Source organism: Pseudoalteromonas sp. SG44-5 (genome assembly GCF_014164175.1).
GTDB lineage: Bacteria > Pseudomonadota > Gammaproteobacteria > Enterobacterales > Alteromonadaceae > Pseudoalteromonas > Pseudoalteromonas nigrifaciens.
On the sequence record NZ_JACJES010000002.1, the window covers coordinates 130,008 to 494,663 of the forward strand.

Annotated in this window: 316 protein-coding genes, 4 tRNA genes and 6 pseudogenes; 200 read left to right on the top strand and 126 right to left on the bottom strand. The window is 39.4% G+C overall.

Annotated features, from left to right (window positions below):
* Positions 1–12: 12 nt before the first annotated feature.
* The 14 genes from H5079_RS02990 (at position 13) to H5079_RS03055 (ending at position 16,303) form a co-directional block, all read left to right on the top strand.
* On the top strand, positions 13–879 hold the full coding sequence (locus tag H5079_RS02990) for an ATP-grasp fold amidoligase family protein (protein ID WP_182683392.1): 867 nt from the start codon (positions 13–15) through the stop codon (positions 877–879).
* A gap of 61 nt (positions 880–940) precedes the next feature.
* On the top strand, positions 941–1,969 hold the full coding sequence (locus H5079_RS02995; RefSeq protein ID WP_182683393.1) for an acyltransferase: 1,029 nt from the start codon (positions 941–943) through the stop codon (positions 1,967–1,969).
* A gap of 219 nt (positions 1,970–2,188) precedes the next feature.
* Positions 2,189–3,466: a flippase gene (locus tag H5079_RS03000; RefSeq protein WP_011328466.1), complete on the top strand. Its 1,278-nt coding sequence runs from the start codon at positions 2,189–2,191 to the stop codon at positions 3,464–3,466.
* 34 nt (positions 3,467–3,500) lie between these two features.
* Positions 3,501–4,415, top strand: a complete 915-nt coding sequence (locus H5079_RS03005; RefSeq protein ID WP_182683394.1) for a glycosyltransferase — start codon at positions 3,501–3,503, stop codon at positions 4,413–4,415.
* Positions 4,416–4,468: 53 nt separating this feature from the next.
* Positions 4,469–5,656 (top strand): EpsG family protein, encoded by a 1,188-nt coding sequence (locus H5079_RS03010; protein ID WP_182683395.1) that lies wholly within the window; start codon positions 4,469–4,471, stop codon positions 5,654–5,656.
* Between the two features lie 36 nt (positions 5,657–5,692).
* Entirely contained in the window at positions 5,693–6,490 is a 798-nt protein-coding gene (locus H5079_RS03015; RefSeq protein WP_182683396.1) for a glycosyltransferase family 2 protein, read from the top strand.
* 12 nt (positions 6,491–6,502) lie between these two features.
* Complete coding sequence (locus H5079_RS03020) at positions 6,503–7,231, top strand: WecB/TagA/CpsF family glycosyltransferase (RefSeq protein WP_089368434.1); 729 nt, start codon at positions 6,503–6,505, stop codon at positions 7,229–7,231.
* A 197-nt stretch (positions 7,232–7,428) separates the two neighbouring features.
* Entirely contained in the window at positions 7,429–8,385 is a 957-nt protein-coding gene (locus tag H5079_RS03025) for a phosphoribosyltransferase (RefSeq protein ID WP_011328461.1), read from the top strand.
* 1,108 nt (positions 8,386–9,493) lie between these two features.
* On the top strand, positions 9,494–10,897 hold the full coding sequence (locus H5079_RS03030; RefSeq protein WP_011328459.1) for an undecaprenyl-phosphate glucose phosphotransferase: 1,404 nt from the start codon (positions 9,494–9,496) through the stop codon (positions 10,895–10,897).
* The gene (locus tag H5079_RS03035; protein WP_011328458.1) at positions 10,881–12,098 is read left to right on the top strand and encodes an outer membrane beta-barrel protein; all 1,218 of its coding nucleotides are present in this window, start codon (positions 10,881–10,883) and stop codon (positions 12,096–12,098) included. The genes H5079_RS03030 and H5079_RS03035 overlap by 17 nt, the downstream gene beginning before the upstream one ends.
* The gene (locus H5079_RS03040; protein ID WP_182683397.1) at positions 12,095–12,616 is read left to right on the top strand and encodes a polysaccharide biosynthesis/export family protein; all 522 of its coding nucleotides are present in this window, start codon (positions 12,095–12,097) and stop codon (positions 12,614–12,616) included. Before H5079_RS03035 ends, H5079_RS03040 begins: the two co-directional genes overlap by 4 nt.
* A 20-nt stretch (positions 12,617–12,636) precedes the next feature.
* Positions 12,637–14,856, top strand: coding sequence for a polysaccharide biosynthesis tyrosine autokinase (locus tag H5079_RS03045; RefSeq protein WP_182683398.1), 2,220 nt, complete (start codon positions 12,637–12,639; stop codon positions 14,854–14,856).
* 3 nt (positions 14,857–14,859) lie between these two features.
* A complete protein-coding gene (locus tag H5079_RS03050) occupies positions 14,860–15,588 on the top strand; it encodes a tyrosine-protein phosphatase (protein WP_011328455.1) in 729 nt (242 codons plus the stop codon).
* Positions 15,581–16,303: a VpsP family polysaccharide biosynthesis protein gene (locus H5079_RS03055; protein ID WP_182683399.1), complete on the top strand. Its 723-nt coding sequence runs from the start codon at positions 15,581–15,583 to the stop codon at positions 16,301–16,303. Before H5079_RS03050 ends, H5079_RS03055 begins: the two co-directional genes overlap by 8 nt.
* A 228-nt stretch (positions 16,304–16,531) precedes the next feature.
* On the opposite strand, the gene rsmF is transcribed toward H5079_RS03055, so the two are convergent.
* Complete coding sequence (rsmF, locus tag H5079_RS03060; protein WP_182683400.1) at positions 16,532–17,980, bottom strand: 16S rRNA (cytosine(1407)-C(5))-methyltransferase RsmF; 1,449 nt, start codon at positions 17,978–17,980, stop codon at positions 16,532–16,534.
* 263 nt (positions 17,981–18,243) lie between these two features.
* On the opposite strand from rsmF, the gene H5079_RS03065 reads away from it, so the two are divergent.
* The 5 genes from H5079_RS03065 to prpF all read left to right on the top strand — a co-directional run bounded on the left by H5079_RS03065 (position 18,244) and on the right by prpF (position 24,961).
* Positions 18,244–18,942, top strand: a complete 699-nt coding sequence (locus tag H5079_RS03065; RefSeq protein WP_011328452.1) for a GntR family transcriptional regulator — start codon at positions 18,244–18,246, stop codon at positions 18,940–18,942.
* 71 nt (positions 18,943–19,013) lie between these two features.
* Entirely contained in the window at positions 19,014–19,886 is an 873-nt protein-coding gene (prpB, locus tag H5079_RS03070) for a methylisocitrate lyase (RefSeq protein ID WP_011328451.1), read from the top strand.
* A 25-nt stretch (positions 19,887–19,911) separates the two neighbouring features.
* Positions 19,912–21,036, top strand: coding sequence for a 2-methylcitrate synthase (gene prpC / locus H5079_RS03075; RefSeq protein WP_086994992.1), 1,125 nt, complete (start codon positions 19,912–19,914; stop codon positions 21,034–21,036).
* Positions 21,037–21,170: 134 nt separating this feature from the next.
* Entirely contained in the window at positions 21,171–23,780 is a 2,610-nt protein-coding gene (gene acnD / locus H5079_RS03080) for a Fe/S-dependent 2-methylisocitrate dehydratase AcnD (RefSeq protein ID WP_089368425.1), read from the top strand.
* Between the two features lie 14 nt (positions 23,781–23,794).
* Complete coding sequence (gene prpF, locus H5079_RS03085) at positions 23,795–24,961, top strand: 2-methylaconitate cis-trans isomerase PrpF (protein ID WP_041454466.1); 1,167 nt, start codon at positions 23,795–23,797, stop codon at positions 24,959–24,961.
* Between the two features lie 91 nt (positions 24,962–25,052).
* On the opposite strand, the gene H5079_RS03090 is transcribed toward prpF, so the two are convergent.
* Positions 25,053–26,069 (bottom strand): LacI family DNA-binding transcriptional regulator, encoded by a 1,017-nt coding sequence (locus H5079_RS03090; protein WP_011328447.1) that lies wholly within the window; start codon positions 26,067–26,069, stop codon positions 25,053–25,055.
* Positions 26,070–26,214: 145 nt separating this feature from the next.
* Here H5079_RS03090 and H5079_RS03095 point away from each other — a divergent pair, with 145 nt between their 5' ends.
* The 4 genes from H5079_RS03095 to H5079_RS03110 all read left to right on the top strand — a co-directional run bounded on the left by H5079_RS03095 (position 26,215) and on the right by H5079_RS03110 (position 31,117).
* On the top strand, positions 26,215–27,258 hold the full coding sequence (locus tag H5079_RS03095; protein ID WP_011328446.1) for a UDP-glucose--hexose-1-phosphate uridylyltransferase: 1,044 nt from the start codon (positions 26,215–26,217) through the stop codon (positions 27,256–27,258).
* Entirely contained in the window at positions 27,258–28,403 is a 1,146-nt protein-coding gene (gene galK, locus H5079_RS03100; RefSeq protein WP_086995000.1) for a galactokinase, read from the top strand. Before H5079_RS03095 ends, galK (H5079_RS03100) begins: the two co-directional genes overlap by 1 nt.
* A 41-nt stretch (positions 28,404–28,444) precedes the next feature.
* Positions 28,445–30,007 (top strand): sodium/sugar symporter, encoded by a 1,563-nt coding sequence (locus tag H5079_RS03105; protein WP_011328444.1) that lies wholly within the window; start codon positions 28,445–28,447, stop codon positions 30,005–30,007.
* A 135-nt stretch (positions 30,008–30,142) separates the two neighbouring features.
* Positions 30,143–31,117: an aldose epimerase family protein gene (locus tag H5079_RS03110; protein WP_041454464.1), complete on the top strand. Its 975-nt coding sequence runs from the start codon at positions 30,143–30,145 to the stop codon at positions 31,115–31,117.
* Between the two features lie 59 nt (positions 31,118–31,176).
* Here the strand turns inward: H5079_RS03110 and H5079_RS03115 are convergent, their stop codons facing one another.
* The 11 genes from H5079_RS03115 to H5079_RS03165 all read right to left on the bottom strand — a co-directional run bounded on the left by H5079_RS03115 (position 31,177) and on the right by H5079_RS03165 (position 40,900).
* Positions 31,177–31,380, bottom strand: a complete 204-nt coding sequence (locus H5079_RS03115) for a hypothetical protein (RefSeq protein ID WP_011328442.1) — start codon at positions 31,378–31,380, stop codon at positions 31,177–31,179.
* Between the two features lie 106 nt (positions 31,381–31,486).
* Positions 31,487–32,974 (bottom strand): bifunctional 2-methylcitrate dehydratase/aconitate hydratase, encoded by a 1,488-nt coding sequence (locus tag H5079_RS03120; protein WP_182683401.1) that lies wholly within the window; start codon positions 32,972–32,974, stop codon positions 31,487–31,489.
* 408 nt (positions 32,975–33,382) lie between these two features.
* Positions 33,383–34,648 carry a RidA family protein gene (locus tag H5079_RS03125; protein WP_182683402.1) on the bottom strand — a complete coding sequence of 422 codons (1,266 nt, stop codon included), beginning with the start codon at positions 34,646–34,648 and terminating at the stop codon, positions 33,383–33,385.
* A gap of 188 nt (positions 34,649–34,836) precedes the next feature.
* Positions 34,837–35,421 carry a HupE/UreJ family protein gene (locus H5079_RS03130; RefSeq protein WP_179807373.1) on the bottom strand — a complete coding sequence of 195 codons (585 nt, stop codon included), beginning with the start codon at positions 35,419–35,421 and terminating at the stop codon, positions 34,837–34,839.
* A 58-nt stretch (positions 35,422–35,479) separates the two neighbouring features.
* Positions 35,480–36,118, bottom strand: a complete 639-nt coding sequence (ureG, locus tag H5079_RS03135) for an urease accessory protein UreG (protein WP_089368417.1) — start codon at positions 36,116–36,118, stop codon at positions 35,480–35,482.
* 30 nt (positions 36,119–36,148) lie between these two features.
* Positions 36,149–36,856 carry an urease accessory protein UreF gene (locus H5079_RS03140; protein ID WP_182683403.1) on the bottom strand — a complete coding sequence of 236 codons (708 nt, stop codon included), beginning with the start codon at positions 36,854–36,856 and terminating at the stop codon, positions 36,149–36,151.
* Positions 36,846–37,358: an urease accessory protein UreE gene (gene ureE / locus H5079_RS03145; protein WP_182683404.1), complete on the bottom strand. Its 513-nt coding sequence runs from the start codon at positions 37,356–37,358 to the stop codon at positions 36,846–36,848. Before ureE ends, H5079_RS03140 begins: the two co-directional genes overlap by 11 nt.
* A gap of 20 nt (positions 37,359–37,378) precedes the next feature.
* Entirely contained in the window at positions 37,379–39,082 is a 1,704-nt protein-coding gene (gene ureC / locus H5079_RS03150) for an urease subunit alpha (protein WP_011328435.1), read from the bottom strand.
* On the bottom strand, positions 39,082–39,414 hold the full coding sequence (locus H5079_RS03155; protein WP_011328434.1) for an urease subunit beta: 333 nt from the start codon (positions 39,412–39,414) through the stop codon (positions 39,082–39,084). Before H5079_RS03155 ends, ureC begins: the two co-directional genes overlap by 1 nt.
* 11 nt (positions 39,415–39,425) lie before the next feature.
* A complete protein-coding gene (gene ureA / locus H5079_RS03160) occupies positions 39,426–39,728 on the bottom strand; it encodes an urease subunit gamma (protein WP_011328433.1) in 303 nt (100 codons plus the stop codon).
* A 263-nt stretch (positions 39,729–39,991) separates the two neighbouring features.
* Positions 39,992–40,900, bottom strand: coding sequence for an urease accessory protein UreD (locus H5079_RS03165; RefSeq protein WP_182683405.1), 909 nt, complete (start codon positions 40,898–40,900; stop codon positions 39,992–39,994).
* Positions 40,901–41,946: 1,046 nt separating this feature from the next.
* Between H5079_RS03165 and H5079_RS03170 the strand changes: the two genes are divergently transcribed.
* The 15 genes from H5079_RS03170 to H5079_RS03240 all read left to right on the top strand — a co-directional run bounded on the left by H5079_RS03170 (position 41,947) and on the right by H5079_RS03240 (position 61,774).
* Complete coding sequence (locus H5079_RS03170; protein ID WP_011328431.1) at positions 41,947–42,801, top strand: pirin family protein; 855 nt, start codon at positions 41,947–41,949, stop codon at positions 42,799–42,801.
* Between the two features lie 164 nt (positions 42,802–42,965).
* Complete coding sequence (locus H5079_RS03175; protein ID WP_011328430.1) at positions 42,966–43,853, top strand: LysR family transcriptional regulator; 888 nt, start codon at positions 42,966–42,968, stop codon at positions 43,851–43,853.
* 100 nt (positions 43,854–43,953) lie between these two features.
* Complete coding sequence (locus tag H5079_RS03180) at positions 43,954–44,649, top strand: pirin family protein (RefSeq protein ID WP_011328429.1); 696 nt, start codon at positions 43,954–43,956, stop codon at positions 44,647–44,649.
* A gap of 1 nt (position 44,650) precedes the next feature.
* Positions 44,651–45,382, top strand: coding sequence for a sulfite exporter TauE/SafE family protein (locus H5079_RS03185; protein ID WP_011328428.1), 732 nt, complete (start codon positions 44,651–44,653; stop codon positions 45,380–45,382).
* 57 nt (positions 45,383–45,439) lie between these two features.
* Positions 45,440–46,048 (top strand): nitroreductase family protein, encoded by a 609-nt coding sequence (locus H5079_RS03190; protein WP_011328427.1) that lies wholly within the window; start codon positions 45,440–45,442, stop codon positions 46,046–46,048.
* Positions 46,049–47,113: 1,065 nt separating this feature from the next.
* Positions 47,114–47,992, top strand: a complete 879-nt coding sequence (locus H5079_RS03195; RefSeq protein WP_182683406.1) for an NAD(P)-dependent oxidoreductase — start codon at positions 47,114–47,116, stop codon at positions 47,990–47,992.
* A 139-nt stretch (positions 47,993–48,131) separates the two neighbouring features.
* Entirely contained in the window at positions 48,132–50,393 is a 2,262-nt protein-coding gene (locus H5079_RS03200) for a chondroitinase-B domain-containing protein (protein ID WP_182683407.1), read from the top strand.
* Positions 50,394–50,397: 4 nt separating this feature from the next.
* Positions 50,398–52,614, top strand: a complete 2,217-nt coding sequence (locus H5079_RS03205; protein ID WP_182683408.1) for a heparinase II/III family protein — start codon at positions 50,398–50,400, stop codon at positions 52,612–52,614.
* Positions 52,615–52,619: 5 nt separating this feature from the next.
* Entirely contained in the window at positions 52,620–52,964 is a 345-nt protein-coding gene (locus H5079_RS03210; RefSeq protein ID WP_011328423.1) for a cupin domain-containing protein, read from the top strand.
* A 2-nt stretch (positions 52,965–52,966) separates the two neighbouring features.
* Positions 52,967–54,274, top strand: coding sequence for an MFS transporter (locus tag H5079_RS03215; RefSeq protein WP_011328422.1), 1,308 nt, complete (start codon positions 52,967–52,969; stop codon positions 54,272–54,274).
* 73 nt (positions 54,275–54,347) lie between these two features.
* Positions 54,348–55,280, top strand: coding sequence for a sugar kinase (locus H5079_RS03220; RefSeq protein ID WP_182683409.1), 933 nt, complete (start codon positions 54,348–54,350; stop codon positions 55,278–55,280).
* Positions 55,281–55,337: 57 nt separating this feature from the next.
* Positions 55,338–55,955 (top strand): bifunctional 4-hydroxy-2-oxoglutarate aldolase/2-dehydro-3-deoxy-phosphogluconate aldolase, encoded by a 618-nt coding sequence (gene eda / locus H5079_RS03225; protein ID WP_182683410.1) that lies wholly within the window; start codon positions 55,338–55,340, stop codon positions 55,953–55,955.
* Between the two features lie 13 nt (positions 55,956–55,968).
* The gene (fbaA, locus tag H5079_RS03230) at positions 55,969–57,051 is read left to right on the top strand and encodes a class II fructose-bisphosphate aldolase (RefSeq protein WP_182683411.1); all 1,083 of its coding nucleotides are present in this window, start codon (positions 55,969–55,971) and stop codon (positions 57,049–57,051) included.
* Complete coding sequence (locus tag H5079_RS03235; protein WP_011328418.1) at positions 57,048–58,028, top strand: class 1 fructose-bisphosphatase; 981 nt, start codon at positions 57,048–57,050, stop codon at positions 58,026–58,028. Before fbaA ends, H5079_RS03235 begins: the two co-directional genes overlap by 4 nt.
* Before the next feature lie 695 nt (positions 58,029–58,723).
* Positions 58,724–61,774, top strand: a complete 3,051-nt coding sequence (locus H5079_RS03240) for a TonB-dependent receptor (protein ID WP_182683412.1) — start codon at positions 58,724–58,726, stop codon at positions 61,772–61,774.
* A gap of 65 nt (positions 61,775–61,839) precedes the next feature.
* Here the strand turns inward: H5079_RS03240 and H5079_RS03245 are convergent, their stop codons facing one another.
* Positions 61,840–62,571 carry a FadR/GntR family transcriptional regulator gene (locus H5079_RS03245; RefSeq protein WP_182683544.1) on the bottom strand — a complete coding sequence of 244 codons (732 nt, stop codon included), beginning with the start codon at positions 62,569–62,571 and terminating at the stop codon, positions 61,840–61,842.
* 403 nt (positions 62,572–62,974) lie between these two features.
* Here H5079_RS03245 and H5079_RS03250 point away from each other — a divergent pair, with 403 nt between their 5' ends.
* Entirely contained in the window at positions 62,975–63,418 is a 444-nt protein-coding gene (locus tag H5079_RS03250) for a hypothetical protein (RefSeq protein WP_182683413.1), read from the top strand.
* Positions 63,419–63,596: 178 nt separating this feature from the next.
* Here the strand turns inward: H5079_RS03250 and H5079_RS03255 are convergent, their stop codons facing one another.
* Positions 63,597–65,921: a TonB-dependent receptor domain-containing protein gene (locus tag H5079_RS03255; protein ID WP_182683414.1), complete on the bottom strand. Its 2,325-nt coding sequence runs from the start codon at positions 65,919–65,921 to the stop codon at positions 63,597–63,599.
* Positions 65,922–66,634: 713 nt separating this feature from the next.
* The gene (locus H5079_RS03260; RefSeq protein ID WP_182683415.1) at positions 66,635–68,155 is read right to left on the bottom strand and encodes a catalase; all 1,521 of its coding nucleotides are present in this window, start codon (positions 68,153–68,155) and stop codon (positions 66,635–66,637) included.
* A gap of 661 nt (positions 68,156–68,816) precedes the next feature.
* On the opposite strand from H5079_RS03260, the gene H5079_RS03265 reads away from it, so the two are divergent.
* The 5 genes from H5079_RS03265 (at position 68,817) to H5079_RS03285 (ending at position 80,710) form a co-directional block, all read left to right on the top strand.
* Positions 68,817–69,386 (top strand): hypothetical protein, encoded by a 570-nt coding sequence (locus H5079_RS03265; protein ID WP_024594206.1) that lies wholly within the window; start codon positions 68,817–68,819, stop codon positions 69,384–69,386.
* Positions 69,383–71,920 carry a hypothetical protein gene (locus H5079_RS03270; RefSeq protein ID WP_182683416.1) on the top strand — a complete coding sequence of 846 codons (2,538 nt, stop codon included), beginning with the start codon at positions 69,383–69,385 and terminating at the stop codon, positions 71,918–71,920. The genes H5079_RS03265 and H5079_RS03270 overlap by 4 nt, the downstream gene beginning before the upstream one ends.
* Positions 71,890–75,003 carry an integrase gene (locus H5079_RS03275; protein ID WP_182683417.1) on the top strand — a complete coding sequence of 1,038 codons (3,114 nt, stop codon included), beginning with the start codon at positions 71,890–71,892 and terminating at the stop codon, positions 75,001–75,003. Before H5079_RS03270 ends, H5079_RS03275 begins: the two co-directional genes overlap by 31 nt.
* Positions 75,004–75,610: 607 nt before the next feature.
* Positions 75,611–77,965, top strand: coding sequence for a TonB-dependent receptor (locus H5079_RS03280; protein ID WP_182683418.1), 2,355 nt, complete (start codon positions 75,611–75,613; stop codon positions 77,963–77,965).
* 339 nt (positions 77,966–78,304) lie between these two features.
* A complete protein-coding gene (locus H5079_RS03285; protein ID WP_182683419.1) occupies positions 78,305–80,710 on the top strand; it encodes a TonB-dependent receptor in 2,406 nt (801 codons plus the stop codon).
* A 77-nt stretch (positions 80,711–80,787) separates the two neighbouring features.
* On the opposite strand, the gene H5079_RS03290 is transcribed toward H5079_RS03285, so the two are convergent.
* From H5079_RS03290 to H5079_RS03310, 5 genes are all read right to left on the bottom strand, one after another.
* Entirely contained in the window at positions 80,788–81,105 is a 318-nt protein-coding gene (locus tag H5079_RS03290) for a hypothetical protein (RefSeq protein WP_182683420.1), read from the bottom strand.
* 105 nt (positions 81,106–81,210) lie between these two features.
* Entirely contained in the window at positions 81,211–82,065 is an 855-nt protein-coding gene (locus tag H5079_RS03295) for a hypothetical protein (protein WP_182683421.1), read from the bottom strand.
* Complete coding sequence (locus tag H5079_RS03300; RefSeq protein ID WP_182683422.1) at positions 82,062–83,165, bottom strand: ester cyclase; 1,104 nt, start codon at positions 83,163–83,165, stop codon at positions 82,062–82,064. The genes H5079_RS03295 and H5079_RS03300 overlap by 4 nt, the downstream gene beginning before the upstream one ends.
* A 9-nt stretch (positions 83,166–83,174) precedes the next feature.
* Complete coding sequence (locus H5079_RS03305) at positions 83,175–84,140, bottom strand: ester cyclase (protein ID WP_182683423.1); 966 nt, start codon at positions 84,138–84,140, stop codon at positions 83,175–83,177.
* A gap of 10 nt (positions 84,141–84,150) precedes the next feature.
* Positions 84,151–85,761: a sodium:solute symporter family transporter gene (locus H5079_RS03310; RefSeq protein ID WP_182683424.1), complete on the bottom strand. Its 1,611-nt coding sequence runs from the start codon at positions 85,759–85,761 to the stop codon at positions 84,151–84,153.
* A gap of 238 nt (positions 85,762–85,999) precedes the next feature.
* On the opposite strand from H5079_RS03310, the gene H5079_RS03315 reads away from it, so the two are divergent.
* Entirely contained in the window at positions 86,000–87,013 is a 1,014-nt protein-coding gene (locus H5079_RS03315; RefSeq protein ID WP_182683425.1) for a nuclear transport factor 2 family protein, read from the top strand.
* 63 nt (positions 87,014–87,076) lie between these two features.
* On the opposite strand, the gene H5079_RS03320 is transcribed toward H5079_RS03315, so the two are convergent.
* Genes H5079_RS03320 through hisD form a run of 5 tightly spaced genes read right to left on the bottom strand, consistent with a single transcriptional unit; the run spans position 87,077 to position 91,865 of the window.
* Positions 87,077–88,099 (bottom strand): ester cyclase, encoded by a 1,023-nt coding sequence (locus tag H5079_RS03320; RefSeq protein ID WP_182683426.1) that lies wholly within the window; start codon positions 88,097–88,099, stop codon positions 87,077–87,079.
* Entirely contained in the window at positions 88,096–88,866 is a 771-nt protein-coding gene (locus H5079_RS03325; RefSeq protein ID WP_165725244.1) for an HpcH/HpaI aldolase/citrate lyase family protein, read from the bottom strand. The genes H5079_RS03320 and H5079_RS03325 overlap by 4 nt, the downstream gene beginning before the upstream one ends.
* On the bottom strand, positions 88,863–89,564 hold the full coding sequence (locus tag H5079_RS03330; protein ID WP_182683427.1) for an alpha/beta fold hydrolase: 702 nt from the start codon (positions 89,562–89,564) through the stop codon (positions 88,863–88,865). Before H5079_RS03330 ends, H5079_RS03325 begins: the two co-directional genes overlap by 4 nt.
* Positions 89,565–89,578: 14 nt before the next feature.
* Positions 89,579–90,586 carry a LacI family DNA-binding transcriptional regulator gene (locus H5079_RS03335; protein WP_165725242.1) on the bottom strand — a complete coding sequence of 336 codons (1,008 nt, stop codon included), beginning with the start codon at positions 90,584–90,586 and terminating at the stop codon, positions 89,579–89,581.
* A 4-nt stretch (positions 90,587–90,590) separates the two neighbouring features.
* On the bottom strand, positions 90,591–91,865 hold the full coding sequence (hisD, locus tag H5079_RS03340; RefSeq protein WP_182683428.1) for a histidinol dehydrogenase: 1,275 nt from the start codon (positions 91,863–91,865) through the stop codon (positions 90,591–90,593).
* A 129-nt stretch (positions 91,866–91,994) separates the two neighbouring features.
* Here hisD and H5079_RS03345 point away from each other — a divergent pair, with 129 nt between their 5' ends.
* Positions 91,995–92,735, top strand: coding sequence for an SDR family NAD(P)-dependent oxidoreductase (locus H5079_RS03345; protein ID WP_165725240.1), 741 nt, complete (start codon positions 91,995–91,997; stop codon positions 92,733–92,735).
* An 18-nt stretch (positions 92,736–92,753) separates the two neighbouring features.
* Positions 92,754–93,752, top strand: a complete 999-nt coding sequence (locus H5079_RS03350) for a cupin domain-containing protein (RefSeq protein WP_165725239.1) — start codon at positions 92,754–92,756, stop codon at positions 93,750–93,752.
* Between the two features lie 206 nt (positions 93,753–93,958).
* Here the strand turns inward: H5079_RS03350 and H5079_RS03355 are convergent, their stop codons facing one another.
* The 3 genes from H5079_RS03355 to H5079_RS03365 are packed head-to-tail and all read right to left on the bottom strand — an operon-like array spanning position 93,959 to position 96,264.
* On the bottom strand, positions 93,959–94,816 hold the full coding sequence (locus H5079_RS03355; RefSeq protein ID WP_165725238.1) for an HD domain-containing protein: 858 nt from the start codon (positions 94,814–94,816) through the stop codon (positions 93,959–93,961).
* On the bottom strand, positions 94,809–96,020 hold the full coding sequence (locus tag H5079_RS03360; RefSeq protein ID WP_182683429.1) for an Arm DNA-binding domain-containing protein: 1,212 nt from the start codon (positions 96,018–96,020) through the stop codon (positions 94,809–94,811). The genes H5079_RS03355 and H5079_RS03360 overlap by 8 nt, the downstream gene beginning before the upstream one ends.
* A complete protein-coding gene (locus H5079_RS03365) occupies positions 96,013–96,264 on the bottom strand; it encodes a hypothetical protein (protein WP_165725236.1) in 252 nt (83 codons plus the stop codon). The genes H5079_RS03360 and H5079_RS03365 overlap by 8 nt, the downstream gene beginning before the upstream one ends.
* A gap of 86 nt (positions 96,265–96,350) precedes the next feature.
* Between H5079_RS03365 and H5079_RS03370 the strand changes: the two genes are divergently transcribed.
* Positions 96,351–96,572 (top strand): helix-turn-helix transcriptional regulator, encoded by a 222-nt coding sequence (locus tag H5079_RS03370; protein ID WP_182683430.1) that lies wholly within the window; start codon positions 96,351–96,353, stop codon positions 96,570–96,572.
* Between the two features lie 561 nt (positions 96,573–97,133).
* Here H5079_RS03370 and H5079_RS18400 read toward each other — a convergent pair.
* A pseudogene (locus tag H5079_RS18400) lies at positions 97,134–97,392 on the bottom strand (IS3 family transposase); the annotation flags it as partial.
* Between the two features lie 496 nt (positions 97,393–97,888).
* On the opposite strand from H5079_RS18400, the gene H5079_RS03380 reads away from it, so the two are divergent.
* The 11 genes from H5079_RS03380 to H5079_RS03430 all read left to right on the top strand — a co-directional run bounded on the left by H5079_RS03380 (position 97,889) and on the right by H5079_RS03430 (position 116,492).
* Entirely contained in the window at positions 97,889–100,600 is a 2,712-nt protein-coding gene (locus tag H5079_RS03380; RefSeq protein WP_182683432.1) for a TonB-dependent receptor, read from the top strand.
* Positions 100,601–100,652: 52 nt separating this feature from the next.
* Positions 100,653–102,200, top strand: coding sequence for a sulfatase (locus H5079_RS03385; protein WP_182683433.1), 1,548 nt, complete (start codon positions 100,653–100,655; stop codon positions 102,198–102,200).
* A gap of 67 nt (positions 102,201–102,267) precedes the next feature.
* Positions 102,268–103,314 carry a UDP-glucose--hexose-1-phosphate uridylyltransferase gene (locus H5079_RS03390; protein WP_182683434.1) on the top strand — a complete coding sequence of 349 codons (1,047 nt, stop codon included), beginning with the start codon at positions 102,268–102,270 and terminating at the stop codon, positions 103,312–103,314.
* Positions 103,311–104,459, top strand: a complete 1,149-nt coding sequence (gene galK, locus H5079_RS03395) for a galactokinase (RefSeq protein ID WP_182683435.1) — start codon at positions 103,311–103,313, stop codon at positions 104,457–104,459. The genes H5079_RS03390 and galK (H5079_RS03395) overlap by 4 nt, the downstream gene beginning before the upstream one ends.
* A 141-nt stretch (positions 104,460–104,600) precedes the next feature.
* Positions 104,601–106,442, top strand: coding sequence for a glycoside hydrolase family 36 protein (locus H5079_RS03400; RefSeq protein WP_182683436.1), 1,842 nt, complete (start codon positions 104,601–104,603; stop codon positions 106,440–106,442).
* A gap of 174 nt (positions 106,443–106,616) precedes the next feature.
* The gene (locus tag H5079_RS03405; protein ID WP_182683437.1) at positions 106,617–108,920 is read left to right on the top strand and encodes a tetratricopeptide repeat protein; all 2,304 of its coding nucleotides are present in this window, start codon (positions 106,617–106,619) and stop codon (positions 108,918–108,920) included.
* A 290-nt stretch (positions 108,921–109,210) separates the two neighbouring features.
* Positions 109,211–110,773 (top strand): sodium/sugar symporter, encoded by a 1,563-nt coding sequence (locus H5079_RS03410; RefSeq protein WP_182683438.1) that lies wholly within the window; start codon positions 109,211–109,213, stop codon positions 110,771–110,773.
* A 115-nt stretch (positions 110,774–110,888) separates the two neighbouring features.
* Entirely contained in the window at positions 110,889–111,770 is an 882-nt protein-coding gene (locus tag H5079_RS03415; protein WP_010552578.1) for a helix-turn-helix domain-containing protein, read from the top strand.
* Positions 111,771–111,901: 131 nt separating this feature from the next.
* Positions 111,902–113,869 carry a glycoside hydrolase family 97 protein gene (locus H5079_RS03420; protein WP_182683439.1) on the top strand — a complete coding sequence of 656 codons (1,968 nt, stop codon included), beginning with the start codon at positions 111,902–111,904 and terminating at the stop codon, positions 113,867–113,869.
* On the top strand, positions 113,870–115,312 hold the full coding sequence (locus tag H5079_RS03425; protein WP_182683440.1) for a Na+/H+ antiporter NhaC family protein: 1,443 nt from the start codon (positions 113,870–113,872) through the stop codon (positions 115,310–115,312). It abuts the gene before it with no gap.
* Positions 115,305–116,492 carry a PLP-dependent aspartate aminotransferase family protein gene (locus H5079_RS03430; protein WP_182683441.1) on the top strand — a complete coding sequence of 396 codons (1,188 nt, stop codon included), beginning with the start codon at positions 115,305–115,307 and terminating at the stop codon, positions 116,490–116,492. Before H5079_RS03425 ends, H5079_RS03430 begins: the two co-directional genes overlap by 8 nt.
* Before the next feature lie 330 nt (positions 116,493–116,822).
* On the opposite strand, the gene H5079_RS03435 is transcribed toward H5079_RS03430, so the two are convergent.
* Positions 116,823–117,272 carry a MarR family winged helix-turn-helix transcriptional regulator gene (locus tag H5079_RS03435; RefSeq protein WP_182683442.1) on the bottom strand — a complete coding sequence of 150 codons (450 nt, stop codon included), beginning with the start codon at positions 117,270–117,272 and terminating at the stop codon, positions 116,823–116,825.
* Positions 117,273–117,334: 62 nt separating this feature from the next.
* On the opposite strand from H5079_RS03435, the gene H5079_RS03440 reads away from it, so the two are divergent.
* The 3 genes from H5079_RS03440 (at position 117,335) to H5079_RS03450 (ending at position 118,410) form a co-directional block, all read left to right on the top strand.
* Complete coding sequence (locus tag H5079_RS03440; RefSeq protein ID WP_077535478.1) at positions 117,335–117,664, top strand: antibiotic biosynthesis monooxygenase; 330 nt, start codon at positions 117,335–117,337, stop codon at positions 117,662–117,664.
* Positions 117,665–117,839: 175 nt separating this feature from the next.
* Positions 117,840–118,103 (top strand): EVE domain-containing protein, encoded by a 264-nt coding sequence (locus H5079_RS18505; RefSeq protein WP_220488939.1) that lies wholly within the window; start codon positions 117,840–117,842, stop codon positions 118,101–118,103.
* Positions 118,104–118,176: 73 nt separating this feature from the next.
* Positions 118,177–118,410 carry a DUF2798 domain-containing protein gene (locus tag H5079_RS03450; protein WP_182683443.1) on the top strand — a complete coding sequence of 78 codons (234 nt, stop codon included), beginning with the start codon at positions 118,177–118,179 and terminating at the stop codon, positions 118,408–118,410.
* 53 nt (positions 118,411–118,463) lie between these two features.
* On the opposite strand, the gene H5079_RS03455 is transcribed toward H5079_RS03450, so the two are convergent.
* Complete coding sequence (locus H5079_RS03455) at positions 118,464–119,369, bottom strand: LysR family transcriptional regulator (RefSeq protein ID WP_182683444.1); 906 nt, start codon at positions 119,367–119,369, stop codon at positions 118,464–118,466.
* Positions 119,370–119,458: 89 nt separating this feature from the next.
* Between H5079_RS03455 and H5079_RS03460 the strand changes: the two genes are divergently transcribed.
* The 3 genes and pseudogenes from H5079_RS03460 to H5079_RS03470 all read left to right on the top strand — a co-directional run.
* Positions 119,459–120,061 carry a short chain dehydrogenase gene (locus H5079_RS03460; RefSeq protein ID WP_182683445.1) on the top strand — a complete coding sequence of 201 codons (603 nt, stop codon included), beginning with the start codon at positions 119,459–119,461 and terminating at the stop codon, positions 120,059–120,061.
* A 339-nt stretch (positions 120,062–120,400) separates the two neighbouring features.
* Entirely contained in the window at positions 120,401–121,036 is a 636-nt protein-coding gene (locus tag H5079_RS03465) for a hypothetical protein (protein WP_182683446.1), read from the top strand.
* Between the two features lie 193 nt (positions 121,037–121,229).
* Positions 121,230–121,616 (top strand): annotated as a pseudogene (locus tag H5079_RS03470) (MFS transporter); the annotation flags it as partial.
* 79 nt (positions 121,617–121,695) lie between these two features.
* Here the strand turns inward: H5079_RS03470 and istB are convergent.
* The 6 genes and pseudogenes from istB to H5079_RS03500 all read right to left on the bottom strand — a co-directional run bounded on the left by istB (position 121,696) and on the right by H5079_RS03500 (position 127,656).
* A complete protein-coding gene (gene istB / locus H5079_RS03475) occupies positions 121,696–122,451 on the bottom strand; it encodes an IS21-like element helper ATPase IstB (RefSeq protein ID WP_182683447.1) in 756 nt (251 codons plus the stop codon).
* 11 nt (positions 122,452–122,462) lie between these two features.
* Positions 122,463–124,013, bottom strand: a pseudogene (gene istA, locus H5079_RS03480) (IS21 family transposase).
* A gap of 963 nt (positions 124,014–124,976) precedes the next feature.
* A tRNA-Val gene (locus tag H5079_RS03485) sits at positions 124,977–125,053 on the bottom strand.
* A gap of 26 nt (positions 125,054–125,079) precedes the next feature.
* Positions 125,080–125,156, bottom strand: a tRNA-Val gene (locus H5079_RS03490).
* Positions 125,157–125,270: 114 nt separating this feature from the next.
* Complete coding sequence (locus tag H5079_RS03495; RefSeq protein ID WP_182683448.1) at positions 125,271–126,323, bottom strand: DUF3080 domain-containing protein; 1,053 nt, start codon at positions 126,321–126,323, stop codon at positions 125,271–125,273.
* Positions 126,301–127,656, bottom strand: coding sequence for an MATE family efflux transporter (locus H5079_RS03500; RefSeq protein ID WP_011328411.1), 1,356 nt, complete (start codon positions 127,654–127,656; stop codon positions 126,301–126,303). Before H5079_RS03500 ends, H5079_RS03495 begins: the two co-directional genes overlap by 23 nt.
* 171 nt (positions 127,657–127,827) lie before the next feature.
* On the opposite strand from H5079_RS03500, the gene H5079_RS03505 reads away from it, so the two are divergent.
* On the top strand, positions 127,828–128,454 hold the full coding sequence (locus H5079_RS03505; protein ID WP_089368376.1) for a riboflavin synthase subunit alpha: 627 nt from the start codon (positions 127,828–127,830) through the stop codon (positions 128,452–128,454).
* Here H5079_RS03505 and H5079_RS03510 read toward each other — a convergent pair.
* Both H5079_RS03510 and H5079_RS03515 read right to left on the bottom strand, forming a co-directional pair.
* Positions 128,451–128,654 (bottom strand): CPXCG motif-containing cysteine-rich protein, encoded by a 204-nt coding sequence (locus H5079_RS03510; RefSeq protein WP_011328409.1) that lies wholly within the window; start codon positions 128,652–128,654, stop codon positions 128,451–128,453. The two genes, H5079_RS03505 and H5079_RS03510, sit on opposite strands and share 4 nt — an antisense overlap.
* 135 nt (positions 128,655–128,789) lie before the next feature.
* Entirely contained in the window at positions 128,790–129,650 is an 861-nt protein-coding gene (locus H5079_RS03515; RefSeq protein ID WP_011328408.1) for a fructosamine kinase family protein, read from the bottom strand.
* Between the two features lie 109 nt (positions 129,651–129,759).
* On the opposite strand from H5079_RS03515, the gene H5079_RS03520 reads away from it, so the two are divergent.
* Positions 129,760–130,452: a DUF445 domain-containing protein gene (locus tag H5079_RS03520; protein WP_182683449.1), complete on the top strand. Its 693-nt coding sequence runs from the start codon at positions 129,760–129,762 to the stop codon at positions 130,450–130,452.
* Between the two features lie 68 nt (positions 130,453–130,520).
* On the opposite strand, the gene H5079_RS03525 is transcribed toward H5079_RS03520, so the two are convergent.
* Positions 130,521–130,883 (bottom strand): DUF3718 domain-containing protein, encoded by a 363-nt coding sequence (locus H5079_RS03525; protein ID WP_089368374.1) that lies wholly within the window; start codon positions 130,881–130,883, stop codon positions 130,521–130,523.
* 242 nt (positions 130,884–131,125) lie between these two features.
* Here H5079_RS03525 and H5079_RS03530 point away from each other — a divergent pair, with 242 nt between their 5' ends.
* The 3 genes from H5079_RS03530 to H5079_RS03540 all read left to right on the top strand — a co-directional run bounded on the left by H5079_RS03530 (position 131,126) and on the right by H5079_RS03540 (position 134,648).
* Entirely contained in the window at positions 131,126–131,911 is a 786-nt protein-coding gene (locus H5079_RS03530) for a hypothetical protein (RefSeq protein ID WP_011328406.1), read from the top strand.
* A 100-nt stretch (positions 131,912–132,011) separates the two neighbouring features.
* Positions 132,012–133,394: an amidohydrolase gene (locus tag H5079_RS03535; protein ID WP_011328405.1), complete on the top strand. Its 1,383-nt coding sequence runs from the start codon at positions 132,012–132,014 to the stop codon at positions 133,392–133,394.
* 12 nt (positions 133,395–133,406) lie between these two features.
* Positions 133,407–134,648 (top strand): amidohydrolase family protein, encoded by a 1,242-nt coding sequence (locus H5079_RS03540; protein WP_182683450.1) that lies wholly within the window; start codon positions 133,407–133,409, stop codon positions 134,646–134,648.
* Between the two features lie 155 nt (positions 134,649–134,803).
* Here H5079_RS03540 and H5079_RS03545 read toward each other — a convergent pair whose 3' ends face one another.
* Together H5079_RS03545 and cspD are read right to left on the bottom strand one after the other, a co-directional pair.
* The gene (locus H5079_RS03545) at positions 134,804–137,026 is read right to left on the bottom strand and encodes an NADP-dependent isocitrate dehydrogenase (RefSeq protein WP_058373546.1); all 2,223 of its coding nucleotides are present in this window, start codon (positions 137,024–137,026) and stop codon (positions 134,804–134,806) included.
* 797 nt (positions 137,027–137,823) lie between these two features.
* Positions 137,824–138,042, bottom strand: a complete 219-nt coding sequence (cspD, locus tag H5079_RS03550; protein ID WP_011328402.1) for a cold shock domain-containing protein CspD — start codon at positions 138,040–138,042, stop codon at positions 137,824–137,826.
* A gap of 209 nt (positions 138,043–138,251) precedes the next feature.
* Between cspD and clpS the strand changes: the two genes are divergently transcribed.
* A complete protein-coding gene (clpS, locus tag H5079_RS03555) occupies positions 138,252–138,560 on the top strand; it encodes an ATP-dependent Clp protease adapter ClpS (protein WP_011328401.1) in 309 nt (102 codons plus the stop codon).
* 68 nt (positions 138,561–138,628) lie between these two features.
* Positions 138,629–140,890, top strand: coding sequence for an ATP-dependent Clp protease ATP-binding subunit ClpA (gene clpA, locus H5079_RS03560; protein WP_182683451.1), 2,262 nt, complete (start codon positions 138,629–138,631; stop codon positions 140,888–140,890).
* Positions 140,891–141,101: 211 nt separating this feature from the next.
* Here the strand turns inward: clpA and infA are convergent, their stop codons facing one another.
* The 4 genes from infA to trxB all read right to left on the bottom strand — a co-directional run bounded on the left by infA (position 141,102) and on the right by trxB (position 143,872).
* The gene (gene infA, locus H5079_RS03565) at positions 141,102–141,320 is read right to left on the bottom strand and encodes a translation initiation factor IF-1 (RefSeq protein WP_002962494.1); all 219 of its coding nucleotides are present in this window, start codon (positions 141,318–141,320) and stop codon (positions 141,102–141,104) included.
* A 90-nt stretch (positions 141,321–141,410) separates the two neighbouring features.
* Positions 141,411–142,115: an arginyltransferase gene (locus H5079_RS03570; protein ID WP_182683452.1), complete on the bottom strand. Its 705-nt coding sequence runs from the start codon at positions 142,113–142,115 to the stop codon at positions 141,411–141,413.
* Complete coding sequence (gene aat / locus H5079_RS03575) at positions 142,108–142,824, bottom strand: leucyl/phenylalanyl-tRNA--protein transferase (protein ID WP_182683453.1); 717 nt, start codon at positions 142,822–142,824, stop codon at positions 142,108–142,110. The genes H5079_RS03570 and aat overlap by 8 nt, the downstream gene beginning before the upstream one ends.
* Positions 142,825–142,921: 97 nt before the next feature.
* Positions 142,922–143,872 (bottom strand): thioredoxin-disulfide reductase, encoded by a 951-nt coding sequence (gene trxB, locus H5079_RS03580; protein WP_011328397.1) that lies wholly within the window; start codon positions 143,870–143,872, stop codon positions 142,922–142,924.
* Positions 143,873–144,160: 288 nt separating this feature from the next.
* Between trxB and pssA the strand changes: the two genes are divergently transcribed.
* Positions 144,161–145,486 carry a CDP-diacylglycerol--serine O-phosphatidyltransferase gene (gene pssA / locus H5079_RS03585; RefSeq protein ID WP_182683454.1) on the top strand — a complete coding sequence of 442 codons (1,326 nt, stop codon included), beginning with the start codon at positions 144,161–144,163 and terminating at the stop codon, positions 145,484–145,486.
* A gap of 117 nt (positions 145,487–145,603) precedes the next feature.
* Here pssA and ald read toward each other — a convergent pair whose 3' ends face one another.
* The gene (gene ald / locus H5079_RS03590; RefSeq protein ID WP_179807343.1) at positions 145,604–146,725 is read right to left on the bottom strand and encodes an alanine dehydrogenase; all 1,122 of its coding nucleotides are present in this window, start codon (positions 146,723–146,725) and stop codon (positions 145,604–145,606) included.
* A gap of 138 nt (positions 146,726–146,863) precedes the next feature.
* Between ald and lrp the strand changes: the two genes are divergently transcribed.
* The 8 genes from lrp to H5079_RS03630 all read left to right on the top strand — a co-directional run bounded on the left by lrp (position 146,864) and on the right by H5079_RS03630 (position 156,158).
* On the top strand, positions 146,864–147,343 hold the full coding sequence (gene lrp, locus H5079_RS03595; RefSeq protein ID WP_011328394.1) for a leucine-responsive transcriptional regulator Lrp: 480 nt from the start codon (positions 146,864–146,866) through the stop codon (positions 147,341–147,343).
* 197 nt (positions 147,344–147,540) lie between these two features.
* On the top strand, positions 147,541–150,027 hold the full coding sequence (locus H5079_RS03600; protein WP_011328393.1) for a DNA translocase FtsK: 2,487 nt from the start codon (positions 147,541–147,543) through the stop codon (positions 150,025–150,027).
* Positions 150,027–150,653, top strand: coding sequence for an outer membrane lipoprotein chaperone LolA (gene lolA, locus H5079_RS03605; protein WP_089368369.1), 627 nt, complete (start codon positions 150,027–150,029; stop codon positions 150,651–150,653). The genes H5079_RS03600 and lolA overlap by 1 nt, the downstream gene beginning before the upstream one ends.
* Positions 150,646–151,989 (top strand): replication-associated recombination protein A, encoded by a 1,344-nt coding sequence (locus H5079_RS03610; protein ID WP_182683455.1) that lies wholly within the window; start codon positions 150,646–150,648, stop codon positions 151,987–151,989. Before lolA ends, H5079_RS03610 begins: the two co-directional genes overlap by 8 nt.
* A complete protein-coding gene (gene crcB / locus H5079_RS03615) occupies positions 151,982–152,362 on the top strand; it encodes a fluoride efflux transporter CrcB (RefSeq protein ID WP_041454454.1) in 381 nt (126 codons plus the stop codon). Before H5079_RS03610 ends, crcB begins: the two co-directional genes overlap by 8 nt.
* A gap of 8 nt (positions 152,363–152,370) precedes the next feature.
* Entirely contained in the window at positions 152,371–153,675 is a 1,305-nt protein-coding gene (serS, locus tag H5079_RS03620; RefSeq protein ID WP_011328389.1) for a serine--tRNA ligase, read from the top strand.
* 507 nt (positions 153,676–154,182) lie between these two features.
* Positions 154,183–155,424, top strand: coding sequence for a hypothetical protein (locus tag H5079_RS03625; protein WP_182683456.1), 1,242 nt, complete (start codon positions 154,183–154,185; stop codon positions 155,422–155,424).
* A 299-nt stretch (positions 155,425–155,723) separates the two neighbouring features.
* Positions 155,724–156,158: a hypothetical protein gene (locus H5079_RS03630; RefSeq protein WP_182683457.1), complete on the top strand. Its 435-nt coding sequence runs from the start codon at positions 155,724–155,726 to the stop codon at positions 156,156–156,158.
* A gap of 247 nt (positions 156,159–156,405) precedes the next feature.
* On the opposite strand, the gene H5079_RS03635 is transcribed toward H5079_RS03630, so the two are convergent.
* Complete coding sequence (locus tag H5079_RS03635; RefSeq protein ID WP_182683458.1) at positions 156,406–157,596, bottom strand: PQQ-dependent sugar dehydrogenase; 1,191 nt, start codon at positions 157,594–157,596, stop codon at positions 156,406–156,408.
* On the opposite strand from H5079_RS03635, the gene H5079_RS03640 reads away from it, so the two are divergent.
* On the top strand, positions 157,581–158,021 hold the full coding sequence (locus H5079_RS03640; RefSeq protein WP_182683459.1) for a hypothetical protein: 441 nt from the start codon (positions 157,581–157,583) through the stop codon (positions 158,019–158,021). The two genes, H5079_RS03635 and H5079_RS03640, sit on opposite strands and share 16 nt — an antisense overlap.
* A gap of 105 nt (positions 158,022–158,126) precedes the next feature.
* Here H5079_RS03640 and H5079_RS03645 read toward each other — a convergent pair whose 3' ends face one another.
* Together H5079_RS03645 and H5079_RS03650 are read right to left on the bottom strand one after the other, a co-directional pair.
* Complete coding sequence (locus tag H5079_RS03645; protein ID WP_182683460.1) at positions 158,127–159,326, bottom strand: Nramp family divalent metal transporter; 1,200 nt, start codon at positions 159,324–159,326, stop codon at positions 158,127–158,129.
* Between the two features lie 300 nt (positions 159,327–159,626).
* Positions 159,627–160,889, bottom strand: a complete 1,263-nt coding sequence (locus tag H5079_RS03650) for a valine--pyruvate transaminase (protein ID WP_182683461.1) — start codon at positions 160,887–160,889, stop codon at positions 159,627–159,629.
* A gap of 530 nt (positions 160,890–161,419) precedes the next feature.
* Between H5079_RS03650 and H5079_RS03655 the strand changes: the two genes are divergently transcribed.
* From H5079_RS03655 to H5079_RS03670, 4 genes are all read left to right on the top strand, one after another.
* Positions 161,420–162,502, top strand: a complete 1,083-nt coding sequence (locus H5079_RS03655; protein WP_182683545.1) for an endonuclease/exonuclease/phosphatase family protein — start codon at positions 161,420–161,422, stop codon at positions 162,500–162,502.
* A 240-nt stretch (positions 162,503–162,742) separates the two neighbouring features.
* Positions 162,743–163,162 carry an MAPEG family protein gene (locus tag H5079_RS03660; RefSeq protein ID WP_011328379.1) on the top strand — a complete coding sequence of 140 codons (420 nt, stop codon included), beginning with the start codon at positions 162,743–162,745 and terminating at the stop codon, positions 163,160–163,162.
* A gap of 366 nt (positions 163,163–163,528) precedes the next feature.
* Positions 163,529–164,965: a sodium:proton antiporter NhaD gene (gene nhaD, locus H5079_RS03665; RefSeq protein ID WP_182683462.1), complete on the top strand. Its 1,437-nt coding sequence runs from the start codon at positions 163,529–163,531 to the stop codon at positions 164,963–164,965.
* Between the two features lie 350 nt (positions 164,966–165,315).
* Positions 165,316–166,692, top strand: a complete 1,377-nt coding sequence (locus H5079_RS03670) for an NAD(P)-binding domain-containing protein (RefSeq protein WP_011328377.1) — start codon at positions 165,316–165,318, stop codon at positions 166,690–166,692.
* A gap of 82 nt (positions 166,693–166,774) precedes the next feature.
* On the opposite strand, the gene H5079_RS03675 is transcribed toward H5079_RS03670, so the two are convergent.
* The gene (locus H5079_RS03675) at positions 166,775–168,622 is read right to left on the bottom strand and encodes an ABC transporter ATP-binding protein (RefSeq protein WP_058373524.1); all 1,848 of its coding nucleotides are present in this window, start codon (positions 168,620–168,622) and stop codon (positions 166,775–166,777) included.
* A gap of 172 nt (positions 168,623–168,794) precedes the next feature.
* Positions 168,795–169,592 (bottom strand): spermidine synthase, encoded by a 798-nt coding sequence (locus tag H5079_RS03680; protein WP_182683463.1) that lies wholly within the window; start codon positions 169,590–169,592, stop codon positions 168,795–168,797.
* 199 nt (positions 169,593–169,791) lie between these two features.
* Here H5079_RS03680 and H5079_RS03685 point away from each other — a divergent pair, with 199 nt between their 5' ends.
* Positions 169,792–171,210: a M28 family metallopeptidase gene (locus H5079_RS03685; RefSeq protein WP_086998636.1), complete on the top strand. Its 1,419-nt coding sequence runs from the start codon at positions 169,792–169,794 to the stop codon at positions 171,208–171,210.
* A 125-nt stretch (positions 171,211–171,335) separates the two neighbouring features.
* Positions 171,336–171,782: a DUF4826 family protein gene (locus H5079_RS03690; protein ID WP_011328373.1), complete on the top strand. Its 447-nt coding sequence runs from the start codon at positions 171,336–171,338 to the stop codon at positions 171,780–171,782.
* Positions 171,783–171,843: 61 nt separating this feature from the next.
* Here H5079_RS03690 and H5079_RS03695 read toward each other — a convergent pair whose 3' ends face one another.
* From H5079_RS03695 to mnmA, 5 genes are all read right to left on the bottom strand, one after another.
* Positions 171,844–172,311 (bottom strand): GNAT family N-acetyltransferase, encoded by a 468-nt coding sequence (locus tag H5079_RS03695; protein ID WP_011328372.1) that lies wholly within the window; start codon positions 172,309–172,311, stop codon positions 171,844–171,846.
* A gap of 9 nt (positions 172,312–172,320) precedes the next feature.
* The gene (locus H5079_RS03700; RefSeq protein WP_011328371.1) at positions 172,321–173,466 is read right to left on the bottom strand and encodes a cupin domain-containing protein; all 1,146 of its coding nucleotides are present in this window, start codon (positions 173,464–173,466) and stop codon (positions 172,321–172,323) included.
* A gap of 89 nt (positions 173,467–173,555) precedes the next feature.
* The gene (gene purB / locus H5079_RS03705; protein WP_011328370.1) at positions 173,556–174,926 is read right to left on the bottom strand and encodes an adenylosuccinate lyase; all 1,371 of its coding nucleotides are present in this window, start codon (positions 174,924–174,926) and stop codon (positions 173,556–173,558) included.
* Positions 174,927–174,957: 31 nt separating this feature from the next.
* Complete coding sequence (gene hflD, locus H5079_RS03710) at positions 174,958–175,560, bottom strand: high frequency lysogenization protein HflD (RefSeq protein ID WP_011328369.1); 603 nt, start codon at positions 175,558–175,560, stop codon at positions 174,958–174,960.
* Positions 175,560–176,660, bottom strand: a complete 1,101-nt coding sequence (gene mnmA / locus H5079_RS03715; RefSeq protein ID WP_011328368.1) for a tRNA 2-thiouridine(34) synthase MnmA — start codon at positions 176,658–176,660, stop codon at positions 175,560–175,562. Before mnmA ends, hflD begins: the two co-directional genes overlap by 1 nt.
* Before the next feature lie 298 nt (positions 176,661–176,958).
* On the opposite strand from mnmA, the gene H5079_RS03720 reads away from it, so the two are divergent.
* Positions 176,959–178,230 carry a sensor domain-containing diguanylate cyclase gene (locus tag H5079_RS03720; RefSeq protein ID WP_011328367.1) on the top strand — a complete coding sequence of 424 codons (1,272 nt, stop codon included), beginning with the start codon at positions 176,959–176,961 and terminating at the stop codon, positions 178,228–178,230.
* Positions 178,231–178,295: 65 nt separating this feature from the next.
* Here the strand turns inward: H5079_RS03720 and H5079_RS03725 are convergent, their stop codons facing one another.
* Genes H5079_RS03725 through H5079_RS03750 form a run of 6 tightly spaced genes read right to left on the bottom strand, consistent with a single transcriptional unit; the run spans position 178,296 to position 181,025 of the window.
* Positions 178,296–178,979 (bottom strand): pseudouridine synthase, encoded by a 684-nt coding sequence (locus tag H5079_RS03725; RefSeq protein ID WP_011328366.1) that lies wholly within the window; start codon positions 178,977–178,979, stop codon positions 178,296–178,298.
* Positions 178,979–179,308, bottom strand: coding sequence for a TusE/DsrC/DsvC family sulfur relay protein (locus H5079_RS03730; protein WP_011328365.1), 330 nt, complete (start codon positions 179,306–179,308; stop codon positions 178,979–178,981). Before H5079_RS03730 ends, H5079_RS03725 begins: the two co-directional genes overlap by 1 nt.
* Before the next feature lie 3 nt (positions 179,309–179,311).
* Positions 179,312–179,578 carry a sulfurtransferase complex subunit TusB gene (tusB, locus tag H5079_RS03735; protein WP_041454715.1) on the bottom strand — a complete coding sequence of 89 codons (267 nt, stop codon included), beginning with the start codon at positions 179,576–179,578 and terminating at the stop codon, positions 179,312–179,314.
* Between the two features lie 20 nt (positions 179,579–179,598).
* On the bottom strand, positions 179,599–179,955 hold the full coding sequence (gene tusC / locus H5079_RS03740) for a sulfurtransferase complex subunit TusC (RefSeq protein WP_041454449.1): 357 nt from the start codon (positions 179,953–179,955) through the stop codon (positions 179,599–179,601).
* The gene (tusD, locus tag H5079_RS03745) at positions 179,952–180,305 is read right to left on the bottom strand and encodes a sulfurtransferase complex subunit TusD (RefSeq protein ID WP_011328362.1); all 354 of its coding nucleotides are present in this window, start codon (positions 180,303–180,305) and stop codon (positions 179,952–179,954) included. The genes tusC and tusD overlap by 4 nt, the downstream gene beginning before the upstream one ends.
* Positions 180,306–180,359: 54 nt before the next feature.
* Complete coding sequence (locus H5079_RS03750) at positions 180,360–181,025, bottom strand: Bax inhibitor-1/YccA family protein (RefSeq protein WP_041454448.1); 666 nt, start codon at positions 181,023–181,025, stop codon at positions 180,360–180,362.
* 251 nt (positions 181,026–181,276) lie between these two features.
* Between H5079_RS03750 and H5079_RS03755 the strand changes: the two genes are divergently transcribed.
* The 21 genes from H5079_RS03755 to H5079_RS03855 all read left to right on the top strand — a co-directional run bounded on the left by H5079_RS03755 (position 181,277) and on the right by H5079_RS03855 (position 210,388).
* Positions 181,277–181,367 (top strand) — tRNA-Ser (locus H5079_RS03755).
* Positions 181,368–181,468: 101 nt separating this feature from the next.
* Positions 181,469–181,559 (top strand) — tRNA-Ser (locus H5079_RS03760).
* A gap of 167 nt (positions 181,560–181,726) precedes the next feature.
* Positions 181,727–182,107 carry a hypothetical protein gene (locus H5079_RS03765; protein WP_011328360.1) on the top strand — a complete coding sequence of 127 codons (381 nt, stop codon included), beginning with the start codon at positions 181,727–181,729 and terminating at the stop codon, positions 182,105–182,107.
* Positions 182,108–182,235: 128 nt separating this feature from the next.
* The gene (locus H5079_RS03770) at positions 182,236–182,694 is read left to right on the top strand and encodes a GAF domain-containing protein (protein WP_011328359.1); all 459 of its coding nucleotides are present in this window, start codon (positions 182,236–182,238) and stop codon (positions 182,692–182,694) included.
* Positions 182,694–182,972: a hypothetical protein gene (locus H5079_RS03775; RefSeq protein ID WP_011328358.1), complete on the top strand. Its 279-nt coding sequence runs from the start codon at positions 182,694–182,696 to the stop codon at positions 182,970–182,972. The genes H5079_RS03770 and H5079_RS03775 overlap by 1 nt, the downstream gene beginning before the upstream one ends.
* Before the next feature lie 15 nt (positions 182,973–182,987).
* Positions 182,988–183,626 (top strand): RNA chaperone ProQ, encoded by a 639-nt coding sequence (gene proQ, locus H5079_RS03780; RefSeq protein ID WP_086998613.1) that lies wholly within the window; start codon positions 182,988–182,990, stop codon positions 183,624–183,626.
* A gap of 26 nt (positions 183,627–183,652) precedes the next feature.
* Positions 183,653–185,677 carry a carboxy terminal-processing peptidase gene (gene prc, locus H5079_RS03785; protein WP_011328356.1) on the top strand — a complete coding sequence of 675 codons (2,025 nt, stop codon included), beginning with the start codon at positions 183,653–183,655 and terminating at the stop codon, positions 185,675–185,677.
* 159 nt (positions 185,678–185,836) lie between these two features.
* Positions 185,837–187,321, top strand: coding sequence for a Na+/H+ antiporter NhaC (gene nhaC / locus H5079_RS03790; protein WP_011328355.1), 1,485 nt, complete (start codon positions 185,837–185,839; stop codon positions 187,319–187,321).
* 48 nt (positions 187,322–187,369) lie between these two features.
* Positions 187,370–189,964 carry an aminopeptidase N gene (gene pepN / locus H5079_RS03795; protein ID WP_182683464.1) on the top strand — a complete coding sequence of 865 codons (2,595 nt, stop codon included), beginning with the start codon at positions 187,370–187,372 and terminating at the stop codon, positions 189,962–189,964.
* Positions 189,965–189,967: 3 nt separating this feature from the next.
* Positions 189,968–190,189 (top strand): DUF2835 domain-containing protein, encoded by a 222-nt coding sequence (locus tag H5079_RS03800; protein WP_086998601.1) that lies wholly within the window; start codon positions 189,968–189,970, stop codon positions 190,187–190,189.
* A 253-nt stretch (positions 190,190–190,442) separates the two neighbouring features.
* Positions 190,443–192,542 carry a DUF1302 domain-containing protein gene (locus tag H5079_RS03805; protein WP_182683465.1) on the top strand — a complete coding sequence of 700 codons (2,100 nt, stop codon included), beginning with the start codon at positions 190,443–190,445 and terminating at the stop codon, positions 192,540–192,542.
* A gap of 13 nt (positions 192,543–192,555) precedes the next feature.
* On the top strand, positions 192,556–193,920 hold the full coding sequence (locus H5079_RS03810) for a DUF1329 domain-containing protein (protein WP_182683466.1): 1,365 nt from the start codon (positions 192,556–192,558) through the stop codon (positions 193,918–193,920).
* 131 nt (positions 193,921–194,051) lie between these two features.
* Positions 194,052–195,047, top strand: coding sequence for a YCF48-related protein (locus tag H5079_RS03815; protein WP_011328350.1), 996 nt, complete (start codon positions 194,052–194,054; stop codon positions 195,045–195,047).
* Positions 195,047–197,368: an RND family transporter gene (locus H5079_RS03820; protein ID WP_011328349.1), complete on the top strand. Its 2,322-nt coding sequence runs from the start codon at positions 195,047–195,049 to the stop codon at positions 197,366–197,368. Before H5079_RS03815 ends, H5079_RS03820 begins: the two co-directional genes overlap by 1 nt.
* Before the next feature lie 210 nt (positions 197,369–197,578).
* Positions 197,579–202,408, top strand: a complete 4,830-nt coding sequence (locus H5079_RS03825) for an NAD-glutamate dehydrogenase (RefSeq protein WP_011328348.1) — start codon at positions 197,579–197,581, stop codon at positions 202,406–202,408.
* A gap of 136 nt (positions 202,409–202,544) precedes the next feature.
* Positions 202,545–203,555: a quinone-dependent dihydroorotate dehydrogenase gene (gene pyrD / locus H5079_RS03830; RefSeq protein ID WP_182683467.1), complete on the top strand. Its 1,011-nt coding sequence runs from the start codon at positions 202,545–202,547 to the stop codon at positions 203,553–203,555.
* 179 nt (positions 203,556–203,734) lie between these two features.
* Positions 203,735–204,265: a cell division protein ZapC gene (locus H5079_RS03835; protein WP_011328346.1), complete on the top strand. Its 531-nt coding sequence runs from the start codon at positions 203,735–203,737 to the stop codon at positions 204,263–204,265.
* Between the two features lie 90 nt (positions 204,266–204,355).
* Complete coding sequence (gene rlmKL, locus H5079_RS03840; RefSeq protein WP_011328345.1) at positions 204,356–206,473, top strand: bifunctional 23S rRNA (guanine(2069)-N(7))-methyltransferase RlmK/23S rRNA (guanine(2445)-N(2))-methyltransferase RlmL; 2,118 nt, start codon at positions 204,356–204,358, stop codon at positions 206,471–206,473.
* A complete protein-coding gene (locus H5079_RS03845; protein WP_041454446.1) occupies positions 206,466–206,705 on the top strand; it encodes a glutaredoxin family protein in 240 nt (79 codons plus the stop codon). The genes rlmKL and H5079_RS03845 overlap by 8 nt, the downstream gene beginning before the upstream one ends.
* Positions 206,706–206,720: 15 nt before the next feature.
* The gene (locus H5079_RS03850; protein ID WP_011328343.1) at positions 206,721–208,637 is read left to right on the top strand and encodes an ABC transporter ATP-binding protein; all 1,917 of its coding nucleotides are present in this window, start codon (positions 206,721–206,723) and stop codon (positions 208,635–208,637) included.
* A gap of 11 nt (positions 208,638–208,648) precedes the next feature.
* The gene (locus tag H5079_RS03855) at positions 208,649–210,388 is read left to right on the top strand and encodes a DUF3466 family protein (protein ID WP_182683468.1); all 1,740 of its coding nucleotides are present in this window, start codon (positions 208,649–208,651) and stop codon (positions 210,386–210,388) included.
* A 93-nt stretch (positions 210,389–210,481) separates the two neighbouring features.
* On the opposite strand, the gene H5079_RS03860 is transcribed toward H5079_RS03855, so the two are convergent.
* Complete coding sequence (locus H5079_RS03860; RefSeq protein WP_011328341.1) at positions 210,482–210,988, bottom strand: DUF2062 domain-containing protein; 507 nt, start codon at positions 210,986–210,988, stop codon at positions 210,482–210,484.
* Here H5079_RS03860 and H5079_RS03865 point away from each other — a divergent pair.
* Genes H5079_RS03865 through tcdA form a run of 7 tightly spaced genes read left to right on the top strand, consistent with a single transcriptional unit; the run spans position 210,968 to position 218,438 of the window.
* A complete protein-coding gene (locus tag H5079_RS03865) occupies positions 210,968–213,235 on the top strand; it encodes a DNA internalization-related competence protein ComEC/Rec2 (protein ID WP_182683469.1) in 2,268 nt (755 codons plus the stop codon). The two genes, H5079_RS03860 and H5079_RS03865, sit on opposite strands and share 21 nt — an antisense overlap.
* Before the next feature lie 60 nt (positions 213,236–213,295).
* A complete protein-coding gene (gene msbA, locus H5079_RS03870; protein ID WP_011328339.1) occupies positions 213,296–215,041 on the top strand; it encodes a lipid A export permease/ATP-binding protein MsbA in 1,746 nt (581 codons plus the stop codon).
* Positions 215,038–216,018 carry a tetraacyldisaccharide 4'-kinase gene (gene lpxK / locus H5079_RS03875; RefSeq protein WP_089368349.1) on the top strand — a complete coding sequence of 327 codons (981 nt, stop codon included), beginning with the start codon at positions 215,038–215,040 and terminating at the stop codon, positions 216,016–216,018. Before msbA ends, lpxK begins: the two co-directional genes overlap by 4 nt.
* Positions 216,008–216,205 (top strand): Trm112 family protein, encoded by a 198-nt coding sequence (locus H5079_RS03880; RefSeq protein WP_011328337.1) that lies wholly within the window; start codon positions 216,008–216,010, stop codon positions 216,203–216,205. The genes lpxK and H5079_RS03880 overlap by 11 nt, the downstream gene beginning before the upstream one ends.
* A complete protein-coding gene (gene kdsB / locus H5079_RS03885; protein WP_011328336.1) occupies positions 216,193–216,954 on the top strand; it encodes a 3-deoxy-manno-octulosonate cytidylyltransferase in 762 nt (253 codons plus the stop codon). The genes H5079_RS03880 and kdsB overlap by 13 nt, the downstream gene beginning before the upstream one ends.
* Positions 216,951–217,631, top strand: a complete 681-nt coding sequence (locus H5079_RS03890) for a TIGR01621 family pseudouridine synthase (protein WP_182683470.1) — start codon at positions 216,951–216,953, stop codon at positions 217,629–217,631. Before kdsB ends, H5079_RS03890 begins: the two co-directional genes overlap by 4 nt.
* On the top strand, positions 217,632–218,438 hold the full coding sequence (gene tcdA, locus H5079_RS03895) for a tRNA cyclic N6-threonylcarbamoyladenosine(37) synthase TcdA (protein ID WP_089368348.1): 807 nt from the start codon (positions 217,632–217,634) through the stop codon (positions 218,436–218,438).
* A gap of 34 nt (positions 218,439–218,472) precedes the next feature.
* On the opposite strand, the gene H5079_RS03900 is transcribed toward tcdA, so the two are convergent.
* From H5079_RS03900 to H5079_RS03910, 3 genes are all read right to left on the bottom strand, one after another.
* Positions 218,473–218,889 carry a SufE family protein gene (locus H5079_RS03900; protein WP_182676632.1) on the bottom strand — a complete coding sequence of 139 codons (417 nt, stop codon included), beginning with the start codon at positions 218,887–218,889 and terminating at the stop codon, positions 218,473–218,475.
* Positions 218,890–218,903: 14 nt separating this feature from the next.
* Positions 218,904–220,130 (bottom strand): aminotransferase class V-fold PLP-dependent enzyme, encoded by a 1,227-nt coding sequence (locus tag H5079_RS03905; protein ID WP_182683471.1) that lies wholly within the window; start codon positions 220,128–220,130, stop codon positions 218,904–218,906.
* A gap of 125 nt (positions 220,131–220,255) precedes the next feature.
* On the bottom strand, positions 220,256–221,542 hold the full coding sequence (locus H5079_RS03910) for a citrate synthase (protein WP_011328331.1): 1,287 nt from the start codon (positions 221,540–221,542) through the stop codon (positions 220,256–220,258).
* A 406-nt stretch (positions 221,543–221,948) separates the two neighbouring features.
* Here H5079_RS03910 and sdhC point away from each other — a divergent pair, with 406 nt between their 5' ends.
* From sdhC to sucD, 8 genes are all read left to right on the top strand, one after another.
* Positions 221,949–222,326, top strand: a complete 378-nt coding sequence (sdhC, locus tag H5079_RS03915; RefSeq protein WP_011328329.1) for a succinate dehydrogenase, cytochrome b556 subunit — start codon at positions 221,949–221,951, stop codon at positions 222,324–222,326.
* Positions 222,317–222,664 (top strand): succinate dehydrogenase, hydrophobic membrane anchor protein, encoded by a 348-nt coding sequence (gene sdhD / locus H5079_RS03920; RefSeq protein WP_011328328.1) that lies wholly within the window; start codon positions 222,317–222,319, stop codon positions 222,662–222,664. The genes sdhC and sdhD overlap by 10 nt, the downstream gene beginning before the upstream one ends.
* On the top strand, positions 222,665–224,437 hold the full coding sequence (sdhA, locus tag H5079_RS03925; RefSeq protein WP_011328327.1) for a succinate dehydrogenase flavoprotein subunit: 1,773 nt from the start codon (positions 222,665–222,667) through the stop codon (positions 224,435–224,437).
* 10 nt (positions 224,438–224,447) lie between these two features.
* Entirely contained in the window at positions 224,448–225,164 is a 717-nt protein-coding gene (locus tag H5079_RS03930) for a succinate dehydrogenase iron-sulfur subunit (RefSeq protein ID WP_011328326.1), read from the top strand.
* 88 nt (positions 225,165–225,252) lie between these two features.
* The gene (gene sucA, locus H5079_RS03935) at positions 225,253–228,072 is read left to right on the top strand and encodes a 2-oxoglutarate dehydrogenase E1 component (protein ID WP_011328325.1); all 2,820 of its coding nucleotides are present in this window, start codon (positions 225,253–225,255) and stop codon (positions 228,070–228,072) included.
* Between the two features lie 3 nt (positions 228,073–228,075).
* On the top strand, positions 228,076–229,614 hold the full coding sequence (gene odhB / locus H5079_RS03940) for a 2-oxoglutarate dehydrogenase complex dihydrolipoyllysine-residue succinyltransferase (protein ID WP_182683472.1): 1,539 nt from the start codon (positions 228,076–228,078) through the stop codon (positions 229,612–229,614).
* A gap of 177 nt (positions 229,615–229,791) precedes the next feature.
* Positions 229,792–230,958: an ADP-forming succinate--CoA ligase subunit beta gene (gene sucC, locus H5079_RS03945; protein WP_011328323.1), complete on the top strand. Its 1,167-nt coding sequence runs from the start codon at positions 229,792–229,794 to the stop codon at positions 230,956–230,958.
* The gene (sucD, locus tag H5079_RS03950; protein ID WP_011328322.1) at positions 230,958–231,830 is read left to right on the top strand and encodes a succinate--CoA ligase subunit alpha; all 873 of its coding nucleotides are present in this window, start codon (positions 230,958–230,960) and stop codon (positions 231,828–231,830) included. The genes sucC and sucD overlap by 1 nt, the downstream gene beginning before the upstream one ends.
* A gap of 68 nt (positions 231,831–231,898) precedes the next feature.
* Here the strand turns inward: sucD and H5079_RS03955 are convergent, their stop codons facing one another.
* Positions 231,899–232,969: a DUF3083 family protein gene (locus tag H5079_RS03955; RefSeq protein ID WP_011328321.1), complete on the bottom strand. Its 1,071-nt coding sequence runs from the start codon at positions 232,967–232,969 to the stop codon at positions 231,899–231,901.
* 216 nt (positions 232,970–233,185) lie between these two features.
* On the opposite strand from H5079_RS03955, the gene glnS reads away from it, so the two are divergent.
* Positions 233,186–234,844, top strand: coding sequence for a glutamine--tRNA ligase (glnS, locus tag H5079_RS03960; protein ID WP_011328320.1), 1,659 nt, complete (start codon positions 233,186–233,188; stop codon positions 234,842–234,844).
* Positions 234,845–234,957: 113 nt separating this feature from the next.
* Here the strand turns inward: glnS and fur are convergent, their stop codons facing one another.
* The 5 genes from fur to H5079_RS03985 form a co-directional block, all read right to left on the bottom strand.
* On the bottom strand, positions 234,958–235,401 hold the full coding sequence (fur, locus tag H5079_RS03965) for a ferric iron uptake transcriptional regulator (protein WP_011328319.1): 444 nt from the start codon (positions 235,399–235,401) through the stop codon (positions 234,958–234,960).
* A 196-nt stretch (positions 235,402–235,597) separates the two neighbouring features.
* Complete coding sequence (gene fldA, locus H5079_RS03970) at positions 235,598–236,125, bottom strand: flavodoxin FldA (RefSeq protein WP_011328317.1); 528 nt, start codon at positions 236,123–236,125, stop codon at positions 235,598–235,600.
* Between the two features lie 12 nt (positions 236,126–236,137).
* On the bottom strand, positions 236,138–236,416 hold the full coding sequence (ybfE, locus tag H5079_RS03975) for a LexA regulated protein (RefSeq protein WP_011328316.1): 279 nt from the start codon (positions 236,414–236,416) through the stop codon (positions 236,138–236,140).
* A 2-nt stretch (positions 236,417–236,418) separates the two neighbouring features.
* Positions 236,419–236,640 (bottom strand): DUF2788 domain-containing protein, encoded by a 222-nt coding sequence (locus H5079_RS03980; RefSeq protein ID WP_011328315.1) that lies wholly within the window; start codon positions 236,638–236,640, stop codon positions 236,419–236,421.
* Between the two features lie 95 nt (positions 236,641–236,735).
* Entirely contained in the window at positions 236,736–237,503 is a 768-nt protein-coding gene (locus H5079_RS03985) for an alpha/beta fold hydrolase (protein ID WP_086994251.1), read from the bottom strand.
* 263 nt (positions 237,504–237,766) lie between these two features.
* Here H5079_RS03985 and seqA point away from each other — a divergent pair, with 263 nt between their 5' ends.
* The 6 genes from seqA (at position 237,767) to H5079_RS04015 (ending at position 245,199) form a co-directional block, all read left to right on the top strand.
* A complete protein-coding gene (gene seqA / locus H5079_RS03990) occupies positions 237,767–238,360 on the top strand; it encodes a replication initiation negative regulator SeqA (protein ID WP_089368346.1) in 594 nt (197 codons plus the stop codon).
* A 9-nt stretch (positions 238,361–238,369) separates the two neighbouring features.
* Positions 238,370–240,007, top strand: coding sequence for a phosphoglucomutase (alpha-D-glucose-1,6-bisphosphate-dependent) (pgm, locus tag H5079_RS03995; RefSeq protein ID WP_011328312.1), 1,638 nt, complete (start codon positions 238,370–238,372; stop codon positions 240,005–240,007).
* Between the two features lie 97 nt (positions 240,008–240,104).
* Positions 240,105–241,160 (top strand): succinylglutamate desuccinylase, encoded by a 1,056-nt coding sequence (gene astE / locus H5079_RS04000; RefSeq protein WP_011328311.1) that lies wholly within the window; start codon positions 240,105–240,107, stop codon positions 241,158–241,160.
* A 264-nt stretch (positions 241,161–241,424) separates the two neighbouring features.
* Positions 241,425–242,639 (top strand): thiamine pyrophosphate-dependent dehydrogenase E1 component subunit alpha, encoded by a 1,215-nt coding sequence (locus H5079_RS04005; protein WP_011328310.1) that lies wholly within the window; start codon positions 241,425–241,427, stop codon positions 242,637–242,639.
* On the top strand, positions 242,639–243,616 hold the full coding sequence (locus H5079_RS04010; protein WP_182683473.1) for an alpha-ketoacid dehydrogenase subunit beta: 978 nt from the start codon (positions 242,639–242,641) through the stop codon (positions 243,614–243,616). Before H5079_RS04005 ends, H5079_RS04010 begins: the two co-directional genes overlap by 1 nt.
* An 8-nt stretch (positions 243,617–243,624) precedes the next feature.
* Positions 243,625–245,199 (top strand): dihydrolipoyllysine-residue acetyltransferase, encoded by a 1,575-nt coding sequence (locus H5079_RS04015; RefSeq protein ID WP_011328308.1) that lies wholly within the window; start codon positions 243,625–243,627, stop codon positions 245,197–245,199.
* Positions 245,200–245,275: 76 nt separating this feature from the next.
* On the opposite strand, the gene H5079_RS04020 is transcribed toward H5079_RS04015, so the two are convergent.
* Together H5079_RS04020 and H5079_RS04025 are read right to left on the bottom strand one after the other, a co-directional pair.
* Positions 245,276–246,448 (bottom strand): putative manganese transporter, encoded by a 1,173-nt coding sequence (locus H5079_RS04020; RefSeq protein ID WP_182683474.1) that lies wholly within the window; start codon positions 246,446–246,448, stop codon positions 245,276–245,278.
* A gap of 121 nt (positions 246,449–246,569) precedes the next feature.
* Entirely contained in the window at positions 246,570–248,195 is a 1,626-nt protein-coding gene (locus tag H5079_RS04025) for a M28 family metallopeptidase (protein WP_089368342.1), read from the bottom strand.
* Positions 248,196–248,311: 116 nt separating this feature from the next.
* On the opposite strand from H5079_RS04025, the gene H5079_RS04030 reads away from it, so the two are divergent.
* The 4 genes from H5079_RS04030 to H5079_RS04045 all read left to right on the top strand — a co-directional run bounded on the left by H5079_RS04030 (position 248,312) and on the right by H5079_RS04045 (position 254,399).
* Positions 248,312–249,124, top strand: a complete 813-nt coding sequence (locus tag H5079_RS04030) for a DUF3025 domain-containing protein (RefSeq protein ID WP_011328305.1) — start codon at positions 248,312–248,314, stop codon at positions 249,122–249,124.
* The gene (locus H5079_RS04035) at positions 249,121–249,909 is read left to right on the top strand and encodes an ATP-binding cassette domain-containing protein (protein WP_182683475.1); all 789 of its coding nucleotides are present in this window, start codon (positions 249,121–249,123) and stop codon (positions 249,907–249,909) included. The genes H5079_RS04030 and H5079_RS04035 overlap by 4 nt, the downstream gene beginning before the upstream one ends.
* Positions 249,902–251,110: an ABC transporter permease gene (locus H5079_RS04040; protein WP_182683476.1), complete on the top strand. Its 1,209-nt coding sequence runs from the start codon at positions 249,902–249,904 to the stop codon at positions 251,108–251,110. The genes H5079_RS04035 and H5079_RS04040 overlap by 8 nt, the downstream gene beginning before the upstream one ends.
* Positions 251,111–251,339: 229 nt before the next feature.
* Positions 251,340–254,399 carry an ATP-binding protein gene (locus tag H5079_RS04045; protein WP_182683477.1) on the top strand — a complete coding sequence of 1,020 codons (3,060 nt, stop codon included), beginning with the start codon at positions 251,340–251,342 and terminating at the stop codon, positions 254,397–254,399.
* Between the two features lie 121 nt (positions 254,400–254,520).
* Here H5079_RS04045 and H5079_RS04050 read toward each other — a convergent pair whose 3' ends face one another.
* From H5079_RS04050 to H5079_RS04070, 5 genes are all read right to left on the bottom strand, one after another.
* Positions 254,521–256,245: a proline--tRNA ligase gene (locus H5079_RS04050; RefSeq protein WP_182683478.1), complete on the bottom strand. Its 1,725-nt coding sequence runs from the start codon at positions 256,243–256,245 to the stop codon at positions 254,521–254,523.
* A gap of 94 nt (positions 256,246–256,339) precedes the next feature.
* Positions 256,340–257,044: a tRNA (N6-threonylcarbamoyladenosine(37)-N6)-methyltransferase TrmO gene (gene tsaA / locus H5079_RS04055; protein WP_041454438.1), complete on the bottom strand. Its 705-nt coding sequence runs from the start codon at positions 257,042–257,044 to the stop codon at positions 256,340–256,342.
* Between the two features lie 204 nt (positions 257,045–257,248).
* The gene (locus tag H5079_RS04060; protein WP_011328299.1) at positions 257,249–257,818 is read right to left on the bottom strand and encodes an outer membrane beta-barrel protein; all 570 of its coding nucleotides are present in this window, start codon (positions 257,816–257,818) and stop codon (positions 257,249–257,251) included.
* A gap of 261 nt (positions 257,819–258,079) precedes the next feature.
* Positions 258,080–258,544 (bottom strand): acyl-CoA thioesterase, encoded by a 465-nt coding sequence (locus tag H5079_RS04065; RefSeq protein ID WP_011328298.1) that lies wholly within the window; start codon positions 258,542–258,544, stop codon positions 258,080–258,082.
* Positions 258,545–258,665: 121 nt separating this feature from the next.
* The gene (locus H5079_RS04070) at positions 258,666–260,312 is read right to left on the bottom strand and encodes an electron transfer flavoprotein-ubiquinone oxidoreductase (protein ID WP_182683479.1); all 1,647 of its coding nucleotides are present in this window, start codon (positions 260,310–260,312) and stop codon (positions 258,666–258,668) included.
* A 219-nt stretch (positions 260,313–260,531) separates the two neighbouring features.
* On the opposite strand from H5079_RS04070, the gene H5079_RS04075 reads away from it, so the two are divergent.
* Together H5079_RS04075 and H5079_RS04080 are read left to right on the top strand one after the other, a co-directional pair.
* Positions 260,532–261,281, top strand: a complete 750-nt coding sequence (locus H5079_RS04075; RefSeq protein ID WP_011328296.1) for an electron transfer flavoprotein subunit beta/FixA family protein — start codon at positions 260,532–260,534, stop codon at positions 261,279–261,281.
* Positions 261,282–262,208, top strand: coding sequence for an electron transfer flavoprotein subunit alpha/FixB family protein (locus H5079_RS04080; protein WP_182683480.1), 927 nt, complete (start codon positions 261,282–261,284; stop codon positions 262,206–262,208).
* Positions 262,209–262,500: 292 nt separating this feature from the next.
* Here the strand turns inward: H5079_RS04080 and asnS are convergent, their stop codons facing one another.
* Positions 262,501–263,898: an asparagine--tRNA ligase gene (asnS, locus tag H5079_RS04085; RefSeq protein ID WP_011328294.1), complete on the bottom strand. Its 1,398-nt coding sequence runs from the start codon at positions 263,896–263,898 to the stop codon at positions 262,501–262,503.
* Positions 263,899–264,202: 304 nt separating this feature from the next.
* Between asnS and H5079_RS04090 the strand changes: the two genes are divergently transcribed.
* Positions 264,203–264,637 (top strand): ATP-binding protein, encoded by a 435-nt coding sequence (locus H5079_RS04090; RefSeq protein ID WP_011328293.1) that lies wholly within the window; start codon positions 264,203–264,205, stop codon positions 264,635–264,637.
* A 55-nt stretch (positions 264,638–264,692) separates the two neighbouring features.
* On the opposite strand, the gene H5079_RS04095 is transcribed toward H5079_RS04090, so the two are convergent.
* The 5 genes from H5079_RS04095 to bioA form a co-directional block, all read right to left on the bottom strand.
* On the bottom strand, positions 264,693–265,712 hold the full coding sequence (locus tag H5079_RS04095; protein WP_182683481.1) for an ABC transporter ATP-binding protein: 1,020 nt from the start codon (positions 265,710–265,712) through the stop codon (positions 264,693–264,695).
* Positions 265,713–265,726: 14 nt separating this feature from the next.
* Positions 265,727–267,226, bottom strand: coding sequence for an iron ABC transporter permease (locus tag H5079_RS04100; protein ID WP_011328291.1), 1,500 nt, complete (start codon positions 267,224–267,226; stop codon positions 265,727–265,729).
* A complete protein-coding gene (locus H5079_RS04105; protein ID WP_011328290.1) occupies positions 267,226–268,266 on the bottom strand; it encodes an extracellular solute-binding protein in 1,041 nt (346 codons plus the stop codon). Before H5079_RS04105 ends, H5079_RS04100 begins: the two co-directional genes overlap by 1 nt.
* Positions 268,267–269,079, bottom strand: a complete 813-nt coding sequence (locus tag H5079_RS04110) for a hypothetical protein (RefSeq protein WP_182683482.1) — start codon at positions 269,077–269,079, stop codon at positions 268,267–268,269. It abuts the gene before it with no gap.
* Between the two features lie 155 nt (positions 269,080–269,234).
* Positions 269,235–270,536 carry an adenosylmethionine--8-amino-7-oxononanoate transaminase gene (bioA, locus tag H5079_RS04115; protein ID WP_182683483.1) on the bottom strand — a complete coding sequence of 434 codons (1,302 nt, stop codon included), beginning with the start codon at positions 270,534–270,536 and terminating at the stop codon, positions 269,235–269,237.
* A gap of 100 nt (positions 270,537–270,636) precedes the next feature.
* Between bioA and bioB the strand changes: the two genes are divergently transcribed.
* From bioB to H5079_RS04155, 8 genes and pseudogenes are all read left to right on the top strand, one after another.
* The gene (gene bioB, locus H5079_RS04120) at positions 270,637–271,677 is read left to right on the top strand and encodes a biotin synthase BioB (RefSeq protein ID WP_182683484.1); all 1,041 of its coding nucleotides are present in this window, start codon (positions 270,637–270,639) and stop codon (positions 271,675–271,677) included.
* Positions 271,678–271,735: 58 nt separating this feature from the next.
* Complete coding sequence (locus H5079_RS04125; protein ID WP_182683485.1) at positions 271,736–272,887, top strand: 8-amino-7-oxononanoate synthase; 1,152 nt, start codon at positions 271,736–271,738, stop codon at positions 272,885–272,887.
* Entirely contained in the window at positions 272,884–273,768 is an 885-nt protein-coding gene (locus H5079_RS04130) for a methyltransferase domain-containing protein (protein ID WP_182683486.1), read from the top strand. The genes H5079_RS04125 and H5079_RS04130 overlap by 4 nt, the downstream gene beginning before the upstream one ends.
* Before the next feature lie 65 nt (positions 273,769–273,833).
* A complete protein-coding gene (gene bioD / locus H5079_RS04135; RefSeq protein ID WP_182683487.1) occupies positions 273,834–274,517 on the top strand; it encodes a dethiobiotin synthase in 684 nt (227 codons plus the stop codon).
* A 154-nt stretch (positions 274,518–274,671) separates the two neighbouring features.
* Positions 274,672–275,541: a protease HtpX gene (gene htpX / locus H5079_RS04140; protein ID WP_089368331.1), complete on the top strand. Its 870-nt coding sequence runs from the start codon at positions 274,672–274,674 to the stop codon at positions 275,539–275,541.
* A gap of 116 nt (positions 275,542–275,657) precedes the next feature.
* Positions 275,658–276,110, top strand: a complete 453-nt coding sequence (locus H5079_RS04145; protein WP_182683488.1) for a DUF302 domain-containing protein — start codon at positions 275,658–275,660, stop codon at positions 276,108–276,110.
* 49 nt (positions 276,111–276,159) lie between these two features.
* Positions 276,160–276,516 (top strand): annotated as a pseudogene (locus H5079_RS04150) (NADPH-dependent FMN reductase); the annotation flags it as partial.
* A 226-nt stretch (positions 276,517–276,742) separates the two neighbouring features.
* Positions 276,743–277,021 carry a flavoprotein gene (locus H5079_RS04155; RefSeq protein ID WP_182683490.1) on the top strand — a complete coding sequence of 93 codons (279 nt, stop codon included), beginning with the start codon at positions 276,743–276,745 and terminating at the stop codon, positions 277,019–277,021.
* A gap of 86 nt (positions 277,022–277,107) precedes the next feature.
* Here the strand turns inward: H5079_RS04155 and gloA are convergent, their stop codons facing one another.
* Positions 277,108–277,635, bottom strand: a complete 528-nt coding sequence (gene gloA, locus H5079_RS04160) for a lactoylglutathione lyase (RefSeq protein ID WP_011328279.1) — start codon at positions 277,633–277,635, stop codon at positions 277,108–277,110.
* 273 nt (positions 277,636–277,908) lie between these two features.
* Here gloA and H5079_RS04165 point away from each other — a divergent pair, with 273 nt between their 5' ends.
* From H5079_RS04165 to H5079_RS04190, 6 genes are all read left to right on the top strand, one after another.
* A complete protein-coding gene (locus H5079_RS04165; RefSeq protein ID WP_182683491.1) occupies positions 277,909–278,514 on the top strand; it encodes an excalibur calcium-binding domain-containing protein in 606 nt (201 codons plus the stop codon).
* A gap of 290 nt (positions 278,515–278,804) precedes the next feature.
* Entirely contained in the window at positions 278,805–279,227 is a 423-nt protein-coding gene (locus H5079_RS04170; RefSeq protein ID WP_182683492.1) for a hypothetical protein, read from the top strand.
* A gap of 74 nt (positions 279,228–279,301) precedes the next feature.
* Entirely contained in the window at positions 279,302–280,327 is a 1,026-nt protein-coding gene (locus tag H5079_RS04175; RefSeq protein WP_310736327.1) for a hypothetical protein, read from the top strand.
* Position 280,328: 1 nt separating this feature from the next.
* Entirely contained in the window at positions 280,329–280,940 is a 612-nt protein-coding gene (locus H5079_RS04180) for a hypothetical protein (protein ID WP_182683493.1), read from the top strand.
* A 98-nt stretch (positions 280,941–281,038) separates the two neighbouring features.
* Complete coding sequence (locus tag H5079_RS04185) at positions 281,039–281,677, top strand: hypothetical protein (protein ID WP_182683494.1); 639 nt, start codon at positions 281,039–281,041, stop codon at positions 281,675–281,677.
* Positions 281,678–281,775: 98 nt separating this feature from the next.
* Entirely contained in the window at positions 281,776–282,810 is a 1,035-nt protein-coding gene (locus H5079_RS04190; RefSeq protein ID WP_182683495.1) for a TMF family protein, read from the top strand.
* 34 nt (positions 282,811–282,844) lie between these two features.
* Here the strand turns inward: H5079_RS04190 and H5079_RS18410 are convergent.
* Together H5079_RS18410 and H5079_RS04195 are read right to left on the bottom strand one after the other, a co-directional pair.
* Positions 282,845–282,988: pseudogene (locus tag H5079_RS18410) on the bottom strand (IS110 family transposase); the annotation flags it as partial.
* Between the two features lie 219 nt (positions 282,989–283,207).
* Positions 283,208–283,924: a metal-dependent hydrolase gene (locus H5079_RS04195; protein WP_011328272.1), complete on the bottom strand. Its 717-nt coding sequence runs from the start codon at positions 283,922–283,924 to the stop codon at positions 283,208–283,210.
* A 210-nt stretch (positions 283,925–284,134) separates the two neighbouring features.
* On the opposite strand from H5079_RS04195, the gene H5079_RS04200 reads away from it, so the two are divergent.
* Positions 284,135–284,677, top strand: coding sequence for a hypothetical protein (locus H5079_RS04200; RefSeq protein WP_011328271.1), 543 nt, complete (start codon positions 284,135–284,137; stop codon positions 284,675–284,677).
* Between the two features lie 28 nt (positions 284,678–284,705).
* On the opposite strand, the gene H5079_RS04205 is transcribed toward H5079_RS04200, so the two are convergent.
* From H5079_RS04205 to H5079_RS18315, 4 genes are all read right to left on the bottom strand, one after another.
* On the bottom strand, positions 284,706–286,307 hold the full coding sequence (locus H5079_RS04205) for an MASE1 domain-containing protein (protein ID WP_011328270.1): 1,602 nt from the start codon (positions 286,305–286,307) through the stop codon (positions 284,706–284,708).
* The gene (locus H5079_RS04210) at positions 286,294–286,923 is read right to left on the bottom strand and encodes a response regulator transcription factor (RefSeq protein WP_089368324.1); all 630 of its coding nucleotides are present in this window, start codon (positions 286,921–286,923) and stop codon (positions 286,294–286,296) included. The genes H5079_RS04205 and H5079_RS04210 overlap by 14 nt, the downstream gene beginning before the upstream one ends.
* Before the next feature lie 389 nt (positions 286,924–287,312).
* Entirely contained in the window at positions 287,313–288,692 is a 1,380-nt protein-coding gene (locus H5079_RS04215; protein ID WP_011328268.1) for an NAD-dependent succinate-semialdehyde dehydrogenase, read from the bottom strand.
* 118 nt (positions 288,693–288,810) lie between these two features.
* Entirely contained in the window at positions 288,811–288,999 is a 189-nt protein-coding gene (locus H5079_RS18315) for a hypothetical protein (RefSeq protein WP_011328267.1), read from the bottom strand.
* Between the two features lie 268 nt (positions 289,000–289,267).
* On the opposite strand from H5079_RS18315, the gene H5079_RS18320 reads away from it, so the two are divergent.
* Together H5079_RS18320 and H5079_RS18325 are read left to right on the top strand one after the other, a co-directional pair.
* Positions 289,268–289,696, top strand: a complete 429-nt coding sequence (locus H5079_RS18320) for an AraC family transcriptional regulator (protein ID WP_220488935.1) — start codon at positions 289,268–289,270, stop codon at positions 289,694–289,696.
* Positions 289,693–290,133 carry an AraC family transcriptional regulator gene (locus tag H5079_RS18325; RefSeq protein ID WP_220488936.1) on the top strand — a complete coding sequence of 147 codons (441 nt, stop codon included), beginning with the start codon at positions 289,693–289,695 and terminating at the stop codon, positions 290,131–290,133. The genes H5079_RS18320 and H5079_RS18325 overlap by 4 nt, the downstream gene beginning before the upstream one ends.
* Positions 290,134–290,296: 163 nt before the next feature.
* On the opposite strand, the gene H5079_RS04230 is transcribed toward H5079_RS18325, so the two are convergent.
* Entirely contained in the window at positions 290,297–291,490 is a 1,194-nt protein-coding gene (locus tag H5079_RS04230) for an acetyl-CoA C-acyltransferase family protein (protein ID WP_182683496.1), read from the bottom strand.
* Between the two features lie 368 nt (positions 291,491–291,858).
* On the opposite strand from H5079_RS04230, the gene H5079_RS04235 reads away from it, so the two are divergent.
* Together H5079_RS04235 and H5079_RS04240 are read left to right on the top strand one after the other, a co-directional pair.
* Positions 291,859–292,779: a transposase gene (locus tag H5079_RS04235; protein ID WP_182683497.1), complete on the top strand. Its 921-nt coding sequence runs from the start codon at positions 291,859–291,861 to the stop codon at positions 292,777–292,779.
* An 836-nt stretch (positions 292,780–293,615) separates the two neighbouring features.
* Positions 293,616–295,727, top strand: coding sequence for a TonB-dependent siderophore receptor (locus H5079_RS04240; RefSeq protein WP_182683498.1), 2,112 nt, complete (start codon positions 293,616–293,618; stop codon positions 295,725–295,727).
* 97 nt (positions 295,728–295,824) lie between these two features.
* Here the strand turns inward: H5079_RS04240 and msrA are convergent, their stop codons facing one another.
* Together msrA and H5079_RS04250 are read right to left on the bottom strand one after the other, a co-directional pair.
* A complete protein-coding gene (msrA, locus tag H5079_RS04245; RefSeq protein WP_041454432.1) occupies positions 295,825–296,424 on the bottom strand; it encodes a peptide-methionine (S)-S-oxide reductase MsrA in 600 nt (199 codons plus the stop codon).
* Positions 296,425–297,239: 815 nt separating this feature from the next.
* Positions 297,240–297,761 carry a TetR/AcrR family transcriptional regulator gene (locus tag H5079_RS04250; protein WP_041454430.1) on the bottom strand — a complete coding sequence of 174 codons (522 nt, stop codon included), beginning with the start codon at positions 297,759–297,761 and terminating at the stop codon, positions 297,240–297,242.
* Positions 297,762–298,209: 448 nt separating this feature from the next.
* Between H5079_RS04250 and H5079_RS04255 the strand changes: the two genes are divergently transcribed.
* Complete coding sequence (locus tag H5079_RS04255) at positions 298,210–298,401, top strand: CPXCG motif-containing cysteine-rich protein (RefSeq protein WP_182683499.1); 192 nt, start codon at positions 298,210–298,212, stop codon at positions 298,399–298,401.
* An 89-nt stretch (positions 298,402–298,490) separates the two neighbouring features.
* Here H5079_RS04255 and H5079_RS04260 read toward each other — a convergent pair whose 3' ends face one another.
* On the bottom strand, positions 298,491–298,694 hold the full coding sequence (locus H5079_RS04260) for a hypothetical protein (protein ID WP_011328256.1): 204 nt from the start codon (positions 298,692–298,694) through the stop codon (positions 298,491–298,493).
* Between the two features lie 151 nt (positions 298,695–298,845).
* Between H5079_RS04260 and H5079_RS04265 the strand changes: the two genes are divergently transcribed.
* Positions 298,846–299,346, top strand: coding sequence for a GNAT family N-acetyltransferase (locus tag H5079_RS04265; RefSeq protein WP_011328255.1), 501 nt, complete (start codon positions 298,846–298,848; stop codon positions 299,344–299,346).
* Between the two features lie 788 nt (positions 299,347–300,134).
* Here H5079_RS04265 and H5079_RS04270 read toward each other — a convergent pair.
* Complete coding sequence (locus H5079_RS04270; RefSeq protein ID WP_182683500.1) at positions 300,135–301,346, bottom strand: porin; 1,212 nt, start codon at positions 301,344–301,346, stop codon at positions 300,135–300,137.
* 717 nt (positions 301,347–302,063) lie between these two features.
* On the opposite strand from H5079_RS04270, the gene H5079_RS04275 reads away from it, so the two are divergent.
* From H5079_RS04275 to H5079_RS04305, 7 genes are all read left to right on the top strand, one after another.
* Positions 302,064–303,653 (top strand): ABC-F family ATPase, encoded by a 1,590-nt coding sequence (locus H5079_RS04275; RefSeq protein WP_310736328.1) that lies wholly within the window; start codon positions 302,064–302,066, stop codon positions 303,651–303,653.
* 151 nt (positions 303,654–303,804) lie between these two features.
* The gene (gene purE / locus H5079_RS04280; protein ID WP_011328251.1) at positions 303,805–304,287 is read left to right on the top strand and encodes a 5-(carboxyamino)imidazole ribonucleotide mutase; all 483 of its coding nucleotides are present in this window, start codon (positions 303,805–303,807) and stop codon (positions 304,285–304,287) included.
* 2 nt (positions 304,288–304,289) lie between these two features.
* Positions 304,290–305,438, top strand: coding sequence for a 5-(carboxyamino)imidazole ribonucleotide synthase (locus tag H5079_RS04285; RefSeq protein ID WP_182683502.1), 1,149 nt, complete (start codon positions 304,290–304,292; stop codon positions 305,436–305,438).
* A gap of 57 nt (positions 305,439–305,495) precedes the next feature.
* A complete protein-coding gene (locus H5079_RS04290) occupies positions 305,496–305,720 on the top strand; it encodes a DUF2798 domain-containing protein (RefSeq protein WP_011328249.1) in 225 nt (74 codons plus the stop codon).
* Between the two features lie 6 nt (positions 305,721–305,726).
* Positions 305,727–306,653: a YeiH family protein gene (locus H5079_RS04295; RefSeq protein ID WP_011328248.1), complete on the top strand. Its 927-nt coding sequence runs from the start codon at positions 305,727–305,729 to the stop codon at positions 306,651–306,653.
* Positions 306,653–307,825: an endonuclease/exonuclease/phosphatase family protein gene (locus tag H5079_RS04300; protein WP_182683503.1), complete on the top strand. Its 1,173-nt coding sequence runs from the start codon at positions 306,653–306,655 to the stop codon at positions 307,823–307,825. The genes H5079_RS04295 and H5079_RS04300 overlap by 1 nt, the downstream gene beginning before the upstream one ends.
* Before the next feature lie 102 nt (positions 307,826–307,927).
* Complete coding sequence (locus H5079_RS04305) at positions 307,928–310,432, top strand: prolyl oligopeptidase family serine peptidase (protein WP_179807046.1); 2,505 nt, start codon at positions 307,928–307,930, stop codon at positions 310,430–310,432.
* A gap of 54 nt (positions 310,433–310,486) precedes the next feature.
* On the opposite strand, the gene rrtA is transcribed toward H5079_RS04305, so the two are convergent.
* Entirely contained in the window at positions 310,487–311,071 is a 585-nt protein-coding gene (gene rrtA / locus H5079_RS04310) for a rhombosortase (RefSeq protein WP_179807047.1), read from the bottom strand.
* Positions 311,072–311,165: 94 nt separating this feature from the next.
* Here rrtA and ggt point away from each other — a divergent pair, with 94 nt between their 5' ends.
* The 3 genes from ggt to H5079_RS04325 all read left to right on the top strand — a co-directional run bounded on the left by ggt (position 311,166) and on the right by H5079_RS04325 (position 315,718).
* On the top strand, positions 311,166–312,944 hold the full coding sequence (gene ggt / locus H5079_RS04315; RefSeq protein ID WP_182683504.1) for a gamma-glutamyltransferase: 1,779 nt from the start codon (positions 311,166–311,168) through the stop codon (positions 312,942–312,944).
* Between the two features lie 151 nt (positions 312,945–313,095).
* Positions 313,096–314,790: an NAD-dependent malic enzyme gene (locus H5079_RS04320; protein WP_011328243.1), complete on the top strand. Its 1,695-nt coding sequence runs from the start codon at positions 313,096–313,098 to the stop codon at positions 314,788–314,790.
* A 217-nt stretch (positions 314,791–315,007) separates the two neighbouring features.
* Positions 315,008–315,718, top strand: a complete 711-nt coding sequence (locus H5079_RS04325; RefSeq protein ID WP_011328242.1) for an SIMPL domain-containing protein — start codon at positions 315,008–315,010, stop codon at positions 315,716–315,718.
* Positions 315,719–315,727: 9 nt separating this feature from the next.
* Here H5079_RS04325 and H5079_RS04330 read toward each other — a convergent pair whose 3' ends face one another.
* Positions 315,728–317,074, bottom strand: coding sequence for a DUF2254 domain-containing protein (locus tag H5079_RS04330; RefSeq protein ID WP_182683505.1), 1,347 nt, complete (start codon positions 317,072–317,074; stop codon positions 315,728–315,730).
* A 121-nt stretch (positions 317,075–317,195) separates the two neighbouring features.
* Between H5079_RS04330 and H5079_RS04335 the strand changes: the two genes are divergently transcribed.
* From H5079_RS04335 to H5079_RS04350, 4 genes are all read left to right on the top strand, one after another.
* Positions 317,196–317,570 carry an MAPEG family protein gene (locus tag H5079_RS04335; protein WP_011328240.1) on the top strand — a complete coding sequence of 125 codons (375 nt, stop codon included), beginning with the start codon at positions 317,196–317,198 and terminating at the stop codon, positions 317,568–317,570.
* 8 nt (positions 317,571–317,578) lie between these two features.
* Positions 317,579–318,211 carry a sulfotransferase gene (locus tag H5079_RS04340; protein WP_086996941.1) on the top strand — a complete coding sequence of 211 codons (633 nt, stop codon included), beginning with the start codon at positions 317,579–317,581 and terminating at the stop codon, positions 318,209–318,211.
* An 87-nt stretch (positions 318,212–318,298) separates the two neighbouring features.
* Positions 318,299–318,871 carry a tRNA-(ms[2]io[6]A)-hydroxylase gene (locus H5079_RS04345; protein ID WP_011328238.1) on the top strand — a complete coding sequence of 191 codons (573 nt, stop codon included), beginning with the start codon at positions 318,299–318,301 and terminating at the stop codon, positions 318,869–318,871.
* 157 nt (positions 318,872–319,028) lie between these two features.
* Positions 319,029–319,196: a DUF1090 family protein gene (locus tag H5079_RS04350; RefSeq protein ID WP_182683547.1), complete on the top strand. Its 168-nt coding sequence runs from the start codon at positions 319,029–319,031 to the stop codon at positions 319,194–319,196.
* 1,557 nt (positions 319,197–320,753) lie between these two features.
* On the opposite strand, the gene H5079_RS04355 is transcribed toward H5079_RS04350, so the two are convergent.
* The 19 genes from H5079_RS04355 to H5079_RS04445 form a co-directional block, all read right to left on the bottom strand.
* Positions 320,754–321,380: a hypothetical protein gene (locus H5079_RS04355; protein WP_182683506.1), complete on the bottom strand. Its 627-nt coding sequence runs from the start codon at positions 321,378–321,380 to the stop codon at positions 320,754–320,756.
* On the bottom strand, positions 321,370–324,264 hold the full coding sequence (locus H5079_RS04360; protein WP_182683507.1) for a hypothetical protein: 2,895 nt from the start codon (positions 324,262–324,264) through the stop codon (positions 321,370–321,372). Before H5079_RS04360 ends, H5079_RS04355 begins: the two co-directional genes overlap by 11 nt.
* 31 nt (positions 324,265–324,295) lie before the next feature.
* Positions 324,296–332,110, bottom strand: a complete 7,815-nt coding sequence (locus H5079_RS04365) for a fibronectin type III domain-containing protein (RefSeq protein WP_182683508.1) — start codon at positions 332,108–332,110, stop codon at positions 324,296–324,298.
* Entirely contained in the window at positions 332,103–332,513 is a 411-nt protein-coding gene (locus tag H5079_RS04370) for a DUF6950 family protein (protein WP_182683509.1), read from the bottom strand. The genes H5079_RS04365 and H5079_RS04370 overlap by 8 nt, the downstream gene beginning before the upstream one ends.
* Positions 332,497–333,087, bottom strand: a complete 591-nt coding sequence (locus tag H5079_RS04375; protein ID WP_011328232.1) for a hypothetical protein — start codon at positions 333,085–333,087, stop codon at positions 332,497–332,499. Before H5079_RS04375 ends, H5079_RS04370 begins: the two co-directional genes overlap by 17 nt.
* Positions 333,087–333,692: a hypothetical protein gene (locus H5079_RS04380; protein ID WP_182683510.1), complete on the bottom strand. Its 606-nt coding sequence runs from the start codon at positions 333,690–333,692 to the stop codon at positions 333,087–333,089. Before H5079_RS04380 ends, H5079_RS04375 begins: the two co-directional genes overlap by 1 nt.
* A gap of 83 nt (positions 333,693–333,775) precedes the next feature.
* Entirely contained in the window at positions 333,776–334,606 is an 831-nt protein-coding gene (locus tag H5079_RS04385; protein WP_182683511.1) for a hypothetical protein, read from the bottom strand.
* Between the two features lie 54 nt (positions 334,607–334,660).
* Entirely contained in the window at positions 334,661–337,537 is a 2,877-nt protein-coding gene (locus H5079_RS04390) for a tape measure protein (protein ID WP_182683512.1), read from the bottom strand.
* The gene (locus H5079_RS04395; RefSeq protein ID WP_011328228.1) at positions 337,497–337,838 is read right to left on the bottom strand and encodes a hypothetical protein; all 342 of its coding nucleotides are present in this window, start codon (positions 337,836–337,838) and stop codon (positions 337,497–337,499) included. Before H5079_RS04395 ends, H5079_RS04390 begins: the two co-directional genes overlap by 41 nt.
* A 20-nt stretch (positions 337,839–337,858) precedes the next feature.
* Positions 337,859–338,185 (bottom strand): hypothetical protein, encoded by a 327-nt coding sequence (locus H5079_RS04400; RefSeq protein WP_089368306.1) that lies wholly within the window; start codon positions 338,183–338,185, stop codon positions 337,859–337,861.
* 195 nt (positions 338,186–338,380) lie between these two features.
* Entirely contained in the window at positions 338,381–339,280 is a 900-nt protein-coding gene (locus tag H5079_RS04405) for a hypothetical protein (RefSeq protein WP_182683513.1), read from the bottom strand.
* Positions 339,277–339,480, bottom strand: coding sequence for a hypothetical protein (locus tag H5079_RS04410; protein ID WP_182683514.1), 204 nt, complete (start codon positions 339,478–339,480; stop codon positions 339,277–339,279). Before H5079_RS04410 ends, H5079_RS04405 begins: the two co-directional genes overlap by 4 nt.
* Positions 339,477–339,920 carry a hypothetical protein gene (locus H5079_RS04415; protein ID WP_182683515.1) on the bottom strand — a complete coding sequence of 148 codons (444 nt, stop codon included), beginning with the start codon at positions 339,918–339,920 and terminating at the stop codon, positions 339,477–339,479. The genes H5079_RS04410 and H5079_RS04415 overlap by 4 nt, the downstream gene beginning before the upstream one ends.
* A 44-nt stretch (positions 339,921–339,964) precedes the next feature.
* Positions 339,965–340,387: a phage virion morphogenesis protein gene (locus tag H5079_RS04420; RefSeq protein WP_182683516.1), complete on the bottom strand. Its 423-nt coding sequence runs from the start codon at positions 340,385–340,387 to the stop codon at positions 339,965–339,967.
* 1 nt (position 340,388) lies between these two features.
* Positions 340,389–340,856: a hypothetical protein gene (locus H5079_RS04425; protein ID WP_182683517.1), complete on the bottom strand. Its 468-nt coding sequence runs from the start codon at positions 340,854–340,856 to the stop codon at positions 340,389–340,391.
* An 87-nt stretch (positions 340,857–340,943) separates the two neighbouring features.
* The gene (locus H5079_RS04430) at positions 340,944–341,879 is read right to left on the bottom strand and encodes a capsid protein (RefSeq protein ID WP_182683518.1); all 936 of its coding nucleotides are present in this window, start codon (positions 341,877–341,879) and stop codon (positions 340,944–340,946) included.
* 41 nt (positions 341,880–341,920) lie between these two features.
* A complete protein-coding gene (locus H5079_RS04435) occupies positions 341,921–342,316 on the bottom strand; it encodes a hypothetical protein (RefSeq protein WP_182683519.1) in 396 nt (131 codons plus the stop codon).
* Between the two features lie 4 nt (positions 342,317–342,320).
* Positions 342,321–343,490: a hypothetical protein gene (locus H5079_RS04440; RefSeq protein ID WP_182683520.1), complete on the bottom strand. Its 1,170-nt coding sequence runs from the start codon at positions 343,488–343,490 to the stop codon at positions 342,321–342,323.
* Between the two features lie 126 nt (positions 343,491–343,616).
* Positions 343,617–344,504, bottom strand: coding sequence for a hypothetical protein (locus H5079_RS04445; protein WP_182683521.1), 888 nt, complete (start codon positions 344,502–344,504; stop codon positions 343,617–343,619).
* Positions 344,505–344,572: 68 nt separating this feature from the next.
* Between H5079_RS04445 and H5079_RS04450 the strand changes: the two genes are divergently transcribed.
* Positions 344,573–344,920, top strand: a complete 348-nt coding sequence (locus H5079_RS04450; RefSeq protein WP_182683522.1) for a hypothetical protein — start codon at positions 344,573–344,575, stop codon at positions 344,918–344,920.
* Positions 344,921–345,131: 211 nt separating this feature from the next.
* Here H5079_RS04450 and H5079_RS04455 read toward each other — a convergent pair whose 3' ends face one another.
* From H5079_RS04455 to H5079_RS04475, 5 genes are all read right to left on the bottom strand, one after another.
* Positions 345,132–345,899, bottom strand: coding sequence for a reverse transcriptase domain-containing protein (locus H5079_RS04455; RefSeq protein WP_182683523.1), 768 nt, complete (start codon positions 345,897–345,899; stop codon positions 345,132–345,134).
* Positions 345,896–346,048 (bottom strand): hypothetical protein, encoded by a 153-nt coding sequence (locus H5079_RS04460; RefSeq protein WP_167376934.1) that lies wholly within the window; start codon positions 346,046–346,048, stop codon positions 345,896–345,898. Before H5079_RS04460 ends, H5079_RS04455 begins: the two co-directional genes overlap by 4 nt.
* Before the next feature lie 235 nt (positions 346,049–346,283).
* Entirely contained in the window at positions 346,284–346,763 is a 480-nt protein-coding gene (locus tag H5079_RS04465; protein WP_182683524.1) for a hypothetical protein, read from the bottom strand.
* 54 nt (positions 346,764–346,817) lie between these two features.
* On the bottom strand, positions 346,818–347,192 hold the full coding sequence (locus H5079_RS04470; protein ID WP_182683525.1) for a hypothetical protein: 375 nt from the start codon (positions 347,190–347,192) through the stop codon (positions 346,818–346,820).
* A gap of 18 nt (positions 347,193–347,210) precedes the next feature.
* Entirely contained in the window at positions 347,211–347,891 is a 681-nt protein-coding gene (locus H5079_RS04475; protein ID WP_182683526.1) for a S24 family peptidase, read from the bottom strand.
* 201 nt (positions 347,892–348,092) lie between these two features.
* Here H5079_RS04475 and H5079_RS04480 point away from each other — a divergent pair, with 201 nt between their 5' ends.
* The 23 genes from H5079_RS04480 to H5079_RS04590 all read left to right on the top strand — a co-directional run bounded on the left by H5079_RS04480 (position 348,093) and on the right by H5079_RS04590 (position 362,697).
* Entirely contained in the window at positions 348,093–348,356 is a 264-nt protein-coding gene (locus H5079_RS04480) for a helix-turn-helix domain-containing protein (protein WP_182683527.1), read from the top strand.
* A 56-nt stretch (positions 348,357–348,412) separates the two neighbouring features.
* Positions 348,413–348,862, top strand: coding sequence for a hypothetical protein (locus H5079_RS04485; RefSeq protein WP_115121821.1), 450 nt, complete (start codon positions 348,413–348,415; stop codon positions 348,860–348,862).
* Between the two features lie 47 nt (positions 348,863–348,909).
* Entirely contained in the window at positions 348,910–349,089 is a 180-nt protein-coding gene (locus H5079_RS04490; protein ID WP_182683528.1) for a hypothetical protein, read from the top strand.
* Positions 349,079–349,987: a hypothetical protein gene (locus H5079_RS04495; RefSeq protein WP_182683529.1), complete on the top strand. Its 909-nt coding sequence runs from the start codon at positions 349,079–349,081 to the stop codon at positions 349,985–349,987. Before H5079_RS04490 ends, H5079_RS04495 begins: the two co-directional genes overlap by 11 nt.
* A 9-nt stretch (positions 349,988–349,996) precedes the next feature.
* Positions 349,997–351,661 carry a Mu transposase C-terminal domain-containing protein gene (locus tag H5079_RS04500; protein ID WP_182683530.1) on the top strand — a complete coding sequence of 555 codons (1,665 nt, stop codon included), beginning with the start codon at positions 349,997–349,999 and terminating at the stop codon, positions 351,659–351,661.
* On the top strand, positions 351,651–352,895 hold the full coding sequence (locus H5079_RS04505; RefSeq protein WP_182683531.1) for an AAA family ATPase: 1,245 nt from the start codon (positions 351,651–351,653) through the stop codon (positions 352,893–352,895). The genes H5079_RS04500 and H5079_RS04505 overlap by 11 nt, the downstream gene beginning before the upstream one ends.
* Before the next feature lie 36 nt (positions 352,896–352,931).
* The gene (locus H5079_RS04510; RefSeq protein WP_011328199.1) at positions 352,932–353,291 is read left to right on the top strand and encodes a hypothetical protein; all 360 of its coding nucleotides are present in this window, start codon (positions 352,932–352,934) and stop codon (positions 353,289–353,291) included.
* Positions 353,288–353,686, top strand: coding sequence for a phage protein GemA/Gp16 family protein (locus tag H5079_RS18480; protein WP_041454423.1), 399 nt, complete (start codon positions 353,288–353,290; stop codon positions 353,684–353,686). The genes H5079_RS04510 and H5079_RS18480 overlap by 4 nt, the downstream gene beginning before the upstream one ends.
* The gene (locus H5079_RS04520; protein ID WP_182683532.1) at positions 353,687–353,881 is read left to right on the top strand and encodes a hypothetical protein; all 195 of its coding nucleotides are present in this window, start codon (positions 353,687–353,689) and stop codon (positions 353,879–353,881) included. It abuts the gene before it with no gap.
* Positions 353,881–354,288, top strand: coding sequence for a Mor transcription activator family protein (locus tag H5079_RS04525; protein ID WP_089368286.1), 408 nt, complete (start codon positions 353,881–353,883; stop codon positions 354,286–354,288). Before H5079_RS04520 ends, H5079_RS04525 begins: the two co-directional genes overlap by 1 nt.
* A gap of 9 nt (positions 354,289–354,297) precedes the next feature.
* Positions 354,298–354,603 carry a hypothetical protein gene (locus H5079_RS04530; protein ID WP_182683533.1) on the top strand — a complete coding sequence of 102 codons (306 nt, stop codon included), beginning with the start codon at positions 354,298–354,300 and terminating at the stop codon, positions 354,601–354,603.
* Between the two features lie 2 nt (positions 354,604–354,605).
* Positions 354,606–354,797 (top strand): hypothetical protein, encoded by a 192-nt coding sequence (locus tag H5079_RS04535; RefSeq protein WP_011328194.1) that lies wholly within the window; start codon positions 354,606–354,608, stop codon positions 354,795–354,797.
* Positions 354,797–355,021: a hypothetical protein gene (locus H5079_RS04540; RefSeq protein ID WP_011328193.1), complete on the top strand. Its 225-nt coding sequence runs from the start codon at positions 354,797–354,799 to the stop codon at positions 355,019–355,021. Before H5079_RS04535 ends, H5079_RS04540 begins: the two co-directional genes overlap by 1 nt.
* A gap of 149 nt (positions 355,022–355,170) precedes the next feature.
* Positions 355,171–355,425: a hypothetical protein gene (locus H5079_RS04545; RefSeq protein ID WP_041454422.1), complete on the top strand. Its 255-nt coding sequence runs from the start codon at positions 355,171–355,173 to the stop codon at positions 355,423–355,425.
* A complete protein-coding gene (locus H5079_RS04550; RefSeq protein WP_011328191.1) occupies positions 355,415–355,858 on the top strand; it encodes a hypothetical protein in 444 nt (147 codons plus the stop codon). Before H5079_RS04545 ends, H5079_RS04550 begins: the two co-directional genes overlap by 11 nt.
* A gap of 10 nt (positions 355,859–355,868) precedes the next feature.
* The gene (locus H5079_RS04555; RefSeq protein ID WP_182683534.1) at positions 355,869–356,207 is read left to right on the top strand and encodes a hypothetical protein; all 339 of its coding nucleotides are present in this window, start codon (positions 355,869–355,871) and stop codon (positions 356,205–356,207) included.
* Positions 356,207–356,713 carry a DUF1804 family protein gene (locus H5079_RS04560; protein ID WP_011328189.1) on the top strand — a complete coding sequence of 169 codons (507 nt, stop codon included), beginning with the start codon at positions 356,207–356,209 and terminating at the stop codon, positions 356,711–356,713. The genes H5079_RS04555 and H5079_RS04560 overlap by 1 nt, the downstream gene beginning before the upstream one ends.
* The gene (locus H5079_RS04565) at positions 356,713–358,452 is read left to right on the top strand and encodes a hypothetical protein (RefSeq protein ID WP_011328188.1); all 1,740 of its coding nucleotides are present in this window, start codon (positions 356,713–356,715) and stop codon (positions 358,450–358,452) included. Before H5079_RS04560 ends, H5079_RS04565 begins: the two co-directional genes overlap by 1 nt.
* Positions 358,445–359,947, top strand: a complete 1,503-nt coding sequence (locus H5079_RS04570) for a DUF935 family protein (protein WP_182683535.1) — start codon at positions 358,445–358,447, stop codon at positions 359,945–359,947. Before H5079_RS04565 ends, H5079_RS04570 begins: the two co-directional genes overlap by 8 nt.
* Complete coding sequence (locus tag H5079_RS04575) at positions 359,937–360,554, top strand: DUF3164 family protein (RefSeq protein ID WP_259398042.1); 618 nt, start codon at positions 359,937–359,939, stop codon at positions 360,552–360,554. The genes H5079_RS04570 and H5079_RS04575 overlap by 11 nt, the downstream gene beginning before the upstream one ends.
* A 10-nt stretch (positions 360,555–360,564) precedes the next feature.
* The gene (locus H5079_RS04580) at positions 360,565–361,023 is read left to right on the top strand and encodes a hypothetical protein (protein ID WP_182683536.1); all 459 of its coding nucleotides are present in this window, start codon (positions 360,565–360,567) and stop codon (positions 361,021–361,023) included.
* On the top strand, positions 361,011–361,553 hold the full coding sequence (locus tag H5079_RS04585) for a hypothetical protein (protein WP_011328184.1): 543 nt from the start codon (positions 361,011–361,013) through the stop codon (positions 361,551–361,553). Before H5079_RS04580 ends, H5079_RS04585 begins: the two co-directional genes overlap by 13 nt.
* 1 nt (position 361,554) lies before the next feature.
* On the top strand, positions 361,555–362,697 hold the full coding sequence (locus H5079_RS04590) for a phage minor head protein (protein WP_182683537.1): 1,143 nt from the start codon (positions 361,555–361,557) through the stop codon (positions 362,695–362,697).
* 322 nt (positions 362,698–363,019) lie between these two features.
* Here the strand turns inward: H5079_RS04590 and H5079_RS04595 are convergent, their stop codons facing one another.
* Positions 363,020–363,373 carry a DUF3693 domain-containing protein gene (locus H5079_RS04595; protein WP_182683538.1) on the bottom strand — a complete coding sequence of 118 codons (354 nt, stop codon included), beginning with the start codon at positions 363,371–363,373 and terminating at the stop codon, positions 363,020–363,022.
* A gap of 176 nt (positions 363,374–363,549) precedes the next feature.
* Here H5079_RS04595 and H5079_RS04600 point away from each other — a divergent pair, with 176 nt between their 5' ends.
* Both H5079_RS04600 and H5079_RS04605 read left to right on the top strand, forming a co-directional pair.
* Entirely contained in the window at positions 363,550–363,765 is a 216-nt protein-coding gene (locus H5079_RS04600) for a hypothetical protein (protein ID WP_182683539.1), read from the top strand.
* Positions 363,749–364,656 (top strand): annotated as a pseudogene (locus H5079_RS04605) (hypothetical protein); the annotation flags it as partial. The gene H5079_RS04600 and the pseudogene H5079_RS04605, both read left to right, overlap by 17 nt.

Sequence of the window (364,656 nt, forward strand, 5' to 3'; positions counted from 1 at the left end):
GAGAGTCAACGGATGGGTTTATTTTTGAAACTGTTGAAAAATAAATTAAAGGTATTGATACCTGACTCTATATATATTCGATATGAATATTTAAAGCTTCACCGTAAATTTTATTCAAAAAAGAAAGTGCTTACTTTTAGCGATAGGATTTTCTCCTGGAAACTAAGTAAGAAACTAACTGATTTTTCTATTTTTGTGGATAAATATAAAGTTAGAGCATTTGTCGCTGATAGGTGCGGTGAAAAATATCTTCCAACCTTACTAAAAACTTGTACCGTAGCTGAAGATTTTAATTTAACCGAAATGCCAGATAAATTTGTCATAAAACTAAATAACGGTAGTGGCTATAATCTTGTTATCAATAATAAAAATGATCATTGTAATGCTGAAATTCGCCAATTAATTACACAATGGCTAAAGTCTGATTTTTATGCAATAAGTAAAGAAAAACAGTATAAAAACGTTGAGCAGCTAGTTATTTGTGAAGAGTTTATTGAATCAACAGATGGCCTAAAAGACTATAAATTTTATTGTATAGAGGGCGCAATTGAATTTGTGCAGGTAATTTCACAAAGGACAAGCAATAAGCAAACGCACAACTACTATTCAAGGTTATGGCAACCACTTCCAATCTTAAGGGCTGGATGTGATATTGGAGAAGTTGAACTCAAACCAAAAAATTTTGCAGAGGCAGTTGTAATTGTAGAAGCATTGAGTAGCTCATTTTCTTTTGTAAGAGTTGATCTCTATATTCAAGATAAAATATATTTTGGTGAATTAACGTTTACTCCTGGGAATGGGTACATTAAATTCTTGCCTGAAAAGTTTGATAGGGAGTTAGCAAGTAAAATGAAATTAGCTTTTAAAAACAATGGTTAATAAATTAAGAGAATAAGTATATTTAATAAATGGTTCACGCTTTTACTTTAAGGGAGTGAAGATGAAAATAAAAAAAATTCTCAGCCTAGAAACACTCAGAGGGTGGGCTTGTTTATTATTAGTACTTAATCACTTAATAGGTGAACCAAATATATCAGGTTTAAAGTTACCCGAAAATAACGACTTTTATTTTTTTAACTTAATGTTAGAAAATGTCAGAATGCCATTATTTGCATTTTTAGGCGGCGTTATTTTCTCTTTTAGAGGAGTGACATCAGAGCAATTTTTTTCTATGTTAAAAGGAAAGTACTTTAGACTAATCATTCCTCTAATTTTTGTAGGCCCAATTTATCTATTTATTCAGGCACATACTTTAGGAGCAAATCAAAAAATAGAAATAACCAATATTACTTATTACTTTAGCGTGATATGGGAAAGTAAATTTCATTTTTGGTTTTTACAAGCAATGTTTTTGGTGTTTTTATTTTATGGCTTATCATCATTTATAAAAACTACAACTCAAAATAAATACATATTTGCGCTATTTACGGGGATTATTTTATGCGTATTTATGCCTACAGATATTTATTTTTTTTCATTATCTGGATTTTTCTTTTTATTACCTTTCTTCTCGTTAGGGTGCTTACTTAGCTCAAAAAGACACAGCGAAGAAAAGCTAAATATAAAGTTAGTTACAATATTATTAACTTTGTTTGCTGGCCTCATGTTGTATAAATTTTTACAACTACAAAGCCAGAGTAACTTTGAAAGAAACAGCCTAATGGGGCTAGTAACTGGCTTTGTTGGTTGTTCATTATTTTACTTTGCAAAAATAAAGATTATACCCCTTGTGTTTATTGGTAAATATTCATTTTCAATATACTTATACCATGTTTACTTTTTGGTTTTATCTAGAATGTTACTAGTTTATTTAGGTGTGCAATCGACAGAGCTTAATATTGTATTTGGCATGTTCTTTGGGATCTTTGGTCCGATTGCAGTTGAAATTGTATTATCAAAAAGTAATTACGCATCACGAATTTTTTTAGGGCAAAAAAGTACTGTTAAATATGCACAAAAGTCGACATAGGAAACGATGTTTGTATATGAGTACTAATTATGTGCGTATTTTTTACGTAGCAGTGATTAGTGAATTTTAATAAAGCAGTACACATTACTAATATGGTTACTACACTGAGATCTTTATAAATCTAAAACAGTCAGTCAGTTAATTTATTTAGTTATTGAATTTTAAAATTTTGATTTATTGAAGTTATAAATATGACTCTATTATTACAAGGTAAGTTTTTTGAGCCAATCGCCAGCTATTTTAAATAAGTTTTTAGGCACAGCCGGTTTACAAATGATAAGCCGTGCTTTATCCGTTATAGCAGGCGTAATACTTGCCCGTTATTTAGGACCTGAGCAATATGGCTTATATACCTATGTTTTATCAATTATTGCCATAGTCACAATACCTGTTATAGCAGGTTTACCACAATTATTGATCCGTGAAATTGCACATGCTGAATTGGAAGGTAAATGGGGAGAATTAAAGGGGTTACTCAGGTGGTCATCGGCATTTATTATCAGTATTTCTGCGCTTGTGATGCTTACGACCATGCTTATTTTATATTTAGGCTTAATAAGTTCCCAGACTGCTAGTTTACTTTGGTTTGCAATTTTTTTGATCCCTATAAAAAGCTTTTCTGCAAAACAAGGAGCTATTTTAAACGGTTTTAGAAAACCAATTCTAGGCTTATTTCCAGAGTTTATTTTGATGCCATTTTTAGCCATTTTAGTTTACTTATATTTTATTGTATCAAAAACTGAGTTCACCAGTTTACTGCTTATAAAAGTACAGTTAATAACATCGGCATTAACGCTGTTATTAGGCTTAGGGCTAATATTTAAAGAGCGATCGAATAACCTTAACCATGTTAAACCTACTTACTATTTTAAAAAATGGCATATTGCATTACTCCCGTTTACGCTAATGATATTTATTAGCACCATGAATGCACAGCTTGCAAACGTATTTTTAGGCTACTTCGATGATAAAGAGTCTGTCGCTTCTTTTAAGGTAGCTTTACAAGGGGTGACATTAGTTACCTTAGGGTTTGCAGCGGTAAACAATATTATAGGCCCTAAAGTTGCTAGGTTGTATAGAAGTGGCGATATACAGTCAACACAGGCTTTACTAACTAAAAGTGTAAAGTTAAGCGCCACTTTTTCAATACCAATAGCGGTTGTTTTAATTTTTTTTGGGGATTGGTTTATAAGAATACTTTTTGGAGAGCAATATCTGGCTTCCCATCCAATTCTTATTATTTTATGTATTGGCCAAATAATTAATATTTGTTTTGGCTCTGTTGGTTTAGTGCTGAATATGACAGGAAATGAAAAACGTTCATTAAAAGCATTGTTGGCTACATTATTAATAAACGTGTTGTTGTTATTTATTTTAGTGCCTATCTATCAAGCAATTGGGGCGGCTTTAGCTGTAAGCATGAGTCTAGTGCTGTGGAATATTTGGATGTCGATTGATGTATATAAAATAACAAAGTTAAAAACTTGGTTATGCTAAATTTCATTTATAAAAATTAAAAGGATTAAGCTAAATGGTTGAGTTAAGCATCATTATTCCTACTTATGGAAGAGTCACAAAAATAAGAAATGCAATACAAAGTGCACTTATAAACTCACTTTGTGAGGTAATAGTTGTTGATGATAATGGTAAAGGGTCAGAGCATCAGCTAAATACAGAGTCTATTTTAGAGGATTTAATTGTCTCTAAAAAAATAAAATACATACCATTAGAAAAAAACTCAGGAGCAGGGATTGCCAGAAACATTGGTATTAAGCAAGCCAATGGCGAGTATGTTACTTTTTTAGACGATGATGATTTTTTTATAGATGGGAAATTACTCGAAAAACTTAACTTTTTTAAACACCAACAAGAGCAGCCTGCTGTCTGTTGTAGCCATATGCAAGTAGAAAAAAATGGTAAATGTGTTTTAGCAAACGATGATAAGTTTGTAGGCCATGACGCTAAGACCTTTTTGCTATCTGGGAGTTGTTATACTTCAATGATAATGATTAAAAAAAGTGTTTTAGAAGCCATAGGTGGGTTTTATGATACACCTTACTTACAAGATCATACCTTAATGTTAAAGGCCTTTATTCAAAATTATAGTGTGTGCGTATTTGCTGAAAATGTCTTTGTGCATACAATCCACAATGGAGCGAGTATTACCACAGGTACTCGACCAATAGCAGGCGTACAGCTCAGGTGTAAATTAGAAAAAGAGCTAAGTAATAAGGTCACGTTGTCAGCTTCAGAGCAAAACGATTTGAATTATAGGTGGAGCACAATTGACTATCATAATTACTGGCTTGAACATGGGCGCAATTTCTCTTTATTTAAATTTTTGTTCACAAAAATAGTATGGCGCTCAAGAACAAGCGAACAACTTTATGAATCATTTAAGTTACTCGTAAAGTTTGGGATGAAATATCAATATTACTCAAAGTAAAAGGAAGCTTTATTTTGATCTATCACAATAAAACTTTTCTGTTAAATAGAACAATGTTGATTCTTGTTTTTGTATCATTAGTTTCACTACTAGCGCCTTTTTATATAGGAATTTTTGCTTTATTCACGTATTTAACAACTAAAAGATCTGAGTGGCTTTACGTTTTTTTTATTAGCTTTATTTTGCTTTTTTGCAATATGAATTTACACAAAGAAGCATGGGCATTTGGCGATTTTTTAGGAATAGGCAATGACTTAGGCTGGTATTCAACTCAATGGTTTGCATTCAATAATTATCAATATGGTTTTTTGAGTATTTTTGATGAAGATTATGCAATTTTTATTAATGATGGCTTTTTGGTACAACCGAAAATATCGGAGCCGATTTATCATGGCTATTCTTACTTCTTTTCAAAATTAACGAATGGCAATTATATATTTTATACGTATACGATTACGTTATTTATCTATTTACCAGCATGTATTGTTATTTACAAGATATTAGATTCAGCTAAATTTAGTGAGGTGTTAATTGCGTTAGCGCTGATGTTTTTTATTTTTTATTCAATGAAATTTACAAACATGTTTAACATGATACGGCATTATTGCTCAGGTTCTTTCTTAATTATTACTCTATTTTTTTTATATTTTGACAAAATACGCTTCGCCATTTTTTTTGGTGTCATCGCATCATTAACACATAATGCAGCCGTGGTTGTTTGTGCAATTTATTTTGTTGTTTATTATGTTACGGCCTCTGATGAAAGAAGTAATAGATACAAAATTTTATATGTCGTTATGGGCTCTGCGGCAATATCAATATTATACCTTTTAGTTTATTACGCCACATTTACCAATTATGAAGAATTAGATGATAGAGGTTCAGGAATACTATTTAAGCTTTTAGATGTTGCTATCGTACTGCTTTCTATATTCGCCTATATGGTTAGGCGTAAATCGACATTTGATAAAGTGTGGTTTTATTATATAGGTATTATCGTATTAATTTGTTTTATGCATACAACAAACTTCTTACAGCTACGCTATTATGCCTACTTTGATTATTTTAGATGGATTGGCTTGGTATATATATTTTCTTTAATACTACGCGTTGTCAGGCTAAAGCTACTGTTTTTTTCATTATCTTTAATCGCGTTTATTTTATTTTTGTGGTACAGAATTTATATTTCTGATTTCGATTTTAACGGAATGTTCCACCATTATTTCTTTATAAAATTTTAACTTCATATTATGTAATAACTACTTATAGGGATTGTAATGAAAATTTTATTACTAACAACATGTATATGTAATGACGAAAATATCAAAGACTTAAAAAGACTAATATTATCGATAAATAGTGTAAGAAACATTCAATTTGTACACTATGTACTATTACAAAGTGCAGATGGCTACAGTGAAGAGTGTTTACTTGGGCTAGCTAGTAACTATACGCTAATCACAATTAGTCAAAGTCATATTGTGTCGTTATCAAAGGCCAGAAATAAGCTTATTAAAGAAGTGAACAGTCGGTATTCATTGAATAATTTTGATTTCGTGTCCTGCCCAGATGATGACTGTTGGTACCCAGAAGGGTTTTGGAATAGCTTTAATGAACTACAAGCACTCAGTCGATTTGAATTGTTTTATACTCAATTTTCATCAGCACCAAGTATTAGCCCCTTTACTTCTAATGAACATAATTCGTCAAACTTAATACGATACGCATCATCTAACACTACATTTTATGCATCTAAAGTATTTAATGAAGTAGGGCTGTTTGATGAAAACTTTGGCGTCGGCGCTAAAAATAATGGAGGTGAAGATTTGGACTTTGCAATAAAAGCTTCACTTATTAGTAAGGTTATATTTTTTATGAACTCTGCAGCTATTGGCCATCGTGATCCATTACCAGAATTTAGATATAAGTATTTTCAAGGCTCTTTCGCGGTATTAAATAACCACAAACTAAAAAGTACTGCTCTTTACTATCACTATTTGCGAAAGCTTATGGTTGGTATTTTTTATTATTCACAAAGAAAAATAAAGTTTGCTGACTTTAAAGTAATAAAATAGGAGCTTAAAGCGATGGACCCTATCTTAAAGTCATTAACTTTAGTCAATGAGGTATCTTTAGCCAGTATTTTAGAGCGTATCACAAATACGGATAAAGCAATTTCGATCGGTTTTTTAAATCAGTATGCATATAACTTAATAAGTAGTAGTGATGCTATAAAAGCTAACTTTTTCGATTTAGATTATTTATTCAGAGACGGTAAAGGGGTTGAATTAGCGTGCTTGTACAACAATATTGACCCTCAATCTAACTTAAATGGTACAGACTTTATTCCGCGATTAATCTCGCAATTATATTTATCTAACAAGGAAATGACCCTTTTTGCGTACGGTACTCAGCAACCTTGGTTAGATATAGGTGCAACCTCGCTTTTTAACACCTCCCAATATTATAGTTTAAATGGGTTTAAAGATGTCGACTGTTATCTTGAGCACAATTTACAGTATCAAACTGAGAGTCTTAACGTAGTCGTTCTTGCTATGGGTATGCCTAAGCAAGAGCTGATAGCTACACAACTAAAACTACAGAGCAAAAATAAAATGATAATAATATGTGGTGGTGCAATATTGGATTTTCAAGCGGGTAGGGTAAAGCGCGCACCGACGATATTTAGAAAGCTTGGTTTTGAGTGGCTATACAGATTTGCTCTAGAGCCTAAAAGGTTATTTTCTCGTTATGTTGTCGGGATCCCATTGTTTTTTTTAAATGTATATCGCTCCAGTACTAAAAGAGTTTTGTAATTAAAGGGAGTGGTAAAAGTTAATTTCTATTAGCGTGAAGCTAACGCTTAAATCAAAGATATAATAACAATTTGATGGCTATTTTTGACGTGAGATCTACATTATTGCGATAAATTGTACTAACCTTAATAAAAGCAATGTAATTAATAATAATTTTAGTATGTTAGGTAAAATGTTTTTAAGGGAGGGTGATTCTAATGAATTATAAAAGTTATTGTCATTTAAGTCAGGATATAAAAGAACACTTGCCTAAAATACAGAGTTTAAACTTTGATTTAATTGTAGGCCTTCCAAGAAGTGGTTTAACACCAGCTAATATGCTGGCATTGTATTTGAATATTCATTGTACGGATTTGATTTCTTTAATTAATAATTCAGAGCTCAAAACAGGAAGTACACGAAAAAGTAAAAATCAATATTTAAAATACCCACAAAACGCACAAAAAATATTATTAGTGGATGACAGTATTGCAAAAGGTGACTCGATTAAAGCTGATATGGCTTTAATTCCCACATATTTACACAGTAAAATTACGACATGTGCAATTTACTCATCGCTAAAACAAAGAAATGATGTTGATTTTTTTCTAGAGTACCTACCATCACCAAGGGTGTTTGAATGGAACATTTTTCATCATCCAATTTTAACGACTGCTTGTTTAGATATAGATGGTGTTTTGTGTATTGATCCTACTGAAGAGCAAACTAATGATGCCGAAAAGTACATTGAGTTTATTTTAAATGCACAGCCATTATTTATACCCTCTAGAAAAGTTTATGCGCTTGTTACCAGCCGGTCAGAAAAGTATCGAGAACAGACTGAGATATGGTTAAAAAAGTATAAAGTAGAATACGAGTATTTAATTATGCAAGATTTACCTGGTAAAGAAGGAGGACAAAAGCAAATTAGTCATGCAAAGCATAAAGCTTTATTTTATCAAAAAAGTAGTGCAGAGCTTTTTATTGAAAGCGACTATAAGCAAAGTATTGAAATTAATCATATCACTAAAAAACCAGTTTTTTGTGCAGCTAGTAACCAAATAATTAACAACGGCTTTTATAATCTAAAGCATGAAGCAGTTACAAGCTTAAAAGAACGGTTGGCTTCGTTTATACCTCGTGGCATAAAAAATCAGATTAAAAAATTATATTAACTTTATTTACAAAGACTTATCTTGTTCTTTAGATAAATAGAGCCTAGCTTATATTATTGTTAATTTGCAAGTGTGTAGGGCTCCCATCAACTCAAAATATAAAAGCTAAGTTTTCAGTATTCACCGTATTTAGGCTTGATATTGTTTGCGCTTAAGCTCTTCAGTACTTAGCGTTTTTTGTTTATTAACTAACGCCAAACGTTTGTGTAAGCCTTACTGGTTAGTCATTGCCACCATGTGTAGTATAACATTCCCCCAGGCTACCTTAAACCCACCAAATAATAGACGCACTATGCTTATTTAAAACTTAGAAGCAAACACTTATAACGTGTTTTCGGTTGTGTTATTAATTATTATCTAAACCAGTTAGCGGTCTGCTCTCTTACTTTTTGTACAGCCTATTATTTTTCTAAAGGATTACACTAGGGTAAAAATGTACTATTTCACAGGGTTTGGTTGATAGTAGTTTTTATATAGTCGCAGTTTAAACCTAAACACTGATAAGCAGGCTGTATAAAGCGATCTTTTATGTTTGTTTTTGTTTTATGTTTGTTTATTTTGTGTTTGTTTATTTTGTGTTTGTTTTATTGGCTATAAATAAAACTATTAAAACCTTCAAGTAAACAGTAATTAAGCCCCAAGGTAATAGGTTGCTATTATGTTGTTAGTAAATGAATGTAGTTGCTAAAACTAAGTAGATGATAATTAAAAATAGCTGTAGGGCAAATTACACATCAAGTACAGAGCCAAAAATGTGCAAAATTTATTGTAATATTATGCTATTAGCTTTTATTCATCGGCATAGTTTTTACTGAGAGAGTAAGTTACGTATACCCTACTCATAATATTAACCAGATGGATTCATGCATTGTTTATTTAAATATCTAAGCATGATTACATAAAAAAGGGCTGTTGTTTAGATGGGGAGTTGTAGTTTAGATACATTTATATTTTAAGAAATATGTTTAATAAAATAGCTTTAACCTTTTGTATATTAGTAAACCCGCCTGTATGTTAATTGTGCAATTTGAGATGTTAATTTAGTATTAATTCCATAGTCTAGTGATGCTTCTTCTTACCTGAGACCAATTAATAGGAATTAATAGTTATGAGCTCTTCAAGGACATTTAAGTTATCAGGTTCGTCAGATGCCTGCTTTTATAGACTCTTCGATATTTTTGCATTGTTTTTTGCTTTTCAATGCTCCGCCTTATTTTATAACTTTAATCTAAGCTCTTTTTATATGGTATCAGTGCTAAGTGTTGCATTAATTTACTTATATTGCGCTGAAATATTTTCCACTTATAGATCGTGGCGAGCAGGGAAGTTTAGGGTAATGATGTTGTGTGTTTGGGGCGCTTTATTAGTTTCATTCGCTTGTTTGTTTTTTATATCATTTATTTTTAAGTTTTCAGAATCCTTATCTCGGATTGGCATTAGCTTGTGGTTTTTATTAAGCATGCTTTATTTATATTTATGGCGCTTAGCTGTGTACTTGTATAAGCGAAATCGTCGTAAATTTGGTTCATATTTACGCAATGTAGCCATCATTGGTGCTACAGAAACCGCTGCTTACTTATATGATGAAATTGAGAAGAATGATGAGTTAGGCTTTAAGTTTTTAGGGTTTTTTGATGATAGAAACCCAGAGCGTTTATTTAGTAAATTAGCCTCTCATGATGTTGCAGGCAACATACAAAAAGCTGTGGATTTAGCAAGAGAGGGCAGAGTTGATGTGTTATATATTGCTCTTCCCATGAAAGCAGAAAAACGTATTGCAGACATTTTATTGCAGCTGGGTGATACCACTGTTGATGTGCATATAATACCTGACTTTTTACTTTCTAATCTTATACATGCGCGTATTGAACATGTTGGCGAAGTTGATACTTTGAGTGTGTTTGAGTCGCCATGCATTGGTGCTCATGAGTTTATTAAGCGTACAGAGGATATTGTGTTTTCAATGATTATATTGTTATTGATTTCGCCATTACTATTAGTTATTGCCGCGGCAGTGAAATTAACATCAGCTGGTCCTGTAATATTTAAGCAAGATCGTTACGGACTTGATGGACGAAAAATAAAAGTTTGGAAATTCCGTTCAATGACAGTAACAGAAAACAGCAAAGTGGTAACTCAAGCTACAAAAAATGATGTGAGGATAACAAAATTAGGCCGATTTTTGCGACGTACGAGTCTTGATGAACTTCCTCAGTTTTTAAATGTACTTGAAGGTGACATGTCCATTGTTGGCCCAAGACCTCATGCGGTTGCGCACAACGAAGAGTATAGAAAAAAAGTAGAGTTTTATATGTTTAGGCACAAAGCCAAACCAGGCATTACAGGGTGGGCGCAAGTTAACGGCTGGCGTGGTGAAACAGATACGTTAATAAAAATGGCGAAACGTGTAGAGTATGACCTACACTATATTAAGAACTGGTCATTACTATTTGATATAAAAATAATAATCATAACAATATTTAAAGGATTTAAGAATGAAAATGCCTACTAATACAATTGCCCCTTGCCTACTCGTTGTTTGTATTGGGGGCAGTCCTTATGCAACGGCTAACCTAAAACCAGGTAGTATTATTACAAAAGATGGTGCCGAAATAACGCCTACACTACAAACAGGAGTGAGTACTAATAATAACTTTTTTAGAACACCAACTAATGAGGAGTCGCGGTTAATATGGAATATATCACCTAACATTTCGGCTGTAATTGAAGATGGCCCAGACAATTATAAGCTTAATGTTGGAACAATAACGTCCTTTCATAATAAAGATACCACAGATAACTTCACTCAAGTGACCACAGCAGCGAGCGTTCATAAAGAGTTTACCCAACAGCATAGACTCGATATTAAAGGTGATGCAGATTGGTTATATGAACCCAGAGGAAGTGGTTTAACCGAAGGTTTGGGGGATATTGTTAATGAATTAGTAAAGTACCAACAGCAAAATGTAACAACGCGTTATGAATATGGCGCAAAAAGCTCTAAAGCTCAAGTTGCGCTTATTGCTGGTTTTTTCAATAAAAAATACCAAAATTTTAGACCTGTATCTCAATATCGCGATTATGATAAAACTTTAGTGGGAATAACCGGTTACTACAATACGCTTGCAGCAACGCGCACTTTTTTGGAGCTAACACAAGAAAAGTACCGCTATGATGTTTTGCAAGCCAATGGTATTTCACGAGATTCAGATGACAGAAAAATATTACTGGGAATAGAGTGGGAGGCAACGGCGGTAACATCCGGTACCTTCAAAGTCGGTTATCAAGACAAAGATTTTTTTTCTGACCTACGTGAAGATTTTACCGGTTTAAGCTGGGAAGCCGCAGTACTTTGGCAACCACTTACTTATTCATCGTTACAATTTTTAACTAGCCGCTCAGCTAAAGATCCCTTAGTAGCAGGTGATTATATTAAAGAGAGTGTTTATAACATTACCTGGGATCACAATTGGAGTAATTACTTTAGTTCGTTGGCAAGTTTAAATTATGCAGATGAGCAATACACAGGGGATGTTGGCAGACAAGATAAAACAACAGCGGCTCGACTAGGTTTAAACTATTTGGTTAGTAACTTTGGGATGGTATCTAGTTACGTTGATTTTATAGATAAAAACTCTAATCAAAATACGATTGAATATGATCGTGTCATTGTCGGGATTAATTTTACCTTTGTTTTAAAGGCTAATCGATGAAATTTTGGATGCTTGTTTGCCTGGCTTTTTTATTAAGTTTTAATAGTTTTGGCCAAAATGCGCAAAACTATACTTTAGGGCCAGGTGACAAAATTGAAATAAAAGTTTTTGGCCAACCAGATTTAGATGTGACGGCGTTATTAGGTAACAGTGGCAAAGTTAATTACCCTTTTTTGGGAAAAGTTAAACTCGCTGGCCTAAATACATCACAGGTTGAACAAATAATAATAAGAGGGCTACAGCCTGACTATTTAGTTAACCCCAATGTGTATGCGCAAGTTACACAATATCGACCTTTTTATATTCATGGTGAGGTAAATAACCCAGGTGCATACCCTTATCAGCCGGCAATGACAGTAAATCAAGCGATTGCACTTGGCGGTGGATTAACAGAGCGAGCATCGATAGATAAAATATATATTTTTAAAGAGCAAACAAAAGAGCAGCAACATAGAGGCAGTTTAAACAGTCAAATTGCAGCGGGCGACACCATTAAAATAGAACAGCGCTTGTTTTAAGCCGTTAAAGGCAGTGATGAATGAATAAACAATCAGAAAAATTTAATAATAATAATAATGATGATGTAATTGAGTTGGGCATTAACTTTAATGTTATTAAGCAAGCAAAGTGGCGAATTTTGAGCTTTGCGATAGTTATTACATTATTAGCGATAATGATTACGTTAACTTTAATACCTAAATATAAAGCAAGTGCAACGTTATTAATTGAAGCTGAGCAGGCTAAAGCGGTTAGTTTTGAAGAAATATATGGTTTAGACTCAAACCAAAAAGAATATTATTTAACTCAATTTGAGGTAATAAAATCAGACAGTATTGCACGTGAAGTTATTACGAAACTAGATCTGCAGTCACACACTGACTTTATTCCAAAACCTTCAATATTTAATGAAGTTAATATACTAATTAAAGAGTTGCTGCCTTTTTTAAATAAAAAAGAAGTTGCTGCGCTCTCGTATGAAGATCAAGTTGAGCAACAAATGCAAGATTTGCTTAGTATATTTAATAAAGCATTAATAGTTTCACCAATTCGTAAAACGCAATTAGTTAGGGTGAGTTTTGAGTCGAGTGATTCTAAACTTGCAGCCTTAGTAGCAAATACGGTAGGTGAGGTATACATAGACAGCCAAATGCGCGCCAAAATGGGGATAACGCAACAGGCAACAAGCTGGTTAAACACACGCTTGTCACAGTTACGGATCCAATTAGATGATTCAGAGGTTCGACTGCAGGCGTACCGAGAGGCGCAGCAATTAGTTGATATAGAAGGTATTGCGGGGCTAGTGACACAAGAGCTAGAGCAAATGTCTCAGCAGTTAGTTGATGCTCGAGCCGCAAGAAATAATTTAAAGAGTATAAACAGAGTAATCAAGGAGTACGGAAATAATAATATAGAATTTTTAGGTAGTATGCCGGAAATAACATCACATAAAGTAGTACAAGATGTAAAGCGCGAGTTAGTACTTGTTGAGCGAAAAGTGAGTGACTTGGGCGAAGTATATGGCAATAAGCACCCAAAAATGATTTCTGCTAAAGCTGAACTTGCAACTGTAAAAGCTAATTTAAATAAGCAAATTAAAGGCCTAGTTACAGGTATCGAAAAAGAGTTAAACAGAACAACTCGAACCGTTAATACATTAGAAGCGGATTTGAAAAAAATCCGAGATGATTATCAATATATTACACGCAAAGAAACGCAGTATAATCAGTTAAAACGTGAAGTTGAAACTAACCGAAATATATTTAATACATTTTTATCTCGCTCTAAAGAAACCGAAGTAACCAGCGACTTCACCTCAGCAGCAGCTCGCTTTACCGATAGAGCATACACACCTAAATATCCCAGTAAGCCCAATAAAAAGCTTATTGTAATAATTACATTTATAGCTAGCTTTGCCTTTGCAGTAGTGATGAGCTTTATATTTGATGCATTAAACGATACGGTAAAAACAAAAAATGACGTTGAAAGTAAACTAGCGCAACGCATGCTAGGTTTATTACCCAAAGTTAAAATATCGAGAAAGAATCCGTTTCCGATATACGCATATTTAGAGGATAAATACCGTCGCTTTGCAGAATCTGTGCGTACATTTAGAACAAGCTTATTGCTTACTCAGTTAGACCGAAATCATCAAATAATAGCAGTTACATCAAGCGTCCCAGGTGAAGGGAAAACCACCACATCAGCTAACTTAGCCTTATCGCTTGCGCAAATGGGGAGCGTTTTACTGATTGATGCTGATTTACGTAAACCCAGCTTAGCAAAACGGTTTGATATACCTGTATTTCACCCGGGATTAAGTAATTTAATTACTGGTACAGAGCAGTTTTCTGAGTGCGTACATTTAGATGAGCGCTCTGGTGTTGCTATTATGCCAAGTGGGCAAATACCATCAAATCCGTTAGAGTTACTCTCTAGCGCCCGGTTTGATGAGTTATTAAAGGTTTTAAAAACCAAGTACGATCACATCATTATTGACACCCCCCCAACACAAGCGGTTAGTGACGCATTAGTAATTGCACAAAGTGTTGATTCGGTAGTGTATGTAGTGAGAGCAGACGTAACCAGGGTAAAACCGATTAAAGCTGGGTTAGAGCGTTTGTTTGAGGTAAAAGCACATGTGGCAGGCGTTATACTTAACCAAGTAGATATGAGCAAAACTAAAGATGAGCATAGCTACGGATACTATGATTATTATGATTACTCACAACCGCCAGAAAAACCTCAACCTAATGGCTAAATTATGATTGATATTCATTCGCATATTTTACCCGGTATTGACGATGGTGCTAAAAATTTAAATGAATCTTTAGCATTATTAAAGCTAGCGCAAAGTGATGGAATAACACATATGGTGATTACTCCGCATATTCATATAGGGCGATTTGATAACTCCGCGGTACAACTTCGCAGAGACTTAGCTGATTTAAAAGAGCATGCAAAACAGGCTCAAATTACTATAAAGCTAGCAGTAGCGGCAGAAGTACGCCTTGATATAGAGTTAATGGCACTGGTAAAGGCAAATAAATTGCCCTTCATTGGGAATTTAGCCGGAGCAAATTACTTATTGTTAGAGCTACCACATTCTCATGTACCACCAGGCTACGATAAGTTTATTGGCTGGTTAACAAAACAAAATATTAAAGTGATTATACCTCACCCTGAACGTAACCGTGATATTCAGGCTAATCCTTTTTATATAGAACATTTAAAGCAGTTAGGTTGTGAGTTTCAATTAACCGCTTCAAGTATTGAAGGGGGGTGGGGGGATAAAGCAAAACAAATTAGCAATAACATGCTTAAAGGTAATTTAGTTAATTATGTTGCCTCTGATGCGCATTCGGTAAAACGTAGGCCGCCAATACTTAGTAAAGCAAAACACATTGTGAGTAATTTAGTAGGGGAGGATAAAGCACATATGTTATTTGTAACTAACCCTTGGCGCTTAACTGAGTCACTATTTTGTGATTAGTTTTAAATTAAATAGGTTAATCCCTATTATTGTTTTAGCGCTTATAACCTTGTTTATTGCCTATTACAGTATAAAAAGCATACGCGCCAATGCTTGGTATTTTAATGCTAGAAATACGCTGGAACAGCTGTCCTCTCCAATTAAGCGCTCAGAATTAAAGCAGGCCGAAAAAGCTATTACTTTAGCGGCTAAGTTTGAGCCAAGCCATCCTCATTATTGGCACTTGAATGCGTATATAAAAATATTATCAGTAAGTATTTTAAATCAGCCGACTGTAATTAATGCTCCTACACATCAGCTGGCTTATAAACAAGCCGAACAAGCGCTTTTAAAGTCTATTGAATTAAGGCAAACATGGGCAGAAACTTGGATAGCATTGGCGCAAGTGGTGAGTTATCAAGATGGGCCCACAGAGCAGGTTTATGATTATATTCAACAAGCAAAAAAAGTAGGGCCTTATAAGCTTGATGTACATTTAGGTATTATTCAAATAGCGTTGATTCATTGGTCGCAACTAACTCCACAATACAAAGCTTTATATGTTAACGAATTGAAGTTAGCAGTTAAATATGGCTATAAATTCAATCAAGTATTTGATATTGCAAAACAAAGTAATAGCTTACCCATATTGTGTTTATCGTTACAATTTGGTGGCGATTTCGATTCTGTTCGCAAAAGTTATATATTTAAAAAACATTGTGGTAGTGGCAAATAAAAATGCCCAGAGTTATAAAAACTCTGGGCTATAAAATGACTCTTAGTTGAGCCTTACGTTAACTGAAGACGCTTTCTTGATTATAGGGAGAAGAAGAAAGTACATATAAGTATAGCTAATATGATTAAAACCGCACATTTATTATCCGAATTTAAGTACTTTTAACAACTCAATCATATTCACAAATGTATGCATGTTTTAATACTCACATTTTACATTAAACGCTGTTTAATTGCTTTGTGCCCATGTTATTAGCTGCGTATTTTGTACTAGATCGCGTGGGAGTGAGTTTTTAACTTTATTTTTTTGCCATTTACCTAAGCCAATAGGGCAGCCACATAAAGTTAAAATAACTTCTCCTGTATTTTGGCTTACATCAGCTAAGCGAATATCCTTACCCTGAAAGTAGTCGTTAGCTTGAGTGTCGGTTAAAGGCAATACATTACTTTTACACTGCTTACCAAATGCGGTTGCAAACTCGTGGGCTAAACGCACGCCATTATTATGAATGGCACCAAGTTGAATGCCTAAACGGGCGTATTTAATTTTGTTTTGCACAGCTTCAAACTCCTGCGGAAATAACCACAGCTCTTTATCGCGCTGCATTAATGTGCCCGGTAAGGTATTTAAACCAAATTGTTGCTTAAGTGTTTGCATAAAAACAGCACTTTTTTTGCTCTCAAATTGCTGAAACGGAAAAGCACCTTTTTTGACTTTTAGATTAGGGTTGTCACTACTTGCTTGTTTTTTGAATTTGGCAATAAAAAAGCCTTCACTGTCGAAAGTTTGCGGCCACACATGTAAATACCCCTCTGGCGTAGTTGCTTTACTTGCGCCAGGAAATAGATCACTTAAAGACTCGGGTATTATACAGTCGCCAAATTCACTGAGTAAAAAGTCGCACACGTGTTGGTTTTCAAGTGGAGTAAGCGTACAGGTTGAATACACTAAGGTTCCACCGGGCTTTAAGGCGTAAAATGCACTTTTAATTAGATCTTTTTGTACTTGGGCAATTTCAATATTAGAGTCGATTGACCAATTTTTTAGTGCATCTGCATCTTTTCGTACTGTGCCTTCGCCAGAGCAGGGGGCATCGAGTAAAATGCTATCAAAGCACTCAAACATATAATTACCAAAAATCACCCCATCAAAATGCGATAACGCACAGTTACCTACTCCCATGCGTTTTAAAGTAGCGCTAAGTACTTTTAAGCGTGATGACGAAAGCTCATTTGCAACCAACACCCCTTGGTTATTCATTAGTGCAGCAAGCTGCGAAGTTTTAGAACCAGGTGCAGATGCCATATCAAGAACGTAATTAGTGTGCTCTATACTTTGTTTTAGTGCTATGGGGGGCAGCATAGAGCTTGCTTCTTGAACATACATAGCACCGCTAAGGTGAAGATCGGTATTGCCAAGTGCTAGGTTTTGCTCTTCTGCGGCAGGGCGCTCTAACCAAAAACCTTCCTCGCACCATGGAATAGGAGTGAGTAGCCAATTTTTTTGCTTAGCGTATTGCTTAAACTCAGTAACAGATATTTTTAAGGTATTAACACGAATAGATTTTCGTAGTGGCCGCCGGCAAGCATTAATAAAGTCGTCTATATCTAGGTGTGCAGGTAAATAGGTTTTTACATCATCGATAAAGTGCTCGGGGATAAAGGTATTTGCGTCCACGGTTTGGCCAGTCGTTATATTAAAGACAAATAATAACATTTCTTAAAGTGTGTTTCAGTGCTTAACAGGTAAAAAGTTAGTTTTTATTGGTGTCGACACTTAGCAGTGGTTTATCACTTTAGAGCAGACAATTATTATACTTTAGGCTAATGATGTCGACAATAAGTGTGTTTTTTAAGTTTTACATACTGTTTTAGGGTTGACACTTAGTGGTAGTGAGTTCATAGTGGCTTTATAAATTGTCGACAATCTAATAGTAACCTATGACGCAAAGCCTGTTAAATGAAACACCTATTACAACCGCATCAGATCAAGTGTTTGTAAATATGCGCCGAGAAATAGTAGAGGGCAGCATAGCACAAGGCAGTAAAATATCTGAGCCAGAACTGGCAAAGCGTTACGGGGTAAGCCGTGCAACGCTGCGTGAAGCGTTAAATCGTTTAGAAAGCTGTTATTTAGTTGAGCGTAAAGCCAACATAGGTTGCCGAGTTGTATCGTTAACAGCAGATCGCTTGATAGAAGTTTATCAAGTGCGCAGTGCCTTAGAGGGCTTGGCGTGTCGTCTTGCTGCCGACAATATGGCAGCCGATGAAGTCCAAGGTTTAAAGCAATTACTTAATCAGCATTTAAAAACGCAACGAGTAAAAGAAGGCGAGTCGTACTATCAAGAAGCAGGTGATTTAGATTTTCATTACCGCATTATTAAAGGCAGTAAAAATGCCCACTTGATTCATTTGCTATGCCACGACCTTTATCAATTAATAAGAATGTACCGCGTACAAATGGGTATGGTTGGTCCGCGGGTATCAAAAGCATTTGATGAGCACTTAGCTATTATTAATGCGATTGAAAACCACGATGGTGAATTAGCCGAAATGTTGATGAAGCGCCACATAAGTGCTTCACAAGCCAATATTCAAACTAAATTTGATTTACTTGCAGCGCAAACTAAAGCCAGTTAAATAAATCGTTTTAGTATTTAAAATATCAAAACTGCCCCAGAGCAGCCACCGTTCAAAGTTAGGAGAAACGAATGTCAGCAGGATCAAAGTTTAAACAGGCTATTGCCAATAATCACCCATTACAAATAGTGGGTACTATTAATGCGTACACAGCAATGATGGCTGAAAAAATGGGTCATCAGGCAATTTACTTATCGGGTGCTGGTGTTGCCAATGCTTCTTTTGGTATGCCTGATTTAGGTATGACTAGCCTTGATAACGTGCTTGAAGATATTCGCCGTATTACCGGTGCAAGCGACTTACCTTTATTAGTAGATGCAGATACAGGTTGGGGTGGTGCGTTTAATATTGCCCGTACAGTAAAAGAAATGACTAAAGCAGGCGCTGCCGGTTTCCATATTGAAGACCAAGTAGCGCAAAAGCGTTGTGGCCACCGCCCAAATAAAGAAATAGTTAGCCAAGGTGAAATGGTTGACCGTATTAAAGCTGCTGTAGATGCAAAAACCGATAGTGACTTTTACATTATGGCACGTACCGATGCGTTTCAAAAAGAAGGTTTAAATGCCGCTATTGAGCGCGCAGCAGCGTGTGTTGAAGCCGGTGCAGACGCCATTTTTGCAGAAGCCGTGCACGACCTTGCCGACTACCAAGCATTTACAAAAGCGATTAACGTTCCTGTATTGGCTAACATTACTGAGTTTGGTCAAACGCCTATTTATACTAAAGAGCAGTTAGGCGATGTAGGCGTTGAAATGGTGCTTTACCCATTAAGCGCATTTAGAGCGATGAACAAAGCAGCCTATAATGTATACAGCTCAATTTTAAATGAAGGTTCGCAACAAAGCCAAATTGAAAATATGCAAACCCGTGCTGAGCTGTATGATTTTTTAGATTATCACACCTATGAAAATACCCTAGATAACCTTTTTTCATCAACTAAATAATAATAACAATTTAAGGAGATAAATTATGAGTACTAAAGTATTAGCGGGTGCAGGTTTACGCGGACAAGTAGCAGGTCAAACTGCATTATGTACAGTAGGCCAAACAGGTTCAGGTTTAACTTATTGTGGTTACGATATTAGCGAGCTTGCTGAAAAAGCGCAGTTTGAAGAAGTATCGTTTTTATTATCTCGTGGCGAATTACCAACAACTGGTGAGCTTGCAGAATACAAAGCTAAACTAAAAAGCTTACGCGGCTTACCACAAGCGCTTAAAACAGTGCTTGAGAACATTCCAAAAGACGCACACCCAATGGATGTGATGCGCACAGGTTGCTCTATGCTGGGTAACCTTGAAATGGAAAATGATTTTAGCGAAGCCAATGATGCAATTGACCGCATGGTTGCAGTATTTCCAAGTATTATTTGTTACTGGTATCGCTTTACGCATGATGGCGTACGCATTGAAACGCAAACAGATGACGACTCAGTTGGCGCGCATTTTTTAACCTTATTACACGATAAAGCCCCGTCTGAGCTATTTGCTCAAGTAATGAATGTGTCACTAATTTTATACGCAGAGCATGAATTTAATGCCTCAACCTTTACTGGTCGTGTGTGTGCATCAACGCTATCTGATATTCATTCATGTGTAACCGGTGCCATAGGTACGTTACGTGGGCCATTACATGGTGGTGCTAACGAAGCGGCAATGGATATGATTGAAAACTTCACCAGCGCAGATCAAGCAGAGCAAGAAATTATGGGCATGCTTGAGCGTAAAGATAAAATTATGGGCTTTGGCCACGCTATTTATCGCGAATCAGATCCACGTAACGTAATTATTAAAAAGTGGTCTGAAAAGCTCGCAGCAGAAGTAGGTGATGATGTACTTTACCCTGTGTCTGTTCGTTGTGAAGAAGTAATGTGGCGCGAGAAAAAGTTATTTTGTAATGCTGATTTCTTCCACGCATCGGCGTATCACTTTATGGATATTCCGACCAAATTATTTACGCCAATATTTGTAATGAGCCGCGTAACAGGTTGGACAGCACACGTTAAAGAGCAACGTGCAAATAACCGTATTATTCGTCCAAGTGCTGATTACACTGGGCCAGATGCACGTAGCTACACACCTATCGAATCACGTTAAAATTATTTGGTGGGCACGTAAAGTGCTCACCTTTTTTATTTGCTGCACACTATTTTAAGGCTCATCACTTTTCACTCTCTCCTTAAATAAGCTAGTAGTGCACAACCACCGTCACCAAATTAGCGAATATTTTAATGACTATAATAAATAATACTGAATATCGAAAACCCTTACCCAATTCAAACGTTGATTATTTTGATGCTCAAGCAGCTGTTGATGCAATTAAACCAGGTGCATATGCAACATTGCCTTATACATCACGTGTATTTGCCGAAAACTTAGTGCGCCGCTGCGATCCAGCAATGCTTACCGATGCACTAAACCAGTTGATCGAACGCAAACAAGATTTAGACTTTCCTTGGTATCCGGCGCGTGTAGTGTGTCACGATATTTTGGGTCAAACTGCACTGGTTGACTTAGCTGGACTGCGTGACGCGATTGCTGCTAAAGGTGGCGATCCGTCTAAAGTAAACCCAGTTGTACCTACGCAATTAATTGTAGATCACTCTTTGTCGGTAGAGCATGCAGGGTTTGATCCCGATGCATTTGAAAAAAACCGTGCTATAGAAGACAGACGTAACGATGACCGTTTCCATTTTATAAACTGGACCAAAACAGCGTTTAAAAATATTGATGTGATCCCGCCAGGTAACGGCATTATGCATCAAATTAACCTTGAAAAAATGTCGCCGGTAATTCAAAACCGCGATGGTATTGCCTTCCCAGATACCTTAGTAGGTACAGACAGCCATACTCCACACGTTGATGCACTGGGTGTTATTGCTGTGGGTGTAGGTGGCCTTGAAGCAGAAAGCGTAATGCTAGGGCGCGCTTCGTACATGCGCCTGCCAGACATTGTAGGGGTTGAGCTAACAGGTAAGCGCCAACCGGGTATTACCGCTACCGATATCGTACTGGCTATTACTGAATTTTTACGCGCGCAGCGTGTGGTATCAGCATACTTAGAATTTTACGGTGAAGGTGCCGATGCACTTACGCTGGGCGATCGTGCAACTATTTCAAATATGACGCCTGAATTTGGTGCCACAGCGGCGATGTTTTACATCGACGATATGACCATAGATTATTTGCGTTTAACGGGTCGTGAAGAAGAGCAAATTGCACTGGTAGAAAACTACGCTAAAACCACAGGCCTGTGGAGCGATAGCTTAAAAACAGCGCAGTACGATCGCGTGCTTAAGTTTGATTTATCAAGTGTGGGGCGCAACATTGCTGGGCCATCAAATCCACATCGCCGTGTATCTACAAGCGATTTAGCTAAAGAAGGTATTTCAGGCGTAGTTGAAAACGAAGCAGGCTTAATGCCAGATGGTGCGTGTATTATTGCCGCTATTACCAGCTGTACAAACACCAGTAACCCACGCAACGTGATTGCCGCGGCATTACTTGCGCGTAATGCTAACGCCAAGGGGTTAACGCGTAAACCTTGGGTAAAAACCTCATTAGCACCGGGCTCTAAAGCCGTGCAATCGTACCTAGAAGACGCTAACTTACTTACCGAACTTGAACAGCTAGGTTTTGGTATTGTTGGTTTTGCTTGTACTACCTGTAATGGCATGAGTGGCGCGCTTGACCCTGTAATTCAAAAAGAAGTGATTGATCGCGACTTATACGCCACCGCGGTACTGTCGGGTAACCGTAACTTTGACGGCCGTATTCATCCTTACGCCAAACAAGCGTTTTTAGCATCGCCGCCTTTGGTTGTTGCTTATGCAATTGCCGGTACGATTCGTTTTGATATTGAAAAAGATATACTAGGTAAAGATCAGCAAGGTAACGACGTTACCCTTAAAGATTTATGGCCGTCAGATGAAGAAATTGACGCAGTAGTTAAGCAAAGCGTTAAGCCAGAGCAATTTAGAAAAGTATACGAGCCCATGTTTAACTTAACCGTAGATTACGGTGAAGATAACGACCCGCTATACGAATGGCGACCAGAAAGCACTTATATTCGCCGACCTCCTTATTGGGAAGGTGCATTAGCAGGCGAGCGTACCATGACAGGTATGCGTGCACTGGCAGTACTTGGCGATAACATTACAACCGATCACTTATCGCCTTCAAATGCGATAATGGCCAGCAGTGCCGCGGGTGAATACTTATTAAAAATGAACGTACCTGAGGAAGACTTTAACTCATACGCAACCCATAGGGGCGATCATTTAACAGCGCAGCGCGCTACGTTTGCTAACCCTAAATTGCTAAATGAAATGGTACTTGATGAAAACGGCGAAATTAAGCAAGGTTCGTACGCGCGCATAGAACCAGAGGGCAAAAATACTCGCATGTGGGAAGCAATCGAAGCATACATGCAGCGTAAGCAACCACTTATTATTGTGGCAGGCGCAGATTATGGCCAAGGCTCGTCGCGCGATTGGGCGGCAAAAGGCGTAAGACTCGCGGGTGTTGAAGTAATTGCAGCTGAAGGGTTTGAGCGTATTCACCGTACTAACTTAGTGGGTATGGGTGTTTTACCGTTAGAGTTTAAAGCGGGAACAACTCGTAAAACACTCAAACTAGATGGCAGTGAAAGTTACGATGTAACGGGTGAACCAACCCCTGGTTGCACACTTAACTTGTCGATCACTCGTAAAAATGGCGAAGTACTAAACGTACCAATGAAATGTCGTATAGATACACAAGAAGAGCTGTCTATTTATGCTGCAGGTGGTGTATTACAACGCTTTGCACAAGACTTTTTAGAAGCTACAAAAACAGCATAAGGGCAGGGGTAATTATGTTTAAACCACAAATTAAAGTACCTGCCACATACATGCGTGGCGGTACTAGTAAAGGGGTGTTTTTTAACCTTAGTGACTTGCCAAAGCCTGCCCAAGTGGCAGGTGAGGCACGTAATAACTTATTACTGCGCGTTATTGGCAGCCCAGATCCGTACGGCAAACAAACCGATGGTATGGGCGGTGCTACATCTAGCACCAGTAAAACGGTTATTTTAAGTAAAAGTGAGCAAGCCGATCACGATGTTGACTATTTATTTGGCCAAGTGGCAATAGATAAAGCGTTTGTTGATTTTAGCGGCAACTGCGGTAATTTAACCGCAGCTGTCGGTGCTTTTGCTATTAGTAATGACTTAGTTGATAAAAGCCGTGTACCCGATAATGGCGTTGCTGTTGTACGTGTGTGGCAAGCCAATATTAAAAAAAGCATTTTAGTGCATGTACCTATGACTAATGGCGAAGTACAAGAAACCGGTGACTTTGAGCTAGACGGCGTTACATTTGCAGCAGCTGAAGTAAAACTTGAATTTATTGACCCTGCAGATGGCGACGGGGCGTTATTCCCAACTGGCAATGTGGTTGATGACCTAGAAGTGCCGGGAGTCGGTACTTTAAAAGCGACGATGATCAACGCAGGCATTCCCACCATTTTTGTTAATGCAAGCGACATTGGTTATACCGGCACTGAATTGCAAGATGATATAAACGCAGATGCAGCAGCGCTTGAAAAGCTTGAAACCATTCGTGCCTATGGCGCAGTTAAAATGGGACTCATACAAAATATTGATGAGGCAGCAGCACGCCAACATACACCTAAAGTGGCATTTGTTGGTGCAGCACAAAATTACAAAGCGTCAAGCGGTAAGCAAATTAACGCCAGTGAAATTAACTTGTTAGTGCGCGCTATGTCTATGGGTAAATTACACCATGCAATGATGGGCACAGCAGCAGTAGCTATTGGTACCGCTGCGGCAATTGACGGTACGTTAGTTAATTTAGCCGCTGGTGGCGGGGCATTGAGTGAAGTTAACTTTGGTCACCCATCGGGCACCTTAAAAGTAGGCGCACACGCTACAAATACGGATGGTAACTGGCAAGTAACTAAAGCCAGTATGAGCCGCAGTGCACGGGTACTAATGGAAGGCGTGGTAAGAGTACCGCAATAAAGCATTGTTTTAATTACGATTAAGTTATTTATAATTTATGCATAAGTTGATGCGGTAATACTTTAGGGTATTGCTCATCAACTTTTTTTGGTTATGGGCTATTTTTGATACTCGTTGACTCTCGTTTGACCAAGCGGGGTAAATATTTATGCTCACTGTGACTGACACTTTCAACTATTTCATTTTTAAAGTGTGTTAACGCCAACTGAGCTGCGTGCTGCGCCATTTTTTCAATGGGATAGTTTAGAGTGGTTAGTTTTGGCCTTGAATAACGTGCAATCAGCACATCATCAAAACCAATCACCGACACATCACCGGGTACTTTATAGCCATTATCTTCAAGTGTTGAAATAGCACCAATAGCCATAGCATCGTTATAAACAAAAATAGCGCTGAAGGGCTGCCCAGAGGCTAATAAGTTTTGCGCAGCGCTTTGTCCGCCTTGTAGGGTAGGCTCCGCGTATTTAATCAGCGCAGGGCTAATGGGGCTGCCTGCCATATTTAGTTCTGCCGAAAAGCCATTAAGGCGTAGCGCAGGATCTTCAATTTGATATTTACTGCTTATACAGGCAATGTTTTTATGTTTGAGCGTCATTAGATGGCGCGCTGCTATTTTTGCGCCTTCTTCGTTATCTAACCAAATACATTTATGTTTTATTTGCTCAATGTGTCTATTGATAAGCACTAAGCCGGGGAGTTTTTCACATAAAGTAATTAGTTCGCAGTCAGGAATTATTTTACTATGCATAACAACAGTTTGGCAGCGGCGCTCAAGTAATAAATTGATAGCAGCGCGTTCAGATTCTACACTTTGTCCTGCGGTACTTAACAACAATTGCATATTATTTTCGCGGGCTACTTTATCTACCCCGCTGGCTAATAATGCAAAAAATGGGTCGGTAAGTTCGGGGATCACCACGCCTATGGTCATGCTTTTTCGGGTTACTAAAGCACGTGCATTAGCATTGGGCGTGTAGCCAAGCTCTTGCATTACTTTATTTACTTTTTCTATGGTTGCCTTACTTACTTTAGGGCCATTATTAATTACACGAGATACCGAGGCGATAGACACGCCTGCAATTCTGGCTACATCTTTTATTGTTGTCATTGGCGGGTAATCGTTTTCTACATCCTGTTAATAATAAAATTTACACTATTTAACGTGGGCTGTATATGTTGATTTTTTAGGTTGCAAATAGCGGGGTAAGCGTTTACCCTTTTCGGTTTTATCATAAACCACATTTGAGATACTTATGGATACAATTTTTGACCCTACTGAGCATCCACATCGTCGCTACAATCCATTGATTGACGAATGGGTGTTAGTTTCACCGCATCGTGCCAAGCGACCTTGGCAGGGACAAGTTGAAACTCTTGATGAAGACGTTAGAGAAAGTCATGATGAAAGCTGTTTTTTATGTGCTGGTAATACTCGCATAAACGGTGAGGTTAATGACAACTATAAAAAAACTTATGTGTTTACTAATGACTTTGCAGCTCTGAAAATTGATACTCCAGAATTTAAAACAGACGATCCGCTATTTAAAATGGCCACAGAGCAAGGCGAAAGCCGTGTTATTTGCTTCTCTCCAGATCACAGCAAAACCTTACCACAACTTAGTATTAGCGCTATTACCGACATTGTTAAAACGTGGCAAAGCCAGTGCTTAGAGTTAGGCGAAAAGTATAACTGGGTGCAGGTATTCGAAAACAAAGGGGCGATGATGGGGTGCTCAAATCCGCATCCGCATGGCCAAATTTGGTCGCAGCAGCAATTACCTACTTTGGTAAATAAAAAACAACATGCGCTGAGCGACTATGCTAAAAAATATAACAGTAACTTATTACTTGATTACGCCCAGCGTGAAGCGCAATCGGGCGAGCGTGTTGTTGTTAAAAATGAAGATTGGCTGGTGGTTGTACCGTACTGGGCAGGCTGGCCATTTGAAACCTTATTATTACCGCGTTTTGCGTTAACACGTATGGTCGACTTAACCCCAGAACAAGCGGTAACTCTAGCCGATGCATTAAAACAAATTACCACTAAATACGACAATTTATTTAATTGTTCGTTCCCATATTCTATGGGCTGGCACGGCGCGCCTTATGATGGGCAAGAGCATAGTGAATGGCAGCTTCATGCAAGCTTTTTTCCACCATTATTACGCTCAGCTACTGTGCGTAAATTTATGGTGGGTTACGAAATGATGGCTGAATCACAACGTGATTTAACCCCAGAGCAAGCAGCACAAAGATTACGTGATGTACCAAACGTACATTATAAGGAGGCTAAGTAATGCCAAGAACTACAATGCTTATTAGCCAATTTGAACAACATTTTAATTGCCCGCCAGAACAGCTATTTCATGCACCTGGGCGCGTTAACCTCATTGGTGAACACACAGATTATAATGATGGTTTTGTGCTACCTGCTGCGATTAATTTTGGCACCGACATTGCTGCAAAAGCACGAGCTGATCGCAACATTAACGTCTTAGCAATTGATTGTAACAGCGAAACCAATAGTTTTAGCCTAGATAAAATAGAATTTAGCCAACAACAAATGTGGGTTAATTATATTCGCGGCACACTGCAAGCATTAATGCAAAGCTATCCAAATATTAGTGGCGCCGACTTAGTGGTATCGGGCAATGTGCCACAAGGTACAGGTTTGAGTTCATCAGCTAGTTTTGAAATTGCTCTTTTAAAAACGTTTGCAACATTAAACAATATTCCGCTCGATGGTGTTAAAGCGGCACTTATGGGACAAAGTGCTGAAAATAACTTTGTCGGCTGTAATTGCGGCATTATGGATCAATTAATTTCATCGATGGGCAAGCAAGGGCATGCCATGTTGCTCGATTGCAGAAGTTTAACCTTTGAATATGCTGTGATTCCAAAGGGAATGTCGTTAGTTATTGTTAACTCTAATGTTAAAAGAGGGCTGGTCGACAGCGAATACAATACCCGACGCGAGCAATGCGAAGCTGCAGCAAAGCACTTTAATAAACCGGCATTGCGCGATGTTACTCTTGAGGAACTAGAAGCAGAGCAAGCTAATTTACCGCCATTAATATATAAGCGCGCTAAACATATAGTCACTGAAAATACCCGTACCGAACTAGCTCTCAAAGCGCTAAACGTCAATGATATGGTAACTATGAGCCAACTTATGGCACAATCGCACCTATCAATGAAAAATGATTTTGATATTACTACCTCTCAAATAGACTTTTTAGTGGATATTACTGCTCAAGTTTTAGGCGAACAAGGCGGAGTGCGTATGACCGGTGGTGGTTTTGGTGGTTGTATCGTTGCTTTAACACCGGATCATTTAGTTGAGCAAGTACGTAACACTATTGACACACATTATTATGCAAAAACAGGGCTTCAAGCAGACGTTTACGTATGCCTGGCTTCTCAAGGTGCTTTTAGTAATTAATAAAACACAATAAAAATCAATAAGACAACAAGGTTAAAGTTATGAAATTACAACCGCTCGACATTGCCATATTTTTTACTTATGTGGTGGGGTTATTAGTACTCGCGCTGTGGATCTCGCGAGAGGAGAAAGGTGCCAGTAAAAATACTGAAGACTACTTTCTTGCTAGTAAAGCACTGCCTTGGTGGGCAATTGGTGCATCATTAATTGCTTCAAATATATCGGCAGAACAAATTATTGGCATGTCTGGTTCGGGCTATGCGATTGGTTTAGCTATTGCATCTTATGAGTGGATGGCAGCAATTACCTTAATTATTGTAGGTAAATATATGCTGCCGATATTTCTTAAAAATGAAATATTTACTATGCCGCAATATTTAGAGCAACGCTTTGATAGCAAAGTTAAAACAGTGTTAGCGCTGTTTTGGCTAGCGGTATATGTATTTGTAAATTTAACCGCTGTTTTATGGCTTGGTGGTTTAGCAATAGAAACCGTTGCCGGTGTTGACTGGATGTACGGAATGATCTTTTTAGCCTTATTTTCAGTCGCTTATTCACTTTATGGTGGTTTGAAAGCCGTTGCTTATACCGATATTTTACAAGTAGTACTGCTGGTATTTGGTGGCTTGTTTTTAAGTTACTTAGCACTAGATGCAGTGGCAGATGGCGACGGAATAATAGCAGGTTTTGGTGTTTTAACTGAGCAGCTACCTAACCACTTTGATATGATTTTAAGCCCAGATAGCCCGCATTATATGAGTTTACCTGGTTTATCAGTATTAATTGGTGGCCTGTGGATAATGAACATTAGCTACTGGGGATTTAATCAATATATTATTCAGCGCGCACTTGCCGCTAAAAACCTTAAAGAAGCACAAAAAGGTATTGCCTTTGCTGCCTATTTAAAATTATTAATGCCAGTAATTGTAGTGTTGCCAGGTATTGCTGCGGTTGTTTTATACCCGCAACTTACCACGCCAGATCAAGCGTATCCGTCTATGATGGCGTTAATGCCAACAGGTATTAAAGGTCTTATTTTTGCTGCATTAGTGGCGGCAATTGTTTCATCACTTGCCTCTATGACTAACAGTATTTCAACTATTTTCACTATGGATATTTACAGCAAGTTAAAACCAGGTAAATCACAAAAACATTATGTATTTATAGGCCGCTCAGCTGCATTAATATCTTTAGCTATAGCCTTGGTTGTGGCAGAGCCATTATTAGGTAAGTTCGATCAAGCGTTTCAATATATTCAAGAATTCACCGGTTTCTTTACTCCAGGTATTGTAGTGATTTTTGTAATGGGTATGTTTTGGTCAAAAGCCAGTTCAGCGGGTGCGTTAGCTGCGGCAATTGGCTCGGCTGTATTCTCAATCCTGTTAAAAGTTTACTGGGTAGCGCTGCCATTTATGGACAGAGTAGGCTTAGTATTTTTACTGTGTTTAGCATTGTGTGTAATTGTATCATTAGCTAAGCCAGATAAAGGCCAAGACAGTAGCGTTAGCCTAGACGATGTTAACTTTAAAACCTCAAGCAACTTCAACATAGCGGCATTGGGTGTAGTTATCATCTTAATCGCTTTGTATACTACTTGGTGGTAATGCAGAATGCTTACTCAGTGAGTATGACAGCCATAGCTATCTGCTCACGTGTTTAACGCAAAATATAGTGAATCAAAGCAGCTTAGGTTGCTTTGATTTTTTTGTGTTCTAATAGACATAACAAGAAAACAGTAAATGAATCAATTACACAGTTATATATTAAGCAATGAGCAAGGCATGCGGGTCGAAATATTAAATTATGGCGCGCGGGTTAAATCTATTTTATTTCCGGTAAACGATACACCCACAGAAATGACAGTCGGGTATGCCGATAGCAGTCGTTATTTAACCGATACTTATTATTTAGGTGCTACCTGTGGTCGCGTTGCTAATCGTATTAGTGGTGCTAGTTTTGAGCTTGAAGGTGAGCAATATTTACTGAGTAAAAATGATGGTGAAAATTGCTTACATGGCGGTGCGGATAACTTTTCTCTGCGTTTTTGGCAAGTGCAATCGAGTACTGCCAACGAAGTGATTTTGAGCTTAAGCTCAGAAGATGGCGACCAAGGCTTTCCTGGCAAGGTAGAAATGCAAATACGTTATCATTTATCACATGATAATAAGTTGACTATGAGTTTTAGCGCAACCACAAATAAAGCAACCCCTATTAACGCTACTAATCATTGCTACTTTAATTTAGGTGAGCAAAATTGCTTGCCACTCACGTTACAAATAAATGCGGCCAGCTATTTAGAGCGTGACAATAACAGCTTACCAACTGGTAGAGTGTTAAGTGTCAAAAATAGTGACTTTTGTTTTGACCAACCGGTTATTATTGGCCAGCGTCTGCAGTCAGCTCAGCACCCACAACTAACAGGGCCAACAGGGTTTGATCATTGTTTTGTTATAAATCAGCCACAAGCAAACAAAGCAGCAGCGGTATTAAGCTCATTACGCAATAAAGTTAAAATGTCGTTGTACACCGACCAAGCATCTATACAGCTTTATACTGGTGCATTTTTAGCCGCACCATTAAGCCCTGATCAGGGAGTGTGTTTAGAAGCTCAAAATTATAGCGATGCAGTAAACTTTCCAGATTTTGAAAACTCAATACTAAAGCCGGGCGAAGTTTATAATAAATATATTAGCTATCACTTTGAAAATATTTAAATAAAGCTGTGCTAATACATAGCACAGCTTTATTCGCTATTTAGTATAAGGGCTATGAGCTATTTTTTAACGGGAATATCTTCGAGTATCTTTAAAATAGCCTGATTACTGTTTAATTTGGCTAAATCTATTAGGTAACTTTTTTCAAGATCTTGCATAGGTTGCTTTGTTAATAGCGCTTTTACTGACTCTTCTTCTGCATTTACTATGGCGGTTTTTAACGCTGCAAAGTTTGCGATACTGTGTTCATTTTGCTCAGTCATATTAAATCCTCTTATTGGCGCGAGTTGTGACTTTTAAAGTTATGGCCTTAACTACTTGGCCATATAATTAAATTTACGCGCTTTAATAAACCAGCCAGCGGTGTACTTACTCAATAACAAATAAGTCCATAAAGCTATTTACAGGCATGGCCTCAAGCGCTGTTTGATTTTTACAAAGCGTGAAAATAGTGTGGCATTGTTTATTCTCAAAGCGGGATGCTAAATTAACTTTAAATTTTTGCTCCAATAGTGGTATCCCTTCTTCACGACGGCGACGATGACCCACAGGGTATTCTATAACTGTGTCCTCGGTGCTACTGCCATCTTTAAAGAAAACCTGAATAGCATTGGCGATAGAGCGTTTATCATCCTCTAGATATTCTTTGGTAAAGCGTGCATCTTCTACAATGTGCATTTTGTTGCGCAGCTCATCAATAATCGGGTGTGCGTTATGAAATTCGTCTTCGTAATGATCAGCGGTTAAATTGCCAAATATTAACGGCACTGCAATCATGTATTGTAAACAATGATCGCGATCGGCTGCGTTAGCAAGGGAACCCGTTTTTGAAATAATACGAATGGCCGACTCGTGAGTACGCACAACAATTTTATCAATATCAGCTAACCGATCTTTTACCTGAGGATGTAAAATAACCGACGCTTCAGCGGCTGTTTGGGCATGAAACTCAGCAGGAAACGATATTTTAAATAAAATATTTTCCATAACATAACTGCCGTAGTCTTGGGTGAATAAAAACTGCCGTTCGGCCTCAGGTTTAAGTGCTTGGTCTTTGTTGGTTTTAGAAAAAGAGACATCATAAAACCCCCATTGCGGGGCTGTTAACACGCTTGGAATGCCCATTTCACCACGCATAGATATATCAGCTAAATGAACAGCTCGGGAAGTTGCATCGCCAGCAGCCCATGATTTACGAGAGCCTGCATTGGGTGCATGCCTATAGGTACGCAGCGCTGAGCCATCTACCCAAGCTTGTGATATAGCGGCCATAATTTGTTGTTTATTGCCGCCCATCATTTTAGTGGCAACCGCAGTAGATGCAACCCGTACTAATAATACGTGGCATAAACCCACCCGATTAAACGAATTTTTTAGCGCTATTACGCCTTGAATTTCATGCGCCATGATCATGGCTTCTAGCACTTCGCGCATTTTTAAAGGTTGTTCACCCTTGCTCAGTCTCACTTGAGATAGATGATCAGCAACGGCTAAAATAGCACCTAAGTTATCTGACGGATGACCCCATTCGGCGGCCAACCAAGTATCGTTATAATCGAGCCAGCGAATAATGCAGCCAATATCCCATGCCGCTTTTACAGGGTCGAGTACCAAAGATGTGCCCGGTACGCGTGCACCATTAGGCACAATAGTACCTGCTACTATAGGGCCGAGGAGCTTGCTGCATTCAGGAAATCGCAGCGCTAATAGCCCACACCCTAAAGTGTCTATTAAACAGTTACGGGCAGTATTGAGCGCTTCCTTGCTGCTCACTTTATAATTTAATACATAATCAGCTATATCTTGTATTACATGGTCGTAATCAGGGCGATTATTAATATCTACATTATTACTCATTTTTTATCCTTATTCGTTTAATGTTAACGATTAGAATGTGCACTGAGTATTTAATACATATTTATTAAACACTTTTATCTTTAACTAGTTTACGTTTCAACCATAGCACGAGGCGTTACCAGCTAATAGGGAAGCAGGTAAACATAATGTCGTATATTTAAAATACACATATGTAAGGTAGGGTTATTATGTACACAGAAATATTGGGCGCTTTTGTATTAAATATTGTGTAATCTGTATTTAATTACCTAAATTCAAGATAATAGTGGAGACGCAAAAATTAAAAAGGGCAGCGTAGAGATCCGAGTGGATTTTGCGCTGCCCTTATTTATGCAAACTTAACGTTTAAAGTCATGTTTGTATGTAGTTGGTGATTAATCACCATTGCTTATAAACCCAAGTTTACAATTATAACTTAGGTGGCGTACCTTCAGCGTTAGACACTACCGCATCAATTTGTACTAGCGCGTTCATAGGGATAGCTGATACGCCTACCACAGTTCTTGCTGGCAAATCACCTTTAAAGAAGCTGGCGTACACTTTATCAATAGCGGCAATATCGCTAATGTTTTTAACTTGAATGTTAACTTTTACAAGGTCGTCCATAACATGATCAATACTCTCTACAATGGCTTTAATATTGTTTAAGCACTGTGTTGCTTGTGTTGTTACGTCATCAGCTACAAGATTAGCCGTTTTTGCATCAATGGGTAATTGTGCTGAAATATGGTTGTAGTGCGAAAATGCCACTGTTTGTGTAGATAGGGCATTAATTGGTGCATTTTGTGTGTTACTTGCTCTAATAATAATGCCGTGTCTGTCCTCAACTGCTTGTGGTGGTGTGCCATCTCCATGGGATATAACTGCATCAATTTGTACTAAAGCATCCATAGGTAGTGCTGCAACAACCATGGTTGATCTTGCTGGTACGTAAGCTACAGCTCTGGCAATAGCTGAGTCTGGAAAAAAGGTTGTATAAACTTCGTTTATTGCGTCAATATCTGCCGGGTTTTTAACAAATATATTTACCTTAACTATGTCGTCAAAGGGTACGTCAATACTCTCTAAAATAGCTTTAATATTACTTAAACACTGTTTAGTCTGATTTTTTATACCACCGGTTACTATTTCTCCCGATTTAGGATCGACAGGTAACTGAGCAGAAATATTATTGTAATGAGAAAAAGCAACCGTATGCGTAGACACTGGGCATATAGGTGCATTATTGCTATTTTTTGCTACTTTAATTAAATCGCAAGGCGCTTGTGGTGTAGTGCCTTCGCCATTAGAGATAAGCGCATCCATTTGTACTAATGCCCCCTCTAGCGGTAAAGCTGCCACGGCAACTGTTGTGCGTGTTGGTAAGTAGTCTCGAAAGAAACTAGCGTATACGTCGTTTACAGCATCAATATCTGTGATGTTTTTTAAAAACACATTAATTTTAATCACATCGTCCATAACATGATCAATACTTTCAATAACCGCTTTAATATTTGTTAAACACTGTTTTGCCTGTGTTTTTATATCATCAGCCACAATGTTACCGCTTTTAGGATCAATCGGTAATTGTGCTGAAATATTATTGTAATGCGAAAAAGCAACTGTTTGTGTAGCTACAGTGCAGCTTGGTGCATTATTGGTGTTTCTTGAAAGCTTTATGATTGTGCCGCTCATCTTGATATTTCTCCTAGCTGAGATAGTTATAATGAGGTTTAAATTGACCACATTAAAAGTGGGTTTATTCTCGCAGACTATCTAGCTGCTGCTCGATAGTCATTGATTTGAAGGTAAGGGTAACCATAGCATCAACTATGTTAGCGACAGTAAAGCTACCCTAATGGGGATAATAAATTCAGTTGCTATTAGCCAACTGCCAATACGCCACCAATTACAGCAACAACACCGCCAAGTGCACGGGTAGCGCGGTTATCAGCTTTTAGCATAAGTGTGCCTAAACCACGACCAATAAAGGTGATAGCTAAAGTAGCAATAACAAAGCCTGCCATGTAGCTCAATATACTTGCGCCTTCAGCCATTTCTGCACCGTGGGCATAACCATGTGTAAGCATAAATAAAGCGACTAAGCTTGCGCCTAATACGGTTGGTAATTTAGCCATAGTGGCAATTAAAATACCGGCTAGTAATACGGTCATTGCAATACCGGTTTCAACGCCTGCAAAGCTTAAGCCACTCCAAGCAAGGGCCGCACCTAAAACCATGCCGCCAACTACAAATAATGGCGCGCCGCGTTTCATTGCTGTGCTTTGGCGAATACTCCAAAAGCCAATTGCTGCCATTGCTAATAAGTGGTCAATACCCATCAGTGGGTGTAACAAGCCACTAAGAAAACCGTTATGGGTTTCAACGCCATGACCAGGGTGGGCTAAAGCTGCAGTAGCTGTTAGCATTAGGCCTAATCCCATCAGTAATTTGGTCATTATTTTCATACTATTCTCCGTTTATTTTTTTACTATTGAATTGTGTTTTGATTAAAAATTGTGTTGCTTAATTAATACTATTTGGCTTGCCAGGTCGGCGTTCAGGTAACATGCCTTGCTTTAAAATAAAGCTGATGATTTCTTCTAAGCCAACACCATCGTAAAGGTTAGCAAAAACGAAAGGGCGTTCACCGCGCATTTTTTTCGAGTCACGTTCCATTACCTCTAACGAAGCATGTACATATTCTGCGATATCAATTTTATTAATTATTAATAAGTCAGACTTAGTGATACCTGGGCCACCTTTACGTGGAATTTTGTCGCCAGCAGACACGTCAATCACATAAAGTGTTAAATCAGAAAGCTCTGGGCTGAAAGTAGCTGATAAGTTATCGCCGCCAGATTCAACCAGTACTATTTCTAAATTGGGGTGGCGTGCTTGTAAGTCGTCAATCGCAGCTAAGTTCATAGAAGCATCTTCACGAATTGCCGTATGTGGGCAACCACCTGTTTCTACTCCTAAAATACGGTCCGCTGGGAGTGCGTCGTGTTTAAGTAAAAAGTCAGCATCTTCGCGGGTATAAATATCGTTTGTAACCACGGCGATATCATAGTGATCTTTCAATGCTTTACATAATTGACGTAATAAAGCTGTTTTGCCAGAGCCAACTGGGCCGCCAACGCCGATTCGTAAACAATGTGTCATTGCTGTTTTCCTTGTGTATATAGAAGCGTATTAGCTTCGAAATAATCTTGAATATTGTGTTTCGTGCTGTGCACTACCAAGCGCTAAGCCAGGCATAATTGGCCCTAGTTGGTCGTCGGCTAATGCTAATGCAGTGTCGATTGCGATAACCATTTTAGGCCGTAATTGCTCAATTAAACGCTGCGCCGCAGTATGGCCAAGCGGCATTGCTTTACAGGCAACCGCCAGTTGGTTTTCTAACCAGCCCCAAACAAACCCGAGTAAGCTTTGGCGTACTGGAATTTGTCGCTGCTGCGCTAACCAGGCAAAAACGGTGACATAACCTGGGTCTTGCGGTAGTGCAGCATGACCTTGCTCGGTTTGTGGTTGTAACTGTAAACTGTTGAGCAAACGCATCAGGGCTAAGCCTAAGCGAGTATCTTCATCGCTTAATTCGGCAGTTTCACGATTTGCATGTAGCCAGTCGTTCCAGTAGCTTAAACCTTCGCTGTCGCTTTTAGCCCAGCAGTTTTGTAGCCGAGCAAGTACCGGTAATTCGCAGCGCGTTAAACCGTCGTCAAGCACACCTTCTAACCATTCGCCAAGTTGTTGCTCATTAGTAACCCAGCCAAGTTCAAACGCGCTTTCTAACCCCTGAGACCAAGCAAAAGCACCAATTGGCAGCGCAGGGCTGATCAATTGCATCAAGCCCAATAATGCCAGATCACTGCTTTGTGTTGGCTCAGTATTAGTGTGCATGAGTATGACCATCGGCATGTGAATGTTCATGGGAGTGAGCATGCGATTGCTCACGGCCAGCGTGTGCATATGCACCAGATTCTGGATCAAACGGTGCTTGATGGTGCATTAATTGCGCGCCCAAAAGTACCGCTAACTCTTCTAATACATGATCTGGCGGAAAACGTATCCAATGGCGACCATCGGCATCAACGCCAATTGCAAGTGACACATGGCGGTTACCTAAGTGGTAACATAAACGTGCCAAAGGCAAGCCGTTTTCTATGTATGCAGTGGTAACCGGCTCATCGGCAGCGCTAATACTAAATACTTCGCCGCTGCTGGCACGCAGTAAATCGCCATTACGAAGCACTGGGCCACGGTCAAGAAATAAACCAACATCATGACCATTGTCGGTCACTGCTTTTAGGCGACCACGAATACGTAACTCGTATGGCAAGGTGAGGGTGTCAAACACAGCATCTTGTGTGTTGCTATCTATTCTTTTTGTTAATTCAAACATTAAATTGTCCTAAAAATGGATTAAAACAAATGGTAGCGCTGGGCTAACGGTAATTCAGTCGCAGGTTCGCAGGTAAGTAATACACCGTCAGCGTGAACCTCATACGTTTGCGGATCTACCGTTAATACTGGGCAAGCATCGTTGAGCTTCATATCGCATTTACGCACTTGTCGCACATTTTTACAGGCCACAAGCTGGCTTTTCAAACCGAGCTTTTCTTCAAGCCCAGTATTCATAGCAGCTTGGCTTACAAAGGTCATACGTGTTGCACTTACTGCTTTACCTAATGCACCAAACATACGGCGGTAATGTACTGGTTGTGGTGTAGAAATAGCTGCGTTTGGATCGCCCATTGCCGCACCTGCAATCATGCCGCCTTTTAATATAATTGATGGTTTAACCCCAAAAAATGGCGGTTTCCACAGTACTAAATCTGCAAATTTACCCACTTCGATTGAGCCTACTTCATGGCTTATACCGTGAGTGATGGCTGGGTTAATAGTGTATTTGGCAATGTAACGTTTTGCGCGAAAGTTATCGGCGCCCAGTGCTTCATCTTCTGGTAATAAACCACGTTGCACGCGCATTTTATGAGCGGTTTGCCACGTACGACACACTACTTCGCCAATGCGACCCATGGCTTGCGAGTCAGAGGACATCATCGAAATAACGCCCATATCATGAAGAATATCTTCGGCCGCAATGGTTTCACGGCGAATACGTGAGTCGGCAAAGGCTACATCTTCAGGAATGTTGGGGTCGAGGTGATGACAGCCCATCAACATATCAAGGTGCTCATCCACGGTATTAATAGTGTATGGGCGAGTCGGGTTAGTTGACGACGGCAACACATTAGGCATAGCACAAGCAACAATAATATCAGGAGCATGGCCACCACCGGCACCTTCAGTATGGTAGGTGTGGATACAACGATCTTTAAATGCCTCTAAAGTATCTTGCACGAAACCAGATTCATTGAGGCTATCAGCATGAATGGCAACTTGAATGTCGTAGCGATCGGCAACATCTAAAGCATTGCTAATAGAAGCGGGTGCTGCGCCCCAATCTTCATGAATTTTTAAACTCATAGCGCCGGCTTTAATTTGTTGCTCAAGTGCTTCGGGAGTACTTGCGCTGCCTTTACCTAGAAAACCAATATTAATCGGTAAATCGTCCACGGCTTGCATCATTTTGCCTAAATGCCATGGCCCCGGTGTATGTGTTGTAGCTACTGAGCCTGTTGCTGGGCCAGTGCCGCCGCCAATCATGGTGGTTAGGCCACTCATGAGCGCTTCGTCAACTTGTTGTGGGCAAATATAGTGCACGTGGGTATCAACGCCACCGGCGGTCAAAATTTGACCTTCACCGGCAATAATTTCGGTACCTGGGCCAATAATAATGTCTATATCGGGCTGTGTATCAGGGTTGCCAGATTTGCCAATAGCAGCAATGCGGCCATTTTTTAAACCTACGTCGGCTTTAATAATGCCCCACCAGTCGATAATCACTGCGTTAGTGATAACCGTGTCCATAACGGCGTCATCACAGCGTTGGCTTTGACCCATGCCATCACGAATAACTTTACCGCCACCAAATTTTACTTCTTCACCATAATGGGTATGGTCGTGTTCTATTTCGACCCATAATTCGGTATCACCTAAACGAATTCTATCACCCGTGGTTGGGCCATACATGTCAGCATAGGCTTGACGAGATATTTTCATTACACGCTCTCCTGTTTAGGTTTATTGTCTAAAGGTCCCATTACTTCACCACGAAAACCGTAAAGACGACGTAAACCTGAATAGGGGATCAAAGATACTTCACGGGTTTGTCCTGGTTCAAAGCGAATTGCTAAACCAGCAGCAATAGCTAAGCGATAACCATAGGCTTGCTCGCGATCAAAACTCAGTGCTGGGTTACTTTCGGCAAAGTGGTAATGAGAGCCAACCTGTACAGGTCGATCCCCTTTATTAGCAACATTAATGGTGATGCTTTTACGGCCAACACACAGTTCAATATCGCCACTTTTTAGTTGATATTCACCTGGAATCATAACGAACTTCCTTAAACTATAGGGTTATGCACAGTGACCAGTTTGGTACCGTCAGGAAACGTTGCTTCTACTTGTACGTCTTGAATCATCTCAGCAATGCCTTCCATTACATCGTCGCGGGTCAACATTTCACGACCCAATGCCATCATTTCTGCCACTGTGCGTCCTTCGCGCGCACCTTCCATAATAGCGCAGGTGATTAGAGCAATTGCTTCTGGGTAATTTAGTTTTAGCCCTTTGGCTTTGCGTCGCTCTGCAAGTAAACCTGCAGTGAATAACATTAATTTATCTTTATCTCTGGGTGTTAATTCCATCGCTAACTCCATAGTCCTCGATGTTGTTATATTAATTACCTATGACTAATTGGCACAGGTAGTGTGTTCGCCTAAGCAAAAGCTAAGACGATATGTTTAAAATATCGGTACAGTTTTCTTCAGCCAAGAGGCTAATCATAAGCAATAACTAGGCTCTGCTTATAATTAACACCTTGGTAAATAATAGTGTTTAATTAATCACCTAAAGAGCATAGGCGATAGAATTATTGTTGTCATTTTTAGCCATGACAAACAGTTAAAAATTAGGTTAACCAAATCCGTGGTATGGTGGCTTGATGTCCGCTTAATAGCGGGCGAAGTATGTTGCGTACCTGTTCAAATAATTTCCATACTTGGTTACGTTCGTGCCCTAAATAGCGCACTAATAAAACGTCACGGCGGTAGGTAGCGGCCCAATTATTACTGGGCGGTAGTTGTTCACGCAGTGCAGCAATAGCTGCTGTTGGATCGCTTAAGCCAACTGTCCAAAATGTGCCATGTACGGTAGCACCACCTTGGCCCCATTTACCGTTAAATCTAGGGTGAGTTGGGTCTAAATTTTGACGCTCTAACCACAATGGCTTACCGTCTTGGGTTAACTTAAAACGCTGCTCAATACAGCCAGTAGCAAAGGGCAAATCACTGGCAGGGCGACCAAGGCCTAGTATTTCCCAGCCTAGGCACTTAGCTGTTTTAGCCAGTTCAATGTTAAATACTTGCAGCCCACGAGAGCCATCAAAGGCGAGGGTTTCTTGCGGTAACCACTCTAAAATGGCGTTGTCATCCACTTTTAAATTAGTAGTTTGGCTCCATGCAACCCCGTTGCTGTCGGCTTTATAAAGCTTATTGGCAGCAGGTGTGGTAATTAAACTATGCGCACCTTTAGTGAGCGAAATATCGATATTGAGCGCATCGCCACTCACAACCCCACCGGGCGGATGCAGTAAATACACGTGACAGCAACCATCTTTGCCTTCAGGGTAAAAAGGTCTTTGCACACGTAATGGACCATAATGACGAGCAATATTCATGCGCGTAACACGTGTATCGCCGCTGTTTTGAGCACAGAAGCCGAGCGTTAAAGAAGCCGCCCAGTGGCGATTGGCATCAAAGCTATGCCCAGATTTAGCGTCTGCCCGATGTGTTACGGGCATGGAGGAAAGTGTCATCATTCCAACATATACCTTTTATATAGGCCCAGCAGTGCACCTTTCGCTAAATTTATGGCTTTTCTGACGCGCAGGGGTATAGCCTTAAGATAGCAAAATCTTTAAAAACGTCCACATGTGTGGATCCGGTCAAATTGACGGAGTTGGCTTGTTAGCCTTCGCCGGATGTCAGTATGCGGGCAATTAATTGCCTGAAATTGCAAAACTGATGAAGATAAACTTCGAATACATATCAGGGTGTGTATCTACTTCCCGCAAATAGAGTCTGTTAAAGCTCAAATCATAGGGCGTGTAGAGTTGTGAGGAAATAACTATGTTCTAGCTAGATGTTAGCTGAGGAAAATAAATTGTCCAGAAAAAAATTAAAAAATTTGCATTTTTTCAATGGATTTAACTATTTGTCGTTATTTATTAATTAGATACGGGGTTTTGCTGTTGGTACAAAATATGTACCAAAGGTTAAGTGTGATTAAAATAACGGCTACTCAAACATTAGTATAATATTGTATTAGCTGTTTTTAAGCTTTGGATTAGTATAAATATTAAGCCATTGAGGGTAAAAAAAATAAGCTCAGTAATAGCAATTAATGCAAATATACTTTTGCGCTAGCGTACTATTTTAAGTGCTAAAATTATATTTTAGCTTAAAGTATAGACAACTTAATAAGTTAAATACCTTGTATGCTATGAATTTTCTTTGCGATAAAACTGGCTAAACTATTTGGTATTTTGTACTGCAGCACTATTTACAGGTATAAACATTTTCACAGGTATGCACGTTTTAACCTAAAAATAAGAACGGTTTAATTTAAAATAAGAATAAAAAACAACCATGTAAATTACCGGTTTCTTTTGTATTATTGCAATGACATGCTAACATTCTCAAAGAAAGAATGCTGCGGGCTAAAGTGGCGTTATTCATTAATTAAATAAGAACAACGGATGTTGGCTATCATTAAATTACAATATGAATCGTAGATAGTTGAATGTATATAAATTACAAATAACATACGTTTATTTTTATAAAGCAACTTAAGAGGATGTTTATTATGGCTAAAGTGCTTAAAGCTAAAGAGCATGATATTGGTGGATTAAATGTAAAACGCGTTTTACCTCATCAAGAAAAACGCATGGTAGGTCCATTTGTTTTCTTTGACCAAATGGGGCCAAATAATTTCCCTGCGGGCCAAGGTATAAATGTTAGACCGCATCCACATATTGGTTTATCAACACTAACTTACCTATTTGATGGTAGTATTTTACATCGTGATTCGCTGGGTAATAATTTAGAAATTCGCCCCGGTGATGTTAACTGGATGACCTCTGGCAAAGGTATTACCCATTCAGAGCGTGAAAGCTTTGAAGTACGAGCAAATCCACATTCAATTAGTGGTTTACAGTGTTGGGTTGCATTGCCAGAAGCTATGGCAGAAATTGAACCGTCATTTAATCATGTGAAAAAAAACCAATTACCGCACATTACCCACGAAGGAGTAATGATGCGATTAGTGGTGGGTGAAGCTTATGGTTTAAGTTCGCCGGTTAAAACCTATTCACCCATGTTTTATATTGATGTTGTTGCCAGCAAAGGAAGTGTTATAAAGCGCCCACACCCAGAACAAGAAACTGCAATATTTACTATTTGTGGCGAAGTAACTGTTAACGGTGAAACGTTTGGTACTAATGAGTTTATTTTATTAGAGCCAGGCGATAGCGAAATTACACTGGCAAGTGACGGTCGCTTTATTATGTTAGGCGGCGATAAATTTGAAAAAGTACCATTTTTGTATTGGAACTTTGTGTCATTTAGCAAAGAGCGCATTGAGCAGGCGAAAGACGATTGGGAAAATGGGCGCTTTCCAACTATTCCAGGTGATGATAAAGAGTTTATTCCACTTAAATAATGCCAAAGCTATTGAGCTTTAATAGCTAATTACCTGAGATCCGAATAAAAGCCACATCTATTTATACATCATAACTAGGTGTGGTTTTGCTCAAGTTTAACTTGTCTGAAGATAGCCTGCAGAATTAACAACAAAAATAAAATATAAAGCAATAAGAGGTAATCATGCTTAGAGTCACACTAGAGCAATGGCGAATGTTTCGCTCTGTGGTGCAATTTGGTGGCTTTAATCAAGCCTCACAAGGAATTCATAAAAGCCAGTCAAGTATTCATAATGCGGTGGGTAAAATAGAAAGCTCGCTCGATGTTAAGTTATTTGAAATTGAAGGGCGAAAAACTGTTTTGACTCAAGCAGGTGAGCTAATGCTTAAGCGCGCCAACTTTTTGCTTGATGAAGCCGCTAAGCTGGAAATAGTGGGACATACTCTTGGTCAAGGCACAGAAGGGAGCCTAAAAATTGCAGTTGATGAAATGTTTCCACAAGCAAGGCTGTATAAAGTGCTTGATACTGTTTCTGCCCAATACCCAATGCTGCAAATTGAGTTGGTGGAGTCGGTACTGAGTGGGGCAAGGGAACTGATTGAAAATGCAGATGTAGATATTGCTATTTCACCGGTTGCATTAACAGAAGGTTTTAGTGAGCAACTTTGCCAAATAGACTTTATTGCAGTTGCTAATCCAGATCACACATTACATTCTTTGGGGAGAGATTTAACCGCAGAGGATTTAAAAAGTCATCGTCAAATTGTAGTGCGCGACTCAGGTATGCATCGTAAAAGTGATGCAGGCTGGTTAGGTGCTAACCAGCGCTGGACGGTGAGTCATTTACGCACTTCTATTGATATGATCTGCAGTGGTTTAGGTTTTGCTTGGCTACCTTTAACTTCTATTAAAAATGAACTAGCACAGGGCAAACTCAAAACACTCCCTTTGCAACATAACAGCAAGCGCTCTATGCAGTTGCATTTAATCTTTAAAGATGGCGACAGCTTAGGTCCAGCAGCCAGCGCTTTTTTAGCTGAACTAAGATACCAATGTGAAGAATTACAATAAACATTCTTTTAAATAGAATGATTGATACTAAAACAGCTAATTTTAATCGTATAAACACAGTAGTAAACTGGCTTCATTGAAATAGATGAAGGAATTTATAATGAAATATATAAGAAAGTCACAAGAGCGCGGCTCGGTCGATCTTGGTTGGTTGCAAAGCAAACATAGTTTTTCTTTTGGCAGTTACTACGATCCAAAACATATGGGTGTTTCAGCACTGCGCGTAATAAACGACGACATGGTTATGCCAGGTAAAGGTTTTGGGACGCACGGGCACCGCGATATGGAAATTATTTCGTATGTTATGCAAGGCGCATTAAAGCATGAAGACAGTGAAGGCAATAAGCACACTGTACCGGCAGGCGACGTACAACGTATGAGTGCGGGCAGTGGCGTAATGCATTCAGAATATAATGCATCTAATACTGACCAAGTTAAGTTTTTACAAATTTGGATACAGCCCAATAAAATGGGAATTAAACCAAGTTATGAGCAAAAAAGTATTGCGCAAAATGGTCCACTAACGCCATTACTTACACCAGAGGGCGGCGAAAATGCATTGTCAATTAATCAAGATGCAAGCTTGTCACGCTTAGTTTTAAACGCGCAACAAACGTTTATGCTGGCCTCGGGTAAGCAAATTGGTTACCTGCACATTGTAAAAGGTAGCGTAATGGTTGATGGTAAAGAATTTGCTGCAGGTGATGCCTTTGCGGTTGACCCCGCGACAGAGTTAAACCTTGAAGCAACAGCTGAACTTGAAGCTTTATGGTTTGAATTACCGGCGGATTTCTAGTATGGATATTACAACACTTGTTTTAATAGCAGCTGTTGTTGTGTTAATAGGTGTTTCAAAATCAGCGTTTGCAGGGGCACTAGGCGTGTTTGCCGTGCCGCTGCTAATGCTAAAATTGCCAGCAGCGCAAGCCATTGCACTGATGCTGCCACTATTAATTATTGGCGACATGTTAAGCGTAAGAAGTTACTGGCGAAAATGGGACAATCAACTACTTCTGCCCCTAATTCCTGGGGCAATAGTAGGTGTGCTCATTGCTTATTTAATTATAGACGTTATTAATGCAAAGCACTTACGCTTGATAATCGCCTTAATATGTATTGTTTTTTCAATTAAAAATATTTTCTTTAAAAAAAGCTCGCTTAAAATTCTCAGTAATAAAATTGGCGCGGGGATAATGTCCATGTTCTCCGGTATTACCAGCAGTTTAGTGCATGCGGGTGGGCCACCCATTATTATTTATTTCACAGCGATAGGGCTTACTCCGGGTAAGTTTGTTGCTACCGCGGCGATATTTTTCGCAATGATGAATGTAATAAAACTTATTGCAGCTTTATCGTTCGGCTTGTTAACAGGTGAGACAATTTTAACTGCACTGGCCTTTTTCCCACTGGCATTTGTAGGTAATTGGTTAGGGGTAAAAATTAATGAAGTACTGGATAAAGTGTTATTTTTAAAGATAATGAATTATTTATTGTTAGTGCTCGGTTTTTGGTTACTTTTAGGTAAGTAACTGTAAATAGATTAGTTTTTAATTACTTAAATATTTGAACAACCACAGGAGATAATAATGTCAAACTTAAAAGATTTACAACAATTAGCACAGAAGCGTCGCTCTATCTATGCTCTAAGCGATCAGTTGCCAGTTTCTAACGAAGAAGTAGTTAAGCTTGTTGAGCACGCAGTTTTGCATACGCCATCAGCTTTTAACTCTCAGTCGGCACGTATCGTCGTTTTGTTTGGTGATGAGCATCACAAACTGTGGGACATTACTGAAGAAACGCTTAGAGTTATCGTTGGTGACGACGAAAAATTTCAAGGTACTAAAAATAAAATTGCAGGCTTTAGAGCCGGTGCAGGTACGGTATTGTTCTTCGAGGACAAAGCCGTAGTAAGAAACATGCAAGAAGCTGCACCTTTGTATGCTGACAAATTTCCAATTTGGGCGCAACAAAGCAGCGCTATGCATCAGTATGCGATTTGGACAGCATTGGCTAGCTTAGACATTGGTGCCAACCTGCAACATTATAATCCAGTTATCGATCAAAAAGTTGCAGATGAGTGGAACATAGCTGCAGACTGGGAATTGAATGCACAAATGGTATTTGGCGCTATCGATCAGCCAGCAGGCGACAAGGAGTTTAAACCGGTTGAAGAACGTATGAAGGTATTTGGTTAATACACTTACTTTAATATAATTTAACCAATGAAACCGTTTAGATGTATTTCTAGCGGTTTCATTTTTTATAAGTAACCAATTAATCTAACATTGATTTAAACAACAGCCAAAGCGTTTAACTTTAACATTTGTAATGTTAAAGTATGACTTACTTTTTTAGTGAATAAATCAGAATACCCGCCATAGCACCTAATACCTAATACCTAGCAATAGCATTCAGTATAAAATGATAAGCAATACTTCGCTTTGTAACCCCTACTTAGCTTATATTTTTAAATTAGCAATTTATAGCTTCAATAATCAAACGCTTGGCAATATAGCTTTATCCTATAAAAACAATACCGTGGCTTTCATGGTTGCTTAGGTATAGTTAGTTTAAGTCATTGTTTTCATTTCTTATTAAATTAAATTTAGGTTTATTATATCTGTAAGAAAGCGCATCTACCCTGCATAGCTTTTCTGAGAGCTTTGTTAAATTTAATTAATATTAGTTCCTTAAATCATAAATTCCCCCTTTTTATTGTCTTGAAATAAGTTGAGCCATCAATTACGCCTGCAGCTTTTTAGTAACAAAGCAAAAAGCTTTAAATTAAATTCACAATGTTATTACCAATTTTCATTTTTGGGTGCACTAGGTTGGGTAGGTGCGCAATAAATATAAGTTACTTAAAATCAATGGCTTGCCTTCTGCGGTTGTTTTTTCGTCATATTAATAACTTTATTTTTAGATGAAGAGTATGTTTTAAATCTTACTTTGTTGTTGCTTGGTAAATTATATTGGTTGACAATTAAAGTGGTTGGTAATACGGTGTTTACATTCTCAAGGGTAATTCTTTACTAATGTAACGCTTTATCAATGTAGAGAAGAGCAGTTCTAAATTAAAATTAGATTGTTTATTAAGCTAAATTATTCAGGTTGATTAAAATTGGATACTTAATTTGGTTATGACAACCAAAGCTTTTTGGTGAATAATTTTAATGAATTTAAATTTAAATAAAGTGTGCTTATCAGGTGTATAAATAATTCGACTATAAGTATACGTCACAATTATTGGGAGTTTTTTTATGTCAAAACCTACTATTGGTTTTATTGGCCTTGGCTTAATGGGCGGCAACATGGCCGAGAATTTACAAAACAAAGGCTACGATCTTATTGTTATGGATCTTAACAAAGAGGCGGTTGCAGCGTGTGTTTCTAGAGGCGCAAAAACAGCAAGCACAGCAAAAGAGCTTGCTGCAGGGTCAGACATTGTTATGTTTTGTCTTACAACATCTGCTGTTGTTGAAAAAATTGTTTACGCCGAAGATGGCATTTTAGCCGGTATTAAAGAAGGCGCAGTATTAGTTGATTTTGGTACATCTATTCCATCATCTACTAAAAAAATTGGTGCAGATTTAGCTGCTAAAGGCGCAGGTATGATTGACGCACCATTAGGTCGTACACCTGCACACGCTAAAGATGGTCTATTAAATATTATGGCTGCGGGCGATATTGATACATTTAATAAAGTTAAGCCAGTGTTAGAAGATCAAGGCGAAAACGTGTTTCACTTAGGTGAGCTAGGTGCAGGGCATACTACTAAGTTAATTAATAACTTTATGGGTATGACAACAGTATGTGCAATGTCACAAGCATTTGCAGTGGCTGATCGTGCTGGTGTAGACCGCCAACAACTTTTCGACATTATGTCTACAGGTCCATCAAACTCTCCATTTATGCAATTTTGTAAAAACTACGCCGTTGATAATGTAAGCGATCTTGGTTTTTCTATTGCTAATGCAAACAAAGATTTAGGTTACTTCCTGCAAATGGTTGAAGACTTAGGCACAGAGTCAAAAATTGCCGAAGGTTCTTCTGCTAACCTACAAGCTGCATTTGATGCGGGTATGGGACAGGGCAACGTACCAGAAATTTTTGATTACTTTAAGCAATTAAATAAGTAATACAAAATGGCGTTTAAATTAGCGTTTAAACGCCGCAACACACAATATTATCGATTGATTAGATTGACTGCTTTATACAAAAACCGTTGTTCAACATTCATAAAGCCTAAATTTAAATCACAATAAAAAAGAGTTAACTATGCGTCTAATGAATATAATAAAGCTTAGTCTAGTTCTCACTGGTTGCTTATCGACACAATTAGCTGCCAAAGATTATTTTGTAGAGAATAAACAAGCCTTTAATAGCATCTCAGCCGATTTAGTAGCAGGCGATAAAGTAATATTAAAAAATGGTACTTGGAATGATTTCGAAATTTTGTTTTCAGGCCAAGGAAGTAAAGCCGCCCCAATTTTATTAACCGCGGAAACTAAAGGTCAAGTAATTTTATCTGGTCAATCTAACCTTCGCCTTGCAGGTAAATACTTAGAGGTTTCAGGCTTAGTATTTAAAGATGGCTACACACCAAGCTCAGCGGTAATAGAATTTCGTCGAAATAAAAGTGAATTAGCCTACCATTCACGCGTAACTCAAATAGTGATCGATAATTATAGTAATCCAGATAAGCGCGAGTCAGATTACTGGGTTGCTTTATATGGACAACATAACCGCTTTGATCATAGCCATTTAGTGGGTAAACGAAACAAAGGGGTTACCGTTGCAGTTCGTTTAAACTCAGTGCAAAGCCAAAAAAATTACCACCGTATAGATAACAACTATTTTGGTTATCGTCCTACTTTTGGCTCAAACGGTGGTGAAACCCTACGAGTTGGCACCAGCCATCATTCATTAACTGATTCGCACACATTAGTAGAGAACAACTACTTTGACCGCACCAATGGTGAAGTAGAAACGGTTTCTATTAAAGCCGGTAAAAACATTGTTCGTAATAACGTATTTTACGAGTCGCGTGGCACATTAACACTGCGCCATGGTAACGGTAATATTGTAGAGGAAAACATTTTTATTGGTAATGGTGTTGACCACACAGGTGGCATTCGCGTTATTAATAAAGATCAAATTATTAGAAATAACTACCTACAAGGGTTAACCGGCTATCGTTTTGGTAGTGGTTTTACGGTTATGAACGGTGTGCCAAACTCATCTATTAATCGTTATCACCAAGTTGAAAACGCAACAATTGAAAACAATACATTTGTAAATGTTAGTCATATTCAACTTGCTGCAGGTAGCGATGCTGAGCGCAGTGCTGCACCAAAAAATAGTGTAATGAACAATAATTTAATTATTAATCAAGACGCTAAGCAACCATTTTCGACATTTGATGATGTTAGCGGGTTAGTATTAAGTAACAATATAGCAAATACTAAAGTGCTCTCTGAGCTTGAATATGGTGTAAAACAGCAAAGTATTACACTTGAAAAAGCAAGTAACGGCTTACTTTACCCTTCATCTAAAAGTGTAAATGTGGGTGCAAAGCGCGACCTAAAAGTACTTAAAAAAGAAGACACCGGTGTTAGTTGGTATGCAAAAGTACCAGCAATAGTTGAGTTTGACTCAGGTAAAACGCATGTTGTTAAAGCCAGTGCTAGTGCGTTATTAAATGCTATTGATAATGCACAGTCGGGTGATGTGCTTGAACTTGCACCAGGGCAATATGATGTGTCTAAGCTTGTTGAAATTAATAAAACCTTGACCATTAAAGCGAAGCAAAGCGGTAAATCAAAACTTACCTTTCAACGCTCTACCTTATTTGAAATACACGATGGCGGTAACTTAAAACTAGAAGGGCTACTTATTTCTGGTGAATATGCACCAGATGCTATTGATAATAGCATTGTGCGTACGCAAAAGTGGGGCATGCTTGATAACTATCGCTTTGTAATGACCAATTCAAAATTAATTGCTTTAGATATTAACCATTCATTCCACTTTTTTGTTACCGGAAAAGGCGCTATGGCTGATGAAATTATTCTAACAGGTAATAGCTTTACAAATGTGACAGGGGATATTTTACGCTTAAATACTGAAATTGAAGATTTAGGTGTTTATAACGCTGAATACGTAACGGTTAATAACAATACCTTTAATGATGTAGAAGGCAGCCTAATTAAGCTTTATCGAGGTGGTACAGACGAAAGTACATTTGGCCCTCATTTAGAAGTGATTAATAACACGCTTAATAATGTTGGTTTTGGGGCGCGTAATAAAGCACAAGCAAGCATTTATGTGCATGGTGTTCAGGTAACAAATATTAAAGAAAATGAATTTGTTAAATCGGCCCCAATTGTTGTTGAGCATACGGTAGGGGAGCCAAAAACTGAGATTTCAAACAATACATTTAATGCCACAAAAACACCTAATGTTAAAGAGCTAATAGTTAATGGCCCTCACACAGCGGTGTTAAAAAATAATAACGTTTTAAATAATAAGGCAGATTAATATTATGTATTTATTAAAATGCCAAACACGTTTTAAAACAGTTGCTATAGCGGTATCTGCCTTGTTTTTATCATTGGGTGCGCATGCCGCGCACCCAAACTTGGTAATTACTACAGATGATGTTAAGCACATGCGCCAAGCAATTAGCAGTAATAGCAGTGGCAAGTTTGCCACTGCGTTTGAGCTGTTAAAAGCGCAAGTAGATGAGCAAATAGCACACCCTATTACAGTACCTGTCCCTAAAGATGGTGGTGGCGGTTATACACACGAACGCCATAAAAAAAATTACCAACTTATGTACAACGCTGGCATTATTTATCAGCTAAGCCAAGACGATAAATACGCCAATTATGTGCGCGATATGCTACTTGATTACGCTAAATTATATCCAACCTTGGATGTACACCCACAGCGTAAGGTTGACTCTCAAAACCCTGGTAAGTTTTTTTGGCAAAGCCTTAACGAAGCAATGTGGCTTGTGTACACAATACAAGCATACGATCTCGTTTATGATTCGTTAAATGCTGCAAACATTAAAACAATAGAGAACGATTTATTACGCCCGGTTTCATTATTTACATCGGTAGGCCAACCATCAACATTTAATAAAGTACATAACCATGGTACGTGGGCAACTGCGGGTGTAGGTATGGCAGGTTATGTGCTGGGTGAGCCAGAGTGGGTAAAAAAGTCATTATACGATTTAGAAAAGTCGGGTAAAGGCGGCTTTATTAAGCAGTTAGAAATGCTGTTTTCGCCACAAGGTTACTACAACGAAGGTCCTTACTATCAACGCTTTGCACTACTGCCGTTTGTAACGTTTGCGAAGGCAATTGAAAACAACGAACCACAAAGAAAAATATTTGAATACCGCGATGGTATTTTATTAAAAGCGATTGATACCACTATTCAACTTAGCTACAACGGTTTGTTTTTCCCAATTAACGATGCAATAAAAAGCAAAGGTATAGATACCATTGAGCTGGTGCATGGTGTTACTACTGCTTATGGCTTAACAAACGACGCGGGTTATTTAGATATTGCTAAACAACAAGAGCAAATAATTCTCTCTGGCGATGGCTTAAAAGTAGCACAAGCACTCGATAGCGATATGGCAAAACCTTATTCGTTTAAATCGGTTGCTTTTGGTGATGGTAATGACGGTAAGCAAGGTGCTTTAGTGGTTATGCGTATCCAAGTAGGGGGCGATCAGGCTTTATTGTTTAAGCCAGCAGCACAAGGTTTAGGCCACGGTCATTTTGATAAGTTAACGTGGCAGTTTTATGACCACGGTAACGAAATTGTATCTGATTATGGCGCCGCTCGTTTTTTAAATGTAGAGGCCAAATACGGCGGGCGCTACTTACCTGAAAACGAAACCTATGCCAAGCATACGGTTGCACACAATACTGTTGTGGTTGACGAAACCACACACTTTAATGCCAATGTAGATGTGGGTAATAACAACCATCCTACACTAAACTTTTTTGAAACCAATGAGTTTGGCACAGTATCAAGTGGTGAAATAAGCACCGCGTACAAAGGTGTTGAACTTGAGCGCACCTTGGCATTAATTAATTTACCAGAGCTTGAAAGCAGCATTGCACTGGATGTATTTAATGTTGCTGCCGATAACGCGCATCAATTTGATTTACCACTGCATTACAAAGGTCAGCTTATTGATACCAGCTTTGAATTAAAAGCCAGTACAACTCAGCTTGCTGCACTTGGGTCTAAAAATGGTTATCAGCACTTATGGCTAAAAGGGCAGGCACAACCACAAAGTGGCTTAGCTAAAGTAACTTGGCTTAACGATAACGGTCGCTTTTATACGCAAACCAGTTTGGTGAAGGGTGACGAGACGTTTTTGTTTACTCAAATTGGTGCAAACGATCCGCAATTTAATTTACGCAATGAAAACGGTTTTATTCGCCGTGTAAACGCGCAAAAGCAGCATACGTTTATATCGGTATTAGAACCCCATGGTGAATACAACCCAAGTAAAGAATATACATTAGAAGCGGTTAGTCGAGTGTCGGCACTTAAATTCACCGAGCAAGATGACTTAGTACTTGTACAACTGAGTATTAAAGGTAAATCGTATTTAGTGGCTATAAATAAAGCTCAAAACACAATAAAAAATACATTTAAATTTCAAAATAAAGTATTCACCTTAAATAGCCGACTGGGCGTTTATGCGATGAACAATAACCAGGAGTAAACAGGATGCAAAAGCAAAGTGCACACTTTTCATTTGGCAACGAAACTGAAATTGAAGACTTAGGTAATGGCTTAAAGCGTCAAATGCTGGGTTATAACGAAGAACTCATGGCCGTTAAAATTTGGTTCGAAAAAGGGGCTATTGGCTATAACCATGCGCATAGGCACTCCCAAGTTACTTATGTTGTTGAAGGTGAATTTCATTTTAATATTGATGGCGTGACTAAAATATTAAAGCCCGGTGATAGTTGTTTAATACCTCCTTTTGCTGATCATGGCGCAACCTGCCCAACGGGTGGTATTTTAATTGATACCTTTAGCCCAGCTCGTGAAGACTTTATTGAGGAATAATTATGCAACTTAAAGGCTTACGTTGGTGGGTTATCGCGCTAATTGCGCTTGCCACTATTATCAATTATATCGATCGCCAGGCACTGAGTGTACTTTGGCCAGACATAGTTGAGGATTTATTCCCGGATGAATCGGCGTTAGAGCGTAAACAAATATACGCTAATATCTCTATTGTGTTTGTGTTTTCTTATGCTTTTGGCCAAGCCATATTTGGTAAAATATTTGACTGGGTAGGCACACGACTCGGCTTTGTTTTATCAATTGGTGTTTGGTCGCTTGCAACAATTGCACATGCATTTGCTCAAGGTGTACTTAGTTTTAGCTTTTTCCGCGCTATTTTAGGTGTGGCCGAAGCAGGTAACTGGCCAGGTGCTGCTAAAGGTAACGCTGAATGGTTTCCGACTAAAGAACGTGCTTTAGCACAGGGTATTTTTAATTCTGGCGCGGCAATTGGCGGTATTATTGCCATCCCTTTAATTGCCTATTTAACAATTTACTTTAGCTGGCAAATGGTGTTTGTTGCTATTGGTGTTTTAGGTTTTCTTTGGTTAGTGCCGTGGTTAATTTTAGTTAAAGCGCCGCCTAGCTCTCACCCTTGGCTTACAGCTCAAGAACGTGAGTACATTTTAACGGGACAAAGACGTGTTGATGATAATGGCGATGTAACAGACGAAGAGGAAGAAGAATACAACCCTTCTACCGCAGAGCTGTTGTGTCGTAAGCAAAGTTGGGGCGTAATTATTGCCTCTGCAGCGATTGATCCTATTTGGTGGCTGTTTGTTTTTTGGATCCCTATTTATCTAAACGAAGTGTATGGCATGGATGTTAAATCTATTGGTATATACGGATGGGTGCCTTATGTTGGTGCTATGTTTGGTGCATGGTTTGGTGGCTTGTTAGCGCAAAACAGGCTCAAATCTGGTTGGAATACCGATAAAACACGTAAACTTACCATAACATTGGGCTGTTTAATTATGCTACCGGCACTGCTTGCAATGGCTAACCCAGGTGGCCCAGTAACAGCGGTACTTATTATGGCGGTTATTTTATTTGGTTTTCAAACAGCCATTGGTAACGTACAAACATTACCGAGTGACTTACTGGGTAAAAAGGCTGTGGGCACACTATCAGGTTTCTCTGGTATGGCGGCAAAGTTAGGTGCTGTAGGCCTTACATCTTTGGTTCCTATACTTACTGCCGATGGTAATTATGCGCCAGCATTTATTATTGGTGCCTCATTAGCAATTATTGCAATGGCTGCTGTTTGGATCCTTATTCCAAAAATAGAACCTCTTAAAAAGCCTCAATAATCTCGATACTAACTGCTATGCCACTGTGTTTTATAAAGCGCATAGCAGTTAACTACATAGGATAACTTCCAAAATGAAAAATATTTACTTTCTTGGTGAATGCATGGTCGAGCTTAGAGCTATGAGTGAGGCAACACTGCACCAATCATTTGCAGGTGATGTTTATAATTCTGCCGTTTATTTAAAGCGTAGCTTTGCGCAAATTTCGACCTCTGTTGTAACCGCTTTAGGCCAAGATAACTTAAGTAAAAAAATGCTTGAACGCTTTGAAAGCGAACAGTTAGACACTCAGTTTGTATTTGCTCACGATACCAAAGTACCGGGCATGTATTACATAGAAACGGATGAGCATGGCGAGCGTAGCTTTATTTATTGGCGCAGTGATGCTGCCGCTAAAAAGATTGTTGATTTTTTAACTCCCGATCTTGTTGAGCAACTTTCACAAGGTGATATGTTTTTCTTTTCGGGTATTTCACTCGCTGTAATAGAAGAAGGAGCGCGTGAGCGCTTTTGGCAAATTGTAACGCAGCTCAAAAATGCCGGAGTAAAAATAGTGTTTGATCCCAATTACAGAGCGCGTTTATGGAAAAACACAGAGGAGACGAAAGCGCAGTATCATTTAGCGTTTTCTGTTGCAGACATTACCCTGCCAGGCGTTGAAGATTTAACCACGCTTTATAATGTGCATAGCGTAGATGCGGTTATTGAATACTTACAAAAATATAAAATTGAAGAAATTGTTGTTAAAAATGGTCCAGCATCAGTTGTGACAAAACACGACAATACGCTTCAAAGCCATACTATTATACCGGTTAAAAATGTTGTTGATACAACCTCCGCGGGTGATGCTTTTAACGGTGTATATTTAGGTGCGCGTTTATCGGGGCTAACTATTGAAAACGCAGTACAACTTGCTGCAAAAGCCGCCGGTGCAGTTATACAACAACCCGGGGCTATTGTGCCAAAAGATATATTTCAGTTAGCAATGGCTGAAGCCGGTATTTAACTAAATTTAAAGGCCGCATCAGTTCGGCCGCATTATCTTTAATAAAGGAACAAGGTTATGATTCGCTTTTCTGAACTTATGTCAGGGCAAACATTATTGCCTATAATTCAAGCCGACACACCAGAGCAAGGCGTTAAAATAGCTCAAGCTATGGCCAATGCTGGCCTTACTTTGGTTGAAGTCGTACTTAGAACTGATGCATCGTTAGATGCATTAAAAGCTATTAAAGAGCAGGTGCCAGCGCTTAAAGTAGGTGCTGGTACAGTAATAAATACTGACATTTTAGAGCAAGCACTTGCAGCAGGTGCCGACTTTATTGTTACGCCAGCAGTGTCTCCGCAATTATTAGCCGCGCTAACAAAATGCAATGTGCCGGTACTTCCTGGTGTGTCTAACACGGGTGACATTTTAATGGCGCTTGAGTACGGTTTTGAAGAGCAAAAATTATTCCCTGCATCGCTCGCTGGTGGTGCACCATTCGTATCGGCTGTATCGTCAGTATTTAGAGCCGCTAGCTTTTGTCCTACAGGTGGCGTAAGCGAGCAAAATAAAATGGATTACTTATCTTTAAATAATGTATTTGCTGTGGGTGGTACTTGGATCGCAAATAAAGAGTGGGTTGCACAAGAAAACTGGCAAGCAATTACTGACTCGTGTATTCAAGCATTAAAGTAGTAAGGAACAAACAATGAAAGATTTAGCCCCGACAATATTGCCAGGTGTAGTAGTTGGCGACGATGTAAGAATTGTATACGAACATGCACGTGCTAATCAGTATGCTTTACCTGCGGTAAATGTTGTTAGTACAACGTCTATTAATGCAACGCTTGAAGCTGCAAAAAAAATGAACTCGCCTGTTATTATTCAGCTTTCTAATGGCGGCGCACAATTTTTTTGTGGTAAAAGTTTGGTATTACCAGAGCAACAATCTGCAGTACTTGGCGCAGTTAGTGCGGCTAAATATGTACATACAGTTGCGGCGCATTATGAAATCCCCGTAATGCTACATACAGATCACGCTGCTAAAAAGTTACTACCTTGGATAGATGGTTTGCTCGATGCAGGTGAACAGCACTTTGAGTTAACGGGCAAACCACTTTTTAGCTCGCATATGATAGATTTATCTGAAGAACCTTTAGAAGAAAATATCGAGATATGTGCGCGTTATTTAGCGCGCATGAGCAAAATAGGGATGACGCTTGAAATTGAACTTGGTTGTACCGGTGGCGAAGAAGATGGTGTTGATAACTCTCACCTAGACAGTTCTGCACTGTATACGCAACCTGAAGATGTTGCTTACGCGTATGAACGATTAAGCAAAATAAGCCCTAACTTTATTATTGCGGCGTCTTTTGGCAACGTTCATGGTGTTTATAAGCCGGGTAACGTGGTACTTACACCAACCATTTTAAAAGACTCACAAGCTTACGTATCAAATAAATTTAATTTACCCCCTAACTCAATTAACTTTGTATTTCATGGTGGTAGTGGCTCAGAGTACGACAAAATTGTTGAGTCTTTAACCTATGGCGTAGTTAAAATGAATATTGATACCGACACCCAATGGGCGTGTTGGACCGGTATTTTAGATTATTACACTAGCAATCAAGCGTACTTACAAGGTCAAATTGGTAACCCAGATGGGGACGATAAACCCAATAAAAAATACTATGATCCACGCGTATGGCTTCGCCATTCAGAGCAGAGTATGGTTGCAAGGCTTGTTCAGTGTTTTAACGATCTAAATTGTGTAAATAGGTATAGCGCATGAAAAGACTAAATACAGTATTAAAAGAAGATGGCGTACAAACCGACCTTATTTTACTTATTCGCACAATTTTAGCGACCAGCAAAGAAATTGCTTTTAGAGTAAGCCAAGGTGAATTAGCCGGTGTTTTGGGTTCAACCTTAAATGAAAACATTCAAGGTGAAGTGCAAAAAAAGCTTGATGTAATAGCCAATCAACTACTTAAAGATATTTTGCTAGACGACAACTCAGTGAGAACTGTAGCGTCAGAAGAAGAAGACCACGCGGTAGGAGCCAACCCAGAGGGTAAGTTTATAGTGGCATTTGACCCACTTGACGGCTCTTCTAACATAGATGTAAATGGCCAAATAGGCACTATTTTTACTATTTATTTAGCCCGAGATGATGTGCCCTACGATAGCGATGAGCAATTTAACCAATTAGGTGCAAACCAAGTTTGCGCGGGCTATGTGCTTTACGGCCCCTCGTCATTACTTGTAATGAGTACTGGCGGCCCTACACGGTGTTATACATTAGACTCTACACACGGCGGTTACTTACTAACAAATAATCAGCTTAGTGTGCCAGAGCAAAGCAGTGAGTTTGCCGTAAATATGGCTAACTACCGTTATTGGGATGAGCCTACACAGGTATATTTTGATAAGTTGCTGTATACATGTAAAAGCTTTGATAAAAGCTCAGTGCGTTGGAACGCTGCTATGGTGGGAGATGTACATCGTATTTTATGCCGTGGCGGGTTATTTTTATATCCACAAGATAACCGCGCTGGTAATGAAAATGGAAAAATAAGACTCCTCTATGAAGCAAACCCATTAGCCTTATTAGTAGAAAATGCCGGCGGTAAAGCCACTTCAAAAGGGGCCCGAATATTAGATATAGCCCCGACTAACTTGCACCAGCGAGTGCCTGTTGTTTTAGGCTCTATAGCGCCAGCTGAATATTTTAATAGCACTGTTTATAACAGTAATGCTAAATATTAGTGTATATAAAACGTGTAGCGATGTGTTAAGGCCAATACACGCTATTTGGTTGCTCTTTTGTGCGTTACCCACATAGATGTAGGTAGCGCGCATTACCCCAAGTTTACTTGAGTCGACTTACTCGGCTCTTACATGGGTGTAAGGCTAAAATAACGCATAAGCAGTTATCGAGCCCATTAGAGGTTAAACTCGCGTTAATTTTATTTTTTGCTCCTCCTTATTACTCCTTAATTACTCATACCTTAATAAATCACACTTAAAAGCCTTACTTAAATTAATAGCCTCAAGTAAATACCAATACAGGGTAATAAATTGGTAATAACAAGAAACCGTTACTGGTAAGTTGTTTGTGGGCGTTTTACGCTTGTTTCGTTATCCTTTTGTGAATTAATTGTTCTTTTTTTGATTGTTTTTAGTGGCAAAAGTTATTTTATTATGGTTATATGACCAAGCTGGTTAACAGCGTAGGGTTTTATTTATACAAATTGGTAATGTATAGGTTTTTATTTGGTAATGTAAGTGGGTTTGTAGCGTGAAAAATTGATTTACAAATTTTCAGCGTTAAAGAAAAAACCACACCTAATAATAAACGCAGTAATAAAAGTCCTTTAACAAAAAAATAGCTGCCTTAGTTCATTTACACAAATAAACGGCTAGCAACACACTTCACACACAACTAGAAAGGAGAATTTGTAATGGCGTTGAACAAAAAACATATAAATAATGTTGAAGCGTACAAACAAGTTCGTAATCGATTTAAACTTAGCCCAGTAGCTAAATTAATTAAAAACAGCGTTATTACAGGTGTATTAGGCTCATTTGTTTTTTCCGCAAATGGACAGGAAGCCGTTGAAAATACTCAAGCAAAAGAAGACGTTGAAGTTATTAGTGTTACAGGTACTCGTAGAACTATACAAGACCAAATAGCAATTAAACGCGAATCAACTACTGTGGTCGATGGCCTTTCATCAGAAGACATTGGTGATTTACCGGCGTTATCTATCGGTGAAGCACTTGAATCTATTACTGGCGCTGCCTCTCATCGTGAAAATGGCGGTGCAACAGAAATAACTATTCGTGGTCTTGGTCCTTTCTTAAGTGCAACACATATTAATGGCCGTGAAGCGACTAATGGTAGTGGTGATCGCTCAGTTAACTTTTCACAGTTTCCATCTGAGCTGGTTAAAAAAGTAGCCATATATAAAACCCAAGACGCATCAATGATAGAAGGTGGGGTAGCAGGTGTAATTGCACTTGAAACCATTACTCCGCTCGACTTTGGTAAGCAAAGTATATCTGGCGAAGTTAAATTAAATTACAACCCAGATGAAGGTAACGTAGATAACTCACTACAAAGTGATATGGGCTATCGCGGTACGTTTAGTTATGTAGATCAGTTTGAATTTGACAATGGCCAAGCCGTTGGTGTGTCGTTTGGTGTACAGCGCCAAGATATTAGCCAACCAGAAGCTGAATATAGAAGCTCTAGCCCATCGGGTTCATCATTATGGGCTTGTATAAACGATCCTAACAATACCAATGAGGGATTTTATCGCAGTAAAGCTGGCGACTGTGAAGACCAAGTAGCGGGCGATGAATTAAAAAACCAAGGTTATCAAACCAAAATAGACTCGCAAACTGGTAAAGCAGAAAGTGACGGTACTCCATATGCTTGGACTGGCAGTAGCCGCAGCTTTCGTCAAAACGAAACGTCTGATGAGCGTGATGCGGTGTTTTTTGCATTACAGTACCAGCCATCAGCTGCGTGGGATATTAACATTGATACGCAAATATCAGATAGAACACAACAAGAAGCGCGTCACGATCTAATCTTTTTACAAAAACGTGCTACACCAGGTATAACAGGCCCTACATTGGTTACCAATGATGTAGGTGGTATTTTGCATTGGGAAGGTGAAGAGCGCATAGAGTCGGCGGGTGAGCAATTTTCTCGTGAAGAAAACTACCAAGGCTACGGCATAAACATTGAACATACTGTTACCGATAGATTAACAGTTGACTTAGATTTAGCCTATTCAAAAACTGAACGAGAAGAGCTGCAAATATCTAACCGCGGTAGGACTTCAAGCCAAAAATTCTTTACCTGGGATATGGGCACAGAAATACCTCACTTTACGTTAACAGACTTTGATGTTACCGATATTTCAAACTTTACAGATAGCTTAAGAACACGTTTAGATCGTGAAAACGTTCGTGAGAACGAAGTTATGTCAGCTCGACTAGATTTTGATTACTTACTCGAGGGTAATGTTTTTACTAGTATTAAGGGCGGCATTAGAACATCTGAATTGAGCTTTGTGCAATTTGGTGGCAGCCAAGGTAATGGTTCAAGAAACGAATTTACGTTAGATTCAGGCACAGATGCGCTTAATGTGCTACAAGGATGTCAAATTGACTTCCCTGAATCAGGTTTTTTATCAGGCGTATCTGATGGCAATATTGTAACCAATATAGATGCTGATGGTAATGCAATAGGCAGTGGTACAGGCTCATCATGGGCAACCTACGATAACGTTTGTTTTTCTCAAGCAGTTGCCGGCTCTAACGTAGACGGGCAGTTTGCTTACCCCGATGTTGAGTACGAAAATACAGGTACAATAGATGTAACCGAAAAAACAACATCAGTATATTTAATGGCTAATTATGATACTGAAATGTTTGGTAAGTTTATTCGCGGTAACTTTGGTCTTCGTATTGTAGATACAGAAGTTACGTCGATTGGTTTTAGAAATAGCTTTGATATAGTAACTAGTGACACAGGTGTGCTTTCTCTTGTTGAATCAAGTTCAGGCTCATTAGATAGAATACAAAGTGGTGGTGATTACACTAAATACTTACCAAGCTTTAACTTAGTTATTGATTACAGTGAAGATATTTTACTTCGCGCGGGTATATACCGTGGTATGTCGCGTGCTGATCCATCAAATTTAGGTTACAGCCGTACATTTGAAGAAGATAAAGAAGGTACTGCAACATCAATTAGTGATTTACTAGTAGGCGTAAATGGTTCTGGTAACCCAAATACTCAACCACTTATGTCGTGGAACTACGATGCCGCTTTTGAATGGTACCCAAATGAAGACTCGATTTTTGCGTTAAGCCTTTACTACAAACAGTTCCAAGGCGGTTTTCAACAGCAAACAGTTATTGAAGACTTTATTGTGGGCGGTGAAACAGTATCTTTACCCATTACTAACTCTGTTACCTCTGACGAAGATAGCGAAATATTAGGCCTTGAAGCCTCATTTTCATATCGCTGGGATAACGGAATTGGTATGAAGTTTGGTTATAACTTTGCCGACACTGATTTTGAGTTCCAAGATAGTTTATACGGCGACACGTATGAAACTGATGTAGATGGAAATTCAACTCAACTGCAAGCAGGTATTATTCCACCAGCTTCAGTACCTGGCTTCTCTAAGCATGTATTTAGTAGCCAGTTGTACTACCAAATTGGTGGATTTGATACCGCGGTTATTTACAAATACCGTAGCGAATACTTCCAACCTTACACATCTAATGGTACTCGCTTACGTTATGTAGACGGGGTAGGGGTGTGGGAAATGCGCGCATCTTATAAAATTAATGAGCACATTAGAATTAAAGCAGAGGCAATTAACTTATTTAGTGCACCTAAATCACAAGACTTCTTTGTTGAGGGGAACTTAGGTGAAGTGAATGACTACGGCCCACGCTTATTCTTGGGTATGAGCTTTAAGTTCTAAATTAAAGCAACTAACACAAAAAAGGCTCTAATTTAGAGCCTTTTTTATTTGGTGAACACACTAACTTAGTGGGTTAAATGGGTAATAGAATACAATCCACGGGTTTCATCTGTTTTACGTTTTATCTCTTCAAGCGCTTTAGCTTCACTCGCTGCAAATAATGCGTTAATTAATCGGTTAAAGTGGTTATGCATTGCTTTTCTTGCTGCTGATGAGTCATGCGATGCAATTGCTTCGTATATAGCAGTGTGTTCTTGTATTCGTTGCTCGTTACTTTGCGAACAAACATCTTCATGAGCCGAGATAATTTCAGGTTCGGTTAATCTCAACTTCCAAAGATTATTAATTGTTAAAACAATAGCGTTATTACGGGTTGATTGCGCGATAATTTCATGAAAACGTTGATCGGCTGCATTCGCGGTTTCAGCAATACGCATGTCATCAAGTGTTTGTTTTAACAACGCTAACTCTTCACTTTGTATCGTTGCGGCAGACAGTGCTGCAGCCTCTGCTTCAACCAAAGCACGGGCTTGAGTTAGCTCAAATGCACTAATTGGTTTAGCGAAGCTTTCTGACTTTTTAGTGTTAGTAACAAAAACACCAGATCCCGTTTTTACTTCAACGCGCTCTCTAACTTCAAGTGCAATAATTGCCTCGCGTATAGTTGGGCGGCTTACTTGGTGAATTTCGGCTAACTCACGCTCTGCTGGTAACCGTGTACCTACAGGATAAATACCTTGAGCTATCGCGGCTTCTAATTTTTCAACAATTGTCCAAAAACGTCTGCGCCTTTTCATTTTCATATCCTCTGATTTAAATTGTTGTAAATTCATAATGTTGCCACAATAGAAAATTAATAAGGCTACTTTACGCCTACTTTGTAATCGTAAGTTAATTGGTAATTTTATAATACTAATTGGTAAGATAACTCCCTTCAAGAAGCTTGTCAAATTGGCTTCACTTTTCATGTAAGGTATTGATATACATTTCTCTATTGATAAATACCTAGCGTATTATTGCAAACAAAAACGCATTTATTAATCAATCTTATTTACAAATAAATCTAAGGCATAATGCTGTGGTTTGAGGTAGCCTATTCAACACTTTAAAAATGCATTTATAAGCAATTAAAAATTTAGCGATTAAATACATGGTTTATTTAAAGCCATAAGTTAAATATATAAATAAAAGGAGTTTAGTATGAAAAGTTATAAAGCGTTCCCGCTTGAAGTTAAAAATGACATAGCAGAGTCAATTAAAAGTCAGTTTGGTGATACTTTTTCAAATGATTTAATTTTAACCTTTATTCGGGTAATGGAAGAGTCAACATTTGTTGAAGTTGACTTTGCGGATTTATTAGCATTTTTAGCCGAGTGTAAACATGGTTTTAAAACCTTTTCTAATCAAGATACGTTAACTGAATTTGTTAAATCAAATCAGTACACACCAAAGGCTTTATTTGGGCATAAAAAGTTGCTTGAAAACTCCGAGACTAATTTTATGGATGACTTTTCTGATAGTGTAAATAAGCTTAAACAGCTTGTAGCAGATGATGGTTTTTTATATGTGTCGGCTGGCTTTAATCAAGACTTAAGCGAGCAGCAAAACGGTTTTGAATTTTTTATGATTAGCTGTCATGAATAGAGAAGGTTAATTATTAACACGATAAGCACTTAATTTATATAATAGCTTTAGTTGAGTATATTTATTAAATGCATAGTCTGATATTTAATATTGATCACTTTGCCCACTAAAAATATAATAAAAAAGCAAGCAAACAAAGCCCAGTATTATTGCTGGGCCTTGTTTTGTGGATGGCTAATTAGAAGCTATAACTCATTGAAACCCATAAACTACGTGCTTTTTGGGTCGTATTATAATCAGAAAGGCATTCGTATTCTTGCTCTGATGCTGCAAGCAGACATGAGCGACTCGAAAGGTCATCATCTAATAGATTATTAATACGTGCATTAAGTGCTAAGCTATCGTTTATTTTATAGTTGGCAGCTAAGTGGTATAAATCATAGGCTTTGTAGTATAGCTTTTGTGTTTCAGGGCCTTGTGGACCAGATACATTAGCGGTACCACGGTAACGGTCACTACGAATTTCTGAAATAAGTGAAATACTTAAATCATCTAATGGTTGCCATGCAAGTGTTAAGTTATACATGTTTTTAGGTGTATTAACCAAAGGTAGGCCTTCATCTCGACCGCTTTTCACTTCGCTATCTGTGTATGTGTAATTGCCACGCAGTGATAGCTTCTCAATAATTTGCCATTTTGCAGCAACTTCAATACCACGAGTAACTGATTTATCAACGTTGGCCGCTTGAGTAAATGTAGTACTACCAATACTGGCCCAACCTGCACCAATTTCTACACAAGGCTCATCGGCAATAGCTACTTCACAGTTTGGTAAATTATCTTGATTGATTATCTTATCATTAAAGTCATTGTAAAATACGGTGACATTACCGCTGAAGTTATCATTGCCATTAAAATAAGCGGCTACTTCATAGTTTACACTTGTTTCAGGTTGTAAGTCAGGTGTACCAACAAATGGTTTTGTACCTTGGCCACCAAAACCAGTAATACCAGGGAATAGCTGGTTTGGCTCTGGTGTTTTATAGCCAGTACTAATACCGCCTTTAAACGCCCACTCATTAGTAGGGGAGTAAGCTAAGTAAGCACGGGGACTAACTTGTGAACCAAAAATATTATGATGGTCATAACGCGCACCAAAAGTGGCCGTTAACTCGGGAGTAATTTCCCAGTTATCTTCAGCAAATATAGCCGTTTGACGGTGATTTTGAGTTGTACCTTCACGATAACCGTCGCCATACATACCAAATACGCCATCTTCCATTTCAGCATCAAAGTATTGCGCACCAATTACAAAGTAATGGTTATTGATATTTGACTCAAATTTAGTATTAATTATTAAGTTATCAAGCTTTAAAGTACGCAGTGGGCGAGGTAAAAAAGTTTCATCTAGCTGTGTGTAAATTTCATCTGTTAATGTTGGCTTATCGGTATTTTGATCAATTACTGCCTGATCCCAAATTGCTTGTACACCTAAACGCTCTTGTACATTTAATGGAAGTGAACGGCCAAAATTTTCACTACTACTTTGCGTAATATTGCTTGTTAGCGTACCGGCATCGTACCGACCAACATGCGCAAACACAAATTGCTCACGCTCAACTCGTTGATAAGGAGTGTAGCCAACTCTAGGTTGTACTATCCCATTACTAATACGCCATAAACTTACAGGGCTATCTAAGGTGCCTGTTTGGCCTTCAGTATTATCGTAACGTTGCTTTGCAACATCGTATTCAAAGCTAATTTCGTTTTGATTATTTATTAGGTAATTTATTGTTGCGCCAGCATTCCAGTTATGTGCAGCAACAATTTTTTTATCTCCGAAGCTGCCGTCATCTTCCCACATACTGCCATCGGGAAGTGGTAAGCTTTCGCTGTACGTGGGTTCACTTTCTTGGCGATCATAAAAGCTTCCTCTTAGGCCATAAGTTAGTCCTTCAATACCACTTGGGCCGGTTAAATATACATCAATTTTATTATCGTTGCCGTACTGCTCGTCTTGTTGAATATTACTGCTTACGGTAACGCTGCCATGAGTTGTATCAAGGTTTTTTCGAGTAATAATATTTATTACACCGCCAATTGCATCGGCGCCATATAAAGTTGACATAGGACCACGAACAACCTCAATTCGCTCAATTGCTTCAAGTGGTGGCATGTACATAAATTGGCTGTTGCCAAAGTTATTTGGACCAATATTGCCCACATCACTTTGACGTCGGCCATCAATAAGCACTAAAGTATAGCTCTCTGGTAGGCCACGCATCGTAATACTTATATTACCGTTTTTATCCTGCCCTGCACCAACATCAATACCTTCAATATCACGAAGTGCATCAGCAAGGCTAGTAAATGGCCTATTTTGTAGTTCTTCGCGAGAAACAACAGAAACACTAGCGGGTGCATCAATTAATTTTTGCTCGTAACCTGAGGCTGTTACAACTAAAACCTCCATATTTTCAGCAGTGTTGTCATCAGCGGTAACAGCTGCTGATGTTAAAAATGTACTTATTAGTGTGGCCAGATAAAGCGGGCGAGATTTCATTGTAGTTCCTTTATGAAAGTAACGTAAGTTTAGAATATGTTGCGGATGATAATAGATATCATCCGTATTCACAATGGTGGGTTCAATATATTTACATTTAAAAAACAAAAAGAGTTAAAAAAGGGGGGGTTATATAGGCAAGCATTTACACAAATGCCCCTGTAGTGATTACGGATGATGCTATAGCGTTACTAGTTAATATTGAGGTGTGGCTTTTGTACTAACAGCCTTTTCACCATAGGTGGGTTAATAATTTATATTAGTGGGCGAGTTGTGGCTAAAAGATTTAAATTAGTAAGTAAAGCAACCGCAAAAGCCGTAGCAGTATAACTTTTTATATGTAGCTTATTATTAATAACTAGTCGTTTATTACTAAGAAATGCAACTACATTAAGTAGGTGGCAAAGCATAAATATATTTATGGCAGCAGTTATTTACTTTGTTGTAGTTTATGGCGGTATTGGCGGTGTTTTTATTTGTATAGTGGCCGCTTAATTAATAGATTTGTTAGCAGGGGGTTTGCGAGCAAAGCCAGCCGATAAGTTATAACTATACAATAACTTCCCTCATTACAAAGTTACAAGAGCTAATATAGTGCTTAGTACATCGCTTTTACTAACGCTGTGTACTAAACACTAAATATTACAAAGCATCCTTGCTTATTAAAACTGTGTTTCTAGCTGTAATATCAAAATTTAGATATAACTAATAGTTTATAAGCAGCCAGGTAAATGTTTTGCAGGGTCTGTTTCACGTGCTTTTATTGCATCAGCAACCGTCATTCCAAGGGCTTTAGCAACACCTTCACCATAGGCAGGATCGCACTGATTACAGTTACGAATATGACGATATTTAATAAAGTCATAGGTATCACCCATTTGTGCCGCCGTATTACTAAATAGCGCTTGTTTTTGCTCATCATTCATTAAGTTAAAAAGAGCGCGTGGCTGACTAAAGTAGTCGCTATCGTCTTCACGGAAGTCGTAATGTTTAGCATCGCCATTAATTTTAAGTGGCGGCTCAACATATTGTGACTGCTCTTGCCACTGGCCAAAGCTATTCGGTTCGTAGTGTGGCCTTGCGCCATAGTTACCATCAACACGGCCTTGTCCATCGCGCGCATTGCTATTAACAGGGCAGCGAGGTTGATTTACCGGCACTTGATTATGATTCACACCTACACGGTAGCGCTGTGCATCAGCGTAGTTAATTAAACGGGCTTGTAGCATTTTATCTGGTGATACGCCAATTCCAGGTACTAAATTACTCGGTGCAAAAGCAGCTTGCTCTACGTCAGCAAAGTAGTTATCAGCGTTTTTATTTAACTCATACTCACCTACTTCAATCAGTGGGTAATCAGCTTTAGGCCATACTTTAGTTAAATCAAAAGGATGATACGGCACGTTATCAGCTTCGGCTTCAGGCATAATTTGCACATACATTTTCCATTTAGGGAAGTCGCCGCGCTCAATCGATTCAAATAAATCTTTTTGATTACTTTCACGATCCATAGCAACTATTTCAGCAGCTTCTGCATCGGTTAAGTTTTTAATACCTTGCTGTGTACGAAAATGAAATTTCACCCAAAAGCGCTCACCGGCTTCATTCCACAAACTATAGGTGTGTGAGCCAAAACCATGCATATGTCTATACGAGGCAGGTATACCACGATCACTCATTACAACCGTTACTTGATGGAGTGCTTCAGGTAATAAAGTCCAAAAGTCCCAATTGTTAGTTGCAGAGCGCATATTAGTACGAGGATCGCGCTTTACCGCTTTATTCAAATCTGGGAATTTAAGTGGATCACGTAAAAAGAATACAGGGGTATTATTACCAACCATATCCCAATTGCCTTCTTCGGTATAAAACTTTAATGCAAACCCACGAATATCACGCTCAGCATCAGCAGCGCCACGTTCACCTGCTACCGTACTAAATCGAGCAAACATTTCGGTTTTTTTACCAACTTCGCTGAATATTTTTGCACAAGAATACTTACTAATGTCGTTAGTAACAGTAAATGTGCCAAACGCGCCAGAGCCCTTTGCATGCATACGGCGCTCTGGAATAACTTCGCGTACAAAATTTGCCAGCTTTTCATTTAGCCAAACGTCTTGAGCAAGTAATGGCCCACGCTTACCAGCGGTCATACTATTTTGGTTATCAACAACAGGCGCGCCGCTGTTAGTGGTGAGAGGGGTATGGTCAAAAGGACATCTTTTATCACTCATACAATTGCTCCTTTAATGATTATTTAGAATGAAAACAAAATACACTGATCACTCAATACTATACTAATAGCCCAAATAGTATAGTACGAGAATTAGCCGAGGTAGATCCCTGTAAAAAATGGTATTTAAAGTTTTATAAAAAGGCTTTTAGAATAGGCTTATCTTTGATAGCGAAACATGCAAATCAAATTATCATTAAACAAAGCATTAGTTGCAGCCAAAGTTTATACTTTTAGTAATTATGCTTAAGTATTAAGTATTAAGTATTAAGAATTAAATAAACTACTTGGGGTATTTAACTGCTTGAAATGAAAGAGTTAGCTGGTGTGATTGAGTTGGTTTTAACCGTAGAGCTTTAGAGTAGGTGAGCAAGAGTTGGGAGTGTTCTTTTTAGATGTTCTCATTACTTTGAATTGGTACGACTGAGTGGATTCGAACCACCGACCCCTACCATGTCAAGACGTTAGTTTAACGACTTCTATAAATAATCATTTCCAGTAAATATAATGAATTACATATTATTACAATAACTTAGATGAAATTTAGTTAATATTCAAATCTGTTTTTGAGTGTTTTACGAGCATTTAAAGCTTGATCTGGGCACTATTTAGGCACATTATTGAAATGTCAAAAATGACTACTTATTGTTCTGGTGCTGAATATGATTGATGAGAATGTTGAAGGCAAATTAAAAAAGATCGATGAATTATTAGACAGGTCTACATTTGAGTATATTGTCGCAGAAAATATTACCCTTGAAAAAACCATAGATAATTTAATCAGTAATATAAATTTATTTTCGTTTTTAAAACCAAGTTCAAACGACAGCTTTGATACAATTACTACTTGGAAACTTGATGCTTATCAAGCCCCGATAATTGGATATAAAACTGATAACGAAAAGTTGAAACTAGTCTCTGGCTTATTTACATTTCATAAAGTTTGTCGACTTCAATATCAGTCAAATCAACTTGTCCCATGTTTGATCCTTCCTAATCGTCCGACACCTGATCTTAGACGTTTAATTTTTCTTAATGATATTGTTCGACTACTTTTTAAGCAGTACTTTAATGCATCCGGCCCTTTAATCTCAGAGTTACTTATTGGCTTATTCAAAGGTGAACAACCAGTAATTGATTCAACAGAATGGCGTACCTTATTTCCAGCTATTAAAACAAAAACAGAATTATGTAAATGGCTTAAAATTAGTACAAAGGTGATTAAATTATGACGGGTAAGCTAAAAGTTAAGCTTCTTGAGCAGATTGAGTTGTATTGCAAAGGGGTAAACTTGGAAATCAGTATCGAGGATATAAAATCTGACTTTGATGATTTTACTTCTCGCATAAGTGCTCCTGAAGATTTGAGTGGTTTATCACAAGTTTTTTTATTATTACAAAGGATGAATGATGCGTCACAGAAGCTATGGGAGTTTACTAAAAGTGAGCTATGTCTTCCTGAGTATATTTATTATGCCTTTAATGAACATGGTATTGAGCTAGATGCAAGCCTAAAAATAAGTTTTAATCGCCGTACGTATAAAAATGGATGGTGCAATGAGATACCATTCTATGTATTACTTATTAAATCATATGAGTATAAGCAAGATTCAAAATCATTAAATCTTCTTGCTAATTTTATTGGTAATTATTTTAAAACAATACATACACTCATCGATCCTGAATTAGCTACAAGCTCATCAACAAGAGAAGCTGAGGTTTGTAATAAGTTTCGCTTATTAATGAAAAAGTCCAATATAGCTTTCGAACCTGATAAAGATAAAATATTAACAAACTACCTTGATTCAGCTTCGTCAATCGCGAGTAAGTTAGAGTCAATTATTAATAATGATATATATACTAATAATGTAACGGATAGAGGTTATTTAAATACTTTAATTCATTTTTATAAGAATGACTGGCAACCAGCTCGGCTGTATAAAAGAGGAGGCCGTTACAGAGGCTCCATCGCAAAATGGTATAAAAAACCAAATACTTTACCTATTACTGGGGCTGTTGATAATTTGTCGGTTTTAATACCATCTTTAAACTTTTTATCAGATACAGAGGGACTTAACCCTGAAGATTCTGAGGTTCAGATGCCTTTTGTAATTGATAACAATGAAAGCAATACTGAAAGAGATAAAACCGAACATCAAAGCATTGAAATGATTTTTAGTCCCGCCTCTAAGAAGAAAAAACAAATAGATATAACTCGCAATGTGCACCGAGCTCATAATATTGCTTACCAAGATACGCGATTATTAAAGGCGCCAGAACTGGGCTTATTATTTGATACATTAAATAAGTATGGCCGTTCCGATAAAAATATTGAGCTAGCAATATTGGGATGGCTGATGTTTTTATTGGGTAAGACGCTGCATGAGATAGAAAGCTTACAGATATTTAATAAAATAGATGACAAAACACGAGGTTTGTTTCTAGATGGAAATGGTCGAGGCTGGTGGTATTTCCCTATAACTCAAACCGCTAAACCAACGATTAAAAAAGTTGGTCTTATTAAAACAGCAAATGGTGTATTTACTGCCTGTCCTACATTTTTGACAGATTTAATAATTAAATACTTGAAGGGCAGAAAAGAAGGCTTGCTTATTAACGTAGACAGTTTCGCAGCACTTGAAAGCAGTTTAGCTAAAAAATTAAAAAAGTTATCAGATAGAGCTTATAGCGGAAGGCTAAGTATCAATAGCATTAGTAACTTTATTGGGAATTATATTAATGCAACAGGTGTGATAGACCCTATTTATATAGACTTTAGTTACGATGTAAAAATGTATTCTACTCGAGTATCTAGAAGCTATAGCAATATTGATGATGTTACGCGGTGTGAAAGGCTATTTGAGTTTTGGCAAGAAGTTGAGTCTGATTACTATGATTATTGTAAAGAAAAATTCCCTATAAAACTTTTTGAATTAGTGTGTTTTGATAAGTGTAATCGTATGCTTGATTCTAAATTTACACCAGAGAATATGACAGTTAAGAGCCTCATAGCAGCTTTGGTATTAGAAGTTAAAAACACCAAGTTAAACTCTTTAAAACAACTTGATGCAATCTTAAAATACCATAACGCGTTTACAGTCTATACGGCATGGATGTTAATGTTTGGAACGGGTTATCGGGCTGTTTGGAACCCGTTACCAACTTTTTCCCTGTATTTTCCAACGCTAAACCTCATGGGGATAAGTGATAAAGATGATAGTGATTTTACACATTCTAGATTAGTTTGTTTACCGTCTATTTTAAATGCGCAAATCACAGCTTATCAAGAGCACCTTAGTTGTTTGAGAGGGTTAATAAGAGTATTAAAGCCCAAGTTATGCCAGTCAATAGATGACTTTTTAAATGCCGCCTCTAAAAGCTTAAATCTCGATTATAAAGAATCTTGTCAGTGGTTTAAGCTAATTAGAAATTCACGTATAAATCATGGACCTTTATTCATATTTCAAAGACAAAGAGCAGGAATTGTTACTAAAGGTATTTCTCCTACAGAGTTAGTTCTCAGGTTACCTAAGGAACATAAAATACCTGCAAATGCAGGAAGGCATTGGCTTAAAAGTAATTTGCTTTATAACAACGTCAATTCAGAGCTAATAAACTTTCAAATGGGCCATTGGCAGTCTGGTGAGGTTCCTTTAGCTGATTATTCGACACTAAATTGCATAGATTCTGTAAATGAATTATTACCTATTCTAGATAAGTTATTTAAGGGGGTAGGGTGGCAAACTCTAAAGTCCGATCTTATTTAAATGAACTGAAGAAGCAAGGTAAGTTCCATCAATGTTTTCAACAGATTGTAAATGCTTATAGAAACGGCTCAGATAATGATTTTGGAATTAGATTTAGCGATGATGATTTTTTAAACGAATATAAAAAGCTATGCATGCTTATGCTTAGGTATTTTAAAAAATCCGATGAGAATGTTCTTTCTAGTGAAATGAACATTTTAAAGTCACGGTTAAAAGAAGACTTAACGATTAAACACCTTCAGCTCATGCTTATTGATGCTATATTAAATTATGGATTAAAGCATCATGGTATTGAATCTTCAAAAGTCCCTCAAATCGTCGTACTAAAGCGCGATAAACCTATGTTATCACCAGTAGAATTAATAAAACTACCGATAGCACTCCAAATTAAGTCAATATTAAGTAAAGAGCTACAAACACCAACTGCTAATTTGTCAAAAGAAGCTAGTTATGGTCGGTTGGTTTTATTTTTATATATGACAACAGGTGTTCAGTTTGACGAGCTTATTACAATCATAAATGCTCCGGATGCTTTAATGTATTTAGGTGGTCAAGTATTTTGGTTTGGGAAAAGCGAAAAAGAGGAACGACGATATGTACTATGTGATGCTGTTGTCCTTTTATTATTACATCATAAAAACTTCATTAAGCCGTCTGAGAAAATACGAGTAAATAAAAATAGATTAAGTGAATTTATAATAACGTTTTTAACAGAAGCTAGTGGTACAAACTGGCAAAGCTTGTCACTTCTAAAATTACGAACACTTAGAAAAATAGATACTATAATCAACCTCAGCCCTATCGACTATCAGATGTATTTACGGTCTAGTACCTGTACCGAACTACCTCAAACAGCTTTTTTAAGGTTAATAAGTAATAAGGCATTAGTTGCAGACGAAATAGCAAAACAACCTAAGAAATTTAATGAGCTTAATAAGCTATTATCATTTGATAGTGACAGCTTTGATTATATTGAGCCTAAATTAATAATAGCTAAGTTAGAGTATACCTATAAAAATTTGAGGGAACTGAATGGCCAAAGGGCTTCAAGGGCACAGTGTATTAAATTTGTTGAACAAGAATTGAGAAATGATAAAAATAGTATTTATTTCAATATCTTGTGTGGTTGGATTTATTATCTTTTGAAAGAGGGAGGGGTAACTAAAAAGAAGTTAAAAGTAGACACAGTAATTGATTATGTGAAAAGTATCAGTAAACCTTTTTTAACTGTTTTTACTCAAACTGAACTAGCAATATTATCAGCGTCAGATTGGGCAATAAAGTTAAATGATACGAGTGAGTATTTTAATTCTGCCCAACGTAAAAAGTATTTATACTATTTCTCTGTGTTTTTAATAGAGTCGGAAATTGTCAAAGACTTGTGTATTGACGATCTTGATATAGCTCCTGTCCAAAGTAAAGTTGATGCTAATTTAGTTTCAGCTGGTCATGCAAGCGCAATTCTTGAATATTTAAGTGACAGCCTCAATAACAGTCCGGTTGAGTTATATGCATATTTATTAATGTGTTTTTGTTTTTATAGTGGCTTGCGCCGTAATGAAGCCGCTAAGCTGTACTTTGGTGATATTCAGGTTTCACCTATAAAGCCAAATGAAGATGAATATGATTGGGTTCTACTATCAATCAGACCAAATAAAATAAGGGGTTTAAAAACACCTTCAGCTAGAAGAGAACTACCTCTTGATGCGTTATGGCCAAAAGAGCATTTAGCCAAGTTAAGAAGCTTTTATGACGTTCAAAAAAACACTGAAAATAAGCCATCAAATTCATTGTTATTTAACTGCTCTGTTAGCGTAAATAAAGCATACGAGCTATTAACGCAATTACTGCATTATTATACTAAGGATCATACTCTAAGAATTCATCACCTAAGACATAGCTTTGCTAATTGGACTTGGTACAGATTAAATTCAAACTTGGTATTAACGGGAAGGCAGTATTTATCTATATTTGAAAATGACTTATTTGATCAAAATTTTATTACTCGCTTTAACAAAAGATTAAAAGTTAAAGACAATACTCGTTCAAAAATGTTTTTTTTGTCTCATTTACTTGGTCATAAAGTCACAGTGTCGACACTAAATAGCTATTTACACTTAAAAGACATACAGCATTGCGCACAGATGAATCAAACATATACAGTATCTAAGTATTTTTTATCTGAATATATAGGGAGAGCTAATTTTAAGGAGTTTATGCCAGGTGAAAGTTTAATTGAAAGAATTGAATTTTATAGTAAAAAACAAGAGCAAGACTATTCGATCCAATATGCGGGTAAGGTTAGTGATTTAATCACACCATCATTTAAAGGTTTTAAACAAAAGTTTGAAGCTGATGGGCAAATAAGAATGTTAGATTATGCAAATGCTCTTAAATCGCTAGAACTATACTCAGTACACGATACAGCATCGAGTTACTCACTCCCTGTGGAGCAAGTTCAAAAATTACATGATAATGCTCTGAGTGTAAGCAGAGAATATCCTAGGAAAGGTAAAAAGCTGCCCTTAATTCCTAACTTCCCAAGTTTAGATAATACTAAAGATGACTTAAAAAGAGTTTCTTCGCAAAAAGCATTTTATTATTTATGTCAGAAATTTGATACTTTATTAAGTCAGAAAAATGTAACGCTTAGTGAAGCATTTGATGCCCTGCAAATATTAAAATATGCTGCTGCAGGGAAGAATTTCGCTCTTCGTTGTCCTGAAGAGCAAGTAATACGCAACTTTTTGAATTTATGTATAAAATTTAAATTAAAGTCGAGCCACTTCAAATTTCGTTTTCATCAAGTAGATTTAAAAAATCAAAATGTTACTCAAGCGAGGACTTACTGGGAGCAATTAGTTTCTTCATTTGGATTAAGCGATAGTCACATCGAAAGCGCCTCAATTGAGGAGGGCAGGTTTCTAGGTAAACATAATGGCAATGGCTTTTTGGAAGTTGGATTATTAATTACAGTAAAGGGTAGTAAAGGCACATATAAAAAGTCGAGGCGCCACCATAGCTTAATGAGTTTTCTTCATTTGCTACTTATTATAAGTTATAGGGCCGGCGAAGACCCTTAAAAGCTTCAAATTAAGTTTAGGTATTTTAAAACGTTAACTCATTCTTTTAAGAACTTTATCGACTTTGCGACGAGTAAGTCTTTTCCAAAAATGGATTATGATAGTTGTTACATCGGTGTCTTTAGCCCGTAGTTATTTTATTTATTCGAAAGTACGATATAACTTGGGTTTAAGTTTATAACGCATCACCTTAAACTTAATCGTAATTTGGTTTAGTGTAGTTGCTTGAATAACTTCTCATGCAACAAATAGACTTCGAAGTCCAAATATTTGGTTTTATACGTATTTGTAATACTTCCTTTCTTTAACCACCTCACCTGGATAGGCCAAACCAGTTTTAGATTCAAATTTAAATTCATAACCCCATGATTAATAGCCATTTAAATTTCTGTTAACTTTTGTTTTTGCAGTGCGTGTTATTTAGATGTAAATAATGCAATGTATTTTATTGCATTCGAATGCAAAAGGCGGTAGTTTTTATAAGTCGAAAAAATAGTCATTTAAATATCGCGTTTTTAATAATTATAAATAATAAAAATTCGGTGGTGGGGAATAGCGCCCACAAATGCTTAATAAAATTCATTTCAACAGGTGGAGAATTTATCTCATGGCGACGAATGTTTTACGTAAAACACTTATTTTTGCTGCTGTAAATACGGCGTTATTAGGCTCAGCATCTGTATTTTCACAAGAAGCAAAGCTAAACCCTAATAAAGAGTTGGAGGTTATTTCTGTTACCTCTACTAAGCGGGTGAAAAGTATTCAGTCGGTGCCTTTAGCAGTTACTGCGGTGTCGGCTAAAGATTTATTAGAAAATGGCATAACTGATATTTTAAGCCTTGATAGCCTAGCGCCAGGTTTAAAGTCGGGTGTGTCGGGTAGCGATGCTCGCCCCGCCATGCGCGGTGCCAGAACAGAGCAAGTAGAGGCTAACGATGTTGCTATTGCGTTTTACTCTAATGGTGTTTATCGCCCTCGACATGGGCAAGCACTTGCTGGTTTTGTAGATTTAGAGCGGGTAGAGGTTCTGCGTGGGCCGCAAGGTACGTTGTTTGGCCGTAACTCATTTGGTGGAGCAATTGATGTAATAGCTAAAAAACCAGAGCTTGATATTACCGAAGGTGGTATGGCTACAACATTTGGTAATTATGGTCATTTACGCGGTGAAGGCTTTTTTAATGCCGCTTTAACCGATGATACCGCAGTACGCTTTACTGGGGTGCGAGAAATACGCGACCCATACGTAGAGAATTCGTTTAATGAATCAGCAGGCTTAAAAGATGCTGATATGTATTTTTTACGTGGCCAAATATTTACTGAGTTTAACGATGATGTAAATTTAAATGTAAAAGTAGAAACATGGCAGGACGAGTCAAATGGCGGCGGTGCATTTGGTTACCATATTTTAGGTGTGCCTATAAACCCTACGACAGGTAAAACAAGCTTATCGGCACCATTAACTCAGCGTATTGGTCGCGATGATGTGTGCGGCAGTAATTGTGGTCGTTTTGGTGCAGGCTTAGATAATGTAGCAACGCCTGGGCTTGATTCTGCGCAAGGTGTGTCGTCAGACCCATTTACTCAGCAGTTTGATTACAAACCATCACGCGATGTGAGCGATGTAAGTATTAGCGCCGAGTTAAACTGGTCGCTTGAGTCGGTTGATTTAAAAATAATTGCAGCCTCAATGGATTACGAAGAAACACGTCTTACCGATGGTGATTTTTCGACTTACGCAGCCACTGTAGATGGTAACGCAATTGAATCTAAAACTAACTCGTTAGAAGTACAAGTTAGCTCTACATACGAAAGTGATTTTGAGTGGGTGGCTGGTATTTACTTATTTTCAGAGGACCTAGATAACGCTTTTTTAAATGCGAGCTATGGAGCTGTGGTTGATAATGTACCCGATACAACGCAGCCTCAAGCGCTTCAATATGCACCTTGGTTAAAACAAATTCAGTTAGAAACGCAATCTGCGGCGGCTTACTTTCAAGGTAACTACGCATTTAGTGATGATACGCGTGGTATAGCAGGTATAAGGTACACTAATGATAAACGTGAGTGGGATATTTACGGTCAAAATACTAACGATTTAAGCACGATCGATTTTTCAGAATTAGAAGTTAAAGACGCAGATGGCGATTGGAGTAAAGTAACGTGGAAGTTAGGCGTAGAGCACGACTTAACAAACGATCAGCTACTATACGCTACAGTATCTACAGGCTTTTTGGCGGGTAATGCACAGGGCGCTTTTAACGGTGAAAACAGTTACGATGAGCAAACAGTAACGGCTTACGAAGTAGGCTTTAAAAGCATGCTGCTTGATAATTCATTAAGATTTAACGCCTCTTTATATTACAACCAATACGAAGATTTACTTTCTACGCGTTTTCAAAATGTAGGCGGTACGGCGGTATCGTTTTTTGGTAATGCGGGCGAAATTAATGCAGCTGGTCTTGAGCTTGAAATTGATTGGCAGGCAAGTGATGCATTGCGCCTAGGTGCACGTGCCGCGTTTACAGACTCTACTTATGGCGACTTTGTTACGCCAAATGTGTTTGAAGAAGGCGGAGAGTCCATTAATGGCGTAGATAACTTACTACAACTTGACGGTAACGAAGTGCAGTTAAGCCCAAAATATAACATTACCCTATTAGCGAGTTACGAGTTTGATTTAGGTGATAAAGGCCGCATTGTGCCAGCTACCAGTATTCAGTTATCGGATTCGTATACGACCAACGATCTCCCTTTTTCGTTTGGTACGCAAGAGAGCTATCAAAAATACGATGCCAGCATTGCATGGTATTCGGCCGATAATGAGTGGGCTGTACGCGCATATGTTCAAAATGCAGGTGATGAGCTTATTTTGCTTAGAACTGTACGCTTTGGCGGTAATGTGGCGGCGGCTGACTATGCTAATCCTCGCACTTATGGTGTAAGGATAGGTTACAAATTTTAAGCCAGCTATCGTTTTTAATTGCTTTATACTCAGTTAGGGTTTAGCTAAAGTTAAGTTATTAATAAAATTGGATATTATTTAAAAGGCCAGCAATATTGTATTGCTGGCCTTTTTATTTTATAGATTTCGAAATCATGCTTGTTTTTATTTTAAACCATTGTTATTTATGTTTTTTAATAATTAAGGTTAATTATCAGACAAAAAGTTGTTGATCTTTTTGACTTCGAAGTCTATTTTGTATCAATGCATTATCAATTGATACAATTTGTTTACTGTAATAATTGAAAATGTAGAGTTGGGGAGAAGTAGACACGTTTTAAACTCGGGAGAATAATTATAATGAAAGCTAAATTTACACGGACTCTCGTTCATTTTGCTGTAACAACTGCTATTGCAGCAACCACAATGAATGCTCATAGCGCTGAAGAAGTAACATCAACACAAACTCAGCAGCAAATTAAAGAACCAGCCATTGAACGCATAGCCGTTACCGCAAACCGTCGCTCACAAGATCTACAGGAAGTATCATCATCAATCACTGCACTAGGGGAGGCTGATATTGCCCGTGCAGGTATTATTGATGTTACGGGTCTTGAGCAGGTTGTACCGGGTTTGCGTATGGGGTCATCCGGTGGTGAGGTTCGCCCTGCCATGCGCGGCGCACGTACTAATGAAGTGGGTGTAGCAGGCACCGGTATTGCGGAGCAAATAGTCGGTATATTTCAAGATGGCATTTATGTACCTACTACCTCATCTGGTTTAGGAGCATTGGTGGATGTGCAGCGCATAGAAGTGTTGCGTGGCCCACAAGGTACTCTATACGGACGTAACACCTTTGCTGGCAGTATTAATATAATTACTAATCAACCTGTTTTTGACGATTTACTGGGGAGTATAAAAGTTGAAACAGGGAGTTATAACCGCAGTGCTTACGAGGGTATTATAAATATCCCTGTAAGCGATACAATCGCGACCCGTTTTGTAGTGGCCTCTGATCGTCACGATGGCTATATCAATAATTTAGTGATTCCAGGGCCTTCGGATGATTTACGCGAAAAAAATCAGTTTTATATGCGTAATGTCACTAAGTGGCAACCAAGCGATAAGTTTAACGCAACGGTACGTTTTGACTACTCGCGTAAAAACTCAAACTCAGAAGCTATTTGGGGCTATCAGCAAATTGCGGGTTACCAAATAAGCGAAACGTCACCTGGCTCCGGTATATTTGATCCTAAACCTACAATTACGGCTGGTCATATTTATCAGCCAAGTGATGCGCAGCACGAAGATCTTGGTCCATATGATGTTTATCGCAATAGCTTTTCGTTAGATAAACAAGAAAGCTTTTCGACCACGGTAGCACTAGAGTGGTATACCGACTTTGCTGATATTAAGTGGACGACTAACTATTCAACCCTTAGCGGCAAACAATACTACGACAACGACTATAGCGATGGCGGTATTGACTTTGTAGGTGGTTTTGGGCGAGTAGACGATCAAAAAACATTATCGTCTGAGTTACAGTTTGCATCAAATAATGATGATTCTGATTTTTCGTGGATTGGTGGACTTTACTACTTTGATCAAGAAGCAGATTGGAGCTGGTTATCGCATGCAGATACAACGGGCGATGGTGTATCAGACTCTGTCGTTGTGCCTTCGTGGGGGAATCCAGATTATGACCCGCATACAGCTAAATCTATTGCAGCGTATGGGCAGTTACGTTATCAAATTAGTGAAGACTTACGTGTTGTAGGTGGTTTGCGTGTTAACCAAGACGATAAAACGTTTACTGGTGATGTCATTCCCGATTGGGATGATTCTGCAATGTTATATAAAGCGGCTGCAGAGTACGACATAAACAAAGACATAATGGTTTATGCAAGCGTAGCCACTGGTTACAGAACGGGCGGTGCAAACGATTCGCGCGTGGTAGCACGTGGTGCAGACCCACTTTATGATAACGAAGATGTTGTTTCGTACGAAATGGGTCTGAAAAGCTACTTGCTAGATGGGGCAATGCGCTTAAATGTGTCGGTATTTATGAATAAGTACGAAGACGTAAAAGCACAGTTGTTTGCAACGTCATGTAACGATACAACAACGGGTGATACTGTTTTAGAATGTGTGTCTGCAGGTACAGCCACAACATTTGAGTATTACGAAAATGGCGGTGACGTAGAGACTAAAGGTCTTGAAGCCGACCTTCAATGGGTACCAATTGATAATTTAACGCTTACGGGTACGTTATCGTTGTTGGATAGCGAATTTGCTGATGGTTACGCTGTGGGTAACGAGCAACTTCGTCCGTTACTAGCACTGGGTAACCAAGGTGGCCGCCAAGATATAAATGATAATTCTAGCCAATTTAGTTTTGAAGGCTGGCGACCTGCAATGGCTCCAGAGTACAGCATGGGGCTTTCGGCGCGTTATGAGTTTAGTTTAGGGGGCGACTCGTACTTAGTGCCGTATATTCAAATGAACTACTTAGACGATTACTACGCGTTTGATACAAACATTCCAGAGGTAAAAGTAGATGCGCATTTAATGGCTGATGCGCGTTTAACCTGGTTTATAAACGACAGCGTACAGGTTGAAGCATACGTTAAGAATATTGGTGACAAAGCCATATTAACGCGTGGTGTGGTGCATTCACAAATTGTTGATGGTTTGCCAGCTAACTCAGTACAAGCAAACTGGAGCAACCCGCGTACGTGGGGCGCGAGCTTAAAATATCAGTTTTAACGTTTCTTAAAATGGCCAAATCGCCATAACTCTCAGCCAGCTAATAATTTATTAGCTGGCTTTTTTATTTAAAAAAGCTAGCGAATTAGCTCGCACTGAGTATTACTATCATATTTAGCGAGTATTTTTTTGCATTCATCCAAGGCTCTTGTATTTGCTTTAGATTGTGAGCTGTAACCCTCTGAAAAACCATAAAACTCGCCACCATTATAGGTTTTCCCTAGTGCGAATGCTTTTCTGCCGGCTCTTGACTCGAATGTGGTTAATGCATTTACCGTAGCTACATTATAAGAACTTGAGTCGCACAATAGCGCGTTGGGTTCTACTTCACATAATGTAGGCGTAGATTGACAGCCAGTTAAAAGTAAGACGATACCGATACTGAGATACTTCATTCATTGTCTTTAATTATTATAATTTAAGGTTTAATGTACCTAAAAAAGTTAAAATTATAAACAAAAAAAGCGCTCAGTGAGCGCTTTAAGGGAAGTAATAAGTGTTTACAGTGCGAATTGCTGATTTAACGCGAGGGTGTCAAATTGCATTACTTCGCTTGATATTAGAGTGTTAGTAATTGTAATAACGGTGAGTATTTGTTGGCGAACGCGTACGTTTTTAGCATTAAAAGTCCCATCGAGTGTCCAGCAAATTGTTGCTTGGTTTAAGGCACTGTCAAACTGTACGGTTTCTAATTGGGCGTAGCATCTGCTTAGGGTTTGTGAAAGCGCTAAATGGCAATTTAACAGTGCATCTTTTGATTGTGTTTCGTTACTGCCAGCAAGAATAACGTCTGCATTTTTAGCATAAACACTTTCAAAATTAGCTAAGTTATTAAGCTGCCAAATTTGCCACCAATTATTTAATGTTTCGGCAGTTTGCGTTGGTAATTCACAAATATCACTGGGCGTTGCATGAAAGGTCGTAGGGTGCAGCTGGTTATCTAAATCGCAAACCATAATAGGGTCGCTTTTAGGTAACTTAGGGATCAGCAGCGTATTATTACTTGCCTCACCTGTAAATTCGTTGTTAGCCAATAATAGCGTATCAACAACACATTTTACTGATTTTATGAAGGTATTATTGTGCTTAATTACAAACGAAAGTCTTACTGGTTTTAGTAATTTTTTAGGTTGTAATATCAGCTGTAAAGTCTCAAGTTCCTGGCCTTTACTGTGCGTTTTAGATATTAATTCTGATACGCCATATTGCGCCAAAAAATCAAGCCATAGCGGTTGTGCTTGCAATGACCCCATCGCGGTAAAGTGATGTTGTTGCCAACGGCTACTACGTAACAATTTACCTGAAATAGTTTTAATATCTGCTTTGGTGTATAAATCGATAATTGCGTTGATCATGCATTTACCTCCAATTCTGTTTGGCTATTTAATGCGTGTGACCTAAATAGGTTTGCGAGTAGCGCAACTTCGTCAAAAACGGTGACTTCTTCAATAATCTTTTGATTTTTGATGCGTAAATGTGAGGCGCCTAACACAAAATAAGGAAGATTTTTTAGCCTACTTAGTTCATCGCTTTGTGGATTGAAATGCCCTGCAAGTGACCAACGAATAGCAACATCTGTGGTGCTCTCACCAAAGGGGGTAATTGCTAAGTGATCGACGGTTAGTTTGGCATCAGGGCAATTGGCAAAAAACTGTATAAAGACACCATTAATTTGTGCAAGGCCGGTTGCCATTCTGCCACTTGGCCATTGTTGTGTGGCCGTTAAGTTATAAAACTCGTGTATTTTAGCAAATTGCTTTTGGTTAAATAACGTATCTAACCAGTTATGCGCAAATGCGGCCAGTTCACCGTCTAAAATTGGAGTGCTTGGCGTGCGGTGATCAATTGCTTGTACCCGGGTAAACTCTTCATCAAGCCATTGTATGTGTTTTTCTTTACTTGGTACTTTGGCCATGTGTTTGGCTACATTGATAATATTAAGGCCAAGTTGTTTAACTAAAAAGCCGTTGTCGCGTACTAGCCATTCTTTTACTATTTTATTTTCAAAACAAACGCAGTCGGCAATGGTGGTTACTCGGCCTGTTTTATTTGTAGCTGGGCCAAATTCTGAGTTACCGGTATTACTCATCACACTGCTAATTAAGTGTGATGAGTAATAATGCTCGTTGCCATCTTCTGAAAAAATAACATTTTCGCCAATTAGGCTTCTATCTGGGAATGCGGCAATGGTTTTAAGTGTGCCTTGAATAACATCTTCAATATTTTCGCCGTAAGCACCCAGTGTAAAAACAGGACATACATCAGCGTAATAGCGATAACATAAACCAATGTTTTTTTGCTCCCAAATGCGGTGCGTAATACGTAAAATGTAATCAACAATATCAACAAACTCTTCGTCAAACCCGACAAGCATTTGCTGTTTTTTACTTTGCGGATTTAATACGCTTGATAAAGGCAGCCAGTAAGGTTGGGTAATTGTGTTTTGTGTGCTCATAAATATCTCTTAGTTTGCTGCTGCTATTTTATTTTGCATTTTCTCGAATATATCAATACCCATTCCCTCTAATAAGTGAGGAATATCGATAGCGACCCAGTTCTCTTTTAAAATACCGTTTTCGCAGCGCCAAAAATCCATAACACGCGGAAACAGCTTATTACCCGATGCAGATAAACCTAGCCAGTCATCCCCAGTATGAGTACCGTACATATGCGGCCAGCCGCCCGTTGCTACAAAATTGTCGTGGCTTACTAAACAGAGTGTTTTATTGATCCCACGATCAGGGAACCCTTTTAAAAATGGAGCTTGGTGGTGTTCTCTAAAACCACTAATGCCTCGGGTTGTTCCTATACCAGCAGGGCCATACCAAATAAAATCTGGGTGCCAGTATTTTTCTAAATTAATGCTGTACAGGTCTTTACCATCGTAGCGGCCAAGCTCAGTAAGCATATCGATTACGAGCTGTTCATTGGCTTTACTTAGTTCGTCGTTTTTAGCTGTAGCAGGCACACCATCAAGTGTAGTGGGGGGCATTATTAAACCCGGGTAACCTAAGCTTGGACGCAGCGGGTTTACACCTACTTGGTTCATTACATCGATTAAATCTAAAAAGGTATAAACGTTAATTACTTTATTGTTTTCTATTTGAGCCATTTCGCTATAGCGAATAAAAATACTTTTACCGGTGGCTGGAATACCTAATAACGGTTTTATAAATGTGCCGGTAAAGTAGCCTGTTGCGCATATCCATTGCTCGCCTTTGTAGTCGCCCTCAATAGAAATAAAGGGTTTACGTTCTATATCGGGTAATGAGTTTTTAAGCACACCAAAGTAATTATTAATTACATTTTGTTTAGATGTAATTGGTTCAAAAGGGTAGCTTACCTGCCATTGAACGGTATCAGCAAGCAATGCTTGATTTGGTAATTTTGCAGCGCTGAAGTTTTCAAAAAGTTGTTCTAAAATATTCATTTATTTCACCTTATACAAAATGTTCAAATAACATGAGAGACGCGAAGCTCACTACAAAAAAGCCAAGTAACCAGTAGTTTATTGAGTCAAATTTACCAGGGACCAAATACCAGCCGTTTTCTTTTTCTGGTCGGTTTTGCTCTTTAAATACTTTTAACTGACCTTTAATTGTGTACTCGTTGTACTCCTCTTGAAAACCATCAAAAGCGATACTCAAAACAATACTAAACACTACACACGTTATGGCACCAATTGCACAATACCAAGGCCATGCTATATCGGTGTAAAGGGCGCATATTGCAACGGTTACAAACGATACTAATGTGCCAATAAGTAGGCCTTTTTCGGTGGTGTGCTTAGAGAAAAATCCTAGTGCAAACATACCTAGCTGAGCACCTACAAAATATGAACCTACCTTGGTGAGTATTTCTAAAATAGAGCCTTCGCTGTAAAGGTGATACATAATGGCGGGTACAATGATTATGATTGCCCAGCCAAGAGTAAATAAACGTGTTGCAGCTAAATAGTGAGCGTCGTTTTTTTCAGGTGCAAAATACTTTTTGTAAAAGTCGATAGTACTAATTGTTGAAAGCGAGTTAAGCGCTGAATCAAGGCTCGACATAGAAGCAGCCATTACTGCTGCAGCTATAATTCCCATTAATCCTGGTAGGCCATAATCGGCTGCAAACTGTAAAATAATTAAGTTGTCGTTTTCAAATGTACGGCCGCCGTAGTAGCTGTAAAACAACACGCCCATAAATATAAAAAACAGATAAATAAAGAATGCAATAAAGCCCATTAGTAAGTACGACTTTTTAGCATCACCAATATTTTTAGCTGCTAGAGTACGTTGCACCATCATTTGGTTAGTACCATAAACGGTGATGTGGTAGAGCGACATAGCCAGCACGCCAGACCAAACGGTGGTGACTTTAGTGAAGTCGAATGAGAAATTAAGAGGATCTAACTTACCTTGTGCTTTTAACTCAGTAAGTGTTGAGCTAAACGAGCCATCCATCGAGGTAATAAGTGCATACATAATAATACCTGCACCAATAAATAAGATCCCTGACTGAATAACATCGGTCCATATTACGGCTGTTATACCTCCAAGCATAGTATATATAAGCGCAATAATAGTGACTAAAAATATGGCGGTAATAACGTTTATATCAACTATAAAGGCAAGTACCAAAGAGGTTGCATAAAGTACGGCGGCTGATCCCATTGTTTGTGAAATAAGCCAAATTGTAGAGATTAAAATCCGCGCTTTTTTACCAAAACGACGCTCTTGGTATTCGTATATTGAGGCGACACCTGCATTGTAAAAAAACGGAAAAAACAAACACACAACAGCCACAATAACGAGTGGGTAGTTTAAGTGTATGGCAATAACAGATAAACCCTCTTTGTAAGACCACGCTGGCGCACCTAAAAATGTAAGCGCACTAATATAGGTTGCCACTACCGATATACCAATAGCCCACCAAGGTGTATTTTTTCGGCCAATATAAAAATCATTAGCAGTACTCACCTTTTTACTTATTACAAACCCAAGTATGAGGTTCGCAATAATGTACCCGACGAGAATGCTCCAATTCAATAATCCAAAATCATTCATAATTAATCCTGTTAGATTAGGTATTACGGGCTAATTAGCCTATTTATACTTTTTATTTTGAATCATCATGAATCACTTTGACTTCGAAGTCAATTGTCATTAGTATTATTTTAAATCGATTTATAACTTAATATTTACAGGCTTTTAATTACTCTTTAAATAGAATACATTTTAGCAATACGTATTTATTTGCGGTTTGAGAGTGTTAATTTGATTGCGCAAACAACAAGGGAACATCATGGCAGAAATAATTAATAATAAGCAGTTGGTTCGTCAGTTTCATGCTGCATTAGAAAAAACACAAGGTAATGATTTAAATGCTGTATTTAAAGAATACTTGGCAGATAATTACAGCTTTAAAGGTGTGCATCCGTTTAATGAATTAAATAATGTCAATGATGTAATTGAACATGTGTGGCAGCCTTTATTTCATTCTTTTAAAGCACTTCAACGCCGTGAAGATATTTTTATTGCAGGACAAAGCGAAGCCGATGGCGGCGAGTGGGTAATGAGTATGGGGCACTTTATGGGCCTCTTTGATCGTGACTGGTTAGGTATTGCACCTTCTCATAAATTGGCGACAATTCGCTACGCTGAATTTAACTGTGTTAAAGACGGTAAAATTATTCAAACTGGCTTTTTTGTCGATATTATTGGGGTGATGCTACAAGTCGGTTTAAACCCATTACCACTCTCTACCGGGCAATATTTTACTTACCCTGGGCCACGTACCCACGATGGAGTTCGTTTAGGTGAAGGGAGCGATGAGCAAAGTACGCGCACAATGAACTTGGTTAATCAGATGATTGATAACCTAACCGCGCTTAATCAAAGCGGTATAAATACCTGCCCACCCGAAGTGTTAGCTAAAACGTGGGATGAGAACATGGTTTGGTATGGCCCTGCGGGTATTGGTGCTACATATACAATTGAGCGTTATCAGCAACAACATATGTATCCGTTTAGAGAAGGGTTAACGGGTAAAGTATTTAATGGCCATATTTGCCGGTTTGCTGAGGATGAATATGCATGCTTTTTTGGTTGGCCAAACTTAACGAATACCGCCATTGGTGGCTTTTTAGGTTTACCTGGAGCGAATACTCCTGCCGATATGCGCGTGGTTGATGTATATCATCGTGAAGGTGATAAACTAGTTGAAAACTGGGTAATTATTGACTTACCGTATTGGTTAAAACAACAAGGCTTAGATATTTTAAAACGCACACAAAGTATTGCTAATCCGAGGGCGTAGCCTGTTTAAGCTGTTAAAAAGCTCTGTATTACAGAGCTTTTCTTTTATAACGGTTATAAGAGGCTAAGGCGCAAAGTTTAAATAGCGCGCTTTAGTTAGTTCTTTCATTCGGGCAAATATATCTACGCCAATTTGATTGTACACATCGAGTATATCTATCAGCACCCAGTTTTCACGAATTAAATTGTTTTCGGCTCGCCAAAAGTCGAGGCTACGCATAGTTATTTGCTGATTTGCGGGTGCAATACCTAACCAACCACCGTTACTAATAGTCATGCTCATACCTGGCCATGCAGTAAAGCCTACGTAGTTTTCATCGGCAAATAAATAACCTTTATTAGCATCGCCAACCCGGTTGGGGAGGGCATTTAAAAACGGGATTTGATGCCAATTTCTAAAGCCTTTTATACCGCGTGCAGTGCCTATTGTGCTTGGTCCATACCAGCTACAATGCGGATGCCAAAACTGCTCTAGTTTCATGGCTTCAATGCCACCTTTAGCATAAAATCCAAGGTGCTCACACATATCGCCCACAAGCTTTAAACTTTGCGCAGCTTGTTCGCTATTATAAGGATGGGTGCTTAACCCATCTTGTGTGGCAGGCCCTGGCACATGCCACTCTTTACCTAAGCTCGGAGAAAGTGGCCATACGTTTGCTTGCATCATTACTTCTGGAATATCCCAAATAGTTTGTAATTCCACCACTTTGCTATTTTTTATACGATAAAACTCATGAAAGCGCATACTTATTTGATGCCCTGTGGGTGGAATGCCTAGCCATGGCTTTTCGAATGAGCCGGTATAGTATCCGCAGCAGCCAATCCAATCAGAGTCGTTTATAGAGCTACCTGCCATTACAATAGTATCGCGACGTTCAAGGCCAACAAATGCATTGCTAAGGGGTTTATAAACATCTTCAATGAGTGCATTAGGGTTTGCGAGTGTTTCAAACGGGTAGCAAAGTTGTATTAATGCGTCATTAGTAAATAAGTTTGTAACTTCCTTTTTGAGCAAATTTATATTGAAGTTATAAAGTGCGTTTCTGAAGCTTTTAATTAACTCTTTATTTTTATTATGAATACTCATATTTTTGATTCACTTGTAGCTGATTCAAAGTCTGCACGTAATTGCTTAGCACCACTGAGTAAAAAGCTATGATCAGAGCCTAATAAATAAAAACTTACGCCTAGCGATTGCCAGTGACTTAGCTCACTTAAATTACCAACAAACATGCCACAGCATTTATTATATTTTGCTGCTGCGTTAGCTATTTTAGTAACGGCATCAATAACAGCAGGAGCACTTGGATTGGTTTCACCAAGGGAAATAGTTAAATCCATTCGGCCTATAAAAATACAGTCAATCTCGTCTATTTGGCACAATTCATCGATGTTCTCAAGCGCATCGGCATCCTCTATTTGGGCAATAATACAGGTAGATGACTTGTTGGTTGCTAAGTTATCGGTTAATGCATGCGTGGTATAGCCTGCAAAGCGGCTTGAACCTGCATAGCCTCTACCGTTGTTGCCATAAAAACAGTTTTTAATAATCGATTTTGCTTGCTCTGGCGTTTTAATGTGAGGTAGTACTAGGCCGTTAGCACCGATATCTAAACTGCTAAGTATAGTGGCGTGATCGGTACTACTTACGCGAATCAGGGTCGGCATATTTTTAGTGCGTGCAGCCATAATACAACTGTCTAAATCACCTCGATCAAACGGGGCATGCTCTGCGTCTAAACACAAGACATCGAGATTAGTGTGAGAAAGTACTTCGGTATTATGATAATGGGTACTTTTTATAAATGTGCCTAATAGCAATTGTTGAGCATTTAACTTTTGTTTTAAATTCATTTAATAGACTCCAGCCAATCTAAGAGTAGTGCGTTTAGGGTGTTACTTCTTTCAAGCGGTACGAAATGCCCACAATTACCTAATAAAATAAGATCGCTATTAGGGCAGGCGTTATGCATTGTTTTTTGAATAGTACTAGGACATAAAACGTCATGCTCACCACCAACAAATAGTAATTTTTTATTGGTTTTTTCAATAACGTTTAAGGTATCTTCGCGCGTTGAAAGAGCATTTAATTGTGCACTAAAAGCGTTAAAGCCAAGCTCATTTGCCATTTTTAATACAAGCTTGTTGTGCTCTAAGTTTGGCTGGTGGAAATAATGCGGCATAAAGTCGTGCTTTAGCACATCAGTAGTACTAGTTGCTTGTGCCTGCTTGATTTGCTTTTGCCTAATAAGTGGACGCTCTGGTTTATCTGCCAAACTATTGCTGGAAATTAAACACAGCGACTTTATAAGCTCAGGGTTTGATTTTAAAAGCGCAAGGGCAACAATGCCACCCATTGAAAAACCAATAAAAGGAGCAGACTCTAGGGCTATGGTTTTAGTAAGCTCAGCCATTTGTGCAATGCTTGTTTGCTCTGTAAAGGGAATAACGTGAGGGGTATAACCCGCATTTTGAAGGACAATTATTTGTGCTTCAAACATACGGTGGTTACACATAGTACCAGGTAAAATATAAACAGGATTTTTGGCCACAAAAATTCCTTAATTTAGCGTGTTTTAATAGAGTTCCCTGTAATTAATGAACCGGTAAAAACTCGTGCTTCAGCAGCGGCTTGAGGGTTTTCAATACGTTCCATGAGTATGTCTACAGCGGCTTTAGTTAGCTGTTTCATAGGTTGTTGTATTGTGGTTATTTGATAGTTGTACCAAGACGCAGCACTAATACCATCAAACCCTACCACCGACACATCGTCGGGTACGCTTAAGTTTAAGTTTTGTTTGATTTCATCAATTACGCCAATGGCCATTACATCGTTACTGCAAATAATAGCATCGGGTAGGGTGTTTGTTTTTAACCAATCTTCTAATGCACTTCGTGCTGATTTATAACCATAATCACCATAAATAACAGGCGTATTTTGGATACCTAAAATGTGTAAATAATTTTGAGCTATTTCACGACGTTCGTTGGCTACATCAGAGTCATCTGGACCAGCAATAATTAAATACGACTTATGGTTAGATTGGTGTAATAAATCAATTAGCTGTTTAATACCTTTATCGTGATTACAGCAAACTGTGTTTGCATTCGATTCAGGCACATTACGGTTATAAAGCACAATAGGTGTGCTGTGTTTAGCAAATAAATCTAGGCTTTTACTATCAAAGTGAGCCGCTAGAGCAATTACGCCATCAACCTGAAAGGTCCAAATATTTTCGAGTAATTCATCTAGTTCGTCTGCGTCATCAAGAGTAAAGAGCAGCACTCGTTTATTGTTAAGTGCCAACTCTTTGTTAAGCTCAGAGAGTACCTCAGGGTAATTCAAGTTTGCTCGCGATGATAAAATAACCGCAACCATACCAGACTGTTTCGTGATCAACATACGAGCAATGGCATTAGGTCTGTAGCCCATTTCATTGGCTGTTGTGATCACCTTTTCTCGCGTTTTTTTAGACACGCTAAATCCGGGTCTAAATACACGTGATACCGCCGATTGTGATACACCCGCTTCGCGGGCTACATCATATGAGGTGACTCGTTTTTGCTTTGACAATGATTTATTTCCTATATCGTCTTACTCGTATGTCTGCTTGTTCTTTGTGGCCAGCGAACCCTTCTGCAGCACATAAGCGTGAACAATACTCACCAACAACAACCGAAGCTTCTTCTGTTACTTGTTGGAAAGTACAAGTTTTTATGAATTTTCCTACCCATAGTCCACCAGTATAACGCGCTGCTTTACCTGTGGGTAGTGTATGGTTTGTGCCAATGCATTTATCACCATAAGAAACGTTAGTTTGTGGTCCTAAAAATAATGCCCCAAAGTTTTGCATGTTGTCTTTAAAGTACTCGATATTATTTGTCATGATTTGCACATGCTCGAATGCAAGGTCGTTAGCCACTTCTATCATTTCTTCATAGGTGTCGCATACAATAACTTCACCATGATCTTTCCATGCTACACCCGCAATATCTGCAGTAGGTAAAATGGTAAGCTGTCTCTCTACTTCAGCCATAGTATCAACTGCTAATCGCTCAGAGTTAGTAAGTAAGATAGCAGGTGAGGTAGGGCCGTGCTCTGCTTGACCTAGTAAATCGGCAGCACACAGTTCGCCATCAACACTGTCATCAGCAATGACTAGAGTCTCGGTAGGGCCTGCAAATAAATCAATACCAACTCGGCCAAATAACTGGCGTTTAGCTTCGGCTACAAAGGCATTACCTGGGCCTACAATCATATCTACGGGGGCAATAGTTTGTGTACCAATTGCCATTGCGGCTACAGCTTGTACACCACCAAGGCAGTAAATTTCATCAGCACCAGCCATGTCCATTGCAACCACTATTTCTGGTGATGGCTTGCCATTAAAAGGTGGAGCCATAGCGATAACACGTTTAACACCGGCTACTTTAGCTGTTAATACACTCATATGGGCAGAGGCTAGTAGTGGATACTTTCCACCTGGTACGTAACAACCTACGCTGTCCATTGCTATATGTTTATGACCAAGCGTAACGCCAGGTAGCGTTTCTACTTCAACGTCTTTCATTGAGTCGCGTTGAATTTGAGCAAAATTACGGACTTGGCTTTGTGCCCATTTTATATCGTTGATTAATTGATCATCAAGCTGTGCGTAACATGCTTTAATTTCGTCAGCAGAAAGTTTGAAAGACTTCGGAGTCCACTTATCGAATTTTTCAGAATATTCACGAATTGCTGCATCACCTTCAGATTCAACGCGCGTTAAAATATTTTCTACAATATCTCTTACTGACTGATTTTGTTCTTTTTTTGAGTCAGCAGGCTGACCTTTTTTTAAATGCTTTATCATTGTTTATATCCTTAGTGATTAGTTTTTTTATACACTGTTGATGAGACGTACTGGTTAAATAATGTCTTGCATCTGGGGATACTCTAATTAATAATGACTTCGAATGCAATATAGATTTTAGGTGAACAAATGGGATTTGATAAAACTCTTTTACTTGGTAAAACCATTTTGATAACGGGTGCAGGTAAAGGGATTGGTAAATCATGCGTACAAAAGTGTGTAGATGCGGGTGCAAATATAATTGCTGTGGCGCGTACAAAACACGATTTGGAGCAGCTCAAGCAATATGCTCCTTCGCAAATAGAAATCTGGCCGCTTGATATAAACAGTGATGCTTTTTATGAGCGTTTACGCGGACTTTCTAAATTAGACGGTTTACTTAACAACGCAGGTATTAACCGTGTTGCGCCAATGCTTGAGCAAACCGATGAGAACATTGACGATGTTATTTCAATGAATATTCGCAGTGTTTATCGAATAAGCCAAGCGGCATTACCGGCCTTAATTAACTCTGGTGCCGGTGCTGTGGTTAATATGTCATCGCAAATGGGATTTGTAGGCTCGCCTAATCGCACTTTGTATTGCATGAGTAAACATGCAGTAGAGGGGTTAACAAAGGCGCTGGCAGTTGAGCTTGCAACGCAAAATGTACGTGTTAATACCGTTGCTCCTACGTTTGTTGAAACGCCAATGACTAAGCCCATGCTTGAAAATCCCGATTTCAAAAAATTTGTTTATGACATGATCCCAATGAAAAAAATTGCTCAAACGGATGATGTCGCAAATGCTTGTGTATTTTTACTGAGTGAACTGTCAGCAATGATCACAGGAACAAGTATAAAAATTGATGGCGGCTGGACCGCTCAGTAATTAATTTAGGAGAGAATAATGAGTTTATTTGCAGATCGCTTAGTACGATACGATGATTTAATTCCGTGTAAGAACGCCTTTATTGATACGCGATCGCCCGGTAGTGATCAAAAAGAAAATTTTACTATTATAGGTCCAGGTGTTGCAGAGAACCCTAATCAGCACGTGCATATTTCCATACCTCATGGGTTTAATATTGGTGGTGCTCGTCAACCTGCTGGGTGCTTAAACTCGCAGCATAGCCACTTAACAGAAGAAATATTTGTTGTACACAGTGGAACATGGGCATTTTATACCGGTGTAGATGGTAAAGATGCTAAGGTAATTTTAAATGAAGGCGATATTATTTCGATTCCTTTAGATATTTTTAGAGGATTTGAAAACGTAGGTGATGGTATAGGTTACTTGTATGCAGTACTTGGCAGTGACGATCCTGGCAGAGTGCTTTGGGCTCCACAAGTATTTGATATGGCAAAAGAGTTCGGTCTTATTTTGTTAGAAAATGGCAGCTTAGTAGACACAACGCTCAATGAGAAAATCCCAGATGGGGTAAAACCAATGGCTGTTACAAGTAGTGATCAAATAGCGCAGCACCGAGTAATAACAGACGAAGAGCTTGCGCAAACAGTGGTCAAGGCACGAGATTTTAATTGGAACAAGCACTCTTACTTAAGCCAATCCGAAGGTGTTTACGAAGCACCGTTAGTTGGTAATTTAAATGCTGATACGCTTATTCAAACGCAATTAAATTGGGCGCATGGATTTAATATATCAGCGTTAAAACTACAGCCAAATGCAAAAATAGCAAAACACATTCGTTTTGAAGAAGAGGTTATTTTTGTTCATCAAGGTAGTTTAACCATTGATTTAGGTGATGAAGTACTAACGCTTACTCAAGGTGATACATTTTCAGTCCCTATTGAACATAGCCGAGCTTTTAGTAATCAAGCGCAAGGTAATTGCATTGTATATGTAACTCGCCGAAATGACTCACCAAAAAACCCGGAGTTTATTTAACTATTTACTCTTTAAATAAATAGTCAGTTATAGTTCAAACTTACGTTAACAAGCTAGCACTAAAGCTGGATTAAATGTTAGCCAAAGTTTGAGCTAATTATTATGTGCTTTATATTTTTAATTCGTAGATTCATTTAAAGAATATTGTTACTCAATTAATGTTAATAGAGCCCGTTATGTTTTTAACAAAATAATATTTTAAAACGTTAACTCATTCTTTTAAGAACTTTATCGCCAACTTTACAAAAATGGTAGTAATCAGGAAGCTCTTGAAATTTAGCATGTATAAAAGCTGATTCAGAAGAGCATCGATCAGCTTGTTGCACAATATGCTCAATTGCATATCTCGCTTTATAGCCAGATGGCTTGGCAGCTAATAAACTGCTTAATAACTCCAGCAATTGCCTATTCCGACTGCCTAGCTTCGCTAAAGGTTCAGCTAAGATAGCAAAGTTATAACCTTCGTGTGGTCCTGGTATATAGCGATCGTTGGCTTGATGTAGCATGACAAATATTTTACCAATATCATGAAATAAGCCAGCTACTAATGCAGCTTGGCATTCAATGCTGGAATGATTTAAGTGCTTGGCGTTATTAAATGCAATTTCAGCTACCTCTATACTGTGCTCAAACAACCCATGAGTATAAGAATGATGGTGGTTTAGGCTAGCCGGTGCTTGTATGAATTTTTGTAGAGTGCTTTGTTTAGTTAAAATAAAATCAATAAAAGGCTGCAACTCACTGCATGTGACGAAGCTAAGTAGCTTAAAAAATCGTGCTATTAAATGCTCATTTGTATTATTTATCATCGAAGTTAAATTAAGGTACTGCTGTTCGTTACATTGAGAAAGTATAGGCTCTATATCACAAACAACATGATTACCCATTATATCGTGAGTTAACTGAAATTGAGCTAAGCCAGACACTATTTGGCATTTTCTAGCAATATCAGCAGATGTAATAGCGTAAATTACTTGCTTACTTATCAATAGCTCACAATTGGCTGTTGGCAAAGTACCATTAATATGTAAATTTTTTAACCAACCATAGATATAGTTATTCATAAGTAGCCTCTTCTTCAATGTTGGCATTTAGAAGTAGGCGATCAAAAGCACTACCATCTTGTCGAGTATTGTTTGGAACATAACGGCTATAAACTTCAAATAGCATTTTAGTCGTGCTGTGACCCATTTGTTTAGCTATCCATTCAGGATTTTCACCAGCAGAAAGCCATAAAGTTGCGCATGTATGTCTCGTTTGATAAGGGCGTCTCCTCTTTAAAGAGAGCTCTTCTAGCGTTGGATACCATACCCTTTTAGTTATATTTCGATGGTCAAGAGGGTTACCTTTTTTATTACAAAAAACATAAGTGTTCTTACCAGTTATTTTGAATTGTGTTTTTAATGCATCAACAACAACTCTAGACAGCTGGATATTTCTATATGATGTGGCTGTTTTAGGTGTCTCAACATTGCCATCAACTAAGGTTTCATGAATAGTAATTTCATTTCGATCAAAGTTAACGTATTCCCACTTGAGGCCATCAATCTCTGCTGTTCGTATCGCAGTAAAAAAGCGAACGGTATAATAATTACGAAAATCACTTCTTACATACTTAAGAAATTGCTGAACTTCCTTGAGTGAAAAAGGTTCTATCTTGGTTTTAACTACTTTTAGTGGTTTTATATTGTTAAAAGGAGTTTGAAAATCATAACGTAATGACGCTTCTTTAAGTATGCCTCTAAGAGGTGTCATAACATGATTGATCCAATCATTACTTAATTGTTTTTTACTACTACGCTTAGGCTCTAATATGCCCGCGCGATATTTAATAATATGAGCACGGCTTATTTCATCAAGATTAAACTTGCCAAATTCAGGAATTAAATAACGCTCAAAGATCATAGATACATTTTTAAAATGACTAATTTTCCAATGAATTTTACTTTCTTCTAGCCACTCATAAGCAAATACCTCGAAGTTAGGTACATTCTGTAAAATAACATCAGCTTTATTCGTTTCATTGGCTTTTATAGCTTCTATCTGGTCATCAAACAGTTTAAAAGCCTTAGAGCGGTTACTATTCGGAAACATATCTCGGTAAACAAAACGATCGAGCATAATTTGAATTTCAATATTCTCTAGAACTTTCTCAAGTTTGATACGATTAGCTTTTGTATCCTTGAGTAAGGTCTGCTCACGACATCGTATATTTTGATAATAAAAATCAAAAAACAACTTATCGTTTCGGCTTCTTACACTAGCCATAACATACACCTCCACTTGCGAGAGGAATGACAAATTCGCGTTCAACTTTAGACGTGGTGTTGTACATTTCTTCCATTACACTTTCTAAAAGGTAAAGTATTTTTCTTGATCCAAAAGGTCTAATGTAATGCTCACCCTCAAAAAAAACATTGTCTTTCAACTTACGGTTAATGTAATCTGGGCTGAACTTAATAAAGCTTGAAAGTTCTTTAGCAGAAAGCAAAGTAAATTCATTTTTAATCATAAAGTATCCTCACAAGAAACTAAATTGATTAAATCACACGTAAAGTATCCTGTAAAGAAACTTTTTAAATAATTGGTTGTATTAAAATGATTGTTTATAACTTAAAGGAATTAATCGCAGCTAAGTCATTGAAAGAGGGACGTAAAATTACGTTAGATGAAGTTGCAAATGCCGCAGGAGTAAATAAAGCCGCTATGTCAAAAATGGCTAATAACAATAATTACTCAACAACTACGCGTACTTTGGATGCATTATGTGCTTACTTCGGCTGTAAAATAGAAGAGATAATTACGTATAAAGAGTTATGAGATCAAAATAAATTCATTGTTATATCAGTCTATATATCAGATAGAATATCTTGATAAATATCAGGCTTGTTCATTGCCTCAATATTGTAGTGGGGTGGATGCCGATTGCAGTCTTTAACCTTATCGTGCTGTAAGGTGATGGCGTGCAAGTGCAGTATTGTGATAATGCACTAGTTCCCTTGTTAAACTCCTACATTTTGCTTAATAATTTGGTAATACTGCCCATATTTGTAACAGTTTACTGCGCCATATTGCCTCATAATTCGTGTAGGCAATGGCGACGTTTCAGCTCATAGATGCGGGTTAATCGGTTCATGTTCTTCATCCGTCCACTATTCAGTCTTGAGGAGCATCTTGGCTTAACGAATTCGCCTCACTCCCCGTTGCCAGCGAGTTACATCACCGAATTAGCATACAATAAGTCACTGTCGCTCAGACTCAGCCACCTGCACAACCAGACAGCGCCATAAACAAGCTAGCTCTTGCCATTCATTTATGAACTTCAAATAGACTCGTGGTTCATTTAAGCACTCCATGCTAATGCTGAACTCCGAGTACACTATACATAACATCACCGCACCACAAGGTATCTGACGCTCAACAACATCAAACTGCCTATCAAGCAGGTTTGGGATTTCAAGGTGGTTATTACCGCCGCGTTTATATGAATGTTGAGGTACTTGGCAGCTTTCAAGCTTTAATTTAATCATTAGCTTAGCAGCATGATAACGACTCAATTCAAACTATTACTCGTTGCTATCGTAGCGATTGTTCTCGCACCTGATGAGGCCCCGCTCATTGTATGTATTGCTTTGACTTCAGCCTATAACCTTAGTCCATTACAAGTTGACCTGTTTCTAACCTGATTGCAGCGGAGTACGTTACACGGTTTAATTTCGTCATCCCCCCCCCAAAAAACTTGTATGCAAATAGCATAACATTTCTTTCTTAATGGGTACCAAAATCACTGCACCACCACAATATGGGGTTAAGCTGCTATAGCAATTGTCGTTTAATCTTCAAAACTAAACCTAGATAAGAACATATTTCCCCAAGTTGAAGTTATATCAGTTAATGCCATTTAGTTACAATTTTCAATGCACTTAACTTCTGCAGAAATATTTAACTTTAAAATATATACAGCGAAGTGATTTTTCAGGAATGATTATAGTTAAACCGATAAGTTAAGAAGCGAAAGTTTTGATACTAATATGTAACCAGTTGGCAGTGCATAATCTCAAAAGGTGTATAAGTTTAACATTCACCTGATACTGATAACCAATTTGCAACTAAATTAATCAACAGGGGTCATAATAATGAAAAGAAATATTTACATAAATACATTATTAGCAGGGACATTCGGTTTATTGCCGTTATCTGAAGCAATTAGCCAAGAGTTATCTGCAGATAAAAATAAAGGTGTAGAGGTAATTCAAGTCACAGGTATTCGCCAGAGCATCATCACTGCGAATGAGAAAAAGCGTTCTTCAGAAAATATTGTCGATGGTATTTCTGCTGAAGATTTAGGGGTTTTCCCTGATGCGAATGTGGCGGAGTCACTGCAACGTATTACCGGAGTTTCAATTGACCGCTCTGGTGGTGAGGGTCGTTTTATTACTGTTCGAGGACTTGGGCCTGAGTTTAATACGGTATTGGCAAATGGACGTATTTTGGCTACCGAAAATGCTGGACGTGAATTTAGTCTCGATGTCTTACCTGCAGATTTAATTAATGGGGCAACCGTTTATAAAAGCTATAGTTCTAACCTAACCGAAGGGGCGATTGGTGGAACCGTTGATATTACTACTTGGAGACCATTTGATATCAATGAGACAAAGGTAAGTGCTTCTATCGCCGGTACGTATGATACTAATGCTGAATCTTACGATATGAAAGGCTCGGCCCTGTTTAGTACGCTTTTTAATGATGACATGGGTTTTCTGGCATCGCTTTCTTACAATCAACGTACAGTAAGAATTGATAGCGTTTTCTCTGATGGTTATGTTCCATATAGCTTTGATGAAACACAAACCTTAAATGGCGAACCGGCAAATGATGTTTTAACCTTAGCGAGCCAAAGATATCAAGTTTTTGAGCAAGACCGTGAGCGCATTGGCGGTACATTGGTGTATCAATGGAAGCCAAATGATGATCAGGTTTTGACGATCGATGGTTTATTTTCGATATTTAACGTTGAAGATAGTAGTTCTGAAGTCGCATTTCCATTCAGTGTAGGTCGCGAAAATGGTTTTAGTAATGTTGTAGTTAATAATAGCGGCATGGTTCAATCTGCAACTAAAGATGGTTTTGTTGATGTTATTAGAGCGTCTTCTCCTCGAGATACTACTACCTACCAAGTAGGGCTAAATCATGAGTGGCAAATTTCAAATAACTTGAAAGCGATTACTGATATTGCCTACTCTGAAGCGAAAGGAGATGGATATGGTAAAAGCCGCTTCTATGTCACGCGAGCATTCAGTGAAATGGCATACTCACTAGGAAGCGACTTTCCTCTAATTAATACCAAAGAGGATCTGACTGAACCGAATATTTGGTCTTCTCATGTGGTCAGCAATGCAGGTAATGACACGCAAGATAATGTGCTAGAAGCCAAGCTTGATTTCGAATATATAGTTGATGAAATGGGCTATTTGCAGAACATTGATTTCGGTTTCTATTATTCAGAACGCGAAAAAGATCAAATAGCCTCTAGACGTGGTGTATGCGGTCGATGCTTTAATAATGCAAAAGTGACGATCACAGACCCATCAATTTTTAATGCATTTGAGCCAAACGATTTTTTAAGTGAAGTGACAGGTGACTTTGCTAGCAGTTGGATTAATTATGATTTTGATGAATTAGTAGCTTATTACCAATCGGAAGAAGCACTAAGCCAGCTTTCAGCGGAAGATAGAGCGAGTATTGAGTCTTTATTGGCCGGGGGCGCATTTACAGCACAACGCGATGATGGTGCAACAACGAATGTTCAAGAAGATAACTTTGCTGCCTATGTTCAACTAGGGTTTGCTGGTGACAACTGGGATTTAAACTTGGGCGCACGATATATTCAAACCGATCTCACTTCAACCGGGCAATATGTTTACATTGAAAAATTAATAAATATTGTAAACCCTGATGGCAGCATTGAAAACAGAGATGCTGTTTTTAGTGACCCAGAAGTAAGATCATTTGAGAGTGATTATGATGAAATTCTTCCTAGTGCAAACTTTAAATGGGAGTTTATGGATGTCGAGGGATTAATTTTTAGAGCTAGCTATTCTGACACCATCACTCGACCAACTATTTCAAGCCTGTCAACCAGTGTTACCTATAATATTAATGTAGATGCGGAAAGAGTTAACGCTCAAAATCCAAATTTACAACCATTCAAATCTCAAAACTATGACGTTACTTTAGAGTGGTACATGGATGATTCAACGACGATTACCCTTGCTGGATTTCAAAAAAAACTATCTTCATTCCTCACAATTACAACAGAACCAGTCATGATTGAGGGTGTTCAATTTGGTGATACTCGCCCAAGAAATGGTGGCGAGGGGGAGATCACTGGGATTGAAGTTGCTTACCAACAATTATTTGACCAATTACCTGAACCGTTTAATGGATTAGGGATTCAAGCTAACTACACCAACATAGATAGTACCGCTGATTACAGTGAGTTGGGTGGCGTTGAGGACTTAACATTGGAAGGGTTGTCTGAGCATAACGCTAACCTGATTTTATTTTATGAAAGAGACGCAATAAAAGTAAGACTTGCCTATAACTATCGTTCTGATTATTTAAGTGAGGCGAGCACGTGGCTAGGGGGTCCAAAACATGTTGATGACTTCGGGCAGCTTGATTTTAGAGCGAGTTATGATTTTGCAGACACCATGCAGGTTTACTTTGAAGGAGTAAATATTACGAACGAAACATTAAGCCAATATTACAACCAGGATGAAAGTCAGAAGGTTGGTTATGAAGATTTTGGTTCTCGTTACGCGTTAGGTATACGGGCTCAGTTTTAATCATCACATGAGTAACTCTGCTTCGCTGGAGTTGCTCAAATAGGTAATAGAAATGTATTTATTTAAACGATATTTAGCTGTAATTTTTATTTGTACTGGTTTAATCGCGTGTACAAAAGAGAGTGACTCTTCGCTACAAAAAGAAACGGTGAATGTACAGGATAAAAAGCCGAACATCTTATGGATATATGTTGAAGACATCTCACCTGACTTTGCGCACGATGGTAATGATTTAGTAACCACTCCAACGATAGATGAGTTAGCAAGAGTCGGTGTAAAGTTTAACAATGCCATTGCGCCTGCGCCAGTTTGTTCTGCAATGAGATCAGCTATGATGACGGGGCAAATGCAAACAAATTTAGGTATTCATAACCATCACAGTTCGCGTACTCCAGAATCAACAATTTTACTCCCAGATAATATAAAAACTGTTCCTGAAATTATGAAGCAAAATGGTTATTTTACTTTTAATAGTGGTAAGGATGATTATAACTTCAGCTATGACCGTTTTGATTTATACAGCGGTGATTATAAGGTGCATCCACTCTACGGTAAGTCGGGTGTAGAAATTGATTGGAACGATAGAGCCAACCCAGAGCAACCATTCTTTGGACAAATCCAATTAAAAGGTGGAAAGCATATTTTCAGTAGAAAGTTTTCTGAAAAAGTGAAGTATCCCATCGATAGAAGTAAAATTAAGTTGCCTCCTTATTACCCAAATGATCCCACTGTTATTGAAGAATGGGCTAGGTATTTAGAGTCTCTGCAGATCACAGATAGAGAGGTTGCAAGTGTTTTTTCTCGTTTAGAAAAAGATGGAGAATTAGAAAATACGGTCATATTTTTCTTTGCTGATCATGGTACTCGTTTTTTAAGACACAAACAGTTTTTATACGATGGTGGGCTTAAAGTACCTTTCATTGCTTATTGGAAAGGGCATGATGATAAGTTAAAGCCGCAAGTAAGAGACGAGCAAGTAAGTATGCTTGATATAAGCGCAACAACGCTAAGCCTTGCCGGTATCGATATACCTGAATACTTTGAAGGTGAAAACTTATTTTCTGATAATTACCAGGGTCATAAATATGTTATTTCGGCTCGTGATAGATGTGATTTTACGATTGATAGAATTAGATCGGTTCGTTCAGAGCGCTTTAAATACATCCGAAACTTTTATCCTGAACGCTCAGGTATGCAACCTAGTTATAGAGATTACTGGGATCTAACCAAAGTATCTCGCAAGCTTTATGAAGATGGCAAGTTGAATGAGGTTCAAGCAAAGCACTTTTCTCCTACAAGGCCAAAAGAAGAACTTTACGATCTTGAAAACGACCCTCACGAAATCTTTAATTTAGCTGATGACAATAACTTTAAGTCGACGTTATTAGAGCACAGAAAGGTATTAGATGACTGGATACGTGATAGCAACGATCAAGGACAGTACCCTGAAAATGAAGAAGCGTTAAAGCTAATGTTAGGCATTTGGGGAGACACAGCGATTAACCCTGAATACGACAAACTCAGAATTAAATATCCAAATTTATCTGGTTCTCAATTCCCGCTTAAAAATGAAAAGTTTAAGCTTGTTTCTGATCAGTAGTTTTGGTTTACGCTTGGACTGAGAGCTCCAAGCGTATGTCCTTCAACATTATTTTATTAGGTTAATAATGACAGAGTTATTTGATCCAGTAGAACATCCTCACCGCCGCTTTAACCCTTTATTAGGGGAGTCGGTGTTGGTATCTCCACATCGTGCTAAACGCCCTTGGCAAGGCCAAGAGGAAGGTGTCGATAATGAAATAAAGCCAATATATGACAATAATTGTTTTTTATGTAAAGGCAACACTCGCATTAATGGAGAGGTAAACCCAGCTTATGAAGGGACATTTGTATTTACTAATGACTTTGCTGCACTGCGTGAAAATGTGCCGCAGGTTAAGCATGTAGATCCGTTATTTTCAATGCAGAGCGAACGCGGAACAGCGCGAGTAATTTGTTTTTCCCCAGATCATTCAAAAACACTCCCAGAGTTATCAATTAATGAAATAGCCAACGTAGTGGATACTTGGCAACAGCAATGTGCTGAGTTATCGCAGACGTATCGTTGGATACAAGTATTTGAAAATAAAGGAGCTGTGATGGGGTGTTCAAACCCGCATCCCCATGGGCAAATTTGGGCGCAAGACCATCTTCCTAGTTTAGTTGAGCGTAAGAATATAAATTTAAAAAATTATTATCAGCAACATGGAAGTAATCTATTACTTGATTATGCCAAGCGAGAGTTTGAATTAGATGAGCGTGTAGTATGCGTTAATGATGATTGGTTAGTAGTTGTACCATATTGGGCTGCTTGGCCGTTTGAAACATTGCTTTTGCCTCGCTTCGAACTTACGCGTATGACTGATGTCAGTGCAGAACAAAAAATAAGCTTAGCCAGCATTCTCAAACAGATAACCACTCGCTATGACAATTTATTCCAATGTCCGTTTCCTTACTCAATGGGATGGCATGGTGCGCAATACGATGACGAAGAACACTCATATTGGCAATTACATGCCCAATTTTTTCCTCCTCTATTGCGCTCTGCAACGGTTAAAAAATTTATGGTTGGCTATGAAATGTTGTCTGAAGCACAGCGCGACATTACGCCAGAGCAAGCAGCAGATATTCTTAAGCAGCAATCACTAACACATTATAAAGGGGCTAAAAGATGAACTTTGAGCATAGTGTACGTAATGCATTTTCAACTCACTTTAGTCGTGACGCTGCATTTATTGTAAGAGCGCCTGGTCGCGTGAACTTGATAGGTGAACATACCGATTATAACGAGGGCTTTGTGCTGCCTTGTGCAATTGAGCACGCAACGTATATTGCAATAGCCCCACGCAAAGATAGTATTGTAAATGTACTGGCTGTTGATTGTGATAATGAAACTGACAGTTTTTTATTGACGAAGCCGCTTGAATTTAACCCGGATCAAAGTTGGAGTAACTATGTAAGGGGGGTGGTTGATGAATTACAAAAACGAAATCATCAATTAACTGGATGTGATATTTGCATTACTGGCAATGTACCACAAGGCGCTGGGCTCAGCTCATCAGCAGCGTTAGAAGTAGGTATTGCTTACGCCTTTAATCATTTATGTGAATTATCTATAGATCGCAAAGAAATAGCTAAGATTGGTCAAGCTGCGGAAAATAACTTCGTCGGTTGCAACTGCGGCATTATGGATCAGCTTATTTCGGCCTGCGGTCAGCAAAATCAAGCACTTGGTATTGACTGTCGCTCACTAGAGCTAATCGAAGTCACTATTGACCCTAAAATGACTATTATGATGGTTAACTCAAATGTTAAGCGTGGTTTAGTTGATAGTGAATATAACTTACGTCGCCAGCAGTGTGATGCAGGTGCTAAAGCGCTTGGTAAAACAAGTTTACGTGATGTCAGCATTAGGGAATTTGAGCAACAGAAATGTTCACTCGATCCACAAGTTGCAAAGCGTATTGAACACATAGTGTATGAAAACGCACGGACCTTAAACGCGATGCAGGCGTTTACGAATAACGATATTCAACAATTAAGTAAATTAATGGCAGAAAGCCACGCATCAATGCGCGATTTATTTGAGATCACAACATCTCAAATCGACAATTTAGTTGAAATTATCAATAACGTATTAGGTATTCAAGGAGGTGTACGTATGACTGGTGGCGGGTTTGGGGGCTGTGTAGTTGCATTTATGCCCAATGATATGGTGCAAGAAGTAATTGCAGCAATTAGCTCTGAGTATCAAGCTAAAACGGGCCTTAAAGAAAGCATCTATATCAGTTTACCTGCGTCGGGTGTGTGTGTACTTTGATAAAAAATAGCATTTTTAGGCATTATATTAAGCCATTATCGCCTATTTATGAGAAGTAGCTACACCGCACTTGAAAGATAACCATCTTTGAGGTTACAAAAATAAAAATTTAGCTTAATTAAAGTTATTTAAGGAAATAAAATGAACACACTGAGATTAATTATATTAATAATGTTGCTCAATTCGACATTACTCTATGCACAAACTAAGCAAACAAGTTTTGAGCTAGGTCCACTCGTGATTGACATAGAAAAAGACGAAAGTCCTTTTTCGATAGAAATAAAAAATATCACTAAAGAGACGGATGTTTATAGCTTTACTATGGTACTCACTGCAGATGAAGCCATAAGCCCACCTAAAACATCAATCAAATGGCAAACACCATCGATAGATATTGCTGGTATTTGGACTCCAGAGTTTAACAATGACTATATAATCCCAGCGGATTGGAGTAGTAAAAAATTATCTTCAATGCTGACGCAAAATGCACCTACTTACTCTTTATTTGGGCATGATGATATCAATCGTTATACCGTATCGGTAAGTGATGCTGTGAATCTTGTAAATTTATCAGCCAAAGTGCGCGAAGAGGATTCAATGATTTATCATCAACTTGATTTTTTTACTGAAAAGCACAAAGCAGTTAAAAACTATGAAGTTGAAGTTAGAATCGATATGCGTGAAACCCCTCTTTATACTTCGTTGCGTGATGTAGCTGATTGGTGGGCAAATATGGAGCAATATACGCCAATAGCCGTTCCTCAAAGTGCTTTAGAGCCAATGTATTCTACTTGGTATAGTTATCATCAAAATATCAAACATGATGAGTTACTCGCTGAAAGTAAGTTAGCGAAACAATTAGGCTATGGTGCAATTATTGTTGATGATGGTTGGCAGACCAATGATAACAATAGGGGTTATGCTTATACTGGTGACTGGGAGCCAGAAAGGTTAACCAATATTGAAAAATTTGTGTCGGATGTGCATGCTCTAGATATGAAATCATTACTTTGGTATTCAATCCCATTTGTTGGCGATAAGTCACAGGCGGCACAAAAATTTAAAGGTAAATACCTTAGCCATAGTGAGTCATTAGGGACTTATGTTTTGGACCCGAGATACCCTGAAGTTAGACAATATCTTATAAATCATTACATAAAGGCAGTAAAAGATTGGAAGTGGGATGGTTTAAAATTAGACTTTATTGATCAATTTAAAACATCAGACGATACAGACTTAACTATTGGGAATGGTAGAGATTACGCGTCTGTATATGAATCTGTAGATAAATTAATGTCTGATTTAGTTTTTGAGCTAAAGAAAATTAATCCTGAAGTAATGATTGAATTTAGACAGCGATACATTGGGCCAGCGATGCGAAAGTATGGAAACATGTTTCGTGCTACAGATATTCCAAATGGTGCAGTAACAAACAGAAAACGTATTGTCACACTAAGACTTTTAAGTGGTGATACCGCAGTGCATTCCGATATGTTGATGTGGCACCTTGATGAACCAGTAGAGTTAGCCGCTTTGCAATTATTAAATATTTTCTATTCTGTACCGCAGTTGTCAGTGCGATTAAATGATTTACCTACTAGTCATTTAGATATGGTTGAATTTTATACACGTTATTGGAATGCAAACAAACATGTTTTACTTAGCGAAAATTTTCAACCTCAAGGTATAACAAGTAACTACCCGCTAATTAGTAGTTATAAGGGCAATAAACAAATCATTACCCTATATGGCGATTCGGTTGCAGCCCAAACCAATAATATAAGTACCATAGATATCGTAAATGCTAAAAAAACGAATGAAGTGATTTTAAAACTTAGCAAAAATACATACAGAGCAGATGTAGAAGTATATACACCGACTGGTAAGCGAGTGGAAGTTTATAGTAAGGTCGTAAACGGAAACTTACTAATGTTGGATATTCCTGTATCGGGTTTAGCTAAAATAAAATTAATAAGTAAATAATACATTTACTGTTGTTAAAATGAATACTCAAATTATTTGAGTATTCATTTTATTATTTAACGAATTTAATTATTAAGAATAAAATTGATATAGTTGGTGTAAATACAGCCCTCGAAGCTAAATATTCAGGCGTTTCAACTTTTAATACTTTCCAGATTATGGTCAATAACCTATATGTATAAAAAAAATAAAGTATGGCAATCCAATTTTTATTTTGTGCTATTTACAGTCATAAGCTTTGTTTCATTTTTAACATATGGCGAGGCAACTACGCAACAGTGTGTATCGTGTCACCAAGAGCAGGTTAAAGACTGGCAAAAATCACATCACTTTCACTCAATGGGGTACGCTGACGAGGCAACCGTTTTAGGGAACTTTAATAATCAAACCTTATCGTATCTTGGTTATGCCGCTAATTTTTATAAAGAAAATGATAAATTAATGATTAGTATTCCAGATGATAAAGGGATAGGTAAACCTTATCAGGTATTATACTTTTTCGGTTATGAACCTTTACAACAATATATGTTTGATATGGGAAAGGGGAAAATCCAACTATTTCCTTTTGCGTGGGACTCGCGTGCAAAAGAAGATGGCGGGCAACGCTGGTTCGTATTGCATCCAGATGCCGACTCTAATAATTTGTTTCATTTTTCGCAGATGGGACAAAACTGGAACTATATGTGTGCAGATTGCCACTCAACAGATTTCAAAAAAAACTTTGATTTAAAAACTAAAAGTTATGATTCAACTTTCAGTGCAATTAATGTCAGCTGCAATGCGTGTCATGGGGATCCTAAAAAACACCTAATTTGGGCTAATAATATAGACGTAAATAATGTCAGCGGCACTGAAGACAACAAGGGCTTTTCTGAATTTATTGGTAAAAGCTCCCCCTTATTTCAACGCCAAAGTGATGGCAGTATGAAAAGCATGGCTTCTTTGCAACAATCAAAACAAGTAGCTATGTGTGGTACTTGCCATTCAAGGCGTTCATTTTATAAAGACCGAACCTCTCCCACAGAGTTTTTAAGCCAATTTCAGCCAAGCTTACTCACCCCTGAACTTTATTATGTAGATGGTCAGGTATGGGATGAAAATTATGTATGGGGGTCCTTCACACAAAGTAAGATGTTCGAACGAGGAGTTACTTGTACTAATTGTCATAACCCCCATACAGGTAAGCTTAAATTAAAAGCAAATCAAACATGTACCCAATGTCATGGAGCTGAATCTTTTGATACTCCCAAACATCATGGTCATAAAATAGGCTCTACAGGAAGTCAGTGTGTTGACTGTCATATGCCCACTACAACCTATATGCAAGTTGATGAGCGTCGAGATCATGGCTTTAGAGTGCCTAGGCCAGATTTAACACGTGAAACAGGGGTACGAAATGCATGTAATGACTGCCATAAAGATAAAACTGCAGAGTGGGCCGAGACGGCAATAAAAAAATGGCACCCTAATTCAAAATATGTAGGGAGTGATCATTTTGCACAGTCTTTCTATGCAGCCGATAATAATTTTCAAGATGCTACTACCAAGTTAAAAGCGATAGCTCAGGACAGTAAACTTCCCGATATAGTTCGCGCTTCTGCTATTACTCGTTTAGATAAAGTATCGAATAAAGAACATTTATTATTTGATCTAAAAAGTAAACTTGATGATGAGCCATTAAAAAGTTTGGCACTAATAACTGCCAGCAAAGATGTCACTATTTATCAAAAATGGCAATTGCTGCACAGCTTACTTGATGATAATCATTTACCTATACGTATAAATGCAGCCCGAAGCCTAGCTATTTTATTAACTGAACCCTATTTTAACAATATGAGTAAACGTGATATTGATCGTTTAATAAATGCTCTAGATGAGTATAAACAAGCACAAAAATATCAGGCGGATAGAGGTTTTTCCCATACAAATTTAGGTAGTTTGGCCTTAGATTTAGGGGACTTAAAAGCAGCTGAAAAGCATTTTTTGACCGCGATTGAGATAGAGCCTATTTATTCACCTGCATATACTAACTTAGCTGAACTATATCGCCAGCAAGGTGATGAAGTAAAAGTACAAAGTATTTTAGAAGATGCTATAGATAAAAACGATAAAGTTGCAGAACTATACTTTGCTCTATCAATGAGTTTAATTAGAACAACTAAAAAGGATTTGGCAAAGAGTGCGCTTAAAAAAGCCACAGAATACGCAAGTACAAATGCTCAATATCATTATACATATGCACTTTTATTACAAGATTTAGGTCAGTTAGCTCAAGCGATAACATCTTTTGAAATTGCTTTTAATATTACCCCAAACGACTCCAGTATAACTTATAGTCTTAGTAAGGCTTTAGCAGCACAAAAACAGTATGCCAGAGCGCTATATTACGCCAATCATTTAGCTCGATTAATCCCAAATAATCATGAAGTAGATCGATATATCAAACAATTGACACTAATGAAAAGTTTGAATCATTAATCACCTTTATAACAGTTAAAATCCCGACTTACTTATAAAGTAATATTACGTTGAATAAGATATCTTTTTTTACTTTGCCCTTTGTTTATAGCAGGGGTAAAGGTTCACAATATTTAGTGCAACGTTGAAACTACACTCCTATAAATTACCTACTTCATATCAAAAAATAGCTTTTATACATTAAAAATTGAACCGTAATACTGTTACACATAGTATTCAGAATAAGAATAAATATGTGCTCAGGTATATTTATATATCAAGCTTAATACAATAAAATCTAAAGGCTTAATATGAAATTAGAAACACTCGATATTAGTATTTTTGTCATATATATAGTAGGGCTATTAGCCGTTGCTTTATGGATATCTAGAGATGAAAAGTCTCATGAAAAAAATACAGAAGATTACTTTTTAGCTGGAAAAAGTTTGCCGTGGTGGGCTATAGGTGCCTCGCTAATTGCTTCAAATATTTCAGCAGAGCAAATTATTGGGATGTCTGGTTCAGGATATGCGATAGGGCTTGCGATTGCTTCTTACGAATGGATGGCAGCTATCACGTTAGTTATTGTTGGAAAGTATATGTTACCTATTTTTTTAAAAAATAAAATATATACGATGCCTCAGTACTTAGAAAAAAGATTTGATAATAAGGTTAAAACTACATTAGCTCTTTTTTGGTTAGCTGTTTATATTTTTGTTAATTTAACGGCAGTTTTATGGCTTGGTGGGCTTGCAATAGAAACCGTAGCTGGTGTCGATTGGTTTTATGGCATGGTATTTTTAATTTTATTTTCGATGGCTTACTCCCTGTACGGTGGCCTTAAAGCGGTAGCCTATACGGATATAATTCAAGTTGTTTTACTTGTTTTTGGCGGACTATTTTTAACCTATTTAGCTCTTGATACAGTGTCAGGTGGGTTAGGGGTATTTGAAGGCGCTAAAGTTTTAACGAGAGAATTACCAGAACATTTTGATATGATTCTGAGCTCTGACAATGAACATTATCTAAGTCTGCCAGGTATTTCTGTTTTAGTTGGTGGTTTATGGGTAATGAACCTCAGTTACTGGGGGTTCAACCAATATATAATTCAAAGAGCCTTAGCCGCAAAAAATGTAAAAGAAGCTCAAAAAGGTATTGTGTTTGCTGCATACATTAAATTACTCATGCCAATAATAGTGGTTCTCCCTGGTATAGCCGCAGTATTAATATATCCCGATTTAGATATTTCCGATCATGCTTATCCATCTATGATGTCACTAATGCCAATTGGTATTAAAGGATTGGTTTTTGCAGCATTGGTAGCAGCTATCGTTTCTTCACTTGCATCAATGACAAACAGTATTTCAACTATCTTTACAATGGATATTTACAGTAAGTTGGTGCCCAATAAGACACAAACACATTATGTGAAAATTGGCCGAATTGCTGTCTGTGCATCGTTATTCATTGCGCTTGTTGTTGCAGAACCTTTTTTAGGCAACTTTGACCAAGCCTTTCAATATGTACAAGAGTTCACGGGCTTTTTTACTCCCGGAATAGTGGTCATATTTTTATTGGGAATGTTCTGGTCAAAAGCAACCTCTACAGGCGCATTTTCTGCTGCAATTGGCTCTGCTATTTTTTCAATATTGTTTAAAATATATATGTCTCATATTGCATTTATGGACCGCGTAAGTATTGTTTTCATCTTATGTTTAATTGTGTGTATTGTCGTATCGCTTCTTAATCAAGAGGTTCAAGAAAATAACACAGTGAAATTAGATGAGGTCAGTTTTAGCACAGAAACTAGTTTCAACGTAGCATCATTAGGTGTGATTATTTGTCTTGTTGCGTTTTATGTAACCTGGTGGTAACCAACTTGTTTATATTGTCATAACGATGAAATATTGGTACATATATCATCGTTATCAATATGTCCCCCTTTTTTACTTATTAAAAAAGAGGACAAAATAAAGTAGGTGCAATTGAATGCTAAACTGGATAAATAGGATTATACCAAGGGATTCAGGGCCATTAGAGGTCCAAGGTGAGGATTCTAAATTTGGTTTCCAAAAACATACCCCTAAAATAATGGAGCAAAGTCACTGGCATGGGCACATCGAAATAAATTTTCTGTTTAACTGCTCTGCAGAGTACCTTATAAATGGTCATTATATAGATGTGCCCGAAGGAAAAATGTTAATTTTTTGGGCTGCAATACCTCATCAAATGACTAATTTCACAGGTGATGGGTACATGATTAATATCTACATTCCTCTCCAAGCTTTTCTGTCTTGGAAACTACCACATGATTTTATTGAATTATTATTAATAGGAGAAGTTGTTTTATCAGACAGCTTATATCCAAATGATGAATTAATTACACAAATGTGGGGAGACGATTTAATCAAGAATACGCCATCGTTAACCATGCAGGTGATTAGTGAAATCAGAACTCGTATTTCCCGTATGGCATTAGAAAAATATAAAACGTACGGGTTTGTAGAAAGGGTAGTTAAAGAAAAAGGGCAAGCGGCTATAAGGGGAATAAACCATGTCCAAGCCATGCTCGCTTATATAGCGGAGCACTATGATGAGAAAATTAACATCGAGGATGTGGCTGGTGCGACAGGTTTACACAAAAATTATGCAATGAAGTTATTTAGTAGAGTGATGAAGGTGAGTATTAAGCACTATGTCAATCAGCTCAGGCTTCAACATGCACAGGCCCTTTTGGTTGATACACAAGAACCAGTTATTAATATTGCAAATAAAGCAGGGTTTGGCTCGGTAAGCCGATTTTACGATATGTTTCAAAAAGAATTACACATGTCACCTTTAGAGTTTAGAAAAACAATGCTTAAGCATTGAGTTATTTTTTAGGAGGGTTTTATGTTAATTGTGTAAGCTATTTAATGTTATGCGTGCTCTAATTTAATTTACAAACATTGCTTTATAAATCAAAAAATAAATGTAATTACTATTAAATAAGAGAGTAAGTGATGAAAAAATTATTTCTTTTAGTCTTTTTAACTGCGATCACAAGTTGCAAAGCAAATGCGCTGAATAAGACCATTACTTCACCCAATGGTGAAATAGAACTCACAGTTAACACTGATGGAATTGATCTAAAATACTCTGTAAAAGCGTCTGGTGAAATTATTCTTAAAGACGCTAAGGCAAATATAGCATTTGAAAAAGATGGATTATTATTACGTAACGATAAATTCAAAAATAGTACTACACAACATGTAGACGAAGTCGTTAGACCCCATATAAAACAAAAATCTGCAACCATTCATGATAATTATAATCAGTTAAACTTAGCGTATGAAACTGGTATCACTGTTCAATTTCGCGTATTTGATAATGGGGTTTCTTATCGGTTTATTAGTGACAAAAAAGGTGAATTTAAAGTTGTTAATGAAATTGCAGAGTTTAAATTTACGAAAGATTTACTTACCTATTATCCTCAAGAAAAAAGTTTTTACTCTCATAATGAAAGAACATATTTAAATAAAAATCTATCAGAATTAGGTGATGACAACTTGGGAAGTTTGCCCCTATTAGTTGAAGGCTCCAAGTTCAAAGTAGTCATTACAGAAACGGGTTTGCGAAATTACCCAGGGTTATGGGTCACAGGTAATAGTAAAACTTCATTAATGGGTACTCACCCAAAAAGAGTGCTATCTTCGAGCTTGAAAGATGGCTCAGACAGAAACGAAAATATTATTAAAAGAGCAAAAGATATTGCGTTAATAACTTCAAATGAAAGTGAGTTTAAATTTCCTTGGAGAGTAATAGCGATAAGTCAAGATGATAAAGAACTGTTAAACAACCAATTGAGCTACTTATTAGCACAAGAAAGTGAAATTGATCCAACATGGGTAAAACCTGGAAAAGTTGCATGGGATTGGTGGAATGCAAATAATCTATATGGGGTAGACTTTAAAGCGGGCGTAAATACTGAAACGTATAAATATTATATAGATTTTGCTGCACAATATGGTCTTGAATATATAATTTTAGATGAAGGTTGGTATACATTAGGCAATGCTTTAGAAATTGTAGATGATATTGATGTACAAGAAATTGTTTCATATGGTGAGTCTAAGAATGTAGGCGTGATCCTCTGGGTTGTATGGGAAACTCTTGGTAAAGATATGGATAATATCCTTAAACAGTACCAAAAGTGGGGTGTTAAGGGCATCAAAGTAGACTTTATGCAAAGAGATGATCAAGACATGGTTAACTATTATTGGAAGGTAGCTAAAGCAGCGGCAGATACAAAGCTACTTGTTAACTTTCATGGCTCATATAAACCAGCTGGATTACGAAGAGCGTATCCAAATGTTATTACTCGAGAAGGTGTTCGCGGTTTAGAGCATAATAAATGGGGTGACTACATTACGTCGGAGCATAACTTAACATTGCCCTTTATACGTATGCTCGCCGGTCCTATGGATTATACTCCAGGTGCGATGGTTAATACTCAACCTGAAAACTTTCACATATCATTTAATAGACCGATGAGTAAAACAACAAGAGCCCACCAAGTAGCACTTTATGTTGTGTTTGAAAGCCCACTTCAAATGCTTGCTGATAGCCCATCTAACTACAGAAAAGAACATGAGAGCACTCGATTTATAAGTTCGATACCATCAGTTTGGGATGAAACCGTTGTTCAGTCGGCTAAGTTAACGGATCATATTGTTATGGCAAGACGTTCAGGCTCTGATTGGTTTGTGGCTGTATTAGGTAATGGTGAAGGGCGAGAGTATGAAATAGACTTTGGGTTTTTAGATGATGGTCAATATAAAATGGAGCTTTTCAAGGACGGTATTAATGCCGATAATTATGCAAGTGACTATGCAACTTCAACATTAGCGATTGACTCAAAACTTAAGCACAAAGTTCAGCTGGCACCAAATGGTGGCTGGGTTGCTAAGCTGCGTAAAGTAGCAAACTAGATGACGCAGTATAAAAACCTATTCGCTTCTTTATTCTCGGTATTTGTTCTATTAGGAATGGTAATTTATGGCTTGATAGTAAGGCCATTTTTACTAGAGCAAACAGCGCTGCCTTTAGAAGTTGTATTTCTTTTATCGTCCATAATTGTGGTCACACAAGCCTTATACCTTGGGTTTACGTGGAATGAAATAATCACAACAGTAGTCGAAAGAATATCCAAGGCTCTTCCAATAGTTATGCTCTTATTCGCTATAGGAATACTTATTGGAACGTGGGTTTTGTCTGGGACAATTCCTTATTTAGTCTATCTTAGCCTTGAACTCGTCTCTCCCGAGCACATATATCTTATCGCTTTTATAGCATCCGCAGCATTTTCATTATGTTGCGGGTCTTCTTGGGGAACCATCGCGACAATTGGCTTAGTGTTTATTACTACCGGTAAAATTTTGAACGTAGATTTGGGGATATTGACAGGCGCGATAGTTGGGGGGGCGTATTTTGGGGATAAGCTGTCTCCATTATCTGACACAACGAATGTGGCTGCCATTTCTGTAAACGTGGATGTGCAAGCCCATATTAAAGCAATGCTTATAACCACACTACCTGCTGCTATAGTATCTTGTATTTTGTTTTTTATATTAGGTTATTTATATCCAGCAGATATGGGTGTTTCAAACTTATATGCTTTAGATGAATTAAAAGAAATCTTGCCAAATATATTTAGTTTTAACTATTTATTATTTTTACCCCCTTTGATTATCTTGGTTGGCTCAATTAAAAAAAAGGAGCCTTTACCGACTCTAATCGTTTCATCTTTATTGGCATCTTTACTCGCTATTTTTTATCAAAATAGCTCGTTTGATGATGTTGTTAATACAATTCATAGAGGCTTTTCAATAGATATGTTGGCTGCTCCTCCTACAACCCAACAAGTTTTTCTTGGTAACTTATTGAATAGAGGTGGAATATATTCATTAATAGAGCCGATTGTTATAATTTTAATTGTTTTTATTTATGTAGGTACCATCAGTAAGTTAAATGCGATACCCACTTTGATAAATAAAATCATTCCAAAAATTAAAAACCCAAGCAAGCTGGTATCCATCACATTAATTTCCTCTGGGTTAACAAATGCGCTCACCTCTAGTCAGTACGCAAATAGCTTTATCGTAGGGGAAGCTTTTTCAAGAAAATACGATGAATTAAATATACCTAGAACTGTTTTGTCTCGATCTTTAGAGGACACAGGAACCATGATTGAAAGCCTAATCCCGTGGAGCACAACATCAGTATTTATTTTTACCTCCCTTGGAGTTGGGGTATTGGAGTATTGGAATTGGCAGTTTTTATCAATTATAAATATTTTTTTAGCATTCACTTTTGCTTATTTGGGTATTGGATATGCAAAAAGTAGATCTGATTTGGAGATAGATAATGAATAAAGAGCACAACTTTGTTACCGATTTAATTCACGATAGTAATAAAGAAGGAGAGGCTTACGGTGCGGTTGTTCCTCCTATCTATCAAAACTCTTTATTTACATTCAACTCTTGGGCTGCTTTGGAGCAAGCATTTCAGGATAAAGTAAATAGTCATATTTATACTCGAGGCAACAATCCAACTGTCACCTTTGTAGAAAAGAAAATAGCTAAGCTAGCGAAAGGCGAAAAATCAAAGCTGTTTGCCTCAGGAATGGCTGCAGTTTCATCAGGTATTTTGCACTTTATGAATAATGGCGATCACATGATCACCTTAAAAAATATCTACGGTCCTGCACATAGCTTACTTAATAATTTTATGGTTCCTAAGATGGGAGTTGAAGTAACTTATGTATCTGGAAATGATATTGAAGAAATTAAAAACAGCATCCAACCTAATACCAAGTTAATTTATTTAGAAAGTCCCACATCAGTTACGTTTATAATTCAAGATATTGAAAAAATAGTAGAAATTGCTAAAAAACATAATATAGCAACCGTAATTGATAATTCATGGGCCACGCCAATATTCCAAAAAACATTACCTATGGGCATTGATTTAGAGGTGCACTCGTGTTCAAAATACTTAGGTGGGCACAGTGACATTATTGCCGGTGCTTTAATAGGCAGTACAGATGTTATAAATTCTATAGCTGGGTGCGAGTATGAACTTTTAGGAGCTAAACTATCACCCCATGAGGCAAGTTTATTACTGCGTAGTCTACGTACTCTAGATATAAGAATGGCTAAACACCAAAGTAATGCATTGTTTATAGCAGAGTTTTTAGAAAAACATGAAAAGATAAAAAATATTACCTATCCGGGGCTTAAAAGTTTTAACCAACACGAGCTTGCTTGTAAACAAATGAGTGGCTTTAGTGGGTTAATAAGCTTTCAATTAAATACTAATGATTTAACTCAAATTATTAAATTTTTTGATTCTTTAAAACTATTTCAAAAAGGGGTCAGTTGGGGCGGGCATGAAAGTCTTATTTATGCACCTGCAATTAGCTGTATAAGAGAGTTAACTGAAGAGCAAATTAATATGATGGGTATTACTCTAGGTGATATGAGAATATCAATTGGGTTAGAAGATAAACACGATTTATTAGATGACTTAATTCAGGCTTTAGATCTCATTTAAAGTAGGCGAAGGCTTTTAATACTAAAAACATGAATGCCTTACTGTAATAAACACTGCAATAGCGACTCCAATAACACAATTATAACCCTGTTATTGGAGTATCGAGTTCACTCTATTTAACCTGAACTCTGGTTAAGAGATTTACTAACGTATTGAATCATAGTGATATTTAATTTTATTTTCTCTAACCAGAAGTTTTTAATGAAAACAAGGCGAATTTACGCGTCAATAGCTGGCCTGTTGCAAGTAAAGTCAACGCAGTTAGCGCTGAAAATAGCTGCTTGAGATAGATTTATTAACCAGAATTCAGATTAGTTACCAATAAATATTTTATTTTTCCGTAGTTAAATTATCAATGCATTTAAGTAAAGTTTGAGTCGCGAATTCAATATCACGATCTGCAATAGCGTTTAACATCATTTTTTCAACTTTTATTATTTCGATTTGAGCTGCCTCCATAGCCGTCTTCCCCTCGTTTGTTAATTTGGTCATCAACCTTCGGCCATGTTGTGGATCTTTTGAGCGAATTAAAAAATTTCTTTTTTCTAATGTAGAAATAATACCTTGCATCGTTTGAGGTGTAACAAATGCAGCTTTGGCAAGATCTGCATTAGATATCCCAGGAGATATGGCTACAGTAGACAAAACCGCATACTGAGGAAGTGTTATTTCAGTAGCTCTTAGTTCTGAATCTATTTTTGTTCTTAGTGATTGTTGTGCTCGCTTTAATAGATATCCTAAATTTTGTACAGATTGATTTGAAAAATCACCACTAGACATATCAGTGTCCTTATATTAATATCAGCATCCTTATATTTTACTACTGCTTTGTTGAGACCACAATGGCTAAAATTAATTCTGATGAAAAAATACTGACACTAATTAACACATTCGATGTTGATAAAGATAAACAACAATTACTTATGGGTTTATTAGTTAGCGCAACCACAGGGGTAATGACAAAATTAGATGGCTTTATTTCTGCAAATTTACATATGAGCATTGATAAAAGGTACATTGTTAATTACGCACAATGGAAAAGTAAAGCCCATTTTGAGGCGATGCTTGAGAACCCTGAAGTACAAATGCATATGAGAAAGGCGAGAGAAATAACAAAGAGTATCACCCCCGTATTATGTGAGGTTATCTACTGTGAATCCGCTTCAATATAGGTAAAGTAAAATGAAATTCTGGATTAATACGATATCAAAAAACCATGTTCTCAAAGGAGTCGAAGGCGGGTTTACACAAGCTGACCATGGTAAAAACACTCGCCTTAAAGCGTTAGCAAAGGGGGATTATATTATTTTCTACTCACCTAAAACTGAGTAGAAAGGCGCTATCGCTCTGCAAGCTTTTACAGCGGTTGGTAGGATTACTGATGAAATACCTTATCAAGCGTCAATGACGCCTGATTTTCATCCATGGAGACGAGAAGTAAGTTTCATAAAAGCGACCGAGACACCTATTAGAGACCTAATTGAATCCCTTAACTTCATTAAAGATAAAAAGTATTGGGGTTATCCATTTCGACGCGGATTATTTGAAGTACAAGAGGCTGACTTTATAGTTATTGCCAATGCTATGAATATACATATAGATAGGTCATAAACCTGATTTATTAATTACGCTATTGAGTAGGCGTTTAATTTTATTTTTTGGGATACAAGTGGAGTACGAAAAAATGACAATAAATCCAAAATATGCCGGACCTTTAATGGGGCTAATTATTTCTTTAGGAATGAGCTTTGTTATGTCCTTTGTAATGATTTCTATGAATGTAGGATTTACCGCAATTTTTTTAAATAAGTGGATGCATGCTTGGGCAGCGGGGTTTTTAATCGGTTTTCCTGCATCTGCTGTATTTGTTCCTATTGCTAGAAAGTATGTGTTTAAGCTTACCGGGGCTGAGATGTAAACCAAATTTTATATTTAAAAAGAAATAATACTTTAGCAGTTCACTGTGTTGCTTTACATAATACGTTTAGGTTTGTTGTTAAGTAAGTGTCGTACCATTTCACTCAGTACAGGATTTTGCATGCGATTAGCCGTATAGACCAATGAAACAGGTGTTGCAGGCATATGAAATGGTTCAAGAATAGATACGAGTTCGCCACTATTAATGTAGTCCTGCACTAAAAAATCAGGCAAAAACGCGATACCATGACCTGCGGCTGAGTATTCAGCCGTAATATTTCCATAATTAACTTCAATCGTTCCCGTAACATTAACATGTCGCTCATTGTTATCTTCAAAGTAGCGCCAGCGACAGGGGGTACGAATTGAGGAATCAATTATACAATTGTGTTTTATAAGTTCTTTAGGGTGTTGAGGTGTACCGTATTTTGCTAAGTAATCAGGACTTGCGACATATAACACATTTAATTCAGTAAAATTTCGCGCGATAAGCCGAGAATCCGACAATTCATGTACTCGAATAGCAAGATCAATACCTTCCTCAACCAGGTTAATATAACGATTTAGTAATATGAGCGTGATTTTTACAGCAGGGTGTTGATGCAAAAACTCCCCTATTAAGCGAGTGATACCAAGTTGTTCAGCATTAGGGGGAGCACTAATTCGAAGGTGCCCAGCAATAGTGTGCTGATTGATATCAGCTCGACCCTCAAGGTTTTCCAAAGCATCAACAATCAGATTGAACTGCTCTAAATAATGCTCACCTTCTGCAGTGAGGTTCATAGCACGCGTTGTGCGATGAAGCAGTTGGCAACCAAGGTGCTTTTCTAGCTCAGATACCTGTTTGCTAACTGCAGAAACAACAATACCCAATTGGTCCGCTGCCTTGCTAAAACTGCCTAAATCGAGAACAACTTGAAAAGTTGTTATTGCACGCACAATATCTATTTTTCTCTTCATGTGAATAGTGTTTTTATTTTTTGCTTATTTTTCAATTATAAGTCTATTGTTATAGTTTACTCAACCTTAAAGAGATTGGAATAAACAATATGAAAATTCTATTAATAGGTGCCTCTGGCACTATCGGAAAAGCAGTAACTAAACGCCTAGCAATTAACGATGAGATTATAGCTGCAGGATACTCAAACGCAGATGTGATTGTAGATTTAGGTAGCGCAGAATCAATTAAAAAAATGTTTGAACAAGTCGGGCAAGTTGATGCGGTTATCTCAACCGCTGGGGTTGCAAACTTTGGATCTTTTGATCAACTTTCTGATGATGAGTATCAACTAGCACTTAACAACAAGCTAATGGGGCAAGTTAACTTAGTACGCTTGGGACGTGCTTATATAAGCAACGGTGGTTCAATAACGTTAACTTCGGGTGTATTGTCACGAGAGCCTATGATTGGTAGCACAGCCGTTAGTATGGTTAATGGAGCATTGGAAAGCTTTGTTAAAGCAGCGTCGCTTGAAATTGACAGCTTTCGACTTAATGTTGTGTCGCCAATTTTTGTAAAGGAAACAATGGCTATGATGGGCATGGACACCGAAGGCGGACTGTCGGCAGATGACACCGCTAAGGCATATATTGCTGCTGTAACGGGTTCAATGCATGGCGCAACACTTGATGCCCCTGATCACGTTAATTAACCTGAACGCTAGTTAAGATATTTACTAAGCAACAGACCCTAGTAAAACAGAGCTAATTTACGTGTCAATAGCTGCTTGAGATGAATTTGTTATCCAGAATTCAGGTTACTTAATTTTATTTAGAGGGAATAACATGATGACGCGAATAACAAAGTATTAATCAAGGGTGCCAACGAATATTTGCAGTCTATTTTTAATTCCCTTTATGTAAACTTTGTCAGTTATCTGTTGTTAGCTGGTATGATGCCACTGGTTTTTTGCGACTCAATGCTATTAACTGATGGCGTATGGACGTAATCAGCCAAGCAGCTGTCATAACATTATCTAAGGTGATTAATTTTGATTTCTTACAATAAAAACAGACTATTATTAACATTATGTGCAGGATTTATCGTATCAGGATGTACTGAGAAAAAGGTCAATAGCGAAGCCGTATCAGCCAAGGTCAATAGCACGCCTACTCAGCTCATCGGCACTCATGAACAACCAAAGCAAGAGTTGCTTCAGGCTCTTCTGTTCTTTGAAGACAGCTGTGGTTTTGTAGATGGCGCAAAAAATAATGGCTTTGACGTTAGTCCTAGTAAAAAAGAGTTTGAGACGTTCAAATCTTCTTTTATTGGTCATGATTCTAATGCCGCATTTGAAGACCAATACTATCTAAAACCATTGTCTAATATACCTAAACCGTACCGTAAAGCCATTGATAATATTCAGGTTGAGCAGGATGAAGAAGGAAGTATGCGTTATAGTATGTACTTCAAAAATGCGACCTACCGCGACCATGACCTCGACAAGCTTGTGATTTTCTTTAAGCCTGAAACTGATTATGCTTACGATACGTTGTATTTTAAAAATAAGAACTTTGTCGATTTAAAGCCTTCATTCAAACAAGTCTATGTAGATTGGTTGGGTGGTTATAGCGGCGCTGTTTTTAACTTAGAAAATAACTCAGTGACCTGTGATTACAGCCGTTAGAGGGGGGGGGATTTTTACGGCATTAAAGAACAACACTAATATAAAGTATAATTGAATTCACCAAAAACTTTACACGTACCCTCATGGCAAGATTAATGTTGATAGACGGGACATGGAATGTCTTATCAAAAATAAAAATAGGCACACAATTTTTCCCGCACGATACAGAGGCGCTCTCTACACTTCAACAATATGGCGTTGGATGTTTTGGGTTGAGTTATTACCTGCTTGTTTATTTTTAATCGCTTTATTTTTTATCCCCGAAAGCCCTCGATACTTAATTATGGCTGGTAAAAAAGACGCTGCTGCACGTGTTTTATCGTCATTATATGGTGCTGAAACTGCCGCTCTTAAATTAAATGAAATAGCAGAGTCTCTTGCTGGCGATAAACACCAACCTAAACTATCTGATTTAATCGATAAATCCAAAAAGCGTTTGCGCCCCATTGTATGGATAGGAATAGGCTTAGCTACATTTCAGCAATTAGTAGGGATTAACGTGGTTTTTTACTATGGCGCAGTACTTTGGCAAGCAGCAGGTTTTACTGAATCTGACGAGTTACTCATTAATATAATAAGTGCGTATTCTCATGACTTTGATCACCGATTCTCATCAGCTTTGATCGCTTGATTTATCATTTTGTAGAGCCATTTTTAAATTAACTTAACTGATCATCATCAGTCAATTCATTTAACTGTTTTCGTATCGATTCTCCTTTTAAATTCAACTTAATTGCACCATGAATCAGCCTATCTAAAATAGCATCAGCGTGCGTTGATTCGCCGATCATTTGGTGCCAATTTTCCTGTGGTAACTGACTAATGATGATGTTTGATTTATAACCATATCTAGCATCGATTAATTCAAGTAAGTCGCTTCGTTGCTGAGCACTGAGTGGCTCTAGCCCCCAATCGTCTAAAATAAGTAAGTCGTATTTAATGAGTTTACCCAATAATTTTCGATAACTGCCACCGGCCTGTGCTAGAAATAGACTTTCAAGTAATTCTTTTAATCGAATATAGAAGACACTTTTTCCTTGTAAACAGTGCTCGTGACCCAAGGCACACGCGAGGTAGGTTTTGCCACAGCCTGTGGCGCCTGTAATTAATATATTCTGATGTAAACTCAGCCAGGTGCTTTGGCTGAGGCTGCGTATTTGTGCTTTATCTAGATTGCGCTTCGGCGAGTAAATGAGTTGATTTAACTGACCCGGTACGCGGAATTTTGCTTGTCGCACCAGTCGCTCTATTTTTCTTTGGTCACGCGTATCAATTTCATGCGTTAGCAATAAACTGACTCGCTCTATAAAGCTTTGTTCTTGATAGAGGTTTGGCTGTTCAAGCTGCTGCTTGAGTGCTTGCTTTATACCCGATAACTTGAGCAATTGAAGTTGCTGATTAATTGTTTCTATCATGTTTGCATTCCTTAATGGTAGTAGTCTGTGCCACGTATGTTGCTGTGTGTAATTGGCTTTTCTGGCTCTGTTTGGAGTGTGGGTAATGGTTGTTGGTCTAACCCTTTTTGCAGCATTTGCTTAATAGATCTGTGTGTGGTCGTATTCATGCAAATTGCTCGGTAACATGCTCGCTCGAGGCGTTCCTTTGAATACGTTTTAGCTAAACTTAACCCCCCTAAACAGGTGCGATAAGCTTGCTCTGGATGACGTTTGCTATTAAGCAATAATTCAACGACTTGATGAGTATAATCACCGATACTCAATGCCCATGAGCGTAAATTTATCGGTGACTGCTCATGCTGTTTTTGATGCGCCTTTGGCATATGATGTGTCTGTGTCGTATGTCCGCCTAAACGGTTTGAGCGAGGATGCTGTGCTATTAAAGTGCCGTCATAATAAAGCTGCACGAGTTGATTGGATATGTGTGCGCGTAATTGTTTTTTAACCCACAGATAAGGCACGCTGTAGTAATGTTTTTCTATTTCAACATGGTAATCAATATGCACACGTACTGTTTTGATTTGTGTATATTGATAGGGCTTTTCAGGCAATGGCTTTAATGCGTTTTTATCCACCATATCAAATAGCTGTTTGCGTGATTGTTGATATTGCTTCATCACCTTATTGTTCATCATATCCAGTAGCTTTGCTATTTCATGATTGAGTTGCGCTAAGCTGTGGAAGATTTGGTTACGTAAGCGTGCCATGATCCAACGCTCAACAATTTGTACGCCGACTTCAGCCTTCGATTTATCTTTGGGTTTATAAGGTCTAGCCGGAATGACAGCAACGTTAAAGTACTCGGCTAACTGGTGGTACGTCGGATTTAAATCAGGCTCGTAGCGACAGGTTTTACTGACAGCACTTCTGAGATTATCGGGAATAACAACGTCAGGAACGCCGCCTAAAAATTCAAAACAACGCGCATGACTCATTACCCAATCTTCAAGTTGCTGACTATACGTTGCTTCAGCATAGGTATAATTTGATGCACCTAGCACAGCAACGAATATCTGAGCAGTGCGCTTTTCTTGTGTCGTCGGACAAGTAATGGTAATTGTGGGGCCACAATAATCCACAAACAGCTTTTCACCCCCTTTATGCTGCTGACGCATTCAGAGTCGCTGGGTACCTAACCATTGTTTATAAGCTCGGCAGAAGTGACTGTAGCTGTAATAAGGTTCACCCACTTTTTCAAGTAACTCATCAAATACGAGCTGTAATGTTAGGTGTTTATGTTGTTTTAAGTCTTTATTGATATTTAACCAGTCAGGCGTTGGGTGTCTTTTTTTACGCGTTGAGAAGCGCTTGAGTTTGGTGTTGAAAAATGTATTTTGCTGTTTATCCTCTGGTATTGGCCATTGATTTAAGCCTAACTCATTGGCCTTTTTAAGGTAATTAGCCACAGTACCAGGTGAAATATTTAAACTTCTGGCAATCTCTCGATGGGATAATTGTGCTGAGTACTTCAGCCGTAAAATGGAATGTAATTTACTCATAGATATAGGTCTTGTTGTCATTGTTGTTATCCTCATCAAACGATTCAGATAACGGTTTAACACACCTACAAAAATGATAAAACGTGAACTCGGTTACGAGTGGTATTAAGCTTTGATCGGCAAAATCATTAAGAGCATAAAAGTGATCATTTACAAGTGATTTTAGTGATCAAAGCTTAATGAGAATAAGCGATCAAAGTTAATGCAATTGGGTGATCAAAGCTGGAGAGAATATGCAACTTGGCTTTACATAGCTACTTTATAAAATTAGTTTAAAAATGTTCTTCAATAAACTTTTTATTTAGTCGTGGGTTTGCAATCATAAGCTCTTTAAACTGGCGCACAAATGAAACATACCTTTTATAAAAACAGCGCTTTCATACCATGCTCTTGGTAAAGCTTTGGAGTGATTGTTTGTCTCTGGTTTAGCTTGCTGAGTTGATTAACTATAAACTAAATGTAGATTAAGGTGAATTAGGCTAATTGCACCTAATCACGGCAATTATACTTATTATAATGCTCATATTATTAAAGTTATATTGTTGTGATTCAATGAAACCGGACACTAATTAGTGAATTTGTGCCTTGTGTGGGCACCGATGTCTAAACAAGTCACAAAAGTAGTTTATGGAATAGAGATCATAGAGTATTTCATGAAATGACACTGAAAATATTAGGGTAGTGGTCACCTGATTTGAAATTTTTGGTTTGGAATTTGTGATTTGATGTTCGTGAATTAGTAAGGGTAGGGGTCTAATTTTGAGGAGGATTAAAGAGCTAAAAATGTGCTTTGGGCGCTTGGGCACAAGTTTGGGCACAAATCGATAAAAACTGTAATCTTTAGGATGATCTTTTAAGGCTTGGCTCTCGTTATTTTTAAATTTTGAATACAAAATAATAAAAAACTAAGAATTTAATTTTCAACAAAAAATTAAACGAGTAGATTGAATAGGTATTTTAACTATTTGAAATATAGAGTTTAATTGGTACGACCGAGTGGATTCGAACCACCGACCTCTACCATGTCAAGGTAGCGCTCTAACCAGCTGAGCTACGGTCGTACAATTTTTTTAGGATTCTTAAATGTTGGTACGACTGAGTGGATTCGAACCACCGACCCCTACCATGTCAAGGTAGTGCTCTAACCAACTGAGCTACAGTCGTATTACTTTAATTTAAGCTAAGTGCTAACTAGGTAGCACGGGCGCTAATATATAGCGTGATGGGAGTTGGATCAAGCAGCTTTATAGTTTTTGCGTTTATTTGCCGTTTTTTTATTCATATTGGGCTGATTTCACACATTTTATAAAATTTTTGCCACCAAAATACATGGTTTTTAGCTGAGTATTTTAGTTGGTTCAATAAGTTACTGTTTGCATTGGGCTGGAGTAAATTATTAATTGGTTTGCTGGTGATTGCTGTTTTATACCAAAGTTGTTGATATAGCGGTTGCAGGGTTTCTAAGTAGCCGGCGAGCTGTGCTTGGTAAGGTTGCACTTGTCCTAAGTAATATTTTTTAAAGATATTATTTACAATTTGCGCTTGGTTATTATTTTTACCTGCTTGGCATAGCTGGCTAATATTTATGGTGTTTATAAATTGGGTAGCACTGTTATTTAGGGCTATTTGCGTTCTTACTGATTGAATTAGCTGCTGGTTAAACTGGTATTTATTAAGCTGCTCTAGTGCGGCAAATAAATGCTCGGAGTTTATTTGTGCAAACTGCTGCTTGGTTATTTGTTGTTTAATATTTACCAGCTTTGTTACGGCATTTACTGTGTCGCTAAAGCCTGCTGGGGTTATTGAAAGCTCTCGCGAGCTCAGTTGCCAAATGCGATTAAGCTCGGACTCTTTATAGAGCATGCTATTAAAGTAGTGCATTAAGTTATTTTGTTTGTGTTCGGTTGCCGCCAAAATCTTTTTATAAATAGAAGAGTCTTTTTCAAGCGAAGTTAAGCACTGCTGCGCACTTTGTATAAATTTTATTTGATAGATTAATATGCTTGCCGCTGTGGCGGTTTTACCGAGTTGGTTATTATGCTCGCTAATGAGGACGTTAAGTTTGCAGTGGCTTAAACTGGCAAGTTGAATAATGCCCAAGGTGATGTTGCTATCACTTAATACAGTTAATGGTATTAAGCTTAGTGGTTCTAGCGGTTTTGGTGTTACTGGCTGTAAATCAAGCGTGTTTGCTAGCCGCTGGATATAAGTATGGTTTGCATTACTGGGCTTATCGCTACAAGCGGTTAATGCAATAAAGCACACTACCAATAAACAGATTATTGGCAGTGGCTTTACTAATAGCCGTTTAAGCTTGCAAAGATGGTTCATATTTAAAACGTCTATGTACTGTGTACATTAACAATACAGCAGCGAGTGTTAAGCCAACAATAATGCCCAACCAAAAACCATGTGGGCCCATTGCTGGGACGATTAAGTCGGTTCTGGCTAATACATAGCCTAGTGCAAAGCCAACTAACCAATACGATACAAATGTAATATATGAAATAGGTGCGGTGTATTTTAATCCACGTAATATGCCATTTGCAGCAACTTGTAGTGCATCAGGTAATTGATATATACAGGCTAAAATCATGATTGATGAAGCCAGTGCCAGTACTTCGGGGCTGTCGCTATACAGTTGGCTTATTAAATCGCGGCCTAAAAAGGTAGTTACGGCAACAAATAGGGCAATGAGCGCTGCCAGTATATAGCTAGTTGAAACAGCAACTTTTAGTTGTTTTAAATGGTTTTGACCATATAAGTTGCCTATACGTATACTTATAGCAATAGAAAGGCTGAGCGGCATCATAAACAATAAAGTGGTAACACTGGCGGCAATTTGATGGCCAGATACGGCTACGGCGCCTAAATGGGCTATAAATAATGGAATGCAGGCAAATAAGGTTACTTCAAAAAAAGTAGCTAATGAAATAGGAATACCCAATTTAGTGATAATGCCAATAGTGGTTAAATTAGGTTTTTCAAATGGAGTCATTAAGCCTTTAGCATCTATTTTTTTACTCATTTGGCAATAAATAACCTGGGCTATTGCCATTACAGTTAATACTAATGCAGTAGCAATACCACAGCCTGCGCCGCCATAAGCGGGTAGGCCAAATAAGCCATTAATAAAAATATAGTTAACCGGAATATTAACCGCTAAACCTAACAGACTGATATAAAAAGCGGGTTTGGTCATGCCCATACCTTCGGTCATATTTCTGTAAACGGTAAAAATTAAAAAGCCAAACACTCCCCATTTAACAAAGCGAATATAATCACTGGCAAGTGTTGCTATAGCAGGGCTGGTGTCGAGTTTTAAAATAATAATATCGGCAAATTGAGCAATACCAAACCCAGCAATACATAGCAGCGCAGTTAAATATAAAGCTTGTTGAAAATAATGGCTGATGCCTTTTTTATCGTTGGCCCCCGCAAACTGTGCAATAACACCGGTTAAAGCGAGTAAAATACCTTGCAGTGCAAGTAATAATGGGTTCCAAATACCAGTGGCAATAGATAAAGCAGCTAAATCAGTTGGGCTTACTTGGCCTGCCATTATCGTATCGACGACAGACATTAAAACAAGGGTAACCTGAGCTAAAAAAACGGGGATGGCAAGGGAAAGTAAGCGTTTAGCTTCCCAATTACTAAATGTCATAACAAACAGCTAAGAAATAATACAGGGCATAATTGTAATCTATTGCGGGGTGCCAATCCATTAAGATAATTATTAAGAGTGCATGATTTTATAACTTGATACGTTAAACTAGAGGCTATTAAGCAGCAAAGGCTTAACAGCCCCAATTTTGTAATAAACTTAAGAGATTATATGTTTACAGGAATTATACAAACCCAAGCGAGAGTCGTGTCGGCTAACCAAGTAAATGGCGTGATGCAATTAACCATAGCGGTTGAAAAGCAATATATACAGCAACTAAATTTAGGGGCGAGTATTGCTATTAATGGCTGCTGTTTAACAGTTGTTAAAGTATTAGCAAGTGATGATGATTTAATGGCGCAGGTATATTTTGATGTGATTGATGAAACACTCAAGTTAACTAACTTAGGTAAGCTTGAACTGGGCAGTTTAGTTAATTATGAGCGTTCAGTAACCTTTGGTACTGAACTTGGCGGGCATATTGTGTCTGGCCATATTCACTGTACGGCTAAAGTGGTGCAAATAGTTAAACAGCAAAGTAATTATAAAATGCAATTGTGCATACCGCCGCAGTGGCAAAAGTATGTATTGTATAAAGGTTTTGTGGCTATAAATGGCGCAAGTTTAACTGTAGGTAATGTTGATGAGCAGGGCTTTTGGCTGCACCTTATTCCCGAAACCCTCGCTATTACCAACTTAGATGCAGCTAAGCTAGGTGATGAGTTTAATATTGAGGTAGATCAGCAAACCTATACCATAATAAATACGGTTGAGAACTACTTGCGTCAGCAGAGTTAAAATATTTGTTCGTCGCCGCTATCTACATGTAATTCTAGTTTATTACGAGCATGGTCAATGTGCATGTTTAAATGAATAGGGTTACAACAGGCGCTGCACTCTTCTATGTAGTCTTGATCTCCCATGCTGGCATCTAAATCTAAATGAATATGATGCCCGCAGTGCGGACATGAAATACGTTGCGATACAAAGTTTTTCATAATCACTCCATGTACATTATTAAGTAGGCTTTCAATAATATAATTACACTAATTAATCACTTACTTAATGCTATTGGTATAAGCTCAATATAGTCGGGTTTGAATGTTTACTGCGTTTAATTTAGTTTATTAGGATTACTTTATTAACCTTTCTATGTGTTGTTTTGCTTGGGTAAGGTAATGCCCCGCAAAAATATTAGCGTGGTTTAAAATAGGGTAAAGCTGGTATATTAATTTACGTTGCTCAAAACTTGCTAGCAACGGATATTGTTGATTATAAGCGCTGTAAAAATCATCTGGCAGTGGTGCAAATAGCTCGCTCATGGCTATATCAACCTCTCGGTCACCGTAATAACAGGCAGGGTTAAATATACTCGGTACTGTATTTATAAACCCTACATTACCACGCCAAAAATCGCCATGTAATAATGATGGCTCTACGGGGTGGCTGTGTAATTGCTCTTTTACTAAATTAATTAATCGCTCTGGCTCTATAAATATAATGCCTTTTTCTGCCAATAATTGTAATTGCCAGCCTATGCGCTCTTCGGCGTAAAATATATTCCACTTTTTATGCCAGCTATTAGGCTGTACTGTAGTGGCTAAATAATTATCTACATCAAAACCAAACATGGCTTGCTGATGCTTTTGATGCAACATTGCTAAGCCTTTACCCATTGCGTTCCATGTGGGGTGTGGTTGTTTGTCAAATTCTAACCACTCTAAAACAATAAACGAGAACTCTATATTTGCACCTGTTGTAATGCAATCAGGCACTATAAACACCCCGTTTTCTGTGAGCAGCTTTAAACCAAGCGATTCGCTTTCTAGGCGCTCAAGCTCATTTTTTAACGCTACTTTTACTAAATAGTTGTGCGTACCATTGGTTATATGAAAAAGTTTGTCTGTGTTGGTGCTCTGAAGTTGCTGTTTATGAGTATGTTTAAAGTCATAATGTATGGCTTGGCTTATTTGCTCGTTTACTGTTTTCCACATAACAATTGCTCGCTTTTTAAACCGATACTTAAACTATGGCAAAAAGGTATTAATTTAACAAACTAATCGTTGTAAAATTAATGCCATAAATCACTGAAATGGAATAAAAATGAATAAAAGTTTAATAACCAATTTGCTAGCGGGTATATTTGTTGTTCTCGGCTTTATATTTGATCAGGCAATTGTGCTGTCGGTTGGTTTATTTGCACTCTCTGGAGCAGTGACTAATTTATTAGCTATTCATATGCTGTTCGAAAAAGTACCTTTTTTATATGGTTCGGGAGTAATCGCGTTAAAGTTTCAAAGCTTTAAAGTAGCAATAAGAAACTTAATTTTAACTGAGTTTTTTTCAGAGCAAAAAATTAATAGCTTACTCAGCAAAGCGCAACCTAATATCGACTTTGAACCAATAATAAATAATGTTGATTTAAACCCCGCATTCGACAGTTTACTAGAGGTAATTGAGCAATCTCAGTTTGGCAGCATGCTTGCTATGTTTGGTGGCAGTGCGGCGGTTGAGCCAATGCGTGAAAAATTCATTGAAAAAATGCAACTGTCGCTTGGAGAAATATCTAAAACTGATAACTTTAAAGCCTTAGTTAGTCAAACACTTTCGCAAAGTAATAGTGCTGAAAGCTTACACAATACAGTGCTTAAATTAGTTGATGAGCGCCTTGATGAGCTAACCCCTAAAATGGTTAAAGAGATTATTCAAACCATGATCCGCGAGCACTTAGGTTGGTTAGTTGTATGGGGCGGCGTGTTTGGTGGATTGTTTGGTCTTATTGCCGCAATAATTTAACCACAAATTTAGCATTGAATAATTAAGCAGGTAATTATTACCTGCTTAATAAATATAACTGTAATTAATTATTTAGAGCCGGCCATAATAACCACCGAAGGCATTTTAGCCTTTGCTAAATCGGTAATTGAGGTGCGTGTATCCATATCTATATTTAAAAAACGTGCCGATTTATTAAGACTGTACAGCGAGACAAAATCGCCTACCGATAAATCATTACATAGCAGTTTTTTACTGATGACGGCTTTACTTATACGTAAACTTTTCATTGTGTTGTTAATGGTTAGCCTTTTGTTTGACGCTACCGCCATACATGCTTGCGTACCGGGAGTTGAATCCGCAGCAATAAACTGGGTTGCCATTACGGGTGATGCTATTGAGACTGCACTTAATAGCACACTAGAGTATAAAGTTGCTTTTAGAGTATTCATTATTTAAGCCTCATTATGTGAATGTGCAAGTTCAGTATTGCTCAATTTGAACAAAATACTGTTAACTCAATGATCCCAGTTGTAAGGGCATGTGTACGTAAATTGGCTTATCGTTTAGGTGTTTGAAAGCATACTTAAATTAAGTGTATTTTTTGACACACTTTTATTTTTCCTGCTGACATATTTTTTCAGACTGTTATTATCGCCCCCTAATTTTTAGTGTTTAATTAAAAGGAGCCACTGTGAGTAAAACGCTAGCCAGTTATTATCAGCAGGCGTATGCATGCGACCAACAGCACTTTAACCAATGTTTTTATTGTGGCTGTGAAGCGACAGAGCGCGACCATTGTCCGCCATTACACATGCTACAAAGCATTATTGACCTGGGTGAAGAAGCCGACTTTGTATCAATACCGGCATGTTATGAGTGCTATGCGCTACTACATAACGAAAGGTTAATGACGATAGATGAGCGCTTTACTAAAATGAAAAAAAAGCTTTCTAATAAATACGCTAAACCACTGCGTGTTTATAACATGTGGGAAGAAAGTGAACTGGGTGATATGAGCGACGAGTTTGCGCACAGCATTCAAGCGGGTATGAAACTAGGTAAAGAAGCCGCAGAGCGCTTAGCATTTACTGGCTTTAGTTACGCCACTGAAGAGGCTAAGGTCACAGTGCGGGAAAAAACCAAAGAATTTGACGTAGAAGGCATGTTATTTACTGATTTTAAAGAGGCACTAAGCTACTGCATTACCGACTTAAATGTTGATAAAAGTGATTTTTATAAAATATTGGTTGAAGACTATCAAGGTGATTTTAACAAAGCACTTAGCCAGTATCGTCATCGGCATGACAAAGTAACTGCCGCTAAAGATGGCAACACGTTAATTAAAGATTTTTCAAAGCTGCACAAACAAAACTCTGATTTTGTAACTCGCACTGTTAAGCACTTTATGGAAAAAGATCCAGTGTTAACAACCGAAGGCGCACTAGAGAAACTTTATAACAATTATATAAAAAAGTAATTACAGCAACTCATCTCAATTTATTGGTTTTTGGCCTGTTTTTTTAGCTTTATTAGTTAGCTTTAGCTAAAGTAGCAAAAAAACAGGAGAACCGAATAACATGCAAAAATTTGCTCCCTCATTGTTAGCTATTGGCTTAGCAACTGCACTTGTTGGTTGCCAAGAAAACGGCCCACAAGACGATAAAATAACAATAAACAAAAACCCTTACCCAAGTACTTATAAAGTGGTTGCTACATCAAGCACGCTGATCACTAATGCCACTGTATTAACTGGTACGGGCGAGCGCTTAGATGATACCGATGTATTACTTGTTGATGGTAAAGTACAACAAGTAGGCAAAGATTTAACTGCATCAGCAGATACCACAATTGATGCTCAAGGCAAGTGGGTAACACCGGGTATAATTGACGTTCACTCACATTTAGGTGCATATCCAAGCCCCTCGGTTGAGTCGCATCAAGACGGTAACGAAATGACCAGCCCAAATACAGCAGAAGTATGGGTAGAGCACTCTATTTGGCCACAAGATCCAGGCTTTAACCGTGCTCGCGAAGGCGGTATTACCTCACTACAAATATTACCTGGCTCTGCTAACTTGTTTGGTGGGCGCGGCGTAACACTTAAAAACGTACCAGCGCATACAATGCAAGCAATGAAATTTCCAGATGCGCCGTACGGCTTAAAAATGGCGTGTGGCGAAAACCCAAAACGCGTTTATGGTCGCAAAGGCACGTTACCGTCAACCCGTATGGGGAACATGGCCGGTTACAGAATGGCATGGGCCGAAACTGTAGAATACAAACGCGCGTGGGATAAATACGATAGCGATTATGCAGCGGGTAAAAACCCAGCAGCACCTACCCGCGATATTAAATACGATACATTGCGAGGAGTGTTAGAGGGCGAAGTGCGCATTCATAACCATTGCTATAAAGCAGAAGAAATGGCGATGATGATTGACCTTTCAAAAGAATTTAATTATCACGCGGGTACTTTTCATCATGGTATAGAAGCCTATAAAATTGCCGACATGCTAGCTGCAAACGGTTCATGTGCTGCGCTTTGGCCAGACTGGTGGGGCTTTAAAATGGAAGCCTACGACATGGTACAAGAAAATGTGGCCATTGTTGATGCGGTTAAAAACTCGTGTGCGGTAGTTCATTCTGATTCAGATACGACTATTCAGCGCTTAAACCAAGAGGCCGCTAAGGTAATGTTCCGCGCTAATCAAAATGGTTTTGATATTTCGGAGCAACACGCAATTAAGTGGATCACTGCTAATGCGGCAAAATCACTAGGAATTGATGATAAAACAGGCTCACTCGAAGCGGGTAAACAGGGCGATGTGGTTATTTGGAACCAAAGCCCGTTTAGTGTTTACGCTAAAGCTGAGCAAGTGTTTGTTGATGGTGCAAAAGTTTACGATAGAAACGATAGCACGTATCAGGCAACAAGTGATTTTATGTTAGGTCAACAATAAGGAGCACCCAGAATGAAAAATTTATCACGTTCGTTTTCGCTTTCTCTGGTTGCTGCAGGGTTATTAGCAGCAGGCGCGGTTAATGCGCAGTCACTGGCAATTATTAACGCCACATTACACACCTCAACAGAGCAAGGTGTATTAGAGGGCGCGAGCATTGTAATGACTGATGGCAAAATTTCTGCCATTAATCCAAGCGCTGTAAAAGCCGACAAAATTATTGATGCTAAGGGCCAAATAGTAACGCCTGGCTTTATTGCCAGTATTAACCAATTAGGTTTAGTTGAAGTAGGTGCGGTTGCAGGCTCACGCGATGGCGGCGATGAAAAAGCCGGTATTGATTTTGATGCAAGTTTAGCTTTTAACGGCCACTCGGGGTTAATTCCTTACGCACGTAAAGGCGGAATTACACGCGATGTGATCACCCCACAGGGCGGCGAGAGTATTTTTGCAGGCCTTGCTAGTGTAGTTGATTTAAGTGGTAGTTTTGAAAGCGTACTGCAAAAACAAGTGGCACTAGTGGTTAATTTAGGTGAGCGCCGTAAAGGTTCGCGTGCGTTTACTTTGCAAACGCTTATAAATAAGCTTGAAGAACATCAAACTAAAGCCGGTAAAAAAGCTAAAAAAGATGACAAAAAGCCAACCGCCGAAGATAAAATAATGGCTAAAGTACTTAGCGGTGAAATGCCATTAATCGTTAATGTATCTCGCGCTGCCGATATAGTTGAGCTTATTAAAGTAAAGCAGCAGTTTGGCATTAACTTAGTACTTAATGGTGCGCAAGATGCTGTTGTAGTTAAAGAGCGTTTAGCTAAAGCAGACATTCCAGTGATCATTAGTGCTATGGATAGTTTGCCAGGTAGTTTTGACTCATTAAATGCGAGTTTAAATAATGCAGGATTACTTGAAAAGGCCGGCGTAAAAGTACTGCTAACAGTGGGCGGCGATGCCAGTCATAATGTTTACCAGCTACGTTTTGATGCGGGTAATGCTGTATCGTATGGTATGAGCCAACAAGGTGCGTTAAAAGCAGTTACAGCAAACGTGGCTGATGTATTTGGCATTAATGCAGGCAGCCTAGCAGTAGGTAAAGCGGCCGATGTGGTTATGTGGAGCAATGATCCGTTTGAGCTTAGCAGCCACGTGAGCAAAATGTTTATTAATGGGGTTGAGGTATCTACACAATCTCGCCAAGATAAACTGCGTGACCGTTATACAACTGAGTCAAGTATGCCACGCGCATATACTAAGTAATCAGAAACTAAGCTAAACATCCTATATATTGGAGGTTAAAGCTACTAATAAAAAGGCCGCTATTTTATAAATAGCGGCCTTTTTATTTGTAAAATTTTAGACATAAAAAAGCCGCTTACTTTTGCAAGTAAGCGGCTTTTAAATTCATTTCAATATTATACTAATTTAGCAAGAATATCGTTAAAGGTAGTGCTTGGACGCATCGCTTTAAAAGCAGCATCGTCGTTAGGCTGGAAGTAACCGCCTAAATCTACCGCTGGGCCTTGAGCGTTGTTTAGCTCACTAACAATTTGTTCTTTGTTAGTTTCAAGGTCGCTAGCAATTTGCGTAAACTGCGCTTTAAGTTCGCTGTCGTCATTTTGCTTAGCAAGTTCTTGTGCCCAAAATAAAGATAGGAAGAAATGAGAACCACGGTTATCAATTTCTTTTACTTTACGTGAAGGCGACTTGTTTTCTGCAAGGAAAGTACCAGTTGCTTTATCTAGGGTGTCAGCAAGTACTTGTGCCTTGTTGTTACCCGTCGTTACGCTTAGGTGCTCAAGCGATGCAGCAAGTGCTAAAAATTCACCTAAAGAATCCCAACGTAAGTGGTTTTCTTTTTCGAATTGTTGCACATGCTTAGGTGCAGAACCACCTGCGCCAGTTTCAAATAAGCCACCACCGTTCATAAGTGGAACAATTGACAGCATTTTAGCACTTGTACCCAACTCTAAAATTGGGAATAAATCTGTAAGGTAATCACGTAAAACGTTACCTGTTACAGAAATAGTGTCTTTACCTTCTTTAATACGCGCTAAAGAGAATAAAGTTGCTTCAAGCGGTGCTAAAATTTGAATATCTAGACCAGCTGTATCGTGATCTGGTAGGTATTTATTTACTTTTTTGATTAGCTGCGCATCATGTGCACGGTTTTCGTCTAACCAAAAAATAGCAGGAACGCCCGTTGCGCGTGCACGGTTTACTGCAAGCTTAACCCAATCTTGGATTGGTGCATCTTTAACCTGACACATGCGCCAAATATCACCTTGCTCAACGCTGTGCTCAAGTAAAGTAGTACCGTTTGCATCAACAACACGGATAGAACCGTCTGCTTTAGCTTCAAACGTTTTGTCGTGTGAACCGTATTCTTCAGCTTTTTGCGCCATAAGGCCAACGTTTGGAACGCTACCCATAGTTGTTGGATCAAACGCACCATTTTCTTTACAAAAATCAATAGTTGCTTGGTAAATACCTGAGTAACAACGATCTGGAATTACAAAGCTAGTGTCTTGTAATTTACCATCGTTATTCCACATTTGACCGCTTGAACGAATTGCAGCAGGCATAGATGCATCGATGATCACGTCACTTGGTACGTGTAAGTTTGTAATACCACGGTCAGAATCAACCATAGCAATAGCAGGGCGGTTAGCGTAAACAGCTTGAATGTCTGCTTCAATTTCTTCGCGCTTAGCGTCATCTAATGTTTGAATTTTAGAGTACACATCGCCTAAACCATTATTTACATCAACACCTAGCTCTTCAAAAAGTTTGCCATGCTTAGTAAATACATCTTTGTAGAATACTTTTACAGCGTGACCAAAAATAATTGGGTCAGATACTTTCATCATTGTCGCTTTCATATGCAGCGAGAATAATACGCCTTTTTCTTTAGCAGCATCAATTTCGGCAGCTAAGAAAGCTTGCAGTTTAGCAGCGCTAATGCTTGATGCATCAATAACTTCGCCAGCTAAAAGCGGTGTGCTTTGTTTAAGCACAGTAACGTCGCCGTTAGTTGCAACATGTTCAATACGCACATCAGTGGCTGTATCAACAGTTACTGATTGCTCAGAACCAAAAAAGTCGCCTTCGCTCATGCTAGCAACGTAAGATTCAGAATCTTTGCTCCACGCACCCATTGAATGCGGGTTGTTACGTGCATATTCTTTTACAGAACCAGGTGCACGACGATCTGAGTTACCTTCACGTAGTACTGGGTTTACTGCACTGCCTTTAATTTTGTCGTACGCAGCTTGAATTGCTTTTTCTTCATCGTTTTTAGGCTCAACAGGGTATTCTGGAAGTGCATAACCTTTAGCTTGAAGCTCTTTAATTACCGCGCGAAGCTGTGGTACAGAGGCGCTGATGTTTGGTAATTTAATAATGTTAGCTTCTGGTGTTTTAGCCAGTTCGCCAAGTTCAGCCAGTGCATCGTTAATACGTTGTTCTGGTGTTAAATAATCAGGGAAGCTTGCAATTACACGACCTGCTAATGAAATATCGCGAGTTTCAACTTCAACACCTGCCGCATTTGTATATGCTTGGATGATAGGTAGCAACGAATAAGTTGCGAGTGCCGGAGCTTCGTCCGTTTTTGTATAGATAATTTTTGATGTCATCATCATTCCTAGATAGTTGGCCATAACGACCATATTCAACAATGCAAAGAAATCATTGCCACCAGTATTGGTAATACATTAAAGCGTTAATAATGGAGCAACGAGCAGTCAGTTAGGTGTTTATTGCCCTATATTTATATAAAGCAAAATAGTCACACCTGACCAGCTAGTACCGTATTTATAACTAAACATTTAATAAAAATAAATTAGCCTTTAGGCTAGCGTTAATACGTTATTTTTAGGGTAAAGAGTGTAACAAGCTTGGTTTAAAAGGGCTAGTTTTTGCAAGCACCATCCAAGTAGTTATACCAATTGAATTAAAAACATTGATCGTTCTAACGGACTAAAGTTTCATAATGGCATTAAAATTTTCATATAGAATAACTATACATTTAAATTTATGCTTAATTATTAAGCTTTTTTACTTGTCGCTATAGTAAATGCCAATTTTATTAAAAATATGAGCATGCTTGCGTATTAAATGACTTATTGGTTACTTTTAAAATAACTAAGTTAAAACAATGGGATACATTGTTTAACCCTATTGTTAAGCCATTTGTTTTGCGCCGAAATTACTCATTAATTTAATGTTATTGGTATATTCGCGTATTTAATACAAATTGATATTTAACATTCAATACAGAAAATATTGGGGTAGATAAAATAAATTCAAGGAAAAGGGTTGAATTTGCAGATAATGAGGCTATTAATACAGAAGAAGAGATGATAAAAAAGATGTTGAAGGAATTAAGCGAGGATCTAAGCAGGTCACTCGCTTTAGTAGAACAAAATAACAGTCACTCAATAATATCACCGTTAGGCGCTATATTTTTAGCATGTAAGCCTTTAGGGCCTTGTTCTAATTCGAATGTTACATCTTGACCAGCTTTAAGTGTTTTATAGCCGTCCATTACAATTGTTGAGTAATGAGCGAAAATATCATTCTCGCAGCCGTCTTCTACGATGAAACCGAAACCTTTGGCATTATTGAACCATTTGACTTTACCACAAGCCATACTTCTACATCCTTCTATAAGTTCACTAATTTAGTTAATCTAAACTGTATAATTTGCTAGACTGACTAAGGTTTAATCAATCTATGTTTGACTGTAGTTTATTTAGCCAGTCAGTCAAGTGTTTTGATCTATTTATTAACATTTTATTTATTTTTTTATTCAAGTTTGCTTGAGTTACAAAGACAAGACTATATTTAATTATGAGTGGTATGAAAGATTCAGGTGTTATAGACATCGTTCGCGACAAGGAAAAGCAAAAGCTGCAACCACCGCGAAAATATAAAGTTGTTTTAAATAACGACGATTACACGCCGATGGATTTTGTGATTGAGGTCCTGATGACGTTTTTTAATATGGATAGCGATAGAGCAACCGACGTGATGCTGCAAATTCATCAACAAGGGAAGGGGATCTGTGGCGTATTTAGCTCAGATGTAGCCCATACAAAAGCTGAACAAGTTAACCGATATTCAAGGGATAACGAGCATCCACTGCTATGTAGTTGTGAGCAGGAATAAATACCAAACGAATGATCTTTCGTTCGATTGTAATGGTATAAAATTATTATCTCTGTAAGGGGTTGCCAATGCTAAATAAAGATTTAGAACTTACTTTGAACAGCGCGTTTCGCGAAGCGCGTACACGTCGTCATGAGTTTATGACGGTAGAACACCTTTTACTTGCGCTTTTGGACAATCCATCTGCTGGGGAAGCGCTAAGTGCCTGTGCAGTAAATGTTGCAGAGTTAAAAACTGAACTCCTTGAGTTTATTAACGAAACCACGCCGGTTATTCCAGATTTAGAAGAAGAGCGTGAAACTCAGCCAACACTTGGTTTTCAACGTGTATTGCAACGTGCTGTTTTTCATGTGCAATCATCGGGTAAAAACGAAGTGACAGGCGTAAACGTGCTGGTGGCTATTTTTTCTGAGCAAGAAAGCCAAGCAGTCTATTTACTTAAAAAACACGACATATCACGTCTCGATATTGTTAATTTTATTTCGCATGGCATTGCCAAAGGCGATGATGAATTAGGCGATGACACCGACGATATTCACGAAGATGTACAAGAAGTGCAAAGCGAAGAAGCAAGCAAGCTCGACAGCTTTACCACTAACCTAAACGTACAAGCGCTCGAAGGCCACATTGACCCATTAATAGGGCGCGATAGTGAAGTAGAGCGTACTGTACAGGTGCTGTGTCGTCGTAAAAAGAACAACCCACTATTAGTAGGCGAAGCAGGTGTTGGTAAAACAGCAATTGCAGAAGGCTTAGCGTATCGTATTGTAAATAAGCAAGTACCCGAAGTAATTGCCGATGCAGTTGTTTACTCGCTTGATATGGGCGCATTATTGGCAGGTACTAAGTACCGTGGCGATTTTGAAAAACGCTTTAAAAGCTTACTAAAAGAGTTGCAAGCACAACCGGGTTCTATTTTATTTATTGATGAAATTCATACCATTATTGGTGCCGGCGCGGCATCGGGTGGAGTTATGGATGCATCAAACTTACTTAAGCCGCTACTCTCTAGTGGGCAATTACGCTGTATGGGTTCGACAACTTATAACGAGTACAAAAATATTTTTGAGAAAGACCGTGCTTTGGTACGTCGCTTTCAAAAAATTGATGTGCTTGAGCCGAGTGTTGCCGATACCACTAAAATATTAAATGGTTTAAAAGAGCGTTACGAAGCGCACCATGGCATTCGTTATACGCAAAAAGCATTAAAAGCAGCGGCAGAGCTAAGTGCAAAATATATTAATGAACGCCATTTGCCCGACAAAGCAATTGACGTAATTGATGAGGCCGGTGCAAGCCAACGTTTATTGCCTAGCTCTAAACGTAAAAAAACCATTGGCGTTGCCGATATAGAAAACATTGTGGCTAAAATGGCGCGTATTCCACCGCAAAGTGTGTCATCTAGCGACAAAGAAACGCTAAAAAACTTAGACCGCAATTTAAAAATGTTGGTGTTTGGGCAAGATCAATCTATTGATGCGCTTACATCAGCTATTCGCTTATCGCGCTCTGGTTTAGCCAACGAAGAAAAACCGGTAGGGTCGTTCTTATTTGCAGGCCCAACAGGGGTAGGCAAAACAGAGGTAACTAAACAGCTAGCTAAATGTATGGGTGTTGAGTTTATTCGCTTTGATATGTCGGAGTACGTAGAGCGCCATGCAATAAGTCGACTAATTGGTGCGCCACCAGGTTATGTTGGTTTTGAGCAAGGTGGGTTACTCACTGAAGCGGTAATTAAAAACCCGCATGCGGTAGTACTGTTAGATGAGATTGAAAAAGCGCACTCAGATATTTACAACATATTGCTGCAAGTAATGGATCACGGTACATTAACTGATAATAACGGCCGCAAAGCCGATTTTAGAAATGTAGTCGTGGTAATGACCACCAATGCGGGCGTGCAAGAAACAACGCGTGCGTCAATTGGTTTTAGCGAGCAAGACCATACGCACGATGCAATGGGTGAAATTAATAAAGTATTTTCACCAGAATTTAGAAACCGCTTAGATAACATTATTTGGTTTAATCACCTTGATAAAGACGTTATTTTACTTGTGGTTGATAAGTTTATTGTGGAGCTTCAGGCGCAACTGGATAAAAAGTCAGTTAATCTTGAGCTAAGTGCTAAAGCACGGGAATGGTTGGCTGACAAAGGTTACGATAAAGCGATGGGGGCACGTCCTATGGCACGTATTATCCAAGATCAGCTTAAAAAACCATTAGCCAACGAAATACTCTTTGGTGAACTTGTTGAAGGCGGTACGGTTAAAGTATCGGTTAAAGATAAAAAAATTCGCTTTGATTATCAAAGTGATTTAACACCAGCTTAGTTTAATATGCGCTAAATGAGTTAAATAAAAAGGCCTGCTTTTAAAAAGCAGGCCTTTTTTTGTAATGTTTTATAGACAACAAAAAACCCAGCAAGGCTGGGTTTTTTGTTTATTAAATGTAATTGCTAGTTAATATCCATCAATTACATTTAATAAACGCTTAAAGCTAGTGAAACACTAGCCAAAAACTAAATCTCGTTTACGCACTTACTTAGCGAGCACGGAATACGATACGACCTTTCGATAAATCGTAAGGAGTCATTTCTACCGTTACTTTATCGCCGGTTAAAATACGGATATAGTTTTTGCGCATTTTGCCTGAAATATGAGCCACAACTACGTGACCATTTTCTAGCTCAACTCGGAACATTGTATTTGGTAAAGTATCAAGGACTGTCCCTTGCATTTCGATTACGTCTTCTTTCGCCATGTTTAGCGTAACACCTCTTTAATAGTTAAACGCTGCAGATTCTGCCCAAAATACGCCAATAAGTAAAGGCGCAGCGGCTATTTTTGCAAATTAAATAGTCAACCACTGGTCTTTGACTTGTTTTTGCGCCGGTAAAAATTGCGTTTTGTAGTTCATTTTAGGACATTCGTCTATTTGGTAGCCCAAGTACACGTAGTGCTTATTTTGTGCTTTAGCAAATATTAGCTGCTGTAAAATCATCACAGTACCCAAACTATACTGCTCATAGTCGGGGTCAAAAAAAGTATAAATAGCTGAAATAGCCTTGTCCATACAATCAGTTACGGCAACTGCAACTAAATTATCTTGATCCCAAAGTTCTATAAAAGTGATGTTTAACCAACTGCATAATAAAAAACTCTGAAACTGTGTTTTATCAGGAGGATACATACTACCGTCTTGATGGCGCAAACTAATATATTTACTGTACAGCGCGTAGTATTGCGGGCGCTCTTGGTTAGAATATTTAACTTCAAAGCGTGTTTTTGCTTTGTTTAGTTTACGTTTGTGCGATTTTGTCTCAATAAACTCTTGTGCTAATACACGTACAGAGCTACATGCGCTGCAAGTTGGACAGTGCGGGCGGTAAATTTGGTTACCGCTGCGACGAAAACCTAACACCAGCAAAGACTCAAATTTATCGCTGCTGTAGCAACTTGGATCAAGAATGACCAATAACTGCTCTTGGCGGTTGGGTAAATAACTACAAGCAAACTCTTGGCTTAAACCAGCGCGTGCAGGAATATGTTCATTCATAAATAGCGTTAAGCTCCTGTGGTATCCACATAGCAGGGTCTACTTTATAATTTTGCGCTGCGTGTAGTTTAGCTAAAAATGCAGGGCGTGAGATCACTGTCGCCCCTAATGACATTAAATAGGGGTTTTCGAGCTGACAATCAATAAAATGCGCGTTATGGCGCTTAAGCCAATTAACCAACGCCCACATAGCCAGCTTAGAGCAGTTTGTTTGATGATGAAACATCGACTCGCCACAAAAAACACCATTTTGCATAATGCCATATAAGCCACCTGCAAGCTCTCCCTCGCGCCACACTTCTACACTATGAGCAATGCCTGCGTTATGGGCGTTAATGTACGCAGTGAGCATGTCAGAGGTTATCCACGTACCATCGGTATCAATGCGTTGCTCGCAGCATGCTTCAATCACTTCAATAAAGGCATTATTTATAGTAACGGTGACCGGGTGCTTTTTTAAATGCTTGCGCAGGCTTTTACTAATATGAAAATTATCGAGCTCTACAATGCCGCGCTCACTGGGCGACCACCACATTATTGGCTCGTCTTCGCTAAACCACGGAAATATACCATTATTATAAGCGTTACTTAGCCGCGCTAAACTTAAATCGCCACCAATAGCGAGTAAACCGTCGGGGGAGTCGAGAGCGCACTCTATAGGTGGAAATGCTATATCGGTATTACTTAGCTGGTACAGCTGCTTTTTCATACAATACTTCAATAAAAACGAATAACAAAAGTGTAACTATAATTTAGACATAAAAAAAGGCTGATTTATCAGCCTTTTTCACTAAACACTTAACAGCTTATAGATTATCTAAAAAGCGCTCAGCATCTAATGCTGCCATACAACCTGTTCCGGCTGAAGTAATTGCTTGGCGGTAAATATGATCCGACACATCACCAGCGGCAAATACGCCTGGTACGCTAGTTTGTGTAGCGTTGCCATTAAGGCCCGACTCAACAATTATATAGCCGTCTTTCATCTCTAGTTGGCCAACAAACATATCGGTATTTGGCTTATGGCCAATAGCAATAAATACGCCCGCTAGGTCTAACTCTTCGGTTGCATCAGAGTTTGCATCTTTAATACGCACACCGGTAACGCCCATTTGGTCACCTAATACTTCGTCAAGCGTACGGTTGTAATGCATTACCACATTACCGTTTGCTGCTTTTTCAGCAAGGCGGTCGGCTAGTATTTTTTCACTACGGAAACTATCACGACGGTGAATTACATGCACTTCATCGGCAATGTTAGATAAGTAAAGCGCTTCTTCAACAGCTGTGTTACCGCCGCCAACAACCGCTACTTTTTGTCCTTTATAGAAAAAACCATCACAGGTCGCACACGCAGATACGCCACGGCCTTGAAAATTTGTTTCTGACTCTAAGCCTAGGTACTTAGCAGACGCGCCTGTTGCAATGATTAGTGCGTCACAGGTGTAAGTGCCTTGGTCGCCAGTTAAAGTGAAAGGGCGTTTAGACACGTCTACTTTATTTATGTGATCAAATATAATTTCAGTTTCAAAGCGCTCAGCATGCTCTTTCATACGATCCATTAACGCAGGACCAGTTAAGCCATGCGCATCGCCAGGCCAGTTTTCTACTTCGGTAGTGGTGGTTAATTGGCCACCTTGTTGCATACCAGTAATTAATACTGGGTTTAAATTTGCGCGGGCTGCGTAAACTGCGGCAGTGTAACCAGCGGGGCCTGAGCCTAAAATAAGTAACTTACAATGTTTTGCTTCAGTCATGGTTTTTTCCTAAACGTTTAATTCACTCTGTAATGCGCTCGATTCTAAGAAAAACAAGCAGGAAGTAAACAAAATCCGTGATTAATTTTTTTAACAAATTTTAAAGCTGTGCAATATTGTGTACTTAAAATGGAGTAATTTATGTCTAATAAGTAAAATTAGTTCAATAAACAGACTAATACGCAACAAAACTGCGTTAATTCATGACCGGTTTGATTTTTTTTGATATGTTTTACCTAATTTTGATTTGTCACTGAAAGATTATGTGACCTAAGTGAATAGGCAACTATGTTATTTTGGCAGGAAAAACCCGCATTTGGGTTGACTTCAAAAGACCTTAACGTCTTAACCAATGCGCAAGAGTACCGTACGCAATTGCTACGTTTAATTGCCAACGCAAAAAAACGAATTTATATAACCACGCTTTATTTACAAGATGATGAAGCCGGACGTGAAGTTTTAGAGGCACTGCACCAGGTGTCATTAGCTAACCCAGCGCTTGAAATAAAAGTGCTGGTAGATTTTCATCGCGCGCAACGTGGCCTTATTGGTGCCGAAAAATCTGAGGGGAATGCCAGTTTATATTGTGATTACCTCGAAAAGTTTCAATCGAACGTGCAGGTATACGGCGTACCAGTAAAAGCGAAAGAGTTATTTGGCGTATTGCATTTAAAAGGTTTTGTGATTGACGACACCTTGCTTTATAGCGGCGCGAGTATAAATAATGTGTATTTAGAGTATAACGACCGTTATCGCCTCGATCGTTACTTTTTAGTTACGCAAAACGCGTTATGCGATGCTGTAATAGACTTTATTGAAACAACATTACTTAGCTCAAATGCAGTGCCGCGTATTGATAGCCGCCCGCTGCCAAAGCTTAATGACTTTAGATTAGATCAAAAGCAATTAATGCGTGATTTAAAAACAGCAAGGTATAACAGCGCCGAGCTGCATAATACTCAGTCCTTAGGTATTCGTTTGTTTTTAGGATTAGGGCGACGCAATAACGAACTTAATCGTTTAATTAAAACCATGTTTGACGCCACCGAGCAAGAGCTAGTGTTGTACACGCCTTACTTTAATTTTCCGGCGCCATTAATGCGCTCATTACGCCGCTTATTAAAACAAGGTAAGCAAGTCACTATTGTAGTAGGCGATAAAACGGCTAACGACTTTTATGTACCGCCTAGCGAGCCATTTAGTAAAATAGGCGCGTTGCCGTATTTATACGAAACTATTTTGCATAAATTTGTTAAAACGCAAAAACGCCATATTGATAACGGTAATTTAAACGTTTATTTATGGAAGCACGACAGTAATTCGTTTCATTTAAAAGGCATTTGTTCAGACAGAAAAGTACATTTACTCAGTGGTCATAACCTTAACCCGCGGGCGTGGGGACTAGATGTTGAAAATGGTATTTTAATTGAAGATCCACAGCAAACAATAATGCAAGATATTGACAACGAAAAGCGAGAAATTCTGCAGCACTGTCGCCGTTTAACTGGCCCAGATGATTTAGAAACCATGGACGATTATCCGCAAGCGGTTAAAAAGTTACTTGGCCAAGCAAAACGTGTAAAAGTAGATTTTATAATTAAACGTTTTATATAAGCTTATAAATTTAAAATCTATACAACAAAAAAGCAGCTAATAGCTGCTTTTTTTGTTTGCACTAATGTTTACTCTAAAGCACTCAAGTAAGTTAATGCTTGAGTGCTTTACGCTAAATTAAACGTTTTCTAGCGCAGTACGAGGATCAACATATTCCATGTTAAACGCCTCAGCTACTTCTTTGTAAGTTACTTGGCCTTTTATTACGTTTAAGCCTTTTAAGAAGTGAGCGTCGTCAAGCAATGCCTTTTTATAACCTTTGTTTGCAAGGTTAATAATAAACGGCAAGGTTGCATTGTTAAGTGCAAACGTAGAAGTACGTGGCACAGCGCCCGGCATATTAGCAACACAATAGTGAACAACGTCATCAACAATGAACGTAGGATCAGCATGGGTAGTTGCTTTAGAGGTGGCAATACAGCCACCTTGGTCAATGGCAACGTCAACAATTGCAGAGCCTGGTTTCATGGCTTTAATGTGCGCAGCAGTTACTAGTTTAGGTGCAGCTGCACCTGGAATAAGTACACCACCAATTACTAAATCGGCCTCTAGTACGTGTTTTTCAAGTGCGTCGGCAGTTGAGTAAATAGCGCGTACTTTGTTGCCAAACTGTGCGTCTAGTGCGCGTAATACATCAATGTTACGATCAAGTATTACTACGTTTGCACCTAAACCAACCGCCATAAGGGCAGCGCTACGGCCAACCATACCGCCGCCAATAATAACTACTTTAGCTGGCTCAACGCCCGGTACGCCACCAAGTAACATACCACTGCCTTTATTTATTTTTTCAAGTGCTTGTGCGCCCGCTTGAATAGACATACGACCTGCTACTTCACTCATAGGTGCTAAAAGAGGAAGGCCACCGCGAGAGTCTGTGACTGTTTCGTATGCAATACAAATTGCTTTGCTTTTAACTAGGTCTTCAGTTTGTGGTAAGTCAGGGGCAAGGTGTAAGTAAGTGAAAAGAATTTGATCTTCGCGCAGCATGGCACGCTCAATCGCTTGTGGCTCTTTTACTTTAATTATCATCTCGGCTTTTGCGAATACATCAGCAGGTGTTGCTAAAATTTCAGCACCGGCTTGTACGTAATCGTCGTTAGTAAAGCCAATGCCCATACCCGCATCTGTTTCCACTAATACTTGGTGGCCGTGATTAACGAGCTCACGAACACTAGCAGGAACCATACCTACGCGGTATTCATGGTTTTTAATTTCTTTAGGTACACCTATAATCATAATTTTGCCTTGTTAGAACGGGATAAGTTTTTTCACTATTATATTCATGAGTTGCTAGTGTGTCTTACCTTTTTTTTAACATATTATAGTGATAATATCTGTTTTTGGCTTTTAAACAGAATAATAAACTAGGTGAGTATGCATACACTATTAGATAGAATAGATCGCAAAATATTAGTGGAATTACAACAGGATGGGCGGTTATCTAATGTGGAACTGGCCCGACGAGTTGGCTTAAGTGCGACACCTTGTTTAGAGCGTGTAAAAAAGTTGGAGCGAGAAGGTTATATACTTGGTTACAAGGCTGTGGTTGATCCGGCTAAGCTTGGCCAAGGTTTATCGGTATACGTTGAGGTAACTATTACTAAAACATCGGCAGATGTATTTGACGAATTTAGTGCTGCAGTTAAAAAGCATAACGAAATAATAGAGTGCCATTTAGTATCGGGTAATTTTGACTTTTTACTTAAAACGCGGGTAAACGACATGTCAGAATATCGAGGAGTACTGGGCGATATACTCTTAAAGTTACCCAATGTTAGCGAAAGTCGTACTTATGTAGTAATGGAAGAAGTAAAAGGCGAGGAAGGCGTAATTATTCGCCCCTATGTTGCTTAAGCTGATTTACAATATGTGTGTTATTTATAGGCTAATATAGTAATTTATAATTAGTTTCGCACAATATGAGTTTAAATTATAAAAACTTGTTCATAATCAGGCCATCAAGGTTAAGATAAAGTGCAACAAAATACATTTCCTGCTAAGGTATTCCACTGCTAAGTGAGTGTAAAAATAATAAAGAGGAATAGGGAATTATGCGCCTAAACGGTGTGCAAAGGCTATTAGAAACAGGGCTGATAATCAGCACTTTTACAGCAATATTTATTTTATGTGCCTTAATCAGCTTTGATCCGGCGGATGCTGCATGGTCGCAAACTAGCTTTAGCGAAGTAAAAAACATTACTGGCGCTGCGGGTGCATGGATTGCTGACATATTATTACTCACTTTTGGCTGGTTGGCTTATTTAGTACCGGCCGCAATTCAGATATTTGGTTATTTACTATTTAAACAACCGCACCGAATTTTACAACTCGACTACACCACCTTAGCATTGCGTGTTATTGGTTTTGCTTTATTTATTACCTCAGCTACCGCTATTAGCAGCATTAATTTTGATGATATTTATAACTTTTCATCAGGCGGGGTAGTGGGCGATGTGATTGAATCGGCAATGATGCCTGCATTTAACTTTACCGGTACTTCAATACTATTATTGTGCTTCTTTTTTGCCGGTTTAACATTATTAACGGGCGTATCGTGGGTAGATTTTGTTGATTATTTAGGTGATTTAATCGTTCGTTTTTATCGTTACATTAGCAATTATGTAAAAGGCTGGCTAAACCGAGAGCGTTTAGCGGGTAATGATAACCAGCAAATAGACGCACAATTTGAACCAGACGCCAACGAGCAAGCCGATGAAACAAATACCAAAAAAGTAAATAAACAAAAATCAATTAACAAACCGCAAACGCCATTTAATGAGCCGCAAATTAGCGACGAATTTATGCCGTTTGACGAGCTAGACGACATTCTCGATCAAGAAATTGGCTTTAGCGCCATAGATGACGATCCAATGGATACAGAAGCTGCACTTAATGCACTTGATCAGAGCCCAGTAGTAGAGCCAGAAAAGCCTGTAACTACGGTAGTATCGCCAGCAAGGCCAATGAACAAGCCAAAAGCTGCGTATCAGCCGCCGCCAACAGCCAAAGAAAAATTTGAACAATTACTTAATCAAGAGCCGCCACTAGGGCCATTACCATCGCTTGATTTACTCGACAGACCCGACAAAGCTAAAAACCCTATTTCGCAAGAAGAGCTCGATACAGTATCGCGACTAGTAGAGACAAAACTGCTCGACTTTAACGTACAAGCAAAGGTTGTAGCAGTATACCCAGGGCCAGTTGTTACACGCTTTGAGCTAGATTTGGCACCCGGTATAAAGGTGTCTAAAATTACCGGTTTAGCAAAAGATTTAGCCCGTTCGCTTTCGGCAATTAGTGTACGTGTGGTTGAGGTTATTCCGGGTAAAACCTATGTAGGCATAGAGCTGCCTAACAAGTATCGCGAAATAGTGCGTTTATCAGAAGTAATAAACGCCCCTAAATTTGAGCAAAACCCATCGCCACTCACTATGGTATTAGGTAAAGATATTGCTGGGGAGCCGGTATGTGCCGACCTTGGTAAAATGCCACATTTACTGGTAGCCGGTACTACAGGCTCGGGTAAATCAGTGGGCGTTAATGTGATGATAGTAAGCTTACTGTACAAATCGGGGCCTGACGATGTACGTATGATCATGATTGACCCTAAAATGCTTGAACTTTCGGTATACGAAGGTATTCCGCATTTATTGTGTGAAGTAGTTACCGACATGAAAGAAGCCGCTAATGCACTGCGTTGGTGTGTGGGCGAAATGGAGCGTCGTTATAAGCTAATGTCGGCTTTGGGTGTACGTAACTTAAAAGGTTACAACCAAAAAGTGCTTGAAGCCAAAGAAGCGGGCTATCCAATAATGGACCCATTATTTAAAGACACCGATGGCATGAAAGATGGCCCAGATGAGCTTGGAAAACTACCTAGTATAGTGGTAGTAATTGACGAATTTGCCGACATGATGATGATTGTAGGTAAAAAGGTAGAAGAGCTAATTGCCCGTATTGCGCAAAAAGCACGTGCCGCAGGTATTCATTTAATACTGGCAACACAGCGCCCATCGGTAGACGTAATTACCGGTTTAATTAAAGCAAATATACCAACGCGTATGGCGTTTCAGGTATCGAGTAAAATAGATTCGCGCACTATACTTGACCAACAAGGTGCCGAAAATTTACTAGGTATGGGTGATATGTTGTATTTACCGCCAGGTACAAGTGTTCCTGAGCGTGTGCATGGCGCGTTTGTAGACGACCACGAAGTACACGCAGTAGTAAACGACTGGAAAGCCCGTGCTAAACCAAATTACATAGACGAAATACTTAATGGCGACGCGAACGAGGATATTTTATTACCGGGTGAAGCCAGCGAAAACGCAGATGAAGAAAACGATCCGCTATACGACGAAGCCGTGTCGTTTGTAATTGAAACCGGTAAAGTATCGGTGTCGTCTGTGCAACGTAAATTACGTGTTGGCTATAACCGCGCAGCACGCTTAGTAGAACAAATGGAAACATCGGGTATCGTGAGTTCAGCTGGCCACAATGGCGCTCGCGATGTATTAGTACCTAATGGAGCAAATTAATGAAAAAACTTAACACCTTATTATTAGTACTTGGCAGCTTAGTTGCTACGCCAAGCTTTGCAGACGACAGCCAAGCATTACAAGATCAACTCGCAACGCTAAAAAGCTTTAAAGCGCAGTTCTCGCAAAAAGTAACAGACAAACAAGGCCAAGCAGTAATGCAAGGCGAGGGCACGATTGCCCTGCAACAACCTATGATGATCCGCTGGCAGCAAACCAATCCAGACGATACATTATTTGTATCTAATGGGGATAAAACATATTACTTCGACAGTTTTGCCGAGCAAGTAACTATTATGCAAACTAGCAGCCTTATAGATTCAACGCCGTTTGTGTTACTTACTTCAAAAGACCCAGCGCAGTGGGAAAAATACAGCGTACTGGCTACAAATAGCGGCTTTAGCGTAACGCCAAATAAAGGCGTAGAAAGCCAAGTAGAGCAGCTAGATATAACCTTTGCTGGTAACGAGCAAGGTTTGGCTAAATTAGTGGTAACCGATAATTCAGGGCAGTTATCGTCGTTTACTTTTAATGATGCACAAGTTAATACGCCGCTTGATAAAAGCACCTTTGAATTTACGCCTCCTGAAGGTGTTGAAATAGACGATCAGAGTAACGGTGAGTAACTTAGGATTTAACTTTGGGCCCGATGTACGCCCACTCGCAGCGCGTATGCGCCCAACAACGCTTGATGAATACATTGGCCAGCAGCACTTACTCAGCGCCGATAAACCACTGCATCAGGCAATTGTTGCAGGGCGCTGCCATAGTTTAATATTGTGGGGCCCGCCGGGCGTAGGTAAAACAACGCTCGCGCAAATAATTGCTAATCATGCCGATGCTGCGCTTATTCAAATGTCGGCAGTTACTGCAGGCGTTAAAGACATTCGCGACAGCGTTACGCAGGCGCGCGAAAACCTACAAAGCCGTGGCCAACGCACCTTAATGTTTGTTGACGAAGTACACCGTTTTAATAAATCTCAGCAAGATGCATTTTTACCGCATATAGAAGACGGTACGTTTATATTTGTAGGTGCAACCACCGAAAACCCATCATTTGCACTTAACAACGCTATTTTGTCGCGGGCGCGTGTGTATGTTTTAAAATCGCTTGCCGATACCGATCTATACACAGTAATAGATCGTGCACTCAAACAAGACGAACAATTAAGCCAAAAGCACATAGTAATTGCCGACAACGCTAAAAAAGCACTGTGCCAAGCAAGTGGTGGCGATGCGCGCAAAGTACTTAACTTACTTGAGCAAGCGGTTGATTTAACCACAGAGCAAAACGGCCAATACAAGGTAGACGAGCACGTACTTAGCCAAGTGCTGCCCACACATTTAGCTAAATACGACAAAGGCGGCGATGAGTTTTACGACTTAATATCGGCCTTTCATAAATCAGTACGTGGCAGCTCTCCCGATGGCGCGCTGTATTGGTATTGCCGTATTTTAGCCGGTGGGGGTGACCCATTATATGTAGCAAGGCGCTTACTTGCTATAGCCACAGAAGACATTGGCAACGCCGATCCGCGCGCTATGGAAGTGGCGCTAAACGCATGGGATATTTTTCAGCGAGTAGGCCCAAGCGAAGGCGAACGTGCAATTGCACAAGCCACACTTTATTTAGCCAGCGCACCTAAAAGTAATGCGGTGTATATGGCGTTTAATCAAGCCAAGGCCGATGCCGAAAACGAGCCTAGTTATCCCGTGCCCGAGCATTTACGCAATGCGCCAACCAACTTAATGAAAGACTTGGGGTATGGCGCTGAGTATCGTTATGCGCACAACGAAGAAGGCGCTTTTGCTGCCGGAGAGAAGTATTTACCACCAGAAATGCAAGGTAGGGAGTATTACTTACCGAGCGATCGTGGCCTTGAGCAAAAAATTAAGCAAAAGCTCGATTACCTAAAAGAGCGCGACGCGCAAAGCCCACTTAAACGATACGAAAATGATTAAACTTTATATGATGATCGCCCTTGGCGGAGCCTCAGGAGCGTGTTTACGGTTTTTTATTAGCGAAAGCATGCTAAAACTCCTCGGTAGGGGATTCCCTTTTGGCACGTTGGCGGTTAATATTCTGGGTTCATTGTTGATGGGCATTTTGTACGGTTTACTAGATAAAGATATAATCGCCGAAAGCCCTGCTAAAGCCCTGATCGGGGTTGGCTTTTTAGGTGCGTTAACCACCTTTTCAACATTTTCAATGGATTCGCTGTTGTTGTTACAACAAGGTCACTTTATTAAAATGGCCCTCAATATCATCTTAAACGTGATGGTGTGTATTTTTATGGCTTGGCTGGGCCTTCAGCTAGTAATGCAAAAAGGTTAAAAACTAACATGTTAGATTCTAAATTTTTACGTCAAGATATCGAACAAACGGCAGCACGCTTAGCGGCTCGCGGTTACGAACTCGATGTAGCGACGGTCACGGCACTTGAAGAAAAACGCAAAACATTACAAGTAAAAACGCAAGAACTTCAAAGTCAGCGTAATGCAAGCGCAAAAGCAATTGGCCAAGCTAAAGCCAAAGGCGAAGACGCTCAACCGCTACTAGATGCAGTTGCTAACTTAGGTAGCGAACTAGACGCAGCAAAAGCGCAGCAAGATGTAGTATTAGCCGCAATTAACGACATTGCCTTAGCAATTCCAAACTTGCCAGACGAATCAGTACCTGCAGGTAAAGACGAAGACGACAACGTTGAAATACTAACGTGGGGCACACCTAAAAAGTTTGATTTTGACGTGAAAGATCACGTTGATGTAGGCCAAGACTTAAACGGCTTAGACTTTGAAATGGGCGTTAAAATTAGTGGCGCACGCTTTACCGTAATGCGCGGCCAAGTAGCGCGTATGCACCGTGCATTAACGCAATACATGCTAGACACCCACACAGACAAAAACGGTTACACAGAAATGTACGTACCGTACCTAGTAAATAGCGCAAGTCTATACGGCACTAGCCAATTACCTAAGTTTGCGGGCGATTTATTCCACACATTAGGCCTTGTAAACGACGATGGCGAACAGCAATCAGGCTTTAGCTTAATCCCTACAGCAGAAGTACCACTTACTAACAGTGCACGCGATGAAATTTACGACGAAAGCGATTTGCCAATTCGTTTAACTGCGCACACGCCATGTTTTAGAAGTGAAGCCGGCAGCTATGGTCGCGACACTCGCGGCTTAATTCGTCAGCACCAGTTTGATAAAGTAGAACTTGTACAGCTTGTAAAACCAGAAGACTCAATGGCAACGCTTGAAGAGTTAACAGGTCATGCAGAGCAAATACTACAAGAGCTTGAACTACCTTACCGTAAAGTGATTTTATGTATGGGTGATATGGGCTTTGGCTCAGCTAAAACCTACGACTTAGAAGTATGGTTACCAGCGCAAAACACCTACCGCGAAATTTCATCATGTTCAAACATGGCTGATTTTCAGGCGCGTCGTATGCAAGCACGTTTTCGCCGCGAAGGGGCTAAAAAGCCAGAGTTATTACATACACTAAATGGCTCAGGTTTAGCCGTTGGCCGCACACTCGTAGCCATACTAGAAAACTACCAACAAGCCGATGGCTCAGTAGTAGTACCAGAAGTATTACGCCCATATATGGGCGGCCTTGAAGTGATTGGTAAGCAATAAAACAAAACTTAAGCTTTAAGTCAGGTTTTAGGCTTATGAGCTTAAAAGGAAAGCCGCTGTTTGTAATAAACAGCGGCTTTTTTATTATAGGTTAAAAGTAAAAAGGTTCAGCTAATATGTAGGGCGTGTTTTAGCGCTTTATAGTTTTTTGACAAAGTTATGCGCCTGTCCTTTTTACTTTCCTTTTTATATGTTACGACTTTTTATCTGTTATGGAGTCAGGTGAATGAGCAGTGGCAACTGTATTGCCTTGTTCATAATATAGAAAAGCTGCAAACACGATACATTAAGAGGGGGAAGCTCTTTTAACCTCAATAAAGCCACTTAAACACCAGTAATACCTTCTAAAATGCCAATTAAAACAACATCAAACTCCCACTTTATATTCTGCATAAAATACAGTAATCGATTGAACCAAAATAGGAACTCAGCTATGGTTTATTAATCAATAAAAACAAATAAAAAACGAGTTAATCTACAGGCTCGTTATAAGCTACTGGAGCTGAGATGAGTCGATACGGGCATAATTATTTTGTAGCCTTTTATGAGTTAGATGGATTTGGCGTAATCGAAGGCAGGAAGGAACAAGCCCTTCAAGCTATAAAGGGCCAGGCTGACGATTACATTCTGAATGTAAACAAGACGGAATACCTTGATCATTTGGGTTCGGAGTTTTCAATGCAGCCATTGGAAATTCATCAAGAGCAACTATCGGTTTCTGTTGAAGAACGGATGATTCCTGCCAAACGACATCCCAGTTCATACTGGGTGGACAATGGAAAATCCTATCCAAAAGATGTGTACACCTTCCATCTGCCGTTTTCTGGGGATGCTCAGTTGCTCAAGGTTCGTGCAAGTACATACAGCATGTCATCTCCGCGTATTCAGACTGATGGTCGGGAAATTCAGTTTGAAATTATTAACTTTAACCAAGAAGCGGAAGCGATAAAGCGCGAGGCTGATAATGTTGTGGCGCAGTTAACGTCGCAAAACCAGAATCTTACGAACGATCTAGTAAGATTCAACGGGTCGTTGGAGTCACTGTTGAGCAAAGCATTCGATGCACGAAAAGAACAGTTGTTAAAGAAACATGACGTGATTTCGGCTTTGGGTATTCCTGTTCGAAAAGCTCACAGCACACCTTCTACGTTCTCAGTTCCAGCTAAACGAACCCCAGCCATACCAAGCAAGCCCAAGCCCGAAGTTACTGCCAAAGGCTATAAGCCGGAACCAACTCTTGATAACGCAATTTACTATCAGATTCTCAAAATTATCCACGATGTTGGCAAGCAATTTGAGCGGTTGCCGAGTACATACGCTGGAAAAGGTGAGGAACATCTTCGTGATCATATGCTTCTGATTTTAGAGCCAAATTTTGAGGGTTCTGCAACGGGCGAAACATTTAATAAGAAAGGTAAAACAGATATTTTGCTTCGTCACGAGGGCTCAAATGTGTTCGTGGCCGAATTGAAATATTGGCATGGGAAGAAAGGCTATCTCGAAACAATAACTCAGTTGCTTTCGTATCTCACTTGGAGGGATTCAAAGGCAGCAGTGGTTATGTTCATATCCAACAAGGAGTTCAGCCCCGTTCTCGAAACTATTCGTGAAGTTACTTCAGAACATCCGAATCATTTGGGATTTGTCAAAGAGGTGGAAGAAGGTTGGTATCAGTATCGGTTTCACATTAATGATGATTCAAATCGAGAAGTTCACATTGCTATCCAAGCATTCCACTTGCCGCGGTAAGGTTGCTTATAACAACACGCCCTGAGGTGGACGACTAGTAAAATTTAGCTATTAATTGCAAATTTTAAAAGTGGTGAGCCTCTGCGTTTTAATGCTGCTAAATACGTCGATTCATCGTAGGGTGTATTCGTTTTCCAGCACCTAAATACAATCCTTATCTATTTAAATGTCAGTGGTCTAAAAGTAAAAATAGAACAGGCACAAAGTTTTTATATACAAGAATAAATAACAGTTAGCGAAGTATTATATTTATAGATGAACAATAGCCAGCAATAATTGATTAAATAAAGGGTATTAAAATGGATAAAATGTCAGTTAACATAACATCTAAACCTTTAGAAACTTACCCGAAAAAACAAATTTTAAAGGTGGTGGCTGATGACGATTCTGAAAAAGAGACAGTGCAAAAGGGAGTGGCTCAAGGCGTCCAAGTAGATATATCTGAAGAGGGGGCGGAAAAAAGTCTGGAAGATAAAAATCAAGCGGCGTTTCGCAAGTTATTAGGTAATGAAGATGTAGATCAAGCCTCACAATCTGAAGGTGACCCCCTTGATGAACTAATTGCTGAAATACAAGAAAAGCTTGAAAAACTACTGCAAGAAACTGCATTGTTACGCAGTAAAGATGATGAAGAGTCTCAGACTAAAGTGAAGGTGCTAGAAGGTGAAATTACCGGGCTTAACATTCAACTTATTGAATTATTAAAACAGAAATTAGAATCGGGTAAAAACTAGGTGTAAAGTTTCTGTAATTACCTTTAATACACTTTTCGGTTACTGCATAACGCGGTAAGTCGGGTTGCTTTTAGTAAACTCATCACTTTTGTCGGATGGCGTGGCTTCGCCACTTATCCGACTTACGTCAAAAGGTAGGTTGGTTAAGCCGAAGGCGCCACCCAACAGAGTTATTAAACCTATTAAAGCGGATTACTAAAAGCGCTATCACCCTCTAAAAGCGAAGTCTCTCTAACCCTCTTGTGAACTAATTTGATTTAACTAACATCAGCTTTGCATCTTCCCCATCGGTTAATATTGCTACATTACCTTCAGTGGTTACAAACACATCTCTTAATCGGCCTGTGGCCTCTGGGAATATATGAGATTGGGTAAATTCACCATTAGCTAAATTTACAGCGTAGAGCTTTTTATCAACCAAAGTCGTAATTAACACATGTTTTTGTAGTGAAGGGAAAGCCGCGTGCTTAGAGCCGTAATACGCCATGCCGGAAGGGGCGATTGATGGCGTCCAATTAACACTTGGTTTTTGCATGCCTGGGTATTGCGTAAAAGGTGAAATACGCGCTTGCGAATAATCCCTACCGTAAGTAATTACTGGCCAGCCATAATTGGTGCTTGCGGTTAAGTAGTTTAGCTCGTCGCCGCCTGCGGGGCCGTGTTCGTGGCTAATAATTTGCTGTGTATCGTAATCATATACAAGGCCTTGAGGGTTACGGTGGCCAAGTGAGTAAACAGCATGGGCATTTGGATTTGTATGGTTAATAAATGGGTTATCTGTTGGAATACTGCCGTTTAAGTTTATACGTAATATTTTACCAAGCTGGCTGGTAATAACCTGTGCTTGCTCTCTAAAGTCAAAGCCATCGCCCGTTGAAACTAATAACGTATTGTCGGGTAGGACAAGGGCGCGCCCAGCGTAATGCTGTGGTGTGTTTTTATTGGTAGCTACTTTATAAATAATTTGCGGCTTTGAAAAACGAGTACCATTAAAGGTGGCTTTGGCAACAACAAGCCTGTTTGCGTTGGCATCGCCTTGGGCGTAGGTAAAAATTACTTCTTTGGAGTTGCTATAATCTGGCGATAATACTATATCGAGTAAGCCACCTTGGCCTGCAAGGTATAAGCCCTCTAGGTTTAGTTTTACTCTTGATTGCGCATTATTTTTAATTATAACTACGTGGCCATCGCGCTCTGTAATTAACCATGTACCGTTTGCTAGTTCAACCATGCTCCACGGAGACTGTAATTGTGTAGCAAGGGTTTTTGTACTGTATTGCTTTTTTGGTAACGCAGCGCCTGCATTAACAGAAAACGCAAAAAGCGAAAGCAGAGTAAAAAAAGAGATACATTGTTTACGGGGTAAGCCTTTGCTAGCATGGCTTATATAAGAAAAAAACTTTATTTTAAGTTGAGATAACCATGTCATTTTTAACACGTATATTGCCCTCATTTTTAGTTTCTTGGTTATTTACATTCACACTTGCTAGCTTGTTTCATAGCCAATACGTTGTCAATCAATTAGTTAATGTAGGTGTTGTAGTGAGCTTTAGCGACCGTGTTAGTTTAACACTGGATGATTGGCTGGGCTTATTACCTACCTATGGTGCTATTATTGCCATTGCACTTGCCATCGCTTTTTTAGTTACGGTGCAGCTTAATAAAAAGGTTAAAAAATACCGTACTCAGCTATTTGTTATTGCTGGCATTGTGGCGTTTGCTATGGTGTTAATTGCCATTGAATTGATTATGAATATACATATTATAGCGGGCGCAAGAGGTTGGGGGTTTTACACTCAATTGCTTGCAGGTGCAGCTGGGGGCTATGTGTTTTCACGCTTAACAAAAACAAATATTATCTGATTTTAATTACTGCAGGATACAGGAAAGGTTTTTATTATAATGAATAAGTAAAAAAGCCACTGTTTGTAGTGAACAGTGGCTTTTAATTAGATGTTTTTAGTTTAATTAAAAAATCAAACTAATCAGCTTGTAGCTGCTTAAGCCAAATATAAGCAGTAATATAGGCACAGTGATAAGGTTTAATAACACAGAATTGGTGTAATTGCCCATCACCGCTTTTTGATTTACCAACCAGAGTAAATAAACAGTAATAATAGGCAGTAATAAGCCATTAGCAGCTTGGGCAAAAATGATCACGGCAACCGGATCTAACCCCAAAGAGGCAACAGCTGCGCCAAACAATAAGATAACTAATGCTACCGATTTGAAACGGCTACTTTGCATTTTGTTAGACCAACCAAGCATTCCGCAAACTGCATAGGCTCCCGCTAAAGGAGCAGTAATTGCACTAGTTAAACCTGCAGCAAATAAACCAATAGCAAAAAAGTAATGGGCAGCGCCACCTAATAATGGCTCAAGCTGTACAGCCATATTTGCTGCGCTAACTTTACCCGCGTCGGTACCATAAAAAGCCACCGAGGCGGTAGATAAAATAGCCAAAGTGATCACTCCACCTAAAGTGATTGATAAGCTGGTATCGATATTTGTTTGCTTAATTATTTTACGTTTATCGCTATTATTGTTGTACTTTGCTGCGAGCACTCCTGAATGCAAAAATAAATTATAAGGTACTATGGTGGTGCCAATCAGTGCAAGTACAGTGGTAACAGAGCCCTCAGGCATAGTAGGAATAAAACCCGCTAGTACTTTGCTTATAGGCGGAGCAGCCATAACTAAAGTAGAAATAAACACTAAGCTCATTAAAATCACTAATAAAATGAGCGCGTTTTCTACCACTTTATGTTTTCCGCTGTACAGTAACAATGCGCTAATAAAAGCAATGAGCGGCGTCCATATTTGCGCATTTATTGTCGGAAATATCTTTATTAAACCCATGCTAGCGCCACTAAGGTTACCCGCTTCATAGGCGGCGCTGCCCACGCCAATGGCGCTTATTACCAAAAAGCTAGCGAGAATTTTAAGCACTGGGGTATGAATATGCGCGCGCAGTGCTTGAGCAAGATCTTTGCCTGTTGCTACGCCAAGGCGAGCAGCCATAGATTGTAATAATATAGTGGCTATTACTGAAAAAAGTAATGTCCAGATAAGTGCAAAGCCAAAGTTTGCACCTGCTACGCTAGCAGTCGTTATGGTGCCTGGTCCTATAAAGGCTGCGGTGACTAGTAGTCCTGGTCCTAATCGCATAATTTACCTGTATGTTGGTGTTTAAAGTGTGCACCTGTATGGGCGCGCGTTTATTACTGCCACTTAGTAAGCGTTTGCAGCCTGAACTACCTTTTATGCTACCCGCTAGTAAATAGCGTGTAAAAAAGGTCGCGTAGAATAACAGTTTATATATAAATTTAAAGAGTATAGCGCGCGTTTGCACAAAAAGAGTACAGTATTACAGAGGTAAATAAGGGATAAAGGCAACACTTGCTCAATAGCGTGCCGTTATAGTGGATGTTAAGTTATAGCCAAAGCGTAGATAGCATAAGCATTAATTTAAGCCATTAAATACTTTATGGTTTGTAAACCTTTGCGTAGTGTTGCTTCATCGGTTGCATAGTTAATGCGAATACACTCGTGCTTGTGCGCCCAGCTATCGTCAATGCCAATAAAAAAGTTGTGTCCAGGAATTACATACACATCTTGCTCTTTAAGCTTTTGGTATAGTGTTTCGCTTGTTATTTTTGCATCTTTAAACCACAGCCACATAAAAAATGCGCCTTCAACTTTATGCAAGTAAACACTCATATCGGCAAATATTTCATCAAACAGTTCAATCGCTACTTGTGCTTTATTACGATAAAAAGGCAACACAACATTACGACACAGCGGCAGTAGTTCGTCGTCGTTAATTAAACGGGTAACTAAGCTTGGGCCTATACTATTTGGCGATAAAACCATGCTGCCATTTACGCGGCCAATTGCTTTAATAATTTCATTGTTTGCAACCACAATACCGCTGCGTAAACCCGGTAAGCCAAGCTTTGAAAGCGACATACATAAAATTATGTTTGAGTTCCAGGTTAGGTTTGCGTCGGTGTAAATACAGCCCGGGAATGGATCGCCATATGCGTTATCTATAATGAGTGGAATGTTGTATTGCTTAGCGAGTAAATCAAGGTGTTTTACTTCTTCGTCGGTTATTACATTACCGGTTGGATTGGTAGGGCGCGATACGCACAGCGCACTGATACTGCTGTCGTTTGCTAATATTTTTTCAACCGCTTTAAAATCAATAACGTATTTAAATTGTTTAGATGTGCTACCGGTATTTAAAATTTCGATATCGGGCTTTATGGCAACAAACATATCGTCCGATAAACCTTGGTCGGCATAACCTACGTATTCTGGCGCGAGGGGAAATAAAATCTTTTTATGGCTGCCATCAGGCATTTCGCCTGCAAACATATTAAACAGCACAAAAAAGTTAGCTTGGCTGCCATTGCCAAGTGCTACGTTGTTGGCGCTTATATCCCATGCATATTCTTTACTTAGTTGGCCTGCCAATGCAGCTCTAAACTCGTCGTTACCGGTTGGGCCGTCGTAAAGACCAAATACTTGCGATACTTTATTACTGGCAACGAGCTTTTGTAACTCACTTAAAAAAAACTCATTTACTTGTGGTACTAATGCAGGGTTACCGCCACCCAGCATAACAATATTAGGATTGTTACTGCTTTTAGCACTGCCTAAGTCTTCCATTAACTGAGTAATGCCGTTGGGTTGTGTAAATTTAGTGCCAAAGTTTGAGTAGTTCATAATACATAGCGTTTGTTGGTAATGGAAAGGGCAGTATAGCCTAAATAAAGGGCTAAAATAGTAAGTTGAGAATTATTCAATGCGTAGTTTTAAAGGTTGTTACTGCAACCTCATTGCATACAAACATAATAAAGCAGTAATAAAATAGGCACTGTGCTTTTTGGAGGTATTTGTAAAAGATGAGGGGGTTTTTGGTTTTAATAGCGCGTAGCGATACTCAAGGGTAAAAATATAGCGTACGAATACGTAAGCAGCTAAATTTGTAATGCTATTGTTTGATGTATGAAATTGAATTGATTTACCATGTATGATCTTGTTTTTACTAATTTACTGAAATAGCACAGGTTTTGAACACCCCCCTAAAGCCTTAAAAACGATAAGCAATAGGGTATACTGTTATTACATACTTTTACGTATTCATTTAAGCAAGCATTAGGGCTAATAACTCAGCGATGTTTGTTATTTTAAAATGTACAGCAGTGGAACCTCTTTTGATAAAAAACACTCAACTAAAAATAGCCACATTTAACTTGTTTAATTACCTTGAGCCGCCCAATGCATACTATGAGTTTGAGAAAATTTATACCGCGCAACAGTGGGCTAAAAAGCAGCAGTGGGTTATTGATTATTTAACAGAGCACGCACCTGATGTGATTGGTTTTCAGGAAGTGTTTAGTATTGAGTCGTTACAAGAATTAGTACGTGGGCAAGGTTATGAGCACTTTGCAGTGGTAGATACGCCCGAGGTGATTGACGACTTTATTTATAAACGCCCCGTAGTGGCAATTGCCGCAAAATATCCTATTGTTGAAGTGGCTGCGGTGCAGCACGATAATGAACTTGTAGCTACCCTTGGGCTTAGTGCTGATTTTACATTTAGCCGCAAGGTATTAAGAGCCACAGTAACTTTGCCGCACATAGGTAATACCGATTGTTATGTGGTGCATTTTAAATCTAAACGCCCAATGATTGAGGTTGATGAGCACAATAAAGCACTTTCGCCCGAAAAGAACATAATTGAGATTTTAAAAGCGAATGTAGCGGGTGGCTGGGGATCAACTATTCAGCGCGGCAGCGAAGCCACATTATTAATGATACAAATGATTGCGCGCCGCGAAGCTACGCAGCAGCCTATGATTTTAATGGGCGACTTTAATAACAGCATAGCTGATGGTGTGTTAAGCCACATGCTTACTAATACACTGCGTTTTGCCTCTGCTTTTGACGCTAAAACTTACCTTGCTAAATATTGTTTAAATGATGCATGGGACTTATTTACAAAGTCGCAATTGGCAAGTGCTGAGCCACAAGCACCAACAGACGACTTGCGTGTTGATAGTGATATAGCGAGTGTTGTAATTGAGCAAGGTGATACAAATAATGTGGCTAAGCCAGCAACTCCACGCACGCCAACCCATTATTATGGCGCGAGCAGTTCAGTGCTTGACTATATTTTATTGTCTAGTGAATTTGATGCCAGCTACCATGATAGCTTTTTTGAAGTAAGTGACTATAACACTTACGATCGGCATTTAATTAACCCAGTATTTGAGCGAGACGATTTAAGTACCGACCATGGGGTGGTTATAGTTACTTTAACTTTGAGGTCGTAGGCTATAATTTTAATGATTAATATTGCTAATAATATTTGTTTAACAATATTACTTTTACGGTTTTTAATTTAAGTATTAAGTGCTTTTATGTAAAAACGTCGGAATAAATTACTGAGTTTAAACGATAGCTTTAATTATTTGTATAACTATCAAATAATTAAACTCGGCCTAAAACTTGCCTGTTATTAATGTTAAACATCTAAAAATTGATAATCTTTAATAAAAACAAGGAAATTAACTATGACTAATATTGCACTTTCGGCGTATTTGGCGTTTTACCTGTATTTAATTATGTTGCTTGTACAGTGGGCGGTAGCAACTTTTAGCAAAGCAAAACAGCCTAATGCAGTGCCGGGTAAAATAAGTGACGATTTATCTCACGATAGTTTTATATTTAGAGCACACCGTACTTTTCACAATACCCTTGAAAATAGTGCGTTATTTATAGGAACAGTGTTGTTTGCTTTTGTAATAAATTATCAAAGCCCAATATTTGCACTATGTGTATGGATATACGTTATTGCGCGATTAATTCATATGGTGCTGTACTACGCAATTGCTACTAATAAAAATCCTAGCCCACGTAGCTACTTCTTTTTAATTGGCGTACTTGCCAATGTTGTGATGCTAGTAATGGTAGGTTTAAGGTTAATTGCCTAATACAAATTAAATAACAAACAACAATTAACCAAGAGCGAAGTTGCTTACATAGCAACTTCGCTTTTTTTGTAAACTACTTTCGCAGCACTAAATAAAAACAATATAACCAATTGAATTTTAAATAATTAATCTATAAATGTCAAAGCTTGCACAACCACCATTCACACACTCTATTTACAATATAGCAACCATCTATGCATATATAGACCTCAGTACAATAGCCACTTGGTAATGCTGTGCTATTTTATTGTGGTGAAAAAATAATAACCAATAAATACTCACCAAAATGCGTATCAATAAAGCAGATAAATTGCTTTATTGTAATTAAAGCCAGCTGATTTATGTAATTAAAACAGGAAATGTAAAATGAAGAGTTTGCTACGGGGGTTCAACATAGTATGTATTGCTATGTTGTTTTTTTGCTCGCCAGTTTGGGCTGCGCAAGGGCAGTTAGATTTAACATCATCGAGTATTGGTTGGTTGTGTATTGGTATATTTTTTATTGCTTATACCGTGGTTATGCTCGAGGAAAAGCTACATTTAAGAAAGTCGAAACCAGTATTGGTTGCAGCAGGATTAATTTGGATATTAATAGGTGCCTATTACGTTAGCCATGATATTACTGAACTTACCGAAACTGCATTTAGGCATAATTTACTTGAGTTTGCTGAGCTTATGCTCTTTTTACTGGTCGCTATGACCTACATAAATGCGTTAGAAGAAAGAGGAGTATTTGATGCATTGCGCGCTTGGATGATCCGTAAAGGCTTTAACTATAAAAATTTATTTTGGATAACCGGTTTTTTAGCATTTTTTATCTCTCCGATTGCCGACAACCTTACCACCGCGTTATTAATGTGTGCAGTGGTAATGAAAGTTGCCGAAGGTGATAAGCCATTTATAAACATCAGCTGTATTAATATTGTTATTGCGGCTAATGCGGGCGGCGCATTTAGCCCCTTTGGCGACATAACCACGCTAATGGTGTGGCAAGCTGGATTGGTGCATTTTAACGAGTTTTTAGTGCTGTTTTTACCTGCTTTAGTTAATTACTTAGTGCCCGCAGCCATTATGAGCTTTTATGTTGCCGATAAGCACCCAACCGCACAATACGAAGCGGTTGAGCTAAAACGCGGCGCAGTGCGAATATTAGTGTTGTTTTTACTTACCATAGCCACTGCCGTTGCTTGCCATAGCTTTTTAAACCTGCCACCAGTATTAGGTATGATGATGGGGCTAGGCTATTTACAGTTTTTTGGTTATTTTTTAAGAATGACTTTACCAGGATCACTGGCTCGTAAAAGAGCGCATGCAGAGCAGTTGGGCGATCAAGAACGATTAGCTAAACTAGGCAGTGTTGTACCATTTGACGTATTTAGTAGAGTGCAACGGGCAGAGTGGGACACGTTATTATTTTTTTACGGTATTGTTATGTGCGTGGGTGGCTTAGGGTTTTTAGGTTATTTAAACTTTATGTCTGAGATGCTATACGGCAATTGGTCTACTACAACGGCAAATGTTTTTCTTGGGGTGATTTCTGCAGTGATCGATAATATACCGGTTATGTTTGCGGTATTATCTATGGATCCTGAAATGTCGCATGGGCAATGGTTGCTGATCACATTAACTGCGGGGGTAGGCGGTAGTTTACTCTCGATTGGCTCGGCTGCGGGAGTGGCATTAATGGGGCAAGCACGCGGCTACTATACTTTTTTTGGTCACCTAAAGTGGACGCCTGTGATTGCGTTAGGTTACGGGGCCAGCATAATACTGCACTTATGGCTTAACGCATCATTATTTTAAAGATACCAGCAAACGCTATAAGCTATTTTTTATCACAGTAACAATACTATAAAGCTTTAATTTAAGTATTTAATGGTAGTAAAAGCGAAGGAGCATAAACAGCATCTTCGCTTTTTTATTACTTAAATTTAAGCCGTTATAAACTAATGGCTGAGTGCTTACTGATTAAATTTTTTAAGCCAAATAAGTTACGGTGATAATAGACGGCTGGTTAATAAAATATTGATTTATTTTATGTTTTTTTGAAGGTAAATGTTATAAAAAAGGATTTATTTTTATTGTGGCAAATAATTTGCATGAAAAAATGTTATAGTAAGGCTCGTATTAGCTATTAGGAGTCGACTTTTATAATGAAAAAAATTGCTATTTTGGGCGCAGGTCCAAGCGGTTTGGCACAATTACGTGCATTTGAAGCAGCTCGTTTAGCCGGTATTGAGAATTTACCGGAAGTTGTTTGTTACGAAAAACAAAATGATATTGGTGGCATGTGGAACTATACATGGCGCACTGGGCTAGACAGAAATGGTGAGCCGGTACATGGCAGTATGTATCGTTATCTTTGGTCTAACGGACCAAAAGAATGCTTAGAATTTGCTGATTATTCTTTTGAAGAACATTTTGGTAGACCTATTCCTTCGTATCCCCCTCGTGAAGTGCTTAAAGACTACATAATGGGGCGTATTAACAAGCAAGATATTCGTAAATACATTCGCTTTGAGTGCCCGGTTCGTTGGGTTACATTTGACGACGAAACACAAATGTTTACTGTAACGGTTATGAACCATAAAACCGGCGAGCAGGAAGTGAATGAGTTTGATTATGTTATTGTTGCTACAGGTCATTTCTCTACACCAAACATGCCTTATTTTGAAGGGCTAGAAGAGTATTCTGGTCGAGTATTACATGCTCATGACTTTAGAGATGCGCTAGAATTTAAAGATTCAGAAGTTTTACTTATAGGCAGTAGCTATTCTGCCGAAGATATAGGTACGCAGTGTTATAAGTATGGCGCTAAATCGGTAACTATAAGCTACCGTACTAAAGCACTTGGCTATAATTGGCCAGACGGCATTGCAGAAATGCCACTTGTGACCCACTTTGAAGGGGACGTTGCGCATTTTATAGATGGCACTAGTAAGCGCTTTGATGCTGTGATTATGTGTACTGGGTATTTATTTCATTTTCCATTTTTACCTGACGAACTACGTTTACAAACACATAACTGTTTGTATCCGGCAAACTTGTATAAGGGTGTTTTTTGGCAGCCAAACCCTAAGTTAGTTTATTTAGGCATGCAAGATCAGTACTTCACTTTTAATATGTTTGATGCGCAAGCATGGTATGTACGCGACGAAATTTTAGACAGAATAAAAATACCAGCATTAGCAGCACGACAAGAAGATGAAAAAAATTGGTTAGCTAAGTACGATGAAGTAACGAATGTTGAAGGCTCTATTGATTATCAAGCAGCGTATATTCGTGATTTAACTAATGCCACAGATTACCCTGAATTTGCAGTTGAAAAACAGGCAGATATTCTCAAAGAATGGCAAAAAGATAAACAACAAGACATTATGTGTTTTAGAGAAAAAGCGTATCGCTCTACTTTAACAAACACCTTGGCACCTGAGCTTCCTGTGCCGTGGTTAGATGTACTTGATGATTCATTAGAATACTTTTTAGAATTATCGGCTACTCACACCATAGAAAAAAGTAAAGCGAGCTAGCACGTAATAAAACAATATTAAACCATAACGCATTTTTCGTTATGGTTTAATATTTTAAGTTTGTTGTTAATACTTAAAAAAACTATTCAACGCCAATAAACCCACCTGTTTGATGTGCCCAAAGTGCAGCGTAAATCCCATTCTTAGCTATTAACTCATCATGTGTGCCTTGCTCAACAACACCGCCGTTATCAAGTACGATAAGCCTGTCCATTTGCGCTATGGTTGATAGCCTGTGAGCAATAGCAATTACTGTTTTATCTGTCATTAAATCATCAAGACTTGCTTGAATAGCGGCTTCTACTTCTGAATCAAGCGCGCTGGTGGCTTCGTCGAGTATGAGAATAGGGGCGTTTTTAAGCAGTACGCGCGCAATAGCAATACGTTGGCGCTGCCCACCCGATAAGGTAACGCCACGTTCGCCTACTTGCGCGTCAAAGCCTTTATTACCTTTGCTATCAACTAAGTCGGTTACAAACTCTAGCGCTTTAGCTTGCTTGGTGGCATCGATCATTTCGGCTTCAGTGGCATCTGGTCTGCCGTATAAAATGTTGTCTTTTACTGAGCGGTGCAGCAGGGAAGTGTCTTGAGTTACCATGGCAATGTAACGGCGTAAGCTTTCTTGGCTCACATCGGTAATGTTTTGGCCGTCAATTTTTATACTGCCAGAGTCGGTGTCGTAAAAGCGTAGTAGTAAATTAACTAGCGTTGATTTACCCGCGCCAGAGCGACCCACTAAGCCAATTTTTTCACCGGCTTTAATATTTAAGTTTAAACCGTTAATAACTGGGCCACGCAGCGTTTCACTCGCTGCTTTGCCGTAGTTAAAGTGCACATTGTTAAATTCAATTGCACCTTGGCTAACGTTAAGAGTGCTGGCATTGGGTTTATCGGCTACTGCAATTGGGTTAGAGAGGGTTTGCATGCCATCGGCTACGGTGCCAATATTTTCAAATAAGCTGCTTATTTCCCACATGATCCACTGCGCCATACCGTTTAATCTAAGGGCTAAACTTACCGCAACGGCAATTGCTCCTGCGCTAATGGCACTTAGCGACCACAAGTAAAGTGATACCGCAGTGACCGAAAACACTAATAAGTAATTTAAAGTTTGAATAACAAAGTTGAGGCTGGTAACTAAGCGCATTTGCTTGTACACCGGCTGTAAAAAAACATCCATACTTTGTTTTGCGTATTCTTCTTCGCGTTGGGTGTACGAAAATAGTTTAATGGTAGCAATATTAGTGTAGCTGTCGACAATGCGGCCGGTCATTTCTGAGCGGGCATCGGCTTGTGAGGTAGCCACTTTTTTAAGACGCGGTACAAAGTAAAGTTGAATGCAAATATACAAAACAAGCCAAACAAGTAAGGGTAACATTAAGCGCCAATCGGCCTCGGCTACTAAAAACAACATAGAGCCAAAATAAACGATTATGTACATTAATACGTCGAGTAGTTTTGTTACAGCTTCGCGCACAGCCAGAGAGGTTTGTAATACCTTGGTGGCGATGCGTCCGGCAAATTCATTTTGATAAAAACTAACACTTTGGCGCAATAAATATCTATGTGCTAACCAGCGAATCGACATGGGGTAATTGCCCAGTAATGCCTGGTGCAAAATTGCAGAATGAAAAAACACCACTACAGGCAGCACCACAAGGAGCATAAGGGCCATTTTTGTCAGCTCGGACTGCTGCTCTACAAAGAGTGTTTGTGGTGTATAAATTGCCAGCCAATCAACTAGTTGACCCATATAGCTAAATAGCGATACTTCTAAAATAGCGAGCAAGGCGGCACTTAACGAGAGTAGTGCTAGCGACAGCCCCATGCCTTTGGTGTAATGAAGACAAAACGCAAGCAGCGTGTTAGGTGGTTGCGTTGGCTTATCTTGTGGGAACGGCTTAGTAATGCGCTCAAATAGTCGATACATTTTAATAGCTTAAATGGCAAGTAATTGCAGCTATCATAGCATTTTTGTGTTTTTAAATGCAGCTTAGTAGAGGCTTAATTACTCATACCCTAAGGTATAATTAATATTAGTAAGCATTAAAACAATACTAAGATTGCTATTATCAGCCGTTATTGAACAGCCCCATTAAGTTTTATTTTGCTTCTATATGGTAAATAGTATTTATATTGCTATGCAAGTTTGGCGCTATGCTTTGCATTACTGTTGAGGCTTGTATTGCCTCTACCGTTATATGCTTTAACGACAGGTTACTTAGTATAAGTACAATGTTTTTGTATTCAAAAAACTCTATAAGTGCAATACAGTTAAAGTAATGGCGTAACAATACTAAAGTGGTTTGTAATTCTTGCCCTGTTTTGGAGTTTAGGTTAATAATTGCCTGGCCGCTTTTATTAATGCAGTGGTTAATGGCGTGCCAAAACGACTCGCTTTGAATAAACGTTTGGTGGTGCTCGCCACTAAATATATCTATGTAAATTAGGTCGTATTGTTGAGTGCATTGACTAATAAATTGCTGAGCACATTGCTGGTGCACAGTATGATCACTGGGTAATTTAAAAAATTGCTTAGCGATACTTATAACATCAGGGTTTATTTCTACACTTTCAAACGTATCAATTAAATTACGGCGGCTAGATTCAATGTGTTTAAGTGCGCGCTCTATTGCTGCAGTGCCTAAGCCCAAATTTAAAATACGTAGCTCACTAACCGGGGCTAATAAAAATAACAACATGCTTTGATATATTGGTACACATAATAGTTCAGGCCGGGCTTTGCTCATTACTCCTTGAAGGGTAGAGCCTAGCGGCGGATCGTTATTAAAAGTGAGCCATCTATAATCTTCATTTTGATAAACGCGTACCGGACCAAACTTACTGTCGGCATGATAGATTTGATTACTGAGCTTGGTATCGTTTTTTAATTGGCGCATAAAGTTTTTAATAAATAAAAACCCTAGTGTGGCATAAATAAAATAACTATATTACTAAATATTGTAGTTGCTAATTATTTGGCTTAATTAAACCTTTAACCTGTACTCTAGCTTACTTTTTTGTGGTGCCTACCGCAAAAGTATTGCGCAATAAGCTTACTTGCGTAATGGTGATTATAATAAAAATAAGGAGCTATAAATGCTTAAAACACCTTTTAAAATAACAACAAAATTACTTAGCGTGAGTACCCTTACAGCTGCTTGTTTTGTGGGTTTAACTTCGCAAGCATTGGCAGCGGGCGAGATTAAATACACTGATCAACAAAAATTGCATGCTATAGCCGGTGATATTTCAGCGCAGCGTATTGGTGGCGATATTCAAACGCTGGTGGATTTTGGTACGCGCCATACATTATCAGACACTAAATCGGAAACCCGTGGCATTGGTGCAGCAAGGCGCTGGATAAAACAAGAGTTCGAAAAAATATCAGCACAATGCGGCGGATGCCTAGAGATTATTGAGGTAAAAGACACTATATCGGGTGAAAAGCGAATTCCTGATGCAACCGAAGTGGTTAATATTGTCGCTATTCAGCGCGGTATAAGCGAGCCTAACCGTATGGTAATAATGTCGGGCGATATAGACTCACGCGTAAGCGATGTGATGGATTTTACTAGCGACTCGCCAGGGGCTAACGATAACGCCTCTGGTGTGGCGGGCGTAATAGAGGCGGCGCGCGTATTGAGTAAACATAAATTTAATGGCTCTGTGGTGTACGCGGCGCTGTCGGGCGAGGAGCAGGGTTTATTTGGTGGTAAAATTTTAACCGCTTATGCGCAAAAACACGACTGGCAAGTACACGCAGTACTAAACAACGACATGATAGGCAATATTACCGGGGTTAATGGCGTAACCGATAACACCACAGCGCGGATATTTTCTGAAGGTACGCGCGTAATAGAAACTAAAGAGCAAGCACGAACGCGGCGCTTTACGGGGGGCGAGGTTGACTCAGCTAGTCGTAACTTGGCGCGTTACATAGATACCATTGCCGACAGATACATTGCTAATTTAAATACTATGTTAGTTTATCGGTTAGACCGATTTGGTAGAGGTGGGCACCATAGACCTTTTAATGACGCGGGCTTTGCTGCAGTGCGCATTATGGAAACAAACGAGCATTACGATCGCCAGCATCAAGACTTACGCATTGAAAACGGCATTGAATATGGTGATACGATCAAAGGTGTTGATTTTGACTATGCGGCTAAATTAACTGCACTTAATGCTGTAAGTTTAGCGTCAATGGCGTGGGCTCCAGCCCCACCTAAAGACGTGAAAATAGCGGGTGCGGTAACGGCTAATACGCGTTTGTCGTGGCAGGCATCTAAAGATAATAATATAACCGGTTATCGTATTTATTGGCGTTATACTAGCGAGCCACAATGGCAGTTTAGTAAAACCGTGGGTAAGGTTACTCAAGCTACGCTTAACAATGTAGTAATTGATAATTACTATTTTGGTGTTGCAGCCATCAATAAAGAGGGGATTGAGTCGCCGGTGGTATTTCCGGGGGATGTGGGCTCATTCGATCATAATATTAAAATAGTTAAGTAAAGCTTATAAATTTGGCTAAAAACCAGGCAAACAGCGGGTTTGAGGCCAAAAAATACTATTTTTGTACTTGCACCTTATTTGTTAAGCCCTTAAAGTGTTAAAAAAGAAGTAAAAGGTTATTAATAATGACACAACAAGAAAAAAAACCGTTAACAGCACAAGAACAAGCTCAAGTAGAGCAGCAAAATATATTATGGCAGCGTGAATGCTTTCAAAACGCACAAAAGCATTTAGCTGAAAAAGGCATTATGCCTAAAACGTTGATTGAAAAAGACAGTCGTTTTTTAGCCCCATTTTGTGCTCTATGGAAATTTAAGGCGCAAAACGGTAAAAACTATTGGGTAATTACCGGTCGTTTACCAACTGATCATGCTGAAGTGAGTGCTGCAAAAGATGCTCGCGATGCAATACGTTATTTTTCACTGCAATGGCAGTTAAAAGCTGATCAAATAATGCAAACAGGGGCGAGTGATAAAACCAAGGTTGATTTTGCCAATTTACTGATCAATCGTGCCCATGGTTTATACGAAATGCACGAAAATGAACAACTGTGGGCTAACGAGCCTAAATAAGTTTAATATGTTTGTATAACAAATTAAAAAGCGAGCTACTTTATTTATTGTAGCTCGCTTTTTAATGCGTTAACGTAAATGGACGAGTTTCAAAGCTGGTAACAGGGCATTGCATTCGTAGCTTTGCAATGCCAGCCTCCATGAATACATTGCCTTGTTGGCTAAAGCCATTTTGTTTAAATAATTCAACTTCTTCTAAAATGCAGTTAATACTCAGTACTTCAATATTTTGCTCTGCAGCAAGTGCAACAATAAAGTTAAGTAGGGATTTGTAAACATTGCGATTGCGGTGGGCGGGTAATACAGCTATACGGCCTATAAGGCCATCGCTACACAGCCTGCCTGTGGCTACAGGAGACTGTGTGTCGTTGGTAATACAGGTGACAAGAATATGTTGGGCAAGTGGGTCTAGGTTGTCAAATTCAATATGTTTAGGAATATGTAACTCATAAACAAATACACGCTCTCTTATTTGCTGCAGTAGCGCTTTTTGGCTGTGCCAATCGACCTGTTCTACCCGGTAGTCCATAATACACCTCTAATTGAACCAAATACCCTCATTAATTAGTGTAGTGAATATTTCAATAAAAACTAGGCTCGGGGCCGTGTTTTTTAGCTGTTGCGCATTAAAACCTGTAAAATCAGTAAGTAACTTAACAGCATTCAAGTCACTATTTGGTACAGAGTAGTTTTCTCCGTTAACACTTACTAATAATTCATCAGCTGTTTGCTGATATATAGCACGCGTTCCACCTAGGCGTTCAAAGCTTATGTCGTCACTGTTTATTGCATCGGCTATTTGCGCCGCATTAAACGGTTGCTCAACAGGCATTAAGTCCATATCGTGCTTTGGTTGGCTTAAAGTTGTGCCAAGCCATTGTTTAAATAAGGTGTGGTCGTTTAGTAATGCCTGCATTAGCACTTTTACTTTATCAACCTCAGTATCGCTCAGCTCGCCCTTAGACTCTCTTAATGTAAGGTTGTGGTCGGTGTAACGCTTTTGTCCGCTTTCGGTATCAATAATATGATCGGCAAAGCTAGAGAGTAAATCTTGTTGATTTGGCGCTCTAAAACCCACCGAATAATTAAGGGCGTTTTCTACGGCATAACCTTCGTGCGGGCAACCTGGTGGAATATATAAAATATCGCCGGGTTCTAAAATACAATCAATAACCGCAGTAAACGCTTCTACTTGCAATAATGTTTTATTTTGGGTGAATTGTTTAAGGCTAGGATCTGGCAGGCCTACTCGCCAATGGCGTTTGCCTTCACCTTGAATAATAAATACATCGTATTGATCTAAATGCGGGCCAACACCACCGCCAGGCGTTGAATAGCTGATCATTAAATCATCTATGCGCCAGTTTGGGATAAATCGAAACGGCTCTAGCAGCTGTGCTGCATCGTTATGCCAATGATCAACCGCTTGTACTAATAAAGTAGAGTGTTGCTCTGTAAGCTGTTCAAAGTCTTCAAACGGCCCTTGGTGCGATTGCCATTCATTATTATGATTAGTAACAATACGCGACTCTATGCTGTCTTCCATTGCAAGGCCTGCAAGTTCATTCGCATCAAGCGGGTCTTGAAAATTACTAAAACCTTGTTTAATTAAGAGTGGTTTTTTTTGCCAGAACTGAGTTAAAAACTCTTGCTCTGATAAGTCATTTATTTTTAATTGATACATACAGTGGCCCTACAAATTAGTGCAAGTGGTATTAAAACAAAAAAAGCGAAAGGAGACCTTTCGCTTTTTCATTGATTTTAGTTTAGTTATTAAACTAAATCATCAATAAACTCAACAGCGCGGCCAATATAATTAGCAGGTGTTAGTTTTTTCATTTCTACTTTAGCGTGTTCAGGAAGGTCTAAACCATCGATGAAGTCTGCCATTATTTCTTGGTTTACACGTTTGCCACGGGTTAAGTCTTTAAGCTTTTCGTATGGCTTTTCGATACCGTACTTACGCATAACTGTTTGAATTGGCTCTGCTAGCAGTTCCCAGTTTTGATCAAGCTCTTCTAATAAACGTTGCTCGTTTACTTCAAGCTTACTTACACCTTTAAGTGTTGATTGGTATGCAATAAGTGCATAACCCATACCTACACCTAAGTTACGTAATACCGTTGAGTCGGTAAGATCACGTTGCCAGCGAGAAACAGGCAGCTTTTGTGCAAGGTGAGAAAAAATAGCATTTGCTAAACCTAAGTTACCTTCTGAGTTTTCAAAATCAATAGGGTTAACTTTATGTGGCATTGTTGATGAGCCAATTTCGCCAGCAATGGTTTTTTGCTTAAAGTGATTAAGGGCAATGTAACCCCACATGTCACGATCAAAATCGAGCAGTATTGTGTTAAAACGGGCAATAGCATCAAAAAGCTCAGCAATGTAGTCATGCGGTTCAATTTGTGTAGTAAACGGGTTTAGAGTTAAACCTAGGCTTGATACAAATTTGTCTGCATGTGTGTGCCAATCGTAATCTGGGTATGCACTAAGGTGAGCGTTGTAGTTACCTACAGCACCGTTAACTTTACCTAGCATTTCTACTTGTGCAATTTGGTCGCGTTGACGTTTTAAGCGCATGTAAACGTTAGCAAACTCTTTACCCATAGTAGACGGTGTAGCAGGTTGTCCGTGCGTACGTGTCATCATAGGGATTGTTTTGTACTCAATCGCTTTTTCTTTAATTGCGCTAAGTAACTGATCGCAATATGGTAGTAATACATTATTGCGTGCTTCAGTTAGCATTAAACCATGAGATAGGTTGTTAATGTCTTCAGAGGTACATGCAAAATGAATAAATTCGTTAATTGCATGTAGTTCTGCGTTATCGGCTACTTTTTCTTTTAGAAGGTATTCAACCGCTTTAACGTCGTGATTTGTTGTGCGTTCAATATCTTTAACGCGCTGTGCATCAGCTTCGCTGAAGTTATCAACAATGGCGTTTAGTAATGCATTAGCTTGTTCGCTAAATGCAGGGACTTCTTTAATATCGCTCGCTGCAGCTAACGCTTGCAACCAACGCACTTCAACGGTTACGCGGTATTTGATTAGCCCAAATTCGCTGAAAATACTGCGTAGTTCAGTGGTTTTGCTGCCGTAGCGACCATCCACTGGAGAGATAGCCGTTAACGCTGAAAGCTCCATAATAACTCCTAAATTTTAGTTTGAACGATAATTAAATTTTTGCTTTAGCAATGGCGATTATTTTTCTTTTTGCAAAGAAAAAGTGACGGCGTTTACCGCCCATTTGTCGCCATAAAACTGCACTTCTAATACCGGCTAATAATAATGCGCGGATTTTATTTTGAGTGAGCTGCTGCTTTAGTAACTCAGGTTTACCATAAACCTGTATACGGTGCCCAAGGGGGCTTAGCACCGTTGAGTATATATCCGCTAAACCGGCGACAACGCTCTCGTCGGTTATAGCAAAATGATCTAAACGTCGATGAATGTCATCAATACGTTTACCTAATTCGTTTAAGCTTTTGTCGTTTGCACTCAAGGCACGTTCTAGCTGCATTAAACCACCGACGTATTTTACAATTTCAACATCTTTTTGCGCGCCAGCACTTAGCTGTGCCAATAATGTTTTGTAGCCATCGCGTAGGTTATCTGTGCCTTGGTATACATCCTCTGGCGATGCCGGCGAGGTTTGAATAATACTCGAAAGTAGTATTTCTAAATCGTGTTCATTATTATTGCCGTACTGAGCAACTTTTTGAACTTGTTTAGCAACTTGGCACATGGCGGCAAGCGCCATGACTTGGTGTTGATTCATTATTTGATCACCGAATCAATAATACCACCACCTAAACACACATCTTCTGCGTAAAATACGGCAGATTGACCTGGAGTAACGGCTTTTTGTGGCTCGTCGAATAATACGCGTGCCATGCCGTCTTCGCCTACAAGTAGCGTACAGCTTAAGTCTTCTTGGCGGTAACGGGTTTTAACTGTGCAGCGAGTAGTGCCTTTAGGGCCAATACGGTCAACCCAGTGCAATTGGTTAGCATTAAGGCCATTACTGTATAGGCGAGGGTGATCTTTACCTTGGCCAACAATAAGTACATTTCGCTCAAGGTCTTTATCTACTACATACCATGGCTCGCCTGAGCCTTCTTTCATACCACCAATTAGCAAGCCTTTGCGTTGACCTAGGGTGTGATACATTAATCCTTCGTGCTCGCCTACATTGTTACCATCAGTGTCTTCGATAACACCAGGTTGGGCAGGTAAAAACTTTTGTAAAAAGTCTTTAAATTTGCGCTCACCAATAAAACATATACCTGTGCTGTCTTTTTTATCGTGAGTAATTAGGTCTTGCTCTTCAGCTATGCGGCGCACTTCTGGCTTAGCAATATCGCCAACAGGGAATAATGTTTGGCCAATATGTTCGTGGCTAAGCGTGTATAAAAAGTAGCTTTGATCTTTATTATCATCTAACCCGCGGCACATAACGTATTTGTCATCGCGTAGTTCGCGGCGTACATAGTGACCGGTGGCAATAAAGTCGGCGCCTAATGCTTGGGCTGCAAATTCTAAAAAGGCTTTAAATTTAATTTCTTTATTGCACATTATATCTGGGTTAGGTGTACGACCTGCTTTGTATTCAGCTAAAAAGTACTCAAATACGTTATCCCAATACTCAGCGGCAAAGTTAACTGTATGCAGTTCAATACCGAGTTTATCGCAAACTGCTTGCGCGTCTTTTAAATCATCAGCTGCGGCGCAATATTCATCATTGTCGTCTTCTTCCCAGTTCTTCATAAACAGGCCTTCTACCTGATAGCCTTGTTGCTTTAACAAATATGCAGATACAGAAGAATCAACACCGCCGGACATACCTACGATGACTTTAATGTGACTATTTTCGCTCATGAATAATTTCGCTTATACAGATTACTGTTATTAATAACATCTTGGAAAGGCCGCGATTATAGCATGTATTTAAGCAGCGCTTAAAGAGGCTTAGCCTTAATGCAGCGCTTTTGTAGTTATTTTTATAGCGTCAGCAAAACGTTTTTGCTATTTGCAGTAAGCAAAATAAATATAAATAGTAAATAAGTGTGAATATTAGCTGTGTAATAGTAGGAGGAGTTATAGCTTTATATTGCTTTATAGTATTATATTTAAGCGTAACTAAGGTTATTATTAATATACTCAATGGAATGAATATATGAACTATGCTTCTCACGTCAACAAAGTAAAATCTTTTATTTTAGATTACTCAAAAAAAACCGATATAAGTGAGTTGCTTAACAACCCGTTGAGTGAACTTAAAGAAACAGCTTATTATTTGTTTGATGAATTGATCACAATAACTCCCCCTATTTTTTTCCAAGAGCCACATCCTATTGTTGAGTTATTTAAATTAATTGAACAGTCGTTGAGCCCTAATCTAAAAGTAGAAAAAGCATTATTAGAGCATTTAGAAACATGGTGGGTTGAATGGCATTTTGTAGCGACTATGAATGCCAAATTACTTAACGAACATAACGACCCACAACAAAAGTATTTAATTGCTCACACGCATCACCCTATGCGTAATCATGAGCTGAGCCATTATGCGAAATTATTTACAGTGCTTCCTATGCCTATTTGTAATGTGTGCGTTGAAACGGGTGATATATTAAAAGTTAACCAGCGTTATATTGATGTATTTGGTTTTACTATAAATGATACGCCCAATGTAGATATTTGGTGGGAAAAAGCCTACCCAGATATTGATAAAAGAAATGCTGCTCGGGCATTATGGAACGCATCGCTTGCACAAGCCGAAAGTAATAAAGGCGATATTCCTGCAAACGACTACCAAATAACCTGCAAAAATGGTGAGCAAGTCATTATGCAAGTATCGGGTATTAATATTGGTAATGAATTTTTGGTTGTTTTTAATGACGCCACTGAGCGGATTAAAGCACATGAGATTTTAAGCGAAATGGCGTTTTTAGATTCGTTAACCAAAATTGCCAATAGGCGCCGCTTTGATGAAAAAATTGTTGATGAATTTTCCCGTGTTAAATTAGCAAACTGTCAGCTTTCACTCATTATAATTGATATTGATAACTTCAAAAAATTTAACGACCGTCACGGGCATATTGCAGGCGATAAGTGCTTATACGCTGTGGCACAAAAACTTGCCGACACAGTGAGTCGTCCAGAGGATTTTGTTGCCCGTTATGGGGGCGAAGAGTTTGTTGTATTGCTACCACAAACAGATAAACAAGGGGCGCTATTTGTGGCTGAACAAATTCAAAAAGCAATTGAAATGTTGGCAATTGTGCATGAAGATAGCTTTACAGGGTATTTATCAGTAAGCATGGGAATTAATACTGTTAATCATCATCAGTGTGATGATCATTTAACATTTATTCAAGCTGCCGATGATGCTCTTTATTATGCAAAAAACCAAGGGCGTAATTGTATTGCGCTAAGCCCTGGCAAATAGCTTAAACGCTAATTTAAAGTTAATAATGGCTTATAAATTAGCGATTGTAAGTTGGTTTACATCAGTTAGGTATGCTCTATACCTGTCATGACTTTATACTCGCCGTTTTTAATGCCATCTAGGGTGTACTTACCAATACTATAGCGAATTAAACGCAAAGTAGGGTGCCCAATATGTGCTGTCATGCGTCTAACTTGGCGGTTACGCCCTTCACTTATTGTTATGCTGAGCCAAGTTGTAGGTATTAGTTTTCGCTCTCTTACTGGCGGGTTACGCGTCCATACTGTTGGCTCACTGATGATGCTCACTTTAGCGGGTAATGTAAGGCCATCTTTTAATTCTACGCCTGTGCATAGTGCAGCAATTGACTCTGAGCTCGGCTCACCTTCTACCTGAACCCAATAAGTTTTACTGGTTTTTTTACCCGGTGCGGTTAGGGTGTTTTGTAATTTACCGCAATTGGTGAGCAGTAATAAACCTTCACTGTCTCTATCGAGTCTGCCTGCAGCGTAAACTTCTTTTATAGGAATAAATTCAGCAAGGGTTTTTCTGTTGGCATCATCAGTAAATTGGCACAAAACGTCGAAAGGCTTATTAAATAAGACTATTTTTATATCTTGTGCAGCTATTGCTGGTTTTATTTCTCTTTTTGAAGCGACGCTTTTTAGCGTGCTGCGAGAATAGGTTCTGCCAGTATTACGTTTGGGTTTAGCTGTGTACTCTTGCTTATTAGCTGACTTATTATTCATTATATACACCTGGCAGGTTTTGGTAAGCCGGCAATTTTAGTCGCTTGTTTTGCCGGGCCTTTAGGAAATAATTTATATAAATATAGGCTATTACCTTTATCTTCACCGAGTGCTTTAGCCATGGCTTTTACCAGCATTCTAATAGCGGGGCTGGTGTTGTATTCTAGGTAAAAGTTGCGAACAAAGTTAATAACTTCCCAATGCTGCTCAGTTAAACTAATGTTTTCTTGCTGTGCAATAATGGGCGCTAATTCTTTTGACCATAAAGTATGGTCAAGTAAATAACCTTGTTTGTCTGTTTCAAGCTGTTGGTTGTTAATTTCAAGCATAAGTTACCAGGTAATAGATTGATTGGTTGATAAGCTAAGGGTTACAAATTCGTCATAGCTAATTACTTTATCGTTATTATTTAGCTTTATAGCGCGAGCACTCGCATCAGGCGCTAAAATAAACAATGATTCGGCAAATTGTCGATACTGCTTTGCTGCATAACAGGCATCGCCAACCAGAAGTACAATATCAGTTGCTTGAATTAGGTTTTCTAATCGATTGGCGCTGTAGTAGCTAAGTGGTTTAGAAAATATATGTAAGGTGCTCAAAGCATTAGTTTGTAGGTTACTCATAGGTTCACCACATGTTGCTGGGTTTTAATTAGCGCTTTTTGCTGATCAAAGTTTAGTGCTTGCACATCTAACAATAAATCATTTTTGTTTAAGCCATAATCGAGTAGTGACTTTTCGCAGACGTAAATATTTTCAACGTCATAAATTTCCAATGTTTTAATGTTTTTAAAAAAATCTTTTATACCAAGCATATTTGGTTGTTGTTGCTTTTTTAGTGCCAGTACAGCTGGGCCACTAAATAGCCAACTGATATTCTGATCGACAGCTGCAAATATGAGGGTCATGTCTAGGGCGTCGCGAATATGCAAGTCATCAAAAGGACTGCATTGGCTCATTACGAGTACGTTAATCATTTAAACTGTATCCATTTGTCGGCATCACTAGCAAGCATGGCAAATTCAGCAAGCCCAGCAACATTAAACACATTGGTGTGTTTAATGTCTAAACCACGTTTTTCAGCGGCGGTTACACATAACATTAAATTAATTTTTTGATCTGCTAATTGCTGCCACAACATCGGAATTTGTAGCTCATCAGTGGGAAGATCAAAGTGGTTTGAAGCATGATAAACCCCTTGCTGATATAAAAATATAGCGTCTATGGTGTGTCCTTGCGCTAAGCAAGCGTGCGCAAATTTAACTAAACGCTGCGTAGTATCGTGATCAGAGGGTGGAGTATGTAAAGACAAGACGAAACGCGACAAAATTATTCCAAAAAAAAGCCCCAATTAAGGGGCTATTTTAACAGAACTTTTTAATTAGTCATTATTTGCGCCAAGCAAAGCAAGTAATGAAGTAAATAAGTTATATACACTTAGGTAAAGTGACACAGTTGCGCGAATATAATTAGTTTCGCCACCGTTAATAATACGGCTGGTATCAAATAAAATTAAACCAGACATAATTAATACCACAGCAGCATTAAGTACCATAAACATCAGTGAACTACCGATGAAAATATTAACAATGCTTGCCACAATAACAACGATTAAACCAACCGTTAAAAAGCCACCCATAAATGAGAAGTCTTTTTTAGTGTTAAGTGCATAAGCCGATAAACCAAAAAATATCAGCGCGGTAGAGCCCAGCGCTTGCATAATTAGCATAGGGCCATTAGGCATTTCTGCATAGTGGTTAAGCATTGGGCCAAGGCCTGCGCCCATTAAGCCGGTAAAAGCAAATACCCAAAATACACCAGATGCAGTTTCTGCTTTTTTATTTACTACAAATAATAAGCCGAACGAGACAAGTGTGAACACTAATCCCATAAAGTATGGTAACTGTAGTGCCATTGAAATACCCGCTGTAACAGCGCTAAATGCGAGTGTCATAGCAAGTAATAGGTAGGTGTTTTTAAGCACCTTGTTTGTTTCAATGGTAGACATTACCGGTTTAGCGGTATTGTACGATTGATTAAACGCCATTGTAGAGCTCCTGTGGTTGAAACTGAGTAGTTCCGATAATTTAACTAAATTTAGATTAACAACTCTTATATGTTTGGGCAAACCTTTGTAGTTCAATAGAGTGAAATATTTAAATAAAAGTTCAATTACAATTAATACAGGCCACTTTTGCTTTAACTTTAAACAAATTAGTTGTTTTTTAATCACTTAAACAATTAATTTAAAATAAAGCTTCACAAACCTCTGCGCTTTCCCTATTATTCAGGCCGTGCGGAGAGATGGCAGAGTGGTCGAATGCACCGGTCTTGAAAACCGGCATGGGTTTATAGCCCATCTAGGGTTCAAATCCCTATCTCTCCACCACTTATTTAACAAATAAATGGTGTTATGGTTTTTAAAATCAATAGTAAGCATTTATTTAAAATAGTTAAAAATACACTCTTATTTTTAACTATAGCAGTATCGGAGAGATGGCAGAGTGGTCGAATGCACCGGTCTTGAAAACCGGCATGGGTTTATAGCCCATCTAGGGTTCAAATCCCTATCTCTCCACCATATAACAAAACAGCCCGCTTAATTAGCGGGCTTTTTTGTGCCTCATATAAAATAACGCGTTTGTTTTGTAAGTTTAAATTACGACCATAGTCTCTATTTATAAGCTACCTCGCTTAGGGCATGCTTATATTATTGAGGCTTATGTTTGTATATTTAAGGATTTTACGATGAAACATCAACTTGCAAAAAGTGTCGGGCTTTCATTACTCTCCCCAATCATTATTGGTGGTATGTTGGGTGTTTATTATGGCCTTGCTATGAGTGGCGACTTTTTATCAATATTTTTTCAATTATTGATGACGGCAATAGCAAACGCACATATTGTAGGGTTAACGATGGCCGCATTTGTAGTGCCAGGTTACTTACTTATGTTTAAGTACGCTAAAGTAAATTATTCAGGGGTTTTAACGCTTGGTTTATTAGGCGGCGCTATTTTTAGTTACTTACTTAGTGCTACTACGGGCGAGATATTTTTAATAAATAGTGTGATGTCTGGGTTTGCTGCAGGGCTGTTTTTGTTTGGGCTGCGTAAAACCGCAAAAAAATAATCGTAGCATTATTAAGCAAGCATGCTGATAAAGCGTGCATTTTCCTTTTTTTTAGCCGCAAAAGGTTTCAATTTTTCACGACAAAGAGTACCTTTAGCTACTGTATGTTTAATAAGAAGTAGTTTGGTATGCAAAAGCACGATTTTTACCAGTCATTAGTTAAGCAAACGCAATCGCTGATAGGCGGTGAATCGAATGTAATTGCTAATATGGCAAATATAAGCGCGCTGTTATTTACTTCATTAGATGATGTAAATTGGGCGGGCTTTTATTTTATGGATTCACCTACCGAATTAGTGCTTGGTCCGTTTCAAGGTAACCCAGCTTGCATTCGAATTCCGGTAGGAAAGGGTGTATGTGGAACCGCCGCTGCAACCGGACAAACACAATTAATAGAAGATGTTCACGCTTTTGATGGGCATATAGCCTGTGATGCAGCGTCAAATTCTGAAGTAGTTGTACCTATTATGAAAGCTGGTAAAGTATTTGCTGTACTTGATATAGATAGCCCAAGTATTAGCCGATTTGATACTGACGATCAAGCGGGTCTTGAAGCATTAGTAAAATGCTTAGAGGCAAGCCTATAATGAAAGACTTGCTAAATGTTCAAGACTACCTTTTTGCCGTACAAGATGTGGGCGATTGGGAAGGCGATGAAGAACATGTAGCGGAAACGCTCAATGATTTGATTCATATTGCTTGGGATCGTCTACCAGACGAAGCCGAGTGTGAATTTATCGATGAAACAATTAATGGTATTTGGGAACACCTTCGTGGTGATATGGCTGTAATTGAGGCCGACTTCGAAGAATTGGTCGACTGGGTAATACACTATGTTGATTCGTCCCTTGATGAAAAGATGTGAAAAATAGGTTCTAAAATGGAAACCACAAACAAGCTAAAAGATATGAACGAAGTGTTGGAATTTTTATATCAAGAATTCCCGCAGTGTTTTAAACAAAAAGACGGTATCAAACCGCTTAAAGTCGGTATTTTTAAAGATATTGCTGAGCGTATTGAAGGGTCTGAAAAAGTAAGCAAGACTCAAGTGCGCCAAGCGCTTAGAAAATACACGTCTAACTGGCGTTATTTAGAAGCTGTGACTAAGTCAGAGTTTCGTATTGATCTTGATGGTAATCAAGCTGAAAAAGTTGAGCAAGAGCATATCGACCATGCACAAAAAGCATTGGAAGAAAGCCGCGCGAAAATGGCTAAACGCAAAAAGCAGCAACGTCCGCGTCCAGATGCAGATGCAAAATCTTTCAAAAAGAAACCTGCTCATGCCGCTAAAAATGCTACTTCAGCAGATAAAACAGCTAAAGCCGCACCGGTTAAGCGTTCAGGAAAAATTGAACCTTTACCAGCAAGTGAGGTCAAGGTTAATAATAAGGTTAAGGTTAAACTTGGCCAAGCACTTGTTAATGCAATAATCACTGAAGTGAACAAAGACGACGTTCATGTTGAATTAGTGACTGGTATGCAAGTTAAAACCAAAGCTGACAGCTTATACATTATTTAAGCTGAAAATAAATTAAGGAGTTGTGTATGAGTAAAAAGTTTACGCTCATTCCGTTAGTTGCTGCCCTGTTTTCAGGTTCATTATTTGCTGCCGTTGAAGCCGTTACGTTAAAAGACTTACCGTTGCTCAAGCAAGAAAGTCAACATGCTACAGCCAGCAAACGAGTGGTTAACTTATTTACTCGTTCACACTATACACCGGTTCGATTTAACGATGAGCTTTCAAGTAAAGTGTACGATCGTTATATCGAATCCCTTGATTTTAATAAAAGTGTATTCTTAGCCAGCGATATTGCGTCATTCGAGCAATATCGTAATGGCTTTGATAACGCATTGGTAACCGGCAAGTTAGGCTTTACGTTTGATATTTTTAACCTAAGCCTTAAACGTCGCTTTGAGCGTTATGATTACTCGCTTTCATTACTTGAAAATGAGATGACGTTTGATAAACAAGATGAATACTTTTTTGATCGAGAAGATGCTGATTGGGTAACTACCCAAGACGAACTTGATGAAATATGGCGTGAGCGCGTTAAATATGACGCACTGCGCTTAAAAATGACCGGTAAAGATTGGGAAGGTATAAAAGATGTACTTGTAAAGCGCTATAAAAATGCACAAAAGCGTTTAGTACAATCAAAATCCGAAGATGCCTTTCAAATAGTAATGAATTCGCTTGCACGCAGTATAGAGGCGCATACCTCTTATTTATCGCCGCGCCGTGCAGAGCAATTTAAAATGGATATGGACCTAGAGCTTGAAGGCATAGGTGCAGTATTAAGCCCAGACGAAGACTATACCGTTATTCGCAGTTTAGTACCGGGTGGTCCTGCCGATAAATCACAACAAATTAAAGCCGATGACCGCATTATTGGCGTTGCCCAAGACGGTAAAGAGTTTGTTGATGTGATAGGTTGGCGCTTAGATGACGTGGTTGATTTAATTAAAGGCCCTAAAGGTACAAAAGTACGTTTACAGTATCTAAAAGGCGCTGATGCGCACGGTACGCCTAAAATAGTTGAAATAACCCGAGATAAAATACGCCTAGAAGACAGAGCAGCCAAATCTGAAGTGTTTGAAGCACAGTATTCCGATTTAACCAGTAAAATAGGCGTTATTGAAATACCTGGCTTTTATAATAACTTGTCGCAAGATGTAAAAGTTGAACTAGCTAAACTAAAAGAAGCTAAAGTAGACGGTGTTATTATAGATTTACGTCAAAATGGTGGTGGTTCTTTATACGAGGCAACACAGCTTTCTGGATTGTTTTTCGATCAAGGTCCTGTGGTACAAATTCACACTCTTAATAATCGTATTGAAGAGCAGAAAGACCGCGATGGTATTACGTACTACGATGGCCCGTTAACTGTTCTAGTAGACAGATACAGTGCATCTGCTTCTGAAATTTTTGCAGCAGCGATACAAGATTATGGTCGCGGTATTGTGATTGGCGAGCAAACCTTTGGTAAAGGCACTGTACAACAGCACAAAGGCTTAGGGCGAGCGTACGACCTGTACGACAACGAGCTTGGCAGTGTGCAGTATACAATTGCTAAGTTTTACCGCATAAATGGTGGTAGCACACAACACAAAGGCGTTATTCCTGATATTTCGTTTCCATCTGCAATTGATCCCGCAGAGTGGGGAGAAAGCAAACAAGATAATGCACTGCCGTGGGATAGCATAGTACGCGCTAGATACCAAGAAATGGGTGACTTAAAACCGATTATTACGTATTTAGATAAGCAACATGCGCAGCGTATTCAGTCAGAGCCAGAGTTTAATTATGTATTTGAAGACATTACTCGCTACAACGAAGAGAAAGACCGCAAAACTATTTCGTTAGTAGAAGCTCAGCGTATTAAAGAAAAAGATGAAAATGAAGCACGCGCTTTAGTGCGTACTAATGAGCGTTTAGCGCGTTTAGGTGAAAAACCAATCGAAAACCTAGATGATGTGCCGGAAGTAATTGAAAAGCTGGATCCATTTTTAGAGGAAGCAGCCCTGATCACTCAAGACTATATTAAATACGGGCGTATAGCCAAAAAGTAATAATTGGTTTACCTCTATAAAAAAAGGCGCAATTGCGCCTTTTTTGCTACCCATAATTTACAAGATTGTTATAATCGCTGATTACACAAAGTTGAGCTAGATCAATGTTGCTCGATTAATGCGCTGTATGTGCTAAGAAGAATAATTAACATGCATTAGATGTGTGTAGGAGTCTTTATCTTGAAGTCATTAGAAGAAAAACCAATAAAACCCGCCTCGTTTTTTGATGCACTCATTCCAATCTCAGTTCTCATTTGTTTACTTGGTGCGGCTGTTTATCTATTTGGTGATAATTCCTCTTCTGGGCCAAATCAAATAGCTTTGTTATTTGCTACTTTTGCAGCAGCATTAATAGGTCTAAAAAATGGCTACAATTGGAAAAAACTAGAAGATGCGATGATTGAAGGGATCACCTTGTCGTTAGGTGCTATCTTAATTTTACTTATGGTAGGTGCGTTAATAGGCACTTGGTTGCTTTCGGGCACAGTACCTACGCTAATTTACTATGGCTTACAGGTTATTAATCCGAGTTGGTTTTATGCAGCTAGTTGTTTAATTTGTGGCATTGTAGCAATGAGCATTGGTAGTTCGTGGACCACAGCGGCTACAATAGGTGTGGCTTTATTAGGCGTTGCTACAGGCTTAGGGTTAGAGCAAACAGTAACGGCTGGTGCGGTTATATCGGGCGCGTATTTTGGCGATAAGCTTAGTCCACTATCAGAGACTACTAATTTAGCGCCTGCGGTTGTGGGGGCAGATTTATTTGAACATATTCAGCATATGCTATGGACTACAGTACCGAGCTTTGTAATTGCCTTAATAATCTTTATATTTATGGGGTTTAACGCGACTGCATCGAGTGAAGCAGGGCGTATTGATGAAATTACTGCTATTTTGCAGCAAAACTTTAATATTGGTTTAGAAATGCTAGTGCCTTTAATTGTACTTTTGGTACTTGCGATACGCAAAATGCCAGCGTTTCCTGCTATATCGATAGGCGCGGTACTTGGCGCTGTGTGGGCTGTGTTGTTTCAATCTGATTTAATTGCCAGCCAAATAGACATAAGCCAAGGCCAGCTAATAGGCTACTTTAAATTAATTTGGACCACTTTTTTTGATGGTTTTAGTATTAGTACCCAAGACGACAATATGGATGCGCTCCTCAGTGGTGGTGGTATGTCAGGTATGCTTACAACAACCTGGCTAATTATGACGGCACTGATGTTTGGCGCTATTATGGAAAAAACGGGACTGTTAGATGTGTTTGTTAAGAGTATTCTTAAAATCGCAAAAAGCACAGGGTCGTTAATCACTGCAACTATAGCGACTTGTATTGGTACAAACGTCATTGCAGCGGATCAATATATTGCTATTGTGGTACCGGGGCGGATGTTTAAAGAAGAATACGCAAACCGTGGTTTAAAGCCGGTTAATTTATCGCGTACCTTAGAAGATGGCGGCACAATTACTAGCCCGCTGATCCCATGGAATACCTGTGGTGCATATATGCAAAGCGTGTTACTGATCAATCCATTTGACTATGCACTGTATGCTTTCTTTAATTTAATTAACCCTGTCTTGGCAATTATTTACGCTTATTTAGGTATTAAAATATTACGTATTAAACCAAAACAGACAGCTTAATTTAAACAGCCTCTTTTAAACATAAAAGAGGCTGTTTTTGGAGTATTTATGACTGCCGCACAAAAACCGCAAACACAATATTTAAAAGACTACCAAGCGCCAAACTTTTTAATTAATCACACCGAGCTTAACTTTGATTTACAGCCGTTAACAACAAGAGTCACTGCGCTACTTACATTGAGCCGCGTGGGCGCTAAAACGGCACCTTTAGTACTCGATGGCATTGATTTACGCTTAGTGTCGCTTTCAATAGATACTCATGATATTAGCGATTATAAAATAGTGGGTGAGCAACTCATTATTAATAACCTACCAGATCACTGCCAACTTAGTATAGTGACCGAAATTTCTCCGCAAACAAATACTTCTTTAGAAGGACTTTATTTATCGGGTGGGGCTTATTGTACTCAGTGTGAAGCGCAGGGTTTTAGAAAAATAACTTACTATATGGACCGTCCAGATGTTTTATCAACATTCGATGTAACCATAATAGCAGACAAAAAATACCCGCAGTTACTCTCTAATGGCAACATGGTAGATAGCGGTGAAACGCAAGACGGTCGTCATTTTGCTAAGTGGCAAGATCCGTTTAAGAAGCCAAGTTACTTATTTGCTTTAGTGGCGGGTGACTTTGATGTGTTAAATGATAGCTATACTACAAAAAGTGGTAAGAATGTTGATTTAGCCTTATTTGTAGATAAAGGTAACTTGTCAAAAACACCACATGCAATGAGCTCACTTAAAAAAGCGATGCAGTGGGATGAGACACGCTTTAATTTAGAGTATGACCTTGATATTTATATGATTGTTGCCGTTGATTTTTTCAACATGGGAGCGATGGAAAATAAAGGGCTTAATATTTTTAATAGTAAGTGTGTTTTGGCAAATCAAGAAACCGCTACCGATAAAGACTATCACACCATTGAATCTATTGTTGGGCATGAATACTTTCATAACTGGACCGGCAACCGCGTAACCTGCAGAGATTGGTTTCAGTTATCGTTAAAAGAAGGTTTAACAGTATTTAGAGATCAAGAATTTAGCAGTGATTTGGGCTCGCGAGCGCTAAACCGTATTGATGCCGTTAAAGTAATGCGTACTCACCAGTTTAGTGAAGATGCAGGGCCTATGGCGCATCCTATTCGTCCAGAAAAAGTAATTGAAATGAATAACTTTTACACTGTGACTGTATACGACAAAGGTGCTGAAGTTATACGTATGATGCACACCTTGCTTGGTGAAACTAACTTTCAAAAGGGCATGACACTTTACTTTGAACGCCACGATGGCCAAGCGGTTACCTGTGACGATTTTGTAAGTGCTATGAGTGATGCATCTAATATTAACTTAGAGCAATTTAAACGCTGGTATAGCCAATCGGGTACTCCTCGTTTAAATGTACAACAAAGTTACCATAGCGAGACGCAAACGTTTAGCCTTACCATTGAGCAGGCTGCGCCAATTAATCAGCCACAAAACGATACTTTGCATATTCCTTTTGCAATTGAGCTGTTAGATAGCAAGGGGAAAAGTGTACCGTTACAATATAAAGGTCAGAGCGTTGATCATGTGCTTGATGTAACTAAAGCAACGCAAACATTTAATTTTGATCAGCTAGCAGAGCAACCTGTTGCCGTTTTATTGGAAGACTTTTCAGCCCCGTGTATATTAAAGCAGCACAGTAACGATCAAGACCTATTGCACATAATGCGCTTTGCGCGTAGCGATTTTTCGCGTTGGGATGCACAGCAACAGCTATTTATTAATGCGGTTAAGCGTGGTATTGCAAGCAAAAAACCTGAACCATTAAGTAATGAAATAATAGCAGCATTACAGGTATTAATAGCCAGTAGAGCAGGTGACTTGGCATTACTTGCTGAACTGTTAAAACTCCCTAGCTTTGATACCTTAGCAGCTGAGTTTGAGACGATCCCAGTTGATGCCATTCTTACTATTACACAGCAGTTTGAACAGCAAATAGCTGATACCCTTGAACAAGAATTTATTAATTGTTACCAAGCACTTGAAGACGATGGCAGTGTTAATGCGGCTGCTGTGGCAATACGTTCATTAAAACAACAATGTTTGTATTACCTAGCAAAAACAGACAGTTTACCAGCGGCTGAATTTATAAAAGAAGCTGCAAGCTCAACTAATATGACCAATGTGCTCGGTGCGCTCAGTGGTGCTATAAAAGCGTCGCATACATTAAGTGACACCTTGCTTGCACATTTTGATAGCCAATGGCGACACGACGTATTAGTTATGGACAAATGGTTTGCACTGCAAGCCATGCAGTCGGGTGATGATGCAATTGACAATATTAAAGCACTGTATGAACATCCTTGTTTTGACTTTTCAAATCCTAACCGAGTGCGTGCTTTAATTGGCAGTTTTAGCCACTTTAATACCGCGCAATTTCATCGCCTAGATGGTAAAGGTTATGCTTTGCTTGGTGATTTACTCATTAAGCTCAATACTATTAATCCGCAAAATGCATCACGCATGTTAACGCCTTTTATGTCGTGGAAACGTTACGATAAAGTACGTTCTGCAGCAATGAAAACACAACTGCAGCGTTTAGCTGATTTAGATACGCTGAGCGACGATTTATTTGAGAAGGTTGAAAAAGCCTTAAATTAAATCATGATTGAATATTATTTTAGATTAAATTTGAGCTACAACGAATGCATGGATTACTACCATGGACGTTATAGCTCAGTACAAGTTGTAGATGACAGCGGTAAAACCATTCGATTTGCCGCAAACTACCTGCGCCCCTACATTTCTAGTTTAGGGGTGCGAGGTAGGTTTAGATTGATACTTACCCCCGAAAATAAGTTTATCCGCCTCGAACGAGTAGCCTAAGCGCTTGTATTTATGTTATAGATATACATAAATATTGCCTTTTTGTTAATTTCGATTTGTCCTATTGTTAATTTGCGTGTATAAATTACTGGTATGACGTCTTACCATTGCGTAAACGTCAGTGAATAAAAAAAGATTATGACTGATTGAAGGCGACTGTTTGTAATTTGTTTAATTCGCTTCTATCGTTACGATTACACTAAAAACAATAACTTGATCACACAAAATGACCCGCGACAGGGGGGAAACCAAAATGATAAGAAGATCGCTTTTTGTTAAAAATAAAATCGCTATAGGTTTAGCAGCCGCAAGCTTAGGGTTATCTGCAATGACTGCACAAGCGGCAGTTTTTGAAGCCGGAGGTTTTGATATAACTTTCGACTCCACTTTTTCTTATGGACAAAGTATTCGTGTAGAAGACCGAGACTTTGGCTTAATAGGTAAAAGTAACAACCCTTCATTCGATTGGACGGGTTATAACCCAGCCTTAAACAATACCGTTTACTCATCGCAAGATGTGTGGGCGCAACCAGGATCATATTCAAACAATGGTGATGCAGGCGATTTAAACTTTGATAGTGGTGATTCGTTTTCAAAACTATTAAAGGGCACCCATGATCTATCTATCAGTAAAGATAATTATGGTTTGTTTACTCGATTTATGTATTTTTATGACTTTGAGTTAATGGATGGCGATCGTGCTTATGTAAACCCTACCTCAGGCCAAGGCGTCGATCCATGTGATGACAAAGATACAAAAGCACAAAGCTGTGCTGACATCCGTTTATTAGATGCGTATGTATGGGCAAGCTTTGATTTAAATGAAGGAAAAAACCCACTATCAATTCGCGTTGGTCAACAAGTAATAAATTGGGGTGAAAGTACATTAATATCGCATGGTATTAACGTTAACCCAGTTGACATAGACCGTTTAAAAGCGCCTGGTGCAGAGCTTAAAGAAGCCTTTATACCTGTTGGTATGTTATGGGCGTCGTTAGGTATTACTGATAACGTAACCTTAGAGGGTTTTTATCAATACCAATGGCAAGAAACACGCTTACCAGCAACGGGAACGTATTTTTCTACCAATGACTTTGCATCTGAAAATGGTTATCAGCAAAATGTGCAGTTAGGTTTTACTTCAAATCCTGATATTGATTTAGCATTTTTAACCGACAGTTTAAATAATTTAACCTCTGACTTTGCCCTAGCAGCCTCACTCAAAGGCGTTGATCCTTCAAGTGCTCAAGGCAAAGCGCTACTGGCCGAAATGTATTTAGCCTATCCAACTAAGGTAGCACTAAAAGGTAAAGGCGATGAAGGTAAAGTAGAGCCGGATGACGGCGGCCAATACGGTTTACGTTTAGGCGTGTTTTTACCTGAATTTAATGACACGGAAGTGGCATTTTATCATGTGAATTATCATAGCCGTCGCCCGTTAGTATCTGGTCGAGTGTCTAATTTCACTCAAGCTTCACTTGCCCAAGATTTAGCAATGATTACAACGACCGAAATCACTGAAGATAATATTCATAATTTAAGAGCTTTCTCTTTAGCAAAAAATGAATACCCAGAAGACATTAAACTCTATGGTTTGAGCTTCAACACATCTTTAGGTGAAACTGCGTTTGCCGGTGAGTTTACTTTTCGCGAAGATGAACCACTACAAATTGATGACGTAGAGCTACTTTACGCTGCAATGCCAGAGCAATTAGCAGTGGCAGGTTTACGCCCTGAATTTGCAGGTATTTCACAAATGAGCCAAGGCAATGCAGTTAGTGTTGTTGGCCCAGGCGAGCTAGCAAAAGGTTATATAGAGCGTAATACCAGTCAATTACAATTTACCGCGACGCATTTATTTGGCCCATCTTTGGGTGCAGATAGCTGGGCTGTGGTAGGTGAGGTTGGTGGCGTGCGTATTCATAGTATGCCGGAGTACGATGAAATGCGTTTAAACGTTTCTGGTACTGGGCGTAGTGGCGTTATGACCGGCCCAGGCAGTTCTGATTATTCTGCGCTACATATGGCGTTATCAAATGGAGCAGAGCAAAAACAATTTGCTACGGCTACATCGTGGGGTTATCGCTTAATTGCTAAAGGTGATTATTATAACCTGTATAACGGTATTAACTTTTCGCCACGTTTTGTATTTTCTCATGACGTAAATGGTAGCACGCCAGATCCTATGTTTTTGTTTATAGAGGATCGTAAATCGTTAGGTGCAACCATGAACTTTAACTATCAAAATGCGTGGTCATTAGATGTTAGCTACAACTCATTTTGGGGTGGCGGCGACATTAATACCTTCTCTGATCGCGATTACATTTCATTTAACTTAAAATATTCTATTTAGGGGTAATATTATTATGATTAAAAAACCTACCCTCATTGCTACTGCATTTTGTAGCTTGTTTGCAAGTCACGCTGCTTTAGCTAAAATTAGCAGCGAAGAAGTTGCGCGCTTAGGTGCAGACTTAACGCCACTAGGCGCTCAAAAAGCAGGCAATGCAGATGGTTCTATTCCTGCGTGGAATGGTGGTATTACCGCAGCACCGGCAGGTTATAAAGCAGGTATGCATCACTTAGACCCGTTTAATACGGATAAAGTGTTGTTTACTATTGATAAAAGCAATATTGAAAAATATAAAGCGAACTTAAGCCCTGGCCAAATTGCGTTATTTGAAGCGTATCCAGATACCTTTAAAATGCCAGTATATGCAACTCGTCGCTCTGCTTCGTTCCCGCAATTTGTATATGATGCAACTAAGCAATTTGCACCCACTGCAGAGCTAATAGAAGGCGGTAATGGGATTAAAAGTACAGCAATTGGTATTCCATTTCCTATTCCTAAAACTGGTTTAGAGGCAATTTGGAATCACTTGCTACGTTACCGTGGTCAGTCTATTGAGCGTTTTGGCGGCCAAGCAGCACCTACCGCTTCGGGTTCGTATAACTATGTTGGTTTTGATGAGCAACTACTAGTTAAATACTCAGATCCAAGTGCTACACCTGCGCAACTGCAAGACTCAAATATTTTGTTTAAGTTTAAACAAAAAGTAACAGAGCCGGCACGCCTAGCGGGTACTGCGTTATTAGTGCATGAAACCATGGACCAAATATTAACGCCACGCCAAGCATGGACCTACAACAGTGGTCAACGTCGTGTTCGTCGTGCACCTAACGTTGCTTATGATGCACCAGGTACAGCAGCTGACAGCTTACGTACTACTGATGACTTTGACATGTTTAACGGGTCACCAAACCGTTACACCTGGACATTAAAAGGTAAGCAAGAGCTTTATATTCCATACAATAGTTATAAGCTCCATAGCGATAAACTAAGCTATGACGAAATATTAATGCCAGGACATATTAACCCTGAGCATACACGCTACGAAAAGCACCGTGTGTGGGTGGTTGAAGCTAAATTAAAAGATGATACGCGCCATATTTATAAAAAACGTGTGTTTTATATTGATGAAGATAGCTGGCAAGTACAGGTTACCGATATTTACGATAACCGTGACCAACTTTACCGTGTAGCTATGGCTTATGGCCTTAACTACTATGAAGTACCAACGCAGTGGAGTACGTTAGAGGCTTATCATGATTTAAACTCTCGTCGTTACTTAGCAATTGGTTTAGATAACCAGCACAAAATGTATGATTTTTCTCAGTCGTTTAACGACAATGAGTTTACATCAAGCGCATTACGTCGCGAAGGTAGATAGTTAATAGTAGGCACCTAACCGATTGGTTAGGTGCCTTTTTTCCTTTCTCATCGCGTTTGTCTTTTTGACGCGCAGGGCTTTTCCTCACCTAAATAGACAAACAATTCCCCAGTTCAAGGCGATTTAAATTTATGAAGTATTTGGTATATGCCAGCCTGATCCTCAGCGGTGCGAGTGTTGCACAAGAAACTCCTCAATTTGCTATTAGTGCAATAAACGCCGATAAAACGTTATTGACTGATATTACCCAAACTAAAGCGGGTTTAGTGGCTGTTGGTAAGCATGGCACTGTAATTACAAGTATTAATGGTATTGATTGGCAACAAGCAGAATCGGTGCCAACTCAAGTATTGTTAACTGCGGTTGATTTTACTAATGAAAACAATGGCTGGGCCTGTGGGCACGATGCAACAATTATAAATACTACAAATGGTGGTAAAACGTGGCATTTACAACAAGCTAAGCCAGAGATAGATAAACCGTGTTTAGATATTTTATTTAAAGATGAGCTACATGGTTATGCTGTGGGGGCTTATGGCATGTTTTATCAAACCAGCGACGGTGGTAAGCACTGGCAAAAACGTTTTTTAGACTCGCTATTATTTAGTGACGATAGAGAATATTTGAGTGATTTAAAAGAACATGACCCAGAAGGTTATGAAGCAGAAACAGCCTCAATTTTGCCGCACTTTAACCGCATTGAGCAAACTCCAGACGGTTTAATGTTAGTGGGTGAAATGGGCTTAATGGCAAAAAGTACCGATGCAGGCTTAACATGGCAGCGAGTTGACGAAATTTACCCAGGATCATTTTTTGCATTTAGCGCCAATGCGCAGCAAGAGGTAGTGGCAGGATTACGAGGCAATGTTTTTACTCGCCAGCAAGGTGATCAAAATTGGCAGCACCTTGATAATAAAAAAACAGCAACGATTAACAACATCATAAATTATAACAATGAACAATGGCTAATGTTGGCCAATAGCGGCGTGATTTTTCATTTGCAAAACGCTGAGCTTACACATGAGCAATTGGCCGACGGTAAAGCAATTCTAGATGGTGTGATTTTAAATAATAAACTAATCATGGCAACAGAAGATGGCATTAAAGTGAAGGAGTTGACCCCTTAATGCATAAGATTTTAGACTTTATAGAAAATGCGATATTTAAACATCGCTTAATTATGCTTATAAGCTTTGTGCTTATAACCTGTTTATTGGCATTTAAAGCGACACAAATTCAACTTGATGCCTCGTTTAATAAAAACATTCCGTTAAACCACGATTATATGAAGGTATACACCAAACACGAAAAGCAGTTTGGTGGCGCTAACAGTATTTTAATTTCGGTGTGTGACGACAGCGGCGATATTTTTAATCCTGAATTTTTTACCCAATTAAAAGCGGTACACGACCAGCTATATTTTATCCCAGGTGTTAATCGACCTTTAGTAAATTCAATATTTTCACCCAGCGCTCGATTTGTTGAAGTAGTTGAAGATGGTTTTGCCGGCGGGCCAATAATTCCTGCTAATTTTAAAGCCGATAAACAGGGTTTAGGGGTCGTTAAAGAAAATATCGAAAAAGCGAAAGTAGTTGGGCGCATGATTGCCAGTGACTATTCGTGTGCGATGGTGACAGCGCAATTAATGGAAACCGATCCGCAAACCCAAGAAAAGCTCGATACCTTAGCATTTGCGCAAAAACTCGAAACACAACTACGTGAACCGCTAAGCACCGACAAGGTGAGTATTCATATAATTGGTTTTGCTAAAATGGCCGGTGATATAGCCGAAGGTGCAAAAGGTGTGGTGGTATTTTTTGCCATCGCGATTGCCTTTACTTTTATTATGGTTTGGCTATTTTGTGGCAGTTTAAAGCTGACTATTTTACCTATAATGTGTTCGATCATTGCTGTAATTTGGCAATTAGGGCTACTGTCGAGTTTAGGCTTTGGCTTAGATCCTATGTCTATTTTGGTACCTTTTTTAGTATTTGCAATTGGTGTGAGCCATGGTGTGCAGATGATTAACGCGATAGGTAAAAAAGTAGGCGAGGGTAAAAGTACGCGAGAATGTTGTCAGTCAAGCTTTAGAGCATTATTGATCCCAGGCGGCATTGCGTTGTTATCGGATACGGTTGGCTTTTTAACTCTGCTAACCATTGACATTGGTATTATTAGAGAGCTTGCTATAACTGCTAGTTTAGGTGTTGCGGTAATTATATTTACTAACCTGATTTTACTCCCTGTATGGGCGTCGTATATGCACTTTGAAAATAGTGTACATATTCAATCGGGTGATGCTAAAAAACCAAATATGCTTGATGCAATTAGAGATTTATTGGTTAAAGCCACCGATCCTAAAATTGCTAAAATGATAATTGCTTTTACTTTAGTGTTATTTGCACTTGGTTATTGGCAAGCTGATAAAATGCGTATTGGGGACTTACATGCTGGCGCACCATCATTGCACCAAGATGCACGCTATAACCAAGACACATTTTTAATCTCGGACAAATACACCATTTCGTCTGATATCTTAAAGGTAATTGTAGAAGCGTATCCTGCAGCATGTACTGAGCATGATGTGATGCAGCGTATTAGCCGTTTTCAATACAAAGTAGAGAATGTTGCCGGTGTGCAATCAGCGGTAAGCTTAAGCTCGGTAGCGCAGTCGGTAAATGCCGGTTATAACGAAGGTAACCTTAAATGGCAAAGCCTGCCACGTAACTCTGCAAGCTTAGTACAATCTACCTCGCGGGTAGAAACCAGCACGGGATTACTCAACGGCGATTGCTCAGTGATGCCAGTGATTATCTTTTTAGATGATCATAAAGCGCAAACAATTGATCTTGTAATTGAAAGTGTTAAACGCTTTGCACAAGAAGAGGGTACAGATAAAGTTGCGTTTAAACTCGCATCAGGCCCAGTAGGTGTAATGGCAGCCACAAACGAGTCAGTGTCAGCGGCGCAAATTCCGATGATGCTGTATGTTTACGGCGCTGTAATTGTTTTGTGTTTACTAAGCTTTAGAAGCGTAAAAGCAACCATTGCAGTAGTGTTACCTCTGTATGTGGTATCTACTCTTGCACAAGCACTAATGGTACAGCTGGAAATTGGCTTAACCGTATCTACACTGCCAGTTATTGCATTAGGTGTGGGTATAGGCGTTGATTATGGTATTTATATATTGTCGTCGATGATGGGGCAGTTAAAACAAAATGTACCGCTGAGTGTGGCTTATCGAAATGCGTTAATTGAGCGCGGTAGTGCAGTATTATTTACCGGTATTACACTTGCTATTGGCGTGAGTACTTGGATTTTCTCTGATTTGAAATTTCAAGTTGATATGGGAATTTTGCTTACCTTCATGTTTTTAGTAAATATGCTGGGTGCAGTGCTGCTTTTACCAGCAATTGGTAGCTTGCTCTGGACTGACCAGAAAAAATAAAGTGAATAAGTTTGCTCCTAAATGGCCTGTAAAGGCCATTTATATCTATAATTTGTGAATAGATGACCAAATAGCTGAAAAGCTAAAAATGTTTTCATCGTAAAAGGCTGTTTATTAGTTGTAAACGAGTTAGAATTTGCTCGACTCCACGCTAATAAATGCTGTACAAATATTCTGCTATTAAGCAGTAATAGATTTAAGGAATAAACAATGACACGAAATGAAGGTCAAGCCTCAGTTATTTTAGATAATGTTTGTAAGCTTATCCACAAAAAAGTTCGCGCTGATAATGTGTTACTCGTTGAAAAATTCGCCAAAGCCTTGTACAGCAATATGTCTAAAGAGGATTTGGCTAATCGTAACGATAGTGACTTATATGGTGCTGCACTAAGCCTTTGGAATTCGCTAGAAAAGAACACGTCTGATGACGCGGTTATTCGCGTTTTCAACCCAGAAGTGGCAAAAGATGGCTGGCAGTCATCGCATACCATTGTTGAGATTATAGCTAAAGACATGCCGTTTTTAGTTGATTCAGTACGTATGGCCATGACTCGTGAAAATATTGCCTCTCACTTATTACTACATAGCCCGCTTAAAATCCAACGAGATGAAAATGACAAGATCTCAGGTTTATCTGGTTTAAAAGCAGAGCAAGAATCAACCTCGACCAAAACAGTATTCTTTATTGAAATTGACCGTCAAACAGATTCAGCTGTGATTGAGTCTTTCAAACAAGAGTTAGAGTCTGTACTTACAGATGTATCGGTAGCGGTAGAAGACTGGCAGCCAATTCGCGAAAAGCTAATTGCAGTTAGTAAAGAGCTACCAAAACGTCGTGCTGGCAAAAATAATGCTGAAGTAGATGAAACGGTTGAGTTTTTAGACTGGTTAGTTAAAGACAACTTTACCCTAATGGGCTATCGCCAATATGAGTTATCGCCAATACAGGGTGATTACGAGTTAAAAGGCGTAATGGAAACCAGTTTAGGTTTGATGAAAAATGCCGGTGTAGAACACACTCGTCTACTTTCTGAATTACCAGAAGCTGCTCGCCAAGATGCGCGTAGTAGTAACTTACTAATTTTAACTAAAACTAACTCATTATCACGCGTACATCGTCCGGCTTATATCGACTATGTTGGTGTAAAACGTTTTGATGACAAAGGCAATGTTATTGGTGAGGATCGCTTTATTGGCTTGTTCTCGTCAAACTTTTATAACTACAGTGCGGCAGACGTACCGGTTCTTAAAAGTAAAATTGACCGTATTATGCAAATGTGTGATTTTGCCAAAGGCACCCATGCTTATAAAGCGGTGCTTAATATTTTAGAAACCTACCCGCGAGATGAACTTGTACAAGCCCGCGAAAGCGAATTGCTAGAAGTTGCAATGGGCGTGTTGCAAGTACAAGAGCGTGATATGTGTCGCTTGTTTGTACGTAAAGATGCCTATGGACGTTTTTTCTCATGTATGGTTTATGTACCACGTGAGCGCTATAACACGGCACTGCGTCATGAAACGCAAAATATTTTAGCAAATGCATTTAATTCTGACGAAAAAGTCGAATTTACAACCTATTTCTCTGAGTCAACACTAGCCCGTACTCATTATACCGTGCGTGTGACTGATAATAATATAGAGTATAAAGTGAAAGACATTGAAAACAATTTAGTTGAAGCGGCCCGTACTTGGGAAGATAAATTACAATCAGCCTTACTAGAGCAAGCTGGCGAAGCACGCGGTAATGAATTAAACCGTAAGTATGCTCAAGCATTTGCTCGCTCATATAAAGATGAAGTATTACCAAGTGCAGCTGTTGTTGATATTGAAAAGCTAGAAATGCTTAACGATGAAAACAAACTTGAAATGTTATTTTATCGCCCGCAAGAAGAAGCTAACAGCAATGTTGTGCGTTTAAGCTTATTTCATAAAGATGAGCCTATTCACTTATCTGATGTGATGCCGATGCTAGAAAACTTTGGCTTACGTGTCGTTGGCGAAACACCTTATTCAGTTAAAACTAGCGATGGTAGCATTAATTGGATCATGGATTTCTCTATGCTAATTGATAGCAAAGGGATGGCAGATTTTGATAAAATTTCAGCACGTTTTCGCGCTGCGTTAACCAGTGTTTGGAATAACCGCTTAGAAAACGACGGTTTTAACCGTTTAGTATTAATGGGTGGTCTTACTGGGCGTGAAGCGTCAATATTACGTGCGTACGCTAAATACATGCGCCAAATTGGGGTTACCTTCTCGCAAGCTTACATTGAAGGCACTTTTGCAAATTATCCACACATTGCAGCAAAAATTGTTAACTTGTTTACTAAAAAGTTCTCAGTTAAAAGCCCTGCAAGTGAAAAAACACTTGAAAAGCTTAGTACAGAAATATATTTAGAACTTGAAAACGTAGCCAATCTTGATGATGACCGTATTATACGTTTATACGTTGATATGATAGTGGCAACACTGCGTACTAGCTTCTTTCAAAAAGATGGCAATGGCCAATTTAAATCGTATGTATCGTTTAAAATTAAGCCAAGCTTAATTCCTGGCGTACCATTACCATTACCGGCGTTTGAAATTTTTGTATATTCTCCGCGTATTGAAGGTGTGCATTTACGATACGGTAGTGTTGCCCGTGGTGGCTTGCGTTGGTCAGATCGCCGTGAAGATTTCCGTACTGAAGTACTTGGCTTAGTTAAAGCACAACAAGTGAAAAATGCGGTAATTGTGCCAGTAGGTTCTAAAGGCGGTTTTGTTTGTAAACAATTGCCAACTGAGCGTGAAGCATTCTTAAAAGAAGGCCAAGAGTGTTACAAAATCTTTATTCGTGGTTTGTTAGATATCACAGATAATATTGTACAAGGTGAAATTGTTGCGCCTGTAGATGTAACTCGCCACGATGGCGATGATGCTTATTTAGTTGTAGCAGCCGATAAAGGTACTGCAACTTTCTCTGATATTGCTAATGGCATTGCAAATGAATATAACTTTTGGCTAGGTGATGCGTTTGCATCAGGTGGCTCAGTGGGTTATGACCATAAGAAAATGGGTATTACAGCACGTGGCGCGTGGGAATCAGTTAAACGTCATTTCCGCGAAATGGATATTGATTGTCAAACAACCGATTTTACCGTGGTAGCTATTGGCGATATGGCAGGGGATGTATTTGGTAATGGTATGTTGTTATCTAAACATACTCGTTTACAAGTTGCATTTAACCATATGCATATTTTTATTGACCCAACACCAGATGCAGCAGCAACGTATCCTGAGCGTGAACGTTTATTTAAATTACCGCGTTCATCGTGGGAAGACTTTAATAAAGATTTAATTTCTGCCGGTGGTGGTGTTTTCTCTCGTGCGGCTAAGTCGATTACACTAAGCCCAGAAATGAAAAAAATGTTAGGCACTAAAAAAGCCAGCATGACACCAACTGAACTGATCAAAGCTGCGCTAATGATGGATTACGATCTATTGTGGAATGGTGGTATTGGTACTTATGTTAAGAGCAGCAAAGAAACTGACGCCGATGTAGGGGATCGTGCAAACGATGCACTGCGTATTAACGGTGGCGAGCTAGGTGCTAAAGTATTTGGCGAGGGCGGTAACTTAGGTGCAACTCAGTTAGGACGTATTGAATTTGCAGCGAAAGGCGGCCGTGTTAATACTGACTTTATTGATAACGTAGGTGGCGTTACTTGTTCAGATAACGAAGTTAATATTAAGATTTTACTTAATGGTTTAGTTACCTCAGGTGACTTAACGCGCAAGCAACGCGATGAACTTTTATACGCTATGACAGACGAAGTGTCTAAGCTGGTATTGAATGATTGTTATCGTCAAACACACACTATTTCAATTACTCAATCTAAAGGCTCATCAACGCTTAAAGAGAAAATTCGCTTTATTCATGCTCTTGAAAAAGAAGGCAAGCTAAATCGTGCGATTGAGTTTATCCCAAGTGATGAAGAATTAGCAGAACGTGCAGCAGCTGGCAAAGACTTAACACGTCCAGAGTTAGCGATTTTAGTGTCGTACTCTAAAATGGTACTTAAAGAGTCATTTGTTACAGATGAAATTACGGAAAATCCATATTACCGTCAATTGTTAGTTAATTCGTTCCCGTTACCACTGCGTGAGAAGTTTAACGAAGCGATGGATAATCACCCACTTCGTAAAGAAATTATTGCCACTAAACTGGCTAATCAAATTGTTAACGATATGGGCCTTAACTTCATGGTGCGTATGCATGAAGAAACCGGTGCAAATGAAGCTGAAATTGCTTTATGTTATTCAATTGCCAGCGAGTTGTTCCAAATGAGCGATACGTGGGCCTCGGTTGTTGCACTTGATAATAAAATTCCGGCTGCTGTACAAACCGAAATGCTATACCAATTACGTCGCACGGTTCGTCGTGTAACACGTTGGTTCTTACGTCATCGCAACAAAGCACAAACAATTACCCAAACAGTTGAATTTTTTGCGCCAACATTTGCAGATTTAAGTGCTAATTTAACAACGTATATGGTTGATAAAGAAGGCGAGCTTTTAGTTGCAGCTGCCCAAGAGTTAACACAAAGTGGTGTGCCTGCAGAACTAGCTAATCGCATTACTGGTTTATCTAGCTTGTTTTCTGCTATGGACTTAGCTGAAATCTCAGCAAGTTCGAAACAAAGTATCGATACTGTATCGCATACTTACTTCAAGCTTGGTGCAAACATGGGCTTACATTGGTTCTTAGAGCAAATTACTAAGCAACCAGTAGCAAACCATTGGCAGGCATTAGCGCGTGCATCGTACCGCGAAGAGCTTGATTGGCAACAACGTACATTAGCAGAAGTGGTATTAAACGGTTTTGCCGATGATAACAAAGATGTTAATGGCCAAATTGAGCAATGGATGGATAGCCAAGAGTTATTATTACAACGTTGGAAGCAAATGCTTGCAGAGTTTAGAACATCACAAACTCACGATTTTGCTAAGTTTTCAGTAGCACTACGTGAACTCATGTTATTAAGCCATAACTGCGTGTAATAGAATAAAAACCATAATTAATGCCTACTCATTATTTTCCTTGGTGAAAATAATGAGTTAATGGTTAAAATTGTTATACAATACCTCGGCCTAGTCTGAGGTATTTTTTTGTCTGCATTTTAAGAGGATTATATTCATGTTTTACGATTTAGCTCGCCGTTTTATGTTTACCCGTGATGCGGAGTGGGCGCATGAGTTCGCTCTTAATAATTTAAGTCGTTTTGCCAATACACCATTAAGCGCTGCTTGGTCACAAAATATTGTGAATAAACCAGTTAATTTTTTAGGCTTAGAACTTAAAAACCCCGTTGGTCTTGCTGCAGGGCTTGATAAAAATGCAGAGTGTATTACTGCATTTGCACAAATGGGCTTTGGTTTTGTTGAAGTGGGTACAGTTACTCCGCGCCCACAAGCTGGTAACGATAAACCACGTATGTTTAGATTGCCGCAGTCAAATGCCATTATCAATCGCATGGGATTTAATAACAAAGGCGTTGATAATTTAGTTAATAACGTTAAAGCAGCCAACTATACCGGTATTTTAGGTATTAACATTGGTAAAAATAAAGACACACCGAATGAGCAAGGCAAAGACGATTACATACATTGCATGCGCAAGGTGTTTGAACATGCCTCGTATATAACTGTTAATATTTCATCGCCAAATACCCCAGGGCTTCGTGATTTACAATACGGTGCAGCCCTTGATGATTTACTACAAAGTTTGAAAAACGAGCAGCTTGATCTTGTTGCTAAACATGGTAAACAGGTACCTATGCTGGTAAAAATTGCGCCAGATTTAGATCCAATCCAAATTGCTCAAGTAAGTGAATCTTTACTAAGCAATAAAATAGATGGGGTAATTGCTACCAATACTACACTTGAGCGTAGCATGGTTGTGGGTCAGCAATATGCTGACGAAGCCGGTGGTTTATCGGGGCAGCCAGTTAGGGAGCGTGCGACGCATGTAGTTAGCGAGCTAAAGCGCTTAACTAATGGGCAGTTACCTATTATAGGTGTAGGCGGTATTGACGATGTGTCATCGGCGAAAGAAAAAATAAACGCAGGTGCCGATTTAGTACAAATTTATACTGGCTTTATTTATAAAGGCCCACAATTAATTAAATCGATAGTTGATAGTTTATAAAAAATAGGGCTACTTAGCCTTAAAAGTTAAGTTTGTTTTAACACTAAAAGGCTAACTTGCCCTCTAAGCTTTTGATCGTTCAATAAATGTTCTAATAAAACATTTTAAAAATGATTAAAAGCGGCTATACTTTGTGCTTATTGTTTTTATTATATTTAAATGTTAAGCGTGGAGGGGATATGTTACAAGCATCAAAGCAATGGCAGTGGATATCTTGCGCCAAAAAAAACCGCTTATTACTTGATTTAAATGAAGATATGCAGCTCTGCACTCCTTATAAGTTAAGACAACTTACTGACAGTACATTTAAAAACCCTTATTTTAGCTTAGAAGATGCCGCTTTTTATGAACAAGTTTATCAATATCTTGTGCAATTTAAGCTGTGGAATCCAGCGCAATTATGTCAAATATCACTCAATGCAACCGCAGTGAAATTTCAATTAAAGCCAGTACTTGCTAAAAGTTGGTTTTTTGAGCAATACACAGGAAGCACTCCAAGTACTGAAGCCGTTATTAATTTAACCTCTAAAGCGCAGTCGGGAGAGTTTTTAATTGTAGAGCACAGCAGTGATGCATCTGTGTGTATTAACCTAAGTGAAAATTTTCAATTAGATGATAATTTATCATTAGTACAGTTTGAAGCCATTCGCGTTTTAAACAATCGTGTACATCCTCTCTTAAATCAGCATATTCATAGCAAAATAGCTTAATCTAATTTTATTTTCAGCCCGTGTTTATGGCGTGTTTGTATGCAAACCTATGTTATAATCCTGCGCAATTAGCTATTAAGGGTTACTACTTTGCAATTTATCGCACTTACTTCTATCGGAATCGAAAATTTATTGGTTGATGAACTAACAGAACTTGGCGCAACTGTGTCTAAGCAAACTGTTGGTTCTGTTCGCTTTGAGGCAGACTCATTATTGGCGCAAAAGGTGTGTTTATCGACTCGCTTTGCTACGCGCGTGCTTATGCTTATTGAAGAAAAAGAAGGCGTAGATGACAAAAATAGCCTGTATAACTTTGCTCGCTCACAACCATGGCAAGAATGGTTTGGGCCTACACAAACGTTTGCTGTCGACTTTAATGGCACCAACGACTCATTAAAAAATACACAGTTTTCTGGTTTAGTTATAAAAGATGCCATAGTTGATTACTTTAACGACTTATTCGAGCAGCGCCCTAATGTTGATAAACAAGACGCTAATGTGCGTGTGGTTGCGCGTTTAAATCGTTATGGCGTATCTATGTATATAGATTACTCTGGCCCGCGTTTATCTGAACGTGGTTACCGACAGGGCCAAGGTAAAGCACCTATAAAAGAGCATTTAGCAGCGGCATTAATCAAACGCAGCGGCTGGCTTGAAAATGTAAATCAGCCTTTGTTTGACCCATGTTGTGGTGCAGGTACTATTTTAATTGAAGCTGCCGGTATGGCGCGCAACGAAGCTCCCGGCTTATTTCGCGAAGGCTTTGCATTTGAGCGCTTACCAAGTTTTAGAGCTGCGAAATTTAAAGAGCTAAAAGAAGAATTGCTGGGCAATATTATAGACCCTAAATTATGGCTCATTGGCCACGATTACGACGCTCAAGTATTAGGTAAAGCAATTGATAACGCAAAACGTGCTGAGCTAGACGATATTATTAAGTTTAAACAAAGTGATGCAACTAAACTAACCGCAGTGGCTAAATTACCTGGCGTAGTTATATCTAACTTACCTTATGGTGAGCGTATTGGTTCTATGGCTGAGCTTGTAGATTTACATCGTAATTTAGGCGTGGGCTTTAAAAAGCACTTCAATCATTGGAAGCTTGCTTTACTGGGTATGGATGAGAGCTTATTTAAGCTGTTAAAGTTGGTTAGGCTGAAACGTTATAAATTTAAAAATGGCCCGTTAGATGTTGAACTTAACTTGTATCAACTTGATGACAAACAAGTAAGCCTGACAACCGATGATAAAAAAGCGCTGAATTTTGAAGGTTCAATGTCTTTTGCTAATCGATTGAAAAAGAACAAGCAGGGTTTAAAAAACTGGCTTAAGCAAAACGAAATTACAGCATACCGTGTATACGAAGCTGATATTCCTGAGTACAACGTTGCTGTAGATATTTACGGTGACTCAGCGGTTATTTTTGAATACGCAGCCCCGAAAGAAATTGATGAAAAAACGTCTGAAAAACGCTTACAAGATGTGATCAGCTTAACCGCTGAACAACTCAAAATAGCACCAGAGAATATTGCTGTAAAAGTACGTAAAAAGCAAAAAGGCGAAGAGCAATACACGCCAATGGCTAAACAAAACCGCACTATGGTGGTTGAAGAGTTTGGCGCTAAGTTTAAAGTGAATTTATTTGATTACTTAGACACTGGCTTGTTTTTAGATCACCGTTTAATGCGTCGTTATATTCAAGAAAACGCCAAAGATAAGCGCTTTTTAAACTTATTTGCCTACACAGGTACAGCGTCAGTACATGCAGCACTTGGTGGCGCTAAAGCAATTACCACGGTTGACTTGTCAAAAACCTATTTAAAATGGGGCCAAGACAACTTTGATTTAAATAATATTAGTAATACTCGCTACCGTTTTGAGCAAGCAGATTGCTTAAAGTGGCTAGAGCATGCGACGGCGCAGTACGATTTAATCTTTTTAGATCCCCCGACGTTTTCAAACTCTAAGCGTATGAAAGATGCATTTGATGTGCAGAGCGATCATATTAAGTTATTAACTTGGGTTAAAAAAATATTAAGCCCGTCGGGTACGCTTATTTTTTCTAATAATAAACGTGGCTTTGTTATGGATGAAGTGGGTTTAATTGGCTTGGGCTTAAAAGCGGTTAATATTTCTGACAAAACCTTATCGCCTGATTTTAAGCGTAATAAAAAAATTCATAATAGCTGGTTAATTACCCATGGCTAAGTGGATTTTATATCACACAGATGGTTGTCATTTGTGTGAACAAGCTGAGCAATTAATTAAGGGATTAGTTAATAGCCACAATGAATTATTGCTAGTAGATATTATGACTGATGATCAGCTTATTGCTGATTATCAGGTTAGTATTCCGGTATTTAAAAGTGAGCAAGGCCAACAATTATTTTGGCCTTTTACTGCACTAGACGTGCGTGAATTTTTAGCGCAAGCAGAATAAGAGCAAAGAAGAATTATGGATTTAATTAGAATTTTAAAAGCACAACTGGCCTTTGGTACTCATGCATTGCTTAATAAAGCAGATGCAGTGATTGAAAGTGGCGAGCGTGTGTGTGTTGTAGGTCGAAATGGTGCTGGTAAGTCAACGTTATTAAAAGTACTCGATGGTGAGGTTTTATTAGATGATGGCGAAATAAACCAGCTTGGCGGTATAAGAATTTCTCGTTTAGAACAAGATCCACCAAAAGGCGCAAGCGGCACTGTATTTGATTATGTTGCTCAAGGTATGCCTGAAATTGCCAACTTACTGATTGATTTTCATCATGTGAGTACAGAGCTACAAACCGTATGTACCGATAAGTTATTAAATAAACTTGAGCGTTTATCAAACCAATTAGAAGCGGTTGATGGCTGGCGTTTTGACAGTCGCATTCAAGTTGTTTTAACCCAATTAGAGTTAACACCTGATGCTAAGCTTGAGTCACTTTCAGGTGGCTGGTTACGTAAAGTTGCACTTGCTCGTGCACTGGTTAGTGAGCCAGACTTATTATTACTCGATGAGCCTACTAACCACTTAGATATGGCAAGTGTTATGTGGCTTGAGCAATTTTTAAAAGAATTTAAAGGCGGCATTGTATTTATATCGCATGACCGTGCCTTTATTCGTGCTGTTGCAACGCGTATTTTAGATTTAGACCGTGGTAAATTAATATCATACCCTGGCGACTATGCTACTTATTTAGAGCAAAAAGCCCACGACTTAAAAGTTGAAGAAAGCCAAAATGCTTTATTTGATAAGCGTTTAGCCGAAGAAGAAACGTGGATACGCCAAGGTGTTAAAGCACGAAGAACCCGTAATGAAGGGCGCGTACGTGAACTTAAGCAACTACGTAACGAGCGTAAACAACGTGTTGACCAAGTAGGTAAAACAGACTTTAATATTGAAACCGCAGATCGTTCGGGTAAATTGGTATTTGAAGCTAAGCATCTTTGTCATGCATTTAAAGATAAAGTGATTGCAGATGATTTTTCAACCTTGGTTATGCGCGGCGATCGTATTGGTTTAGTTGGTCCTAATGGCATTGGTAAAACAACGTTATTAAAATTAATGTTTGGTAGCCTAGCCCCAGATAGCGGTGAAACTAAGCAAGGTGTTAATTTAGAATTTGCTTACTTTGACCAATACCGTGAAAAATTAGATGAAGAAGCAACAGTACAAGACAACGTTGCTGAAGGTAAGCAAGAAGTAATGATGGGTGGTCGCTCGCGCCATGTATTAGGTTACTTACAAGACTTTTTGTTCCCGCCAGCACGTGCCCGTACACCAGTTAAAGCGCTTTCGGGTGGTGAAAAAAACCGCTTGTTATTGGCTAAACTGTTTTTAAAACCGTCAAACATATTGGTACTCGATGAGCCAACTAATGATTTGGATATAGAAACATTAGAGCTTTTGGAAGATATTATTAACCAGTATCAAGGCACAGTATTAATAGTAAGCCATGACCGTGAGTTTATTGATAATACCTGCTCTAGTGTTTGGGCATTTGAAGGTAATGGCAAGATTACTGATATTGTTGGCGGCTACAGTGATTACGAAGCCTATGTTAATTACTTAGCAGAGCAACAAAAAAATCAACCACAGCAAGCAACTAAAAAAGTTGAAAAAGCACCTGCTGCGCCAGTAGTTAAAGCAGAGGCTAAAGGTAATAAACTCTCTTACAAATTAAAACTTGAATTAGAGCAACTGCCTAATAAAATGGAACAACTCGAAGCCGATGTTGAAATTCAACAAGCCATAGTTAGTGATGTTGATTTTTTTAAGCAAGACAGTGATATAACGGCTAAGGCATTGAACCATTTGGCAAAACTTGAGTCAGACCTTGAGGCCGCGTTTTCGCGCTGGGAAGAACTTGAAGAATTAAAAAATCAGTAGTAAGGACTAAAATGAAATATAAATTACTCGCTGCCAGTATTTTAGCAACAATGAGTACTTCAGCATTAAGTGCGACTTATCAATTAACGGAATTGGGTGCACTTGAAGGCGCGAAATATTCTTATGTTACCGATGTAAGTGAAAGTGGTCATATTATAGGTATAGCTAATGGCTTATATAATTTACCTGTAGATATTGAGCATATTGATTTTTCACTGAGTTTAATTCAAAACGCTTACACTAATGAAGTTAATGCATTTGAGCTTAGTGATAAAGAGATTACTTTTACGTTAGAAGACATAGAAAAAAACAATGCTGTAGCAACAAATGCAGATGCGCATAGCTTCATGATTCGTTTTTTAGCAAATGTGTCGGCTAATTATCAGTTTCAAAAGTTAAGCTCACTAACGGCAATAAAATATGATAGCGGCGCTGCTGTTGAGCAAACATTGTTTGATATAAACTCGCCTGATTACCCAGGCGTTACCCGCTCTGTGACTAACTTTTACAACGCTGTTGCAGAAGATGGCACTACAGTTGGTTGGGGTAGTGCTCCTTTTGATAAAATAGAGTTTACTATAGAGGACGAAACTGATCCTAAACCGTGGTTTACCCGTGACTTTATAGAGCGCGGTATTGTTATATCTGAAAGCGGTATGGAAGTTCCTTTAGTACCCCAATTTAGTGAATATGGTGGTACCAGCCAAGCCTCTGATATTGTAAAAACCGCAGATGGTTATATTGTTGTTGGTAATATGTCACTTGGTATACCGCAAACGCGTCAAACCAATATTACTGATAACTGTGATGATAAATATCAGCCATTTTCAACCTGTATTGAAGTTATTAATAATCAAACAACCCGTGGGATATTTAATAAGCAAGCAACTAAATGGACGCTTGATAACGCATTTAATATCACGTCTACCGAGGTACTAGGTTTAGCCTTTACTCCTTATGAAGACGAAGTTGACTTTGCGTTTATTAGTAATGCATTCGCGGTTAATAAGAACGGTATTGCAGCAGGTGTATCGAACACGCGTTATTATGATAAAGATACTACTATTATAACCATGCCGGTGTATTTTAAAGATGGCAAAGCGGTTGAATTTATAAATCAACCAGACGGTTGGCAAGGCGGTAAATCTTTAGCAATTAACGATAATAATATTGTGACAGGTTATGCCACAAGACGTGTTGATGGTGCTTTACGTAATAAGTTTTTCTATCATGATATAGCAACAGGTACTACCGTTTATCCAGATAGCTATTTTACGAGCTCAAGCTCATACGGTAACAGTATAAATAATCAAGGTTATATTGTTGGCGAAGGTGAGGTTGGTATTTCTGATAGTTCACGTCGATCAGCTGCGTTCATTTATAAAATAGGTGATGATAAAATCACTAATTTAAATGACTTATTGCCGTGTTACGACATGGACGGTACAAGTAGTTATGGCTATAGCATGAGTGAAGCTAAAGTGATTAACGAAAACAATGAAATATTTGGTGTGGCCACTAAAACTGTTGAAAAGCGTAACTCATTAGGTGAAGTTGTAACCGATGTTAACGGTAAAACTGAATATGAAAGTGTTGCTGTAGCAGTAAAGCTTTCGCCAATACCTAATGGCACGATAGAGGATTGCGCACCACCTGATGCCGAAGTGTATGAGCGTCGCTCTGCAAGCTTCTCTTGGTATGGATTATTATTATTACCACTGATTGCGTTTAGACGAGTATTTAGATTTTAATAGAATTTAAATCGAAAATTTAAGCCGAGAAACTAAAAAAGCCCAAACTTGTTAAGTTGGGCTTTTTTTGTCTATAGTCATTATAACTATTGGCTACTTGTTACGTATTAACCATGCTTTTCTAACTGAACGCCGCCAAACAATATCTATTCCAAAATAGCCGATAATCGCGGCAACTGATGCCGACACCAAGGAGCCAACTAAAAATGCTGGACCAATAGTCGTTAAGCTTTCGATGAACCAAGGCCAGCTTGCTTCAAAGGAAAAATGTTGTTCTGGCTGGTTTAGTACTAGGGTGCCAATAAGATAAGAGCAGTAAAAAATAGGTGGCATGGTAACGGGGTTAGTTATCCACACTAAGGCCACTGAAATGGGCAGGTTTACCCTAAACACTATAGCGGTTGCTGCAGCTAGGACCATTTGAAAAGGAACAGGGATGAACGCAAAAAATAACCCGACAGCAAATGCACCACGCGCAGAGCGTCTATTTAAATGCCAAAGGTTCGCGTCTTGTAACAAACGGCCAAATATTTTAAGTGATTTGTGATGCCTAATTTTATTTGGATCGGGTAAAAATCGTTGGATCGTTTTTTTAGCCATTTAAAGCAACCATTTACATCAATGTGGATTAGTCTTGGATTTGTGTGCGGAAGTATTGCAACCGTATTTTATTTTCAAACCCTCGAATTTATACTCATCACAATTTCAATCCTAATTGCGAGCGCTTATTTTAAGCCGTTTTCAAATGTTTTGTTAGGCTTTATTTGCGCTATTTTTGCTATCTTAGTGCATTTCACACTTTTTTACTCGTTTGAGCTACCAGCGCAGGGTGAAAAGTATGCATATTCAGTAAAGTTAGTTGTTGAAGACGTTGTATCAGCTAATGCTCCGCAATATATAAAAGCAAAAATTATTAAGCTTGATGAGCAAGATTACGCTTATTTTACTGCCCCCAGTGCTATGTTAAGTGTTGATTCAGCGCAAATATTAGAAGTAGGCGCAACCTTCAGTGCTCACGCACATTTAAAAAACTTTAGAAGCACAAAAAATTTTACTGTTTTTGACAATCAACTTTATGCATTTACACAAAAAATATTTTTTAAAGGGAAAGTACTCAATAAAAATTTAATTATTACTGATACAAAAAGAAACCAACACGTTATAGCTTATCGCCACTATATTAAACACATATTTAAAGAGTCTAAGCTTAACTGGCTTTATTATACGCTGCTGACGGGCGACAAGTCTTTAATGAACTTTGAACAAAAGCTGACCATGCAAACGCTGGGGTTAAGCCATTTACTGGCAATTTCTGGGTTGCATATTTCGTTAGTTTTTGGCTTTGCTTTTTTTGTAACACGCTCACTTGTAAGCCACGCCAGAATTAGAATAAAACAAACAATTAATCTTGCAACTTGTTATAGCTTAATGGGCTTTATAGCGGCATTTGTTTATGTATATTTAAGCGATTTTATTGTCTCTGCGACCCGCGCTTTAATAATGTTAGGGTGCTACTTATTATTGTATTACCTAGCTAAACAATCGCTACGTTGGCGCAGTATTTTATACGCCTTGGTTTTAGTTTTAATGATTAACCCTTTTAATGTATTAAATCCTGGTTTGTATTTTTCATTTTTAGCTGTGGTTATCATCTTTATTGTTATTACAAAAGTACCCTTTAAGGGGGCCTCTGTTATCGCTAAAATAGGCATGTTATGTGCTATACAAGGGGCACTATTTATAGGCTTATTGCCTTTGTCTTTATACTTTTTTAATGGTGTGAGTTTGGCAGGGTTAGTCTTGAACTTAATCGCTATTCCGTTGCTCGCCTTTATCATTATGCCATTATTATTAGTGGTTGCGATATTGAGCAGTGTTATTGATATGAGCCTGATAGTGTCGTTATTTGACCCCGTATTGTATTTTTTGTATCAACAATTAATGGCAATACCGCCAGGCTGGCGTTGGTTTAATGTAGGAACAATTACTTTAGATATAGTAATGTTTAGTTATGTAACCATGCTACTACTGTATTTAGTGAAATTTAAATGGCTTGCTTGTATCCCGTTAAGTGTATTGCTGGTTGATAGTTACTTTACTTCCAAAAGTGATTGGCAAGTAAACATATTTGATGTTGGCCATGGTTTGATGGTGTTGTTAGAAAAAGATAACAATGCATTAATTTATGATTTTGGCCCTAGTTATTTTAACCGCTTTAGCCGTACACGTAGTATTTTACTGCCGTATATAAAAGCTAATAACCTGAATGTTGCGACCGCTATTTTAAGCCATCAAGATAACGACCATGCAGGAGGAGTTAAACATTTTATTGAGGCAGGCTTTGAATCGACTCTCAGTACTTTTCATCCAAATGGTATACCGAGTTTATGTAAAACCATGACTATGGATTTTTATGGGCTTAAAATACAAACGTTTAGTTCAATTACTTTTAACAATAACAACGATGACTCCTGCGTAGTTAAAATTAGTAGCGCGCAACACAGTGTACTTTTTACTGGTGATATTTCTAAGCAACGAGAGCACGCACTAATTGCCGCAGGATATAATTTAGCAAGCAATGTATTAATAAGCCCGCATCATGGTAGTGGCACTTCATCAAGTAGTGAGTTTATTGCGGCTGTTAACCCTAAAGTTGTGGTGCATTCGAGTGCTTACAAAGGGCAATGGCATTTTCCTAATGATGAAGTGGTTGCGCGGTTTAACAAAATTGGCGCTGCGCAATATATTACTGGGCAGCAAGGACAAATTAGAATTAAATTTTATAGTACTAATCTGCATGTTGAAACGGCGAGAGAGCGTGAAAGTTATTGGTTTATTAAAGATTGACGTTTTGTTTTAGCCTCCCTGAGGATACAATAGGGGCTGTAACTGTATAAAGAGAGTGTTATGGATCAAAGTACTACACAAATTTATAAACGTCTTATTTCTTACGTTGGTGCGTACAGAACAGTCGCCATCGTCGCTATTATTGGCATGATAGGGTATTCAGGTATGGATGCTTTATTTATTCAGCTTATGAAGCCGTTTATTGACGAAGGTCTTAATGAGCGCAATGCTGATGTATTAAAATATGCACCATTTGTAGTTATTGCCTTGGTAATAGGGCGTGGTGTATTTAACTTTATGTCGTCTTATTGTTTGAGTTATGTAGGCTCACAAGTTGTACGCTCGCTGCGCCAAGAGTTGTTTGAACATATTCTACATTTACCGGTATCGTTTCATGATAAAAATTCCACCGGCGATCTTATTTCCAAAATAACCTTTGATACCGAACAAGTACAACAAGCTATTACCAAGGCATTATTAATTGTAGTGCGTGAAGGCGCTTTTGTGGTGTTTTTACTCGCAGTTATGTTTTATACCAGTTGGCAATTATCGCTGATATTTTTAGTTATTATTCCTTTAGTTGCTGTCATAGTCACTGTTGTGTCAAAGCGCTTTAGACACATTTCTAAAAGTATTCAATCAGCTATGGGGCAAGTTACTCGTAGCTCAGAGCAAATGCTAAGCGGTCATAAAGTGATCCATGGTTTTGGTGGCCAAAATCAAGAAATAGATCAGTTTTCAAAAGTAAATAATCATAATCGTCAGCAACGAATTAAAATGGACGCAACTAAAGCCTTGAGTGTATCAATCATTCAAGTATTGGCTGCCAGCGCTATGGCGGTTATTTTATGGGTTGTGTCAATGCCTTCGATGATTGACACCATAAGCTCAGGCGACTTTGTAGTATTAATTTCATCAATGATGATGTTACTTCGCCCGCTTAAACAGCTAGCTAATGTAAACAGTGATATGCAGCGAGGAGTTTCAGCCGCGCAAAGTGTGTTTTTAATACTCGACGAGGAAGTAGAAAAAGACACAGGTACTGTAAGCGTAGATAAAGTAAAAGGCTTGATTGAAGTTAAAAATGTCACCTTTAAATACCCAACTAAAGATGAGCCGGTATTAAACAATTTATCGTTAACGATTAAAGCGGGTGAAAGCATTGCTTTAGTTGGGCGTTCGGGCTCAGGTAAATCTACTATTTCTAACCTATTGCCACGTTATTATGATTTAGAAGCGCCTAGTGAAATTTTACTCGATGGCATTGCACTGCATGATTATAAGCTAACCGATTTACGTCGTCAGTTTGCGCTAGTGTCGCAACAAGTGGTGTTATTTAACGACTCCATTGCCAATAATATTTGTTACGGTTTACAGCGTGAAATATCGCAGCAAGAACTGGAAAAAGTAGCCAAGCAAGCGCATGTATGGGAGTTTGTAAAAGACTTACCAGAGCAGCTAAATACTATGGTTGGCGAAAATGGGGTAATGCTCTCTGGTGGTCAACGCCAACGTATTGCTATTGCTCGTGCAATATTAAAAGATGCGCCTATTTTAATCCTTGATGAAGCAACATCTGCGCTCGATACTGAATCAGAAAAACTAATTCAGCAAGCACTCGAGGCATTAATGAAAGACAAAACCTCGATTGTAATTGCGCATCGCTTATCGACGATAGAAAATAGCGACCGAATTTATGTTATAGATAATGGCAGTGTTATTGAAAGTGGCGATCATTTAAGTTTACTGGCAAATAATGGCACTTATTCAGCATTATGCAAAATGCAATTTGGTGAGCAAGGGTGAGCAAAATTGAACAAAGCTGGTATCAGCCTGTCAGTTTAATTACTATATTATTACTGCCTTTAGCTGCACTGTTTTGGCTAATATCAACATTACGTAAATGGCTTTATACATGCGGTATACTAACGCAATTTAGTAGCAAAACACCTGTAATTGTAGTGGGTAATATTAGTGTTGGCGGCAATGGTAAAACGCCATTTGTACTGTGGCTACACGCTCATTTAACTCAGCAAGGTTTATCTGTAGGTATTATTAGCCGAGGCTACGGCGGGCATGCTAAGCAATATCCATTGCTTGTTGATCATAACAGTACTACGCTTGAGGCGGGCGATGAACCGATACTTTTATATCATCGTTTGCAGTGCCCCATAGCGGTTGGCCCAAACAGACAACAAAATATAGAATTACTTGAACAAACCTCTGCTATTGATGTAATTATATCTGACGATGGCATGCAACATTATAAAATGGCACGTAGTATTGAATGCTGTATTGTTGATAGTGCACGTCAATTTGGCAACGGTTTGTTAATGCCAGCAGGCCCGCTTCGCGAAACTAAAAAGCGTTTAAAGAGCGTTGATTTAGTGATAGAAAATGGCGGCAACAACCCACAACGTTATAATTTGCAGCCTGCAGCTTTAAAATCTGTGCTCAATAATAGTATGCTAACAGAGCCTATATTAACAGCCCACGCTGTGAGTGCTATTGGTAATCCGCTGCGTTTTGAGCAGTCATTACAAGCACAAGGCATTACCTTAGTATCAACCCATCATTATCGAGACCATTATGCATACACTGCTGATGATTTTACTCAGTTTGGTGATGAAAATGTGTTAATGACCGAAAAAGATGCTGTAAAGTGTAGTGCTTTTGCAAAACAAAATTGGTATTACTTACCAGTGGATGCTCAACCTACCGATAGCGTTATAAACAAATTAAATTCATTATTAAAAGATAAAGGGATCCTCAATGGCCTTTGATACAAAATTACTCGAAATTATCGCCTGCCCAGTATGTAAGGGTAAATTACGTTTTGATAAAGAAAACAGCGAACTAATAAGTACAGCCGCTAAGTTGGCGTATCCGGTTATCGATGACATTCCAGTATTGCTTGAAAATGAAGCGCGTGAATTGTCACTTGATGAGGTACAAAAGTGGAATTCGTAGTTGTTATTCCTGCGCGTTACGCTTCTAGCCGTTTACCAGGCAAACCACTAGCCGATATTTGTGGTAAGCCAATGATCCAGCATGTTTACGAAAAAGCCTGTTTATCGGGTGCGAGTAAAGTTGTTATTGCGACCGATCATCAAAAAGTATTTGATGCTGTGAGTACCTTTACAAGTGATGTATTAATGACGCGTGAAGATCATCAGTCAGGCACGGAACGTTTAGCAGAGGTTGTTGATTTACTTAAGCTTGATAACAACACTATTGTAGTTAATGTGCAAGGTGATGAGCCATTATTGGCACCAGAAAATGTATCTCAAGTTGCCACGTTATTAAATGAATCAACTGCACCTATGGCCACTTTAAGTGTAGCGATAGAAGAGCAAGAAGACGTTTTTAATCCTAATGCAGTTAAAGTCGTTAGCGATATTAATAAAAATGCATTGTATTTTTCGCGTGCCAGTATTCCGTTTGATCGTAGCGCCATGATGGGCGAGCAGAGCACGCTGGATTTAACGCCGTTTCAACGCCATGTGGGTATTTATGCCTACCGAGCTGGTTTTATTAAGCAATATATTGAGCTAAGTGTGTCGCCGCTAGAGCAGCTAGAATCACTAGAACAATTACGTGTGCTTTACCATGGCTACAATATTAAAATAGAGCAAGCGCATATTACTCCACAAGCGGGTGTCGATACCCCAGAAGATTTAGCTAAAGTAATTAGCTATTTGCAAAGTAAACACGCGTGAGCATTACGGATAAAGCCTATTTAAAAGTTGTGCATAGTCATAGCGACTTTTATATTTTAGCAAAACCTGCAGGGCTGAATTTTCATTCAGAAGACGCCGCAGGTTTTGTGGTATTAGCAGAGCAGCAATTAAATGAAAAACTCTTTGCAGTACACCGCCTCGATAAAGTGACCTCAGGCTTGCTTATTTTAGCGCGCAATAAACTCGCCGCCGCTAAATTTACGCAAATGTTTACTGAGCACACAATTAATAAGTTTTACTTGGCTATTAGCGACGCCAAGCCTAAAAAAAAGCAGGGTTGGATAAAAGGCGATATGGCAAAATCACGCCGTGGTACTTTTAAGTTACTTACAACAACAGCTAATCCTGCTATTAGTCGTTTTTATTCTGTAAGTTATAAACCCGGTTTTAGGGGGTATATTTTAAAACCTTACTCAGGTAAAACGCACCAATTAAGAGTAGCGCTAAAAAGTATAGGCGCACCTATATTAGGTGATACCTCTTATGCAGGTGCGCATAGCGCACGTACTTACTTGCATGCATTTGCGCTTGATTTCTTATGGAATGAGCAGCAAATACAATTTACTCTTTTACCCGATAACGGGGATGAGTTTACACAATTAATTAAACATCAAGATTTTCAAGCATGGAAAACACCATGGCAACTGGATTGGTAAATGACTGAAAAAGTAACAGACATACGTTTTGGCGGGATCAAACGTTTATACGGACAACAACAGTTTGACTGGTTACAGCAGGCACATTTTTGTGTTGTTGGCATTGGTGGTGTTGGTAGTTGGGCCGCAGAAGCATTGGCGCGCACTGGGGTTGGCAAATTAACCCTAATAGATTTAGATGATATTTGTGCCACTAATGTAAATAGACAAATACACGCACTTACCGGCACCATTGGCCAAGCTAAAGTGGAGGCGATGAAAGCGCGTTGTGAGTTAATTAACCCACAATGTGAAGTGCAGGTGATTGATGACTTTATTACTTTAGATAACATTCATGAGCATATTCAGGGCTTTGATTATGTTATTGATTGTATTGACGCAGTGAAAGAAAAAGCGGCATTAATTGCGCATTGTAAACGCAATAAACTAGCTGTAATTACTACCGGCGGCGCAGGTGGGCAAACTGATCCGGGGCAAATTACGTTTGGCGATGTGGCTAAAACTACCCAAGATCCACTCTTAGCTAAAGTGCGTTATATTTTACGCAAGCAATATAATTTTAGTAATAACCCTAAGCGTAAGTTTAATATTGATTGTGTATATTCAACAGAGCAGCTGGTATACCCAGGCAGTGATGGCAGTGTTTGCCATGCTAAGCAAAATGCCGATGGTAGTATGAATATGGATTGTAATAATGGCTTTGGCTCAGTGACTATGATCACTGGCAGCTTTGGCTTTTTTGTAGCTGCAAAAGCCGTTCGTAAATATTTAGATAAAAAACAGCGTTTACTTAGCTCCCAAGCATAACGCTGCTTATAACTTAACCTGATCTTGGGTTAATTTAACTTATTTTTTGTTTAGCCATGGTTTGAATCGTCTCTACCATGGCTTTAATACCATTCCCTCTAGATGGACTTAAGTGGCTAATTAACCCTAGTTTTTCAAACTCTTGATAGGCGTTTATCTCCAGTACTTGCTCTGGGGTAAGGCCATTGTATAGCGCTAATATTAAGGCAAGTAAGCCCTTTACAATACGGGTATCAGAATCACCTATCACCACGAGTGTATTTTCGGTTAAATCAAACTCCACAAATAGCCACACTTTACTTTCGCAGCCAGGAACTAATGCGCTGTCTATTTTCAAAACGTCAGCAAGTACTGGTAATGTTTTACCAAGTAACATTATTTCTCGGTATTTTTGCTGCCATGCAGGTGCATTTTTTATCCCTTGGGCTGCTTTATTATAAGTATTTGTCATATTCTTATCCAACATTAGTCTAATAGAGCAATGCATTTTTGTAGTGCATTAATAAAATTATCTACATCTGTATGGTTATTATAGAAAGCTAAGCTTGCTCTAAGGGTGCCATTGACCCCTAAATGCGCCATTAAAGGCTGAGTGCAATGATGGCCACTGCGCAGTGCAACCCCATATCCGTCAAGTAAAGTTGCCAAATCGTATGGATGCTCATCTTTATAGTTAAAACATAAAGTGCCAATATTATGCTTAAGGTCACTAAATAGGGTGATGCCATCAATTTGCTGTAGTTTATTGGTTGCATAATTAAATAGCGTTTGTTCATATTCAATTAAAGCAGGGTGATTTAATGCATTTATGTACTCAAGTGCCGCACCAAAGCCTAATACGCCGGCAATATTTGGCGTCCCCGATTCAAACTTTGCCGGAGCATCGCGATAAGTGCTGTGCGTTAAGGTTACGGTTTGGATCATTTCTCCCCCAGTTTGGTATGGGGTGAGGGCATTTAATTGCTCGTAGCGGCCATATAAGCCGCCTAAACCGGTTGGCCCCAGCATTTTATGGGCAGAAAAAACGTAAAAATCACAATTAAGTGTGCTTAAATTAGCTTTTAAATGCATTGCTCCTTGTGCGCCATCAACCAGTACTAATGCGCCTACCGCTTTCGCACTGGCAATTAACGGCGCTAAATTAGTGATATTACCAAGCGCATTAGAGGCTTGGCTAATGGCCAATAACTTAGGTTTATGCTGCTTTATAAATTCACAGCATGCAGGTATATCAAAGGTGGCATCGTCGTTAAGCGGTAAAATAGCAAGCTTAGCACCAGTTTGCTGAGACAAAACCTGCCAAGGTACAATATTAGCATGATGCTCAATAGGCGTAATAATGATGGTATCGCTGGCTTTTATTTGATTTTTTAAGCCATTAGCAACTAAGTTTATAGCTTCAGTTGCCCCTTTAGTCCATACAATTTCATTACTATTAACACCAAAAAATTCTGCAGCTTTATCGCGTACTTGCTCATAACGATAAGTAGCCTGCTCACTGAGGGTATGGCGTCCACGATGTACGTTCGCGTTTTGCGCTGCATAAAACTCTGCCGTGGTATCAATAACGCATTGTGGCTTTTGTGTGGTTGCCCCAGAGTCTAAATAAGTTAAAGTTTGGCTATTAATCGTTTGATTTAGGATAGGGAAATCATTACGTATTTTAGTGATATCAAACGTGGAAACAGACATAAGCTCATTTAATTAGTCAATTTAGGGCGAGAATTGTAATCTGTTTAAGATAATTCTCAAGTGCTGAGTAACAAAAAAGGCCGCAATAGCGACCTTTTAAAATACTTAAGCAATATTACAGCGAATTAACGCTTGTCAGTTGCTTTGTAGTCACGTTGTGTGTAACCCGTGTAAAGCTGACGTGGGCGGCTGATCTTATGACCAGGTTGAGATAGCATCTCATCCCAGTGAGTGATCCAACCAACAGTACGTGCCATTGCAAAAATTACAGTGAACATGCTTGTTGGAATACCGATCGCTTTTAAGATAATACCTGAGTAAAAATCTACGTTAGGGTAGAGTTTCTTCTCAACAAAGTACGGGTCTTCAAGCGCAATTTGCTCAAGCTTCATTGCAATATCAAGCAATGGATCTTGAATATTTAGCTCAGCAAGTACTTCGTGACACGTTTGACGCATTACCGTTGCACGTGGATCAAAGTTTTTGTAAACACGGTGACCAAAGCCCATAAGACGGAACGGGTCTGACTTATCTTTTGCTTTAGCTACGTATTCGTCAATGCGATCAACAGAACCAATTTCTTCTAACATGTTTAAACATGCTTCGTTAGCGCCGCCGTGTGCAGGGCCCCAAAGAGATGCGATACCAGCAGCAATACAAGCATATGGGTTAGCACCAGATGAACCTGCAAGACGTACAGTAGACGTTGATGCGTTTTGTTCATGATCAGCATGAAGCATGAATATTTTATCCATAGCTTTAGCCGTTACAGGGTTAACTTTATACTCTTCAGCAGGTACAGAGAACATCATATGTAAGAAGTTTTCGGCGTAGCTTAAATCGTTACGTGGGTATACAAATGGTTGGCCAATGTTTGTTTTATAAGCCATAGCTGCAATAGTAGGTAACTTAGCTACTAATTTAATTGCACTTGTTTTGCGTTGGCTTGCGTCTGTAATATCAAGATCTTCATGATAAAAAGATGATAAAGCACCAACCACGCCACATAGCATTGCCATAGGATGTGCATCAAAACGGAAACCTTGGAAGAAAGTTGCAATTTTTTCATCTAGCATAGTACTGCGAGTGATTTGTTGTGCAAATTCTTCATACTGCTCTTTTGAAGGTAACTCACCGTTTAATAGTAAGTAACATAGCTCTACATAGTTAGAGTCTTCAGCAAGCTGCTCAATTGGGTAACCACGATGAAGTAGAACACCTTTGCCGCCATCAATATAAGTAATTGTAGATTCACAAGAGCCAGTCGACATAAAACCTGGATCGTAAGTAAAGTGACCATGTGAACCTAATGTACGTACGTCAATTACATCCTGGCCAGCAGTACCTTGATAAATTGGAAGTTCGATTGGATCTAGACCATCAATATGGACTGTGGCTTTCTTATCCGCCATCTATGTATCTCCTATTAAGATAACTATTCTGATTTTATACTCTAAAATCTGTTTTAAGCACATCTTCTCATTTTAACGTGAAAGAGGGGTATAAAGTCAATTTTTATAAGCATTATGCGTATACGTATAATAAATATTCGGTATGGTTTGAATATTATACCATTGGCTAATTTGCAAATGGCTCTAACTAAACAAGAATTGTAAAAAGGCCTGCGGCTATATATACTGTCGAAGGTTTTTAACCGTATTGTATTTAGGTAAACATATTTTTACATTATAATTTTTGCATTATAGTGAACTTTATTTGTAAAGAGACGTTTATTTTGATAGTTCCATCAGAAATATTTGGTGGGTTTTAGAAAAACAAGTAGATGAGCCCCACTGTGGGCAAGATGGGCAAGTAACTGTGAAAAAGCAAAGACCTGTAAATCTAGATCTAACAACTATATCTATGCCGGCAACGGCTAAAGCGTCAATTTTCCACCGCGTCACCGGTGTTGCATTATTTTTTGCTTTAACGTTTGTCATTTGGGCTTGGTCAGAGTCTCTTTCTTCTGCTGAAGGTTTTGAATTCGTCAAGGGTCTGTTTAACGGATTCATTGCCAAATTTATTGCTTGGGGCACCGTGTCTGTATTGGGTTATCACCTTATTGGTGGTATTCGCCATATGATTATGGATATGGGACATTGGGAAGAACTTGAATCAGGTAACCTCAGCGCTAAAATTGCAATGGCTCTTGGCGTTGTGTTTGCCGTATTGGCAGGGGTGTGGATATGGTTTTAAATCAAGCAACTCTTAAACGTGATGGTGTACAAGATTTCGTATCTTTACGTACCACGGCATTAATAATAAGCGCGTATGCGATTTTTATTATCGGCTATTTTTTAGCAACGCCAGAAGTCACTTTCGAAGCCTGGACAGGCCTCTTCTCTAACCTAGCAATGAAAGGGTTTACTTTAATTGCCCTGGTTTGCATTATGGTTCATACCCGCATTGGCCTTTGGCAAGTTCTAACAGACTATGTTAAGTGCGCTAAGCTTCGTGCTGTTTTAGGCTTTGTACTAAACCTAATGGCCTTTGCTTACGTAGCTATTGGTCTAATCGTATTATGGGGTGTATAAGTGAAATATTCTGTTCGTGAATTTGACGCCGTAGTAATCGGTGCCGGTGGTGCAGGTATGCGCGCTGCTTTAGCTATTACTGAGTCTGGCAAAACGTGTGCTTTAATCTCTAAAGTATTTCCAACTCGCTCACACACTGTATCAGCACAGGGTGGTATTACAGTAGCGCTTGGTAACTCGCACGAAGATAACTGGGAATGGCACATGTACGATACCGTTAAGGGCTCCGATTTTATCGGTGACCAAGACGCTATTGAATATATGTGTCAAACAGGCCCAGAAGCTATTACTGAATTAGAAAACATGGGTCTCCCATTTTCTCGCTTTGAAAATGGCCGTGTTTACCAACGTCCTTTCGGTGGTCAATCGAAAAACTTTGGTGGTGAACAAGCTGCACGTACTGCGGCAGCTGCCGATCGTACTGGTCACGCACTATTACACCTTCTTTATCAACAAAATGTTAAAAACAAAACAAATGTATTCTCAGAATGGTATGCACTTGATTTAGTTAAAAACGATAATGGTGATGTAGTAGGTTGTACTGCAATTGAAATTGAAACAGGTGAAATCACTTATTTCAAATCTAAAGCAGTAGTATTAGCAACAGGTGGTGCGGGTCGTATTTTTGCATCAACTACTAATGCGCACATCAACACCGGCGACGGCGTTGGTATGGCAACACGTGCTGGTATTTCTATGCAAGATATGGAAATGTGGCAGTTCCACCCAACGGGTATTGCTGGCGCGGGTACGCTAGTAACTGAAGGTTGTCGTGGCGAAGGTGGTTATCTTTTAAATAAAGATGGCGAGCGTTTCATGGAACGTTATGCACCAAACGCAAAAGACTTAGCGTCTCGCGATGTGGTTGCACGTTCAATGATGACTGAGATCCGTGAAGGTCGTGGTTGTGATGGTCCTTGGGGTCCTCACCTTAAGCTAAAACTAGATCACTTAGGTGCAGAAACACTAAATCTGCGTCTTCCTGGTGTATGTGATCTTGCTAAAACATTTGCTCACGTTGACCCTGCAAAAGAACCAATTCCAGTAATTCCTACATGTCATTACATGATGGGTGGCGTGCCAACCAACGTAAATGGTCAAGCGCTACAAATCGACGCAAACGGCAAAGAAACAATCGTTGAAGGTTTGTTTGCGGTAGGTGAGATTGCCTGTGTATCAGTACACGGTGCTAACCGCTTAGGTGGTAACTCATTACTTGATTTAGTGGTATTTGGTCGTGCGGCCGGTAACTTCTTAGGTAAATACCTAAATGATGTTGAAATTTCTAAAGCGGCATCAGAGTCTGATTTAGAAACATCACTTGCACGTTACAATCGTTGGGAAAATTCAACGGCTGGCCAAGGTGAAGATCCAGTTCAAATCAAAAAAGACTTACAGCAATGTATGCAACTTAACTTCTCGGTATTTCGTGAAGGTGACTCAATGGCTGCTGGTCTGCAAGAACTTAAAGAAATTCGTGAACGTCTGCAACATGCACGTCTTGATGATAAATCATCAGACTTCAACACGCAGCGTATTGAATGTCTTGAACTAGATAACTTAATGGAAACAGCTTACTCAACTGCAGTAGCTGCAAACTTCCGTACCGAAAGCCGTGGTGCACATTCTCGCTTTGACTTCCCAGATCGTGATGACGAAAACTGGTTATGTCACTCAGTATTTAATCCGTTAACGGATGAAATGAGCAAGCGTGACGTAAACTACGCGCCTAAGTCGCGTGAAGCTTTCCCACCTAAAGCACGTGTGTACTAGGAGATAGACGATGGCACAAGTACAATTTTCAGTTTATCGTTATAATCCCGATGTTGACAACGCACCTCGTATGCAAGAATACACCTTGCAAACAGAGGAAGGTCACGACATGATGGTTTTGGATGCACTTATTCTTTTAAAAGAACAAGATCCAACATTATCTTTCCGTCGTTCATGCCGTGAAGGTGTGTGTGGATCTGATGGTGTTAACATGAATGGTAAAAATGGTTTGGCATGTATCACTCCTTTATCTACGCTGCAAAAAGGTGGCAAAGGTAAAATAGTAGTGCGTCCATTACCAGGCTTACCTGTGGTTCGTGACCTTGTTATTGACATGAGTCAGTTCTACACTCAATACGAAAAAGTTAAACCGTATCTAATTAATGACACGCCAGCAGCTGGCGAGCGTCTTCAAACAATCGAAGAACGTGATAAGTTAGATGGGCTTTATGAGTGTATTTTATGTGCATGTTGTTCAACATCGTGTCCTTCGTTCTGGTGGAATCCAGACAAGTTCATTGGTCCAGCAGGCCTTCTTCATGCTTACCGTTTCTTGGCTGATAGCCGAGATACAGCAACAGAAGAGCGTTTAGCTGACTTAGACGATGCTTTCAGTGTGTTCCGTTGCCACAGTATAATGAACTGTGTTAGCGTTTGTCCTAAGGGTCTTAATCCGACCAAAGCAATTGGACAAATAAAATCTATGTTATTAAACCGAGCGGTTTAATTACTTAGTAAATGTAGGATGGCTAATACTAATTAGTCATCCTGTTATCATAACTATTAATTTCTGCGCTAAAGAAAAGGGCTTATAAATGCACGAAGGTGTGATGAAGGCATGGCTAGAATCTTCACATTTAAACGGCGGTAACGTTGCTTATATTGAAGAGCTTTATGAAGCGTATTTAGACGATGCGACTTCGGTGCCAGAAGAATGGCGAGAAGTGTTTGAACAATTACCTAAAGTTGATGGTGTGGATGTTGAAGTAAAACATTCAGAAGTTCGAGCACAGTTTGCGGCGCTTGCTAAAAACAAGCATAGAGAAGTAGTGGTAGCAGAGGGCAGTGGCGGTGACCTTAAACAGGTTAAAGTATTGCAACTTATTAATGCTTTCCGTTTTCGTGGACACCAAAATGCTAACTTAGATCCGTTAGGTATTTGGCAGCGAGAGCGCGTACGAGATTTAGAGCTAGATTACCACGACCTATCCAATGCTGACTTTGACCGCGAATTTAATGTAGGATCGTTTGCTGTAGGGCGCGATACTATGCCTCTAGGTGAGTTATACCAAGCACTAAAAACCACGTATTGTGGTTCTATTGGCGCCGAGTATATGCACATCACATCAACAGAAGAAAAACGTTGGTTACAACAGCGTTTAGAGTCTGTTCAGTCTAGGCCAAAATTCAATAAAGACGAAAAGCTACGTATCCTTAAAGGATTAACCGCAGCCGATGGTCTTGAAAAATATTTAGGGGCTAAGTTCCCAGGTGCTAAGCGCTTCTCACTTGAAGGTGGCGATGCGTTAGTACCTATGCTTAAAGAGCTGATTCACCGCGCTGGTGAAAGTGGCCAAAAAGAAGCTGTTATTGGTATGGCTCACCGCGGCCGTTTAAACGTACTTGTGAACGTACTTGGTAAAAATCCATCAGAGTTATTTGATGAGTTTGCCGGTAAACACAAAGACACGTTAAGCTCGGGTGATGTTAAATACCACATGGGTTACTCATCTGACTTTGCTACTAAAGGTGGCAATGTGCACATGGCACTTGCGTTTAACCCATCGCATCTTGAAATTGTAAATCCAGTGGTTATGGGCTCAGTACGTGCTCGTTTAGACCGCTTAGGTGACAGCTCAGGTATTAAAGCACTGCCAATTACTATTCATGGCGACTCAGCAATTGCTGGTCAAGGTGTTGTACAAGAAACATTTAACATGTCACAAACAAACGCCTTTAGCTGTGGCGGTAGTATTCGTATAGTAGTAAATAACCAAGTTGGTTTTACAACGTCTAAACAAGACGATGTACGTTCTACTCCATACTGTACTGACATTGCTAAAATGGTGCAGTCGCCAATATTTCATGTTAATTCTGACGATCCAGAAGCAGTGGCATTTGTTACTCAACTGGCACTTGATTTCAGAAACCAATTTAAGCGTGACGTTGTAATTGACCTTGTTTGTTACCGTCGCCATGGTCATAACGAAGCTGATGAGCCTAATGCTACTCAGCCTGTTATGTATCAAAAAATTAAAAAGCATCCAGTTCCACGTTTAATTTACGCTGATCAATTAATTGCCGAAGGCTCATTCACTGAAGATGAGGTTAAAGCACTTGTTGATGATTACCGTAATGGTTTAGACGAAGGTAATTGTGTGGTTGATGAAATACAGCCAGAAACATCACATTCATCAGATTGGGCAAAGTATGTTGGCCATGAATGGAGTGTTGATTACGATGCAAGTGTCTCGGTTGAAAAACTAAAAGAGCTTGGCAACATAGTGTCTAGCTACCCAGAGAGTCATAAAGCTCAATCGCGCGTGAAGAAAATTTACGACGATCGTAAGCTAATGGCATCTGGCGAAAAGCCGCTTGATTGGGGCATGGCAGAAACACTAGCTTATGCAACTATTGCAGCAGAAGGCACAGATATTCGCTTTACTGGACAAGATTCTGGTCGTGGTACTTTCTTCCATCGCCATGCGGTAGTACATAGTCAAGCCGATGGTGCGACTTACACTCCACTTGAGCATGTTGGTAAAGATCAAGGTACTTTCCAAGTATTCGATTCAGTTCTTTCTGAAGAAGCGGTTGTTGCTTTTGAATATGGTTACGCAACCGCAGAGCCAACGTCATTAATTATTTGGGAAGCACAGTTTGGTGACTTTGCAAACGGCGCACAAGTTGTATTTGATCAGTTTTTAAGCTCGGGTGAGCAAAAGTGGGGGCGTTTATGCGGCCTTACTATTTTATTACCACATGGTTACGAAGGCCAAGGTCCAGAGCACAGCTCTGCACGCTTAGAGCGCTTTTTACAACTTTGTGCTGATCACAATATGCAAGTATGTGTACCTTCAACGCCAGCGCAAGTATATGCAATGCTTCGTCGTCAATCAGTTAGACCATTGCGTCGTCCACTGATTGTTATGACGCCTAAGTCATTACTACGCCATCCGTTAGCAGTGTCTTCGCTAGAAGAACTCTCTGCAGGTGTTTTTCATAATGTGATTGACGAAATTGATGATATTAACCCTGAGAAAGTAGAACGCGTTATTTTTTGTAGTGGTAAAGTTTACTATGAACTATTACAAGAGCGCCGCAAGCTTGAACAAGATAATATTGCTATCGTACGTGTAGAGCAGCTTTACCCGTTCCCACACGACGAAATGAAAACTATTATAGAGCGTTACCAGCACGTAACTGATTTTGTATGGTGTCAAGAAGAGCCGCAAAACCAAGGTGCATGGTATTGCTCGCAACATCACTTCAAAGATGCTATTCCACAAAACGCTAAACTAACGTATGCGGGTCGTAAGGCCTCAGCATCACCAGCATGTGGTTATATGTCAGTACATACTAAAGAACAACAAGCGCTCGTTGCCGACGCGCTTACTATCGAAAATAAAGGATAAGCAATGAGCACAGAAATTAAAGTTCCTGTTCTTCCTGAGTCGGTTGCAGATGCTACCGTTGCTACATGGCATGTAAGTGTTGGCGACAAAGTAACTCGCGACCAAAACTTAGTAGACATTGAAACAGATAAAGTGGTTTTAGAAGTTGTTGCGCAACATGACGGTGTGATTACTGAAATTACACAAGAAGAAGGCGCTACGGTACTTGGCGATCAAGTTATCGGTTTACTTGGCGATGCTGATGCAGCACCAGCAAGTGAAGATGCACCAAAAGAAGACTCTTCAACTGAAGAATCTGCAGCAACTAAATCAGAAGACGCGCCAGCGGCGCAATCAGCACCAGCATCAGAAGGTAAAGAAGTGGATATTAAAGTTCCTGTACTTCCAGAATCAGTTGCAGACGCAACAATTGCTACATGGCATGTACAAGCAGGCGACGCAGTAACTCGCGATCAAAACTTAGTAGATATTGAAACTGATAAAGTGGTACTTGAGGTTGTTGCTCAAGAAGACGGTATCATGGGTGAAATAATCCACGGCGAAGGCGACACTGTATTAGGCGAGCAAGTAATTGGTTCGGTTAAAGCGGGCGGCGCTCCAGCAGCACCAGCTAAAAAAGCAGACGCAGCTGCACCAGCAGCAAATGAGTCAAACGACAGCTCTGATGTGTTAACACCTTCAGTACGTCGTTTAATTGCTGAAAAAGGCCTAGACGCTGCAAAAATTAAAGGCACGGGTAAAAACGGTCGTGTAACTAAAGAAGACGTAGATACTTTCTTAAAAGCACCTGCACCAGCGGCAAAAGCAGCACCAGCGGCGGCACCTGCAGCAGCAATGGGCGATCGTACACAAAAACGTGTTCCTATGACGCGTTTACGTAAAACAATTGCTAAGCGCTTACTTGAAGCGAAAAACTCAACTGCAATGTTAACAACATTCAACGAAGTGAACATGGAACCTATCATGAGCCTTCGTAAGCAGTATCAAGAAGTGTTTGAAAAGCGCCACGGTATTCGTTTAGGTTTCATGTCTTTCTACGTGAAAGCGGTTACTGAAGCACTTAAGCGCTTCCCAGATGTAAATGCATCAATTGATGGTGACGATATTGTTTATCACAACTACTTCGACATCAGCATCGCTGTATCTACACCTCGTGGTCTAGTAACGCCAGTACTTAAAGATTGTGACAAGTTATCAGTTGCAGAAATCGAAAAAGGTATTCGTGAGCTAGCACTAAAAGGTCGTGATGGTAAGCTAACACTTGATGATATGACGGGTGGTAACTTCACTATTACAAATGGCGGTGTATTTGGTTCTTTACTATCTACTCCTATCATTAATTTACCGCAGTCTTCAATTTTGGGTATGCATAAAATCCAAGATCGTCCAATGGCTGTAAACGGTAAAGTAGAAATACTTCCTATGATGTATTTAGCACTTTCTTATGACCACCGCATCATTGATGGCAAAGAATCTGTTGGCTTCTTAGTAACAATTAAAGAGTTACTTGAAGATCCAACACGCTTATTACTGGATGTTTAATTTAGTTGTATGAAATGTAAGCTGTGAATGAACATTCACAGCTTTTTTTTTGCGCCTTTGGTCATACTGGGGTTTTCATGTTAAGCCTTGGGATCTATACTATGGTCGCAATTTGGGATAGTTGTTTATTTGAAAAAATATTCGGCTCTTTTAGTATAAAAATTTGGATAAAGCATCATGAATTTGCATGAGTATCAGGCAAAACAACTTTTTGCCGAATATGGTTTACCAGTTTCTACAGGTTACGCTTGCGATACACCTGAAGAAGCTGCAGCTGCTGCTGAAAAAATTGGCGGCGATATGTGGGTTGTTAAAACTCAGGTTCACGCAGGTGGACGTGGTAAAGCTGGCGGTGTAAAGCTAGTAAAAACTATCGACGAAGTTAAAGCGTTTGCAGCTAACTGGTTAGGTAAAAACCTAGTTACTTACCAAACAGACGAGAAAGGCCAGCCAGTTGCTAAAATTTTAGTAGAAAGCTGTACTGACATCGCCAACGAATTGTACCTAGGTGCAGTTGTTGACCGTGCATCTCGCAAAGTTGTTTTCATGGCGTCTACTGAAGGCGGCGTTGAAATTGAAACTGTTGCTGAGGAAACACCTGAGCTTATCCACAAAGCTGAGATCGACCCATTAGTAGGTCCTCAAGCTTATCAAGCACGTGAACTAGGTTTCAAATTGGGTCTTAACCCAGTACAAATGAAACAGTTTGTTAAGATCTTTATGGGTCTTGGTAAAATGTTCACTGATTTTGATTTCGCATTACTTGAAATCAACCCGCTTGTGATCACAGACGAAGGTAACCTTCACTGTCTTGACGGCAAAATCGGTATCGATGGTAATGCACTTTACCGTCAACCTAAAATCCGTGAATTCCACGATCCTTCACAAGAAGATTCACGTGAAGCACATGCAGCAAGCTTTGAGCTTAACTACGTAGCGCTAGATGGTAACGTTGGTTGTATGGTTAACGGTGCAGGCCTAGCAATGGGTACTATGGACATCGTAAACCTACACGGTGGCAAACCGGCTAACTTCCTAGATGTTGGCGGCGGCGCGACTAAAGAACGAGTTTCTGAAGCATTCAAAATCATTCTTTCTGATGATAATGTTAAAGCTGTTTTAGTTAACATCTTTGGCGGTATTGTACGTTGTGACATGATTGCTGAAGGCATCATTGGCGCAGTTAAAGAAGTAGGCGTAAACGTACCAGTAGTTGTACGTTTAGAAGGTACTAACGCTGAACTAGGCCGTGAAGTTCTTAAAAACTCTGGTCTAGACATCATCGCTGCTGAATCACTAACAGACGCTGCTGAAAAAGTAGTTGCTGCTGCGGAGGGCAAATAATGTCTGTATTAATCAATAAAGATACAAAAGTTATCTGTCAAGGTTTCACCGGTGGCCAAGGTACTTTCCACTCAGAGCAAGCGCTTGAGTACGGTACACAAATGGTTGGTGGCGTAAGCCCAGGTAAAGGCGGTCAAACGCACCTTGGTCTTCCTGTATTCAATACAGTACGTGAAGCAGTACAAGAAACTGGCGCAACTGCGTCTGTTATCTATGTACCAGCACCTTTTTGTAAAGATGCAATCTTAGAAGCAATCGATGCAGGCATCGAGCTGATTGTTTGTATCACTGAAGGTATTCCTACACTTGATATGGTTGATGTTAAAATCAAACTAGATCAAACAGGTACACGTATGATCGGTCCTAACTGCCCAGGTGTTATTACTCCTGGTGAAACTAAGATTGGTATCATGCCTGGTCATATCCACAAACCTGGTAAAGTAGGTATTGTTTCTCGCTCTGGTACATTAACGTACGAAGCAGTTAAGCAAACTACTGATGCTGGTTTTGGTCAGTCTACATGTGTTGGTATTGGTGGCGACCCAATTCCAGGTACTAACTTTATCGACGTTTTAGAAATGTTCGAAAAAGATCCACAAACTGAAGCGATCGTAATGATCGGTGAAATTGGTGGTACTGCAGAAGAAGAAGCTGCAGAGTACATCAAAGCACACGTTACTAAACCTGTAGTATCTTACATTGCTGGTGTTACTGCACCAGAAGGTAAGCGTATGGGTCACGCTGGCGCAATCATTGCCGGTGGTAAAGGTACTGCTGATGAGAAATTTGCTGCACTAGAAGCTGCGGGCGTAAAAACTGTACGTTCACTTGCTGATATCGGTAAAGCACTTAAAGAGAAAACAGGCTGGTAATCGCTTTTTTACTCTAAAAAGGCTCGCTAATGCGAGCCTTTTTGTTATCTGCACTTTTACTTTTACACTTAGTATAGGTAGCTTATATGCTGATAAAACCGCACTGATAAATCTTGGCGTTGTTTATTTATAGCTAACTCATCGCACAAAGTATGAATCGTTTTCTCTACTTGATTCATAAACCGCCCATAGCCCATTTCATTATTATTATGCTGCGCAGCTACCACTACAAAATGCAGTGTTTCTACTAATTTATCTTCATTAAATAGCGCTTTAATTTGCACTTGATCAGTCTCTATGTCAAAGCTTAACTTTTGTAATTCTTGATTACCGTCATTTTTATCAATGCTGCTATTACGAATAATTGGTATAGCGCCATTAGCAACCATAGCCCCGTGGGTTAACTTATTGGTATTACAAATTTGGGTAAATAAATCGGTAAAGTATGTATAAAATTGCTTAAAATCACGATTATTTATTTGTGTTTGAAATTGCGTTTTGATTGCTCGTGACACTGGAATAGCGAAGGTTGCATAGCTCATTTGGGCATGATCACTGGGAATATTACACTGCCTTGACTGGTAGCGAGGGTAGAGGCTACGCAGTTTATAACCGTAGGTTTGTTTATTGCCTTTATCTTTAGCAAATAAGTCATAGGTTAAATGTTGATGATCGCGCAGTTTAAACAGTGGTTGTTCTAAAAATAACTGCTGTTGTAAATTATTTAATACCTTTTGTACTTTGCTATGAAACAGTGCTGAATTTGCACGCAGATCGTCACCGGTTGCTAAAAATAACAGCCTGATTTTTTTACTGGCTATATTTTCAGTGTAGTACGCTTTATGTGCTTCGTGGTAGCGAGGGTTATAAAAAAACAACATTTGTTTATTCGTTTCAAGCTGATACGACTCATCGTTAAAGCGTACTACAGGTAGTTTGTCGTTCGCTAATAAATGCACATTGTGTAAGCCAAGCTCATCACAGCAAGAAAAAAGCTCACGTGCTATACGCTCATAACAACAGTTAATATTACTAAAGCTTTTATAAAAATCAGTGGTAGGGGTTATTTCAGCTAAAAGGTAGTGATTGGTACGGGCATTGGTTGGAATATAAACACGGTGTTGATTTTGTATAGCCATCATGGTTCCTTTAAGTCAGGTTATTTGCTTACTATAATGGCCTTTGATGACGTTATTATTGCGCTAAAACAAAGTTTATTCATTAACTGACTCGTTACTGAATTAAAGTTAACCAAGATCTAAAATAAACCTTAATCTATTGCTGTATGTTAGTGTATGTTTTTGTAATAATGCATTAGTTTTGTTATCACGCACTATTTTGAGGATCATACTCCTATGGCGGAAATCGAGAATCGCCCAAGTAATTTTATTAGAACCCGCATTGACCAAGATTTAGCAAGTGGAAAGCATGCGTCTACGCATACTCGTTTTCCACCCGAACCAAATGGTTTTTTACACATTGGCCATGCAAAATCAATTTGTTTAAATTTTGGCATCGCAAAAGACTATAACGGTTTATGTAACTTACGCTTTGACGATACAAACCCAGAAAAAGAAGATATTAACTACGTTAATTCTATTAAAGAAGACGTGCAGTGGTTAGGCTTTAATTGGGATGGCGAAATTAAATACTCGTCTAATTACTTCGATATATTATACGATTATGCAGTTGAGCTAATAAATAAAGGCTTAGCGTATGTGTGCTTTTTAACGGCAGATCAAGCCCGTGAATACCGTGGCACATTAAAAGAGCCGGGTAAAAACAGCCCATACCGCGATACAGCAAGTGATGAGAACCTCGCGTTATTTGAAAAAATGCGTAATGGCGAGTTTAAAGAAGGCGAGTGTGTACTGCGCGCTAAAATTGATATGGCAAGCTCATTTATGGTGCTTCGCGATCCTATTATTTATCGTGTACGCTTTGCTCATCATCATCAAACTGCAGATAAGTGGTGCATTTACCCAATGTACGACTTTACTCACTGTATTTCTGATGCGCTAGAGGGCATTACGCATTCATTGTGTACACTGGAGTTTCAAGATAACCGTCGTTTATACGACTGGGTACTTGATAACATCAGTTTAGAGTGTCATCCACAGCAAATTGAGTTTTCACGCTTAAACCTAGAGTACACTATTATGTCTAAGCGCAAGCTCAGCGACTTAGTAGTGAATAATCATGTAGAAGGGTGGGATGATCCACGTATGCCTACGATTGCAGGCTTACGTCGTCGTGGTTATACCCCAGCCTCCATTCGTGAGTTCTGCTTACGTATTGGTGTAACCAAACAAGAAAACATGGTTGAAATGGGCATGCTTGAAGCCTGTATCCGTGAAGATCTTAACGAAAATGCACCACGTGCAATGGCGGTACTTGATCCCGTTAAAATCGTTATTGAAAACTATGATGCTGATAAAGTTGAAACCTTATCTGTGGCTAATCACCCAAATAAAGAAGAAATGGGTCGCCGTGATGTGCCATTCACACGTGAAATTTATATTGAACGTGAAGACTTTAAAGAAGAAGCTAATAACAAGTTCAAACGTTTAGTACTTGATAAAGAAGTACGCTTACGCGGCGCTTATGTTATTAAAGCACAGCGTGTTGAAAAAGACGAAAACGGTGAAATTACCACTATTTACTGTACTTATGATCCAGAAACGCTAGGTAAAAACCCAAGTGATGGTCGTAAAGTTAAAGGGGTTATTCATTGGGTATCGGCAAGTGAAGCGATTACAGCAGAAGTACGTTTGTATGACCGTTTATTTAGCGTACCAAACCCAGCAGCAGCCGATGAGTTTGAAAGCACCTTAAACCCTGACTCATTAGTTATTTTAACGAATGCTAAGTTAGAGCCATCGTTGGCTAATTCAGCAGCCGAGCAAGGTTTTCAGTTTGAACGTACTGGCTATTTTTCGCGAGATTCAAAAGCGAAAAACATAGTATTTAATCAAACAGTGGGTCTGCGTGACTCATGGTCAAAAACCCAGTAAAGGTTAACGCCTCTGTACTCATTATTACCTAGGAAGTGTTAGTAATGAGTACTGGGAATTTTACTGACAAAAAAACCTGCATTAAGCAGGTTTTTTTTGTTTATAATACAAGCTTAACTTATATTATTAGCAAAATTTTTGCACGCTTCTTTGTCTTCGCATTCACCATACAAATATAAAGAATGATTGGTTAATTTAATACCATTTCTTTCAGCAACTTCAAGTTGGCGACGTTCAATAACATCATCTTCAAACTCAACCACTTTACCACATTTTAGACATACTAAGTGGTCATGGTGAGTGCTGGTTGCAAGTTCAAATACTGATTTACCACCTTCAAAGTGATGGCGAGTAACAATACCAGCGTCATCAAATTGATTAAGTACGCGATATACAGTTGCAAGACCGATTTCTTCACCCAAATCTAGAAGAATTTTATAAACATCCTCAGCACTAATATGCTGGTTATCAGGTGATTGTAAAATCTCTAAAATCTTAATTCGCGGTAAAGTAACCTTTAAACCGGCTTTTTTTAATTCCAAATTATGATCAGTCATTAAATCTGTCTCAATTTTGTTTGGTTATACTAGACACCTTGCAAGGATGTACACGAATAGATGTACACGACACATCAACCGGTAAGGGTAACGTGCCTAGCTACTAAGTGCAAAGGTCAAAGCTAATAAATACCGATAAAAACGCATTTACTAATATATTGCTACTAATTTAAGCAAAAACCAAGAAAAAATAAAGTTAATCAGCAAGTTCGCTTAAACACATTTCTTCATAAACTTGGGCAGACCAGGCTTTAACACGCTGCTCAGTGAGTTCTGGTTGACGGTCTTCATCGATACCTAAACCAACAAAATGTTTGTCATCAGCAATACCTTTAGATGCTTCAAAGTTATAACTTTCACTTGGCCAATGACCAACCACAATAGCACCACGTTCAGTAACTATATCGTTAATCATGCCCATTGCATCTAAAAAGTACTCTGCGTAGTCTTCTTGGTCACCACAACCAAAAATAGCAACCAGCTTACCTTCAAAGTCTACTTCTTCAAGCTCAGGAAAAAAATCATCCCAATCACATTGCGCTTCGCCATAATACCAAGTAGGAATACCAAATAAGATTAAATCAAATTCCGCAATCTCTTCTTTAGAGCTTTTTGCAATATCATGTACAGCTACGAGCTTTTTACCCAATTCTTTTTGGATCATTTTTGCTACGTGTTCTGTATTACCTGTGTCACTTCCGAAAAAAATGCCTACACTTGCCATGGATTAAACCTTTTATCTATCAATAGCCAATCTTTCTTGTAAAATTGTTTCAATCAACACACTGCGGCTAATATTTTGTGCATCTGCCATATCACTAAGTGCCTGATATAACTGTGAAGAAACTTTAAATTCAACACGCTTTAAACCACGTGCTTTATCTCTTTTTATTTGATTACGTTTATTAACCTTTAACTGCATATCCCGTGGAAGGGGATTGGTTTTAGGTCTGCCTGGGCGTTTTTCGTATTCAAATAAATCGAGCGTTGTTCTATCTGTTTCTGACTTGGCCATGCTTAACCTACACCTGCGCCTTGCCAAAATACTTGAATAAGTCCTTTAGCAATAAAGCCAGAACACCCTAAAAAGAGTACAGCCCAAACAATGTAACGACCAAACTTGGGTACATTGCCGCTTTTTAGTACGTCTTTAATTGCCATACCGATAAATATAAAAATACCGGCTAAGCCAAAATACAACCCTAAGGTATCAAATTCGTTAATTAACTGACTGACCATCAACGTGTAACCTTTAAATTAAACGGCGCATACTATAGCATATAAATATACGACTTTTTAGTACGCAAAATCAAAAACAGGCGATTAAAATGAGTTTAAATCGCAGTTAAAAAGTCATTTATTGCTTTATTCACTGCTAATGGCTTTTGCGCATGCAACCAGTGGCCAGCACCGTGAATTATTTTGGCACTGGCATTACTAAAGCGCGCATTAATAGCCGCTCTATGCTCAGCTAATATATAGTCAGAATCATTACCTTTAATAAATAGAGTGTCGCACAAACAAGAATTGTTTTCATTAACATTGTCGGTAATTATCGAATAATTTTTATCAAGACTCAATAAATTAAACCGCCATGCAAAATTGCCTTCATCGTTTTTAGCTAAACTTTTTAATAAAAACTGACGCACACCCATCTCGTCTATAAAAGGCTGCATAATTGCATCGGCATGCTTTCTATCTGTAATAGATTCGTTTGCAACCGCTTTAAGCGCTTGAATAATTTTAGTGTGGCGAGCAGGGTAACTAACAGGTGCTATATCAAGCACAATTAATTTATTAACGTGCTCTGGATGGGTTAATGCCAATTCCATTGCTACTTTTCCGCCCATAGAGTGGCCTATAATGTGCGCTTTATCTATGTTCAAATGCGTTAATAATTCAATAATATCTTGGGCCATTGCCGCATAAGTCATTGTATCGCTATGGGGCGATTTGCCATGGTTACGTAAATCGACATTGGTTACGGTATAAAATTCACTAAGGGGTTTTGCGATCACGTTTAAGTTCTCTAATGATCCAAAAAGCCCATGAATTAAAATAACATGTGGGCCTTGCCCTTGTTGCTTATAATTTAACTGCATATTAGCCTCAGTGTAAAATTCGCCATAGTGTGACGAGCATTTGCTTAAAAAGCAAAAAATACAGTCACAAAATATAATATTGGGCTGTAGCCTGTTTTATCAACAATATTTAGCTATTTAATCGTGCTAAATAGTAATTTAAATAGCGCACATAAGTAATTTAAAATATATGTTTACAGCGGGGTTTGTTGTAACTCGCATTTCTAACTGGTTTGGGTATAATCACACGGAAAGAAAAATGTGGCCGTAATGACAGGAAGAACATGAAACAAATCGACATAGACGACGAGTTATATCAGTATATTGCCAGCAATACGCAAAGTATTGGTGAGAGCGCATCCACTATTTTACGTCGTTTATTAAATCTGAGCGGCGAAAAAATTCAGACCGCAAACGTAGAGCTTAATCAAAATAATCAAACAACAACTACCTTGCCTAAAATTACCCCTGTAGCAGAGCAAACACCTGCGCTTGCTGCTAAGCCAAGTGCAGTAGCTGAGAAGTCTGTGCAGCAAAAAAATGCGAATGTATTTAATGTATTAAATAAAGAAGAGTTGGCAATGCAGAAAGGCGTTGTGGGTCGGTTTTTATTTATTTTAAGTGCATTTTACCGTACCCATAAAACTGACTTTCGCGCCGTATTAGATATCAAAGGCCGTGATCGCGTTTACTTTGCTACTAGCAAAGAAGACTTAGTTAATAGTGGTAGCAGTATGAACCCTAAAAACATCACCGACAGTGAGTACTGGGTAATGACAAACTCTAACACTACACGTAAAAAAATGATGCTTCATGAAGTTGCTTTGTGTTTAGGTTATAGCACAGAACAAGCTGAAAAAATTCGCGACTACCTGTAAGGAAATACTATGGCTATTCATCCAGGTGCGGGCAAACCAGCTCCACAATCGGTATTAATAAATGTACCTAAATTAGTCTCTGCGTATTATTTAAATGAGCCAGACCTTGAGCAGAATCCAGAGCATTGTGTTGCATTTGGTACATCAGGGCATCGTGGTTGCTCCTACGATGTTAAATTTAACGAGTCGCACATACTCTCTATTACTCAAGCTATTTGTGACTACAGAAAACAAAACGATATTTTTGGCCCGTTATTTTTAGGAAAAGACACCCACGCTTTAAGTGAAGCGGCCTTTAATTCGGCAATAGAAGTATTAGTAGCCAACGAAGTGCAAGTGATCACCCAAGACGATGGTGACTTTACTCCAACACCGGTAATTAGCCACGCTATTGTAAGTTACAACAAGCTGCACCCAAATGAATTAGCCGACGGCATTGTAGTTACGCCTTCGCATAACCCACCAGAGGATGGCGGGTTTAAATACAACCCACCCGATGGCGGGCCTGCCGATACCGACGTGACTAAATGGATAGAAGACAGAGCTAATCAGTTATTACTAGAGGACTTAGTTGAAGTGGAATTATTTCCGTTTGCTAAAGCCTCGCGCTCAGGGTTTATTAAATACCAAGACTTAATGACCCCGTATATTAATGATCTAGAAAATATTGTTAATTTAAAAGCCATTAGCGAAGCGGGTATCAAAATTGGCGTTGATCCGCTGGGCGGCTCAGGCATTAATTTTTGGCCGGTTATCGCTAAAAAATATAATTTAGACATTAGCGTTGTAAATGATGTTGTTGATCCTCGTTTTGCATTTATGCCACTTGATAAAGATGGCAAAATTCGTATGGATTGCTCATCACCTTATTCAATGGCCAACCTTATTGCGCTTAAAGATGATTTTGATATTGCCATTGGTAACGATCCAGATTACGACCGCCATGGCATAGTAACGCCAGATGGTTTAATGAACCCTAATCACTTTTTAGCGGTTGCGATTGATTATTTGCTTAAAAATCGAGACTGGAACGCAAATGTGCAAATTGGCAAAACGTTAGTTTCCAGCTCCATGATCGACAAAGTTACTGAGCGTAATGGCCGTAAAGTAAAAGAAGTACCGGTTGGCTTTAAATGGTTTGTTGAAGGGTTAAATAAAGGTAAGTTAGCCTTTGGCGGCGAAGAAAGTGCTGGCGCCGCATTTTTACGTTTTGATGGCAGTGTTTGGTGTACCGACAAAGATGGCTTTATTATGGGCTTATTAGCGGCCGAAATACTTGCTGTTACCGGTAAAACACCGTCTGCTCTTTATAAAGAGTTAGAGCAAGAATTTGGCTCGCCGCTTTATAAACGTATAGACGCACCGGCTACAAGCACGCAAAAATCGCGTTTAAAAGCCCTCAGTGCCGACGACGTTAAAGCCGATACACTCGCAGGTGAACCTATTTTACAAAAGCTAACCCATGCGCCAGGTAATAATGCGCCAATTGGTGGTTTAAAAGTAGTTACCGAAAGTGGTTGGTTTGCAGCGCGTCCATCGGGTACTGAAGATATATACAAAATTTACCTTGAGTCGTTTAAAGGTGAAGCGCATTTAGCACTACTTGAAAAAGAAGCTAAAAAGCTAGTAGACTCAGTTATTAGCTAATATCGCTTATATTACTTAAAAACGGCTGATTTAATCAGCCGTTTTTGCTTTTAATTGCATAATAATAATTTCAATTTTACAAAGGGCTTTTATCCATATGTCAGCCACTACTCCAGATTACATCGAAGAATTAAAACAAACTGGCGACTTTTTAACGCTAAGCCGCAATAACGAATGGCACTTAGCCGCAGGGGAGTTCACCCTCAATAATGGCACCGTAGTTACTATTCATGATACCGGTGTTATAGAGTTTCAACCGGCCACTGTTTCAAGCAAAGACGTAGTGTACTCAAGTGCAGTGCACGGAAACGAAACCGCACCAATCGAAATATGCGACGAATTAATTAAACAAATAATCGCCGGTGAGCTGCTCTTAAAGCAGCGCGCTTTATTTATTTTTGGTAATCCGCAATCAATTAATATTGGTTTGCGTTTTGTAGAAGAAAACCTTAACAGGTTGTTTAATGGCCACCATAGTGTAGACGGCGTACCAATGAATAACGAACGTACCCGTGCAGCCAAATTAGAGCAGTACGTAAGTGACTTTTTTAGCCGAGGCGAGCAAGGTAGCAGCCGCTGCCATTACGATTTACATACTGCAATTCGTGGCTCTAAAAACGAAAAGTTTGCAGTGTATCCCTATTTACATGGTAAACCGTGGAAAAAGTCGCAATTACAGTTTTTATTAAGTTGTGGGGTAAATACCGTATTAATGATGAAATCCCCAGCAACCACCTTTAGTTATTATTCATCATTTGTGCATGGTGCCGATTCGTTTACGGTCGAGCTTGGCCAAGTTAAGCCCTTTGGTGAGAATGACATGAGCCGCTTTGCAAAAACCAAACAAACACTCACTGCATTAATTAGCCAAGATAAGGTTGAATATCCAGAATTTAATGCAGATGAATTCGAGTTGTTTACTGTGCACCGCACCATAAATAGAACGCAGAATGAATTTAGTTTTCCATTTTCAGATCAGGCCGAAAACTTCACAGGTTTTGCCAAGGGTGAGTTGTTAGCTACTGATGGCGATACACCTTACTACGCCGATGTGCAAGGAGAGGCGATTATTTTCCCTAATGCAAACGTAGCTATTGGCCAGCGAGCGCTGTTAACCGTTGTGCCAATGGCGATAGACAGTAATTTTATTTAAAATAGCTGATCAGACCACTTGTTGTAATAAGTTAACTATATGATTAATAAATAGTAAAATATCTGTATAGTTAACTTGCCATTTTTATACTCACTATTTAGTTTTGTTTCGTCACAGATTTGTTGAATAACACTTTACGTTAACGTAAAGTGTCGGCAGCTTTAATTAAAGACAGTGCAGATGTTGCAAAGTTTATTCGCAGCAATCAACCCACAATAATAATTTAATGGGCACTGTTTTATCGACAACAAAAGAAGGTAGGTTATGAGTAATCCAAATAACGTATCGCTGAATATTAACCATAAGCTTGAGTTTATCGATGGCAATGCGTTAACTATTCCAACCCTTAGTATTTTAACTGAGGACGGCGAGATTCATCCAGGTGCAACCGCACCCGACATTTCAAAACATACCGCAATTAAATTATACGAAACCATGCGCTTTATACGTTTGTTAGATGAGCGCATGCAAGGTGCACAGCGCCAAGGCCGCATTAGCTTTTATATGCAATGTTTAGGTGAAGAAGCTGCAGTAACAGCCTCTGCAGCTGCGCTTGATCAAAATGATATGATTATGGCTCAGTACCGTGAACAAGCGGCGCTTCACTATCGTGGTTTTACGCTTGATCAGTTTATGAACCAAATGTTTTCTAATGAACTGGATTTAGGCAAAGGCCGCCAAATGCCGATTCATTATGGTTCTAAAGCATTAAACTATATGACCATATCATCGCCATTAGGAACACAAATTCCACAAGCGACTGGCTACGCTTATGGTCAAAAAATTAAACATATAGATGCTAAAACAGGTGAGCTTGCCAGCACTATAGATAACATCACTATTTGTTATTTTGGTGAAGGCGCAGCGTCTGAAGGGGACTTTCATGCCGGTGTAAATATGGCCGCAGTGCATCAAGCGCCGGTAATATTTTTTGCCCGTAATAATGGTTATGCTATTTCGACCCCTGCAGATGAGCAGTTTAAAGGTGACGGCATTGCTTCTCGTGGCGTTGGTTACGGTATTAAAACAATTCGTGTTGATGGCACAGATGCCCTTGCAGTGTATGCGGCAACTAAAAAAGCCCGTGAAATTGCAGTGAGCACAGGCGAGCCAATTTTAATTGAATCAATTGCTTATCGCTTAGGTGCGCATTCGACCTCAGACGATCCAAGTGGTTATCGCTCTAAAGATGAAGAAGCTAATCATCAAGTATGCCCAATCGACAAGTTTAGAAAATGGCTAATTAAGCAAGACTGGCTAAACGAAGCCGACGATGTAAAAGCTAAAGAATCAATTCGTGAAGAAATTTTAGCTGCGCTAAAACGTGCCGAAGTAGTGGCAAAGCCAGCTTTAGAAGAATTAATATCAGATGTTTACGATACCCCAATTCCATCATTGCAACGCCAATATGAGCAACTAAAAGCGCATATAAAACTGCATCCAGATGCCTACCCAGTTACAGCAGGGAGAATTAAGTAATGGCTAAAATGAACATGCTACACGCAATTAACTCTGCACTTGACATTACTATGGCAGAGCATCCACAAGCCTGTATTTTTGGCGAAGATGTGGGTTACTTTGGTGGTGTATTTAGAGCAACTTCAGGCTTACAAGAAAAGTACGGTAAACACCGTGTATTTAATACCCCGCTTACAGAGCAAGGTATTTTAGGTTTTGCGAATGGTTTAGCGGCTTTTGGCGCTCCAGCGCTGGCAGAAATTCAGTTTGCAGATTATATATTTCCAGCCTTTGACCAAATAGTTAATGAATCAGCTAAATTTCGCTACCGCAGTGGTAATGAGTTTAATGTGGGTAATTTAACTATTCGTACACCTTACGGCGGCGGAATTGCAGGGGGCTTGTATCATTCACAATCACCCGAGGCTTACTTTGCACATACACCAGGCTTAAAAGTTATTGTGCCGCGTAACCCGTACCAAGCAAAAGGCTTATTACGCGCGGCAATCAAAGATGACAACCCGGTATTGTTTTTTGAACCAAAACGCTTATATCGCGCATCAATCGGCGAAGTGCCAGAAGAAGATTACACCATTGAGCTTGGAAAAGCCGAGGTAGTACAGCAAGGTACAGACGTGACCTTACTTGCGTGGGGCGCGCAAATGGAAATAATAGAAGACGCCGCCAAACAAGCAAGTGAACAAGGCATTAGCTGCGAAGTAATTGATTTACGCAGTATTTTACCATGGGATGTAGAGGCAATTTCACAGTCGGTGACTAAAACTGGACGCTTGATTGTTAGCCACGAAGCGCCAATTACTAATGGCTTTGGTGCAGAAATAGCGGCAACCATTGGTCAAGAATGTTTCCTACATTTAGAATCGCCAATTATGCGCGTGTGTGGCTTAGATACGCCGTATCCGTTAGCGCTTGAAAAAGAATATGTACCGGATGCATTAAAAGTATTGGCCGCAATTAAACAATCAATGGATTTTTAGGGGATACCATGGCTAAAGATTTTATATTACCCGATATTGGTGAAGGCATAGTTGAATGCGAAGTTGTTGAATGGCTTGTGGCAGAAGGTGACACTGTGGCTGAAGATCAGCCTATTTGTGATGTAATGACAGACAAGGCATTAGTGCAAATACCCGCTGTACATGATGGGGTAATTACCAAGCTTTATTATCAAAAAGGTGAAATTGCCAAGGTTCATGGGCCATTATTTGCTATGAATGTAAGTGGTGAAGCAGTTAGCGAAGAAGCTGATGCAGCACCTGAAAAAGCAGCTCAAACGGTTGTCAGTAATAATAGCAGCGAGCACTTAGAAGATTTTATTTTGCCAGATATAGGCGAAGGTATTGTTGAGTGTGAAATTGTTGACTGGTTAGTTGCCGAAGGTGAAGAAATAGTTGAGGATCAAGCGGTTTGTGATGTAATGACAGACAAAGCCTTGGTACAAATACCGGCAAAATATACTGGTGTTGTAAATAAGCTGTATTATCAAAAAGGTGAAATAGCCAAAGTGCACAGCCCGTTATTTCAAATGACGGTAGCAGGGCGCACAGCTAAAGCCGATGCAGATATAAATCAAGCAGTGGTAAAAGCACAAACTAATGCAGCAGATAAACCAGCGGCTATTAAAGCTGAGCAAACAACTAAAATTGTGAATAAAAAAGCAGTTGCATCGCCAGCGGTTCGTCGTAAAGCACGCGAGCTTGATGTTGATTTAACCTGTGTACCGGGCAGTGGTAAAAATGGCCGTATTTATAAACAAGACATAGAAGAGTTTGTAAAAGGCGAAGTTCCTAACACTATCGATACCTCACCATTGCACAGTGGCAATGAGCAAAGAACATCAGCTACACACTCAGGTGGTACACGTGTAGAGCCAATTAAAGGCATAAAAGCGGCAATGGCTAAACAAATGGTGGCGTCGGTTTCGACCATTCCACACTTTACCTTTAGTGATGAAGTAGACTTAACTAAGCTAATTGCGCTTCGCTCTAGTTTAAAAGAGCAGTATAAAGCGCAAGGTATTAAACTAACCATGATGCCGTTTTTTGTTAAAGCATTATCGCTTGCAATGAAAGAGTACCCAGTACTTAACTCTAAAGTAAATGATGAGTGCAGCGAGCTTACCTATTATAACGATCATAATATTGGAATTGCAGTTGACTCAAAAATAGGTTTATTAGTGCCTAATATTAAATCGTGTCAGAGCAAAAGTATTGTAGAAGTTGCAAACGATTTAACCCGTTTAACCGACTCAGCGCGAGAAGGTCGTGTTGCGCCAGATGATTTGAAAGGCGGTACTATTAGTATTTCAAATATTGGTGCAATTGGCGGCACTATTGCGACGCCTATTATTAATAAACCAGAGGTGGCTATTGTTGCTTTGGGTAAATTACAGCACTTACCGCGTTTTGATGAAAACGGCCAAGTGGTAAGCAAAGCTATAATGCAGGTGAGCTGGTCTGGCGATCATCGCGTGATTGATGGCGGCACTATTGCCCGTTTTAATAACCTTTGGAAATCGTACTTAGAAAACCCATCGGTAATGATGATGGCGATGAGCTAAACATACGCGCTTATTGTTATTAAAAAAACCAGCTTCGGCTGGTTTTTTGTTTACTGTATTTAAAAGTATTATTTACTCACCAAAAATATAAACCATAACCCACGGCTAAAGCCGGTATTGCAGTATAAAAAGTTGCTATGAGCGCGGCTTTTGGTGCCATTGCTATGGCAGGAAACAGCGCATCGCCATCGTTAGAAATAGCATTTGCAGTTAAAGCACTAAATGGAATAATACCTTGAATGTACAAAGTGGTAACAATTATTTGTGGCCCGCAACCGGGTAAAAAACCGATTAATACCGCTATAAGTGGTGCTAAATACGCATAGTGTAAAAACCATGCTTTTAAATCAAGTCCTGCCACATTTACTAATATTTCAAATAACATAAATGACGCAACGACCCACGCAGTTACAAAGTGAGTGTCTTGTAATACCTTGGTAATATTAGAGGGAGGATTACGCTTACATGCATCGTCTTCTGCGGTGACTTCTTTATAGCTCTCTCCTTTAGACGAATACGCCCAAATACTGACAATAAACAGTGCCATTGCAGCGCCAAAAGAGCTAATAATGTTAGGTATATTAGTATCCCACTTGTTAAAATCAACATTAAACGCAATTAACAAAGCAATAATTAAGCTTGGAACAATAGCAACCATCCATACCGGCTTAGATATTTTAATAATAGCTGTTGGTAGCTGTATAACCTGTTGTTTATGCTTTTGTGGGAGTGGTCGCAAAAAGTCTTTTTTATGAATAGCATTTACTATCAACCCGCTTAAAGTTCCTACAACCAAGCCAATACCCATAATAATTACTCCTTCGGTAGGGCGAGTAGCAAGTAGTAAAAATGCCGCATCACCCATTGTTGCAGCTAAAACCGCGACAATAGCGCCAAAACTGGCTTGGCCTTTTGTAAATTGGGTAACAACAATAATTGCACCACCACAGCCTGGTAATGCACCTAGTACAGATGCAAAAGCAACTTCTAAAATAGGCGACTTAGCGCTTAAATAACTAAGCTCTAATTGTGGTAAACGTGCTATGGCGTAGTAGTAAATTAGTAAGGTAGCTGCTACAAAAACACTGACCTGAAAAAATGCGTCACTGAGTGCAGTAATAGTAATAGCGCGTAAATTAGGTAGGGCTAAACACACTAATATAAAGAGTGGTAATAATAAGCGTTTGTTTTGACCCATAAAGCGTTTTGAATTGGCTGTTATAAATCCACTATGTGAGAGTAATTGCATAAAGTGTGGCCTAGTAAGTAACTAAGCTACACTTTACATTGCACTCAAATGATAATCAATATCATTTGAGTGCAATTATATCGATTACTCTATTTGAGTTTTTCGATTAGATAAGATTAAATTACTTACGTTGGAACTCAGAGTTAGTGTTCCACGTTGGCCATTGCTCTTGCTCAGAAATATTAAAACCTACTTTATAAAATAATTGTAGGTCTTGCACCGCGCCCGATAAATCCCATTCATCACGGTAGCGATCGCATGGTTGATGATAACAACCACGCAGTACTAAGCTCATACGCTTACGGTAGTTTGCAGTTTCTTCGTCAAAGGCTTGCGTGCCACCACCTGCGTACATGGCTGGAATGCCCATGTTTGCAAAAGCAAAGTGATCAGAGCGATAGTAACCACCCGAAGAAGGATTAGGATCGCCAGATATTGTTCTGCCTTGCTCAAGCGCAACCGTTGTTAATAAATCATCCATTTGTGATTTACCAATACCTACCACGCTAATATCTTTCACTTTGCCTAATAAATTTAAGCTGTCCATATTAATGTTAGCAACGGTTTTATTGGCAGCAATAACAGGGTTAGCTGCATAATATTTTGACCCTAATAAGCCTTGCTCTTCAGCGGTTACCGCTAAAAAGGTCATTGAACGGCTAGGGTGCTTAGGTAATTTAGTAAAGGCTTCAGCCACTTCAATTAAACCAGCCGTACCGGTAGCATTATCGTGCGCGCCATTAAAAATTTGATCCCCTTTGCGGTTTTTATCAGTGCCTAAGTGATCCCAATGTGCAGAATAAATAACATGTTCATCTGGTTTTTCACTGCCCGGTAAAGTGGCAATAAAGTTATACGAGATAGACTTTTTAATGGTGTTTTTTATCTTTATAGAGGCAGTCAAATCGCCCATATCAACGTGGTAAGCGCCTTTTGCAGCATTGGCTTTTAGTGTATCAAAATCAAGCCCTGCTTTATTAAACAGCTCTTTGGCTACGTCTGTTGTTACCCAGCCTTCAACGGCTACACGGTCCATATTGTTGTTTTCTTTTTGAAAACCAAACTGCTCACCACTCCACGAGTTTTCTACTACAGACCAAGGGTATGAAGCTGGTGCTGTTTCGTGAATAATAATTGCGCCCGCTGCACCTTGACGACTCGCTTCTTCGTATTTATAAGTCCAACGGCCATAATAGGTCATGGCATCGCCAGTGAATAAATCAGGGTTTTTAGTTGCAAAGCCCGGATCGTTTACCAGCATTACTACCGTTTTGCCTTTAACATCTAAGCCTTCGTAATCGTTCCAGTTATACTCTGGTGCATTAACACCGTAACCAACAAATACTAGCTCAGAGTTTTCAATTGCTTGGTTTTCGCTAATGCGACTACTGCCCATTACCATGTCTGTTTTGTATTGGTAGTTTTTACCACCAATTTTTAATACCATGTCTGAGTCTGCTTCAAGCGAAACCAGCGGAACTTCTTGTAAAAAGCTATTGCCATTACCGGGCTTTAAACCCAAGGCTTTAAATTGCGCTGTTAGGTAATCAAGCGTTAGCTTTTCGCCTGGCGATGATGGGGCACGGCCACCAAATTCATCCGATGCTAACACTTTTACATGCTTAGCAATTTCATCAGCTTGAATACTGTTGTAGCCCTTAGTTACATCATCGGAGGTAATACTTGTTGTAGCGCAGCCCGCTAATACGGCAGCAGTGATAAGGGTAAGAGAGAAATAACGTTTCATATTGGCTCTATTTTTGTTTTAAGATAACCCAGTATATGAAGTTCTATTAATTAGAACCAGTTTTTGCGGTAAACTGTTACAAAATTTAAGGTATAAACTAGTAAGTACAAATAATAATGAAGCGTTTTACTCCCCCAGAAGAATTTCAGCCAAGCTGCTTACAAAGCGGCGCTTTTGAGCATTTGCGTACGTTGTTTAATATACATGAGCAAAAAAATTGGCCTCTGCCTAGCTGGTTTAGCCCACACTTAAACGCAATTAATGCCAATAACTTGGCTATTAGCTTTGTCGATGATGCAAAAATAGATTTTGCTGAGCGTTATTACGAGCAAGTTATTTTTGAAACAGGGCAGGTGCCTACGCGTACTGAAAATTGGCACGACTTATTTGGTGGCTTTATTTGGTGTTTATTTCCTAAAACCAAAGCGCTTATTAATCAACGCCATGTAGCAGATATTGCAGTACATGGCACAAAGCAGCGTACCAAACATCGCAATGCCCTAACCTTATTTGACGAATGCGGTGTTGTACTGGCTATTAGCAATACCCAATGGCAACAGTGGTTGCGCGATCATCAATGGAAAACAGCGTTTGTTGAGCATAGAGCGCAGTGGGGAAAAACCATCAAACCATTTATGTTTGGCCATGCAAATTACGAAATGCTAACTAAACCCTATATTGGTTTAACGGGTAAAGCGTTGTTTGTAACTGTACCCGATGAAATATTTTGTAAAGATTTAGTTACCCAATACCAGTACCTAGATCAAAGACTTTATGAGATGATAAAAACCGATCAGTGTTTAGCCGACAATAAACTCCTTTCACCTTTACCACTACTAGGTGTTCCGGGGTGGCATGAGGACAACACCGACGACACATTTTATAATAATACGGATTACTTTAGAGAAAAACGAAGGATACGAACATGATAGAAGTTATTGGCCTTAAAAAGAAATTTAAGCTAACTAAAGATCATAAAAAAAACAAAGTAGATGAAATAGACCCGCGCGAAGATAAAGATTATTTTCATTCAGTTAGAGATGTTAGCTTTCGTTGTGCAAAAGGCGAAGTACTTGGACTGCTAGGACCAAATGGCGCAGGTAAAACCACCACGTTAAGAATGATTTCTACTGCCTTAAAACCCGATGCCGGCAGTATTACCATTGCCGGTAACGACATAATAAAAAAGCCATTGCTGGGGCGTAAATCGATTGGGTTTCTATCGGGTTCAACCGGCTTATACGGGCGTTTAACCGTAAAAGAAAACATCGAATATTTTGCAAAACTCCATGGCATGAGCAAAAAAGATATTGCAACACGCTGCGAAGAGCTATTTACCTTGCTCGATATGCATAAATTTATAGATAAGCGTGCAGAAAACCTCTCAACCGGAATGAAACAAAAAGCCAATATTGCCCGCGCAGTAGTGCATTATCCTGCTGTAGTGGTTTTAGATGAGCCAACGACCGGGTTAGATATTATGACCACACAAACGGTAATTAACTTTATAAAAGGTTTAAAAGCGCAAGGCACACCGGTTGTTTTTTCAACGCACCACCTAGATGAAGTTGCTTTACTGTGCGACCGCGTAGCAGTGATTAACGAAGGCGTAAGCTGTTTTGATGGCACTGTAGAAGAGTTTAAACAAACAGGTAACAGTGAAGAACTTAACCAAGCGTTTATGGACATATTAACGGAGAAACGTGATGTTTGAAGTATTTAAAAAGGAATTAAGAGAGTTACTACGCGATAAAAAAACGCTCATATTTGTAGTGGCTGTGCCAGTTGCAGTGTTCCCACTTATTTTTGCCGTTGTTGCCTTTATTAGCGCACAAGCAGCTATGGATGCAGAGCAAAAAGTAAATACCTACGCTATTGTAAACGGCGACTATGCGCCAGAGTTTACCGACAAAGTGTTTTACCATAAAAGTTTTGAGCAGTATAAAGGCACTAAAACCTTTAATAGTGTTGCACAGCTTAAAGCCGCAGTGATTGCTGGCGATATTGATATGGGCATTTATTTACCAAGCAATGCACAGCAAACGTTAAATAATGCACAGCAAAGCAAATGGCAGGTAGTGTTTAACGACGCTAAGTCTATTAACTTTTTGTTTCAGCGGGTGAAAGAGCTAGCGCAAGAATACAGCGATGCGTTACAAGTACAAAAGCTGCTTAGTTTTGGCATTGACGAAGCAACGCAAAAAGCAATACTAGAACCAATTGAAGTTATAAAAGTAGATACCGCCGATAAACGTGAAAACTTAGGTGAAAAAATAGGTGGGTTTTTACCGTACTTATTAGTACCTTTAGTATTAATGGGAGCAACTTATCCTGCCATTGACTTAGGAGCAGGCGAAAAAGAACGTGGCACCCTAGAGACATTGTTGTTAACACCTATCACCCGTACGCAACTTGTTTTAGGTAAATTTATTACCCTTTTAACTACTTCGATTGCCTCTACAACCATTACTGTGCTGAGTATGGGAGTGTGGATAGCCTTGGCGATTACTTTTGCGGATCTTGAATTTATTAAAGTTGCATTTAGTAGCTTAGCCGTTTCTGATTTATTAATGATTTTTGTATTACTGTTACCACTGGCGGCTATATTTTCTGCGCTAGCGTTAGCTATTTCAATTTACGCACGTACCTTTAAAGAAGCGCAAAACTACATGACACCGTTATCTCTGGGCGTTATTTTTCCGGTAATAATTGCCTTAATGCCAAATGTGGAACTCACTGTTAAAACAGCGTTTATTCCTGTCACTAATGTAGCGTTAGCAATAAAAGAAATAGTTAAAGGCACAGTAGATTACACGCTAATAGGGCTAATATTTTTAGCTACAGCTATTATTGCCGGTATTTTATTAGCTTTTTGCGTTAAATGGTTTAACCGCGAAGATGTGTTATTTAGATAGTTAATAGACAAAGCTTTAAGTTTTGAAGGCAGCACTCGCTGCCTTTTTCATTTATAAACAAATATAAATAGCGTTTAGTTTATTTCATTAAGAGCAATGGTAGTGGTAGAATACACTTCATAATTTGGCACTCTTTATTGCAAATAAAAGAGGTAAGTAATTAATTTTGAGGTTTATTGTTTCTCAATCTAGACTACTTATGTAAGTACTATAGTGTAGGTAATAGTAAATGTTAAAACGAAATTTTTTATCTAGAGTTGCAAAAAGTAATAAGCTAATACTTTTTGCCGTAATGATTTTTATGATCATTGCGTTGCCTTCAATGTATATATTTGAGCAAAAAGTAAGAAGTGAAATTTATCACACGGCGCAAATAGAGCTAAAACGCGAACTCGAAACTAAAACATTATCGTTAAAAAAACACTTTACCGACAGCGTTAACGCCATTCGATTTTTAGATGCAACCCCACCTATAAAAGCAATATCACGCGCTAGTGAAAATCAATTGTCAGATCCAGCATCTGCAACGCCTATGGCCATTTGGAAAAATCGCTTAGCGAGTATATTTTCTGGCTTTATGCGCACCGACGAAAGCATATTACAAGCGCGTTATATAATGCTAGCAGAAGGCGGGCAAGAAGTCGTAAGGGTTGATCGGACCGAGCAAGGCAAAATTACCATACTCGAAGGCGAGCAATTACAACAAAAAGGCCAACGAGATTACGTTATTAAAACCAGTATGCTTGATGAGCACACTGTTTATATTTCACCAATAAATTACAACCGTGAAAATGGTAAGATTCAGCAGCCTTATATCAGTACCTTTCGGGTAGCAAAACCTGTATTTGACAAAAACAAACAGGTTTCTGCGGTTTTAGTTACGAATTATTATGCAGAACAATTATTTAAAAGCCTCACTTTTGAGTCTCCGCAAGGCACTGCAATTTATTTAATGAATAACCAAGGTGAGTTTTTATATCATCCAAACCCAGAGCTGCGCTTTGGGTTTGAGTTTAATAAAAGCAGAACCTGGGAGCAAGAGTCTGTTGGCGCGCAAAATATGGCTGCAGACAAAACGCTGCCGTTAAATAACTACCCACAACAATACACACTGCAAAAGCGTATTTATTTTGGTAATGATATTGCCATGCTGCCACTCGAGCTTGCTGTGAGTGTAGATACGCAAACATTATTAGCAAAAGTGAGCGAGAGACGCCAAAGCTTTATTACTACATTAGCTGTATTTTTTGGTGTGTTTTTAGTTATGACCATGCTGTATCAGCGCTTTATAAACCGAAAGTTACTTATTCACTCGTTAAAAGAGCAAAATAACAGAGTAATAGAAAACTCCTTAGATGCTATTTTTAGCATTTCAGAGTCGGGTAAAGTGGTGCAATTTAATAACACAGCTAAGCAAGTGTTTGGCGATATACTAGAGAGTGATAACGTAAATTTTATTTCTTTATTTACTTTAAATAAAGAAGATGAGCAATGCATAAGAGAAACCATTAAAAATGGCTCTAAAATGCCCTTTGAAGCCATGCACACCGACAGTTCGGGCAATAAATACTACTACTCAATAACCCTCAGCAGTATTTATGATGTGTTTAATGAGCGTTATCAAGTTGCGGCTATTTTAAGAGACATAAGTTCGCTTAAAAATATTCAGGCTGAACTTGAGGGAGTTAATACCACTTTAGAGCTTAAAGTTTCGCAAAGAACCCGAGAGCTTGAACGCGCAATAGATGAAGCATTAGCAGCAAGCCAAGCTAAAAGTGACTTTGTAGCTAATATTTCTCACGAAATACGCACCCCTATGAACGGGGTATTAGGCATGCTAGAAATGCTTAAAGAAGATGGCTTATCAGAGCAACAGCATCATTATTTAAAACTTGCAAATAGCAGTGCTAATTCTTTAATGAATTTAATTAATGATATTTTAGATTTTTCAAAAATAGAAGCGGGTAAGCTCGATATTGATAATCACAGCTTTGATGTTGTTACTGTGTGCAGCGATATGATTAACTCATTAGCGCTACAAGGGCAACGCAAAGGACTTGAAGTATTTTTACACACCCACAATATTGTTGATCGTATGGTAGTAGGTGACAGCCATCGCCTTAAGCAAATTTTAATTAATTTGGTTAATAATGCTTTTAAGTTTACTCACAAAGGTGAAGTTAGCTTAACCATAGGCTCTAAATACATTACCGATACTAAATTACAGATGAGTTTTGCGGTTAAAGACACTGGAATTGGCATAGCAGCTGAAAATATAGATAAACTATTTGAAGTGTTTACCCAAGAAGATTCAAGTACCACACGCCATTTTGGCGGTACCGGCTTGGGTTTATCAATTTGTAAAAAGCTAGCGCAATTAATGGGTGGTAATATATCGCTAACAAGCGAAAAAGGGGTAGGGAGCACCTTTACTGCAACCGTTGAGCTGCATGTAGCACCCCAGAAAAAGCTAAATACCGGTATTGAGCTTGCTACCAGTATTGATGTTGCTGCATTAATTGCTCGCGATAATGTGTATAACAATGTGTGTGATTTATTACTGCAAACATGCAAAGTAGATAAAAGTAATATTGTTAGGTTAGATTACTTTAGTGAGCATGATGAGTTTGAAGCGGACTTATTAATTATTGACGACGACCATCCACAAGTTAATGCCCTGATTAGCTTTTGCAAACAGTACGATAAAAAATATGTACTAATTTTGCGTGATATGGTGATGAACAAACAATCGAAAAAAGTATTTCCGGATCATCTACATATTTTAAATAAACCGCTTACCCAAGATGAGTTTAGTTACAAATTAGCGAGTTTATTCGGTGCCAGTAGTGAGTTTGTTATTACCCCACCAAAGAGCTTAATTGAAGAGCCTGTAGATGCAGACTTATCAGCTTATCATGTACTTTTAGTTGACGATAATATGATCAACATAGAAGTGGCTAAAGCGATTTTAAAGCACACTAAAGTTAAAATCACCTGTGCATCTGACGGTCTTGAAGCTTTAGAGGCGTTAAAGAGTAATAAACAGAAACCTTTTAACGTTATTTTAATGGATTGCCAAATGCCTAATTTAAACGGCTACGATACCACCAGCGAAATTAGAAACGCCAAAGCCGGAATAGAATATATTCATGTGCCTATCATTGCGATGACAGCAAGTGCAATGGAAGGCGACAGAGAGCGTTGTTTAACGGCCGGTATGAACGACTACATTACTAAACCAATTAAGCCGCAAACGTTAAAAGACAAGCTTATTACGTGGTTGAGTTAACACTAAAGCGAAATAGGCGGCTTTTAATAAGTCACCTTTTTTTAGCTGAAGTAATTATATTTTAATATAAAAAAACCGCTTTAAAGCGGTTTTTTTATTTATAGTTAAGTGTATTTTATGCTTAACCTTTAACAGCTGCTTTAATTGCATCGATTGCTGTATCAATATCAATCATTAGCTTTTCACCAGTGCGGCGGTTTTTAAGTTCAACTTTGTTTTCATCAAGGTTGCGCTCGCCAATAACTAATGTAAATGGTACGCCAATTAATTCCATGTCGTTAAACATAACGCCAGGGCGCTCTTTACGGTCATCAAATAACACATCAAGGCCAGCATCTTTTAAGCCTTGGTAAAGGTTGTTAGCAATATCTGGAATGCGATGCGACTTATGCATATTCATAGGCACAATAGCTAAATCAAACGGTGCAATTGGTTGTGGCCAAATAATACCGTATTGGTCGTTGTTTTGCTCGATTGCTGCAGCAACAATACGCGACACACCAATACCATAACAACCCATAGTCATTATTTGGTTTTTACCTGATTCGTTTAATACGCCAGCCTTCATTGCTTGTGAGTATTTAGTGCCAAGTTGGAAAATATGGCCAACTTCAATACCACGTTTAATTTGTAAAGTGCCTTGGCCACATGGGCTTGCATCGCCTTCTACAATATTACGTATATCAGCAACTTCATAATCAGTTACATCACGATCCCAGTTAATGCCGCTGTAATGCTCGTCGTCTTTATTAGCGCCGGCAACAAAGTCAGCTAGTATGTTAGCGCTTCTATCAACAATAATTGGCATAGACAGGCCAACCGGGCCTAATGAGCCAGGTTTTGCACCAATAGCAGCAACAATGTCTGCCTCTGTTGCCATTTCAAGCGGAGAATCTACTAACGGGTGTTTTTCAGCTTTTAGTTCGTTAAGGTCGTGATTGCCGCGTAAAACTAGCGCAACTAAACCACGTACCCCGTTTTCATCAGGCGTAGCGTAAACGATTAATGTTTTAACACCGCGATGTGGTTTAACACCGTAGTGCTTTTTAAGCTCGTTAATTGTTTTAGCGTCAGGCGTTGGAAACGCTTTAAGCTCTTTTGTTGCAGCTGGACGTGGCTCGCTTGGTGCAAGTGCTTCTGCTTTTTCAATATTTGCTGCGTAGTCGCTGCCATCACTAAATGCAATAGCGTCTTCACCAGATTCTGCAAGTACATGAAACTCATGCGATACGCTACCACCAATAGAACCCGTGTCGGCAATAACAGGGCGGTAGTCTAAGTTTAAACGCTCAAAAATATTACAATACGCTTTGTGCATTACTTGATACGTTGCATCTAAACACTCATCACTTAAGTGAAATGAATAGGCATCTTTCATTGTAAATTCGCGGGCGCGCATTACACCAAAACGCGGACGACGTTCGTCGCGCACTTTAGTTTGTATTTGGTATAAAGAAATTGGTAGCTGTTTATAGCTGCTAATTTCTTTACGAACAAAATCAGTGATCACTTCTTCGTGAGTTGGGCCAAGCGCAAAGGTACGATTATGACGATCGGTAAAACGCATAAGTTCAGGACCAAACTCATCCCAACGACCTGATTCTTCCCATAAATCTGCTGGTTGAATTACTGGCATCAGCATTTCAATCGCATTGGCTTTATTCATTTCTTCACGTACGATATTTTCTACTTTTCTAAGTACCCGTAACCCAGTGGGTAACCAAGTGTATAAACCCGAAGCGACACGACGGATCATACCGGCTCTAAGCATTAATTGATGCGATACAATTTCAGCATCCGAAGGCGTTTCTTTAAGTGTGGCGAGTATATATTGACTGGTACGCATGTTGTTTCCGAAATTAGAGTAATTATGTACATATTGTAAGGGCTTCAGTCTACCAGCGGTTGCATTTACACTAAAGCGCTAAGTGATAAATTATTTAGGTATTTTCTATACTAGTAACTAAATTATGCGACTCATTAACTTGCCAGCAAATATTATAGTTATACAAAGTCATACCGTAGCTTTGCTGTCCGTCTTTTTGCTTTTTATAAGCAGGGCGAGGATCTTGCTTTAGCACATTACTTATAAACGCCTGTAAATCTGGATATTGCGTTTGCTGCGCAATAAAATCTAGTACTTCAGGTGTAAATTCAACGCTCATGTGGGTTTCTGGGCGGGTGTCGGCAAACCCCGCACTGGCCTCTGGCATAGAGTCAGAATAGGGTAAGTAAGGCTTTATATCGATTATTGGTGTGCCATCGAGTAAATCTATTCCGGCGAGTAATAAGCTCAGTTGGCCATTTTTATACTCTATACCTTCTAGTTTTACCGCGCTCATACCAATGGCGTTAGGCCTAAAAGTGGCTCGCGTGGCAAACACGCCTTTGCGGGCATTACCACCTAAACGAGGCGGGCGCACCATAGCTGAATAGCCTTTGTCGGCTGTTTCATGAAAACGAAATAGCAGCCAAATATGGCTAAACTCATCGAGCCCGCGTACAAATTCTTCACGATTAAAGTCAGGCGCAAAAATAAGCTTTGCTTTAGCTTCTGGCACTAAACGAGGTTGCCTAGGTATAGCAAACTTTTGTTTATAAGGAGATTGAATGTGGCCAATAGCCGAAATGGTATAATCGCTCATAGTACTCGGGTGCAAATGAAATAGAGCGCTATTCTACCCATATTTAGCGTTTATGGCATTACTTGTAAGTGAGTTTATTACTCATAGAAGCCTAGTCTAAAAGGTATTGATTAGACTAAGTGGTTTATATGCATGTGCGTTTAAACCACTCAAAACAAAAAAGGTAAGCCTAAGCTTACCTTTTACACACGTTTTAGGGTTTAATTAAAACATGTACTGCACTGATACAGACGCTACATCCATATCTGGGTCAATATCGTCATCAAGTTTATAGCGTTCATACTCTAAACGAAATTGAACGTTTGTTGTAAGTGCATATTCAATACCTGCACCGTAAAACGCATCACCACCATCTGTAGAAGCTGAAACAGAACCTACTGGTAAATCTTGTGTGTATTCTGCATCCCACTCAAGCCAACCGCCTTTTGCATACACAGAAAAACTCTCTGTAATAGGGTAGCCCAAGCGTGCGGCAAGCGATACGCCATCAATTTCAGCTTTGCTGTCCACATCACTTACTTCATCAAAGTTTTGATAAGCAAGCTCTAAGCTTAAATACTCGTTAAATTGTGCGCCAACGTAACCTTTTAGCATTTGTGCATCGTCGTCAAAGTCAGTGTCTTTGTCACTGTCTTCAAATTCAAAAGAATATTGACCGTAACCAACACCCGTGTAGATACGTGGAGAATCGAAATCAGCAATATCAGCCTTAGCTGCAGTATTAAAACCCAGTGTTACTAAAGCAAGTGTAGAAAGAGAAAGTGTTTTAATCATGAATTAGCTCCTTTAATAATAAAAATCAAATGCTTGAAAAAATAAGATGTAATTAAATCAAACGTCATCAAGGTAGGTGCAGTGAGCATGCCAATTATTAAAAACATAAAAAAACGGCCATAAAAACCTACTTTAGTATTGGTTTTTATGGCCATTTGTATGATACGTGTACAGCAGTGAACTTTTATTAGTTGTTACTTTCTAAGCTCAATTGCATGTTTTACAAAAAGTGTGAGGTTTTTACAGGCACACTTTAGTTACTTATACCTTATGCAGTAAGTTTTCCGTCTCTATTGCAATTTCTTTCATTTTTATAGCGTAGTTTTCTAATTTTAAATCTTCTTCGGTAATCGCTTTAAAAGAAGGCACAGCTACTGGGTAACCGGTTTCATCCATAGCAATAAAGCTAATTACACAGTGGTTGGTTTCAACCATATTTTGTGTTTTAGGGTCGCCACAACGCACTTGAATAAATATTTGCATACTGGTTTTACCGGTATGGGCTATTTTAGCTTCCACTTCAACAATTTGGCCTACTAAAATAGGGCGTCTAAACTTAACCCCAGCAACAGATACGGTAACACAGTAATGGCCACTCCAGCCTGCAGCACATGCATAGCCAGCTTGGTCAATCCACTTCATGACGGCTCCACCATGCACTTTACCACCAAAATTTACATCAGTAGGCTCTGCTAAAAAACGAAAAACAACTTTTGACGACGGCATAACTAATTCTCTTTTATAAAAACTAGGGTAAGCATAGCGCAAAACAGGGGCACAAGCCCCTGCAAATTAGTGTAGGTTTATAATTTATATGTAAAAACCTACTTTTTATTAACAATAATAACTACATATTAGGATAATTTGGCCCGCCAGTCCCCTCCGGAGTTACCCAAGTAATATTTTGGCTCGGATCTTTAATATCGCAGGTTTTACAATGCACGCAGTTTTGCGAGTTAATCACAAACTCTTTAGTGCCAGCAATTTCTTGAATTTCATAAACCCCAGCAGGGCAATAGCGCTGCGCTGGTTCATCAAATTTAACTAAGTTTACTGCAATTGGAATACTCGGATCTTTTAATTGCAAATGACACGGCTGTGACTCTTCGTGGTTAGTATTTGATAAAAATACCGACGACAACTTATCAAAACTGAGTTTACCATCGGGTTTTGGATACACTATTTTATCGGCATCCGCCGCATCAACTAAAGTATCGTGATCTGGGGTGTTGTCTTTAAAGGTAAATGGCAAGCAACCATTAAAAATATTTTGATCTAGGGTGTTATATGCGCCACCAACAAACTTACCTAACTTGTGCATAACAGGGCCAAAGTTACGTGATTGCTGCAATTCTTTATAAGCCCAAGATTGCTCAAACGCGTCTTTAAACTCGCTTAAGTTGGTATTTGCTTGCTCATTTTCTAATGCTTTAAAAATAACTTCAGCTGCCACCATACCCGACTTCATTGCAGTATGATTACCTTTAATTTTTGCAAAGTTAAGCGTACCTGCATCGCAGCCTACCAATAACCCACCAGGAAAATGCATTTTTGGTAATGAGTGCAAACCGCCTTTAGCAATAGCACGAGCACCATAAGCAACACGTTCGCCGCCTGCTAATACATTTTTAAACACAGGATGGTGTTTCATGCGCTGAAACTCATCAAACGGGCTTAAATGCGGGTTTGAGTAGTTGAGATCAACAATCAGTCCTACCACAACTTGGTTGTTTTCACAGTGGTACATAAATGCGCCGCCGTTAGTATCGCCTTGTAATGGCCAGCCTGTACCGTGCACTACTGTGCCTAATTGATGCTTACTTTCATCAATTTGCCAAATTTCTTTTAAGCCTAAGCCATAGTGCTGCGGTGATGACTCATCATCGAGGGCAAATTCATTAATGAGTTGTTTGCCCAAATGACCACGACAACCTTCGGCAAATACGGTGTATTTAGCGCGTAGCTCCATGCCAGGCATGTAACCATCTTTTTCGTTGCCGTCTTTATCAAGGCCCATATCGCCAGTAATAATGCCTTTTACTGTGTCGTCTTCAATAATAAGCGAATGCGCACTAAACCCAGGAAAAATCTCGACTCCCAGTGCTTCTGCTTGCTCAGCTAACCAGCGACAAACATTCCCCATAGAGACAATATAATTGCCATCATTATGAAAGGTTTTTGGTGTGGCAAAGTGCGGAATAGCGGTGGCTTTTTGTTCGTTGTTAAACCAGTAAATTTCATCCTTTGCTACTTTGGTGGTTACAGGGGCGTTGAGCTCTTGCCAATTTGGCAGTAATTCATCCAGCGCTTTGGTTTCAAACACGGCACCAGAGAGTATATGAGCACCCACTTCTGAACCTTTTTCAACGACACAGATCATGCATTCTTGTTGTTTATTTTGCGCTTGTTGTGCCAGTTTTATTGCACATGCAAGACCCGCTGGGCCTGCACCTACAACAACTACATCAAATTCCATGGTTTCCCGGGTGATCATAAATACCTCTTATTCGAATGGTTAACGTACCCTATATTTAACTACACGTTAATGAAATACATAACCCATTTGATAGATGCTAATAAAAAGTTATGGGTTGTGAATGTTTAAAGGTTATTTTAGGTTGATGTTTACGTCAATAGACAGTAGTCTGATTTCATAAAATAAATAGGTTGACGTGCACGTCAGCTTGTAGGTTTAAATAACGATGGAGTCCATATGAAAGTTCTCGTACCAATAAAAAGAGTTATAGATTACAACGTAAAAGCGCGAGTTAAGTCAGACAAAACAGACGTTGATTTAACCAACGTAAAAATGGCGATGAACCCATTTTGCGAAATTGCAATTGAAGAAGCGATTCGCTTAAAAGAAGCGGGTACAGCAAGCGAAGTTATTGCCGTAACAATTGGCCCAAAAGCCTCGCAAGAACAGTTACGTACGGCATTAGCCCTAGGCGCCGACAAAGCCATTCACATCGAAACCGATGAAAAGTTAGAGTCGCTGCACATTGCTAAATTACTTGCAAAAATTGTAGAACAAGAAGCACCAGAATTAGTTATTTTAGGTAAGCAATCAATTGATTCAGACAATAACCAAACCGGCCAAATGCTAGCTGCATTAACCAAACGTGGCCAAGGTACGTTTGCTTCAAAAGTTGAAGTGGTTGATGGAAAAGTTAATGTTACCCGTGAAGTTGACGGCGGCTTACAAACAGTAGCGCTTAATTTACCGGCTATTGTAACTACCGATTTACGTTTAAATGAGCCACGTTATGCGTCGCTGCCAAATATAATGAAAGCGAAACGTAAACCGCTTGAGGTTATTGCAGCCGATACTTTGGGTGTTGATTTAACGGCCCGTGTGCAATTAATTAGCGTTGAAGAGCCAGCTAAACGTACTGCCGGTATTATAGTTGAGGACGTGGCGCAACTTGTAGAAAAATTAAAAACAGAGGCGAAGGTAATCTAAATGAAAACACTTGTAATAGCAGAACACGATAACGGTGTATTAAAACCAGAAACCTCAAAAACAATTAACGCAGCAGCAAAACTTGGTTTTCCTATTGATGTGCTTATTGCGGGCGAAAACCTAGGTGTACTAAGCGAAGAAGTTGCGCTTATTAATGGCGTAGCCAGTGTACTGGTAGCAGATAACGCAGTATATGCACACCAATTAGCTGAAAGTATGGCAGATTTAGTGCTATCGCTTGCTGATTCTTATAGCCACATAGTGGTAAGTGCTACCACTACAGGTAAAAACTTTATGCCACGCGTTGCAGCCTTGCTTGATGTTGCACAAATTTCAGAAATTATTGACGTTGTTGACGCAGAAACATTTAAGCGTCCTATTTATGCGGGCAACGCAATTGCCACGGTTAAGTCACTCGATAGCAAAAAAGTTATCACTGTACGTGCTAGTAGCTTCGACTTACAAACACAGCAAGCAAGCGCGCCAATAACGGCAGTTAATACGGTATCCGATTCTGCGCTAAGCAGCTTTGTAAGCGATGAGCAAACTAAATCAGAGCGCCCAGAATTAACCGCAGCTACTGTGGTTATCTCAGGTGGTCGTGGTATGCAAAATGGCGAAAACTTTAGTTTATTACACGGAATAGCCGACAAGTTAGGCGCTGCTATTGGTGCTTCGCGCGCAGCAGTTGATGCAGGCTTTGTACCAAATGACATGCAAGTAGGGCAAACAGGTAAAATTGTAGCGCCAAACTTGTACATTGCAGTGGGTATTAGTGGTGCAATTCAGCATCTAGCCGGTATGAAAGACTCAAAAGTAATTGTCGCAATTAATAAAGACCCAGACGCACCTATTTTTCAGGTTGCAGACTACGGTTTAGTTGCCGATCTGTTTGATGTTTTACCACAGCTAGAGCAAGCTCTATAAGTTAATAACTAAAAATTATATTTGTATTTATAGTTATAGTGATAAATTAAAAGCCGCAATATCATTTTATGATGCTGCGGCTTTTGATTGTGCCTAATAAACCTAATAAACTTAATAAACCTAAGATACTTATTCACTTAACCTGACTGGCCTATTGCAAGAAAATTCAACGCAGTTAGCGCTGAAAATAGCTGCTTGAGATACGTTTTTTATCCGGAGCTCAGGTTACTTAGGCATAAAAAAACCAGCCATCGGCTGGTTTTTACTATGGTACACAGTAAGCGTTAACGTATTAGTACGTTGCGCTGCCTTTAGTACGAGGGAAGGCGATAACGTCACGTACGTTGCCCATACCGGTAACATAAGCAACTAAACGCTCAAAACCTAAGCCAAAGCCTGAGTGCGGCACAGTACCGTATTTACGTAAATCGCGGTACCAGCTGTAGTCGTCTTTGTTTAAGCCCATTTCGTCTAAACGAGCATCGAGAATATCTAGGCGCTCTTCACGTTGTGAGCCACCAATGATCTCACCAATACCTGGCGCTACTATGTCCATTGCGGCAACGGTTTTACCGTCTTCGTTTTGGCGCATGTAAAACGCTTTAATATCGCGTGGGTAGTTTTTAATAACAACCGGTGCTTTAAAGTGTTCTTCTGCTAAGTAACGCTCGTGTTCAGACTGTAAATCTACGCCCCATTCAACAGCGTACTCAAACTTTTTACCACAGGCTTTTAATATTTCTACCGCTTCGGTGTAATCAACTTGTGCAAAGTCTTTTTCTACAAATTCTTCAAGGCGAGTAATGGCTGTTTTTTCTACACGTTGTGCAAAAAATTCCATGTCATCGCGTCGCTCTTCTAGTACGGCTTTAAACACATACTTCAACATCTGCTCTGCTAGTTTTGCAATATCTTCTAAATCAGCAAATGCTAATTCAGGTTCTACCATCCAAAACTCGGCAAGGTGGCGCGAAGTATTTGAGTTTTCTGCGCGGAAGGTTGGGCCAAACGTATAAATTTTTGACATTGCCGACGCGTAAGTTTCACCATTTAACTGGCCAGATACAGTAAGAAATGCTTCTTTACCAAAAAAATCTTCGCTGTAATCTACTTCGCCTTTATCGGTAAGCGGTAAGTTTTGCATATCAAGCGTTGATACACGGAACATTTCACCTGCGCCTTCACAGTCACTTGCTGTGATAATAGGGGTGCTTATCCATAAAAAACCTTGCTCATGGTAAAAGCGATGAATAGCTTGAGCTAAACAGTTACGTACACGGGTTACGGCACCAATCATGTTAGTACGAGGGCGAAGGTGAGCGTGCTCACGTAAGTACTCAATACTATGACGCTTTGCAGCCATAGGGTACGAATCTGGGTTTTCTACCCAACCTAATACAGTAACCGAGTTAGCTTGAATCTCATAAGACTGACCTTGGCCAGCAGATTGCACTAAAACACCGGTAACCGACACAGAACAACCGGCTGTTAGGCTAGTGACTTCATCATAATTATTAAGTGAATTAGGAACTACCGCTTGAATAGGATCAAAACACGAACCGTCATGAACGGCTAAAAATGAAATTCCTGCTTTTGAATCGCGGCGAGTACGGATCCAGCCTTTTACTGTAACTTGGCTGTCTACCGATACCTTGCCTTTTAATAGCTCTGAAATCGCTAAATGGCTCATCTTCACTCCAATGATATAAGTTGCCTAACTATATAATTTAACTACGCACCACACGCTGGCAAAATTGCTCTTAAACGGCGCTGCACTTGAACCCTGTATCTTACCTAGTAAAGTAAGATAAAAAAACTATTGTGGGCAACTCTTTAAAAATTTTTATAAATGCGCTTTATTTTTATACAGTTTTAAGGCCTAAATGTGAGTATTGTTATTTGTTGCTCTTATGTTTACCCATTTTGTGGCATTATGAACATTCAGATATTTTTATATTAATCGTTTTACCATTACATACTAAAAAATGGATGCTATGAAACAAGTTTTTATTTTACGAGGACTACCAGGAAGCGGTAAGTCTTATTATGCGCAAAATCTTGCCGATGAACTCGCCGGTGCAGACGAAAGCCAATATGTTATTTGTTCAACCGATGATTATTTTATTAATGATCAAGGTGAATACCAATTTGATAAGTTTAAATTGCCGCAATACCATAATTTAAATTTAGCGCGCTTTATTAACGCTTTAGCACAAAATATCCCGTTGGTGATTGTAGATAACACCAATATTAAAAAATGGGAATTTATTGCCTATGCACAAGCGGCAGTTGCTTTGGGTTATCAAGTAAAAGAAGTGATTGTGGGCGAAGTAAAAGACAAATCTATGCAGCATTTATATGCCAAGCGTAACAGCCATAACATTCCACTTAAAACTATTAGTAAAATGGCCTATATGTTTGAATGGTAATTTATACAGATTAAAAAAGCCCATGTTAATGGGCTTTTTAGTGTTGTATACTTTATTATTGCGCGAGTTGTTTATAAACCGCTAACGGGTGTGAGGTACTTAAAGATACATGTACAGCATCGCCGGGGTTTACCACTATTTCATGGCTAACGCGGCTGGTTACTACAGTTCCGCAGGCAAGCTTTATAGCACATAAGCGGCTGCCACCTTCAAAGCGCACCCAAATAACTTCGCCATTATTACCCACACTACTTTGCACTAGTAATACATCATCGGGGCGCAGCAGCACATCTACATCGCCACTATCGCAATCAACACCGTGGGCAGGGGCATTACCAATACTTGTGGTTGCTTGGCCTTGGCTAAATTGGCCGCTTATAAAGCTGGCTTCCCCTAAAAAGCGTGCCACAAATCGATTGTTAGGCATACTAAAACAGCGCTCTGGTGTATCAATTTGCTGAATTTTACCGCCTTGCAGTACACCCACACGATCGCCTACCGACAATGCTTCTTCTTGGTCGTGCGTTACCCAAATTGCAGGTACGCCCGCCGCTTTAAGCGCGTTGCGAATATCCCAGCGCAGCATGTCTTTTAGTGCGGCGTCTAAGTTAGAAAGCGGCTCATCTAATAATACAAAGTCGGGCTGGTGGGCAAGGGTGCGCGCAAGTGCTACGCGTTGCTTTTGTCCGCCTGAAAGCGTTGCTGGTTTTTTATTTCTAAACTCATCAAGGCCAAGTAACTTTATCCAATGCTCGCCTGGGCTGGTGTCTTTTAACCTAAAAAAAATATTTTGCTGCACGGTTAAATGCGGAAATAAAGCAAAATCTTGAAACACCATACCTACACTGCGTTTTTCCGCAGGCACAGTAATTTTAGGCGTTGCCCGCCATTTACCACTGTTTATTTCGCCTTCGCTTATAGGTATAAGGCCGGCTAATGCCTGCAAAATAGTACTTTTACCGCAGCCAGTAGGGCCTACAAGCATAAGAATTTCGTTATTACCTAATGATAGGTTTAAATCGCTTACTACACGGTTACTGCCATAATCTATAGAAAACTGACTTACAGATAGCATTTGTTATTAAATCCTTAATGTTCGAGCTGGTTGCGTTTTTCGCCAGTGAGCATAATAGCTAACGCGCACGCAGAAATCACCACTAATAATAACCCCGGAATAGCAGCGCGGCCAAAATAGCCGGCTTCGTATACACGCCACAAATAAGTAGAGAGGGTTTCAAACCCCGTAGGGCCAAGTAATAAGGTGGCCTCTAGTTCACGCATCGACTCTAAAAACACTAATGCTGCACCGGCAATAATACCGCGCATAGTTAAGGGCAGTGTTATACGCATAAATGCTTCGCGTGGGCTGGCACCAAGTACCCGGGCCGATTTTACCAAGCTTGGATCTAAGTGTTCGGTGCTGGTACGTACTGAGCCTACAGCAAGGGGTAAAAAGCGCAGCGTATAAGCAATAATAAGCAACCCTAATGTTTGATACAAAAAGGGCAGTTGCAAGCCGCCATAAACAAGCGCTGTGCCCATTACGATGCCCGGAATACCAAAGCCAAAGTAAGTTACGCGCTCCATTACTTTACCTGCTTTACCGCTAAGAGCCGCATGAGCAACCGGAATGGCCACAATTACAGCTACTACAGCAGCAATTGCTGAGGCATATGTTGAGTTCCAAGCAATACTAAAATCAAAGCCGCTAAAACCATCCCGTGCCAGCCACAACGAAAATATAGCTAAAGGTAAGCCAATGGCTAATAACAAAATAGGCGCAAAAGTTATAAACATAGCGCTTAACTGCCACTTTTTAGGGAATAAAATAAGTGGTCTGCCTTGGCGTTCAGTGGCGGTTTTTATTTGTGATTCAATCATTAATAAAAAGCCAACAATAACCATTAATTGCAACGAGAGCATAGCCGCACGGCCCAAAGCAAAGGCGTTGTATTCCACATAAATAACTCGGGTAAAGGTATCTAAGCGCATCATTGCCGGTGTACCAAAGTCAGATAAAGTATAAAGTGCAACAAGCAAAGATCCCGCGGCAATACCATTAACTACGCGGGGTAATATTACTTTAAATACACTTTGTGTCATCGACATACCCAGTGTACGTGCAGCGTTTACCATACTGGCATCAAGGCTGAGTAAGGACGAGCGGGTGGTCATCATTACAAACGGAAATGTGTACAAGGTCATTACTATGGCTGCGCCGCTAAGGCCGTCCATTGAGGGCGTTGGAATGCCAAGCAGGTTATTTATTTCCCCCCCAGGGCCAAAAGCTGCATAAAGTGTAAACGCCCCTATATAACTAGGTATAGCTAAGGGAGCTGCAAATATAACCAGCCATAATTTTTTAAATGGCAAATGCACATAAGCACTAATAAACGCCAGTGGCACGCCAATTAAAATAGAACCCAATACAGTTAACGCCATTAACGATAAGGTATTAGCTAAAATGTCGAGGTTATGGCTGTCAAATACTGAGCTTGTGTCGCTGGCAAGGGTAATTAACACATAAATAGGGGTAAGCGTAATGAGCGCTGCAAGCAGCGCCATTGGGTAGGATGCTGGTAGTCGCATTACAGTACGCCGCTACTGCGCATTAAATCGATAGTGGGGCGTAAATCGGCGAGCTGAGTTAAATCAATTTTAGGCGGCGAAATACTCGATAAAGACGGTATGCCCTGTGGCACACTAATACCATTAACAAGTGGGATTTCGTAAGCTTCACTGGCTAAATAGCTTTGCACTTCGGTGCTTAGTAAATAACGCATAAAATTAGTTGCTAACGGATCGTCACTTAAAGCTAACACCCCTGAGGCATTGACCAAACAGCCTGCATCGTTTTGGGTAAAAGCTAAATCTAGCTTAGCATCGGGCTTACCCGACTTTAACCTAAGTGTGTAATAGTGATTGGCAAAACCAATATCAACTTCACCGCGCTCAACGCCCATAACTACACCTAATTCACCGGCATAGGTTTTAGATCGCTTTTTAATTTTTTTAAGCCACTTAGCGGTTTTGTCATCACCTTCTAAAATTCGCATTGCAGTTACAAACGACTGGAATGATGCATAAGCAGGGGCCCAACCAATACTTAAATCGCTGTCGGCAATTTCCATAATGCTGGTGGGAATTTGCTCTTTAGTTAAACGCGACGTGTTGTATGGCAAGGTACGAATACGGCCGGTTACCGGCGTCCATTCTTTATATCTAAATTGCGGTTGTAACTGAGCCGATAAATCACTTGGTATTGGCTGTGCAAGGCCAGCATCGGTAACTAAACCAATCGCGCCTGAGTCAACCGCCCAAAATAAGTCAGCACGGCGAACGCCTGCTTTTGCTTCAGCTACTATGGTATTTGCTAATGCAGCAGTTGGGCCTCGGCGTATACCGAGTTTAAGGTTTGGATTTTTTTTCTCGATAGCTTGTAATACGTTTTCGTATAAGCCACCTTCACCACGCCCTAAATAAAGCGTAAGCTCACCCTCTAGTTTAGGTAAGCTATCTACAGACACAGGGTTTGCTATATTGGCCGCTAGTGCGCGAGCAAGAGGCAGTGGTAATGCACCCACAGCCCCAAGCGCAACCAGGCCTTGTATAAAGGTCCTACGCTTCACTTAAAATACATCCTTACGTGTTTTTTCGGCTTTTTCGATCAGCGTTTTAGCGCGATCTAATTTTGTTTGCATGTCGCTTATTACATTACGTACTTCGTCTACGCTTTTGTTGCTAGAAATAGCAAGTGGCAGTGTTACGTTAAAGTCTTTCTCTAACACTTCAACTAAGTTAGCGTCTTGCGCTATTAGTGTGCCTTCTACGCCTTCAAATAAGTGTAGGTAAGTGTCGTGTACAATTTCGGTGGCTTCGTCGTTTAAACGCTCAGCAAATTTTGCAACAACACGATCGAGTCGGTGCTTAATTTCGTCGATAGTGGCACTTTGGGTCATTTCTTTGGTTGCAGTTGTTGTTACATTTGCTAATAAACCCTGTTGCTGAAATTTTGCCGCTAATTTAACAGCGCCAAGGCCTTGCCATAGGGCATTGTTCATGGCTTGTTGTTGTTTACGAACTTCAGTTGCAGGCTGTTTGTTTTCGATAGCCATTTTTACGCCGTAAATACCTTGCCAAATAGAAGCGTAAACAGGTACAAAATTGGTTTCTATGGCGCTGTGAAATTTAACCGACTCCCAATATTCAATAAGGTCATCTGTTTTTACCGCTTTAGCACCTTTAGTATCGTAGTCGCTTACCATGGTATCGACTTTGCCAACCATCCACTCTACTTCTTCGGCGTAGCTTTTAAGATTAGCCTGAAGATGATTAACATGCTCGCCAATAGGGCCATTAGCAAGTACCGGTTGCGTTATAAAAGCAGAGGCTAATAACAGGCTTACGCCTAACGCTTTAGCTGGTTTAAATAATAAGTTCATAAAAGAGTCCGAAAAGGTAACTGTAAATGATAGGTATTATCATATAGGTAAAGATCACTGAGATCAATACTCTAAAGGTGAGTTAAGGGGCTGTTTGTTTATTAGGGCAAAGTGTGTACAACTTTTAACCCTAAAACTTTAATTTAGCGGTAAGTTTAAGCGTAATGCTTGCCTTTAATGGCGTTATAAATGGCATCACACAAGGTTTTTATGCTGCTCTGGTCTGAAATATATGGCGGCATTAAATAAATAAGTTTACCAAAGGGGCGTATCCATACACCTTGTGCTACAAAATAAGCCTGAATTTTAGCCACATCAACATTGCCTGCTTCCGCTGTTAGCTCTACCACCCCAATAGCGCCTAAAGTGCGTACATCGGCTACGTCATCAAGCTCTTTGCATTTATTGAGTTGTTGCAGTTGGCTGTTTAGATTGGCAATGCGCTGCTGCCAGTTTTGCTCAAGCAGTAAATCTATACTGGCACAGGCCACAGCGCAGGCAAGCGGATTGCCCATAAAAGTAGGGCCGTGCATTAATACACCGGCTTCGCCTTCGCTTATACCTGTGGCTATTTTGTCACTGGTAAGAGTGGCCGATAGGGTCATAGCGCCGCCAGTAAGTGCTTTGCCTATACACATTATATCGGGCTGAATATTAGCATGCTCTACGGCAAATAATTTACCGGTACGGCCAAAGCCAGTGGCTATTTCGTCGCATATAAGTAACACCTTATATTGCGTGCATAACTTGCGTACGCAGGCTAAGTACTCAGGGTGATAAAAGTTCATGCCACCAGCATTTTGTACAATTGGCTCAATAATAAATGCCGCTACGCTCTGGTGGTGCGCTTTAAAATACGCTTCAAGCTCGGTTGCCTCAGCTTGGTTAAACTCACTATTAAATCGGCTTACCGGGGCTGGTACAAAAATATGCTCGGGTAAAAAGCCGCTGTACAAACTGTGCATTGAATTAACTGGATCGCAAACACTCATAGCCGCAAAGGTATCTCCATGATAGCCCTTGTAGGGGGTCATTAATTTTTGTTTGTTAGTAATGCCTTGGCTAAGCCAATACTGCAGCGCCATTTTTATAGCTACTTCAACACTTACCGAGCCGCTATCGGCTAAAAATACCTTAGTTAAGCTAGCAGGGGTAATGCTTACTAGCTTTTTACACAGCTCTACAGCGGGTTTATGGGTAAATCCGCCAAACATAATGTGGCTCATAGAGTTAATTTGCTCAATCATGGCGTTATTTAAAACTGGGTGGTTATAGCCATGTATAGCGCTCCACCATGAGGCCATGCCATCAATGAGTTGCTCGCCTGTTTCAAGCTCAATAATATTATGATTTGCGTGGGTAACAGGGTAAACCATTATAGGCTTGGTCATAGAGGTATAAGGGTGCCAAATATGCTGGCGATCAAAATTCAGGTCAATAGTATTCTTTTTAATCATATGTAAACTTAAGTGAGCTTGGGTTTGTTGACAATGGTACTTCAAGAAGTAGACTAAGCCAATATCACCGTTATGAAAAAAATAAAGAGAGTAGAAAACTATGGAACTTGCACCTGTTCGTCACAACTGGACCCACAGTGAAGTTAAAGCACTATTTGAAATGCCATTTAACGATTTACTATTTAAAGCCGCATCGGTTCATCGTGCTAATTTCAACCCAAATGAAGTGCAAATTTCTACTTTATTATCGATTAAAACCGGTGCCTGCCCAGAAGATTGTAAATATTGCCCGCAGTCTGGGCATTACCGAACCGACTTAGAACGCGAACGCCTAATAGAGGTAGAAAAAGTAGTAGAACAAGCGCGTTTAGCCAAACAAAAAGGCGCAACTCGTTTTTGTATGGGTGCCGCGTGGTCAGATCCAAAAGACAGAGATATGCCGTATATTTCGCAAATGGTTAAAGAAGTAAAAGAACTTGGCCTAGAAACCTGTATGACCCTAGGCATGCTTAATAACGAAAAAGCCCACGAACTACGCAATGCTGGGCTTGACTACTACAACCATAACCTTGACACCTCGCCTGAGTATTACGAGCAAATTATATCTACCCGAACTTTTCAAGACCGCCTAGATACCATAGGCAATGTGCGCGACGCGGGTATGAAAGTATGTTCGGGCGGTATTGTAGGTATGGGCGAGCAAGCAGCCGATCGCTATGGCTTATTAATGCAACTGGCCAACTTAGATCAACAACCAGAAAGCGTACCCATTAATATGCTGGTTAAAGTTAAAGGCACACCGCTTGAAAACGTAGATGACTTAGATCATTTTGAGTTTATACGCACAATTGCAACCGCGCGCATTATGATGCCGCACAGCTATGTGCGTTTGTCGGCAGGGCGCAACGCCATGAACGAGCAAATGCAGTCAATGTGCTTTTTTGCAGGTGCTAACTCTATATTTTATGGCGACAAACTGCTTACCACCGAAAACCCAGACGCCGATGCCGATATGGCTTTAATTAAAAAATTAGGGATGAACCCAGAAACTCGTCACGACTATTCAGATGAAGCCGTAACCGCGTCGCTTTCATCGCAAGTGGCCGACAAAGCAACGTCTAAGTTATTTTACGAAGCATAACCATAATTATAACTAAGTAATAACTAAGCTATAACTAAGCCTAGGTAAACACAGCCAAATGTCATTTGAATTTATAAATACGCATCTGCAAGCTCGCTTGCACGATGCGCTACTGCGTAAACGCCACCAAGTACAGCATGCTACGGCGCGCAAAATTACTATTAATAACAAAACCTATCTTAATTTTGCCAGTAACGACTACTTAGGCTTTGGCGATAACGCAATTGCTTTAAATGAATTACCGGCATTAGGGAGTCACAGCTCAGCGTTAGTTACCGGTTATCAAGTTCAGCAACACGCACTAGAGCAGTATTTGTGCGCACAGTTAGGTTACGAAGCCGCTATGCTGTTTAGCTCGGGCTTTAGTGCTAATAGCAGTGTAATAAAAGCGCTGTTTCAAGATAAAACCGTAGCGCAGCACAGTGCTGTTTTTCAAGATAAGCTTAATCATGCCAGCCTAATAGACGGCGCACTGCATGCAAACGCCGCTTTAATCCGTTTTAATCATAACGACATGAACCATTTACGCGCCCGCTTAGAAAAATCAACAGCGCAGCATAAGCTAATTATAAGCGAAGGTATATTTTCGATGGATGGCGACAAAGCGCCACTTAGCGAGCTACTGGCGTTAGCCAAACAGCACAATGCTTGGCTAATGATAGACGACGCTCATGGTTTTGGCGTATTAGGTAAAACCGGATTAGGCAGCTGCGAGGCGCTTAATACCGAGCAACTACCTGAGTTACTGGTTATTACTTTTGGCAAAGCGGTAGCCAGTAGCGGCGCGTGTGTATTAGGCAGTAAACATTTTATTGATTACATGCTGCAATTTAATCGCGATTACACTTACTCCACGGCTATGTCGCCGCTTATTGCAGGGCTTACTCTTGCACGTATTAAAGCGATTAAAACCGCAGATGATAAACGCGCTAAATTAAAGGCAAATATTAGCTACTTTAAGCAACTTGCTAAACAACATAATATTGCCGTAATGGAGTCAAGTACCGCTATTCAGCCCATTGTTTTAGGCTGCGCCGAGCACACCTTAAACGTGGCTAGTAAACTTAAAGAATACGGTGTTTGGCTTACTGCTATTCGCCCGCCAACCGTTGCTCATAACACCGCACGTTTGCGAATTACTCTCAGCGCAGCGCATACAAAGCACGACATTAACCATTTAGTTAATAGCTTAGTAGGTGCATTAGTATGATTGCTCAAACACTTTTAAATGCTGCCTCTATAACTACACAGCCATTAAATACAGAGCCAAATAGGCAGCCGTTAAATATACAATCATTATCAGCAGGGCCTATATTATTACCAAGCTGTAGCCTTAAAAAGGGGGCGCAGAGTAAATTTTCAAAAGCAGCCAGCAGTTATAACCACCATGCTAATGTGCAAAAACAAGCCGCAGATGATTTATTTAAACTTATAAAAGCGAATGCAAATAGCAGTAATAAAGCCAAACTGTGTATCGACTTAGGCGCAGGGCCATTAGTTAATACACATACTTTGCAAACATTATTTGGCAGCGTTATTGCCATAGATCTTAGTTTAAACATGCTACAAAGCAGCGCACTAAATACGCCACGGCTATGCGCCGATATGGATAATCTACCGCTGCAAGCCAATAGTATTGATATTATTTACAGTAACTTTGCAGTGCAATGGTCGGCCGATTTTGCCCAATTATTAAAATCGCTTTATACTGCGCTCAAACCAGGCGGGCAAGCCTATATTAGCTGCGTTATTGAAGGCTCGCTTAACGAGATAAAAACCGCATTTAGCGCACTTGATAACAACAGCCATATAAATACCTTTAATAGCGAACAGTATATAAACCAATCAGTCCAAAAATCTGGGTTTACTATTAATACAATACAAAAAGCCCTGTATAGCGATGAGTTTACATCGTCATTAAATGCCATTCGCTCTATTAAGGCCATAGGTGCTACAGCGCAAAATCACAGTAATACGCGCAGAGGCTTGTTAACTAAGCACGCTTTGCAGCAGGTATGCAGCGCATATCCGCTTAAAAATAATAAAGCGCACGTGTCGTATCACGTTATGCTATTAGCACTTGGTAAATAAAAACCAGTTAAATAAAAATCGCTAAATAAAAACCGTTAAATAAAACAGCAAAGGTAAATAACGCCATGAAAGAATTTTTTATTACCGGCACCGACACCGACGCCGGAAAAACCCACGTTACCAGTTTATTACTAAAGCTACTTGCCCAACATAAAAAGCAAGCAATTGGTTTTAAACCGCTCGCATCTGGCTGCGAAATGGCGTTTGATCAGCTAGTAAATGCCGATGCACTAATATTAATGGAAAGCGCAACAGTAAGTGCCAAGTACGATGTAATTAATCCGTTTGCCTTTGCACCGGCTATTGCCCCGCACATAGCCGCCGAGCAAGCAGGGGTTACTATTACTGCAGATAAGCTAAGCAGCGCGTATAAAAACGTAAAACAGCAAGGTGCCGATTATATACTTACCGAAGGGGCTGGTGGCTGGGCGCTGCCTATAAGCAACACAGATTATTTATACAATTGGGTTAAAGCAGAGCAACTGCCGGTAATATTAGTAGTAGGTATGAAGTTAGGCTGCTTAAATCATGCGCTACTTACGGCTGCACATATTCAAAGTATGGGTATAAATTGCATTGGCTGGATTGCAAATCAGGTTGATCCAAACATGGACGAGTACCAAGCTAATCTTGATTCACTTAAATTACGTTTACCCTTTCCTATACTGGCAATAAGCCCATACAGTGAGCAAACCCCTAAATTACAAATATATAAAACACTGCTAGAAAATTTCGCACTAAACACATAAAAAACACTTGTTTTACGACATAGTTTGTCACAGAATAGCGCTGACGTTGTGACATACTGTGTCATAACGCAGTGATTGCTTTTAATCAATTTAGTGCCAAACGCACTAAACATATTAATAGTACCGCAATCGATATTATTTTTTGAGGATAAGTATGAAACGTGTTTTTTTATTTTTACTAACAAACCTCGCGGTTATGTTGGTATTAGGTGTAGTGCTTTCAATAGTGATGAGTGTATTTGGACTAAGCAACCGTAGCTTAGGCGGTATGCTAATGATTGCTACTGTGTTTGGTTTTGGTGGCTCGTTTATTTCGTTATTTATGTCGAAATGGATGGCTAAAAAATCAACCGGCGCACATGTTATTACCCAACCACGTAACGAAACCGAACATTGGCTAGTAACTACGGTTGCAGCACAAGCGCAAAAAGCCGGCATTAAAATGCCAGAAGTGGCCATTTACGACAGCCCAGAAATGAACGCATTTGCCACCGGCCCAAGTAAAAACAACTCACTAGTGGCAGTAAGCACAGGTTTATTACACAGCATGAGCCAAGATCAAGCCGAAGCCGTATTGGCCCACGAAGTATCGCATATTGCTAATGGCGACATGGTAACGCTTACACTTATACAAGGCGTGGTAAACACCTTTGTTATATTTGCCGCTAAAGTGCTAGCAGGCATAGTAGATAACTTTATAAACAGTAACAACGATGAACAAGAGGGCGGCAACAGCTGGACCTACTTCCTGTTCGATATGTTGTTTCAAGTAATTTTTGGCATTTTAGCCAGCGTTATAGTGGCTTATTACAGCCGCCAACGTGAGTTTGCTGCCGACAGCGGCGCTGCCAAACTTGTAGGCGCCGACAAAATGCGTTCAGCCCTTGAGCGATTAAAGCAAAATCATCCTTCGCAACTAGAAGGCTCAATGATGGCGTTTGGTATTGCCAGTGGTAAAGGTATGGCTGAGTTGTTTTCGTCGCACCCACCGCTTGACGCCCGCATAGACGCACTGCGTAAATAATGTTTTAGCGCAAAGTTATTGCATATATACCAAGCCAGCTTAACCGCTGGCTTTTTTGTGGCTAAATTACATGCTAAGTTGGTTGCTCATATGTTTAACCAAACCAGAGTTTATACATGAAACTATTAAGCACCACTTTTGTATTTGCGTTATTTTTTGTGTTTTTTCCGGCTAAAGCAACAAACGGCCTAATAACACTACAAAGCCAGCAAAGCGCCAAAGCCACTATGAATAAGTTTGAGCTACTGGCTAAAAATAAAGGACTGACAATTTTTGCACGTATTGATCACGCCGCAGGGGCTAAAAAAGTAGGGCAGCAGCTTGGCTATACCGAAGTTATTATATTTGGTAATCCACAAGGCGGTACTCCTTTAATGCAGTGCGCGCAAACAATGGGAATTGATTTACCGCTTAAAGCACTTGTTTGGCAAGACGCCAATTCAAAAGTATGGTTAAGCTACAACGATCTTAGCTATTTAACTAAGCGCCATGGTGCAGGGCAATGCGCTGTTGCTACAAAGCTTGCCAATGTACTTGCAGAGCTTGCTGCACAGGCACTGCAGCCCTGAGCTTAATTACCAATCCTAAAAAAGTAATTTAAACAACGAGGGAATATACATGAAGTTTTTAGTATTTTTAGGCACAGTACGCAATAGCACACCCCCTAAACCAGCAAGGCTTGGCGAGCGCGTAGCCCAAGCATGTATAGCGTGTTTGCAAAGCCAATTTAGTACACACGAAATAGAGCTAATCGACGCGCTAGATTACCCGCTCGAACCGGTATTTAAGCCACACTTTGCTTACCCCAAAAGTAAAGCTCCCGAGCAGCTAAATACCCTAGCTGATAAAATTGCCGCAGCCGATGGCTACATTATGGTCAGCCCAGAGTACAACCATTCTATGAGCCCAGCATTAGCCAACTTATTAAACCATTTTGGCAGCTCACTGTTTTCGTACAAACCCAGCGCCATTGTTGCTTAACCTAAACTCTGGTTAAGAGATTTACTAACGTATTGAATCATTGTTATATTTAAATTTATTTTCTCTAGCCAGAGACTTTTAGTGAAAACAAGGCGAATTTACGCGTCAATAGCTGGCCTATTGCAAGTGAATTCAACGCAGTTAGCGCAGAAAGTAGCTGCTTGAGATAGATTTATTATCCAGAGTTTAGGTTATCCATTCCGCTGGGCAATGGGGTGGTATGCGCGCCGCAATGGGTATGCGTAACTTTTTAAGTGAATTAGGCTGTTTACCCGTATCAGCAATGATCCATGTACCAAAAGCGCAAGAGGTAATGACTGAAAATGGCTCGTTCAATGATCAAAGTGAACAAGACTCTTGGTTTAATTACTTCTCACGTACATTTACCCAATTAGCCTGGTGGGCAGAGGCTGCTCAACAGCAAAAACTAACTCAAAACCCAACTGAAGTATTAAGCAGCTTTACTAAAGATCCCTCACAGCGAAACGCTCCTAAATAAACTAAGTTTAATTAATAACGCCTTCAAACAATAAAGCCAGCTTAGCTGCTGGCTTTATAATTTAAAACATACATACGCCCTAGTTATTACTGAGACATAATAATTTCGGTAATGCCCTCGGCCGAGAGTATTTCTATCCAATAACCATCGGGGTCTTTAATAAACGCCAAACCTTTCATCGAGCCATCGTCTGGTTTTTTTACAAACTCTACATCGTATTTTGCAAAACGTTCGCACGCGGCGTATACATCGGGTACGCTAATACCAATATGGCCAAAGCCTTTTGGCTCTTCGTTACCACTTACATAGCCTGCAAAGCTATCGTCGTTTTCTGTGCCCCAATTATGGGTAAGCTCAATTAGTGCAGGGCGGCGAAACACCCATTCAGCTTTGGTTTTATCATCGCCCTCAGGCAGTTGTTGCTCGTAACCTAAAAAGTACAGGGTAAACTTCATACCAGGAAAGTCATATTTGCCCAACAACTTCATACCTAATACGTTTTCATAAAATGCTAATGACGGTTTTGGGTCTTTAATTCGCAGCATAGTTTGCTGCATTACATAACCTTCGGTCGCTTTAGTAACTTGCTCTGGAGATTCGTTATAGCTAGACATAAGATGATCCTTACTAAAAATTTAAAGCACAACAGACTTATTAAGTATTTCTAGTGCCATCATAATCAACAGCACCGCAAATTAAAACCACCCTATGTAATTCATTCGTTATTCAATAATTAGTTAATTAAAATACCGCCAAGCAATGGCTATAAAGTAGTTTAATTTTAAAATTACTTAAAATAAGTTTACCGACCACTTTTAGAAACGTATAGTTTGCATAAGTAACACATAAAAAATAACTAATAAAAAGTATAAAAATCAGGAACACCAATGAACAAAGGATTGTTAACGTCGTGGAACGACAACCGAGGCTATGGTTTTATTAAATCTAGCAGCGTTGCACACGACACCTTTATACACATATCTTCGCTTAAACACATAAGCCGCAAACCCAAAGTAGGCGACACTATCTATTTTGAGGTAGCTACTGATCCCAATGGTAAAAGCAAAGCCGTAAACTGCCGCATTGAAGGCGTAATTGAAAGCAAAGTAGAAAGCAAATTAGAAAAAACAGCTGCTTTTAATAAACCCTTTAAAATGAGTAAAGCAAAAAAGAAGTCGAGCACTTTAGCTAACCTTGTTGCGCTGGCAATTATATTAAGCATAGGTTTTAGCGCATACAATAGGTACTTCGCAAACACTCATGCAGGCAATAAAAACAACACCCCCGTTATTACCAATGCCGACTTAACCACCTTTGATGAAAAAGACCCAAAGGCAGTTATTCCTAAAAACACTCAAAATTTTAGCTGTGATGGCAGGCAACACTGCAGCCAAATGACCTCACGAGCCGAAGCTGTATTTTTTATTAATAACTGCCCGAATACAAAAATGGATGGCGATAACGACGGAATACCTTGTGAAAATACCTTGTGAAAATGATTCAAGGTTTTAAAGAGGTGATATTTGCAGATGCGTTTTTATAAAAAATAAATTTAATTTGATACTGTATATAAATACAGTACTGTAGGTTTTGTCCCATAACATTATTAAAAGTCGTTTTGGGATTAAATTATAAAGGTTACAAAATAGCAATTGTAACTACTTGTTTGTAAATGGGTTGTTTAATGTAATTATCGAACAACGTAATATGCGCCGTTTTGGGGTGTTATAACCCCCCAAAGTGGTGTTCAATAAGCTGTTATGTTTTCAAGGAGTAATTAGATATGCCGGATATTGGCGCAATTTCAGCAGGAATAAGTTCAATAAAAGTTGCAATAGATATTGCGAAAGAACTTAAAGGAGCAACGTCAGCGATAAAAGATGCTGAGGTTAAGCTTAAAATAGCTGAGCTTCTTTTGGCTATGGCAGATGTAAAAATTCAGCTTGTAGAAGCTCAAGATGAAAACCTTGAGTTGAAGCAAACTATCAAAGAGCTTGAGTCGGCACTTTCCAAGCAAGATGAAGTAGTATTTCGAGATGGTTACTATTATTTATCTGAGCCTCAAGATGGAAAGCCAGACGGTCCGTTTTGCTCAAATTGTTACACAACTAAAAATTTGGTATCTCTTCTTACCGAGGTTACAGGCACCTTCCGTAGGTTTGGGAAATATGAGTGTCCTAGCTGTGAGCAACGGTTTGGTAAATAAACATAACAAAAACAGGCAATCGGACTCGCTAACGCTCGCTCGTTGCTGTTGGCGTTACATGCCAAGGAGATATCGTGGCTTTTACTAAAAAATTAGAATTTGGAAATTACACACTAAAATTTGGTGAAGATAAGGTTCTACTAGATCTTTTTGATGAAGTTGTGATGCCTTCATTTCATGAAATGAAATACATTAGAAACCTGAAGGATAAAGGCCAGTATTTCTTCTTAGATACAAAGCTAATTAAGCTTGATGATAATCCAGAAGCCCCTGTGCTTGGCATTTCTGGAAAGATTGTTAAAAATACTAGGCTCAAGCGTGATCAGATATTTCGTGAGGATGGAGGGTTAATTGAGGATAAAAGCGAGCTTGAAACAGCCCCAAGCTCGACTTTCTTGCTAGTTCTTAATACGCATAGGTTGATTCTTTGTAAAGAAGTTCCAGGTGCTCCAACTATTTCAAACTTTCAAAGTACTAGCCAATACTGCTTAAAACAGCAACACAAGAAATTCATAGAAGATGAGTTTGAAAAAGCAAAAAAAAGAAAAGAAGAAAACCCAGAAGTTGAACGAGTTACGAAAAAATCTTTAGTAAACAGATACCCTTACCCAATCCTTCGTATCACGCCATTGTCAGACAAAGAGTCTTTAAAAGATTTTGTTACTCGCTTAAAGCATATAGATAAGGTTTCTATTAAGTTACTTCCAACTAATAGAGAAGAAATTGATAATGATGATTTTTGGTCTGACTTTGGCCGACGCCGAGAAGAAATGAATAGTAAGGCTGCAAAAGTTGAATTCTCAAACCCCAAAGAGGGTTTGGAAGGAGATAAGGTTTATGAACAAGCTAGCGCAGCATCTGGATTAGGTAACTCTGAAGTAAAACTTAAAGGCTATGACGAGCAGGGCGATACAATCAACGGCAGTAATGATGACTTTAGTTTAACAGTAGAGCTTGAGGATTTACCGCGCGATGCTGAGCGAGCTGCGACAGTCAAGTATGGACAATTCAAGCATCTAGTTGCCGAAAATGTTATTAAACTACCTGTTTTAGCCGACGAAGTTATTGCTAAAGTGGTTAGCATATTCCGTGGGTTATAGAATGAGCTATTCATTTGAAGATAAAGATTTAACTAGCGAGAAGTCACTGTGGGATGTATATAAACTTTCGCGCAGAATACTCCCAAGTAAATTTCAGGTTATCTTTTTACTTTTGATAATGCTGGCTCTTGGACTCAATGCATTTGTGTTAGTTGATGATGAGGCTGTTATTTTAGGTGATGTTAGGAAGTGGTCGGAATTCGGTTTTAACTTTAGTATAACAACGTTAGGTTTTTTAATTGCGGGGTTTACTATATTTGCGACATTATCCAAGCCAAAAATGATGCTGGCTATGATGGAGCACATCAACAAAGAGACTGGCCTTCCAACTTTGAAATATAACTTCTTTACTTTTATGAAGGTCTTCATTGCTTACATTGCAATATCTATATTCTACTTACTGGTAATGATTCTTGGTCAAGCAGATGGTTTCATAGCAAATGTGGTGACCTTGTTCCCAAATGAAAATTGCATAAAGAGCATTCTTATAAAAACTGCTTATGCATTAATCGGGAGTAGCTTCGTGTATTTATTGCTTCTTCTCAAGTCATTTGTGTTCAATATTTACGCAATAGTTATGAACTTTTTAAGGTGGGAATATCATGAAGGTTAAGCATGTAACAAGTCAATTAACTACGCGCCTTCGGTGCCGGACGCAGCAAAGCTGCGCCGGTTATTGAAGCGTTAAACCTCATGGAGTAGTAATCGATAATGGATGAAATTTTAAGCTTCACGTTAAAAGAAATCGGGGGAGCAGCGGCGATACTAGCTGCATTTTCAGCTTTTTTAGGTGCCATATGGAAAAATCGCATTCATATGAGGGAAAAATACCAATTTGATGCGGCACTGAAGCAGATTGAATCTTCACATGCACGTCAAACTCAAACACTTGAGCATGAACTACAGATTGAAAGACACGCAGCACAACTAGGTCATGCAAAGCTAATCGAAAAACGTGCCTCAATTATTGATGATGTTTACAAGCTATTAGTTGAGCTACACGAGGCAATTTACGACACTATTCGACCGGATTACTTCGGTAGGGACAAGCCTTCAAAACAAGAAGCATATGAGTTGGCACTACCAAAATTTGATTCTTTTGTTGAAAGCTTTGAGAAGAATAAAATATATTTTTCTACTGACATAGCAAAAAGAGTATCTGAGTTTTATGTGGCCGCAGCGCAGACGCTGGACCAATCTCGCGTTGCCATCAGCTCCGGTGAATCATTGGGTAGGAGTGATACTCCGAATCTTCAAAAATTATTTGAAAAAGTAAATTATGAAATGGGGCAAGCTCGCAAGGCTGTAGAGGAAGACTTTAGAGGTATTCTTCGTGTTGGCGAGGTTTAACAAGCAACTGCAGCGGATCAATTTTCGCTGCGCTTCAATTGCCCGCTGAGTTGGGCGTTAGCTTTATCGAGTATCACACAAGGATTGGGAGTCCATTAATGCTTAAGGAAATAACTAATTCATTTAAAGCCGCACTTTATCAAAGAGTAAGTAGTCCTCTTTACGGAACATATATATTTTCATGGATATTGTATAACTGGCTTGTCGTCTTACCATTAATATTTGGTGTAAAAAAATTTGATGAACGCTTAATTGACTTTAAGTCAGGTATAGTTTCCCCTGAAAATGGTTTCATCTACTCAACAGTAATAATGCCGATGATAATCACGGCAGTTATATTATTACTACAACCTATACTTCAACGATTTCATTTCATATATACAGAATGGAATAAAAGTGAAGGTTTAAAGAAAAGAGATAAATTCAGCAGTGAAACAATGCTCACTCTTGAGCAGAGTAATGAACTTCGGTCTTCTGTTCAAAAGGTTCAACAATTTCATCAAGAGGTCTTAAAAAACAAAGATAATGAAATAGATGAATATAAAAAACTAGCAAGCTTAAAAGATGAAGGATTATCCAAACAAAACACTCTTAACTTAGAGTTAATTGAAAAGGCTTCTCAAGCCGAAAGCGCTAAATCCGATTTAACCTCTGAAATTGCCAATAGAAAAAGTGAATTAGCTGAACTTGAATCAAAGTATAAACGTCTTTCATCAATATTTTCAAAGCAAAGGAAAAAGCAAATAACATTACAAGCAAATTATAACGCCAACACATGGTTTGCCAGTAAACAATTAATTTCAGAGTTTCCTAAAATCATCAACTTTGGTGAAGTTTATAAACTCAGTGATAATGTGCTTTATGTAGAGAAAATGTTGTCTCTTTCAAGTTCATCTGAGTGGATAGATGCATGTCACCGGCTAATAATTGAAGGGTTCGCAAATAGCTGGAATTTTAATATGGCTGACTCATACTTTGACTCTTTGATTAGACCTTATTTAAACGCATTTAATCATGATAACTTAGGTTTGTTGATCTCTAGAATGAATACAAATGGACAAATAAACGGAAGGAATAGAGCTAGCGCAGACTTGTTAGAAGTTCAATCGGCAATAAAATTAAAAGTAGCATAAAGCTAACAACACGCCCTGAGGTGGACAGCAAGCACTAAAGCTCACTTACCACCGCAAATTTTAACAGCGGTGATCCCTTACTTTTCAATGCGATTAAGTAAGTTGATTCATCGTAGGGCGTATGTGTTTTCCAGCACCTAAATAGTATTCTTATCCACTTAAATGCTAATGATCTGATGATGGTATAGAAATAAAGGGACAGGCATAAAAAAACAGAGCAGTAAATTTCATGCTGGTATTTTATAAACTATTTCCCTAGGTGAAATGAGTTTTATTGAAGCAAACACAAAGAATAAAATTATGATGACACCCACGCTAATCACTTTGAAAAAACTAGGGTGGGTGTCAATGCTATTCACTTGATTTCGCTATGCGTATCATTATGCGTATAGAGGGCTTAAAATCTAATTTTTAAAGATTGAAATCTAAAGTGAGACCAATCACTTAACGCTGTGATAGTTTGTTTTGTAGGGGGAGCGACATAGATTAAACCTGCAATGGCAATAATTGACGACAATGTAATTAATTTATTATCGAAGTCAGCTATTTTTAGAGCGGTCCCGAAAGAGCGTTTAATTGTGACATTACTTAAATCTACACTGTAAATTTCATCCAGCAATAAATGAATTAATCCTCCGAGTAAAATAAACCCACCCGTTAACCAGGCAAAGGTGGCTGCTTGTGGGGTTGATTGATCATTCAGTTCCCATGTTACTTGTGTTGTTAATAGCGCGCATAGCAGTATAAATAGTAAAGAGTGGCAACTGCCTCTATGTACTGTGATCCATTCAAAAAGTGGTCTAATAATATATTTCATAAATCCGTAAACCAATAACGGCACGACAATTAACTCGATAAAACTAATTTTAATAATTAGCTCAGTGGTTATGTAATGCAGTACCAGTAATACAGCGCTCAGTGCAAATAAGTTAAAAATAGTGTCGAGAGATGTGGAGTTATCTGAATCTATATCTGGTAATAAACCGCCGATTGAACCTAAAAACCATAACCAGAGCGCGCCCTTTAAATCAATATGTTCTGCAGATAATAAGGTGGCTGAGGCTAAGCCTGTGATGATTAGCGCAGTATTAAGATGAGTATTGAAGTTTGCCATTGTGTCTCTTGATGGGGAAATAGGAGGGCATTCTAACAATTATGTTCTTTAAGACAAATAAAGGGACAGGCATAAAATAATTAACAGTGCCGTAAATTAATCCACTTGTATTTTCTAAGCCATTTTCCTAGATGGATTAGGAATATGGATGATTTTATACCAGGCTATTTGCTAATAAACTCAATTTAACTAGGACGTTAGGGAAGTAAAATGAGTTTAATTGAAGCAAGCACAAAGGAATTTGGCAATATTACGGTGTTTTTACATAGCCTAGGCTCATTTTGCTATCGTATTGAGTGGTATAGCAAAATGACAGGTGCCTCAATTAGTTTAGCGCGTATTAAAAAGGGTAAATATATAGTCATTCGAAAATGGGCAGCTATACGGGGTTTAACTGATGTGTCTACAGAGTTTGATAGAGCTAATCAAGCATTTATCCATTTATTAAATAATGTTGACGTGGTTAAAGGTAAAGACGATTTGATAGTTGCAGCTAAGCAGCACTGCGTAAACTTATTTGCAAAGTCGGAAGGGTTAAAACCAATTAGCAAACCTAGTTTGCCAAAGCCACGATTACAAGGCGCTATAGGCAAGCAAGTGGTGGTAAAGTCAAGGCTTGGCAACAGCCAAATAGCACAAGGTATGCTACTGCAGCTAATAGGTAACCAAGCTGAAATACAAGTTAATCCCGAACATATAGAAGCAGGCCAATTAAGGCAAAAGTTTTATACTAAACAAGTTTTTATTTGCTAAGCAATTTACAAATTAAGCAATGTGCTAACTAATCAAAGTAAAAAGGAAGCTTTACCTTAATGGTAAAGCCATTTTTTACACACACTTCAAAAGTTCCGCCCAATGCCATTGCGCGCTCTTCAATAAAAGCTAAACCATAATTACCCGAGTTGTTAGCAGGTGTTGCTAAACTGCCATTATCACTAATGGTTAGTGTAATAAAATTATTATCGGTTACGAGTTCTATATGCATTTTGCTGGCATTACTATGCTTAACACAGTTAGTTACAGCTTCTTGGCATATTCGATAAATAGCTATTTCATGATCTTTTGACAGGGCTTTATGAATTTTAAAGTCGGCCTGAAAATTAATTTTTGCCTTATGCAGTAAACTTTTTAGTCGCCCGGCTGTTATTGCCTTATTTAAGCCAAGTTCGTCTAATTCGCGTGGGCGAAGGTAATGCATTAATTGGTATACCGAATCGTACATGGTATTGGCATTCGTTTTTAAGCTTTTAACAAACGACTGAGTATCTTTATTACTCATGTGAGACAAAATAGATAAGTCAGTTTTTAAAGCAGTGAGATTTTGACCCAACTCGTCGTGTAACTCTTGAGAAAGATGTTTTCGCTCATTTTCTTGTACGCTAACCATTTTAGCCGCAAGGTGTGTGTTTTTAGTTAACTGCTTTCTGAGTTCTAGGTTCGTTTTATATAACTCATTATTTTTACGTTTTAGTTCAGTAATTGCAGCGCCTAAAACCATACTGGTAATTGCATTTGCTAAAATGAATAACTGGCTTATATAAGTGTTTTCAGGGGCATGAGTAAAGCTTGCCTCGAGTATAATTAAGCTATTAATTAACGTGGCACTGGTTACAGCGCCCAAAGAGCCAAACCTATACGAAAACCAAATAATGGGTAATAACGAGGCGAGCCTTAGTAGCGGGTAGGTGTCGGGGCGTAGTGCATATACAAAAATTACAATTAATAAAAGGCACAATAAAGCAGCCCCTAAATGCATCATTTTTAGTAATAGCGATTTATTTAATTTATGCCTCACGCTAAAAATTAGCATCATTAGCGGAGTGACTAATAGTGTGCCGGTAATATCCCCAAGGCACATATTTAACTGGTACTGTAATAATTCTGTAGCAACCAGTATATTGGTAAATTCAAACGCACTAGCAAATACAAACCATTTAATAGATGTACTAGCAACAGCCAGTAATATTAACGAAAGTATACCTTGGCTATCGTTAATACTGGGCGGCCAACGGCTGTTTTTTAAAATATAAATAAGCGCAACAAAGCAAAGCTCCTGCCAAAAACCATGAAATAAATTAAAATCCCATTGTGCAAGAGCTAAAACTTCATTATTAAAAGCACCCACAAAGGCAGCGAGAAGACGAGATGTTACCCATAAAGTTAGCCAATACTTTGTAGGTAAAAGTAAAAAGAAGGCAATTTTAATGCCCGCAGGAATAAAAATTGCGCTGCTTTCGGGGACTGTTTCTAGATTTTTGCTGAGCCAAAAAGTTGCAGCAAATATAACAAAATAAACAAGCCCAACAAGTAACTGCTTGGTTACTTGTTTAAAAGCTGTAGTAATAAAAAAACTAAACGAGGGGGATAGGCTAAGTAAGCTCATCTAGTTGTATTACTCCTACATCTATTGCAATTTTTAACAGCTCGAATGAAGTTGTAACGTTAAGCTTAGTGTATATATTTGCCTTATGGACATGAGCAGTTTTAGGCATTATTCCTAATGCTTGTGCTACTTGCTTGGCATTAAGCCCCTTAGAAAATAATGGTAAGGCCTCTATTTCTCGATTTGTTAGTAGCGTAAGTGCGCTACTTTCTGTGGTTAGGGCAAAGTTTACGTCTTCGCTTATATAGCGCTTACCCAAAGCTACAGACTTAACCGCATCTATTAATTCTTCAGAAGCCGAGCGTTTTGACACATAACCTAACGCGCCAAGTCGCAAAGCGTTACTCACATAGGGTTCGTGGTCATGCATGGAGGCAACAATGGTTTTAATGTTAGGAAAATGCTCAAAAAGGTAAGATAAAAAAGTAAGCCCGGTTTCTTTACCGTTAAGCGATATATCCACTATAAATATATCGGGTTGTTCTAGTTCAACCGCAAGCTTTGCTTCATTTACGCTGCAAGCTTCTATTATTACTTTCCAATCTGGCTGTAATTCGAGTAGCTTTTTAAAGCTATCTCTTACTAGTTGATGATCTTCTATGATACCAATGTGCATTTATATCTCCCTTTAAAATTATTATACATGGTAATAGGTAAGTATTGGCTAGGAAAAAATCTTAGAAAGGGTAATTAGGTAGAAAAATAAAGGGACAGAAAAATAAAGGGACAGGCATAAAATAATTTACAGTGCCTAAATTTTTGAATACTTCACGATCTTACTAAAAATAAGCTGTGGAATTTAATGTCAGCTAGCTTAATCTCTAGAAGATTTATAGTTTGGGCTGGTGGTTATTTGAAAGTCTATGTTTGCTCTTAGATGGATAAGTCTATTTATAAGCTCCTTGTTCGTAAAGTTATTTCAGGACGGGTCAGTGAGCAACAAAAAAGCCTAGCATGTTAACGCTAGGCTTTTTGTTATTTATTTATAAGAATTATACTTTAAATCTATGCACTGGTTTTATTACGAATCAATTTGTAGTTTAAGAATTCAGTAATACCAAGGGTACCAAGTTCACGACCGAAGCCTGAGCGCTTAACACCGCCAAAAGGGGTGTTGGCTTCAGTACCAGAAGGTGCGTTTATGGTCACCATGCCGACTTCTAACTGATCAGCAATCTCAGCTGCCAATTCTGAGTCTTTAGTCTGGATTGACGCACCAAGACCAAATGGAACATCGTTGGCAATTTTGATCGCATCAGCGATATCACGAGCTTTATAAATAACAGCAACAGGACCAAATAGTTCTTCGCTATAAACAGCCATTGAGTTATCGACATTGGTAAGTACTGCTGGAGCAAACCAAGCGCCTGGCTTGTCTTTGACAATGCCGCCTTCAATTAGAACGGTGGCACCAGCTTTTATTGCTTCATCTAACTGCTTTTGTAAATTGACTGCAGCGCTTTTTGAGGACATCGGTCCGATAAAGGTTGTTTGATCTAATGGATCAGACAACGTCATCTCACGAACCGCATCGGCAAAGCCTTGTACAAACTTATCATAAACGGCTTCAACGACAATTAGGCGCTTAGCGGCGTTACAAGCTTGTCCAGTATTGCCAAAGCGGCCGGTGATGGCATCTGCTACTGCTTGCTCAATATCAGCATCTGCTGCAACGATAAAGGCATCTGAACCGCCAAGCTCTAAAACGACCTTTTTAAGGGCGCCGCCTGCTATTTTAGCAACTGCTTGTCCTGCACGCTCAGAACCTGTTAATGAGATGCCTTGTATTCTGCTGTCTTCGATGATAGTTGCGGCTTGATCATTGGTAGCAAATACATTGTTATATACGCCATCTGGTAAACCGGCATCTTTAAGAATTTCGACAATTACTTCTGCCGTTTTAGGGCACTGCGGGGCATGCTTTAAAATAATTGTATTGCCTGCCATAAAGTTAGGTGCTGCAAAGCGTGCTACTTGATAATGCGGATAGTTCCACGGCATAATTCCTAACAATGCGCCTACTGGCAGTTTCTCTACAAAAGCTGAGCCTTCGGCTACATTGATTTGGTTATGTGCTAATAGCTGTTCTGCGTTGTCTGCATAATAGCGATATATTTCAGCGACTAGAGCGAGCTCTCCTTTACCTTGGGCTACAGGCTTGCCCATTTCTACAGCGATCATGTTTGCCAGCTCATCTTGACGCTCAATATAGATATCTGCAATTTTGTGCAGAAGTGCGCTGCGCTCGCTAAGAGAGATGTTACGCCATTCTTTATAGGCATCATCAGCTTTTGTGATGGCTTGCTGAATATCTTGTTCATTTGCAGTAGGGTAGCTGGCTTCAACTTTGCCAGTTGCTGGATTGGTTACTTTATATTCGCTCATAAATATTCCTTGGATTAAAAGTTCATTTATAGTGACTCACTGAGTACAACTATTATTTATACAACTGCAACATGTAAGCGTACATCAATACTAAATGTTGCATTAGAGTAAGGACAGGTTAGATGAGATTTTGTGATTGCACATTGTTAATACGTGATACTTCAACAGACAGATCTATATATATTAAGTTATAGCTATTATCGGCTTTCATACCAAGACCGACTTGAGCAGATGTATTGAAGCTGTAATTGGTAATTTTAACTGTTGTGCTGCCATGTTCAGGGCGCGCTATCGAAACACGCTGCATAACCCATCACAAACAGCTGTTCTGGATTAAAACCCTTTTTATCTGGTTCTTGAAAGAACACCAAATCAAAAACTTAGTGAACCATTGTCAAGACTTGTATGCCCAAACTGATCACCGGCTGCTATTGCCTAAGCTGTGTAATACTTTCATTTTGTGATGCGATCATTATAAGGGACAGCTTAATAATTCGTTATAATAGTCCTACAAATGTGTTGCCTAATCCTATAAAAATTTGTACTGTCAATCAGGTTCTAAAAATAAGTAAAATATGATGCAGAAAACAAACATTGAGCAACTACTTAGATTAATCCCTAAGAACCAAACCATCGAATCAGATATTCCAGACTTAGTATTTCATTGTGCCGACAGGCCAGAAAAAATAATCGGTTACGTCCTAGAGCCTAGTATATGTATTGTTTTACAAGGCGAGCGCGAGGTTTACTTAGGAACAGATTGTGTAAAGTTTGACAATACTAACCTGATGTTTTGTCCAGTAGACGCTCCATTGAACATACATATTAAACAGGCTTCGTTAGACAATCCTGTTGTTGTATTATCTATGAAATTAAATTTGCTAATGATTCGCGACGTTCTGGCTAAAATACCACCTAAAAAACATATAGACGAGGGTTATTTTGGAATCAAATGGCAATTAGATGACTCTATCATGCCATCGTTTGATCGTTTGATCGATTGATAGAGTTACTTAATTATCCAAATGATATTGAATTTCTATCTCCTTTAATACAGCAAGAAATTTATTATCGATTACTATCAGGAAAACAAGGCGATAAGCTGCGCCAACTGGTAACGAATGGCAGCCATATTCATCGTATTGCTCAAGCAGTCGATTGGCTGAAAGCACATCTAGATGAACCTTTGGTTATTGCAGACTTGGCAAGCCGCTGCGGTATGAGTGTTTCAGGGTTTCACCAACACTTTAAGAAAATTACTCAGTTGAGTCCGCTACAGTATCAAAAAAACTTACGATTAATGGAGGCGCGACGGCTGATTAAAATCAATGACGCGCAAATATCATACATTGCCCTGCAAGTAGGATATGAAAGCCCTAGCCAGTTTAGCCGAGAATATAAACGACTGTTTGGCATCAGTCCAAATAATGACTTGGATTAAAGCATCGCAACAGCAGTCTTCCAGATGGTCAAAAAGCAGATATAAAGGGACAGGCATAAAATAATTAATAGGTTAAATATTGCCCCTTACCAATCAAAACTTTATTTTTACTAAATTAAAGCGGCTCACTTCAAGCCGCTATTTCTTTTAAAATCTTTTATAACTAAAGCGCTTCAAAAATAGCAGCTATACCTTGTCCGCCACCAATACACATAGTGACCAAGCCGTATTTACCGTTAATGCGTTTCAGTTCGTACAGGCATTTGGTCGATAAAATAGCACCGGTTGCGCCAACAGGGTGGCCAAGTGCTATAGCTCCGCCATTGGGGTTTACTTTATGCTCAGGAAAGTTTAACTCATTGCCTACGCATAATGCCTGTGCGGCAAAGGCTTCGTTTGATTCTATTACGTCCATGTCATCAATAGTTAATCCAGTTTTTTCAAACACCTGTTGCACAGCAGGAATAGGCCCTGTGCCCATTAATGAAGGCTCAACACCTGCTCTGGCATAACCGACTAGGCGACCGAGTGGTTTTAAGCCTTGCTCATTGGCCTTTTGCTCCGACATAAGCACTAACATGGCTGCGCCATCATTAATACCTGATGAGGTAGCTGCGGTGACTGTACCATTTTGTTTAAAGTAGGGTTTTAAGGTGGCGAGTTTTTCGACCGTTGTGTCAGCACGAACATGCTCGTCAGTATCAAAAATTTGATTACCGTTACGAGATTTAATTTCGATGGGCATTATTTGCTGTTTAAAATAGCCTGCGGTAATGGCTTTAGCCGCTTTATGATGGCTTTGTGCTGCGTAAGCGTCTTGTTGCTTGCGGCTAATGCTATATTTTTCTGCAATGTTTTCAGCGGTAACGCCCATAGGTGTGTTGTCCCATGGGTCTTGTAATGTGGTAGTTAGCTCATCAACTACTGTACTATCACCCATTTTTTGGCCCCAACGATTACTTGCTAGAGTATAGCCTGAGCTACTCATGCTTTCTGCTCCGCCTGCTAAAGCTGCGTTTACATCACCTAATTGAATTTGTTGTGCTGCTTGTATAATGGCTTCTAAACCCGAACCACACAAGCGGTTGAGTGTTACCGCGTGACTGCTAATTGGTAACCCTGCATCTAGCCCAATAACTCGCGACAAATACGCGTCTTTAGGACCGTTATGTATCACTTTACCTACCACACATGAACCAACTTGCTTTGGTGAAATATTTGCTCTGGCTAATGCTTCTTTGGCGCACATAGTGCCTAACTGAGCGGGAGTGAAGTTTTTAAGGCTGCCACCAAAGCCACCGATAGCAGTGCGTACTGCGCTTAATATTACTACGCTATTGTTATTAAATTGTGTCATTGTGTTCTCTTATTATTTTTTTGCTTGTATCCACTTTGTTCTAAATGATATTAAAAGAGCAAAAGGATAAAGGTTGACTTTAATTCATCAAAACATAATTTTAAAATAAACTAAAGCTGCAGGCGTTGAGTTGATATATAACTTTGTTAATCATTTTATGTTTTTGCTTTAAAGAGATTTAAAAAGAGGATTTAAAAGATTTAAAAGGACAGGCACAAAGTATTTGCAAAACTCACATTAGCTACTACTGTTATTATATCCAGTGGTTATTGGTTTTGTATTTTATGACACGCGCAAGAAAAAATCTCATTGATTTGGCATCAACATCTTATTATCACTTAATAGCTAGATGCGTTAGGCGAGCTTTTTTGTGTGGTGATGATAAATACACAGGTAAAAACTTTGATCACCGCAGAGAGTGGCTAGTAGAGCGTATAAAGTTGTTAAGTAGTGTGTTTGCCATAGAGATTGCAGCTTACGCAATTATGAGTAATCACTATCACTTAGTTGTAAATGTTAATAGAAAGCAGGCACTAGATTGGGCAAATAGTGAAGTAATTGAACGCTGGTATAGGCTTTATAATGGCCACGCTTTGGTGGATAGTTACTTAAAAGGCGAGCAGTTAGATAATGCGAGTTTAGTTTGCGTTAATGAAATTATAGCTAAATGGCGAGAAAGACTTTACGACATAAGCTGGTATATGAAAAACCTAAATGAATACATTGCCCGTGAAGCAAATAAGGAAGATAGCTGCACAGGTAAGTACTGGGAAGGGCGCTATAAATCACAAGCATTATTAGATGAAACCGCATTGCTTAGTTGCATGGCCTATGTCGATTTAAATCCTATTAGAGCAAACATGGCCGGTACGTTAGAAGACAGTGATTTTACTTCTATTCAAGAACGTATAGCGCAATTGACAGCCTTTACTAAAAATACGGTTCAAACAAATAACCGCTCAAAACAAAAAGATAGTGTTCAAGATCAAAGTCAACCAAGTCAGCTAAAGCCATTTTGCGCTAACAACATAAAACACACTATACCTTTTGCGTTACTAGATTACCTAGAGTTAGTAGATTGGAGTGGTCGTCAAATTTCTCCAAACAAAAAAGGATATATAAATAAAGCAATTCCTAAAGTGCTAGTTACTCTGAATATAGAAGAAGCACAATGGCTTGAATCGATTCAACGATTTAGGCATAAATATTCAAACTTTGCAGGGAGTAAACAACGATTAAAGCAGCAAGCCGCGAATAACGATGTTAAATGGTACAAAGGTGCAGGGTGAGCGCCACACCTTCAGCGATAACTTAAACAACAACTTTAACAAACCACCTTTGAAACTAACTTTACCTGCCTGATATCCCTACTAAACATATATCTACTAATAACTTAAATTATATAAACTAATAGAGCGTAGAAGTGAGAGGGAATTAGTAAATAACGATGACGAACTTTGAGGTTAAATAAACCAGGTAATATGTGCCTGTCCCATTTTAATCCCATCCCTATATGTGCCTGTCCCATTTTAATCCCAATAATCCCTTTTTAATATGCCTGTCCCATTTTTAATAAATAACTTCATGCCAATATTGCAATAAACACCGTTTATGGTATAAGACTGCCAGCTTTAGTTTACTCAATATAGTATGGATAATAGCAAGGGTGAACAAGCCAATTTAATCTATTGAATTTTTTGGACTTTTATCGAAAAACGGCGCCCAGTATTATCTTTAATATAAAGCCGCTTTGCAGCAACAGCACTTAACCAAACACACCGAATTTATTTTAGCCTACGACTACAGCTTAAATCATACGTACCGCACGAATGCTTATATGAGCACGTACCTGGGTATTTAGTATTAATTACACGCCGCTGGTGATGATCACGCTAGGCATGTCATTTTGTAAGTTAATTAATTCTAATCACACGGCTATGGCCGTAAATTTGTATAACCAGTTTATAAGCTACAGCACTTTATAAACGTCAATGCTTTAAACGTAATCCAACAAAAGCGGCATTACCTCACATGCCAAGCTTTGCAAACAGCCTATAAGTACTAAGCACTAGTTACTGCTTTAGGCTGCAATTCAATTTTAGTTATGTAATTAACAAGGTTAACAATGAACACCAATTTTAAAGAGCGTAAGCTTACTTATTTATCTGCTTGTTTAGTTTTCTTATTTACCAGCCAAACAAGCTCAGCCTTTGAGCAACCACCGCTATTTAATCAGGCTAATACAGCTATAGAGAGGGTTGCAGTGATAGGCTCGCGCCATGTATACAGCAGTAACTTTACGCCTTTAGAAACACCACAAGCTGAGCAAACAATCGATTTAGCAACGCTTGAAAATGCTGGCGCATGGGATTTAAACCAAGCATTGGATCTATCTGCTTCGGTTGCTAGGCAAAATAACTTTGGTGGCCTGTTAAATAATTTTGCTTTACGTGGTTTTACAGGAGATGAAAACCTCTCGAGTAACTACTTAGTTAATGGCTTTAATATAGGCTGGGGCTTGGGTGGTACGCGAGATCTGTCAAGTATTGCCTCGGTTGAGGTGCTAAAAGGGCCGCGTGCTGCGTTATTTGGCCGGGGAGAACCTGGCGGAGTGGTTAACTTAATAACTAAACGGCCAACATTTGATACCGCAGGCGAACTAAAACTTGCTGTTGCAAGTGAGGATACCTATAGGGCTGATATAGATTACACCACTGGGGTTTCTGATGATGTTGCAATTAGACTGATCGGTTTTTATGAAGATTCAAATAGCTTTAGAGACACCATTAAAAAAACCAAACAAGGCGTTAGCCCATCAGTAGCTTGGTATATTAACGACAATAGTGAACTGATTTACGAACTTGAATACAGTAAGCAAACAATACCTTTTGATAGAGGAGTGTTAGCAATAAATGGTGAGCTTGGGGTTATTCCTGCAAACCGATTTTTAGGTGAGCCGGGTGATGGCCCTATTACAGCACAAGTAATTGGCCATCAGCTTGAACTTAAGCATGATATTAATGACGACTGGAGTGTATTAATTGCTGCTAATTACCGTGATACTAAGTTAACCGGTTTTGCCACTGAAACTGGTTTTGCAGGTGTAGTGAATGATGAGGTTAATCGCTTTAGGCGTTATCGAGATTACAGTGCAAACTATAAGGTTTTACGCGGCGAAGTTACTGGCGATATTAATTTTGCAGGGTTTGAGCATCGTTTAACTATAGGGGCTGATACCGATAAATTTGAAAACGATCAGTTTTTACTACAGGTAAAGGGCGATCAATATATTAATGTATATAACCCAGAGTATGGTGCTTATGCGCTACCTGCACCCACCACTCATACTGATCGTATTGAAATTCAGCAATCATTGGGCGTATTTATACAAGATCAAATAAGTTTAACCAATAAGCTAGATATACGTCTTGGCGCGCGTTTAGACGATTTTAAGCAAACACTTAATAATCGTTTAACTAATACAGGGTATAAACAAACAGAATCGCGTATTAGTCCGCAATTAGGGGCTGTGTATGCGGTGTCTGACTTTATATCGGCTTATGCGGCTTATGGTGAAAACTTTCGTCCGCTTTCGGGTACCGACGCCCAGGGAAACGGCTTTAAACCAAACCAAACAACTTCAAAGGAAGTTGGCGTTAAGGTTAGTTTAAATAACGGTGCGCTGGTGGGCACGTTAGCCTTATTTAAAGTTGAGCAACAAAATATGTTGGTAGTAGACGATCCAACAGCATTTACCAGTGCCGCTATTGGGGAGGCGCAAAGTAAAGGGTTTGAAATTGATATAAATGGTCAACTAACGAATAACTTAAACCTGTGGGCGTCTTATGCTTATGTTGATGCAACAACCAAAAATTCATTTTACGATAGCAACTTTGGCCTAAATATAGCTGCAGGCAGCTCGCTGTTAAATATTCCTCAGCATCAATTGAGTTTACAGTTGGTAAAGTCGACAGAAGTGAATGGAAAAGCACTAAAATTGGGTGGTGGTTTACTTTATGTGGGAGATCGAAATGGCTTTTTTGGTACCAACTTTACACTGCCAAGTTATATAACTGCTCGGGCATTTATGCGTTACGCCGTATCAGACTCAATAACGCTAACAGGGGAGCTAGATAACTTATTTAATGAAACTTATTATATCAGCTCATTTTCAGACGCTTGGGTGCAACCAGGCACGCCTCGTAGTGTTAGATTTTCTGCCTCGTTTAAGTTTTAATACCTTACACGTATTTTAAAAACGTATAACAGGCTGGTTAATATAAGCAGCCTGTTAGTTAATCTAGTATTGAGTAAGGTATTTTATTGTGGGTACTTTAGTGGCTTGCTTTATCGCCCCAAATTTCTTCTAGGCGGTTGTCGCGCCCACAACGCCAGCGATAGGTATTGTAGCGAATAGGATTGTTTTTATAATAATCTTGATGGTAACTTTCATCGCCTTTAATTGGGTAAAAAGTACTGGTGTTTAGTATAGGGGTAACCACGGTTTTATTTGGGAACTGTTTGCTCACTGCTTGTTTAGATTGCACTGCTAATTTGCGCTCTTGCTCGTTAGCTACAAAAATAGCGCTTAAGTAACTTGGCCCTTTATCGCAAAATTGGCCTTTAGCATCAAAGGGATCAATGTTTACCCAGTAATGCTCGAGTATAGCTTTATAGCTAACTATTGCAGGATCGTAAGTAATTTCTACAGCTTCATAATGACCACGATGATTGCCGTTATAAGTTGGGTTTTTAAGTTTACCTCCCGTAAAACCCGATATTACATCGGTTACACCTGCTAGCTTTTCAAAATCACTTTCCATACACCAAAAGCAACCTCCGGCTAAAACGGCTTTTTCGGTTTTGTTTGCATGGGCGAGCGAGGCATAAAATATAACGGATGATGTTAACGCTAAGGCTAATATTCTTTTCATAAAATCTCGCATCTGTTTGATGAATGTATAAATAAATATATTGGTATAGTTACTAGACCCGCTATTAGTAAAACGTATTTCATTTTTATTTGTAAGCCGCAACGCGCTTTAGTGAATGAGGCCGCTTTAATAAAACCCACTTTAAAGCCTAAACCCTATTTTTGAGACTAACGCAAAGCTTGTTAGCTAATTTTAAGAACAGTAAAACTAATAAAATGCTTATTGCCGGTGGATCACAACTAGGCATTAGCAAAAAGATAGCGGGTAGGTGCTTAGTACACAAGCTTATAAAATGTTAACTGCCAATACCGCTGGTGGGGGTATGTATTTAAAAAGTAGGGAAGTAAGATATTTAGCACAAATGGCGTTGACTGTGTGCGTACAGTGTTTGTTTTTATATAATAAACTTTATGTATAAATTCAGTTTTATAATAGGTTGTTATATATAAAGTTTTAACTTTAAATGGTGCCGGTTTACTTAGCTGGGTTACAATATTGCAGGTAACTGTATTTATATACAGTAGTTGTTTGGGAATGTATAATATTACCTGTACTTATTAAAGTGCAGAATAGGAGTTTAATAAGAAATGGCTAGTGTATTAAACACCTTATTCAGAGCTTATTTTATTTATACTGAATGCTATTAGCTTTAATGGACAAAGTTATGAGCAAAAAGAACACATCATGCTTTGTTGTGGGTGAGTATAGTTTAGCAATAGCGCTAATCTTTATGTTTTCTTTATCATAAGTAAAGGGCGGGGCTTACCGCATAGCGATGCTCCGTTTTAGTTACCAGTAATTATATAGTGCTCTGTTTATAGCAAAGCTATTTTTTGGGTAAGTTGCCTTAACATAGCATCGGCATTGGGAGATTGCTCGTTTAACCCGCTAATTAAAGTCATAAAGTAGCAGTCAATCATTACGCTTGCTTTTACGTCATCAATTTGAGTTTGCTGCTGAAATAATAACTGTTTAAACAGGCTTACTTGCTCACTAAAAAAGGTTGCTTGCCAAATAACATTACTGATAAGTATTTTACTAAATTCACTGTTTTCACAATAAAAATAATACAGGGGATGTGCATAATGACGCAGTTTTAATCTAGGAGAGTGTTGTTTATCGGATGCGCGAGCTTGATTAATTATAGCGGTAATTTGTTGCTGCATTCCGGCAATTAATAAGTCTATTTTATTTTCGAAATGACTAAATACAGTGCCCACAGCCACACCAGCAGCTGTTGCAATTTCTCGGGTTGAGGTATGCTCGTAACCTTGTAATAAAAATAACTCCCAAGCAGATGCTAAAATTTTATTACGTGTTCTCTGTTTTTTATCCATTATATTTGTGTATTGCTCTCTACTAGTTTTATTAAGTAATGTTTGTAAGTGCAAAATAAGTGTTTATAAAACTGCATTAAAAACAACTGAGTACCCTATTTTAAGCTTGCAAATGCTTATTGACTATTCGCTACTTACTAAATTAAGTAAATAGTAATTGAGTGCGCTCATTTTTATTGTGAGCATGCTCAATTAATAATCTGCATTGTTATTATTATAGCAAACATGTATTTGTTCATTCTACAGGTTCTAGTTTGTTTATCTAACTCTCAAGTTAGAGTTTATTGCCTTATTTAAGCGCATTAAAATAAACCAGTAGCCTGGTTATAAGCGATAATATTTACTCGCGTAAATGCTATAAAAATTAGAACAGTGTAATACTTAGGATATGTTGTTTAATAGCTGCATTTTAACTAAAATAACTTTATTTATAATGGTTGGTGTGTAAATGAATCAATTAACCGAAAAATCGATTGGCTGCCCTTATTGCGGCGAAACAATTGACGTTTTACTAGATGCTGCAGATTTAGACCAACAGTATATTGAAGACTGCCAGGTGTGTTGTAAGCCAATTATTTTTAAAGTTTTTGAAGATGCTGAGCTTGGTGTTAATGTATACAGTGAAGATGATGCATTTTAACTTTTATAATCTCGCAGATTTAATTTAAAACCAAAAGGTTGCTTTTTATCAAAGCAGCCTTTTGGTTATTTATGTAAGCTAAAAAGTCGTTATTTATTTTGCTGCTCTCTTGCTAATTGGTTTGGCAATAACTGCTCTATAATTTCGCGAGCGGGAAGGGTGTAGCGCGTGCCGTCAAACATCACCGAAGTGAACTCGTTAATATTAGTAATCCCCGTTAGGGTCCAACCTTCGCCGCGCTCAGGGCAATAAACCGTGGTAGTGGGCTGTATTACTTTAAAATCGTCACTCATGGCTAATTACTCTCAATATATTGCTTGTTAATGCAGTATGGTAAGTTAATAATACTGTTATATAAAGTGCTATTTATTGCTTAATAGCTATTTTTACAAATATTGAATTTAAGTAGTAGGTAGCTCAAAAATTTATAATTTTGGTAATTGCATGTTTAAAACAATAACACTACCGCGAGTTACCTTGCGTTTAATAACTCACAAACATGGCGCAGCTTTGTTTGGCATTTTAAATCATCCTTTAGTGTCTCAATATAACGATTACCAAACACCGCTTAGCCAGCAACAGGTAAAGCAATTAATACAAAACGATATTAGCGGCTATTACGAAGGGGGTGTATTGCGCTTAGCAATTGAGCATAACAGCAATGGCCAATTGTTAGGCTCGTGTGGTTTATACAAAATAAATACAGACAAGCAAACTGCTTTTATAGGTTTTGAGCTACACCCAGATTTTTGGCAACAAGGAATTATGCAAGAAGTGCTTTTAGGTTTTATGGCAGTAATGCCTGCATTACAATTAAAACATTTGTATGCTGAGGTAAGTACACACAACCAACGTTCACACGCTTTGCTAATAAAGCTAGGATTTACGCCAAAGTGTGGTGTACAAAATAGTGATAACAGTTCACTTTGGTATAAATTATTATAGAGTTAACGTGCTACAATAGCCGGTTTAAATCTAAACGTTACCTCCGTAATTACTGTAATTATTTATAAGTAAACACAGTGAAGAACACATCATACTTATTGTGAGGGAGTAATACCTTAGCAAAGGTGTTAAATTTCTAAAGTAGCAGGGCAGTAGTAAATGCTAAGCGCAGATATTTATCTCAAATTACAATATCTGAGTTCATGACGACTTATCCGGTTCACTTAAATTGCATATTTGAGTTCGGCGTGTTTAACCTTTATGGTGGCTTTGGTCCGCACTTATACAACCTACTATATGCAAGTGCACGTAACGTTATTTGAAATGACAGCTACAGAGCAAATTGATATAGCGTTTTCAAGGCCATTACTAAGAAGCACAATTAGCAATGAATTTATTAGCCATACGGTCTATCCAGATAAGCTAGTTGCTCTTGTTAATCAAGGCCATAAATGTGAAAGTAAACAAGTCGGGTTTTCGCCAAATAGTGTTAGCAAACCTAGGCATATGCAAACATTAGTAACCGAGATTGTAATGTTTAGGAGTGTATTGTGCACAAGAAATTTTACAGTGAGGATGTCATTTTATAACGCTGGAGAATGTAAGTACGCAAAGTCCACTACAAATTCAATTTAAAAAATGACGTAAGTACAACATTTGTAAATATAGTTTTAAGCGCCCAAATAGACATTCAAAGCAGCATGGCTGAGTGATGCTATAAACTTAAAACCAATAAAAAAGGCCTTGTTATGCTCTATAACAAGGCCTTTATAAAACTATGTTAGGCTTTAAAGTATATACCTAAAACCAATTGCGATGCCGTCATCTTCCGATTGTTCCATAAGTGCTTGTTGTTCTTTATTAGCACTTTCAAAGTCACCAAAATCTTTACGTGCTTCTATGTAAAGCTGGGTATTGTCGTCAAGTAAGTAATGAACACCAATAACGGCAAATTGACGCTTAAATACATCGTTAGGATCGGCGTTAAAGTTAGGTTGAATTACGTAATCGTCGCCAGCATCAAAAAGGTTGTATGCAATAAATGGTCTAAAGTCATTATCGAAACGGTAAGATACAAATGTTTCTATACCAACTGCTTCTTTAATTAAGCGACCCAAATTGTCGGTATCATGGTTTTCGTTTTTATTAATGTTAGCGGCAGCGTATAAACCTGGTGCGTTAATGTTACCCCAAATAATACCAGCGCCATAAATTATATCTTCTACTGAGCGAGTTGTGCCATCGCCAAAGTGTAAGTCAAACTCCCCGCGGTTAATGCCGGCAGTTAACGTAAGCATATCGGTTACGTTATAAGTTACTGCGCCACCAAAAGTGTAATTAAACTCTACTTTTTGTGCTGTCGCATCGCCAGCTTCCCATTTTGTTTGGCACTGTGCTTCTGTAATATTGCTTACATCACAAGTGTAAAACTCACTGTTTTTGAGCTGCGTTTGTACGCTAAATTCAAAGTCGTTGTAAGTATTGCGATATTGCAGCGTTTTATCACCGCGACCGGTACCATTTACTGCGCCATCGTCTTTATTATATGTGTAAACACCTGCTGCGTTACCATCCCACACATAGCTGTAGTTGGTGGCGTAAACAACATCGAACCACGAACCCCATTGTTTACCAATGGTAATTTGACCATATTTATCATGCGATAAGCCGGCATAACCTAAGCGGTTATATAAAAACTCATCTTGAATAGATTCAAAACGGTTATTATAAACAATATCACTATTACCAACAGGGTTTACACCCCATTCAATTAAGGCCAGTGCTTCCCAATCATTTTTTAATTGGCGTTTAAAAGCAAAGTTAATACGCGAGGCACCATTTACTATTTCAGTTTGGTTTTGGGTATTGATCGCACGAACGTCAATATAACCACCAATAGAGACAGCATTTTTATCGTCTTTATAAACTTCTACTGCTGATACAGCTGGAGCCGCTAAAATACTTACGCTTAGTAGAGTTGCTAACTTGTTATTTATCATTTGTTGCCTTGTGTAAATTTGATGCTTTTTTATTGGGGTATATCTGTGGGGTTGAAGACTAACAAAGCAATAATATGCTCAAAAGTGAAAAATAATCACCCGCAATAAACAAAATAAATAGCAAATATTCACCTAGCGTTAATTTTGTTTTTGTGGTGTTGCTTTTTTTAATACTTTAAGTTGCTGGGTAGTTGTTTGGTATTAGAAATTAAAAAAATAAAGGTGAGTTTTTTTCAAGTTGGCTAAAAAGTGAAGGGTAGTGCAAAAGCTCTAAGTGTCTTTTATATCATCAATATATACAAAAATATTTTTAATAAAAACTAAATGCGACAAACAAGCTAACAAACAGGTTAAACAGTTGTATTAAATAATTTTGCAGATGTTAACAACAGCGAATGAAATTCAGTCAGCAAAAATTTATTAATTAAATACGCACCAGCAGCAATATCAATTGCTGACTGATGTTGTTTTTGGATACAAATATAAGGAAGTGTTAACTTTTTAAAATTGAAATTTGTTTAATTATGCGGCAATTTAATCGCTTTGTAAGGTGCGTTACCTAGTGTGGGTTAAGTAATATTTAACAACTTAATTATAGTTATTAAAGCAGGCTCTTATTTGCGTATTTAGCCTTTAAACTTTCATAGAAAAAACGATGAATTTGGTTTAAACTGCGCGCAATTAAAATACATCATGTCTCCCTTGGAGGGTAGCGCTATTATTAGTACAGCTAACATCACCATGCAATTTGGTGCTAAACCATTATTTGAAAACATCTCAGCAAAATTTGGCGACGGCAACCGTTACGGTTTGATCGGTGCTAATGGTTGCGGTAAATCAACATTTATGAAAATTCTAAGTGGTGAGCTTGAGCCGTCTTCGGGTAACGTTAGCACTGATCCAAATGAACGAGTTGCTAAACTAAACCAAGACCAGTTTGCGTACGAAGAGTATTCTGTAATTGATACTGTGATCATGGGTCACAAGCAGTTATGGGAAATTAAACAAGAACGCGACCGTATTTACTCTTTAGCTGAAATGAGCGAAGCGGATGGCATGAAAGTAGCCGATTTGGAAACTGAATTTGCCGAAATGGACGGTTACTCTGCAGAATCTAAAGCGGGTGAGTTGTTATTAGGTGTAGGTATTGCTACTGAGCAACACTATGGCCCTATGTCAGAAATTGCGCCAGGTTTTAAATTGCGTGTACTTTTAGCACAGGTACTGTTTTCAGATCCTGAAATAATGCTACTCGATGAACCTACTAATAACTTGGATATTTATACAATCAAGTGGTTAGAAGATGTATTGAACCAACGCGATTGCACCATGATAATAATTTCGCATGACCGCCACTTTTTAAACTCGGTTTGTACCCACATGGCCGATATTGATTACGGTGAGCTGCGTATTTATTCAGGTAACTACGACGAATACATGTTTGCTGCAACGCAAGCACGTGAGCGTCTGTTAAGCGAAAACGCCAAAAAGAAAAACCAAATTGCTGAACTTCAACAATTTGTATCGCGTTTTTCTGCTAATGCGTCAAAAGCTAAGCAAGCAACGTCGCGTGCTAAACGTATCGACAAAATTCAGTTAGATGAAGTTAAAGCGTCATCACGTCAAACGCCATTTATTCGTTTCGATCAAGAAAAACAATTATTCCGTAATGCGCTAGAAATGACTAACCTTAGCCAAGGTTTTGGCGACAACACTTTGTTCTCTGGCCTTGAGGGTTTAGTAGAAGTAGGTGAACGCATTGCTATTATTGGCGAAAACGGTGTAGGTAAAACAACACTGTTAAATACCTTTGCTGGGCGTTTAGCGCCTAAGTCGGGTGAGTTTAAGTGGTCTGAAAATGCCAATATTGGTTATTACGCGCAAGATCATGCAGATGAATTTGCCACCGATATGAACTTATTTGAGTGGATGGAGCAATGGCAGCAAGATGGCGACGACGAGCAAGTGGTGCGCAGCTTTTTAGGCCGAATGTTGTTCTCTCAAAACGATATTAAAAAGTCGGTTAAAGTAATATCGGGTGGTGAGCAAGGCCGTATGTTATTTGGTAAAATTATGATGCATAAACCAAATATATTACTAATGGATGAGCCAACCAACCACATGGATATGGAATCTATTGAAGCACTTAACTTAGCACTTGAAGCCTACGAAGGTACTTTATTGTTTGTGTCTCACGATCGCCAATTTGTATCATCGGTTGCTACGCGTATCTGGGAAGTTAAAGACGGTAAGGTTATTGACTTTAGAGGTACCTACGCTGAGTACCTAGCAAGTAAAGAGGCGTAAATAGCGCTTTACTGCTAACTTTAAAAAGCCATGTTTAACATGGCTTTTTTTGTTTTTGTTAGTCGCAATTTAATGACTTTTGGGTATAATACCCGCCATAAAAGCGGACATAAGTCCGCTAGTTAAAATAGTATATTACTGAGGAGTATTTATGAAAGTTGGCATTATTATGGGTTCTAAATCAGATTGGCCAACCATGGAACATGCGGCGCTCATGCTAGAAAAATTTGGCATTGAGTACGAAACAAAAGTAGTTTCTGCCCACCGAACTCCTCAACTCCTTGCTGATTACGCAAGCTCAGCAAGTGACCGTGGTATTAAAGTTATAATTGCAGGCGCAGGCGGCGCGGCCCATTTGCCGGGTATGGCAGCTGCATTTACCTCATTACCAGTACTTGGTGTGCCAGTTAAATCAAAAGCGCTTAATGGTATTGATTCGCTACTTTCTATTTGCCAAATGCCTAAAGGTGTTGCGGTAGGGACATTAGCTATTGGTGAGCCTGGCGCTGCTAATGCAGGTTTACTTGCAGCGCAAATTTTAGGGTGTCAAAACCCTGAAATATTCGCAAAAATTGAAGCGTTTCGTAAAGAACAAACCGACACTATTTTAGCTAACCCTAATCCTGCAGAGTAATAATGACTATTTTAATTTTAGGTGCAGGGCAATTAGCACGCATGATGAGCCTTGCTGGCGCGCCACTTAATTTAAACGTGGTTGCGTACGATGTAGGCAGCCAAAAAATTGTGCACCCACTCACAGGCGAAGTTTACTCAACCACATTAGAGCAAGCCATAGCAAACGCAGATGCAATTACTGCTGAGTTTGAGCATATACCTGACGATGTATTAACACTTTGTTGTAATAGCAATAAGTTTTATCCGGGTAAAGCGGCCATTAAAACCGGTGGCGATCGCCAAATCGAAAAAGCACTACTAGATAAAACAGCTGTAGCGTGCGCACCGTATCAACTTATTACTGAAAAAGCGCACCTTGAGCTTGCGGTTGAAAACCTAGGTAAACCTTTAGTTATTAAAACCTGTCAAGCAGGCTACGATGGTAAAGGCCAATGGCGATTAAAGTCTGACGATCAAATTGATGAAATTTGGGCTCAAATGTCTGATTTTATTGCCTCAGGCACAGCACATGCACCTCATACTATTATTGCTGAAAAAATGATTCCGTTCGATCGTGAAGTATCTATTATTGGTGCACGCGATAAGCACGGTAATGTTGCAATTTATCCGTTAACCGAAAACCAGCACACCAATGGTGTATTAACCTTATCGGTAGCAGGTTTAAATAATAGCCATGTAGAGCAGCAAGCTATTGATGCCTTTACTAAATTAGCGAATGAGCTTAATTATGTGGGTGTATTGGCAATTGAGTTTTTTGACGTTAAAGGCACTTTACTGGTAAACGAAATTGCCCCGCGTGTACACAACTCAGGCCACTGGACACAGCAAGGTTGCCATTGCTCGCAGTTTGAAAACCATATGCGTGCGGTTGCAGGGCTGCCTCTGGGTAATACTGAGCTTAAACACGCCACTGCGATGATAAATGTGCTTGGCCAAGCCAGTATTCCTACTGCAGTTTTAGAAGTGACTGATGTAACTAGTCATTGGTACGGTAAAACAGTAAAACCAGGGCGTAAAATGGGTCATATTAATGTCTCAGCTCAAAGTCTACATCAACTAGGTGAACGCTTAGCTGAACTTAGCGAGTGTTTACCAGAACAAGCCTACCCAGGTATTTTAGCCACGAGTACATCTTTGATACTCAACTAAAAATAAGCAATAAATTGGGACATCTCAATTTATTGCTTAACGCCAAAGGCTACACCTATGTTTAACCCTAAATACCGCAATGTTGTGTTTGCATTTTTAATGGCACTATTAATGTCGGGCTTTATGTCTTTTGTGATCTCATTATTTAACGTGGGAATGGTCGATAATATTATAACTATATGGCTCAAAGCATGGGTATTTGCATTTTCTATCGCATTTCCTACAGTTATTCTAGTTGCACCTTTAGTACACAAGTTAACTGATAAAATAATTCGAGCGTAATACAGCATGCCATTAACACTCAAAAAGCCATTGTTTTTAATTCTTTTAGCATTATGTATCACTCCTTTTATTGGCGCTGGTAGTGCACTGGTAATAGGCGCTGCTTTTGCTATGACATTAGGTAATCCGTTTGCCGAGCTTTCGCAAAAAGCCAGTAAGTGGATGTTAAAAGCAGCGGTGGTCGGGCTTGGTTTTGCCGTTGACTTTAATCAGGTAATTGAAGTGGGTAGCAGCTCTTTAGTGCTCACTATTGTGAGTATTACCGCAATAATTGGCTTAGGTGAAATACTTACCCAAGTATTTAAACTTAACCGCAATACCGGCGTATTAATTTCATTTGGCACTGCTATTTGTGGTGGCAGTGCTATTGCAGCTATGGCACCGGTAATTAAAGCAAAAGATCATGAAGTGGCTGTGGCACTTGGCGTAGTATTTATGCTCAATGGCGTGGGCTTACTGTTGTTTCCGGCCATTGGCCATTATTTTAATTTAACCGAGCAGCAATTTGGCATGTGGGCTGCTTTAGCTATTCACGATACCAGCAGTGTTGTAGGTGCATCCGCTACTTATGGCGCTGTGGCACTAAGCATTGCCACCACAGTAAAATTAACCCGCGCTATGTGGATCATTCCTTATACTGCGCTTGCTGGGGTGTTTTTACGCTCAGATGAAAAAGCCAGTATTCCACTATTTATTGTTGGCTTTGTACTCGCCGCACTTATTAATACTTATTTGCCACAGTTTTCACCTGTATGGAGCGTTATTAATATAGTTGCTAAACAATTGCTTATAGTTACATTATTTTTAATTGGTAGTGGCCTATCATTAGCAGTACTAAAACAAGCCGGACTTAAGCCCTTTATAATGGCAATTTTATTATGGATAGTGGTAAGTAGTGTTATTTTATTATTAATTTTAGATGGGTTGATATAATGAAAGGTAATTTAAGTAGTATTACTTTGGGTAGTACGTTGTTTTGTTTACTGCTAAGCAACTACGTTGCAGCGGCGCAACTGCGTGTTGCCACCTTTAATGTAAGTATGGATGCAACTAACTATACACCAAGAAAAACCCCTGTAAAAAGCGATTCTTTGGTTAGCGCGCTTAAAGCAGAGCATTCACAAATTAAAAATATTGCCGAAATAATTCAACGTGTTCGCCCCGATATAATACTATTAAACGAGTTTGACTATGTGCCAAAAGAGCAGGGTATAGCGTACTTTAAAAGCCATTATTTAAACGTGAGTCAAAATAATCAAGCGGCAATAGACTATCCTTATTTTTATATTGCGCCAGTTAATACCGGTTTAGCCACTGAGTTTGATTTAGATAACGATGGTAAAAAAACAGGAATAATGGGCGACGCTCACGGTTTTGGTTTTTTTGAAGGCCATTACGGTATGGCTGTTTTATCTCGTTATCCAATCGATTTAGATAAAGTACGAACGCTGCAAACTTTTAAATATAAAGATATGCCTAATGCGCAAATGCCTATCGATCCAACCACAGGCAAAAACTGGTATAACGAGCAAGAATGGCAAAACATTCGTTTGAGCTCAAAATCTTTTTGGGATTTACCCATATCAGTTAATAATAAAACGGTACATATACTTGCATCGCACCCAACCCCGCCGGTTTTTGATGGCTTAGAGGACAGAAACGGCAAGCGTAACCATGATGAAGTAAGGTTAGTTGCAGACTACATTAATAATGCCGATTATATTTATGACGATAAAGGTAAAAAAGGCGGTTTAAATGCTCAGTCTCGGTTTGTTATTTTAGGTGACTTAAATGCCGCCCCTGAGGGTGATAAACAGCGAACTATAACTACAGATCAGCTACTTAAGCATCCGCTGGTAAACGCCAGTTTTATACCGCAAAGTGCTGGCGCAAAAGAGCAATATCCACAGCACAGCCATGCTAAAAATTACAGTGCAAGTTGGCAAGCACGGGTTGACTATGTTTTGCCATCGCATTATGGGTTAAAAATTATTGATGGTGGGGTATTTTGGCCAACTAAAAATAGCCAGCTATACCGCTTAATTAAAGACAGAAATGCGTCGAGTGATCATCGACTAGTTTGGCTAGATTTACGCTTAGAATAAGCAACCTAACTCAGTTACACCGGCGTTTGTCTTAAAAAATTGCAATCACCAAAGTGCTTCTGCTTAAATACGGCTTAATTATAATTACCGTTAAGAAGCACTATGATTTTTAATATCTCATCGTCCAAAACATTAATAGCACTGGCTGTTGCCTCAAGTGTTTTTTTAGCAGGGTGTCAAGCAACTGCATCATCTTCAACAGCTACGCAAAATAATGTAACAACGTCTCCTGTTGCTGCCGTTGTTAATACCCCCGCCGATATGGGCTCTACTAAAATAACGTTAGAGCAAGCTATGGCCCATCCCGATTGGCTTGGACGTCAACCAGAGCGCGCATTTTGGGGCAGTGATTCTGCTACCATTATTTATGCACGTAAAGAGCAAGGTAATGAGTTACGTAACTTATTTAGCCAATCAATTACAAGCCAAAGCGCAGAGCAAATAGCACTTAATAAACTGCACACTGTAGGTGCAAATAAAGCTGTTTATTCAAAAAATAAAGCCCTGCAAGCCTATGTATTTGAGGGTAATATATTTGTAAAAAGCGTTACAACAGGTGCAATTCAACAAGTAACGCATACCTCTAGCACTGAATCTAAACCACAATTTTTAAATGATGGCAGCTTAGCTTATCGTCAAGGTAATACATTTTTTAAAGTTGACTTAAGCTCAGGCTTAACCACTGAAATTGCTAATTTAAAACTGGCAGATAAGCCCCAGGGCATTACAGAGCCAAGCAGTTATATTGCTAAAGAGCAGCACAAACTTATTGATTACATAGCGCTAACGCATAAAAACAATAAAGATAAACAAGCACGCAAAGCACAGCTTAAGCAGCAAAATAGCTCAATTGCTAATACTGAGTTTTATTTAGGCAAAGGTAATAGTGTAAAAGACGTGCAGTTATCGCCAAATGGTGATGCTTTATTAGTGGTAGTGCAAGAGCAAAGAGATTGGCGCGATGATAGTGATATAATGCCAAATTATATTACCGATGATGCCCGCATTGAACCTAAAAAAGCGCGCCGCCGAGTAGCTGACGAAAAGTCGCAAACCTCAGAGCTGGTATACATTAATTTAAACGATAAAAGTCAAAATACCTTAAGCTTTGATACCCTACCGGGCTTTGATGAAGACGTATTAGCAGCGGTTAAAAAAGAAAACTATGCCCGTGATGGTAAAACGTATAAGTCTAAAAAAGCGCCGCGTGGTATAAATTTAATTAGCGATTGGGGCTGGGATCAAAGCCCTATAATTTGGAACGACGACGGCTCAAACGTAGCAATAATGCTAGAAGCGTGGGATAACAAAGATCGCTGGTTAGCAACCGTCGATTTTAAAAATAATAAGTTAGTGTCGCAACATCGTTTACATGACGACGCTTGGATAGCCTATGCTTTTAACGATTTTGGCTGGCTACACAACTCTAACACCTTATATTATTTATCAGAGCAGTCGGGTTACAGTCAGCTTTATAAAAAGCCGTTAAATGGTAAAGCAACAGCGCTAACAACAGGTAAGTTTGAAGTATCTAATCTTACGCTTACCGACGATAACAGTGCTATTTATTATAAAGCTAACGTTGAACACCCAGGCCTATACGAAATTTACCGTGTAAATCCACTAACCGGTAAAAACGAGCAAGTAACCGACCTTAACGGTATGACCGACTATACACTTAGCCCTGATCAAACCAAGCTGCTGTTAAAGCACTCAACAATTATGTTACCAACTGAGTTGTATGTGGCTGATGCAAAAGCAAACACACAGGTTACCCGGTTAACACATACGGTTTCGGATGAGTTTTTAGCTAAAAAGCTAACGGCCCCTAAAATAATTGCAGTGCCATCTAGCCATACTGATCAACCTATTTACGCAAAAGTGTACTATCCGGCTGATTATGTAGAGGGCGAAGTGGGTAAAAAGCGTAAAGCGGTTATTTTTAACCACGGTGCAGGTTACTTACAAAACTCGCACTTGGGCTGGTCTGGGTATTTTCGTGAGTTTATGTTTCATTCGTTATTAGCTGACGAAGGTTATGTAGTAATGGATATGGATTACCGCGCATCTAAAGGCTATGGACGTGATTGGCGTACGGCAATTTATCGTCAAATGGGTACACCCGAAACCCAAGATTTAGCTGATGGGGTTAAATGGATGGCAGAAAATGCCAACGTAAATACGCAAGCTGTAGGCACGTATGGCGGCTCTTATGGCGGCTTTATGACCTTTATGGCGTTATTTACCGCGCCAGAATTGTTTCAAGCGGGTGCTGCACTTCGCCCCGTTACCGATTGGGCTCATTATAATGCGCCGTACACGGCAAATATATTAAACCATCCGGATGTTGATCCAATTGCATATGAGCGCAGTTCGCCTATTTACTATGCTGAGGGTTTAAACAAACGCTTATTAATTAATGCGCCTATGGTTGACGACAACGTGTTTTTTCAAGATACGGTTAGATTAGTACAGCGTTTAATTGAGCTTGAAAAAGAAAACTTTGAAACGGCTATTTTTCCGGTAGAGCCGCACGGTTTTGTGCAGCCATCGAGCTGGTTAGATGAATATCGCCGTATTTATAAACTATTTAAAGAAACCCTGTAACGATTAATAACAAGTTACACCTAAAACGCCACTTTTAAGTGGCGTTTTTTATATTTAGTTTTTGTTTTTAATGTAGTTAACTAATAAAGGTGCAGCTAACAAAGTACCACCAATAGCACCAATTAAGTGCGCGTCAATTGCAACGGTTGAGTTTATAAGCTTACCAATATCGGCATTAGGACCATTTAGCTGCTCAAATATTATTTTAAGCCACACCCCAATAAACAATAAATAGCCCGACTTAAGCTCAAGTGTTGTATCTTTAACTGCGCCCCAAATAATAACGCCATGTAACAGTGCGCTTAGCCCAGTGTAAATATAAATACTGGGGCAAAACCAGTAAACACCTAAGCCGCACCACAGAGCCAATAAACTAATATTAATAGCGTAGCGTTTAGGCGACGTATATTCGCCATGTAGTAACCAAATTAAAATAATACCGCCGCAGTTTAGCGCCAAATGTGCCCAGTTAGCATGAACAAATTGGCTGCTAAAAACTCGCCACAATTCACCCTGAGTAACTAAATCGCGATTAAATTCGAGTAAGTCATTTAAATCAAAAGTAGCAAAAGTAACGCTTAGCAGCATTAAAAATAAAGGAGGGAGTAAATAACGAGGTTGCACTGGTAAATTAAGCATTTAATTGTAATTTTTAGTATTAATTTTTGCATATTGTGCCTGTTTAACTTTAAGATGCCAATTAACTCCTGATAATTTAGGTTATTTACTCTTTATGAACTTTAAACATCACGCATTACTTGCTATTACATTATGTGCAACGTCTTTTCCTTTATTTGCACAACCCCTTACTCAAATTGAAACGCGCGAGCCAGAAGCCGCAACCGGCTTAGTACATAAACAAGCCGTGAGCGGCAATAAATATATGGTGGTTGCAGCTAACCCGTATGCATCTCGTGCTGGGCAGCAAATATTAGCGCAAGGCGGCAGCGCTGTTGATGCTGCAATAGCAACGCAACTGGTACTGACTTTAGTAGAACCACAATCGTCAGGTATTGGTGGCGGCACCTTTATGCTGTACTACAACAAAGTAAACAACAAATTAACCAGTTTTGATGGCCGTGAAACTGCACCAGAAAACGCCGACGAAACATTGTTTTTAGATAAGCATGGCAAAGCCGTGAAGTGGATTGAAGCCATAGTAGGTGGACGCTCAGTAGGTGTGCCAGGGGTTTTACATGCCTTTGCTAACGCACATAAACAATACGGTAAACTACCTTGGGCTGATTTATTTAAACCAGCCATTGAGCTTGCAGAGCAAGGCTTTGAGGTTTCGCCGCGATTACACGGTTTACTGCAGCGCCAATTAAACCCTGGCGTAATGAGCATGCCAGTAATTAACGACTACTTTTTCCCAAACGGTAAATTAATTGCGATAGGTAGCATCAAAAAAAACCAGCCATTAGCTAATTTATACAAAGAGATTGCTAGTAATGGTATTGATGCATTTTATAAGGGCGCTAATGCCAAACAAATGGTTAATGCGGTACAGCACTCTAAAATAGCGCCTGGCAAATTAAATGAGCAAGATCTGGCTAATTACACTAGCAAAGAGCGCGAGGCGGTATGTATTGAGTACCGTGTTTATAATGTATGTTCTATGGCACCACCCAGTAGCGGCGGGGTAGCTGTGCTGCAAATGCTTGGCTTATTAGAGCATAAAAACATGGGCGCACTGCCAGCAAATGGTGAGCAAGCACTGCATTACTTTAGCCAAGCATCAAGAATTGCGTTTGCCGATAGGGATGTTTACATGGGCGATCCCGATTTTACCCAAGTACCTACCAAGGAATTATTAAATAAAGACTATATAGCCACACGTGCAAAACTAATTACCGAGCAAGATATAACAGCCGTTGCTGGTAACCCAGTTGATTACTTAAGTTATGCCAAAGATGACTCGTTCGAATTGCCATCAACCAGCCATGTGTCGATTGTAGATAGCCAAGGTAATGCAGTGTCTATGACCAGTTCAATAGAAATGGCTTTTGGCTCAACGGTAATGGTAAATGGTTTTATTTTAAATAATCAGCTGACTGACTTTTCATTATCGCCGCGTAAAAACGGCCAGCTTGTAGCAAACCGAGTTGAAGCTGGCAAGCGCCCGCGCAGCTCTATGTCGCCAGTAATGGTATTTAATAAAGATGGAAGTTTACGTTTGGTTGTCGGATCTCCTGGCGGAAGCCGTATTATTAGTTACGTTGCGCAAGTGGTAATTGGCGTGCTTGATTGGGATTTATCTGTTCAAGAAGCAATTAATCTACCACGTACTACTAATCGTAACGACTACACTAGCCTTGAAAAAGGCACTGCGCTTGAAGCATTAGCGCCAGCACTTAGCAAGCGTGGTCATAATGTTAGAATTTTAGATTTAAATTCTGGTTTACATGCAGTTGAAGTAAAAAACAACACATTAATAGGCGGCGCCGATCCTCGCCGTGAAGGGGTGGCTTTGTCTGATTTAACTGATAAAAGCGCCACTTTAAAATTCTAAATTATGTATAATACAAATGCGCTAAGCTAGTGTTTAAAATTAGCGCATTTATATATTCTCAATGGTCTGACAAGGTTAAATAGCATTGCAATTTAGCCTTTAACACCGATAATGGCAGATCATAACTTAAGACTAAGTAAAGCTTGGAAATATGACTACAAATACCGATCCAAATTATCTTTATATTCATCATTCTGGCCCCGGCCTTCTTGAAACGCCATTACTCAATAAAGGCAGTGCATTTAGCCAAAAAGAACGCGAAAACTTTAATATTGCGGGTTTACTGCCTCCTCGTTATGAAACAATCGAAGAGCAGGTAGAGCGTTGTTACCAGCAGTATTCTAGTTTTACCGACAATCTTAATAAGCATATTTATTTACGTGCAATTCAAGATAATAACGAAACACTTTATTATCGTTTAGTGCGTGATCATATTGAAGAAATGATGCCAATAATTTACACCCCAACAGTGGGTGATGCCTGTGAAAAATTCTCAGATATATATCGCAGCGCACGTGGATTATTTATTTCATATGAAAATCGTTTTCAAATAGACGACATTTTACGCAATGCCACCAAAGGTAAAGTAAAAGTAATTGTGGTAACCGATGGTGAACGCATTTTAGGCTTAGGTGACCAAGGTATTGGTGGCATGGGTATTCCTATTGGTAAGCTATCTTTGTATACCGCATGTGGTGGCATTAGCCCTGCGTATACATTACCGGTAATGCTAGATGTGGGTACAAATAACGAGAAGCTATTAAACGATCCTATGTATATGGGTGCGCGTCATAAGCGTATTACTCAAGATGAGTACGATGAGTTTTTAGACTTATTTATTAAAGCAATCAAGCGTCGCTGGCCAAATGTATTACTACAGTTTGAAGACTTTGCTCAGCCAAATGCGATGCCACTGCTGAAACGTTACCGCAATGAAATTTGTAGTTTTAATGACGACATTCAAGGCACAGCTGCAGTAACTGTTGGCTCATTGCTTGCTGCGTGTAGAGTTAAAAACGAACGCCTAGCAGATCAAAAAGTAGTATTTGTTGGTGCTGGCTCTGCGGGTTGTGGTATTGCTGAGCAAATTGTAAGCCAAATGGTTTTTGAAGGTATTAGCGAAGCGCAAGCACGCAGCCAGGTATTTATGGTTGACCGCTTTGGTTTGTTATCGGAAGGTATGGAAGGTCTACGCGACTTTCAGCAAGTTTTAGCGCAACCACAAGCTCGTTTGAGTGAATGGACGTACAGCGGCGAATTTGCGTCATTACTTGATGTAATGCATTGCTCTAAACCCGATATTTTAATTGGTGTTTCGGGCCAACCTGGTTTATTTACCGAACAAGTAATACGCGCTATGTATTCAGGTTGTGCACAACCTATTATTTTCCCATTAAGTAACCCATCAAAACAGGTAGAAGCACACCCAATAGATATTATTAACTGGACCGAAGGTAAAGCACTTGTTGCTACAGGTAGCCCATTTGCCCCAGTTGAATATAATGGTGAGCTTTTCCCAATTCCGCAGTGTAACAACAGTTATATTTTCCCGGGAATTGGTTTAGGGGTTATAGCTGCAAAAGCAACGCGTATTACAGATGCTATGTTAAGTGTTTCTAGCGAAATGCTGGCTGAATCATCGCCGCGTGCAAACACAGGTAAAGGGAGTTTATTGCCGGCACTTACAGAAATTGAAACCCTAAGTAAACGTATTGCATTCGCTGTAGGCAAAAAAGCGATTGAAGAGGGCGTTGCTCTTGATATTTCTGACGACGCACTATGGGCTGCTATCGATAAAAACTACTGGTTACCTAAGTACCGTAACTATAAGCGCAGTAGCATTTAAAGCTGCAACTTAGTATTTAGTAATAATTAAAAAACAGGCTACGGCCTGTTTTTTGTACTTGTTCATCTGTAATTAACCACTTAAAGTGTTTAATAAGCTTAATATATAGCAAGCTGTAAATACTTTTTGTATTAAATTAGTGACCAATAAAGGATTGCGAATTTAATAAAGTTAGTAATATAACCAGTTGTTACGGTTAATATAAAAGGATTCACTTATGAAAACGTTTACTTTATTTTTAGGTGCAGCACTGAGCTTTAATGCATTTGCTGCGGCCACACCCGATACACCGCATATTTATGTTAAAGGTGAGGCAACAATTACCACCATGCCAGACCATGTATTATTAAATGTTGGCATTACCGAAATAGATAAAGATTTAATTGCTGCAAAAAATAAAACCGATATAACTATGGCTAAGGCAATAAAATTAGTAACAGCATTAGGTGTAAGTGATGCAGATATTAATGCCGGGCAAATATCAATAAACCGAGAAAGCCAATATAATCGTGAAAGCGGTGAGCAACAATTTAAAGGTTTTAGGGTTAGCAGATCTTTAACGGTTAAGCTTAATGCCATTAATAAATATCCCGAGTTACTACAAAACTTAGTAAACAATGGTATTAACGAAATTAACCATACGCGTTTTTTAGCAAGCAATTACGATGAACTCTACAAAAAAGCGCAAAAACTGGCTATAAAAGATACTCGCGATGCAGCTAAAGAATTTAGCAGTGAGTTTGGCGTAGAGTTAAAAGGCTTATATAGCGCATCTATGCAGCCATTAAATGTGCAATCAGCCCCTTATATGCGCGCTGAAAAAGTGATGCTCTCAGATAGTACACCGAGTAATTATGTACCCGATGCCTATCATGCAGGTGAAATCATTATAACTGCATCTAGTTATGCAGTTTATTATATAGATTAAGTTTATACATTACTGGCGCTTAAAACGTGCCAGTAATGTATCACCTTGTTGCTTACTAATACGGGCAATTGATTTAAGCATATTATTAATTTCCTGCCTGTCGTACTCATTCGTTACGTGCTCGTTAATGTCATCAACAATAGCATTTAAATAATTAAATAAACTTTCCCTCGCCGCTGAATTTTCGTGAGCAACAAATAAAATATTTTTAAATGCTTCTAACACATTAGTCATTACGTACGCATCGCCTTTAGCGTAATTACGTAGCGGGGTAAAATTATCATGTAGTAATTCATCAAAGCGGGTTTCGTGTATATATAATAATGGCGTATCTTTGCTGTGTTTAAAGCTGTAATTAATATCACTTATTGAAAGTCGTTTAATTAATAAAATACTTAACATATCAATGGCTTTAACTGCTGTACCCGGATCGTTTATGCCTGGGCTCATCGCTTTAACGGCTATTTCTGATATTTGCGTTAAACCATAACGATAATGGTCGCTAATATACTCTTCTATATAAAAAATAAAACAGCTTAAAATTTTAGTAATTAACTCATCATTACTTGAAATATCTTTATTACACTTTAAAAATGGATAACCTTTAACTGTAAAATAACCTTGTTTAACAGTGATATAAAGCTCAATTTCTTCTGCAGATAATAAGGCGCAAAGCTTATCGGTGTGCACTCCTTTGTAGTAGCCTTCAGTTTGACTATTTATAGAATGCCAATCAGTAAAGTCGGGAAGATATTTAAGCGGCGCTTCTTGCTGACTTTTAATAATGGTTTTAATTTCACTTTTTGTTTGGCTAAATAAACCATTTAAAACATTATCTACTTGAATAGCCCGAGATATAGAGTGAATAAAAAATACGAATAGCCCTAACGAAATCAAACCAAAAATAAGCGCAAATAATACCCCAAGTGCCGGTATAGCCATGGCGCCATTCTCGAGTTTATTAATATTTATGAGCATAATTACTGAGTAAATAATACTGCCTAAATAAAAACCTAATACCAGTTGGTGAGATTTCCGGGTTATTAATCCAGGTACTACACGCGGCGATAAACTGGCACTGGCTGAGTTTAATACCACCATTACCATTGAAAAACTAAACACAGTTAACGAAATAATACTGCCGGCTAAGGTACTTAAAACAGTTCGCGCATTTTCGGCGCTATCTACTAATATTACAGATATAAACGACTTTAGCTTTTCAATAATGGGCATATATTCAACCGACATCGTAATAACCGCAAAGGTTAAAAATGCAATTGAAAGTAAAGAAGGGTAAAAGCCAATACTATTTATCATTTCTCGATAACTGTCGGCTACTTTGCGAGGTACAAACATAAAATCCTTATGCTTTATTGTATAAGAGTATTATTAATACTTTAGCATAGTTGTAAACTAAACTTCTGATAATGAAGGTTAACTTGTGTGTTATTATTGCCAAAAATATTAGGATAATACTGTGATCATTTCAACATACGCTGCATTACTTGCATTTTACTATATTTACTTAAGCTTTAACGTAATAAACGTGCGCAGGGCAGCGCAAATATCACTTGGTGAAGGCGAAAATCCACAGTTGCAACGGGCAATTCGTGCCCATGGTAATTTTATGGAATATGTACCGTTTGCTATTATTTTGCTTTTTTTAGCAGAATATCAGGGGTTAGCGAGTCATTATTGCCATGCACTTGGTGCAATGCTACTTATAGGCCGCGTTTTTCATAATTTTGGCATAGTAGAAAAAAACCTAAAGTACCGCCAAATTGGTGTTATAGCTACATTTTTAACTATGCTTATAAGTGCTTTAGTTATTTTATTAACCCGCTTTAGTTAAATTTAATTATGAATAACAAAATATTTATTATTGGTTTACCGCGTACAGGCACTACAAGTGTTTGCCATGCTTTTTTAGAGTTTGGTATACCAACAGCGCATACTGCTTACACAAACAATTGTTTTGATAACGCCCATGCAATTGCCGATACGCCAATTTTTAATGATTATAAAGCTCTCGATAAGTATTATCCGGATGCAAAATTTATTTATTTAGAGCGTGAGCTTAACGTATGGCTACCATCAATAAAGCAATTATTATTACGTATGCATACTAATTTAACACGCACTGATGGTGGCTTTAATATTCATATAAAGCATTGTTATTTAAATACATTTAGTAATTTAACAATTGATAATATAAACGATGATAGTTACTTAACGCATTGTTATAACACGCATATCAATGACGCTAAAAATTATTTTAAACACCAAGAGCAACGCTTTTTATCAATAAATATAGCAAAACCGCAAAGCTACAAAATGCTCTGTGATTTTTTAGCGATTAAAAGTAATAAAACAGATTTTGAAAAAATGAATATGGGCGGCAAAGTTACTGCCTGGAACGATATAAAACATCCGCTAAAAGTTGAATCAACAGCAAAAGGGCGCATAGATAAACTGTTACGCTACAAGGTTTAACTTTACAGGCTTAGGAGCATGATTTTTTACCTAATATACGCTAAAATCTGCGCATTATTTTACACCTTGTTATAAGTAGTACAGAGCATGTTTGAATTAAAATACCACACTCCATTTGAATGGACCGAAGTTGTACTTGATGACTTCGATACTTTTTTACAAGACCACGCCGCAGCCGAAAAAAAAGCATCGGGTATGGCCATGTCTATGCTGTCGCATTACCCCGATAAACGTAAACTGGTTACAGCTATGGCAGACTTAGCACTTGAAGAAATGATTCATTTTAAAGAAGTGCTGAAAATTTTAATTTCACGTGATGTAAATTTAGGTGACGACAAAAAAGACCCTTATATAAAACAAATACGTGCTTTATTTAGACACGGCCGCGACGGTTTTTTAATGGATCGATTATTAGTCGGTGGGGTTATTGAGGCAAGAGGGCACGAACGTTTTTCACTAGTGGCGCAAGCGTTACCAGAGGGCAAAGAAAAAGAGTTTTACATTGCGATTGCCGAATCAGAAGAAAAACATAAAAACTTATTTGTAGAATTAGCGTATGAGTATTTTGATAAAGAAGAAGTAGACATACGCCTAGAAGAGCTACTAATAGCGGAAGCTAAAATTTGTGAAAGCATTCCGTTTACTGCGGCACTGCATTAATTTAAGCTGTTAATGCCATACTCTAAAAGCGCTAAATTTATATTTGGCGCTTTTTTGTTTGTAACAATTACGCATAATTTAATAATTATTATGTTTGGACAAAGCTGATGATTAATATATTTTCAAAATATAAAGTAATACCAACAAAGAAGATTTAATAGAAAAAATAAACGATGCTAACAATGATATTGCTGAATATGAAGAAGATCTGCTAGATGCTAAACAAGCAGGTAAAAGTGATAAAGTTAGTAAGTATCAAAAAAAGATTACAGCAGAAAAGCTTAAACTAAAACATCTGAAAGATGAGCTTGGCAAAATTAATTAAATCACCAGTGGCTACTTGTTGTTAACGCTTTAGGTTATCGTTAACAGCAAGTGTACTGCGAATATTATCGGATTAACCATCATATTTAATTACATTATTACGTAACAATAACTATATACAGTGCAGGGCACTTCAATCTTTAAAACTAGCCTAATTAAAATACACTTAAAAATTATACTTAAAAAGTCATACTACAAATAGCAATCAAACATTATGGGGAAGCGCGTTTCCATTACTCTGTTTTATACCAGCTGTCTTTCAACAACTTAGAAGTTCATAGTTAAAACCACTATCAGCAGGGAGTTTTAGTTAAATAACCAAGCGCATTACTGTGATAAACATAATCACACCACAATTTAACATAATTAAAATGACTAATAATTAAACCAAATATAACTAAAACTGAAAATTAAAACCCTACATAATAGGCTATTTAAAGTATCTGCTTATAAAACGAACTAAACCAGCTGATTTATTACTGTTAATAGCGTTATTTTGTAAAACTAGCTATGTAAATACAGGTAAAACCCATGTGTGTAACAGTGATAAACCAGATCTTTTTGAGGTTTATTTATAAAAAACTATTACAACTGATAGCCAAAGTATAAGCACATGGTATATCAATTCAAATATTATGGCCGGATTGTTACTCATAAAGAGTAATAAAACAGCATGGGATTGAAATAGAAATGTTAGTTAGCTATTGGAATAGAAGATAAAATAAAGCGATTAACTAGGTTAAAGACTTAAGCTTATTTATAGGCGTTAATTATGTAGTAAGTTATGCCGCAAATTTAATTGAATTATCACTTAGTTAAAATCACAGTAAGGCTGCTAGTAAATTTATAGAATAAGTTAAGCAAGGATATGCATATAGAGATTTATAAGTAACGTGTAGGTATGAAATAGTAGCTGAATATTACCTAAGTTAAATTGGTAATTTATGCATAGCTAAAAGAAAGAAATGCTTTAAGGGGCCTGATTCATTAAGCTAGATAAGATAATAATTGCAACATAAGTGTTTATATACAAAGAGTATAAGAAGCCACATAAGTAGTAAGCAGCAAAATTCCGTTATTTGAATTGAAAATATAGCAAAGGCATAACAATATACTTGCAGACTGCTTAGTTATAGATAGGTGCGCTTTATAAACAAGGAGAACTTTAACCGCTAAATTATCAGCGGGCTTGTTTTATACAAATACATGTTTAAATAACAAACTTGCTTTATAGGGCTCATGTAAGTAAAGCATCCATATTTAAAGTTATGTATTCGTAGTAGTAGGAAAGCAGCTGTATTGAATTTACTTAAAAACGTAAAATACACTTAATAATCTCGTAACGAGAAGGCTTACAACACACATAGTTATACTGATGTAAGCCGCCGCAGAACTTTAGAAAAATAAACGCTAGATTTTAGAATAAATTAATTATGTTAAATAGGGTGGTATTTAGTTTAATTCGAGTTATGTGTGGTGGAATTTAAATAATGTTTAAAGGGTGTTTGAAGTTGGTTTGATAGAGTAGGGTTTAAACGTTGTTTAAACCCTTTTTGTATTATTCAAAAAAGGCTTTACGGGCTAGAATAAATTGTAAACCAAACTCTTTAAATTCAGTTTCATCATCCAACGTCACTACTTCAATACTACTACTCGTTTCAGCATTAAAGTTAATGGGGAAGAACTGCGCTTCAGCACCAAATTCATTAGCTAAGTCTAATGCGGATTTTAAGGCGGACAGACCGTTTTGGTTTGTTTCAGTTAAAGCCACATTCACGCCCTTAAACTCAATACCTTTAAGTTTAGCAAGTGCTTTTGCAAATGGCTCAAGTACCTGCTCAACGGTTCGTATTTTAGGACGAATTGGTTCTCTAAGTGGTGGCATAGGCTCGGGATAGGTAACTGTACCATCAGCGTTTGCTACGGGATCTGGTAGGTTACTGTTCTTGGCTTCTATCCACTTTACGAGGCGTAAATATTCCAGGTATGCACCCGCCCATTCGTGTTGTTCAATATCACTCGCTAGTTGGGCAAACTGTTCAATATGTGAAATTTTCCCCATACTTACTAGCTGCCCAATATCCTTACCGATTGGTGCTTGCACAAGTGTTGGGAACCCCTCTACATTAAGCAGAGGGTTTTGTTCTTCATCTAATACTATGAAATCAATTATTTTACTTGTCATTTTTAATCCACCCTAAAGGTTCTACCACGATTGCGGTGCCCGCCAGAACATCATTACCATTGGTATCTAAGATGCTACTTTGCTTATTCGTAGGGTAGAACTCATTATCATCACCCCAAGAGGTTCCATCGTACTTAATCTCCACATACGTGTAGACTAGCCAGGCCATACCATTTTCTTCTGTTTGGTAGTCTAATACCTTAACCACTCTAGGGAAGGTGGGACTGAGGCCTTCTATAGCCCCATGTACTATTCTTCGGTTAGTATGCGGTTGTATTCTTCTGTCGTGATCTATAGTCACAACATTTAAAGGATACGCCTTGTTATAGTTAAACCCGCCAGCCCAAATAGGTATAAGACCTATAAGTGAATAAGGTAAACTATGTGCATGTGACGACTGGCTAACCCACGCAGTGCCTAACCCTGACGAAGAACCTAGAACGGGCATGTTATCTGAGTGCCTAGTACACTTAGCCTTCGCTTTATAATTTATGACTCCAATTCGTGTTTCTGGGGCGTTATGTGTATATCTGTTGCTTGCGGATGTTATTGCTAAAGACTCTTGCGGAGTCCATGATAGCCCTAAATCATCCGTACCCACCCATGAATGTTGCGCCAATAAGTTCTTTCGTGAATATCTAAACTCCTTAGCCTCACCTGTAGGTAAATCAGGTAGCCAGTTACCTACCCAGCCTCCTTTTAAATCTTCACACTGCAATATGTTCTCAGGTCTGCCAATAACATCTGTTTGATTAAACTCACCAGCAATAGGTATATCTGTATCTAGTTGGTATATTATTACGGCATTAGGGTTCACTCCCCAAGTAGCCGGGTAGTAAACATGCCCTTTGGTTGTTGATTGTATATTATGTAATTGAGGGTACTCCCTAACATCAAAAATCTCCTGAGTATCTAGGTTATAGGTGTAGTAAACAGCGTTATCTCGGTCAATACCTAAGTTAAAGACTGTTCCTGAATACGCTCTTAACTGTGGTTCTACCCCTGAAGCTGTGGTAGGCCCCGAGAGGGGGGCTATTTTCGTTACTTTAAGATACTCAAATCCTCGTGAGTTACTGCTTTTTACTTTTAAGTCAGCGTCTGCGAAATCTGTGGTCGAAACTCCCGATGCTAGGTATCGCATATCTTGGCAAATACCTCCTGCACCACCACTATAAATTACATCACAGTATCGCCCATCTGGCCTACCACTTAGTAGATGTTCCACGAGTCCAGTTAGGTTACTGTACCCAGCGGTAGTTGTACTTGCGACGGCACTGTGAGAATTGAAAAGCTCCGCTTTATTGGATGGCTTAATAACCTGGCTCGAATCCCAAAGCACCCGACTTCCGTCGTTTTTTAGCCATGCCGAGCCTAAGGGGTTAAAACTAGGATGATACCCCCCTCGATTTAGCCGACTCACCATACCGCATACCAGGAAAAACCCCTCACCATTAACGGCCTTGTTGTCGTTTGCCTCAAGCTTTCTTAATAGATAGCATCCACGGTCGGTAATGTTAGGTTGGTATTTTTCGTAAGATCCTTTAGCGTTAGTGTAAGGTTCTCCAACGGAATACGCCACATCACTATCTGACGCGCCTTGCGCTCTAATCCTTGTTTGTGCCGCTCCACCAAATTGAAGCTGTGAGGCGCTAAAATTAGACTGGAAACCTCCTTTGCTCCAATTGCCATTGCCCAACCCAGCGATACTACGACCACGTATACTCCATTGGTAAAACTTACCCGTTACATCATTAAAGTAAATATTGTTCTCAGGATCACTTGCTATGGCAATCCTCTGCCCCTCAGAAGCTGTTTGCCAGTTGACCCCCCAACCTTGACTGTCCGAATCCCCCTCATACCAAGCAAAGAATGATGCTGGCTTAGAAATGTTAGCCTTAGTGTATACTCCGTTTATCTGTGTAGCTCCACTCTGTATCATCCCGCAAGAGTATACAAAAGGGTCTTCATCGGATATTTCCCGTAAAAAAGCCTCAAAACCCCAAAGATCAAAACGTTCTGTAACCACCTTGTTTGTATCTGTCTCACTTGCAAAAGCAATAGCAGCTGTTGCATGAATAACAGATAACCCCGTAGCTAAGTCAACCGTTCGCGTACCATCTTCGGGGGGCGGAAACTTTATAGTAATGCCGGAGTTTTCAGCAGTTGAACGCTTAGCATCAACCCGCACAAGTACCCCGTTAAAGTTAATATAAGCAGCTCTAGTCGGGGAGTCACCTTTAACGTCTGCAGAGGTCAATGCGAAATTTTCTGACAACCCCAACCCTAAGATATTAGGTATGTTATTTCTAATAAATAAACCGCTACCTACCCCCTCCATTGTGTTGCCATTTTCTCGGTGCTTACCAAAATGCACAAAACCACTGGCAGCAAATTTTTCATTATTCTGCGCTCGGTTAGCTTCAAACTCTACTTTACGCATAGCCCAAGGGTGGGGATGGTAGGTATCTAACTGGGTTTGGGCTTCACTCTCAATTTGTTTGAGGGTTTTAACTGTGGTAGTTGTGCCATCTTGGTTAGTGAATGTGACAGACCCCATGTTTGTTTGCCAGTTTTGCATGGCCACGAAGTTGTCATTGACGTTTTTGTTCGCGTTGTTAATAGCATCGACGGCGGCTCTAAAATCGCCGGTTGTTGGTATTACAACAGCGGGCTGGCTGGACTGGTTACTGTTAGCCCAGTTTTTAACCAGCTCAATATATTGCTGACTGGCTGCGCCCACATAGCCACGGTTGATCTCAACCAAAAAACCCGCTAAAAATAAAAAATCACCTTGGCGCACATTGGCGATACTCTCGCCGCTGTTGATTGTTACTACTTTAGAGCCGTTGGTAACACTGGCTTGACTAGCTGTAAATGCTGCCATTGTTTAGTCCTCTTTTATGAAGTTAATATATTTAGTTGCTGCCCGTAACAACGATAGATAAAGAGCGTGAGCCCGACATTTTCAATCCTGCTTCGTTGTACGGAAATGACACTGTTCTCGCTACAGCCCGAAGCTGTAAAAGCTGACCCTGGCTAACAGTCAAATTGGTATTCGCCGATACTCCGGTCGTAACAGAAAGAATTATTTCCGGCCCTTCTTGTGTACAGCTAGCAGTACCTATAGCGTTATTTCCTGCAATAGCTTGCCATGTACCGCCTACAAGCATTTCTATATCTACTGTTGAGCTTGGTTTATACGGGCTAGTAGGGCATGTGCCGCCGCCACTGGCGCCACCTCGGCCCGTGACACTAGCTGTAACATTTATGGACGTCGTTCCGCCTGGTATTGTGAAAGAACCCGTTAAGACGTTAAGGCCACCTGACGTATTAGTCGCTTGGCGCGAAATTGATAACGTACCAGCTTGAAACGTGCCCCCAAAATAAAAACCACCGTTGTTTGTTTTATAGCTAACAGCATTGCTCTTGCTCATGCCTGCGTATATAGCAGACTGTGTTGAGCTGTTCCAAGTTACACCGTTTATTTTGGGGCCGTACCACGATATTAAATCGGCAGTAGGGCCAAATGGCAGGGAACGTCCCACAATATCCAAGTAATCCGAACTAGGTTCTGTGATTACTATCTCACCCCCCATAATTATTGGTGATTCAATGCGTGAGCTAGCTCTAAACACTTTACCATCTACAGTGCCGTCTATTAGAGCGTCGCCGTGGACTCGCAATGTGTAGCTTGCCCACGAACTGCCGTTAAATCGTTTTGTTGTCTGGACCTTTGCGTCGCTAGATTTGTAAATGGTTACCCGGTCGTGCTCAACCGGTGAGCCCGGGACGCTGGCATTTGCTGTCGCATCTGACCAGGCGCCGGTTGACGTGGCGATTTGAACCTCTATCGAACCTCGATTTCCATTTTGTCCATTAAGCCCGTTTTGACCATCTGCGCCATCAGCTCCTTTAAATAATGACCATGTGTAATCAGCTGGGCTGCCTGACTCCGTTGCTGTGGTTTTATTTACCGCAATACCGATGTATTTGGTGTTGCTGTTAGGGGTTTGATACATGCCGGAACCGCTGACGTTTTCGCTGTATGCAATCCATGTGTAGGTTGTTTTGCCATCCGCACCTTTTGCACCAGGCACACCGTCGGTACCATTAGCGCCATCTTCACCTTTTATTTTTGACCATGTGTAATCCGCTGGGTTGGTTGACTCTGTAGCCGTGGTTTTATTATAAGCAAAGCCAATATACTCTTTGTTAGTTGGGGAGTTGCTAAGCCCAGCACCACTGGCATTATCAGCATATTTTAACCATGTATACGTTGTTAGACCGTCCGCGCCTTTTGCACCTTGAATGCCTTGTGGCCCAGTTGCACCGTCCTGACCATCAGCACCATCAGCACCATCAGCACCATCTTTGCCATCTTGCGCTTTAATATCATTTAACGTACTTACTTGATGGCCATCACTGAGTACTAAGCGCCCCCTAAATGTTTGCACAGGGTTGAGTCGATCAGAATTATCAAGGTATATCGTTGGCACAAACGTGCCATTAACCATTACACCTTGGCGAATAACATTAGCAATCAAGTCAAGATTACCCACTTCACCATCGTTATAACCCGCTATGCCAACTACGCGACCGTTGTTATCAAGCGTCCAGCCACCGCGAGCAACTAGCTTACCTTCAACCGTGGTAAATAGTTGGCGTAGCTGTTTAATGCTCGCGGTGTTTTCACCGTCGCTAATTTGCATGTTGGCGATAAACTCAGCAAGGGGACCATTAACCCACGAACCGCCATCGGCAACACATTGCACGGCGTCGTTCTCGCTGGTGATTTGGCCTTGGGCATTTAAGCAGTAACCCACGGCGGTGCGGGTGTACTCTTGCGCTGTAGCTATGGCGGTATTTTTAGCGGCCTCGGTATCATCATTAATTTTTGCAGTCAGAGTTTGTTGTAACGTGCTAAAAGCTTGATTTTGGCTTGCGAATGTTTCGCTTACATCGTCAAAGCTGGCGATTGTGTCGGCAACAAACGATTCAAACTCGATATCACGCAGGGTGTTGGCTTCATCAATGCTTGCAATAGCCGTAGTTACATCGCTAAAGCGCGCCGTTACGTTATCAAATGTTGCTTGATAACGCTGATCACGTACTACGCTTGCTTCGTACTGATTAGCTACCGCTTTGTTTAGTGACGCAATAATAGCGTTGCTGCTATTAAAAATAGCCGCAAGTTCAAGCTGCTGTTTAGCCAAACTTTCAAGCCCTGTGGTTTGGGCCTGCAGCTTTTCGTTAGCGAGTGACGCTTTTACATTGAGCGTTGCTAAGTCCTGGTCTTGCATCATTTTGTTATACGCAGCAATAACGTCATTTAAGCCCTGGGCTTGTTGCTCAAGCTCTAAGCCTTGTATTTGCTTTATGCTAGTCGTTACAGCGCCTTCCGCTGCATCTAAACGTTGTTTTACATTCGCAAAAGTAGCGTTTACGCCATCTTCTTTATCGTTAAATAACGTGATCTGGTTTTCAATATAACCTTCTGCAGCATTAATAAACAGCTGCGCATTATTAGCTTTTTGCAGAGTGCCGTTGCCTTTAAACTCTTGCAGTGTCGCACTTACTTGATACGTTGCATTAAATGTATCAAGCAACTGACTTACGTTGCTTTGGGTTTGATAGCCTTTGCCGTCAACATACGCTGCACTAATATTGATAGCGCGTTGTACTGCGGGACCGTCAATCCAAGTATGGCCGTCTAGCTCACATTGCACGGCAGCATCTTGATCAACACGTTCGCCGTTGGCATCAACACAATAGCCGGTTACTGCGCGGGTAAACTCGTTAGCAGTGGCAAGCATAGCTAAATCTTGCGTTTGAAATTCAATGCGTAATTGAGTGCCCAACGTAGCGCGAGCTTGTTGCTCGGTGATCACCAAATCATCAATGCGGTTTAAATCAGCCTCAGCTTCACCCATTCTTATTGATAGTTGCTGCTGTGCGTTGGCCGTAACGGTAATATCGTCTGCATTGGCTTGTATTAAATCGTACGCAAATGCAATGTTATCGTTTATGCCGTTTGGCTTATTAACAAACTGAGTAACGATATTTTCAATGGTGCCCTCAGCGGCGTTTATCCATTGCTGCGCTTCTTTTGCCGCAGTGATTATGCCCTCGGCGTTAATCTGCTGAATTGTCGCTTTTATGCCAAAACTTGCATCCCATGTATCAAGTATTTGTTCTACATTGCTCTGTGTTTGATAGCCTTTATTGTCAACGTAGGCGGCGCTTAAGTTAATTGCGCGTTGCACTGCTGGGCCATCTACCCAAGTATGGCCGTCTAGCTCACATTGTACTGCGTCATCTTGATCAACACGTTCGCCATTGGCATCTACGCAATAGCCGGTTACTGCCCGTGTAAATTCATTAGCAGTGGCAAGCATGGCTAAATCTTGCGTTTGAAATTCAATGCGTAATTGAGTGCCCAACGTAGCGCGGGCTTGTTGCTCGGTGATCACTAAATCATCAATGCGATTTAAATCAGCCTCCGCGCTGCCCATTCGTACTGATAGTTGCTGCTGTGCGTTGGCTGTTACAGTTAGATCGTCGGCGTTGGCTTGTATTAAATCGTACGCAAATGCAATGTTATCGTTTATACCATTTGGTTTATTAACAAACTGAGTAACGATATTTTCAATGGTGCCCTCAGCAGCGTTAATCCATTGCTGCGCCTCTTTCGCGGCGGTGATTATGCCCTCGTCATTAATTGTTTGGATCGTTGCTGTTATGCTGTATTGGCCGTCAAACGTGCTAATAAATTGCTTAACGTTGGCGGCTGTTTGATAGCCTTTTTCATTTACAAAAACGCTGGTGTAATCGTTAATTAACTGCACGAGTGGGCCGTCAACCCAATCATGCCCAAGAGCAATGCAGGCCATTGCGTCTGGTTCATCAACGCGGTTGCCCTGTGCATCTACGCAGTAACCTACAACCGCCTCTAATCGCTCGTTGGCTTGGGCAATAGTGCGTGTTCCTTCGCTGGTTATTTCGGCTCTTAACTCACGTTCAGTGGTTGAACGCGCTGTACGTTCGTTAGCAAATGCTTGGTTTAGACTTGTTAAATACGCTGCGTTTTGGCCATATAAACCCGCAAGTTCGAGCGTTTGGGTTGCGAGTGACTCAACATCATTAGTAACTGCAGTTAGTTTTTGATTCGCTGCGGCAAGGCTAAAGCTTTGCTCTGCCAGCTCCTGGTCTTGCTGCATTTTGTTGTATGCAGCAATAACCTCATTCAAACCAAGCTCTTTTACGTCAAGCTCTAAGCCGCTAACTTGGGTAATGCTCTGGCTAATTTCACCGGCGATTGCATCAATGCTTTGCTCAGCAACACTAATGCGCTGGTTTACGCCATCGTCACTGTTTAAAATGCTGGTTACTTGGTCACGTATTGTGGCCTCTGCGCCGTTAATCCATGTTTGTGCCGCATTGGCTTTTATTATTATGTCCTGGTCGTTAAACTCTTGCAGGGTAGCCGCAATACTGTACTGAGCATTAAACGAGTCAATCAGCGTTTGTACGTTACTTTGCGTTTGATAGCCCAGTGCGTTAACCCAAGCTGTTGTTGCATACTGGGCCATAACGCCTGTGGCCGCGTTAATGTCTTGCTCAAGCTCGGTTGTACGTGCCGTAATATCCGCAAGGGTTAAATCGTTAGCGCCACGTTTACCAACCTCGATAAAATCAATATCACACGCGCCTAAGTTAAACTCTAAGCTGGTAATCGTGCCCGTGTAGCCTGCTGTGCCTGTGGCATCGAGCGTTAAGGTCTCAAAATCTGTGCCTGCTGGCTCGGGTAAGTGCAGGGTAGTAGTGCCACCATTAAATTTAATATCGCCGCGCCACGTTGCATCTGAGTGTTTACGCACGCGCAGGCGAAACATCGGGTTTTCAGCCGCGTTATAGCTGATTGCTGGGCTGCTAATTTGTGCAGTGGCCACAATGTAGCCTGTTGCGTTGTGGCTGTCTGGATCAAACCCTTCGCTACTGGTATTAAACTGCCAGCTATACGCGGGTTGTAGTGCGGCCAATGCACCGGCTATCTGGCTTTCAACTTCACTAAAAGTGGCTTTTTGGTTGATTTGCGCGGCTTGTATAATAAGCTGCGCTTCAGCTTGGCTTATACGGCTTTGAGACTGAGCAATTTGTTGTGACGCGATAGTAATTTTACTGTTAGCGCCCTCAATCATTAGCGTGGCGCTGTTAAAGCTTTTATCAGCATACGCAAAAGCACGATTAATAATTGTGCCAGTATCCGGATCAACATACACAGCCGCATCAATTAAGCGCTCGTTATTAAACGCACGGCGCTCGTATTCGTTACGCCAGTTTGTATACGCGCTAGTCACGTTTAAAAGGCTTAAACCAATACTTTGCTGGGCTAATCGCTGCTGTTCAATTGCGATATTATTGATTTTAATAAGCGCGGGTAGGCTGTTTTGCTTGGTTTCGTCTAAAACCTCGGTTACGCGTTCTAAATCGTTTATTTTGCTGTTTGAGTCGGCTAATTGCTGCTGCAGATTGTTTGGGTTCTCTGCGTTAATCACATCAACAATATTAACGAGCTGGTCAATTTGAAATGGGATGCTGTTTGGGTTTTCTGCGTCGAGTACTTGAACTTTTTCAGCAAGTCCGGTGAGTGCGTCAATATTTTTAGCTATTAAGCTGGGTAGGTTATTTTCTGTTTCAGGACGCAAGCGATCAACTTGCGTATTCATATCCTCAATAAGTGTTTGTGCGTCCTCACTTAATTGAGTTAATTCAACACCATTAATAAACTCGGTTAAATCTACAAGCGTGGTGTTTGCTATAACATCTACCCAGTCACTTGCGCCCAGGTGATTAACGCTGCGCACTCTAAACTTATACTCAGTTTCGCTTTTTAAACCAATGCGATTATAAATCTGCGCCAACACACGCTCACCGCTTTGCGGACTTTCTGTGGTGCCTAAAAATTCCCACTCAAACGCAGTACCAATACCGGCTGTAGCTATGTCAGCAGTTAGCGTTATTTGGTTGTAATCTGCAGTTACATAAACGGTAGGCAAAGTCGGTGTAAGCACACTAAATTGCACAGCTACAAGCAACGAGCGTTGTCCAAATATGTTTTTAGCACTAATACGCGCGGTGTATTCACCCAGTTGTAAATTCGGAATCGTTACTTGGGTATAAGTTACAGAGGTTTTAAACACCTGCTCATCAGCCGCAGTATTAATAAACTCTACATCATACTCATTAACAGCAAGTGGAGCAGGGTGGTTCCACTTAATAATGCCATTGCCGTCACCATCAATCGTAACCCGTACATCAAAAATAGGTTGTGGCTTACCCACTAAATAGTCACTATTTGGTGTTAAATCTTGCGCACCAGGTACTAAATTATCAGCCCATAAATCAGGGCCGTCTTCAACGCACATCAATGTCACGCCGCCGTCTAATCTGAAGCGGCGCTCAACTACACGGTATATTTTATTGTTTATCGACTCATTCGGTAGGTTTAAATACACAGTACGGCCAACTGCTGCAGCCAAGCCCTTGTGTTTAAGCGGCAGTTCAATTTCACCTAACCGGGTTTGTTCTAAATGTATTGTTGCCAGGCGCTGGGCCGTCGTGCCACTGCGCACAAACGGTAACGTAATCGACTTTTCTAATACCTGATTATCAATAGCTTGATACCCAGCAGATACAACAGGCGGAGCGTCTGTCCTGTCGTAGTTTTGCTCAGGGTCGGTAAACGTCGCTCTCACAACATTCGCACGATCGCGTAAATCAGCATGCCACTTTATTTTAATATTGCCATGCACATCATCAGCATTAATAGTGTATGTAGGGTTGCCATACCAAGCCCCAACACGCACATACCACTGGCCCATTTGCCTAAAAATCTTGCCCGCAAAACATCCTTCTAATTGGTTTAATACATCAAGCGGTTTAGAGCTAAAGGTAAAGCTACCATTCGTAGTATAGCGCTTTTCGGTTGTTATTTTACCTGCCGCATCTTTAAACTCAGCGTCTTCGTCACATACGTTTATCGCAGCAATCCACCAGCCCAGCGGTAAACGATCAAACGGCACTTCATGCGCACCGTAAAATCGAACGTAGTGCAAGGCGCACAACACCGCATTTTGGCTCCACGCCCACGTAGTTTCATCATCAGGATTTTGAGTCGTATCGCGCGGATCCCACACCCGTGCACCACGTATTAAAAACTCGGTTTCACTAATACCATCTTCAAATACTTCGCGATTGTTTTCCAGCTCTATAAAAATATGTGCTTGGTCAATGCCTATATGCTCATTTGTCCAACCGGCCATTTTAGCCACAGCTTTAGCATTAGCCGCTGTATGGCGGCCATCACTTAACTCATAATCCCAGCTTTCAGTTGGGTAATCAGTAATGGGTTTATCAGCTATATAAATTTCTTCAAGCGCGTCAATAGGGGCCCCATTTATAAGCACCACCATTTGCACAAACTTTTTTTCACCACGTTCTACTTCCGCCTGGTGCGCAATAACACCACCCACACGATCGCGGCCAAACGTAATGCGGCGGGGCTGATCAATACCTTTTTGTAAGCCTTTAGCCAGTGTCGCTAAATCCTCTTCTGGTAAATCTGGTGTAAGCGAATCCCAGAGCGCTCCCACTGTTTTATTAAAAACACTGCGCCCAAGGCCAAAAATGTCACCACCGGTATCAACTACAACATCAACAACTTTAGACATTGCGAGGCTCCAACGGATACACCGCTTTTACTGCACTCATAGGTAGAGTAACCAACCCGTTATCACCCACACATACCACAGCGTTAACAGTCACAATGCCGCCCACATATTCATTATTAAATTCAACTAATGCAATGTCGCCACGGCGAGCGTAAGCAATCGGCACTTCAGGGTTTAAACGGTCTTTAAATACACTTTGAACGTCGTTTAAACCGCGTTTAAACAATTGTTTAAATGCCCCCGCTTTTGAGCGATAAGCGCCTCTAAAGTCAGCTGCAACATCATTGCCCGTTGCAAACAACACCCAATCGGCAATCAATAAGCAACAATCATTTTTACCCCATTTAAAAGGTTCACAATTACGCTGAGTAACAAAAGCAGCAAGTTTAGCGTTGGCGTTCATGTCGATTGTCCCCTATGTATTTACCTGGTTGTGTGTCACGTAGCTTTTGTTTGTTTGCCGTTGTTTGCTCACTAAAAAACTTATCGCCCGGGTGCAGCGCTTTTTGGGTAGCATCGTTCCAGCGTTGGTGTAATCGTGCATCTTTCCAACGCTCGCTTTCACCCGCTATGCTCAATTGAATTTGCGACACGTCACCACGTTCAACATCGCACGCAACAATGTACCCACTTTCAAGTATTTGGCTTTGGCTAACACGGTAATGCTCATCAACAGTTACAAGATAAATTTCGCAGCCCAGGCTAATAGGGTCATTTTCGGCAACCTCAGCTAAAACAGCCTGGTCTTGAGTGTGTAAAGTTAAACGTATGCGGGCACTGTCATTTTTATCGCTGGCCGGTATTTCGCTTACCGTGCCTAACATACCTACGCCATGCCAAGTACGGTTTTTAAAGCGGCGCTCACCCACACCTGTATGCAGTAAAACATCACCACTTTTAAAAGCTAAGCGCACAAAGTAGCGGGCACGGCCGCTATTAGCTAAATCAGCAAGTAAAGCAGCATTTAAGCTTTCCATTAAAACGCCTCCCGGCCTTTAATTTTCCAGCTTGTAACAATGCCTTTTTTATACTGAGCACTCGCAAGCCCTTGCTTATTGTCAGCAAGTCTAAATAAGCCAGCGGGTTGTTTAAACGTAATTAGGGTATTGTCTGCAGGTATTCTGCGAACAGGAGATTCAAAATTAACCGTTGCTTGGCCAATCGAATTACTTATCAAGTCAGCCGTTAATATCTTAAGTTCAGTACTTTGCCCAACGCCAACTTGCATGCGTTCGCCAGCAACCAACAAGGTTTGGTTAGCGGGTAGGCCATCGATATTTAATATGTTTCCATCTTGGTTTGCACCACGTACAAAACCAGTAAAGTCTTTATCTAGCTGCTCTCGGCGATAATCAATTAAGGTAAACGTACCCACTTGGCCGCGCAGGCTGGCAATAAAACCATCAAGCGCCAACGCATCACGCTCAGGCACATTGGCAAGTTCAATTTCAAACTCCCAATAAGCACCTTCTAAGTCGTAAATCTCAGTGGCATTGTTGGCTTTATTTAAATGAGTTTGGCTATTAGGCACTAACGTAAAGTTAGATAGCTTAGGCCGTTTTGGGAGTGGAATAGGTTGCATCGTTACCAGGTTTCGTAATAAAACATTGGTAACGAGTATAAAATTTAATGGGTAACTCTTTGGCTGGAAAGGGGTTTACATAGTTAAAGTAGCTTACGTTTTTCAAGTTCTAAAAGCACTTCATCAGAAAGTGCATTACGCCAGGCTATTTCTTTTAGCTGTCTACATACTAAACCAGCAATCTCTAAAAACACAAGTTCCGCAGTTTCTTTTTCACCTTCTTTAGCAGTTTGACGGAGATGGAAAGCTATTTCAACAAACATAAGCCAAGTAAAAATAGTGAGTTTTGCAAATAAAGTAACCTCTAGTACTTCTCTGTACTCCTTGCTTTTTAAGGCTCTCATGAATAAAGCTATTGACTTAATCTTATCAATATATTCAAAGGTTTCTTTTGAAAAAATAATATCTACATGCTGCTTGTTTCTTTCAATATTTTTATCAGGCCTAGTCTTTAAAAATTGAAAGTATTCAAAAATAAATTTTTCAAGGGGTATTTTTTGCGAATGTTCATAGTAGTATTCGTCAATCTCAGAATCTTTATACCCATCAAAATTTATAAAGTAGATTTCTTTATTATCATCAAAAACTCTTATTTCTTTTTGCATTGTTACTTTAATTTCATTCGCGATTTCAAAAACAGCATCTTTAATAACGCTAAAGTTTTGAGTATCAGATTGCTCTCTAAGAGCTAATTTGGTTTCTTCTAACTCGCTTTTACTAGTTCGCCAAGTTAGAAAAATTAACACAGATGTTATAGCTAGCAGTGGAGGCGTGAGAATTCCATTGAAATAACTTGCTGTATTGACCCAATTTTCAATGGGAGTATTTAGGTTGAAGTTAAATTGATAAAAAAAGAACACTAATATTATAAAAAATATTAAACTTAATGATGCTACGTATATTTTTATGCCCATCTACATTCCCTCGTTTTAAAACTCCTTTTTACACCAATCTCAAACACTTAACAACTAAGCAGCACCGCGTACTGCTCTAATAATCGAGCCGTTTTCTTGTATATTAGCTACCACAACACCCACTACTTGGCGTGCTATGTCTTGGCCAACTGCTTGCGAGTTTTGCTCATTAGTTGAGCCTTGCACCGTAATTTGGTTGGTAATACTAATACTAACCCCGCCAGAGCCACCATCATTAGCAGCGCCGCCACCGTTATAACGTCGTGCCATTTGGCTAATTTCGGTATTTTGTTTAGGGCTTAATACACGCTCACCACGCTGCAGTACATAGGTAGATTCGTTAGGTACATAGTCTAAACCACCGTGCGCAATACCCGCTGGTTGCTGTGCTTTTATTTGTCGTACTTGCTGTAAGCCACTCATAACAGCACCCGCAGCTGCAACACCACCCAGCACAGGGCCAATAATAGGAATAGACGCAAGTGAGGTAAATGCAGCAGTGGCACCTTGGTAGGTATTAATTACCGCTTGCGCTATAGCAAAAGCTTTATACGCTTTAAAGGCTGTTTTACTTTGTCCTGCCATAGTTTTAAATGTGGCAGCACCTAAACCAACAATAGCACTCGCTTTTTCTGTTTCGGTTTGTTTTTCAAAGTTAGCAAATGCTAAAACATTGCTTTGCAATGCTCCTGTATGGCGGGTTTTAATTTGCATTAACCGCTCTTGATGAGCTGCTTCGTCAGCCTCGCGCTGACTGTAATAACCGTTAGCTGCATTAAGTTCTGTTTGTCGTTCCAAATCCTTAATTTGGCTATCAGCATTATATTCAAGCTCGCCCGCATCATCATTAGCCGCCAAGCCAATTTGTGCTCGGCGTTTTGCATCAACTCTGGCTTGTTGCCTAGCTTGCTCAACACTCAGTTCGTTGTTGTAAGCAGCCAGCGCTTCACGCCCAGCAAAACCTTTAACTACGGCAATACGGTTTTCTAAATCACGTTGTAAGTCATTTTTACGCTTTTCTTCTGCTTGGTTTTGTATCCGCGTTTTATCAGCTTCGCGCTTAATAGCTATGCTTTTTAAGTCATCACTGTACTTAATATCAAGCTGCTTTAAAATTTCATCGTATTTAGCTTTATTACCAGCATCGTTGCTACGAGCGGTGATCACCATTTGCTTACGTTTATCGTAGCTGTCTTTTAAACGAGCTTCCTCAGCCATTAAGCTCACTTCTAAGCGCTTAATGTTGTCTGGTAGCACAGAGCTTGTTACTACTGGTTTAGGCTTTTCACTCTCTTTAATAGCAAGTACTTGTTGCAGTGCCACCACTTCATTTTTTAAGTCAGTAACACGCTTTTCAGCAGCTTCCACATCCGAAAACTTACCTTTTAAAAAAGGGTTATTAAATCTGTCTCTTGCTTCATCGGCTAGCTGTATTGCGCCTTTAATCCGCCCCTGAGCCATTAGCAATAAGCCTTGTGCTTGGCTACCAGTTAAGTTGGCATATGGGTTTAAATCTTTACTTGCTTCTTTAAGTTTATTAACTGAGTCGGTAGCGTCATCGCCTTGGCTTGCAAAGTAAGCAAGACCAATTCCAGCTGTGACAAGTAGGCCAACAGGCCCGCCTAGTAGCCCCATAACAGCACTAAGACCACGAGCTGCAAGGGTCGCTCTACGAGCAATAGGTCCATACGCGCTGGTTGTAGCGTTCACTGCCCCTTGTGTTGCGGCTACTTGCATATTAGCTGCAGCTAACTTATTAACTCCAGCTGCTCTAGTGCCATCAGTATGCGCCATTGCTAGCTGTCTTTTTGCAGCGGCCTGATCAGCTAATGCTCTTTGGTGCTCTGCAATAGCAGTCGCTTTTGCTTGTTTTGCCAAGGCTGCATCAGCAATTAACGCCTTACTTTTTGCGGCAACATTGGCAATATAGCCTTTAGCGCTTGCGGCTAACCCAGCAACTAAATGCCCTGTTAAAACGGCAGCCAATCCACTTGTTGCCATCATTAAACTATCTACGGCGCCTTCGTTCTCACGTAAATAAGCCATAGTGTCGGTAATACTATCTACCACACTAGTCACAGCAAAATTTACTGGCTCTTCGTATTTGCGTATTAAGCGCTGGTATTCGTTACCCATTTCAGCAAAGCTGGCGTTTATTTTACCTTCTGTAGCTTCAGCTGCACCTGCGTAATCATCCAGGGCTTTAATTAAGTAGGTTTTAAACATTTGACTAGTAACTTGGCCGGCATTAACCATTTGCCTAAAACTACCGGCAGCGCCACCTGTGGCTTTATCTAGCTTTTGCATTAAGCCTGGCAATGGCTCAGTTACTTGGTTTAACTCTTCTGCGCGTAACGTGCCGGCAGTCATGCCTTGAGTCATACCAAATAAACTCTGGCTTAACTGTACGTTACTCGCACCTGTTTTAGCGGCTACGTTGGCAAAGCCTTCTAATATGGCTTTACCTTGTGCGTTAGTCACTAAACCAGACTCTTGCAAGGTTAAAACGCGGCTGTACGAATCGGCAAGGGTGGTGTAGTTGGTGTTTAAACGGTCAGAGGTCGCAAATAAATACTCTTGTACTTTTGCGTAATTTTCGGCCGAGCCGGTTAACCCTTTTAAGCGGGTGTCAAGCATTTGGGCAGCGCCCGTATCGCGCACAAACATAGTGGCGGTGCCAATGCCCACAAGCGTAGTAAGGGTTGCACCAATTTGCCCGTAGGCGCTATTCATTAATCCCAGCTGGCGGGTCATAGCGCCTTGCTGTTGCATAGTGCGGGCTTGGCTTGCGCCTAATTGCTGGTTAGCAGCAACTTGTCGCTGCACCGCTTGCTGAATGCGGTTTAGTTCGTTTACGTTTTGGCGCGCACCGGTGGTAACTGCTTTACCGTCATAACTTAAGCGTAACGCCAAATTCAGTTTGTTGCTCATCGGGTCGCCTTATTATGTTTATTATGGTGCGCTCTAATGTTTGTAGTTTTTCAAAATCATTAGGGGTTAACGTTATATTTGCATAGCGCCAAGCTATATCTGCCCGGGCATAATCTAGGGCTATTTCTACCCCTTCGTTATCACGCTGCCACTGGCTGCTTGCAGTTGTAAGTGCAATTACAGCACAGTGGTTTTGCGGCAATACAAATAATGTATCTTCTTTTGTAAGCGGTGCCTTCGGTGCACCAAAATGGGCTTCGTCGTCATCTAGTGTTTTACTTGATGCTGCTAGGTCGCCCAAAAACCACCTAGCAACATCGGCTAGTTTTTTTCGTGTATACGGTACTGCGCATTAATACACTCAACACTTAAGCGGGCGGTTATGCCACTGTACGCCAGCAGTTCTTCAAGCGTGTCGTTTGCAAAAGGTACGTCTTTGCCATCATCAACAAAGCCATCCCAGCTAATAAGCAGTTCACGTACAATTTCGCCATCATTAGCGCCTTGCTTTTCAGTCAGCAGTTTTAGCTCGCTTTCAGTCACTAGCTTTATGTGTGCGGTAAACTTAAATAGCACACCACCAAACTCAAAATTAAGGGGGGCTTTTACCACCGCAGTTTTTAAGTCATTGAGTAATTTCAATTTCATTGCAAACTCACTTATATTCTTTAGTTAGTCTTAAAGCTTCGTCTTTAGCAGCGTTAAGAGTATTAAATTTCAACATGCCATTACTGTCTTTACAGTAACTTGGCGCTTTCCCTTTTCTCTTTACTACGACGGTATAAAATTCAACTTCACCAGTATTTATATTGGTTATGTTCATTGCTTGAAATCGCATAAGCATTACTCAAAAACAATCGTTAGTTCGTCATAGCCTGTGCCACTGGGTACTAGTTTGCCGTCAAATTCGTAACCGGTTAATTCTGAGTCCAGGCTTACATATTTCGGTTGAGGCATTTGGTAGCGACCAATAATCGTTACTTTTTTACCTGCGGCGGTACCGTGGGTAAATTCAAACATCTGTACTTTGCCAACATCGTCAAAGGGGTTAAAGGTGGCCAGTTCTTCGGCGGTTAGCGTAAAGTTAGCGCTGCTTTCGTGACCGGTTATCATTATATTTTCTTCGTTAATGGCACGGTCAAACACCACGTTATTACCTAAGTCGACCGTAAGCTTGTGCAGCGTGCGTTTAACGTCGTTAAGCTTAAAATCACTGCTATTACTTACGCCAAGTACTTCGGGGCGCACCCAACGGTCCCAATCAACAGCAGGGGCAGCGCTACTTGCAACCGGCGCACTAAACAACCCTTTAAACTGCCAATTCAGCATGGGCTTGCCTTTTTCAAGCGCAAAGCTCACGTTGCCTTTCATTTCGCTAATGTTGTGGGTGTTTTTACCAAAGCGTACTTTGCAAGTCACCGCCACCGCAGCGCCTTTAGTAAAGGTAACGCTTGAGGCATCAGCCACTTGCACCATGCCACACGCTAATAACAGTGGGGCAAAGGCAGGTTCATTACCGGCAGTGCCACTCATAGCAAGCGGGGTTTTAAAGTTAAGGCTTATATGCTCACCATAAAACGTTTCCATACTCGCACCGCTGTAACTGGTTTCTAGCTCGTCTTTTTCGCTTTCGCCTTCAAGAGTCAATTCAACATCACTGGCATAAATAGCGTGTAAGCCCGTTAATGTTGTGCCTAGGGCATCCGCTAAAATGAGTTTGTCTTTAAATCGCCAACTGCTCATGCGTTAGCCTCCACTTTAATTAGCTCACCGCTTTTTAAATTAAAAGCGCCGGCTATTTCATCTCTGTTACCTTTAGCACTTGCAAGTACCTGGTTAACGTTTTGGGCAATCGTCATCGCGCGGGACTTTTTAGGGGTTGTGATCACAACGCCTTTTTCCTCTGCGGGTTTGGTTGATTGCGGCTCGGTTTGTTTGCTCATGGCATCACCTTCACAGTTACGGTATGTAGGCCAGTTACACTAAACTGACACTGATAAATTAAATTATTTGTTTTCTTGCTAAGCTCAATCGTGCGGCCTTTATCAAGTTTTATTGCATCCCACCCCGCATACTGGCACCCAGCCACGGCGGTTTTAACATCACTGCGCAGTTGTTTAATTTGCTCATCAGTGGTGGCATTCCCTGCAGAGCAAGGGATCACAATCATCACCGCAAACACATCTTTAACCTGGTACTCATCAAGCCCGGGCACTTCATTGGTATTGATGTTGTCATCGGCCAGTGGCAATACAAACAGTTGCGCACTGTGTACTGCATGTTCACGCACGTAGTTAAAGTCGCTTGCAAAGCCAACAGTTGCATTAAGCACAGTGTTGCTTAGCAAGGTTTCAATGTTGTTTAAATCAAAGTTAAATGCCATTTAAATGCTCTTTAAATACTGTTTAAACTTAACTAAGGGACTGTTTAAATTAACCAATCAGTAATGATGTCGTTAATTTCAGTCTCTTGCACAGCAGCAATACCCAGTATTGGCCTTGCTGTTAAGGTCACGCTTTTATTACGGCCGGCTTTACCACCAAAATGGTGTATGGCTGCGTACTTTTCGCCTAAGCCATGCTCAAGCGTATTGCCATTTACGTTATGCGTAACAGAGCCTGCTAAGTTACGCTCATCAGTAAGCGTTAAACCGCCACGGTCTTTGGCTGCTTGCGACTGCTCCCACTTACGGCCTTCGGGTGTTACTTCACGTAAAAATCGAGTGGTGACGTCCATGTCTAAAAAGGCACCAATGTCGTCCAGTACATCAGCTGGTTCACCGCTTGTGTTTGCAATTTGGGTTAAGCGGGGCAGTGCATTACCCGTTATATTTATAAATACACCCGCCAATTTAATAGCCTGGCCAGTTAAATTGAGTGCCCGCAACTCTTGTTCGCATCCCTGTTCTTGTGGCTACGGGCCCGTCTTCCTTAATTTGGATCACGCCTTTACTAACCTTGTCTAGCATCGCCATAGCACTGCTTTTAAGGTTTTTAAGGTGTTCGTCTGCAATGTTAGGGGCAAGTTCACAATGCATTAAATCATTAGCTATGCCCGGTAATACCGAGCCATCAATGTCGCGTTGGTTTAGCTCAAACCGCGCTACATACCCTGCTATAACTGAATTTACATTTTTTTGCGCTTGGTTATACCAAGCATTAATCTGCGCTTGTAACTCACTATACGTTTCACTTAAAAGTGCGGCTTCTACATCGTCACGAGTAGGGCGACTGCCCGCCACCGCAAACTTAGCCGTAGCAAATTGCAACAGCACATTAATGCCAACTTTGTCGATAACTGCTTGAACTGTCGTAAACATACACACCTCAGTTAGTAAAAAAAGGCCCCAAAAAAAACAAAAAAAGAGGCCTTTTAACTAGGGAACAATGAAAAATTAAATCTAGCGTTAGCCAGGCGTTAATACGTTGGTAAGTAAAATACCGCAATCTTTTGCAATAACTTGCTCTTGTACGGCTTCGCCTACCATAATTTCAACACCGCCATTTAAGCCAGCAGCTACATCGCGGTTGCCCGACGTACGCGAGCCATAACGGGCGGTTAGCGCAAAGGTCATACGGTTATTGTTAAACGACGCAAGCGGATCGTGGTAAGTAAACGACAAGCTATCTTTCCACACGCGTTGCAGATCAAGTGCCTGGCCTTTTTTAGCTGTGTTCAGTCGCGCTTGGCCTACGGTTATATAATCAAGCTCAAGTACTTCTTTAATATAACTCCATGGCACTAGGCCTTGGTCGCCACTGGTACCGTTAAACGCTTTTAGTAACTTAGGGTGGGTACGCAGCTTAGTGGCCACACTTTGCGATAGCGTCATGGCATTTGGGCGCATAAGCGGTGCATCAAGCATGTCTAAAAAGAACGGCAAAATATCCAGTGTTGCATCATCTAAACGCTTTTGTCCGCCCGCCGCTAATGATTGAGTGCTACCAAAGTTAGCGGCTTTGTTGTACATATTAGCAACGCGTATTTCACGGTTAAGCAATACCAAATCAGTTAAACTTTCAGCAGCATGTAAACGCGGGTTATAGTTTGCTGGCGCATTCGTAACATCGTCATTTGGCACAACATCAGCTAAGCCATAATCAACAACTGAACCGGTTCTATCTTCAACACTAAATTCAACTTGATTAGGGGACGATTTACGGCCAATCTTATCGTCTACAACGGTGAATTTTTCGCCTTTTTTATACTCGGTCCATTTGTAGTTACGTAACCCAACCGGCGAATAAGGTGCAAGTGTATCTGCAACCAAGGCTTTATTTTTGTAAGCAATGGCAATCGCCGTTTGCTCAACATCAGGGGTAAATGGCATACCATTACTCATGACAAATCCTTATTATATAAATTTAAGTTAATCCAGCTGCGCTATGCAGTTGGAATAGTCGCTATTACTTGTGGCGCTAAAAATATGTCACCAATTACACCCACGTCACCGTCTTCCATAGCCCAGCCTGCAATATGTATTTGTGTCTCACCTACACTAGTAGCTAAGTCAAATGCAACTGCCTTACCGTCTGCGTCTGCAACAATTAAATCACCCGCTTCAATTACACCACCAAATTCAACCGGCGCACTTTGAGTCATAACCACATCTATTCGTAAATGCTCGTCTGTACCTTGCTCAGTTACGCCGGCATACGCTGCGCTTGCATCTACCGCACTTGCTACAGCAAAATCAGCCACTGGCGATACAACAACCAAGCGGTTGGCAGCAATAACAGCTGTTGCCACAAAGTTTTTAATAAATCCTGGGTTTGCCATAGTCTTATGCCTTTTTAATGTGGTCCAGCGCAGCGGTAATGCTAATAGTCACGCCTTTGCTAGATTGTGATTGTTGATAATCAAGCGCTTTAGCTGCTAGTGTTTCTGCACTATCGTCTGTTACTTCGCCGTTTTTATCGTCTTTATTAAACTCGCTCGTCAAGCCAGTTTGCTCTGGTAAGCCTTTTAAAAAGCCTTCAAACCAGGTCGCAGGTTTAAGCTCTTGGTTTTTACCGTCGCTGGCTGCAAATTCAAACGTGGCATCGCCATCATTTAACTTGGCCATAAACTCAGCCACACCATCGGTATTCGTTAAACGCGGCGCTTTACCACCGTTCACTTCGGTATTAATAAAGGTGCTGGCCGCGGCAACACGCTGCGCGTATTCCAACTTAGCGTTTTTAGCGTTCGCTGCATCAATTTGGTCTTGCAGCGCCTTTCTTTCTTTTTCATCCATTGCATTGTCCTCATGGGTGGGTGGGGTGGCGTTGCTATTTACAACGGTATCAATACCATCAACGCCTTTATTAAATTCTGTATTGTTGTCGCTATTGGCTTTAGCACGTTCATGCTCAGCAATAATGGTTTCTTCTTTTAACCATTCACCTTCGTAATTAGGCACAACCTTATCAGCCGCTTCACTACCAAAGCGGTCGGTTATAAAGCCACGTAAATTACTCATAAGGCGGGTAAGGGTGTTAGATGTGTGCAGCGATATGTCGTCAATATCGCCTGCAGCAAACTCTAGGGTAAGGGTGTCTGCATCATCTGTTTGGTTAAACTGCCAGGCAAGGCCTTCAACAGCAGGGGGCTTGCCACCTAAATAACCAATGTGCGCAAGTTGGTAGCCATTAGCTACTTTTTCTAATCGTACCGAGCGGTTAGGATAGCGCTTATCGGCTACAGCTTGGGCAAACTCAGCGCAAACATCGTCTGCTTTAGCAAACAAAGAGCCGCCTTCTGCTTTTAAATCACTGGCCCAGCCCCATGCAGCATCGTGCATTTTAGGATGGCCAATAACCAGCGGAGCGGTTTTAGGTTTAAAGTTGGTTACAACGCTGTTTAAATCCGCGTCGCTAAATGTATGTGTTACGCCTTTAGAATCGGTTTGTGTACCGGCTCTAAATACTTCAAACCAATTAAATTTGGTGTTTGTGCTTGTTTTGTTTGCCATGTTCCCAGTGCCAATAAACTAACTAAGTGGCACCAGTGTATTGGGGGGAGGGCTATTGAACCGCTGGAAAAGACTTTACAGCGCTATTAGAGGTAACCTAAAGATATTAAGTTACAACATTAAGGTTTACAATACATCAAGTTCCTCAATTTGTTTTATTGTTTCTTTAAGTAATTCATCTAAGGATTGTCTATATTTTTGATAATCACTTACGCCATTAAAACAAATAATCGAATATAGAAACGTGAAAGTACTAATTATGCTTTTTTCTAAGTCCTCATGAACATACAATGTGGATTTATATAAAAATCCATCAAGATAAAAGGAATAATAAAACGTCTTATTCAAACGATTTACTTCAATTACTTCATAGTGATCATGATCATGATAATCGTCATCGTCATCGTCATCGTCAACATTACTTGCCGTTGTTATAACCGCTATATGGTACTCTTCAACATGTTCTGAATAAGATTCAATTACTGAGTTGAACTTAGCAGAGACATCTTTGATAAAATTACTATTTAATTCAGTTGTGAAGTTACTAACTGAAGAGCTTGGGAATAATATTTTGTAAAGGCGCTCAGGGCTTAAATTAAAAGAGTCTTCTGGGTGACGCTTTTTTAAAGCTTCACAATGTTCAACGAAATATTTGTAATGGTTAAAAAAATTATTAGATGAGTTGTTTTGTTCCACTAAGTGATTGCTTTTCGCTTTTTGTTTTGAGGAATGAAATCGGTTAATCATTACTGCAAGCGTAAGTGGAACAGTTAATAACGCAATGGGAAAAGCATAGTAACTCACAAAGCCAGCTAATGACTCAGCACTAACATGAGGGTTATATAGACCTTTCGTTATTAATTCCTCAGTCAACCTATAAAAAAACCATGCAATAAATAATAATGGAGCTAGAACAACCAACCAAAACAGCCTGTTTTCGTGAAGAGCTTTATCCTCTTGAACTTTAAACCAGTCACTAACTAACCATTTTGAAACCTTTTTCACTATTCCCATATCAATTCCCTTGAACTTAATTTGTTAACTACTATATTAAAGAAATCCATAATAACCAAGGACTGGCGATGTTATCAAAGAAAATAATCTTCTTAGTTATAGTTGGCTTAACTGCTTTTTATTTAAATCTATATTTTCAAAATAACCAAGCACAAAACATTGAATATGGTAAACCCGATGAAATATCGCCTAACATGTACGGCACACTCACGCAGCGTATTATCCAAAACACAAACCCACTACTAACAGCAAAAATTAAAAGCAGCTTTAGTGATGGTTATATTTCAACGGATGAATACATAGCAATAGCCCAGCAACATATAGTATTAAAAGACCCACTGCGCTCAAGTAAGCAAATAAACTATTCAACTAGCAAAGCTAAAGCCGATTTAACCAGTGCCTTAAATGCGCTATAACAAGTGAATCTAACAAACACACCCCGCAAATGAGTTTAAACCATGTTTAAACTGCGTTTAAATTCGACTGGGTGTGTTTAAACGGCTTCAACTCAAGCCAATGTAGCCACAAAACAAAGCAGGGTGCTTAAAATAGCTTACAGGCGTTAATGTATTTTGGGTATAATAAATGAAAAAGTGTTAGAAGTTTGTATACTTAAATAATCTAGGGTCAAATTAAAAGCTTAGATTGCTTTTTGTTAACACTACCAACATATGATCCGATTCCTTTCTTTTGATGATCTGAATTACTCAAAGAATATGCTCGTTGAAATTTAACAAACCTTTCGTACTCAATTTTCATCTCATTATGGTAAATTTCTATATTAAATGCGGTTGTCTTTTCAGAAACTTTATTTGATTTTTTATCATTAATTAGGAACTTTGACTTCTCTAATTTATCAATCAACTTATCATAAATATTATTAAGAGCACTTTCGTCATTTGAAGATATTACAATGTCATCCATATAAACTGACACAGTTGCTAAATTATTTTTATATATTTCCTCTAAAAAAATACCTAGCGCACTATCAGCTAAACATATAGAAGCAAGTAATGGAGATTGTATAAAGCCGTAGGGTAGGTGATGAGAGTGGGGGTAATTTCCCATTACTTTAACGGTAGACAGTTTTGCTATTTCTCTAGCTTTTTCGTAACTGATAATTTTCTTTAACGCTCTTGTAATTCTACTACGACTTATATAGCCAAAAAAATCAGCTATATCGATTGTTGAAAAGAAATTATTTTGTAAATGAACAGATAATGCTTCTACATGTCCACCAGATCTTAAGTGATAATAATACGAAGGGGATCGCCATGATTTATTAAGTGTTTTTAGTACATTTTCACCAGACTTACGACTTGAAGAGCTTGGGTTGTAAACCCACCTACCAGGTTTAATTTCGAATCTATTGGACCAACTGGAATTGTAAATCATTTTTTTAGCAAATATGAGTAATTAAAAGCCATGTTAAAGAGATCGATAACAATCAGCATAAAGTCATAAAATTCATTTAAGAATCCAATAACGGCTGTTGCTAATTCGATACGCTCTTTAACTAGACTATGTTTAGATTTATCTTCCATACATAACCCTCCATATCTCCCTGACATGTCTAGCGCAAGCGCAAGCGCATGACTAAAAACTAACTGAGTAGGCAACAATGAGACAATTAGATACAATTAGAATCATCATAGGAGCCTATAAGAATCACAATAGTGACATACATGAAGGGAGCGGCAAGTGCCACCTAATGTCAGGAATCTAAATTGTACATAGCCTACTAAAAATATCAACCTATTATAAAGTCTAAACTATTAATTAATGTCCATAATATTTATTACTAAACCTAACAACAATCGGCGTTCCGTCTTGCTCACAGGTAACACTAATCTTTAATTTTTCTTGATGATCATAGTAAGTGACTAAATGGGTCATTCTGTCTCGTTCTTCTAACTTTGTTGGATTCACAGCAACAGCATTTAACACCGCAATAGGATCAAACGGTTCTGTTTGGCTGCATGGTGCAGTATCTAGCAAATAAATCTCAGAATATGTAATAACACCATCAGTGCTGTCATAGCGGGTTTTGTATTGCGAGGTAGTTGTAGTAATTGAACCATTGGCAGTCGCGGCAGTCTTTAAAATATCACTTGCTGCTTCAAGTCTAAACTTTAGGAACCGATCCGGGCTAATAAAATCTTTCGGTGGTGGAGTAAGTTGTGTAGCTTGCACTTCTTCTTCCTTACCGCAGCCGACAAGTACCGCACATATAGCAGCTGTTATAAAAACACTTTTCATAAATAATCCCTTATTAAATAAACGTTAAAACTAAAAACCTACTTTACATGCTCTCTACTTACCAAAAATAAACAGCCCAACAAAAAAGATGATTGCAAAGGCAACAACATAACCAATAATTTTGATTTCGCTTTCTTCTTGCGCTTGATTCAACTCTACCTCAGCGGTTTTGGCTTCAATCTGAGCTACTTCTAATAGTTTTTTAGATGTTTCTAATTCTAGTATTGAACTCAAAGCGTTCATTTCTTCACTATAAAACTGTTCGAATTTCTCAGCATCGTCTTCGCTTAGTTCTTTAGTTAAATCTTTAAGTTCATCGTCTAAATCAAGCATTAGCTGCGGAATAGTATTATTTGAAATTGCTTCATTTATCCTAAGATCATGCTGTTTAGCTAGTTCACGTATATATTTGCGCTCTAACAGCTCCATCTGCATTCCTTTTTATTATCAATCCACTTTACGCGCACGTTGTAGCACACGCTCTACACGGCCAAGCACGCTAAAGCGTCCAGCGTTAATATCATCCGCATCAACAAAAAAGCCAGAATAGGCGCTGTTGTCGCTAGTGATGTTATAGCCCTTACTTTTAAAGTCGTACTGAATACGCTTTACAAAAATCTCATCATCAAAGCGCAGTACGCACACACCTTCACGTGCATCAGTTTGGTCATCAATCAACGAGACTAAGGTTAAATCACCGTCAAACAAGGTGCTTTCCATGCTATCGCCGCGCACAGGTACTACCGTTAGCTTTTTGTTATGTAGGTTATTTTGCTGCAACCAACGGCTCGATAATTCAAACCGTGCAATTGGGTGCTCAGCTATTACCAGCGCACCACCACCGGCACTAGCCGCTAAATCGTATTGTGGCACAGCCGTTAAATCAGCATGACTGGTTTGTAACGTTGTACTTTTTGTTTTCACTAAAGGTTGGGGAGCGCTTTTAGAGCCTTTAAGTATGTAGTTAATATCAAAACCTATATCAGATAGGGCAATTAACTTATCGGAAGGAATTGGATGTCCCGCCTCCCACCTCAGAAAAGTTGTTTTACCAACACCAATAGCTTTTGAAGCTTCAGCTTGCGTTAACCCTAACCGGTTACGTTCATCGCGCAAAAAAGTTGCCATTTATTGAAACTTTTAACCATTTTAATCGCATTAAACATCAGTAACTTACAATAAAATGAAGTTTAAGTGCAATATATTGAAACTAAAGGCGTTGACAGTTTCAATATATTGAAACTATACTTGCCACACATTAACAAAAACATACTCTTTGTATCTCGCCAAAGAACATAAAAGAGTATGTAAACCAAAAGGCACTTTACAATGAAACCAGACCAAATTAAACAAGCACTTGAAGAAAAAGGCTATTCACTATCAATTGTTGCTACTGCACTAGGCTTAAACCTGTCACACGTTAGCAGTGTTGTTTATCAACACACCACCTCATACAAAGTAGCCTCTGCTATTGCCAAAATTATTGGTAAACCGGTAGAAGCCATTTTCCCAGATGTATCTGCTTATACAAAAAATAAAGATACCCGCAGCCAAAAAGTACAAGCGCTGCGCGAGCTATTAGCCAGCGAATAACAGCATCGGCAATAACGCATTTTAAATCAATGTAATTGTGTAAGAGATTTTTACCTATGGAACATTTAACAATGGCACAAAAAAACCAAATGACTAAAAGTATACTTGAAGCCGATGTTGCACCCGACTGCGATATATATCACTTATTTATTCACAGCGTATGCTCAGCCATGAAGCGCTCTGGCTTTAGCCGCCCAGTAATAGCGGACCGTATGAACGACGCTTTGCACTCGCAAAACAACGAGGTTGATCAGTCAAAACTCAATAAGTGGCTAGCACCTAGCCAAGCCCACTACATGCCAATGCATTTTTTACCTGCACTGTGCTACGCCGTGCGTTCAACCGAGCCTGCCAATGTATTGCTAAAACCTATTTTATTTAAAGCGGTTGATCAGCGCTCGCAGCTATTGCAACAACACGCCGAGCTGCAAATGGAAATAGAAGAGCGCACCGCCATGCAGCGCTACATTACCGAGTCGTTACTCACCAACGACGACCAAGAATGACAGCACCATTACACCACCCGCTATAAAACCAAATTAAGGCTAAAACAATGACCATCAAAGACCAAGCTCCGTCTAAAAAACACCAAATTAGTAATATTGAGGCTGATGTAATGCTGTTAGCAAACAACAAAAGCGTAGTTAGGCCACAACTTACATCGGTAACAAACCTTAAAACGGGCACGGCTTCATCCATACCAAGCATCTCAGGAGCGCACTATGAGCACTGAGTTAACAGAGCAAACATTCTCTGCCGAAGAGCAACAGCAGCTTAGTGCCAAAATAGAGAAAATGGCGGGGCATATACAGCTAGTTATGCCAGATTCGGTTGACGAAGCATGGCAACTGGTTGTGCGTATGGAAGAGCAAGCGTTGGTAGAAACCGCAAAACGGGGGCTTTTATATATGTCGATCAAAATGCATTTAGGCCACGGCGAATTTGAACGCAAGTTACGTGAACACACTATCGCACCACGCTCAGCTCAAAGCAGTATCGCTGTCGCAAAAATGTTTTTGGCGTTGCCAGAGGCAAAAGCGCGGACGTCGGCGCTTTTAAACATGAATAAAAGCAAACTGATTGAAATGGCGCGCCTACCAGTTGAAACCGTGGAATCACTTGATGACGAAGATCTAGACACGCTTAATGATTTGTCTGTACGTGAGTTTCGTAAAGAAATTCGTAAGCTGAAAGACAAGCACACTGATCTTGAAGAGCAAACCGCCACGCTTATAAACGCCCTTGAAAACGAGCGCTTAACTAAAGCCCCAACCCAAATGTACCAGTTACCTATGTTAGTAGCGCAGGTGCGCCAAAAGGCTTTTGCACACAACGCAGTAGTAAACGAGTCACTTGAAGAGTTTATTGCTATGGCTGAGCAGCTCTGTAATGCCCGCGACCTCGATTTAAACCACCGCATTGGTGCAGCGCAAACAACCTGGCATTTATTCTTAGCGGTACAGCAACGCATTACCCATATGCTCAACCGTTTAAGTGGCGAGTTTGGCCCAGAGCATTTAACCGGCGCTGACTGCATACCGCAATTTGCCGAAGATGAATGGCAAGACGCCCAAGCAAACCGTGAATACATGCTAGCCATGTTTAACGACCAAACTAAAACCCATAAGTAGGAGAGAGCAATGCATCCTGCAGTTCAACGATTTAATCGCTTACCAAGCACTGGTAGCGAACTAAGTTGGCAAAATGCCAGCGAAACCGCCCGTAAAAAAGCCCAAAGCCGTGCTGTACTTGTGCGCCACTTGCTTACCCAAGAAGGTGGGTTACCAAAAGCGTTTGAGTTACTTGTAACTAATTACCGTGCAAACCTAGCGCCTAGCACCTTAATGGGCGCTATTGAAGTGCTAGGTAAGTTGCCTGGCCGCGCCACTATATATAACTGGTGTAATGCGTACAAAGACAATGGCATTAATGGCTTATTACCTAACCATAAAGGCAAAGCACAAACCCAGTACAGCTGGCTTGCACGTAGCCTTGAGCTGTACCACAGCCCAAACAGCCCAAGCTTTGCGCAAGTGAGCGACCAATTAAATAAAGAGGGTTACAAGGCACAGCACCACCAAGTACGCCGCTTTATAAATGCATTACCCCATGAGCTAGGCCCACAAAGCCCATACCGTATGGGTGCAAAGCTGTATCGCGAAAAGCACAAAGATCACTTACTGCGCTCAACCGACAACATTAAGCCTGGCGTTATGTATAACGGCGATGGCCACACCATTGACGTGTATTTAGCGCACCCTAAAACAGGCAAGCCATACCGCGCAGAACTTACCGCGTTTCAAGACGTAGCAAGCCGCTGCATTGTTGGCTGGGAACTTGGCTACGCCGAAAGCACGATTGATACTTTAGCCGCTATTAGCCGCGCTATTAAAGTACATAACAACGTGCCTGCCATGTTTTATTTAGATAACGGCTCTGGCTACAAAAACAAACTAATGAACGACGACACCACCGGCTTTTATGCCCAGTTTGAAATAGACGTTATTTTTGCCATACCTGGCAATGCCAGAGCCAAGTGGATAGAGCGTTTCTTTTTGCACATGGAAGACCGTGTAGGCAAAAAGTTTAGCACTTATTGTGGTCGCCATCATAACGATCGCCATAAGCAGCTAGTACTAAAAGAAGCCAAGCAAGGCAAACGTAAACTGCCAAGCGTTGACGAGTGGATAGCTGAGTTTAAAGCCTTTTTAAACGACTACCACAACAGCGCCCACCCAGAAGTTAAAGGTAAAACTCGCCAACAAGTGTGGGATGAAAACGTTGACCGCGTACCACCGGTAGAGGGCGACTTTGTAATGCTGCCGCGCGAAACGGTAAACATTCGCCGTGGGCGCTTTCGCTTGCATCAACGTGATTACAGTGCCGACTTTTTGCACCAGTTTAATGGCCAAGAACTGATTGCAGCCTACGACATGCACGACGACAGCTACACCAAGCTTTATAAGTTAAACGGTGAGTTTTTAATGGTTGCTAACTTAAAAAGCAAAACCCATGCAATACCGTCTTCGCGTGTTGAGCAAGCCCAGCAAAAACGCCTTACAGGCCGCGAAAAACGCTTACAAGTGCATTTACAAGAAGTGCGCGCCCAAGAAGCCAGTACACGCATTATTGATATTGATGCAGTCACTGAGCTGGCCGCGCCTGTTAATGCCATTACTGAGCAGTTAACCCCAGTAAATATTTTTGATTTTGACGTAGCACCTGCAGTGCCACAACACGAAATTGACCTAAACGAATTATTAGACCAACCACTTTTACGTAAGGAACACAGCTATGAGCTATAACCAACCATTCCCATACACACCCGAGCAAACGCTACGTGTTGAGCTTATTAACCAAGAGCTGAGCACCACAGGCATGAGCATTGAGGAGCTAAATTGTGGCTTTGCGCTGCAATCGGCTAAAGAAGTGCTGGCAAATAAATGCACTATAAACCCTGAAAAAATTATTGTAGCTATGTGGCATAAGCTTTTTGGTGAAGCGGCTATTACCGACATTGAAAAACGCAACGGCTTTAATAAGTCGTATGCTAAAGCCGATCGCGAATTAGCATCACGTATTTGTTTGCGCTTGCAGTCGCCCGAAATACGCGATCAAAACATTACCAGCGCCAGTATTGCTGTAAGCATGGGTAAAAGCACCTCGTCTATTAGCCAATTAATTAACGGTAAATACAACGCTAAACCCACTAAACACTTACACGACATTTGGGCGTTAATTTGCCCTGCAGACGTTGACCAAGGCAAGGCTAATAACAACCCCGCCGAGCGTAAGCAAATTAGTATTGTGTACGGCGATGTACGCTTTATTCCTACTAGTACCTCTAAGCTTATTGCTATGGCGTGCGACCAAGCGCGCGCACGTAAGCGCTTTAGTGTGTTTGCAGGCCAAGCGGGCCTAGGTAAAACCAAAGGTATTAATGAATATTGCCGCCAAAATAAAGAAGCCATTTTAATCGCCGGCAGCGAGCAAACCAGTAGTACCCAAGTGCTTGAGCAGTTAACTGCAGCCCTGGGCTTATCGCGCTGCCCAAGTGCGTATAAAAACATGCAAAAAATTATTATGGCACTGCGCGATACCGACCGTTTAATCATTTTAGACGAAGCCGATAAGTGCAAGCCTAACTCACTCGACCCACTGCGCACCATTAGCGACCAAGCCATAGTAGGCGTAACCCTGGTTGGCAACATTCAGCTCGTAGACAAACTGCAAACCCAAGAGCGCTACGAACTAATAGCAAGCCGCGTGTGCTTTTGGCCTAAACCCATTGGCCAAATAACCGTTGAAGACATTCGCACCCTGTTTTTAGAGCTAACCGAGGGCACAGTAAAACTCGCCCAAGACGACGCAAAATGGTGGCAGTGGCTGCACAAACGCGTTGAAGGTAATGCACGTGAACTGGTTGAAAACCTGTTACCGCATTTGCTTAACCACACAAATAAAAACCCAGACACGGCCATAGATAAACTTTTAATAAATGGCATTTTTTCATCAGTACTTAATAAACCAGCGGTTTAAACGCCGTTTAAACATAATTTAAATAAGGATTTAATCATGGCATTTTCAATAAAATTAAACACAGCACGTTACACAGCACAATTGGCATTTAGTGATCGCGTTACTAACCAAAGCATGTTTTCGCTACTGGCAAAAATGGACCCACAGGGAGAGTTAATCGACAGCTGCGACGGTAATATAAAAGCGGCATTTGCAACCTTAGTTGCCGATAAGCTTTTTGCAATACATCACGTGCACGAGGTTAATTCTCATGCCCATACAGCACGTCGATTTAATACTATTTATCGTCATTTTCCACTAGTTTTTACTGAAGGTATGCACGACTGGGGCATTAAAATAATTGCCATTACCGACTCACCAACCTTCGAATTTGTAGCCCAGGAGGAAATAGCGTGAGCAACTTAATACAGCAAATAAAAATTGCCCAAAAGGCGGCGGGTATCGACCAAGATACTCACCAACTTAATGTGTCGTACATTGCAGATGGCCGCACAAATACATGCACAGGGCTTAGTAAGCTTGAACAACAGCAGCTGCTTGCTCGTTACCGTGCTATGAACCCTAATGCAGGTAAAAAGCAATTACCTGCACAGCTAAAAATGATTTACAGCCTATGGGGGCAGCTGCACCGAGCAGGTGCGGTAAATGTAGATTCTAAGCAGGCATGCGACGCGTTTTGCGAAAAGCATTTACAAGGTAAAACCCTATATAAAAGTGCGCAGCAGTGGCCGCATATTATAGAAGTGCTTAAGCAATGGCTTGCACGTCAAAAGGCTGAGCAGGGGGCTTAAATGGCTAATTACGAAGAGCACCAAAACTTTACTATTAACCCACGCAACCCGCAGTACCAAGAGGTGTTAAATCGCCGCGCAGTAAAAGCGGGCGACGTTAAAAAAAGTAAAGCCAGGCGCAATGTTGAAGCCTACAAAGAGCAGCGTGAAATTGACCGCGAATATAATTTAGAACACTTACTGGAGGGTGATTAATGAGTTCAGTAACAATTGATATGCGTGCATTACCTTATGGTTTGCGCAGCATAGTTAAGCATTTAGGAGTTGAAAAAACGATTGCTATTTTAACCGAAAAACAAGGGCAAATGTTTTATATACCCAAGCAGCCAACAGCTGATCACGAAGTGGTTAAAATTTTTGGTATGGATGTAGTCAACGAGCTACTAGCAGAATACGAAACTAAGCATTACCAAATGCCCATGTTACACAAAGTACTAATGCAAATTCGTAACCAAGAAATATGCAAAGAGCTGGATAACAAAACCAGCACCATTCAACAGCTGGTAATGCGTTTTAAAATTACGCGTCAGCAAATAACCAGTATTTACAGCGCGTATCAGTTAGAGCGCAATCACGAAACGCAACTCAATTTGAGTTTGTAGGGGAATAACATGGATACCAATACTGAAAATAAAGCGTGTAACTGTTTTAAAGATACATTAAACCGCGTCAAAGACCATTTAACAGAGCAAGGCAAAGTACCTGCAGACGCCATTAATATAGGTTTTAGGTGGCAAGGGCAATCAATGATTCTAACTGAGGGGGAGTACTCGCCAGTAAACCCTAAAGTTGAAGTTGAATTTCAAGCAGCCAAAAAAGGCGGTGGCCATGCACGTAATAAAACTAAAATCGACATTTCGATAATGGCTACACATTGCTGTTATTGCGGCCGTGAATATCAAAGAAACAATGCTTAGCAATGCAAAACAATAACTTTGTATTGCTCACGGCTTTACAGCTTAGCGGCGGCGCTAAGCCAAAGCCGTGGCAGTACAAACACAGTTTAAATTTGTTTAACCGGTATATAAACCAACGCAAGTTATTTGGCCTAGATACAACAGGCATGATGGACGAATACCGCGAAGCATATAAAGAAATTAAGGGTAAATAATGGCAACTGAATATCAAACGTATGTAGTAAAATTTGAAGGCGAGGCACCTCAAGTCACCGCTGGCATGAACATTAACGGAGGGAGTTTGCGCCGTGTATGTTTTAACAACCAAATGGCATTAAACGATGATGCGAGACAATTAATTGAAGATGCACTTGAAGAAGGCACGCTTACAGAGCGCCAAGTAAACGACCTACTAAACGAACTTTTAACACTACTTTAAACCCTGTTTAAATCTTATTTAAACTAATTGGCTTGTGGCTCTTGTAATCACAAGCCAATTTGCTTTAACCTAATATAACACCTCTACAGCGCCTAGCTGAAAACAACTTTACAGCGGTTTATTTCCCCCTAAATTGATTTACTTACTGTATGACAAATACAGTGCATATCCCAATTATTGAGCATTTAGCTCAGCAAATAATTAAAGCCAGTTCTAAAGCCGAGCAAATCGCTATTTCGCGTCGTTGTCCGCTGCAAGACCTGCCAGCATTGCGTGCCCGTGTTAAACAGCTGCTTAACCCTGCGGCTAAAAAACCACTTCGCAATACGCGCTTACCTGCCTGTTATGTCCTAACTAAACAACGTTTAACTAAAATCACAAGGACTAAACAGCATGGCACTTAAACAACGTGTGGCGGTTCCTTTAGCACCCAGCTTTATATTTCAAGAACTGGTACCTAAAGCAACCTTTGAACTATTTAAAGATTCACCTTTATTTTTAATCAATTGCTTTGATGCTCGTGCGCTGCGCATGTTGCAAAAACTACGTGAAAAGTTTGGCCCGTGCACTGTAAACAACTGGTATTGGGGCGGCGCTAATCAATACCGTGGTTATCGTCCACTTGATTGCACCATTGGTGCTAAGCGCAGCCAGCACAAACTTGGCAAAGGGTTTGACTGCAGCTTTAAAAATTACACTGCTCAACAAGTACGTGATTACGTATTAGCCCACCCTGAAGAGTTTCCAGACATTACCGCCATTGAAGGTTTAGTAAGTTGGTTTCATTTTGATGTACGCACGCCTACGTGGACGGGCATTAAAGTATTTAACCCGTAAGGATTGGCCAATGACCCCAGAACAAGAAAACCTACTTTTTGAATCTATTGGCTCTATTAAGGCAAGCCAAGAGGCCATTTTAACCAGTGTTGCTGAGATAAAAGCTGATATTCATCATAGTATCGAAAAAAGCGAAGCACGCCAAAAAGTAGTAACCGACGCATTAAAAACCGATTTAAAAGAAAGCGAAAAACGTCAAGTTATTGCAATTAATAAACACGATGAACGGTTAAAAAGTGTAGAAGAAAAACTCACTAATCAGCGCGTTAAAGTGGCCGCTATGGGAGGCTCTGCAGGTTTAGCAGTGTCGTTAATTGCATACGCTGTAAAAAATGGATTGATGAACTAATGGCACACCCCGCAGAGAAAAAAAACGCAGTACGCCACAGCTATGTAACCGAGCTACTAGCACTGAGTGTTGCGGGTATTAAACACAGTGTGGCCGATGGCACCGCACGACGCTGGAAAATGGAAGCCAAAGACAATGGCGACGATTGGGATTTAGCCCGCGCAGCAAGCCGACGAAGTGAAGGCACTGCAGGGGAGTTTACTACCGACTTTATTGAAGAGTTTACCATTCAAGTAAACGAAACCTTTGAGCTTTTAAAGTCAGCTGAAGGCGCTGCGCTACCACTTGAACAACGCACCAAGGTTTTAAGCTCACTAACCGACATGATGAGCAAAGTAATGAAAGTGTCGGGCGGTAATAAACGCCTTGAAAAACGCACCATTGCAACCGAGGTACTTAAAATTTTGGCTAAGTTTGTATCAACCAAATACCCAGAGTTTGCTCCTGAGTTTGTTGAAATACTCACGGCGTTTGGTCCACGGCTCGATAAGGAGTTAGACGACTAATGGCCGATATGAACTCACGTGAATTTTTAGCTGAAATAGAGCAAATAACCGGTTCTCTGCGCCGCGATATTGAAGCAAAAGAGCGCAATATAGATCCAAGCCCAGCCGCCATTAAACAGCGCCGTAAACGCGTACTTGGTGGCGATTTTGAGTTTTTTGTATACACCTACTTTCCGCATCATATGTGGCTTGATGACGACCAAAATGCGTCTGAATTTCAAAGCTATTTTATGAAGTGGTTCCCCGAAGCTCTAAAGCTTGAAAACGGTTGGAAAAACTGGTTTGTTGCCCCTCGTGGTGAAGGTAAAAGTACTCTAGCGGTAAAAATTGCGCCTGTGTATGTAGCTGTGTGGGCGCTATTGCAAGACCCTGAAATTTGCCAAGACCTGGGCTTAGAAAAAATAAAGCAATTTACCGATTTTGTGATTTTGTTTGGCGCAGAAACCAAAATGCCAACCAAAACATTAGAGGTAGTTAAAACCGAACTGCTTAACAATAATAACTTGGCGCTAGACTTTCCCGAGGTGTGCACAGCATCACCTGTGTGGAAATTAGGTGAGTTTGTAACAGCTCAAGGTGTGCGCTTTGAAAGCCGGGGTGCTGAGCAGTCAGTTCGCGGTACGTTCCACGGAGCTAGTCGCCCTAAGTTACTACTCTCTGATGACATTATTACCGATGCTGAAGCTAAATCGCCCACTGAGCGCGATAACCGTTGGCGCTTTTTAGAAGCCGCGGTGCAATACCTAGGCCCGCCTGATGGCAGCGTTAAGTTTTTAGGTGTTAATACAGTTTTAAATAATGACGACCCAATAAGCCGCGCCGAAGATGCGCCTGGCCATATTGTTCATCGCTTTAAAGCCATTAAGCAAATGCCTGAACGCATGGATTTATGGGAACAATGTCGCGATTTAATGGTGCACGACGATAAGCGCTTTGAAAAACGCGCTGCCACTAAAGGCGAAGCCGTTTCAACCGAGGCTAAACCGTCGTTTAAGTTTTGGCTAAAAAATAAAAAGCAAATGCTTAAGGGCGCTAAAACCAGCTGGCCAAGTGTGCGAACGCTTTACGATTTAATGTGTATGTGGGCAGCTAATAAACGCGAATTTAACCGTGAAATGCAAGGCATTGCCAAAAGCGATGAAGAGTCTATTTTTTACCAATTCGATTTTTGGGTAGATCGCTTAAACGAGTGGGTGCCTTATGGCGCATGTGATCCAAGCATGGGTAAAACCGAAAAAGCCGACCCTAGCGCTATATTAGTGGGGTTTTATTCTCAAGATTTACAAAAGCTGCACGTTGAATACGAAAGCCGCAAAGTACGTGGTACCAGCCGTTTACTTAACGATTTAATACGTGCGCAAAAAGAATATAACTGTCGTGTGTGGGGTTTTGAAAACAACAACGCGTTTGATTTTATGCGCAGCCAGTTTATTAAAACGGGGTTAGAGCAAGGCATTGCACTGCCGCTGCGGGGAGTTACTGCAACTATACCTGCAGAAGAACGCATAGGCTCACTTGAAACTTATGTAACCAATACACCGGCTCAAATTGCATTTCATACGCGGTGCCGTTTACTGCTCGACGAGCTAGAAAACTGGCCCGAAAAACAAACCATGCATCACTACGATTTAAGTTGTGCACTTGCCATTTTATGGATGGTGTCGAGCACTGGTGCAGGCGGTATTCCGCGTGTAAGTAGCCGCAAAGTAACTAAACAAATAAGAGGCTATCATGTTTAAAAGCAAGCCACGTATAACATCGAAAGCATACGCTGCACTTAACCGTATGTTTGATCAAAACCGATTAGATCCAAGCCTTACCTCGCTTATTACTGAGCTGCCTAATCCAGACCCTATTTTACGCCGCGCAGGCAAAAACACGGCTATTTACGAAGAGATTTCGCGCGATGCGCATGTAATTGGTGAGTTGCGCTCTTTGCGTAGTGGTTTATTTAGCTTTAATACCGAGCTAGTACCAGGTGGCGACGATGCCGCAAGCTTAAAAAGCTATGAACTAGCCAAAGCATTTTTTGCTAAAAAGCCGTGTCACCACACCGAGTGGGCCGATATGGATTGGCATAACTATAGCGCTATTTTAAACGGGTTTAGTGTTACCCACTTGGGCAAATACATAAAACATAATGGCAACTGGCAACCCGAATATGTAGAAACCTGGCGTAATAGTCGCTTTGCGTTTAGTAGCGATAGTGAGCTGATGGTAAAAACCAGCGAAAACCCACAGGGCGAATTAGTTGATCATCGTCGTTGGTCGTGTGTTCGCCATATGCCAAGCGCCGAAAACCCATACGGCATTGCATTACTTAGCAGCTGCTTTTGGCCATGGACCTTTAAACACGGTGGTTTTAAGTTTTTTGTACAGCTGTGTGAGCGTTTTGGTATTCCTTTTCCTGTGGGTAAATACCCGGTTGGCTCACAAGATAAAGACATAGACAACTTATTAAATGGCCTTGCCAAACTAGTGCAAGACGGTATTGCTGCTATTCCTGATGATACAACAATTGAAATAATAGAAAGCAAATTATCGGGCGAGCCAGTTCCTGAGCGCCTAGTTAACTTTTGTAATGCCGAAATAAGTAAAGCACTCACTAGCCAAACATTAGCCACTGAACAAAAAGGCGGTGGCGCACGCGCTGCCAGCGAAACTCACGCGAAACGTGCGGGCGATAATCAACGATCAGACAGGGCACTTGTGGCGTCTTTTCGTAATCAAATAACCAATGCTCTGCACACAGTAAATTTTGATGGTGGTGAACCTCCGAAATTTATTTTTAAAGATAAACGCGAAATAAACAGCGAAACGGTAACCCGCGTGCGCGAATCAGCACGCCTTGTGCCTATTGGTGTTGATTGGGCTTACAACGAACTTGGCATACCAAAACCGAATGACAACGAAGTTATTTTAGACATTCCCGAAGAAGGTAAAGGCATTGCTACAGCAGCTAAGTCTGAGTTTGCTAAAACATTAAGTAACAACGTTGAGCTAACCGACGAGTTTGATGTGTTCGATCACGCTACCGACGACACCATTAAAAAGCTTTTTCATTTTGCTCAGGCATCTAAAGACCTGGACGAACTTAAACAAAAAATCACCTCACAATTTCCCGACATTTCAACCACTGCTTTGGCCCAAGTAGCCCAAACTGCAATGGAGTACGAGTATATGGCGGGTATGAATGAGGCTAATTCTAAAACTGTGGAGATAGATGATGAATGAAGTACCTGAAGGTTATTTAAAAGATGGCAAAGGCAATTTAGTCGCTGTTGCCAATGTAAAAGCAACTGATTTAATTAAAGACGAGTTTGTAAAAAAAGCCATTAAGTGCGCTGAAGATATGCAAACCCAATTGGCTGAGTTTAAGCTCGCTTTAATGGCTGAAGCCGACGACTTTATAGAGCTATTAGCGCAAGAACATGGCGTAAACCTTGGCGGTAAAAAAGGCAATGTGACTCTGCGCACCTTTGATAGCCAGTTAAAAGTAACCCTTCAAACACAAGAACGTATTGAGTTGGGCCCTGAATTAGCACTTGCTAAGCAGTTAATTGATCAATGCCTGGACGAATGGACCGAAGGCGGAAATCAAAATATTCGCGCTATTGTTAGTAATGTATTTAATACCGATAAGCAAGGCTCTCTTAATCCACAGCGTATTTTAGGCTTGCGTAAACTCGAAATATCTGACGATTCTGGCAAGTGGACTAAGGCAATGAATATTATTGCCGAGTCGGTTGGTGTTGTTGATTCATGCCGCTTTATACGTTTTTACAAACAAGACGATAAAGGCATTGAGCAACCTATTTCACTTGATATAGCAAAACTGTAGCGGGGCGCTTATGGCCATTACAAAAGAGCAGTGGGCAGAGATAGAAAAACACTTAGCTGGTTTGTTTAGCTCGGTTATTTTCAAGTACGGTGAGTTTGAAATCACCGTAACTCGTGGCCGTGTATCTGAGTCTAAAACCAGTTTGGTTGTGTACGTAGACGATGTAATTAAGGGCGCTTGGTTTATTGAAGATAAAGAACGCCCTTCATGTATTCCTGATGTGTGGCGTAAACGAACCCGCGCCAAATACACGGCTAAATCAATCAAAGATGCTGAAAAAATATGGGGTAAGCGCCGTGCAAAAAAAGAAATGCCAGAGCTATATGAAAAAAATGAATACCACGTATGCGATTTTTCAACCGCTAAAAGCCTCGTTCGCCAATATAAAAAAATCGAAAATTTAGAGCTTATTAAAATTGGCGGCAAATCTTTTGATGACTATATAAAGGTATCACCATGGACCCAGTAACAATAGCACTTGGCCTTGCAAAACTCACAGGCCTGGATAAAAAAATTGGTAGTTGGATAGGGGGCGACAATGGCGCAAAGGTTGCGTCTAAAGTGGTTGATATGGCACAAACCCTTACTAATGGTGGCACACCTGAGCAAGCATTAAACCTTGTTCAGCAATCCAGTGCTTTGCAGCAAGAGTTAAGGCAAACCATTTTAAACCGGGAAAAAGAGCTTGATGATTTAGCGTTTAAAAATACCCAAAGTGCTCGTACCATGCAAATTCAGGCATTAAACCAAGATGATAAGTTTTCGAAACGTTTTATTTATTATTATGCGTGGTTTTGGTCTTTTTCTACGGTGGTATACATAGGTTGCATTACCTTTATAACTATACCCGAGACTGCAACACGCTTTGCAGATACGATACTGGGCTTTATTTTAGGCACGGTTATAGCGTCAATCTTGAACTTTTTCTTTGGTAACAGCCGTGATAATTCACGTAGAAACGAAATTCAAGACATTCAACAGTCTCTAAAAGAGTACTAAAATGACTTTACCAGCTCCACAATATGGTGACCTTGTTAAATTCAAGGAAGCCATTTCTCACTTCAAAGACAAAATTAAGCTTACCAGCGAAAGCTATAAAGATTTGCAGGGCTTAATACACGCTAAAGCATTTACTGTGGCTGGAGCCACAGAACTCACAATACTTAATGATTTTTATAAAGCGGTTGATGCTGCAATTAGTGATGGCGAAACTATATCGGACTTTAGAAAACGCTTTGACAAAATAGTCGCTGATCATGGTTGGTCATACAATGGTAAGCGTGGCTGGCGCTCAAAAGTTATCTATCAAAACAATAAAAATACCGCGCGGGCGGCTGGCCGTTGGCAACAACAAGCGCGTTTAAAAGAGCGCAGACCTTACTTATTATATTTAACCGCTGGCGATAGTCGTGTAAGACCTGATCACAATAAGTGGAATTACATTTTACTGCCAGTTGACCATCCGTTTTGGGATACGCATTATCCGCCAAATGGTTATAACTGTAGGTGTAAGGTTGTATCACTTAACGCACGCGATATTGCACGAATGGGTTTATCAGTAACTAAGCCAGAATCGGTTAATAAGTTTATGGAGTCGTTCAAAGTAACAGACTCATCAACAGGCGAAGAACTTAATAAGTTACCTGGTATAGACTTAGGTTGGGATTATAATCCGGGCAAAGCATGGTTAGGTGCGGATATATCTGCGGGGAAATCGGTAATAAATCTTTCAAAGGATTTACAAGCGTTGGCGGTACCACAATTTAACGAAGCAGTTTTAAAGTCTCAGCAGTACTATATAAAGCAGGTAAATTTAAAAGCAGCAAAGGTAGCGCTTAATAAGTCAGTACCAGATGGCCAACAATTTACGCTAGGGCACTTGCCTGTTAATTTACTAAACGAACTGTCACGTAAAAACGCACCTATATATAGTAGCACTATTACAATAAGCAGCTCTCAGATTGAAAAGCTGTTAGCTGGGCAACTTACTATTGAGCAAATACACAATCTAATGAACGCTGTTCAAAATCCAAATACGTTTGCTTATATAGGTAATCAACTAAAATTATCGTATCAAGGTTTCATGGTCACAATAGAACTAGGCCCACAGTTAAATACCATCGTAGCAGCTGAAAAACTTTAAACATTGGCAGTTCTAAATATTTAAAGAGCGTTTAAATGGCGTTTAAACACCGTTTGAATAAACTTAAACGATCAACAATGATCTAATTCTAAACGTATAATGAGCAGGAATGATCGGGGAATGAGTCAGTTTGAACAGGTTTCGTCTAAAACCATGCGTAATTTAAATTTAGCAGTTTTTACGCTCGTGGCCACCAAAGCCTAGTAATAATACGGGTTTGCTAAACGCGAGGGCGAAAATCCATATCCCATCATTATTCCAAGAATGAACAGCCCCTTACAACTGAATAGCTTATTTCAAATCCTATTTAACATAATATAAATTATAGGCTATGTCTGATGCGCGAATGCGCCCCTTGAATAGGTGTGAACGATGCGGTTACTAATAGCAATCCAGCAACACAGGCCGCACTAATCTTTTTTGCAACTTCTTCCCACGCTTTAACTTCTTCCTTAGTTTTTGATTTCTCAATCGCTAATTGTATTAACGCAGGTTTAAAGTCTATCCCCATTTGTTCACACAGGAATATGCACTGATTAGCTGTTAGGCTTCTTCTGCCTTTTTTAATATCTGTAACATTTCCAGTGGAAACGCCCATATCTGCACAAACCTGCTTGTCTTGGCTGTACCCTTTGAAATCTCTGTACTTTTTAATTAATTCGTAGCTATACGACATAGTTTTTTACCTCTATTACTATTTTAGCACTCAAACTTGAGAAATAAACTTTTGACAACACTCTATATTGAGTGTTAGATTTCAGTTTAGCACTCATCAATGAGTGTTTACGATTGTTTTTAAGATGCTATATGTCCAATACTGAATAGTATCGGACTTTAACAAGGGAAAACGAGTTGAAATTCTACCTTCAATACATTCAAGGCTTAGAAGAATACGCATTAGGTTTCAATAAAATTGAATACCCGCTTATGTATTCGTCACGTTCAGAAGCAATGGCTTTTTGCATTGACTACTGCAACGGTGAAAACTTTGAAATTGTTGATGTAGATGAAGGCAACTGGCAAGAACTTTTTGATTCAGGAGTATTTGATTATGAACCTGAATGCTAAAACCCCAGTAGAGCAAATAACAAAAATTGACTACTTAACGGTTGTTTTCACTCCTAATGAAATCGCCCGCCTTCGTTTTGATGCAAAGTTAGCATTTGGTAATGGTGACTTTTCATCATACAAAGAAGCTTATAACGCGATGTTATGCGCTGAAATGTTTAACGAAAACGCTACTGACGATTTAGACGTTGATATAAACGAAACCGTTGTTTTCAACTCTGATTATTACTATAACGAACTATTTGATATTAACCTTTCAGGCTCTTCAAAGTATCGCCAATACAAATCAATTGACGAAATACCTGCCGATGAACGCAAACACTTTTTGAAAAATGTAGTAAGAAAAACAAAGCGTTATAAAACACTTACATCATTAATTGAAGGTGATATTTCTAAGTTTATGCACCTATTAAACACAGAAGTTGCAACCGCTGCTGACCGTTTAACCAGTGATACATTGAGCTGGTCTTATCGTGATAATTCAGGCGGTATGTTCACTTACGAAAAATCAGCAACACTTTATCGTCACGATGTTAACTCTGGCGTTATTGCTTGGGGCGCTAACAATGGCGGTGTAATGATTTCATTTACTGGTACTGGTTGTGCTGGTTTAGATATTCCTAAATTACACGACATGCTTAAAAAAATGCCTAACGTAAAAATTACCCGTTTAGATATTGCCTACGATGATTATGAAGGCAAAAGAAGTGTACTCGATTATTTTCAAAATTTAGAAGAAGGCGCTTTTTGTAAAACCAACCAAGCGCCCTCTTGGTCATTTATCCAAACTGGCGAATTACAAAAAATAAGTGCTGAAGAACAAGCTAAATGGAGAAAAAAACACGGCTGGCAAAAGCGTTATGACTGCGTGGCCAATGGCGGTAACACCCT

Bases quoted from the DNA above. Each gene is read 5' to 3' on its own strand.
- H5079_RS03460 (WP_182683445.1), top strand. From the start codon at position 119,459: ATGAAAATTCTATTAATAGGTGCCTCTGGCACTATCGGAAAAGCAGTA.
- H5079_RS04065 (WP_011328298.1), bottom strand. From the start codon at position 258,544: ATGCCGTCGTCAAAAGTTGTTTTTCGTTTTTTAGCAGAGCCTACTGAT.
- H5079_RS04375 (WP_011328232.1), bottom strand. From the start codon at position 333,087: ATGGAAAGCTTAAATGCTGCTTTACTTGCTGATTTAGCTAATAGCGGC.
- H5079_RS04550 (WP_011328191.1), top strand. From the start codon at position 355,415: ATGGCACTTAAACAACGTGTGGCGGTTCCTTTAGCACCCAGCTTTATA.
- mnmA (WP_011328368.1), bottom strand. From the start codon at position 176,660: ATGAGCGAAAATAGTCACATTAAAGTCATCGTAGGTATGTCCGGCGGT.
- clpS (WP_011328401.1), top strand. From the start codon at position 138,252: ATGAAAGATTCAGGTGTTATAGACATCGTTCGCGACAAGGAAAAGCAA.
- lolA (WP_089368369.1), top strand. From the start codon at position 150,027: ATGAAAAAACTTAACACCTTATTATTAGTACTTGGCAGCTTAGTTGCT.
- H5079_RS04030 (WP_011328305.1), top strand. From the start codon at position 248,312: ATGAAGCGTTTTACTCCCCCAGAAGAATTTCAGCCAAGCTGCTTACAA.
- H5079_RS03095 (WP_011328446.1), top strand. From the start codon at position 26,215: ATGGATACAATTTTTGACCCTACTGAGCATCCACATCGTCGCTACAAT.
- H5079_RS04290 (WP_011328249.1), top strand. From the start codon at position 305,496: ATGTTTAACCCTAAATACCGCAATGTTGTGTTTGCATTTTTAATGGCA.
- H5079_RS04575 (WP_259398042.1), top strand. From the start codon at position 359,937: ATGATGAATGAAGTACCTGAAGGTTATTTAAAAGATGGCAAAGGCAAT.
- H5079_RS03495 (WP_182683448.1), bottom strand. From the start codon at position 126,323: ATGAACCATCTTTGCAAGCTTAAACGGCTATTAGTAAAGCCACTGCCA.
- H5079_RS03315 (WP_182683425.1), top strand. From the start codon at position 86,000: ATGGCAGAAATAATTAATAATAAGCAGTTGGTTCGTCAGTTTCATGCT.
- H5079_RS03860 (WP_011328341.1), bottom strand. From the start codon at position 210,988: ATGGCTAAAAAAACGATCCAACGATTTTTACCCGATCCAAATAAAATT.
- H5079_RS03955 (WP_011328321.1), bottom strand. From the start codon at position 232,969: ATGGCTATACAAAATCAACACCGTGTTTATATTCCAACCAATGCCCGT.
- H5079_RS03175 (WP_011328430.1), top strand. From the start codon at position 42,966: ATGCTTAGAGTCACACTAGAGCAATGGCGAATGTTTCGCTCTGTGGTG.
- H5079_RS04470 (WP_182683525.1), bottom strand. From the start codon at position 347,192: ATGGAGCTGTTAGAGCGCAAATATATACGTGAACTAGCTAAACAGCAT.
- H5079_RS03125 (WP_182683402.1), bottom strand. From the start codon at position 34,648: ATGAGCGGCACAATCATAAAGCTTTCAAGAAACACCAATAATGCACCA.
- H5079_RS03250 (WP_182683413.1), top strand. From the start codon at position 62,975: ATGAAAAGTTATAAAGCGTTCCCGCTTGAAGTTAAAAATGACATAGCA.
- H5079_RS03750 (WP_041454448.1), bottom strand. From the start codon at position 181,025: ATGGCGTTTAATCAATCGTACAATACCGCTAAACCGGTAATGTCTACC.
- H5079_RS04455 (WP_182683523.1), bottom strand. From the start codon at position 345,899: ATGATTTACAATTCCAGTTGGTCCAATAGATTCGAAATTAAACCTGGT.
- eda (WP_182683410.1), top strand. From the start codon at position 55,338: ATGATTCGCTTTTCTGAACTTATGTCAGGGCAAACATTATTGCCTATA.
- H5079_RS03810 (WP_182683466.1), top strand. From the start codon at position 192,556: ATGATTAAAAAACCTACCCTCATTGCTACTGCATTTTGTAGCTTGTTT.
- H5079_RS04510 (WP_011328199.1), top strand. From the start codon at position 352,932: ATGGCATTTTCAATAAAATTAAACACAGCACGTTACACAGCACAATTG.
- fur (WP_011328319.1), bottom strand. From the start codon at position 235,401: ATGACTGATCATAATTTGGAATTAAAAAAAGCCGGTTTAAAGGTTACT.
- H5079_RS04415 (WP_182683515.1), bottom strand. From the start codon at position 339,920: ATGGCATTTAACTTTGATTTAAACAACATTGAAACCTTGCTAAGCAAC.
- H5079_RS03280 (WP_182683418.1), top strand. From the start codon at position 75,611: ATGGCGACGAATGTTTTACGTAAAACACTTATTTTTGCTGCTGTAAAT.
- H5079_RS03825 (WP_011328348.1), top strand. From the start codon at position 197,579: ATGACACGAAATGAAGGTCAAGCCTCAGTTATTTTAGATAATGTTTGT.
- glnS (WP_011328320.1), top strand. From the start codon at position 233,186: ATGGCGGAAATCGAGAATCGCCCAAGTAATTTTATTAGAACCCGCATT.
- H5079_RS04535 (WP_011328194.1), top strand. From the start codon at position 354,606: ATGCAAAACAATAACTTTGTATTGCTCACGGCTTTACAGCTTAGCGGC.
- H5079_RS03450 (WP_182683443.1), top strand. From the start codon at position 118,177: ATGACAATAAATCCAAAATATGCCGGACCTTTAATGGGGCTAATTATT.
- H5079_RS03140 (WP_182683403.1), bottom strand. From the start codon at position 36,856: ATGCACACTAATACTGAGCCAACACAAAGCAGTGATCTGGCATTATTG.
- pssA (WP_182683454.1), top strand. From the start codon at position 144,161: ATGTTATTTTGGCAGGAAAAACCCGCATTTGGGTTGACTTCAAAAGAC.
- H5079_RS04130 (WP_182683486.1), top strand. From the start codon at position 272,884: ATGATTGCTCAAACACTTTTAAATGCTGCCTCTATAACTACACAGCCA.
- fbaA (WP_182683411.1), top strand. From the start codon at position 55,969: ATGAAAGATTTAGCCCCGACAATATTGCCAGGTGTAGTAGTTGGCGAC.
- H5079_RS04370 (WP_182683509.1), bottom strand. From the start codon at position 332,513: ATGAACGCCAACGCTAAACTTGCTGCTTTTGTTACTCAGCGTAATTGT.
- H5079_RS04100 (WP_011328291.1), bottom strand. From the start codon at position 267,226: ATGCGACTACCAGCATCCTACCCAATGGCGCTGCTTGCAGCGCTCATT.
- bioA (WP_182683483.1), bottom strand. From the start codon at position 270,536: ATGATTAAAAAGAATACTATTGACCTGAATTTTGATCGCCAGCATATT.
- nhaC (WP_011328355.1), top strand. From the start codon at position 185,837: ATGTGTGTAGGAGTCTTTATCTTGAAGTCATTAGAAGAAAAACCAATA.
- H5079_RS04490 (WP_182683528.1), top strand. From the start codon at position 348,910: ATGACCATCAAAGACCAAGCTCCGTCTAAAAAACACCAAATTAGTAAT.
- H5079_RS04185 (WP_182683494.1), top strand. From the start codon at position 281,039: ATGGATGAAATTTTAAGCTTCACGTTAAAAGAAATCGGGGGAGCAGCG.
- H5079_RS04025 (WP_089368342.1), bottom strand. From the start codon at position 248,195: ATGAAACGTTATTTCTCTCTTACCCTTATCACTGCTGCCGTATTAGCG.
- H5079_RS04200 (WP_011328271.1), top strand. From the start codon at position 284,135: ATGAGTTTAATTGAAGCAAGCACAAAGGAATTTGGCAATATTACGGTG.
- prpB (WP_011328451.1), top strand. From the start codon at position 19,014: ATGTCAGCAGGATCAAAGTTTAAACAGGCTATTGCCAATAATCACCCA.
- H5079_RS04430 (WP_182683518.1), bottom strand. From the start codon at position 341,879: ATGAGTAATGGTATGCCATTTACCCCTGATGTTGAGCAAACGGCGATT.
- H5079_RS04295 (WP_011328248.1), top strand. From the start codon at position 305,727: ATGCCATTAACACTCAAAAAGCCATTGTTTTTAATTCTTTTAGCATTA.
- prpC (WP_086994992.1), top strand. From the start codon at position 19,912: ATGAGTACTAAAGTATTAGCGGGTGCAGGTTTACGCGGACAAGTAGCA.
- H5079_RS03020 (WP_089368434.1), top strand. From the start codon at position 6,503: ATGGACCCTATCTTAAAGTCATTAACTTTAGTCAATGAGGTATCTTTA.
- H5079_RS03670 (WP_011328377.1), top strand. From the start codon at position 165,316: ATGAAAAAAATTGCTATTTTGGGCGCAGGTCCAAGCGGTTTGGCACAA.
- H5079_RS03430 (WP_182683441.1), top strand. From the start codon at position 115,305: ATGAATAAAGAGCACAACTTTGTTACCGATTTAATTCACGATAGTAAT.
- H5079_RS03650 (WP_182683461.1), bottom strand. From the start codon at position 160,889: ATGAACTACTCAAACTTTGGCACTAAATTTACACAACCCAACGGCATT.
- H5079_RS03675 (WP_058373524.1), bottom strand. From the start codon at position 168,622: ATGTATCGACTATTTGAGCGCATTACTAAGCCGTTCCCACAAGATAAG.
- H5079_RS04460 (WP_167376934.1), bottom strand. From the start codon at position 346,048: ATGGAAGATAAATCTAAACATAGTCTAGTTAAAGAGCGTATCGAATTA.
- ureE (WP_182683404.1), bottom strand. From the start codon at position 37,358: ATGTTTGAATTAACAAAAAGAATAGATAGCAACACACAAGATGCTGTG.
- H5079_RS03290 (WP_182683420.1), bottom strand. From the start codon at position 81,105: ATGAAGTATCTCAGTATCGGTATCGTCTTACTTTTAACTGGCTGTCAA.
- H5079_RS18320 (WP_220488935.1), top strand. From the start codon at position 289,268: ATGATGCAGAAAACAAACATTGAGCAACTACTTAGATTAATCCCTAAG.
- H5079_RS04305 (WP_179807046.1), top strand. From the start codon at position 307,928: ATGATTTTTAATATCTCATCGTCCAAAACATTAATAGCACTGGCTGTT.
- H5079_RS03640 (WP_182683459.1), top strand. From the start codon at position 157,581: ATGTCATTTTTAACACGTATATTGCCCTCATTTTTAGTTTCTTGGTTA.
- H5079_RS03505 (WP_089368376.1), top strand. From the start codon at position 127,828: ATGTTTACAGGAATTATACAAACCCAAGCGAGAGTCGTGTCGGCTAAC.
- tcdA (WP_089368348.1), top strand. From the start codon at position 217,632: ATGACTGAAAAAGTAACAGACATACGTTTTGGCGGGATCAAACGTTTA.
- H5079_RS04385 (WP_182683511.1), bottom strand. From the start codon at position 334,606: ATGGGCATAAAAATATACGTAGCATCATTAAGTTTAATATTTTTTATA.
- proQ (WP_086998613.1), top strand. From the start codon at position 182,988: ATGGAAACCACAAACAAGCTAAAAGATATGAACGAAGTGTTGGAATTT.
- H5079_RS04050 (WP_182683478.1), bottom strand. From the start codon at position 256,245: ATGCGTACCAGTCAATATATACTCGCCACACTTAAAGAAACGCCTTCG.
- H5079_RS04565 (WP_011328188.1), top strand. From the start codon at position 356,713: ATGGCCGATATGAACTCACGTGAATTTTTAGCTGAAATAGAGCAAATA.
- trxB (WP_011328397.1), bottom strand. From the start codon at position 143,872: ATGACTGAAGCAAAACATTGTAAGTTACTTATTTTAGGCTCAGGCCCC.
- hisD (WP_182683428.1), bottom strand. From the start codon at position 91,865: ATGATAAAGCATTTAAAAAAAGGTCAGCCTGCTGACTCAAAAAAAGAA.
- H5079_RS04145 (WP_182683488.1), top strand. From the start codon at position 275,658: ATGAAACTATTAAGCACCACTTTTGTATTTGCGTTATTTTTTGTGTTT.
- H5079_RS03025 (WP_011328461.1), top strand. From the start codon at position 7,429: ATGAATTATAAAAGTTATTGTCATTTAAGTCAGGATATAAAAGAACAC.
- H5079_RS03685 (WP_086998636.1), top strand. From the start codon at position 169,792: ATGCTTAAAACACCTTTTAAAATAACAACAAAATTACTTAGCGTGAGT.
- istB (WP_182683447.1), bottom strand. From the start codon at position 122,451: ATGATAGAAACAATTAATCAGCAACTTCAATTGCTCAAGTTATCGGGT.
- H5079_RS03680 (WP_182683463.1), bottom strand. From the start codon at position 169,592: ATGCGCCAATTAAAAAACGATACCAAGCTCAGTAATCAAATCTATCAT.
- H5079_RS03010 (WP_182683395.1), top strand. From the start codon at position 4,469: ATGTTGATTCTTGTTTTTGTATCATTAGTTTCACTACTAGCGCCTTTT.
- H5079_RS03255 (WP_182683414.1), bottom strand. From the start codon at position 65,921: ATGAAATCTCGCCCGCTTTATCTGGCCACACTAATAAGTACATTTTTA.
- H5079_RS04170 (WP_182683492.1), top strand. From the start codon at position 278,805: ATGCCGGATATTGGCGCAATTTCAGCAGGAATAAGTTCAATAAAAGTT.
- H5079_RS03105 (WP_011328444.1), top strand. From the start codon at position 28,445: ATGAAATTACAACCGCTCGACATTGCCATATTTTTTACTTATGTGGTG.
- ureC (WP_011328435.1), bottom strand. From the start codon at position 39,082: ATGAAAATATCTCGTCAAGCCTATGCTGACATGTATGGCCCAACCACG.
- ureG (WP_089368417.1), bottom strand. From the start codon at position 36,118: ATGACACATTGTTTACGAATCGGCGTTGGCGGCCCAGTTGGCTCTGGC.
- H5079_RS03425 (WP_182683440.1), top strand. From the start codon at position 113,870: ATGACGCAGTATAAAAACCTATTCGCTTCTTTATTCTCGGTATTTGTT.
- H5079_RS04365 (WP_182683508.1), bottom strand. From the start codon at position 332,110: ATGTCTAAAGTTGTTGATGTTGTAGTTGATACCGGTGGTGACATTTTT.
- H5079_RS04500 (WP_182683530.1), top strand. From the start codon at position 349,997: ATGCATCCTGCAGTTCAACGATTTAATCGCTTACCAAGCACTGGTAGC.
- H5079_RS03725 (WP_011328366.1), bottom strand. From the start codon at position 178,979: ATGAATAATAAGTCAGCTAATAAGCAAGAGTACACAGCTAAACCCAAA.
- H5079_RS18315 (WP_011328267.1), bottom strand. From the start codon at position 288,999: ATGCAGCGTGTTTCGATAGCGCGCCCTGAACATGGCAGCACAACAGTT.
- H5079_RS03030 (WP_011328459.1), top strand. From the start codon at position 9,494: ATGAGCTCTTCAAGGACATTTAAGTTATCAGGTTCGTCAGATGCCTGC.
- H5079_RS03805 (WP_182683465.1), top strand. From the start codon at position 190,443: ATGATAAGAAGATCGCTTTTTGTTAAAAATAAAATCGCTATAGGTTTA.
- H5079_RS04485 (WP_115121821.1), top strand. From the start codon at position 348,413: ATGGAACATTTAACAATGGCACAAAAAAACCAAATGACTAAAAGTATA.
- ggt (WP_182683504.1), top strand. From the start codon at position 311,166: ATGAACTTTAAACATCACGCATTACTTGCTATTACATTATGTGCAACG.
- H5079_RS03400 (WP_182683436.1), top strand. From the start codon at position 104,601: ATGAACACACTGAGATTAATTATATTAATAATGTTGCTCAATTCGACA.
- H5079_RS04070 (WP_182683479.1), bottom strand. From the start codon at position 260,312: ATGATCACCCGGGAAACCATGGAATTTGATGTAGTTGTTGTAGGTGCA.
- H5079_RS03050 (WP_011328455.1), top strand. From the start codon at position 14,860: ATGATTGATATTCATTCGCATATTTTACCCGGTATTGACGATGGTGCT.
- H5079_RS04155 (WP_182683490.1), top strand. From the start codon at position 276,743: ATGCGCGCCGCAATGGGTATGCGTAACTTTTTAAGTGAATTAGGCTGT.
- H5079_RS03205 (WP_182683408.1), top strand. From the start codon at position 50,398: ATGTATTTATTAAAATGCCAAACACGTTTTAAAACAGTTGCTATAGCG.
- H5079_RS03265 (WP_024594206.1), top strand. From the start codon at position 68,817: ATGATTGATGAGAATGTTGAAGGCAAATTAAAAAAGATCGATGAATTA.
- H5079_RS04400 (WP_089368306.1), bottom strand. From the start codon at position 338,185: ATGAAATTGAAATTACTCAATGACTTAAAAACTGCGGTGGTAAAAGCC.
- H5079_RS03040 (WP_182683397.1), top strand. From the start codon at position 12,095: ATGAAATTTTGGATGCTTGTTTGCCTGGCTTTTTTATTAAGTTTTAAT.
- H5079_RS04060 (WP_011328299.1), bottom strand. From the start codon at position 257,818: ATGATTAAAACACTTTCTCTTTCTACACTTGCTTTAGTAACACTGGGT.
- H5079_RS03390 (WP_182683434.1), top strand. From the start codon at position 102,268: ATGACAGAGTTATTTGATCCAGTAGAACATCCTCACCGCCGCTTTAAC.
- H5079_RS04040 (WP_182683476.1), top strand. From the start codon at position 249,902: ATGTTTGAAGTATTTAAAAAGGAATTAAGAGAGTTACTACGCGATAAA.
- H5079_RS04080 (WP_182683480.1), top strand. From the start codon at position 261,282: ATGAAAACACTTGTAATAGCAGAACACGATAACGGTGTATTAAAACCA.
- H5079_RS03900 (WP_182676632.1), bottom strand. From the start codon at position 218,889: ATGACAAATACTTATAATAAAGCAGCCCAAGGGATAAAAAATGCACCT.
- nhaD (WP_182683462.1), top strand. From the start codon at position 163,529: ATGAAGAGTTTGCTACGGGGGTTCAACATAGTATGTATTGCTATGTTG.
- H5079_RS03645 (WP_182683460.1), bottom strand. From the start codon at position 159,326: ATGCGATTAGGACCAGGACTACTAGTCACCGCAGCCTTTATAGGACCA.
- H5079_RS03440 (WP_077535478.1), top strand. From the start codon at position 117,335: ATGGCTAAAATTAATTCTGATGAAAAAATACTGACACTAATTAACACA.
- H5079_RS04475 (WP_182683526.1), bottom strand. From the start codon at position 347,891: ATGGCAACTTTTTTGCGCGATGAACGTAACCGGTTAGGGTTAACGCAA.
- acnD (WP_089368425.1), top strand. From the start codon at position 21,171: ATGACTATAATAAATAATACTGAATATCGAAAACCCTTACCCAATTCA.
- H5079_RS04345 (WP_011328238.1), top strand. From the start codon at position 318,299: ATGTTTGAATTAAAATACCACACTCCATTTGAATGGACCGAAGTTGTA.
- crcB (WP_041454454.1), top strand. From the start codon at position 151,982: ATGATTAAACTTTATATGATGATCGCCCTTGGCGGAGCCTCAGGAGCG.
- H5079_RS03155 (WP_011328434.1), bottom strand. From the start codon at position 39,414: ATGATTCCAGGTGAATATCAACTAAAAAGTGGCGATATTGAACTGTGT.
- ybfE (WP_011328316.1), bottom strand. From the start codon at position 236,416: ATGGCCAAGTCAGAAACAGATAGAACAACGCTCGATTTATTTGAATAC.
- H5079_RS04180 (WP_182683493.1), top strand. From the start codon at position 280,329: ATGAGCTATTCATTTGAAGATAAAGATTTAACTAGCGAGAAGTCACTG.
- H5079_RS03905 (WP_182683471.1), bottom strand. From the start codon at position 220,130: ATGTCTGTTTCCACGTTTGATATCACTAAAATACGTAATGATTTCCCT.
- H5079_RS03300 (WP_182683422.1), bottom strand. From the start codon at position 83,165: ATGAGCACACAAAACACAATTACCCAACCTTACTGGCTGCCTTTATCA.
- H5079_RS03110 (WP_041454464.1), top strand. From the start codon at position 30,143: ATGAATCAATTACACAGTTATATATTAAGCAATGAGCAAGGCATGCGG.
- H5079_RS03525 (WP_089368374.1), bottom strand. From the start codon at position 130,883: ATGAATACTCTAAAAGCAACTTTATACTCTAGTGTGCTATTAAGTGCA.
- H5079_RS04440 (WP_182683520.1), bottom strand. From the start codon at position 343,490: ATGGCAAACAAAACAAGCACAAACACCAAATTTAATTGGTTTGAAGTA.
- H5079_RS03165 (WP_182683405.1), bottom strand. From the start codon at position 40,900: ATGATGACACTTTCCTCCATGCCCGTAACACATCGGGCAGACGCTAAA.
- sucC (WP_011328323.1), top strand. From the start codon at position 229,792: ATGAATTTGCATGAGTATCAGGCAAAACAACTTTTTGCCGAATATGGT.
- H5079_RS03510 (WP_011328409.1), bottom strand. From the start codon at position 128,654: ATGAAAAACTTTGTATCGCAACGTATTTCATGTCCGCACTGCGGGCAT.
- pepN (WP_182683464.1), top strand. From the start codon at position 187,370: ATGACTGCCGCACAAAAACCGCAAACACAATATTTAAAAGACTACCAA.
- H5079_RS04325 (WP_011328242.1), top strand. From the start codon at position 315,008: ATGAAAACGTTTACTTTATTTTTAGGTGCAGCACTGAGCTTTAATGCA.
- H5079_RS04360 (WP_182683507.1), bottom strand. From the start codon at position 324,264: ATGGCAGCATTTACAGCTAGTCAAGCCAGTGTTACCAACGGCTCTAAA.
- lrp (WP_011328394.1), top strand. From the start codon at position 146,864: ATGCATACACTATTAGATAGAATAGATCGCAAAATATTAGTGGAATTA.
- H5079_RS03985 (WP_086994251.1), bottom strand. From the start codon at position 237,503: ATGCAGTTAAATTATAAGCAACAAGGGCAAGGCCCACATGTTATTTTA.
- hflD (WP_011328369.1), bottom strand. From the start codon at position 175,560: ATGAATCAACACCAAGTCATGGCGCTTGCCGCCATGTGCCAAGTTGCT.
- H5079_RS04580 (WP_182683536.1), top strand. From the start codon at position 360,565: ATGGCCATTACAAAAGAGCAGTGGGCAGAGATAGAAAAACACTTAGCT.
- H5079_RS03170 (WP_011328431.1), top strand. From the start codon at position 41,947: ATGGCTAAAGTGCTTAAAGCTAAAGAGCATGATATTGGTGGATTAAAT.
- H5079_RS04270 (WP_182683500.1), bottom strand. From the start codon at position 301,346: ATGATAAATAACAAGTTAGCAACTCTACTAAGCGTAAGTATTTTAGCG.
- galK (WP_086995000.1), top strand. From the start codon at position 27,258: ATGCCAAGAACTACAATGCTTATTAGCCAATTTGAACAACATTTTAAT.
- H5079_RS04505 (WP_182683531.1), top strand. From the start codon at position 351,651: ATGAGCTATAACCAACCATTCCCATACACACCCGAGCAAACGCTACGT.
- msbA (WP_011328339.1), top strand. From the start codon at position 213,296: ATGGATCAAAGTACTACACAAATTTATAAACGTCTTATTTCTTACGTT.
- msrA (WP_041454432.1), bottom strand. From the start codon at position 296,424: ATGAAAAGAATATTAGCCTTAGCGTTAACATCATCCGTTATATTTTAT.
- H5079_RS03775 (WP_011328358.1), top strand. From the start codon at position 182,694: ATGAAAGACTTGCTAAATGTTCAAGACTACCTTTTTGCCGTACAAGAT.
- H5079_RS04530 (WP_182683533.1), top strand. From the start codon at position 354,298: ATGGATACCAATACTGAAAATAAAGCGTGTAACTGTTTTAAAGATACA.
- H5079_RS04390 (WP_182683512.1), bottom strand. From the start codon at position 337,537: ATGAGCAACAAACTGAATTTGGCGTTACGCTTAAGTTATGACGGTAAA.
- seqA (WP_089368346.1), top strand. From the start codon at position 237,767: ATGAAACAAATCGACATAGACGACGAGTTATATCAGTATATTGCCAGC.
- H5079_RS03195 (WP_182683406.1), top strand. From the start codon at position 47,114: ATGTCAAAACCTACTATTGGTTTTATTGGCCTTGGCTTAATGGGCGGC.
- H5079_RS04445 (WP_182683521.1), bottom strand. From the start codon at position 344,504: ATGGGAATAGTGAAAAAGGTTTCAAAATGGTTAGTTAGTGACTGGTTT.
- H5079_RS03410 (WP_182683438.1), top strand. From the start codon at position 109,211: ATGAAATTAGAAACACTCGATATTAGTATTTTTGTCATATATATAGTA.
- odhB (WP_182683472.1), top strand. From the start codon at position 228,076: ATGAGCACAGAAATTAAAGTTCCTGTTCTTCCTGAGTCGGTTGCAGAT.
- H5079_RS03500 (WP_011328411.1), bottom strand. From the start codon at position 127,656: ATGACATTTAGTAATTGGGAAGCTAAACGCTTACTTTCCCTTGCCATC.
- H5079_RS03630 (WP_182683457.1), top strand. From the start codon at position 155,724: ATGGATAAAATGTCAGTTAACATAACATCTAAACCTTTAGAAACTTAC.
- H5079_RS03220 (WP_182683409.1), top strand. From the start codon at position 54,348: ATGAAAAATATTTACTTTCTTGGTGAATGCATGGTCGAGCTTAGAGCT.
- H5079_RS04570 (WP_182683535.1), top strand. From the start codon at position 358,445: ATGTTTAAAAGCAAGCCACGTATAACATCGAAAGCATACGCTGCACTT.
- H5079_RS03360 (WP_182683429.1), bottom strand. From the start codon at position 96,020: ATGGCTAGTGTAAGAAGCCGAAACGATAAGTTGTTTTTTGATTTTTAT.
- asnS (WP_011328294.1), bottom strand. From the start codon at position 263,898: ATGAGCCATTTAGCGATTTCAGAGCTATTAAAAGGCAAGGTATCGGTA.
- bioD (WP_182683487.1), top strand. From the start codon at position 273,834: ATGAAAGAATTTTTTATTACCGGCACCGACACCGACGCCGGAAAAACC.
- purE (WP_011328251.1), top strand. From the start codon at position 303,805: ATGAAAGTTGGCATTATTATGGGTTCTAAATCAGATTGGCCAACCATG.
- H5079_RS03545 (WP_058373546.1), bottom strand. From the start codon at position 137,026: ATGACATCAAAAATTATCTATACAAAAACGGACGAAGCTCCGGCACTC.
- H5079_RS03035 (WP_011328458.1), top strand. From the start codon at position 10,881: ATGAAAATGCCTACTAATACAATTGCCCCTTGCCTACTCGTTGTTTGT.
- H5079_RS04495 (WP_182683529.1), top strand. From the start codon at position 349,079: ATGAGCACTGAGTTAACAGAGCAAACATTCTCTGCCGAAGAGCAACAG.
- H5079_RS03005 (WP_182683394.1), top strand. From the start codon at position 3,501: ATGGTTGAGTTAAGCATCATTATTCCTACTTATGGAAGAGTCACAAAA.
- H5079_RS03200 (WP_182683407.1), top strand. From the start codon at position 48,132: ATGCGTCTAATGAATATAATAAAGCTTAGTCTAGTTCTCACTGGTTGC.
- clpA (WP_182683451.1), top strand. From the start codon at position 138,629: ATGCTAAATAAAGATTTAGAACTTACTTTGAACAGCGCGTTTCGCGAA.
- H5079_RS04520 (WP_182683532.1), top strand. From the start codon at position 353,687: ATGGCTAATTACGAAGAGCACCAAAACTTTACTATTAACCCACGCAAC.
- H5079_RS03210 (WP_011328423.1), top strand. From the start codon at position 52,620: ATGCAAAAGCAAAGTGCACACTTTTCATTTGGCAACGAAACTGAAATT.
- sdhD (WP_011328328.1), top strand. From the start codon at position 222,317: ATGGTTTTAAATCAAGCAACTCTTAAACGTGATGGTGTACAAGATTTC.
- pgm (WP_011328312.1), top strand. From the start codon at position 238,370: ATGGCTATTCATCCAGGTGCGGGCAAACCAGCTCCACAATCGGTATTA.
- H5079_RS04410 (WP_182683514.1), bottom strand. From the start codon at position 339,480: ATGAGCAAACAAACCGAGCCGCAATCAACCAAACCCGCAGAGGAAAAA.
- H5079_RS03625 (WP_182683456.1), top strand. From the start codon at position 154,183: ATGAGTCGATACGGGCATAATTATTTTGTAGCCTTTTATGAGTTAGAT.
- infA (WP_002962494.1), bottom strand. From the start codon at position 141,320: ATGGCGAAAGAAGACGTAATCGAAATGCAAGGGACAGTCCTTGATACT.
- H5079_RS04165 (WP_182683491.1), top strand. From the start codon at position 277,909: ATGAACAAAGGATTGTTAACGTCGTGGAACGACAACCGAGGCTATGGT.
- H5079_RS03190 (WP_011328427.1), top strand. From the start codon at position 45,440: ATGTCAAACTTAAAAGATTTACAACAATTAGCACAGAAGCGTCGCTCT.
- H5079_RS03880 (WP_011328337.1), top strand. From the start codon at position 216,008: ATGGCCTTTGATACAAAATTACTCGAAATTATCGCCTGCCCAGTATGT.
- H5079_RS03435 (WP_182683442.1), bottom strand. From the start codon at position 117,272: ATGTCTAGTGGTGATTTTTCAAATCAATCTGTACAAAATTTAGGATAT.
- sucD (WP_011328322.1), top strand. From the start codon at position 230,958: ATGTCTGTATTAATCAATAAAGATACAAAAGTTATCTGTCAAGGTTTC.
- H5079_RS04125 (WP_182683485.1), top strand. From the start codon at position 271,736: ATGTCATTTGAATTTATAAATACGCATCTGCAAGCTCGCTTGCACGAT.
- H5079_RS03015 (WP_182683396.1), top strand. From the start codon at position 5,693: ATGAAAATTTTATTACTAACAACATGTATATGTAATGACGAAAATATC.
- gloA (WP_011328279.1), bottom strand. From the start codon at position 277,635: ATGTCTAGCTATAACGAATCTCCAGAGCAAGTTACTAAAGCGACCGAA.
- H5079_RS03245 (WP_182683544.1), bottom strand. From the start codon at position 62,571: ATGAAAAGGCGCAGACGTTTTTGGACAATTGTTGAAAAATTAGAAGCC.
- H5079_RS04300 (WP_182683503.1), top strand. From the start codon at position 306,653: ATGAAAGGTAATTTAAGTAGTATTACTTTGGGTAGTACGTTGTTTTGT.
- H5079_RS04425 (WP_182683517.1), bottom strand. From the start codon at position 340,856: ATGTTTACGACAGTTCAAGCAGTTATCGACAAAGTTGGCATTAATGTG.
- H5079_RS03310 (WP_182683424.1), bottom strand. From the start codon at position 85,761: ATGAATGATTTTGGATTATTGAATTGGAGCATTCTCGTCGGGTACATT.
- H5079_RS03515 (WP_011328408.1), bottom strand. From the start codon at position 129,650: ATGTGGAAAACAGTAAACGAGCAAATAAGCCAAGCCATACATTATGAC.
- H5079_RS04075 (WP_011328296.1), top strand. From the start codon at position 260,532: ATGAAAGTTCTCGTACCAATAAAAAGAGTTATAGATTACAACGTAAAA.
- H5079_RS03215 (WP_011328422.1), top strand. From the start codon at position 52,967: ATGCAACTTAAAGGCTTACGTTGGTGGGTTATCGCGCTAATTGCGCTT.
- rrtA (WP_179807047.1), bottom strand. From the start codon at position 311,071: ATGCTTAATTTACCAGTGCAACCTCGTTATTTACTCCCTCCTTTATTT.
- pyrD (WP_182683467.1), top strand. From the start codon at position 202,545: ATGTTTTACGATTTAGCTCGCCGTTTTATGTTTACCCGTGATGCGGAG.
- H5079_RS03270 (WP_182683416.1), top strand. From the start codon at position 69,383: ATGACGGGTAAGCTAAAAGTTAAGCTTCTTGAGCAGATTGAGTTGTAT.
- H5079_RS03570 (WP_182683452.1), bottom strand. From the start codon at position 142,115: ATGAATGAACATATTCCTGCACGCGCTGGTTTAAGCCAAGAGTTTGCT.
- prc (WP_011328356.1), top strand. From the start codon at position 183,653: ATGAGTAAAAAGTTTACGCTCATTCCGTTAGTTGCTGCCCTGTTTTCA.
- htpX (WP_089368331.1), top strand. From the start codon at position 274,672: ATGAAACGTGTTTTTTTATTTTTACTAACAAACCTCGCGGTTATGTTG.
- H5079_RS04015 (WP_011328308.1), top strand. From the start codon at position 243,625: ATGGCTAAAGATTTTATATTACCCGATATTGGTGAAGGCATAGTTGAA.
- H5079_RS03980 (WP_011328315.1), bottom strand. From the start codon at position 236,640: ATGGTCAGTCAGTTAATTAACGAATTTGATACCTTAGGGTTGTATTTT.
- H5079_RS03730 (WP_011328365.1), bottom strand. From the start codon at position 179,308: ATGCTTGAAATTAACAACCAACAGCTTGAAACAGACAAACAAGGTTAT.
- purB (WP_011328370.1), bottom strand. From the start codon at position 174,926: ATGGAGCTTTCAGCGTTAACGGCTATCTCTCCAGTGGATGGTCGCTAC.
- H5079_RS04540 (WP_011328193.1), top strand. From the start codon at position 354,797: ATGGCAACTGAATATCAAACGTATGTAGTAAAATTTGAAGGCGAGGCA.
- H5079_RS04255 (WP_182683499.1), top strand. From the start codon at position 298,210: ATGAATCAATTAACCGAAAAATCGATTGGCTGCCCTTATTGCGGCGAA.
- H5079_RS03800 (WP_086998601.1), top strand. From the start codon at position 189,968: ATGATTGAATATTATTTTAGATTAAATTTGAGCTACAACGAATGCATG.
- H5079_RS04215 (WP_011328268.1), bottom strand. From the start codon at position 288,692: ATGAGCGAATATAAAGTAACCAATCCAGCAACTGGCAAAGTTGAAGCC.
- H5079_RS03815 (WP_011328350.1), top strand. From the start codon at position 194,052: ATGAAGTATTTGGTATATGCCAGCCTGATCCTCAGCGGTGCGAGTGTT.
- H5079_RS04035 (WP_182683475.1), top strand. From the start codon at position 249,121: ATGATAGAAGTTATTGGCCTTAAAAAGAAATTTAAGCTAACTAAAGAT.
- H5079_RS03090 (WP_011328447.1), bottom strand. From the start codon at position 26,069: ATGACAACAATAAAAGATGTAGCCAGAATTGCAGGCGTGTCTATCGCC.
- H5079_RS03295 (WP_182683421.1), bottom strand. From the start codon at position 82,065: ATGATCAACGCAATTATCGATTTATACACCAAAGCAGATATTAAAACT.
- H5079_RS03115 (WP_011328442.1), bottom strand. From the start codon at position 31,380: ATGACTGAGCAAAATGAACACAGTATCGCAAACTTTGCAGCGTTAAAA.
- H5079_RS04435 (WP_182683519.1), bottom strand. From the start codon at position 342,316: ATGGCAAACCCAGGATTTATTAAAAACTTTGTGGCAACAGCTGTTATT.
- H5079_RS03065 (WP_011328452.1), top strand. From the start codon at position 18,244: ATGACGCAAAGCCTGTTAAATGAAACACCTATTACAACCGCATCAGAT.
- H5079_RS04340 (WP_086996941.1), top strand. From the start codon at position 317,579: ATGAATAACAAAATATTTATTATTGGTTTACCGCGTACAGGCACTACA.
- ald (WP_179807343.1), bottom strand. From the start codon at position 146,725: ATGATTATAGGTGTACCTAAAGAAATTAAAAACCATGAATACCGCGTA.
- H5079_RS03235 (WP_011328418.1), top strand. From the start codon at position 57,048: ATGAAAAGACTAAATACAGTATTAAAAGAAGATGGCGTACAAACCGAC.
- bioB (WP_182683484.1), top strand. From the start codon at position 270,637: ATGGAACTTGCACCTGTTCGTCACAACTGGACCCACAGTGAAGTTAAA.
- H5079_RS04545 (WP_041454422.1), top strand. From the start codon at position 355,171: ATGACAAATACAGTGCATATCCCAATTATTGAGCATTTAGCTCAGCAA.
- H5079_RS04020 (WP_182683474.1), bottom strand. From the start codon at position 246,448: ATGCAATTACTCTCACATAGTGGATTTATAACAGCCAATTCAAAACGC.
- H5079_RS03285 (WP_182683419.1), top strand. From the start codon at position 78,305: ATGAAAGCTAAATTTACACGGACTCTCGTTCATTTTGCTGTAACAACT.
- H5079_RS04260 (WP_011328256.1), bottom strand. From the start codon at position 298,694: ATGAGTGACGATTTTAAAGTAATACAGCCCACTACCACGGTTTATTGC.
- H5079_RS03855 (WP_182683468.1), top strand. From the start codon at position 208,649: ATGAAATATAAATTACTCGCTGCCAGTATTTTAGCAACAATGAGTACT.
- H5079_RS04585 (WP_011328184.1), top strand. From the start codon at position 361,011: ATGGACCCAGTAACAATAGCACTTGGCCTTGCAAAACTCACAGGCCTG.
- H5079_RS04195 (WP_011328272.1), bottom strand. From the start codon at position 283,924: ATGGCAAACTTCAATACTCATCTTAATACTGCGCTAATCATCACAGGC.
- H5079_RS03120 (WP_182683401.1), bottom strand. From the start codon at position 32,974: ATGAGTAATAATGTAGATATTAATAATCGCCCTGATTACGACCATGTA.
- H5079_RS02990 (WP_182683392.1), top strand. From the start codon at position 13: ATGGGTTTATTTTTGAAACTGTTGAAAAATAAATTAAAGGTATTGATA.
- H5079_RS03345 (WP_165725240.1), top strand. From the start codon at position 91,995: ATGGGATTTGATAAAACTCTTTTACTTGGTAAAACCATTTTGATAACG.
- fldA (WP_011328317.1), bottom strand. From the start codon at position 236,125: ATGGCAAGTGTAGGCATTTTTTTCGGAAGTGACACAGGTAATACAGAA.
- H5079_RS03380 (WP_182683432.1), top strand. From the start codon at position 97,889: ATGAAAAGAAATATTTACATAAATACATTATTAGCAGGGACATTCGGT.
- H5079_RS03130 (WP_179807373.1), bottom strand. From the start codon at position 35,421: ATGAAAATAATGACCAAATTACTGATGGGATTAGGCCTAATGCTAACA.
- H5079_RS03910 (WP_011328331.1), bottom strand. From the start codon at position 221,542: ATGGCGGATAAGAAAGCCACAGTCCATATTGATGGTCTAGATCCAATC.
- H5079_RS03305 (WP_182683423.1), bottom strand. From the start codon at position 84,140: ATGAATATTTTAGAACAACTTTTTGAAAACTTCAGCGCTGCAAAATTA.
- H5079_RS03770 (WP_011328359.1), top strand. From the start codon at position 182,236: ATGCAAAAGCACGATTTTTACCAGTCATTAGTTAAGCAAACGCAATCG.
- H5079_RS04480 (WP_182683527.1), top strand. From the start codon at position 348,093: ATGAAACCAGACCAAATTAAACAAGCACTTGAAGAAAAAGGCTATTCA.
- H5079_RS04095 (WP_182683481.1), bottom strand. From the start codon at position 265,712: ATGCTATCTGTAAGTCAGTTTTCTATAGATTATGGCAGTAACCGTGTA.
- H5079_RS04110 (WP_182683482.1), bottom strand. From the start codon at position 269,079: ATGAACTTATTATTTAAACCAGCTAAAGCGTTAGGCGTAAGCCTGTTA.
- H5079_RS04560 (WP_011328189.1), top strand. From the start codon at position 356,207: ATGGCACACCCCGCAGAGAAAAAAAACGCAGTACGCCACAGCTATGTA.
- H5079_RS04320 (WP_011328243.1), top strand. From the start codon at position 313,096: ATGACTACAAATACCGATCCAAATTATCTTTATATTCATCATTCTGGC.
- H5079_RS02995 (WP_182683393.1), top strand. From the start codon at position 941: ATGAAAATAAAAAAAATTCTCAGCCTAGAAACACTCAGAGGGTGGGCT.
- H5079_RS04190 (WP_182683495.1), top strand. From the start codon at position 281,776: ATGCTTAAGGAAATAACTAATTCATTTAAAGCCGCACTTTATCAAAGA.
- H5079_RS04240 (WP_182683498.1), top strand. From the start codon at position 293,616: ATGAACACCAATTTTAAAGAGCGTAAGCTTACTTATTTATCTGCTTGT.
- H5079_RS04230 (WP_182683496.1), bottom strand. From the start codon at position 291,490: ATGACACAATTTAATAACAATAGCGTAGTAATATTAAGCGCAGTACGC.
- H5079_RS03520 (WP_182683449.1), top strand. From the start codon at position 129,760: ATGAATAAAAGTTTAATAACCAATTTGCTAGCGGGTATATTTGTTGTT.
- H5079_RS03835 (WP_011328346.1), top strand. From the start codon at position 203,735: ATGTTACAAGCATCAAAGCAATGGCAGTGGATATCTTGCGCCAAAAAA.
- prpF (WP_041454466.1), top strand. From the start codon at position 23,795: ATGTTTAAACCACAAATTAAAGTACCTGCCACATACATGCGTGGCGGT.
- H5079_RS03325 (WP_165725244.1), bottom strand. From the start codon at position 88,866: ATGAATTTAAAACAAAAGTTAAATGCTCAACAATTGCTATTAGGCACA.
- H5079_RS04525 (WP_089368286.1), top strand. From the start codon at position 353,881: ATGAGTTCAGTAACAATTGATATGCGTGCATTACCTTATGGTTTGCGC.
- H5079_RS04380 (WP_182683510.1), bottom strand. From the start codon at position 333,692: ATGCAACCTATTCCACTCCCAAAACGGCCTAAGCTATCTAACTTTACG.
- H5079_RS03415 (WP_010552578.1), top strand. From the start codon at position 110,889: ATGCTAAACTGGATAAATAGGATTATACCAAGGGATTCAGGGCCATTA.
- H5079_RS03365 (WP_165725236.1), bottom strand. From the start codon at position 96,264: ATGATTAAAAATGAATTTACTTTGCTTTCTGCTAAAGAACTTTCAAGC.
- H5079_RS04090 (WP_011328293.1), top strand. From the start codon at position 264,203: ATGAAACAAGTTTTTATTTTACGAGGACTACCAGGAAGCGGTAAGTCT.
- H5079_RS04595 (WP_182683538.1), bottom strand. From the start codon at position 363,373: ATGTCGTATAGCTACGAATTAATTAAAAAGTACAGAGATTTCAAAGGG.
- H5079_RS03535 (WP_011328405.1), top strand. From the start codon at position 132,012: ATGCAAAAATTTGCTCCCTCATTGTTAGCTATTGGCTTAGCAACTGCA.
- ureA (WP_011328433.1), bottom strand. From the start codon at position 39,728: ATGGAATTAACACCCAGAGATAAAGATAAATTAATGTTATTCACTGCA.
- H5079_RS04405 (WP_182683513.1), bottom strand. From the start codon at position 339,280: ATGAGCAGTTGGCGATTTAAAGACAAACTCATTTTAGCGGATGCCCTA.
- H5079_RS04285 (WP_182683502.1), top strand. From the start codon at position 304,290: ATGACTATTTTAATTTTAGGTGCAGGGCAATTAGCACGCATGATGAGC.
- H5079_RS03700 (WP_011328371.1), bottom strand. From the start codon at position 173,466: ATGTATCAATTAAAAATAAATGACTTATCAGAGCAAGAGTTTTTAACT.
- H5079_RS03240 (WP_182683412.1), top strand. From the start codon at position 58,724: ATGGCGTTGAACAAAAAACATATAAATAATGTTGAAGCGTACAAACAA.
- H5079_RS03660 (WP_011328379.1), top strand. From the start codon at position 162,743: ATGACTAATATTGCACTTTCGGCGTATTTGGCGTTTTACCTGTATTTA.
- H5079_RS04355 (WP_182683506.1), bottom strand. From the start codon at position 321,380: ATGACAAGTAAAATAATTGATTTCATAGTATTAGATGAAGAACAAAAC.
- H5079_RS03930 (WP_011328326.1), top strand. From the start codon at position 224,448: ATGGCACAAGTACAATTTTCAGTTTATCGTTATAATCCCGATGTTGAC.
- tsaA (WP_041454438.1), bottom strand. From the start codon at position 257,044: ATGAGCGATTATACCATTTCGGCTATTGGCCACATTCAATCTCCTTAT.
- H5079_RS03695 (WP_011328372.1), bottom strand. From the start codon at position 172,311: ATGGACTACCGGGTAGAACAGGTCGATTGGCACAGCCAAAAAGCGCTA.
- H5079_RS03385 (WP_182683433.1), top strand. From the start codon at position 100,653: ATGTATTTATTTAAACGATATTTAGCTGTAATTTTTATTTGTACTGGT.
- tusC (WP_041454449.1), bottom strand. From the start codon at position 179,955: ATGATTAACGTACTCGTAATGAGCCAATGCAGTCCTTTTGATGACTTG.
- sucA (WP_011328325.1), top strand. From the start codon at position 225,253: ATGCACGAAGGTGTGATGAAGGCATGGCTAGAATCTTCACATTTAAAC.
- cspD (WP_011328402.1), bottom strand. From the start codon at position 138,042: ATGGCTTGTGGTAAAGTCAAATGGTTCAATAATGCCAAAGGTTTCGGT.
- H5079_RS04210 (WP_089368324.1), bottom strand. From the start codon at position 286,923: ATGCACATTGGTATCATAGAAGATCATCAACTAGTAAGAGATAGCTTT.
- H5079_RS03350 (WP_165725239.1), top strand. From the start codon at position 92,754: ATGAGTTTATTTGCAGATCGCTTAGTACGATACGATGATTTAATTCCG.
- H5079_RS03455 (WP_182683444.1), bottom strand. From the start codon at position 119,369: ATGAAGAGAAAAATAGATATTGTGCGTGCAATAACAACTTTTCAAGTT.
- H5079_RS04555 (WP_182683534.1), top strand. From the start codon at position 355,869: ATGACCCCAGAACAAGAAAACCTACTTTTTGAATCTATTGGCTCTATT.
- H5079_RS03420 (WP_182683439.1), top strand. From the start codon at position 111,902: ATGAAAAAATTATTTCTTTTAGTCTTTTTAACTGCGATCACAAGTTGC.
- H5079_RS04265 (WP_011328255.1), top strand. From the start codon at position 298,846: ATGTTTAAAACAATAACACTACCGCGAGTTACCTTGCGTTTAATAACT.
- H5079_RS04330 (WP_182683505.1), bottom strand. From the start codon at position 317,074: ATGTTTGTACCTCGCAAAGTAGCCGACAGTTATCGAGAAATGATAAAT.
- H5079_RS03370 (WP_182683430.1), top strand. From the start codon at position 96,351: ATGATTGTTTATAACTTAAAGGAATTAATCGCAGCTAAGTCATTGAAA.
- H5079_RS04250 (WP_041454430.1), bottom strand. From the start codon at position 297,761: ATGGATAAAAAACAGAGAACACGTAATAAAATTTTAGCATCTGCTTGG.
- galK (WP_182683435.1), top strand. From the start codon at position 103,311: ATGAACTTTGAGCATAGTGTACGTAATGCATTTTCAACTCACTTTAGT.
- H5079_RS03320 (WP_182683426.1), bottom strand. From the start codon at position 88,099: ATGAGTATTCATAATAAAAATAAAGAGTTAATTAAAAGCTTCAGAAAC.
- H5079_RS03845 (WP_041454446.1), top strand. From the start codon at position 206,466: ATGGCTAAGTGGATTTTATATCACACAGATGGTTGTCATTTGTGTGAA.
- H5079_RS04450 (WP_182683522.1), top strand. From the start codon at position 344,573: ATGTTATCAAAGAAAATAATCTTCTTAGTTATAGTTGGCTTAACTGCT.
- H5079_RS03405 (WP_182683437.1), top strand. From the start codon at position 106,617: ATGTATAAAAAAAATAAAGTATGGCAATCCAATTTTTATTTTGTGCTA.
- H5079_RS03850 (WP_011328343.1), top strand. From the start codon at position 206,721: ATGGATTTAATTAGAATTTTAAAAGCACAACTGGCCTTTGGTACTCAT.
- aat (WP_182683453.1), bottom strand. From the start codon at position 142,824: ATGAAAAAGCAGCTGTACCAGCTAAGTAATACCGATATAGCATTTCCA.
- H5079_RS04010 (WP_182683473.1), top strand. From the start codon at position 242,639: ATGGCTAAAATGAACATGCTACACGCAATTAACTCTGCACTTGACATT.
- H5079_RS03720 (WP_011328367.1), top strand. From the start codon at position 176,959: ATGAACTATGCTTCTCACGTCAACAAAGTAAAATCTTTTATTTTAGAT.
- H5079_RS03690 (WP_011328373.1), top strand. From the start codon at position 171,336: ATGACACAACAAGAAAAAAAACCGTTAACAGCACAAGAACAAGCTCAA.
- H5079_RS03540 (WP_182683450.1), top strand. From the start codon at position 133,407: ATGAAAAATTTATCACGTTCGTTTTCGCTTTCTCTGGTTGCTGCAGGG.
- H5079_RS03820 (WP_011328349.1), top strand. From the start codon at position 195,047: ATGCATAAGATTTTAGACTTTATAGAAAATGCGATATTTAAACATCGC.
- H5079_RS03180 (WP_011328429.1), top strand. From the start codon at position 43,954: ATGAAATATATAAGAAAGTCACAAGAGCGCGGCTCGGTCGATCTTGGT.
- H5079_RS04045 (WP_182683477.1), top strand. From the start codon at position 251,340: ATGTTAAAACGAAATTTTTTATCTAGAGTTGCAAAAAGTAATAAGCTA.
- H5079_RS04465 (WP_182683524.1), bottom strand. From the start codon at position 346,763: ATGAAAAGTGTTTTTATAACAGCTGCTATATGTGCGGTACTTGTCGGC.
- H5079_RS03260 (WP_182683415.1), bottom strand. From the start codon at position 68,155: ATGAGTGATAAAAGATGTCCTTTTGACCATACCCCTCTCACCACTAAC.
- H5079_RS03355 (WP_165725238.1), bottom strand. From the start codon at position 94,816: ATGAATAACTATATCTATGGTTGGTTAAAAAATTTACATATTAATGGT.
- H5079_RS03185 (WP_011328428.1), top strand. From the start codon at position 44,651: ATGGATATTACAACACTTGTTTTAATAGCAGCTGTTGTTGTGTTAATA.
- H5079_RS03600 (WP_011328393.1), top strand. From the start codon at position 147,541: ATGCGCCTAAACGGTGTGCAAAGGCTATTAGAAACAGGGCTGATAATC.
- H5079_RS04005 (WP_011328310.1), top strand. From the start codon at position 241,425: ATGAGTAATCCAAATAACGTATCGCTGAATATTAACCATAAGCTTGAG.
- H5079_RS03045 (WP_182683398.1), top strand. From the start codon at position 12,637: ATGAATAAACAATCAGAAAAATTTAATAATAATAATAATGATGATGTA.
- H5079_RS04205 (WP_011328270.1), bottom strand. From the start codon at position 286,307: ATGAGCTTACTTAGCCTATCCCCCTCGTTTAGTTTTTTTATTACTACA.
- H5079_RS04590 (WP_182683537.1), top strand. From the start codon at position 361,555: ATGACTTTACCAGCTCCACAATATGGTGACCTTGTTAAATTCAAGGAA.
- serS (WP_011328389.1), top strand. From the start codon at position 152,371: ATGTTAGATTCTAAATTTTTACGTCAAGATATCGAACAAACGGCAGCA.
- astE (WP_011328311.1), top strand. From the start codon at position 240,105: ATGTCAGCCACTACTCCAGATTACATCGAAGAATTAAAACAAACTGGC.
- H5079_RS03765 (WP_011328360.1), top strand. From the start codon at position 181,727: ATGAAACATCAACTTGCAAAAAGTGTCGGGCTTTCATTACTCTCCCCA.